Origin of the sequence: Rummeliibacillus sp. G93 (genome assembly GCF_023515935.1) — a bacterium.
Classification (GTDB): Bacteria; Bacillota; Bacilli; order Bacillales_A; family Planococcaceae; genus Rummeliibacillus; species Rummeliibacillus stabekisii.
The window spans coordinates 1,036,329-1,497,701 of record NZ_CP097314.1 but is presented as its reverse complement, the minus strand read 5'-3'; the positions used below and the strand labels follow the sequence as shown (position 1 = coordinate 1,497,701).

Below are 461,373 nucleotides of genomic sequence, written 5' to 3'. Positions count from 1 at the left end.
TTTGTTTATTTATGTTGTAAAAACTGGAGAGTCTATTTTTTCTATCGCCAGAAAATATCAAGTAACCATGGATAGTATAAGAACTATCAATGGATTATCGACTGATACAATTGTTCCGGGCCAAGATTTATTGATTCCAACAGACCAGTATGTAGTACAACCTGGAGATTCACTTTTTACAATTTCCCAAATGGCGATGGTCTCAGCTGATCGAATAAAAGCTTATAATGGACTTCAGTCTAATGAACTATCAGTCGGGCAAACATTGTATCTACCTCCAAGAGAAAAATACAGCGCCTATAGTTTTGGCTATATTACCGTTTCCACTCCTGAAAGTAATCAATTAATTACACAAACATATGCACCACTGAACACCTATTATGGCATTTTCGAACACCACGTTCTAGCTGATGGCAGCTTGAGCGAGCTGAACGATCAAGGCATCGTTAATATGTCCCGTGACAATTTTGTTGCACCTATAGCAGTGGTTACAAACCTAACAAGCACAGGATTTGATCCAAATTTGACCGTCACTATATTATCAAATGCCACAGTTAGACAGCGTTTGATTACAAATATTTATAACCTACTCCGAAACAAAAATTATTCAGGTGTCAATATAGATTTTGAACAAATCCCTGCTTCACAGCGTGATAACTTTACAACTTTTTTAAGAGAACTTCGCACTCGCATTCAACCAGGTGGGTTTTCACTATCTGTTGCTTTACCGTTTAAAACAGAAGAAAACGATCCGCCTTGGAGAAGAGGATATGATTATAGGGGAATTGGAGCAGCTGTTGATTTTGTATTCTTGATGGCTTACGACTGGCATGAGCTTGGTAGTGATCCTGGTCCTGTAGCTCCTATTCAAGAAGTAAGAAAAACGGTAAATTATGCGATTCAAACAATCGGGGCAAGAAAAATTCTCTTAGGCGTCCCTAGATATGGCTATGATTGGACTGTTGCAAACGGCCAAGTAGTCAGTGCAAAAGCTGTATCAGTGGCTGAGGCAATCAAAACGGCTATGCGACATAATGTACCTATCTCCTATTCAAGAGAGTACCAGCAACCGTTCTTTACTTATTGGGATGCAACTGGTGCTGAGCATAGGGTATGGTTTGAAGATGCAAGGGCACTTGCTCAAAAACTACAAATGATTGTTGACAAACGATTAAGAGGAATTGGATCATGGCATCTTGGCTTGCCATTTACACAATCAGCCGTATTATTTAATGAATTCTTCCGCATACGAAGAATTTTATAAAAGAAAAAAGCAGGGAGTCATTTCCCTGCTTTTTTCTATCTCAATTTTCTCATTAACTATGAAGGGAAATTCTGAATAATATCATTTATAACCGCAATAATTTCAATAATTAAAAGAACAAGTACAGCGGCCAGAAAGATAACTAACATTCTATTTTGCTTGTTGAGCAAAATGAGAATCAGAATGATAATAATCAGCACGACAAGCAAGAGTAAATACATATTCCCCCTCCCTCAAAACTAAAATAAAAACCTACTACTCTAACTATCATATGAAGGGTATATAATTCTTGTTGATTATTTTTAAGACTTTAACCTTTATTATTGAATAAAAAAATTGGATACAGAATTCTGCTCAATTCTGTATCCAACCAGATCTTATTTTATTAGAGAAAGAATCAGAGATTTAGTCCTATTTTTTTATAAACGGCCACCAGTTAGCTTTTCCAAATGTTTTAGCAAGCACTGGAATAAACAACGGTAAAATCACTAGTGCATACAATACTAGGCCAATTAAGATAACCGTTGCTATTTCTAGCAATGATAGAACACCCGCTGGCATCATAGCAGCAAACGTACCTCCAAGAATAACGGCCGCAGAGATGATGACAGTACCCATTTTGCGCATGGACTCTAGCATTGCTTCACCTACTGATCGATCTTTGTATTCATTGAATCGGTCCATTAAGAAGATACTGTAATCAATGCCGAGCGCAATTAAAATTACAAATGCGAAGAATGGGACTGCCCAGCTAATACCGTCATAGCCAAGCAAATTCACGAATATAGATTCTGTAATAGCCATTGAAGTATAGTAAGTTAGGATTAATGAAGCAATCAAATAGAGCGGCATAATAATCGATCTTAGTAATAAAAGAAGGATTAATGCAATACCAGAAAGCATAAGAATGACCGTCCTCGTATAGTCCGCATCTGACATTTTGCCCATATCGTTATAGGTGCTTGTAATACCTCCTACTGCCACTTTAGCATTTTCAAGCTTTGTATCTTTTGTAGCATTGTCCACTGCTTTTTTAATAGGATCAATTTGCGCAATCGCTTCGTTTGAATAAGGATTTTCTTTAAAGACAACATCCAATGTCATAGTTTTGCGGTCTTTTGACATATAGGCATTAAGAGATGGTTCAAACTCTTTACTGTGAATCGTTTCTTCTGGTATATATACGCCTGCCATATCATCCGGCGATGAGGCCAACCCATCTAAATAACCTTGAGCCCCTTTGAGCCCTTTATGGACTTTATTTAAACCAGTAGCACTTTTATTTAGACCATCTGTCAATTGACTCATCTGTCCGCCTAAATTTGAAAATCCATTTAATAATTGTTGTTGGCCATTTTTCAAATTAGAAAGCCCACCTTCAAAAGTAGACATATTCCCAATAATTTGGTTTTGACCATTTGCAGCTTGGTTTAAACCACTTTGAAGTGAACTTACTGCTTGGATAAGTTTTCCAAGCCCCTCTGCCATTTGCTTTTGACCATTTGCCATTGGTTCTAAATTAGCATTAGCTTGATTTAGACCAGTTTGTACTTGCCCCAAGCCGCCAGTTAATTTTCCAAGACTTCCGGCTATTGCTGTCGTACTCTGCTGTACAGTAGACACTGTTTGTTTTATTGTAAGGTAATCTTTATTTTGATTTAAATCTGGATTTCCCTTCTCTAAATTAGTAAATGATGGGTTTAATGCTCCCATAGTTTGTGCTAGTTTAGAAAGATTGTTCCCTATTGCTTGATAGCCTTCTTTCAATTTTGATAAACTCTGTGCACTTTGTTGATAGCCCGTTAGAAGCTTTTTGCTCCCATCAGACATAGCAACCAAATTATTTTTGATATCCTCAAGCCCTTTATTAATCTCGCCTGCACCCATTGATCCGTCTCGGATGCCCTTCTCAATCCTTGTTAAACCTGTTTGAACTTGACCCATACCATTTTTTAATTGGTCTGTACCATTGATAAGACCATCAATACCATCTGTGGCTTTTTTCAATTGCGGACCAGACTTTGATAACTCTCCACCTGCAGATTTCAAGCCGTCGCTGATTTTTTTGATGCCTTCGTTGCTTTTCCCCACGCCCTCTTTCAAACCTTCAGCTTGGTTTGCAACTGCTAAATCTTTTATTTTTTCTCCTGTTGGACGTGTAACAGATCGAACAAAGTCAACATCATCATTTTTAGCTACTTCTTTACTGATTTTTTCTGCTAATCCCAAATACTCCGCAGAATCCATTGCTTCATCATTTTTAATAACAATTTGAGTTGGCATAGATTGGCCTGGACCAAAGCTGTCTGCTATAATATCAAATGCTTTAATTGAAGGTACATCATCACCAGCTTCATTCAGTGAATTATAAGAAAGATCGCCATCATAAGCTACTAAAAACGGAATAGATACAGCTCCTACTATTAATAGAGCAATTAACGGTCGTGTTAATGCAAAGCGCCCGACAATCCCCCAGAATTTACTATCCTTGTGTTCAAGTTTTCCTTTGGATGGCCAGAAAATCTTTTTCCCCATGACCGCCATAAAGAATGGGACGACTGTAGCGAGAGCAAGCAAAAGAATAGCTACACCAATAGCAACAGCCGCTGCAGATTGATACAGCTTGAATGTTGATAGCCCAATTGCTGCAAAACCTATCATTACGGCAAGGCCACTAAAGAACACCGTCTTTCCTGCAGTTTTATATGTTGCAACTATTGCCTCTGCAACGCTCTCTTTTTCAGCAAGTTCTTCTTTAAAACGGCTAAAAAGCAAAATACAGTAATCCGTCCCGATACCAAACAAGACTGCTACTAGGAAAATTTGTGTATATTGAGAAATTGGGAAATCCCATTTATCAACAAGGAATGAAACGATTGATTGCGAAACTAAATAACTAAATCCTACTGTAATCAGCGGTATTAATGGTGTAATGATAGATCTGAAAACTAATAGCAATACAGCTAGAATAAATACAACTGTGATGCCCTCTGTTTTCTTTAAACCTTCTTGTGAATTTGTATTAAGGTCTTCATCGATCATCCAGCTGCTCGTATAGTAATGTTCTATTTTCACACTATTTAGTTCTTTATAGAGTGCTTTCATTACCTTTTGAGGGTTCCGGTCACCAACTTCCATGGACAGTGAAGCCATGATTGTTTTCCCATCTTTTGAAACGAGTTGATCTTTTAAAGCTTTTTCATCAAAATGAGTAGTTATATCAGTGATACCCAGTTGTTTCTTATCCTTTTCTAGCTTCTGAATAGCTTGTTTTACTTCTTTTGTGTCCTCTGCGGACATTTTTTTCTTATTATGAAATACAAGTGCTACTTGTGATTTATCATTGTCTTGCATATCATCTAGCATACGCTTTGCCATGGAAGAAGAATAATTGCCCGGAACATCAATACTACCTTTCTCTTTTACAAGATTGGCCATATTTGGTGCTGTCATCATTAATACAGCTGCAATTGCTATCCATGCAATGATGACAAACCATCTTGCTTTTATGATTGCCTTCATTCTTTTACACCTTCTTTATTATTCATATTAATTAAAATATGGGAAAGCTTTTCATATGTATGCATAAAGCTCTCAATTTCTTTCCTATCAAACTTTGTAATGAAATGCTTAACTAGCTGATGAATTTTTTCTTCTGTTTCAAGGTAGAGCTCCTTGCCTTTTTCTGTTAGAGATAAATATACCACTCTCCGATCGTTCTCATCTCGAGTTCTCTCAATTAGTCCCTTATCCGTCAAGCGCGTAATAATTGCCGTAATGGCACTTTTATTGACATGAAAAGCTTCTGCTAGATCTGTTGATGTACAGCGGTCATGCTGAAATATAAATCGAAGGGTATAATGCTGGTCATTCGTCAATTCTTTACTCAGCTGGTCTTTAACAAGTGCCTCCCCCATTCGATTCACTTGGAAAGAAGTTTTGATATATTGGTCAATAAGCTCTTGGATATTGTCATAAGCCAATCTGTTCACCTCGCTATTTAGTTCAACAATTTAACTATTCATCTGTTAAACTATAAAAAGAAACAATAATTTTGTCAATTGTTTTTCAAAATATTACATCCTTGTACACAGCAAAAAAACGGCAAGCCGAATTAGGCATTGCCGTTTTTTAATGGAATTTTAAATACAGTCCAACTATAGAGTATATAATAACCGTTGAAAATAGGATCGTCATATGAAGAAGTGAATAAACAAATAGTAAAGTTGCCCATTTTTTAGGATCTTTTTTATGATACCCATAAATATTCATAACAAGCCAAGCTATGCTTAGTAATAAAGCTACTAGCATTAAACCCTTGCTTAGAGTTCCAAGCAAAAAGCAGCTTGCTGTGAGAAGAATTAAATAAATATTTGTTGTTATATATGTGCGTTTCATACCTTTTGCTACAGGAAGCATAGGAACCCCAGCAGCACTGTAATCGTCTTGTTTACGAATTGCAATTGCATAGAAGTGCGGCATTTGCCAAATTAAAGTGATTACAAATAAACCAAGAATAGCCGGATGCATAATGTTTGGATGGATTGCTGCCCAACCAATTAACGGAGGCATAGCTCCTGAGATGCTACCGACTTCTGTATTATAGACTGTATAGCGTTTCGTCCAAATAGTATAAGGGAATACATAAAAGAAAATTCCCGTAAAGCCTAGCAATGCTGCAAGCGGTGTCGCCAAATAAAGCGCGAGCAACCCAACAATCGTTGATCCAATAGCAATAAACCACACTGTACCGATTCTAATATCTCCAGTCACTGTTGGCCGTTTTTGGGTGCGTTGCATTATAGCATCTATATCCCTATCGTAGATATTGTTAAAGGCCCCTGCTGCAGCAATAACTAAAGCAGAGCCAATGATTGCTGAAACTATTCGAAGCCAATGATCAAATGGATTAATTTTATACGTATATAGCGCGAGCGTTAAACCGGCAACCATTGGAATTAAATTCGACTTAATTATCCCTGTTTTTACTGTCTGCGCTAAAATTTGCATGAAAGAAGGCGGCGTTTCTGCTTCTCTCTGTTTATATTTATGTTTGCTCCCCATTATTCTATTTTCATTCCTTTACTAACTAAAATAAACTATATATAAGAATAGTAATGACAACAATACTTTTATTGTAACAAAATTCGCCTTTGATATATATCTTTTTATTTTAATTCACAAGAATGCCATGAATCTATTTCAAACTTGATTATTTTTTCTTTTGTCTGTGACACTCAATAGAAAAAAACCGCTTTAAATTATTTAAAAATTCTGTTATCTTATTAATAAAAGATATAATGATTAAGGAGGTATTCATAATGCGATGGATAAAGATAGATTCCTCAAAATTAGAAGCAGTTGGATATGACGAGGGCGCAATGATTTTACGGATTCAATTCATAAAAGATGGCGTCTTTGAATATTATGGTGTTCCACCATTCGTTCATAAAGACTTAATTGAAACTAATCATCCTGAAAGAATTTTTAAACAATACATTAAAGATAAGTATCGTTACGTTCGACTTCAAAACCAATCCTAATCATTCACCCAAGCAACTTTAACTCGCACTACATAAGATAAAGTACAGTCAGTGGGATGTGAAGGCATGGGGTTTTGTATTATTGTATCCTAATAATTCGCCCCAACAGGAATAATCATAAAAAATGCTTCAAGCATTTAAGCCTGTTTTCTACACATTTACCCAATGAGTGTAAAGCAAAATGCATATTATATTAATACCTTTTCATAAGGAGGTGCATAAATATGGGCTTTACATTACTAGTTGTTCTATTCATCTTGTTAATTATTGTCGGAGCTTCTTACATGGGTTACGGTTACGGCGGCGGTGGAGCTTGTTAATCATTCCAAAAGCATCCACAATAAATAGGAGTGTAGTCGTTTAACTGTGCTTACAAACTAAACAGATCATATTAAGCAAATATGACACTCTAAATGGAAAGGAGAGCGATGAACGCTCTCCTTTTTGTTTTTTCAATAACTTGAAAATTTTCAGAAGCGCTGGAACGAAAAAAGTGCTATAAAACATCCATAAAGTTATGTATGATAAAGAGAATATAATAAAAGGAGTGATTCGTTGAACAGTTCGGTAGAGAATGTCCAATATGAGCAAGTAAAACATCCTTTCTTGCAAGGTATACGAGACTGCATTCCTACACTGTTAGGATACATAAGTATTGGGGTGGCATTTGGCATTGTGGGCTCAGCATCCCAATTAAACATGATAGAAATTGCTTTATTGACCATATTGGTCTATGCAGGTTCAGCACAATTTATCTTTTGTGCGCTTGTTCTGAGTGGGACTCCACCTCTCGTGATTATTTTCACGATTTTCATAGTAAACCTTCGACACTTTCTTATGAGTCTTTCTGTTGCGCCCTATTTTACGAAATACAGCTACCTGCGCAACATTGGATTTGGCTCATTGTTGACTGATGAAACTTTTGGCGTCGCAATCACCAAGTTAATGCAGACAAAAGAAATGAGTGGAAGATGGCTGGATGGGCTTAATATTACTGCCTATGCAGCTTGGATTGTATCATGTCTTGGAGGTGCACTGCTTGGCAAATGGATTACAGCGCCTGAAAAGTGGGGGCTTGATTTTGCTTTAATTGCAATGTTTGTAGCGCTTCTCGTATTGCAATTGCAAAGCGTCGGAAAAACAAAGCTCACAAAAAATTTATGCTTAATCGGGATTGTAGCAATTCTTATGTATATATTCTCCTATTTTATGCCATTACATTTGGCAGTTATACTTTCAACAATCTTCGCAGCTGCCATTGGGGTGGTGATGGATCGATGAGTATGAATATAATGATATGGACAATTATTGGCTGTGCAATTGTTACATGGCTCCCAAGAATTATTCCATTTCTTTTTGTAAAACACGTAAAGCTTCCTTCCATAGTAATGAAATGGCTCTCTTTCATTCCAATATGTATTTTAAGCGCGCTAGTTGTAGAAAATTTGCTTGTACCTGGCGATGGAATAACTTCTCTTAACTGGTCTGTTGTATTTGCTTTTATTCCAACGCTTCTTTTGGCAATATGGACAAAAAGTTTATCTGTAACTGTATTAGCTGGGGTTATATCTATGGCAATTATACGAATATATTTACCAGTATGAGTGTTTTCATAGTTTTATTTAGCCAAAGGTATACATTTTATGATATTATTGAAACATAATGTTTTTAGTAGACAAAACAAAAGTAATGAGGAGTCTATAGGCATTCAATTATTCGAATCTTTAAACTTCTTTTGGTTAAGGGGGCAGATTATTGGAATTACTACTTCAATTAGTGATTATTATACTCGCAACAAAAATAGCGGGAGCCATTGCTGTTCGATTTGGACAGCCAAGTGTGCTCGGGGAAATAATTGTGGGGATTATTATCGGACCAGCAGTTTTAGGATTGATTGGCAATATCGATGATAATGAATTATTACATACCTTTAGTGAACTTGGTGTTATATTTTTAATGTTCTTCGCTGGCGTTGAAACAAATATTAAAGATTTAACCTCTAATACAAAGTCAGCATTGACTGTAGCGGTTTTCGGTGTTGTGCTACCTCTAGTAGGAGGTTATTTAATCGGTGAAAGCTTTGGCATGGATCCTACACATTCATTATTTTTAGGTATTGTGTTGACAGCTACTTCGGTTAGTATCTCCGTACAGACTTTCCGTGAGCTCAATCAATTAAAAACACGAGAAAGTGCTACAGTGTTAGGCGCAGCCATTGCTGATGATATACTTGGCCTGATTTTACTGGCAATCGTTATCAGTATTACTGTCGGGGGAGATGTATCCATCCCAACAGTGTTATTGAAGCAAGTAATTTTCTTTGCGGTCATTATTCTTGCGAATTGGAAAGTTGTGCCCGTCATTTCTAAAATTGTGGCAAAATTTAAATCTACAGATATTTCGCTAGTTTTTGCAGTTGTACTTTGTTTTGCTTATTCATATTTCGCCGATTTCATGGGTATTAGTAATATTATCGGTGCATTCTTTGCAGGTCTTTCTCTAGCAGCAGACAAATCTCGTATAGAATTTGAAGAAAAGCTTTTACCATCAGTAGGTGTTTTATTTATTCCTGTATTCTTTGCAAGTATCGGACTTTCTGTTTCCTTTAAAGGAATTGGTGAGCATATAGGGCTGATTGTTATTCTATGTGTTGTTGCTGTTCTAACGAAAATTGTGGGCGCAGGTATCGGTGCACGAATTACTGGATTTAATACAATATCAGCGATTTTAATTGGTATTGCCATGGTTTCTCGAGGGGAAGTCGCATTAATAACATCCAGACTTGGATTTCAAAAAGGGCTATTTTCTGAAGAGTACTATACTCCTATGATTATCGCAGTTGTATTTACAACTGTTGTCACACCACCTTTATTAAAATGGATTATTTCCATTAAAGAAAAAAGAACTTCAATTTAAAACCATTCTAAAAATGCTAAAACCCAAGAATAGCTATATTCTTGGGTTTCTATCATTCTTAAGCTGAAAATACTAGGTAAAGAAGCGTATAAGATGTTTAAAATTGAATATCTGATGCGTGTTCTTTTAAATAAAATTCCACTAATCTTTTAAGATCTTTATGTTTGATCTTTACATACTCTTCCCCATCAATTTCTTCAATGGGTAGTTCTGAGATCGCCTCTTCCATCGTTTTGCAGAAATATGCTGTGCCGTCTACCATAAATGTCCATTTCTCTTGCAAAAGACCCACTCCTTCTATGCTCCTGAAGCTTATTATATAATCTCTATAAAGCCAGGTCAAAAATTTATTGGAGCTCTAATAGTCTTATTTGATCAAAGTTGATAAAGCAACTCGCCAATAGCTGGTATTGGTCAATCAAAACAATTCTTGGATTCTCCCTTTTGATCGTATGTAAGTAGTTTTTGGTCGCAAGAGTTAGCCCTTCAAAAAACAAATTATAACGGCACAAATGTTTTTCTATCTCTTCATCTCCACTATATTTTACTATATAAATTGTATGATCCGTTTGTGAAATACGATAAGAAATAGTAGTACCAATAGATTCGACCTTCTGTGTTTCTTTTGTTTTCACAAGATTGATTAATGCTTCGCCTAGTTTGAGTAGAAAAGTGCCATGTACTGCTGATTCAAATACTGCATCTGTTGTATTCTCCTCGTTAAAATAAATGATGATATTTTCATAGAAGAAATCTGCATAATACGGTGTTTTTAAAAGCTCGAGATTACCGGGTACAAATTGAATTTCCACTAATTATCAACTCCATATTTTCTATTATATGCATATTTTTTCTCCACTCAATACCATTTTATCTTAATTCAATAAGAAAAGCCGCCTGAATGTTTCATTCAAGCGACTTCTTTTTTAAAATGGATATTCTCGCGGTTTTGTTTGAACAGAAATCCATTTTTGATACGTAAATTCTTCCACAACACTTGGATTACCGAATCGACCTACACCACTGTCACGCATACCTCCAAATGGTACTGTTGGTTCGTCGTTGACAGGTTGATCATTGACATGAGTCATACCAAATTCCAAATATAATGCATAATCTGTTGCTTTTTCTATATTACCGCTGAATATAGAAGAGCTTAGCCCATATCGTGTGTCATTTGCCATCTCAATAGCCTCTTCATCGCTATCAGCTTTGATAATCGGAGCAATTGGAGCAAATAATTCTGTTTGTGCGAGTTCACTGTCATTTTTAACATGTCCGAAAATAGTTGGTGTTAACACGTTCCCTATTCTTTCACCTTTTAGCAATACTTCAGTACCTGCATCAATCGCGTTTTGGATATTATCAACACCTTTTTTTACTTGACCTTCGTTAATTAACGGTCCAATGATTGTTTTAGGATCCCTCGGATCTCCATAAGGAATATTTTTAACTCTTTCAACAAATTTTTCTACAAACTCATCATACAAATCTTTGTGAACAATAATGCGGTTGGTAATCATACAAATCTGGCCCGAATGTAGGAACTTCCCAAATGCTGCCGCTTTTACTGCTTGGTCAATATCTGCGTCCTTTAATACTACAAATGGTCCGTTTCCTCCTAGTTCTAGAGCAACACCTTTCAAAAGGCCACCTGCAATAGAGCCAATCCGTTTGCCGACTTCTGTAGAACCAGTAAAACTAATCAGTGCTACATTTTTGTTTTCGATCATTGTATCGCCAATCGTAGAGGATTTCGTCAAAATTGATTGGAAAACACCAGCTGGCATTCCCGCTGCTTCGAATGCTTTAGCAATCAATGAACCTGAGCAAAGCCCCACTTGCAAGTCTGCTTTATGAACGACCGCATTACCAAGCGCAAGTGCTGGAGCAATCGTACGCATTGATAAATACATTGGAAAGTTAAAAGGAGCAATGGATGAAATGACGCCAAGCGGTAAACGATAGGAATAATTGACCTTATTCTCAATAATAGAAGGCGTTTCAGTAACTTGTCCTAATTTATCAACCATTTTTAATGACTCTTCCATTACGGCGACCGTATTATTATATTCAATATTACTCTTCAAAACACTGCTTCCTGACTCAATAACTAAAAGATCGATTATGTCATCCTTATTATCTTTGTAATATTGGATTGCTTTTTCCATGACATCACGACGCTTTTGTGAATCTTTTGCCCACTCTTTTTGCGCTTTTTTAGCATTGTCAAAGGCTTCTTCAACCTGGTTTTTTGATGCCAGTTTGACGGTGGTTAATACATCATTGTTGTATGGGTTCTCTATATCGAAAGTATTGTTTTCTTCTCCTTCTTCCCATTGACCATTTAAAAAGCTCTTATTAAGTTCAGTATATTTATTCATAGTTGTATAACTCCTTTTTTATAGTCTCCGCATCGATTGTAGTATGTGATATATAAAGGATGTAATACTACAATACAACTAGACGAGTAGCTTTTCTTGCTTAACTGTGCTAGTATAAACTTCTATTAATGTAAGAGGACGTGAATTATTTTGATTAAAATTGAAATGCCAAAACCTGATGTAGTGATTCGCCAGCGTGAACAAAATCCAAAAGAAGGAGAAGCAATCATCCCTTCAGTCTTTGGATTTATAGACTTCCATAAGGTTCCTCGTGATAAAGGTGGATTATTGCTATTCTTTAACGATGCCAACGAGCTATTATTTGTAGGTAAAGCACGCAAAATGCGCCCACGATTAAAAAAGCACTTTGAAGATAATGTATCTCCACTAAAAGATCACCGTGATGAAGTGCACAAAATTGAAGCATTCATCATTGATGATCCAATGGAAAGAGAAATCTACGAAACATATGCAATTAATAAGCTTCGCGCGAAGTACAACACGGATAAAGTGTTCTATTAATCATTTGCCTAATAAAAGAAAATATAAACATTTGAAAATCATTTGAAACATATACACCTCCTAGTACGTAATACGTTAAAAGGAGGTGTTTTTGTGAGAAAATGGATAGTTTTTCTTTTTGCCTTTATCGTTCTATACTTTGTCTGCCACTTTACATCTGGTATCCTTCTTACTGCCTGGTATACGCCTAATTTAACGGAGGCATGGCAAGCAAGCGAATCTTTGCCAAGCAATGTTGTATTTTCTGGTCCAGTATTCTTCCCTACTTTCTTGCTTGCGGCGATTGCTGCTGCAGGAGCATTTTTTATAGCAGCAAAAGTAAAAAGGAGCGCATAAAATGCAGCTCCTTTTTAATCTGTATTCAATTCTAAAAAAGGTGGTGGCGGTTCTAAAGGCATTCGTATATCCCCATCTTTTAAGGTCAAAGCATAATAAGGATTTTTTACGACAACAAGAGACTGTACTTGGCTTGGTTCTTTTAGTTTCAAGTTTTCATACTCTTGTATAAAAATTGAATAGTCTAAGCGTACGCTTTCAATTGCTTTTATATCCTCCACTACTCTATCTCTTTCTTCTATTGTCAACCATATTGAGTTATTTAATAACTCTTCTTTAGCCAACATGATAACCAATTGCTTTGCTTCTACAATATCATTAAAAGTACTTAATTTCTTAATAGCTTGCTGTATCTTTGTATGAGCTGCAAGTCTTTCATATTCTACAGCTGAAATACTTTTAAGTATCTCTTCTAATTTATTTCGGACCGTTTGGTTGAGCTGAATTAATATTTCGGGAACCAATTCTATCAAAAGCTCTTCTTGACGTAGCACGGACTTGTACTTTTGTTCAAGTAGTTGTTGGGTTTCGTTCAGTTCTTTCGCTTGATTTATAAAATAAAGGTCTTCTTCCCGTTTGCCGAATAAAAAAGATAAAATAGATCGTCCATTTATCCTTTTGTATTTTTGATCTAGCATATCAAATTGAACAGTATACTGATATCGCATTTTTCGGTAATCTCTTACTTCTTCAAGATAATGTCCTGCCAATTCCTTAAATTTTCCGAAAATACTGTCTTCCTTAAATAAATCGAGTTGTTTTAATGCTTGCACGAGCTGATAAAGTGTATGAATCTCTTTAAATAAGGAACTTAATTTTTCATATTCTGATATCATCTCAGCGACAAATTGATTTTCTTCATACTGAGTATCTTTTAATTCATCAAATTCTTCTATAAAACTTATTAATGTTTTCAATGATGAGTTATAGGGTTCTCTTTCTTCTATAATTTCTAATTCAGCTCGAATTCTTTTGAGCCAATGAGCCAAACGTTGAATAATAAAAGGTATTCGTTTTGAACGATCGCTAGCTGATTGCTCTATTTCTTTATATATCATGTCAATATTGCTTTGCTGCCACTGTTCTTTGTCATTATGAGCGAGTGCTTGATTTGCTTGTAATGCAGATACTGAGACCCTTTTTCTTATATAGTGTTCAATCTGTTGGTCTTCTAAACCCGAACCAGTTGAGCTCATAAAGTTAGAAATAAATAATGGCTTTATATGGTTTGAGCTCTTCTTCATTAAGTTTAACTCCACTTTCTGGATCTCACGATTAGCGTTTACAATCCAGAAAATATCCTCTGCCCGCTGTAAAAAGCTCTCTTTTATATAAGCAGTTCTATTCCCTTTAAACTGTACTAGCGTAGCATCCATAATGGTCACAGTCTTTAAGAGCGGATTTTGAATAAATATTTCAATAAAATCCAACCCTTCACGCAATATATTGGCACCTGAGGTATCAATAGAAGTAAATAGCCCTACATGTTCAATGCCAAAAGAAGCTACTTGTCCATCATAAAAGTGAGCACGTACCTCTTCCTTTTCGGCATATCGAAAAATAGAACTCACTGCTAAATGCGCCTCTTTCAAATGACTTAAAATAGGTCTTTTTAATAAAGTGTTCAAGAGAGTAGTTTTGCCCGTTCCTCTCATGCCAACAAATAGAACTGTCGGATTTTGGACCGCATCATCAATAATATACCCTAATGCTTTTGCTGTATCTTTTATGTATGTATTCTGAGTGAGTAATAGGTGGATTTTTTTTATCTTGCCTATGAATTGGTGGATATCATCAAGGGGTTTTTGAGAAACTCCATGAGTAGGCAAATTTACTTTTAATTTACTCACATTTTGTAGGTCTTTATCCACCATTTTTCACCCCCTCGCTCTTTTTCTACATTATATAGTATACATGATATATCAGTAAATTCGACATTATTTTTCGAAATTTGTTTCTAAATATGTTAATTAAATGATAAACAAACCTATTTTTATGACATCTCATTGCTATAACTTTATACTCATATTAAATCAATAAATTTTTACTAGAATGTATTACTATCAAAAAAACATCACCGATTTTTTTAATCGGCGATGTTAGTATGTCCTAATTTTTTGAGAGCTTCCTCTTCATTATGGATCGCCAGTTGACATGCATAACCCTCGCATATTTGCATTTCAAATGGTCCTTCATCCTTTATATGCCAAACATCAAACGGTCGATAGAAGGAAAAAAGAGCATTCTTTATACCTCTAGTTGGATTGTTGATGTGGATTTCACTTGAAGGCGCTTGGTAGGCAAGTAAAGCTTGAAGCAGCCAAAATGTACCTCCAGGATAACGATTAATATCAGAGGCAAATGTTTGAAGAATCTCATCTCCCAAATTTCGATATTTATCATCTTCCAAGAGCTTTCCTAGTCGAAACATTTGAACGGCAAGCGTACTATTCCCTACCGGATAGGCATTATCGATTGCCGTTTTTTCTCTTACAAGCAAAGGGCTTGCAGCATGACTCGTTAGGAAAAATGCTCCATGTTCATCATCATGAAAATTCTCAATTGTTTGATCTGCCATATGATGTGCTCGTTTAAGATATTCATTTTTACCAGTAGCAAGATATAATTCATTAAGGGCCCATAGATAGTTTGCATAATCATCTAAAAATCCAGGTTGAGAAACTTTTTGTTCTCTATAGCTAACATATAGTTCGTTTTCTTTTACTACGTTTTTTTGTAAAAAAACATCCGCTTCTTGCGCTAATTCAATAAAGGTTTTTTCTTCAAACACTCCACCAGCCTTTGCTAATGCGGCAATCAACAACGTGTTCCATGCAGTCAATATTTTATCATCTACATGAGGATAGACTCGCTTTTCTCTAGCCTTTAATAATTTTAATCGGCATTCTTCTTGCTTTTCTTTTGATAATTTTCTATTCTGTGTATGAATTAAATTTGGTATATTAACCTCTTCGAAATTACCTCCTAGTGTCACATCATAATCCTCTGCGAATGCCTTTCCTATTTCTGGACCAAGGATGTCTATAACTTCATCATAATCCCATGTATAATATTTACCTTCAACTCCTTCGCTATCCGCATCAATTGCGCTATAAAAACCGCCATCTGGATGTTGCATTTCACGTTTTATAAATTTAATTGTTTCATAGACAATCTGTTTGTATTTTTCGTCTTTCGTTATTTGATATGCTTCTGTATAGCACTGTATTAGAAGCGCCTGATCATATAACATTTTTTCAAAGTGTGGTACAAGCCACATCCGGTCCGTTGAATATCTTGCAAAACCAAAGCCGATATGATCATATATCCCGCCTCGATAAATTGCATTCAATGTTTTAGTGGCCATCTCCAAAGCTTCTTTTTCTCCTGTCATATTATAATACCTTAGTAAATATAATAGTTGGCTTGGATTTGGAAACTTAGGTTCTGTTCCAAAACCGCCGTAGACTTTGTCGTACCCCTGCTTTAATTGGCCATATGCTTTACCAGCAGCATCCTCATGTATTGCAGACTTCTCAGGTTTAGACAGATCTGAAAGAGCATCCATAATTTGCGCTCCTACTTCATCAACTCTATCTCGTTCTTTATGATATGCCTTTGCGAGATAAGGCAGAATTTCCATCATCCCTGGCCTTTTATACATACTGTATTTTGAAAAATAAGTCCCAGCAAAATAAGGTTTCTGATCTGGTGTTAAGAAGACATTAAGCGGCCATCCGCCAGAGCCAGTCATCATTTGACAAACATTCATATAGATTGAATCAATATCCGGTCGCTCTTCTCTATCGACTTTTATACAGATAAACCATTTATTCAATAAAAATGCAACCTCTTCGTCTTCAAATGATTCATGAGCCATGACATGGCACCAATGACATGTTCTTTAGAATAACCAAGTTAACTATACCCAATAGATACGAAAACAGGCTTGTTCTCACGTTTTGCTGCTTCAAATGCTTCTTCTCCCCAGGCATACCATTGAACAGGGTTATACGCGTGTTGAAGCAGGTATGGTGAAGTTTCAGAGATTAATCTATTGGGTTTATTGCTATTTGGCATAGGACCACCTTCTTTCAGTAGGTATTTTTAATGTAGACATTAGATAACTTACCCTAGATTAATACACAAGATACATATAGTCAAAACAATATACGCTTCTAGCATGCTTTGTAATAATTTAATTAATATTCATTTATGAATATAAAAGAATCCTGACATATAAATCCAGGATTCTTCAAGTAAAAATTTGCAGATAATATTATGAATGTACAGGAACATCTTTAACTGCTGATTTGACATAATCTTTTAATAAATTGTCGTATTTTTTTCGACGTAAATTATTAGAATTATTAACAAAGTCCACTTCATTGACCCATTTGATTAAAAAAGCTTCCTGATTATCATTCATATCAGAAGGGTCATTTTCTATAAATACCCCAAGTAAATAGGTAATTACATCTATCCTTTTAGGTTCAATTAATCCATCTTTGGTTGAGATGAATAGTAAGGTATTATCTAAAGCTTTTAACGTAATTTCAATCATTTTTTTTATTTCTACTACTTCTGCTTTACCAATCAATTTCGGCTTAACATCTGAAGGTATTGGGCTAGAGTTACTTGTCCGAGATTTACCAGATACTTTATAAAAAGCAGGGTTTAATGCAGCTAATGGTATAGAAATCTCTGCTGACTTACGAGGAAATAAATCTCCATATCCATATTTATCTAATTTATCTCCAAATGGAATTGCATACTCAGTATAAAAATCAATACCTTTTACTAATAAATCAGTCAAATAGACCATAGCTTCAGTAACTTGACTTCCTGCCAAATTCAAAACTTCAAACCATTGCATTTGTTCTTCTCTTGACAAATTCGTAGCGAAATTCACAACATAGTAATAATTTTGATGCTTTTTACGAATTGAATTCAATACATCTTTTACGTCATCACGTTTTAAATAAGCTTTGCTATTTACATAATCCAAATACACTGATTGCTCTTTGTTATACAGAATACCTACAGGAATTTGATAATTTTTAGGTTCTCTTTGTGAATCTACATCAAAGATGATGAATTTACCTTTATGCAAATCTAACACAAGGTTTTGAAAATCTGGGTCATTGGTATACGCTTTGTAATTTGTTGACAATCGTTGTTGACCATCCGCCACTGAATATTTCCCAACTAAATCTGTTGAGTCTAAGAGTTTTCTATCTAGAAAGCTGATTTGTTCTATTACCTGTGATGGGTCATCAATTAAATTAATGGATATAGGAGCAACTGGTGCTTTCCCACTTAACTGATAGTTAAAAAGGTCTTTTGCTTTTTCTTTGGTCCATCTTAGATAAGTTTGAAATACTGGAAGTACAACATTACCTTCGACAATATCATCACAAAGTTTACGAACGGTCATATCTTTTCTTTCTTTACTTGGGTCAAAATCTGCTTGTTTCATAAGTTTCTCTAATGTATTTTCCATCTAAACAATTCCTCTCAATTTATGTATTAACTAGCTTTATTAATATAATAGTATTTTTTATTTTGGAATGTCAATAAAATAATTAGCAGCTATCATAAATTCGGCTAATAATCTATAATATATGATTAAAATTGTGCTAGCTTTTATTTTTAGCAGCTTTAAAATTCCAATAAAATTAAAATACTAAATAAATTATAGATACCCTTTTTGTACAGGATGTCCCCCTTGGGTTGGTGGTAATTTACAGTAGCAGCTAAAAAGAACATTTTATTATTTAGTCAATCATAGGTTGTGTGGACATATATCTTTTGTTGATTTGCTAGCTGCTTAAATAAAAATAAATTATTATTTATATTGTATAAATATTGCTTTATATATATCTTAAGGGAATAAGGGGTACGCAAAAATACTAGAATCTAAGAACAAATACCCGTACAATTTTTATGACAAAATTTCAATCAAGGAAGCGAGTTACATATGAATTTAAACAATCAAACAGTTGAACAACTTGAAACCATATACAAAAAGATATATATAAACGCTAATGAACTAATTGAAGAAGGCATCGTATTATTATGACATAAAATGTATGCACGTAGTTATTTATGCTTTCAGATTGCCTTAGAGGAATTTGGTAAGTTGCCTATGATAAACACTATAGCCTGGCAAGTTAACGAAAAGAAAAAAGTAGACTGGAAAAAGCTAAACAAGCGGTTACGAGATCACCATAGTAAGAATAAACAGAACATCCTTATGGCAAAATCCTTTATGTCTATCATAATGCAAGAATATGTGATTAACGGATTAGAAAAAGTTACTATAGAAGATGCAATTAAAGCTATTGACAACTTTTTTAAAGAAAGCATAAAAAAGAACCCTAAATTATGGGTATCACTTCAGTTGATGATGGAATACCAGGCTACAGAGAAATGGGATGACATAGAACAAAAAGCTAAGAAGAGGAATGAATTGAAAAATTCTAGCTTATACGCTGACTACTCAGAAGGAGAATTTGTATCGCCTAACGAAAGAATTAGGATGGAAGAAGCCCGAGATATTTGTATGGCTGCTTTAATTCAAAAGAAGATTATTGATCAAGCAGACATTCATAAAACAGGCTTTAATTTTGGAACATTAACAACAGATGATATACCTACCTTAAAAAACTACTATAAAGGATAGCATACTTTTTTAGAAATGATAGCTTTCTGCTCATGACATAAAACGCTAAAAAAAGAATGGAATAGGCTCGTTATTTACGATTACATATACTACAAATTGATTTTATGATTCGTTAGGAGAAGAAATAATGGAACAAATGATTGATTCAAAAAAGCTACAAGAACTACTAAACATTTCTCCAACGGTTGGATAGCTAACAGTCAACGGGAGATATTCGATTTATTGATAGGAAAAGTTTATCGTAATGAAGAGATAGCTAGAACATTTAAATGTTCTCAAACAGGGGGAATGAGACGTTCACACACTACAAATACACTTGTAATCTTTTCTGATCACACCAAAGGTATTTATGAGGATAAGTGGTTTATAGATGGCAATGGAGACGAAATACTTCTTTATACCGGAATGGGTAAAGAAGGTGATCAAGATATTGAATTTGCTCAAAATAAAACACTAAATGAATCTAGAACAAATGGAGTCAAAGTTTATTTATTTGAAGCTTTTAAACAAGGTGACCATATATTTAGAGGACAAGTTGAACTTGTTCAAAATCCTTATACTGATATCCAATCAAGTAGATCTGTTTGGATATTTCCCTTACGTGTAGTAGGAAATACTTATATAATTGCAGAGAATTTATTAACTGATAAAGAAGCAAATAAAGCGAAGGATGCACAAAAATTAAACGAACAAGAATTATATAATCGAGCAAAGAATCCGAATAAGTTAGGCCAAAGATACACCACTTCAAAATCATTTGACCGTGACCCTTATGTATCTGAGTATGTAAAGCGTCGTGCTAAAGGTATATGTGATCTTTGCGGAAATCCAGCACCGTTTCAAGATAAGAAAGGAAGGCCTTACTTAGAAAGTCATCATGTTAAATGGCTAAGCAAAGGGGGGGAAGATACAATCAATAATACAGTAGCTTTAGATCCTTCATACCATCGAAAAATGCACATACTAGACCTTGAATCTGATGTCAAAACTCTATTTTAAAAAATTAATGAATACAAATCAAAATTCTTATATTATCATCCATTTTAAAATATGTTAAATCTTTATTACTACAAACTAAACATATAAGTAGGTAGCTCACCTCATTTCTCACAATTCAATGATGGATGGTAGATAGTTATTTTATATCTCGCTATCCGCCATTCATCTAATATTTTCGGGAACTTGAATTCTCTATTCCTATTATGTATCCATAAGATTAACCAATTCTTCAACTAAGTAAATTGCTGCTTATTACGTTGAATCAGTACTCGTATTGGGATCACTTTTTCCTTCTCTGCTTCCTTTTTCTTACACCATCTACAATAGAAAATGCTTTGTTTTGCTAGGCTATGTAAACACATAAAATGTTCAAAGCTTAAAATGAAATTCCTATTTCTGAGATTGAAAGTTTAGTAGGAACTTGATTTTATAGCCCACCATCCCCGAAGAACAAAAAGAACCATATCTATATAAGATATAGTTCATTGAATAAATTTTCTTTTGAATCTTTGATTTACAAATCAAACGCCAACTGGGCTGACATTAACTCAGCCTGTTCTATTACAATCTCAATCGCATCTTTTTGAAAATCTGGTGGATAACCGTATTTCTTAAGTAATCGTTTCACATGAACACGCATTTTGGCACGTGAAGATTCTCTTAAGTTCCAATCAATGCTCATGTTACATTTAATAGACTGAGTGAGTTCGTGTGCAATGATTTTGAGTGTATCATCACCTAATACTTGTTCAGCTGTTTCGTGGGAAGCTAATGCATCATAGAAAGCTATTTCTTCTTTTACCATGCCTGTTTGTACTCCACGTTTGTAGGCGGAATCCATTTCTTTTGCTAGGGCAATGAGTTCCTCAATGACCTTTGAAGTTTCAAGTGTGCGTTTATTATATTTATTTAGTGCATTTGAAAGCATTTCGGAGAATTTTCTCGCCTGAATTAAATTACTTCGTTGCACGTTTTTCACTTTTCCATTAATCAAGCGATTTAATAATTCTACAGCCAGATTCTTTTGTGGTAATGCTCGTACATCTTCTAAGAATTGATCCGATAGAATTGAAATGTCTGGATTTTCTATTCCTAATTCTTTATAGACATCTACCACTTCTTCAGAAATAACAGATTTTGAAATTAATTGATTAATTTGTGCATCCATTTGTGTAGCTGTTTTCTTCTTACTGCCATCACCCAATGTTTTGACGATACTTGCTTTAACAGCCTTAAAGAATCCAATTTCATCATTTAATTCCTCAGCTTCTGGTGTTGTTGCACATAAAGCATAAGCTTTTGACAGTTCGGTGACTGTATTTAAGAAACGCTTCTTTTCATCTTCACCTAAACCAATAATATAATCCATCGTATTAACAATGGCTTTAATCCGATCAGATGATTTTTCGGATAGATAGCCTGAATAATCATGTTGATATAGCTGTTCCACGATAATTTCGTGTTTTTCGATCATGATATTAACTGCTGCGGATGTATCGATACCAGCTGTTTTACGGTCACTATCGGTATATTGTTTTAATGCTTGTTTCAAGTTATCCGCAATACCAATGTAGTCAACAACAAGACCACCTGGTTTATCTTTGAAAACGCGGTTCACGCGTGCAATGGCCTGCATTAAGTTATGACCTTTCATTGGTTTATCGATATACATCGTGTTCATAGATGGAACGTCAAAACCAGTTAGCCACATATCACGTACAATAACAATCTTCAGTGGGTCGTCATTATCTTTCATACGACGAGCTAAAAATTCACGACGTTTTTTTGTGCCGATAAATGGTTGCCATTCTACAGGGTCACTTGATGCGCCAGTCATAACAATTTTAATAACGCCTTTATCGTCATCATCTGAATGCCATTCTGGACGAAGTTTAATAATTTCTTTATATAAATCAATTGCAATCCGACGTGACATCACAACGATCATCGATTTACCAAACATTGCTTTTTGGCGTTCTTCATAGTGATGGACAATATCCTTGGCCATCTTCACTACACGTGTTTCTGCACCCGCAACGGCTTCAAGGCGTGACCATTTTGATTTTAGCTTTTCTTTCACAGAGGATTCTTGATCTTCTGTAATTTCCTCATAATCTGCATCAATTGATAAGTCGTCTGGTAGTTCAAGTGGAATAACACGTGATTCATAGAAAATTTTTACCGTTGCACCATCTTCTACTGCTTGTGACATATCATATATATCAATGTATTCCCCAAATACAGCTGGTGTATTGCGATCTGTTGCCTCTACTGGTGTACCAGTAAAGCCAATAAATGAAGCATTTGGCAAAGCATCTCGTATATATTTTGCAAAACCATATTTCACTTCACCTTGATGATTCTTTTTATTGGAAATTGATGCGCCAAAACCATATTGTGAGCGGTGGGCTTCATCTGCCATAACAATTACATTTGTTCTGTCTGTTAGGCAAGGCATTTCCCCCGTATCTTCATCGGGTGAGAATTTTTGCAAGGTTGTAAAGACAATCCCACCTGATTCCACGCTTAATAACTCTCTTAAATCATCTCGTGAATCAGCTTGACTAGGAGTTTGGCGTAAAATATCCTTGGACATCGAGAATGTTTTATAGAGTTGGTCATCTAAATCATTACGGTCTGTTAATACAACAAGTGTTGGATTATTCATCGTTTTAATCAGTTTTCCTGCATAAAAGACCATCGATAAACTTTTACCCGAACCTTGTGTATGCCAAATAACACCAATTTTATGGTCGCCATTTTGAGCGGTAGCAATTTTTGCTTTTTCCACTGCTTTGTTGACTGCATGATATTGATGGTAGGCTGCTAAGATTTTAAATGTATCAGCCCCATCTGTTTGGAAGAGAATAAAGTTTTGAACAATATCCATCAAACGGCTTGGTTCTAGCATTCCCTTTAACATCACTTCAAGCTGAGGTTCTGCGCCACTAGCTAGACTTTCTCCATCTACTGTACGCCATTTCATAAATCGTTCTTCATTTGCAGTAAGTGAACCAACTCGAGCGTTAATGCCATCACTTGCAATTAAAAATGAATTGTAGCGGAATAGTGTTGGAATGGCTTGTTTATAGGTTTGCAGTTGATTATAGGCATCGGTAATATCAACATCTTCATTGGTTGCATTTTTTAGTTCAATCACAACAAGTGGTAGACCATTGACAAATACAAGGATGTCTGGCCGTTTATTAGTTTGTCCTTCAATGATTGTAAACTGATTCACCGCCATAAAGTCATTGTTCTTTGGATTCTCAAAATCAAAGATATATACGGAAACGGTTGGATTATAGCCATCTGTACCTTGTGTTTGAATTTCAATGCCATCTGTGACAAGCTTTTGGAATTGCTTATTATTTAGAACGATATTCGGTGAAGCATTTGCTACGATTTTTTGAATGGCTTCTTCAATTACTTTTCGATCAATGGTTGGATTTATCTTTTCAAGAGAATCCCGTAATCTGTCAACAAGTACAACATCATGGAAGTTCTTACGTTCAGCAAAATCGCTATCTGGTGCAATATCTGGTCCTTCAACAATTTCATAATTTAGTTCTTCTAACCATTCAAGTGCTGCAATTTCTAATTCAGATTCGTTATATTTAAACAATTAATTCACCTACCAAATCATCTGGTATTTCAATTTTTCCTAATAGAAGTTTGGGCAGAAGAGTGTTACGGAGTTCTTTAAGAGTTAAAATTTCTTCTTCTAATAAACTCATTTTTTCAAACATAGGTGAGACCATTTCTTCAAATTGTTTTATTATTTGTTGCAATGGTTTAACATATTTTAATATTTTCAAATCATTTAAATTAATAGCATTAAATACGGCACCGTTTGCACTTAAAATAATTTGATTAACTAGATTTCTCACAATTCCAAATAAATAGAACTGATGATTTTCATTATGTTGTAATGCAAAACATGATTGATTCATCGCCATTGGTTTGTTAGCCAGTGCAAGTTTTCCTACAGTTCCTCGAGCTGTAATGAAAATTGTATTTTTAGGATAAAGTTTACTGTTACACTTTTCTAAACCTAATTCAGTAATTTTCTTTTCAGTTGTAGTTGTATATATACTGCTTTTCGCATCTTTGGGGGTGAAGAAAGGAATTGTTCCATTCCAATATGATACTTCTTTTGTTTTTGGTGTTCCTCCACTTAAATATGCTGTATCATCTTTTAATAAAGAGACTCGCCACTTTAGAGGAATCATTCCTAATTCACTTTCGATCATTTCACCACCGCTTGATTTATATGGCTGACCTTGTTCATTTGGAAATTCAAAATCGATGAACCAGTGTTTAAATAAGGTTTGGAAAATCTCCTCTAAATTAACAATTAATTGTTCATTGGTTTCAATCTTATCATCAAGAAATTTTAAAAATGCTCCAACCTTTCTTTGTTCACTTATATTTATTAAGTTTAAATCAATACTATTTATGATAGATTGATTAATTAAAGGTTGAGCGGAACCAGAAGCTCTTTCATTTAAACGTAAACTCTTCAAATAATAATATAAATAATATCCATCGACATTTTCCTTTGGAATAACCCCAATTGTGTTATCGGAAATCCAAATAGGTTTTTTAGAGTAGTGAATAGATCCACAATTTGCTCCTACACGCCCTATTACAATAGATTCTTTCTCTAGTAAAAACTCATCTGTATATCCAATTTTTCCATTTGCCCCGTATAGTTCATATGTTCCTGACGATTTTTTAATTCTTTTCTTTCCATTTTTTAGTATAGCCACATCTTTAATATGAGTTCTAAAAGTCATACCCAATCCCCTCCAGTGCTCGGCGGATTTGTTCTTTCAACTCTTTCGATTTTGCGAATTGGTTGGATAATTCACTTGTCAAGCGCTCCATTTTTTCTTCAAATGGCTCATTATCATCATCTTGCTCGGCTAATCCAACATATCGACCTGGCGTTAAGATATAGTCATTTTCTTTTATTTCATCAAGTGACGCTGATTTAGAGAAGCCTAGTTCGTCTTCATATAGCTTATCATTTGTACCTCTCCATGCATGAAAAGTATCTGCCACTTTTTGAATATCCTCTTTGCTAAATTCTTTATGTGTACGATCTGCCATAAAACCCAGATTACGGGCATCGATAAATAGGATTTTTTCGTTGCGTTCGCGTTTACCTGTTTTCTCTTTATTTTTTGATATAAACCATAGACATACAGGGATTTGTGTGGAGTAGAATAACTGGCCTGGTAGGGTGACGATACATTCAACTAAATCATTATCAATTAAGTTTTTACGAATCTCCCTTTCCCCAGATGTATTGGATGACATAGAGCCATTCGCCAAAACAAATCCTGCTGTACCAGCTGGAGCTAATTTTGAAATCATATGTTGTACCCATGCATAATTAGCGTTTCCTTTGGGTGGGATACCATATTGCCAACGTACATCATCTGTTAATTTTTCGCCACCCCAGTCACTAATATTGAATGGTGGATTGGCTAGGATATAATCTGCTTTTAAGCCTTTGTGTAAGTCGTTATGAAATGTATCTGCATTATGCGCACCTAAATTGCCATCAATTCCACGAATCGCTAGGTTCATCTTGCAAAGTTTCCATGTTGTCGGATTGGATTCTTGCCCGTACACAGATAAGTTATCAATACGACCTTGATGTTCTTTTACAAATTTCGTTGATTGAACAAACATACCGCCTGAACCACAGCAAGGGTCATATACACGACCTTTATAGGGTTCTAGCATTTCAACTAATAATTGAACGACAGATGATGGTGTATAGAATTCGCCACCATTTTTTCCTTCAGCACTCGCAAATTTACTTAAGAAATATTCATAGACACGACCTAAAACGTCTTTGGAACGACTTTCTTCATCCCCTACTTTGAAAGAGAACAAATCAATCGTTTCACCTAAGCGCGTTTTATCTAACTCCGGACGTGCGAATGATTTTGGTAGTACACCTACTAATGAAGGATTTTCTTTTTCGATTGCTACCATTGCCGCATCGATTAATTGTCCGATTTCTGGTTTCTTCGCATTATCCTTAATGAATGACCACCGTGCTTCTTGTGGAACAAAGAAAATATTGTCCGCTAAATATTCATCACGATCTTCTTCGTCTGCCCATTCATCCGCTTTTAGTTCTTCATATTTTTCTTCAAACGCATCGGATACATATTTTAAAAATAGTAATCCTAATACCACGTTTTTATATTCACCTGAATCCATTGATCCACGTAATTTATCTGCCATGCTCCATAGCTTTTCTTCAAAACCTAGATTTGCTGTTGCCATATTTACACCTCAATAATTTGCATTACCAATTCCTTATGGTAAATCCTGTTTTTATTTAATTATATATTAAGCATACTACTTGTTGTATAGATAACATGATAAAAGTTGACATTACAAATATCTCAACTGCTAAATTAGTATTCAAAAAAGCCATTAGACAATATCTAATGGCTCAAACAATAATATTAATCTACATCCTCATAAAGTAATCTTTCGTACTTACTATTATGCCTTTCATACCATTCAGTAAATTCCGAAGAACTCCATAGTTCATAATTAGGTAGGACTACTGCTAATAGCTCCTTTGAAATAATTCCAATCTTCGCTAAAGTAATCAGACCAAAAAACATGTTTAATTGTTTATTAGAAAGATCTACTTCGTTAATCTTACTTTCAAATAATTGCTTTTCTATAAGCTCTTCTAATTTAGATTGTATCTTTAGTAGAGCATTCAGCTGATCAATATATTCTATAACTTCCGTGTTTTTTGGCTTTATATTACCATTATCCTTTTTGAATATGTTGTAAATTCCTTCTATTTCAGGGTCTTCCATTCTTTTTACTTGGTCTAAAGACTTTTGATAATTTCCCACTTTTATCTTCCTCCTAATAATTGATAATTTAGTAAGAGTTATAACACCCTTACATATATATAACGAAGTTATATTTAAAATCAGACATCATTTCATAAAATAAAAATTCATTTCTCTATTTTTATAGATTATTATTGAGATAATCATTCAAGAGTCTTCTCATTCGCTTTGATGGGATATAAAGATTTATTGATTCTCCATTTCTTATCCTGCTACGCCAAATCCATTGGATAAGTTCAGATAAAGCATATAAATCTTGATTAACTGTTACTCCTCTCGAAATGAAGAAGTTTTTTTTATGCGGCTGCATAAATCTATTAATCGTATATGCTAATGCTACTTTTTCTTGATAATCATTAGTGGCACGTGCATTGTGTGACACAAAACCTTTAGAATATCCTTTTCCTTTTAATCTTGGTAAATCATCTTTAAAACATGTCCACATATTACTTTTTGAGGAAGTTTTGGAGTTATTCCTAAAATAGGTATATAAATTCATTTTCATTTTTTTAATAATCAACTTGTTTTTGTCCTTTGCATACCAAGTTTTTGATAAGCTATATTCTTCAGAACCAATGTCGTTTAATTTACCTTCGTATATTTTAATTAATGATTTAATATAACTTTTATCATATGGAAGTTTATCTTTATGATTGATTAGTTGGAAGTTTCCCATTTCATCCCTTAATATTGCCAAATATTCATACTCTAAATTGAATAAATCATAATAGTATTTTTGTTCCTGTGCTTCAAATAGGTATGTTAAAACAAATATTTCCTTAAATCCCTTGAACACTGCCACTGGAAAGGTCCAAAACAAGATTGTATTTTGAAAGTAATAAAGATTTTGTGAAGCAGCTAAATTTTTTATTTTATTGTATTCTGTATCTTGAAAATCTCCTTTCGTATTCCAAGTAATCATACCTGTATCTTCATTCACCAAAATCATTTTATTTTGAATTAACAATCTTAGATCGTCCTTTTTTAGATCAAACTGATCCACGACATTCATTACTTCATCTAATATCAAAGTATAATTACTAGCTTTTAATAGTTGTATAATTTGTTCATCCGCATTTTGAAATAGTGCATGGGTGCTAACGATATCACAATCATTTAAGATTAACTGCTTCAGATTATCAAGTTTCCCCTTACCTTTATTTATTGGTTCAACAAATTCCCTATTGAAAACTTCTCTTTTAATACGCTGTACTTCTGATAGAAATGGTGTAATATAGATAAATTTGTTATCCTTACTAGATTTACTCATATACTGTATAGCCCAGGAAGTTTTTCCGCTTCCCATAATCGAATCAATAATTTTTATATTTTCCATTCCGAATCCTCCCTCCATATACTTAACGGGAAAAGGAGTAAAAACAGACATCACAACTATAAAAGTGCTTAAATTGATTTTCATCCTTACTGCCGCAAGGGATTCAAGGTAATACTCTTAAAGGAAATATATCAAAAGTAGTTCTATATTAAATGAAGAAGGGCTAGTCACCCTTAAACCCACTTAGAACTAGAATCTGTACGGAATCTATGATTCCTACATCTTCTACATTCTAATATTTTGATTAACTTATTTCTAAATTTGTGTCCACTTGCTGGACACTAGCTGAAAGCTATTCATTATTTGTTTGTTGCACTAGTTGTAAGCTATTAGCTTAGTGTTTTATAATTCAACAAAATAAAAAATTAGGGTGGGTATCATGCTTAGAAAAACAGTTAATATTTATTTAAAAATTAAATTTGATTATCGAAGTTTAAGAAATTGTGGAATTCTTGTAATGGAATATAAAGGGATTTATAAAATAAGATACTTATGTATATTAGAAAGAACTTGTAATAGGGCGATTATTATTGCAGCTAAAAATGCTATTGACCTTTTAAAGGAACCATGTGAAGTTAATTTGTACCTTCAGACAAATATTGGTTTTAAATTTTTAGAAAATAATAAGAAGTGGCGTAATAGAGATTTAGGGGAAAAATTAATAGATGCTATTATAAAAGAAAGACATGTCGTTAATTTCATCGATTGCTCTATGCTTTCAGAAGGGATAAGTATTCAAAAAATGCTAGAAAGAAAATTAGCTTTATTTAAAATGTTTTAAATATGTAAAAAAGTGGAATATGTTTATGCTTTTTATGAATAAATTCTTTACAGATGGTTTGATTACTGATACTACCCCCTCCCACCCCTTATCCCCTACCTCCCTATCTAGTATCCTTTTTTGATCTGATAAGAGTGCTCTTTGAGATTCCTGTCATTTCTTCCACCTGTTTATATGAGTGTGTCTTCAGAAGTATTAAAGCATGATCTATTTGCTTCTTAGTATATTTTTTAGGTCTACCTTCTCTGTAATCTTCTCGCTGCTTAGCAATAGCTTTTCCTTCCTGTGTACGTTCTACAATCATATCCCTTTCAAACTGTGCAAATGCACTCATAACTGTAAATATTAGATTTCCAGTAGGAGTATCCTCAACCAAACCAATGTTTAATACGTGAACTTTAACACCTTTTTTAAATAACTTCTTAACAATTTCAATAGCATCAGAAGTCGAACGGGCAAACCTATCTAACTTTGTTACCACAAGCGTGTCACCTGTTTCTAAACACTCTAATAGAGTTGTGAATTGCGGTCTATCTGCTTTTGTTCCTGTAAACTTTTCAGAGTATATTTTCTCACAGCCCTCTTTTTTTAATGTTTGCAGCTGTGCTTCCAAATCTTGCGATAACGTACTTACCCTTGCATAACCGTATTTCATTATGTAATTTCCCCTTTAATTATGACACTAATTTTTGACACCTTCAAACACCTTGATTTTACTAGTCTTGAATGGTGGTGTCAATTCTTTTAAGTTATGACACTTAAAGATATAAAAAAAGACCGCCTATTTAGACAGTCCTGTTCTTGAATTAAAGAACCATTAAAATCGTTATTAAAGTAAAGCACTCTTTAATGGAAGAAGATTTATCGTTCATTTTTATTGAGATTCCTCACTGTCCTTGATGATGGATTTAATATTATCTTCACGCATAGCTGTTTCTTCTGAAATCTCAGCGATAGTTCTTCCTTCTTTATGAAGTCTGATAACTTCTTTGCGACTTCTATAAATATCCCATAATTTATCAACGATTTTATCGTAATAAACATAGATGTTAACTGATTTGCAGATACGTTGAAAATGAAGAATGGCCTGTAAGCAAAACTCGCAAGGCGTTTTCTCGGTATAAAGATGAAGATTTCCTGAAAACTCTGCCACATCAATACCCAATTCTTCTGCTTGCTGTATTATTTGCTTGTATAACTTACCCAAAATTTTTCGCTCTGTATCATGTTTCCGCCAATCGTCTGGATCAAACATACTAATTTCCATGTCATGTATCAAGAGTTCGTGACCTTCGTCAAGCAATACATACCCTGCTTCAGCACCCTTGTCTTCTTTCTTACTGATCTTGCTAAAAGCTTTGAAGGATGGCGAAATCCCTTCATGATTCTGTTTCATTCCAGGTGACATACGAAAAATAGCTATAGCTACATTACCTGAACCACTTTTTTCCTTCTGTGGATACCCGAAATTCACAAGTTCTTCTCTAAATTTTAGAACAGTATTCTGAAAGATCATCGCTATTTTTGCCTCACTACCAATTCCCGACATATCATCACTCCAATTTGTAAGCTAAAATCCTTCATTAACATAGCACATATAAAAAGAAAACATGCTTATAGATAATTCTTTAACTATCCTGCAAGTACTTCAAGTATAATATTTCACAGCCTCTTCTAAAGTTCAACTTAAATAGACTAGGAGCTGTTCAATAATATGTCCCCTTTAATGTCCCTTTAATGAAAATAAGCGCTGTTCCTTGTTACAGAAAAGCGCCCGATAGTTGAAGAAATACGTATCTCGGTATGATTGCACTTTTTTGTATCATTCATTATCTTTTCTGCTATAAGAAAGCTTTAAAAAATTCATACACATCTATGAGGGAATCCTGAAAAGGCAATGAACCGCATCCATATACCAAATTGTATTTCTCTTTCTAAAAGTAAAGGGAATATGCAGAAGTCCTTTTTCTAACCATTAATAGGGTCATTATTTTAATCTATTAGTGAAAAATCTTTTTCGATTTGATCAATAGTCCTATTAGTTATTTCTGCAATATATTTCAATAGGTCATCAGTTTTTTTAACATTATTGAGTTTTTTAAATTTCTCAACATGACCCTCAAAACCTTTAAAATATTCACTTTTATAATTTGGGTTGTTATAAATTTTAATAAATTCAAGATAATCTTTTGTAGACATCTTATCTTTAATTTGAATAAGAATATCATTCCAGTTTTTAATTCTCTTTTCATGAATAGGCTTTTTTACGCCACTTTCTTTTTTTTCCTCATTCTTTATCTGTTGAATAAATTGTTCAATTTCAAGTATATATTGAAAAAGTTCATTCCTATTTTGGCTATCTAATTCAGTTAGTATTTTTGTTTTATAAAGATTATAACGCTCTTTCCTATAATGCAATTTTCCTTCTGCTTTGTTTGATTCTTTTTTCTTTTCCCTATATTTTTTTATTGACTCTCCTCCAGCACCAAAAGTGCCTACCGTTGCAAATATCTCTTTGCGGTTGTCTTTAATAAATTTCCCTGCTTTTGGTCCATATTTTTTAAAGGCTTCTTTAATTGTTCCAATTGGTTTTCTAGACATATTTATCTCCCTTTAGTTAGTAAACAAAAAACACCTTGAAATGATATGTTTTTATGACATATTGATTAACTTCTATGGGGTTTCTTTTCTTCATGTACAGAGTCCATCCAAACTATATTCGACGTTAGAAAGACCGTTTCTATCTTGAATTAACCAGCCCGTTAGTTTAAGTACATTAGTTTAAGTACATTTTTTCACAATCTCACCTAATGTTAACATAAATATCAAGATTTTTTAAAAGTGTTGTTCAATTATATTGCGCGATTGTTGAACACAAGTTAGCAGCACTCTCCAATATTATTAAAGATGTCTCACCCTATAATTTGATAGTCTTTTAAAGACTCAGCTAATGTTAAATTGAATCCTGCAAACATAACTACCAAACCTTTGTAATATTTCAACTTAGGAATATTATATAATTATTACCAGATTTTATTGTAATCTTCGATTCATCGTTTCCTTTTGATTGGATGTTATCAAAATGTTCACAAGTTAAAAGAGATTTACAGTTTTTATCTCTATTAATGTAATATTAGCAACAGTTCATACCCTGCCCAATATTTAAGAACAAAACACTGTCGCACCAACGTTTCAGGTTGTTTTAAGAATTTTTTTACATGCCCAATACAGTTCCTTTTTTGTTGAGAATTAGATAGTCTGAAATTAATCGTTATTCCGTTATTTATATGAATACATAAATTCGGAAGGATGATTACAATATGAAATCAAATACGCCTAAAATATATGTCGTTGAAGTAAACCAACCAAACATTAATTTGATAGCAAAAGGAATACTAATAGCAACTAGGAACGCTAATCCACATAAAAAATTAAAAGAAGAAGATAGGGATTAAATCCTTACCTTCTTCTTTTTCATTCTTTCCAATATATCTCCAACCTTGGGTTCACATCTTTTCCTTTTGGATAATACCAAACTATTTTCTCTATGAAAGTCATTAACCCCTCGTTTAAATCTTCTTCAGATAAAAGCTTCCAGTCAGTTAGAAATACATTTAATCTATTAATAGTAGATTCGTTTTTCTTAACTTCTTCTTCTTCACTTATGTCTTTTAATTCCGCCAATTCTTTTTTTACATTATTTAATTCAATTGTGCGTTTACTTTTTCTTTCACGATATTCAATTATATCAATCTCATCTTCTTCAAAAAGTATTTGAATTTTATTTAATGCCTTTTCAACCATTTTAATATGTTCTTCTAACTGTAATAGCTTTATAGATTTAGTATCAACTAATGTATCATTTCTTCCATTATATTCATCTAATACCGCTTCTAATTGATGCTTTCTTTCGTTAATTCTACTTATAATTGTTTCCATCATTAGATAATAATTAAATCCCCGATTATTACAAGTTACACCTAGTGGATTTTTCTTTTTACAGGGCTGCAATACCTTTAAATTATTTCTATCCTTTCTAACACTAATGGCGTGTGCTTTACCACACTTATAACACTTAATAAGATTCGATAAGCCATGTTTCCGTTGTTTACCTCTAGGTGATAATTGTTTCCTTGCATCTAATTTCAGGTTTGCAAGATCCCAAGTTTCATCATCAATAATTGCTTCATGTGTATTTTTTCTAACAATCCATTGTTCTTTTGGTCTAACTTTACCCGTACATTCATTTCGTCCTTTAATTCTATTTGAAATTATCCAGCCTTTGTAACACTGTTGCCATGAAAATAGTTTCCCTTATTTGTACGGAAATTCGAATTGTTTAATTCAATGGCTACATTATCAACACCTAAACCATCAATCACCAATTGAAAAGCCATTTTAACACCTATGGCTTTGTTTTCATCTATTTCTAGTGTTTTCGTTAGGCGGTTGTAGATATATCCAAAATTAGGTACTCCATTTGACCATCTGCCTAACTTTGCACTGTCTTTTTTCCCTTTGCGAAGTTGCGCTCTAATGTTTTCATATTCCCAGTTATTTATAAACCCAGTAAACTTTAAAGCTTGCCAGTCTTCTTGGATATCCAAATTATATATACGTTCACCATCAGTTATAAATAATATTTCATTTTCCCTTAAAAACCGCATAAATTTAGGTGCTTCAGCATCATCTCTTGTTACACGCGCAAGATTTACAGACAATACTGCATCAAAGTAACCATTATGAAGTTTTTTTAACATTTTCTGATATTCAGGGCGATTTGAATCCATGCTGCTTTTAACTTCTTGAAATAATTCATATCCCCATTTATGCTTCTTTACAATATCTAATAACCTTTTTCTATGTTTTTGAAGTGTTTCTTCAGTTTCTTCGCCTTCATTATTTCTTGATTTTCTTAAGTAAATTGCAACATTCTTTATTCTTTCTATATCTTCCACTATATTTCCCACCTCTTAAATACACAAATCTTCGTCATTAAGTAATTTATCTATAATTACTAACGGATTTTTGGCCAATATCAGACAAAGATATCTGCGTATTTTCAAATTAATTGGTGGTTAGTCTAGCGAACATGCTACCAATGACAAGTCGAGTAGCCAATGCTAACAAGGACAGGCTTATCTTCCTCTTTAGCTACGGTAAAAGCCTCTTCTCCCCATGGATACCAGTTAACAGGATTGTATGCATGCTGTAGTAAGTAAGGAGAAGTCTCATTTATCAGTCTATTAGCTTTTTTCTCATTTGGCATTTTTATTCATCACTTCTTTCATATAAAAAATAGAGAGGCTTTGCCTCCCTTACATAAAGTCTACCCTAATAATCCTATCATTATTCGGTGCATATTTGTCTTCAATTCAATACTATCTACTGATTTCTTTAATGAGATATATGAAAATTAATTTCCAGTTTATTTATCAATGTTACAATCTATTTATATTTATAACTAGAGGTGTTATTATATGGACTCAACATATAATTAACACTTCTCATGGTACGTTTGAATTTTTCAAGATGGGAACAGGAGCTCCTTTATGTATTACTCATCAATATATAGAGTTTAATAACGCCTGTGCCCTTTTCACCCTGCTAGTTTAAAGTGAGAGTACAGGCTGAATTCTACATCCTATTAAAAAGTGAACTGTATTTAAATAGTCAATGATTAGTAAGATTATCTATATCATTATCAGTAAGCCTTATCAAACTATTCAATCCCTTAACGTAGATTTTCCTTTTTCAGTAGTTATTTTCTTTTCTCAATGAACTAAAACCTATCAAACCAATTGTTAGTATAATCCCTCCACCAGCCCAAAATACACTAGTTGTAGAAAGAATTGCTAGGATACTACTCATAATACCCAACGATACTGTGTCACTTGTATAATTAATAGATGATGATATACTAAACACTTTACCTAGAATATTATTTGGTACTTGTTGTTGGATTAATACAATTCTTCCAAGCCCTTCACTTGCCTGACCTATTCCAATAAGAATCGTTGCTAGATAGATCATAAAAATAGATGGTGATAAACCAATTACTAACAAACCACTTCCCCATAGGATAATACCTATATTAAAAATTATTAATGGATTAAGTTTTTTCAATGTACCAAGCATAATAGAAGTAGCAAATGCTGCTGCACCAAGTATACCTGTAATAATTCCGAAGGTTGAAATATCTTTCTCTAAATTTTTATCCAAATAAATAGGTAATCCCACACGCCACAACCCTGTATTTATCAGTATGCTTATAAATTGAACAAGTATAATAATAAGAATACTTCTATTTGACTTTAAATAAGCTAAAGTCGATTTAATTTCACTTACTGTTCCTTCTTCACTTTGACTAGTATTAAACTGAGGAACCTGATAGTTAATTAGCAAATGAAATACAGTCGAAATACTCATTAAAATGAATGCTAGAGTGAAAATGTGTATTTGATCAGTAAATTTAACAACTATTCCTACTGAAGCTGGGATTAGAATACTAGCACCACGTTGAATAGAATCTAATAGAGCGTTGCTTCTCTGTAATTTATTATCTGTAACTAGTTCAGGTAACAAAGCACGAAAACTTGGTTCTGAAAAGCAATTAAAAGTGCTAATTAGGCCGGCTGTACATATTAAAATAAAATAATTTAAAAATTCCCAAAAGAATAGTATTGGAATAGCAAGAATTAATATCGCAATAAGAGAATCAGATATTACTGTTATTTTCTTCTTATTCCATTTATCCGCCTTTACTCCACCATAAATACCAAAAACAATAAATGGTAACGTTTGCGCCATAATTATCAAAGACAAATAGAATGGTGAACTATTAGTCAGCTTTATTGTTAACCAGATGAGTTCCAGACTAAACAATGTTAAAGAACTTCATTTGAAGAGTCTTCCAAATAACAAAAAAGTAAAGTTTTTTTCACTTAGAATATCTTTATAGGGAATTTTCAATCGCTAGTATCCTTTCATTGAATAGGCTTTATTTGATAAATAGTATTTATAATTTCCCCTTCTTTCATTTGTAATTTGTATCCTACTTTGATCATCTATAGAATTAGCAAAGATTTGGTTTTTCCCTTCATAAACTGGAACTAAGGTATACAATATATTAGAAACTACTTCTGATGGTAAAAGTCTTATTGTCTATAAAGATGGTTCAAATATTATAAAACAGTACCGCTTACTATGATTATTCAATATAAAACTTATTGTAATCATTGACCCCAATATTAATTTTAGAATCTAACATTATATCTAAAGGAAACACAGTAGCTACTTTATTAGAGAAAAACCATCTTCTTTTCGGATTTACTAATAATAAATAGACTGGCAAATCTCCTTTTGTCATAAAAGATAATGTATTATCATTCGTTACTTCTTCTCCATCCCTTTCAACAATGGAAAGTCCTCTTAATTGTTTTGCAGCCTGCACTTTATCTTTAACAACTAAGCTTATTTCAGACATTTTTATAATATTTGCTGCAGTAAAAGGAACATTGCTCGATGGATTATCTAATCTTGCAATAAATTCTACAATGTTCCCCGATGGATCTTCAAAATATAAAGAATTTGCTTTTATACTTGCGAAATATACTTCATCTTGATCTTCTTCTTTTAAAAGCGTTACTTTTTGTTTAACCCATTCCTTAGCAGCTTGAAATTGATTTTTAGGGATATCAAATGCAAAATGGTAAAAAGGTTCTTCTGCCTCATGAAAATTGGTAAACTCAACTATTGTAAGACCAAATTTTATTTTAAAGCTACCATTTGTAACGATTTCTATAGGTAATTCTAGAATATCCCTATAAAATTTTTTCATTTCTTCTAGTCGCTTCGTCTTAAGTATTACTTGATTGATATTCAAATATTCTTCCTCCTTTCGATAAATAAAATATAACATTCTATATTTTCAAATAATATTAGACCTAAGACTGAACAAAGTCAGAAGAATATTCTTCATGCAAATTTTAATCCCGAAATAGATGACCAAATAAGAACATATAATTATCCAAAAGCAACTGGAGATTATGTAATGGTTGTAAATATTAAATAAGATCTAGGATAAGGTGAAATATATATGAAGAGTAAATATATGTAATTAATTTACAGAAATAAACTCTTCATACTATTTTGCTATGGAACAAGAGGTAAAAAAACAGTTCTTCTCTTTGTATTCCTAATTATTTGTAATAATTCGCCCTAAACCTTTAAGGCCAATTTAACAGAGATATTAATATCTTCTTCAAATAATCCTAAATTATTTATTTTTAATAATTCATTTCTGAGTTCATTTTCGAAGCCAGAAATATTGTCCCCTAAAAATCTTTTAGCGCCATATGAGGTTGAATATATATTCCCTAAAATTGAATCTACTGTCCAACGATATTTGTAAGAAGGTAGATTATGTATTTCTAACTTGAATTTAGAGTTTTCTATTATACTTGCATGACTTTTATCTGGATGAGCGTAAATTGTATTTCCAGCTTTTCTTTTATCTCCATACCATTTACTTATCACCTCTTTCACCTTATTTTCCCATAGAGTGAATTCTTTATTAGGAATATAGTTATCAATGATTGCTACTCCTCCTCCTGGGATAATAAGATTATATAATTTTTCTAACACCTCCTCCCTATTCATCCAGTGAAATGATTTTGCCATTGTTACTAATTTAATATTTGAAACACTCATTTCAGAAATAAAATGATGTAGATCACCATTAAAATATTCAATGTTTGGGATTCGAGCTTGTTCCTTAAATTCCTTTGCTTCATTTAGCATTTCATATTCCATATCGATACCAATTATTGATTCAAACCAATCATAAAGTCTAGAAGCTATTTCCCCAGTTCCACACCCTAAATCCAACATATTACCTTGACCATCTAGAGAAAACTTATTGACTAAAAATCTAAATAAATAAGACGGATAGAAAGGCCTAAACCTAGAATAATACCAGGCTGTTCCTTTGAATAAATCATCTCCATAATTCATAAAAATAACCTCCTTCGTTTCTCTTAATAAGGAAACCTCTTAACCACTAGGAGTTCCCTTGTATTATTTAGATGTATTGATATGTAAAGACTGAACCTTTAAAGCACATTCCTGAGGTCTTACATCAATAGACGATAATCTTTCTATATCCATCCACACAGGCAAGTACATTCCTCTATCTCTATTTATGTTAGTGTATTCTTCTCCTTGGCCAGTTCCTAAAGTGCCAGAAATGATTTCAGATAGAAAAAAATATTGAGTACCATCATATTCGACTTCTAAAATGCACTCATTAACGTTTACAATTACCCCTAATTCTTCGAAGGCTTCTCTTTTAGCTCCGTCTTTTGGTGTTTCACCATTCTCGATTCCTCCACCAGGGAAAACATAGTAAATAGAATTATCTCTAATTCTTTGAATGAGTAAAACTTTCTTATTTTCTAATATAACAACTGATCCTCTATCTCTCATAAATGACACACCCCTATCATTTATTATTTGTATTTAAACCATACATTTGTTCAGCGCATTTTTAACACATATATATGATTTTTTACCATTTTAATGTTAAACTCATGTAAGAAATTTTTTATAAGGATACTTACTCATAAGAAAATATTTTGTATCTGTTAATAGATAGAGGTGATCAAATTGAAAGATAAACTTAAATTAAGCATACTACTCTTATTTTGTATCATTCTAACCGCCTGTTCATCTACATCAAATTCAGACACTTCCCCCCCAAGTGTAAACTTAGCTAGTGCTTCTGGAGAAATTGTTTTAGGTATTGCACAAGTGGATTGGTCTCAAGATTCATCTGAAAATATGAAAGTTGATGATATTTTCAAATTTGCTGAGAAACAAGAGCAAAACAACTTACAAGCAGGAGTAGAAGAAAGTCTGGGGCTAACACCTGCGAATAAAAAATTTAAAAGCTATTCAGCTGAAGTAGAAAAAATAAATGTATCTTTCTATAAAAACAAAAAGTTATATGTTAAAAGAAGAGCAAATTTGAATCCCGAAATAGATGACCAAATAAGAACATATAATTATCCAAAAGCAACTGGAGATTATGTAATGATTGTAAATATTAAATATGATCTTGGTAAAGTAAAATATGTAGGAAGAGTACATATTTTTAACTAAGTGTCCGTTCCATTTTTCGGCTACATTAAATAGTATTAACTTTAACAGAGATATTAACTCTAGAGAAAGATTCACACACTCTATTATTTGTAAGCAAAAAGCATTCCCATCGATGGAATGCTTTTTGCTTACGAGAACCACTTATTATCAGTCTATTTCCGAAACTTTAACCAATTGCTTACCTAAATTTGCTCCTTTAAATAGGTCAAGAAACGCGTCAATAACATGGTCAAACCCTTCTACGATTGTCTCTTCGTATTTGAGCTTTCCTTCATTTAACCATGTTGCAAGTGCACTATACCCTTCTCCAATTCGGTCGGAGTAATCACCTAGTGTAAAACCTTTCATAAGGGCACTTGTTTTGATAAGTGCTGTTTGAACGCGAGGCCCCATATCCACTTCTACATCATTATAGGATGATATTGCTCCACAAACAGGAATTCGTGCAAATTTATTAAGAAGCGGGAATACAGCATCTGAAATGGTGCCACCCACATTATCAAAGTAGATGTCAATTCCATCAGGACATGCTTTAGCCAAAGCTGTTGGTACGTCTTCTTTCTTATAATTAATCGCTGCATCAAATCCTAGTTCATTCAATAAATAGTTGCATTTTTCATCTGTTCCAGCAATTCCTACGACACGTGTTCCTTTTATTTTTGCAATTTGTCCAACAGTCGAACCAACTGCGCCTGCAGCTCCAGATACTACAACAGTCTCCCCAGATTTGGGTTTCGCAATATCAAGTAGACCAAAGTATGCTGTTAATCCAGTCATGCCTATAATACTTAGATTAGCTGTGACTGGTGCTAAATTTTTATCAATTTTTTTTATTTCTTTCTCATTAACAACAGAATATTCCTGCCATCCAAGATTACCTAGTACTACGTCACCTTTCGAAAAACTTTCCGACTTAGAATCCACTACTTGGCCAATAACACCAGAAGTGATTACCTTATTTAACTCAAACGGAGCTATATATGATTTGGTATCCTGCATTCTACCGCGTAAATATGGATCAACCGAAATATAAGCTGTACGGATTAATACCTCCCCAGCTGAAGTTGTCCCGATTGGCGTATCAATAAAATCAAAGTCATCCATTTTCGGCATCCCAACAGGACGTTGTTTTAAAGTAATTTGTTTTTGCATTTGTTGATTCATATTCATCCTCCATTCAATTATTCAATATTTCATTCATATTGTTTTTTAATGCAATATTTTTACCATACGTTAAAATAAAAGTATACTCTTGTCCATTAAGAAGTCAATAAACGTGCTTTGGACATTGATAATCTCTAACTAATTTAAAAATTATCCTTCTAAAAATTTGTTATTCAATATTAACTCCTTATTGAAAAATCATATAAAAAAAGACACTCATTCGAGTATCTTCCTTTCGTTCTTGTTATTCAACAACTGTATAGTTACTATTTTCCATGCTAATAACATACTCAGGTTTTGGGGGCTTGCCGCCATGTTCTTTAATTTGCTTCTTATGGCCAGCAATATGCTCTGGACTTTTCTCCCAAGCTTTCCATGCCTCTTCTGAATCCCAACGAATAATCATCACAACTTCTTCTTCGCCACGCCGGGTATTTTTCAATAACAATTCTCTACTAATAAACCCTTCGCGTTGCTCAATTAATGAAGGTCCTTCACCCGGTTTTTTTGAAAAACGATCAATAATATTATTAGCATGTCCTTCAGTTAGAATCCATCTTCGTATTTGTACAAACATTTTTCCGCCCCAATTCTTCTGTATGATTTTTGCATCTTATTCATTTAGAAATTTTTATCTATCAACATTTTTAGTGTATACAAATGTATACATAAAGTCAAATGAATCTATGACTAGGATAATCATCTAGGTGAATAATAGAACAAATATAAAAACCGATTGAAAAGATCAATCGGTTTTATGCGCTTTATGATTTTCTAAAATATCTTGTAACTCATCTGCTTTCACAGGTCGGCTAAATAGGTAACCTTGGAATTCATGGCAGTCATTGTCGCTTAATAAAGAGAGTTGTTCTTCTGTCTCCACGCCTTCAGCTATCACATTTAATTTGAGGCTATGGGCCATATTTATGATAGTCTTTACAATCGCCTCGTCTTTTATTTCTTCATTTATATATCGAATAAAAGACTTATCAATCTTTAACGTATCAAGCGGGAATGAGCGTAAATAACTCAAAGAAGAATAGCCTGTCCCAAAATCATCTAAAGAAAGTTTAACACCCATTGCTTTTAGCTGTTCCATCACAGGGAGCGCAGATTTTGGATTTTGAACAATCGATTCAGTAAGCTCTAATTCAAGATTTTTTGCTGGCAATCCTGTCTCTGATAGTATTGTCTGGACAGTTTCAACGAAATCAGGTTGTTGAAATTGCCTTGAGGAAATATTCACGCTCATTCTTAAATCATCAAAGCCTTGGTCTATCCATTTTTTGGCTTGCTGTGAGGCAACTCGTAGAATCCAATAGCCCATCGGAATAATTAGACCTGTTTCTTCAGCGAGTGGGATAAAATCGTTTGGCGGAACCAGGCCAATTTCTGGATGATTCCATCTGATTAGGGCCTCCACTCCTGTCACCTTGCCTGTATCCACACCAATTTGTGGTTGATAATATAACTCAAATTCATGATTTTCTATAGCTTTTCGCAGACCTATTTCTAAATTCATTTTCTTCGCCATCATATTATTCATCTCAGCTGTGAAGAATTGATAATTGTTTTTCCCTAGCTCTTTTGCTCGATACATAGCTGTATCTGCATTTTTAATAAGAATCTCATGCTCCATTCCATCTGAGGGATACATACTTATACCAATCGATCCAGTAATAAACAATTCATGCTCGCCAAGTAAAAATGGACGGTTGAGTTTTTCCAAAATCTCTTTTGCCAAACTTACGACTTGTTGATGTGTAGTATGCGACATAACGATAATATATTCATCGCCCCCTTGACGTGCAAGCATATCTTTTTTTTGTATACATGTTTCCATACGTTTAGCTACTTCAATCAGAAATGCATCACCTACATCATGACCTAATGTATCATTGATATATTTAAAGCGATCTAAATCGATAAACAATACTGCTAGCATTTGACCGCTTATTGCAGCTTGTTCAATACACATCGTTAAATGCGTATTTAATAGCCTACGATTCGGTAAATTTGTTAGCGGATCGCGATAAACTAATTCCGTTATCTTTTCTTCTGTTCTTTTTCTTTCTGAGATATCGCGCAGAATGCCGCTGAAATATGTTTCATCCCCTTTTTTTAATGCAGAAAGAGACAATTCTAAAGGAAATTCCTCATTATTTTTTCGTAATCCTTTTAATTCTACCATTCGACCAATTACATGTGGCTCTTTTGTTCTAAGATAACGATCCATTCCTTTACGATGTGCTTCGCGATATTCCATGGGAATAATAATTTCAAGCTGCTTCCCAAGGACTTCCTCTTCTTTATAACCAAAAATGATTTCTGCTGCTTTATTAAAGGAAATAATCATACCCCTTGAATTACATAAAACAATAGCATCACTTGCCGTAAGAATTATCGACTGATATATGCTATCTTTGAACTCCAATTCAGTAGACGTTTGTTGAAAACGACGATCTAAATAAAAACCTCCGATAATACAAGCAAAGATGAACAGCATGCCGCCGGCTACTGTATAAGCTAAAACACCACTATCAATAGCTGTTCTCTTAAAATGGAGCATCTCATGGTTTGGTTTCATTTTCATTGCTGCCATTCCTGTGAAATGCATGCCTCCGATTGCACCCGCCATGACTACCGAGCTCATCCACTTTTGCAATTGCATCCCAACTGTTTTAGATTGGAAATAAAAAAATAAATATAAGGATACGACTGAAGCTGCAAATGCTATCAACCATGACAATAGATAAAGAATAGGGTCATATGAAATATCCATCCCCATATTCATCGCCTTCATACCTATATAGTGCATCGATACAATACCGGTTGTGATAAATAATGAACCTATTAGTATATAAATCTTTCTTTTAAGTCCTCGGCTAACAATTAGAAAAGCAACTGCACTTGCCAGGATTGCTAATATAAAAGATAAAGATACCCAAAATACACTATAGGAAACTGGCATAGGCAATTTAAGCGCAAGCATTGCAATAAAGTGCATTGACCAGATGCCTGCACCAAAAGTAGCAGCTCCTACCCACCACCATAGCTGCTTAAGCCCTCCTTTTAACGACATAAGCCTAATAATAATATTTAAGGCAGTGTATGAAGAAATTATTGCTATACCTACAGATAACGCTAAAAGGGCACTATTGTAATGTCCCATCATATTCATATATTAAATCCCTTCTGATAAAAAATTGTTTACTTGTCATAATAATCTATTTATATATGCTAAAATTACACTTTTTTATTATACAGAGTTTTTCACCTTTTGAAATCAAAATCAAATATTTTATATGTAAAGACAAGCAGCAATCATTTGCTGCTTGTCTTGTTTTCCTATTTAATCAAAGCTATCGCGCCAAGCTTTTTCAGCCGCTTTTTCTCTTTTTTCTTCTTCTTTCCGGTAAATCTCTGTTCGTCTGCGCTCATTTTTTTCTTGAAGATGTTCTAACTCTTCTTTCCCTGCAAATTCCATACTAATTTCTGCTTCTTGAATATTCTTCTTTGTATTTTCAATCATACTGTTAATTCGCGCGCTGCTATTTGATCTTCTGTGATTTGAATTATCCTGTTTTGCCATAGTTATCCTCCATTCAAGTGTGTTCACCAGTAGTTTGTTTTTGAATGGATAAGTTATACCTCTTTCGTTCTATTCTCTCTTAAGTCTTACATAAAATAAAAAGAGAATTTAGCAAAAAGGAGTGCATGAATGTATACAGTTCATTTTTTAGAAGGAAAAAACATAGTCTTAAGCCAACTTTTAAGGCAACTGCCAAAAGTTGGAGATGATTTGCGCATTAAAGGACGAAAAGGCAAAGTATTAGAGATTATATACAATAACGAAAAGTCGGTGAACGTTAATGTTCATTTTGAGGTGAAAAAGAAAGCTCCTGCTGTCGCTGTACAATTCGGAAAAAAGAAAAAGTAATTGTTGGATGCTATAGTTATGAAAGAAATCCCCCATTTATCTCAATGGGGGATTTCTTTATTCTTTCAATTGAAATTGCATTACATGGTTTTCAAGTTGGCATGCCATCTCATTGGTGGTACCTGAACGAGTGGATACTTCATCAATCCCAGCAGTCGTTTCTTCTGCAGCCGCAGAGATACTGTTCATCGTGTTTTCAATACCGCGAATGGAAGTTGCAAGTTCCTGGATCATCTCTGCTACATGCTGTGCCTGATCCGTTTCCTTTGCCATTAAATTAGATATTACCGTTGTTTCCTTTACAGTTTCAGCAACTGATACTGCTATTTCGCTTAATGCTGTGACAGTTTGACTAACCGTTTCAGCACCTTGTTCTATCTGCTTGGTATTGTCTTCTACTGATTCTAGGACATGTTGAATTTTTTTCATAATATCTTGTACGAGCTTTTCGACTTGTGATGCTTCGCCATCTGATTGTTCGGCAAGCTTACGCACTTCTTCTGCTACTACCGCAAAACCTTTTCCATGCTCACCTGCTCGTGCAGCTTCAATCGATGCATTTAGCGCCAGCAAATTTGTCTGGGAAGCAATACCCGAAATGCTTGTCGTAATAGTTTGGATTTGTGAAGCAGATTCGACTAAATCAGATATTGTCTGGCTTACTTCTTGGGAACCGCCCCTGATTCTCTCCATATCACGGCTGATTTCAATGGCACGTTGCTCACCTTGCTTGGCCACTGCCATTGTTTGATTTGATTTTTCTACAGTTTGATCAGCTCTTTGCTTCATTTCTATCGACTCTTCTGCAAGCGATATTAATACAGTCGAAGCGTTTTCTGTATGGTGCATCCCATCAGTTACAGCTATCGAGACGTCCTCTATATTATGCGCAACAATTTGTACGGCATTATTCATTTCAGTTAACGAACTTGCAGTCTCTTGCGCATTTTCACTCAACTGATGTGATGTAGTATGCATCGTGGCAATCATCTGTTCCAAATTATCGCTCACTTGATTTAGTGTTTGAGCAAGATCGCCAATTTCATCATTACTTTTAATCTGGTTATTGGCAACAGAAAGATTACCTGAAGCAATTTCTTTTGCCTGTGAGATTAATTGGGAAATCGGCTTCGTCTTACGGCGAATTAAGAAGAATGTTACGATTGCGGCTAAAAGCATAGGAATTATACTTACTAGAATTCCTTTACTCACCACACCCCATGTTCTCGTACTAACAATATTTGCATCAAAATCTATTACACTAACAGCAATAATTTCTTGCGTTGGATCATTATCCTTATAGATAGGGGCATAACCAGATAAACGTTTCAGCCCTCCATATGTATACGGCTCTGTATATGTGGAATGTTTCATACTAAGTAGGGTACTCATTGCACTTTTGTCAATGTGAAAGGAATCTCCCGTATGAAAACCCTTGTCCGTTAAATTTTGATCTAATGCTAGAATGTTTCCTTCTAAATCAAGGATATACTGTGATTCAAAAATATCCTTATGTGCTGTTGTCCAATTAAGCTGTTCACTGATCCGGTCCTTTGCTTCTTGATTCCCGGATAATGCTTGATTCACGTCTTCTGGTTTTATTAAACCAGTTGTAATATTAGCGCAGCCATACGCCTCTATGCCTGCCGCTTCATATAGTTTATCGTAAGCAGTTTTATATGTAGCGATTGAAGAAATCACCATCATCACAATCAATATACCAGCAATGATAGAACCTAGTTGAAAGGTTAATTTTCTTGTAAACTTCATAGTTGAATTTTCCTCTTTTCTATTAAACAGCCAATAATCATAATCAATTGGATAATTTCCAAATTTTATTATAACGAAAGTAGTGCTTAAAATATAGCTTTTATGTGAGAAAAGTTTGTGACAACTCATACAATTGTCTCGTTTTCATAAAAAAAGAGAGACTGGATTTCCCAATCTCTCATTTTTTTATATTTTATTTATTAAAATGCTGTTAATGTTGATAAGAATACATGCCACTCCAGCTTTTCAAGAAATCGAATGTGCGTTTCTTACCAATGTCAATTAATATTTCTTTCGTTTCTCCATCTAAAGAAAATTGTGTAGCGCTAAATTTCTCAACTGGTAAAAAAATAATATTTTTTTCATGTACACGGGAAATATAGCGCTCATCATGCGCATCCTTCATCGTCGCAAAAAGCGCCTCAAATAGCTGTAATCCATTTCGAATTTTATGTGGCTCCATATCCTTTCGTGAATTACTTAGCTTAATGCCAATAACAGGTCGCTCCTTATTGACCTCCTCATCAAACAGCCAGATTGGAAAATTGCTGAGCACACCACCATCTACAACAATAGATTCGCCTTGCCCAACATATAGTTTGACAGGCTCAAAGAAAAACGGAACACCACAACTCATTCTTAAAGCTCTCGAGACTAAAAAAGATCCAGGTTCTATATTATAAGTATTCAAATCATCTGGGAACACAATCATTTTTCCATTCGTTAAGTCGGATGCTATCAAGCGTAGCGAACCTTCTGGAAGATCACTAAACGTATAAATGCTTTTTTCTGACAACTTTTCATAAAACCATCTTTCAAGCTCTAACCCTTTGTAAATCCCCATTCGAAAATAGAGATTAATCCATTTCATGAAAGGTAGATTAAACATCATTTTTCTTTGATCCAGAAAAGTACTTACATCTAATTCATCAAGCATGGTTTCAATCTCATTTGCTGTATATCCGGCTGCCAAAAAACAGGCCACAATAGCGCCTGCACTGGTACCTGCTACACGATGGAAGTATATATCATTCTCTTCAAGCATTTGAAGAGCACCCACAAATGCAAAGCCTTTAATTCCTCCACCCGAGAAAACGCCATCAACTAGCAAAGTGCAGTCCCTCCTCATTACACTGTAATAGAAGGTAAGTGATTTTAGAACAAATAAAAAAAGATTTTCTTTAACAGAAAATCTTTACTAGCTTAAAAGCTCTATTACAACAATTTCGGGTCGATTAAACAGGCGAAACATTGACCCGCTATTTCCTAATCCACGAGAGATTACTTGAATCATATTGTCTGTTTTATGGACACCTTCAACCCTCGAAGGGAATAATCGATAGCTATGATCAATCAAACCACCGATAAACGGAATGCGGATAATGCCGCCATGTGCATGGCCATTGAATGTTACATCAACTCCATGCTCTGCATAAAGTTTATGGTGTTCTGGACGATGTGCAAGCAAAAGAATAGGTAAAGAATAGTCAATCCCAGCAAGCGCATTATCTAACATTACTTCTAGATCTTTCCCGCCTGCTGGGTCTTCTATTCCGGCGATTTGAAGATACTTGCCGTTATGGTGGAACAATTCATAATGATTAGCTAAGATATGAACGCCCATTTTTTTGAGATGATCGCGAAGGTCAAACCAACCTTCAATTAACTCTTCGTGATTGCCTGTTATGAAATAAACAGGTGCAATGTCTAATAAGGACTTTACTGTGTTAAGACCTCTCACTTCATTGAAAAAGAATCGGTCCACCAAATCACCAGTGATAAAAATTATATCAGGATTTTGACCATTCACATGATCGATTAGATGTCTTTGATTCTTTCCAAATCGGGCATGATGCAAATCTGATATTTGAACAATCCGCAATCCTTCCAATTCACTTGGAAGCTTGTTAACTCGAATCCTATACGTTGATAATTGGAGCCACTGCTGATTTAGATAAAGGAATCCTTCAATCAAACCAAATGCTGCCAAGAGTTTTAAAAAGCGTTTCATCTCTACTCAACCTTTCATGCATTATAGCACTATTGTTCCTCCTAAATAGCTGGACGAAACATGGCCACTATAGAATATGAAATTTCAGCACTTTCTATCACGGAATCGTACGGGTGAATTATTAATTTTAAGAAGCGCTTCACCAGTTTACTTCTTATTGCCAAATAACCCTGCTGCCTTTAATGCTAATTGTACTGATTTACGATTTAACGTAGCCTTTTGTATTTTCACTTCTTGTTGCAGTGTATTGATTTCTTTTTTAAGCTGCGGAATTTGTTTTTGAATTTGTTTTTGAAGCTGAGCAATTTTTTTTTCGCTTTTACTTTTTTCAACAGCTTTTTCTTGTTCAAATATTCCTGCCCATCGTCCAATCAATTCTTCATGTGAACATGCAACAAATGATTTGACTGCAGGGTAATAATCTACCTTTTCAATTCTTTGATCGAATACTGTATTTTTTACATTTGGATCTTCTTTAAATACATGGTCAAGCCCATTCTCATTCAAAAAGCTTATATAGCGATCAAAGTTTTCTGGCGCCCTTTTACTAACTTTTTGGAAATCTGCTTTCTCCACTACATCCAAAATATTAGTATTATCATCTATATCATTGGCCCATAAATAAGTGAAATCATGATATTCCGCAAGTTCTCTCATACGGCCGTCCTTAGGAATGATAATGCTTGGAGTTCCAGCTAAGATTGCTGCTACATTACCATGAAGACGAGCTCCAAAGCTTAGGTCAGCTTGTCCGACAAACTCAAGCCAGGATGGAACATTCGTAAAATAACGGACACGATCTTCTTGATATAGTTGATGTGCTACTTTATAAGGGAAGTTTGATCCTTTACCAGGCAGGTCAGGTCCGCCTAAATAAATCATTCGAAGTTCCCGGAGCCATTGTGGAATATAATAGTGGTCAGGGAAAGCGTGGGCACTGCGGTCAATAAAGTCTAAAACATGTTTAGGAGATTTTGGCGAGTTATTAATCGTTACCATTGAATCCTGCGTGATTGTAGTATTGCGGATCGGCAAATCTCGACCAAAACCAAACATTGATGGGCAACCAATTACTGTATGGTCTTTCCCTTCTGTAAATCCTAATTTGGTTAAATATCGTGCAGTAATATCGCCTCGGACACCAATAATCGAAGATTTATTAAGAACTGCTTTTACAAAATCCTTAACGTCTTGATCAAATTCAAACGACTGATCTAGATTTGGTTCAAAATCAATGCTAAGCCCTACCCCAATTACATAGACAGGTATCGTCAAGCGATTAATCAATTCGGCATATTTCTTAAGTTTCGGTGCGAAGCTTGGTCTGAAAGCATCCGCAAGCGGTATAATATAGCCATCATAATTTGCATTGATATAATCTGCTCTATTTGGATTGATTTTATAGTAATCAGGCGTCAATTTGACGTCCTCTGTAGTTAATGTTCTGAAAATACTATAGGCATACACTAGATTCCCAACGTTGCTGCCAATCGAATTATGGACAATTTCATAAGCCGGAGTAAAGTTTTCATAAGGAGACATACCAGCTCTTATTAAATAATGTTTCATTCTTTTCTCGATCTTCCTTTCAAAAATATGCATTATTCGACATGTTTACTACGTTATCATATATTCAAAGTGTTGTCTAACTAGCTCAATTGCTAGAGGCTTTATTACAACTTAGTACCCAATAAAAAAAGACAGCATTAAATCAAAGTTACTGGTTTAATACTGTCTTTTTTTTTGAGATGCTATCGTCCAAACCAGCTATCCCATTTTGTTTTAAAATACTCTGTAATTTATGTTTAGTATTTTCATCTGTAACAATACATCTAACTGAAAAAAGCTGCTTTTTTATAACTAATTCGTATCCATTATTAATCTCCTTACTGTACCCGTAATAAGGATGGTTAAAGTCGATAGGTTGGAAGTTAAATGATTTCATTTTTCTCCAAGGAATATATTTGTTTCCTAGTATTATGCCTTTCTCAACTATTGCAAATAGATTAAGAAGATTTTTAATATTTACTACTGGGATAACAGCTAAAATAAAGGTATTGATTGAAAATAAATAACTATAGATTAACGCACCATATGCAAACATTAAAGCTATTACGTATAAGAACGCACTTCCTTTTATTCCCTTAAGGGATTGACGAGCATTTTTTCTCTGTGGAAATATTTTTATATTCTCTTGGTCTTGAATGGTTAATGGAAAAATTACAGGACCCTTCAATTTATATACAAGTCGTATAAAATTTGCAGTAAAGTAAAGGAGAACAGCTATTAAGATAAGATAAAGAAATAACATGAATAACATCATAATATTCACCCCTCGTATATGTATTATTTTAATTTTACCTTATTTTCCTTTATATAGAAACTAAAAATCCTCTTATCATTGACTGATAAGAGGAGCTATTTAATTCTAAAATTTATTGACTAAAAAGTAAATAAACTGGCTGAATTGTCAGCCAGTCTATTTATCTTTTATAATATTATGTGCGATCCCAGAAGCGTTCCATCGCAATTGCATTGACAAATTCTTTATGGAAGTTTGGATTATTTGCAGCAAATACTACGCCTGACAAGTTATTATTTTGAGTTGTAGGAATGTAAGCTTTACCTGTTGATGCTACTCCTATTGGTTTATAATGTTTGTAAGCTTCCTGAACGAATATGGCCATTTCGCCATCAAACATAGGTTGGTCTGTCGAAGTACCACCAACAACATATAGTGAATCGACTAAATATGGACTTGAAGTGAGGAACGTTTTATTGACCATAATTGACGTACCGTCATCTCCCTTAACTTCTCCAAGCTTATCACTAATAACATCCACAAATACGCCGTTTTCCTCTAGTGAACTCAACGCCTCAGATACTTCTTTTCCGTTGAATCCATTACCAATTAATACACCTACTTTACGTGTATAAGCTGAACTATTCATATTCGTATATTGACTTAGAGATGGGTAGCTTGTTTCAACTGGGACATGTGTACCACTTGGACGATCTACGCCGAGATTATCAGCAACAATATAGGCCATTTCTTGGTCTACGTTTACAAGTTGATCTACACATTGTTGGCGTACGGACTTGCTTAATACGCTACCAATTTGGAAGCTCAACGCTTTAATTGTATGTTGTTTTTCAATCTCCGTTAAACTATTCCAGAATATTCTTGGTTGTGTATAGTAATCAGTAAATGAATCACTTCTTGCTCTCGTCATGGTTCCGTCCACTTTTTGAGGATAATGTTCATAGCCTCCCTCTTCGATTGGTGTTGTATGAGGCGAACTATTACTTAATGAATTATTATTGTATTTTGCTTCGTCTACATCTATTGGATATCTCATAAAGCCTTGTTGCGAGTTATTATGGAACGGGCAGACCGGTCGATTTATAGGTAAATCTTGGAAATTAGAACTACCCAGGCGATGATATTGAGCACTTTGATAAGCAATTAGTCTACCTTGCAGTACAGGGTCATTAGAAAAATCAATACCTGGCACTACATTTGCCGGATTGAATGCAACTTGTTCAATTTCTGCAAATTCATTATCAACATTTCTGTTTAACGTCATTTTACCAATGAGTTTAACTGGTACAAGTTCTTCTGGCCAGAATTTAGAAGGATCAAGAATATCAAAGTCAAATTTGTGTTCATCCTCTTGTGAGATGAGTTGTACACCTAATTCGTATTCTGGGTATGCACCTTTATCAATTGCTTCTCTCAAATCTCGTCGATGGTAGTCAGGGTCAATCCCACCGATTTTTTGTGCCTCATCTTGCAATATTGAATGGACACCGAGTACTGGCTTCCAAACAAATCTAACAAATGTAGGAACACCTTCCTCATTAACAAATAAGTACGTATTAATCGCCCATGATTCCATCATACGGTAACTTCTTAAGATGCCTCGATCAGACATTACCCATAAAGCCATATGAAGAGCTTCTGGATTGTTTGCTACATAATCCCAAAACGTATCATGGGCACCCGCACCTGTTGGCATACCTGTTCGTGGTTCTGCTTGATATGCATGAATAACATCCGGGAATTTCATAGGATCTGTGTTAATTAATACTGGCATTGCAATGGATGTTAAGTCATAGTTCCCTTCTTCTGTATAGAATTTCACACCTAAGCAGCGTAAGTCTCTGGCTGTATCTTTAGATCCTCTGCTCCCTTGTACCGTTGAAAAGCGTACAAATAAAGGAGTCTTTTTGCCTGCCTCTTGTAAGAATCCCGCTTTTGTTAGGTCTTTCATCGATTCGTAACATTCAAATTCGCCATGCGCTCCATATCCTCTCGCATGTACCTTCCTTTCAGGTATAGGTTCACGCACAAATTTGGTCATTTTTTCAAAATAATAGTAATCTTGTTGCAAAGAAGGACCACGTTCACCTGCAGTTAATATTTCGGCGTCATTTACTACCTTTCTGCCTTGATTCGTTGTTAATGGTTTACCCATATTACTTACTCGATAATTTTCTAATTGTTCGTTTTTACTGTTTTCATTTACATTGGTTTTAATTGATTTATCTTGTGCCACAAAATCACCCATCCTATTTTTATTTTCTTCTACAATCTTGAATTTACCCTAAATTTTGGACAATAAACTTTTTCAATAGATATCGCCTGCCCAATAAATCGCTGTTAATATTAACTAGCTCACTATTTTTTACCCAGCTTAATTTTTCTGAAACGCATGTATACATAAATATTTAACTATCAAAATTTATTTTTTTAAAAATTAATTCTAGTGAAAATACAACCTGTAACTATCCTTCATACAATGAAGGTTTGCTATTATAAACAATTCATGTGTCTGAAACTATAATATAAAAAAGGACATGAGATGGGCTTCATGTCCTTTTTATTCATTATATAGGGCGTTCATCTGAATTGACTGTATATTGGCTGCCATCATTTGTTCTTCGCAGATAGTCATAATCCACCAAGTATCTTCTCAAAATAGCAAAGTCATCATACATTTGCTGTAGGTTTTCATTTACTTCTTTTTCTGTGTATATTTTATTTTTTTTAAAGCGTTGAATGATAATATCTAGAATCTGCAGTTTGTTTTTTTCTTTTTTAGGTATTGTCAGCAGCTGTCCTTTTTTAAAGTAACGCTCTTGGATAGTTTTATTCATAAGCATTTCCCCCTACTCCCTTAAATCTTTACTGGATTTTCTGTTGCCGTATAATACCCACAATTAATGGTATGAGTGTGCATGCAAGAACGGCAGGGAGAAACCATATACCAAACCCCTTCCACCATCCCATCGCAATGGAAACGGACTCAAATGCAATCAGAGAGAAAAGAATTAGGCAGATATTTTTTATTTGGTTGAGCATTTGCCTACTGATTAAGTAAAAACTTGTTGCATTTTCTTCGTTTATTCTTGCGGGGTAGTTATGGATTTCCGGGTGCTTTTCAATTGGCAACATAATAAGGAAGATTATCAAGCTTATCCCCGGCAATAAAAAAAGTTCCCATTTTGAGCCCATGCGGTCTACCTTGCCTGCTGCATTGTAATGGGCAGGGACCTGTTCCGGCAAGCGTCCCCATACAAGCACTAGAAAGATAATTGACCCAGCAAAGAACAAATAGCCAAACAAATCAAATATTTTTTCATTTTTAGTTTTAGGCAGGTGAATTTTTGGTCTTTTGCCCATGATGTTTCTTCTCACTCCTTTATTATGCTTTAGTTGGAATTTATGTATGTATAAACCAATTATAACACAATTGAATGAAAATTTCGTTTATATTTCAATAAACCCATACGAAAAAGCCCAATACAGCATAGTGTATTGAGCTCCAACTTCTTATTTCAAATAAAAGATACCGCCATTAATAATTTCACATTTAATCTTCGCCGCATACCGTTCCTCTAGTGCCTTTTTTTCGATTTCGTAGCACTCAGGCTTATCTTCTACATCATTATAGAAGTAATCGAGAACTCTTTGATCTCTAACCCATTTTTGTTTTGCTTTCTCTGCCCAATTATGGTCATCGCCTTGGATGATATTATAAAGTAACTCATCAAGTCGTTCTATTCCTCTGAGCGGTTTTATAATATATTGTAACGGAAACGCAGCATCCGGTCTTTCCGACACAAATGACAGCTCTTGAATCTGTTCATGGAATTGTTCGATTACCTCCCCAGTCATTAAATTCAAGCCGAAAGAAAAAAGCATTTCTTTTGTTTGATCACAGTAATAGGAAACTTTATAGTTTACACCGAGAAAAGGTGTTAAAAATATTTGGTCCTGATTATCATCAACAGCTTCATATAAATGGACATATGCACCGAGTTGCTGTGCTACGCGAAAGATTTGATTAAGCCGATAAGAACCAAATCGTACGATCTCCCCTTTTACATCTTCCAAAACTTCTTCGGGATGTGTAATACATGTGAGTTGAGCAGGACAAGGAACACCATTCGTACTCTCAACATATTTCCAATAATAAGGCCGATTCATAATTCGTTTGTCCATGTCGATTGTCAATTGAGCCGTAATATAATGAGGATGCCTTTCGATAATAGAACAGTCTGTTTCTTCAAAAAAATGGCTCAGATATTCGTTCACTTGCGAAGAATACATGCTTTTCCTCCTTTCTAAACATTTTCCTAAACCTAAATTGGATGTTTGTAAGTTAAGATATCGTCTAACTCCCCGACAACTTTTTCAAAAACGTCAATTTTCAAATGCAGGAGATCTAATATTTTTTGTTCAATCGTATCTGCTATTGCCAAATTATAGATTTGGACATCGTGTTCTTGTCCTAATCGATGAACACGACCGATTCGTTGTTCTAGCTTCATTGGATTCCATGGTAAGTCATAGTTAATAATATGGTGGCAGAATTGAAGGTTAATCCCTTCCCCTCCCGCTTCCGTTGCAATTAATACTTGCGCCTTTTCCTTAAACAAATATTTCATATAATCGCGTTTACTTTTATTATATTTACCATTAAATAGTACACTGGTTATGCCGTTATTATGCAAGAACCATTGAAGAAAAATCTGGGTTGCACGGTATTCTGTAAAGATAATCACCTTATCCTCGGCACTACGTACAATCTCTAACACTTTTTCAGCCTTAGCATTCGTTTGGAGTGCCATTAATTGTTCTATTACTTCTTCGACGAATGCAATTTCATCTTTCGTATTACAGTTTTTCATCATATTTTCTAGTGTAAGACATGTAGCTTCTTTACTGCTGCACATTTCTTTTTGCAATGTAATCATAGAAAAGGAGCCTGAAAAGACAGGTGAGATGTCTTTCAATTGAAGTATTAAATCATAAACTTCTCTTTCCTTTTCAGTAAATTTAACAGGGATATTATGCACTTTTCTTGTTGTCCATTCAATGCCTGTATCCTGACGCCTATTTCGGACCATTACTTGATTAACGAGTTCCTTTAGAAACTCGTCGTTTTCTAAATCATGCTTGCTCGCTTTAAATGATGATTGAAATACATCGAAGTTGCCTAGATGACCAGGTTTTAGAAGTGAGATGAGATTGAAGAGTTCAAATACGTCATTTTGAATCGGGGTAGCAGTTAATAATAGACAAAACTTTTTCTTTAAGCTTTGAACAAATTCGTAGATTTTAGTCTTATGATTTTTAAGTTTATGCGCTTCATCAATAATAATCATGTCATACGCCTCTGCATAGATAGCCTCTTTATGTGGACTTTTTTTGGCAGTATCCATACTCATGACGAGAATATCTGTATGCTCAATGGAAGTGTTCTTTCTATAGGGGATGGCCGGTATATAAAATTTACTCGTTAACTCATCAGACCATTGATTGACAAGAGATGCAGGTGCAAGAATTAGAGCTTTTTTAACAAGGCCTCTCATGAGGTATTCTTTTAATATTAAACCTGCTTCAATTGTTTTACCGAGTCCTACTTCATCCGCGAGTATAGCTTTACCGTTCATCCTTTCGATCACCGTCTGGGCGGCTTCTAGCTGATGTTCAAGTGGTGTTACGTTAGGCAAATATTTCAATGACTTTAAGCCAGTAAATTCAGTGATAAGATTCGTTTTAACAACATCGTAGCACATTTTGTACAGTTTCCAGCTATCCCACTGTTGTTTGTTGAGCCTTTCAGCGAATTCTTCCTCCCAATTAGGCGATTTTTCCACATTCATGCGATCACCTCTTATATTCTTTTGTCTTAACATGTGCCAATATCGCATAAACTATGTTATTTCCTTAATGAAATTAAGCAGGCATTAAACCAATTCCTTTATAGTCCACCTCATATACTAAAGAGAGGAAGGAAGCATAAACAATTATGTATTCATTTCGCTTTGATTATCCTTTGCATAATAAAAAAGGAGGTGTTTTTTGAATGGGTGGAAATAATAATTCAGAAAACAGAAGAAAAAGCAGCAATTCATCCTCTTCCAACTTCAAAAAACATCCGGCCGTGAATGACTATAGCTTAGAAGATTTAACCAGTGGTAAACCATTGGATGTCGTGGTAGCTGCTTTATTACTTTCAGGGAAGTTAAAAGTGGATGGAGTTCAATTATTCCGCGAATCACCAGCACTCATTGTGACATTAATAGGGAAGTTTGGAACTGGTGATGATAATAAAAACAACAATACAAAAAATTTTCCCCAAGGCACTAATGGATGGAACGATGTATTTGATGTTTTTCAACAACGTACACAAAAAGGTGATGATTCTTGAATAATAAATTTTTTGGAAGCGGAGCTTTTTCGAACGCTATCATGCTAGTGGTGTTATTGTTTTTGCTTATTTATGGAACAAATCGAGTTACAAGAGTACCTGTTATAATAGAATCTATATGACTAGACAACAGCACAAACAGTATCCAGTGAAATGAATATACTACTACTAATCCAAGTGATAACAGCCATGGCTTTGGTGAAGCCATTTGCGCGTTTATTCACCTGGAACAATTCCTCCTAAAATTTCAGGCAACGCCCTTTGTCTGGAAACTCAGAAATATACACTCCCACCTTTTTTCGGATACTTTGCCCAAATGAATATTTGGGCTTTTTCCTTTTTTCTGTAATCAACAAACACTCATCTATTCCATTTTATTTTTTTGATGTTTGTTTTAATTCTCCGTGTAGCCAGGTAAATTCATCGAGGTCCTTCACAATATAAGCATTCGGAATAATCTTTCTTACTTCATTAACCATTTTTGATGCGTCTTCAGATAAGTAACGCGCACTAATATGGTTTAGTAGCAAATTTTCAACCCTTGCTTTTTGTGCAACCTTTGCTGCAATTAGATTGGTTGAGTGCCCGTAAGCAGCCGCTCCTTCTTCAAGAGAAGCATCAAACGTACTCTCATGAATCAAAACATCGGCTTCTTCACTAAGTCTGACACTATTTTCAGAATACATAGTGTCCCCTAATATGGTGACCGTAAAACCTTTCTTAGGCTCTTCGGTGACTTCTATACTTCTGACAACTGTCCCATCCTCTAATACAATGTCTTCTCCATTCTTAAGTCTTCCTAATAATGGCCCTTTAGGTACGCCAAGTGCAACAGCTTTATCCATGAGAAGGGTACCCTTTTGCTGTTTTTGCTCAATTCTATAACCATAGCTTGGTACCACATGCTCTAATGGCATTGCCTTAACTATAAATTGCTCATCTTCAAATATAATTCCTTCATTCACTTCTACAAAGCGAATAGGATAACCCAAATGTGTGCCTGTAATTTTGAACGTAAGCAGAATCCATTCCTCAATGCCTTTTGGTCCATATATGGTTAAAGGTCCATCTCCTCCTAAAAAGGAGCGAGATCCAAGAAATCCAGGCAGCCCAAAAATATGGTCGCCATGCAAGTGTGTGATAAAGATTTTATCAATTTTACGTGGTTTAATTGTTGTGTGTAATACGAGGTGCTGGGTAGCTTCTCCACAGTCAAAAAGCCAAATAGTCCCTCTTTCTTCTAATAATTTGAGTGCAAGCGAGCTTACATTTCTTCCTTTTGATGGCATGCCAGCACCCGTTCCTAAAAATTGGATTTGCATCTATTATCCCCTCTCTCGATGATCATCTAAAAAATCTTTGCTAAAGCTTGTTTTTGATTCATAGGTAGTTTTTTTTGCATGTTTAATGCCTTTTGTAATCTTATCCTTGCCGAATTTATATTGCAATTCTTCAACAACTTTACGAATTGGCTCCTCTTTTGCGTATTTTTCATATGTAAAAAGAGATAGTTGTTCTACTGTATCTGACTGATCTACTACATTGCTAACTGTCACACCAAGCAGGCGTACAGGATTTCCATTCCAATGTTTTTCAATGAGGGAGAGTGCGATTACTTCAATATCTTTTTTCTTAAAAATAGCGTTTTGTGAAGTTTTGCTCCGTGTATAATTATGCCAATCTGCATCTCTAATTAAAATGGAGACCGTATGCCCTGCTAATTTCTTCGCATCCAACCTTTTAGCTACACGCGTACATAGTTCTTCTATAGCAGCTTGAAGCTCTGAAAGAATCATTAAATCAGAAGGAAATGTCACGGAGTGCCCAACTGATTTAGTGTCGTAAATAGAATTAGGATCGACTTCCCTTTGATCTATTCCTTGAGCTCTATTCTTCAATCGAAGGCCATTTTTTCCAAGATTCGCTTTCAATAAATAATCTTCGCTTCTCGCTAAATCGCCAATTGTTGCAATCCCGATTTCTTTTAGTTTGTTGGAAGTGCTAGATCCAACACCGTGCATCTCAATGACAGGCAAATGCCACAGCATTTTTTCAACATCGCGCTTCCGTAGGATTGTAATGCCCATGGGCTTTTTCATATCAGAAGCCGTTTTTGCTAAAAACTTGTTCGGCGCTATGCCAATTGAACAAGGCAAATCAAGCTCATGCAATATACGTGTTTGAATCATTTCCGCTAGTTGTATTGCTTCAATTCCATGTGCAATTTCCGTTACATCTACATAGCCTTCATCGATCGATACAGGCTCAACAAGGTCGGTGTATGAACGTAAGATATCGAACATCGCTTTTGACGCATGGCGATATCGTTCAAAGTTTGGTGGCAGTACAATAAGATTTGGACACTGTCTCTTTGCTTCCCATACAGCCATTGTCGTAAAAATGCCTTTTGCCCTTGCTTCATAAGAACAAGTAACGAGTATCCCTTTCCTTTCGCTAGGATTACCAGCAATGGCTACAGGCTTCCCCTTTAATTCAGGATGGTATGCTTGTTCAACAGAAGCATAAAAACTATTCATGTCAATATGAAATATAATCCTTCCACGACCATTCATACAATCCCTCCATCGATCACACGTTCTCTATTTAGTATACCAAATTTTTGAGTTTTTTTTCGATAAAAAAGCAAGCGAGATTTCCGCTTGCTGATGATTTATTGATTAGGCTTTGCATATTCAGCGTAATGATGGACAAGGTGATCCAGACCATCTCTTAATTCTTGACCTGACATTGCTACGCCGTGTCCTGTGATTGCCACTTCAGGCTTTAATTGTATTAACTTTTTTATCGACTTTAATGCTTCAGCAAAGTCTTGCGTCAGATATTTTGGTGGCCCGCTAATTTCCTCTTTTTGCGAAATCACACTTGTCAGAGATTCTTGCTTAACTGTTATAAACGCATCCCCTGCGATTAAGGCACGGTCTTTATCTCTGAAGAATGAGACATGACCTCGCGTATGGCCTGGTGTATGAATCCAGCGAAACTCGGGTAAGAAAGGCACACTCCCATCTGTTGGCAATGCTTGCACATGATTGCCTAAGTTAATCGCATCGTTCGGAAACATAGGCGACATTTTTGCAACTAACCCAGGATCTGAACTAGCATCGGGATGGGGATAATTCATTGCTCCTGTTAGGTAAGGCATCTCCAATTCGTGTGCATATACAGGGACTTCCCACTTTTCGATCAGTTCAATAATAGATCCGACATGATCGAAATGGCCATGTGTAAGAATAATCGCCTTTGGTTTATTCTCTTTGCCAAAACGTTCCTCTACCTCTGCTATAATCTTGTCAGCTTGCTTTGGAACCCCTGCATCTACTAGTACAAACTCATTGCTATTCGGCCCACCGACTAAGCAAATATTTGCAATCTGTGTTGTATACATATAAAGATCAGGGAGCACCTCGACCCCTTTTCCACTTGCAACGGAAGTAGCAGGGATGAATTTATAATCATTGCCATACTTCATCTCTTGTTCCATACTTAATCTCCTTTCTAATTCTGTTTGTGATCTATTACCCTTTCTTTCAGAAAAGAATCATTGCCCCCACTGCGTCCTTGGACATTAAATTTATTCTTCCTTTTTCCCTTGCTGCTCTTTGTTATCGTTCATTGAGCGGTAAACCATTGTCTTCATACTGCCCTGAACAACATTCTCCAAGAAAAATGAACCAACCAATTCTAAATATTTGTCATCATCGTACATTTTTTTATTTTGTAGTTCCATTTCAGCCAAGCCATCATATGTTGCTAAAAGTGCATACGTGTAATCTTCTCCAATAATCGGCAGTAGAATATCGACAATGTGATGATAATTTTCATTGCGGTATTTTTTTAATTCCTGTAAGTTCTCAACAGCTTCCTTGAATTTTTCTTGTTTCATTTCAAACGTTTGATAAACATATAGTGGCATTCTATTTTCAACTCCCTTTAATTAATTTCATCATAGATTCCTCTAAATAATAGTTGTAGAATGGACAGCTTTTGAATAGCATGTACTAAACACTTTTCTTGAAGGAGATACTTAATGGGGATTTTTTTTAGCTATATTTTTCTAGGTTTATCCTTAGCTGCACCAATTGGTCCTGTAAATGCGGCACAATTGGACAAAGCGTTGAAATTCGGTTTCTTGCATTCATGGTTCGTTGGTTTAGGTGCCATTCTTGCTGACGGGATTTATATGCTTGTCGTCTATTTAGGGGTTGTACAGTTTCTTGATACGCCTTTTATGCAAACTCTATTATGGTCTTTTGGATGTTTTGTGCTTATTTATACAGGCATTGAGAGTATGGTTAGTGCTGGTAATGTACAAGTTACACCAAAAAAAAATAACGCTTCATTGTCAAAATCTTTCTTCTCTGGGTTTTTTATGTCCATCTCAAATCCACTAACAATCCTATTTTGGTTAGGTATTTATGGTTCGATATTAGCAAAGACCATTTCCGAAAATGATAATATGCACATTGCCCTCTATAGTTTCGCTATCTTTTTAGGATTATTGCTGTGGGATGTGACAATGGCTTTGACTGCTAGTAGCTTTAAAAAATTTGTTGCTGGAAAGCTGTTAGTGGCCATTTCTTTCATTTCCGGATTATCTTTAATTGGATTCGGTCTTTATTTTGGCATTCAAGCCATAAAACTAATGTTCTTCTAAATGCCTTTTGGATAACTATTTACTTTCTTTTTAGTACCTTTTTTCTGAGTGAAATGGCGAATAATCAGCACAATTGCAACAAAGGCTACAAATAATAAACTCATATAAAAACCCATTCTTGTTGACTTATGAAGCAGTGTCCCGCTTATTGCTACAAGAATTAACGCCATGCCAACAAAGCGTTTGATATGATCAAAACTGGTTGCCTTCACGATCTTTGGCAAAGAAATTAAAATAAAAAGCCAATTGTATAAAAGCATAAGACCGGCGGCAGTAGTGATGTATTCATATACACGGTCTGGCATAATCCTTGAAAATATAATAGAAGCTATCAATCCACAAATCGTCAATCCAAGAGCAAATGTGGGCACTTTCAGTTTTCCTTGTTTAGAAAAGATTTTTGGCGCATCTGAGTCTTCAGACATCGTTACTAACATGCTTGTTACTGCAAATAATGATGCTGCCATTGTCGAAAAACCGGCGATAATAATAGCTCCGTTAAAAACATGTGGGAAAAACGATAGCTGGTATGGATCCAGTGCGATAGCAAATGGGCTTTCTTTTGCATTGAATTTTTCCAAGGCCGCTAACGAGGATGCGAGGAAAATGGATATTAGATAAATGGTTGTGAGTATAGCTAACATCACGTTGCCTGATTTCTTAACATCTTCTTTATTTTTTAGCCTGGTGGAGAGGATACCCATGATTTCAATACCGCCAAATGCATAAAAGCCGAATATAAGTGCACCCCATAGACCCATAAGACCATAAGGAGAAAATTCTTTTAAATTACTCGGCATGCTAAAATCATTTTTGCTGCCGCCAAATAAGCCGAATATAACTGCGATGGCCAAAATAATAAACATGAAAATCACAGCTACCTTAATGACAGCAAATATATTTTCAATTTTTTCAAATCCTTTCGTACCAATCACTACGACTAGCACACCGAGAATTGCATAAATTGATGCAAAAATCCATAAAGGAACAGAAGGAAACCAAAAACGAGTAAGTAATGACAGGGCAGTCAATTGACTACCGGTAATAAGAATTTCTGAAAACCAATAAACCCATCCGCTACTAAATCCTGCCCAATTGCCGTAAGCTATCTTTGCATACGAGCGAAATGAACCTTTTTGTGGATTATGCGCAGACATTTTACCGAGAGCATCCATTACAATATAAGTACCTAAGCCTGCTAAAATGAATGCAATCATAATAGACGGCCCTGTTTTTGTTATACCTATTCCTGACCCTAGAAAATAACCGGTCCCAATTATACTTCCTACTCCAACAAGTGATAGCTGCCACCAGGAGAGCTTCTTTTCCTTTTTATCATCGCTTTGCGACCCAATACGTGAAGGAATTTCCATCAGAATCCCTGCCTTTCTTATCACGCCTATTTTTAGCAATATAAATAGATTTATACGCTTTACTCTTGTTTGCTAAAAGAGGAAGCAGATTGGCTCATATCATCGCTATTGGTTGTATGAACTAAAAAACAAAAAGAGCCATAAGCAATGGAAGCTTATGGCTCAAATAATAATGGTTTTTATATTTGGACTTCTTCGTCTTTAAGGTGTTGCAAGTAAGCTTTAATATCTTTAATTCCTTCCAATGTATCAACTAGCACATCTGGCGAAATCAATGTAATCAATCGATCATCTAGGTTTGCTACTGCCTCAAAGAATTGAGTTTTGGCATAATTAACAAGCCCAACTTGTTTCAGAGCAGATTCTTCAATGTCTAGAATTTCTTTAGCATCCGCCACCATTAAACCAAATATTAATTCATCTGATTGAATGACTATCACTTTTGCAGTCGATAAATCGGCATTTCTCTGATATAAAATGCGCTCACAATCTAAAATGGGACGCAACTCGCCTCTAATCTTTGAAAAACCAACTAAATATTCAGGAAGATGCGGAATAGGCGTAATATGTTCCGCCTTTTCTATTGCGTCCACACGTTCAACCGGCACTGCATATTCTTCTTTACCACATGAAAAAACGATAACTTTCATATTTGCTTTCCCTCTATTTCACTTTAGCAGAACATTTTACGATTTCTACAAGAAGCTCAGCCAATTTTTCTAGCTCTTCAATAGGCATTCTTTCGGATGTTGTGTGAATATTTTCATAGCCCAATGCCAAGTTAACTGTTGGTATGCCAAAGCCTGCGATTACATTGGCGTCGCTGCCGCCACCTGATTGCATTAATTTTGGTTCACGTCCAATATTGCTTGCAGCTTCTTGTGCAATTTGTACAACTAAATCATCCGGACCAAATTTGAAGCCAGGATACATACGTGCAACTTCTACTTCTGCTTCGCCGCCCAATTCTTTTGCAGCTGTTTCAAATGCTTCCTTCATATGATTTTCTTGTTGAATTAACTTTTCTTCTACAAGTGAACGACACTCTGCTAATACAGATGCTTCATCACAGACAATATTTGTAGCTTTACCGCCTTCAAAACGACCGATATTTGCAGTTGTTTCAGAATCGATTCGGCCCAACTTCATTTTGGCAATTGCTTTTGCAGCTATAGTAATAGCAGATATACCTTTTTCAGGTTCTACACCAGCGTGCGCTGTTTTTCCTTTTAATGTAGCAAAGATTTTTGTTTGGAATGGAGCTGCTGTAACAATGCCCCCTACCTTACCGTCAGAATCTACTGCAAAACCATATTTAGCAGTGATTTTGTTAGGATCTAATTCTTTTGCTCCTTCAAGACCTGATTCTTCACCAGCTGTAATGATGAATTCGATGTCGCCATGCTCAATATTTTCTTCTTTTAAGCGTTTAGCTAATTCAAGCAGTCCAGCAATTCCTGCTTTATCATCTGCTCCAAGAATAGTTGTACCATCTGAATAAATATATCCATCTTCTTTAATTACTGGTTTAATACCTACACCAGGCACAACAGTATCCATATGGCATGTGAAGTAAATCGGCTGAACATCTGTTAATGAGCCTTTTAATGTTGCTATTAAGTTTCCTGATGCATGGCCGTTGCGGCTCGCTGAATCATCTTCAAAAACATCAAAACCTAATGCTTCTAATTTACTAATCAATACAGGCGAGATTTTTTCCTCATGATATGTTTCGGAATCGATTTGAACTAATTCCATAAATTCTTCTACAATACGGCTTGGCATGTTGCAAGACTCCTTTATTTATGTAATAAAAATGGTACTTTAAACCCTTAACTTACTGCGAAGTTCCTAATGAAAAATAACTGCCTTAACTGTTAGGATGGGTATGCTTTAAGCACAGTGGAAAAGTAATAGTCCCACTGTGTAAAGTTTCAATAAATAGTTTATCATAATTCAGTCCAAACACCTATGTAGTTGCCTCAGCAGGCAACATTAACATTTAGTTTATTTGTTATAGAGGAATATTGCCATGCTTTTTATATGGCCGTGTTTCTTGCTTTGAGCGAAGCATTTCAAGTGACTGCATAAGCTTTATACGTGTTTCTCGCGGATCAATTACATCATCTACTAATCCGTGTGATGCCGCCACATATGGATTGGCAAACTTTTCTTTATATTCATCTATTTTTTTCGTACGCATCGCTTCTGGGTCACTTGCGCCTGCAATTTCAGAGGCATGGATAATATTAGCTGCTCCAGACGCTCCCATTACTGCAATTTCAGCATTTGGCCATGCATATACCATATCCGCTCCAATAGATTTAGAATTCAGTGCAACATAAGCACCACCATAAGCTTTTCTTAGAATGACAGTTATTTTAGGTACCGTCGCTTCTGAATAGGCAAAGAGAATTTTTGCGCCATGACGAATGATGCCGCCATGCTCTTGTTTAACTCCAGGGAAAAAGCCAGATACATCTTCAAATGTAATGATCGGAATATTGAAAGAGTCACAAGTACGAACAAAACGTGCCAGTTTATCGGATGAGTCGATATCAAGCCCGCCAGCAAGTACTTTAGGCTGATTGCATACAAGGCCCACTGATTCACCATCAATTCGTCCAAATCCAACAACCACATTTTTTGCAAATTCTTTCTGCACTTCCATAAATGAATTTGCATCCACCACTTGTTCAATAACTTTCCTAACGTCATAAGCTTTTGTTTGATCAACTGGTACAATGTCTAGTAATTCTGAACGGAAATTATCGTCGTTTGAAGAATCTTCACGTCGTTGAGTTGGCGTTTTCTCTCTATTATTTTGCGGCAAATAACTAAGTAACTGTTTCACCTGTTCAAGTGCATCCGGTTCTTCAGACGCTCGAAAATGAGCATTGCCACTTATAGTATTATGGACTTTGGCACCGCCGAGACCCTCTGAAGTAATTTTTTCACCTGTCACAGTTTCAATAACTTTCGGTCCTGTAATAAACATTTGGGATGTATTATCAACCATAAATATAAAGTCCGTAATAGCAGGTGAATAAACCGCTCCCCCTGCACAGGGTCCCATAATAACCGAAATTTGAGGGATGACGCCTGAATAAATAGAGTTCCGATAGAAGATATGTCCATAGCCATCAAGCGATAACACACCTTCTTGAATGCGGGCACCCCCGGAATCATTGATACCAATAAATGGAGCACCATTTTTTGCAGCTAAATCCATTACATTAGCAATCTTTTTCGCATGCATCTCGCCAAGCGCCCCGCCAAATACGGTGAAATCTTGAGAAAATACATATACCGGACGTCCGTTAACCTTGCCGTAGCCTGTTACTACGCCATCTCCTGGTCCCTTTTTTTCTGCCATGTCAAAATCAACTGTCCTGTGATGAACAAAGGGATTAATTTCTACAAATGTCCCTTCATCCAGTAGCAAATCAATGCGTTCACGTGCTGTTAATTTACCTTTTTCATGCTGTTTATCAATGCGAGATTCGCCGCCCCCAAGCTCAATTTCTCTTTTTCTATCATATAATTCATTAATTTTGTCATACATATCCATGTGTTAACTCTCCTTCTTTTCGTTACGTTCGACTAATTCATAAAGAACGCCATTCGATGATTTAGGATGAATAAAAGCAACCTTTGCCCCGCCCGCGCCGTTCTTTGGCTTCTCTGATAAAAGGGTTGCTCCTTCTTTTCGCATCCTCTCCATTTCATCCTCAATGTTTTCTACTAAAAGAGCGATATGATGTATACCTTCTCCTCTCTTTTCTAAATATTTATATATAGCGCTTTCATTTGTAAGCGGCTCAAGTAATTCTATATGCGTATTGTTTGCATCTATAAATGCAACTCGCACTCCCTCTGACTCTACTTCTTCAATATTTAATAATTTCATTCCTAATACATTTGTATAATATGTAGTACGTTCATCTAAATTTTTAACGGCAATGCCTATATGATCTATGTTTTTCAATGCTGACACCCCTTTTGTATTCTAGTCTATTGTAGCTGAATTATTCAGAAAACTCTACTAATACTTGTTTATTGAATGAGATTTGGTAAAATATTTTTAAGAGATCAGCGAAACAAGTGAAACTTCAATTTAGGTTCTGTTTTCCGTATGTTGAGGGTATTCTGTCTTTGTCCTCTTGAGGTTATGGATTAAAGAATTTATATAGCGGTAAAAAGGAGAGAGAACAATGAGCAATAAAACTATTCAAAAAGTAGTCGTTATATTAATGGCTCTTATTATGGTCATGTCCATTCTAACATTCGGTTTAGCAATGATTCGATAATAAAAGAGCAGACTCTTTAAATAGCAGTCTGCTCTTTTTTTATAGTCCTAGCTTTTGCTTAACTTCTTGTATTTGTAGAATATGCCTTTTTTCATGGTAGCCAACAAAAGGAATCCATTGATCGAGACTCATCAGTCCAAAAGCAGGGTGAGGATATGCTTTTTGTTTAAGTATTTGTACGTCTACTGCTTTTTCTACATCTTCTAACTGCTGATGTGAGGTTGATAATTTCTCTTCCAGCTCATTTATGCTAGCAAATTTATCAGATGGTAATGCAGTGGCAGGAGCGTTGACTTTAACATCGCGATTAACAGTTGCTTCAATAGGTTTATGACTTACCGTAGCATTCTCCCCTTTTTCAGCATTTTGCTTTATCATCATCGCTATATTTGATTCCAACAAGTATAAATGCTCTACAATTTCCTTAATAGACCATTCTTCTGATGAAGGTTTTTTATTTAAATTTTCATCAGATATGCCACTGATTTCTGTTAATAGTTCTTCTCTTGCTTGGTCATTGATTTTCATTCTGAAATCTCCCTTTATAAGTTTAGATTCACTTCTTTACACTCATAGTTTACTATACTATTACCTCTATACTGAAATAACAGGGCTCCGTTAAATTCTTACTACTTCTAAGATGTCGTTATAGTATTCTTTATGAGCTTCACATTTATGAATCTTTTCGTCTAATATGGCAATTTCTTGATCCATCCCCATTACCAATTCTTTAATAAATAATTGTGTCATGGCGCTGCTGATGCTATCAAAGCTTTCAATTAATAACCGTCTTTTTTGAGATAGAACTCTTTGTTGTTGAATAGATTTCACTGCTTCTTCCGTTAATCGGTGAATCTCTTGCTGTATATCCCTTATCAATAGAGTAGCCACATCATCTGTATATTCTTTTATATCTATCATTCTTTCCCTCCTCTACGATTTTCCGTTATTCATAGAGTATGGAGAGCTTCTAAAAATTATTCATCTTTTAATATATTCTTTCTTGAAGAAATGATAGATCTAAATGAGAAGGAAGCATACCGCCTATTAGTTTATCAAAACAAAAAAGCTTCCAAAAGAGGAAGCTCTTATTACATTTCAATTATACTTCATCACAAAACTCTTCAAAATACGCTTGGATCGAAGTGATTACAGACATAGGATCATGTCCTTCAATTTCATGACGGCCAATTTCAGCCACTGGCTGCCCATCTTTCAGCATCACAAATGATGGAGATGAAGGGATATGGTCGTCACCAAAGTGCATACGTGCTTGTGCAGTAGCTTCTTGGTCTTGGCCTGCAAATACGGTTACTAGATGATCAGGACGTTTATCATAATTAATCGCGTGTACTGCTGCTGGGCGTGCAATACCCCCTGCACAGCCGCAAACAGAATTGACCATAACAAAAGTAGTTCCAGGACGGTTGAAAGCATCCTCTACTTGTTCGGCTGTTTTTAATTCTTCATAACCGTTTCCAGACAATTCACTGCGAGCTTGACGCAGCATATCTTGCATAAATAAATCGTAATCCATATTCATGTGTATTCGCTCCTTTTTTTACATCACTATTACTATAACAGGTGTTCGTCCACTTTTCAAAATGATCGTTTCAGATTATAGAACACGCGCAGCTTCCGTTAGAATATGATCAATTTCCTCTACAGAATCTTCTTGATTTTCGACAAGCAAGCTAAAGATATACATTTTGCCACTTTGTCCAATGAAATAACCACTTAAAGTATTTACACTTTCAATAGAACCTGTTTTGGCAAATACACGCCCATTTGTCAGAGGAGAGGTCAGTCGATTTTGGAGGGATCCCCCTGTTAGGCGATCATTCTTCCCCGCGATTGGCAAACTATTAAAATACGTATTAAACCACTTTTCGTCTTTATAAATCTTATATAATAATTCAGTTAAATCCTCTGCCGTCAAACGATTTTCTTGCGATAAACCCGACCCATCGTCCAACACAGCATTTTTTATAGGGATGTGAGCGGATGCTGCATATTTCTTTATTGTTTTCAGACCAGCAGGAGTACTACCACGTTTTTTCACTTCTTTTCCGAGGGTCTTTACTAAAACATTGGAGATACTATTATTACTCAACTTCATATATGGAATCATTATATCTTTTAAAGGCACCGACTGCTTCTGTGCAATAAGGTGTGCGTTTTTCGGAGGTACGGCTCTGTAAAATGTGGTATCTGTATAGTCTACTTGCTGACTTTTTAATGCCTCTTTAAATAATGTCATTGTCTGTTTTGTTGGCTGTGGAACAGCTATCCATTCTCTTACTGTCTGTTCCCTTGGCAAATTACCTGTAATATACACTTTACGTGTTCCAAATGCCCTTTCGATTTTGAGCGTATTCGGCTGTCCATATGCTACTGTTTTTGCCTCATTACAAATAAGTAGTTCTCCTTTAGCAGGTTCTATGTGCAATGTAGGCTTTTTCCCCTCTTTGTTACCCTTTGCCTCTATTAGGACGGAGGCTGCATCGTAATCTTTGTTAGGTGAAATCATTAATGCTGTGACAGGGGCAGCATAATAATAAGATTGGTCTTCTTTTTCAATGTGCGGAGTAAGCAATTTTTGATCAAAATAGAAATCATCAGCTACAATACGTCCATTAATTTTCTTTAATCCTTGACTATGAAGAAATGCGGCCAGTTCTTTCAAGTCGTTCATAGAAAGAGTAGGATCACCTTTTCCTTGAAGATACAAATCGCCTTGCAAAACACCTTTTTTCACTATTCCATCCATAAAGACATTCGTTTTGAAACGATAATTTTCCCCTAGCTCACTTAAAGCCGCTGCTGCTGTGAAAAGTTTCAAATTTGAAGCAGGTTTTTGTGACCTATCCCCATTATAATTAAATATAATTTGCCCTTCTAAATTACGAATGACCATACTGACATCAGCAGCGGGTAACTCTTGTACTATGGTGCTTCTTAGGTTCCCATCTATTTCTCCATCATTTTCAAAATTAGCACTAGCTATATTTGTGAACGGCATTGCACTAAAACATAGAATAATTAAGAAGAATATATACTTTTTGTACATATTTCCCTCCCCCAATAGAGCTTTAGGGCAAGTATATGAATAAGTAGTGCGAAATATGTCGAAAAAAAGAGTAACTGAGCTTATTTTCTCATTTACCCTTTCAACTTATTAATCCTCGTACATCATTTTCTTCGTCATTCCACCATCTATGGTAACATTCTGAGCTGTAATAAAATCGTTTTTAGGATGAGTAAGAAATATACATGCATTGGCAATGTCGTCAGGTTTACCAACCCTGCCGCTCAAATGCATTGCATGGTCATTTTCGGTTAGTGCCTCATAATCCTCTGTTTCAATCCAGCCTGGAGATATACAGTTGACCTTAATTCCATCTGGGCCGAATGATCGTGCTAAGGCATGCGTCAAAGCCACAATGCCTCCTTTTGTAGCAGCATATGCTTCTGTATTCGGTTCAGACATAAAAGCACGTGTTGATGCAATCGACACGATGGATCCACCATTTTCTTGTTTTCGCATATATTTTGCTGCTTCTCTAGAACATAAGAATACACTTCTCAGGTTGGTATTCATTATGTCATCCCATTCATCAATAGTAGATTCATATGGTGATACAGGCACGAATTTTCCTGCGTTATTGACTAGAACATCAATCTTACCCCAATGGTTTACAGTTTCGCTCATCAAATGGATAATATCCTCTAGTTTTCGCACATCCGTTTGCACAAATATGGCACGGCTACCCAATTCCTTAGCAAATTCTTCTCCTGTAGGATTGATATCAGCCAACACTAAATTTGCATGTTGTCTTGCATACATTAATGCGATAGATCGACCTATTCCTTTTGCCGCTCCTGTAATAACTACTGTTTTCGCTGCGAACATATTTTATTTCCCCCAGTCAATACTATTTTTTTAATATTTAAAATATTTTATTTAGTAGATATCTCTTTTAGATGTTTCCTACTTTAATGTAGATTTTATTGGATTGTTATATTCAATTTACAGAATGAGAACTACGATTAAGCGTTAACAGCTTTTTTCATACGAGAAGCACGAAAAAACCGAGCTAAATTCACTCAGTCTTTTCGTCAGAAAATAGTAAATCAACTGCCTGAGATACAGTTATCTGTCCTTCAGATATTTGTTTTTCAAATTGAGAAACTCGTTGTTTTGTATCATTATTTGCATAAAAAGTGTCGATCAAACGATCTCGAATCATAGCCTGGAACCATTCAGTTGTCTGTTTGGTACGACGGCTTGACCAAAAACCCGTTTTCATACAGGTTTCCCGAAATTCTTCAATCGTTTCTTGTATTCTTGATAATCCTTTGTTTTCAAGAGAGGATACAAGGTGTGTCCTTGTATCCCACCCAGGTGTGGCAGGCTGTAAAAAATGCTGTATTCGTTTGTACTCTGACATGGTTCTTTGCGCTGGACGAAGATTATTCCCATCAGCTTTATGCACAATAATTGTATCTGCTAATTCCATGATGCCTTTTTTCATTCCCTGTAGTTCATCTCCTGCTCCTGTCAGGACAAGAAGTAAAAAGAAATCTACCATACCTCTTACAATTGTTTCGCTCTGGCCGACTCCCATCGTTTCGATTAGTACAATATCGTAGCCTGCTGCTTCACATAATAGCATGGTTTCTCTTGTTTTTTTATGCACACCGCCTAAAGTCCCCGCTGAAGGAGACGGACGGATAAATGCATTGGGCTCACGTGAGAGCTGCTCCATCCTTGTCTTATCTCCGAGAATGCTGCCTCCATTGACTGTGGAGCTTGGGTCAATAGCGAGTACAGCAACTCTATGTCCTTTTTCACAGAGCATTTTGCCGAAAGCTTCAATGAAGGTGCTTTTCCCCGCTCCTGGAACACCAGTTATACCAATTCTAATGGAAGCACCTGTATAGGGAAGCATCTTTTTAAGTAAGTCCTGCGCATCCGATTGATCTTCTGGATGAGCACTTTCAAGAAGGGTAATGGCTTTTGCCAAATGCAGACGCGAGCCTTCCCTTATATTTTCAGCTAGTTCGTCTAGATTCTGTTTGACTTTCGTCTTTTTAACAAACTTCTTTCGTTTGGTTTCCTGCATCCCGTCATGTATCGATTGAACCCCTGGCTGGACAAATAATGCTGATTTTTTATCAGTCATTTACTTCCTCGTACCCTAAATTCTTATAGATAAGTTCAATCATTTTTTGAGATGCAATAGGCAATACTGTACCAGGTCCAAAGATCGCTTGGGCACCGCTCTGATATAAAAATTCGTAATCTTGAGCAGGTATAACACCACCGACAATCACGATAATGTCTTCTCTGCCTAGTTTTTTCAATTCATTAATGAGAGCGGGCACTAATGTTTTATGACCAGCTGCTAGAGACGAAACGCCAACAACATGAACGTCATTTTCTGCCGCCATTTGTGCGGTTTCTTCTGGCGTCATAAATAACGGTGATATATCCACATCAAAACCAAAGTCTGCATACCCAGTAGCAACAACTTTAGCTCCGCGATCATGGCCGTCTTGGCCCATTTTAGCGACTAAAATCCTTGGGCGTCTTCCCTCATTTTCTAAGAATTCCTCAGTCATTTGTTTGATCTCTTCGATAGCTTCCTTATCAGAATAGTTGGAAGCATAGACACCGCTAATAGAGCGGATGACTGCTTTATGTCGTCCTGCAACTGACTCAATTGCATCCGAAATTTCCCCAAGCGTGGCTCTTGCCCTTGCTGCATCTACAGCTACTGTAAGTAAGTTTTCCTCCCCTGTTTCTGCAGCATGAGTTAAGCGATCTAATTCATAGCGTACTTTATTTTCATCTCGTTTTTCTTTCATTAATTGAATTCGATCAATTTGCGATTGACGTACCATCGTATTATCGATATCTAAAATTTCTATAGGATCCTCTTTATCTAAACGATATTTATTGACGCCTATGATTGTTTCTGTTTTAGAATCAATTTTAGCTTGCCGCTTTGCGGATGCTTCCTCAACTCTCATTTTAGGTAGCCCGGTTTCAATTGCTTTTGCCATACCACCTAGCTCTTCAATTTCCTCAATCAACGTCCATGCAGACTTTGTTAATTCGTCAGTCAACTTCTCAACATAATAAGAACCGCCCCACGGATCAATTGTTTTGGTCATTTGTGTTTCATTTTGCAGAAAAAGCTGTGTATTTCTTGCAATCCGAGCAGAAAAATCTGTCGGAAGTGCGATGGCTTCATCTAAAGCATTTGTATGCAGTGACTGTGTATGCCCCATCGTTGCTGCATTGGCTTCAATCAAAGTCCGTGTCACATTATTAAACGGGTCTTGTTCTGTTAAAGACCAGCCAGATGTTTGTGAATGTGTGCGAAGAGCAAGGGTCTTAGGATTTTTAGGGTTGAATGAAGACATCATTTGAGCCCAAATGCGACGAGCTGCACGCATTTTGGCTATTTCCATATAATAATTCATGCCAATCGCCCAGAAGAAAGACAATCTAGGTGCAAAATTATCAATGTCGATGCCTGCCTTCAGTCCTGTACGCACATATTCTAGCCCATCCGCTAAAGTATAAGCTAGCTCGATATCGTTTGTAGCTCCCGCTTCTTGAATATGATAGCCGGAAATAGAAATAGAATTGAATTTCGGCATAAATTTAGAAGTATATTCAAAAATATCAGCGATGATTTTCATCGACATTTCAGGCGGATAAATATATGTATTACGCACCATATACTCTTTTAAAATATCATTTTGGATTGTGCCTGCAAGCTTATCTGGAGTGATGCCTTGTTCTTCAGCAGCTACTATATAAAAAGCAAGCACCGGTAGCACTGCACCATTCATTGTCATGGAGACAGACATCTGATCAAGCGGGATTCCATCAAATAGAATTTTCATATCTTCAACAGAATCAATGGCAACTCCTGCTTTACCTACATCCCCCGTCACACGAGGGTGGTCAGAATCATAGCCTCGGTGTGTTGCAAGGTCAAATGCAACGGAAAGGCCTTTTTGGCCCATTGCTAAGTTTCGGCGATAGAAAGCATTCGATTCCTCTGCAGTTGAAAAACCAGCATATTGCCGAATCGTCCATGGACGGCCAATATACATAGTTGGATAAGGTCCTCTTGTATTAGGCGCGATTCCTGCTACATCATGAAGATGAACTGCGGTTTTAATATCATTGAACGAATAGCTGGTTTTAACTTCAATATTTTCATTAGTCATAAATGTAGATTGTTTTTTTGATGGAAGTTCATCACGCAAAACTTCTTCTATGTGAACAGTTGAAAAATTAGGTTTCATCGTTGAACCTCCTTCAATGTTTCAGCAATATTATTCAACTTTTGAATCATATTTTGGCCTTTGTATAAATATCCGTTTAAACCTTTTGCTTGCCAATCGGTATCGAATTTCCCCGCCACATCCAATATAATAGAGGCTGGTTTTTCTTCCAACAAAACAGGGATTGCAGTCAGAGTATCCTCATCTGTTGCACAGAAAATGACATAATCCTCTTTGCTATTTTTTAACCACTCCTTAGCTTTTTCTATATCTGTTGTAGGCTCTATTACGTTAGAAAGCATACCTGCAGTAGCTAAGACCCCTGTAGCGAAATCTATACGCGGCTTAATCTTTTTCAAATCGCCAAATGGCAAAATTGCTGCTTTGACTTTTGCATCTTTCATTGTTCGTCTTAAACCTTCGAATGGTTCTGAAAGACGTTTGACTTTGTAAAATGTTTCAACTGAAGCCTCTTCATTAGCATCAGCAAAATCGTTTGTGCCAACAAGTATGGTTTTCCTTGTTTCCACTTCAAGAAGACGTTTAGTCATTGTTTCTTCAAGCTCTTTTTCTATTCGGCCACTTTCTACATATTGTGTATAGCCGCCCATTGCTTCAATTTCAACAAACTTTCCCCAAGCTTCTTTAGCTAAATCGTGCGTTAACGATTCGATATAATAAGCACCACCAGAAGGGTCCTCTATCTTGGTAACATGCGATTCTTCGCGTATTACCAAGCCCACATTTCGTGCAATCCGAACTGATTGGCTTGATGGCTTTGTTATAATATTATGAGGGTGTACTGTTAAAAGATCAGCTCCGCCTATAGCTGCAGCAAATGCTTCATTCCCTGCCCGTAGCAAGTTTACGTAAGGATCTAATTTTGAGAATCTTCTAAGAGATGTTTCTGCATAAATCTTTACAGGTTTTGGATTTTCAATACCGTAAGCTTTAGCGAATGCTTTCCAAAGTATTCGAAAAGCTCGAAGTTTTGCTATCTCCATAAAAAATTGTGTATCAATTGAAAAGGCAGCGAAAAATTGATTTTCAAGCTGATTAAAATCTGTTTCTTTTTCCATTTGTTCACTCGCTATTGCAAGAGCTATGGCTAATTCTTGTACAGCGTTTGCCCCTTTGTAATGAGCATCAATTATGTTAGCGCTTACCTTTCGAACATTCTGAAAACCGTTGATTTGACAGTGCTCATTAGATAATACAAAACCTTTGGCTTCTTTATTTTCTATAAAGTTAAAAACATTTAGGATTTCTGGATCTGCAGTCCGTATAAAAAATGGATGGTCATTCAGCAATCCTGCGAGTTTTTTCAGAGCCTCTTCACTCCACTCAAAGCTCACTTGGTCAATCATTAAATATTGATTACCGAATAATACAGAATTCTTTAATTCAGAGATGTATTCATCAATACAATCAGCGTAGGTGGATTGGGCAATCGCAAAAGCACCTTCACTCCTCATCTCTCGGACTGTGTTAGCTTGTGCATCTAATTTTCCATCTAATGTATTCAATAAGTCTTCCATGGTATAAAGCGGTTCAATTGTAATACCTTCAATAGTTTTAGTGAAAAGCGACTCAAATGGCTTCCCTTTTAATGCTATTATCGAGGCTTCTTTCCATTCCTCATAAGATGGTTTCGGGAAATTTACTTCTTTCATATTTGTCATACGCACGCGTAGATGCTTCCCCCCTTTGTCATTCTTACTACTATTTTACACAATATGTACATAGCTTAAAAGTAAAAGAAGTCTGAAAACCATTTCAACTAGGTTACCAGACTTCTTTTTTATTTATTCCACTTTGTCATTTAAAAAGATTTTGTTGGAAGAAGAAATGAGGCTCTCAATATCATTCTCCAGTATCTATCTTAATAAATGGACATTGTATCTTTTGAATAGCCCTCAAGCAATTCTTTGACACGTGAAAGGAATTTGCCACTCACTAAACCATCAAGAATACGATGGTCAATCGATAAGCATAAATTAACCATATCTCGTGCTGCAAACATGCCGCCTTCCATAATCACCGGACGTTTCACAATGGATTCAATTTGTAGAATCGCCGCTTGAGGATGATTAATGATGCCCATTGATTGGACAGAGCCGAATGCTCCGGTATTATTAACGGTGAAAGTACCGCCCTTCATATCATCTGATTTCAGCTTGCCAGCACGCACTTTCGATGCTAACTCATGAATTTCCTTGGCAATGCCTTTAACTGATTTGTCATCTGCATTTTTGATAACAGGCACAAATAGGGCATCCTCAGTTGCGACAGCGATGGATAGATTGATATCCTTCTTCTGGATAATTTTATCGCCTTGCCACTGTGAATTCATCATAGGGAATTCTTTTAAAGCTTGTGAAACTGCTTTTACAAAGAAAGCAAAGTATGTGATGTTATATCCTTCACGTTTTTTAAAGTCACCTTTAATTGAATCACGGTAATTCACCAAATTAGTGACATCAGCTTCCATCATTAGCCACGCATGCGGAATTTCCTGTGTACTATTCACCATATTTTTAGCTATGGCACGACGGACGCCTGAAACAGGAATTTCAATATCGCCTGTAGCAGTTGGCTCATACGTTTTTTCTTCTTTAACAGGTGCTGGTTCAGCCTGAATTGTAGGCTGCTCTGGAGTAGCAACTGGTTTTGCTTCTACTTCTGGATTTGGTTTAGTAGCTGGCATTTGTCCGGAATCAATAATCTTTTGAATATCTTTTCTTGTAATCCGCCCAGAAGTTCCACTGCCTTCAACCATATTCAAGTCGATGCCATGCTCTGATGCCATACGAACGACTGCAGGAGAATACCTTTTTTTCATACTTTGATCGCTTGCTGATTCTTCATTCTTTGTTTCTGCAGGAGCGGAAGCCTCTGTTTTTACTTCTGCAGCTCCGCCCTCAATTTCAACCTTACAAACAACTTCGCCCACCGCAATGGTGTCACCTTCGTTTGCGATTAATTCAATGATTTTGCCCGCAAAGGATGATGGGAGTTCAGCTGTTACTTTATCTGTCTGCACTTCCGCTAATGTATCGTACTTTTTCACTTCGTCGCCTGGTTTAACTAACCATTTTTCGATTGTGCCTTCCGTTACACTTTCTCCTAGTTGTGGCATTGTAATTTGTTCAATTGCCATTTTAAAACCCCCTTTGCTTAAAATGCAGCTAATTCACGCATTGCTACTTCTACTTTATCTGGATTAATCATAAAGAATTTTTCCATTGTTGGCGCGTAAGGCATAGCCGGTACATCAGGACCCGCTAAGCGTTTGATTGGCGCATCCAAATCGAATAGCGCATGTTCCGCAATAATCGCAGAGACTTCGCTCATGACGCTACCTTCTTTATTATCTTCTGTTACAAGCAATACCTTACCCGTTTTCTTTGCAGCTTCAATAATAGCCTCTTTGTCTAATGGGTAGATCGTACGTAAATCCAATAAATGGACAGAGATGCCGTCTTTTTCCAAACGTTCAGCTGCTTGCAATGCAAAATGTACCCCAAGGCCATACGTAATGACAGTCAAATCTTCGCCTTCTCGTTTCACATCAGCTTTGCCGATTTCAATTGTATAGTCCTCTTCTGGCACTTCGCCTTTAATCAGACGGTACGCTCTTTTGTGTTCAAAGAAAAGGACAGGATCGTCATCGCGAATCGCTGCTTTTAACAATCCTTTCGCATCATATGGAGTTGATGGAATGACGATTTTTAAACCGGGTTGATTAGCAAATACTGCTTCTACTGATTGTGAATGGTAAAGCGCGCCATGGACTCCTCCACCAAATGGAGCACGAATAACCATTGGACAATTCCAGTCATTATTTGAGCGGTAACGGATTCTAGACGCTTCCGAAATAATTTGATTGACTGCAGGCATGATAAAATCCGCAAATTGCATTTCGGCAATAGGTCTTAAACCATACATCGCTGCACCAATACCAACTCCGACAATTGCTGATTCGGCAAGAGGTGCGTCAATCACACGTTCTTCACCGAACTCATCGTAAAGGCCTTGCGTTGCTTTAAACACGCCGCCCTTTAAACCGACATCTTCTCCAAGAATAAAGACAAGATCGTCTCTTTCCATTTCTTCTTTCATCGCTAATGTAATGGCATCAATATATGATAAATTCGCCATCTGCTACACCTCCTCATGGTTTCCGTAGACGTATTGCAATGCATGTTCCGGCTCCGCATATGGAGCGTTTTCCGCATAATCTGTCGCTTCGTCAACCTCAGCCATGATTTCTTCTTGCATCTTTTCTTCTATTTCTGAAGTTAGAACGCCTAAATCTTTTAAATATGCTGCAAAGCGAACAATCGGATCATTCGCACGGCCTTCTGCCAAATCTTCTTCTGTTCTGTATTGACGATGGTCATCATCAGATGAGTGTGCAGTTAAACGATAGCAGATCGTCTCAATTAAGCTTGGTCCCTCACCGTTTCTTGCACGATCTGCTGCTTCTTTCATCACTTTATACACTTCAAGTGGATCGTTGCCATCTACTGTTACGCCAGGCATACCGTAGCCAATCGCACGATCTGAGACATTTTCACACGCAACTTGCTTGCTAAGCGGCACTGAAATAGCATAGCGGTTATTTTCTACCATAATAATAACAGGAAGCTTGTGAACACCAGCAAAGTTAGCCCCTTCATGGAAATCACCTTGGTTTGAAGATCCTTCTCCAAGACTAACAAATGTGACAAAATCTTCTTTTTGCATTTTCCCCGCAAGTGCCACACCTACCGCATGTGGAACTTGTGTCGTTACAGGTGAAGAACCTGTAATAATGCGGTTTTTCTTTTGGCCAAAGTGACCAGGCATTTGGCGGCCGCCAGAGTTAGGATCTTCCGCTTTCGCAAATGCAGAAAGCATTAACTCTTTTGCTGTCATGCCGAAATGTAGCACAACGCCCATATCCCGGTAATACGGTGCGACATAATCTTTTTCATTATTTAAAGCAAATGCTGCGCCGATTTGAGCTGCCTCTTGTCCTTGGCAAGATATAACGAATGGGATTTTACCTGCACGGTTTAATAGCCACATTCTTTCATCGATACGTCGGGCAAGCAGCATTGTTCTATACATATCAAGTACTACTTCATCAGATAAACCTAAAGCAGTATGTTTATTTTCAGTCATTATGATCTCTCCTTAGAAATGAATTGCCATTCCATCAACAGCAAGGGCCGCTTCACCAATTGCCTCAGATAAGGATGGATGCGGATGAATATGCGCAGAAATTTCAAAAGGTGTTGCATCAACTAACATTGCAAGGCTTGCTTCGGCAATCAATTCCGTTGCATGCGCGCCCATAATATGCACACCGACTAGATCGTTTGTCTTTTTGTCTGCAATCATTTTAACGAAGCCTTCAGTCTCACCAAAAACAAGCGCTTTGCCAATTGCTGCAAATGGGAATTTACCCACTTTTACATCAATTCCAAGTTCTTTCGCTTGTTTCTCTGTATAGCCGATACTTGAAATTTCCGGGCTTCCATATATACAGCGTGCAATTTTATGGGCTTCCATCGGCCATGTTTCTTTACGAGCAATATGGTCTACAGCATGAATACCTTCGTGTGAAGCAACATGAGCTAATTGTAAGCCGCCGATTACATCACCAATAGCATATATATGTGATTCCTTCGTTTGGTAATGCTCATTGACTTGGATGAAACCTCGTTCTACTTGGATATCTGTATTTTCAAGGCCGATGTTTTCAATGTTTGCTTGTCTTCCGACAGACAATAGAAGTTTTTCAGCTGCAAAGATTTGTGTTTTGCCATCTACTTCAGCTGAAATCTCAAAACCCTCGCCTGTTTCTTTATACGTATCAGGTAGCGTTTTTGCATTTGTAACTATCTGAATGCCACGTTTTTTCAGTGATGTTGCCATTGCTTTTTGGATGTCATGATCTTCTGTTGGCAATATCGAATCTGAATATTCAACAACCGTAACTTCCACTCCAAAATCATGTAACATAGATGCCCATTCAATCCCTATAACTCCGCCACCAACGATGACAATTGATTGAGGTAAGGTTTCAAGTGACATTAAATCATCTGATGTTACAATATTTTTACCATCAGGTGTTAGTCCCGGAAGCGTCCGTGGTCTAGAACCTGTGGCGATAATTACGTTTTGTGGGATTAACATTGCATTTTCTCGACCGTCTTTAAATTCGACAGAGATTGTGCCAGGCATTGGCGAAAAAATCGAAGGGCCTAATATTCTGCCATAGCCTTCGTATACATCAATTTTTCCTTTTTTCATCAATGCTTGGATTCCTGCATGAAGTTTATCTATGATACTATTTTTTCTTTTTTGAGCCTGCTCAAAATTGAATGTGACTTCTTTTACATCTACACCAAAATTCTCTGCATGCTCTTTTGTTGTCCGGTATACTTCTGCGCTTCGTAGCAAAGCTTTACTTGGTATACAACCTTTATGTAAACAAGTTCCCCCTAGTTTCCCTTGTTCCACAATGGCAGTCGATAGACCCAATTGCGCGGCGCGAATCGCGGCAACATAACCTCCAGTGCCTCCACCTACTATGACAAGGTCATAATTCTTAGCCATAAGAACACACTCCCTATTTTATACTAATATCTTTTAATATTAAAAGAATTGAATAGCTACCGTTTTTCACGGCAGCTATTCAATTTTATTACCTGGTACTAAATTATATCATAAAATGCTAGATTGTCATCTCTTGATTCTTATCCGCGTTGTGATAAGATATTTTTTTCGTTTTTCAAGAATGTGCCTCTTGATTTAGCCATTCTTTCAATTCTATCCTCTGCCATACGATTTGCAGCTAAGTATGTTGGAATATTATCACGTTCTGAAATTTCAACAATTTTTGTAATGCTATCATAAATACCTTCAACTTTTTTCATAGCGCGATCATAATTGTAACCGTATAATTCATCAGCTACATTGATAACACCACCTGAGTTGATTACGTAGTCTGGAGCATAGATAATGCCTTTTTCGTGAATGATCTCACCATGTTTTGAGTCTTTCAATTGGTTGTTTGCAGATCCTGCAATTACTTTTGCTTTTAATTGCGGGATTGTCTCATCATTGATGATTGCTCCTAATGCACATGGAGCAAAGATATCCACGTCTTGTGCATAAATTTCTTCAGGGCTAACAGCAACTGCACCAAATTCATCAACTACACGTTTGACAGCGTTTTCATTAATATCGGTTACGATAAGTTTTGCGCCTTCTTCGTGAAGATGCTTGCATAGTGAATAAGCAACATTTCCAAGACCTTGAACAGAAATGCGTTTTCCTTCTAAGCTATCTGTTCCAAATGCCGCTTTAGCTGCTGCTTTCATACCTACATAAACACCGTATGCTGTTACAGGAGAAGGGTTGCCTGATGAACCGAATGCAGGTGAAATTCCTGTCACATAATTTGTTTCTTCATGGATTAAGTCCATATCAGCAACTGTTGTACCCACATCTTCTGCAGTAATGTAGCGTCCGTTTAAGCCTTGGATGAAACGGCCTAATGCGCGGAACATTTCTTCATTTTTGTCTTTAAATGGATCTCCCATGATTACAGTTTTACCACCACCAAGGTTAAGCCCAGCTGCTGCATTTTTATATGTCATGCCGCGCGCTAAACGAAGTGCATCTTCAATAGCTGCTTCTTCAGATTCATATGTCCACATGCGAGTACCACCAAGCGCAGGTCCTAGTGTAGTGTCGTGAATAGCGATAATCGCTTTCAACCCTGAAGTTTTATCTTGGCAAATAACCACTTGTTCATAATCATATTTTCCCATATATTTGAAAATTTCCATCTTAATAATTCCTCCTTCGAAGTTATAAAAAATCTGGTTGTATCCAGTCAATAATATATAATGCAAGAAGCGTGCCAAAACTTTTTGCCTTATAAAATAAAAGTTTAAACAATTTCGACGTTTTTTTCAATGCATAGCCATGCAGATATGTGCAGTTATTTGCACGCCATTTTATGCAAGTTCATATTTTTCTAATTTATAATACAAGCTTCTAATCGAAATTTGCAACGCTTTAGCAGTCTGTGTTTTATTATATCTATTGTCCTTGAGAGCGGTTTCAATAATTCTTTTTTCATATTGGGCCATTGCTTCATCCAATGTTCCGTTATATATTTCTTCTTCTACTTTGCCCTCTACAGTTGAGGTTTTTTGCGCCGAAATTTGCACATAATTCTCCTGTAATTCTGTTTCAGCAGCAGGCATAAAGATCATCGCTCGCCCAATCACATTCTCTAATTCTCTTACATTACCAGGCCATTGATAGTTTCTTAACTTTTGAATTACTCCTCTAGTCACCTTTGTTACATTTCGACCATACTCACGGTTGAGTTTTTGAAGCAGACGATCTACAAGCTGTGGGATATCTTCAAGTCTGTTTCGAAGTGGTGGGATATAAATTGGCATGCGATTAAGCCTGTAGTAGAGATCCTCTCGAAACGTATGGTCATGAAGCGCTTTTTCCATATTGACATTTGTGGCTGCAATGATACGGACATCTATAGGAATGGGTTTTGTAGCGCCCACTCTAACAATCTCGTGTTCTTGTAAAACACGTAAAAGTTTGGCCTGGGTGCTAAGCGACAGCTCGCCAATTTCATCTAAAAAGATACTACCTCCGTTCGCCTCTTCAAAAAGCCCACGCTTGCCGCCTTTTTTAGCTCCAGTAAAGGCACCTTCTTCATAGCCAAACAATTCGCTTTCCAATAAATTTTCAGCAATTGCCGCACAATTGACTCTAATAAACTTCTCATAGTGGCGATTACTTTCACTATGTATTGCATGGGCAAATAATTCTTTCCCTGTACCTGATTCGCCCCTTAGAAAGACCGTCACCGGCGTTTTTGCAGCGAGCTTAGCTTGTTCAATCGCAAGCTTCATTTCTTCTGAATCGCCGATTATATCATCGAAAACATACTTTGATTCTAGTGTTCGTATAATTGTTTTCGCTTGGCTCAATTCCTTAGATAAGTTGCGCATCTCTGTTACATCATGGATGACCCCTACGCTGCCTTTAAGCTCATCTTCAACTAGAATTGGCGCCACATTGACGATAACTTCTCTTTTGGAAGGTCCTAAGCGCAAATTAACTCCTCGTATCGGCTTTTTGGTTTCAAGCACTTTTAAATGCATACTCTCACCTTCTGAAATATCGGTAGTTGCAGGCTTACCGATAATCTCTTCAGGTGACAAGCCTGTAATCCTTGTATAAGCCGGATTGACTACAATACCTCTTCCCTTCTCATCCACTACAGAGATCGCGTCGTCGCTCGATTGTATAATAGCTTCTAGCATCTTTTTTACTTCTTTCAGATCAGTAATCTCTTCCGCTAAGGCAACAACTTCAGAAATATCTTTAAATATTGCAAGTACACCAATTTGTTCTGACTTTTCATCTACCATTGGAATTTTGGAAAGCACGACCTTTTTTCCGGATGGAAGAATTAATTCTTGATTTGTCTCTGCTTGACCTGTTTCAATCACCTGCTCAAGTTCAAGAGCATTCATAACGTCTTTATAATGCTTGCCAACTGCTTTTTCTATTGGTGTATTAGTAAGTCGCATAGCACTTTGATTATAAAAAATAATTTCTCCTTTTTGATTAACGCTCATCATGCCTTCATCTATAGAGTTAAAGATAATTTGCTGTCTTCTAGAAAATGCTTGGATTTTTTGAATATAATAATCTTTCTCCTGCAAAAGTTTGATAATAATCTCAATCACGCTACCCGGTATCACAGTCGTATTATGTGGTAATTCCTCGAGCAATTCGTCATAGACCTTCGGATTACCAGTTACATCAATCGCCATATCGATAGAAGCATTCTTAAAATCACGCCAGTCATTTGCTGTAGCAATTCCTGACTTTTTAGCTTCTTTTATGCCTTTAGCATTATCATTCTTATCGATAACAGCCACTGTTTGCCAGTCTGACGAATGTGCGAGTAATTGCAGAATGGCTGTACCTCCTTTTCCTGCACCTACAATCATAATCCTATGCATTCTTATTCACTCCTTCCAAATATGTATGAAAATTCTTTCATATGGTTAGCTATCATCTTATCGGAAGTTTCCTATCTTGACAATGTGCAGCATACAAGTAAAAATGGATTATATTAGAGGAGTTGAACCAAAAATGGGGCGTTTTATTGCTTTTGTCATTCTAGCCATACCCGCTATTATGGCAGCAGCGGGCATCAAATTAATGCGAGATACATTTTTCGCCAAGTTATTCGATCCGATTCCATATCTTTGGCTACAATTTGTAATAGGGATTGTATTGTTTTTAATCGGCTTTGGATTTTTTGCCGGCTTTTTATTAAACCGTGATCGCAGAAATGGACGAGTTGTGCAAAAATATACAAAGAAAAAATAACATTGTGCAAAAAGCACCGACAAGAACGTAGTGTTCTCTTCGGTGCTTTTTGTATAATTATCTGAGCTTTACATTGATTTATTTAGTCTCCTGCATTTTCCGTACTTTCTCTGGATAGTCAGTAATCCATCCGATAACCGCATCATGCGGTTCTTTCAGAAATTGTTCATCACCTGTAATGTTATAAAAGCGGCATTTTCTTCCTTGAGCAGTAAGTGCATCAAGATACCTCTTTTTATAATAACGCGATTTATTCGCATGAATTACATCTACGTATGGCAATTTGTCTAACTCTGCCCAGTTCAATTTCTTTGTTGCAATTAAGGCGGTCTCTATTCTTGGCGCTATTTCTTTTGCCTTTTCTAGCAATTCAGGATGAAAAGATGAAATATGTAAATTTGGTATTTCACTACATTTCGCCACAGTCTCTCTTAGAGCGCTTTCATCTTGAAGCAGTGACTCTTTTAATTCCACATTAAGTGGTACAGAATGGACTTTGTGCCAACCTAGAAACTCATCAAACGTGCTAATTTTAGCTCCGCTAAACCTTCTAAAGAAAAATTTTCCAACATGTAATAGTTTAACCTGTTGGTAATACAAATTCGAAATCAGCTCATTTTTCCCTGTAAGACGCCTTAAATTATGATCATGAATCACAACTGGAATATGATCTTTCGTCGCTTGAATATCTAATTCTATACCATCTGCCCCTGATTCTAACGCTAATTCAAAAGCATCTAGCGTATTTTCAATACCTCGAGCAGAAGCGCCTCTATGCGCAAAAACGAGCGGTCTAGACATTTAAAACACCACTTTCCAATTTAAATTCTCCTTTCGTCATTTGTTGAATAGTTGATCTTTCAGAACCTATTTGAAGAGTTGTCTCTGGATATGCAGCTTTGGTAATGGAAATTTTTTCATCACCACTACTCTTCAGTAGATGCAAAATCTCATCTATTTCATATTCAAGTATCTCAATTTGAGACTCCTTTTCTTTTATATTACTAGCAATCTTATCGTACGTTTGGCGCTGAGCTGGCATCATTTTATTCAAGAACTTTTGCAATTGAGCTAGCTTTCCTCTTAAATCTTTCAGTTCATGCTCCAGATTCTCTATTTCATCACTTTTTTCTTTAATCTTTTTTAAGCTATCTTTGCTATCCGGGAGTGAAATAATCAGTTCTGTTTTACGACCAAGCTGATTGCCAACCCATGCTGCATGAATCGAATTTTTTGCGCAAATACTTCCACCTATAAGTTTACCCTTATTTTCATCGACTCTGATATTTTGTGCCTTCATATCTGTACTGATGGCATATGTACTTATAAAAATGGTTTCTTTCGCAGCTAAATAGCAGTCATTGGTATACTGTACATAAATATTTTGACCCGCCATCACTTTCGTAATTTTGTTACCATATATACCTCCACAAACATAGACATCTCCGTGAGTAGATTGTATAAGTTCAGCTCCAGTTACACCTTCTTTGCTCTCAATCAGTATGTCACCTGTCGCCTTGACTGTAAATCCAGGTAGAATAGTTCCTCGAATAGTAATCGAGCCTGTGAACTCCAGATTGCCCGTTTCGACTCCCACATCACTCGGTATTTGAAGGTGCTTTTGAACAGATAATGGAGGATAAGGATGCTCGATGACTCCATCGAAAGATGCGTGGATGGTCACTATACCACTCGACTCTTTTTCATAAATAGATTTTTCATCATAAACCAACGTAAAATCTTTACCATCCATTGCCTCTATTCGTTGGCCTAAAACACTTTTCCCCGGAATTCCTTTCTTCGCAGGAATTTTTTCTCCTAGCCATTCATCTTTTTTCACTTCCTGAATAAAGTTGATATCATAATGGTTTGCACGGCCATTATCAAGGATTTGGGGTTTCTTTTTTGGAAAGCTTTTATATGTAATCTTCGCATCTTCACCCTTTTGGGGAGGTTGGCCTTTTGCTATGACTGTTGGTTTGCCTAATAGAACAGTTTCAAGCGAAAGGGTTATATAACCATATTGGACACCCGCATTTTCTGCTGCTTCTTTAATTTGTTTATTCATAATTAACTCATCCTGAAATAGAGATGCAGGATGATCATTAATATACATAGTAGCTGCCATACCGTCACGTGCTATAACGATTTCAATGGGCGGCAGCCAATAGCCAATTTCTTGTTCTTCTTTTGAACAACTTAAAAAGACACTCCGCAATGCTTGAAAACCATTTAATTTAATTCTTTTGAATTTTTTTAATACAGGCTCAAACTCTTTTAAAGAATAACCTTCTTTTTTAACTAATACATAGACAATCGCTTCTTTTTCCATAAGCATAATCCAATCATTTTCAAAAAGAACCAACTTAAAAACCTCCCATCATTCTTTAATTATAGCACTTATTTCCTAATGTACAAAAATCTCCATTTACTGTTCTATTGATAAGATAGTAAATGAAGATTAGATTATATATTCTTAGTACTTATAATTCCTTTTTAATTACCCTTATAACTGGCCCCATACTTTTCTAAGTGTGAAAACTCCCCTTTTTTAAACAATGTATTATAGCTGTACAAAATTTTATAATCAGCAGGACTGTTAACTATTCTTTTATAGTATTTGTTAGGTAATTTTAGTTTGTATTGGTTTAATTTTATATAATAGGTATTGTCTACTTTAGAAATATCTTTTTTCTCAACTGTATATCTACCGTCTGCTTTCTCTTCATAAAATAGCTCATTAACCCCCCATAAACAAAAAAGGATGAATAAAATAAAATGATCCATTTCATAAACTTCTCCATAGTAAGGCTCCCTTTTTTACTCATTATCCTTATAATATAAATTGAATTTAATTAAAGAATATGTTTACTAATTTTCAAATTACTTGGAAAGGATAAAAAGTATAACGAATATTTTCCTAGCTCTATGAAAAAATTCTTTTTTTGTAATACCATTTTGGCAATAATATTAATAATAATTGGTTCAATTATTCTCTAAGTGACAACCGTATATAAATTTAGGATTAAGAATTTTCCCCTTTTCCGTTAGCAACATTTATTTAATTATATACAGTTAATTGTTCAACTATTATATACGCAGAATTGTTATATAACTCAAGCGCACGTTCTTTTGTTGCTTTGGAAACTTCTTCTGTCTAGCTTTAATCCTTGTTTGTTATCCATATCATTAAATTGCTCACTATATAATTCCTCATAGCTCTTCGCCTATAGTGCAGGAAGCGCTTCTAAAGCTCCCCCCTTACTATACCGTTATATTGATTATGATTGTTTGTGACACCCTTTTACGTGGTAATTTCACGTCAACAAAATAGCGTAAATAGTTCTAGCTAATGGAACTAAGACGCCTTGAATTTGGTAAGAACGTTCATACCAGTTGCTTTGATTAGCTGGAATTAGCGTAAATGACTAAGCCATTCTTACACATCCCTAGGCTCCATTTTCGAATTTCTTCTATGCCATGTCGTCGTGCTTTCGTTATTTAATCTTATAAAATACTTCAAGAAATTGTTTCCAGACTAATTTTTCTATGTTTTTACAAATAAGGTACTAATGATATAATTAGGGATATTATTATTGTGAAAAGTAAAAGAGATTTTGAGGAGTTTTTAGATGATCAGAAGCAGAAAATATAATTTAGATTATTTAATAATTATATATATTATTTTATTATGCATAATAAGTTGTGTTTTTATCTATTCAAGTAGTTTGAAAAGTGGACAATATATTGGAGCAATGAACTTTGTTTACAAACAAATCTTTTATTATATTTTAGGGTTTGGTGTAATGATTCTAGTATCTAAATTAGATTTAGTACAACTAAGGACTTTTGCTCTCTTAATATATATCGTTATTACTTTTGCATTAATTGGATTAATTTTTGCACCAGAGAGTATAGCTAGACCTATAAATGATGCTAAAGCATGGTATCAGATTCCTTTTCTAGGTAGTTTCCAGCCTTCAGAGTTTTTAAAGTTTGCATTTTTAATTTTAACAAGCTGGATAACTATTACACATAATAAAAAGTATAGCGTTCATAAATTAAAAACTGATTTTATATTACTTGGCAAAATAGCATTACTAACTCTTCCCCCTATGTTTCTAGTATATATTCAGCCTGATACAGGAATGATTATGCTATATATTTCAATGTTATTACCGATGCTGTTCTTCTCTGGAATACAAAAGAAGATTTTGTTTTTCCTCTTAAGTATTCCCACAACTATAGTGGGCTTTATAATAATTTGTTACTTCTTTTTCAACAGATTTTATGAAGAAAAAGTTTTGGGAAGTCTATCTCCTCACCAAGTTTCTCGTATAAACGGCTGGCTTGATCCCTTTAGTTATGGCGACTCTGCTTACCAAACACAGAAAGGTATTCTAGCAATTGGTTCAGGACAAATCACAGGAAAAGGTTTTATGCAAAATAACGTATATATCCCAGAAAAACACACAGACTTTATTTTTTCAAATATTGCAGAGGAAACCGGTTTTATAGGTGCATCTATTGTATTGATTATATTGTTTTTAATGATATTTAGATTTGTACTCATTTCATTAAATGCAAATACTCAATTCACTATTCTTATGACATCAGGAATCGTAAGTCTTTTTACATTTCAGGTGTTTCAAAATGTCGGTATGACAATGGGGTTATTGCCTGTAACAGGAGTAACATTACCTTTCTTAAGCTATGGTGGGAGTTCATTATTATCAAATATGCTGTTAGTAGGGATAATTATATCTATAAAAAACTCTTATATAGATTTAATGTTTAAGATGGAGGATTAAAGATAAATGAATCGAAAACAAACTAGGTTTCGAATATATTTACTTTCTTACTTATGTATAGCTTCAATTTTATTTATTTATGTCATATACCTATTTATATTTCCAATTATCATCTTAAAATAAGTTGATTTCTATCAAGCATACATAACTCATATTAGACAATTCAATGAGAATATATAGAGAGTTAAGCTATTTCAATATTCTTATCTTACGGCTTCTGCAAGCGGCCAGTATAACCACTTCTAATCGTTAAGCCCAGTCACTTCTAGACGAAATAGGAAGTGCTTTTATTGAATCCTAAACAATTGGTTACATTAGAAAAGACCAAACTAAGCAGTTTTATTCAACATCCAGTTTTCGGACTATTTAGTCGCAAAATATTTTCTATTCTTTTTAAGTGGATTAATCCAAAAATAAGGACTTGCGTTGTACGCCTGTCCTTTTTTATACTAACAATTTTTTCTAGAGTTGAAATGTATTCTATATTTCTAAGCCACTTCCTTATCAGCATCTAAAATCCACTATTCCTTCGTTTTTCAGCGCGATGAAGGATTATTCCACAAGTATTCTTCCACCTACAGTTACAGCTAAATCATTTATTTAAGCTCCACATTCGAAATAAACCTTTTCTTCTAATTTACGGGCAAACCATCTTAGCATCTATTCATTCGATTTCCACTATCTTACTGACATAACTTTCTCGAAATAATTGAAATATCAATCTATATCAATTCAAAATCCTTTTTTAACCAACAAAAAGCGCCTCCTCTTACGATCGAATAAATCGTAAAAGCAGGCCTTATAACTAGCGCTAGTTTATCGTTATATATAATAAGTTTATCGGGTATAATTCCGTGAAGCCTTCGGAAAAAACCATGCTACCATTGCTTTAAACAGCCACCATTTCAATACGAATCTTATCAGCGATCATAGCGATAAATTCTGAATTGGTTGGCTTAGATTTTAAGTGATGGACTGTATAACCAAACATTTTGGAAATAGATTCGTAGTTTCCGCGGTTCCATGCAACTTCGATAGCATGGCGAATTGCACGCTCTACTCGTGATGGCGTCGTATCAAATTTCTTTGCAATATCTGGATAAAGAATTTTGGTAATGGAACCAAGTAAATCTACATCGAGATAGACCATTTGGATGGCTTCTCGTAAATATGCATAGCCTTTGATATGCGCTGGAACGCCTATTTCTTTGATTATTGCCGTTATGGTTGCATCTAATTGGCGCTGATCCATCTTTTGTGGTGTGGAGCTTTGCAGGACACTAACCCTTTTTTGTTTTTCCACTTTTTTACCGCCCACTTGCAGTATTTTAGACGCTAAACGATCATATTCAAAAGGCTTTAGCATAAAGTAAGATGCACCAAGCTCTGCTGCTTGTTTCATTACATCTTCTTGTCCAAATGCAGTCAACATAATTACTTGCATACTATTAAGCTGTGGGTTTTCATGGATCGTTTCCAATACAGCCAACCCGTCAAGGTGCGGCATAATTATATCTAATAACAGCACATCCGGCACTTGGCTTTCCAGCATTTTCAAACATTGTTTGCCATTTGTCGCTGTGCTGATTACATCAATTTCTGGTTGCTGTGACAGATACTCCTCCAGAGCTTTCACCAACTCACTATTATCATCCACAATTGCAACTTTTACTTTGTTCATACAGGACTCCTCCTTCATTTTTCCCAAGATTCAATCTGATTTTTGTTTCTTGCATAAATCTAGACATACGTTTGATACAAAATGGTAAATTCGACATCTTTACGGATAGCCCTTCAATTTTTTGAAAAATGAGTATGAAGGAATATGAATAATTTCAATTTCGACAATATTATGTAAATTAATTCGTGGTGTTTATTGACTATTATTGTAACAGATTTTTTGTAAAAAGAATACCAAATAAAAAGAAGAAAAAGCTGTCTCTTTCTTAGAGACAGCTAAAAATAAATATTATGCAGGTTGATTTTTAAGCATTTCAGTAATTGGCAACGCAGCGCCTTTTTCCGGGCTTTCAATATACATGTGAGTAACCGCCCCGGCAAAATGACCATTTTGAATAATTGGGCTTCCGCTCATCCCTTGCAAAATTCCACCTGTTTTTTCTTTTAAGACAGGATCCGTTACTTCTATTTGAAAACTTTTGTTGTTCACTTTTGTAATCGTGATATCGAAGGTTTCTACCTTTTTTCCTTGAATAGTTGTTAATATTTTGGCCGGGCCTTTTTTAATTTGAGATGGCTGCATAATTTCAATTGCTTTTGGCAATGATGGTTGTAAAGTGTTTTGCCATTTTCCAAAAATGCCATATGAACTATTTAGCTCAATATCTCCAATTTCGCCATTTCCATTCTCTACAGAAGAAATTTTGTAACCAGGTTCTCCTGGAATACTTTTCTTAATATGTTCTATTCGCGCATAAAAAATGGACCCATCATTAAAATTCGGCGGTTCCTGCAATATCTGGTCAATAATCTGATGGCCAAGCGCTCCATATTGTTTTGTTTCTGGATCTAAAAAAGTGAGTGTTCCAATCCCATCTGTCTCGTCGCGCAAAAAATTCATGACAGATGCCATTTCTTCTTTCCGCACTTTGACGGTTTGATCTTCCCCATCTCGTCCAACTGTCATCTTAATGGCATCTTTTGATGAATTTTCCAAGATTTGGTGGATGTTCTCAAGCTTCTTGATTTTAGTCTTATTCACTTTCTTGACGATATCTCCTCTTTTTAGCCAGCTTCCTTCTTGCAACAAGACATCATTTGAAACCGTCACATTTGCCAGCTGCAATTCCACACCGATTGAATCCCCCATTGGTATCACCTTCTTAGCGGCGCTTGCCATTGTCGACATGGATAACAGTATTCCCAGCAAAATGATCAAGCTCAAGAAAGAGCGCTTTGCATTTCTCATATGCCACCTCCTTTTTTAATTATCATGGCTATAATTGAGATAGTTATGAAAGGTAAATATTTGTGCACCTATTTGGCGTATAAAAAAACACCTCACATTTATGTAAGATGTTTTGCTATTTTATGCATGCATTGTTTTCTTTCTTTCATTTGCAATGTCGATCAATTCTTTAGCATGTTGGAAAGTCAGATCTGTTACTTCTGCGCCAGACATAATTCTGCTAATTTCACCAATCCGATCATCATCAAAAATCTCAGTCAAAGACGTAAATGTTCTGTGTGCATCTTCTTGCTTTTGGATATAATAATGATGATCAGCCATTGCGGCAACTTGAGGCAAATGAGAAATACATAAAACCTGTGAATGTATTGAAACCGCTGCAATTTTTTCAGCAATAGCTTGAGCAACTCGTCCGCTAACGCCAGTATCGACTTCATCAAATATAATGGAAGTAATACCATTAGATGAAGAAAAAATCGTTTTAAGCGCTAGCATGACACGTGAAAGTTCCCCGCCAGACGCGATTTTCGTCAATGGTTTAGGCGGTTCTCCTATATTTGTCGCAATATAAAAGACAACACGGTCAACTCCATATTGATCAAACTGACCAGGAGCCAATGTTTCAAAATGAACACTAAATTCGGCTTTTTCCATATACAATTCACGTAACTGCTGCATAATGGAAAAAGACAACTGTTCCCCTACAATTTTGCGAATACTTGTTAGTTTTTCGGCGGTTTTTTGCAATGTTTTTTGCAATGTCATTAATTGCTGTTCTTTTTTTTGGATATTTTCATCTCTGTTTAAGAGAGATGCCAATTCCTCGCCTATTTTTTCACGATACGTTAGAATTTCTTCTAAAGTATGCCCATATTTACGCTTCATTGATCCAATAAGAGCTAAACGTTGCTCTACTTCATTCAGCCTCTCTGGATCAAATTCAAGCTCATCCAGAATATTTTTCACTCCAAATGCAGCTTCTTGCAAATTGTAAAATGCGTTCGATACAGCTTCTGAATACTCATTAAAGCTTTCGTCAACAGTAGCCACATCCTCTAATGCGGACATAGCTTGACCAATCCAATCAAGCCCTTTTGATTCACCTAAAATGGTTTCGTGCGCTGTACTTGCGCCTTCAAATATTTTGTTGAAATTTAGCAGTCTTCTGCGTTCTTCCATTAATTCATCTTCTTCATTAGGCACAAATTTGCATGCATCAATTTCTTTGATTTGAAACTGAAAGAGATCAATTTTTTGTGCCACTTGTTGCTCATTAACTGAAATCGCAGCAAGCTCCTTTTTCAACAGGCGATATTCTTCGTATTGCGAAATATACAGCGTTTTTTGATCTGTGATTTGATCTCCTGCGAATTGATCAAGCAACGAAAGGTGATGCTTATCATCCATTAATTCTTGGCTTTCGTGCTGGCCGTGAATGTCGATTAATGTTGCACCTATTTCCCTAAGTAATGATAGTGGGACAAGTTTTCCGTTGACTCGGCAAACACTTTTCCCGTTATCATTTAAGTCTCGTCTAAGGATGACCGAGCCTTCTTCTATATCAATGCCAGCTTCCGCACATTTAGAATATGCTGTATGCATCGATGAAGATAGGGTAAAAAGTCCTTCTAATTCGGCTTTTTTCGCCCCATGGCGAATAAATTCTTGAGATCCTCGCCCTCCTGCAAGAAGTTGCACGGCATCGATAATAATAGACTTCCCTGCCCCAGTTTCTCCAGTCAAGACCGTTAATCCTTCTTGAAAGTCGACCGTCAGATCTTCAATAATAGCGAAATTTTTAATTGACAGTTCTTTTAACAAGTTTCACACCCCGTTTACAGCTATAACATTTCCAACAAGCGATCTTTAATAAGGTTTCTTTCTTCATCTGCTCTGCAAATAATAAGAATTGTATCATCGCCGCAAATAGTTCCAAGAATTCCTTCCCAATCTAACCGATCCAATAAAGAACCGATTGCATGTGCGTTTCCTGGCAATGTTTTCATCACAAGCATATTGCTTGTACCATCTATAGACACAAAGGCATCCGCTAAAGCTCTATGCAGTTTTTGGATCGGATTAAAGCGTTGGTCTGCCGGTAAACTATATTTATAACGCCCATCATGCAATGGCACTTTTATTAAATGAAGTTCTTTAATATCTCTTGAAATGGTAGCTTGTGTCACATGGTAGCCTGCTTCTTTCAGCATATCCACTAATTCATCTTGTGTTTCTATCTCATTATTTGCGATCATATCGCGTATGCGAATATGTCTTTGGCTTTTATTCAACTGTGATCACCTCGTGCATAATTATGCTTATCTTAAATAAGGTAACATTTTTCCTATTGTTATACAAGAAAAAACACGGCCGTGAGTCGTGGCCGCGTTATTTCAATTGTTGATGTGCTTCATTTACTAACTTGTTGAAATCAGTAAATGAATGGACTTCCTCACCATTCTGAGGATTGTATAGATGGAATAAAAATTCAATATTTCCCTCTCCACCTGTAATTGGAGAGTAGGATGCATCTTTTAATACGAAACCAGTATTTTCAGCAAAGTTAGCCACTTTTTCTAATACTTCAAGATGTGTCTTAGCCTCTCGGACAATTCCTTTTTTCCCAACTTTATCTTTCCCTGCTTCAAATTGCGGTTTTACAAGTGCAATTACATCGCCCGTTGGTAATAACAATGTTTTCAAAACAGGTAAAATTAATTCAAGAGAAATAAATGAAACGTCGATTGTTGCAAAGTCTGGTAAACCAGAATCGAAGTTAACTGGTGTGACATAACGGAAATTGGTTTTTTCCATCACCGTTACACGTTCATCTGATCGTATTTTCCAAGCGAGTTGGTTTGAGCCTACATCTAGTGCATAACAGTGTTTTGCACCATTTTGCAGCGCACAATCAGTAAAGCCGCCTGTAGAAGATCCGATGTCCAACATAAGCTTTCCTGAAACATCTACATCAAATATGTTTAAAGCCTTTTCTAATTTGAGACCACCGCGACTCACATACGGCAATTGTTGGCCTTTAATTTGAAGATCTGCATCAACTGGAATTTTTTCACCAGCTTTGTCTACACGCACTTCTTTAGAAAAAACTTGGCCTGCCATGATCAAGCGTTTGGCTTTTTCACGTGTTTCGCAGAGGCCCCGTTGTACAAGCAATACATCTACTCGTTCTTTCGGTATTTTCGTTGTCATTTTGTTTCTAAACCCGCTTGCTTCTTAGATTTTTTATCGATAAGATGAAGCACGCTTTCTACAGCGTCTTCTTCTGTCATATGCAAATCACGTAGCAATAAGTCTACATTCCCGTGTTCAACAAATACATCAGGAATGCCCATGCGGTCAACTAAATCCGTATCATAACCATGGTCGTTTGCAAACTCTAACACAGCACTCCCAAAACCACCTTCAAGCATGGCTTCTTCTATCGTAAGAATAGGCTTTTTGCTTTCAAATAAACGATGAAGCATATCTTCATCCATAGGCTTAATGAAACGAGCATTAATAATTTCCGTTTTGATACCTTTAGTAGCTAAGAGATCAGCTGCAGCTTTTGCCATTGGAATAGTGGTTCCGAACGTTAGAATTGCTGCATCAGTACCATCCTGTAATACTTCCCAAGTACCAATGTCAATCGGTTGCAATTCTTCATCTAACGGTACTCCTAAACCATTACCTCTTGGATAACGGAGTGCAATTGGACCTGCATCGTAATCAAGTGCCGTTTTTACCATATGCTGCCCTTCATTTTCATCTTTAGGCATCATAATCACCATGTTCGGCATGTGACGTAAAAAGGCAATATCGAAAACACCTTGGTGTGTTTCGCCATCTGCTCCCACCAAGCCTGCGCGGTCGATACCAATAAATACATTTAACTTTTGTCTGCAAATATCATGTAAAACTTGGTCATATGCACGTTGTAAGAATGTAGAGTAAATCGCAAGGAATGGTTTCGTTCCTTCTGCTGCCATCCCAGCTGCCATCGTAGTAGCATGTTGTTCTGCAATCCCTACATCAAAGAACCTATTTGGGAACTCTTTTGCAAATCCCTCTAATTTGGAACCCACTGGCATAGCAGGAGTGATGGTTACAACACGAGGATCCTTACGCGCAATGCGTGTGACTGTATCAGCAACCAATTTTGACCATGCTGGAGCTGTTGTTGAAGATTTAATAAAATCTCCTGTTTCAATTTTATATGGCCCAGTGCCATGCCAAGTACCAACAGTATCGTTTTCAGCAGGCGTATAGCCTTTTCCTTTTTTTGTTACAACGTGAATAAGGACAGGCCCTTGCGTTTTTTTAGCATTTTGTAACGTGTCTTCAAGGCTTTCAAAGCTATGACCATCAATTGGTCCGAGATAGGTAAAGCCTAATTCTTCAAAGAAAATGCCTGATACAAGCAAGTATTTCAAACTATCTTTCACACGCTCAGCTGTTGAAGCTAACTTACCGCCAACAGCAGGGATTTTCTTTAAAAGTCCCTCTAATTCATCTTTTGCTTTATTGTATTGACTCGCCGTGCGAAGGCGACCTAACACATTATGCAAAGCACCTACGTTAGGCGCAATAGACATCTCATTATCATTTAGGATCACAATCATATTTTTTTGTTCATGTCCGATATGGTTCAAAGCTTCTAACGCCATACCGCCTGTTAAAGCACCGTCACCAATAATAGGAACAATATAGTTATGTTCGCCTTTGACATCGCGGGCTGCTGCCATTCCCATTGCTGCTGAAAGGGATGTAGAACTGTGCCCTGTTTCCCACACATCATGTTCGCTTTCACTGCGTTTCGGGAAACCACACAATCCCTTATATTGTCTAAGTGAATCAAATTCACAAGCGCGTCCAGTCAAAATTTTGTGGACATACGCTTGATGGCCGACATCGAAAAGTAATTTATCTTCTGGGCTATTAAAAGCTCGATGCAAAGCTATCGTTAATTCAACAACCCCAAGATTTGGGCCAATATGACCTCCAGTATGAGCGCACTTTTCAATTAGAAACTTACGTATATCTTCACTAAGGTCCTGTAGTTGTTTTGTTGTACATTCTTTTAGAAAGGATGGACTAGATATCTGTGTTAAATCCATCGCCATCACACACCTTTTCATTATAGATTCATCGCACATTGTTGTTTTACACCATTATAACAGTGATAAAGTAAAACTTCACACATTGGGGGTCTTTTTTCTTCCCACATGAATTTAAGGATCATTTAATATGACATTAATAGACCTAACCCAGTATAGAGTATGAACTCAATTGGTTCAACTTAGCCTCAACATTTGAGAAAGCATCGTTCAGCCTTTCTTCACTGTTATAAACAGCTTTAAGAGAGTTTCCCAAAACATACATGGAAAATTGCTCAATAAAAGCATAGTAAACAATTGCACAAAATTTTGAGCTGTTACTTGTTACGATGAACAATATATTCAGCAAATTCTTTAAGTAAAATACTGTCAGAAGGCAATTTATCTAACGCTTCGATTGCTAAACGGAAATGTTGTTGCAATTTCTTGTTTGCCCCATCAAGTGTTAATAATGCAGGGTATGTGCTTTTGTCGCTTGCTACATCTTTGCCTGCTGTCTTACCAAGCTGCTCTGTGGTACCTACTACGTCTAAAATATCATCTTGTATTTGGAAGCATAATCCAATGTGATGGGCGTATTCTGCCAATATGCTTCTTTCATCTGCTGTTGCATTAGCAAGTATAGCACCAGCTTCAATGCTAAAGCGAAGGATAGCACCTGTTTTATTAATATGGACTTTCTCTAGTTCTTCTAATGTCAGCTGCTTTTCTTCACCCTGAATATCTAGAATTTGTCCGCCGACCATACCTTCCGCGCCAGCTGCAATACTTAATAGGTTGATGAGTTCTAAACGTTTCTCTGCATCCACATGTTGCATTCTAGCTAGTATGCCAAAAGCTAGAGTATTTAACGCATCACCAGCAAGTGTGGCAAAGGCTTCGCCGAAAACTTTATGATTTGTTAATTTGCCGCGTCGATAATCATCATTATCCATACTTGGCAAATCATCATGGATTAAAGAGTAGGTATGAATCATTTCAATGACAGCACCGACAGTATAAGCTGCATCATCTTTTACATTGAAATGATCCATAACAGCTAGCACAAATAAAGGGCGAACTCTTTTACCACCTGCATTCAGTGAATAAAGCATTGATTCTTTTAATATTTCCGGTGCTGTAATAATCTTCACAAGATCATCCATATGTTTTTCAACGAGTGGAATATTACTTTTCATGAATGATTGGAGTTGTAGCGTCATTGTTTATTTCCCTCTTCTCCTGTAGGCTCGAACGGCTTTTCTTTGCCGCTTTCATCCATAATAGAGACAAGCTGTTCTTCTGCCTTTGTCAATTGGTCGTGGCAAAACTTTGATAGTTTCATTCCCTTTTTATACAGTTCAATTGCATCTTCAAGCGGCACTTCGCCTGTTTCTAATACTTGTACAATCTCTTCTAATTCGTTAATTGAAGTTTGGAAGGTTTGTTTTTCATTAGCCATTTTTAGTCTCCTTTCTTCGTAACAGATACAATGGATGCTAAAGCTTTTCCGTCATGCAAGTGTAGTTCAATTTGATCTTGTGTGTGAAGGTCATCAACTGATTTGACAACAGTACCATTCTGGTATGCAATACTGTACCCTCTTGTCATGATAGAAAGTGGATTTAACGCTTCCAAAGTTCTGATTGCAGAACGAAACTCTTCTTTTTTTTGATTGATTTGCCCTACAATTGCTTTTTGCAAAGCACTTTCTAAATTGATTACATTTTTCTTTTCTTGCTTAATTTGTGTTACCGGTGTGCGTATTGCCAAGGTTTGATCTAATCTTTGAATAAGCTGTTTTTGGTCTTTCACATAACGTACTGTCCCCTGTTGAAGCCTCTCATCTAAACGCATGAGCTGTTCGGTAAACGGTCGATAGAGCCTGTCAGGTAGACTGAGTGGATAGGATTTTTGCAAGCGGTCTAAACGGCTACGTTCGCTTCTAATTTTAGATTGAGTCAATTGAATTAGTTGAGCTTTTTTTGTGAGCAGATATTTCAAAAGTTCTTGGCTGCTTGGCACAGCAAGTTTTGCGGCTGCCGTCGGTGTTGCAGCTCTTGCATCTGCTACAAAATCAGCAATGGTCGTATCTGTCTCATGACCTACACCACTAATGATCGGCAACTTACTATTAAAGATAGCTCTTGCAACAATCTCTTCATTGAAAGCCCATAAATCCTCTATGGAACCTCCGCCACGACCAACAATTAATGTATCGATATTCGGTGTATTATTTGCCTGTTCAATTGCTTTCGCAATGCTTTTGGCAGCATTTTCCCCCTGAACAAGTGCAGGAAAAATAACAATATCCACTAACTTATAGTGTTGTTTAATCGTCGTGCAAATATCACGGATAGCAGCACCAGTCGGAGCTGTCACAACTGCTATTCTTTGTGGAAAGGCTGGGATTTGTTTTTTATGGGTATCAGAAAATAGTCCCTCTTGCTGCAACTTCTCTTTTAATTGCTCAAATGCTAAGTAAAGACTACCTATACCATCCGGTTCCATTTCTTCGGCATATAATTGATATTGCCCGCCGCCTTCGTAAACCGTTACATCCCCTTTAATCAACACTTTCATGCCATTTTCAGGTTTAAACTTCAATTTTTTAGCGCGCATAGCAAACATAACTGCTTTCACTTGCGACTTTTCATCTTTCAAGGTGAAGTAAATATGCCCAGACCCAATATGATGCTTCACATTGGAGAGTTCACCTTTAACATAAACATTGCGCAAATGAGGATCTGCATCAAACTTTTTTTTGATATATTTTGTAAGTGCTTGCACTGATAAATAAGGCATTGCCAAAATACGAAAACTCCTTATCTATACACTGGTAAAGATACCAGCGTTTATTCCTATTTCCCATTTCACAAAGATAGTTGTACTTATCAGTGAAATGGGCTGTCTTTCGCTAGAAAAACAGCCCATGTCTTCATATTATTTGACTAAAGGTTGTCTACTTGACTTCTTTTTGGCAGATTGCAATGTATTGTAAAGAAGCATTGTAATCGTCATAGGTCCGACTCCACCAGGTACAGGGGTAATAGCCGAAACTTTCTCAAAAACTGCATCGAAGTCAACATCCCCACAAAGTTTGCCATGATTATCTCTATTCATGCCTACATCAATCACGACTGCCCCATCTTTTACATCTTCTTTGCCGATTAACTTGGCACGGCCAGTCGCTACAACCAATATATCAGCTTGTTTTGTAATAGCACTTAAATCCTGTGTTTTAGAGTGGCAATACGTAACTGTTGCATCTTTTTTTAGTAGAAGCTGCCCCATCGGTATGCCAACTATATTGCTTCGGCCTACAACGACAGCATGCTTGCCTGCTACATCAACATTTGAGTATTCCAGCAGTTTCATAATCCCAGAAGGGGTACATGGCTGGAATGAGGGTTCACCAATCAGCATTTTACCTACATTGATTGGATGGAAACCGTCAACATCTTTATATGGAGATATAGCATCGATGATTTTTTGTTCATTGATATGTTTAGGCAACGGCAATTGCACTAAAATGCCATCAATCGCCGAATCAGTATTCAATTGTTCGATTTGAGATAACAGAGTATCTTCTGATATTTCGGCTTCAAATTGGATTAAACGCGAATAAATTCCTAGCTCTGAACAAGCTTTTTGCTTATTAGCCACATATGTATGCGATGCAGAGTCATCGCCGACCAAAATCACTGCTAAGCCAGGGGTAATGCCTTCACTCTTTAAGTCGTTCACTTCCTGTTGAATCGTTTCTCGAATCTTTCCACCAATTTCTTTACCATTGATCAATTTGCCTGACATTCTTTCCACCTCTATTTAAGGATTTTAAGCAAATTTAGAAAGAACTCCATTCACAAATTTGCTGGATTGTTCATCGCCAAATGTCTTACTTAATTCAATTGCTTCATTTAATACAACACTTTTTGGTGTTTCAGGTGTAAATAACAGCTCATATGCAGCTAAACGCAAGATAGTGCGTTCAATTTTTGCTACGCGATCAAAAGACCAATTTTCAAGTTTTTCAGCTAGTGCTGCATCAATCTCCTGCAAATGCTCAGTTGTACCAGTTACTATCTTTTCATAGAACGTATCTGTTTCTTCACCCATGATATGCTCCATTGCTTCTTGTACTGTCAGCTCTGTATTTTCTAATTGGAAAAGGGTTTGTAATGCTTTTTCCCGCGCTTCTCGTCGCTTCATCTAAAATGTGCTCCTTTTACTACTCATCTGACCATTTTAATAATTGTCATTATGTGAAGTGTTTCATTTATTTACAATAGATTTATTTTATCACAAAACACCTATAGAAGCATGGATTCTTGCATGTTTTGAAAAATTCGACAATGGGGCTGAAATACTGTAAAAAAAAGGGCTCTTAAAAGCATAAAGATACCTTTAAGAACCCTTCTAAGAATGGTGTGAGTTCTCCACCACCAGAAGCTTCTGTATGACTTTTATTTAGTTTTTCATATCACTTTGATCAAATAAGATTCCTGTAATATGTACATTCACTTCTTTTGTTTGATGAGAGGTCATATTTACGATGGCTTCGCGAATATGTGATTGCACTTGTTTTGCAACCTTAGCAACTGATACACCATATTGGACAAAGCAATAAACATCGACGACTAAGCCTTCTTCTGTCCATTCAGTCTTAATGCCTTTGCCATGCACTTTTTTGCCGAACTTCTCTACAACACCTGTCGCAAAGTTGCCTCTTGTTTTTGAAATACCATCCACTTCAGTAGTCGCAATACCCGCAATCACTTCAATGACTTCAGGTGCTACCTCAATACGGCCAAGAGACGTCTTGTCAGCGGGTGTTTCTTGCGGTACTGAATGTACAATTTCGTCAGCCATTTAGCTTGCCCCTTTCTTTCTTATGAATTCATGACATCATTTTCTTCAAGGAATTTCGTGTTGAATTTACCTGATTTGAATACTTCATGATCCATTAATTTTTCGTGGAATGGAATAGTTGTATGAATTCCAGGACCCTCCACAATGAACTCCCCAAGTGCACGTTTCATCTTTTCGATCGCTTCTTCACGAGTATCGGCATGAACAATCAATTTTGCTACCATTGAATCATAGTATGGTGGGATCGCATAGCCTGGATACATAGCAGAATCAATACGTACGCCAATACCACCTGGCGCTAGGTAATTTTCCACTCTGCCTGGAGAAGGCATGAAGTTTTTTGATGGGTTTTCTGCATTAATGCGGCACTCAATTGACCAACCATTTACCACAATATCTTCTTGTTGGTATGTTAATTTTTCGCCAGAGGCAATTTTTAATTGCTCACGTACAAGGTCAACCCCAGTAATTTCCTCAGTAACAGGATGTTCAACCTGGATGCGCGTATTCATCTCCATAAAGTAGAATCGATCTGCCTTATAGTCATAGATAAATTCAACTGTACCTGCTCCGCGATAACCACAAGCCTTCGCTGCTTTTACGGCTGCTTCGCCCATTTCAGTGCGTCTTTCTTCAGACAATGCAGGTGAAGGCGCTTCTTCAACAAGCTTTTGCATTCGACGTTGCACAGTGCAATCACGCTCACCTAGATGAATCGTATGACCATATTCATCTGCAAGCACTTGGATTTCACAATGGCGGAAATCTTCAATGAACTTTTCTAAATAGACGCCTGGATTACCGAAAGCAGCTTGTGCTTCTTTTTGGGTGATTTGAACGCCTTTAATCAAAGATTCTTCATCGCGTGCCACACGGATACCCTTACCTCCACCGCCGGCAGTTGCTTTAATAATAACAGGATAGCCAATTTCTTGTGCTACAGCTACTGCTTCATGTTCATCAGCAACAAGTCCTTTCGAACCTGGTACTGTCGGCACGCCAGCAGCAATCATAGTATCTTTAGCAATATCTTTAATTCCCATAATATTTATAGCCTGTGATGTTGGGCCGATAAACGTAATACCTGCATCTTCACATGCTTCGGCAAAACTCGCATTTTCAGCAAGAAAACCATAGCCTGGGTGGATACCATCGCAGCCTGATTTCTCTGCTACTGTTAAGATACGGTCAATCTTTAAATAACTATCGCTTGAAAACTTAGAGCCGATGCAATAAGCTTCATCTGCCAACTGTACATGCAGCGCTTCACTATCTGCTTCTGAGTAAACTGCTACAGAGGCAATACCTAATTCTTTGCATGCACGGATAATGCGAACTGCGATTTCTCCGCGATTGGCAATTAATACTTTTTTCAACATAGAGCATAGCCTCCCTTAGTTTTCTTTTACTAGGAATAAAGGCTGGCCATATTCCACTAATTCACCGTCAGTCACTAGGATTTCGACGATTTCACCTTTAACTTCTGCTTCAATTTCATTGAATAACTTCATCGCTTCTACAATACAAACAATGGATTCTTCTCCAATTTTGTCTCCTACTTGAACAAAAGGTTTTGCATCTGGACTTGGCGCCTGATAGAATGTTCCGACCATAGGTGAAACTATTTTATGCAATGATTCAGTTGAAGCGGTTTCAACTGTTTTCGCTTCTTGTTTTTCTACAGCTGGAGCTGCTTTAGCTACAGGCGCTTCAACAGCTGGTGTAGCTTGCACTGTTTCAATTGGTTTTGGTGCTTCGGGAGTATGATTTGAGATAACAATCCCGCTATTTTTTTTGAGTTTGACTTTTACTTCGTCAGCCTCATACACGAATTCTTCAATTGAAGAAGCATCTACTAATTTAATAATCTCGCGTATTTCTTGAATTTTCAACATATGTTACTCCCCTTATATTGTGATATAGTACAAGTTTTATTTTATCGTGTTTGGTAATATTTTTAAACAGTTATTTGGGAATATAGATATCTTCAACATTTTGGGCATAATTCCTCCTTTTCCTTGAAGATAATTCAAAACACTTATTAGAGCTGTATTTATAATCTACATTCATCCATCTAAAGGATAAATTACACACAAAAAAGACGGAAAAACAACTAGGTTGTTTCCCCATCTTCAGAAGACGTTTTATTTAGTTAATTGTTTCGGATTGGAAATCTACTACTACTTTTCCTTCATTAAACTCTTTTTTCACCATATAAACAATCTCATTCGCTTTTTCTTTTGATAATTCATTTGCCTGTACTGTTACACGAATTTGATCGTCTTCAGCCCGAACAAATGCGTCTGAGTATCCCAATGTGCGAATCAACATTTCAAGCATCGCTTCATTTGATTCATTTTTTGTAATCGCATCAATTTCATCGAAATATTTGTTCTTTTCATCTGCACTGTATTGAGAAGAAGCAACTTTTTGAGTTAGTGTTTCTTTCAATTGACTGCGCTCGTTTTGCAGCTCCATACGCATCTCTTCAAATAAGTGGCTTTCTGTAGTAACAGGAGTTGTTTTGCTTGTCTTACTTGCAAGTTCGCTAATCTTCGTATCTTTCAATGAATTATCACTGAAAATAGCAAGTCCGTTAAATGGCGTTACTGGATTAGATAAATAATAGACCGAAATGACTGCTGCCAAACTTAATAATGTTAAAAACCATACTGCTTTCTTTTTTACTCTCATGGGGTATCCTCCTTTTTTTCCATTGAACGTACGACAATACGATGAGTTGGTATTTCAAGTACACTTGATAAGACTGCTACAAGATCATTTTTTACTGTTAAAGAATCAGCTCCTTCAGCTACGACTAACACGCCGGTTACTTTCTGTTTACTCTCTCCATTTGTTTGCTGCCAGTTAAAATATTGTCCAAGGGATGACTCTTCCTTTTTAGGCTGGTCGTTTGTCTGGCCATAGTAAAAATAAATCATCACCTTACCAACACCTTCAATGGAACTAAGAATAGAAGTGAGATCCTGGGTCCCTGTTTGTTCGCTGCCAGCATTCGATGGATCTTTGTTGGTGTGATTCGTAAGCGAGAATATTCCGCTTACTAGAAGTATTGCGACTAAAATTCCTGCGGCAAGAAACGGTTTTTTAAAATTTGCTGCTTTTCCAAGGACATCTCCTCCTTCAAAACATTAACGACTAACACAATCTATGAATCTTATTTCAGCAATATGCAAAAGTGTTACAAAAAGTATTGAATACTATATAAAGCAAGCACCATTTTTAATAACAGTGTCGCCTCCTCTTCCACATCTTTAGGAAGAATAAGAAGCAGGATTTTTCCGATGAGGCAATACACTAGCAAATTAAATAAAAAACTTGCCACTATGCCCCCCCCTTTCCCATCTGCATCTGAACCATAAGCACGACCATCATAATCGTGAAGAAATAGGCAAATGCAATAAGGAATGACACAGCACATAGAATGAAAAGTGTTTTGCTTACATCTTCGATTAATCCATTCACCTTACTGTCTGTGAACGGTTCTAAAACAGCAGCTAGAAAACGATAGCAAAAACCGAGTATTAAAATATTGAGTGTCGGAAGAATCGTTACACTCCAAACGCTTACAAGTAAACCAGTACTCGTAGTAATTAAAGCTGTCGACGAGTATTTTTTAAAAGTATTGAGAGATTCTGTGACAAGGGAACCGATGATAGGAATATTTTGTTGCAAGAGCCTTTTAACCGGCTCAGCTATTTCTCCTGAAAATGTACCAACCAAAACTCCATTTGTAGCAAGTAACATGGTATAAATTAGGACAGATACGGATACTACGCTCAAAACCGACATTCGCAAAAAATCTGACATTTTGGCAAACGAGAGCTCAGGAAGCATTCGCGTAATAAAATCGAAAACAAATGTGGCGATTAACATAGGGATTAAATATTTTGTAACGACCACTAAAATAGTCTGCAGGAAAATAAGGAAAACAGGACTAATGGAAAGCACTGAAAATATCCCTGAGCCAAGAAGCAAAGAGGATGTTAAAAGTGGCGACAGAACAAGATAAACATCCATTAGCTGTTCTGTTATATGTTGCATTTGTGTAAAAGCCTTAAAAACAGGTCGAATTGTTACCATGATCACTACTATTAAGAAAAAAAACCTTGTCCACTCTTTCATTGTTGGAAGCAGCCAATTAATACATAAAAACAGGATAGCGTAAAGAAAAAATGAACGTAGTGCGAAGAATTGTTCTTTAAATGGTTCGATCAAAAACGCAGCCACTTGTTCGATTATTACACCCCCTACGGTGCTACTAACTTTTCCCATTGTTTTAAAAATGATGCTAATTCATCGAGCCAAAGCGTGACAATCCAGATTTTTATAGCAAGATGACTTATAAAGGCAATGCTTTCATAATCGTTTTCATCTAATATGTGCGATACAATAAGTGAACAAAGGTAAAGCAAGGAACTACCTAATATAAGCGGCATATATGGCAAATCAAATAAAAAAAAGGTCTTTAATTTTTGCCAAAAAGGTAATACAACTCGCATCATCAAAAAACTTAATAGAATAAAAAATAAGACAACTGCAAAGAATTGATGCATTGTCGGTATTACTATTCGTATACCAATAAGGAAGAGGAACGTCATTAAAACATAGAATAAGAATTCCATTATGACGTCATCAGCCATTGGAAGAAGGTAATAATCTCATCAAAAAAGAGACGCAAAAATCGAAGCAACTCGATTGTGATATATAAATAGGCAATAAAATTAAGAAAGAAAGAAAATTCTTTTTTACCTGTTTGTTCAAAGAAGATGTGTAAAAGTCCCAGGACCAGTCCAATACCAGCTATTCTAAGCAAATCTTGAAGTTCCGAAGTCGCCCCTCCTCTCTTTACAATTTATGAGAGGGAAAAGAATTTATGCAGGGAAATTATGAAGAAATCTTGATAGATCTCACAAAAAAAGCACTTAAGATAAGTGCACGAAGGATTTGTATTGAAATTTTTATTATATATGTTTGAATTTCTTGACAGTCGAGAACTTTTAAATTAAATAAATTTTTGATAATCATAGACTTTCTTTTAGTAATTAAATTGTTAATATATTGATTGATATTAAACGAGTAAAAATAAAAACTTCCTTCTTCGAAACTCGTAACCGTTCTTTCAAATTTCATTCCATTTCTTCGTAAGAGTTTATAGAGGCTTTATTGGCAGTTTGTGTTTCAGCAATTACTGTAGAAAGTTTTAACAGCATAGGTAATTAGCAGCTGAACCACTTCGCATACATTGAATTAGAATAGTGGTTAAGATAGGGGGCTTATTTCTTCTAGTACATAAAGACTTTATAATCATCAGAAAATACCAGCAATATGCTAGGTAGTATGTTATATTGATACGGAATTAATAATATTTAAGTAAGAACACAGTGTATAATTACATCTAAAAATGAGGGTTGACTTTGCTTGTTTTTACACTTTTTCTTCTATTCTTTTTATCTGTATTGTTAATCGGTTTAATTTTCTCGATAATTTTCTTGGTATCGTTTATTAAAGAGATGATTGAAAACAAAAGAAATGGTCTACCAATTTGGAATGATCGAATGAAAATTGTAGTATTAGTAGCTATCGTTCTAATCGTCTGCACTTTTTTCTATGAAGTGTATCATTAAAGTTTTGCATATTTAAAGACCACTTATGTGGTCTTTTTATTATTCTTTTTCGAAATCAATTCAGTCATTTACATCTTCTATTGCACAAAACACTTCATATCATTGCTTTTTTCCTTATTTGGTTCAGTTCCTATCGCTAACCATTTAAGTGGTTCTTTTCAAACTTAAATTTTCCCCATCTCCTTTTTTAAATAGCTAGCGTAGCATCCTTTGAAGGGATACCTCTGCCAAAGCCATATTCACTGTTATAAATAGGATCTGTATATGAATTACAAAATTTAAAGTACCAGTTAAGTTGCTGAAGCAACACGAATATATCCTGTTTTAACTTGCTCAACAAGTTGAATAAGTTGAAAAGGAATAGTAAAATTCTCACAAAAAAAGCCATGCAGTTATGCATAGCTTTAATTTATAGATTAAGCACGAGAAACATAAGAACCATCAGTTGTATTGATGATTAGTTTGTCACCTTCGTTTACAAAGAATGGTACGTTTACAACTAGGCCTGTTTCCATTGTTGCTGGTTTTGATCCGCCTGTTGCAGTATCACCTTTAATTCCAGGATCCGTTGCAGATACTTCTAGTTCAACTGTGTTAGGTAGTTCAACGCCTAGCACTTCACCTTCATACATCATAATATGAACTTCCATGTTTTCTAGAAGGTATTTTAATTCTTCTTCTAATTGGCTTGCAGTCAATTCGATTTGCTCATATGATTCCATATCCATGAATGCATAAGCGTCGCCTGATGCATATAGATATTGCATTTTGCGTGTATCGATTTGTGCTTTTTCCACTTTTTCGCCTGCACGGAATGTTTTTTCTGCTACGTTGCCATTACGTAAGTTACGTAATTTGGAACGTACAAAAGCTGCACCCTTACCTGGTTTTACGTGTTGGAATTCGATAACACGGAATAGGTTCCCGTCTACTAAGATCGTTAACCCTGTTTTAAAATCATTTACTGAAATCATTTCTGTATATCCTCCAATAATAAATTATAAGATGATTAATTCTTTTGGTGCATGTGTCAATTTTTCATTGCCAGTTTCAGTAATTAGCGTATCATCTTCTATACGCACGCCACCAACTCCTGGCAAATAGATACCCGGTTCACATGTGACAACCATGCCAGGCTCTAATGTGATATTGGATCTAAACGATAATCCAGGACCCTCATGTACCTCTAAACCAATTCCATGACCTGTAGAATGGCCAAAAGCATCACCATAGCCATGTTCCTTAATATAATCGCGGCATATTGCATCCGCTTCCTTACCTGTCATACCTGGTTTGAATTTTTCAAGTCCGAGAAGCTCTGCTTCCAAAACAATTTGGTAGATTTCCTTTAACTGTTCAGAAGGTTCGCCCACAGCGACTGTGCGTGTCATGTCAGAAATATAACCATTATATAAAGCGCCATAGTCTAAAGTGACGAAATCACCTTTTTCAATTATTTTATCAGTTGCAACGCCATGTGGCAATGCAGAACGTACTCCTGAAGCGACAATGGTATCAAATGAAGAAGAAGTTGCACCAAGTTTACGCATATAGAATTCAAGCTCATTTGAAACCTCAAGCTCTGTTTTGCCTGGTTTGATAAATTGAATGATATGTTCAAACGTTTCATCTGCAATTTGGCAAGCTGCTTTAATTGTCTTTAATTCATCTTCTGTCTTAACGAGACGAATTTTTTCGATCAAATCTGTAACGCCGACTAAGTCAGCTGGAATAACCTTAGAATACGCTTCATACATTCTATAGCTAACTACATCTTTCTCAAAACCAAGCGATTTAATGCCTAATTCTTTCACGATTGCAGCAATTTCTTCAATGATTGTCCCCTTGTGTTCAACAATGCGATAGCCTGTAATTTGTTTAGATGCTTGTTCTGTGTAACGGAAGTCAGTGATAAACACTGCCTCTTTTTGTGATACTACCGCCACACCAGAAGTACCTGTAAAACCTGTCATATAACGTAAATTATAATTATTGGTAATAAGCAAACCATCTAAATTTTGCGAATTTAACGCTTTCACTAATCTCTCTACTCTTTCCATTATAATCCCCCTTTTATCCCTCTAAAAACATTCGAAGAGCTGCGCTATATCCAAATGTGCCAAGCCCTGTAATTTGCCCTACACATACAGGCGCTAAGTAAGAATGATGCCTGAATTCTTCTCTTTTATGTACATTTGAAATATGAACCTCAATAACAGGCACCGAAACACCAGCAATTGCATCCCTTAGTGCGATGCTCGTGTGGGTGTAAGCGCCAGGATTGAAGATAATGCCATCTACACCTGTATCTTCAGCTTCATAAATCCAATCAATCAACTGGCCTTCAACGTTTGATTGCTTGCAATCAATTGAAGAGTTGAACTCAGCTGCTAGGACTTTTAATTGGGACTCAAGGTCTTTTAATGTTGTATGCCCATAAACAGCTGGCTCTCTCTTGCCAAGTCGATTAAGATTAGGACCATTCAAGCATAAATAATTCATTGTTAGCCCTCCTCCTGCACTGATAGCCTTATTTTAGCATAATCCTAGACAGATTGGGGCAGTTTATTTCGAGATTCTAAATTTCTCATTTTCGCATGATATGTGGCTGTTTCAAATATCCAGAGCAAATGAAGTCCAATAACAACAGCAAGCGGAATTGAAAAGTGACGAATGTAGAAGGTATGTTGAACAGACCATTCAATGAGCCATACAATCACAATCGCAAGGAAAATAGCTACAATATCCATGCGTACTTTTTTCAATAATTCAGCAATCGCAAATAATACAGCCGCAATAATTACAACAAATATCCAGAGAATAAACCATTTGACAAGACCATGTGAATCGCTAAAAATATGCCACTTTTTTGCCCAACCTATCGGCGAAAGTTTCATAAAGGAAAACCAATCTAATATCTTTAAACTAAGTATAAATGTAAGCGAACTGAATAAAACAGTCCACAGGTAAACGTTAATTCTCATCTAAAAACCCTCCTTCCCCCTGAGGATAGACAAAAAATAAATATAATATGCTTTCTCTAGTGCAATGTTGATTTTTTTAGTACAATAAAAACAGTTTTTATCTTGTGAGAAAGCGCGGTGTCGTATGTGAAAGGTCAACAAAATCTCCCTGTATACGGTGGACAAGCCTTAGTGGAAGGTGTCATGATGGGCAGCAAAAAGCATACCGTATCAGCTATTCGCCGCAATGATGGGTCTATCGACTATTATTATGTCGAGCGAAAATACAATCCTACACTTCAAAAACTTAAAAAAATTCCCTTATTAAGAGGTATTATCGCCTTAATTGAGTCGGCTGCAAATGGATCAGAGCATTTACAGTTCTCCAGTGAACGCTTTAATGTCAATCCAGGTGAAGAAATAGAAGAAGAGAAAGAATCAAAATCAAAACTCGAGATGTGGCTTGGTGTAGCTGCAATCGGTATCCTATCATTTATTTTTGGCAAATTTATTTTTACGCTAATCCCTGTCTTTTTGGCCCAATTATTCCATTCTTGGCTGCCAGGAAAAACAGCTCAAATTTTATTGGAAAGTGGATTTAAACTAGTACTATTAGTCAGCTATATCTACCTAGTCTCACTGACACCTATGGTTAAGCGTGTGTTTCAATATCATGGCTCGGAGCACAAGGTAATCAATTGTTTTGAAAACGGCCTGCCGCTTACTGTAGAAAATGTACAAGCACAGTCTCGGCTTCATTATCGATGTGGTAGTAGCTTTATGTTGTTTACTGTACTTGTTGGAATGTTAATCTATTTTTTAGTTCCAACAGATCCATTTTGGCTTCGCATCCTAGACCGTATCCTATTAATCCCAGTTGTTCTAGGTGTTGCTTTTGAGGTACTGCAAGCAACCAATGCCTGTAGGGACATTCCTATCCTACGCTTCCTAGGCTATCCTGGCCTTTGGCTGCAATTGTTGACAACAAAAGAACCTCATGATGATCAAGTAGAAGTAGCGATTGCTTCTTTTAACAAACTATTAGACATTGAGAAAGATCCTGCAAATATACCAGCAGCTGTTAAAGCTGTCTAATAAATAAAAAATGCAAAGGCTACTATTGAGCCTTTGCATTTTTTGTTTCTTTTCTTTTTCGAACCATCCAAATACCGAAGTAACCGATTAACCATGCTATCAAATAATACAGTGAAAGGCCCCATGCGAAGTAATGAAAAAAAGATAGCATGATAATCCCAAAAGAAATGTACGAAATAAGCAATGCTATTAAAGGATTAATGTGGTTGATAGCACACGCTATTCCTTGAATTAGGAAAGCAAATGGGAAGATTAAATATAATCCAAAGATAAAGAACGATTTATTGACATCTCCTTCACCGAACAATCCTAAAAACGACAATACTGATAACGTAAGGATTGTAAAGGCCGGGAACATCAAGCCGGCGAGTTTGTTATTCATCTTTTCACCTCTAGCATTGCTTTCTTTTTATTATTTTCTAAAATTCCATTCATCCGATTCATAACGTGTTTTCGCCAGATTTTCGACAAAGGATTGCTGTTCCTCTGTCAATTCATAAGGGACCAACTCAATATCAAGCGCCTCTTGAAAACCTTTATAGAAAGCTTCAATGCAATCTTCCACATCAACTGTACGGTTTGCCAATTGATTGATTGCCACTGCTTTTTGAGGCAAATGCTTTTGCATGCGTTCTCTGTCTCTGTCTGAAGAAAAGTTGAAGAGTGAAATTAACTTCTCTTCATCCATATCAATTAAGATGGCGCCATGCTGCAATATTACACCTTCTTGTCTTGTTTGCGCACTGCCAGCAACTTTTTTGCCTTCTACTACAAGCTCATACCAGCTTGGTGCATCAAAACAAACTGCACTTTTTGGCTTTTTCAGTAAGTCACGCTTCTCTTCTGTATCAGGAATTGAAAAATAAGCTTCCAACCCAAGGTTTTGGAACCCTTTCAATAACCCTTCACTAATAACACGATAGGCTTCTGTTACCGTCTTTGGCATCTCTGGGTAATCCTCTGTCACGATTACACTATAAGTGAGTTCATGTTCATGCAAGACAGCTCGTCCCCCTGTGGGGCGTCTGACAAAGCCTAAGTCTAGTTTATGTATTTGCTCAAAATCGATATCCTGCTTTGCACGTTGAAAATACCCAATAGAAAGTGTCGCAGGGTTCCACTCATAAAAACGGATGACCGGAGGAATCAACCCTTCACTATGCCAATGCAGAAGCGCTTCATCCATCGCCATGTTATAAGCAGGACTGCAAGGTCCTGAATTAATAAAATACCACTTCGTTTTCATGTATACCATCCCTTCTTCACAACTATTTATTTTAACAAACCCATTGGACTATCGCTAGTTCTTCTTTTATAATATGTATGATAGATAGAAAGGGGTAAGATTTTGTGAGCTGGTTATATACTATACTAATTATTGTAGGTGTAATTGTTATTTATACACTAATCAATGCACTTCGCTTAAAAAAAGCAGTCACTTCTTTAAATGAAGAAGAATTCAAAAAAGGTTATCGCAAAGCGCAATTAATTGATGTTCGCGAATTGAAAGAGTTCGAGGGCGGTCATATTTTAGGCGCACGTAACCTGCCATCTACGCAACTACGCAATCGTTATCGCGAATTAAGAACCGACCAGCCTGTTTATCTTTATTGTCAAAGTGGTACTCGCAGTTCAAGAGCCGCATTATTTTTAAAGAAAAAGGGCTATGACCAACTCTATCAATTAGAAGGCGGTTATAAAAAATGGAACGGCAAAATTAAAGTTAAATAACCAACAATTATACAAGTTGCATATGGTATTTTATTCTAGTTTGAGTGCCTTCTTACTAGCTATTATGCTAGTAAGAAGGGGTTGTATCTGACTCATTCATTGGGAACGAAGTTGGATATTGCTCACACCGATTCCAATAAGAGCGTATAAAGAAGAGAACCTTCTTTATACGCTCTTTTTATGCAGTAAGAAAAGCATTGAGAGCAAAGATCCCTGATAACCCTAAAATAACGAAAAATATAATGAGTTAAGTCCATTATTAAACTAGAATAAGAGCTAAGGATTAATTTTTATAGCCTTCTTAATAAAAGTCTATGAAAAATGGATAACTGAATTCTGTTCTGATTTGGACAATTGCTTTAATTGGTTGGCCTTCATTTCTTTGAGAGTTATTTTTTAGGCTTTGTATCCCCTTCAAACCATACCTTATCTTTTTTATTTTGTTTATTATAGTGAACTGCAAAGTATATTTCAAAGCCAATTTTCTCTGTATCTCGCCAGGTATTGGAATTACATTGTCTTTATTGTAATAATTATATAGATCTTTTTCACTTAACTCACTTTCAAGTACAATATATGACGCAACTGTTGAATACCCTCCACTTCCAGAAGGTTCGCCTCCAAATAACACACCATAAGCAAAATCTTTCTTAATTACCTTAATTTTATCCGGAAGTGGATATTCATAATGCTTAGAAGTAAATGACTTCGCATATAAATATTCTTTACCAAACAATACATATAAACAAGGAACCACTTAAAAGGATTAAAATTGAAACTATCGCTATCTTTTTTGTTTCCATTTAAATCCTCTATTGAAAACACTTTACAATCCAGTTAATCTTAAAGTGAGTGATCATGAGATGGACCAGATTGGTAAAAGCTCCATATTTAATTAAATCAACAAGCTAATCAAAATTCAACAAATACCGCGATCATTGAATAAGTGCTTTATGTTAATTCAGCTGACGAAGTTAAAAGTAGAAAGGGCTCTACATATTAGTTATTTCTAATATGTAGAACCCTTTAATTAGTCTATCTATATAAGATTAGGCCTTAATAAAAATCTCACAATGCACTTTCTTATTATACTTCTACTAAATCTGTCTTTTTCACATATTTCAATACTGGGTGACGGGCCGCACGTGTTTCGTCTAGACGGCTAATAACAGTAGTATGCGGAGCTTCTTGAACGACTTCAGGTGTTTCTTCCGCTTCTTTCGCTATTTGAATCATGGCATCACAGAATGCATCTAATGTTTCTTTTGATTCTGTTTCAGTTGGTTCAATCATTAACGCTTCTTCCACATTTAATGGGAAGTATGTTGTTGGTGGATGGTAGCCAAAGTCTAACAGCCTTTTGGCAATATCCAACGTACGGACACCCAACTTTTTCTGACGGCTGCCACTTAGAACAAATTCATGCTTGCAGTGGCGATTGAACGGCAATTCATAATAAGATTCTAATCTGCGCATCATGTAATTGGCATTGATTACTGCATTTTCAGTCACCGCTTTCAAGCCATCAGGGCCCATAGTACGAATATAGGTATAAGCTCGTACGTTGATACCGAAGTTACCGTAATATGGTTTTACACGACCGATTGATTTTGGACGGTTATAATCAAATGTATAGCCTTCCTCTGTTTTGATTAATACAGGTTTTGGCAAGTAAGGCATTAATTCTTTCTTAACGCCAACCGGGCCAGAGCCAGGTCCGCCGCCACCATGAGGTCCTGTAAATGTTTTATGCAGGTTCAAGTGAACACAGTCAAATCCCATGTCTCCTGGTCGAACTTTTGACATAATGGCGTTTAAATTCGCACCATCATAGTATAGCTTGCCGCCAACACCATGGATGATCTCAGCAATCTCTAGAATATCTTCTTCAAATAAACCAAGTGTATTTGGATTAGTCAACATTAAAGCAGCCGTATCTTTCCCTACAACTTCGCGCAAATGTTCTAAATCGACTAAACCATTTTCGTCAGAACGAACAGTTACTGTATCAAAACCAGCTACAGATACAGAAGCAGGATTCGTACCGTGCGCCGAGTCAGGAACGATTACTTTTGTACGTTCATGTTCCCCGTTCGCTTCATGGAATGCGCGAATCATCATAAGTGCTGTCCATTCTCCGTGTGCACCAGCTGCAGGCTGTAATGTCACTTCATCCATGCCTGTGATTTCAACTAAATGTTGTTGTAGATCATACATAAGTTCAAGAGCACCCTGCACTGTTTTTTCGGCTTGCAGTGGGTGAATATGTGCAAAGCCTGGGAAACGTGCAACAGTTTCATTGATTTTTGGATTATATTTCATCGTACATGAACCAAGTGGATAGAATCCAGAATCAACACCATGGTTTCTGCGTGAAAGTGCAGTATAATGACGCATAATATCTAATTCCGATAGCTCAGGGAGCTCAGCTTCTTCTTTTCTAATCAAGTTTTCTGGCAATAAACTTGAAAGTTCCATATCAGGTACATCCAACTCAGGCAGGCTGTAACCTACACGACCCTCTTTCGACAATTCAAATACAAGCGGTTGGTTTTCCTTATGCATGTTGTAATGCCCCCATTTCTTGGACAAGTGTATCAATTTCTTCTTTTGTCCGTTGTTCAGTGACTGCGATTAATACATGGTTAGCAAGTGCTTCTGAAACCTTGCCAAGGTCAAAGCCACCGATCATTCCCTTTGTAAACAGGTGATCGTTTAATTCCTCGACAGATCCTTCCACTTTAACAACGATTTCATTGAAATGCGGCCCTTTGAAAGGTACTTCAAAACCTGCTTTTTCAAATGCTTCTTTAGCATAATGTGTCTTCAATATATTGTGCTTCGCCATTTCTTGAACACCTTTTTTTCCTAGAGCAGTCATGGCAACAGAAGCTGCTAACGCATTCAACGCTTGGTTAGAACAGATATTTGAAGTTGCCTTTTCGCGACGAATATGTTGTTCACGCGCTTGTAGAGTTAGAACGTAACCACGGATACCATCTTCATCGATTGTTTCTCCTACTAGTCTTCCCGGTACTTTACGCATCAGCTTTGTTGTTGTTGCAAAGTAGCCACAGTGTGGTCCTCCAAAACTTTCCGGTATACCAAACGGTTGTGCATCACCAACTACAACGTCTGCACCCAGTTTTCCTGGAGGCGTCAATATGCCTAGCGCTAATGGATTACTACTTACAACAGAAAGTCCTTTAACTGCATGGATTGCCTCTGACATCGTCGCTAGATCCTCGATTTGGCCAAAGAAGTTTGGATATTGCACCATGATGGCTGCTGTATCTCCATCTACTAAGTTGTTCAATGCATCCATATCTGTTTTACCGTCTTTAAGCGGTACAGTCACCACTTCAATAGACTGACCGTATGCATATGTTTTTACTACATCTATTGTAATAGGGTGAACGGCTTCAGAGATTAATAGTTTTTTACGGCGTGTATGCGCACATGCAAGCATACCTGCTTCTGCCATTGCTGTTCCACCATCATACATAGACGAGTTAGCCAAATCCATACCTGTTAATTCTGCTATCATTGTTTGGAACTCGAAGATAGCTTGCAATTCCCCTTGTGAAATTTCAGGTTGGTATGGTGTATAGGCTGTGTAAAACTCTGAACGGGAAATAACATGGTCAACAATAACTGGCTTATAATGGTCATAGACGCCTGCACCTAGGAAGGTTGCATATTCATCATGATTCGCATTTTGTCTTGCAAGGCCAGCTAATTCTTTCAATAGTGCCGTTTCAGCTTTAGCAGGTTTAATATTGTATTCACCTTTAAAACGGACTTTTTCTGGAATGTCTGCAAACAGCTCGTCAACTGTTGAAACACCAATCGTATCAAGCATTTCTCGTTGATCTTGCTCTGTCATAGGTAGATACCGATGTAACATATCTCATAAGCCTCTTTTCGTTATTTTTTTAATCTTTTATAAAATGGAGTTGCAACTGTCTTCGCTTTTACGCGTTTATTGCGAATTTCAACTTCCACCTCTTGGTCCAATTCAGCGTATTCACTTTTAATAAGCGCTAGCCCAATATTTCTTTTCGTCAAAGGCTGTTGTGTACCAGTAGTAACTTCGCCAACTTCTAAATCCCCGACAAACACTTTATATCCGTGACGCGGAATGCCTTTGTCGATCATTTCAATGCCAACTAATTTTCTAGGAACACCATTAGCTTTTTGATCAGCTAAAACAGATTTCCCTATAAAATCGCTATCTTTATTGATTTTCACAACGAAGTTAATACCTGTTTCAAGCGGAGAAATCGTATTAGACAACTCTTGACCATATAGCGGTAGGCAAGCTTCAAAACGCAATGTGTCACGTGAACCTAATCCACATGGCAAAACGCCTTTTTCTTTCCCAGCTTCTAAAATCTTATCCCATAATTCTACAATCGCGTCATTTGCTCCATAAATCTCAAATCCATCTTCCCCTGTGTAACCTGTGCGAGAGACTAATGTATCAAATCCAGCTACTTCCACATGTTGTTTGAGGTGGAATGGTTTGATAGTCGACAAATCAACATCTGTTAATTGTTGCAATACTTCTTCTGCAAGTGGTCCTTGAAGTGCCAGTTGGCCAATTTCGTCTGATTGATTAGTAATTTTTACATCTCCAGACTCATGCTTCAAAAGCCATTCGTAGTCTTTTTCGATATTTGCTGCATTGACAACAAGTAAATAATTGTTTTCTGCCAATCTATAAATCAATAAATCATCTACTACTCCACCATTTTCATAGCACATCGTCGTATATTGCGTACCATCTATTGCAATTTTTGAAACATCGTTTGTCATAAGCTTTTGTAAATACGCTAAACTTTCTGAACCTTCAACGAAAATTTCGCCCATATGCGACACATCAAAAAGCCCTGCTTTTGTTCGAACTGCTTCATGTTCTTCCTTTATAGAAGAAAACTGCACCGGCAAGTTCCATCCACCAAAATCAATTGTTTTACCACCATACTTTGCATAAGATTCAAATAATGGCGTGTGTTTTAAAGTCGTTTCCAATGTCATCCCCCTTATCCATAAAAAAGACAGAGAAACCCCTATAAAGGTTTCTCTGTCCTGTTCACCTGAAAGTTTAACCATAAAGGCTGGCCTCTTTGGTGGCTAAAATTAGCTCTCTCCAGAGTTGCGTCCCGTACGAGTCTTTTTGCCTGAGAGATTCATAGATACCTACTTGCTCCTTCGGCGACACTAAAAACATGTTCTCTCCCCGCACAATCATCCGCTTTTTATATTGGTACTCTTCCAATGTTGTATAACACAATTGCTTGAATATATCCTACCATTGAATAATCAATTCTGGCAATCATTTTCTAAAGATTGTTTGAGGAGAACTCCACGCTTTCTCCACACCAATGTGATCGCCTTTTAATCGGTTAATTTGGAACGCGGCATAGTCCACAATCTGTCTTAAAGACCTACCTTCAGTTCGTACCGTTATATGTGCAGCATTTAGGTAATATTTTCGCCTTTTTAAATAAAGCTCTTCTAATTCTTCTTTTGTCGACTTTTGAACGATGGGCCTATTTTTATCTCGATGTACTCTTTTCCAGATATCAGAAAAAGCTGCGTCCAAAAATAAAACCAATCCTGTTTGCCGCATAATTTTTCGATTTTCCTCACTGATAGAAACTCCGCCACCTGTTGCAATTATACAAAATTCATCACGAAATTCTTTCAGGAATTGCGTTTCTTTTTGGCGAAAATAGACTTCACCCTTTTGTTCAAATATTTCCGGAATAGTTAGCCCTTCTCGCCTAATAATCTCCTTGTCCATATCATAGTAAGGCATTCGTAGAAAATAACTAAGTCTTCTGCCAATCGCACTTTTCCCGCTACCCATAAATCCGACAAGATATACTTTTTTCATTTTTTCACCTTCTTCGACTAGCGAATGCCCTATACCAAAAGTTCACTTTTAATTATAGTAGCATGAACACTTGTCGATTCCAATCACCTTTATTTTTTGACAACATTACATAAAAGAACAAAATGGGTGATGATACGCTCAGAAGCATATCTTTGTTTCCAATGAATGCTGAAAAAAATAGTTATGAAAGAGAAATGGTGATTTTTAAACTTAAAAGGAAATTGTTAAAAAGAATGGTATAGAGTCAATTATTTTATGTCATGATTCTTATTCCCTTTCAAACGAGAGCAGGATAGACTTTGTTTGATTTAAATAGGCAATTTTTAATTCATCATACGAGCGATAATGCGATTCATATGATGCCGCTACAGCTAACATCATGTTAGTGATGAAGAATAAAAAAATCATAGCTGTTAGCAGCAAGAAACCTTGTTCATTCCTGATTCGGGACAATAAATTTTCTTCTCCTCTCACTTCCGCTTTTAAACGTAATAGTCGTTTCAAAGATAGAATCAGCATATTCAAATTCCGCATATTGAAGTCCAAATAACAAAGGTTGATATCCCCCCACTCTTCGAATATCCGAACCAACAGACTTTATGCCAATAATTCCTCGATTCGACGAATAAAGAGCTGTATATTTTTCGCTTAAAGAGAACTCTTTAGCATGTATAAGTTCTTTTGAAAGTTGATAGACCAACATTTCATATTGCAATTCATTATCACTTAATATGCCACTCTTTTTATGCCCATACCATACAAAAAAGAGTAGAAAAAATTGAGCAAACATCATTAATATTATAAGCTGTAGCATGGTATCCAGAATGGTAAATCCCCTTTGATTATTATTTAAGTATTTGTCTCTACACATAGCTGTTCTTCTTTTATGCCCGAATAACGAATACAAATGGAGTTTTCATCCCCTTTCCAATGGTAAATAACATCATCAATTTCTACATTTCCTTGGTACTTTTGAAATCGAACAATATTTCCAGCTGCATACAATGCTGCTTCTGCCGCATGCAGGCTCAATTTCTTTTTATAGAGCGATGTCTCTAATTGATAGTAAAAAGGCAATAATGTACCAAAAATTATAAAGACTATTACAAGAGTTAATAATGATTCCGGCAATGAATGACCGTTTTCATTGTTCAATTTGCACCCTTCCTTCACCTAAATAAACAGTTAATTTGACGATCCTATTATTAATAGAAAAGTACATAGTACCTGATTTTTGTACTGTTAACTCTTTTGTATAAGTAACTGATTGAATAGTACTGTATGGAAGTAATTGAATGTTCGTTGGATATTTCCTTACTAGATAATCCTTATTGCCATGAGCTGGCACCTTGATTCTTACTTCATTGAGCCCTTGCACAATAGTGAGAGTAGCATAATCTTGATAACGGAAAGACAAGGCTTGAGTTAGCTCAATATCTGCTTTCAATTGTTTAATGAAACGGTCCTCTAATTGTCGATCCAAGTGACTTTTGCCCAAAGTAATACCAATCAATGAAATGAGCATCGTAATGGCCAAGACCAACAACATTTCGATGAAAGTAAAGCCCCCTTGACTATTTACAGGTCTATTTAGAAATTTCAACTTTACCATCCGTGATCGTTAACTTCTTGCTTTCACAAGCTTTAGAATCCGTTTGTTTTAAATATTCATTTGTTTCTAATTCAGTTGTGGAACTTGGATAATTGCCATGGTCGATTCGATAGGCTTCTACTTGGCCTTGCACCATTTTGACATACGCATCGCAGCCTTTTTTATCAACTGTTGCGAAATGTTTTGTTACATTAGGAATAGCAATCAATATGAGTATCGAGATGATAAACAGCACAATTAACATTTCTATAAGCGTAAAACCTTTCTGAAAATGCTCTTTCCGCATACCTTTCTTCCTTTCTAGACTAAATCCATCATTTTATACATCGGCAATAAAATCGCAAGATACGCGCCTAAAATGCAAAGTGCAATTACAACAAACAAAAGTGGTTGGACGAATGCTAAGCTTCGCTGAATAGTATTTTCTGTCCGTTCAATTAAAAACTCACTATAGATTTGCAGCTCTCTCCCTAAGTTGCCACCTTGTTCACCATGAAGCACATGCGCATAAAAACCTTTATAAAAGTATGGTTCTTGTTGAATCGCAGTTGACAATGACTCACCATAAACTATCCTTTTTTGAAGAATCTCCGCTACCTTGGCTAAATAAGGCTGTAATGTTTGGGTTTTCAATAACTCTAAGGCTTCTTGCATTGACATTCCACTTTGAATGAGACCGCCTAATTCATAAGAGATCTGCCGCGTAATCTGTAATTTAAAGTGTTTGTTAATATAAGGAATTTTTAATAAAAAAAGAATTTGACTTGTTACCCTTTTCTTTTTCAACCAAATGAGGAAAAGGATCAACATTGATATAAATGAAATACCTAATACTATAAAGAAATCTGGCAAGTGTAAAAACAGCTTGGATAATGTTAAATCGAAACTTGTTTCGGAAGATTGGTTTGCCATCATAAAAGACATGTTAGGCAGAAAATAAGTTCGAAATGCGAAAAAGAGCAGGATTAAAAAAACAAACAGCACAGCAGGATAGACAAGCAATTTCTGTAGCCGTTCTCTATTTTGCTCCTTTTTTTCTAGCTGATTTGCCACTGTTTTTAAAGCTTGGATAGTTTTACCGTGTTCTTCTGAAACTAGAATGGTCATTAAATAAATTTTAGGATAGCCTAAAAGACAAAGTACGTCAGTCATAGATGAGCCATTTCGTAGCTGTGCTCTTATCTTAACCTCACCGCCTGTATCCTTTTTTAGATGATGAGGTAGCAGCATAAAAAGCGAATCTGAAAATGTAAAACCCTCTTCTAACAAAACGCTCATCTTTTTTAGTAATTGCGCTGAATCCCTTAAATGGATTTTTCGCTTTAGCAAAAAAAAATTAATCCATTTTCTTTGTAGAATGTTGGGAGGCGATTGCACCAAATTGAACCCCCTTTTCAATCTGTCCTTCTAGCGTTTTTTCAAAAGGAAGCTCGTAACTAATTTTATTTTCAATCGCTTTAAAGGATTGGTCTAGGTATTGGTCAGATAAAATCTCAAAAATAGCTGTTAACTTTTTGGACTCCTGCAAGGGAACAAGTCTCTGAGCTACAATACCGATGACTGTCTGTTTTAATTCTTCCAATGAAATCCCTAAATCCAATAAACGGTATAAACAGCCAATGGTATCCTTACTATGAATGGTCGACACGACTAAATGGCCTGTCAAAACAGCTTCAATGGCTATGTGCGCTGTTTCACGATCCCGGATTTCGCCAATCATAATGACATCTGGAGAATGGCGTAAAATAGCTTTTAAGCCTACAGAATATGTGACCCCTGCTCGTTCATTCACCTGTATCTGCAAAAGATGGGACTGGTTGTTTTCAACGGGATCTTCAAGTGAAATAATATGTTTTTGATGCATATTAGAAAGATGATTGATTAAAGAATAGAGTGTTGTCGATTTTCCGCTTCCAGTTGGTCCAGTCATCAGCAAGATACCTTGTGGCTGTTCTACCAGTCGTATTAAGTCTTTGGCCGATTCACAGAACATGCTTAATTCAGTAATTGGCACTGTTCGATTTTGAAGCATTAAACGTATGACGAGGCTTTCTCTCATAAATACGGAAGGAAGCGTCGATACACGAAAAGAAACATTTTGATCATTGAAAATATGCTCGAATGAGCCGCTTTGGGGTTTACGTTTTTCACTAATATCTAATGAGGATAAAAATTTTAAGTAAGAAATCAAACGATCTCCTATATCTAGGGGAAGCCCGCTTATAGGGACAAGTTTTCCGTATTTGCGGAAATAAATTTCATAGCGATCAGTTGTAGGCAATAGATGTAAATCTGTAGCGTTAAATTCCATCGCCTTTTTTAATAATTGCATTGTCTTCTGTTCAACAACAGTTTCTGTGTCAGAAAAAAGCATTTTACCTCCTCTTCAACCAACAAGCAAGGACCGCTCTTTACCTGTTATCACTATTATACAAGTAATCTATTAGATTTGGAAAGCTATATTTCTGAATTTTTCGATATAATTCTCTCTTTCTATCAGTATGAAATATATAACTCGTTGTATAGAACAAGTATCTCCATAAGTGTTTTAATAAATCTCGTGAAATCTACTGTCACTATTCCATAATTGCTTTATAATGGTAGTATTCTTATAGGAGGTGGCTGTTTTTGATTAATCATAATCCACTGAAAGTGACTAGCACTTTATCAGATGAAACTCGTTTTTCAATTTATCAATATATGTTGCAAGAGAAGAAGCCTTTCTCCGTGCAAGAGATTGCCGACCATTTTCATATTCATCCAAATGTTGCGCGACTCCATTTAACGAAACTAACAGAGATAGATGTCATTAGCGCAGAGTATGAAAAAACAGGAAAGGGCGGACGTCCAGGACGGCGTTATAAAGCTTTAGAAGATGGTATTTCGTTATCTTTCCCAAAGCGAAATAATGAAGAGTTACTAGATTGGGCAATCGACATTTTAGGAGAATTCGGCGAGGAAGCTTATATTGTTGGCCAAAAGATTTGTTATAAAAAAGGACGAAATGAGATTGAAGCAACCATTCTAAAACAGCGAAAAGAAATAACCCACTTAACTTTTGAAGAAAAGCTGGAAATTTTAACTGATACAGCTGCATTAATTGGATATATCCCAATGATCAAAGAAACCCCTGCAGGGAAAACCCTGTCTTTTGCTATTTATAACTGTCCTTTCCACACTGAAATCAAGCATAATGCAAGACTTGTTTGTGCATTACATGAATCTTATTTGAAAGGCCAATTTGATGCATTGTTTAATGTAAGCGATTTTGTGCAAGTAGAAAGTATGATGCAAAACTGTGAATACTGTACTTATCAAATAAATATATAATTTTTCATAATGTTAATGGAATTTACACTTCATTGTCACAAAGTCTTTACATCTTGCAGTTTACAGGCAAAATTCAATCATTTATAATGAGTATGAGATTATTGTGTCGTCGAAAAGGAGGGAATCGTACATGGATAATATGTATAAGGTGCTTGGCTTCTGGACAGGTATTTTCGCAGTTATGTTTTATTTAGGTGGTATGAAAGAGGTTTCGCTATTATTCGTAGCTAACACAGGGTTTTTCCTTCTATTAGGCTTCTTAAACCTTACAGAACGCATGTATATGTACATTTTCGGAGCATATTTAACTGTATTCTTTGCTGGATTTACTTATTGGACTACATTCATTCACGTTCCTGGCATGGAATAAGAAACAGACGATATGTAATAAAGAGCTATTGATATTAGATCTTACTAATATTGATAGCTCTTTTGCTTTTTATAAAAACACTTTTTTACTATTCAGTTATTTATATATAATAATCTTCTAAATACCAGGTTGGAATAGGGTCATCCATTCCGTTGAACCAAGTGAGCACATCTTTTGCTTGGTTTTTCATAATAGTTACTTGGTCTTCTCCGAAGGGGATAGCCCATGGAATGGAAGAAAGCATGTTACTACAAATATAAAAAACCAAGAGTTTGAAAAAGTCTATTGGCGGCCTTCCGTTGAAATAGCCATTAAGCTGTCCTGTTGCAAAGTGAGGACTAATCGTAGCACTCCATACAATTCGGTTAAACTCTTCCCAGGGATCACCATAATCATTGCGATTAAAATCAATAATGCTTAGCTCTCCTTTAGATGAAATTATCATATTTCCTACATGGTAATCACCGTGTTGAAAACATTGAGTCCTTCCTTCTAAAAGATGTTTGTTATTTTGGATATAGGAAATTATCTTTTCCCCACCTTTTATTTTCAGACCACAGTCTTGGTACATTTTTATCTTACTATCAGCTTTACGCGAAAATCGAGCTTTCCACTCCTCTTGGCTTTCCGGCGCTGGTATTCGATGAATCTCCTTCAATATTCGTCCCGCATCCTTACCAAGTCTGTATTGCTCTATTTCCGTCATACTTTTTAACGCGATTTCGGCATCCTCTCCCTCGCACCAATTAAAAAGGGAATATACGCTTTTTCCATCGTTGCATATTCCTATTTTAATTGGATTTGACACGGGAACTTTACATTCTGCGAGGTGTTTCATTGCTTCAAATTCCTTAATCTTCTCGTCATATAGAGAAATTTCTGCAATCCGAAGCAACATTTTTTGATTCAGCTCGTTTTCAACAAAGTATTTTTTGTCGGTAGACCATCCTTTCATTATTGGCTTGATTAGCTTAAACTTCTCCCTCTCTTTTAAAATATGCATAGTTTCACCTCAATTAGCTTTTTTTCTTGAACTATGAATTTTCGTTTTTCTAAAACTATTTATCTTTTTTTAACAAGATCAGATTATGTTCTACTTGAAATCCAATTTTCTTATACATGTGGATCGCATGTTCATTATCTGATCGAACACAAAGAGAGATTTCTTTGATAGAGGGAAACGAAAACAGCCATTGCAACCCTCCTGTTAAAAGAGTTGTACCTATTCCCTTACCGCGGGCATTGGCATCTACACCAAAAAATTCAATACTACCTTCAGAATATGTAGGATTAGCTTCTGCATATAGATAACCTATCAAATTGCCTTCTTCAATTACTCCGAAAACTGCCGCTTCATCATTTAATCCTTGCAATATCTCCTCACCGGATAAATATGAACTTGGAAAAGTTGAATTATGCAGATTAATGAATGCTTCATTGTGAGATGCTGGCAACTTACTAACAGACTGAGTCTTTTTTGCCTTTAAAGTTTGGTTTGTACATGTTAAGATTGTTTGTTTACTAACTGGTTTAAAACCCAAATACTTCCCTGTATCTATTACTAGTCTATTGCGAATGTCAGGAAAAAGTGTAACAGAATCTATTTGATCAGGAATTCTTTTCAGTAGCGCTTCTAGTAATATACTTGAAGTCTCTAATGCATCATTACTCTTTATAAAAGGTCCCCATATATCCACAGTTTTTCTTTCATTATCTGCATCAAAACCGCAAACTCCTATTATATTGTTTTCATCTAAAGCTGATATAAATGCATTCTCTGCAGGCACATCTGTAAAATCTTTCTTCCATGTACTCATGATTTCCTCTGCATTTTTTCCGCAATAACCGATGTGGTTTTCAGGAATACAATTCATTCTTGCAATGAATTCCGCAATACTATTTAATTCTTCACTAGATGATTGACTTAATGTCAAAGTCATAAGCTTACCTCCTCCGTATGAATTATTAATATCTCTATTTGTATTAATTCTATAATCTACTAGTCTTTTCCTTTTAATAACGATTATAAGAAGTATCTTTCATTTAAGAGCTACAGACTAGCCTTTAAAATATAAAAAAGAAACAATATTTAACTTTTGTTAAGCCAAATATTGCTTCTTTTCTTTTTAAAAACTGTAGATATGGTGAATGGTACTTAGTAAACTTTAACATTCATATAATTCGTTAGAACTTAAAAACCATTTAAAAAAGGATTCTGTTCAGTTTCAATATCCACTCGAGTGGGTTCACCATGACCAGGATAAATAATAGTATCTTCATCCAAATTTAATAAATGATCATGGATAGACTTAAGCAATAGTTCTTGATTTCCTCCCTCTAAATCTGTACGACCAATACTACCTTCAAATAAAGTATCTCCTACAATCGCAAACCGATCTTCTGGGAAGTAAAAAGAAATACTGCCAGGCGAATGTCCGGGCGTATGAAAAATATCCATCTTAAAGTCAAAAAGCTCTACGGTTTGCTCCTTATCAATCAAATGGTCAGCAGCATTCACCGTTACATCTGGAATTTCAGCATATCTACCAGAACCGTTGTATGCTGGGTCCTGTAACCAATGAGCCTCTGCTTTATGCAAATATACTGGTATTTCGAAAGCTTGTCTCACAGCCTCTACACCCCCAATATGGTCAAAATGGGCATGTGTTAAGAGTATGGCTTTAGGTTTAAGACCTAAAGATCGTAACTTTCTAACAAATGCTTCTCCGTCTCCTCCTGGATCAATCACCAAACATTCTTTATTATTGTTGCTTACAACATAGCAATTGGCCTGAATGGGGCCAAGCGGAAAAGTTCGTATATTTAACATTTCAATCACCTCTATATCCATGATAAATCATTTCTTGCGAGAACCAAAGCCTTAATCTTTAGAAATTTTTAAGCTTGTTCAAATATCCGTCACTTTTTGTTCTCGACAAAAACTAAAAATAGCTTTACAATAGAGAAGGAATATTGTTTGCGACATTCATTTTCTGATGTCGAAAGGAGTGTCTAACTTGAACTTATTAATGGTTATTTTTGGCCTAGTAGCAATTTTTGGGCTTATTGGCACAATCCAAAGCATTAAAGAAAAAGCTATTCTTGGCATCATCTTTAACTTTGCAGCATTTGCTGTTTTTGGTTGGTTCGTTTTCATGACGATCCTACATCAAGGTTTCCCGCCAAGCCTACATTAATCAACAAACAAAAAAAGGTTGTCCTATTAAAGGACAGCCTTTTTTTGCATCTGCTGACAAAACCATTTTAAAAGCCGCACTGTCATCTTTAGACAGTACGGCTTTTCACACTATTCTTTTTCTTTCTTAACAGTAGCTTTCCCTGTTTTTGAATCATAGAAACGAAGTAAATCGCCATTAATAATCTGATCAGAGTACTCTAGTTTTTTGTTTGCTTGCTCAATATAAGGATCACATTTCTCTGCATCTGTTTTTTCTCCAGTTTTCTTGTCATAGCACACTTCACCTGCATATAACAATTTGTCTGTTACAAATCGGCCATCTCTGAATGTCACAAAGTCTTTGTGATCTTTAGAGAATAAATCTGCACCCAATTGTAAATCGTTAGATGTATCAACACCTAGTAAGTGTAAAACAGTTGGACGAATATCTAATTGACCAGCTACCTCGTGCATTGGTTTACCAATTCCTGAATGAGGAATATGGATAAAGAAAGGCACTTTTTGAAGCTGAGCAGAATCAAACGGTGTAATTGAATCTTTTCCTAAATACTGAGCCATCGCTTTATTATGGTTTTCAGAAATACCATAGTGGTCACCATACATGACAATAACTGAGTTATCATATAGGCCTGATGCTTTCAATTGCTTAAACAATTCTTTAATAGATTCATCCGTATAGCGGACAGTTTGGAAATAACGGTTTACTGTATTGTCACTAGATGTATACGGTTCAATCATTTGATCTTCTTCATCTGAAGTGAATGGATAGTGATTAGACAATGTAAGCATCCGTGTATAGAACGGTTGTGGCATTGTTTTCATAATCTTAACTGATTGATCCATGAATGGAATATCTTTTAAGCCCCAGTTAGCTGAATTGTCATCTGTAACATTGTATGAATCTACATCATAAAAATGTTTAATATTTAAAGCTTGATACATCATATCACGGTTCCAGAAACTTTTATTGTTAGCATGCAGAACAGATGTATAATAACCGTTCCCATTTAATCGTTCTGCCATCGAATTGAACGTATTGCCGCTATTTGTAAAGAAGACTGCGCCACGTCCAGTACCGTATAAGGAGTTTTCAACAATAAATTCTGCATCAGATGTTTTACCAAGCCCAGTTTGATGATAGAAGTTATCGAAGTAGAATGTATCCTTGTCTCTAGATAATTTGTTAAGGAAAGGTGTAATGACTTGGCCATTCACTTTCTTATTGATAACAAAGTTTTGAGTTGATTCAAGAGAAATAATAATCACATTACGTTTTTTAGCTACGCCAAATGTTTTCTTATTATTATCAGCTTGATTTGATTTCACGTAATTTGTTACTTCTGTTAACTCACTACCATCTGCAAGAGCTCGTTGAGCATGTGATTTTGATTGCACAAAAATATCATATAAGTGATAGTTATATGTTCCCATGTTTTTAACTAATAGTTCACGGTCAAAACTACGTGTTAGTAGTTGAGGTCTTTCTGTTTCTGCTAATCCTAAATTTAAGAAAAGCATCGCAAAAGACAAAACAAAGTAAGTTCTGCGCAAGTTTGGTCTTACAACTGTTGCTTCTTTTGCAATTGGCAACAATTTAACTGCTAGTATTAATAAAATAACATCTGTAAAGAAGAAAATATCATACCAGTAGATTGAAGAAGCTGCTGAATTGCCTAAATCTCCGAAGTTATTTGTTTGGAATAGAACCGGCAATGTAATAAAGTCGTTAAAGAAGCGATAGAATGCTACATTACCATATACTACAATGGATAAAATAGCGCTAATTGTAATTAAATATCGATTCCGTACCTTTGCCGTCTTGAAGAACAATGAAATACCATATATAAATAATAAAAATGCAAGCGGGTTAATCAACAATATTAATTCTTGCATAGCATTTTCAATCTTCATATCAAAGCTCGTTTTATATGTGATATAGGTCTTGATCCAAGTAGTGACAATGGCTATCACTAATATCGTATGTTTAGGAAGCTTTTTGAGTTTCATGCTTATTATCCTCCTACTTTCTTTCTTATTCTTTTGTTCACAGTCTGAAAGAAACAAAATATATACTAATCCTTTTTTTACAGGAACGCAACATTTTTGTTACAGAATAATTTCCCATACTGTGTACTACCCATTAATTAACGATTTAAACCCTGAAAAGGTTTCAATTTTATTCACAAAAATTGGATTTAATACCCAACTGTAAAAGGACTTTTATTACAAACGAAAATTAACTTTACCTTTTACTTTCCAGTTTTTTCGTTTCAGTCCTTAAAATATGGCGTGCAGATTGAAAATCTTGCGCTTCGATTAAACCACCTTTATAGAGCTCTACTAAATCTATTTCCATCAGCTGCAAATCGCCAACACGGTTTTTTGTATAAACAAAAGTTCCAAAACGTTTTAAAAGCTGCATAACATCGTATACTGTCTCCAAGGGTTGATTGCCCCCTTTCATTTCTGCTCCACGAGAATTATTTCACGTTCTGTAATAATTTTTCCAATAGATAAATCATAATCATCTCGCGGGATTTTTTCAACCACCTGCAATTGAAATGCTAAAGAAATTGTTGAACCTCTATAATTCGACAAGTATCGGTCATAATAACCACCGCCAAAGCCAAGTCTAAAACCATCTTTATCATATGCAAGCCCCGGCACAATTAAGCATTGAATTTCTTCTTTTTTTACTACTTTTGTGCGATTTGGTATGGGTTCTGAAATCCTGCTGTAACCTATTTCAACTTGATCAAATGATGTAATTTCATAAAATGTCATCTCTCTTGTCTTGGGATGACATTTAGGTACTGCAACTGACCTACCTCTAGCCCATAGCTCCTCAATAAGTGGCCAAGTATCAACTTCGGGAAAATTAGATAAAGTAATCCCGATAACAGACGCATCTTTAATTGCAGATTCATCCAAAAGTTTGCTATGTATAATGGCGGATTTTTCTTTATATGTATCAGCAGCAAGTTGTTTCAATTGCAGTTGCATTGCATTTCGAAGATCTTTTTTATCCATTTCGCCACCCCTTTAAAATTGAAAATGCCAAAACCACTGGAGGTTTTGGCAATGAGCATTATTTTGTTTCACGGTGAAGTGTCATTTTGTGATCACGAGAACAATATTTTTTTAATTCAAGACGTTCTGGATTGTTACGTTTGTTTTTCTTTGAGATGTAGTTACGTTCACCACATTCAGTGCAAGCTAATGTAATATTAACGCGCATTGTTATCCCTCCCACTCTATATAAAGAATAAAACTTTGTGAGCATGATTTATACGACTAACTTATTATATCACAAATTGCAAAAAAATCTACTGTCATTTCTAAATACTTGTCCATATGTTACAATAAATTGAGCAAATTTAAAAAGGTCGAAGGTGAACGAATGAATCTACCTGTACTCTTCATAATTGTAGGAACAGTTGTTTTTATTGCATCTTTTTTTATCGGCAACCACCCCCAAAAATTAGAAAACGAAGTGGAAGAGCTTTCTCTTCAGTTTTATCAAGAAACTAACCAATTAAAGCATCGTATAAAAGCAGTAGAAGAGGAGTTAATGATGGATTCCCCTCTGCTAAAAACTAAAACTATAAAACAGGATCCGCACCCACGCCGTGAGAAAACGAACATAAATAATATCCATCAAATTCTCATTAGCCAAGTACTCGCATTACATCAGCAAGGCTATACAGTGCCCGAAATTAGCCAGCGTTCTTCTCTTACACAGGAACAAGTCCATGCAGTGATCACTTCACGAGGTGGACGTTTATGAGAAAATCAACTCTTCGTTCATTTGGCCTTGGACTTTTCATCGCTGGTAGTGCCATGTTTTTATACGATGAATTCACAGAAAAGCCCAGCAGCGACCGGATTGCAGCTAGCTCTTCTAAAGGAAATATAGTGAAAATACAAAAAGATAAGCTGGTCTCACTACAAAAAGAAGCTGCTGAAGCCAAAGAACAACTGGCAAAAATTCAAACTGATTACAATCAGCTGAAAAATGATTCTGCTGCAAAAAAAATTCATTCCTATACATTAGTTATCAATCGAGGAATGGACAGCGAGGATGTTAGCCAATCTATAAAAAGAGGCGGCATCATTAAAGATGAACGTGCATTTGAACGGTTCATGGCTGATAAAGATGCATCTAAAAATATTCAAATCGGTGACTATAAGCTAACTTCAGATATGTCCAATCAAGAAATATTAAATATCATAACTCGAAAAAAATAAAAAAAGATGCGGATAAGAGCACAGACCTTCTTCCGCATCTTTTTGTTTTCGATTTTTCTGTAAGCAAGCCATTATCCGAATCTCCCAGAAATATAGTCGCCGGTTCTTCTATCAGCAGGAGATGAAAATAACTTATTGGTTTGGCTGCACTCTATCATCTCACCGTGCAAGAAGAAAGCAGTCTGATCTGAAATACGTGCTGCTTGCTGCATATTGTGCGTCACAATAATAATAGAATAGTTCTGTTTTAATGTCTGAATTAATTCCTCTACTTTCAAAGTAGAAATCGGATCAAGCGCAGAAGTCGGTTCATCCATCAGAATCACATCAGGTTCTATCGCAAGACATCTTGCAATGCAAAGCCTTTGCTGCTGTCCTCCTGACAAACCATATGCATGATGTTGCAAGCGGTCTTTAACATCGTCCCAAAGCGCAGCTTTTCTTAGACTATTTTCAACGATTTCGTCTAGCATTTTTTTATTTTTTATTCCATGAATTCTTGGACCGTACGCTACATTTTCATAAATTGATTTAGGAAATGGATTTGGTTTTTGAAATACCATTCCTACTTTCGTTCTCAAGCGTTCTACAGTATATTTTTTGTGTAGAATATTTTCCTCTTTATAAAGGATATCACCTGTAATACGAACATTCGAAGCTAATTCAACCATTCGATTCAAAGTTTTAAGATAAGTTGATTTTCCGCAACCTGAGGGTCCGATGATGGCTGTCACTTCTTTTTCTTTAATGGAAAGATTAATGTCTTTCAGAGCATGCTGTTCTCCGTACCAAACATTCAAATGGTTGGTTTGAAAGATTTCTCTCGGCTTTTCTATTTGTATAATCTTGGAACCTTCTACTTTTCTCTTCTCTGGTTCTCTAACTTGGACATGTAACATTTGCTTACCACCCTTAATAGCGTTTTTGATATTTATAACGGATATAGACAGCTAGTGAATTCAATAGAAGTAAAAATACCATTAGTACAACAATTCCTGCTGCTGCTACCGTTTGAAATTCAGGTTGAGGCCTTTTTGCCCAATCGAATATCTGCATAGGCAGCGCGGTAAATTCACTCAATAAACCAGTTGGCAAAAAATACACAATTACAGGAATACCTAAAATAACAAGTGGTGCCGTTTCACCAACTGCTCTTGAAAGAGCCAGGATGCAACCTGTTGCAATGCCAGGAATGGCTGCTGGTAACACAACATGTAAAATTGTTTTCCATTTGGCAGCTCCCATTCCATAGGAAGCTTCCCTTAGATCACTTGGTACACCTCTGATTGCTTCTTGTGAAGAGACGATAATAACAGGTAGTACGAGTAAACTCATCGTTAATCCTGCTGCTAAAACACTTTTCCCTAGCATTAGTCCCCGTACAAAAACCGTTAAGCCAAGAAGTCCAAATATAATAGAAGGAACTCCTGCTAAATTTGAAATATTAATTACAATAAGATTTGTCAGTTTGGTCTTTGGTGCATATTCCTCTAAGTAGATGGCAGTAGCTACGCCTATAATAAGAGTCACTGGAGCAACCACTAACATTAACAATATTGAACCAACCAAAGCAGCTTTGATACCAGCTTTGGCAGCAAAACGAGAGGAATAATTCCCCAGGAAATCAAGTGATAAATGTCCCGCTCCTTGGCTAATCAGACGAAATAATAATAACGCGAGAACAGCTAAAACAAGTAAGGTCGCTACTAGAAAAATACCTTTTACAAATCGATTTAGGTTTACCCTGCTTTGGATTCTATGCAATATTTCTTTCTGGTTGATGAGGTTCATCAATATCCCTCCCTAAATCGCTTAGATAAAAACTGTGCCGCTATGTTCATTAGGAAAGTAAAGAAGAATAGCGTAAATCCAATTGCATAGATTGAATAATAAATGGTCGTACCGTAACCCGCATCGCCACTTGCTACCTGCACGATATATGCCGTCATCGTTTGAATAGAATCTGTAACTTGCATATCGAACTTAGGTGTTGATCCCCCAGCGAGCGAGACGATCATCGTTTCACCAATAGCTCTAGATACAGCAAGTACAACTGACGAAAGTATGCCAGATAATGCTGCAGGTAATACAACTTTTAAAGCAACTTCAAGCCTTGTAGACCCTAATGCCAAGGCGCCTTCCCTTAGTGAATTGGGAACTTGAGACATGGCATCTTCTGAAAGAGATGCAATCATAGGTAAAATCATTATGCCAATCATAATTCCCGGACTAAGTGCATTAAATATTTTAAGCGATGGTACGATATGTTGGAGTAATGGAGTGACGAATGTGAGTGCAAAGAATCCATAAACAATCGTCGGAATACCCGCTAAAATTTCTAATATCGGTTTAATCACCTGTCGAATTTTGTCGCTAGCATATTCGCTTAAATAGATGGCAATCGCAAGGCCTAGAGGAGCCGCTACAATTATAGCGATTCCCGTGACCTTTAAAGTGCCCATTAATAATGGCCAGATGCCGTATGTAGGATCAGTGCTTGAGAAAGGAAACCATTCCTTTCCAAAAAGATATTCCCAAACACTTACCCTCGTGAAAAATTCACCTGTTTCTACTACCAACGTCAATATGATGCCTATTGTGGTCAGTACAGATACCAATGCCGCTATAAATAAAATCTTAGGCATTAATTTTTCAGTCAAATTTGAGCTTTGATTCTGAGACTGCTCAATCAACTCCTGTACTGTTTTCTCTTCTAGCTTTTTGGTAGCCAATTCAAGCGCTCCTTTTTAAACTCTTATTTTAGATTTTCCAATGCTTCTAAATCTTTTTTATAATCTTCATCTGGCGTTTTTACATAGCCTACTGCCTCAGCCATTTCGCCTGCATTTTCTATTGTGTATTTCATAAAATTGTACATAGATGCATTTTCTTTAACTGATTTATTTTTCACATACACGAACAATGGGCGGGATAGTGGCGTATAGGTACCGGATTTGATAGTTTCGTGTGTAGGTTCAATACCACCGATTTTTACCACTTTCAATTGGTCTTTATTCGCAAGATAATAGGCAAATCCAAAATAGCCAATTCCATTTTTATCGGATTCTACACCCTTGACTAAAACATTATCGTCTTCTGATAATGTTGCATTTTTAACGAGATCTTTTCCTTCTAAAATATCATTTACAAAGTAGTCATATGTTCCAGAATCTGTACCAGGAGAGTAGAATGAAATTTTTTCTTTTGGCCATTTTGGATTGATATCTGACCATTTTTTATTTTTACCGTTTTCTGTCCAGATTTCTTTTAACTGATCTACAGTAAGATCTTCAACCCAATCATTATCTTTATTCACAACTATCGAAATGCCATCATATGCAATCTTCATTTCTGTATAGTCGATTCCTGCTTCTTTTAACTTAGCTGCTTCCTCATCTTTTACTGGTCGAGAAGCATTTGAAAAATCTGTTTCTCCATTTATGAACTTTTCAAACCCTCCACCTGTTCCAGACACACCGACTGATACTTGAGTCTTCGGATGCGATGCTGAATATTCTTCTACGATTCCTTCTAAAATAGGCGCTACAGTAGAAGAACCATCACCCGAAATATTGCTTTCTGCTACTTCATCGGCTTTGGCTGTTTGCTCGGCTTCTGAGGACTTTGATTTTCCGTCTCCTTGACCGCAGGCTCCCAGTAATAGAGCTGATCCAATCATAGTTGCTGCCACTAAGTTTTTTGCTTTTTTCATCCGTATTGCCTCCCGTAGAAAATAGTTATTACTTACACTATCTACTATATCGATAGATTGTTAAGCTAGTATAAAGGGAATGTAATAGAATATTTAGATAATGTAAATGGCATGTAAAAAAAGCACAGCTATAAGCTGTGCTTTTTGTTTACTCATTTTCTGACTCAGTATTTTTCGGTTTTGTAATTTTTTCTTTGGTCGACTGTTTTTGTTTTTTCATATGGTCTTTTTGCAAAGAGAAATACGTTTCGACAGCTTTACGTGCAATAATGTTATTTATATGTGGGTATCTATCTGAAGTCGTAATCCATGGCACCACAACTGCATAGGCAATTTCAGGGTTTTTATATGGAGCAAATCCAATATGCGTTACAGTTAGTGTTTGTGAGCCATACGAAGCCCTTTTAGGACCATAATACACAACTTCGGCTGTACCAGTTTTCCCTGCTGCATCAAAATCGACGCCTGAAAAGTCCGATGCTGCAGAGCCTTGTCTGCCAAAATACACAAGATGCATCCCTTGTTTGACATGGTCTATTTCATATGGTGAATTACGGATTACATTTAGCACTTTTGGTTGGAATTCTTCAACTAAAGGACCTAACTTTTTGCCGTCAACCGAAGGCTCACGGATTTCTTTCGCCAGATGTGGTTGAATTCTCTTACCACCATTAGCAATTGTAGAAACATACTGTGCCAATTGAAGCGGTGTAAATGTATCATATTGGCCAATAACTAAGTCCAACAATTTCCCTGGAATTGTTTCTTGACCTTTAAAGCCTGTAAACTCCCCAGGTAAATCAATTCCAGTATCTACACCAAGGCCGAATTGAGCGAAAGATTTACGAATCTTGCTAAAATCGCTAGCCTTTACCGGTAACCCTGCTCCCGGTACATAATTTACCCCTGCTATTTTCATTGCTGTTTTAAACATATATACGTTTGAAGAACGTTCAAGAGCTTGCAGGTCACTCATCAAAATCGCTCCTCCACGGTTAAAAATAGAAGATTTAGTCGTTTGTCCAATCTTAATTGGTTGGTCTAGCAAATGTTCGCCAGGAGTAATAGCATTTAAAGAATATCCCGTTAATAACGTAGCAGGTTTTACAACTGAACCTACTTCATAAGCAGATGTGAAAGTACCTATCGCATAATCGCTCACTTTTGTTTTGCCATTTTCATCAGTATCAATCTTTTTACCGACCATCGACAGAACTTCTCCGGTATTCGGGTTCATCATTACTAGAAATGCTCTATCCAATAAACTGGATGCTCCTTGAGCTTTAGCACTCAGCAACTGTTCTTCAACTAACTTTTCGAGTTTTTCTTGTAGCTGGCTATCCACAGTAAGTATCAAGTCTTTCCCAGGGGATCCAGGGAAAGTCGTTTTGGTATCGACCACTTGGCCTTTTCCGTTCGTTTCGTTCTTTACAACAGCTTTTTGCCCTTGTAGTAATTCTTCGTATTCTCCCTCGATATAACTTTTACCTACTCGGTCATTCCGGGAGTAATCACGCGCTAGATAATACTCTAACTTGTCTTTAGGAATCCCTTCAGAAGGTGTAGTAGTCGATCCCAGAATACTTAAATCAGAATTTTTCACACGCTTCCAATCTGTAGCGGTGTTTACGTTAGGCAGTTCATTCAAATGCTCAGAGACAATCGCAAATTCCTTATCTGATACATCATCACTTTTGATAATTTGAGGCGAAAGATTGTACCCCGCTACCATTTTGCTATAAATTGCCAGAACTTGTAGGTCACTTTTTGAAAAGCTTTTTAGCTCTGCATTTGTAATACGCTCCCGCACTAAATCATCAATTTTTGCTTGTTTTTGAGAGCCTGTTAGCTTTTCATCTTTATTGATTGCTTTTTGCTCTTGTTTCGAAACTTTTTCATAAGCTTCTTCTTTATGGAGTTTAATCCAAAAATCTTGTTTATCCCGTAGTGCGATTTTGCTTGTATCCATCTTAATTAGTGTTGCGAGTTTTTTAGCTGTTTTTAGCATTTCGTCACTTGTAGTGGTTTGAAGCTTTGTATATGTAATCGCATTTTTCGGTTTATTATCAACCAGTACGCGCCCTTCTCTGTCATAAATCCTGCCGCGAGGCACACTAGTATTGACTGTCACTTCTTCTGTTTTTTCTAGTGTTCTTACATAATCCTCCCCTTTTACAATTTGCATATAGCCTAAACGTAAAATAAGGATGGAGAACAAAATAAAAATAGAGAAAAAGAGTACGTTCATTCGAAAAGAAAGACTAGCTCGTTGCTTTGCCTTGACATTAGTAGAACGCTTTTTGGGATTTTTATTTTTTTGGCGCATCGAATACGGGATCCTCCTTTCCGGTTTCATTCACAACTAGTAGTATATCATTTTTCCTTTGAAAAAACATAAAACTATTAATTGATTGCTAGCCCATTTGATATGTGTTTTTGTCATGCTTATGTAATAAAAAAACACACCTACATAAACGTAGTAGGTGTGTTTTTTGTTCCAATTAGAACAGAATTATTTTGCTGATTTGTATAATTCAGCAACTTTATCCCAGTTTACAACATTCCAGAATGCTGAAATGTAATCAGGACGACGGTTTTGATAATTTAAGTAGTATGCATGTTCCCAAACGTCCAAGCCTAATAATGGTGTTTTACCTTCCATGATTGGAGAGTCTTGGTTAGGAGTAGACATGATTTCTAATTCTCCGTTAGATAATACAAGCCATGCCCAGCCAGAACCAAAACGAGTTTTAGCTGCTGCTGCGAATTTTTCTTTGAACGCATCAAGGCTGCCGAATTTAGCGTCGATTGCTTCTTTTAATTCGCCAGTTGGTTCGCCGCCACCGTTAGCTGATAATAATTGCCAGAATAATGAGTGGTTAGCATGGCCACCACCGTTATTGCGTACTGCTGTACGTACGTCTTCTGGAACTGCATCAAGGTTAGCAATGATTTCTTCTACAGACTTACCTTCGAATTCAGATTTACCGGATAAAGCATCGTTTAATCCTGTAACATAAGTATTGTGGTGCTTGTCATGGTGAATTTCCATTGTTTTTGCGTCAATATGAGGTTCTAATGCATCAAATGCATAAGGTAAATTTGGTAATTCGAATGCCATAATAAAAGTCCTCCCTGAAATTAAGTAATAATTACTACAAATCTAGATTATCAAAAATTAGAGTGTTGTTCAAACATTAGACACTTGTTTTTATAGAATTCAGCCTTTTGACTGAGCCTTCACTCAATACTTATATAACCATCACAAAGATGATAATCATAATGATTTGAATAACCCCTTTTGTAAAAACGGAAGTAAGAAAACCAACAAGTGATCCGATACCTGCTTTAAAAGCAGTTTTTAAAGAAGTCCTCTTAAAAATCAGCTCTGCTAACACAGCACCAATAAATGGACCGATTAATATACCTGCAAATGGGATAACAAATGGGCCTACAAGCAATCCAATGGTACTCCCCCAAATTCCTGCTTCACTTCCGCCAAATCGTTTCACACCAAATGCATTTGCTAATGTATCTGCTCCAAATAATAAAAGAGTAAACAAAACCTCAATCACCCAGAACCACCATGGTAATTCACTAAATGAATGGAACAAGCCATGAATGATGAATCCTAAAAATATAAATAACACCGATGGTATGATTGGGTATACCAAACCAACCATGGCGACAATAAAACTCGCAATAACTAATGTCCATGATATAAATTCCATTTAATTAACTCCCTTCTTAGAAACAATCACCTATACCCTTTGTCCAAAAATCCATGCATTTTCACCAAGCATTGTCGAATCTAAATCGCTTCCATGGTACTATAATTTTGGAGGTATTGAATATGAAGATTAAACACTGGCAGTTATTCAAAGATAGTCTATTCCACCCTAAAAAGCTAGCGGCATATAGATTGTTGCCCATTGGCAAAGTTATACAGTATGTATTAATGCTGGTCCTTTTTGTTACGATTGTTTCACTTATTCAATTTGTAACAGGTAGCAGTATAGAAACCAGTCAAATAAATGGATTGAAGGAATTCTTTAATGAAGTGAAATGGCTCATCTACCCCGCTAGCTTTATTCTGTTATTTCTTATTAATTCATTCTCGCTCTTTCTTCAGATTAGTATTTACGCTTTAGCTGGAATGGTAATATTAGTTATCCGTAAAAAACGCGGCGAATATCGGCATATTTGGCGTACAGCCGCCCTAGCTGTCACATTACCAACAATTATCGCGACATTATCTGTATTCTTGCCGATACATACTTATATTATGACCATCTTTACAGCGCTTTTGACACTCCTATACGTCTTTATCGCTTCTTCAAAATATCCAAATCAACCACAAAAATAGTTCTGAATCTCTCTCTTATTCATATAGTAGATGATAAGGAGGGATTTTTTATGAGAATACTAGTTTCCGCACTGATTATTATTATTTGTGCTTATTTTATAAAAGTAGATTTAATTGAAGGTACTGTTTCTAAAGCAGATTTTTATAAAAACCAGCCAGAGCCAGTTTGTACGAAAACAGATGAAATCCAAACTATTAAAGTTACCGTAGCGTTAGGCGATACATGGGAATCTTTATTTGCCTTGTACCCTGCAGAAGATATGAATTTCGCGGATCGTCTAGAATTGGTCTATAAATTCAATCCCCATCTATTAAAGCAAAGCTTCAAAGAGAACGAACAAGTGGTTCTACCTTATCGTATAAAAGCCAACAACAACTGCACAAACTAGGTAAACAATGTTTCTCTCTTGTCATTTCCTTTTGAACACTGCTAAAATAGTGTACAGTAAGGCTTTTTAAATAGCCTATGAAGGAGAGAGTAATTCATGAATGAAATCACGCACCGTTCGAATACACGGAAAGTTCGTGTTGGTGATTTAACAATTGGCGGAAGCAATGAAGTAATCATCCAAAGTATGACAACGACAAAAACGCATGATGTGGAAGCGACTGTCGCAGAAATACTGCGTTTGGAAGAAGCAGGCTGCCAGATTGTCCGTGTTGCATGTCCTGATGAACGAGCAGCGAATGCATTAGCTGATATTAAAAAACGAATTCATATACCGCTTGTAGCGGATATACATTTTGACTATAAACTAGCATTAAAAGCAATTGAAGCTGGCGTTGATAAAATTCGTATTAACCCCGGCAATATTGGCCGTAAAGAAAAAGTTGAAGCTGTTGTAAATGCAGCGAAAGCAAAAGGTATTCCTATCCGTATAGGTGTAAATGCTGGATCCTTGGAACGTAAAATCATTGATAAATATGGCTACCCTACTGCTGATGGTATGGTAGAAAGTGCTCTTCACCATATAAAAATTTTAGAAGATCTTGATTTTCATGATATTATCGTTTCCATGAAAGCTTCTGATGTTAATTTAGCGATAGAAGCATATGAAAAAGCCTCTCGTGCTTTCGATTATCCGCTTCATTTAGGCATTACTGAGTCAGGTACTTTATTCTCAGGAACTATCAAGTCAGCTGCTGGCTTAGGCGCTATCCTTTCAAAAGGAATCGGGAATACACTCCGTATTTCTTTGAGCGCTGACCCTGTAGAAGAAATTAAAGTTGCAAGAGAATTGTTAAAATCATTCGGGCTTGCTTCTAATATCCCGACTTTGATTTCATGCCCTACTTGCGGCCGTATTGAAATTGATTTAATTTCCATCGCAAATGAGGTAGAAGAATATTTGCAAACAATTAAAGCTCCTATTAAAGTGTCTGTGCTTGGTTGTGCAGTAAACGGACCTGGCGAAGCACGTGAAGCTGATATTGGTATTGCTGGTGCGCGTGGAGAGGGCTTATTATTCCGTCACGGGAAGACAGTCCGCAAAGTACCTGAAGAAACAATGGTAGAAGAATTGAAAAAAGAAATTGATATTTTAGCCGAAGAATATTACCAAAAACAAGCAGCAGAAAAAGCTGCAAATGTGCAACTTTAACCGTTTGGAGGGCGAACTGACTATGGAGAAGAAATATAGTTTTGGCATAGATATAGATGGTACCGTAACAACTCCAGAGTTTCTATTGCCCCATATTAATAAAGCATTTAACAGAAATTTATTATTAGATGATGTCACTCAATATGATTTAACAAAAGTATTGAATATAGATGCTCAAACTTTCTATGACTGGTATCGTAAAGAAGAACTTAATATGTACAGCAATCCTCCAGTCCAGCTCGAAGCTCAGCGAATTCTTTCAAAATGGCATAATGATGTAATGCTAAACTTTATAACTGCACGAGAGGAAAATTCTCGCGAGGTTACAGATCTCTGGTTCAAAACCAACTTACTTCCTTATGATTTACTAGAAATAGTTGGAAATACAGATAAAGTAATCGCAGCTAAGAAACATGGCGTCCATCTTTTTATGGAAGATAAGCATGATAATGCAGTACGTATACATGAGGAGTTAAAGATACCTGTCTTACTTTTTGATGCTCCATATAATCGTGATGCGATCCCTAATGGTGTGATCCGTGTTCAAAATTGGACTGAAGCAGAAAACTGGGTCAAAAATGAGTTCGGCATCTAAACAAAAAAAGAGCGAAAGAACAAACCAATTGTTCTTTCGCTCTTTTTAAAATTTTACACCTAGCAGTTTTTTCATTTCCTCCAACTTCTTAGGTTCTTTTTTCACAGTCATATATGTCATTTCTTTTTTCATCGTATCCTGGAAAAAAAGCGTCCCATCTTTTAGCATATATATTTTATAAGTTAATTTATCCATTTTTTCCGTATCGCCAAGTGCGACAATATAGCTTCCATGCTTGTCTAGTTGCTTTACTATAGATGCTTGTTTTTCTGTTTTGGGTACCATTACAACACTCCGATTCACCAGTCGAATGAAGTCTTGAACTTTTGCAGGTTCTTTAATCAATTTGCCTGTCTTTTCAGTAGATACACCTTGATCATTTACCCCTTGAATATAAAGATATTTATAAAATTCGGTTTTCGGGATAATAATTTCACGAGTATTTACTTTAGACTTTCCATCTCCGCCACAACCAGTAAGCACCATTATAACAGCTAGCATACATACAACAACTTTGATTATTTTCATATTAGGCCCCTCTCTTTCCTTTGCCACTTGTCGTACCTAATTATACAAGAGATTCCAAAGAAAAGATGGTTATGATTAAAGTTGTAACAAGATTGGCAAACCTATTGAAAAAGCGCTTACAGAATTTTTATTTTGCAGGTTTCAAACTTTATTGTTTTGATAGACTGCACTATAATATTATATATAGAAAACAAAAAGGAAGTGGTGGGAAGTAATGATGAGTTGGCAGTATTTGTTCAATTTATTTATGAATTGCTTTATATTCCTCTTCTTCATCCAATATATTTGCTCAATCTTTAAAGCTTCTCGTAAAAGCGGTCTTTCCAAAATATTAATAAATTGCCTTGTCATATCTGCCCTTGTCCTTTTGTCCCTCCCTATACTGGAAGAGTGCGACATCAATTTAGGTTATGTTATTGAATTCCCTTTTGATGATTAAGTAAATTTTCAATTGGAGAAACAGCTATTTTAAGATGCTAACACATAAGTGGTCCATAATTTTAAAATTACAAAAGCAATCTTCTGCTTAACAGCAGATGGTTGCTCTTTTTATGTCTTGATTGTTTCAATTCCTGTTTGTTCAGGGTATTGGTCCTCAAGTAAAGGAGTGGTTAATATGTGGCATGCCGCATTTTGGGGAGCAGTATCAGGTTCAGCTGTCCTGCTAGGCGCTTTAGGCGCATTATTCTTACCAATTAAAAATAGATGGATCGGTTTTATTATGGCATTTGGGACCGGTGTATTAATGGGTGCCGCAACTTTCGAATTGCTTGAGGATTCGGCTCATGATGGTGGTGTAAAAGCAACAGGAATCGGTTTCTTAATAGGTGCTATAGTATTTACTATTTTTGATTATTTGGTATCTAATAAAGGAAAGATTCAGCGTAAACGATCGCAAGGTGATCTAGCAGCATCAAGCGGATTAGCTATTTTTGCAGGCACTATTATGGATGCAATACCTGAATCTATCATGATTGGCGCTAGTCTCATCGGACAGCAAAGTGTCAGTTTCCTACTAGTTGTCTCTATTTTTATCAGTAATATCCCAGAAGGTCTTTCAAGCACTACAGGTATGAAAAAAAGCAACTATTCAACTGCGAAAATAATTTGGTTATGGATTGCAGTTTTAGCTATATCGACATTTGCGTCATGGGCAGGATTTTTCTTCTTAGACGATGTGTCTGCTGCTACCCAATCAGCAATTGCTGCATTTGCAGGTGGGGGTATAGTAGCCATGATTGCTTCAACAATGATGCCGGAAGCCTATGAAGAAAGCGGACCAATTACTGGATTGGTTGCAGCCTGTGGTTTATTCATTGCTTTCTTGCTTGATCAATTCTCTTAATTTAATTGCCGCTCACTCTTCGGATGTGTGCGGCTTCATTTTGTGTTTTATACTGCCCTTCCCTTCAACTCCATTCTAATTCACTACTATAATAGAAATTTACCTAGTAGAACTATTATTAAACAATACTTTTTACACATAAACCTTCAAATTATTTATAAATTTTAGTTTGATTTATTCATAAAAATAACTTATTATAAATAGGAATAATTTCGAAGGAGTAAAACGAATGAAAAAGACCCTACAAATTGGTATAGCTGCAGCTTTAGCAACAACAACGTTTTTTGGTGCTACAATCACTAAAAATGATGAAAATGTTCAAGCTCGTAGTATCTATTCAAATTGCACCGCTTTTAACGGAAAATACGCTCACGGAGTGAAAGTTTCGGCTAAAACGAAAAATACAGTACACAAGCGCAATGGCAGCATAGTTTATGAATACTCACGCGCATATGTTTCCGCAAGTATTTACAAAAAAGCCATGAAACAAAACCGTGATTTGGATAGAGATAGAGATGGAATAGCTTGTGAACGCTAAAAATATCATATAACTTCTATTTAATTTAAAAGCCTGTCTCCGTATACGAGACAGGCTTTCATTGTATTGTATATCTAATTTAAAAAACGTCTCTTTGTAGAAATAAAAATTTTTACGAAATCTTTGTAACGAAAAGGTGATTTTTTAGATATATGAGTTGAAAGGAGGTTAAATATGAACGAGTTAACGGAAATTTATGAAAAATATGGCGACCAAGTTTTTAAATATTTATATGTCTTATGCCGTAATACAGACATTGCAGAGGAACTGACACAAGAGACTTTTTATCAGGCTGTTCGTTCAATAGATAGTTATAATGGAAAATGCAAAATGTCAGTTTGGCTTTGTCAAATTGCAAAGTATACATACTATAAGTACGTGGATAAGCAGGTTAAACAACCGCAATCATCTCACCTAACGAATCAAATACCCTCTGCAGAAAGTAATATTATTGAAAGTGAAAATAAAATTACACTTTACCGGAAAATACATTTGTTAGAAGAGCCATTTAAAGAAATTGTGTTACTTCGAATACTAGGTGCATTGTCGTTTAAAGAAATCGGAGAAATATATCAAAAAAATGAGAATTGGGCAAGAGTTACTTTTTATCGTGCTAAAGTAAAATTAAAAGAGAGTGAGTGAATGTACATGAACAATGAATGTCCTATAGTGCATGATTTATCATCATCCTATATTGACCAACTATGTAGTGAGGAAAGTTCAAGATTTATAGAACAGCATATAAGCACTTGTAAATCATGTGCAGAACTTTTAGAAGAAATGCATAAAGAAATCGATATTCAGAAACAACAAGAATTCTCGAGTCGTTTAGAACAAAAGAAACCATTTCAAAAATTAGCGCGCTATTTTAATGCTCAGAACAGATTCATGAAATTTTCAGGTTATTCGTTTTGGATTACACTTATTATTACTTTAGGTTTTTTTATAAACTCTGTAGGTGTATTTACACAAATTAATCGCGAGAAAGAAAAAGTACAACTAATAGACCAAGAACAACATGAGATCATGAAAAAATCCTTCTCACTATTAACAGATAGCTCACACATAGATACTAAAGCACTTCAAGATGTTTTCCAAGAATATAAAGGTAAATTAAAATTTCTAGCAGTATTTTCAGAGCAGAATATAGAGGATAATACAGTATTGAAAGAAGGTCCGACGTATACTTACCCTATTGACTATTCACAAGCAAAACTTATTATCGGAGAAAAAGGAAAGATTACACAACCAATCATTCCAAATAATTATGATATTGGTACAGTAGCTATGGCAGATGATCAATGGATAGTGCAATATGAATACAAGGAATCATATCTTAAAACAGTTGAAAATGCATTTCAAATTAAACACTATGCCCCTTCTTCTTGGACAGTATTTCAGATACCAATAACGTTAATGTTTATACCTATAATTCTCGCAACGTACTGGTTTATTCAAAAACGAATTATAAAACAAATGAAGAATAATTAAACTTATCTTAGGGTATTTAAAGATTAAGTTAGGAGTGTGAGAAAAAGATGATATTAACTATTACACTTAAAGTTATTCTAGGCTTTATAGCACTTATGATAGTAATTCGCTTAATGGGAAAAAAGGAACTCTCTGAAGTTACTCCTTTCGATATAGTCTTTTTATTGATGCTGGGGGGTATCCTTGAAGAAACTCTTTATGATAACAAGGTACAGGTATGGCATTTTCTCTATGCAATTATTTTATGGACTGTACTGAGCCTTATGACAAATCTTGCTGTTAGGAAATATGATAAATTACGTCCGTTTATTAAAGGAGAACCATCAATTCTTATAAATAAAGGTGTCTTAGATATAAAAGAATTAAAGAAAAATAAAATGGAAACTGAACAATTGCTTTCCTTGCTTCGTCAGCAAGGGATTTTTTCTATTAGAGAAGTAAAATATGTGATTTTGGAACCCGGAGGTCAAATTAGTGTAATGAAGCAGGATTCATCCGATCAAGTAACGACTGATACTTTGCCTCGCCTGCTTATTGACGAGGGACAAATCGTAAATAGAACATTAAATCAAATTAGAAAGAATGAACAATGGGTCATTAATCTATTAAAAAAAGAAGGCTACGAGGATATTAAAAAAGTTTACTATGCAGAATGGTCTGAAAGTAAAGGCCTTTATGTTCAATGCAACGAATAGTGAGTGCTGAAAGAGGATAATAGATTAGGAAATTAGGGAAATTAATAAATATAAAACAACAAAAGCCTGTCAACCTTGCTATGACAGGCTTTCCGCTACACATTCGGGACATTTTCCGTAAATTTCAAATTTATGACTATCAATTTCATAACCAGGCAACTGTTCTTGTAACATATCCATTGGACAAAGGTGAATTTCTTTAATATTGCCGCATACCATACAAATGAAATGGTGATGATGGTGTTCGGTTTCACATTGCATACGGAAGTGGCGTTCACTATTAAGCTCGGTTTCTTCCAGTATACCTAGATCCACAAATGTTGCTAGATTGCGATAAATAGTATCAAAGCTCATGCCAGGATAATCCTTCTTCATCACATCCAACAAATCTCTTGCAGTTAAATATTTACCCGTTTTCGTGAACATGTCTAAAATCTGTTCACGTTTATCCGTTTTTTTGTAGCCACTTTCCTTCAGAATATCCCATGCTTTTGATATATTCATGAGAATGCCTCCTTAACTCTTTTTCGCACGAATAGCTATAGCAGCTTTCTTTCCGACAATGACGAATAGTAAAATGAAGATAGATGTCACTACGATTGTTCCGCCTGGTGCCAAGTTTAAATAGAAGGCTGAAATCAAACCAATCATAACAGCCAACTCCCCAAACAAAATTGCAAAGAAAATCGTTTGTTTAAATCCTTTGGCAATGCGGAGACTTGCAGCTACTGGCAATGTAATAAGTGATGACACCAGTAAAATTCCGACAATCCGCATACTTGCTGCAATGACTAATGCCGTCACAATCATAAAAAGAAAATGAATCCATTTTGCAGGAAGTCCGCTTGCTTTCGCATATTCCTCATCAAATGATAAAACAAATAGCTCTTTATAAAAGAAATAAACAAAAACAACTACTAAAATAGCGATCGATAGGACTACCCAAAGATCCTGTCTACTTACAGCTGATACAGATCCAAATAAATAACTGAATAAATCAGTACTAAAACCTTGTGCAAGAGAAATAAAGATTGCACTAACACCAAGGCCAGCCGACATAATAATAGGAATAGCCAATTCTTCAAAATGCTTATATAAACGACGTAAACGTTCAATTACCATTGAACCGCCGACAGCAGACAGAATTCCTAAATAAATCGGATTTAATAAAGCCAATGCTGAGAATGTTTGGCTGAGATATAAGCTTCCAGCTATTCCGGCTAAAGTTACATGGCTTAACGCATCTGCAATTACAGATAATCGACGTACTACAATGAAAACTCCTAATAACGGAGCGATTACGCCAATAATCATGCCTGACAGAAATGCATTTTGTAAAAAATCATAATGCAATATAGATGAAATCATTATTTATTCTCCTTCTTCATATGAGGAAGTTGGCGTACCGAATGGCCATACCATTCATTACGCTGATCTGCTGATATCGAATCATAGTTATCTTTATAGCCATGAAAATGAATCGTTTTGTTTAAACATGCAACATGGCTGATCGTATCTGTCAGTGTGTCCACATCATGTGTTACCAAAATCATTGTAATTCGCAGTTCCTCATTTAAATGATAGAGCATATCATAGAATGACTGTACATTTTCGTAGTCTATTCCGACAGTTGGCTCATCTAGAATAAGCAGTTTTGGTTCTGCAATCAGCGCCCGTGCTATAAATACACGTTGTTGCTGGCCTCCTGAAAGCTCGCCTATATTGCGATTTGCAAATTGTTCCATGCCTACAGCATGCAATGCCTCGAACACTCGCTCTTCTTTATTGGGAAGATGTCTTTTGAACAATCCAATTTTTTTAGTTAGGCCGCTTGCTACTACTTCTTTTACTGTTGCTGGGAAACCCGCATTAAATGAATTCGATTTTTGCGACACATAACCGATCCACTCTCGATGTTTAAATGATGTACTCTTTTCCCCGAACAGTTTTACAGAGCCCTTTGTTGGCTTTAATAGGCCCAAGATAATTTTAAGCAGTGTAGATTTGCCAGAGCCATTTGGACCCAGCAACGCAAGAAAGTCACCTTCTCGCACAACAAGCGATATATTATGTAACACTTCCTGATATTCATACTGAAACGAAACATCTTCTAGTTCTATTAATGGCTGTTTCAATTAGCCTCACTTCTTTCTAATTCATAATCATTACGATTTATGTCAAATAGTATAGCGAATTGAAGGTGCTTTGTAAAGACAATTACATTAAAGGGGATAAGCGAATGGATTATTTAGCATTAATTAGTGAGATGAATCGAAAAACGGATAAGGAGCTTGCTGAATATGCCAAAGTTCATCAGATTCCACTTTCGAAAAAAGAAATACAAAAACTGCGCCCACTTCTTTCAAAATTTTCGTTTCAATGGGTCCTGACAGGAATTCCGGATAAAGTTCTAAAAGAAGTGGAAGAAATTCTAGGCAAGAAGAAAACAAAAGAATTATTAGGCAAATATGCAAAATATCTTTAATCATTAATAGAAGGCATAGCAAAAGGCGAAATGCATGAAAAATGCATTTCGCCTTAGTTTTGTTCTGTTGCTTTGTTCGTTTCTTTAAACTGGTCTAACCCCATGTTTACGTTCTGTAAATGATATATCTTTCGTTTTATAGGCTTCGAATCTCGCTTCTAATGTAGCCCGCAACTCATTTGGTTGTATGACATCATCAATTATGAGCTCAGATGCTAAACGATAAACATCAATTTCAGCGCGATATTCATTGCGCTTTTCTTCAATAAATGCAGCTTGCTCTTCTTTTGGTAACTGTGCGATTTTATTCGCATAGACTGCATTTACAGCTGCTTCTGGACCCATTACAGCAATTTGGGCAGTAGATAAGGCGATGCACGCATCTGGCTCAAATGCTGGACCAGCCATTGCATACAAACCAGCACCATATGCTTTACGAACGATGACAGTTACTTTTGGAACTGTTGCTTCACTCATTGCAAAAATCATCTTTGCGCCATGGCGAATAATGCCCAGTTTCTCCACTTGAGTACCAATCATGAACCCTGGTACGTCGGCTAAGAATAAAAGCGGTATATGGAATGCATCGCAAAGTTGGATGAATTTTGCCGCTTTATCCGCTGAATCATGGAATAAGACACCACCCTTAACTCTCGGTTGGTTAGCGATAATACCGACTGATTGACCGTTAATTCGCGCAAGACCTGTAATAAGCTCCGCAGCAAAAAGCTTTTTCACTTCACAGAACGATCCCTCATCAACAATTCGGTCAATCAGGTCATACATATTAAATGGTACATTCTGATTGACAGGAATAATCTCTTCAATCGTTTTTTCAAAGTTCGCTGGCAGTTTAGGCTCTTCTATTACCGGTTTAATTTTAAAGTTATCAGGAAAATAAGAAATATATTGGCGTGCGTAGGCAATTGCTTCTTGTTCTGTTTTTGCTAAAACATCGCCACATCCAGATGTTGTACAGTGCATTTTTGCTCCGCCCATTGTTTCTAAGTCTACTTTTTCTCCAATAACCATCTCAGCCATCCGAGGCGATCCTAAATACATGGAAGCATTCTTTTCAACCATGACCACGATATCACAAAACGCAGGAATATATGCTCCGCCTGCTGCTGACGGACCAAATAACAAGCAGATTTGCGGTATGCGTCCGGATAGTTTGACTTGGTTATAAAAAATACGTCCTGCTCCCCTTCTTCCAGGGAACATTTCAAGCTGATCTGTAATCCTCGCGCCTGCTGAATCGACTAAATAAAATAGCGGTACGCCTAGTTTTTCGGCAGTCTCTTGAATTCGGATGATTTTTTCAACAGTACGGGCCCCCCATGAGCCAGCTTTGACTGTTGAATCATTAGCCATAACACAAACCGTACGTCCATGGATTTTTCCTATGCCTGTAACCACACCGTCTGCCGGCAAATCTTTCGCTAAAATATTGGCAAACGTTCCATCTTCAGCTAATATACCATCATCAAATAGTAACTCAAGACGTTCACGCACAAAGAGTTTTCCTTGTTCACTATTTTTAGCATGATACTTTTCGTTTCCACCTTTTTGAATCTTCTCTTTCATCTCATCATGTTTAGAGCGTGTTGTTAGTTCCGCCATTTCTGTCATCCCCCTTATTTCCCTTGATAAACAGGTGTTCGTTTTTCTTGGAAAGCCTTTAACCCTTCTAAACGGTCTTCAGTTGGAAGCAATCTGCTATAGGCAAGTGATTCAATTTGCAATGCTGTAGCAATGTCTGTTTGCATCCCATGATTTATCGCTGTTTTGGCTTGTTCCAAAGAAAGTGGAGCATTTTTGGCTATTTCTTTCGCAAGTGCTACAGCTTTAACCCATACATTGTCCGGTTCTTCTACATATTCCACTATTCCATAGTCCTTTGCTTCCTCTGCAGTTAGACGGCGAGCTGTGTATATTAATTCTTTTGCTTTCCCAACACCAATCAATCGAGGTAAACGCTGTGTACCGCCAGCTCCTGGAATAATACCTAATGAAGTTTCAGTTAAGCCAAGCTTTGCCGCACTGCTAGCAATGCGCAAATCACAGGCAAGGGCTAATTCAAGCCCACCACCAAACGCTACCCCATTGATAGCTGCAATAACAGGCTTAGAAATGGACTCAAAATGAGAGACGGTTTGGCCAATAAGGGCCACTGTTTGTTTTGTTTCCATCTCCGTCATACCGTGCCGCTCTTTCAAATCTGCCCCTGCACAAAATGCTTTCTGACCTTTTCCTGAAACAATCACCACACGTACAGACGGATTGTATTGAACTTCATCCAATACATCGTTGATTTCTTGTAGCATCTTTCGAGATAAGGCATTCGCTGCCTCAGCTCTATTGAACAGAATGGTGGCGATGCCTGCTTCAACCTCAAGCTTTACATACTCCGCCATGATTCTCCTCTCCTCTCGCTACTGCTACTAATTTAGAATGTAATGGTTTCCCCAATTTTTCTTCCACATACAATGCAGTTTGTACAATTTTTTCTCGCTGAATCCCCGTTTGAATACCCATGCCTTCGAGCAAATATAGTAAATCCTCAGTGGCAACATTTCCTGATGCCCCATGTGCATATGGGCATCCACCAAGCCCCCCTATAGAGCTGTCAAACTTTTGAATGCCATGTGCAAGGCTTGCCATTACATTAGCTAAGGCCATCCCTCGAGTATCATGGAAGTGCATCGCTAATTGATCTGTACTAAAATGGCGGGTCATTTCTTCTAAGAGTGCATCAACCTGAGTAGGAACACCTACTCCAATCGTATCACCCAGTGAAATTTCTGAGACGCCCATTTCAAATAGCTTCTCCGCAACCCTTGCGACCTGGACTGGAGAAACCAATCCATCATATGGGCAAGCAATAACAGTTGAGATATAGCCTCGAACACTTTTCCCTGCAGCAAGGGCGCCTTCTGCTACTTCCTTTAACACAGGGTAAGTCTCAACAATCGACTTGTTAATGTTTGCTTTATTGTGCCCTTCGCTAGCAGACATAAAGATACTTACTTCATCAATGTCAGCTTCTATTGCACGTTCTAATCCTTTGCTATTCGGCACGAGAGCACCATATGTAATTCCTTTTTTACGCTTAATTCCTTTTAAAACTTCTACTGCATCAGCTAGTTGCGGAATCCATTTTGGATGGACAAAGCTTGTTACTTCAATATAATTGAGTCCTGTTTCGCTTAAGCGATCTATCAGTTCAATCTTGTCATTTGTATTAATAAGTGTTTTTTCATTCTGTAAACCATCGCGTGGACCAACTTCTTTCACTTGGACGCTTGATGGAAGTTTAATCATTCTCAATCTCCAATAAGTCGTCGTCTACGTTAATAAAATTACCTTCCGCAGCGATTACATTTTTCACTATTCCAGCTTCTTCTGCTGCTATGGGAATTTCCATTTTCATTGATTCCAGGATGACAACATCCTGTCCTGCTTCCACGCGCTCTCCTTCTGAAACTAAAATTTTCCACACTGTTCCTGCCATACTTGCTTTTACTGTTGTCATCATAAATCCCTCCGATTAAAATAGTAGATAGAGAGGTGGTACACTCCTAGTGAACGAAGGCAAAGTTCTGGATTTCTATGTCCCCCTCTCTATTTTTTTATTTAGACTTTCCAACTGTTTCTTTTAAGTAATGTTCTTCTACAAATTTAGTAGTCGTTATTCCACTTCTAAACTGTTCATTTTTCACTATATCTAAAAGCATTGGAATATTTGTTTGAATTCCTTCAATTACATATTTTTCAAGTGCTTCCTCTAGCTTTTCACAAGCTTCTAAACGATTACCTGCAAACACAACCAATTTTGCGATCATAGGGTCGTAGAATGGTGTAACTTCACTTCCCTCTTGGATAGAAATCTCGTGTCTAATACCTTCATCCTCTGGTAATACAAGCTTGGTAATTGTACCTGGAGAAGGGAAGAAAGTTACTGGATTTTCCGCATAAATGCGCACTTCAATTGCATGACCCTTGGCTACAATATCGTCTTTTGAAATGTTTAATACATCACCATAGGCAATTTTCAGTTGCTCCTCAACTAAATCTAACCCCGTAATTTCTTCTGTGACTGGATGTTCAACCTGCAATCGTGTATTCATTTCTAAAAAGTAGAAGTTTTGATCCTTATCTACTAAAAATTCAATCGTTCCTGCATTAGTATATTGGATGGTCTTTGCTGCATTTACTGCAGCCTCAAGCATTTTTTCTCTTGTCTCTTCTGAGATAAATGGAGATGGAGCTTCCTCTAGGACTTTTTGGTGACGTCTTTGAATGGAACATTCCCGTTCGTATACCGGAATAGTATTTCCATGCTGGTCTGCCAAAATTTGCACCTCTACATGATGTGGATCAGCGATGAATTTTTCGATAAACATTTGCCCATTCCCAAAAAAACTTTGCGCTCTCTTTTGATTTCCCTCAAATGCTTGGCGGAGCTCTACTTCGGTATGAACAAGCTGCATTCCTATACCGCCTCCCCCAGCTGATGCTTTTAACATCACCGGGTAGCCCATTCTATTGGCAATTTCGACAGCTTCTTCAGCGTCTTTTAGTGGATCATTCACACCATCTACAATCGGTACACCCGCTTTTTCCATTGTTCTACGTGCTTCTAATTTACTGCCCATTGCAGCAATGACGTCTGAGGAAGGTCCGATAAATACCAGTCCTTCTTCTTCCGCACGCTTAGCAAACGCGGCATTTTCAGAAAGTAATCCGTATCCTGGATGAATTGCTTCTGCACCTGATTCCTTTGCTACTTTAACAATTGCATCGATATTTAGATAACTCTGGGCTACCGGCGGCTTGCCGATACAATAGCTCTCAGTTGCATCAGAAACATATAAACTATTCGCATCTGCTTCTGAATAAACAGCTACAGTTTCAATTCCAAGTTTTTGGCATGTTCTAATAATTCGCCTTGCGATTTCTCCACGATTGGCAATTAGTACTTTTTTAAACATTTGAAGCCCCCCTAGTTAATTGATTGAGAGAGTGCGTTGAATTGTTCTCTTAGTTTATATTTTTGAATTTTTCCGGACGCCGTCATCGGATACTCGTCAATAAAGAAAATATACCGCGGTATTTTATGTCTGGAGATCTTGCCATCACAAAATGTGCGAATCTCCTCTTCTGTTGCTATTTGACCATCCTTCAAAATAATCCAAGCTGCTGCTTCTTCACCGTATTTTTCGTCCGGTACACCCGCAACTTGTACGTCAAGTACTTTTGGATGCTGATATAAAAATTCTTCTATCTCGCGTGGGTAAACATTTTCCCCACCACGGATAAACATATCTTTCAATCTACCTGTTACACGTAGGTAGCCATTTTCATCCATTGTTCCCAGGTCACCTGTATGAAGCCAGTTATCTTCATCGATTGCTTCATGTGTAGCATCTGGATTTTGGTAATACCCTTTCATAACAACATAACCACGGGCACAAATTTCACCTTGTTCTCCACGCGGCAATTCTTCGTTGGTGCCTGGTTTAGCGATAATTACTTCCACATTAGGCAATGCACGACCGACTGTCTCTACTTTTAATTGAATAGGATCCTCAATCCTTGTCTGTGTAACAACAGGAGATGATTCTGTCTGTCCGTAACAAATTGTTACATCTTCCATGCCCATCACATTTATGACACCTTTCATGACTTCAATTGGACAGTTAGACCCTGCCATAACACCTGTACGAAGTGAAGAAAGATCAAATTCATGAATATTCGGCAAATTGAGTTCACTAATAAACATTGTCGGTACGCCATGAAGAGCTGTGCACTTTTCTTTCTCAACCGTTCGGAGAACTGTTTCAGGATGAAATTCCTGTACAGGAACCATTGTACCACCGACAGATGTAATGGCGAGCGTACCGATTACGCAACCGAAACAGTGGAAAAATGGCACAGGAATACAGAGTCTGTCTTCACGTGTTAACTTCATACATTCTGCAATATTAATCCCATTGTTAATCAAATTAGAATGCGTCAGCATAACACCCTTTGGAAAACCAGTTGTGCCAGATGTATATTGAATATTAATGACATCTTCATAAGAGAGAGAATTCTTTCGCTCTAACAGTTGTTCATCTGTTATTTCATTGCCTTTGGCCAAAAATTCATCATATGAATATGTGCCAGGATAGCTTTGATCACTAATGACAACAACAGTTTTTAAATACGGCAAATTTTCACTTTGGAGTTTTCCAGGTTCACTTGTTTTGAGTTCTGGGCAAATATCATAAATAGTTTCAATAAAGGAATAGTCGCGATAATGATCGATTAAAATAATCGCGCGTGAATCAGACTGTTTCAGAAGGTACTCAAGCTCCTGTGAACGGTAATTTGTGTTCACAGTTACAAGTGGTGCACCCATCTTTCCAGAGCCAAACTGCAAACCTGGCCACTCTGGCACATTTGTTGTCCAGACGGCAAAATGATCTCCCTTTTCTAACCCAATCGCCATTAATGCTTTTGCGACGCCATTCGCATGGTCATTAAATTCAGCGTAAGTCATGCGGATATCTCTATCTGCATATACGAGCGCTTCATTTTGTGGAAGTAGTGCAGTTTTTTCATCCAATAATTCGCCTATCGTTTGGTAAACAAGTTCTGCCATCATAATCCCCCTTTATTCTCTTTTATGATATTTTAGCAGCCTAACAAGCGAGATATGACTACTCGTTGGATTTCAGAAGTACCTTCCCCAATCTCCATCAGCTTAATATCACGCAGATGTCTTTCAACATCATATTCTGCCATGTAACCATAACCACCGTGAATTTGGATGGCTTTGTTACACGTCCTAAAGCCCATCTCTGAAGCAAAGAGTTTTGCAAATGCCGCCTCTTTTTTAAATGGTTTACCATTATCTTTTAACCAAGCAGCTTTTAGAACCATGTTTCGTGCAAGTTCTATTTCCATTGCCATATCAGACAATTTGAAGCTAATGCCTTGGAATTTGGATATGGATTGACCGAATTGTGTACGTTCTTTAGAATAAGCTAGCGCTTTTTCAAATGCAGCTTGCGCAATGCCGACTGATAATGCGGCAATAGAAATGCGGCCGCCGTCTAATGTATTTAAAAATTGGCCAAATCCTTTTTTCTCATCGCCTAGAACGTTCTCTCTTGGTACACGCACATTCTCTAAAATAATTTCGCATGTATTAGATGCACGTACACCCATCTTTTGATAATTTGAACGAATCGTAACACCCGGTGTGTTTGTTGGCACAATGATAGCAGTAATAATATTTCTGCCTTTCTCATTTTGGCCTGTAACAGCTGTAACAACTACTTGTCGGGAATACTCCGCATTAGTAATCCAACATTTCTCACCGTTGATTACCCATTCATCTCCATCTATATAGGCACGTGTACGTGTTCCTCCAGCATCTGAACCAGCATTCGGCTCCGTTAATCCAAATGCACCCAGTGTTTTACCTTGTGCCATCGGAACTAAAAATTCTTGTTTTTGTTCTTCTGTTCCAAAATTATAAAAAGGCGTTGCGCCAAGGCTAACTGCAGCTGCATAGCTTAAACCAGTACCGCCGCAAGCACGTCCGATTTCTTCAACTGCTAATGCATATGAAACAATATCTCCGCCTGCCCCACCATATTCTTCTGGGAATGGGATACCGAGCAATCCTAATTCGCCCATTTTGTCGAAGCTCTCTTTTCTAAATGAATGGGTTTCATCTAGTTCACGAGCATATGGCTCAATTTCAGCTTTTGCAAAATCGCGTACCATATCACGGATCATACGTTGTTCTTTTGTTAATTCAAAGTTCATCTTTATTTCCCCCTTGTGTATAGACCGACTAGTCGGTTTGTAAAACAGAAAATGAAAATCCCCTTATTCAATAATCAAAAGTTGTTGTTTTAATGCTTCTTCGTAGCCTTCCTTTGTTACAATTCCCCGTAGAATTATATCGTTAAAATAAGATGTGATTTGCTGCATTGTCATTGGTCCGTTCTGCCTGTACCATTTATATGTCCAGTTGACAAGACCGATGATTGCCATTGTGGTCATACTTGTTGAAATTTCTTTTCGGAATGAACCAAATTCTACCCCATCACTAATGACTTGCTCAATTAGCTTCTGATATTCAGTTCGTTTTTCGTTTATAACCTCCTTGTATTCATCCGGCAAATACGTTCCTTCGTTATAGAAGACCGTAATATGCCGCTGATAGTAATCAAAAACATATGTAAACGCATACAACATTGCTACCACTTTTTCAATCGGCGTTTCATGCGTATCATAAGCTTCCTTTGTTTTTTTCAAGACAACGGAAATAAAAACATCGTGTATCTCGTAGAGAAGAGCGTCTTTCGATTTATAATTATGATAAAAGCCGCCTTTTGATGTCTGTGCTGCTTCGACTATTTTGTCAACTGTGACGCCGTGGTAACCTTTCTCATGAAACAAATCTAACGCTGTTTCAAGAATTCTTTCTTTCACCGATTGCTTTGTCATTTAACCTTCACCTACAACTAGCTAACTAAATTTAATTCAGAAAATTTACTATTTACTGTATTTTCAATATAACATAACAGATAATTCAAGTCTAGTAAACAGTTAGTAATTTCTACCTTATTCGTAAATTCTCTCGTTTAGTTGATAATCTTAAAGTAAAAGACTATTTATCGTATTTTACGTTGCCCCACTTCTATTTAAAAAGCACACCCTAACGATTCTTGTGAAAATAGTTAGAGTGTGCACTTCTCTGTTCTTATATATTCTCTTTATTGATTTGATAATAAACGGTTTCAACAAATTCTTTATATGGTGAATCAGGCATTAGCTGCATATTTTGTTTCGCTATTTTTACCAGTTGCTTTGCTATTTTTTCGTTTCCAATAACCTGCTCACATAAGGCCCTATAGGCATCTTTAACATACAGTATTGAGAGATCAAACGGATGGTGAATGGAATGATGAATGCAAACTCCTTTAAATACTTCAATTGCTTCTTCATAGCGCTGTAAACCATATAATGCTTTTCCTTCTTCAATACGTAAAAAGTCTAAAGATACTTCATCCATAACATGCTCAACTAGCACATTGTTAATAAGTTCTAACGCTTTAGTATAATCCTTATCATTGTCTATTACATAATGAATCTGAATAAAACATAAAATCCACTTCGTAATGTTATCTTCCGCAAAATCGCTGTATTGCTGTAGCTTCTTTTCATAATAATAAAAAGCTTCTTGATCTTTATCATTCATTGCCTGATATGCAGCTAATCTGTATAAATGGTCAATTCGATAAAAAATACGCTCTTTTTTTGAATAATGAATTGCTTTATTCATGACACGAATAGCTTCTTTTGAATCCCCTACTGCAAATCGCATAATAGCTTCATAATAATCTAAATCCAGTTTTGTAAGTGCATCGATATAATCACCTTGCCGCTCTATCAGCATGCGCTCATTCAATAATTTTTGTAATGCTTCCTGATACTGATGTTGGGCAAATAATACATTCACACGAAACAACACCATGCCTGCTTGCCTAGCAGTAATATTTAGATCATCATAAATAGCTGATGCTCGATCTGCTGTATCCTGCCATCCCTCTAATTGCAGATAATGAAGAATTCGACTGTAAATCTCAAGCAGCCTTGCACTCTCATACCCTTGCGTCAGTTTTGGTAAAAATGGCTCTAGTTTTTCAATCCATGCATTATAATCTGGGTCAACTTGCTCTTTTAAAAGTTGCTCTCCTTCTTGCAATAGTTCTTGATATTCCCGATTGCTCATTTCTCCCCATAAATCGGCGACATCTACTTCCAAACGTCGTGCAAGATATTGTAGATTCTCTATAGATGGATTGGCTTTATTATTTTCAATTAGACTTAGCATTCCTTTAGTCATCTGATCACCCGCACAGGCTTCTAATGTCATTCGATGTTTTTTACGAAGATTGCGGATACGTTCGCCAAGTGTATTCATGTAGTTCAGCTCCTATTAAATTCAATAGTTTAATTATATTAAACTTTTTCTTTAAATGAAAGGCTATTTGTGATATCCTTTGTTTAATCACATTAAACTTCCAGAAAGGATTGAATAATTTGAATGATAGTTTGAAATTAAAAAGAGCTACCTACCATTTGTGGACATTTACTGCTAGCAAGATGATCAGCACTTTTGGAGCTCAAGTCTACGCATTTGCAATCAGTTTTTATATTTTGAAAATGACGGGCTCTGCTTCCAGTTTTGCAACTAATCTGATTTGTAATATCCTACCGCGAACATTAATCGGACCTTTTGCAGGTTATATTGCAGACACTTATTCTCGGAAAGTAATTGTTATAGCAGCCCAGCTTGTTTCCACTGTAGCTATTTTTGGATTGCTGCTCTATAGCCTTTTTTATACTTTATCTTTACCAGCAATTTATATTACGACTGTTATTCTGTCCATTGCATCTACTTTTTCCAGCGTTGGTTTTACTTCATCAATTACTGGGTTAGTCGATGAAAAGCGAATTCAAAAGGCGATGTCTTTAAACCAAATGGCTTCTTCTATGGCAGCTGTTGCAAGCCCTGCGATTGGTGGAGTGTTATACGGAGCTGTATCTATACCTTTCTTTCTTGTAATCTACGGGGTTGCTTCATTACTTGGCGCGATCATTGAATCAACAATGAATTTTTCACTTTTCGCAAATCGAAATGTAGAAAAGTCTACTAAAGAATCCATGTTTGCCAGCATTAAAGATGGAATTTCTTATATACGCCTTCAGCCCATTTTAATGGCCATCATATGGACTGCTCTTCTTATAAACTTTTTTATGGGAGCGCTTCAAGTAGGTTATTCATTTTTACTTATAGAGAAATTAAAAATCATTTCTTCTCACTTTGGTTTCATTGAAGGCGCTATGGCAGCCGGGATGCTTTTCATCTCTGGATATTTAGCTGCAAGGAAGGAATTTCAATCACCACTTATCATTTCAAAAAGGGGCATTGCTGGATTAGGCATTTTAATGTCATTGGTAACCCTACCATTGCTTGTTCCTCTCCCCTATGAAGGAATGTTTGCGTTTTATGCATCCCTATCTTTACTAAATGGTGCTTTATTACCATTAATAAATACGCCGCTGCAAGTTCTTATGATGAGGTTAATCGATGATGATTACAAAGGGCGTGTGTTTTCTATTTTAGAAACAATGGCTATGGCATTAATGCCAGCCGCCATGATTTTATTTGGATTTCTTTATGATGTTCTTCCTGCTCCTTGGATTTTATTTGGCTCAAGCTTTCTACTTATATTAACTGTTTCTATTCTTATGAGACCTTCTGTCATTCGGAATGCTACAACCTTGGATCAGAAGCCCGTGAACGAGCAAACAAATAGGGCAATAAGCTGAATAATTGTTCACTCTTTTTACAAAGCTAATATCTAAACCATCTTTAACAAAAAATATGGCACAATTCATATAATTGAATTGTGCCTCACATTATTTAATAACTTTTCTAAAACGATTTCATCTCTAATTGGTATATCATTGTATCCTGTAAAAGGAATCTGTGGTTTAATCTTTCTCGCAGTTTCGACAGCATTCTTTAATAATTCTGCTAGATAGTATCCTCTTTTTTGATAAAATTTCATGGCTAATAAATTATCATTTGTAGTTATAAGTTTTACGTGGGTACATTTATTTTCTAAAGCTTCTTCTTCCACTCTAGCCACCAATAAAGTGCCTATCCCCTTCTTTTCTTCTAAACTATCTAATGAAATTATTTCGCATTCTTTCTCAGTCATATAGTAGGTAATTAAACCAGTGATTTGATCTTTATCATTCAAAACAGCAAATCCATCTAGCTTACTACAATCAAAAACGCCAGAAGAAATAACCATTTCTGTGCTGCCCCACTGTTTCTTTAAAAAATCTTTAACTTTTTCTTCCGATATATCACATAATGATAATAGCCTCATAAGAGTCTCCTGATAATTTTATTTATTCAGATATATTTGAACGTAATACTGTAAACATTTTATCATAATTTATGATTCACTAATGCCTATCGCAATTAAAAGGAAATATGACAAAACCAAAACAGCGCTATTTAATAACACTCCTGATACTATGAACCAAAGTTTTTTTGATGCTATAGCAAAAATTATGCCAAGCACTGATAGAACAGTAAACACGCAGACACCTAAAGTTAAATTTGCATTTGGACCTCTTATACTAAAGAAAAAAATAATATTTAATATAACCGTTAATATTGATAAAACTCCTAAAATAGCTTTCTTGTACAAGATAGCACTCCCCCTTTTAAAAGTCTTTTTTAAGGACGGTGATTACTATATTAATTTCCTCTTTTACTCTTTTTTAATCTAAAATCATTATAGAAGAGGTACTGTTACAGCATTTTTTATCATTTTGGACTACCTCTGCTGTAAGATATGCTGTTCTATTTCCTTTTCTTTCTACTTTAGCGACAACCTCAGCTATACCAGGAACTACCGGTCGGAAAAATGTGGTATGTAAATCAATTGTAGTAAACGATTGGCCTTGCTTTAGTTCAGTTGCTATTGCATAAGCCATCATTGTATCTGTAGCTGCAGCAACAAATCCACCCATTGTGACGCCAATACCATTGACGAATTTTTCATCTATTGTCCATATTGCTTTTGCCCATCCATCTTCCGACAGTACAGGCTCGATTTGAAGAGTTTGGTCACAGTTAGGTAAGGGAATCTTTTTCAAAACTACATCTTTAAAATTTTCTATACTATACTTTCCCCCTGTTGCGTTCCTACCTTTTACTTCCGCATTATCAATCAATTGGTTGCTTGAATTGTTCATAGTTTTAACCCAACCCCTTTTACTTTTAGAACAGTCATTTAGCTGCCTGTTTTGGAACTACCTTACAATAAACCATTGAGTTTTAGCAAGCGATTTATTTCATTAAAGTAATAGTAACTTAGTGAATCTTCTTCGAAATACACTAATACATTATATTCTTCTTTTATAAGAGTAGTGAATTTAGAGTATCCATTTCTTTATAAAAATCTGATAATCCAATTACTTTTCGCTCTCTATGATTCTATACAATCTGTGTAATACTTAATTAAATCAAACCCAACATAAATCTCTTTCGAATAGTCCCATCGGTAATAACAATTCCAGTAGCTTATGATTCTTTGTGTAATAAGATAATGAAATGATGGGTTTTCCAGCAAAAAATCCTTTATAAAAGCATCGTTAAATTGGTCTACCTGTTTTTGAATTCTGCTTAAAATCTCTATTACATACTCTCCTGTTAATTTTATAATAAAAGGTGTCACCCAGTAGTCGTAATGCCCCCTCTCCAAAAGGTTAGTAAGATATTTTTCTCTTACAAATCCATCACAATGTCTAGTATATATGCAGTCAGCTATTGTTTTTTGGGTAATGCTTAAGCTTTCATATACATCTTTAGAGATCTCGTTAAAATAAATACGTTCCGGAATAAATAAATTTTCTTGATCTACAAATATCTGAAATGGATGTGAAAAATTTTGACTAAATAGCTTTAAAGGCAATTTTTTTTGTATGTATTTTACTTCTTGCTTTAAAGAAATTGGAAAAGCTTTGTTTAGAATGTTTCCCATTAATTATGACTCCTCCTTTATTCATTATTAGGATAAAAAAGCCCTTACCCTAAATTAAAGGTAAAGGCTTTATTTTTCTAGTAACTAATCTTGCTCACCACGTAATGCATCGATTTTTTCTGGCATAAACTGCCCTGTACGCAGCATTTCAATTTCGTATGCATATGGCGCTTTTTTGGTTTTAGCATCTTTCCCTACCCATGGTGTTTCTAGGATTTTAGGAATTTGCTCAAATGCTTCATGATGAACAATACGGCTTAACGCATCAAATCCAATATGACCAAAGCCTATATTTTCATGGCGGTCTTTTGCAGCACCACTAACATTTTTGCTATCATTAACATGCAACACTTTAATACGATCAAGACCTATAACTTTGTCAAAATTCGTTAATACACCATCAAAGTCATTAATAATATCATAACCCGCATCATGTGTATGGCATGTGTCATAACATATAGATAGCCGTTCATTGTTTGTAACGCCATCAATAATTTTAGCCAGCTCTTCAAAAGTGCGTCCACACTCAGATCCTTTGCCAGCCATAGTTTCTAATGCAATTTGTACCGGATAGTCTTGTGATAAGACTTCATTCAGGCCTTCAATAATCTTAGCAATGCCGACTTCTGCTCCTGCTCCAACATGGGCTCCAGGATGCAATACAATTTGATTTGCACCAATAGCTGCGGTCCGCTCGATTTCTTTTTGTAGAAAATCGACACCTAGCGCAAAAACTTCAGGCTTGGTCGTATTCGCTATATTAATTATATACGGTGCATGTACTACAATATTTGATAAACCATTTTCTTTCATATGCGCAAGGCCTGCTTCAATATTTAAATCTTCAATTGCCTTTCTGCGCGTATTTTGGGGGGCGCCTGTATAAATCATAAAAGTAGTAGCCCCGTATGAAGCCGCCTCTTCACTTGATCCCAGCAACATTTTTTTGCCGCTCATGGAGACGTGAGAACCAATTAACATAATGAAAAGTCCCCTTTCTAACGATTGCGGTTACGTTTACGTCGTTCTTTTTTCTTGATTTTATCCATTTCCCAACGCATATTTCGTTTATATCCTGGTTTGACCTTTTTAGGCTTGCGGACACGAGATTTTGCAATTTGGTCGATCTCATCCACTTTCTTTTCACGATTTTGACGCGCATGACGCTCTTTCATTTCAATAATTTCGCCATTTTTAATATCTTTTGGTACAAAAGGAATCCCCATTTTTTCTACTCGTACAATAGCATCTTCATCTGAAGGCTCAAATAATGTAATGGCAAGCCCTTTGTTGCCTGCACGTGCAGTACGGCCAACACGGTGTATAAAGAATTCTAAATCCTGCGGTAATTCGTAGTTTATTACATGGCTAACACCTGGGATATCAATACCACGGGCAGCTAAGTCAGTAGCAACGATATATTGGAATTCTAAATCCCGAATTTGCTTCATCATTTTTTTACGATCGCGCGGCGTCAAATCACCGTGAATCCGTCCAACACGTTTCCCATTGCTCGAAAGGAAATTCGCTACTGCTTCAGCTTGTTTACGAGTATTGGTAAAAATAATCGCTAAATACGGATTAATAGCATCCATAACCTCTAAGAGTTTTGTATTGCGTGATTTGCTTCTTGTTGGAATTAAGTAGAAATCAATATTTTCTGCTACTGGTTTTTTGTCGTTCATGTGAATATGAACAGGTGCTTCCATATATTTTCTTAAGAAAGGCTGTAAGCTCTCTGGCACTGTTGCGGAGAAAACATACATTTCAAGGTTTTCAGGCATTTGGGTCGCAAATTGGTCAATATCCTCAATAAAGCCCATATCAAATGCTAGGTCTGCTTCATCTACAACTAAAATAGATGCAGTATGCACAAGCAACGCTTGTTCTTTCACGAGGTCGCGTATACGCCCAGGTGTCCCTACCACAATTTGAGGCTGAGACTTTAATTTATCGATTGAACGCTGTTTATCCGTACCACCTATAAATAATTTAGCGTGGATATCAGTTTTTTCGATTATCTTCATTAACTCTGCATGTATTTGAGTAGCAAGCTCTCTAGTTGGTGCAGTAATAACTGCTTGTACCTTTTGCTCGTCTTGCTTAATACGCTCTACAATAGGAATTAAAAAACTATGCGTTTTGCCAGTTCCTGTGTGAGCTTGTCCGATTGCGCTTTTTCCTTTTAAAATCAGCGGAATCATTTCTTTTTGGATTGGCGTTGGCTCAGTAAAACCGAGTTCTTTGATTGCCTCTCGCAAAAATGGTTGAAAATTGTAATCACTATACTTGGACATTCATTTGTCCCTCCTAACTTCCTTCACTCATTGTAACATGATTCGTACATTAAAGTAGCCATTTGCATATGATATCTATTAATAGCACTTTCGTCAATTCTGTTGGCGATTTTTCCTATGGTTTTTTGTTTACCCCGCTTAAAGGAGGAGTAAATTTTCGATCGATTAAAGGTTTACTTTATTTAAGAATATGAAAGGAGTAATCATATGGTTCACCCATCCTTTTTTCCATACGGCAATCCAGCTCAACGTAATTATCCGATGTATACAACCAATCAGACGCTGAGGCCGCCTTCACCTTACCAACCGAATATGTATAGGCCATACCCGATTGCAAATACAGGATTTCCGCAAGCAACAGGACAAAAACCTAGAAAGAAAGGCGGGGGCCTTTTACAAAATTTAAAAAACACATTAACAGGAGGTAACAAACAAAATAATAATGAAACTTACTACCCTGCGCCAGGTATGCCACCTTATGGTATGCGTGGGCCTGGAATGATGGCTGGAGGTCCTCCTCGGATGGCTCCTGTACCCCGAGGCCCAAGAGGAGCTGCTGCATCACGGGGATCAGTGAACGTAGCAGAAGAATCAGTAGTTGCTGAAAACTTGGGTGGTGTAGAAGCTGGAGATGGTATAGGCGCTGGGCCTGAAGTAGCTGGTGTCGCAGCAACTGAGGCAGCAGCAGCAACAGGTGCAGCTGGATTGTTTGGCGGAGGTTTTGCGAAACTTGAACAATATATGAATACAGCCGATCAGCTTTATAATACCTATCAAAAATATTCACCAATGGTAAAACAAATCTCACCTATGTTCCAAAATATACCCGCTATGTATAAGCTTTATAAAGGATTCCAATCAATGCCTGATGCTAACTCTGGAGGTGGAGCAACAGCCAGGGCAGCAAGTGGAGGTACTTCAGGAGGCGCATCTAACTTGAATACAGGTAATACAGGTTCCTCCTCAACAGGTGGCCAGAATTTTATCCAAACGCCAAGAGCTTCAAGACCACGCATCTTTCAGCCTCCTTTCTAGTCGATAATTTTGTATTAGATTACGGACTCCGTTATAATGGTAATAGTGAGCATTGAAAGGGGTCCAATTATGCAAGTCATTAAAATTACACCTAGAGGCTATTGTTACGGTGTTGTAGATGCGATGGTTATCGCTCGCAATGCTGCAATGGATAAAACATTGCCAAGGCCTATATATATACTTGGAATGATCGTTCATAACAAGCATGTAACTGATGCATTTGAGAGTGACGGGATCATTACATTAGATGGAAAAGATCGTTTGGAAATTCTGGAAAAAGTCGATGGAGGCACAGTTATTTTTACTGCACACGGTGTATCGCCAGAAGTGCGAAAATTAGCGTCCGAAAAAGGGCTAATTGCTATTGATGCAACTTGTCCCGACGTGACTGTAACGCACGATTTAATCAAAGAAAAGTCAGCAGAAGGCTATGATATAATCTATATTGGGAAGAAAGGCCATCCTGAGCCTGAAGGTGCAATTGGGGTAGCTCCTGATCATGTCCATCTTGTACAAAATATTGAGGATATCGAGGCGCTTCAACTAACGAACGATAAAATATTGGTTACAAACCAAACGACGATGAGTCAATGGGATGTATCACATTTAATGGAACGTTTAAAGGAAAAATATCCTAACATAGAAGTTCATAAGGAAATTTGCTTAGCGACACAAGTCCGCCAAGAAGCTGTGGCAACACAAGCTGGTGAAGCAGATTTGCTCATCGTAGTCGGAGACCCGAAAAGCAATAACTCTAACCGCCTGACACAGGTTTCTGAAGAAATAGCCCAAACGAAATCGTACCGTATCGCTGATCTTTCAGAATTAAAACTAGAATGGTTGGATGGAGTTGAAAAAGTCGGCGTGACAGCAGGCGCTTCTACGCCAACGCCAATAGTTAAAGAGGTTATTAAATTCTTAGACCAATACGATCCTGCGAATCCTGCTACACATGACTTAAGCCGTTCTGTCACACTAGACAAAATTCTACCGAAAATCAAACAACCTTCACCTGTGACAAAGATCTTACCAAAAGGATAATTACGGGCAATCTCAGATTTCATGAGTGATCCATAAATAAGCCTTCTGTTTTTCTAACAGAAGGCTTTTTTGGTTAGATACGTGAGGCACAGCTTATACAGCTAGCGAGGCAGGCTATCTTCCTAACTGTACACTAGAGGATTCAATTATCTCTTAAGAAGAGAATAAACATTAGTATCGTATGCTTTTCCTTGTTGATATATATAGCCTCTTAAAATTCCCTCTTTTTGAAAACCGACTTTTTCCAATAATTTATTAGATGCTTCATTTTCTAGGAAAACAATTGCTCCTATACGTGTTAAGCCCATCGTATCAAAACCAAATGAAATTACTTTTGATATTGCCTCAGAAGTGTAACCTTTCCTCCAGTACTCCGGATGAATCTCATATCCAATTTCAGCTCTTTTATGTTTTTGAGACCAAGCATGGTATCCAATTGTACCAATTATACCTTTTGTTCCTTTTCGCTCAATCCCCCACCTTATGCCTCTTTCTTCATTATAATTTTTCTTAAAAAACTCTACTAATTCTTTTGCTTCTTTTGCGCTGTTTAATGGTTCTGACCCATAAAAACGTGTGACTTCTTTATTGGAAAGGCAAGCGAAAATATCATATACATCTGTATCCGTTAATTCTCGCAGAGTTATTCTATCTGTCTCTAATATAGGAAACATTTAATCTCTCCTTTATTTTAGTTTTGAATTTGACTTAATTGGCATACTCATTGTAATAGTTCTATTTTTATATCCCATTTTTTCATACAGTTTAACAGCTTGATTTCCTGCATATACGCTTAAACGTGCTTCTGAATATCCGTCTCTTTCGAAATTTTCGGTCGCAGTTGCCATCAATTTTTTTGATATTCCTTTACCTCTAAATTCTTCTATTACAAACAATTCATAAATAAATCCATATGCTTTTTCAGTAAATTGATCTTTACTACTACCTATAAGGATCCAACCCATTAAGGTACCGTCTTCCGTTGCTATTAAATAGTAACTTCCCTTTTCCAATAAAGGCTCAACAAGTTGTTTGACTTTTACATCTGTCGGTATGATCCCACCCATAGTACCATCGTGTATAGCTTGTGGTGTTAATAATAAAATCTTTTGGTATTCCAAATCATTCGGTCTTCTGATTTCCATTAATTTAACATTCTCCTTCACGAACAAATCTCACACCATTTAGTTGAAAAACTCTTCCTCTGGATATGCGGCAGTCCAGTGATAGGGTTGCATTTCTGATAACGGTTTATAGACAATATCTTTCCCTGCCAAACTAACTGCAACCATAACAGACGGCCCCCAGTAGAATAGTCTTTCTTGGCACACTCCACAAGGTGATAAGACTTTGATGTCTGCAGCTGTATCATCTCGAACTAAACAGATGGAATGTGTTACCCTTTTGTTCAGCTTATGAGCTTCTAGTATTGCACCTGTTTCTATACAAAGTTCAGTAGATGCGTTAATCACTTCAGGCGCTATACTCGTCAAGATTGTACCATCGTCTAATGCCATCGCTGCGGCACCCCCCCAACCTGTTGGGTATCTATCCTTGATTAATTGCTCTGCATAAAGATATAATTTTTCTTTTAACTCCATCATTACCTCTCCTATTAACAATCTACGAATCTTCGATGACTAAGCATACACCCTATGATGTAGGTCCTTTAATTTCTCTGCCATCAATTCTCTTATGCGACAATCTCCATATTTAAATCCAATCCTAAAATAGAAGGTTTTAATGAAGTTTGCGACATTGAACTTGGTCTGGAAAAATTTATTTGAGAATCCTTCTTTCTCAAATATCAAATCTAAGCTATTAAATATTTGCAACACCCATTGTTCTAATTCCTTCTCGCTTTGTCCTTTTTCCAATAATGCTTCTATCACAAAGATTAACCGCTCATCTTCATCGTCAATATAGGTTGCATCTTTAAACAAACACTGTTGGACTGTTTGAAGAATTTTTGAGAATTGTAGTTCCTCTATTATCTTAGGATGACTTGCAAGAGATGCTAATAAGTCCGCTCCATGTGCAATACTGTGAGCCCACCCCTTTTTTTCTACATATCCTCTTGTATCCATCTCGACATTCATATAAGTAATGGCTCTGTTCATTACACATTCTAAATTCTTCAGCGTTAAAAAGTTCAATTCACTATCTTTTGTTAATATCCCGGTAATGACTAAAGAAGAAAATGAGCGAGTGAAAACTGAATCTGTATTTAATTCGCCAATCTTATAGAACAGATGGTTCTCATCTAAACAGATTTCCAAAATAGAACAATATTGCTCAAAGGTTAATAAATTTTCATTAAATATTCTTATAAATGTTGGATATATTAGATTATCTCTTAGTTCCGGGTCAACTGATCCTATATTATCCAACATATTTTGAATTAAATATTTTAATTCAGCTTCAACAAAAGTTCCAATATTCCGACTCTTTAATTGATTAAGTTGTAATTTTAAATTCATGTTAGATACCTTTCGACTCACCATTTTTTTAAAAGACTCCATTATATAACTCAAATAAACATGGCTTTTGTATTTCCATGTTCATTTGAGTCTTAACTGGTTTAAATAAATTGAAATGGCTCAGTAGAGAGTTTTGAAGGGATAAATGTGCAATCAATTTTTTGCTCTTTGCATAGTTCGTCCATCTTTTTTGAAACACCTATTTTCATGATCGATTCTACATGGTGCCCAGGGTCAACCACGTGGAGGCCTAAGTTTTCTGCATCTTGTGCAACATGGAAATACAAGTCACCTGTTACAAAGACATCTGCACCTGCTCGTTTCGCATCATAAATATATTTGTTGCCATCGCCACCGAGCACTGCTACTTTTGAAATATTTGAAGATAAATCACCAACTACACGAACAGCTTTTACCTTCAGTTTTGCTTTTACATGTTCTGCAAAGTCTTGCAAGGTCATTGGATGAATCGTACCAATCCGACCAAGCCCCATTTCTTTAGCAGGTGTCTCAAGAACAAACAAATCATACGCTGGCTCTTCATATGGATGAGCATTCAGCATCGCACGTAGGACTTTATTTTTCTTGCCTTCTGGGACCACGACTTCAATCTTCACTTCTTCCTCTATATGAAGCTTACCGAGTTTTCCTGCAAATGGATTAGCACCTTCTTGCGCTCTATATCTGCCTTCACCTTCAAGGGTATAACTACAGGAGTCATAGTCGCCAATTTGACCAGCCCCAGCTCCTGCTAGCGCTTGTCTTAATGCTTCAGCATAATCAGTTGGTATATAGACCGCTAGCTTATACAATCTTTCCGTATATGTTGGCACAAGGGTTTCACAGTTTTCTAATTGTAAGGCTTCTGCTAATAAATCGTTTACTCCGCCTTCTGCTACATCAAGATTCGTATGTGCTGCATAGACTGCAATATCATGCTTGATGCATTTTTCTATCAGTTGGCCCTGTGGCGAATCAGTGCGCATATTCGCTAATTTTCGGAAGATAGGCGGATGGTGTGCAATAATTAATTCACATTGATTTTCAATTGCCTCATCAACCACTTGTGTATTCACATCCAAAGTGACCAATACTTTTTTTATTGGCTTATTTAAGGTGCCAATAGCTAAGCCAATTGGATCACCTTCCATTGCAGCTAACTTTTTAGGAGACCATGTTTCAAAAATACTAATGATTTGTTGCCCATTCGCTACTTTCAATCTTTCAAAACCTCCTTGACCAGTTCTATTTTCTGTTGAAGTTCTCTTTCTTTCTCTGCAATAGCTATAGTTGGTTCTGCTTGTTTTAATGCTTCTAGTACTTGTAGCCATTGATTTATTTCATGTTGCCACTTCTCTTTAAAGACAGCATTTTTCTCTTTATAGAGTACGGGGCCTAATAGTAATTGTACTGTGTTTAACGATTCTTCTCCTCGTTCTAGAACAAGCACTTCATAGATTTTTTCGTCTTCCTTCAGTATTTCCTCATTTATAATCTTCCAGCCATTTGCCATTGCCCATTCACGAATAGCTATCGCATGAATATTCGGCTGGAGGATCAGGCGCTCTACTCCCTGCAAACGTTCAGCATCTTTTTCTAATATGGAAGCAATTAGCGGACCTCCCATACCTGCAATTGTAATAGCTGTGACGCCATCCTCTTTTTCTATAGCTTGTAGGCCATCAGCAAATCGAACAGCAATACTTTCTTGCAATTGTTCTTTTCTTACTTCGTTGCATGCGGATTCATAAGGGCCTTTCACCACTTCACCAGCAATGGCTCTATGTATAACCCCCTGCAACACTAAGTAACACGGCAAATAAGCATGGTCACTCCCTATATCAGCCACAATGGCTTTCTCTGGTACAAAAGAGGCTACTGTTTGAAGCCGTTTGGATAATTTTTGAGCATTCATATAAAGTCCCGTCCTTTCATCTTATATTGTAACTGATAATAGATAGTATTTGTATGCAAAAAACCCTTATCCACGTTGGATAAGGGTTTGCAAAATAGTCGAGAATTAATTATTTTAATCCAGAGATATATTTTGCCATTGCATCAAGTTCAGCGCCTTGAACTAAACCAGCTGGCATGCCGCCGCCTTTACCTTTAGTTAAGATGTCTTTAACTTCTGCTTCAGATAAACCTGTGCCATGTAAGTTAGGACCTACATTACCTTTAAGGTTGTCTCCGTGGCAAGAGATACATTTTTGTTGAGCAATTGCTTCAGGATCTGCTTCGCCTGAAGCAGATTTGCCTTCTGTTTGTTCAGTTTTTTCTTTGTCTCCGCCTTTAGCGATTTCAGCTTTTTTATCTGCTCCGTCAATAGACATGAAGAAGATTAAACCTAAGCCAAAAGCCATGATTAAGATATACGGAATAATAGGATTTTTCATCAATTTACCCTCCCTCATAAGTTCAATCTATTTCTATAAATAGAATCAGTCAACACTTAATATTGTACTTCATTCCGCAAGAAACGGAAAGACCTTCTGAAGAAGTTTTCAATCGTTTGTGACAAAATTGCCATATTTGACACAAAAAAAATAAATTTTTCTTGCATTTTCTCTTATTAGTATCACCTTCGTCCATTTCTCTGTCCTATTTTGTAGGAAAGCCATTTCAATGGTCATATACCTACATCCTTATTTTCTACACTTTATTCATCGTTATGCTTCCTAATCAAATTTTAAAGTCACACAGATTTTCTAGTTTCTATTACTATATGAAATAATAAATAATTAAAACTAAAAGGCCTAACCCACCTGAAATAAGGAAATAAATTAAGTGTAACCATATACCAGAGATAATCCATAGAACACAATTCCCTATCAAAACACCATATAACACCATTGATTGGCCTTCAAAGAAAATATTTGCTCCTTTTATCGATATCCCAAAGAGCAGAAGAGCGATTGTTGCGTATGCAAATGTTGTACTAATAGCTCTATTAGGAGACAACCGAAAAATCAATATAATGATCCCAATGATGGCTGCAATACTAATGGCAAGCGGAATAAAAACGAGAGGCGCTTGTAAATAAAAAAGTGCAATCAATAACAAAAGGATACCAGCAATTGTTAGGCTTTTTTTCCAAATCATTTTTACTGAGCCTTTGGCTAATATGGAAGTGGATGCGCTTACTTCATCTATAGAGAAATCCTTGCTATCTTCTCCAGCTGTGTAGAGAGTTGTGAGAAAATCACAGTAGTGCTCCGGTAACAGTTTATTTTCTTTCCAAAACGCAATCTCGCTCAATATGACTTCTTTTTTTTGACTATTCATCCATTCACCTCGAACTTGTTAAGCTCTTTGATTTTCACCTTTAAAAAAGGCACCTAATTAAATAGGTGCCTTTTAATTATTGCACTCACGGACAACTTCTCCATGTGCTCTCCCTTGAAGAAATAGTTGAGCCAAGCTGCCTGTATAGCTTTGACAATCATGGTCTGATTTTATACTATGATTTAAATCTTACTGTATAAGAAAGATGATTTAGAGAATTTCTCCTGTAAACGTCTGATTGATTAACAATCAGGTGCCCACTGTTATTCTAAGAAATCTTTTAATCGCTTACTGCGTGAAGGATGGCGCAATTTTCTTAGCGCTTTCGCTTCAATTTGTCTGATACGTTCTCTTGTTACACCGAAGACTTTACCTACTTCTTCTAGTGTACGAGTACGGCCGTCATCTAAACCGAAACGAAGGCGAAGGACATTCTCTTCTCGGTCTGTCAATGTATCTAATACATCTTCTAACTGCTCTTTTAAAAGCTCATATGCCGCATGATCAGATGGCGATTGCGCTTCTGAATCTTCGATGAAATCGCCTAAATGAGAATCATCTTCTTCGCCGATTGGTGTTTCAAGTGAAACAGGCTCTTGGGCGATTTTCAAGATTTCACGCACTTTTTCTGGTGTTAAATCCATCTCTTCACCAATTTCTTCAGGTGTTGGTTCGCGCCCTAAATCTTGAAGTAGCTGGCGTTGCACACGAATCAATTTATTGATAGTCTCTACCATGTGCACTGGAATACGAATAGTACGAGCTTGGTCGGCTATTGCACGTGTAATCGCTTGGCGAATCCACCATGTAGCGTACGTAGAGAATTTGAATCCTTTACGGTAGTCGAATTTTTCTACTGCTTTGATTAAGCCCATATTTCCTTCTTGGATAAGATCTAAGAAAAGCATTCCGCGACCAACATATCTTTTGGCAATACTTACTACTAACCTTAAGTTAGCTTCTGCCAACCGTTTGCGCGCTTCATCATCGCCTTGTTCAATACGTTCAGCTAAAGCAATTTCCTCTTTCGCGCTTAATAAGTCAACTCGTCCAATTTCTTTTAAATACATTCGAACAGGGTCATTTATTTTTACGCCTGGAGGAACACTTAAATCATTCAAGTCAAACGTTTCTTCTTCGGCATTTCCTTTTAGCAAGCGATCAAGATTCTCTTCGTCTCCGTCTTTTCCGCCTAGTTCGATACCATTCGATTCGAGCTTGTCGATGAATTCTTCTACCTGATCTGCTTCCATTTCATATGTTTGCAGCTTATCAGCAATTTCTGCATAAGTTAATTCACCATTTTTTTTACCTGTTTCAAGCAAGATTTTTTTGGTTTCTTCTAATGTATGTTCTAAATCCAATTCTTTTACTTCTTTTTCGTCATTTGAACGTTTAGACTTGTCCGCCATAGGTGTTTCCTCCTTCTGCCAATCACAATCAACTTACATACGAGAAAGTGATTTCATTAAATCAAAAACTTCTTTTGAAAGCTCCATAGCACCTTTGATATCGTGCATTTTTTCAGCTTCTTTAATTGCCGAAGTTTTATCATGAATTTGTTGTTTAATTCTAAATTTCTTTAAATGCGCCCGGCAATCTGCAATTTCTTCATCCGCATGATTCGGATCACGCTCGACAAGAGCCGCTTCCATTATAATCTTTCTAAGCTCTCTGTCATTGATAACTTCAGCGAAACGCTTATAATCCGCTTGTTCATATTCTTCATAAAACCCTATTAAGTGTATATATATCGCCATATAATCTTCCCGTACAAAAGGATTCTCATCCTCTTCTTGGCGAATTCGATCCACTATATCAATGTTATGGAGCATATGCGAAAGCAATAAACGCTCTGCTCTATCTGTTGCTGTAATGGGTTTTTGAAGAGTTGGCTGCATTAAAGGCTGTATTTGTTGCTTTTGATGCTGTGAACTTTTAACTACCTGAGCTTCTTTTTGCCGCAATTGCATTTCTAAAGTCTCAGAGGATATATTCGTATCCATCGAAATCTGTTTAATATATAATTCTTTTTCAATGGGCGATATTCCTTCTATTAAAAAGTTCAGTGCCTCATCGACATATTGCAATATGTCGTTTTGGTATTGAAAATTCTTATTGCGCCTTGCATGCATTAACATGAAGGCAACATAGCTTTGCGGCTCGCTTATTACTTTTTCCTTAAAAGCATCTGGACCAAATTGCTGTATATATTCATCCGGATCTAAACCTGTAGGCAAAAGGGCGACTTCAACATTGAGTTTTTCAGCATGGAGCATTTCCGCTGCTTTCTTCGCCGCTTCCCAGCCGGCTTTATCACCGTCATAGCAAACAATTATGTGATCAGTTAGACGTTTAATCTTTGCCAAATGTTGCGTTGTTAGAGCTGTACCCATAGAGGCCACTCCATTAAATACTTCCGCTCTTTTGGCTGATAGCACGTCCATAAAACCTTCAAACAGGACAACTTTGCGTTCTTTCCTTATAATAGGTCTAGCCTGATCTAAGTTATAGAGCACTTGTCCTTTATGAAAAATAGGCGATTCAGGGCTATTTAAGTACTTTGCATCCTCACCACCGCTATCTAAAATTCGGCCAGAGAATGCGATAATTTTTCCTTGCTCATCACGAATAGGGAACATCACACGGCCTCTGAAACGGTCAAAGTAACCTGATCCGTCCTCACGTTTGATAATTAATCCGCTTTGTTCCATTTCGTCTAAGCTAAAGCCTTTTCTCGCTAAAAGTTGAGTCAATGAATCCCAATGTGGCAAAGAGAAACCAATGCCATTAGATTCTATCTCCTCTTTTGAAAATCCTCGTTGTTGTAAATAGGAAAGCCCTTCTTCACCTTCTTCTGTATGAATAAGCAAATGTTGATAATATTCTGCTGCAAAGGCATGAGCCTCTTTCATTCTTTCCTCTTCCGGCGTTGCAGAAGATACATGATGATCATGTGAAGAAGATACATCAACATGGATACCTACTTGCTCACCAAGCTTAGCTGTAGCTTCTTGAAAGGTAAGATTTTCAATATCCATTAAAAATGTTATGGCACTGCCGCCAGCTCCACAGCCGAAGCAATGGAATATTTGCTTATCTGTTGATACGGAAAAAGAAGGTGTCTGTTCTCCATGGAACGGACATAAACCAAAATAGTTTCGTCCCCGTTTGGTCAACTGGACATAGTCTGATACAACATCGACGATATCTACCTTTGTACGGATCTCTTCAATAATCTCTTCTGGTATTTTTTGTGCCATTCCATCACCATCTTTTTTTGTTCAAATAACCAATTCGAGATTATCATTATAAATTCCTTCATTTTTCGACAAAAAAATAAAATTTTTAACCTTTATTCAAAGGCAATAGTCTTTAAAAGGAAAAGATTAGGAATTTAGGTGTGGAATAAGTGCTCGCAAAAGTTAAATTGTTCATTCAACAAGTAGAAGATAATTTCTACCCAATAAATGAGGCATTATTTTATTTACTTTAGTATTGACAAAATCTCATTAATTATTTTTACCACAATTTTTTATTATAAAACATTTGTTTCGGAAATTCTACCACAATTTTGATATTTTTATTAAGCAAACAAAAAAACCTTCTGGAATATGAAGGCTTTACACCTCAAATATGGAGGTTGAGTATATTTGTGGATTCTAAAGCAAGTCAACTTTCTTTTCAATTACCTTTTGAATAGAAAGAAGAATCTCCAACCATTATTGATTAGAGATTTGGATACGGTGCAATATATCATTTGCTGTTTCTTCGACCGCTTTATTGGTGACATCAATTACCTGGCAACCAATTCTGCCCACTACTTTTTTGAAATGGACGATTTCTTCATTAATACGTTCGAGACGAGCATAATTGGCATCATCATTTAGCCCTAAAGCAATTAAACGTTCTTTTCGAATATTATTTAACTTATCCGGAGAGATAACGAGTCCAAAACATTTTTTTGGATCGACCGAAAAGAGTTCTTCTGGTGGTTCTACTTCCGGAACAAGCGGGACATTTGCCACTTTAAAACGCTTATGTGCCAAAAATTGCGAAAGTGGTGTCTTAGACGTGCGCGAGACGCCGACTAAAACGATATCAGCCTTTAGTAAACCTCTAGGATCTCGACCATCATCATACTTAACAGCAAATTCAATCGCTTCAATTTTTTTAAAGTAATCGTCATCCAGTTTTCGAACTAAACCCGGTTCTTCAATTGGTTCAATTTGCAACGTATTTTGTAGCATTTCCATCATGGGACCCATTAAGTCTACCGCAGGAATCCCATTTGCACTGCAGCTCTTATGCAAATAATCGCGCATTACTTCTTTCACCAATGTATAAACTATCATAGCTCCCTGTTGATTTGCCAGAAGCACAATTTCCTTTAACTGTTCAATACTCTCTACGTGTGGAAAGCGTTGGATTTTAGTATCTTGCATGCCTGGTCTAAATTGGCTGATAGCCGCTTTCGTAACTAAATCTCCCGTCTCTCCTATAGAATCCGATATAATAAAAACAGATATATTATTCATGGTTTATCACCTCACAAATCATGATTTTCTGCGAGCGATAAAAATGCACGCGTTATATTTGTTTTTGTTAAACGACCAACAACTTCCAGGCCATCTGGGTGTTGCACCACAACGGGTAATGCGTCTATTTGTCTTTCAATTAGCTTGTGGGCCGCCTGTATTAAACCATCTGATTTAAAACAATAGGCTATATTCGGCATCCTTGTCATAATAATATGTACTGGAATATGGTTTAAATCTTGGCTGCCTATACTTGTGCGAAGCAAATCTTTTCTAGAAAGTACACCTGTCAAATAAGAATTTGGATCCACGACAAATAACGTGCCCACATCTTCTAAAAACATCTGACAAATAGCATCATAAACAGAAACATTTTCTGAAATCACTACCGGTATAGACTGGAAATCTTTCACCTTCATATTAGTCATACTGTCAACTACAGCTTGATTGGATTTTTTGCCAGAATAAAAATACCCTACTCGGGGTCTTGCATCTAAGAAACCAGCCATTGTCAAAATCGCTAAATCAGGCCTTAAGGTAGCGCGTGTCAATGATAGACGCTCAGCGATATGCTCTCCTGTAATCGGGCCATTTTCTTTGACAATTTCTAAGATTTCTTCCTGACGTTTGTTGAGCTCTATTGGACTCACCGCCTCAAAAAGTGTTATACTCAATACCTAATAATTATATACTACTTTCATTCTTATTGCTAAGAAAAGAATCACGTGGTACAATTGTCTTCATAATAAAGCGATGAACGGTCAATAAGTATGATTTCATCTTGACAAGCGAGTAGAGATGGTGAAAGTCTACACGAAATCAGAAAAAGGCAGCCGGGAGCTAACTTTTTAAAGTGGATTACTCAGGTAATCAATCGGGGTGGAACCGCGGGTATAGCACTCGTCCCCGGGTACAAATATGTGCCCGGAGACGGGTGCTTTTTATTATTTTATTGGAGGGTTTAGAATGGCAAAAACAATGGAAAGTATCGTATCTTTAGCGAAACATCGCGGCTTTGTCTTCCCAGGATCAGAAATTTACGGTGGTTTAGCGAACACATGGGATTACGGTCCACTAGGCGTTGAGCTAAAAAACAACGTAAAAAAAGCTTGGTGGCTAAAATTTGTACAAGAATCTGAGTATAACGTAGGATTAGACGCAGCAATCTTAATGAATCCTAAAACTTGGGTTGCTTCTGGCCATGTTGGTAACTTTAACGATCCAATGGTCGATTGCAAAAAGTGTAAGTCTCGCCATCGAGCAGATAAATTGATTGAAGATGCTGCATTAGCACAAGGTGAAGAAATTGTTGTAGATGGTATGCCGTTCGACAAAATGGCGGAAGTCATGAAAAAATATGATGTACATTGCCCAGATTGCGGCGCACAAGATTTTACTGAGATTCGCCAATTTAACCTTATGTTTAAAACATTCCAAGGTGTAACTGAGGACTCTACTAATGAAATCTTCCTTCGTCCAGAAACTGCCCAAGGTATTTTCGTTAACTTTAAAAACGTTCAACGTTCTATGAGAAAACGTGTACCATTCGGTATTGCGCAAGTCGGTAAATCATTCCGTAATGAAATTACACCAGGTAACTTTACATTCAGAACACGTGAGTTTGAACAAATGGAACTTGAGTTTTTCTGCAAGCCTGGCACAGAGTTAGAGTGGCATGCTTATTGGAAAGAGTTCTGCAAAAACTTCCTATTAAATTTGGCTATGCATGAAGAATCTATGCGTCTTCGTGACCACGATGAAGAAGAACTTTCACACTACTCTAATGCAACAACTGATATTGAGTTTAAATTCCCATTTGGCTGGGGCGAACTATGGGGTGTAGCATCTCGTACTGACTTCGACTTAAAACGCCATGCAGAACATTCAAGTGAAGATTTCACTTATATAGATCCTGCTACAAATGAACGCTTTGTACCTTATTGCATCGAGCCATCACTAGGTGCTGACCGTGTGACACTTGCATTTTTATGTGACGCTTACGAGGAGGAAGAGTTAGAAGGTGGCGATTCACGTACTGTTCTTCGCTTCCACCCTGCTCTAGCACCTTTTAAAGCAGCCGTATTGCCGCTTTCTAAAAAATTGGGTGACAAAGCTTCAGATGTATGGGCAGAATTACGCAAGGCATTCCCTGTTGATTATGATGAATCTCAATCAATTGGTAAACGATACCGTCGTCAAGATGAAATCGGTACTCCATTCTGTATCACGTATGACTTTGATTCAGTGGAAGATGGTCAAGTTACAGTCCGCCATCGTGATTCAATGGAACAAGTTCGTATGCCAATCGCCGATGTTCAAGCTTATATCGAAAAACACCTTGTATTCTAATAAAAAGGAGATGTGCTTATTGCACATCTCTTTTTTATTTATTAAATTGTGGATCTCTTTTTTCCGCAACTGCCCTTACACCTTCTTTAAAATCTGGAAGTTCAGTTACAATACCCATTTGCGATGATATATAGTCTAGTGAAGAGCGCAAACTCATTGTTTGACTTTGATAGACAGCTCTTTTGATCATTTGAACGACTACCTTAGATTTACCTGCCAATTTCATTGCATAGTCGTTCGTAAATTCTTCTAAGTCAGTATCCTTTACAACATATGTGACAAGCCCATTTTCCTTTGCATCCTGTGCTGAAAGTATGCGACCCGTCCATAATAAATCCAGTGCTTGATCAACCCCTATGATTCTAGGTAAATAGTAAGCTCCTCCATCTCCTGGTACTATACCAACGTTGATATAGCTTTCTGAAAGCTTAGTGGATTCTGCTACAATACGAATATCACACATTAATGCCATATCAAGACCTGCACCCATTGCAAAGCCATGTATTTGCGCTATCACTGGTTTATCAATCTCTTCCAACAAAAGCGGGATGCGTTGGATTTTTTTCCAAAGTGAATTTTTCCGTGCTAGTGCCGTAGAGGTAATATCCTCCTTGCTCGCAAAGAAGCCTTCCCCCGCCTTCATCGCTTGAATATCACCCCCTGCACAAAAACACCGCCCATTGCCTTTAACTACTAGCACATGAATATCCTCAGAATCTCTCACTAATTCAAGAGCTTCAATCCATTTCAGAATCATTTCTTCACTAAATGCATTCATACTTTCAGGTCTATTTAAGGTAATTGTTGCAATGTTGCCGTTTTGTTCAAACAATAAATCTGCCATCCCACACCTCTCCCTAATATGTCGTTAAAAATTCCCACATGGAATTATTTGATTGTAGTAAATCTCTTGATAGTTTTTGGCTCCATTTAAGATGCCCTCTTCCTTCATCACGGTAAGACCATAGTCGGCGGGTATAATGATGCAGGTGGTGTTCATACGTGACGCCGATTGCTCCGTGCACTTGATGAGCGGATGCGGATACTGTCCGAATAGCTTCTTCTATACGTATTCTTGTAAGAGGAATTTCATGGCGATGTCGTTTTTCCACTAAAGCCTCCATCATATTATCTACAGCTGAATCAACAATAACTGTTTCTCCGGCTAACTGAGCTATATGATGCTGGATGAGCTGAAAGCGGTGGATGTAGCGTCCAAATTGCTGCCGCTGTTTTGTATATTCGATGGTTGATTCATAGATTTTTTCTAGTGTGCCTGCAATGACAGCGCATTTTGCTGCTGTTTCTAGTAAAATCATTTCTTCTATCTGTTCATCATCTATTATTCTGCTTTTTTCCAGGATAGGAATAGCCGTTAACTTTATATAGTCGCGCGGCTCCCCAGCTAAATTGGCACCCTCTTTAACTAGAGCATCCTTTAACGGTACTTTTACTAGGTAATTTCCTCCACTTCCCTTAGCAATAGTAACAAGGTTACTAGCATACCTTCCCCATGCTACATGAGGAAACGCTCCACTAACTTCCCCATTTTCGGATAAGGTACAATCAGGTGTATCAGATAAATTATAAGTAATCATTTCATCGGTTGGCGCAAGATGGAACTTCTCCAGTAAATAATTCGAAAAAATATACTCCATCAGGGGAATGGGCACAGCATATTTGCCACCTATCTTAAGAAGTGAAAATAAATCCTCTAAATCACCACCTGCTCCGCCTGCTTTTTCAGAAATACATGCAGCTAGTAATCCATTCTCTTTCAATATTTCCCACACATCATCTGCCCATTGACCTTCATCAATCAAATCTACGGTTTCTTTTGTAATGTGCTTTTTAAATATTTTTTCCATCGTCTTTACTAACAGCTCTTTTATCTCGCTCATCCATTAATCACATCCTTTGCAATGATGCCGTATAGTATTTCTGTCGTCCCTCCCCGAATAGTAAAGCCTGGCGAATGTAGAATAGACTGAGCCATATACCGATCTAACATTTTTTGAGCATCCATTGTTGGATATGTCTCTGTTAAAAGACGTACCATTTCAGGAATGCTTTGCTCGAATTGTGTACCCATTGCTTTGACCAAAGCTGCAGGTACAGCCACCTCACCGCCTTGTTCCAACATTTTCGCAACACCGAGGGATAAATTTCGTAGACTCCAAAGCTTCGCGACAAGCTCAGTTAGCTTGTTCATGGCTTCTTTATTTTGCTGTTGCTTAAGAATCGAATATATTTCTTCAAGGAGCGGGAATGTGCTAAGAATCCGCTCAGGTCCACTTCTTTCATAGGCTAATTCAGCAAGTCCTTGTTTCCACCCTTCTCCTATTGTTCCAACTATACGGTTATCTGGAACAAATACATCTTCAAAAAAAACTTCATTGAAGTGATGTTCCCCTGTCAAATATTTTATAGGTTTGACGCTAACACCTTTATCATGTAAATCTATAATCATTTGGCTTAGTCCACTATGTTTTGATTCCTTGCTATAAGGAGCAGTTCTCACTAAAGTAATCATAAAATGAGCGTCATGCGCGTTGCTCGTCCATGTCTTAGCGCCGTTCACCAGCCATCCGCCTTCTACTTTTTTTGCATTTGTGCTAACAGATGCTAGATCAGAGCCGCTGTTCGGCTCACTTAAACCAATTGCAAAAAAACATTCTGCATTTGTTATTCTAGTCAAGAAATAACTTCGCTGCTCCTCTGTTCCATAGCGCAATAAAAGAGGACCTGTTTGCCGATCCGCAATCCAATGAGCTGCAACTGGAGCGCCAATCGCTAAAAACTCTTCAGTTAAAATATAGCGGTCAATTGCACTTCTTTCCTGCCCACCGTATTTTTGGGGCCAGGTCAGCCCAATCCATCCCTGTTCAGCAATTTTTTTAGAGAATTGTGGATTACAGCCGCTTAGCCATGAATCACACGCGGTCTCGAATGTTCTATTCGCCAATTCCTTTTGTAAAAATGAACGCACTTCTAATCGGAATTTCTCTTGATCCTTCGTAAATTGTGAAGATGGTAATTTCATCTTGATCATGCTCCTTTGCCGATTTTCACGCCACCTTACATCTATATGCGTATCGTAACAATGGAACACCTATTAACACAAGAAGTTTTTTCTGAATATTTTGTCTAAATGGGGTCTAAAGATAGTTTCTAACTATTCATCTTATGTTTATTCAGGAATGATGATGAAATTCAAGGTAATATTTTTTGAGGCGATGTAAATCCAATTAAGGTTCAGTTTGTGAATTTTCATATATACAATTTATTTCATAATTTTCAGAGACGAATGAGTTATAAAAACAGTTGTCTTCTCTGTTTAGGAACACAATACATGACATTTGTCATTTTTCTTCATGACGTAAACGACTAATGATGTTTCCTGCAGCATATTAAAATGAACATATAACAGTTGGGGGTGAAAAGATGAATGACGTTGTTACTTTTTACAATGTAACCAAAACTTATAAAGACCAAAAAGCAGTGAATGAAGTTTCTTTTTCCATACAAAGTGGAGAAATAGTTGCTATTTTAGGGCCGAATGGAGCGGGTAAATCAACCACAATTATGTTAATGCTTGGCCTTTTAGAGCCATCTTTAGGATTAGTGCAATTATTTACTCATTCTCCGAAAGAAAAGCTGGTTCGCGAAAGGATTGGGGCAATGCTGCAAGAAGTTAGTGTAATTGATCGTTTAAAGGTAAAAGAGATCCTTGAATTGTTTCGAAGTTATTATTCGAATCCTTTATCTTTAAGTGAATTGATTAAATTAAGCGGAATGTCTACAGAGCTTTTAAATCAAAGAGCAGAAAAGTTGTCGGGCGGCCAAAAGAGAATGCTCAATTTTGCACTATCACTTGCAGGAAACCCAGACTTATTATTTTTTGATGAACCAACTGTGGGGATGGACATTAAAGCTAGAGCAAATTTTTGGAACACAATTCGCATCTTAAAGGATAAAGGAAAAACTATTATTTTCACTACACATTACTTGCAAGAAGCGGATGATGTAGCAGAAAGGATACTTCTTCTGCATGATGGCAAACTGGTTGCAGATGGGCACCCTAGTGAAATCAAAAAGAAAATAACAAAACAGTCTGTCTCGTTTCTTGCTTCTACTGATTTAACGCTGGACCAATTCAGATCTCTACCACATGTAGAAGATGTTTATCTAGAGGAGGGCAGGATTTACTTAATTACAAATGATACAGATACGGTTTTATTCTCTTTAATTAAATCCAACTCTAGCGCTGAAATTAGCGAAATTCAAATTAAACAGGGGCGTTTAGATGAGGTATTTGAACAATTAACATTGAGCAAGGAGGCACAATAATATGTATGCCATGTGGATGCAAACAAAAGCTGAAACACTGAAAGTTTTAAGAAATCCCTATTATGTCTTTTGGTCACTTGCCATGCCTATTCTTTTTTACTTTCTCTTTACGAAAATCATTAATACAGGCGTAGATGATAAACAACAATGGCACAAGCATTATTTAATGTCGATGACAATTTTTAGTATTATGGGATCTTCCATTATGACGTTAGGTATTCGGCTTGTACAGGAACGGACAGAAGGCTGGTCCCGCTTTATGCGTATTACACCTCTTTCAGAGTATAGCTATTTTATTGCCAAAATGATGGCGCAAACAGTGATTCATATACTATCCATCATGGTAATCTTTGCGGCTGGCATAATAATTAATGGTGTTTCCTTATCATTCCAAGAATGGCTTTTGAGTGGTTTGTGGATTTTGGCTGGTTCTTTGCCATTCCTTGCACTTGGCACTTTAATTGGGACGATGAAACGTGTGGATACAGCTTCCGGTATTAGTAATATCCTTTACATGGCATTGGCAATTATGGGTGGTATGTGGATGCCAATTGAAATTTTACCTAGAACAATGCAAGCAATCGCTAAATGGTTGCCTTCATATAATTTAGGAAACGGTGCTTGGGAGATTATCAGTGGTAGATATCCTGAATGGTTTAACGTTTTGATTTTGTCGGGTTATTTCTTCTTATTCGTGATATTATCTAAATATGTAAGAAAAAAACAGGAAGCGATATAAATGAAAAAGAAAGAAACCTTCTCGATTTTCCCTAAAAGATATGGATTGTTCCCCTATGTGTTTTTAATATATTTGGGAATGCCTGCAACTCTTGTTATACAAAATGAAATAGGTCTTAAACGAATTCTAGGATTAATTATCGTTCTCATATTTGCAGTGTCTTACAGGCAAATGTATTTTAAAGCCGGAAAAAAGTCTTTTGACTCTTGGCTTGCACTACAGTTAATTATTATTTTTTTCATGAGTTTAGTTTATGATTTCAATTTCCTATTCTTGGGATTTTTTTCTACTTACTTTATAGGCTCATATACTGAACAAAAGAAATTTTTCAGAGCTTATATTGCTCTTTGTCTTGCTGTAATCATACCACTGCTCTATTTATATTTTACCGTTTCGTTTAGTCTTATCTTTATTTTTCTTTATTTGCTCGTTATGCTATCCTCCCCATTCGGTATTCGGTCTATGATCCAGCGGAGGAATTTAAAGGAACAATTGAATGAAGCAAATGAGCAAATTCAACAATTGATCAAACGGGAAGAAAGAATTCGTATTGCGCGCGATTTACACGACACACTTGGTCATACTCTATCACTACTCACATTAAAAAGTGAATTAGTCGGGAAGCTTATTGAGAAAAATCCCGAGAGAGCCCGCTTAGAAGCTAAAGAAATGGAAAGAACATCTCGCTCAGCCTTAAAGCAAGTTAGAGAACTTGTAACAGATATGCGAGCAATTACAGTTGCAGAAGAATTAAATGAAGCAAAGTTAATTCTTACAGCGGCATGTATTGAGCTATATGTCGAAGGTGATGTAGATTTACCAGATGTGCCTTCTTTAACGCAAAATATTTTAAGTATGTGCCTGCGTGAAGGCGTTACAAATGTTGTAAAGCACAGTCAAGCAAGTCATTGTAAGATTAGTAGTAAAGCTGTAGCTGGCCATGTGCTAATAACTATTATAGATGATGGGGTTGGCCTTACAAACACTATTAATAAAGGAAATGGACTAAAAGGAATAGAGGAAAGGCTCTCTTTAATCGAGGGAAGGCTTATACTTACTTCCTCTCAACTAGGAACAGAGTTAACATTTCAAGTTCCGATCATCATAAAACAATTGAAAGAAGGGGTCGCTTTGTGATTCGAGTTGTAATTGCTGAGGACCAACGGATGCTAAGATGTGCACTTGGTTCTCTTTTAGATTTGGAAGAAGATATCGAGGTCGTTGGTCAAGCTGAAAATGGTGAAGAAGCTCTGCGTATTATCTATTCATTCAAACCGGATGTATGTTTACTAGATATTGAGATGCCAATTAAGAGCGGACTTGATGTTGCTGAGGAACTGAAACAACTAGATTCTTCTTGTAAAGTTATTATCCTAACTACATTCGCTCGACCTGGTTATTTTGAGCGTGCTTTAAAGGCAAATGTTCATGGCTATTTTTTAAAGGAAAGCTCAAGCGATGAGTTGGCAGATTCTATTCGCCATATTATGAAGGGCAAACGCGAATTTGCACCTGAATTGGTTTTTGGAAGTGTGACAGAAACAAACCCGCTGACTGCTAGGGAACAAGATGTTCTTAGGCAAGTAGCAGCAGGCAAGACTGCAAATGAAATTTCTGCGAGCCTCTATTTATCTTCGGGCACTATCCGCAACTATATATCAGAGATCATTAACAAGCTTGGAGCAAAAAATCGTATTGAAGCCATCAGCATGGCTCAGCAAAAAGGATGGATATAAGAAAATTCTCAGCTAAAAAACAAAAAGATCATAATGAATGGAGGAATACGTATGTTTACATATACAGTTAATAATGATATTAGATTAGGCTTACTCGAAGTTCGACATGCAGAAGAACTTTTTGCTCTTACTGATCAATCAAGAGAAAGCTTAGAGAAGTGGTTACCGTGGGTAGCGTTTACGCGTACAGTACAAGACTCAAAAAACTTTATTGAGGGTACACTAAAACAATTTAGCGAAAACAATGGATTTCAAGTAGGCATTTGGTATAAAGATGAGCTTGCTGGCGTAATTGGTCTACATGGAATCAACTGGACGAATAAATCTACATCAATTGGTTATTGGCTTGGAAGCAGTTTTGAAGGTAAGGGATTAATGACCAAGGCATGTCAGGCGGTCATTCAATACTGTTTCGAAGAGTACGGTTTACATCGAATTGAAATTCGGGCTGCCACTGGAAATCACAAGAGTATTGCCATTCCCGAACGACTCGATTTTACAAAGGAAGGATGTATTAGGGAAGCAGAATTGTTAAAAAACGGTTTTGTGGATTTTTATGTTTTCGGTCTGCTTAAATCAGACTGGAAATAGTGAGCCAACATAATATTGGAGTGAAAATAAGGCATGCGTTTGGTTAAAATAATGATAGGGATGCTATCTATTTTTCTATTAACAGGTTGTTTTGGTGAAAGCTATGACTTTTCTCCACCCACTGTCTCACTTTCAACATCGAATGCTATTATTTCAAAAGAAAAATTAGCAGAGGCGAATATTAAATGGTACCAAGACAATGTTTTTAACAAAAAAATAGACAATCTTTTCGCTTTAGCAAGAAAGCAAGAGCCCATATTAGTGAAAAAAGGAAGCCAACTTGAACTTAATATAGAGAATGGGTATGATGAGCTTGAAAATATAGAAGTTTCCATCTGGAAAGGCCAAAAAGAAACTATTTTAGGAATTGAAGAAGATAAAACCTTCTATTTACCCAAAGTAGAAGGCGAATATATGATAGTAGTTGAACTTGATACATCTAAAGGAATGGGTCAATACGTTGGAAATCTTATGATTACAAAATAATAAAAAGATGTGGTGACTGCCTATACAATCACCACATCTTTTTTAATTTGTTTCTGGGAAGAAGACTTGGGCTGTTCTGATATCTACGAGTGTTGGAGCATTAGTATTCAGCGCTTCTTCCAAAAGTGATTCTAAGTCGGTTTCTGATTCAGCACGAAGTCCCTTCCAACCACAAGCTTCTGCTACTTTCACAAAATCCGGATTTGTTAAATCTACCCCTACTTCCTTCTTATCAGCAACTTTAAGTTTGTCTCTCTCCATTTGCAGAGCCTCGTTATTTAAGACAATGACTGTAATATTTAAGTTGTAGCGGGTAGCTGTTAGTAAATCTGCTAGGACCATTTGGAGACCGCCGTCCCCTACTATCGCAACTACTTGTTTTTCTGGTTTAATAAGCTTAGCTGCCATCGCTGCGGGAAGACCAAAGCCCATCGTGCGCCAGTAACCGGAAACTAAAACAGTTTGATTCTTCTGTTTAAAATTACGGTTAGTCCATACTGTATTGTCTCCCGTATCAAGTGCAAGGACAGCATCCGCAGCTACTGTTCGGTCAAGAGCACGGATAATGCGAGATGGATGATAGGGATACCCCTCTGTGCTACCTTCCTGCTCATTTAGCTGAGCCCATTTTTCTTTGATTTCCTGACAGCTTGCTATCCAGTCTTCAGAACGGGAAAATCCTTGAAGGCTCTCTGTTAAGAGAGGAAGAACTTCTTCCGTTTTGCCCATAATACCTAGCTCGACAGGAATGCCTTTTTCAAATTTATCGAAATGGCAATCGATGTGAACGATGCGTGCATCAGTTGGCACATATCCTTCCGGCCACCAGGTCGTACCAGCCAAAAGTACAACGTCTGCCTGTTTAAACAAATCAGAGGCATAAGGATTTCCACCTTCACCAATCCCTTGCAATACATGCGGAGAAGATTCATCAAAAACTCCTTTACCTCCTAAGCTTGCTAGGATACCCGCTCCCCACAAATCTGCAAGTTTCTCCAACTCCTCTGAAGCACTTGCAGCGCCAGCACCTGCGAGTATCATGGGACGCTTAGCTGTTTTCATGATGGCCGTTGCCTGTTCTAAGCTTTCTTTCGTAAAGTGGGCTGAGCCCTCTATAACCTGTGGCAACGAACGCGGTTTACCTTTGGCTACCATCATGAAAATGTCTTTCGGTATAGACAAATGAGTTACAACCCGCTGTCCGAGTGATGTTTGTACTGCTTTGTGTAGAAGTTCTATCGTGGCATCTGGACTCGTAAGATTAGCAGAATAAGAAGCGAAAGGCTTCATTAACTCCTGCTGATCAATATATTGTGGAAACTCAGTACCTATTTTATTACTAGGTGCTTGACCAGTAATAGCCAGAACAGGCGCTTTGTCTGCATGAGCATCACCTAGCCCATTCATCAGATTAGTAGCTCCTGGCCCCATTGTTGCTGTACATACTCCAAGCTTCCCTGTTAGTTTCGCCTCGGCTGAAGCCATAAATGCAGCAGTCGACTCATGTTTGACCGCGATGAATTTTATTTTATCTTGCTTAGCCAGTGCATCGATGAGACCAAAACTAGCATCTCCAACAACTCCATAAATTCGTTTCACGCCAAATAAAGACAGTTGATCAAGCATTAATTCCGCAACTGTACGCTTAGTTTCTCCCATAACATGAACCTCCTTGATAAATCTTTTTAACTTGCCTTGAAGTAGCTATCCCTTATTGTTCATATTATTTCTTCCCCTAAAAAGCGTTGGTTAACCCTCATCTATCTATTTGAGGATGTTGCTGTTAAACGGATAATCTTTGCTTTGGATAAACATCATTTTAGTAATGCAGATGTATATCATACTTTGATTATTCCTTTTAGAAAATGCTGATCTATATTCTTTCCATTCACCCATTCATTTAAGTCAATATCCAGCACCTCTGAGCTTTGGGCAATGGTTGTTAAGATCCTTGCATTGGCATAAGAATACGAAAAAGTATGAAGGGTGCCAAATAAGTTGTCATAGTCACTGAAAAACAATGGTGATGTAGTTTCTTTAAACTGTTCAAACATTTCTTCATGTGTAATAGCTTTTTCTTTAAAGCCCTTCAGGTATTGTTCCCGTTTCATTGAACCATCTATTGAAACTCTATTTTGGTTTTTCATTTCAATTGTTCGAAAGTGATTTTCACATGACATTAAAGATTCTTCTCGTCTTATATTTACATTCAAAGGACTCGCTTCGACTACTGCTAAGCTTCCATTCTTATCTCCTATTGAAAAGTTGTAGCATGCTGAGTGTGGTATCTCTTTTAGCATTTCAATTGCCTCTTCAGTAGTAGAACAGCTATCCAAAACCATTCGAATTGAAATCCATGGAGATATGCCCACCGTATAATCATTATTACTCACAAAATGTAATCCTATGACTAGACCTTTCTGATTTACACCATCATGTCTTCCCAGTCCCTGAAGGTTGTATCCTGCAGAAGCAAAGGTTCCTTCAGGTTGAACCAAACTAAAAATGCCATCATATAAATCAGGCGTAAAATCATAATTTCTAACATAATAATCTTTTGTTATGATGGCAGAACACCCCATTGCTTCTGTTTTAGGTACATCATAACCTGAAAATAAGGATGCTGCTTTTGGGAAGGAGAGGTTCAAACCTTGAGCAATCCCTTCTAATTCTTCAAGCAGCTGCGGCGCAAAAGTGGTATAGATCGATTTCATATTCGGAATATCAATCTCTGGCTTTGTTATAACTTCAAAGGTCTTCAATATCGATGGGTTATTTTTAAAGAAATTCGCCAATTGAACTCCTATATTAAACGAATTATCTCTTGCTTGAAGAATATCTACAGCAAAATTTGTCATTACTTATACACCTCTATTATTTTTCTATGAGCATAATTAAAGAATTAATCCTCTCTTAGCGTGCAACTCCTTAATTGAAAGATACTATTTCCATATCCATAAATCCTGCCATTAGTTGCTTTTATTAGACATTTTTTATTTGTATCTATTGTAAATAAAGATCAATTAAAATAATTTACCTCACAAAAAACCCAGCCTTATAAAAGACTGGGGCATTATCTACTCATTTTTTCTTTTTCCAAGTTTCCAAAGGCGAGCACAGGTTGTACATTTCTAACAAACTTTCAAGACTTTAACGAATGGTACAGTTGGTGTTGCATCCATACTTTGAAAGAGCTGAACCTCATCTCATAAAATACCAATTATAAGCATTCTTATATAGAATTTCCTCCGCTTCTTTTTCATTAAATAGCCCTTGAATTAATTCAATGTCTGCTGTTTCAAACGGTCTTGTTGCTCTCGTTGAGGGTAAATCTGTACCAAACATTAAGGCTTCGGGGTTAGCCTGGTAAATCTCTTTTAATGCTTTTTCTACATTTAATTCGACGCGACCAAATCCCGTGGCTTTAACACGTACTCCTCGATCCACAAGTCTTAATAAATGTGGCAATCCTTCCGCAGATAAACCCAAATGGTCAATAGAAATAGCCGGCAAGGTTTCTATCGTAGATGCAATGCTTGGCAATTCTTTGGCATCTATATAAAGCTCACTGTGCCAGCCTGCCAAATCATATACCCTTCTAGCTAGATAATCGAGCTTTGAAAGATCTTCTGAACCACCGCGCTTCACATTAAAGCGCAATGCTCTAACACCATCCATATGTAATTTTTCTATTTCCTCATCCGACACCGTAAAAGGCAATTGGGTCACACCACAAAAGGTTGGCCCTAATAATTTTAAAGATTTGACTAAATAGTCTTGGTCAAATCCTTGAAATGAACCAGATACAATTGCACCCCCTGCTATCTCAAAAGAGGCGGTATCTCTTTGATAATCTACTACATTGTAAGAAGGCGGAAGATATCCCTGATTTTCAAAAACCGGAAACTCGTAATCAATTATATGAAAATGCGCGTCGAATAGTTTCATTTAAACTCTCCTTTTTAAAAGAATTTAGAAAGAAAAAATCTTTTAACTCTATATAAATAATAACAAGGGAAGCATATTCAAACAAATACGTATATGAAATACTTCACATTATAAAGGTTACTGAAATTATAAGACGCTAAAAACTTTATTTAATATTAAGTCAACTATCCAAGCAATTCTTTACGAACAATTTCAAAAGCTTGAGAAATTTGCTGATGCTGATTTGGAAACTTACGATTTAATTCCTTTTTCATATCATACAAGTTCTCATACTGATGTACGATTTGATTATTCATTACTAATGACCGAAATTCTTCAATAAACATATCTTTCTCCATTATTGTTCCTCCTTGAAATAGAAGTAACATACTCCAAATAAAAAACGCTATTCCTTTTCAGAAATAGCGTGGACATTTTTGCAAGTTTAAATAAGCGTAAAAAGAACTCTTTTTTCGCTTCTAGTCGCACAAAAACACCACCTATCTCCACGTAGGTATTTGGTGTGTACTTGAATCTTGGCAGGTCTCCTGACTTATCTTCAACGCCCTCTATGCCTTCCCGTTGTTCACAGTGGCTTTAAATATAGGCTCCAAATTACAGTTGCGGGACAGTGCCGGATTCTCACCAGCTTCCCTTTTAAGTATACCTTCGTATGCACCAGTTCATGACACGTATGTTATTATCGAGATTAAGCTGGTAGATTTCCTTTTAATAAGGGTTCAACACTCCTTTTTATAAGGTAACTACTAAGCTATCACATTACTTGATTACACAATATTTAAAAACAAAAAAACAACTCTCATCCATTTATGGTGAAGTTGTTAATAATAGACAAAACAAATAAACATACTGCTGAGGTATGTATACTGCCTCTCACTAACACCTCCCTATCCTCGTAGGTAAATTGATGCTCATCTATGGCAGGTCTCCTGACTTATGATCTTCATTTATAAGCCCCTTCCCATTTTCTAATTTATGAAAACAGTGGTACCGCTTATAAACTCCCAAATACAGTTGCGGGACAGCGCCTGAATTACACAGGCTTCCCTTTTAAACAATGAAAATATAACTCGACTTCATCGTACCAATAAATGCTTGCTATTCAATTTTCATACTTAACATTATCAAACTACTTTTTATTTTACAATAAATAAATATATTTTAAGATTCAATGTCTTTTACTCAACTATATTATTTTAACTAATTTTTTCAAGCCTCTTCAATCTCCAATTGATATTCTGCTTTCCTAATTTTCTAGAAATAATATTTAGTTCCGAAATTTATCTACTATTCACCTTTATTACATCACTTTATAAGAAGGAAAAAGAGGTACCTCTATAGAATAAGTAAACAATTGATTGGAGATATAATCGTATTTATCGAAAATGTCGAAGGTGCATTAAGAAAGGAAAATAAGTGGCGAATCATTGAGAAGTATAAACCTATCTGAGAAAGTAATTCCTAACGGTTATTGAAAGGAGTGATTTGATTGAAAAAAATTTATATTGTAAGGCACTGTGAGGCTAAGGGTCAGTCGGCAGATGCAACTCTTACAGATAAAGGTTATAAACAAGCTACAGATTTATGCAAGTTTTTTTGTGATATTGAAATAAATCATATAATTACCAGTCCGTTCGTCCGTGCAATTGAATCCGTTCAACCACTAGCAAATCATTTGAATTTACAGATAGTTACTGATAACAATTTAAAGGAACGTGTATTGAGTTCAGACAATTTTAATGATTGGCTAGAAAAACTTGAAGCAACATTCAACAATCATGAATTAAAATTTGAAGGTGGCGAATCGAGCGCTGAAGCTGGAAATCGTATAATCACTGTTGTCGAAGGGATTTTTAACAGCAATCATCAAAATACTGTAATTGTTACACATGGTAATGTAATGTCCCTGCTACTTAGACATTTTAATGAAAGCTTTGGTTTTAAAGAATGGAGAAGTCTCAGTAACCCTGATGTGTACCTTTTAGAAAACAGGGATAATAAAGTAACTTTTAAAAGACTATGGAGAGAGCCTTCTTGCTTATAGGATGTAACGCTTGCTGGCTTTTCAGTGTGTCTTGCCCCAGAAAGGCCAGTATTTTATTATTTTCATGCCGTTCAATGAATCGACAATGCTTAATTTTGACAAAAAACAAAGTGATCTTCTGAGTCCAATACGTGCAGGTAGTCAGCGATGTATCCTCGTAACCACAGTTCCCCATCAATTCTTCTAAGATAAAACCCCTTCGGAAAATTTACGTCTTCAGATAATATCTCTGATGCTATTGTAACGGAGCCATATGGTGCCTGATGTTGCAAAGAAGACTTCCCCAAATTCCCTTCAGGCTGATCAAGATATGCCAACCTTAAATATGGTCCAAGCTCTACAGGACATAAGTCTAAACCAACTTTTTTTGCTTTATTAAAAAGCTGAGGTATTGTTGCTCCTTCAGGGAAGCCAAGATTGCGTACTTTGAGCTCAACTGTTTTCACCTTGTATGCCTTCTCTGAAACAGTAAATTTATCATTATCAAAAAGTTTTTCTCCATATTTATTCAGCAAAATAGAATGTTGTTGTAACTTCTGAAGTAGCTGCGTTTTCGCAAGGCCGCCAATCTTAATGATCCTGCAAATAGTTGGGCACTCAGGATATATTTTATCTATTTCTATTTCCATTTGATATCACTCCATACATAATGAAAATAATAGTAAATAAAAGTTTGGTTACTAACCACGAAGAGAGTATGACTTGTTTAACCTTAAAATTAATGTCTTTAGCTCAATTAAATCATTTATAACAAAATCGGCATGGGAAAGTTCATTTTCATTTGCAAAATCAAAATTACATCCAATAGAATGCAGATCATTATCTTTTGCGGCATTGATATCAGATAAGCGATCACCTACTACTGCTGCATCTTTAATATTGTATTTCTCTACAATACATTTCACTAAGTCTGATTTGTTCAGTGAATCGATTTGTTGAATACTGAACGTTTCGGTTACCCATTTATCTAAATCATAATAACGGATGATGGCGTTTAAATACTCCTGCAATCCATTACTAGCTATGTAGATTGAAAGTCCTTGCTCCTTTAAAAAATCGAAGACTTCCTTTACATTGGGATATAAAGAACCATTTCCTCGTTCTATATTGTCTATTAATACCTTCAAGAAATATTGATCTGTGTATCTTCTTTCTTCACTAGAATGATTGGGCAATAGCGTTTCCCATACCTTAGGCAAAGGAACCCCCATTATTTCACGATATTTATCGATAGGTGTTGCTCCCTCCCATTTATTCATTGAACAAAGATGTTCAAAAGTTTCATCAAGCGCTAGCTCTAATATTGTGTCTGTTTGAAAAAGAGTACCATCCATATCAAAAATGATTGAGCTCAACATTACCTTTCTCCTTTTCTATCAAATTTCTAGGGTTTATTAACTTCTACTTTATTCCTTTTAAAAATCATTTTTATTTAATTGTTCCCATTCACTTAAATACATACGTGTAGCAATTTCTTTAGGATTCTTAAGTTTGCAAATAAACTCTAAACTATTACCATCCGGATCATTAAAATGGATTTTAGCATGAGCATATTGTTGGTGGGGCATCACAAAAGGTTCAATCGGTTCGAAACCAAATGCTTCTCTTGGTTTAACTCCTCTATCCCTAAGCCAAGCCACTGAAGTCTTCAAATCTTCTAGAGTTACTTGAAAAGCCACATGCCTGATGGAAGGATGGTATTCTAGTTTTACATTGTCAGTTTCCCATAAACCTAACCAACTTTTATCTTTTTCTATCCACAAAAAAGCAATTTTATCGTCAACAATATGATCTAGTTCTAAACCGAGCTCTTTGTAAAAAAGTACAGATTGTTTTAGATCGCTAACTGGTAAATGTGCTTCATATAATCCTTTTATCATTTCGATCTCCTTCTTACAAAATAATACATTCATTATAGCATCGCATAGAAACTAATAATCAAAATTTTAGAAATTCTTTTAACAAATGATCATCTTTTAGTTCCAAATATTGCTTTATAAATCTTACAAATTCCGCTGTGTCTACATCTTTATACTTATAAAAATCATAGTAACTTTTCAAAAAATCTTCTGCTCTTTTTTTGCCGCCATATTCTGATAATACTTTCCATAGATAAACTGAAGCTTTGCCGTAAATATGATTACTTTGTTCCCCTAATGTATACTTGTTTAATGAAAGATTAACAGGCAAGGGAGCATCCTTAAATTGGCTTATATCTAATGAAATATACTCATTTTCGTAATCTGAATAAAATAAACGTGTAGCGAGGGTCGCAAGCCCTTCGTCTAACCAAGCATCGTGAAAAGGATCACTACTAATCATTCCGTAAAACCATTGATGAGCTATTTCATGGACTACTATGCTCTCTTTCCAATCAGACATATCTCCACTATTCTGGATAGTTCCTGCTGTTACAATACCTGGATACTCCATTCCTAATTGGGAAACAATAATATCCAATTGCTTATGAGGGTAAGGTCCAAACTTATCTTGAAAATAATTTAATGCTTTCTCAGCTATTTGCAATGCTTCTCTCTGTATTTCGGCATCATCATTAAGTGTAAAAGTCCTTATATTTACCTGTCCTACCTTTCTTTCAATTTCATTCGGTTTCTTTAGAATAGCAATAAAGAAGTCTTTTACATTCTTCATTTTTAATGTTGTTTTATGACTGCCCACGTATTCACGATCACTTGTAGAAACGATTGTTAACCCTTTAGGAATTTTATAATTCACTTCAAAATCGCTAAAAGCTGTGTGATACGTTTCACCTCTTACACGATAGTCTTCTTTATTCCAACCGCCATTTTTATAGGTAGCTACCATAGGATACCATTGTGCTAAGTAAAAGTTCCCATTTTCCTTTGTAAATCGATAACCTTCCTCTGGCATAGTAAAGTTATATTGAATGTCAATAACCATCTTCTTAGTTGGGTAGACCTTCTTATCTAAAAGCACTTTGAGCGTATCTTTTTTAAGAGAGAACTTCGCTTTTTCACCATTAACAAGGATCCTTTTAATATTGGCTGTACCAGGGTTATTTAAAGTAGGTGAATTTTCTTTCGTAAAAATGTTTGGAATAAAGTAGAAAACCACATCACTCCATTTATCATTCGAAGTATTTGTTATCGTACTACTCGACTCAACATCGAAGTGTCCTTTTGAATCCATTTTTAAACTTATCTTGTATTTAGTCTTGCTGCCGAACGGTTGAGTAATCGGGTTGTATTTTTGACTCATTTGCTTAGGCACAACTGTCTTCTCTAATTGAGGTCCTGTTTTTGGCTTCAAAATAAATGTTACACAAATGGATACAAAGACTAATAGACATCCAACTATCCAGATATATTTCTTTATAATTCTTCGCCCCTCTGACTGGTAAAATTTTTCATGTTATACTAGTAGTCTATTCAAATAATTTATTGGTTATTAAAAATATAAATTGTATACACGTCTTCATCATAAAGAATTTAAAATAAAACATATAAAAGGATGAAGTGTTATGAAAAAAATCTATTACACGTATTTTTCCTTACTTATTTTATTTTTAACTATTTTTCTTTTTGCATTTGCCCCAGAATTTATTTTACTTTTCCATTTTATTATTCCATTATTATTAGTCTTAATAGGCCTAATAAGTGCTTTATTCGGGAGTAAAGGTGAAATTCGAATGGTGGTCGTTGTCTTACATCTATTTATTCTAATTGTATTTGCTAGTATTTATATATTGGGGATTTATGGATTCAATGAACCTTAATATTTTATGTGCCCTCGCTTATGGCAGGGGGCTTTTTTATTTTCGTTTCAATGGTTTATATCTATATAATCAGTGCTCTTCTTTCTTAAAACAAGTCTTAGTATATTTCTGAATTCTCTCATCAATAACTACATCGCTCTACTTTATATTCTGGTGCTTGCATAAAAGAAGTATAATTATACATTCATTTCACCCTCTTAAAATCCCTTTCTTTTTATAGAAAGAAGAAAAAAACGCCACTTTCCCCTTTTAATACAGCTAAGCAAAATTTAGCGGGAAATGACGAAATATAAGAATTAACATAAATAAACTCTCTATTTCCCCTATTTTTCGCTATTTTTCATCTATCTTTAATTTCCAATAAAAAAGCCCTTCATCTCAAAAGAGATCAAAGACTTAATGATTAAAAGGCGATTTACTTAGATTTGGTTGGGAAATAATCAGTAAAAAAACTTAGGATAAATTGTCGATCCAACTAGTAGAAGCTTTTATTCTTTTTTAATTACGTAAAATACTCCAACTTAGCGTGGGGAAAGAATTTTTCCATATAACTATAGAGGTGGTTTTTTATATCTTCCTCTTCGTCTTTTTGATAAATATATTTCCCTATACCATATTTTCCCCACTTATATCTTCGTCTTTCTTCATCTAACTCCAGCTTTGTCATAGGATAATTTTTTTCAATAACCCGTTTGGCTGGTTTCGTAAAACGATGCTGGATGAATTCAAAGGTTAAATCTTTCTTCGCTTCATCAGGAAGCTCTGCATCTAGGCGTTCGAACATATGGTAATAACCTTCTTCCCATCCCTCATGTAGATAAATAGGAGCCACAATAAATCCAAGTGGATATCCTGCTCTTGCGACTTTGCCCGCCGCTTCAATTCTTTTGGCTAAGGGTGAGGTGCCAGGCTCAAAGTTCTTTATTACATAATCAGCATTAACGCTAAACCGGAATCTTGTTTTTCCGTTATGTTTGGCGTCTAGCAAATGATCGACATGATGGAACTTTGTCACAAAGCGCAATTTACCATATTCAGATTCTCCAAAATGTTCAATCGCATGTTTTAAGGTATGCGTCAGATGGTCAATCCCAACAATATCTGATGTACACGAAGCTTCAAAACGCGTGATTTCAGGTGCCCGCTCTGCCATATATTGATCTGCTGCTTCTAAAATTTCTTCTACATTGACATACGTTCGAATGTACGGCTTGCTTCCCATTGTCGTCTGCAAATAACAATAGTGGCAATGACCCATACAGCCTGTCGCGAAAGGGATCGCATATTCAGCTGAGGGTTTAGATGTATCAAATTTTAGCGTTTTTCTAATACCTACGACAAGCGTAGATTTTGCAACCCGATACTTTTGGAAATCATTTTCACCTGGAAGATTCCTAATTTGGTTATGAGATGTGGTATATCGAATTTCCACACCACTGTTTTCGAATTTCTTCAGCAACTGTTGGCCGAGCGGATAGTCAAGGGCTTTTGGTTCAAAATAGACTAGCCTTGGTGAGAATGGTTTATTCATTGTAATGGTCCTTCTGAAGATGTTCCATAATAATAATTAAAAGCCCTATTTGCTTCTTCTTCTGTTGTATAGACTGCCATTTCATTTGATAGTGGATAATAATTTTCATATAAAAAGAGTGCGAGCTCATTTGGATTTTCAGGATGGTTTACAACTGCTGCGCTTTGTAAATTGGCAACATCTTGCGTGTGAGGATTTCTATAAAATACATAGACGATATCACCTGGATTATAAGACTCACTGCTATTCATCTCGTTCATTTTCGTACGTCTCCTTTTTACTATTACTTAGTGATCCTATTCCTATTTTGCTTTACATAATAAAAATTATGTTACTTATTTAGATGAAATAGCAAAAGTTTGTTTAAGATGCGAATAGAAATAAATTATGTATACAAAAAAACGGCGCTAAAAGATGCTAGCTGCCGTCTATTCCAGTATTATTACCATTCAACCTTTCCTCCTGCAACACGTTTGACACCTCGGATGTTTGAAATATTTTCAACCAATTGCAGCATAGCGAGATTCTTTTGCTTGGCTTCAATCATTACATCAAAGTCACGGTTAAGCTCTTTTGCCATTTTTAAGAAGGGCAACACAAAATCCAACGAGACAAAGTCTGCATGTGAACGAAAAGCACCTTCTGATTTAGGAGATGATAAATGAACTTTCGGCACTACGTTTGTGTGATTCCATGTATCAAAAATGCGCGGTAAAAATGCCTCGAGTTCGATATCCCCTTGATTCGCCATATAATGATGATAATCAAGGATCATTGGAACGTTTTCTTTTTCACAGGCTATCAGTGTTTCTTCAACATTATAGGTTTTATCATCATTCTCAAGCGTCATATGTTTTTTAACCTTACTCGGCAACATTTTTAAATTTTCATGGAAACGTTTTAACGTAGCAGTCTTATCCCCATATGCTCCGCCGATATGAATGTTGATCAACCCTTTTTCCAATACATCCATCGCTTCAAGCATGTTGAAATGGAATTCCATGTCCTTTACAGCATTTTGCGTTACTTCTTCACGTGGACTTGTAAAAAGGGTGAATTGGTTCGGATGAAAGCTTGGCCGCATGTTGTATTGCCTGATGAGTTCCCCCAGCTCCTGCCATTCATCTTTGAAGGGTGTTACAAAATCCCACATCACTTCTGGATGTGTAGCCAAAGGAACAAGTGAGCTTGAAAGACGATATAAACCAATTTCGTTTGCAATATTATAGTGAAGAATTCTTTTAGTGTGGTGTAAGTTTAAAGCAGTTACAGCTTTTAATTTGTCCATTCGCTCATACTCTGAAAGAGCTGAATAGCGAGCAAAGGTCATTGTCTTTGAAGGACTCGCATCCCATAAACCTAATGCATTTGCTACAAACCCAAAATTAATTTTCATGTCGTTATCCTCCATTACATGTCACTACATAATGAGTAATTCCCTAATTCCCCTATCTTTTACCTACCTCTTTAACATTTTTGACTTCTTTTGTTTTCGCTTAAACATTGTTATAATTCAGAAAATAGTTTTTAAGGAGAGATTAAGTTGAAGCAACATCAACTCGTGATCACTCAGTATAAACCTGAGTATGCTGAACAGACTGTTGACATGTGGCGACATAGTAAGGAACGAGCTATAGGTCAAAAAGAAATTCATAGCTTTGAAAATCACATTTACTTTTTAAATCATATTTTACCTGAACAGCACCAAATAGAATTAGCTTTAATTGATAACAAAGTAGTCGGAATGATTGCCTATAATGACAAGGAGGTAAGCCAGCTTTATATTCATAACGATTATCAAGGGTTAGGGATAGGCAGAACGTTACTTGATAGGGCTAAAGAACAATCAAGCGGTAGTTTAACTCTATTTACCTTTGATATTAATAAAAACGCACAACGGTTTTATGACAAGAATGGATTTAAAATAGTAGCAAGAGGCCACGAAAATGAGGAAAATTTGCCTGACATTCAATATAAATGGATTCAAAATAATAGTTTTTAAGAAGCTTGAGGTACTATTCAAGGGTTAAAAAAAGGTGTGAACATTTCTCACACCTTAATTTCCTAATACATATTCAATTATATTTAAAACAAGAAAGGAATCATTAATACAGCAATTGCACCCAAAGTCGTCACAGTTATGACTTTAATTAGATTCTTTTTCAAAAAATCTCCCTTTCACTTTCACATTTATGAACTTTGCTACAAATTTTGTTTCTGAGAATACTTCTAAAATCATTAAATTAAAGTTCTAATCGGTGAACCTAACAAATATTCCCGGATATCCTCCAAAGCTTCTCCATAATATTTTTCATAGTTTGATCGAGTCACATATCCAAGATGCGGTGTAGCAAGTACATTGGGTAAAGTTCTAAAAGGATGATTTTCACTTAACGGTTCTTCTTCATAGACGTCTAATCCCGCACCAGCTATCACTTCGTTTTCAAGCGCTTCTATTAAATCATGTTGATTTAAAATGGGTGCTCTTGATGTATTGATTAGAAAGGCTGAGGGTTTCATTTGCTTCAATTCATTAGAGGTGATTAAATTTCTTGTCCGGTCACTTAAAACCAGATGAATCGATACATAGTCGCTTTGCCGTAAAAGTTCCGCCAATGAAGCCGCTTTTCTTACTCCCAGCGAATCTGTCTTTTCCTTTGTTAAGTTTTCACTCCATGCGACTACATCCATTCCAAAGGCTTGGGCTATCGTTGCCATCTTTGTACCGATTTTTCCAAGTCCAATTATCCCAAAGCACTTACCATAAAGATCTTCTCCAACCGACAATTGCCAAGATCCTTTCTGTCTAAAGTTATTATGTTCTTCTGTTATGTGGCGTGCTAAGTTCAGTATGAGCCCCCAAGCAAGTTCAGTCGGCGGTTCTGATCCGCTTGATGTGCCGCACACTGTTACTCCGCATTTCTTAGCTGCTGTTAGATCGATGGATGCATTCCGCATACCTGTCGTTACTAACAATCTTAGCTTTGGCAGTCTTCCGAACATGGCTGCATTAAATGGCGTTCTCTCCCGCATAATAATGACAATATCAAAGTCTTTAATTTTATCAACAATTTGATTCTCAGTATGGAAATGTTGGTGAAATGCAGTTACTTCAACCTGATCCTCTATGGAACTCCAATTTGCAAAATCAAGTGCCATTTTTTGATAATCATCAAGGATAGCGCATTTTAATTTCATATGTACCTCCAGTAGTTTGAACTATTTCCTTTATTACTCATATTATAAGTTATTGAACACCAATTTGGTGTATAAGAGGCAATTAATTTGATTTTCATATTTTAAGTCATAGAAAGCGCTCACTAGTTTAAAACTAACAAGTCAGTGGTATATTTTTCAAATGAACCTCTAATACTAAAATATCTTTAAAGAACAGGCGGTTAGATAAATGAAGACAATGGATTGTATTATTATTGGCGGAGGGATTGCAGGCTTGCAAGCTGCCATTCAATTGGGCAGATATAAACACTCAATTATGGTCATTGACTCTAATCAGGGACGGTCCACTATATGTAAAGGCTATCAAAATATTTTGGGTTGGCCGGATGGTGTTAGCGGAGAGGAATTGCGTAAGCTAGGTAAAATCCATGCAGAGAAGTATGGTGTCGAATTCTTGAATGGTGTTGTAATATCTCTTCGAAAAGAAAAGGACCACTTTCTTATACAAACATCGTCAAATCAAACTTTTCAAGCGCGCACCGTTTTTCTTGCAACGGGATTAGTTGATCATCTTCCTAAGCTTGAAAACTTGCTTCCTTGCCTAGGAAAGTCTATTTATGTATGTCCTGACTGTGATGGCTATGAAGTATCTGACAAAAAAACGATCGTTTTAGGCAGCGGGAATACAGGCGCTTCTATGGCCGCAACCCTCACTTATTGGACAAATGATGTAACATTTATTAATCATACCAAAGAGCAACCTGACTCAAAAAAAGTCAAAGAGCTAGAAGATTTAAATATCGAAATAATCAATGAAACATTAACGCGTGTTCTTTTAGATGTTAAAGGCAATTTTGCTGGTGTAGAGCTTGAGAATGGTAAAACTATTGCTGGAGAAAAAGGCTTTACAGGTTTTAGCGGCAATAAAATAAATGCAGAGTTGGCTGAACAAGTGGGTGTAAATCTTAATGAAAGCAGACATATAATAGTCAATCCTCGAACAAAAGAAACCTCGGTTGAGGGCATTTGGGCAGGAGGAGATCTTACCGCCCATTCTGAACAAGTCACTATTTCTATGGGAGATGGTTCCCAAGCCGCTATTTGGATTCACAAACGATTATTAAAACAAAAAAGGGAAGCCTAAACGGCTCCCCTTTTATCGATTTGCCATGCCTTTAATCAACTTTACTATAATCAAGATGACTGCAATAATTAAAAGAATATGAATCAAGCCTGCGCCAATTTTAAATATAAGACCTAGCACCCAAAGTACAATCAGTATTCCTATAATGGTCCAAAGCAACTTCATTCCCTCCTTCCTACATACTTATTTACTAATATACCCATTAAATAAAATTGAATACGGTTGTGTTTTGACACGTAAACCAAGAAAATGAATGAAGTCTTATGCCCTGATCTTATGTATTAATAAAAGAACAAAAAACAAACGTGAAATTTTCTTCCACGTTTGTTTGAGTTATTATTTTACCAGAAAAATGCAGCTGAAAGAGCGATCCCTGTAATAGCACCTAATGCAATGCCATAGCCAAAGCCGCCTCCGCCCCAGCCCCAGCCCCAACCAAGTCCATAACCACCGCCGCCCTGAGGGCGAATCCATACCATATTGCGGTCTACTCGAGTAATATGACCTTCATGCACTCTGCCATCACGATCTGTAATCCGCACATGTCTTCCATGGTAACGACGACACATATTATAAGCTTCTGATGCGTTCATCCTATGCCTCCTCCCATTCATTTCTACATACGTGTATGCCTCCATATTATATGTCTCGCCCTTTTCTCCCTTTGGACAAAGGTCTAATTTAAAAAAATATTCAGCATACCTTAGGAGTCAACATATGATAGTTATAAAGCGTAACGCCATCTAAAGGAATGGCATTTGGTTAATTCCTTTAGATTTTATGATTTTGGCTAGGATGATAGAAAACATGTAAAGGAATGATTTGATTGGCAGTAATCGAAACACAAAAATGGCTTCATACTTTTAATGAAAGATGTAAGGAAACCTCTATAAAAGAAATAAATAATAACCATATTGATTTACTTTGCAAACCATTGGAGAATGTATTTGAAAAATTGCCCCCTCAAGCGATTCAGTATGAACTGCTTCAGTATGGGTTATTTGACCCGAAAGATTGGTACAGAATAGAATATGTGATGGAAGAATTAGAAAAACAAAAAGTATGGAAAAGGATTGAACACGAATTTTTGAAATTGAAAAAAAGATGGAAAGGCCCCGATATACCTATATATATTTTTCCTATTAAAAAAGGAAAGCGGCGTTCAGAAAAAGAACAATTTCGAAAAAACGGAGTGGCTTATAAAAATGCATTGTTTTTATTTGTATCGACAGAATTGCATAAGGAAGAATTAAAAGCAATGCTTGCCCATGAATACAACCATGTGTGTAGAATTAATCTAATAGATATTCCACCTAAAATAACACCATTAAAAGAATCACTAGTCGTGGAAGGGCTTGGTGAATATGCGGTGAATGAGTTATATGGCGAGAAGTGGCTTGCCCCCTGGGTTAATCTGTATTCGCTAGATTCTTTGCAAAAAATATGGAAGGAGCATTTCATCAATTCTCTTAATCTGACAGGTATTGATGCCCATCAAAAATTCTTATATGGTCAAAAAAGAAGCCCATTCACTAAATGGATCGGATATGCAATCGGTTATCATATTGTTCATTCTTATGTTGAAAAAAATGGCCCTTTTACTTCTAATGAACTCTATCAAAAATCAGCGGATACGCTTATCAAAGGTTCTGCTTTTAGATTGGAGTAGCCTATTATTTAGAAGCAAGATAAACTATATACCCTATATGCCCATGCACTTTTTCTGTCATTTCATTATGCTCATCCCATACATCGTAGAGTGACATTGGAATAGATTCCGATAAATCCATTTCATCAAGATCGCTTGAAATAAGAGAGGAATGTGTTTGGATTTCCTCAATAGTCGCAAATCCTGCTTCTTCTAGAATGGAACGCCATTCTTCTCCTGTGTAAATGTCATGAATTCCATAGAGCCTTTGAACTTCTTCTTTCATGGATTTAGGTATAGAAGCTTCTGCCGCCATTTCAATTAAAAGTAATTGACCCTTTTCTTTGAGCACGCGTGCAAGCTCCTTTACCGTTTCTTTCGCATGTGTAAAGCTAATAACAGATTCTGAAAGAATAAAGTTAAACGTTTGGCTCTCGATATCTAACTTTTCTGCATCACCAAGTAACACTTGAACAGGTAGATCTTCTTTAGCAAATCTTCTTTTCGCTTTTTCTACCATGAGAGGGTGATGGTCAATAGCTGTTACACTACATTTAAATTGTTTGGCTAAATATTGAGCTGTTTGGCCAGTACCACAACCAATATCTAAAACCAGGTCGTCCTGATTAATTGTTACCTTTTCAAAAATAGACCTCGTCAAACTCGCCCCTCCAGGATGTGCACTCCCGATACCAAAGTATGCAAGCAAATCAATATACTCATTCATAGTTAGTTCTCCCCCATTTTAGTCATATAAATTATCGTATGCAGGAATGAAGAGGTAGAAGCCATACATTAACCTAGAAAAAGCACCCATATTTAAAAAGCTCTTCCCTACAGGGAAGAGCTTTTTAGCATTGAGTTAATTCAATTTATGGTCATGTGGTTTTTCTTGATTCATATTTAAGTTGCACAGGATGTCGTCACCGTGTTGATGTCCATCATTTTCAAGTTGAATTGTCATATGGCCAATGCCCATATGTAGCAATTCGTGCTCTAAGTGTTGTAGGATTCCTTGGCTTTCTTGCACTGTTAGTGAACCATTCACAACTGCATGGCATGAAAGCGCATTTTCACCACTCGTGATGCTCCATATATGGAAATCATGAATGGCTAGAATCCCATCGGTTCCTTCTATAACTTGAATAATCTTTTCAATTTCCACATTGCTTGGCGTTCCTTCCATCAAGACATGAATAGAATCTTTAGTTACACGCCAACCACTGACTAAAATCAATATTGCTACAATAATACTTGCTAATGGATCTGCCCAATCCCAGCCAAACAGCATGATAAGAATTGCTGCCAACACTGCGCCGACTGAACCAAGCATATCACCAATAACATGCAAGAAGGCAGCTCGCATATTAAGGTTTCCGTGCGTATCACCGCCACGCATTAGGATCCAAGCCACAAGAATATTGACAAGCAGACCAATAATAGCAATCAGTAGCATGCCATTTGAAGCAACTTCCGGTGGATAGGCGAAACGTTTGACTGCTTCTATACAGATAAAGATGGATATAACAATTAATGCTACCCCATTAAATACAGCTGCCAAGATTTCAAAGCGCTTGTATCCAAATGTATTACGATAATTGGCTACTCTTTCACTAAAGGTAAAGGCAACTACGCCAACTCCGAGCGATATTGCATCACTTAGCATATGGCCGGCATCAGAAAGTAAAGCCAAACTATTGGTCATATAACCGCCAATAACTTCTACAATCATATAAACTGTAATAATGAAAAAGGCTATCAGTAATGTTTTCTTATTCGCACCATGGGTATGGTTATGCTGATGTCCATCATGTGAATGAGCCATAATACTCCCTCCTAATTGTGCGTCGCATGGTCAATCGTCTGCTGCAGTATCTGCATCACATGATCATCATCCTGTGAATAGATGATGGTCGTCCCTTCACGGCGAAATTTCACTAAACGTAGATTTTTTAAGAAACGTAACTGATGGGATACAGTAGATTGTTTTAGGTGCAGCTTTTCGCTCAATTCATTGACCGAGAATTCTTTTTGGCAAAGTAAATTTAAGATTCGTATCCTTGTTGGATCACTTATAGCTTTAAAAGTTTGTGCTACAAGGAATAGACTTTCTTCATCCAAATCTTCTGGTTCTTTTGATAGCGGTTCCTCTTTCAATGGAAAAGCCCCCTTCTCGTTCTATATAATACGTGTATATATGAGTATATACACATATTATATGTTTCTTAAACATGGAAGTCAAAAATATGAGAAGAATAAAATTAAAGTTCTCTTTCGAAAGTAGTATCAAAAGAATTACAGCAATGAAAGAGAACTTTTTCTCATAGGCTCTTTTTCACTGCTGTTATTTATTCTACAATGTTATCCGTTCTCTCTTTCCACACAACACGGTATAAGATAACTTCATCTATTTCCTTGATACCTTCCGGCAGCTCGCCTTCTTTACTGCTAAGCGATCTAAGATGATTTTCAGTAGTTCCACTCCAAGCAGCTAAATAAACTGGTCTATTTTTCTTTAACGTAATACGCTTATCTACTAATTTCCCAAAAGAAGATGCAGTGATATGATTACTATAATTAGTTGACATAACCCCTCCTGGTTCAGCAATTATCAACTTTAGATTAGTTTTCTTTTCAGTCATATTTTGATCAAATGCAAAAGAGAGAAGACTATTTTTAAATTTACTTTCTACCATGTTTGACATAGTAGTTAAATTCTCTTTAAATTTTCCCTTTTTATAAACTTCCAGAGAAAATTCTAAATCATCTTTTTTTCCCAATTCACCATTCAAATGAAAGAATTCTATATGGCTTACCCCAGTATGTATAAGAAGTGATTCTTCTTTATCACTTAATGAATAAGGTTCTATTGAGATTCTTGTATGTTCATTCGAACTTACTTTTATTTCATTTGAACATCCAATTAATATCAAGAAACAGATAGTTAATAAATACCATTTTTTCATAATTTGTCTCCTTAAAGTTTATTTTCTTCTGTTGTCCATATCTCTAGGTAAAGCATTCTTTTATGACCGTTAATAATCTTTCCAATGAATCTTGGCCTTGTATTCTAAAAACTTTGTCTTCATAGAGTAATACACCATTCTCATATATGGAGACGTAATTTGGTATGTGATTTTGACGAATAATAAACATGTATTCAGCACCAGAAGGTTCAATTTTAGTGCTTCTTTTAATATGTAAACCTTTTAATAAATTTACTAGATCTTTAAAGTTTGTGTTGTTTTTATCAATACTCACTATAAAATCTTCATTTTCCTTCTTTTCCAATTTTGTATCATCCATTATTGTTATTCGATCTTTAACTTTGAAATGTTCAATATGTAATAAATCCTGAAATAGGTTTTTTGTTTTGTATTCAGAATAAAGATATACACATCCCCCTATTACTAAAAAGACAGCAGCAATACAATACATTATTTTCTTTTTCATCTTCTTGCTCCTTTTTATAGATGCAGATTCTTCCACTGATCTTCAGCTAATGTTTTTATCTGGTGTGCCACCCCCTATTTTTCTTTCCATATGTTATAACTTCATAATATAACAAAATAACCCTATAATTATATACATTAAATGAAATAGTAATTATTGTATATACTTTCCATTCTATTCTACTATATGTCATCTATATGTTTTTATTTTTAAGCTTATAAACACATATCTAGTTTAATAAGAATTAATACCAGCAAAAGGTGAGAATGAAAAAAAGAGTCACCCCAATGAAAGTGACTCTTTTTTTTTTTTTACATTTTAAATTCATTATCCTCAAAGCATTTATTCATTATTTTCATCAGTTTGTAATGCTTTATCAGGCTGACCCTCATCCGGTTTTTCACTGTCCATATGCTTATTAAATAACAATGGCGTTCGTTCTAATTGTTCAATAAAAGAGCGGCTCTTAAAACGCATGCCTGTTTGTTCTTCATAAATGGTCGTCACAATTTTACGGATAAATTGCTTTGTCTCTTTTTTTAATGTCAGTTTACCAATTTGGTCGATCGGTACTGTATAGAACATGCGTATGAGTTTTACCTGTGTTGGCGTTAGTCGAATGAGATACGGATCTAGATGAAAACAGCGATGGCATAGAAATCCACCTTGAGAAAAGGAAAAAGCAAATTCCCCTTCCACTGCTCCGCAGCTAGCACAAGCATGTAATACTGGCTGTACGCCTGTATAGGGAAGCATCTTCCACTCCACAAACATGGCAATCGATTCAGGATCGTAACCTTCCTCAATTGCATGGAGAGCCTGCACCATTATATCGAATGCATAAGGCTCTGGACGGTCTGATTCAATCAGTCGGTCGATGATTTCAACTACATAGCTTGCATAAGCTGTAGCCGTGATATCTTCTTGTATATGACGCATGCTCTCAAGGGGTTCTCCTTGCTGCAAAGTACCCATACCCCGACCTTGTTGAATCATGAAAATACCATGAACAAATGGTTGGCTAATGGCAGCTAAACGGCTTTGCGGCTTTTTTGCTCCCCTTGCCATAGCTGCTGTTTTGCCAACTTCCCTTGTCATAATAGTTACTACTTTATTTGTTTCTCCGTATGCTTTGGTTTTTAAGACAATCCCTTCCCATTTGTTCAGCAATTGTCCTCACTTCCTAGTCGTTTAGTATTCATCTTCGCGATAGCCATAATCTCGCAGTTGCGATGCACGGTCACGCCAATCTTTTTGAACTTTGACCCATAGTTCTAAATATACTTTACTGCCAAGCAATGTTTCGATATCATGCCTTGCACGTGTACCGATTTCTTTTAAAAGAGCTCCGCGCTTACCAATGATAATTCCCTTTTGCGAATCGCGTTCAATAATGATAGATGCGTTAATACGCACTAGGTCTTTGTTTTCATCTTTAGCAATCTTTTCGATTTCGACAGCCACTGAGTGGGGTATTTCATCGCGAGTAAGATGTAATACTTTTTCTCGAATTAACTCAGCAATGATAAAACGTTCAGGGTGATCAGTCACTTGATCTGCTGGATAATATTGCGGCCCAGCAGGCAAGTATTTCTTCAATGTTTCTAATAATTTATCCACATTATTGCCTTGCAGTGCAGAAATAGGTATAATTTCAGCAAAATCAAACTCAGCTTTGTATGCGTCAATTATTGATAACAATTCATCAGGATGTACGGCATCAATTTTATTAACAATTAAAAAAACAGGTGTCTTTGTCCCTTTTAACATTTCCATGACAAAACGGTCACCTGCACCCATTTTTTGTGTTGCATTGACCATAAACATAATGGCTTCTACTTCACGTAATGCGTTTTTTGAAACCTTTAACATAAATTCGCCTAGCTTATGCTTTGGCTTATGGATTCCAGGTGTATCGATGAAAATCATTTGGGCATCTTCAGTTGTATAGACACCTTGCACTTTGTTACGGGTTGTTTGAGGCTTATCGCTCATGATTGCAATCTTTTGCCCGATAACTCGATTCAAAAATGTTGATTTCCCTACATTGGGTCTCCCTACTATGGTAACAAATCCTGATTTAAATTCTTTATTTTCCTGCATTCACTAAATCCTCCGGTGAAAAGGCGCCTGGTAACAACTCAGCAACAGTTGTTTCAAGTACATTGCCTTTCATATTAGTTAAGTATACTGGCATATCTTTTGGGAAGAATTCAGACATAACCTGTCTGCATGCTCCGCATGGTGCACAAGGTCCTTCTGTATCTGCAACCACTGCAATTGCCTTGAAGTTTCTTTCTCCCTCTGAAACTGCTTTGAAAATAGCAGTACGTTCAGCACAATTCGCCATAGAGTACCCAGAATTTTCAATATTACAGCCTTGATAGACTTTGCCATCTTCTGTTAATAAGGCTGCTCCCACTTTAAATTTTGAATAGGGAACGTAAGCCTTTTCTCTTCCTTCTTTCGCAAGGTCCATTAATTGTTGTTTCTCCATTTTATACACCTCAAATTCATAGATTCATCCACTTTGGCAAAAAGATGAGTATTCCGATTATAACACTCGCACAGGCAAAAACAAATACAGCACCCGCCGCAATATCTTTTGCAGCGCGAGCTAGCGGGTGAATATCAGGCGAAGCAAGATCAACTACATTCTCAATCGCCGTATTAATCATTTCTAAGCTAAGCATCAAGGCAATCAACAGGATAACGACAATCCATTCCATCTGTGATAAGCCAGTAAAAATACTTAAAAAAATGGCAAGCAATCCCGCAAATATATCAAAACGAAAATTCTGTTCGCGCCATGCTTGCTTAACTCCCGCTACTGCAAATGTAAACGAACGGAAAAATTTACGAATGTCCATTCTCATCGCGAGTCAAACCGAATGAATTTAAAATCTCATCTTGTTTACCAAACATTACGCGCTCATCTTCAGGATTCATATGGTCATAACCAAGCAAGTGCAAGAAACCATGAACAGCAAGGAAGCCTAGTTCACGCTCAAAAGAATGTCCATACTCCTCTGCTTGTTCAATTGTCCGGTCGGTTGAAATAATGATATCTCCTAACACGCGAGGCATACCTTCCGCAATGATTGGTGTTTCTCCCTCGCCTATTTCTTCTAAAGCAAAAGAAATAACATCTGTCGGTGCATCCTTTTGACGATAGGTACGATTAATTTCATGGATCGCTTCATTAGTAACAAATGTTACTGATAATTCAGCCTCATCCTCAATCGCTAATATCTTTGCAGCGTGCTGCAATAGTTTTTCAACCAATTCAATATCTTTTTCTTTTACTTTTTCTGTTTCATCTAAAAAGTCGATGTTCAAGCTCATATGTTATCTCCTCATCTTATTCTGGCTTCGGGTATTCAATTCTCGAGTGGAAGATCCCTTTTAATGTTTCACAAAATACATGTTCAATTCGTTGCAACTCACGAAGGGATATATCACATTCATCAAACTGGCCGTCTTGTAATTTGTCTTGGATAATACTGTGGATCAGCTGTTGAATAGCATCAGCAGTTGGATTTTTCATCGAACGCACTGCTGCCTCTACACTATCTGCTACGCTTATTATAGCAATTTCTTTCGTTTGTGGCTTCGGTCCTGCATAACGATAGTCCGCTTCATTCACATCAGGGTTTTCTTTCTTCTCCTTATAATAGAAGAACTTCACTAAGCTTGTCCCATGATGTTGTCTTGCAATGTCGACAATTTCTTTTGGCATTTTATGCTTTTCTAATATTTTAACACCATCTTCTACATGGGCGATAATAATATCTTTACTTGTTACTGCCGGCAAGTTATCATGCGGATTGCTGCCCATCTGGTTTTCAACAAAAAAGCCTGGCCTTCTTGTTTTACCAATGTCATGATAATAGCATCCGACACGAGCTAAAAGACCATTCGCCCCCACTTCTTCACAGGCAGCATCAGCTAAATTTGCAACCATTACACTGTGATGATATGTGCCTGGTGTTTCGACTAAAATTTTCTTGAGCAATGGATGGTTTGGATTGGAAAGCTCCACTAGCCTATAAGTCGACAACATACCAAAAGCTGATTCGACGAATGGCAATAAACCAAGCATTAAAGCACCAGATACAATAGCTGAAACAATGGCGGCACTTAGATAAAACAACAGTTCTTTCGGTCCATAATTCGACTGCGATAAAAGAAGATAAAATGCGATAAATGCAATATTCACACAAGCGACTCCCAAGCTTGTTGTCATTACGCTTGATCTTTTTCTAACATTGCGCATAAAGTAAATACTCGCCAAACCGCTAAAAATAATGTAAAGCGAAACTTCCATTTGCAGTACAGAAGAATAGCCTTTTTGAAATATAATTCCTGCCACGGCTGCAGACATAATTGTTGCTAATATAGCAATACGCTCATTAATTAGGATACGGAACATCATAGGCAAAATAGTAGCCGGGAATAAAAAGCCTACGATTACATCAAACTCGCTAGATATTAGGTTTAATAGTTTCATTACGATGATAGACGCCAAATAAATAATCATTGTAATCATAGCATGGCGCGTTTTAGTTTCCTTATCATCTCTCTCATGATATAAAGCAATATAAAAGAAAGCCATTTGCAATAGAACGAATAATGCTAATCCTAAAATTGGTTTTGGGGATTTTTGATTAATCAGCATGCCTGTAATTTCTAATTGATGATAGACTTCACGGTCAATTAATTGGCCTTCCTGTACAATAATCTGCCCTTGTAGTATACGCGTTGGATCAACATTTGCCTTCGCTTGTTCAATACGCTCTTTGGTCAACCTTCCGTCTCTTTTATCATTCGCAACTATCGACGACCTTGCGAGTGTAATGGCGATCGTACGAACAGCATCAGGTATCGAAAAGCTTCCTCTAACCGATCGCTCCACACTTCCCTTCGCATCAGTCAGTTGTTCTTCCCTAATCGGTTCTGCCATTTGCTTGCTAACAATTGAAACTAAGGCATCTTGCGTATTCTTTAAACCATCTTCATCCTGTGCAAGCAATGTAACAATTTCTTGTTCAGTCAACCTTACACTTGGTCCACTTTGATCAATTTTGTCTAGTTTTGCTCTTAATTTATTTATTTGATCCTCTTTTTTAGATTTTTTTGTTACTTTTTCAACCTTTTGCTTTGCTTCTATTATGTAATCAAAGGTAGTTTTCAACAGTGTTACTTGATTCTTCCCTATTTCTGTTGAAAAGGTATAGACAGGGTTTACTTCAGATGCAATTCTTTCTCGATCTGCTTCTGTCTTTTCGGTATCCTCTACCGTTTTGGCAGATCTTATTGTTTCAGGTGACAGCTGAAATAACTTTAGATCATAATGCTCTCCCTTTATATCATTAACTGTCAAAGCAAATTGTAGAATGCCAGCTACTATTAACAGAATCGCTAAAAGTATAGGAAAACGTATATATCTGTTTAATGTCCGAATAAAATTACTCATTAAAGCGCCTCCCATCTAATATTACTATACCAATTAGGCAAAGATTTTCCAGCTTTATTTTGGTGATAAAGGATAATATATTAAAAAAATTAAATAAATTTCCATTTAAATTAAATAGAGTTCCTTTCATCTAAATGAGCTCTCTTAGTGGTTGTGCGTTGCTTCATATAGCCTACTCCCATATTCATTATAAAATAAAAAAGAATGGTGGATTCACCATTCTTGATATTTCTTGTTTTATGCTCTTTCAATTCCCCTTTTCATATCACTAACATTAGTGCTTACATTAAGCTAAACCAGTTACTGAAAATCAATACTCCCTATTTTAAATTTTTAATAATATTATCTATTCCTGGTGGACATTTTTATGATTCATCGATTGAAATCATGACAAAGATAATTCCATATAAACACTCTCCTATTTTCTTATTACTGCCTTCAGATAGAATTTTACCACTCTATTTCTTCATAACTTAATTTTTCTCCACTTTCATCGAAATCTTATCTTTCTTTATTTATGTATTTTTTCATGTCCTTACATTGAGTAATTAACCTTTAGGCACATTTGTGTCAAAAAAGTCATAAGATATAAAAATAAAGAAAAGCATCGAGGTGTATGATGAGTTACAATTCTTTACAATATATTGCAATAGGTGATTCCCTTACTGCTGGAATCGGCATCCCTTTCCTCAATTCAGGATTCCCAGAGTTTTATAGAAAACTGAGTGAGCATACATTGGAAAAGCGTATTTATCTTCACAAATTCGGAAAGTCTGGCGCAACCACAGGAGATATATTAAATATGCTCGATTCCCCAACTGTTGGAAGAGCTATTAAGTGCGCAAACATTATCACGATTACAGCAGGTGGAAATGATTTAATTAATGCAGCAAAGAATCTTCTAAAGCATAATGACAAAGAAAGTGTGATTCATGCGATGCAACAATCTCAAGAGAACTACTCTAAAATCATCAAAAAAATCCAGATAATAGATAAAGAAAATCCATCTATCTTGAGATTAATGAACTTATATAACCCATTTCCTCATATACCAGTGGCGGATGAAGCAATAAAAACATTTAACATCGCCATTTCAAGATTCGCAAAACAAAAGAATATCAAAGTGGCAGATGTCTATCATGTCTTTAGCGGTAAGGAAAAAGCGCTCTTATCAAAAGATGGAGTTCATCCTAACCAAGAGGGCTATCATCAAATGGCTTTAACTTTTTCTAAGCTTGGCTATGCACCTCTAGAGTATTGAATTCCAGAAAAAAAGAGTAGCGAGAGATTCGCTACTCTTTCTTATTTTTGTTGTTCATATGCTTGGATAATCTTTGCAACAAGTGGATGTCTCACTACATCAGCTTGCTCTAGAAACTTAATTTCAACATCTTTTACATAGCGCAATGTTTTTTCAGCGCTGATGAGACCTGACTTAGCACCGTGAGGTAAATCAATTTGTGTCTCGTCTCCTGTAATAACCATCTTGGAGCCAAATCCTAAACGAGTAAGGAACATTTTCATTTGTGCTTCTGTTGTATTTTGTGCTTCATCTAAAATCACAAACGCATCATCCAGTGTTCTACCTCTCATATAGGCAAGAGGTGCGATTTCAATGGTGCCACGTTCAATCATACGGGCAGTTTGTTCAGCACCTAAAACATCATGCAATGCATCGTAGAGAGGCCTTAAGTATGGATCTACCTTTTCTTTCAAATCGCCTGGCAAGAAACCTAAACTTTCTCCAGCCTCAACAGCTGGTCTTGTTAGAATAATACGTTTTACATGCCCATTTTTTAAAGCTTGTGTCGCCATCACGACAGCTAAATATGTTTTACCTGTACCAGCTGGCCCTATACAAAAAACTAAATCCTTATGGCGAATCGCTTGGATATATTCTCGCTGGCCGATGGTTTTAGCACGGATAATCTTTCCTTTTGTATTGCGGCCAATCGCCTCATCATATAGCTCAGAAAAGTACTCCATTGTACCACTTTTGGACATTTCAAGAGCTGAGACTACATCACGTTGATTGATATTTATACCTTTACGGATCACTTTCAGCAACTGTTCAACTAACTCACTTGCTTGTTGTTTATTTTCTTCATCACCGACAATGACAATACAGTCACCACGGGTAATCATTTGGATTTGAAAAGCTTCTTCGATTAATTTCAAATTGGCATCCGATATGCCAAGTAGCATGACTGCTTCATTCGGATCTTGCATTTTGAGTTGGATCGGTTGTTGTTCTGTCATTCTCAATCTCCTTGGTTATCGCACTTTTTACCGCAATATTCTCATTTATTAAAAATAAAACTTTCCCTTTTACTGTATCATTATCAATGGTAACATTCAAAAGTTTTTCTTTTTTGATGACTGTTTTCGGCGGCAAGTCCCGTAAATATTTTTGATGTAGCAAGGGAACAATCATATCTTCTACCGCATTCTTATCAAGTGTTACTTTTTTGTCAATCTGTTCTTGCTCAATAGATACTTCACCTATTGAAGATAGCCATTTTGGTAAGTTAACGACCTTCCATTCATTTGGGCTCTTCTTTTCATTTGCCCATCTAAAATGATACGTTTTTTCACCCATTGTTCCGTATGTGATTTTTTTGGGCATAGTAAATGTTGACTCAATCCAATAATCCGCATACACTTCTCCATCTGCACCATAATAAATTGCTTTTTCACCTTGTTTTAAAATACCAGTTACTAAGAGGTCTCCTTTTTTTACTGCATCATTTTCATCGACTACTCGCTCTCCCCTTTGTAGATTAAAGTGTGTAATTACGCCACTTTTATTAGCATATAATTCACCTTTCATTGAACTCTTTTCTTCTTCTTGATCTACAGCTGGTGCATTTAATGGCTCAAAACTCATTTTGCTGCCTTTCCGATGGATATGAACCCATGAAAGGTCCCGATGTTTTGATAGGATATATTGCCGAATCACTGAATCGTCCGGTTTATCTTTTTTCATAATGGGGCCGTCTAAGTTTAAATCATGCAATGTTTCAGATAATTCATCTTCTTGCTCAGGAGTCGCATTGTCGATGGACACCTGCCAAATCCATTGTGAAAAGAAAAATGGTATGAAGAGCAAAATCAAAATGCCGGCAAATACAGTCCATTCTTTCCTTAAAATTTGATTATCATCTAAAGACTCAATGTGAAACGTAACACCGTATTGGTAACGCAATCTTCGAATCGTTTTTAGATGCTTCCGAATGGTTTCAAATCGGACTTCTTCTTCAGAAAGACGTAAATTTCTAAGTATAATATTATTTTTAGTTAAAGCATTTAAGAAAGCTTCTACTTTCTTTGTGCGTTTTATGCAAATTTCTATCATACGATAATCTCTGCTTTTTTTCATTATCCCTAATCCTCAATTCTGGTAAGCTCAATTTTTTTTACATTGCTCATATCAAGCGCCAATAATTCATCTCGGAGAAGATTGACATGAAATGAATCAGCTTCTATCTTTATCTTAAAATTTTCATGAATGAATACCATTTGATGATCATGAATAGCTTCTAGCAATATATCCCCTCTGATTCGAATTCCCTGGAAGTTTTCGATTTCGATCAGCGGCACTATTTGCAATAGCCTTTTCGACATAAAAAACCTCCTCTCTTTTTAGCATATGCTAGAAGGGAGGAGGTCATGTGTTATCTTTTAGATTTTGGTGGGCCTAAAATTTCAGCCATGATGATGGCATTTGCCATTTCATTTGTACTTTGTGGAAATTTGAAACCGGTTGATTTCTTATCAACTGTTTTCTTTATTTCTGTAGGTACAGTTGTGGTATGTTTATGCTTTTCAAAAATAGGATTTTGCGTTCTTCCTACCGATTGCCTTTCAATCAATTCCTGAGCTTTTGGCAATGCCTTTTCAACCGTCTCTGCGGCACGCTTTTGCATACTCCTAGGCATCTTGCCTTCAAGCTCGCCAATCGCTTTACGTGTATATTCTTCTGCTTTTTGACGCGTACGATTTGGTGTTGATGGATCAACACGCTTTATTTTTCGATTAATTGGAGGCGTTGTTTTTGAAGCATCATCATCTTTATTTTTGAAAAGGTAACCCACCAGTGATGTAATAATCAAGAATATTAGTGCTTCCATTCAAAACGCTTCCTTTCAAAGGCTTAGCTTTCAGTAGATGAACCACCGTCATGTTGTTGATTCATTTTGCCAATTGAATCACGCATCCCTGTATCAGCTTGGATGTTTTTATAATTCATGTAGTCCATAATACCGATGTTACCGGTTCTAAGCGCCTCTGCCATTGCCATCGGCACTTCTGCTTCTGCTTCTACTACTTTAGCTTTCATTTCTTGTACTTTCGCAATCATTTCTTGTTCGGATGCAACAGCCATAGCACGACGTTCTTCCGCTTTCGCTTGTGCAATATTCTTATCCGCTTGGGCTTGCTCGATTTGAAGTTCTGCCCCAATATTTTTGCCTACATCTACGTCCGCGATATCAATAGATAAGATTTCAAACGCAGTACCTGAATCTAAGCCTTTTGATAATACCGTTTGAGAAATGGAGTCAGGGTTTTCTAAAACTTCTGTATGACTTGTTGAACTACCGATAGTACTTACAATCCCTTCGCCAACACGAGCTACAATTGTTTCTTCACCCGCACCACCGACTAGACGTTCAATATTTGCTCGTACTGTAATGCGAGCTTTTGCCTTTACTTCAATCCCATTCATTGCAACCCCTGCAATAAATGGCGTTTCAATAACTTTTGGATTTACAGACATTTGAACAGCTTCTAAAACATCACGGCCCGCTAGATCAATGGCTGCACAACGTTCAAAAGTAAGCGAGATATTCGCACGATGCGCTGCGATTAATGCATTTACAACACGGTCTACATTACCACCTGCTAAATAATGGCTTTCCAATTGATTAATTGTAACAGGAAGTCCTGCTTTGTGGGCTTTAATGAGCGGGTTGACAATACGAGAAGGAATAACCCGGCGCAGCCTCATACCAATTAATGTGAAAATGCTTACCTTAACGCCAGCTGCAAGGGCCGAAATCCATAGAGCAACTGGTACAAAAGTAAATAAAATAATTAAAGCCAAAAAGACAACAACAATGCCGATAATTGTAAAGATAAAACTACCTGTAATGGCCATTCTAATCCTCCTATACGTTTTCAGACTCCCGTACAACAATACGGACGCCTTCTACTTTAATAATGATTACATTTCTATGCGCTTCAATATAGCCGCCTTCCGTAACCACGTCGATTCTTTCATCCCCCAACATGGCAGTGCCAGAGGGACGAAGTGGCGTAGCGGTAACGGCCACTTTTCCAAGTAAATCAGTGCGATTCAGATTTGATACATAGCCATGTTCTGTATCGGTTGAATCTTTTAACACCATTTTGTTCAACAAATTTAGTTTTTTGCCGAAAAATTTCATCATAATCACCATTCCTACGACTGCTATAATAAGAGCAATCAAGACTGCATAAGCCATATGCGTTGTATTTGCGCCTGAACTTATCAAGCTGACAATGATTGCCGCAAAACCAATAATGCCGACTATGCCGCCTGGCAGTAAAAATTCCAATAAAACAAGCCCAACACCAATTAGAAGCATTATAATACCTAGCCAAGATGCAAAGCCTGCAATAAAATGAACGACGTAAAATATCAACAATGCAACGATGCTGAGTATTCCTCCAAAACCAAAATGCGGTGAAAATAGCTGCAATACAAGGCCGAAACTGGCGAGCGACAGTAACACTGTTACCGTTATGGGATGGGTCATAAAAAGTTGCCAGCCAGGTAAAGAAGCGGCAGAGACTTGGGCTGCAAAGCTAGGTTCCGCAATAAATGCGGCTGATAGCGTACAAATTAATATAATGATGATCTTTTTCATTAGTTATGTATGTGATCCCTCCTCTTCGCACAAGCTTATACTCTAACTTACGTTTGAAAGTGCTAGAAGTTTCATTTTATTTTCATTTAAAATTGGTCGATATGTAGCATAATTTAAGCTTGTGTATTATATTACACTGCGATTTAAGAAATATTTATAATATGTCTTATTTGTCTTATACTTTAAGAGTTTGTAGATTAAAACTGAAAATATCACATCTAGCCAAAGTAATATCTAGTTCCTTGGAGTAATTTTATTGCTTTCTTTCAAAAAAATAAGCTGAGAAATCTAGTAAGACTTCTCAGCTTAGTTCATTTGCGAGTTTATAAATCATGATAGTGCGTGTTTAGAACGTAGGGATTGTCTAGGAATTTAAATTACCACTTACGTTTACGTGCAGCTTCTGATTTCTTTTTGCGTTTTACGCTAGGTTTTTCATAGAATTCGCGTTTTCTTACCTCTTGAATTGTACCACTTTTAGAAACAGTACGTTTGAAGCGGCGAAGAGCATCTTCAAGCGATTCGTTTTTTCTAACGACAGTTTTTGACATCTCTCTTTCCCTCCCTCCGAACACACGTCAAAACACAATAATAAAATCATACGTCATATCATTGTGTACTAAAAAAGTATAACTTATTAATAGGTTTTGGTCAATACTATTGCTTCAATTAATAGTCAGTTTTTGCACGGTTGCCCTTCATGATTTGTACGCCAGAGCTTGCACCTATTCTTGTAGCTCCTGCTTCTATCATTGCTTCTAAATCTTCGAGGCTTCGCACGCCGCCAGATGCTTTTACACCTGTATGCTCTCCAACTGTTTTACGCATTAATGCAACATCCTCAACTGTCGCACCTCCTGTTGAAAAACCAGTAGAAGTTTTTACAAAGTCAGCGCCAGCTGCGATTGAAAGTTCACATGCTTTGATTTTTTCTTCTGTAGATAGTAGGCAAGTTTCAATAATAACTTTCACTAACACACCGTCTGCTGCATCAACAACAGCTTTTATATCTTTTTCTACTACATCATATTGTTCGCTCTTTAAAGCGCCTATATTAATGACCATATCAATTTCGTCAGCGCCATTAGCGATGGCATCTTTTGTTTCAAATGCTTTCGTTGCTGATGTTGAAGCTCCTAGAGGAAATCCAATTACTGTACACACCTTAGAGTCAGCACCCTTTAATTCTTCGGCTGCTAGACTAACCCAAGAAGGATTGATGCAAACAGATGCAAAGTTATATTCTCTTGCTTCTGCACAGATCTTTTTGATTTGTTCCTCTGTTGCTTCGGGTTTTAATAATGTGTGGTCGATATATGATGCATAATTTTTAGCCATTTGGAAATTCTCCTTTAAATAAAGTTGTACGTACCTCTAAAGTCTACCATGACTTAATATAGTTTATCCATAAAAAAGAAGAACTAAAACCACTTACCCAAAGTAGAATAAAAAAATCCATATGCTGGGCATATGGATTTTAATATTATTATTTTTGTTGTTCTGTCCAAGCTTGAACATCTGCAATAGATGGGTTTGCGATATAGTGACCGCCTTCAACTTGCAAGACTTGTCCTGTCATGAATTTTGACTCATCTGATGCAAGGAATACAACAGTATAGCCAATATCATTTGGTTCACCATGATAAGGTAAAGCATTATATTTAGAGAAAATATCTAACATACCTTGTGGCATATTATTCTTAGCAGCAGGAGTTAAAATTAATCCCGGTGCCACTGCATTACAACGGATTTTATCTTTGCCGTATTGAGTAGCAATGTATTTTGTTAATTGAGCTACAGCTGCTTTTGATGCACCATATGCTGAACGTACCGCATCAGATGCAAAGGCAGCCATAGATGTTGTATTAATAATTGAACCGCCGCCCGCTTTTTGCATATATGGAATAGCAAATCGAGAACCAAGCAATACAGATTTTAAGTTAACGTTCATCAAACGATCCCATTCATCTAAATCCATATTCACAACATCTAAATCTTTACGTAGATTAGTTAGACCTACGTTGTTAAATAAAGTAGTGATGGTACCGTATGTGTTGACTGTGAATTCTACTGCTTCTTTAATAGAATCTTCGTTTCCAGCATCTAAAAAGATTGCTGTTGCTTCAAAACCTTGTTGTTTCAATGCTTCAGCTTCTTTTTTGGCACCTTCTATATTAAAATCACCAATAACTACTTTTGCTCCTTCTTTTGCAAGCAATTGAGCTGATGATAAACCAATACCTGATGCACCGCCTGTCACTAATGCTACTTTACCTTCTACTCGTCTCATTCAAAAAACCTCCCAAATTAAAATGAAACCTATTTATCAGTGGGACCTTTATCCTCGCTGATCAATTGTTTCAATCGACATTCCAAAGCTAATAATCCATAATTAACTACTCTTTATGAAAGGTAGTATGTGCGATTATAGGGTTGGGAATGTGATATAGACTTAATTATTTCTACTAATATATTTTAACACTTAAATATTAGATTTCAAATTAATTTGTTCGGTAATAGTTATTTATTTTTTTCGTTTCGAGTAAATTTCAACACCTTTAGCAATATCGACTGTTAACTTATCAAGTTTATCCCTGTCTAACAGTCTTTTTTCATCATTAGGGTTGGTTAAAAAACCTAATTCAACTAAAACTACTGGTACTTCTGACCAATTAAAACCGGCTTGATCACCACGATAGCTTATGCCATTTTGGTAAATATCCGTCCTGTGAGAGACTTGTTTTAAAATATCCTCTGCTGCCCACTTGCTTTCTTTATAGAAAGAAGTTGTATGTTCATTCTTTGCGGGCGCAATCACAGAAAAGCCAGAAGCATTTGGATTTTCAGCTCCATCAGCATGAATTCTAATATACAAAAATGATTTATTCTTGTTCGCTTGTTTGGTACGTTCTACGTTGGATAAATCCACATCATTCGTATGTCTTGTCAGAATCGTTTTAAATCCCTTTTTCTTTAGTTGTGCAGATAACTTTTTTGCAGCCTCTAATGTAACAGCGTACTCTGGTCTTTTTGTTGTAATACCTATAGATCCTACTGTTGCTTTATATTTGGTTTGTAAAGAATGTGGAGCTTCTGGCTCTTGTCCAACATTCGCTTTCAATTGATGTCCAGGGTCAATCGTAATGACCAATCGTTTTTTCTTTCTCTTATGTGGAGCTTCTTTCTTTTTCTTTTCCTGTGTTTTCATGTGATCTTTGGGGTTTTCTTCAGCCACATTTTTTTGTTTTTTTTGGTGAGTTTGTTGGGTGTTTACTAAACCTTCGTTGGTTTTATAATTTACAATTAATGTAATGCCAGAAATAATAAATGCCAAGATGATTAAGGATAGTGCTAATTTTTTCATTCAATCGCCTCAATTCTTGTGTTACTCCTAACTATAACAAAAAGCCTAGCATTCGTCTCGCTAGGCTTTCTGTTATTTTCTTTATACTTCTACTGTGTCCATCACACGCACAAATTGTGCATAAGAATGCGGATAGTAGGCTTTTTCAATTTTAACTTTCACTAACTTGCCAATCATGTCCTCACTACCTTCGAAAACTACTTTCATGTAGTTTGCTGTATAGCCAGTAAGAAGCCCGGTATCTTTGCCTTCTTGAACCACTTCTTCCGGGATGACTTCAAGGACTTGGTCTTCAAATCTAGAGGCGTATTCTTTTGCCAACTGATCATTTAATGTCAGTAAGCGGTGAACACGTTCATTTTTGATTTCTTCATCAATCTGATCTTCCATACGTGCAGCAGGTGTTCCTGTCCGTTTTGAGTAAGGGAAGATATGCAATTCTGCAAATTGATGTTTAGCAATGAAATTGTATGTTTCCATAAATTCATCTTCTGTCTCGCCTGGGAACCCAACAATAACATCTGATGTAATAGCCAAGTCAGGTAAAACTTCACGCAAGCGATCAAGGCGCTCACCGAAGAATTCCATTGTATATTTGCGGCGCATGCGTTTTAATACAGTATCTGATCCTGATTGGATTGGGATGTGAAGATGGTTGACGACAATTTTAGAATCTCTTAACACTTCGATTACTTCGTCAGTCAACTGGCTAGCTTCAATTGAGCTAATTCGCAAACGTTTTAACCCTTTCACATTCGCTTCAAGATCACGAAGCAACTGCGCTAAATTGTAATCTTTAAGGTCCTGGCCATAACCGCCTGTATGAATTCCTGTTAAGACAATTTCTAAATAGCCTGCATCCACTAATTGTTGCGCTTGACGAACAACTTCTTGCGGATCACGAGAACGCATCAGCCCACGCGCCCAAGGTATAATACAAAATGTACAGAAGTTGTTACATCCTTCTTGAATTTTTAAAGACGCTCGCGTGCGATCTGTAAAGTAAGGCACGTCCAACTCTTCATAAACACGGTTTTTCATAATGTTTTTTACAGCATTGATAGGTTGACGCTCTTTTTTGTATTGTTCGATATAAGAAAGCAAATTCATACGATCCTGTGTACCCACGACAATATCTACTCCTGGAATTGCCATAATTTCAGCAGGAGATGTTTGAGCATAACAACCAGTTACACAGATGACTGCGTCTGGGTTTTGACGAATCGCCCGGCGAATCACTTGGCGACTTTTTTTATCGCCTGTATTCGTTACAGTACATGTATTGATTACATATACGTCCGATTGATAATCAAAATCTTTCCGTTCATAGCCTTCATCTTTAAACAGTTGCCAAATAGCTTCTGTTTCATAGTGATTCACTTTACAACCAAGTGTGTGAAAAGCCACTGATGACAAGGCTGCTCACCTCTTTCATTCAAATTCATATGATATAGCAGATAAAACGTATAGTGGCGCTGTCTCTGCTCTTAATATTCTAGGTCCGAGCGAGATACTCTGACATCCTAATTGTTGTAGTGCTTGGGCTTCAGATCTATCAATCCCACCTTCAGGACCGAAAATCACAAGCATTGATTTATAATCATACACCTTTTTTAATCTTTCGGCAAATCGCGTTCGCGTAGTTTCTTTAGCATCTTCTTCATCTGCAAGAAATACAACATCATAATCTCCTACAACTTGCAATAGCTGTTTAAAGCTATACTGTTCATGAATTGTTGGAATATGCGTTCGATGTGATTGCTCCGCTGCTTCTTTTGCAATTTTTTGAAGTCGTTCTTGTTTCTTTTTCCCTTTTTTCGCATCCCATTTTACAATGGAACGTTCTGCTTCAAATGGGATAAAATCGTACATACCAAGTTCTGTTGATTTTTGTACGATAAGTTCAAGCTTATCTCCCTTAGGCAATCCACATGCAATCGTTACATGGATTGGTAACTCTGTGTTCGGACGCACTTCGCCTGTTTTTTGCACTTCGACCGAACCATTATCTATCTTTGTTATCTTGCAGACGAATGCTTCTCCATTATGTACAGCGATTAGCTCATCAGCAAGACGCATGCGCATCACATTGATAATGTGATGCGCATCGTCCTCTCGAATCGTGGCTACTTCATCATTAAAGGGTTGCTCTATAAAATACCTTTGCATTATACCACTCCACCCTATTAGGATTTACGACAAATAATTGTAACCCAGTCTTCCATCATCATCACTTCTTCGATGTCAAAGCCAGCATCAAGCAGTGATTTTTTTACGTCTTCTTTTTTCCCTTCTATGATCCCAGAAGTGATAAAGTATCCACCTGGTTTCACAATAGAGTAAGCATCATTCGTAAATGTCATGATGATTTCTGCCAAAATATTTGCAACAACTAAGTCTGCTGGTTCTTTTACTGTATCTAGAAGATTTCCTTGTACCACATTAATACTATTTTCAACTTTGTTCAAAACAACATTTTCTTTCGCAGAGCGAACTGCTACTTCATCCAAGTCTAAGGCATGAACGCTTTTCACTCCTAAGAGCGCCGCGCCAATTGCCAATACGCCTGAGCCTGTGCCGACATCAATCACGGTAGAACTTGGCTTAATATACTTTTCTAACGCCTGCAAACTAAGAACTGTTGTCGGGTGTGTTCCTGTACCAAATGCCATGCCAGGGTCTAACTCGATGATTAATTCATCACTCTCAACTGGCTTATATTCCTCCCATGATGGAACGATGGTGAAACGATTTGATATTTTAACAGGATGATAGTATTGCTTCCATGCAGTTGCCCAATCTTCTTCTTGTACTTCACTTGTGGTAACTTCATTAGCTCCAATATTTATATCAAATTGATGGAGATTTGTGATTGCAAGCTTGATCTCTTCTACTGTTTCTGCTAAAAAACTGGTAACAGGCAAATATGCTTTCACGACAACTCCATCTACCGGAAAGTCTGACGGGTCTAAATCGTAAATTTCTCCGTATACATTTTCTCTTGTTTTTGCTAGCTCTTGAGAATCTTCAATAACTATACCGCTTGCCCCAGCTTCATATAATATATTTGAAATAGGTTCTACTGCTTCATTGGCAGTATGAATCGAAATTTCCGACCATTTCACTTGCAAATCACTCCTCTAATTATTCGCCTTTAAATTTTTTCTTCAATTTATCAATTAATGAACTGCTTTGTTCTTCTGGGATATCTCCAGAAATATTTGCGAACTCTCGAAGTAGTTCCTTTTGCTTTTCAGTTAGTTTATTTGGTGTTTTGATTTGAACGATGACGTGTTGATCTCCATTGCCATAGCCATGCACATTTTTAACACCTTTTCCTTTTAAGCGGAAGTGGTCGCCTGATTGAGTACCTGCAGGGATTTTCATTTTTACTTTGCCGTTGATTGTTGGCACTTCAATTTCATCGCCAAGGGCTGCTTGAGGGAAGGTGATTGGCAATTTCAAATAAATATCGTCGCCATCACGCTCAAATTTTTCGTGTGCACGTACATGGAAAACGATATATAAGTCACCTGAAGGGCCACCATTTTTCCCAGCCTCTCCCTGGCCGCTTATGCGTAATTGTTGACCATCGTCTACACCTGCTGGAATATTGACTTTGATTTTTCTACGTTTTTTAACTGTTCCTGCACCATGGCATGTTGGACATTTTTCTTTAATGATTTGGCCAGTTCCTTCGCAATAGCCACAGGTACGGCGATTTGTCATTTGACCGAACGGTGTATTGACTGTTTCCGAAATTTGCCCAGAACCATTACAGTGTGAGCATGTTTCTTTGGACGTGCCCGGTTTTGCACCGTTACCATGGCATGTTTCGCATGTTTCCTCACGAGGGATTTCAATTTCTTTTTCTTTCCCGAATACTGCTTCCTCAAAGCTAATAGTCATGCGATATTGCAGATCATCGCCTTTTTGTGGTGCATTCGGATCTCTTCTGCTACGGCCGCCACCGCCAAAGAAGGTACTGAAAATATCTTCAAAGCCACCGAAACCTTCAGCACCTGAAAATCCGCCGCCAAATCCGCCAAAGCCTTGGTTAGGATCTTGATGGCCAAATTGGTCATAACGCGCTCTTTTTTGTTCATCGCTTAATACTTCATATGCTTCAGCGATTTCTTTGAACTTTTCATCTGCGCCTTCCTCTTTGTTGATGTCAGGATGATATTGTTTTGATAACTTACGGTATGCTTTTTTTATTTCGTCTTGAGAAGCCGTTTTGCTAATTCCTAAGACGTCATAATAATCGCGTTTCTCCATCTTTCACACTCCGCTCTTTTAACATAAATATTATTGTATCATGTATTTATAAAATGGCAAAAACACACTTTTATTGAAAAGGTGTATTTCAGCTCTCATTTAAAAAAGCCAAAGCCCGAGAGCGGTCTTTGGCTTTTGATTATCTTTTTATTCTACATAAACGAACTATTACTACAGTACTTATAACCGAGAGCATTGTCTTCCTTTATAATACTCTGATAAAAGGTACATTGCTTAAGTTCTAATTTTATATAGATTTTGCACAATTATTTTTTATCGTCTTCTACTTCAGTGAAGTCAGCATCAACGACACCATCGTCTTTTTTGCCTTCTCCTTCAGCGCCAGCTTGTGCTTGTTGCGCTTCAGCTGCTTGTTGATAAACTTTCATTACAAGAGGTTGAAGAACGCCTTCAAGTTTTTCTTTCGCTTTTTTGATGTTTTCTGTTTCACCAGCTTCAAGCGCATTTTGCAATTCTTGTTTTGCTTCTGTTACAGAAGTTTTTTCTTCGTCTGTAATTTGATCGCCTAAGTCAGTAATTGTTTTATCCACTTGGAATACTAGTTGATCTGCTTCATTTTTAAGATCTGCTTCTTCTTTGCGTTTTTTGTCAGCTTCTGAATTTGCTTCAGCTTCTTTAACCATGCGCTCGATATCTTCTTCTGATAGACCAGAATCTGATTGAATTGTGATTTTTTGTTCTTTTTGTGTGCCTAGATCTTTCGCTTTAACATTCACGATACCGTTTTTATCAATATCGAAAGTTACTTCGATTTGAGGGATACCGCGTGGTGCTGGCGGGATATCAGTCAATTGGAAGCGGCCAAGTGTTTTGTTGTCTGCTGCCATTGAACGTTCACCTTGAAGTACATGAATATCTACTGCTGGTTGGTTATCTGCAGCTGTAGAGAATACTTGTGATTTAGATGTTGGGATTGTTGTATTACGGTCGATTAATTTAGTGAATACACCGCCCATTGTTTCAATACCAAGTGATAGAGGTGTTACGTCAAGAAGAACAACATCTTTCACATCACCAGTTAATACGCCGCCTTGTACAGCTGCACCCATTGCTACAACTTCATCAGGGTTAACGCCTTTATGAGGTTCTTTACCTGTTGCATTTTTTACTGCTTCTTGTACAGCAGGAATACGAGTAGAACCACCCACAAGAATTACTTGATCAATTTGTGATGCAGATAATCCAGCATCTTTCAATGCTTGGCGTGTTGGTACCATTGTACGTTCAACTAAATCAGCTGTTAATTCATTGAATTTAGCACGAGAAAGAGTTACTTCTAAGTGTAATGGGCCAGCTTCGCCTGCAGTGATGAACGGTAATGAAATTTGTGCTGAAGTCACACCAGAAAGTTCTTTTTTCGCTTTTTCTGCAGCATCTTTTAAGCGTTGCATAGCCATTTTATCTTGAGATAGATCTACGCCGTTTTCTTTTTTGAATTCCGCTACTAAATAATCAATGATTTTTTGGTCAAAATCATCGCCGCCAAGACGGTTGTCCCCAGCTGTGGCTAGTACTTCAAATACACCATCGCCTAATTCAAGAATAGAAACATCAAACGTACCGCCACCAAGGTCAAATACTAAAACTTTTTGGTCTTGGTCCATTTTTTCTAAACCATATGCAAGTGCAGCTGCTGTAGGTTCATTGATAATACGTTCTACTTCTAAACCAGCAATCTTACCAGCATCTTTAGTAGCTTGGCGTTCTGCATCGTTGAAGTAAGCAGGTACTGTAATTACCGCTTTTGATACTTTTTCACCTAGATAGTCTTCTGCATACTCTTTTAAGTGTGTAAGAATCATGGCAGATACTTCTTGCGGTGTATATTGTTTATCTTCAATTGTTACTTTGTAGTCTGTACCCATATGGCGTTTAATTGAACTAATTGTGTTTGGGTTAGTAATAGATTGGCGTTTTGCTACTTCACCTACTTGGCGTTCACCGTTTTTGAATGCTACAACAGATGGAGTTGTGCGCGCTCCTTCTTTATTAGCGATTACAACTGGTTCGCCGCCTTCAAGTACAGCGACGCAAGAGTTTGTTGTTCCTAAGTCAATACCGATAATTTTGCTCATTAAAAATTCCTCCTAGTGATTCATTACTTAATCCGACTACTCGTTTACTTTTACCATTGCTGGTCGAAGCACTCTGTCTTTCAGCATATACCCTTTTTGCAGCTCTTGCAAAACAATACCCGGGTCTTTTGACTCGTCATGTTCTTGCATCACTGCATGGTGTATGTTGGGATCAAATTCAGCGCCAAGCGATTCAATCGGCTCAAGACCTTCTTTCTTAGTCGCTTCAACAAGAGAACGATAAATCATTTCAATTCCTTGTTTCATCGATACTGCCTCTTCCGTTGTCGCTTCAGCTTGCATAGCGCGCTCGAAGTTATCTAGTGCTGGCAATAAGTCTGTCAGCAGACTTTGGGCACGATACTTTTCTTGTGCCACGCGTTCAAGTTGCGTGCGGCGTTTTAGGTTATCAAAGTCTGCACGCAAACGAAGGTAACGTTCTTCTTCTTTAGCCAGCTTTTCTTCTAGTAGCGCTAGCTCGTCTACTTGTTCTTCTACCTTTTCATCTGTTTCATCGTTTCTAGCTGCTTCCGTTTTTTCTTCCGGTACAGCTTCTACGTTTTCATCAGTTTTTGGTGCTGCATTTTCTTTAGCTGTCTCTTCTTTTGCAGCGAACTGTTCTTTTTCTTCTTCTGATTTAGACAATTAATACCCTCCTCTTCTACCGGCCATGCTAGTGGCGTTCGATAAATCGACTAAGACCACTGCTCATTAAATCTAATATAGAAACTACTCGCCTATAATCCATGCGAGTAGGACCGATGATCGCGATTGATCCTTTTTGCTCTTCACCTATAGTGTAGGTTGCTGTGATGACGCTGCAATCCTCCATTGCTATATGATGGTTTTCAGAGCCTATTCGGATTTGAATGCCTGATTGATGATGAGGGAAAATAGTCTGTATTTGACTTGTTTTTTCCATTAGCTCCATCAGCATTCGAACTTTATTTAAGTCATGGAATTCAGGTTGCTTCAGCATATTCGTTTTACCACCGTAGTATATTTTACCTTCACCGTGGTATTTATTGAGGTCGAAAATTGACGTAAGCAATCCATCATATGAGCCAATATGCTGCGCAATAACAGCTGTTGCCTCTTCTTCCAGCTTTTTGTGAATCTGCTCCAGTGGAACTCCAACAAGCCGTTCGTTTAGTATATTAACGACTTTTTCAATATCCGATAGCGAATAGTTTTCCGGTATCGATATTAATCGATTTTCTACATGACCATGATCTGTTACGATAATGGCTACGGCAGATCCCACTGAAATCGGTACGATTGAAAATCGCCTTACTTTATGAAGCTGAACATCCGGTCCCAAAATAATCGACGTGTAGGTGGTCAATTCTGATAAAATATCAGCGGATTTACGAATTACTTGCTCGGTTTCCATCATCCGATCTTGAAATAAGGATTGAATAGTTATGATATCTTGATTTGTAATAATTTGAGGTTTTAACATATGATCCACATAAAACCTGTAACCCTTTTCGGAAGGAACCCGACCAGAAGAAGTATGGGTTTTCTCTAAGTAACCAAGCTCTTCTAAATCAGCCATTTCATTCCGTATGGTAGCGGCGCTAAAACCTATACCTTCTTTTTTCGCAATTTGGCGAGATCCTACAGGCTGTGCGGTCGCAATGAAATCATCTATGATTACTTGCAGAATTTGCAGCTGTCGATTCGTTAGCATGATCATCACCTCACATTGTTAGCACTCAATAAGAAGGAGTGCTAATACAATTATTAATTTAACACCTCTCAAGAATGATGTCAACGGAAATGCCTAACCCTACAATAAAAATTGCTGAAATACTTCATTACCTACAAAACGACCTTTTCGAGTTAGTTTGACAAAGTCACCATCATCTTCAATAAGCTCTTTTTCAAGTAAATCTTTCAGCTGATCCTCATAAACACTTTCGATAGTACATTGATATTTTTCGTAGAAATGCTTTTTGCTGACACCCGCTGTTTTGCGAAGTCCAAGAAAGAGTTCTTCTTCTATTTTCTCTTGCTTTGTTTCAACATGTGTCTGTTGAATAGGCTTTTCGCCTCGAGAAATAGCTTCCATATATTTCTTTAAGGGACCAATATTAGAATAACGTACACCATTCATATACCCATGAGCTCCTGCCCCAAATCCAGCATACTCATCGTTGTCCCAGTATATTTGATTATGGATAGAAGAGTAGCCAGGTTTGCTAAAATTACTAATTTCATATTGATGGTACCCGTGTTTTTCCATCTCCTCCATCAACACACCATACATTTCTGCTTCTAAATCTTCACCTGGAAGACTAAGCTTTCTTTTGACCATCAAATTATAAAATATTGTTTTCGGTTCTACGATTAATGAATATGCTGAAAAATGAGTGAGGTTTAAAGAGAAAGCATATGCTAATGTTTCTTTCCATTGTTCCATCGTTTGTCCAGGCAAACCATACATTAAATCAATGCTGATATTTTCAAAGCCAACCTTCCTGGCATTCTTGATCGTTTCAAATACATGTTCATTGGAATGAGTACGCCCTAAGTTTCTCAAAAGCTCCTCTTGGAATGCTTGAACACCCATGCTAAGCCGATTAACGCCCCCATTGTATAAAACGCGCAGTTTTTCTTCCGTCAATTCATCAGGGTTAGCCTCTGAAGTAAATTCTGTGACATGTTCCATTGGTATATACATGCGAATTAATGACAATAAACGTTGAAGTTGCTCAGGTGAAAGTGCGGTTGGTGTGCCTCCCCCTAAGAAAACTGTTTCAATTTTGTGATCCTTATAGTCGCTTGCCCACATGCGCATTTCTTCACCCAATGCTTCTATATATTCATCGACTGGCTGGTTTTTAAAAAATACCTTGTTGAAATCACAATAGTTGCAAATCTGATGGCAAAATGGAATATGAATATAAATACCTCTAGCCAATCTGAAAACCTTCTTCCTTTTGAAAATTCTAAACTGCTTCTTAACTAACATCTTTTAATCCTGTCATATAGTTTAGTTTATTTTTACTGTTAATGAAAATCAGACGCGTTAATATAAAAAGTTTTATTTAGATTATAACCTGTAAAATTATTTTAATTTTCCTATAATTTGTATAAACATTAAAGGAGATGAGTGTATAATGAAAAGATTTTGATTGCTTTATTGTCAATTTTCGTTTTAGCTGGTTGTGCAAGCAACACAGATAAGGGGAAATATATTGCAAAGAAAAGTGATTTGGAAAACATCGTATTTAGCGGACAAATCGAAGAAGCCAACCAACTTATTTTTAATAAGGGTAACTTAACGATTATTACAAATCCCACTTTGAACAATATTAAACCCTCTACTAATCCTCAAAAAAACACCAATGAAAAAAGTAGCGAAAATCATTACAACAATATAAAAATTAGAACAGCTGGAAACACGTATACGATTACCGGATCTAATGGATTAGAATTAAAATTAAAGAAAGTCGGCAAACGTGTCATTAGTGATTTGGATGGCAACGAGTATTCGACAGAACGTGATTTAGATTAATATAAAAGGTGGATGGAATCTAGCTGTCCGTTCTTTTTAGTTCACAGTAACACTATAAATTGATTGAAAACTAGAATACTTTGTAAAGAAGGTGTATTATTTTGCAGCCATTTGATATAAGTGAAATTCCTAATGAGATAAAAAAGTACATGGGTACCATCCATTCAATTCGTTTCCCAAAACAGGGTTGTACATCAGATGTTGCCATTATTGAATGTGAAAAGGCTGTTTTCGCACTTAAAAGAACAAAAGAACATTTATATAATACTTGGTTGAACAAAGAAATTTCCGTTTTACATTGTTTATCTAGTAAAACAGATTTACCGATTCCACAAATAAAAGAATTTAAATGTGACAAAGATCAAACTTGGGCTCTAATTGAATACCTAGAAGGAGCAACTGTTAGAGAAGCCTTATCTAATGAGAAAAATAAGGAAACTAGAGAGGAAATAATATTTGTCTTTGGAAAGGCACTTTCCCGCATACATTCAACTTCATGTCCCGCTGAATTGAAATATAAAACGCCTTGGCTTGATGAAATGCTACTAAAAGCTACATACAACTTCACACACTATGAAGTAAATGGGTCAGAAGCAATATTAAATAAAATTCAAACCCAAAAACCTAAAAATTTCAAACAAACATTAATACATGGCGATTTTACAATAGATAATGTATTGTTGCATAACGGTAAAGTATCGGGGATGATCGATTGGTCGGGAGGGGCTTATGGTGATCCAAGATATGATGTAGCACTTGCCATTCGTCCTAAGCCTAATGTTTTCGAAAATAGTGATAGAGAGATTTTTTTTGAAGGATATGGCAATAAAATTATAAATCAAGAGGAATATGATTACTTTGCGAACGGCTTATATGAATTCTTTTAATCATATCCTATCCGAAACAAGGCATCTCCAACACATTAGATAAACTATACCATTTAATCATCAAAATCGGATAGCCGTGGGCTATCCGATTTCTCGTTTCTAAGTACTTTCTCTCAGTCTGACTATAAATAATGCTTAGACTCTATTTAAGTTTCTTTTTCACCAATTCTACATATGGTTTCTTGTCATATTCATGATAAAGGCTCATTGCCAATCTTACTGGATCCCCAAAGAAGAATCGTTCATATAAGGTCTGACGGGTACCGAATGAGCTCATTGTCGCATCCCAAGCGAGCCGGAAAAGTTTTACACGGTCTTCTGCATTATTTGCAGCAGATTGGAGATATAGGTCTATATCTTTTCGAATTGATGAATGAAATGCTTTTTCGGTTGGAATAGACATTAAGCCGCTGGCACCTAGCAATTGAACTATTTCAGTAAAACGTGGATATACCTTAGGAAAAATACTGATGGCAACTCTAAGAGTCGTATAATCCGGCTGCATCAAACCTGCTTCGTTCATCTTTGCTTCAACTTCAGATTTGATCAACAAGGCTTTTAAAGTTTCAAGTGCCACAATAATTTCGGTAGCCTTTTCTTGTACGTGTTGAAAGCCTGAAATATTGATAGATTCTATAATTGATTGAACGATTCCCAGCATAAATTCTGTTTTCACAATTTGTCTGGATAACACCTGATGTAGTCCAAAAGGTTGAAAAGAACTCCTACCTAAAAAGGACTGTGCGACATCAATATTGTCATAGTAAAATACACGATCCCACGGTACTAAGACATTATCAAAGACGACAATAGAATCCATTTCTTCATAGCGAGAACTTAAAGGATAATTAAAGACAGACTCCCCTTTTACAAATGATTCCCTACAAATAAATTTGAGTCCCTTTGTGTTACTTGGAATGGAAAAGGCAAACCCGCTCTCTTCATCAAATGGCTTCCCCGCTTTAATGAATAACATTTCATCGGTGATACCGCCCTGGGTTGCGAGTAAACGCGCCCCTTTGACAATAAGACCCTCACTCGTTCTTTCTACAACCTCAGCAGATATTGGCTCACTCGTCGGTTTATCTAAAACACTGCCGCGGTCCACTTGTGGTTCGATAAACGTATGTGTCATCGATAAATCATTATCTCGAACATATTCATAATATTTTTGTAAATTTTCAGGAAAACAATGATCTTTCCCCTCCAATAAATGGGCAGATGAAGCCATAGCCATAAGTGCTGTATTCATATAATCCGGGCTTCGTCCCATCATGCCATTGCTTTCTCTTGCCAATAGCTGGATAGCCTCTCTTCTCTTCGCTAAATCTTCTTTTGACCTTGGCATGAGAAAGGAAAGTCCTACAGGATCACCCTTCCCCTCAGAGAGATAGGTTAATTTATCTTTTAATATTTCATCATGCTGTAAATCATATAACCTAGCCTGACTCTTCATTACACCTCTAAATGCAGGATGTTCAGAAATATTTCCTGTCACCTGTTCTCCATCAACCCAAATATTAGCTTTCAATTGGTCAATCTGTTCAATATATTGGGATCCAGTTCTTACGGGCATAACTCTCCTCCTACCTTTTTATTCATCAACTTTTAGTTATTCGTCTAAAAGTATCATATGACATTTCTTAACAGGCGGTGACATGGCTATTTAATTGAAAAATGAAAAACACCTGATGAGCTTGAAAAACCTCATCAGGTGTTTTTATCTATAAGAGCTACTTACGCATATTTCCAACAACATTGTAATTTTATGTTATTTTTTCGGTTGATCATCATCCATTTTAAGTACAGCCATAAACGCTTCTTGCGGGACTTCAACTGAGCCGACTTGCTTCATACGTTTTTTACCTTCTTTTTGTTTCTCAAGAAGTTTACGTTTACGCGAGATATCGCCGCCGTAACATTTAGCCAAAACGTTTTTACGCATCGCTTTAATAGTTGAACGTGCAACAACTTTTTGACCAATCGCAGCTTGCACTGGTACTTCGAATTGTTGACGTGGAATTAACTCTTTTAATTTTTCAACAATAACCTTGCCTCGTTCATAAGCAAAATCCTTGTGAACAATGAAACTTAAAGCATCGACCTGTTCTGCATTCAAGAGAATGTCCATCTTCACTAGTTTTGATGGTTTATAACCAATCAATTCGTAGTCAAAAGATGCATATCCTTTTGTGCTGGATTTCAATTGATCAAAGAAATCATAAACAATTTCGGATAACGGAATTTCATACAGGATATTTACGCGTATAGAATCCATATAATCCATCGTCAGGAAATTCCCGCGTTTTCGTTGGCAGATCTCCATTACAGCACCCACATAATCATTTGGCACCATTATACTTGCTTTAACATAAGGCTCTTCAATACGATCAATCTTTTGTGGATCCGGCATCATTGAAGGGTTGTCCACTTTAACTTCCTCACCATCGGTCATATGAACATGGTAAATAACTGATGGTGCTGTTGTAATTAGATCAATATTAAATTCGCGCTCAATACGTTCTTGAATAATCTCCATATGCAAGAGACCTAAAAATCCGCAACGGAAACCAAATCCTAGAGCTTGAGAGGTTTCAGGCTCATATTGGAGAGCAGAGTCATTCAACTCTAATTTTTCTAATGCTTCCCGTAAATCATTGTATTTTGATGTATCAATTGGATAAAGACCGCAATACACCATCGGGTTCAACTTACGATAGCCAGGTAATGCTTCTGTGGCTGGGCGATTTGCAAAGGTAATCGTATCCCCTACGCGCGTATCTCCTACATTCTTAATAGAAGCTGTGAGATAGCCAACATCCCCGACAGTTAAAAACTTCGCTGGCGTCATTTTTGGAGTATGCACGCCTACTTCGATGACTTCAAATTCTGCGCCTGTTGCCATCATGCGAATTTTATCTCCTGGTTTCACAGTGCCTTCAACAACCCGAATAGAGGTAATTACGCCACGATATGCATCATATACAGAGTCAAATATCAGTGCTTGTAATGGCCCTTCCGGATCCCCTATTGGTGCTGGCACTTTTTCAACAATCTGCTCCAGAATATCTTCTATTCCAATGCCAGCTTTGGCTGATGCAAGCACAGCTTCAGATGCATCGAGTCCAATGACATCCTCTATTTCACCTCGTACACGCTCTGGATCAGCTGATGGAAGGTCGATTTTGTTAATGACTGGTAAGATTTCCAAGTCATTATCTAGCGCAAGATAAACATTTGCAAGCGTTTGAGCTTCGATACCTTGTGCTGCATCGACAACTAAAATCGCACCTTCACATGCAGCCAAGCTTCGTGATACTTCATAAGTAAAATCGACATGCCCCGGTGTATCGATTAAATGTAAAATATATGTTTCTCCATCTTTCGCTGTGTAGTTCAACTGTACGGCATTTAGTTTAATTGTAATGCCTCGTTCTCTTTCCAAATCCATGGAATCTAGCAGCTGTTCTTTCATTTCCCTTGCTGTTAGCGCTTGGGTTTTCTCTAGTATCCGGTCTGCTAATGTTGATTTGCCGTGATCAATATGTGCGATAATAGAGAAATTTCGTATATGTTCTTGTCTGTTAATTAATTCTTCTCGATTCATTCGTTCCGCTCCTATAATCTATGCGCCTCATTTTTGAATCGTCTATCTGCATGCGTTGCCTTAGACTAATTCAATTTTTCAGCTTCATTTCTCTTTCTATCACACCACTATAGAAGCGGTGATCTACTGAAATGTTGTTATTAAGAATTATAGCAGTGAAACGCCATATATTGCAATGTTAGGAATTAGGATTAGCAAACGCTTCTTCGATTGCACGTGCCAAAATCGCGACTGATCGATTTAACTCTTCTTCTGTGTTATCCACACCGCCTATTTCAACTAAAATGGATTGCTTCGACAAATCTTGATTGTAAATTCCATTTACGCCCGCACCCTTTTTAGCAATGACACCACGCGAGATACCAGGTACAAGGTCTGCCATTTTTTTAGACAACTTCTCAGCATATGCTTCATTTGCCTGGTAACTTGGATTTTTTGTTCCGATGACAATGGCCATGCGCGCATAAGAGGTGCCATTATATGTGATAGTCGATAAATTTCTTTTTGCAGAATCTCTATGAATATCCAAGATTAAATCATAATCTTTTTTTTCTATTTGCTTTTTAACATAAGGACGTACTGCATCATACGCCTGGTAAAACTTCATTTGTTTTTGACTCATCACTTTCTGAGTATCAACATCCAAAAGGTCCAATTGAATATTATTTTGTTTAAAATGATTGGTGAACAATTTTCCTAGGGATTGGATATTCTCGGTATTATGATACGCAGTTACTGCCTGTTGATGTTTTCGAAGTATAGGCGCATAAGCTTCATGAGAATGTGTAAAATATACCAATGCATCAAAAGAAGCTTTTGATTTTTTGTCCGATACTTTTGTAGCTAACCCCTTTTTAGCAGCATAAGCAACTTTTGTTTCTTGTACAGGGGACTCAATGACTGGCTTTCCATTTGGCTTTTGTTCAGCCAACACCGGGATCTTAGCTGCAATAATAGGTAGTGAAAAGAAGATTGCTAAGAATAATAAACTAAATTTCCATCGTTGTTTGCGTCTTCGCATTCTATATCCCTCCTCCTGTCAGCTTATGAAGGAGGAGAGAGAGATAGAACCATTATGCATTACTAATCCATCGCGTACAAACACTCGATAGCATGTTGATATAAGCAGAGAGCCAATCATCAATATTTTTTGGCGTCACAAAAAGCCGTTGCTGGCCTGTTAGAACTTCTTGGAATAGCTGAAGTCGCTCTTCTTTGTCCCACTTCACCCAATCACCGAAGATGGGCATCAGTGCTTCTGTTTGAATCTTCGTTTCTTCGTTTGGCGTATAGGCAGAAACAGATAAAGCTTTGGACGGCGACTTCCCTTCTGATATCTGTGCGGAGATATATTTGAACATGGTTTCAATTGCATCTGTTATCAATACAGGACCATCCACCACCGTTGGTAATCCAATTGCTGTGACAGGACATCCCATTGTTTCGAGCGAAATCTCTTTACGGGCATTCCCTACTCCCGCCCCAGGCTGAATGCCTGTGTTTGTAATTTGAACTGTTTTACACAGTCGTTCGCTCGAATTAGTCGCGAGAGCATCAATTGCAATGATTAAAGATGGCTTAATTCGATCCGCCAACGCTTTGACAAACTCGCTCGTTTCATATCCTGTTTGCGCTGTTACGCCTGGCGCATAAATCATACATCTATCTTGGATTAGTTCATCCTGATTGTGGAGCTGTTCAATCGTCATTGGACCCACGGCATCTGGTGTAATCGTACGATTGCCTAACCCTATTATCAATACTTTTTCAAGCGTCTCTTTTTTATGAAGTTTTTGCAGTGTTCTAATGATCGACTCTTCGAACATCTCAAGACCTTCTTGGTCGTAAGGGTCTAGCGTAGGTACAGATAAAGTAACATACGTGCCCTCTTTCTTACCGATATGTTCTTCTCCTTTTTGGGACACAATAACTTCTGTGACCTTTACGATATTTTCCCACGTTTCTTTTATATCAATTCCATTAGATTCCCTTAGTGTCTCTCGCTCTTCCTCTGTCTTATGATTGATAAAGGCTGTTGTTTCATCGACTAAATCAACAGTTGACCATTTGAAATTTTCCATTCTATCACCTCTTCTTTAGTTTGACCATTGTGTCAAGTAAATATTCTTTGCTATTGTCTCTTGATTTTTATAGTAGGCATTTGCTATAATGATGCTTGTTGTATAGACACATACAGTTGAGAATTTACTCATCTCGATCCTTTTTAGGAGGTGAATTTGAAATGCCAAATATTAAATCTGCAATCAAACGCGTAAAAGTTAACACTAAAGCTAACGCACAAAACGCACAAGCTAAATCAGCAATGCGTACTGCTGTGAAAAAAGCTGACGCTGCACTAACTGCTAAAGAAGAAAACGCAAACGAACTATTAACTCTTGCTGTTAAATCTTTAGACAAAGCAGCTTCAAAAGGCTTGATCCACAAAAATGCAGCTTCTCGTCAAAAAGCTCGTTTAATGAAAAAAGCTTAATCCTTGATGGGATTCAAAAAGGCTAGAGAGAAATCTCTAGCCTTTTTTTATTGCATATCTTTTGACCATGTAAAAGGAACCGTCCCACTACGAACGGTTCCTTTATTTAATGCTAGAATTAACTTAACTATCCTTTTTTACAACTTTAACTCTATCTTTTCCCATCAATAGTACCACAATGACAGAAATGGCAATAGGAATTAAAGCCATAGAAAATGTGAAAGTAACAGAGTCCGACAAAGCATGGACTATTTTATCAAGTATAAAACTAGGAATCTTTGCGCGTTCACTTGCTTCAAAAAGTTGCCTCGAATTATCTGTATCCGGTACATAGTTCCCATTCCCCATTCCCTTAAAGGCGTCAGTCAATTTTTGTGAAAACCCACTACTTTGTATAGCACCAAAAATGGTAATACCAAGCGTCATGCCAAACGAACGCAAGAAAGAGTTAGTTGAGTTAGCTGTCCCTCTAAAATTCGGTTCAAGGTTATGGATAGAAGCTGTCGGCAGAAGAGAGAACGAAAAACCAACGCCAAATCCCACTAAAATCATATAAACGGTCAAAAGTAGCCTTGCTGTATCAGGCGTCAAAGTACTAAGAAGAAACATGCCTGCAAAATAGGATATCACAGAAATTATCATTAATCTTTGGAAGCTTGTTTTAGTAAGGAAAATACCACCCATCGCACTGCCTACTACTGACCCAAGCATCATGGGCATTAATATTAACCCTGCATTTGTTGCCGACCCGCCATAAACAGCTTGAACAAAAATGGGAATAAAAATGGTCAAAATAATAAACGTACCGCCGTATAAAAAAGCTAATATTTGTGAAGCAGCAAATAGACGTCTGCGGAAAAGCCAAAATGGTAATATTGGCTCTTTTGCTTTTATCTCGAATATAATAAATGCTATAAAAAAAATTATAAATCCACTAAACAAACTGACAATTTCAATGGATAACCAATCAAACTTCTTGCCGCCTAGCTCCAATCCAAACATTAAACAGATGATTGCTGCTACGAGAGTAATTGCCCCACCCCAATCAATTTTTTGATTTTCGAGTGCTGAGGATTCTTTATAGTAGCGAAGGATGAAAAATAATGAAATAATGCCGATTGGTACATTTACATAAAACACCCAATGCCAGCTGATATACTCTGTGATGTATGCGCCCAATAACGGACCGAGCACACTAGATGCACCAAATACTGCACCCAACAATCCCGTTATTTTCCCTCGCTTCTCAGGTGGATATATATCAAACACAATCGTAAAGGCAATAGGCATTAAAGCGCCACCGCCTATACCTTGGATTGCGCGGTAAATGCTTAGTTGTGTCATTGACTGTGCAATTCCACAGAGTGCTGATCCAATTAAAAAAACGACTAATCCAAATATAAAAAATCGCTTACGTCCAAACATATCCGATAATTTTCCGAAAATCGGCATCCCTGCCATAACAGCCACCATATAAGCGGATGTTACCCAGATAAACATGTCAAAGTCCCCTAAATCCGACACAATCGTTCCCATTGCAGTTGCCACGATAGTATTGTCCATGGCGGACATCAAAATCCCTAGCAACAATCCCGCAACAACAAACCGGATATTGCTCTCTTTTGTGATCATGTATTCACTCTCCCTTCTCTAATTCACAGTATATAGTAAAAAGGATCGTGGTATCGCTATAATTTTCTCGTTTTTAAAATAGTAAAAAAGCTAGCTCAAGTAAGCTAGCTTTCCTTCTATAATGGTTTCATTAAAAAAAGTTCTAGGAACCTCTCTCGTCTACCGCTGACCGATTTTAACTTGAGGTCGACTTCACTCAGTCCATACAATGCTTTCAATAAAGCTTCTTCCGATATATTTCGCCTGTCTTCTACTATACGTTTGATCCGATAAGGATTGACCTTTAACTGCTTGGCGATTTGTCCTGAATGATAACCTTTTTTCAATAAATAATAGACATTGGACATCAACCTAATTTGTGAAGCTAAAAGCGCAACAAGCATAATAGGTTCTTGCTTTTGCCGTATTAAATCGTGATAAATAGAGAGCGCTTCAGAAACATCATGGCGGATATAAGCATTCAACATTTTAAATGCATCCTGTTCCAATGTCTTTGAAACGAGTTCCTCGACTAAAGAAGCTGTGATAGTTGTTTCTTCACCAAGATATAAGCAAATTTTATCTACTTCTGATTTCAGATGAAGCATATCCAAGCCAACGAGTTCAATTAGTTTAGCTGTTGCTTCATCTTCAATTAACTTGTCAAAACCGGCTACCTCATGTTGCACCCAAACAGCCAAATCATGCTCTTTCGGGGTTTCAGCTAACATATATACCGCATGCTCTTTCATTTGCTTTGTGACCTTTTTTCGTTCATCTAACTTTTCATACGGTGCAATAAAAATTGTCACAGATGTGTCTGATGGAAATTCTAACCACCTAGCAAGCCGAGTCAAATCATGTTGGATTTTTTCTTTTGTTTTATCCGTTGCCTTTAATAACGAGGCATTCTTTGCAATAATCAACTTCTTGCTTGAGAAAAAAGGAATCGTATCTGACTCATCAATTACTAGATCTACTGGCTTCTCATCCAAATCTATTGTAACTGATTCAACCTCTCCTTCTTCTTCTAACTTATCTTTGATTCTGCGTATCGTTTCGTCTATATAATAAGATTCGAGGCCCGCTAAAAGATAAACAGACGCCATTTTCCCTTTTTGAATATCAGCCCATAATTTTGAAAACATAATGATACTCCCCCTACTACTGCTCCTTTAAGTATACATGGGTTTTGGTGGATATGCACTGTCTCCGCTAAGGATATGATAGTGGATTTCTTTAATTGTTATTTCTTATACTAAGTATATTCTTTACAAAGTCTTCTTTATACTTTGTATAATCATTGATATTTAACCCTGTAGCTGTATTATTAATATATTCTTGTTTCAGCTTCATATAGCGATGTTTAACTTCTTCATTCGTATTTAAATAATCCCTAAAGAAAAGAAGATTATTCCAAAGATCTTTTTGATAATTAACCAAATGTATAAAGTGGGTTTTTTCTTGATAAGTATCATCCGTAAACTTAGCCAACACCTTTTCTTCAGGCCGTTCTACTTTCAACCTTAAAAAACCAACTTTTGAAAAGTCTCTAAGCAATGATTCATCTACTTTTTTTAGATTGTCTACTCCTACTAAAATATCAATGATTGGCTTGGCAGGCATATCTTTAATTGCCGTACTGCCGATATGCTCGATACGCTCTGCAGCTAGACCTGTTTGTTCTTCTATAGCTTTCCGAGTTTGCTGGAACTCTTCATTCCATTCAAGCGAATAATCTACCAACTTTATTTCATCCCGCTTCAATCCTAACTTCATGTAATACCTCCTAATAAACTGTTTAAGTTTAAATTTAGTTGACATATCACTACATTAAGCCCTATTTTAAATCTATTGCGGAGAAAGCCATTTTCCGCATTCAATCTAGATTTTTCACAGCCATTACCGTATAATTAAATCGAACTAGGAGGGATAGTAATGAATCCATTTGAACAAGAGGTACAAAGCAAAAGAAATGACGCGATCGATTCAGGCGTTGGATTCGGCGTATCATTCGCATTCTTCGCAATCATGTTCATCATCGCAACAGTTATTGAGTATGTGAATTTATAAGTCCTTATTCCGAAAAAGCTTTGTCATTTGGACAAAGCTTTTTTCTTTTCAAGAAACTCTGCCGTTGTATGGATTTGCCATGAATCTTCTTTGACTGACACCTCGATTGATCCTGATTCCGCTGTGTTTAAAGTAGTATAACCTAATCTTTGATAACGATCGACCACTTCCTGGCTCGGATGACGATACCGATTATTTAAGCCTGTAGAGAATATGGTAAGCAAAGGCTTTGTTATATTCAAAAAAGGCTCCGAGCTTGACGTTTTGCTTCCATGATGGCCAGCTTTTAATATCGTTAGTCCCGCTATATCCGCTACACTATTTCCGATGAGCTGCTTCTCCCCCAACTCTTCTAAATCACCAGTAAAAACGGTTTTAAATTCGCCAAACTTTAGCAGCAGTACAAGAGAATCATTATTACCCTCATAATTAGTATCAGTAGGTGAAATATATTTGAATTCAGTACGGTGTTCTGCCCAGCTATAACCTGCCATTCTTTCTTTTAGAGGAATTCTTTTTTCTTTAACGAGCTTAAGAACCTCTCCCATCACTGCCTTCTCCCAAGAGTTTGGACTTATGTGTATTTCTTTCACATGCAATTCCTCAATTACTTCTTCCGCACCTTCAACATGGTCTGCATCTGCGTGCGTTAAAATCATTGCATCCACTGAGCGTATCCCTCGACCTTTTAAATAGGGGACCACCACCTTCCTACCTACTTCATACTCATTCTTAGGTTCCTTCCATTTTTCCTGGCCAAAACGAAGTAATCCGCCTGTATCAATTACATATACTTTTTTGCGATATGGCAGTTCAATCACTGCGCTATCCCCTTGACCAACGTTTAAATAAGTAATGCGTAAATCTCGGTGCAAGCTTGAAGCAAAATGAATGATCAAAACCGGGAATAAAATCCATGCAGCTGCTCGGACAAAGTATTTTTTCTCTATATAAACAAATGCAGTTAATACACCTATCATTGCTAAGACACAAAGAAGAATGTCCGGCCTGCCCGACACCCACATTTGATATGGTATTTCCTTAAAAAACAAAATCCCTGAGGTTAACCATGTTCTCAGAGGTTCATATACTGCAAAAATTAGATTAGAAAGCGGTAAAGATATACCTGTTAATACAAGCATAATTAGATTAATAGGCAAAATCACAAACGAAAATAGGGGTACGAACACAAGATTGGCCACGAATGAAGAAAGGCTCAGCTCGAAAAAGTGGTAAACCAATAAAGGGTAGACTAATAGCTGACAGACAAATGTCATATAAAATGATTGGAGCAATACATGATTTGAAGATTGTAAAACCCTACTTGAATAAATTAGCGCAGCTGTCGCCAAATATGACAATTGAAACCCGACTTGAAATACCATGGCTGGCTGATAGGCAAGAAGTAAAATGAAACTTATAGAAAGTGCATCATCTACCGTTAATAATGATTTGCTTGCTCGACTAATCATCATTATTTCTACCACAGTCACAGAACGCCATACCGAAGGGGCCCCACCAGCTAGACAAGCATACAGCGGCAGAACAATCATAATAGCCAGTGTTGCATGTTCTTTGCGGACATGGCACCTCAGCATTATCTCAAAAAACAATAGCGTGATAAGGGCAACATGCAACCCAGAAATAGCGAATAAGTGTGTGATGCCCAGTTTTTGATAAGCACGACTGAGATCTTCATCCACATTCCCTTGGTCACCAATAATGAGTGCCTCTGCTTCAGCTGCTAAACGTTTAGGGAATGTCCTTTCTATATGCTTTTTAACTTTTAATCGTTGCTGTGCCAAAACAGAAGAAATACTTTTCTTTTTTCCGATATATTCAGCTTGTTCAATTTCATAAATGCCTATAGCACCTTGACTCTTCAGGTACTCATCCATTGAAAAAGCATATTGATGCGCAGGCATATTAGCTGGCGTAAGTTTTCCTTTAACACGGAACATAGCCCCACTTAAAGAAATATTTTCGTATTTTTCTTTCTCTTCTTTGTTTGAAAACGTCATGACCGCATAAATTTTGGCACCACTGTCCGTTTTGGCAAAGCCACGCAATTTAGCGCCATTAATTGTATAGGTACCAGTCCATGTAATCACCGCATGCTCTGGAATATGTTCTTTTAAATCTGCATTTCGATTCTTTGTATAAAAAAAGGCAGAAAAAGAAAAAACGGCGATAATGGCAAGAAGCCATGTTTTTTCATTTTTCCACCATAGAAAACAGCTATACGGAACGAATAGCCAAAGAAGAAAGCTATCTTTAAATGCTGCTAGAACAGCAAGCATAATAGCTAGAGCTATATATATTAATTTATGTCTAAAAGAGAATGGCCAAATAATTCTTCCACCTTCTGTTCATAAAGGGCCAATTCTTCAGGCGTTGCACCATGTTCACGCAATTTAGTAAGCATGTCCATATAGAGCATCATTTTTTCATCACTTAAAAAATCTATTTTTCTCTCATCAAAAGGTACATGTACGACATTCACCTTGGCTTGCGCCAACAATTCGATGGCGTACGGGTTATTCTTGTAGTCTGTTGCATAGTATAAGTTTTGGATGCCTGCTTGTATGATAGATTTGGTACATGGCAAACAAGGAAAATGCGTCACATAGAGATCTGCTCCTTTTGTCGGCGTTCCATATTTCGCACATTGCAACAAAGCATTAACCTCAGCATGAACTGTTCTAACGCAATGATTGTCCACTACATAGCACCCATTATCGATGCAATGGTCATCTCCGGAAATCGAACCATTATAACCTCCAGCAATAATTCGTTTCTCACGGACTATCGTAGCCCCTACTGATAATCTTGTACATGTACTTCTAAGTGCAAGCAAATGGCTTTGCGCCATGAAAAATTGGTTCCACGTGATTCGCTCCATATTATTGCCTCCTGTAATTATTACTTATTATATTCAGTGTAATTTTTAGAGACATCTTTTTCAACAGGCAAACGGGCTATTTAATTGACTGTTATTTGATCTTGTAGCGATTCAAATGTTTTGTCACCAATTCCCGTTACATTTTTTAAATCTTCAATCGTTTGAAAAGATCCATTTTCTGTCCGATAAGCAAGGATAGCTTGGGCTTTTGCAGGACCAATACCATTTAGGGTTTGCAAAACTGATTCATCTGCAGTATTGAGATTGACTAAATTTGAAGTACTTTGGCTACCACCGCTTGGACTGCTAGTATTGATAGACGGCTGGACTGCGGTTTTGTCATTTGATGCAATGGCCAGCACTTCTTCCACCTCTTCGCCTGTTTTGGGCACGTAAACAACCATCTCATCCTGCAACTTTTGAGCATGATTGATTTGCTTAGATTGTGCATTCTTAGCATATCCTCCAGCCAGCTGAATAGCATCTATAACGCGACTATCACCATCCAGCTTATAGACCCCTGGATTTTTGACCGCTCCTTTGACATCTACCATTATGGATGTAGACGCTACGATTTCAGGTTTTTCAATCGATGTGCTATTTGATTTACCATTTGCATGATCAGCAGTATTTGATTCGTTTAATTCGTTTGTTTTTTCAGCACGGGAAAATAAGTCGTCCTGTGGGGGTGTGGACGATTGTTTGGAAAAGTATATAAAAGTAAAGAAAAAAATAACAATGGCTATGGGGATGCCAAATTTTTTGCCATTTTTCTTCAAAAAAGAAGGAATTAGTCCGCACATCCTTTCTTTTTCAGAAGGCAATATACGAAGCTAATTCCAGTATATAGGATATTCATTTTTTTGAAAAGACTATTTTACAGCCCGGAAGAAAATTCTTTCAGAAAATTCTACAGGCTCTTTTTCAGCAAAATCAGCTGTGATGAAGATATCCTGAAAGCCGGCTTCTTTGAGCATATTTTTATACATTTCAATATCAAATGTACGCTGTGTATGAAATTCTTCAAATCTTTCATAATACCCATTATCTAGTTGGGAATAGAAAACAAGATCATGATGGACAGAATGAGGTTCTTCACCTTTTTCAGTCATCCACAAATAGCTGACTTCTCCGTCATCATAAGTGAAAGGAGAGTCCATAAAAAGTTCATCCATTTTGTAAATTGAATGCACATCAAAAAACAGCTGTCCGCCGCTTTTCAATGATTCATATATACGCTTAAGTGTTTCTCTTACCGCATCTTCTTCTAGAACATAGTTGATAGAATCTATCGGAATGGTAATGACATCGAGATCGTTGAAACCCTCAAGCTCATCCATGGACATGCAATAGAGAGGAATATCAAGGCCTGCTTCTGCAAAGTTTTGAGAAGCTACCATTAGCATATCTTCAGAAAGATCGATGCCGCTAACTTTATAGCCAAGAGCCGCAAATTTTGCGGCCATTGTCCCTGTACCGCAGCCAATATCCAAGAGATTGGGATAAGAGGCAGGCGACGCATGTGAAGTGACCCAATTGACATATTCATCATATGGAACGTCTGTCATTAAGCCATCATATACTTGTGCGAATTGTGAGTAGCTACTCATTCTGGATCCACTGCTACAAATTTTTCAGGCGCGTCTCCCCATAGACGTTCTAAGTTATAGTAAGCGCGTTCGTCCTTGTGGAAAACATGACATACCACTTCACCTAGATCTACTAAAATCCATCGAGCCGAATCAAAACCTTCAAGCCTTTTTACTTCATAGCCTGCTTTATGAGCAACATCTGCGATTTCACGCGCAATTGCTTGGGTTTGGCGATCGGAGTTACCATGGCAAATTAAGAAGTAATCCGCCAAAAGTGAAATACCCTCCATATTTAATGCAACTATATCTTCTGCTCTTTTGTCATCACAAGCTTTAAAAGCAATTTCTAATAAATTATTTGCCATATATTTGTTTTCCTTCTTTCCTTTGACTTTACGCCAAAACATATACTTATGTTACGCAAGTTTTGTTTATATTAACCGTTGATTTAAGTAAGAGGTTGCTGAAAATTTCTTATATATTACTTCTTCTTTTTTGCAATATATCATTGTAGCATTCGAAAGAATCTGGGAACACAGGTTGACCCTTGCTGATAAGAAACCCAATTGAGTGCGTAATACATTCACTCATTAGTTCATCTAAAGGTAGCTCTTGTGCAGCTTTCCTCAACTCTTCAACACCTGAAAATTGACGGTTCGGTTCAATCATATCAGCGATATAAATGATTTTTTCTAAATCACTCATGTTAGCGCGCCCTGTTGTATGGTAGCGAATCGCATTGAGCACATCTTCATCTTCTACATGGAATTCTTTTTGTGCAACATAAGCACCTACAGGACCATGCCATAATTCATGGTGGTATTCAAGCAGTAGTGGATTCATGTTCTCGCCTTTAATAACTTCCTTCATCCAAACACGGTCCGCATATTTGCATGAGTCATGCAGAATCCCCGCTGTTTCCGCTTTTTTTGTATCTAAATTGAAGCGCGTTGCTAATTCGATTGCTGTGTCTGCAACGCCAATAGTGTGGATATAACGACGCTCAGGCATACGGTCTTTCATTGCAGCTAATAATTCATTTCGTCCCATATAAACCTTCCTTTCGTATATACTCCTCCACCGCAGGCGGCACTATAAATGTAACTGGTTTCCCTGCATGTAATCGCTCGCGAATCATCGTTGAAGATAAATCCACCATCGGCGCCTCAATCTTTTGCACAGGCAACGACGTGCTACCAACTGAACCAGGGCGGTGTACACCAACAAAATGGACTAGCTTTGTCAATTCCTCAATATGATACCACTCATCCAACATATCTATCATATCTCCGCCAATGATAAAATAAAACTCTACTTCTGGCTCTAATGCTGTTAAGGCCCTTAACGTATCGTATGAGTAAGATACGCCGCCATGCTTGATTTCATACGGTTCTACCGTAAAATGAGGAACCATCTCTGCAGCGAGTTCTGTCATATGAAATCGCTGTTCTGCTGTTGCATCTTCTGGTTTAACTTTATGCGGTGGTATTGCATTTGGCATGAGGCGCACTTCATCTAAATTAAGCGCATAATACGCTTCATTAGCCATGATTAAATGCGCAATATGCGGCGGATTAAAAGTGCCGCCGAGAAGCCCTACTTTTTTCATGAAATCAAATCCTTATTTTGCTTTTGGCAATTCGATTTTGCGATGTTCACGTTTTGATGCTTGTTTATATAAAACAACTGTAAGACCAATCAATTGAACAAGTTCTGCATTTGTGCCTGAAGCTAATTGTTCTGCCACATCATGCTTATCTTCTTCACAGTTGTCTAAAATACGTACTTTTAATAATTCACGCACTTCTAATGCTTGCTTAATTTGTACAAGCATTGCTTCATTAACACCGCCTTTGCCCACTTGAAAGATCGGCTGTAATGAATGTGCTTCTGCACGTAAAAATCTTTTTTGTTTACCTGTTAACATAAAATCAATTTCCTCCTATTTGCCGAAGCAAAAGTTCTTCTACATCTTTCGCATTCGGGTACGAGCCCATCCAGTAACTGTAACTAAGCGCACCCTGATGGATAAACATGCCTAGTCCTGTCACAATGGTGGCTCCTGATCGCTTTGCTTCTTTTAAAAATGGCGTCATCATTGGATTATACACAATATCTGCCACAATTGCAGTCTTAGACAGCCGTTTAAGCCCAATGGGCATTGAAAATTCACTTTTATTTAAACCTGCGGCCGTCGTTTGGATAATAATATCATATCGATCCAAATCCTCTGATGCTCTCTCTAAGGTAAGCGCCTTAGCCTCTATATCCAAATCATCACAAATAGCCTGTGCCTTGCTGATAGTACGATTGGCAATATTAATTTGCCTATATCCAGTTTGTTTTAAAGCAAACGCAATGCCCCGAGCTGCCCCGCCCGCTCCAATTAGCAAGACAGACTTATGGCGATGGTCTATGCCAACTGCTTCTTCTAAAGAACGTACAAAGCCAAGCCCGTCCGTATTATAACCTTTATACCGACCATCCTGCATCCTTACGACTGTATTAACCGCACCCATCTGTGCAGCTGTGTCATCAATCTCATCAAGCAATGGAATAATGGATTCTTTATGTGGTATTGTCACATTCCAGCCGCTGCAGCCAAGTAGTTTTAATGAAGTCACGGCTGCTTCTAAATTTTCTGGCAATACATGAACCGGGATATAGCTTGCATTTTTGCCCTCTTTTTCAATCCACGTACTATGCATTAAAGGTGACATAGAATGCTCAATGGGATTTCCTATAACGGCATACCATTTCTTCATCTTAGTTCCTCCCTATATCAATGACGGGCGAACTTGCACTTCGACTCCCTCTGGTGCGTATGCCGCAATTACGACATTTGGATCTTGTATTGTAATCCAGCCAAGCCCAGAAAAAACAATATCAGTTTTCGCTTCTTTAATTGAAAATTCATGGCGTACCAATTTCGGAAGTGCATCCATATGTTGCTTTGTAGGCGGTGATAGCAGCTCGCCTTTATGGTTTTCGTAAAGTTCATCTGCATTTTCGAGCTTAGTACGATGAATCATCAGTTCATTAGCAATATGCACTGTAAAGGCTGCTCTCTCGCCTTTAATAAAATCAAATCGCGCAAGCGCGCCGATAAATAGAGTTTGCGCCGGATTTAATTGAAATACCTTTGGTTTAATTTCTTTTTTGGGCATAATATATTTAAGCTCTGATGGATCTAAGTAATGCGCCATTTGATGATGATTGATAATACCCGGCGTGTCATAAATAGCTTGTCCATCTTCTAATGGGATTTCAATCATGTCTAGCGTAGTGCCAGGGAAATAAGAAGTAGTGATGATATCCCCTGCTCCTGTTGCTCTTTTAATAATTCGGTTAATGAATGTAGATTTCCCTACATTTGTACACCCAACAACGAAAACATCTTGTCCATTACGATAATTCTCTATTGCTTCTATCGCTTCTTCCATACCGCTGCCTTTATGCGCACTGACAAGCAAGACATCGATTGGTTTTAGCCCAAGCGCTTTTGCTTCTCTTTTCAGCCAATTAATCACTTTTTGCTTTTTCACTGATTTTGGTAGCAAGTCCGCTTTATTTGCGATGAGGAGTACCGGATTATTGCCAACAAAACGGTGTAATCCAGGTAACCAGCTCCCATTAAAATCAAATATATCTACAATTTTTACGATTAAGCCTTTTTGAGTACCAAGGCCGTTTAAGATGCGCAAAAAGTCGTCATCTGTCAAAGAAACAGGCTGAAGCTCATTGTAATTCTTGAGACGGAAACAGCGCTGGCATATGATTTCTTCTTTCTCTAACGTTGCTGCAGGAGCATATCCTGGTGCATTTTTATCTTCAGTTTGGATGGTAGTACCACAGCCAATACATTGTGGCATGTCTTTCATTCTTTTTCCTCCCACGTTTTAATTCCTTTTTTGCTTAAATATTTAAAAACACGGCGTTCGATGAAACGATTGAATCGTGTAACAAATCCGTCCGATTGTGCGACAGGCTTTACTAAAATCGTATATAACCTACTACGATTTGCTCCCATCATATCTGTGAGCATTTGGTCTCCCAGCATGAGCACTTCTTCAGGTCTCATATCAAGTAATGCAAGAGCACGTTTAAAACCCTTGCCAAGCGGTTTTTGCGCTTGGAAAATATATGGAATTCCGACCGGATCTGCAAATTTTTTGACGCGTGCCTCTTTATTATTCGACAGAATGACAACCTGTATTCCAGCATCCTTCATCTGTTGAAACCAGGCAATTAAGTCCTCTGTAGCATCTGCACGATCCCATTCGATTAATGTGTTGTCTAGATCTGTAATAATCCCTCGAATGCCTTTTTCTTTCAGCTTTTCCGGCGTAATATCAAACACCGAAAGTGCAAATTCGTGTGGCATAATCAATTTGTACATTTTTTCCTCCAATAAATCTATTCTCCTGCATTTACAGGCTGTTCCCCTAACAAATATATATGCTCAAGAAGCTAAGAAGGGGTGAACCTCCCGTAAAAGCCCAATGGTTTATCTACGCTCTACAAATTATAGCATATGTGCAAATGCTTGACCCACTTGGATCTTTTGTCCGGGAACAGTTTGTTCTAAGAATTCTGCGCTATTGGGTTCAAAAAGCATCACAACGGTTGACCCAAAACTGAAGAATCCTACTTCTTCTCCTTTTTTCCACTCTGTTGTTGTATTCGTCAAATGAATGGAATTCACGAACATGGCACCAACTTTAATGAACGCGCAAGTGGCACCGTTTGCTGTTTGTAGCTCTGTGATTTGTCGGTAGTTTTTTGAAATCGGCTGATCCCCATAAGTCAATCCTAAAGAATTAACGGGATAAGATTTTCTTCCAAGTGTAAATTGTTTTATCACTTCACCATCAATCGGACTATGAAGCCTATGATAATCCGCCGGACTAAGGTAAAACACAATGTATTTTCCATTGATATACTTTGCAATATTTTCTTCTTTGCCTAGTAGATCAACAAGGTTGTACTTTTTTTCCTTCACCAAAAATATACTGTTTTCTACAATATCGCCGCAGGATTCAATTTTTCCATCAACTGGGCTTGTATACAATTCAGTTCCTTCTGCAATCGGCCGAGCACCCTGTTTTAATTTCCGAGTGAAAAAGTCATGTAGATTATGGTATGTGTTATTTTCCGTTTCTTGCGTATCAATTCCATATAATCGTATATAGGAAGAAATTATTCTTTTGCTAAAGCGAGAACCAGCTATTCCTCGCAGTATCGTAGACGACCACCTGCCGTTTGTTAATTCTACAAGTGACCGGTAATATTTTTCTCGTAACATTGACAACCCTCATTTTAAAAAAGTTTTACACTCCCAATTAAAAGAAGTATAATATTGTAATACTGAACATAAAGGAATGATGTCCATTGTTTTTAATTGAAGTAGTGGATACCACAATTAAAAAAATGAAAGCACACTTAGCTAATACTATCACACTAGGGAATATCTCATTCGGCGGCGCCTCTATTATGGCAACCATCCATGAGTCCTTTAATTATGCTGTATTGTTTATTTTCATAGCTGCCTTTTTGGATCGTTACGATGGCAAAGTGGCACGGAAATTCAATCAAGAATCAGAGCTAGGAAAACAATTGGACTCCATGAGTGATATTATATCATTTGGTGTGGCTCCAGCGATATTAATGTATGAAATGACACTTGTCCATTTTGGCACGATCGGTATGATTGTCGCTGTATTATATATTGCATGCGGTGCATTTAGGCTGGCTCGTTTCAATATTACAGAATCCAATGGTTATTTCAGCGGTCTGCCAATTACCGCATCTGGTGCTATCTTAACGTTAACATTTTTCTTCATACCGGTATTATCCCCAGTTTTTTATATGTTTTTATTCCCACTTCTATCAGTTCTTATGATTAGCACGTTTACATTAAAGAAGGTTTAATTTGGCGAATAAGTATGACCTGCATTTGCAGGTCATTTTTTTGTTGTAAAATGACTTCTCTTGTCATATGATGTGTTACTCACATGTAAGGAAGGATGACGACAATTAGCTCCCTTTTAACAGCCATCATGCAACTGTGGGTCGATCTCCCCGTCTTACTTGGCTATTTAAAAGGCCAATCGTTTCCGCAACCCTTTTCAAAAGAGGAAGAAGCCGAGTGTCTCGAACGGTATATGAATGGCGATGAATCTGCAAAACTTGAACTCATTGAAAGAAATATGAGGCTTGTTGCGCATGTCGTCAAAAAATTCCATCCGAAACACGAACAGCTTGATGACTATATTTCCATTGGGACGATTGGGTTAATGAAAGCGGTCGCAAGCTTTACGCCGCAGAAAAAGACGAGGCTTGCTACATATGCAGCTCGTTGTATAGAAAATGAAATACTAATGCATTTAAGAAGCCAGAAAAAAGTTCAAAAAGACGTGTCTTTACACGAAACCATCGGCTCTGACAAAGATGGTAATCCGCTAGAAATTGCAGATTTTTTGCAAAGCGATGAACCTTCCACCGAACAACAGATTGAAAGGTGTGAAGAAGAGCAGCTTTTATATGAGCATCTAGATTTATTAGATGACCGTGAATTAAGTATTATTCAACAGCGCTATGGACTCGGCCAGCAAGAACCCAAAACCCAGAAGGAAATTGCAAAAGACATGAATATATCCAGAAGCTATGTTAGCCGCATTGAAAAACGTGCACTAGTCAAACTGTACCAGCATTTAAAAAAGAAAAATCATCGAAATTTTGAGCAATAAAAAAGAACTGCCATATATATGGCAGTTCTTTTCTATCTTTTAGATTCATTCATTCGGAAACTTCTGATACCATTATAAGGCTTAATACTGCTGTAATTGCCATAGCCGCCGCCATAATAAAAGTCATGAGAATCCCTCCCGCATCCTAAGTATGTAAGTATTTGTTGCTTTTATCTTACCACTTAAAAGAAGGCTTTGAATGGAACATTATGAACAACTGCTGTCTAAATTTTGGATAAATTGTGTCAGGCCAATGCCTTACGCTAACTTTGAAATAACCTTCAAAACAATCTCTGTTGAATGTTTTGCTGCTACTTGTAAAAATTCATCAAAGCTGATTGCAGATTCTTTGCCAGCAATATCAGAAAGAGCACGAATGACCACAAAAGGAGTATCAAATTGATAGCAAACTTGCGCTACAGCAGCTGCTTCCATCTCAACAGCTTTCATTGATTTAAAATCCCCACGTACTTTTTCCACACGAACAGGATCGTTCATAAACGAGTCGCCCGTTGTGATCAGACCAACTGCAAATTGGTGCTCGCCTATTTCTGTTACGGCTTCTTTCGCGATTTCGATTAGTTTTTGATCTGATTGGAACATAGCTGGCATTTGTGGAACTTGTCCGATTTCATAGCCGAAAATAGTAGCATCCACATCATGATGCCTTACTTCGTCTGAAATAACTATTGCACCGATATCAAGATTTTCATCATAGCCGCCTGCAGATCCCGTATTAATTACAATATCCGGTTTGTATTCATGCAGTAGCAATGTAGTTGTCATGGCTGCATTGACCTTGCCAATCCCGCTCTTCAGAAGGATGACATCATGGCCTGCGTATGTACCTGTCGTAAATTCACTATGCGCCATAGTTCGGCTCTCCGTATTTTCTAGTGTGTTTCTTAAATATTCTACTTCTTCTTCCATTGCGCCAATGACAGCAATTCTCATTTTTATACTTCCTTCCTTAGGATAAATCTACTCCATGCTGGGCCGTAATCTTCCCATATGAGATAGTCACTTATACCGCTTATTATATTACAACATAAAGAATGGCGATGCCTCACTTATAGGGGGCATCGCACATATTTTAATAAGCGCCTTGATGTGTTTTTAAGACTTCCAATTTAGTTGGTTTCCAACCTTTATTAGGAATCCACTCCATTGAAACACGATAGTTCTTGGTCTTGTCATTTGAAGAAACAATTCCGATTGACGTATTCGGGCTACCACCGTTCTTAACATACCATATAATCATATCATTTTCATCTAAGCCTGTCGTATGAGCAATCGTTTTTATTTTTTCGTTCCAATCAAGTGAACCTTTTGTATAGCTTGAATTATGGACATCGCTGGATTCTTTTTGTTTTGTTTTAGTTGGCTTCCATTTTGAATCGGTAACAACTTTTTTCACGTTTGGATCGTTAGAATCTTCGACTTTAGCTGTATGACTGTATTGGTCACTGTCTTTCTTACTTTCTTCATTATCTTGTGTTTCATCTGAAGCTGAATTATTATCTTCATCACTAGCAGTCTCTTCTTGTTCACTAGACGAATTATCGTCTTCCGCTTGTGCATCACTTTCTTCTTCAGATGCGTCTGCTTTTTCTTTCTTGGCCTCTTCCGCTTGTTTTGCTTTCTCTTTTTCTAGCTCTTTTGAATCTTTTTCTACTATATTATCTTTTTCGGATTCATTTTCTTGCGGTGTTTGTTGGGCAACTTTATCACTTTTAGTGTCTTTGTTATGCGAGCCGCCAATGACAATGAAGCCAGCTACAACGAGTATAAGTGCAGCTACAACACCAATTAACACATTCAATATTTTATCCATTTTCTTTTTATCTGTGTTTTTTGGTTTTTTGCCATTCGGATTATATCGGCGTCCAATTTCAGCCATAAGTCTCCCCCTTACTTCTTTACATGATGACGCGCATCATCTGGTTTGGTTTCTTAATACTCTTGTCTATCATAGCATAAAAACAGAATACGCTTCTAGCTTTGCGAGTATACATGAAAAGCATTCCAGGTAGCCCCAAAGCATATAAAATAAGGATTAAAGTCGTATTCATTTCTTTTACAAGTAACCGCAGACCCAATAACATGCTTTTTAATTGTTACTGTCGTTTGATTTCCGTAGTTTTCAAAACAATCAGCTATAATTAATTGATTCGTATGGTACTGATATTTAATAATAATCATGAGTGATATACCCAAAGTTAAAATACCAACGCTACCGAAAATCGCGATTGACTTTTTCTTTTTAGATGTTTTCAATTAAATCTCTCTTTCTTTCGTTTCATAATTCAGAATATAATATATTTTATTTTTCCTTTTTTTCAACCATTTAATAATGGCTGATACGTTTACTTAATCTATTTATAACAAAAACCTCATTTGTTGAATACAATAATTTCCGTTTAATTGCGTTTAATAAAAAAAGAAGACAATACAAACGATTGTCTTCTTTAAAGGTTTTACATTTTATTTAATAGAAATAATCTCGACATCCATGTCTCCACCAGGTGTATTGACTTTTACACGGTCTCCCACTTTATTGCCAAGTAGGGCTTTAGCGATTGGCGAATCATTTGAAATACGACCCTCGAAAGGATCTGCTTCTGCTGAACCTACGATTGTGTAAGTTTCTTCGTCGTCTTCCTCTAAGTCCTTGAATGTTACTGTACGGCCAATTGTTACGATATCAGATGTACTCGCGCCTTCTTCGATAATCATGGCATTACGAATCATTGTTTGCAAAAGCGAAATACGGCCTTCTACAAAGCCTTGTTCGTCCTTCGCAGCATCATACTCGGAGTTCTCCGATAAGTCACCAAAACCACGCGCTGTTTTGATGCGTTCAACAACTTCTTTACGTTTAGTTGAAATTAAGAATTCTAATTCTTCTTCTAGTTTTTGCTTACCCGCTGCAGTCATTGGGTATTGTTTTTCTGCTGCCATTTTATTCACTCCTCGATTGCTTCTTCATCATCTTAATAAAAATACTATGTCGCTACTCGTTAAAGCATGCGACATAGTTTCTAACAAGAATATTTACTAATCATTTACAATGATATTACACAATACTATTTGTTTCAAGAATTGTTTTTATTTTTGTAACCATTAAATCAATTGCCACTTCATTTTGGCCGCCTTCTGGAATAATAATATCTGCATAACGCTTAGTTGGCTCAATAAATTGATTATGCATCGGACGAACAACAGAAAGATATTGCTCAATGACAGAATCCATTGAACGACCACGCTCATTGATATCGCGTAAAATACGGCGAATAATCCGCAAGTCTGCATCCGTATCCACAAATAATTTAATGTCCATCAATTCACGCAAGCGCGGATCAAAAAGTACCAAAATTCCTTCAAGAATGATAACATCTTGTGGATCAATATGAATGGTTTCTTTTGAACGTGTATGTAGTGCATAATCATACACTGGTTTTTCAATGGATTTTCTTTCTAATAAACGCTTTACATCACTAATTAATAAATCCGTATCAAATGCATCCGGATGATCATAATTCGTTTCTAGTCGTTGATCAAATTCCAAATGGCTTTGATCTTTATAATAAAAGTCTTGCTCAATCACTACTACTGAATGTTCTTTAAATACATCATGGATGGCATGTGTCACACTTGTTTTGCCAGACCCAGAACCTCCAGCGATGCCAATCACAACTGGACGTTGTTTTTCCATCTACCGCATCTCCTTGCGCATCATATTCATTGGATACAGCTTCTCAGCACATTTGAAACGAACGATTTGCAATGGATGTCTAGCAGCATCAAGTGCTTGTCCATCTTCATCCCATACTTCGTCAATGACAACTTTAAAGTTTTCAATTTCAGGCCCGAAAAACTCTACTTCGTCGCCAGGTTTAAAGTAATTACGTTGCTGTAATGTAACCATTTGTGTTTCTTCATTGTAATCTAAGACCATGCCAACAAAATCAAATTTCGTTTGCTTGCCATGTTCACCGAACATTTGTTGTTCATATCCAGGTTGTCCTTCAAAGAAAGAAGAAGCTGTTTCACGGTTTGCACATTTATCTAGCTCTTCAAGCCATTCAAGTTTAATTTTGAAATTATCAGGATCTGCACAATATGCGTCGATTACTTTACGATAGACACTGACTACAGTAGCTATATAGTGAATCGATTTCATACGACCTTCAACTTTTAAAGAATCGATACCTAAGTCAATAATTTTTGGAATAGATTCGATAAGCTTCAAATCTTTCGGGCTCATTGCAAAGGCTTCGTTGCCTTCTTCAAATAAAGGCTTTTCTTCACCATCTTCTACTGCATATAAATCATAATCCCATCGACATGATTGGCAACAACCCCCACGATTAGAATCACGCGCAGTCATATGGTTAGATAAAACACAACGACCAGAATAAGCAATACACATTGCGCCATGAACAAATGACTCAATTTCAATATCCACTTTTTCTTTCATTAGTTTGATCTCTTCTGCACTTGTTTCACGTGCTAACACGACACGCTCTAATCCTTCTTCTTTCCAATACTGAACAGCTTTCCAGTTGGAAAGGGATTGTTGCGTACTTAGATGGATTTCTAATTTTGGTGCAACAATTTTACATGTCTCAATAATTAATGGATCGGCTACAATAATACCTGCTACTCCTGCGCCTTCCAGTGCTTTTAGATATTCATCAAGTCCATCCATATTATCATTGTGAGCAAAAATATTCGTCGTCACATAGATTCTGGCACCATATTTATTAGCAAATTCTACACCTTCGCGCATTTCATCGATTGAGAAATTTCCTGCGTTTGAACGAAGACCAAATTCTTGGCCGCCGATAAATACAGCGTCTGCACCATAGTGGACTGCAATTTTTAATTTTTCCAAGTTGCCTGCAGGTGCTAGCAATTCGGGTTTTTTAACGATGACTCTTTTGCCATCACGAATTTCGCTTATCGTATCGTCTTTTAATAATGTCACGGTTTTTTTCTCCTTTCCTAGTATACAGTTTCCTTGAAGAAGAAGCCTGTATCCAATGGACGCAACTCTGGTTGAATTTCTTCAATTTTTGCGAGTAGTTCTTCTTTTATATCGAAGTATGCATCAGGAGATTCAGTGTATGCATCAATTGCTTTGCGGTAACACTCTGTTACAGCGACCACATATTCTTCTGTATGCAAGACACCCTCAATTTTGAAAACGTCGATTTCAGCTTCAAATAATTCATCTAATTCATCAATAATACACATATCATTCGGACTGAAAATATGCGTACCGTTTAAATCCTCGTATATTGGATATTTGCTGTTTCGTTCTGGATCATGCAAGAACATATTGCGATTGTTTTTCCGGTTTTCAACTTCCATTGCTTTGCCTTCATACAGGAAGTAATGGCCAAGCAGTGGTCGTTTCGACTGGAACATACATGTCATTCCGTGCACTTGGACTTCGATTTCGATTTCGGCATTTTCTTTAATTTCAACAATTTCATCCATGCTTAATTCACGAGCAAGGACAGCCCTTGTTGCACCGCGTTTGCCCCAATAATTAGCTTGGAACCAGTTCGTTGCAATTGTTTCTGGGTTCCAATGTAATGGGATGTTAACGTCTGCTTCACGTCTAGCAATGATGACTGATGGATCGCCAAAAACGATGCCATCCACACCTATTTCTGATAATGCTTTCATATAAGGTGCTAGTGCATCCACCCGATCATTATGGAAGATAGCATTCATCGCAACGTATACTTTTTTTCCAGCATTGTGAATGATTGCAGTAGCTTCACGTACTTCTTCAATAGTAAATTCTCCTGCTAATCGTAAACCAAATTGCTGTTCACCTATTAAAAAGGCATCTGCACCTGCTTCAATAAGCGCTTTAATATGTGAAAGCGATTGTGGAGTTACAAGTAATTCAGGTTTTGTCATTATGGTCACCTCTTTATACAAATCAATAATCCATCACCAACTGGGAAGAATGTGGATTGATAATCTTCATTTTCTATCATCCAATCCGCAAATTGATGCAAATTACGAATCATCGTTCTTTTCCGCCTAGGTACCTCTGAAAGATCCAGATCGGAAAGGCCGTGCATATACATATTATCGATATATATAATACCGCCTTGTTTTATAAGCGGACTATACTTTTCAAAGAACTTTTGATATTGCCCTTTTGCAGCATCGATAAAAATAGCATCAAATGCTGAGTGATGATTTTCTATATCTACTTCTAATGCATCGCCTGAGATGATTTCCACTTGCTCAGCAACAGAAGATTTCGAAAGGAAATGTTTAGCTTGCTGTACACGGTTTTCATCTCGTTCAATTGACACTATTTTTGTTTCGGGCAATGCCTCAGCCATACGAATGGCAGAGTAGCCAATTGCAGTGCCAATTTCTAATATACTTTTAGGTTGTTGGATTCGGAGCATTTGCAGCAATAATTCAATTGCTGGCAGTTGCATAATAGGCACAAAGTTTTCTTTTGCGAATTGTTCCATCTCAGTAAGCAATGGATTTCGTGGTTTTATAAAGGACATTGTATATGCATCCGAAATAGCCATACAATTCCCTCCTTATTTTTTCAAAAATACACTTTATCTTATCACAAAAATAGAAGAAAAGCGAGAGCCGCTCTTCTCCTATCTTAGTTATTCAAACCTAATTTCAATAAATCGGTTCAGCATCTTTTTCCTAGTTTACTTTATATATTTCTCAACTTTACCTAAATGTTCATCATACGTTTTAGAGAAATGATTGTTACCGTTTTTGTCTGACACAAAGTATAGGTATTCTGTTGTTGCTGGATTTATTGCAGCCTCAAGTGATTCCTTACCTGCGTTTGAAATAGGGCCTGGTGGCAATCCCTTAATCTTATACGTATTGTATGGATTTTTCACTTCTAAATCTTTATAAAGGACCCGGGATTTATGCTCTCCTAATGCATAAAGAACAGTAGGGTCGGTTTGAAGTGGCATTTTGCTTTCTAAACGATTATAAAAGACACTAGCAATCGTTTCACGGTCGGTTTTGGCTGTTGCTTCTTTCTCCAAAAGGGAAGCAAATGTTAAAAATTTATGAACAGATAAATGTTTTTGCTTCAATTGGCCAGAGTAATTAGTGATAACCTCATTGGTCTGTGCAATCATTGGCTCTATGATTTCCTGTAATGTCGGCTTCTCTTCGAAATACGGGTATGTTGAAGGGTATAGGTAGCCTTCAAGTGGATAGCGTATATCTTTTTGGTCAATTGCTTTTGTAACGGTACGTGGATACGCTTTTTTCATTTGTTTAATGAATTTCTTGCTATTCACGAGATCCATAAACTCTTTTTTCGAGTAGTTTGTACTTTTTTCAACTTTTTCTGCAATTTGGTCAAGAGTTAAACCTTCTGGGATTGTAATCGTAAAGATTGGCGTACGGTACACTTTCCCTGTTTTCAGACTTTTGATAATTTCATCGATCGTCATAGAAGAAGTCAGATTATAGGTACCCGCTTGAAATTCTGATTCATTTTTTACCTTTGTATAATACTTGAAGACTTTAGCATTTTTAATAATATTTTTATTCTCCAAGGTTTCGGAAATAGTATCAATCGATGAACCGATCGGGAGATTAACTTTGACTGTTTTAGTTGCATTTTCATCTACTGGCTTTAACGCATTATTTACATAAAAATACATACTTATCCCAAGAATCAGTGCAAGTGCAATAAATACTCCTGATGCAGCTAATACAATTTTACGTACAACCCTTTTTTCAGACTGCCGTTCTTTTATTTTATTGATCTGATCTTGGTTTTTCTTCTTTTCCACGTAGGTAATTCCTCCTTAACGGATGTTTGCTGCACAAAAAAGCGGAATGCTAGTTGCTCATTCCGCTTAGGCAAACAATTACTCTTCGCCAAATTCAGCGTCAAGAGTGTTTAAAACTTCTTCCACCATGTCCCATTCTTCATCAGTTTCAATAGGAACAAGTTCTCCGCCTTCACCATCTTCAGCTGGGACAACAGCAGATGCAAAGATTTCAACTTCTTCGCCTTCTGCAGCGCCTTCTTTATAATATAGTACATAGGAGCGGTCAAAATCCTCAGAGTCGAATGTATAAAGTACCGCGTATACTTGTTCGTTACCGAATTCATCTACTGCCACGATGTGCTCGTGATCATGTTCGTGTTCATGTGCCATTTAGGTCACCTCTTCTATATATTTTATGCTGTCTACTTCAGCAGCATCTTAAGTATTCCTTTTGTATTGGATAAATACATATTGCCGAGCATTTATTTTAAACTAAACTGCCAACTCTCTGCAATTATCCTTGTTCAATATCCTCATCCAACTCTTCAATAACAGATTCGATGTAATCCCACTCTTCATCTGTTTCGATTGGAGTAAGTTCACCGTCTGTTCCATTATCTGATGGTTCATAGGAGGATGCGAAGATCTCAACTGTGCCATCTTCGTCTTCTGAACCAATAATAGAGTAAAGTACATATGATTTGCCGAATTGTTCGGAATCAAATGTATGAAGCACTTCGCAAAGTTGCTCATTGCCTTCATCGTCTACAATTGTAATATGTCTTTCTTCAAATTCTTCCATAATTCCACCTCATAACTGTTTTCGGTCTAAGTATCCTTGGAGAATCATAACCGCCGCCATTTTATCAATGACTTTTTTTCGATTTTTGCGACGTACATCCGCTTCGATTAGCAAACGTTCCGCAGCCATTGTTGTCAATCTCTCGTCCCAAAGCGTTACTGGCTTAGAAAATGTATCTTCTAAAAGCTTTGCATAAGCCTGTGATGCCTCGCCTCTTGGTCCAACGGTATTGTTCATATTTTTGGGGAAACCTACAACAAATTCAGCAATGTCATACTCATTCACCAGCTCTTGGATTCTTTCAATGCCGAATTCATTATTTTCCTCATCAATTTTTACCGTTTCGATACCTTGGGCTGTCCAACCTAGCGCATCGCTAATTGCTACGCCAATCGTTTTGGAGCCAACATCTAAACCCATTATTCTCATCATTATGCCTCGTTATTCTTTTTAATATAGAACTTAACCAACTCTTCTAAAATTTCGTCACGTTCAAGTTTACGAATTTTGTTCCGTGCATCCTGATGACGAGGGATATAAGCAGGATCTCCTGATAATAGATAACCAACGATTTGATTGATAGGATTGTATCCTTTTTCTTCTAGCGCTGCATGTACTCGTTGCATGGTTTCTCTAACTTCTTGTTCCATCGATTCTTCAGGGAAATTAAATTTCATCGTCTGATCAAACTTACTCATGCAGGGCACCTCACTTTAAAATAGTAGAATAACGTCTTGTATCTATGTTAGTATACCCTATTCAACAAACCTTTTAAATAGATTTTACATAATTATACACGGAATCCAACGCTTCTTCCAATTTAGAAGCATCTTTTGCACCCGCCATCGCCATATCAGGACGGCCTCCGCCTTTGCCTCCGCAAATCTCTGCAACTTCTTTCACAATCTTGCCTGCGTGATAGTTTCCGTTTGCTAGATCTTTTGTTACCCCGGCAATCAGCATAACTTTACCTTCAGATGCTGCGCCTAAAACAATGACACTATGGTCCATTTTAGCTTTCAAATCATCCATTAGTTGGCGTAATTGATTGTTGTCTTTTGCTTCAACCTTTGTTGCCAGCACCGTTACTTCGCCGATTTTCTGTGCTGATGATAAGATAGTTGAAGCTTGTGCACCTGCTATTTTGGCAGATAATGACGCATTCTCGCGTTGTTGCTCTTTCAACTCTTGTTGAAGACTTTCCACACGTGCGACTAAGTCTTTCGGATTTGCTTTCAGCAAACTAGCAGCTTGTTCTAAAACATGCTGTTCTTCTTTCGTTGCTTGATATGCAGCTTTGCCTGTTACAGCTTCAATACGTCGAGTGCCTGCACCAATACCGCCTTCTGACATAATTTTAAAGAATCCAATTTCTGAAGAACGTTTAACATGGATACCACCGCATAGTTCAATAGAATAATCGGACACTTGTACTACGCGCACGACATCACCATATTTTTCACCAAATAAAGCCATTGCACCAATTTCTTTCGCTTCCGCAATTGGCATCTCCTGAATAACTACTGCGATGTCATCCCAGATTTTTTCGTTAACGATCTGCTCTATTTTTTCTAACTCTTCTTTAGTAACAGCGCCAAAGTGTGAGAAGTCAAAACGAAGACGGTCTGGTCCTACATATGAACCCGCTTGGCTTACATGATCGCCTAACACATCTTTTAGTGCGCGTTGCAATAGATGTGTTGCTGTATGGTTCTTCACAGTCAAGTTACGTTCTGTGCGATCAACTTGTGCAAATACATCTTCACCTACATGCATTTCGCCAGATTCAACAATAACTGTATGCAATGCTTGGCCATTTGGCGCTTTTTGGACATCTTTTACAAATGCATTGAATGAATCGTTGCTAATTGAACCATGGTCAGCAATTTGCCCACCCATTTCAGCATAGAAAGGTGTTTCAGCAAGAATAATTAGTGCTTCATCACCCTCTGAAGCTGTTTTTTCGATTTGTCCATTTACTACCATTGCTGCAATTGTTGTGTTTGTCTCAAGAGTTTCATAACCCACAAATGTGCTTGCCTCTGTTAGGTTTGCAAGTACTTCTGATTGGACATGCATAGAATCGACATCTTGGCGTGCATTACGAGCACGTTCACGTTGAACTTCCATTTCTGCTTCGAAACCTTCAACATCCACTGTCATGCCTACTTCTTCTGCATATTCCTCTGTCAATTCGACTGGGAAGCCGTAGGTATCATATAAACGGAATGCATCTACTCCAGGAATGCTTGTTTGTCCGTTCGCTTTTTGGGCTTCTACCACTTCATTGAAGATAGAAAGGCCGTCATGTAATGTCTCATGGAATCTTTCTTCTTCGTTCTTAATAACGCGAGCGATAAATTCCGCTTTTTCTTTCACTTCTGGATAGAAGTCAGCCATGATCTCACCAACTGTTGGTACAAGTTGGTACATGAATGGTTTTTCGATACCTATTTGTTTTGCATATCGTACGGCACGGCGAAGTAAACGGCGAAGCACATAACCACGACCTTCATTTGAAGGTAATGCTCCATCACCAATTGCAAATGCCACTGTCCGGATGTGGTCTGCAATGACCTTGAATGGCGTGTTTATATCTTCCTCGCTGCCAAAGATTTCATTTAAATCGATTTCATTTGGGCGTTTGTATTTACGATTTGCAAATTCTTCAATTTTCTCGATAATTGGCATAAACAAATCTGTATCAAAGTTAGTTGGCACATCTTGAACAACTGAAGCCATACGTTCTAGGCCCATACCTGTATCAATGTTTTGTTTTGGCAGAGGTGTATATGTGCCATCTGGATTATGATTAAATTGAGAAAAAACAAGATTCCATATTTCTAGATAGCGCTCATTTTCACCGCCCGGATATAATTCTGGATCTTTCAGGTCGTTGCCGTATTTCTCTCCGCGATCGTAGAAAATTTCTGAGTTAGGGCCACTAGGACCTTCTCCAATATCCCAGAAGTTCCCTTCCAAACGAATTAGGCGTTCTTCTGGAATACCAACTTCGTCTTTCCAAATCGTATAGGCCTCATTATCTTCCGGATGTATGGTAATGGACAATTTTTCACCTTCAAAGCCCATCCATTTTGGATCTGTTAAGAACTCCCACGCATAGTGGATAGCTTCTTTTTTAAAGTAATCACCAATAGAGAAGTTCCCAAGCATTTCAAAGAATGTATGGTGGCGAGCTGTTTTGCCGACATTCTCAATATCATTCGTACGTATTGCTTTTTGTGCATTTGTAATACGTGGATTTTCAGGGATCACTGAGCCATCAAAATATTTTTTCAACGTTGCTACTCCGGAATTGATCCATAGTAATGACGCGTCATTAATTGGCACAAGCGGCATACTAGGTTCTTGTTTGTGTTTTTTCTCTTCAAAGAATTCGATAAACTTGCGACGAATTTCTGCTGATGTTTTCATTAATTTTCCTCCTTTTATATATAAAAAAACCCCCATCCACTGTAACAGGGACGAAGGTTTCTATTCGCGGTACCACCCTAATTATAATAGCTTTTGCTATTATCACTTAATTACCTTAACGCGGCACACGGTAGTTTTTGGCTACACTCAGGAATAGCTTTTCCAAATTGGGTAGTGAAGGTTCTCACAGCCTAGGAACCTCTTTCTGTACACGGACCAACAAGTACTTTTTTCCTTCAACGTATTGCAGTATTAGAGATCAATCTTGTTTAAATAGGATAACTCTTACTTATTTTAAGAAATGCTTTTACTTCTGTCAATTCTCATTATTCATAAAATCATAAGGGCTAATGCCCGCCATTCCAATCATTGGATGAATGCCTGAATAATTATCTAGCGTTAAAGCAACAGGTAACTTGTCCTCTACTGATTGTATTGCTTCTTTCTCAGTTGATTCCGTTTTGGTATCATTCTTTTCTTCTAGCGATTTGATTTCAGTTGTCTCATCCAATGATAAACGCTCTACAAGTGAGGTATGGCGTTTCATATCATCTGTTTTTTGAAAACCATACACAAATGTGTCTGGCTCGCCACATAGGATAAGAAAATTTTTAGCTCTTGTAATACCTGTATATAGCAAATTTTTCCGAAGCATTTTGGAATAACCGCGGACTATTGGCATTATAACCATCGGAAACTCGCTTCCTTGCGATTTGTGAATGGAGCAGCAATACGCAAGCGTTACCTGATTTAGATCACTTTTTTGATACGTTACTTCAATGCCATCAAACGATACAACCATTAAATCCGTTTTTTCAATCGTTTCTTTTGCCTTCACAATTGAAATGACTTCACCCATATCGCCATTAAACACATTGTTATTTGGCTGATTAACAAGTTGTAGCACTTTATCGCCAATCCGGTAAATCGTATCACCAAAGGCAATCTCTTTTGTCTTTTGGTTTTTTTTGGGATTTAGTAATTCTTGTAGCATTTTGTTCATTGCATCAATGCCCGCATTGCCACGATACATTGGTGCGAGCACTTGGACGTCATGAATAGAAAAACCTTTATTAATAGCACTCTTGACCACTTGCCCTACAACGTCTGCAATTTGATCTTGGGTTGCACGTATAAATGAACGGTCACTTGTTTTCACCATCAAGTCTTGAGGGACAGTACCACGTTTCATTTCATGTGCCAACTGAATTATTGATGACCCTTCTGATTGCCTATAAACATCTGTTAACTCCACTGTTGGAATGGCTTTTGAGGCAAGCAGATCCTTTAAAACCTGTCCTGGACCTACCGGCGGAAGTTGGTCTTGGTCGCCTACAAATATTACTTGGCAGTCATCATTCAATGCCCTCAAAAGTTGATGTGCGAGCCATGTATCAACCATTGACATTTCATCGACTATAATAAGCCGCCCCATTACTTCTCGCTCCACATCTTCTTCCTTTTCTTGACCCGTGAAACCTAACAAGCGATGAATAGTCATTGCAGGCAGTTCCGTTGATTCGCTTAAGCGCTTGGCAGCTCTACCTGTAGGAGCCGCTAGAACGATTGGAAAGGCCTCTTCTTTCTCTGCATAATCTTTAGGGTTTAGCGAGAGCCCATGAAGTTCTGCATAGACATCCACTATTCCCCTGACAACTGTTGTTTTCCCCGTTCCGGGGCCCCCCGTTAAAATCATTACAGCTGAATTAATAGCCGTTTCAATTGCCTTTACTTGTGTATCAGCATATGTAACACCAAAGCGCTCTTCTGCTTCACCGATTACTTTTCTTATCTCAGAAGAAGGAAAAGATGATTGCTCTTCATTTTTTTGAGCTAGCTCTGTAATCTTCGAAGCAATTCCTATTTCAGAATAATAAAGAGACGGCAAATAAACTCTTGTTTCTTCACCGCATACTTTACCATTCTCGCCTAGTTCAATTATTGCTTGGGAAATATCATCGTATTCAATCGTGCATGACTGACTCGATTCAAGCATCGCCTTGGAAGCAGGCAAAATTTCTCTTGCATCTAAAAAAACATGCCCTTCTGATAACGAGGCAGTGTTTAACAAGTGAAGTATAGAGGCCTTGATGCGGTCGGGATGGTTGCCGGTGATTTGTAGCCTAGCGCCCAGTTCATCCGCTCGCTGAAAACCGATCCCCTCAATATCTTCAATGAGGCGGTATGGATTTTTTTGTAGTACTTGTAGTGTCTCACCTTCATACATTTGATAAATCTTCACAGCAATTTGAGCACCAAATCCCCATTCGTTCAACTGAATCATAATGCGGTCAAGTCCTAAATTTTGCTCAAGTACCGAGCGCAGTGTTTGTTTTTTATCTTCTGTTAAGCGTGGAACGTCATCCAACACATCAGGATTTTCAATAATGGTTTTAATAGCATCTGCACCTAGCTGTTGAACAATCGTTTCAGCTGTACGGTGGCCTATCCCCGGAAATAAATCGCTAGATAAATATTGCACGACACCTGTTTCAGTTGCTGGAATCTCTTTTTCAAAAGTGGCAGCTTGAAACTGCAGCCCATATTTAGGATGCTGTTTCAGCTGCCCTGTATAACGGTATAACGCTTCTTCTGAGACAGCAGGAAAATAGCCTGCGACAATAATCTCTTTTTCTTTATAATCCGTATTTGTTTCCTGGATTTTCAATTTAATAATCGAGAATAAGTTTTGTGCATTATGAAATATTGTGACGACAGGCCGGCCGACAATAAAAAGTGGTTCATCGGAAAACAAAGATAGATTTTCAGCCAACGCTGCCACCACCTTTCTTTTTAATCTTTTTTCATTGCAAGCATGTCATGAATGTAACGTGCTTGATCAAACTCTGGCTGCAAAGTAAAAGCTTGCTTTAAATGATACTGTGCATCTTCTATCTTATCGGTAGAAACAGCATACAGGACACCCAGATTATAATGGGCATCGGCATTGTTCCAATCTGTATCGATTACATACTTCAGTTCTTTTTCTGCTTCATTAAAAAGCTCTAAAGTAGCTAGCATAATGCCATAAGAAAGCCTGATCTGTAAATCTTCCGGTGCTAGTTCTGCAGCTCTTTGCATATAAGGCAATCCGAGTTTCGGCTCGTCGATATGTTCAAAGCTTTTGCCAAGCATAAAATAAGCGTCTGCTCCTTGAATACCATGGCGGATAGAACGTTCATAAAGTTTTGCTGCTTCTGTATACCGTTCTGAATTGTAGTAAAGGTTTGCAAGGCCATAATAAGCAGTTGCCGCAGATTCATCCAATGAAATAGCTTTTTGGAAGAATCGCTCTGCTCGCTCGATATCATCAAGCGATGCAAGCAAATTTCCAAAGTTAATATAGCCAATTGTTTCATTTGGATTCTCTTCTATAGCTTGTGTAAAGGCTTTTGCGGCATCTTCATACCGTTTTTCTTGGATGGCTTTAATACCTAACTCATTTAAATCCATATTTTCACCTCTATTACCCTACATACGTTAGTTTTTTACTGTCTTTAAATACTTCGTCTATTGTAGCGCCACCTAAACATTCATCACCTTCATAAAGTACAACAGATTGGCCAGGAGTGATAGCACGTGTTGGTTCGTTGAATGTTACGTACCATTCATCATCACCAGTGATTTCAACTGTCACCGGCACATCTTGTTGGCGATAGCGGAATTTCGCGGTCGCTTGGAATGTTTTCGGCATATCACGATGCGTCGTGAAGCCTGTTTTTACAGCTTTTAAGCTTGTTGAATAAAGCTTATCATTGTGGAAGCCTTGTCCCACTAATAATACGTTGCGTTTTAAATCTTTCCCCAGAACAAACCAAGGATCGCCGTCTCCACCAATCCCAAGGCCGTGACGTTGGCCGATTGTATAATACATAAGGCCATCATGCTTGCCTATTACAGTGCCATCGAATGTTTCCATATTGCCAGGTTGTGCAGGTAAATATTGACCTAGGAATTCTTTAAAGTTTCGTTCTCCAATAAAGCAAATACCAGTTGAATCTTTTTTCTTAGCTGTTGCAAGGCCCGCTTCTTCAGCGATTTCTCTAACGCGTGGTTTTTCAAGTTCACCAATCGGGAACATAACTTTTGAAAGTTGTTCTTGTGAAAGCTGGTTTAAGAAGTAAGTTTGATCTTTATTTTGATCAATGCCACGAAGCATTCTTGTTTCGTCATCGCGTACTTCAACGCGTGCATAATGGCCTGTTGCTAAATAATCCGCACCTAGCTTTAATGCGTGTTCTAAGAATGCTTTAAATTTAATTTCTTTATTGCACATCACATCAGGATTCGGTGTACGTCCTGCTTTGTATTCTTCTAAAAAGTACGTAAATACTTTGTCCCAATATTGTTGTTCAAAATTGACTGCATAATATGGGATACCGATTTGATTACATACTTTAATAACATCTTCATAGTCTTCAGTCGCAGTACATACGCCTGAATCATCGGTATCATCCCAGTTTTTCATGAAAATACCGATAACATCATACCCTTGTTTTTTCAGTAGATAAGCTGCTACGGAAGAATCGACTCCTCCAGACATACCAACCACAACTCGGGTTTGTGAGGGGTCTTTCGTTGTATTCATATTGTTCACCTTTTTTCTATTATTTCGCTAATCGTTTTACAATCTCAATGGTCCGTTCTGCCGCTGTATCAATATCTTCTAGCTCTAATCCATAGCCGAAGCTATAACGAATCGAATTCCGAAGCTCATCTGCTTCGCTTCCATACATTGCAACAAGTACATGCGATGGATCAATGGAACCGGCCGTGCAAGCAGAGCCACTAGATGCTGCAATACCTGCCATATCCAAATTGACTAAGAATGATTCGACATCCATATTTTTAAAGCTAATATTCATAACATGTGGCAAGCAGTATTGCTCATTTCCGTTTATATGATAATCGATTTCCGCCTGATCTAATTTCTTTAAGAAGTGTTGGTGGAATTCTTTGTATGCTTGTTGTTTCTCTTCAAAATTCCTTTGCGCAATGGCTACAGCTTCAGCAAATCCGACAACCGCTGGAACATTTTCCGTTCCTGCTCTGCGCTTACGCTCTTGTTCTCCACCATAGATTAGTGGCTTTAGCTTTGTTTGATCGCGTTGATATAAGAATCCAATGCCTTTTGGACCGTTCAATTTGTGGGAAGATACTGAGAGCAAATCAACGTGCAAATCATTGACATCAATCGGTAGAATACCAAACGCCTGTACCGCATCAGTATGGAATGTTGCACTATGCTCTTTCAACAACTCGCCGATTTCTTTAATAGGCTGTATAGTACCGACTTCATTATTTCCAAACATAATCGTTACTAAGATAGTATCAGCGCGTAAGGCTTTTTTGACGTCCTCAAGAGAAACACGACCCGTTTCATCAACAGGCAAATAAGTTACCTCATAACCTTCTTTCTCCAGTTGTTGACATGTATGAAGAACTGCATGATGTTCTACTACAGTTGTGATAATATGGCGGCCTTCATTCTGTTTCGCATAAGCAGTGCCTGTAATAGCCAAATTGTCTGCTTCACTACCGCCGCCTGTCACTATAATCTCCTGGTCTTTCGCCCCAATGCTTTTAGCTAAAATATGTCGAGCGTCATCCAAGTGCTTTCTAGCAAAGCGGCCAATTCTATGAATGCTAGATGGATTGCCGTAAACTGATTCCATACTTTCTACCATTTTGGAAATCACTAGTGGATGCATGGGTGTTGTAGCCGCATGGTCAAGGTAAATTTCTTTCATCTTTAAAACTCCTTCTAAACCGGTTTAACGGGCAGTAAGATAGATTCCCCCGTACAAAATTGAGTTAAAAAACAAACAGTTAGAGGGGGTAACTGCCGTCAATACCCTCGCAGAACATCTAATTTCCATTGGTACTCTCTGAATAGATGCTGCTTATATATAAAACATATATCCTTTATCATCTGGCTCTTCTGTATAAGAAGCTAAATCTTCTAGGCTCGTTTTCTCTAAAACCTCTTTGACAGCGTCACGTACACGAAGCCATAACTGTCTTTGAGCGGGAGCTTCTTCCTCAATCCCTTCAACAGGCTGAATTGGGCCTTCTAACACTTTAATTACATCTGCCGAAGAAATCAAATGAGGAGGCTTGGAAAGCATATATCCTCCATATGCACCTCGAACACTCTTAACGAGACCCGAATTTCTTAGTGGTGAAACTAGTTGTTCTAAGTATGCTTCCGATAAATTATTCTGGGATGCGATTTGCCTAAGAGGAATGGGCCCTTGTCCATATTGTTTGGCAAGTTCGATCATAATGGTTAGCCCATATCGCCCTTTTGTTGATATTTTCATTTATACACCTCTATATTTAGCGAATTTGTCTATGCACAAGTATAGCATATTTCCCTTCATTCTACTCGGGTATGATTTATGAACATGCACATTTGGCTTTTATCTGTTAATCCTGAACAGGAATTAATAAGTAATGACAACAAGATTTAAAATGCCTAATCTATTTTAATGCAAAGCTAGTGAATATTTGAGAAAATAACAAAGTAGGCTTTAGATATTAGAAAAGAGGTGACCACGTTGCCGCAACAACCACTTGCATTTCGCATGCGTCCGCGCAATCTAGATGAAGTTGTCGGTCATCAAGACATCATTGGACCAAAGACTAATTTATATAAAATGATTCAAAAAGGTCATGTTCCCTCCATGTTGCTATATGGAGAACCTGGTATAGGTAAAACATCCATTGCATTTGCTATTGCTGGTTCTTCTAACTTGCCGTTCTTTGCATTGAATGCGACAAGGGCTGGAAAAAAGGATGTAGAGGATGTAGTAAATGAAGCGAAGATTGTGGGACAAGTTATATTATTCCTTGATGAAATACACCGATTCAATAAATTGCAACAGGATACATTACTTCCGCACGTTGAAAATGGTGCTATTATACTCATCGGAGCCACAACAGAAAATCCATTTCATGATGTGAATCCAGCCATACGTTCACGCTGCGGTGAGATTAAGCAGCTAAAAAAGCTCGACGAAAGTGAAATAGTTTCATTAATTCAACGGGCTCTAGAAGATAAAGAGCGTGGCCTTGGCCAATATTCAATTCGCATAACTGATAAGCAAATTCAGGAAATTGCTCTTGCAGCAAACGGTGATGCAAGGAAAGCTCTTACTCTGCTAGAATCTGTTTATTACGCCTCTGATGAAGAAAATGACGAGACAATTGTCGATGATGCGACTATCCAAAGCTTAGCTGAGCGCATCGGTGTTTACGGAGACCAAAAGGGTAGCCATTTTTATAACTTATTATCTGCGTTACAAAAATCAGTTCGCGGAAGTGATCCTAACGCCGCCATTTATTATCTAGCTAACCTCTTAGAAAATGGCGATTTAGTTGCTGTCTCAAGGCGGCTTCTAGTCATGAGTTACGAAGACATCGGTCTAGCCGCTCCTGAAGTAGGCGCACATGTACTTGCAGCTATCCAATCCGCCGAACGACTCGGTATGCCGGAAGCTCGCATACCGCTTGCATCTGCTGTAATCGAGATGTGTTTGGCTGAGAAATCTAATTCTGCCATCACAGCGATTGATGCAGCTATTTCTTCTATCCATCAAGGAAAAACTGGTGACATCCCGCTCCATTTGCGAGACGCTCATTATAGCGGAGCCAAAACACTTGGCGTAGAAGGTTATCAATATCCACATAATACACCTGTCGGCACATTTGGCGGTTGGGTAGACCAAGAATATTTGCCAGACAAGCTAGTCGGCTCAGAATTCTATAAACCCGTAATTGCCGGACAAGAAAAGCGAATGGCAGGCATTTATGATCATTTAAACCAATTAAAAAAGAAAAATAAAAAATGATTGAAAAGGCTAAGCCTCTTCAATCATTTTTTTCATTATGTTGTTACTTTTAAAACCGTTTTAATTTTTTGCATCATGCCGCCTGAGCTGTATGTCAATACACTTCGTTTATAGAATGAAAAACTGATGTAGAACAATACGATAACTGTGACGATCAGGATAATAAGCGCAATCAACGGCTCCATTGGTGAAAGATCTGTTGCACTTATGCGTAGCGGCATAACCATTACGGTCATAAACGGGATATAGGATGACACTTTTACTAGCATCGTATCTGGGCTAAACAAGCCGGACATCAAGATATAAAAACCCGCCATACCCATTAACATTGCAGGCATCATAGCTTGGCTAGCTTCCTCTACTTTTGATACAAGCGAACCAAAGAGCGCCCCCATAATTAAGAATAAGAAAATGGACAACAATAAGTATGCAATAGTGTATAAAATATAGGTTGAAGATAGATGGTCAATCGTATTCGTTACTTTATCCCATTTAGAACCGCCATCCACAACTAAAAACAGCGCTACTTGAACAACGATTAACACAATGAGCTGAGTTAGCGCCAGCAAATATGTTCCGGTAATTTTCGCCAAGAAGTGCGTGGAAGGCTTTATACTTGCTAGCATTACTTCAAGCACACGCGATCCTTTTTCAGATGCGACATCGGTGGTTATCATCGATAAGAATGAAATAACAAAAGAATAGACAATGGAACCCATTAAAATAGAAACACCGATCCCGGCAGATTTTTCATCTTCACTTTTACCTGTGCCTTTTTGTTTATCTAAGTTTTTAGAGATAATCGTTGTATTGGCATCAAGAATCTGTGCAGCCTGATCGCTTGTCAGATTCAACTGTTGTACGGCATAAATTCTGCCAGCATATTGAATCATCCCTGACAAAGCGGTTTGATCGTTATATTCAAGCGGTTCAAATGTCGCTATTTCTGCTTCCATTTGTTTATTCTTGCTCGTAAGAAAAACAGCTGCGTCGTACTTTCCATTCTTTACTTTCTTTTCGACCTCAGCCCTTGATTGATCTGTAAAATTAAATTTCATGTCTTTATCCGATTTAAACAAAGGCTTGAAATCCTGTTCTGTCTCATTAACCATCGCAATTTTCACAGGCTCTTCAGAAAATAATGCAGCCTTAATATCAGACCAGAACATTACACAACTAATTACGGCAACATACAAAAGAATAGATAGAATAAATGATTTCGTTTTAATTTTTTGTTTATAAAGCTGTGTAACTAAAATCCAAAACTTAGACAACTATACCACCTACCAAATCTTTGAAAATTTCATCAAGAGTTAAATAATCCATGCTGAATTTATCCATATATTGACCTCTACTAATTTGTTCAAATAGCTGTTTCCCGTATGTTTCGTCTTCCAGTGTAAGTGTGTATCCATCTCTTGTTTTTTTGACGTTTGTTACGCCTTCTAACATATGTAACTCTTTTTCTGTTAAATCTGTTCGAATGCTTAATTTCTTTTTACCATATTGTTCTTTTAAGTCTTTTAAACTACCAGTGAAAAGCGAAACGCCTCTTTTTAATATGCACAAATGGTCACAAAGCTCCTCAACATTAGCCATTTGGTGGCTAGAAAATAAAATTGTGGTTCCTTTTTCTTTTAAATAGAGAATGGCATCCATCAAAAGCTCACGGTTTACAGGATCCAGACCACTAAAAGGTTCATCAAGAATTAAAAATTCAGGCTGGTGGATAAAGCTTGCAATCAACTGCACTTTTTGTTGATTCCCTTTTGACAAGGTTTCCGCTTTCGCCTTTCTTTTGTCGACTAGTTCAAAACGTTCAATCCAATAATCTACATCCTGTTTTAAATCTTTTTTGCCCCTGCCACGCAAAACACCAAAGAAATAAAGCTGGTCTTCAACGGTCATTGATGGAAATATTCCTCGTTCTTCCGGTAAATAGCCCAGGACATCTCTGTTTACTTTATTGATAGGTATATCATTCCAAGAGATGTTTCCTTCCGTCGTTTCCTGTAAATCAAGAATCATACGGAAAGTAGTTGTTTTACCCGCGCCATTTTGCCCGATCAAACCGAATATCTCTCCTTTTTCAATCGTAAATGAAAGCTGGTTAACCGCAGTGAAATTTTGGTATTTCTTTGTGACATGATCAATTTTTAAAGCCATAGTTGTCTCCTTTTATAAAAATTTTCCGAACATATTACATATACGTTTAGTACAGCATAAAGTATTCATTTATTTAACTATTTAAGTGCAGTATCACTGAAAAATTTCTGAAAACTAATTGTCTTCATTCAATATTGAGATTTTTCAGCTCAATCACTATACACATCTATCCTATCATATAATTTCCTATAACATCCTTATATTTCTTTTTTTAGATAACTTACGTCCTAAAATATTAAAAAACCGTATTCACACAGTACATGCGAATACGGCTACAATTAATCACGAACACGTTGTATTTTAATGTCTTTTAGAATATCATTAATGACCCAGCTAGCTGCAAACAGTCCTGCTGTAGATGGGGCAAACGCATTGGATGAAGGCGGCATTTTAGCTTTCCGAATCTCTGCGTCTGGATTACCAACTGTTTGAGCTACATCTTGTCGTATTACAATTGGGCTCTCATCAGAGAAAATAACTGGAACGCCTTTTTTGATACCTTCTTTTCGCAATTTTAAGCGAATCACTTTTGCAAGTGGATCAGTATGCGTCTTAGAAATATCTGCAATTTTGAAACGTGTCGGATCAGTTTTGTTAGCTGCTCCCATACTTGAAATGATTTTGATATTGCGTTTTAGACATTCTTTAATCATATGGATTTTGTATTTGACCGTATCTGAAGCATCTATGACATAGTCTGGCTGATAGCTAAAGAATTCTTCGTATGTTTCTTCAGTATAAAACATATGAAGGTCAATTACTTCACACTCAGGGTTGATGTCTGCTATTCTTCTTTTCATAACTGCTGATTTAGATTTGCCGATTGTCGATAGATATGCGACTAATTGGCGATTGATATTGGTAATATCTACATCATCTTTGTCCACCAAAATAATACGACCTACTCCGCTTCTTGCACATGCTTCTGCAGCAAAAGATCCCACACCGCCGACTCCTAAGATGGCAACTGTCGTATTTTTAAGCTTGTCCAAGCCTTCTTGGCCAATAGCTAATTCATTTCTTGAAAATTGATGCAACATGATATCGCACTCCTTCTACTTAAGTAAACCAAGTAACTTACTAAGATAAACAAAACAAATTATAGCATGAAAATGTAATTGAAAATAGACTCTTGATAAAAAAGAAGGCCTTAGAATCTAGGCCTTCTCTTTATCTAGAAATCCAAATCTGTCAAAACAATCACGTTTGGATGATTGTTTAAGACGGTTACTGGCACCTCTTCAGTCATATTCCCATCGATTAAAGATTTGATCGCATCTCTTTTTTTCTCTCCCACTGCGATTAAAAGGATGTATTTCGCCCTCATAATGGATTTTATACCCATTGTAATCGCTTTTTCAGGAACTTCATCAATTGATTCAAAAAATCGTGCATTAGCTGTTCTTGTAGAAGGTGTCAAATCTACGACATGGGTTTCACTGTCAAAAGAAGTACCCGGTTCATTGAAACCGATATGTCCATTTTCACCTACGCCTAATAATTGAAAATCAAGAGTTAGGGATTGTAAAAGCTCCTCATATCGCTTAGCTTCTAATTCTGGATTTGTAGCTTCTCCATTAGGTAAATGAGAATTTTTGAAAGGCTTCTCTTTAAACAATTGTTGCGTCATAAAAGAAAGGTAGCTTTCAGGATGTTCTTTTGGTAATCCAACGTATTCATCCAAATTTACACTCTCACAGTTAGAGAAGTCAATTGAGCTATTTCGGATACGTTCGTATAAAGGAAGCATTGTTCCTCCAGTTGCAAGTCCGAAAGTTTTAGCTCCATTGTCTTTCTGCTCCTCAATCAATTGAAAAGCTCGAGTATATAATTGATCTAGGTCCTTCACGGTTTCTAATTGAATAGCCAACTGGTCACTTCCCTTTTCTATTTAGTTTCCTTCATTAAATATTGTGTTACATAGCTTGAAACTTCTTTATTGGAGGAAAGTTGCAGAATCTTTTCTATATGCTTTTCTAAATCTTCTTTTGAAGATTTGGCGATTTGTGCACGTGCCCTAAGTATTGAAGATGCACTCATTGAGAATTCATCTAGTCCCATTGCAAGCAAAATAGGAATTGCTATCTCATCGCCTGCCATTTCGCCACACATACCTACCCATTTGCCTTCTTTATGAGCGCCGTCAATGACACTTTTCACAAGACGCAAAATAGCAGGATTATACGGTTGATACAAATAAGAAACTTTTTCATTCATCCTATCTGCTGCAAGTGTGTATTGAATTAAATCATTTGTGCCTATAGAAAGAAAGTCTGCTTCCTTCGCGAATAAATCGGCCATAACAGCAGTAGAAGGTATTTCAACCATCATACCGACTTCAATGGTATCGCTTACTTCTTTGCCTTCGGTTACAAGCTCCTTTTTCACATCCTCTAGAATGGCTTTCGCTTCTCTAAATTCATCAAGTGTTGCGATCATAGGAAACATAATTTTTAAATTGCCATAAATGCTTGCACGAAGCAATGCACGGAGCTGCGTTCGGAACAATGCTGTATCATCTAAACAAAGGCGAATGGCACGGTGGCCTAAGAAAGGATTCATTTCCTCTTCCATTTTCAAATATGGAAGCTTCTTGTCGCCACCAATATCTAACGTCCGAACTACTGTTGGCTTTCCTTTCATCTTTTCAAGAACAGATTTATAGGAAAGAAATTGTTCTTCTTCAGATGGCAAATCAGTACGGTCCATATATAAAAATTCTGTTCGGAATAAACCTACGCCGTCTCCGCCGTTTTCTAACACAATATCTGCATCTTCAGGCTTACCGATATTCCCAGCGATTTCAACATGGTGTCCGTCTCTACTTATGCTTGGCTCGCCCTTAAACTGCTCAAAGTATGCACGTTCTTCAAGATAAGCTTTTTGAGCCGTTTGGTATGTACCAACTATCTCCGGCTCTGCATCTACTATAACATCGCCTTTTGAACCATCTACAATGACTAATGATCCTTGTTGGATATCTTTTGTCGCTGTTTTGGCGCCAACAACCGCTGGGATTTCCATTGTTCTAGCAAGAATTGCTGAATGGGAGGTTCTACCACCGATATCTGTCACAAATCCTTTAACATGTGTTTTATCGAGTTGAGCCGTCATAGACGGTGTAAGGTCATTTGCGATTATGATTACATCTTCATTTAAATGGCTGTAATCTGGTATCTCTACATTCAATAATTTTGACAATAAACGCTTTGACACATCTCGTATATCTGCCGCTCTTTCTTTCATGTAAGCATTCTCCATTACCTCAAACATCTCGATAAATGTGGTTGATACCTCATGGAGAGCAGCTTCTGCATTCGTACCTTCATCGATTTTCCCATCAATCATACCGAGCATTTCAGGATCCTCTAATACTAGCAAATGCGCTTGGAAAATGGCTGCTTTATCAGGTCCAAATTTCCTTTCAGCTTCTGCTTTGATTCCTTCTAAATCCTTTTTAGCTTCGGCTACAGCATTTTTCAGACGCTTTTTTTCTTCCTCTGAATCGCCGATGGAGACTTTTTCAAATGACAAGTCTGGTTCTACTAAACAATACGCTTTAGCAATGGCAATACCGTTTGATACGGCAATCCCCTTCATTTCTAGCATTCTTCACCAATTCCTTCTGTAGAAAGAACATTTTTGACTTTGTTTAAAGCTTCATCTGCATCGCTTCCTTCCGCAGATACTAAAATCTCTGCTCCTGAAGGAATGCCCAGTGACATCACACCCATAATTGATTTAAGGTTTACCGTTCTGTCATTATACGTAAGCTGAACCTCTGATGAGAATGGTGTTACAGCTTGTACTAAAACTGTACATGGTCTTGCATGTAAACCTTCTGATGCTGTAATGTTAAATTTCTTTTCCATTGTAAATACCTCCAAGAGTTAATTAAAATTGACCCGCTTTTGATATTGTTCTATCAAAGCTTCATTATTCTTTCCTGCTTTATCCACATTTGCACTAGAAAATACTGGAGCGCGCTCCTCTTTTTCCATAATTATCTCCACCACTTCACTTATCAAAGCATTCAACATGCAAGAACCGATGGTTGTAGAGACAGGACCATATTGCAGATCGCCTCTGTAAAGGACGCCATCGCCAACAGGCACATGAGTATCTATTATCACATCTACTACATCCTCAAGCCGTTTGTGTGAAAAGTGCCTTGAAGATTCCCTTGAATAGTTAAGAGACTGAAGCGAGATGGTGGTGATTTTTAACTTTTTTGCTAAAAGTGCAACGTCAATTGGAACAGCATTTCGCCCAGATGTAGAAATAATAAGAAGGACATCTCCATCGTGCAAATCAAAACTTTCTATATGCTTTTCAACAAAATTTGGATCTTTTTCATTTTTAGAAGAAGTGAGCGCACCACTGTGAAGCATAAGGGGTTCTATACTAATTGGTTTGGCAGGAACCAATCCGCCTGCCCTATAAAATGCTTCTTGAGCCAGAAGGTGAGAATGTCCACAGCCAAATAACTGTAAAATGCCCCCTTTGTTCACGCTCTCTGCAATTAGTATCGCTGCCTGTTTTATGGCAGGCATTTCCTTTTCATATACATCTTTTAAAAGATGCGTGACTTCAGCAAAATAATTGTTCATGTGTCACCTCGTAATCTCGCTTATAAACTTATAACGGTCTGCGCGATACACGCTGCGCACAAGTTCAAACGGCCTTCCGTTCGATAAATAACTTGTTCTTTTGATAATCAAGACAACTGCTTTTTGCCCAACGTTTAGATATTTTGCATCCTCTTTTGAAACAATAGCGGCTTCCATCTGCTGTGTGGCATTGTGAATGTCTAGTCCGTATTCCTGCTCAATCAATTGATAGAGAGATCCACTTAGCTGATCTTTGCTTAAGTTTGGGACAAGTTTAACAGGTATATACGTCCTTTCAATAGCCATGGGAAGATGATCCGCATTTCGAATACGCACTATAAAGTATACCTCATCTTCATCGTTTAAACCTAAATCTTGCTTTATTTCAAAAGAAGGTAGTTGTTTCTCAAACAGTACTATATCACTGCTCGGCTCCATACCTCTTGCGATCATATCCTCCGTAAAACCGGTCAAACCATTGAGCGGCTGTTCAAATTTAGGATCAGCCACAAAAGTGCCTCTCCCTTTTTCCCTATATAGCAAACCACTATTAACTAATCCTGTAATCGCTTGCCTCACTGTCATCCTGCTGACATTGTATGTCTCAGACAGCTCCCTTTCGGAAGGTATAGAAGATCCTTTAATGTACTCGCCAACCGCTATCTTTTCTTTGATGATATCTTCAATCTGTATATATATAGGCACATGCGAATTCCGATCAACCAAATCTATTCAACACCTTTAAATTAATGAACTTACACTACAGATTTTCAATGACGTTGCCTTTTTTAATCGTCTTTTGAATCTTTAAGTCTTTATCCAATAAAACGAGATCGGCGTCATAATGTTCTTTGATTCTTCCCTTGCCAGTCAAATTCAATTGCTTTGCCGCATTGAAGGATGTCATAGCGACAAGTTCTTGTAGTGTACAGTTGGTTGCTTCTTTCATATTTCGAAGAGCTTGATCCATTTTTAATACGCTGCCAGCCAATGCGCCATTCTCTAAATGAGCGCCACTCTCTGTGACATGAACAAGCTGCCCACCTAAATCGTAGTCACCATAGGGTAAGCCTTTCGCTCTCATTGCGTCGGTAATTAAAATAATATGCTCGGCGCCTTTCATTTGATAAGCAAGCTTAACTGATTCCTTATGTGAGTGAATGAAATCGACAATGATCTCTGCTTGAATTTCATGCAGAAGCAATGTACCTCCTACCACGCCTGGATCCCTATGATGGAAGGGGCGCATTTGATTATAAAGATGCGTTCCTTGTTTCACGCCAAGAACTACTGCTTTTTGCACTTCTTCAAAAGTTGCATCTGAATGACCGATAGAAACTACAACGCCTGTCTTTGCGACATTTTCTACAAATTCAAATCCGCCATCTGTTTCTGGTGCTACAGTTACTTCTTTAATCCTGTATCCGCTAAGTTCTTGAAACCGTTGGAATAATGATAATTGGGGTGGAATAATATGCTCGAGCGGCTGTGCACCCGCGCGTTTTTTCGAAACAAACGGACCTTCCAGGTGAACGCCGACCATTTCGGCTTCATCTATCCCACTTTGAAAAACAGCTAAATTTTTTAGTGCTTCTTCTATCGTGTCAATCGATTGAGTCATGGTAGTTGCAAGAAAACTGGTTGTCCCCTCTTTCAGCAGAGATTTCGCCATTATATGAAGCGATTCTGGCGTAGCATCCATTGCATCACTACCAGCTGATCCATGTATATGCAAATCGATAAATCCTGGAAGAAGATATTGGTTAACGCCATCTATCACTTCATCTGCTTCTATCTCTATCAAACGGCCGATGTGTTGAATAACGCCATCTTTTATATAGACGTCATAATTGTCCATACGTTCATCGGCATTTACAATGGTTACATTTTTTATCAGGCATGTTTGCTTCAAATTTAACATCTCCTAAAGAAAATCCAGGTGTCTAACAGAAAACTTTAAATATAATGTTACATAGCTTTAAAACACTTTATGATTGGAATGAAGTGAAATCAGCTTCTATTCCACATTTAGACCCAAGCTTTCTGGACTGTAGAGTTTTAGCTGATTTCACTTTTATTAAAGCTACAACATTCTTTAATCTGTTGTTATACCTGACTTAAATTTTATTCTTCTAATCTGATGATATTTGATGTTCCATTACGTTGGTAGCCTGTTTTTTCAAGCTTCACGCTTTTATCTTGTGAGTTTGTAAAGATTACAGGTGTCGCAATGGATGGAGCATTTTCTTTAACATATGCCCAGTCAACTTTGATTAAATCATCCCCGCGTTGAATAAGCTGGTCTTGTTTTACTAGCACCTCAAAGCCTTTACCATTTAATTTTACCGTATCAAGGCCGATATGGATTAAAATTTCTATTCCTGTATCCGTTACAAGGCCAATTGCATGTTTTGTCGGGAAGATCATCATCACTTTTCCGTCAACAGGTGATTGTATAACACCGTCTTTTGGCAAAATACCGAAACCAGGACCCATCATGCCAGATGCAAATGCTTGGTCAGGTACTTCTGAAAGTGGAATTACATCACCTGTTACCGGCATAACAAAGTCTTCCGGCAATAAGTTCGTATGTGTAACATCTGTCTCTTCCAATGCTGCTTCACTTACTACATTTTTGGGAGCTGGATTTCCTTTGACGATGCGTTTTTTCATTGCATCTGCCAAAAATTCTACAGACGTACCAATGATGACTTGCAAGTTTGTTTTACTGATGCGCATAACACCACGTGCACCATATTTTTTCAATTCTTTTTCGTTCGCCAAACCCGCATCTTTTACAGTTAAACGAAGGCGTGTCGTACAATGATCCACTTGCACGATGTTTTCCTTGCCGCCTAGCGCTTCAATTGTATGATAAGCTTTTGCATCAAGTACTTCATCTTCTGTTCCTTGCATTGTTTCTGTTTCCTCATCATCGTCATCTTCACGGCCTGGCGTTTTTAAATTGAATTTTGTTATTAAGAAATAGAAAATTACAAAATAGATAGCGCCAAATGCTAAACCAAGAGGTATAAGCAAGAAAGGTTTTTGTGCGATACCGAGATTCAATAAATAATCTATTAGACCGGCAGAGAAACCAAAACCATCATGAATATTTAATGCAGCCGCTATCATTAAAGAGATACCCGTTAATACAGCGTGCACTGCATATAAAACTGGAGATAAGAACATAAATGTAAATTCGATTGGTTCTGTTACCCCTGTAACAAAAGCTGTTAAGGCGATTGACAGGAACATACCGCCCACAATAGCGCGTTTCTCTTTTTTAGCTGCAAAGTACATAGCTAAACAAGCTGCTGGCAAACCAAACATCATAATCGGGAAGAAACCAGCTTGGAAGAGTCCTGCTGCTGGATCTCCAGCTAAGAAACGAGGAATATCTCCTTTTACTACTTTACCCGCAGCATCCGTAAATTTACCAAAGTCAAACCATACTATTGTATTGATTACATGATGCAAACCAATCGGAAGTAACAAACGGTTTAAGAAACCGTAAACCCCGTATCCAATAGCGCCTGCTCCGATAATCCAGTTACCTGTAGAATCAATAACTCCTTGAATTGGTCCCCAAATATAAGCAAGCAACGCGGCAATTATAGCCATAGTGATCGAGGTTATTATGGGGACAAATCGTTTGCCGCCAAAGAATGAAAGCCACTCAGGAAACTTTACATTATAAAATTTATTATATAAAAGTCCTGCGACAATACCCGAAACAAGCCCTCCGAAAACACCCATATTCAAATCTTTATCTATTTTTTCAAGTACACCTGATAAAACTAAATAGGCTATCGCCCCAGCTAACGCTGCACCCCCATTGTTGTCAAAAGCAAAACCCATCGCAATACCAATAGCAAAAATAATTGGGAGATTACCAATTATTGCATTACCTGATGCTTCCATAACCTTGGCGACAATTTGAATAAATTTCACATGGCTACTCCCAATCATATCAGGCGAGCCAAGCCGAACAAGCAATGCAGCTGCAGGCATGGTTGCAATCGGGAACATTAGCGATTTACCAATCTTTTGCAAGAAACCTAACATTTCAATACACTCTCCTTTGTTTTGGTATAGTTGTCTATACCAATTAGTATAAAGCGTTTTCATACAATAATAAAGTATTATTTTCCTCCAGAAGATATACCCTCTTTTGCTATAAAATATTGCCGGTTTTAAAAAATTAATCATGTATTTCTAGCATTATATTCCATAAAAAAATCCTCTGATTCTTAGAGAATCACAGGTTATCAATCTTACAATATGAACAAATCCCGATTGTGCCGTCGAGTAATGCAAATAGCCTTGAACCCGCACTCTAGCAGGTGGGTGTCGTATTCGAAACTTTAAAAGTCCCCTACTAAGTAAAGGGCATGTTTGCCATTCCAAAATGAGCAACTCCCAAAGACGATATGTTCGGTCAAGACGATATGAGCTTCAACGAACACCTCAGGATTTGTTGTTAAATACATATTAACACGAAAGTTTTGAAAAATCAAAATAAAAGTTTTTACTCTTTAATTATTAATCTTTCATTCGTGCTCCTTACATTTCTTTGACTTAATTCTCATCAGTCTTCAATCGAGCTGATAATAATATTAAATCTTGTAAGATAAGAATATATACCACTCTCACACAAGAGTTAAACATAAAAAAAGAGAATCGAGAAATTTTTCTCGACCTCTTTTTTTATCACTTTTAGGTTTAATTATAATTCATCCGCAAGTGTTTTTGTTTTAATATGAAGTTCATCTAATTGCGCTTCTGATACTTCGCTTGGCGCTTCAGTCATTAAGTCGCTAGCAGATGCTGTTTTAGGGAATGCAATGGTATCACGTAGATTATCGCGGCCAGCTAACAACATTACTAAACGGTCTAAGCCGAATGCAATCCCGCCGTGAGGAGGAACGCCGTATTCAAATGCATCCATCAGGAAACCAAACTGTTCATTCGCTTGTTCTTTTGTAAAGCCAAGCACTTCGAACATTTTTTCTTGTAATTCTTTTTCGTAAATACGTAATGAACCGCCACCCAACTCGTAACCATTAAGAACGATATCATATGCTTGGGCACGTACTTCGCCTGGAGCTGTCGCCATTTTTTCAAGATCTTCTTCAAATGGGCGTGTGAATGGATGGTGTGCTGCTGTATAGCGTCCTTCTTCTTCTGAGTACTCTAGCAGTGGCCAATCAGTGATCCAAAGGAATGCAAATTGAGATTCATCAATTAGACCTAAATCTTTTCCTAATTTCTTACGAAGTGCACCAAGTGAATCTGCAACAACTGAACGTTTATCTGCTACAAATACTAGCGTATCACCTGGCTCTGCACCCATGCGTTCCATTAATTTTTGGCCAAATTCATCTTGGAAGAACTTGCCGATTGGGCCTGTTAAACCTTCTTCTGTTACTTTCATCCACGCTAAGCCTTTTGCTCCGTAGCGGCCAACGTATTTTGTCAATTCGTCTAAGTCTTTACGAGAATATTTGTCGTTGGCACCTTTAATGTTCAAGCCTTTAACTTCATTGCCGGCTTCAACTGTTTGAGCAAATACTTTGAAGTTACAGCCTTCTACCACATCAGAAAGTTGGATTAACTCCAATCCAAAACGGACATCGGGCTTATCAGAGCCATAGCGAGCTATTGCTTCGTCGTATTTCATGCGTTGGAATGGACGTAGGATCTCAATGTCCTTAATATCTTTCATTACTTTTTGAATCAATCGTTCATTTAAGTCTAAAATTTCCTCTTGCGTCATGAAACTCATTTCCATGTCTATTTGCGTAAATTCAGGCTGTCTGTCAGCACGCAAGTCTTCATCACGGAAACAACGAGCAATTTGGAAGTACTTTTCAAAACCAGATACCATCAACAATTGTTTGAACAATTGAGGTGATTGAGGCAATGCATAAAATTCACCTTCATGAACACGAGACGGCACAAGATAGTCACGCGCGCCTTCTGGAGTAGATTTTGTCAGAATTGGTGTTTCTACTTCCAAGAAACCTTCATCTTGCAGGAAGTTACGGATGACTTTTGTTACGTCTGAACGCATTTTAAATGTGTTATACATTACAGGACGGCGCAAATCTAAATAACGATATTTCAGACGCAAATCCTCATTTACTACAATACGGTCCTCAATTTGGAATGGCGTTGTTTTGGCTTTATTAATTAATTCAACTTTGTCTACATAAACTTCGACCATACCTGTTTCCATATTTGGATTAATCATATCATCTGCACGGCGTTTTACTTCGCCTTCCACTTCGATTACATATTCTGTACGGAAGCTATCAGCTAAATCAAGCGCTTCTTGTGAGTTTTCTGGAGTAAATACGATTTGTACAATCCCTGAGCGGTCGCGCAAATCAATAAAAATCAAGCCGCCAAAATCTCTTCGGCGTTGTACCCATCCTTTTAAAACCACGCGCTCACCTGCATGTTCGCCGCGTAAAATACCACATTCATGTGTTCTTATAGCCATCTTTACTTTTCCTCCATTTGCTTCTGCTTCTGTTTTGTTAAATATTCTACTAAATCGAAGAACGGCACTTTCTCTTGATCGCCTGTAGCCATATGTTTTACAGCCACTTGTTGTTCCGCTAATTCTGTTTCACCTAGCACGATAACCCATGTAGCCTGTTTTCGGTCGGCTGACTTCATTTGCGCTTTCATTTTGCGGTCCGTGTAATCAAGCTCTGTTGAAATGCCTTTTGCTCGGAATGAGCTAGCTAGCTCAACCGCTTTTAACTTCGCATCTTCATCCATAGCAACAATATACATATCTAACTGGTCTTCAATATCCAACTCTTTGCCTTCTGCTTCCAATGCTAGTAGCAAGCGTTCAATACTCATACCAAAACCAATACCTGGTGATTCAGGTCCACCAATTTCTTCTACTAAGCCGTTGTATCTTCCGCCGCCACATAATGTTGTGATGGAACCAAAGCCTTTTGACGTACTCATAATTTCAAATGCTGTGTGATTGTAATAGTCTAATCCACGTACTAGGTTAGGATCCACTTCATAAGAGATGCCTAAGACATCTAAATACTGTTTTACTTTGTGGAAGTAATTCGCAGATTCTTCGTTTAAATAATCTGTCAATGCTGGAGCAGTCGCCATTAACGGATGATCATGATCTACCTTACAATCCAAAATACGTAAAGGATTTTTTTCTAATCGCGATTGGCAATCTTGGCAGAATTCATCAATATGTGGCTTAAAATGATTAACTAGAGCTTCTCTGTGATTTGCACGTACCTCTTGATCCCCCAGTGAATTGATGACAAGCTTCACATCTTGAAGGCCTACACTGCTATAAATATTCATAGCTAGGGAAATTACTTCTGCATCAATAGCTGGGTCTTTGCTTCCAATTGCTTCTACACCAAATTGAACAAATTGGCGATAACGACCAGCTTGTTGTCGTTCATAACGGAACATTGGCCCTAAATAAGATAGCTTAATCGGCTGATCTGGCTGGCCAAACATTTTATGTTCTACATATGATCTAACAACACCTGCTGTACCTTCTGGGCGCAATGTTAATGAACGATCCCCTCTATCTTTAAACGTATACATTTCCTTTTGTACGATATCAGTGGTGTCACCTACACTACGCGTATACAATTCAGTACTTTCAAAAATTGGTGTGCGGATTTCTGGATAGCGGTAAAGATGACATAGCTCACGGATAATCTCCTCAACTTTTTGCCATTTTTCTGTTACACCAGGTAATAAATCCTGCGTACCTCTAGGAACTTTAAAATTCATAGTAGAACTCCTTTCTATTTTAAAAAAGATCAACTAGTGCTTAATCCTAACAAAAAAGGCCCTCGCCCCCTGCATAAATGCAAGGGACGAGAGCTCTATAGCTTCCGCGGTTCCACCCTAGTTGATCTAGTATAATGACTAAATCCTCTCAAATCGGATAACGGCCGATTCCGTTTCCCCCTACTAGAACCATGTCCGTTCGAAGAAAAGCCTCTCAAGTGTTATTCACAAATCAGTACGATGGAAAAGCTTGCAGCCACGGCTTATTCCTCTCTAAAAAGTACTTGCTGATTGTTACTTTCTTGGTCTTTGGCGATCAATTTTTTAGATAATACTTATAATATCATTTCTAAGGAATATGTCAACTATTGCTCTATCTTTGTTTGATCTAGGTTTTCTTGTATATTTTATATTTTTTTATCATCAAAATTTTAACAAAATTTAAAAGCTGTATTTATGAAGTTTTCCCGAAAGATGTGGAATAAAGGAAAAATTTTTTATTAAACTATCAAAAAAGTTGTAGTTTTTTATGACTTTTCATCTTACAATGTAGAAAAGGAGGAAAAACATGGATACTAATAATCGAAAGAAAGCGACCATTGTCACACTTTGCTTATTGCTAGTGTTTTCATTATTTGCAGTCATACCAAAAGCAGAAGCTGCTACAGTAAAATTGAAGGTGACAGCGAATGCTTTAAATGTACGAAATGCACCAACTACGTCTAAATCACGTGTCCTTTTTAGCATCAAAAAAAATACTGTTGTCACCAAATTAACCAAAAAGGGTTCATGGTATAAAGTAAAGTACAAAAATAAAACAGGTTGGGCTTCAGCTACTTATTTAAAAGTGGTCAAGCAGACACTACAGCCTCTTAGCAATACAACAAAAGTAGTTTTATCCAAAACAAATGACCTAAACATTCGCAAGAGTAACACTACTTCTTCTACAATAGTTGGAAAAATGCAAAAGGGAGAAAGTGCAACCTATAAGGCTAAAAAAGGCGATTGGGTACAAATTAGTAAAGGATCTATTACTGGGTGGGTAAGCGCTGCTTATGTAACTATTTCTACTAAACCTTCTCTGACAGCAGCTGCAGCTAATTATTATTTCGCGGTGACAGCAAATTCTTTATCTGTACGTGCTGAACCTTATGCCGATTCTAAGCTGCTCACTTATGTAAAAAAGAATGAATCTCTTTTAATTTCACGAATTGCCAGCAATGGGTGGATTGAGGTTACTTATAAAACAGGAAAAAAAGGCTGGGTACTTTCAAAATACGGCAAACAGCAAAAGAAAGAACCAATTACAAATTCTGTTACAATTGTTGTGCCTGAACAAACAACTTACTACTATATTACAGAGCCAACAGGTCTCACGATACGTAACAGTTATAGTGTGAACGCAAAATCACTTGGACAAACTATACCCAATGAAACTAAGGTACAAATCTTAAAGCAAGCTAGTAACGGATGGATTTATGTAAAATATAACGATGTAGAAGGATGGATTAACGGGAGCTCATACTATGGATTTGCTTCAATTGAAAATATTTCATTTACATCAAGCATACCATCTAAGACTTCTTACTTCGTAATGAAAGCTGATACATTGAATATTCGTTCACTGCCTTCTACAGTGGCACCTACATTAGGAAAAGCTTCAAAAGGCAATTACTTTAAAATCTTACGTATTTCAAGCAACAATTGGGTACAGGTTCAATATAATTCAAAACAAAAAGGCTGGATCTCAGCGAATACTAGCTCTAGTACCATTACAACAAAAAAACCAACAACTTCTGTATCGAACCCTTTAAAAGGCTCGCTAACAGGGTTGAAAATTGTAGTAGATGCAGGCCACGGTAAACAAGATTCCGGTGCTGTCGGCAATGGAGTCTATGAAAAAACATTGAATCTATATGCAGCACGCGCTGTCAGAGACGCAATCCAAGCAGTCGGTGGTACAGTTTCTATGACACGTAATAGTGATAATGAATTTTTGACACTGGATCAACGTTCGTTCTATGCTGCAAAGGTCGGAGCCAATGCCTTTATCAGTGTTCATCATAATTCTGGTCCTGCAGCAGCAAGTGGTTATGAAAGCTACTATACATCATCTGCTAAGGTTTCTAGCTATAACTTTGCAAAAATAATTAACGATGAAATTACGAAAGCCATAAAAGATGAATATCCAAATTACAATATTCGGAAAGCAAACAATAGCGCGCTTAAAGATAAAAGTCTTCAAGTAACACGCGTGAACTCGGTTGTATCTATTCTCTTAGAGCTTGGTTTTGTTTCCAATAAGGATGACGTCAAGCTTGTGAACACAGATGATTTCCGCGAAACTGTTGCAGAAGGTGTTGTAAATGGGCTTTTAATCTACTTTGGTCGTAACAAGTGATAAAACGAAAATGGAATAGCATATAAAAAACCGAACTATAGTGCGATTATCATCACACTTGTTCGGTTTTTATTTATCTTTGAATTCAAATTCTATTAAAATTATTATTATTTTGTTTTGAAAGGGACGAATTTTGTTTTATCCGATCCTCTTTATATATTAAACGATAACCGTAGCTTCTGGTTCATGCTGAAGCATTTGTTTAATTTGATTGTGCTCATTTAAAATGGCAACTGCTGGTTTATGATTCAAAGCTTCTTCTGCTGTCATATAGCCATAAGCGATAATAATAACTATATCTCCCGGTTGCACGAGCCTAGCAGCAGCACCGTTTAAGCATATAACTCCTGAACCACGCTCTCCAGCAATAGTATACGTTTCAAAACGAGCCCCGTTATTGTTATTTACAATTTGTACTTTTTCGTTTGGCAAAATGCCGACTGCTTCCAATAAATCTTCGTCAACTGTGATGCTGCCGACATAATTCAGATCAGCTTGTGTCACTGTTGCACGGTGTAATTTAGATGTCATCATCATTTTTAACATTTTTATATCTCCTCAGTAGAAAAAAGAATATTATCAATTAAACGCACTTCTGAAAAATAAACAGCAGCAGCGATGATTAATTTTTCCGTATTCGCCTGTACTTCCTGCAAATCCGGATAGCTCCAGACTTCTATATAATCAATCCGGCCGCTTGTATTAGCATGGATATATTCTTTTGCTGTTTCAATGGCTTGTTTTTTATCTTGATGTTGTAAGAAATCTTGTTTTGCCAAAAGTAACGCTTGTTGAATGAAAGGGGCTTCTTTTCTTTCCTCACTTGTTAAGAAAACGTTACGAGAGCTTTTGGCTAGGCCGTCTTCTTCTCGCACAATCGGCACATTGCATATTGTAAGAGGGAAAAAGTAATCCCTTGCCAGCATTTCAATTAGCGCTAACTGTTGTGCATCCTTCTGACCAAAATATGCATTTGTTGGTTGCACAATATGGAACAACTTCGTCACAATTTGCAATACTCCATTAAAATGGCCCGGTCTGCTCGCGCCGCATAATATAGATGTAGCAGGCCCTGCAGCAAATTGAATTCCGCCATCTGTTCCATACATCTCTTCCACTGAAGGAGCAAATAAATAATCTACTCCAGCCTTCTCTGCTATTTCTCGATCCCTTTCCAGATCCCTAGGATAGCTTTCGTAATCTTCATTGGGACCGAATTGAGTAGGGTTTACAAAATCACTCAACACCACTATTTCATTATCTCTTCTTGCTGCATCAATCAGTGATATATGCCCCTCATGCAAATACCCCATCGTTGGAACTAATGCCACGCTTTTATGTGCAGAGTGAAACTCTTTTAGCTCTTCTTGCAATCCTGCAACTGTTGATATTACTTTCATCTTTTTATGCCTCCATACAATTCATCTATCGTCTCTTCAGACATAGTAAATTGATGTTTAGGAGCCGGAAATTCATTGTTTTTTACAGCATTGCAAAATGAAGTGATACCCTTGCTTATTTCTGAAGCAACATCTGCATATGTCTCTACGAACTTTGGCAAATGATGATTGCCATATCTTAATACATCATGATAAACAAGCACTTGCCCATCGACATCGCGTCCAGCCCCAATTCCGATTGTCGGTATGCGTAATTCTTGCGTAACAATTTCAGCTAATTGATGCGGTACACATTCCAAAACGAGAGCAAATGCTCCCGCCTCCTCTAATGCTTTGGCATCTTGGATTAATTTTTTGGCAGCTTCAGCATTTTTACCTTGTACTTTAAATCCGCCTAAAATAGCAGCAGACTGCGGCTGCAATCCAAGGTGCCCCACAACTGGTATACCTGCATTAATCATTCTTTTGATAGAAGGGAGTAACATCCCTGCCCCTTCTACCTTTAAGGCATTTGCACCTGTTTGCTGAAATAAGCGTACTGCATTTTTCAAGGTTTCTGTCTCATCGCCATGGTAACTGCCAAATGGCATATCAACTACGATAAATGTATCTCTTGCTCCATTACGTGTTGCTTTTCCATGATGGATCATATCTTCCATCGTCACATTGACTGTAGAATCGTAGCCTAGTACCACCATCCCAAGCGAATCACCAACCAATATCATATCGACTCTGCTGCTTTCCACAAGCTGTGCAGAGGGATAGTCATAGGCCGTAATCATTGTGATTTTCTCGTTCATTTCTTTCATTTTGATAAAATCCGTTGTCGATTTCATTATTTTTCCTCCTTTTTGAAGAGGAAGAAAACAAAACCCTTCTATCTTAAAGGATAGAAGGGCAGAATTTTCGTAAAGCAATCGTTTTCTTCCGTCCCTGTCTAGTCGATCAAGGCAGATCAATTATTGTAATAGTGTCGTTTTGGAGGTACAGTTCCGAGTTGGATACTGTCCTAGACTCACTATAACAAGTTCTATAACAATTGCCAATATTTATTTTTCTAATTCAATGTCAGCTGAGATAATTTCTTTTATAGTTCCATCATCTAACAGCAATTGCAGGACACCATCTTTTGTTATACCGACAGCCTTGCCTATAAATGTTTCACGGAGAGTTGTTGCTTTAATTCGATTGCCGATTGTGCAAGAATTCTTTTCCCACAATGTTTTTATTTTCTCAAAACCTTCAGCTACATATTGCTTACTGAACGCTTCCATATAATAAAGAATTTTTGCTACAAGCGCCGCCCGATCAATTTCTTTACCAAGTGATATACGTAAAGACGTAGCAATCGACGCAATCTCTTCACCAAAATCTTCTTGCTGGTGATTAACATTTATGCCGATCCCCATAATAATCGCATTAACTCTATCGGGATCTGCTTGCATTTCAGTCAATATCCCTGTACATTTCATGCCATTAATCAGCAAATCATTCGGCCATTTTATAGCAGGGCTAACGCCTGTTACATCAAAAATAGCATATGTAAGAGCGACTGCAGCCACCAATGTAAATTGTGGTGCTTGATAAGGTGCCACATCTGGCCGCATAATAATGCTCATCCAGATTCCTTTTCCTTTTTGAGACTTCCACTCACGCATGAGCCTGCCTCTACCTTCAGTCTGTTCTTCACAAATTACTAATGTCCCATCAAGGGCTCCCTCTTGTGCTAACTGATGAGCAATTGTTTGCGTAGATGTCAGCGATTCTTCATAAATAATTTCTCTGCCAAAGCGCTTTGTTTCCAAAAGTGCTTTTATTTTTGATGGGTCAAGGGTATCCGGGCTTTTCTGCAATAGATAGCCTTTTTTACGTGTTGCTTCAAACTCATAGCCCTCTTCTTCTAACTGTTTCATATACTTCCATACCGCTGTACGTGAAATTTGGAGCTCATCTGCCAATTGCTGGCCGGAAATGGGCTTATCTTTTGCAGCTAATAAACGCTTTACAATTTCATATTTAATGGGTGTGTTCACGCAAAAACCATTCCTTTATCTGTTCAGTACTGTTAGACAGCCGATTTTCAAGAATTTCATTTAAAATCCTATTCAGCATTTCTTTTAGCCAAGGCCCACCTCTTTGACCGCTCCACTTTATTAGGTCTTGTCCACTCACTGCCAATTCTTGTTGGGACTGAATCGCTAAGCTACTTTTGATCTGGACTATGTCATACTGAGATGCAGGAGCCTTTACATTCTTGTTTAATTGGCAAGCAAACTCATATGCCGTTTCTAAAATATCTACATCATAGTCAAAGTAATTCCTTTTAGTCCATCCACCATCATTTAGCAATTGAAATGCTTCAACTACTGCTTTAACATATTTCTTTTCACTATTCGAACATTTTAATTGCGACAATATTGAAGCATCGTGATTAGGTTGTAAAAGAGTTAAAAATGCCCACCCTTTTACAGATTTTCCGTTAGGCTTAAAGCATCCCCAAGCCTCATAATGGCTATAATCCCCAGGCAGAAATTGTGACAGACTGCTATTTGAAATATGAAGAAATGCATTTTTCGGATAGCGGCTTATAAAGATTTTATCGAACTCTTGTTTTAAACGTTCCTTGGCAATAAAGCATATGTCTTCCGCCTGCTGTTTAATAGCCTCCAACGTATTGATTTCAATCTGGAACCCTAATTGTGCACTAAACCGTATGGCACGGAGCATTCTTAAAGCATCTTCCTTAAACCGCTTTGTTGGTTCGCCCACCGCTCGGATGATACGTCGTTCCATATCTTCCTTGCCACCATATAAATCAATGATTTCTTCATGGATGGTTAAAGCCATTGCATTAATAGTAAAATCGCGTCTTTTCAAATCTTCAGAGAGGGATGAGACAAACTTTACTTCATCTGGTCGTCTGTGATCCTGATACTTCCCTTCAGTACGATAAGTCGTTACTTCAATAGGGCTGAGCTTATGAATGACTAGCACGGTACCATGCGCAATCCCAACATCTGCTGTATTCGAAAAAAGTGCCTTCACTTCTTCAGGGTGTGCATTTGTTGCAACATCTACATCATGTACCAAATGCCCTCGCAGTAAATCCCTTACAGCACCACCTACAATGACAGCTTCATAGCCATGGTTAATTAATGTTTCCATTACATTAAAGGCTGCTTTCCAGGATTTCTGCTCATACATTTTTCTTTGCCACCTTTTCATAAAGCGCTTCATATTGTTCCACAATATGAGTAGAATGGAAATTTTGCTGGGCTGTTGCAATCGCATTTTCTTTGAATTGACGGTGTTTTTCTTCATCTTGCAACAATTGAGCTGCATATTCTGCAGCTTTTTCTACATCTGCTAAATCAACTATATACCCATTTTCGCCATGTGAAATGACTTCTGGTATACCACCAATATTCGTTCCTATGCCTGGCACGCCACAAGCCATCGCTTCCAACAGAACAAGACCAAATGCTTCTTTCTCAGACATAAGCAATTTTAAATCACTTATAGCATAAAGCTCTGATAGGTTTTCTTGCTTTCCTAAAAAGAGGATATCGTCCGCGAATGGTCCCTTTTTGATCTCATGCATAATCTTGCTCTTCTCAGGCCCATCGCCTACCAATAACAATTTTGCTGGCATTTTTTCTCTTACTTTTAAAAATGTTTGAATAACGTCCGGCACATGTTTGACTTTCCGGAAATTCGAAACATGAATCAGCACTTTCTCATCTTCCTGAATACCAAACTCTTTTTTGAGGACTGTGCAGTCTTGTGGTTTATATTCTCGTTCATCTACAAAATTATAGATGGTCTCAATCGGTTTAGTCGTATCAATTAATTCATATGTCTGTTGCTTTAAAGAATTGGATACAGCCGTGACAATATCCGATTTTTCTATGCCGTATTTAATAGCACTTGTTAATGCTGTGTCATATCCCAAAACGGTAACGTCTGTACCATGTAAAGTTGTGACGATTCCTACATTTTCTCCAGCCATATCCCTTGCTAAAGCCGCACATACTGCATGTGGGATAGCATAGTGAACATGAAGCAAGTCAAGTCCCTCACTTTGAATAACATCTGCCATCTTGCTCGCTAAAGCAATTTCATATGGGGGATATTGAAATACAGGATAATTGCTGACTTGTACTTCATGGTAAAAAATATTTGAATACATTTTATTTAATCTAAATGGCATGCTTGAAGTAATGAAATGTATTTCATGGCCTCTTTCAGCTAGCATTTTTCCGAGTTCTGTTGCCATAACACCAGAACCTCCAACAGTCGGATAACATGTGATTCCGATTTTTAATTTTTTCATCCGACCACAACCTTTCTAATCTTCTTGATGTTGTATTAAACGCCAATCCATAAATCCTTCTTGAAGTCCTTTAATTAATACTTCTGCTGTCCCCATGTTGGTCGCTAAGGGGACCTGATACACATCACTTAACCTCATTAAGGCAGAAACATCAGGCTCATGCGGCTGTGCAGTTAGCGGATCGCGAAGGAAGATTATCATATCCATTTCATTGTTAGCGACCATTGCTCCGATTTGTTGATCTCCACCTAAAGGACCTGAACGAAATCGGGTAATGTTGAGCCCTGTCGCTTCCATAATACGTTTACCCGTTGTACCTGTTGCAAACAACTCATGTTGTTGCAATATAGGACGATAAGCTGTCGCAAATTGTATGATATCTTCCTTTTTCTTATCATGTGCAATTAAAGCTATTTTCAATTGCCACACCCCTTTTATAGAATATTTTCAAGTCCATATACAAACTGGTTCAATTCCAGTACTTTTTCAATTGATAAGGTTAAGCCTGTCATAAAGGAATTGCGGTCAAACGAATCATGTCTTATGGTTAACAATTCCCCTGTGCCACCGAATAATACTTGCTGATGGGCAACTAATCCAGGCAGCCGCACACTATGTATACGCATGCCATCAAAATCGGCTCCGCGAGCTCCTTCTAATGTTTCACGCTCAGCCTCAGCTCCTTGACGGTGCGCCATACGATTTTCTTTAATCATCTGCGCGGTTTTTAGGGCTGTCCCTGATGGCGCATCCAATTTACCATCATGGTGCATTTCAATAATTTCTGTATCAGGAAAATAGGACGCAGCCATCTGAGCAAACTTCATCATTAAAACTGCCCCAATAGAAAAGTTTGGAGCAATAATGCAACCAATGCCTGCACTTTCTGATAAATACCTTAATTCTTGTAATTGGCTCTCCGTAAATCCAGTTGTGCCAACAACAGGCCGCACACCAGCAAAAAGTGCTGCCTTGGTATGTATAAATCCTGCTTCTGGTACAGTCAAATCAACGAAAACATCTGCTTGTACCGTTTCAAATAATGTTTGTATTGATGAAAAGACAGGAACACTATAAGTGGCGTCAAATTCCTGATACTGTGCTAAATTGGGAGCAATATTTTTATAATCAAACACAGCTACTAATTCCATCTTATCATCTCTCATTACAGTATGTACTGCATTTTGACCCATTTTGCCTCGGGGGCCTGCAATTGCAACTCGGATTACCATTTTCATCGTCCTTTCTCATTTCTACCATATATTTTATCTATTGTAGGCTTCTAGTTGAAAAAAACTTGGAAATACATGATAATATATTCTTGTGTTGATTTTTAGGTATTTCTACTAATAATGTAACATCTATTTGCCTTAATTACGATAAAGGACAATTATTTTTGTACATTTAAAGCTATTATATTCTATAACAAAAAGATGAGGTGAAGCTTATGCCAAAAATTAAAGTTAAAAATACATTATTTATTATTTTAGGCGCAGCATTATTCAGTTTCGGTTTTGTCCACTTTAATATACAAAACCATTTAGGTGAGGGCGGTTTTAATGGTATAACGTTAATTCTTTATAATGTATTAGGATGGGATCCAGCAATACTCAATTTAGTTTTAAATATCCCCATGTTTGTCATAGGATGGAGAATCCTTGGCAAAAAAACTTTTGTTTATACAATTATCGGAACTGTTTCGGTATCAGTATTTTTAAAAGTTTTCCAAATTTATCAATTCCCTATCGACTTGCACGATGATATGTTTTTAGTGGCGCTATTCGCCGGCGTATTCCTAGGCGCTGGTCTCGGCATCATTTTCCGTGTTGGGGGTACAACTGGTGGAGTTGATATTATTGCAAGGCTTGCAAATAAGTTTTTCGGATGGCCGATGGGTAAAACTATGTTTATGTTTGACGCTATCGTCATTATTTTATCTTGGTTAACATACTTGGATGCACGGTCTGTTATGTATACGCTAGTCTGTGTGTTTATCACCGCACAAGTAATCGATTTTGTACAAGAAGGTGCATACGCTGCGAAAGGTGCATTCATTATTTCTAAAAATAGTGATGAAATTGCAGCAAAAATTACTAAACAAATGGATCGTGGTGTTACTTTCCTAAAAGGTTATGGCTATTATACAAAAGAAGACCGAGAAGTTCTCTATTGTGTAGTGGCAAGAAATGAAATGTTTAGGCTAAAAAGCATTGTACTATCAGTAGATCCGCATGCATTTGTATCAGTTTCTGAGGTTCATGATGTAAGTGGTGAAGGTTTTACACTCGATAATCAAAAAAATCCGCTTGAATAATACAATTACATGCATATTAAAAAAAGCGAAGGGCCTAAAATGGCCCTTCGCTTTTTTTACTCGATCTTCAAATTAATCATCATTATTATTGCCCATGCCTGTATAAATGAGCAACAAACGCAATAACTCCATAACAGCTGTAGCAGCTGCTGCTACGTAGGTTAATGCTGCAGCACTTAAAACCTTGCGCGCATGAGGTTCTTCTTCATTTCTTATAATCCCTAAGTCCACTACTTGATGCATTGCTCGTCTTGAAGCATCAAACTCTACTGGCAACGTTACAATTTGGAAAAGCACACCAACTGCTAATAATACGATGCCGACTAACATTAATTGATGCATCGCGGTACTAAACATACCAATCATAATGAAAATCCATGAAACATTGGATGAAATATTAGCTGCAGGAACCAATTTAGAACGTAGCGTCAAGAAAGCATATGCTTCTTTATGTTGAATTGCATGGCCGCATTCATGAGCAGCTACAGCCGTACCTGCGACTGATGCATAATCATAGTTATCTGCTGAAAGAGCTACTGTTTTGCTCGTAGGATCATAGTGGTCTGATAGGACACCTTCTGTTCTTACTACACGAACATTGCTCAATCCATTGTTATCCAATATAGTTCTTGCTACTTCTGCACCTGTCATGCCAGAAGTAGAGCGTACTTCAGAATAACGCCGGTAGGTTTTCATTACTTTTCTCTGCGCATAAAGCGGCAGTAACATTAGTACAAGAAAATAAACGATATACATCGCTATTGACAACTAAACCATCCTCCTAATACTTACTTAATACTATTTTAATGGTTGTCGATTTCACTATCAAATAAAAACCTTTTTTTCATGGACCAATATGCAAGCGCAATACATAAAATGGATAACCAAAAAGTAAAGTAGCCAATCTGTGCAATATAATCAGATAGCATACTATAAATAGGCATTTGGCCAAACACATAGTCAATGATGACATCATGCAATGTCCAAGCTCCCGCAATAGCCACATGGATTAAACGAAACTTATATTTCGGGATATACAGAACACCTTGTACTGCCATAGCAAAATGAGAAATCACAAGCATCCAGCCATCGTAGCCGATTGATCCTAATTGTTGTAATGCCAACAGGTTCATTACTACAGCCCAAAGTCCGTATTTTACCAATGTAATCAATGCCAAAGCCTCTATTAAACGAAAGTGTTTCCCGAATAACCAGAATATAATGGCTATAGAGAAAAACAATGTAGCAGTAGGGCTATCAGGCACAAAAATTCTAAATATCGGCTTTGAATCAGCCAATTGACTACCATACCAAATATATCCGCCAATTGTTCCCAAAACGTTCACAACCAATAGTATCCATAAAAAGGCTTTGTGTGTTAAATACTGCCATATAATAAAACTAAACTTCATGTTGTCCTCCTGGTTATTTCCTTCATTCTTTATTTTGTATGTAATATTACTGTATATGTATTGCTTTCTGATTTCCCTTAATTGTTGTCATAACAGAATCTCATTTACTGTAGAAAAAAAGAGCCAGTTTCCTGACTCTTCTCTCCATATTATTCAGCTTTTAATTCAGAAATGAATTTAGCTAATTTCTGTAAATCTTCATCTGAACCTTTATATTGTCCAGGTGGCATACCGCCTTTACCTTCATGAGCGATTTTTGCAATCTCATCAGGAGATAAACCAGTATTTGTCAGGTTTGGACCTGCTCCACCTTGAAGTTTATCACCATGGCAGTTAATACAAGATTGTTTTGCATATACTTTATAGCCAGGGTCTTCTTGGTCAATTTCAACTTCTTTCACAATTTGACCTTGCTTCTTAGCAGCAGCCCAGTCATGGTTTACAACAGATTCCCAAGTTAGGTAAACCATAGAAGCTAGCGCTAATAGCATAAATGCTACTGGAAGTGGGCGTTTAAGCGGTTTGCGTTCAGGACCTCTATCTAAGAATGGAGCTAACATTAAAGCACCAATTGCGATAGCAGGCACTACAATTGCACCAATTGTATTATAAGGGCCTGAAGCATATTCATATTTAAGTAATTGGTATAAGAATAAGAAATACCAGTCTGGCATTGGAATGTAACCTGTGTTTGTTGGATCCGCTTGTCCTTCTAGTGGCGACGGATGGGCAACAGTCAAGATTAAATACCCAACTAAGAATACAGCACCAACCATCCACTCTTTTAATAAGAAGTCAGGCCAGAACGGTTCTGTTTTGCCAGGATATTCGGAATAATCGGGTGGGTAAACGCTTTTATTGTTCTTTTCTTGAACACGCGAATCCCCTACGAATTTCATTCCTTTTCCTTTATGCATTTTGTCCCCTCCTTAAGGAAATATTAATGGCATTGTAAATCTTACAATGGGCCAGATATCCCTTGTCTACGAATCATGATAAAGTGAGCTGCGAGCAGTGCAAGTAAGCCTGCTGGCAAGAAGAATACATGAATCGCAAAGAATCTAGTTAGTGTTTGAGCACCGATGATTGTTGCATCACCAGCTAATAAGATTTTTATAAGTTCACCAATAAACGGTACTGATGCTGCAATTTGAATACCTACTTTAGTAGCAAATAATGCTTTCATATCCCAAGGAAGCAGGTAACCTGTAAAGCCAAGGCCTAACATTACACAGAAGATTAGAACCCCAACGATCCAGTTCAATTCACGAGGTTTTTTATATGAACCTGTGAAGAATACCCGTAATGTATGAAGGAACATCATAACTATTACGAGAGAAGCGCCCCAGTGGTGCATACCACGCACGATTTCACCGAATGCTACCTCATTTTGGAGATAGTAAACTGATTTCCAAGCATTTTCAATATCCGGTACATAGTACATTGTTAAGAACATACCTGATAAGATTTGAATAACAGTAACGAAGAACGTTAACCCCCCGAAACAATATACGAATGCAGAGAAATGATGTGCAGGGTTTACGTGCTCTGGAACTTCATGGTCGGCAATATCACGCCAAATCGGTGTAATATCTAGGCGTTCATCGACCCAATCATAGATTTTATTAAGCACTGACGTCGTACCCCCTTACAATTATACTAATGTGTTTGCTCTTGTTTTTCCGATCATTACTAGACCGTCTTTTACTTTTACTTCAAATTCGTCTAACGGACCAAGTGGCGGTGTACCCGGAATATTTTTACCGTTTTTCTCGTAACGACCTCCGTGGCATGGGCAGTAGAATTGGTTTTTAAATTCTGGGCTGCCGTTCCAGTTGACAGTACAACCTAAGTGTTTACATACAGGTGAAAGTGCGATAATTTTATCGCCATCTTTATAAACCCACGCTGTATCTGTAACATCAGATTTGTACCAAGCGTCAACTTGCTCGAACTTAAAATCAACTTTTACAGGAGTTTCTGATAGCTCTGATGCTTTTTTATCAGTCATTACAAAATCTCCGCCAGCTTTCTTTTCTAGAACTGGGTCGATTGCAAAGCGAGCCATTGGCATAAGCATACCTGCTGCCATAAAACCACCAACACCTGTTAGTGTATAGTTCAAAAATTGACGTCTTGTGACACGATTGTTACTCATCCTTTTCCCCCCTCTAACTTCAGGTCAGTCCAATGGACAAACTTATACAAAATAGTAATACTAGGACATATCTATGATATATCAAGTAAAATGTTAGGTCAATAACGCTTTCAATTGTTTTAGACAGTTTTGTGAACATTTATCGAAAAAAGTGAAAGTTCAAATTGTTGATAACCTTCCTGTATACTATTGCTCTTAATCTGACAGTCCTTCATAATCCTGTTATAAAACAGCAGTTTAGGCTATTAGCATTTAGTATACAATTTTATTGATTTGACCATTTAGCCGATAACATTGGAATAACTTGTCGTAATTGGTCGCTAAGCACTTGTTGTCTAACTTTTTGATCCATATCGCTTAAAGGTATGGACGGCAACCACAAAACATCCTTTTCCGGCGCTAATTGTGTCCATTCATGATCACTTGTAATGAAGAAAACATATGTAAAACCGCTCGCTACTAACTCGTCATGCATAGCCGCTATCAATTCTTTTCTGTTTAAAGATTTGGTATATGTAACAGGTGAAGTTAATACAACCCTTCCTTTAAATTGCTGTTCCAGAAAATTTGTTAACGACATTAAGAATTCTGCCCCAGATGCACTCTGTTTTATACCTATTTCTGTTCCTTCTAACAAAACTAATGGAACGATTGCTGTATCTATAAATTGTTTATTCTTTAAAAATTCATCTATATCCTTGCTTGTCCAAAACATACTAACTCCTCCTCAAGATAAAACTTCATCCAAAAAGGATGAAGTTTTTATTTTTCTTCATTTTTTATTATATTTAATAGTGCAGATAACTTATAAAACTTCTCTTTGTCGTTCTGGTCTAGTGCTTCATCAATTTGTTTTAGAACAGCTTCCTCTTGAAAAGTTTTCATACTATCTTGCAAAATTTCCTCCGCCAACTGCCGATCCGACTCGCTGATTTGCAAATAATTTGGCATAAAAGGATTTTCCTCTAGTACTGTTAAGTATTCGCGGCTCGGCGGAACTTTAGGGAAGTTTAATTGAATGTACATTTCTTCGTTTGGGTGAAGCCTTAAATCGTGAAAGGATTTTTCTGCGTCTGCAGTCATGATGTTCTCACGGTAAAATCGGAATGGGATACCTGAGGAATCAGTTGTAGACATTACCATTGCTCTTGGACAGTAATGTGCTTCTTCTACAAAATGAATGCGTTCTAATAATTCATCATGGCCCAGCAGATAGTTTAAAATCCATACACATTCACGTCGTTTCATTTGGTATTTTTTTAAAAACCAACGAACAAATTCTTTTTTGTCCAAGACAGAAACGGATGCCGTCATTTTGCATGGGTCTCCTCTCATTCAAAAGTTTGTAAAAGATCTTGCCAAGCCGGTTCATCTGGCTGTAATGCTACCAACTGCCGAGCGACTTGCTGTGCTTCCATACGCTTACCATCTTCAATTAGGAAATAAACGTATTTTTCGAGGAACAGTGGATCTTCCTTGTGTTCAGTATATGCTAACTTATAAAATTCGTATGCACGTTTGAAGTTTTCTAATCGATCATATGAGAGAGCGGCAAACGCAGACAGCGACGACCAATCAAAATCATCTTTTTCAAGCTGTTCAATTAATTCGACTACCTCTTCATCTCTTTCTTCGTTGGAAAGTATGGATACGAGTGTAAGGATAGCTTCCATATACTCACTATCTAATGCAATCGCTTGGCGCAAATATTGCTCGGCCTCATTTGGTAAATTATTTTTCAATGACATTTTGCCTGCGAACAAATATAGTTCTTTATCATATTCATCACGCATTATTCCCTCTTTTATTACTTCTAAAGCTTTTTTGTTGTCTTCTAACATAGCATGACTTTGAGCAAGCAATAAGTATGCGGAAAAATAGTCTGGATCCAGTGTTTTTAAATCTTCTGCATAGCGAATAGCAGTTTCATACATTTGACATTGAAAAGCAGAATACGCAGCGCCAAATAATAAATCTGGAGAAGTTTGATTTTCTAGTGCTTGCGTATAAAATTCATATGCCTCTTCAAATGCACCGCCAGCTCTATATACTTCAGCTAATCGTTCAACCAATCTCACACCAGCAATTTCTTCTGTACCTTTGTTTATTGAATGATAAAGCCTAGCTGCTTCACTGAAGCGTCCTATTTCCATTAAAAGCTCAGCTTTCGCAAATTGGAGAAGTGGCTCATCCGGCAATATTTCCAATGCTTCATTTATACGTTGCTCTGCGACTTCATATAAACCTTGCATTTGATAATAATCGGCTAAAGCAAGTAGGACCTGTGGATATTCTGGTTCTTCTTTACCGATAGACATTAGGTATTCAAGTGCTTGATCTTCTTCGCCACGCTCCATTAAAAGAGTGGCCCTATCAATCTTAAGCTGAACCTCATCTGGGAAAACATATTGTAAATGTTCCAATAGTTCATCTGCTTCATCTAAAAATCCGAAATTAATCAGTAGACCTGCAATCTCATATTGCATATCGGGATTAACTTTTAATAACACGTCTCCAAGCAAAGCTTGAATTTCTTTTAAATCCCCTTGCTGAATCACATCTATCATTTTTTTTTCAATATCCATATTGTCACCTGTTTTAACATTAATTTTTAAATCCTGATATATAACTTAGTTTCTACAAATAAATAAGGATTCATTCTAATGCTACATGAGTGTCTCTTTTGGTACAAGAAAAAAACATTTTTCGTATTAATTATCGTGATTGTAAAATAGTCTCTAAATCTTCGAAGAAGTTCGGATAGGACACTGCAATGCAGTCGCTATCATCTAACTGAATAGCTCCTTCAGTTATCAATGCTGCGGTTGCACCCATCATGCCTATACGATGGTCCCCATATGTTTGAAGCGATGCGCCATGGAGTAGTTTTCCTCCTTGGATAATCATGCCATCTTCTGTAGCTTCTATATCTGCTCCAAGTTTTTTTAATTCAGATACAACAGCAGCAATTCTGTCTGTTTCTTTGACTCTTAGTTCTGCTGCATCCCGAATAATCGTCTTTCCTTGCGCTTGTGTAGCTAAAAGAGCAATAATTGGAATTTCATCGATTAATAATGGAATTAAGTCCCCGCTAATCGTTATGCCATTTAAAGTAGATGTGCTAATTGTAATTGTTCCTCTAGGCTCATAAGCATGGTCATCTACGTTGGAAACCTCGATATCTGCACCCATTTCTTGCAGCACAGTGAGAATGCCTGCCCGCGTCGGGTTTAGCCCAACATTATGAAGTATAACTTTGCTATTTTTTGCAAGTGCTCCTGCTACTAAAAAGAAGGCGGCTGATGAGATGTCACCGGGCACTTCAACATGAGCTGGGATGAGGTCTTGGCCGCCTTTATATGAAATTGTTCCATTTTCAGCTATAATTTCTGCGCCAAACTGTCTTAGCATTCTCTCTGTATGATCACGGGTTAAACCCTTCTCATAAATGGTAGTTGTTCCGCGTGCATGCATTGCTGCAAGCAAAATAGCAGATTTCACTTGAGCGCTAGCGACTGGCATTGTATATTCAATTGCTTGCAATGGATTACCCTTGATTGCTAGCGGAGTATACTGGCCATTCTCTCTGCCATTAATTTGCGCTCCCATCAAGCGTAAAGGATCTATCACTCGTCTCATTGGCCTCTTCCCAATAGAAGCATCGCCATTCAAGACAGTGTGTAATTTGGAACCAGCTAATATCCCTAACATCAAACGGGTTGTCGTCCCTGAGTTGCCTGTATCCAGGATGTCTGTCGGTTCTACCCAATCGGCCATCCCCTTGCTTTCAATCACAACATTCGTGCCTTCTACTTCTATCTTAACACCGAGTTTTCGAAAACAATCGATAGTGCTCAAACAATCATTGCCCAGCAAAAATCCGCTAACTGTCGTGCGTCCTTTCGCCATACTACCGAACATAATCGCTCGATGTGAGACCGATTTATCCCCCGGTATACTCAATTCTCCATGCAAGCTTGGTTTATGATAGTCTAAATTCATTTGATTCATAATCAAAACACCTGCCTCTTTATCTTATATAAACATCGTACTGGGTACGGCGCTTAATACAACTTGCTGCTTTTCCGCGATCTTCTTCGTTTTGAAAACTAACCACAAGGATACCATATACGTCTTCTCGTGTTTCTATAATACGAATATTTGTAATGCTGATCTGTTCTTCTGCAAAATAAGCAGTAATTTCTGCAATGCTACCTGGGTAATCAGGGACATCAATTGATAAATCATATGTAGAAAATAAAGCCCCTTTTGTACTCGGAAGCTGATCTCTATATTCTTTTGCATCGAAAAAAAACATTTCAATTTCATCCGCGTTGCCCGTTTCAAGAACCTCTTTTACTTTAGCCATTTCCTTTTGCCAACTAGTCAATTGAGCAAGTATCTGAATTCGATTTTGCATTGTGATATCACGCCATAACTTCGGGTTTGAAGAGGCAATCCTTGTGAGGTCTCTGAATCCTCCAGCCGCTAACATTTTTGTAGTTTGGTTTTGCGTGCTTTCTTCTTTTAATTGATTCACTAATGAAGCTGCCACAATATGAGGGAAATGGCTCACTACAGCTGTCATTTGATCGTGAGATGCTGCTGATACAGTTAAGAGCTTGGCCTTTGTATAAGAAAGTATTTCTTTTAACCTTTGTATTGTTGCTTCCTCTTCACTTTCTAGAGGTGTCAGCAAATAATAGGCGTTTTCAAATAAATATGGCTTTGCAGCTGAGATGCCACTTTTATGCGAGCCCGCCATCGGATGCCCGCCAATAAAAGTTATTCCTAATTTCCTTAGTTCACACGCTTTTTTCATAATTAATGTTTTTGTGCTACCTGTATCCGTAATAATTACATTTTTCTTTAGTGGCCAGTCCTTTATTAGGTCTAGCCAGTTTAACGTAGCATTTACAGGTGTTGCAAATAGTATTATGTCAGCTCTTTCTGATGTACTTTTAGGATCCAATGTTCCTTCCTGGATAATATTTAATTCTAAGGCGGCATCAGTATTCTTTTCGTTTATATCATAGCCAATCACATGTAGATTAGGGGACTTCCGTAATGAAACCGCAACGGAACCGCCAATTAATCCTAAACCGACAATGAGAATAGTTTTCTTCATATAGCAACGCCTTGGTCTTTAAGGACATCTGTTAACTGTCTCAAGAAGCCTTCATTCTGTTCTTGCGTACCAATCGTCACCCGTACATACCCTGGTACGCCAAGTACATTGCCGCTTCTTACAATATACCCTTTTTCCATTAGTCTTTGGAAGACTATATCACTGTCAGTCTTCACTTCCATTAAAATAAAGTTAGTATCTGAAGGATAAAAATGAAGATTATGCGCTGTACAGAATTTCTCTATTAGCTGTTTACCCTTTTCATTTTCACTTCTGCACATATCAATGAAGGATTGATCCTCAACTGCTACACTTACTACGGCTTGACTTAATACAGTAGTGTTAAATGGTCCTCTAACAGGTTCCAATTTAGCAATAATCGGTTCTGAAGCCATTCCATAGCCAACTCGGAAAGAGGCTAATCCATAAGCTTTAGAAAATGTACGTAGGATAAGTAGATTAGGATATTCATCTATATACGAAAGCGTATTTCTGTATGTAGGGTTTGTTATATATTCAAAATAAGCTTCGTCTAGGACCACTAATACATCCTGAGGAACCTTGTCAAGAAATGCTGTAAGGGCACTGTCATCAATCACAACCCCTGTTGGATTGTTTGGACTGCATAGCCATACGACTGCTGTCTCATGATCTATCTGTTCAAACATCTCTACTAAGTCATGAGTACCGTCTTTCAAAGGAACCTCGCGTACTTCTGCTCCTTCAATTCTTGCATTTAATGCGTACTGTGAAAAAGTCGGCTTTGCCATTACTGTATTAACCCCTGGACGAAGAAGCGATCTTGATATAATGCTAATTAATTCGTCAGACCCATTGCCAAAAATAAGCTTTCGACCACTAACACCTAAATGCTCTGAGATGGTTGACCGCATATCAGTTGCTGCTCCATCTGGATATAAAGCAAAGTTGAATGCTTCTTTTGCTAAGAATTCTTGCACCTTGGGCGAACAGCCATATGGATTTTCATTTGAAGCAAGCTTATGAATAGTGCTTAGTCCGAATTCTTTCTGAACTGCTTCAATCGACTTTCCTGGCTGATATGCTTTTAGCCCCTCAATTTCTTTCTTCCATTTCATTGCACTCTCTCCTTCTATATCTATTATTTTGTCAAATCTGGTCTTAATTTTACAGCCTCATTCAGATAGATGTGCTTAATTTCATTTTGCGGGACAGTTGTATTCACATGTACTAGTACTCGAATACATAAGGGAAGCCCGTTTGGCACATTCATCTCATGTGTACACATAACGGGAACATACTCCCATTTCGGAAGTGACCGTATAGCTTTAGCAGGAAAAGCTGAAACGATATCTGCAGTTGTAGAAATAATCACTGATGCAACATTCTCCGGAAGCACCTCATTATCCTTTATTATTCGCTCCATTAAATTCTTTGTTTCCTGCATTACTAATGCTGGATTATCATAAGCGATTGTACTGGCGCCTCGTATTCCTCTAATCATATGATACCCCCTCTATTAATTCTCTTAAAAGAAGATCTGTTTCTTGACACTCACTACGGGATATTCGCTGAGTGAATGGTTTACCGATATCCTTTAAAAGTACAAACTGCAGTTCACCATCTTCAGCTTTTTTATCCTTTTGCATAAACTCAAATAATTCATCAAAACTAAAATTAGCAACAGATTCTACAGGATATTTATTACGTATAGCAAACAAAAGAAATTCTTTCGTAAATGAGCGTGATATTTGACCATACTTTTCGCTTAGCAATAAAGCATATACCATACCGATCATCACCGCTTCGCCGTGCGTTAATTTCCCAAAGCCAAATGCTGCTTCTAGTGCGTGGCCGTATGTATGGCCAAAGTTTAAAAATTTTCGTACGCCATGTTCTTCTTCATCTTGGGCTACTATATTTGCCTTTACACGAATCCCCTGTTCTAAATAGCCCATCGTTTTCTCTTCATCTAGATTGAACATTGGCGGAAGCTCCATTAATTCCTGTAACCAGACCATGTCAGAAATAAGTGCATGTTTTACCACTTCAGCCATTCCTGATCTTACCTCTTGTGCTGGCAAGCTTTTTAAAAATTCAATATCGAATATGACACCTTCTGGTTGATAAAAGGTTCCTATCATATTTTTGCCTAAAGCATGATTTATCGCAGTCTTTCCTCCTACTGCGCTATCGTGGGCAAGAATGGTCGTAGGCAATTGAATGATCGGAATTCCTCTCATAAAAGTGGAAGCAACAAAGCCTGTAAGATCGCCAACCGCTCCTCCACCAAAAGCAAACAGCATTGATTTACGTGTACACTTTTGTTCTAACAAAAATGTCTGTGCGGCTAAGTATTGCTCAAATGTTTTGCATGCTTCTCCGCCTGGCAAAACAAATACAGAGAACGGAAAAGGGAAACTTTTTGTAAATGCATCTTTATATATTCGCCAAACATTTTCGTCCGTAAATACAATTACCTTGTCCCTTTCTACGATGAATTGTTGATACGTTTTTATAGCTTCTTCAAAGTCTCCCTGACCTATATACACATTATAGCTACGGGAGGGAGTATGAATTGGAATTTTCATCACTAAAACTCCTTCATTATTTTTCTCATCTCATTTATTTGGTCTTTTAATTGGCCAAGCTGGTCGCTATGGAAATGTTCAACGATAGCTTTTGCTATTTCGAAAGCTACAACATGTTCTGCCACAACTGAAGCAGCAGGTACAGCACAACTATCGGAACGCTCGACACTTGCCTTAAAAGCTTCCTTAGTATCAATATCAACACTTTGAAGGGGTTTATATAATGTCGGAATAGGCTTCATTACTCCACGAACTACGATTGGCATCCCAGTAGACATACCACCTTCTAGACCACCTAAGTGATTGGTTCTCCTTGTGTATCCCTCTTCAGGACTCCAGAGAATTTCATCATGCACTTCGCTCCCTTTTAAATGAGCCATTTCAAAACCAAGACCAAATTCCACTCCTTTAAAGGCATTGATGCTCATCATAGCCGCAGCTAATTTACCATCCAATTTACGGTCATAATGGACATACGAACCGATTCCAGCTGGTACACCTTCTACTATAACTTCTACAACGCCGCCAATCGAATCTCCCGCTTTTTTAGCTGCGTCAATTGCTTCTACCATCTTAATAGAAGCATCATGATCTACACAATAACATGGATCATTTTCAATGATTTGACGAATTTCATGAACTGTTTTATTCATCGTCGTTTCAGGATTTGCAATGACACCACCGATTTCTGTTACATGCGATACAATATGGATGCCTAATTCATTTAGTAAAACTTTTGCTACAGCGCCAACTGCTACACGCACAGTCGTTTCTCTTGCCGATGAGCGTTCTAATACATTTCTTAAGTCTCTATGTCCGTATTTAATGCCGCCTACTAAATCTGCATGTCCTGGGCGTGGTCTCGTAATTTTTCTTTTAATCTCATCTGGGTTTATATCTTCTGGCAAAGGGTCCGCACCCATAATTTTTGTCCAGTGTTTCCAATCATCATTTTTGACAATTAGCGCAATCGGCGACCCTAACGTCTTGCCATGTCGAACACCTGAAGCAATCTCTACAGTATCTGTTTCTATTTGCATGCGGCGCCCTCTTCCATGGCCACCTTGTCGACGTTTAAGTTCTTTATTAATCTGTTCTGTTGTTAGCTCTAATTGGGCTGGTATTCCTTCGATAATAGTAGTTAATTGTGGTCCATGCGACTCTCCTGCTGTTAAATAACGCATATACTTTCCCCCTTCAACTCGTTAAAGTGTATGTTTTTCACTATAACATATTTTAACTCAAAAAAGCATGAACAGACGGATAAATTTGTGATTAATAAAAAGAGCGCCTTCCGTATAAAACGAAAGCGCCTTCAACTTATGCCTTGCTATAAAAAAATGTATCTTCAATATCAAACGAATATTTAGATGGATTAAAGATTTGCTCTGTACTACCAACAAATAATACTCCACCTGGTCGAAGCGCTTTACTAAAATTTAGGTATATTTGATCTTTTGCTTCTTCTGTAAAATAGATCATTACATTGCGGCACACAATCAAATCATAATTTTGTTCATATGGATCTTTGAGCAAGTTATGTTTGCGGAAGGTCACTGTCCGTTTTATTTCATCTTTCACTTGGTAGAACATCCCGTTTTTCACAAAATACTTTTCTTTAATGGCTGTAGGTACCTCTGCTAGCGACCGTTCTGGATATATCCCAGTTTTTGCTTTTGCTATTGCATTTTCATCAAGGTCAGTTGCTATAATTGAAATCTGCGATAAAGGAAGATAGTTTGATAAGACCATAGCGATAGTATATGGTTCTTCTCCCGTTGAGCAGGCTGCACTCCATATTTTTAGTTTTCTATTCTCTTTTAACAATCTTGGAAATATCTTATTTTGGAGAACTTCCCACCGTTTGCCGTTACGATAAAACTCAGATACATTTATTGTCATTCGATCTAAAAATTCATTTAATAATTGTTGATCTCTTTCAATTCCCTTATAAAAATCATTGAAATTTTTAAATCCTCTTTTTTCATATAGGGATGTTAATCTTCTTTTCATCTGGGCTTCTTTATATAAAGCCAAATCAATGTTTGTTTTGCGTTTAATATTTGTGATAAATCCTTCATAATCCGTCATATGCTCTTCCCTCTCTTTAGACCTAGGTTTATTATACCTAATTAGTTCCAAATCGGAAATGGTCTATTAATAGAGTTTGAAGAAAAATAAAAAAACTGTTCATTTGAGTGAACAGTTTTCTTGATATTAGTGAATTTCTTCTTCTGTGAAGAATAGACCGATTTCACGTTCTGCTGAAGCTAATGAATCAGAACCGTGGATCACATTGTGAGATAAAGTTGTTGAGTAGTCACCACGAATTGTGCCAGGTGCTGATTGCTCAGGGTTTGTAGCACCCATCATTAGACGAGCTACAGAGATAACGTTTTCGCCTTCCCATACCATTGCAAATACAGGACCAGATGTGATGAATTCAGTTAACTCACCAAAGAATGGCTTGTCCGCATGTTCAGCATAGTGTTTTTCAGCTAATTCTTGAGATACTTGCATAAGTTTAGCACCTTTTAGTACGAAACCTTTGCGTTCAAATCGATCAACGATGTCACCAACTAGTTGGCGTTTTACACCGTCAGGTTTAACCATTAAAAATGTTTTTTGGATAGCCATTAAATATTACAACTCCTTAAGATGTTCTAGGGTAAAAACCCTACTTGAAAATAGTATCATTGAACGCTTGAATGTTCAACAATTTTTAGAATTTGCGTTTCCCCATATATAAAGCAATATCTTTTAAAGACTTTTTCACAGAATTGGCTGGCAATTCTTCAATTTCTTTTAAAGCTTTTTGCAAATATAAGTTGCTTATATGATAGGCATCGTTGATTGCATTAGAGCTGCGCATTTTTTTCAAGAAAACTTGTCGTTCATCTTCTTTCATATCGCCGTTCAATGCTTTTTCAATATATGGCCGAATAGCTGAATCGTTTTTCGCCAATAAGACAGGCAATGTGATATTCCCCTGAAGTAAATCGCTGCCTGCGGGTTTCCCTAACTGTTTATCTGTAGCTGTCAAATCCAGAACATCATCAATGATTTGGAATGACATGCCTACATAGTAGCCGAACTTCTTTAAGTGATGTGCTACGCTATCATCTGCTCCAGCGGCTACAGCACCAAGCTGACAGCTTGAGGATATAAGCAATGCAGTTTTCCGTTTAATTCTACGGAAATAATCACGGATAGATTGGTTTAAATGCATCTTATCCTCAATTTGAATGATTTCTCCTTGCACAATTTCCACCATCGTTTTAGATAGAATTTGGTGAGCCTTTTCATTTTGAATATTCGTCATATATTCTAATGCCCTTGCAAAAATAAAATCACCAGCATACATAGCAACACGATTATTCCATTGGGATTTAACAGTAGGACGCCCTCTACGCAGCTCAGCGTCATCGATGACATCGTCATGTACAAGCGATGCCATATGTATTAACTCAAGTGGCACAGCTACGTTTTTCATATCATCTATATTATATTGGCCAAATTTTGCACCGAGCAACACAAAGACAGGTCGAATACGTTTTCCGCCAGCCTTCAGCAAATGGAGAGAGGCATCTTTCAAATAGTGTGAAGATGAATCCAACGCTGTTTCTAATTCTTTTTCGATGACTCTTATGTCTGATTGCAGATCAGCATAAAGAAGCTTTAACTTCATCTTTTCCACGCGTCTAAACATCCCCTACACTAAATTTCTTTTTTTATGCCCATATGCATAGCAGCTGCTCCGCCACTATATGATTTGTATATTACATTTTGTAAGCCCGCAGCTTCAAACATTTTTTTCAATTCTTTCATCCCTGGGAAATCATTTGCAGATTCTTGCAACCAAGAATATTCATTGAAACTTTTAGCAAAAAGCTTGCCAAATAACGGCATAATATAGTGAAAATAAAAGCGGAACAATTGTCTATAACCTGGAATTTCAGGTTGTGATGTTTCAAGGCATACAACCTTGCCGCCCGGTTTTACCACACGGTGCATTTCTTTTAAAACTTGCATATAATCAGGTACATTGCGAAGACCAAAGCCAATTGTTACATAATCAAACGTATTATCATCAAATGGCAGTTCCATCGCATTTCCTTGTATTAGCTCTATTTGTTTTATATTCTTTGTTTTTTCAATGCCTACATTCAGCATATTTTGGCTGAAGTCTAGCCCTGTGACATGGCCATTCTCTCCAACTGCGTCAGCAAGCGCAATTGTCCAATCTGCAGTGCCGCAGCAGACGTCTAGCGCATGAGAACCTGGTTTTACAGCCATGCGTCTCATTGTATCTTTACGCCAATTTTTATGCATCTGAAAACTAATGACAGAATTCATCTTATCATAGCTATCTGAAATATTTTCAAAAACAGCGTGTACGCGCTCTTCTTTAGATTGAGCCATTCTACTCAACACCTTTCATCGTAATCTGTGCCTCTACATTTACTTCAACATGCTGCAACATAAATGTTTTCACTTCATCTTGTAAGATCGGAGAAGCTGTAATAATACGTATTAGCCTAGATGAAAGGTTAGAGATTAGCCGTCTTAAAATTTGTTCATTGTTCATGCCTGCATACTCTTGCTGCTGTTCTAGTATTTTCAGGAATGGCGTTTTCATATGCTTTTCTTGTAAAGACTGTAATTCTCGTTTAAGTCGTTCCAAAACCAGTCCGTTTTTGACAATTTCAATATAACTGTCTAGATTAAAACGCTTCAAAAACTGGCACGTAATCGTTGATTCGATCACTTCTAGAATCTTATACCATTCATCCATCGAACGCTTCATAGGCTCATATAAAGCAGTCCTTGATTCGCTGCTCTTTGCGACAGCCTCAGACAATGAACGAACAAGCTCAATATCAGGAATTTTTGCAAGTGTTGCATAATACATACCGCTATAGTAATCGCCAGCAAGAACTGTTAGTTGCTGCCTTTTTGTGGCAGCATCTTGTTCGTTGATTTGTTCATGGCCATTCAATGCGGCATAAACCATAGCAACTGCGTTTACAGCCTGTTCTATTTTTTTCGGCCAATGTTCGCCGTTCAATTTTGGCAATAATATATAGCGAAGTTGTCCATCAAAAATAATTGGCTGGCCTGTATACTGCAGGAGCGTTCTATGATGCAATTTGGTTAATATATTATTTTTTGATTGTAATAAATGTTCTTCTAAAATTGCTGCATTCATAAACTTTTCTCCATTCAGTTCATTTCCTGTTGCTATACTGTATTACTTATCTCGTTCTAACAATGTAAAAGGCCAATTGGGGCTTTTTTCACCTAATGCTACAGCATGGCCCAATCAATCTTTCAACACCTTATTTTCCAGAGATAGTAAAACGGGCTATAATTTTATTTTTTCGCATCGCTTTCAACAATACCAAATGCTGTTTGAATCTCTGCTTTGCCTCGAATTTTCATCGCTGAAGTGTGTTCTGTAAATTGCGCGATCATTACTTCACCCTCGTCCAGTTTCTCTGAGTGGTGAAATTTTGTATCATTCCCGCGAGTCAAACCGATCACATGGACGCCATCTTCCTTTGCACGTATTACTACATAATCATTTTGGCCCATTTGAAGAGTCTCCTTGTATTCGAATTTCCTTTTCCTATCATACCATAAAAAAAGGCGTAAATTAAGCCATTTTAATGAATGATAGTATTTCTTGTCGTTTCACATCATCTTCTGAAAAGATTCCTTTTGCTGAAGATGTAACCGTTTTTGCACCTGGTTTTTTAATACCTCTCATAGTCATACACATATGTTCTGCTTCCACCACAACATAAACACCTTCCGGCTCTAGCATCTCCATCATTGTTTCGGCAATTTCACTTGTAATACGTTCTTGCAATTGTGGACGGTGTGAAATAGTTTCAACTGTTCGCGCAAGCTTGCTTAGACCTGCAACAACTCCATCCTTTGGCAAATAAGCAATATGTGCTTTACCATAAAAAGGTACTAAGTGATGTTCACACATAGAATAGAATGGTATATCTTTTACTAACACTACTTCATTATGCTCTTCATGAAAAACTGTTTTAAAATACTCTCTAGCATCTATATGAAGTCCTTGGAACATTTCTGCATACATTTTCGCCACACGTTTTGGCGTATCTAATAATCCTTCACGATCAGGATTTTCTCCTACTGCTTCAAGTATCATTTTTACTGCTTGTTCAATTTTATTTAAGTCAACATTCGAATTTGAATGATCAATTTTCTCTTCTTTAATATTAATCATGGTAACCCCCTATGCTTCTAAAAAAGTCTCAAAATGAGATTAACATACAAGACCTCTAATCGCAAAATATGAAAACGGATTTATTCCATTTTCTAAACTTGAATAAACGTATACTATTCTTAGTCCATCCCACTAAGTAATATCTTTTTATGTATAGTTGGTCCTGTTCACTCTTAATTATACAAAAAGAGTAGCCAGTTTTATTGGCTACTCTATGTAACAGATGCAAAATTATTTTACTGCATCTTTAAGCGCTTTACCTGGCTTGAATGCAGGTACTTTGCTTGCAGCGATTTCGATTTCTTCACCCGTTTGAGGATTGCGTCCTTTACGAGCCGCACGTTCGCGGATTTCAAAGTTACCAAAACCAATTAATTGTACTTTATCTCCCTTTGCAAGAGCTGCTTGGATAGATTCAAATACTGCGTCAACTGCTTTTGTTGCATCTTTCTTAGAAAGTTCTGCAGTTTCTGCAACAGAGTTTACTAAATCTGTTTTATTCACACCATTCACCTCCTCTCAAAAGGCATACCACTAAATCATGTAAAAAGATTATCACAACACTATTTACTGTGCAACAATATTTATACTTCATTTGTTGATTTTAAGCAAATAATAATGCCTGTCTTAACCAATATAGCATGTTTAAATGAAGTATACGACAGTAAAATATGTACAATTAAAGCAAATATATGATATCTCTTTTACATATAGATACATAAAAAACACCATAAAAAAAGGGCTACTTACATACTGTAAATAGTCCTTCATTGTTCCTTTTATTCAATTTATAAACTATTTTCTTTATATAGATAAATAAATCTTCAGTCCAGATTCATTTATTAAACGGCTAATATATATTGTATTTATAAAATAAATGTTACCATGCCCGAATCGCCTTTATTGACCATTTTTTCTATCGTTTGGCGCATTCTTGCTTTTGCATGTTTAGGAACTGCATCTGTCTTGTAAGCAATGCTTTCTTTCATTACTTCAAACAATGGTGTGCCGAATAATTGCGTTTCCCATAATGCATCCCGATCATGTAAAAAGGCATACGTTAAATCTTTCAGCAGCTGCTGACTATGGAACTCTGATCCAATCAACGGTGCAAATTCCGCTGCCATATCAATACGTAAAATATGATAAGATGGTGCTTTTGCTTCCATGCGGACACCAAAGAAATTATTCTGTTTAATAATCTCTGGTCTTGACGGTTCGAATTCCTGAAGGGTCGGCAGTGTTACACCATAACCATCCTTCCGTGCTTGCTCAATCGCTTCATGGAAGCGTTGATAAGATTTTCTCGCTTGTTGCGATTCTTTTATAAATAATAACCAATCCTTCTTACTTTGGATAGGCTCTTCCAGCCATTCGTCACAGATATTTTTGAAAATATCATTTTTCAGTTGTAAACTAATTATCGCATGCCCTAATCCCGCATCTACACTTTTCACCTGTGCTGACGCAATGAAGTCCTCATCAAGCAATTCTTTTGTCAAGCGTTCAATATCCCTAATTTTATTGACAGATTGCTTCCAATTGTCAATTGATTGCTTGATCAATTTATTTAATTCATGATTCTCTTCTAGTACATCTAACCAATCCGGTTTTTCCATTTCCAATTTTTTAATTGGGAATTCATATAATGCTTCTTCTAGGATATGTTTTATCTCATTTAGCGTCATTTGATCTACTGATGTAGAAATGACTGGTGCATTATACCTCTCATGTAGTTCATCACATAATTCTTTAGCAGTCGTATGCGCTGGCATTTTGCTATTCACTACAATGACAAATGGTTTGCCGATTTCTTGTAATTGATCAATAATATCTTGCTCCGCCTGACGGACAGATTCACGCGGAATGCCATTAACTGTACCATCAGTCGTCATTACAACACCAATATTAGCATGCTCTCGTATAATCTTGTCTGTGCCAATTTTAGCTGCATCTTGGAATGGAATCGGGTCGTTGTGCCATGGTGTATGTACCAACTTTGGTCCATTTTCATCTTCATAGCCTTTCACTCCATCAATAATGTATCCTACACAATCTGCGAATCTAATCTTAAAAGGCATATCCTGATTGCCTACTGAAATTTGCGCGCCATTCGCTGGGACAAATTTAGGTTCTGTTGTCATAATGACTGGACCAGGCGAGCTTTGTGGCAGCTCATCTTGTGCTCGTTGTCTTTCTTTTTCATCTTCCATATTCGGTAATACCATAATATCCATAACACGCTTTGTAAACGTTGATTTACCTACTCTTACAGGTCCTACTACACCAATATAAATATCGCCGTTCGTTCTTGTTGCCATTTGCTCGTACACTTCTTGTGACATGTTTTTCTTCCCCCTTTTTCTCAGCACTATATCCTATGCACGCAAAAAACGTTTCATGCACAAGTCATGAAACGCTTTTTAAAAAGGTAAATTATTATTTTCTTTTCGAATCTGTAAGAAATTCGACTTCTTGTTTGTCATTCACTGTATAAGGCAAAGAATAGGCAGGCAAAACCTCATAGTGATCCGATAAAAGGTGTCTGATGTCCTCACCACTTTTCACTTTTGGCTTTTCTTTATCAAGAATTCTTTGCAGTTCAATAGAATAATCAATGCAAATTTCGCCACTTCCTTTTACTATAAAGGGCAGATTGGTATTTGAATAAGGGCTAGGAACAGTAGGGGCTTGTTTATAGCCCATTTTTTTATAATCTATTTGATAAATATCATCCTTGATTTGGCCCGCAATTGGCACAAATCCATTCACACCTTTTTTAATATTCATCTCTCGGATAATTTCAGTGCCCCGCAGATCGACTAATTTTACTTTTGGCTTTTTGCTCTCTGCATGCCAGATTACATATTGATATATTCCACCCTTTTCAAAAGAATTGCCTGGAGCTTTCGGAATATATCCGCCGCTTATAAGCTTTGAAAAATCTATTGGGTACTTGATATATTGGTCTACATCTTGATCACGATTCTGAATCGGCAATAAGCCGCCTGTATCTTTTCTGAATTGATTAATAGTCTTTTGGACTGTTAATAGCTGTGCTTGATCTGGTACTTGATTTTCTACTTTCTCTTTATCTGGATACATACATCCGGCCAATACCACTGTAAGTAATGCAACAAATAATAATAAGCTATATTTTTTCATAAACTTTCCCTCATTCATTTATTTTAAAATGACATTACAACAAATACCATTGTCAAAAAGCCAATTATTAAAAAAATATACGCAATCAACGCGACAATTGAACTGATAATTCGATTTTTTATCTTTTGTCTGCTTAAATAAATGAGTCCTGATGCGACAAGCATAAAACCAATGGAATAAAAAGAAATCCACATCATTGTCATACCGGATATGCCTGTACTTGCAAGAAGCACTAAATTTGACAACGATACAACCACCTTTCTTATGTACATTCAGTCAAACCCTATATGAGATAGCCTAAAAAAATAAGAGATGGCTGCTGCTCACCTCTTATTTTGACTATTCACTAAATACGTAGAGCGTTGAAAATATCTTATGACTCCATTATACAATATGGATGTTAACAAAGTTTAGAGATAATACGCATCTAATTCTTGCTTTTTCACTCTAAGCATAAGTTCTTCCACCGTTTGGCGAGGGTTCTTATCCTCAAACAAAACGCTGTACAACGCTTCTGCAATAGGCATGGACACTTCGTACTTCTCTGCAAGCTGATGGGCTGCCTTTGTTGTACGAACGCCTTCTACCACCATGCCCATTTGTTCAAGAATCTCATCTAGTGTATACCCTTTGCCGAGCATATGGCCAGCTCTCCAGTTACGGGAGTGGACGCTTGTACATGTGACGATTAAATCACCCATGCCTGCCAGCCCTGAGAATGTAAGTGGGTTAGCACCCATTTTCACGCCCAATCTGGAGATTTCGGCAAGACCTCGAGTAATTAGGGCCGCTTTGGCATTATCGCCAAATCCTAAACCATCAACGGCTCCTGCAGCTAATGCGATAACATTCTTTAAGGCACCGCCTATTTCTACGCCGATGACGTCCTGATTTGTATATACTCTGAAATATTGATTCATAAATAAATCTTGTACTCGCTCAGCTGCTACTATATCTTCACATGCTGCTGCTACTGTTGTAGGATGATGCAATACCACTTCTTCTGCATGACTAGGACCTGACAACACTACAATTTCCTCAATAAATTCAGCTGGAATTTCTTCTTTAATAATATCAGATATGCGTAATAAAGTATTAGGTTCGATTCCTTTTGAGACATGTATAAAAAGGACCTTTTTGTCTAATGTCTTGAGCATTTTTTTACAAGTCTCGCGGATACCTTTAGTAGGCACAGCCATGACAACTATTTCCGCATGTGAAATTGCCTTTTCCATATCATCTGTCGCATTTAAATTCTCCGGCAAGATTGTTTCCGGCAAATATTTAGCATTCCTATGTTGGTTGCTAATTTCTTCCGCCTGTTCTTTTCTATGTGTCCATAGTAATGTATCATGCCCGTTTTCTGCTAGAACAATCGCTAATGATGTCCCCCATGAACCTGCTCCTAGCACTGCTACACGACTCATGTAAAAGCCCCTTTCTATTAAATAGTTATTAGTCCCTCGCTCTTGTAATCAACTTAATCGGCGTACCTTCAAAGTCAAAAGTCTCGCGGATTCGGTTTTCTAGGAAACGCTCGTAAGTAAAGTGCATTAATTCTGGATCATTGACAAAGACAACAAATGTTGGCGGCTTAATCGCTACTTGGGTTACATAGTAAATACGTAAGCGACGACCTTTATCTGTTGGTGCAGGATTTCTTGCTACTGCATCTGAAATTACTTCGTTTAAGATGCTCGATTGAATCCGCATGGAATGATTTTCGCTGACGCGATTAATAATTGGCAAAATGGAATGTACACGTTTCTTGGTTTTAGCAGACACAAAAATAATAGGTGCATAGTCAAGAAACTGGAATTGTTCTCTAATTTCCTTTGTTTTTTCATTCATTGTTTTTTCATCTTTCTCTACAACATCCCATTTATTCACAACAATAATCACAGCTTTACCAGCTTGATGCGCATAGCCAGCAATTTTTTTGTCTTGTTCTTGTATACCTTCTTCGCCGTTTAAAACAACCAGAACGACATCTGAACGTTCAATTGCTCGAAGGGCTCGAAGGACACTGTATTTCTCTGTTGTCTCATAGACTTTTCCTTTTTTGCGCATTCCAGCAGTGTCAATGATGACATATTCTTGACCATCAAATTCATAATTTGAGTCAATGGCATCGCGCGTTGTACCGGCAACATCGCTGACAATAACTCGGTTATCACCAAGAAAGGCATTAACTAAAGAAGATTTGCCGACATTTGGACGGCCAATTAATGAAAACTTAATGACATCCTCATCGTATACTTGTTCTTCTTCATTTGGGAAATGTTTAGCTACTTCATCAAGCAAATCCCCTAAGCCTAAACCATGTGATCCTGAAATTGGGAATGGATCGCCGAAGCCTAATGAATAAAAATCATATATCATATCTCGCATATCAGGGTTATCAATTTTATTAACAGCTAGTACTACTGGTTTTTTTGTTTTGTATAAAATTTTGGCTACATGCTCATCTGCCAATGTTACGCCTTCTCTTCCATTGACCATAAAGATTATTACATCTGCTTCGTCCATGGCAATCTCTGCTTGATGGCGAATTTGTTCTAAAAACGGCTCATCTCCTATATCAATACCGCCAGTATCAATAATATTAAAATCATGTGTAAGCCAGTCCGCAGAACTATAGATTCGGTCGCGCGTCACACCTGGAATATCCTCCACTATGGACACACGTTCACCTACAATTCTGTTAAAAATAGTCGATTTACCGACATTTGGACGGCCGACAATTGCGACAATCGGTTTCGTCATTTTAAATTCATCCTTCCAACTTCTTAATCCTATTATACAACAAAAAAGGTGATGGCATCTGATCTGTCACCATCACCTACAATTCAAGTCAATATATCTTTATTTTATCAAAAAACTGATGCATTGCAAGAAAAAACAGACGCTAGAACGATTCTTTGCGTCTGTTTCTTTTAATTAGTTATTTTTTGAGAAATTTTTCAGTTGATCACCAATCACATCACCGAATGAAAATCCATTTGTTTCTTCTGGCATTTCGTAGTCTGTTACTTCTTCTTCAGCTGCATTATTTAGTAATGCTTTAATGCTAAGAGATAACCGTTTTTCGTTTTGATCAACGCCCAGAACCTTCACTTCTACCTCTTGGCCTTCTTTTAAAGCTTCATGAGGAGTGGAAATATGATTATGTGAGATTTGTGAGATATGGACAAGTCCTTCTACACCTGGGAATACTTCGATGAAAGCGCCAAAACCAACTAGGCGTTTCACTTTCCCTGTAAGAACAGCACCCACTGGAGCTTTCTCTTCAATATTTGTCCATGGGCCTTCTTGTGTTTCTTTAATAGATAAAGAAATACGCTCTTGTTCTGGATCAACGGATAGAACTTTTACTTTAACACGTTGTCCTTCAGAAAGAACGGATGCCACATCATCAATATGTTCGTGAGATACCTGAGAAATGTGTACAAGGCCGTCAACGCCACCCAGATCTACAAATGCGCCGAACGAAGCTAAACGCTGAACAGTACCTTCTAGTACATCGCCTTCATGAATACCACCTAACACTTCGCCTTTTTTCTCAGCTTTTTGGGCTTCTAAAACTGCGCGGTGAGATAGGATTAGACGGTTTTTCTCTTCATCCATCTCTACGATTTTGAATGTTAACGTTTTTCCTTTGTAATCGTCGAAAGATTCAACAAAGTGATCTTCTACAAGTGAAGCTGGTACAAATCCTCGAACGCCTAGATCAACGACAAGGCCACCCTTCACTACATCTTTCACTTCAGCTTCAATTATTTCGCCGTTATTAAATTGTTCCTCTAAAACTTTCCATGCCTTTTTCGCATCAACTTTGCGTTTTGACAACACGTATTGACCAGGCTTTGCATCATCGGGTTCTTCAACTTTTGTTACGATTAATTCTAATTCATCATTTACGGAGACAGCGTCAGAAGCTTTTTCCACATGCAAGCTAGATAGCTCGCTAATTGGCACTACGCCATCAAACGGTGCACCAGCTATAGTGACGATTGCAACTTTATCTTCCACTCGTTCGACCTTGCCTTTTACGACATCGCCTTCACGGATTTCGTTTACTTCGTTTAAGTTCATTTCTTCAGACATATGTAATCCTCCTTCACAATGTATAATTCCTATTTTATAAGAATTTGCTAGTAAAAACAAAAATTAACCCTTATAATCACATATTATTTATTTTCAGGATGATGTTCATTTAGCAATAGCTGGATATGATCCATGATCACTTGTGTTACTTCTTCCGCTTTTGCCTTTGTTTCTCTGTACGGTTCCATATCGATTGGTTTACCAAATACAACTTTCACTTTTCTAAACGGTTTATATGGACCTATGATGGCACATGGAACCACATTTGCATTTCCTCGCAATGCAAAAAAACCAGCGCCCGAAAAACCTTTGCCTAGTTTACCGCTTTTATTGCGAGTACCTTCTGGAAAAAGGCCAACAACTTGGCCGTCTTTTAATGTATCAATTGCAACTCGCAATGCTTGCCTATCGCTTAAACCACGCTTCACAGGAAATGCATGTACCTTAGGGAGAATGGATTTTAAAATAGGAACTTTAAAAAGCTCTTCCTTTGCCATAAAGTTGACCGGTCTTGGTGAACAAATACCCACCATTGGAGGATCTAAATTATCGATATGATTTGAGCATAAAAGTATACCGCCTTCTGCAGGAAAATTTTCCTTTCCTATAACTTCCATGCGGTAGATTGGCTTTAGTACATTAAACACAACTGTTTTAGCAAATTGGTAAAAGTCCATTTAGCCCATCCTTTCATTAGCTAATTCCAAAATAGTTTGTGCAGCTTCAGAAATAGAAAGCTCTGTTGTATCAAGGAAAATGGCATCTGGTGCCTGAATCAACGGAGAAGCTTCACGCTCACTGTCTAATTTATCGCGTTTTGCTATTTCAGATTTTAATTGTTCCAATGATGATTCAATACCTCGGTGTTTATTATCCTCATATCTTCTCCGAGCTCTTTCTTCCACTGTCGCTGACATAAATACTTTTAATTCTGCTTCTGGCAGCACTGCGGTAGCAATATCTCGTCCATCCATTACTACGCCGCCCTGCTTTGCCATTTCACGCTGGTGATCTACCATAATCTCTCGCATCGTTGCATGACTAGCAACTTTCGATACATTCTTGGTCACTTCATTAGAACGGATTTCTTCCGATACATCTTTCTCATCAAGAAATACAAGTTGTCCATTGCTTGAAGGCTTTAACTGGATCTTCGTATTTGTAAGCAAATCAGTAATGCTTTTAGCATCTTCTAAATTTATATGTTCGTTCAATGCTTTTAATGTAAGAGCACGGTACATTGCGCCCGTATCAATATAAGTATAGCCAAGCTTTTCTGCCACTATTTTGGCAATTGTACTTTTGCCGGCCCCTGCAGGACCATCAATAGCGATTTGTATATTCATCTTCAAATGTCAACCCCTTCTCTCCGTCATATTGTAACACAGAAACCAATTGCCCGTGAAAAGATAAAGTGAAACATTACTCAATATTGAATCTGCGTTCAAACAGCAAGGAGAACCTTAGTAATATGAAGCTAGCATAAATTTATTTAAGGTAATAAAAAAACGAACAAATGTGATTATTTTACTTAACATTTGTCCATTTTCCTTGTTATTATTTTCCGATTCATAATTAAATATTTGTTATACTAACAGATTAAAACTTCACAGTTTCAAAATACCCTAAAAGCTTGTTTCCTTTTTGCGATTTTGCAATTGCCGTTCAAAACAGAACCTTACAATGTATTGTCGGTCGACGTCATCCGTATTTGTAAATTGCAGTGTAGCCAACATTCTTTGGTCTTTTTCTATTATCCGAATGACTCTTGCAGAGGTATGGACATATTTAACTCCTTCATTTGAATTCGAAAATGGCAAGACAATGATAAGTTGCAATTCATCATTTTCTTTAAATGGTACAATTTTGGGAATGTTGATTGCTAAGCCACCAGCGCTAATGTCTTCCGCCACATATTGATAATTCTGTTGATTATGCTCTACAGCAATATCAACAGGTGTAGCTACACGAACATATTCACGCCTTTGTATCCTAATAAACTGATCGTTAGCAGGTAATGCCAGCATAATCATTGGAATATTGCTTTTAATTCTTCCAAGAACTTCTGTTTTAAATGCATAAGAGTTTTTAGCTTCATCTACAAAAGAAACGCGATATTGTCCACCCTCTAACAAAAAAGAGGTCTTATTTGTTTGTATATTGGTTGGATAATCAATGTAGAGAATATTGTTTTTTTGCTCTACAATTTTAGCGCGAAGGCGATCTTTTACATCGGAAGAAATTGATTCTAATATTATATTGGTACCTATTTTCAATTCCATAGCAATCTCCCTTTATGATTCATAAGTTGTGTTTTTATTATGCCACGGATTGGACGATTTAGCTATATCCATTCTACATAAAGGAAAAGAGCATAAAATGCATTTATATATTTTTTTATTTTTATCATTATGAATTTAAAAACGACATAATATTTAATCATCCGACACCTTTAGACCTACAAAAAAATCAGTGAGGATTCGTTCCCCACTGATATATGTTTTTTATGACAGTCGCTCGTTTTTAATTACCTCACCTGTCTCTGTGTCAATTAGTACTTTGTATGTGTGCTGCGTTTTATTGGCGTTCACTCTAACTGTTACTTCATAACAAAGTCTCTCGACAAAATCTTTATCCTCAACATATGCTAAATCTTCTTCCATCACTTCCGCATCGCTATTAAAGAATGTGTTCCAATCTATTTTCTTCATCGTTTGCGGTTTTACTTTTTCTTTTTGAATGTACTCAATTCCATTAAGACCTACAACTTCACCAGTATCTTTGGCTATTTTCACTTGTACGCCATCTGCATAAATCTTCGCTTTTGTTGATTGATCTACTCTAGCGTAGCTTAAGTGCCAAACTTCACTATTTTCTCTTGCATCTGTTTCAACAACATCGGTATAGCCTAGTTCTTTTAAATGTTGATCTGCCAATTTTTTTAGTTTTAGAATTGGAAGACTAGTTTGTCCAAATGGTCGTTCAACTAAATAGGAAAGAAGATGGCCGCCTTTTACGGTCAAATCCGCATAACCTGTGCGTTCGCCTTTAGTGAAAGTAATGTGATAAAAAGGATACGGTGCACCTTTTCTGCTATTTTTCACTGCTATAGTGGCATTTGATAACTCTGGGAACATATCTTTAAAACGATTTATCGCTTCGCTCTTGCTAATTTTTCGGTCATCTAATTTTTGCAGGTTTTTCCTCTTTTCATGATCTGATTCACTAGCAGTCAACGGAAAATCACTTTCTCTATATGTCTTAATTGATTTAGCCATATTTTTAAAATTACCCGTTGATTGGTCTGCCGTTTGTTCTTCTAGCCAATGTTTATAATTGTTATCTTGCTGTAACACATGTGCTGTTGCTACTTGCCAATCATTCGAAAAGTTTGTGAGGTTTTCAGAAACATTCTTTATGTTGGCATGCCATTTATCAGCATTCTCCTTAGATGTCATCGTCATTTTTGCATTGTTACCTAGTCGACCAAGATAATTCATCCATTCGCTTGTAAATTCTTGATCTAACGGCAAATCCGCTATGGAATATTTAATATCAGATGACAAGCGCCATACATCTTGTAAAGATTGATGCAGTGCGGTGGTATCTTTATACATTAAGGATTGCTGAACAGCTTGCTGTAACTCATTTAGTTGTGTTGAAGCATCTGCCATTTTATTCGTATATTGTCCGTGCAGTAGATATTGAAGTTCCTTATTTTCTCTATTTGATGCTACTATAAATATTAAGCAGGCTATTAGTGCGTAGCTTAATAAAAATATGGTTTTTTTCATTCGTTTTCACCTCCAGTTTTACTAAATGCAGAAGATATGCTCGCCAATTTGTGTGATTTGTTTTCTTGTCCATATCCATTTACTTGTTGCTGTTTTTGGGTTGAAATAATAAAGGGCATTTTGTGAGGGATCCCATCCATTCATTGCATCCAGTACTGCTTCCATCGCTTGTTTGTTCGGTTCAAGCCAGATTTGTCCATCTGATACAGCTGTAAATGCACCAGGTTGGAAGATGATACCTGAAACAGTGTTAGGAAAATCAGGGCTTTCCAAACGATTCAATATCACAGCAGCTACAGCCACTTGTCCTTCATATGGCTCTCCTCTTGACTCTCCATATACTGCATTTGATAACAGCTTCAAATCCTGTTCCGTAAATTTACTTGGGATTTGCATATCTGCCCCATTACCAGTGCCTTCTTGTGTAGTTTTCTTTTGGCCACCATAGACAGTAAATTTATTTCCTTTTCTTATTTGTTCCATTACATAGTCTTTATCATAGTTTGAAACCGATGCTAACTTCTTCTTCGTTGTTGCACCAGCCACTCCGTCTATCGGCAATCCATATTGATCCTGGAAATTTCGCAATGCCCAATATGTGCTATAGCCAAATTTCCCATCAATCGTTCCTTTATAGTATCCAATGTATTGAAGTCTTGATTGCAATTCAATAACGTCATCGCCAAACGCGCCTCTTGTAATAATTTGTGAGGAGAATGCTTCTCCTGTCCTCGGGGCCACGCTTGTAAGAAAAAGACTTAGAATAACCAACAAAAGCATTTGATAACGTCTCATATTGACAGCTCCTTTTCTATAAGCATGGTTTCTTGCATGTTTTTTATACAAAAAAACTGAGAGAAAAAATCCCCTCAGTACAAACAAAAAGTAAAAGGCTTTTAGAAATTTATTATTCTAAAAGCCTTTTGTTTCTTTTCTTTATTTTTTCGATTAAAGAGATGCTGTTTGAACATATAGCAAACAATCCTAGTCAACCTATTTTTAAAAATTGATTTCGCTATTTTCTATTAAAATTTCTGCTGTGCCGCAAGCATCTGAACCAATTGCTTATGTGCAATTTTTACTTTGCGCAGAGCAAACCACCATAAAAACAACATAAATGGGAGCATGATATATGCCCACTTTCCTTCTATTGTTAGTATGAAATTAAAAATAATATGAAGCAACATTGGCAAAGCCAAAGACACTGCTTGGTAACGAATAGAGCTGTTTCTTCCTGTAAATTTTGCTCTTCCTAGATAATAGCCCATAACAACGCCAAAAAGGGCATGGCTAGACACAGGCATAAGAGCCCGCATAAAAGCCGTATCTAAGCCGAATGACAGGATGTATAATATATTTTCAACAGTCGCAAATCCAAGTGATATACTGACTCCGTATAAAACGCCATCATAAGGGTCATCAAACTCGATATGATGATAAATGGCGATTAGTAATATAAACCATTTGAAAAACTCTTCCACTACTCCTGAAAACAGTACATCTTGCATTAGTACACTTGAAAAAATTTTTTCTTCATTTACGACAAATTGCAAAAATAAAATCGGAAATGTTAAAATTGCACCATATATAAATGTATGAAACAATGTTGTTCTAGGCTCTGTTGCCATTTGGTTCCTCAAGTAAAAGAAACTAAATAGCGCTAGTGCCGGAGCAATGGAAACGGATAAAAGAACAAACATTTGTCAGGCACCCCGTCTCTATTTATAGTACTATTTTATAAGATATGACAGGAAATTTCGAGGAGGACTTTATGAAGAAAAAAGTTTTGCTTATTCATACAGGAGGCACTATATCCATGCATATGAGTGAGGATGGAGGTGTCATCCCAGATACAAACAATCCTTTAATGCAAGAAAGCAAAAAACTGGAGATGATTGCAGATCTAATTGAAATAGAAGCTTTCAATCTACCATCGCCACATATAACACCGAAAAAGATGCTTGAATTGCGCAATTTAATCATAGATACCATTAAGAAAAATACGGTTGACGGAGTTGTAATTACCCACGGCACAGATACGTTAGAAGAGACAGCTTATTTCTTAGAATTAACAACAAATTTAGAAATGCCGATCGTACTGACAGGTGCCATGCGTTCATCAAATGAGCTAGGTGCTGATGGTGTTTATAACTTGGTAGAAGCTGTTAGAGTTGCTTCGTCTGATCAAGCAAGAAATAAAGGCGTACTTGTGGTGATGAACGATGAGCTTCATTCAGCTGTAAATGTTACAAAAACATCTACAAGCTCTGTTTCCACTTTCCAGTCACCGCAGTATGGCCCGCTTGGACTAGTGACAAAGACATTAATCCACTTTCAACAAGCACCAATGAAAAGAGAATACGTTGAAGTAAATAGCTTGAATAAAAAAGTTGCGTTATTTAAAATATATGCAGGAATGGATGCAGACCTTCTTCATTCAGCAATTGATTGCAATTATGATGGTGTAGTATTAGAAGGACTAGGACAAGGCAATGTTCCTCCTGCAATACTGCCTACTATAGAAAAATTAATACAACACGGCATTCCAGTTGTTCTAGTATCACGTTGTTTTAATGGCATTGCGCAAGGTGTATATGGATATGAAGGCGGCGGCAGAATGCTAGAAGATATGGGCGTTATTTTCGCAACAGGTTTAAGCGGACAAAAGGCTCGCTTAAAGTTAATGATCGGTCTCAACCAAGAGGAAAAACCAATTAATGTTAAGAAATTCTTCATCTAAATACATCATTCATCAAAAATTATATGGAAATCCTGTTTTTGCAGGATTTCTTTTTCCTTTATGTTCAGCAGATGAACTTTCTGAATTTTCATACGTTATAATATAAAGGTAAATATAAAAAAGGGGGAATACTATGCAAAAAATCAATTCCACCATTTTAAGTTCAGTCACCATTTTAATAGGTACAATCATTTTGTTATTATGTGTGTTTGTTTTACCGAAGGTAGCCCAGGAAACCGTATTAATACATCCAGAAGTAACATATCTAAAATATCCTGTTTTATTAGGAATGTATGCGACAGCGCTGCCCTTTTTTTATGCGATATATGAGACACTGATTATGATTCAAATTATTGAGTATCAATCTATCAATCCTAGTCGCATTGTTCAGGGATTAAATCGAATAAAATACAGTGCATTTGTTATTATTGTCTTCTATGTCTTAGGAATCTTTATACTTGACTATGCAAATGCACTACCGCCAATAATTGCAGTAATGGGATTTGGGATACTTCTTGTTACAATAATGGTGGGAGCAGGAGCGTCGTTCATAAAAAATATACTTATAAAATATCAATTGAAGTTATCTAATTCATAAAAGATCACCCTAGGACTGGCTTAGTTCAGTTTTAATTCACAAATTATAAAATCCAAAAGACAGATTTATTCTACACATTTGTAGAGTAAATCTGTCTTTTAATTTTAACAGCAATTATTTGTTTAACACTACAACCTAAAGAAAACCAATATAGCTTTGTTAAAGCTAGGACATCATATATATTTACTTATGACAAAATCCTAGTTATTTATTTTAGCGTTTTTCTTTAATTGATTTTGCGATTAAGTCTCCATGCAGTTTTCCATTTTCAATAAAAATTTCATTAGCATTATTGCCAGCTGCAATTACGCCTGCAATGTATAATCCAGGTACATTAGTTTCCATGGTTTCTGGGTTAAATGTCGGGCGGCCCGTCGTTTTATCTTCTGTTACGCCCATTTTTTGAATAAACGAATGATCAGGATGATACCCTGTCATCGCGAATACAAAGTCATTCTTCACAGTAACTTCTTTACCTTCCTGCAATAATATTACTTCATCCTCTGTAATCTCTTTTACGAGTGTATTAAACATCATATTTATCTCGCCATTGCGTACAAGAGCTTCGAAATCTGGCAATACCCATGGTTTAATGCTCGGCGAGTATTCCGCTCCGCGGTAGGCAACTGTTACACGAGCACCTGCTTTATGGAGTTCTAGACCTGCATCTATCGCAGAATTCTTACCTCCAATAATCAAAACGTCCGTATCAAAGAAGGGATGGCCCTCCTTAAAATAATGATACACTTTTGGTAACTCTTCCCCCGGTATGTTCATATAATTGGGATGGTCATAATATCCTGTTGCAATGACAACATACGGTGTTTCATATTCAGCCAAATCTGTTTTCACAATAAATTTGCCCTCATTTGGCGTTACTTGTTCAACTCTTTCGAAGCGATGAATATTTAGGTCTTTTCTTTTTACAACTTCACGGTAGTAGACCAATGCTTGATTTCGCTTTGGTTTTTGTTGTTCAGTTATGAAAGGTATATCACCAATTCCTAATTTTTCGCTTGAACTAAAAAACGTTTGATGCGTAGGATAGTTATAAATCGAATTGACGATATTTCCCTTCTCAATAATAATGGGATTTAGCCCAATCTGTTTTAATGAAATAGCCGCAGCTAAGCCACATGGACCGCCGCCTACAATTATCGCTTCTTCTTGTAGCACTACAATGTCACTCCTTGTAAATTTCTTTCTGTTTCAGAGATAGCTCTATATGCAACTTTAAACAATCAATATTAAGTTTACAGTATTGTCTAATTGTACATTATACGCCTGGATACCATAAAAAAACAGGCATGCGCCCTCTACCACATACCCGCACTCTTTTAAATTATAAGCATTTTTTGTTGACGGACTTTTGCCCACCTCAATTGAATTGACAATAATTGAGGTGAAGTCCTTTAATCAGACTCGATTTACAAGATATAGAGGAATTTAGCCTAAAATAAATCAAAGTTAATGTAATATCTTATTTATTTTTGGGCTGGTATTGCAATTGTTGTTCCTGGCGCAACGTTATTTCCTGTAATACCGTTTGCTTCTTGTATAATCGGAATTCCGGCTGCACTGCCATAGAACTGGACTGCTATACTTTCGATTGTTTCGCCAGATTTCACATTATAGAGACGTCCAGCTGCCTTTGCTTCTTCATATAACTGTTGCTGCTTCACTTTTTGTGCTTCAAGTTCTGCATTTGCGGCTTGTTCTTCTTTCTCTTTTTGTGCTTGAAGCTTGGCATTTGCAGCTTGTTCTTTTTTCACTTTTTCAGCATTTATTCGGTCTGCTTCTTTTTGAGCGGCTTGTTCCTTCTTTAGTTGCTCCTGTTCCTCTTTTTTTGACGCTTGAGTAGTTACTTTTTCTTTCTCGCTATTGGTCTCAATATGGACACCACTGTCACTCTCTATTTCCGCTTTCTCATGACTGTTATCATGTGAGAGAGTACTAAAATATATCAAGGTGGAAATAGGAATTAATATAAAGACAATTGCTAATGCTGTTAGCAATTTAGGTTTGCTTTGATTTTTTTTCTGCTTACCCTCATCGTTTTGATGTCTTCTTTTCATTCTAGAAGGATTTTTCTCTTCTTCTTCCGGCTCAATATAAATTGCCTGTCTATGTTCTTCAATTTTTCCTCGGTAATCATCTTGAGGCATGGAAATCCCCCATTTCAATAAAACTTCTATTCTCCTATTATGACGAATTAATAGGTACTTGTAAATGAACGAACTTACTAGGGCATAAGTGCCTGTAACCGTTCTTGCCATGATGGTCGATTTCTTGATACAGGATGAAATTCTCTTTTTGCGACAATGTCTTGGTGATTAATGCCGCAAAAATGGCAGCAGTTTGGCGGCTTCTCTTCCAACGATTGTCCAAAATAGGAAACTAATCCTTCTCGCATACATTTTTGAGCTTCTACAAAGTTTGCAACCTCTCTGATTTGCTCTACCTTTTGTCTGCGTAAATCTTCTAACTTTTGGATAACCTTTTCCGCTGGCAATTGTGTCATCCAATATGACAAAACACGATAACCCGTTTCGCTAATTTGGTTTAAATCAATCATTTTTTTGGGATCTTGTTCTAGACGTTGATATTCCATAAATACTTCCACATGGTATGAACTAGGCAAATCCTCTGTCACGATAAAGCGGGTATGATCTTCATCCTTTGGACTATGTACCAAGATGGCAAGCGCATCTTTCCCATCACGCCCTGCCCTTCCAACCTCTTGCATATAATTCGCCATTGTGGCAGGTATATGGTCGTGGAGGACTTGGTATACATTATCTTTATGGATTCCCATACCAAATGCAGTTGTAGCACATATCCACTCTAATTCTCCTGATTGAAATTGCTGTTGGATGAACTGCCTATCTTCCATCTCCATTCCAGCGTGGTAAGCGGCTGCTCTAATCTGTTTTTTTCGAAGCTCATCAGCATAAAGAAGCGTTTTTTTTCGCGATTGTGTATAAATGATACCTGGCCCCTCGGTTTGCACAACATGATTAATAATCCATGGTAGTTTTTCATCAACGCTAGGAAGATTAATGACATCATAATGAATATTAGGCCTTTCAACAGAGTGGATATATTCAAATGGATGAATCATTTTCAAATATGTTTTAATATCAATTACCACTTGTTCTGTAGCAGTCGCACTTAAGGCTAATATTGGGGGTCTGTTTCTCTTAGGAATCCAACTGGCAATCTTCAAATAATCTGGGCGGAAATCAAATCCCCATTGAGAAATACAGTGCGCCTCGTCTACAACAATGAGCGAGAATTCTATCTTTTGAAAAACACGCTGGATTGAGTCGGTTGCAAGCATTTCAGGAGATATAAATATATATCGATAATTAGCTATTCGTTGAAGTGCATGTAACTTTTCACTGCCTTGTAAAAAAGAATTGAGAGCTATCACTCTCTTTTCTCCAAATCTTTTTAATGAATCTACCTGGTCTTGCATCAATGAGAGCAACGGAGAAATAATTAAAATGGGACCATTTAATATATATCCCGGAAGCTGATAGCATAATGACTTGCCCATTCCTGTTGGCAGTAGCGCCACTGCATCTCGTCCTTCTAAAATGGCTTCTATTACTTCCTTTTGTCCTTCTCTGAACGCCTCATAACCAAAATGCCGATAAAGAATATCTTCAAGTTTCATAAGCTCAACCTCCTTTGGTCGCCATCACTAATCGAATTTGGAAATAAGACAAATGCGGAATACTTTCACGTATAACTTTTAATTTTTTGCTCCCAGTCTGTCGCATTACATCTCTTGCTTTATTTGCATCCTCTTCGCTAATAAATTGATTGAGTGGAAAATCTATATCATTCATTGCCATCTCTACAAAATGGTCCTCAATTGTGCTGATTTTTAATGATCGGACTTGTGCGATTTGGTCTGGTGTATAGCCATTATAATATAAATCTGCGGTTTTCTTTGTGGAATCATTTAAAACATTTTCAAGCCTTATTCCTGCAGCCAGTTGATGTAAAAAGGGATATTGATTGCGCTTTGCATACAGGTCGTCCAGCCAAATATGTAACGACTCGATTAATATTAATTGCATATCTAACTCAGTTGCATCAAACTCTTCCGCCAATTGTTGCCATGTCCAGCCTGATAAACGATACCCTGTTATTCGTAAAACAATCGTTAACTTGTGCTTGTCATCTATCGGCAATTGTTGGATAGATTCTTCCAACTCATCTCTGAATTGGTTTTTAAAATTAGTCTCTTTATATGGCTTTCCCATTAAAAATTGCTTTACAAAGTGTTGAATTTCCTCATCTTTCTGGAGTGGCATGAAACGATAGTCTCCTGCATGAAAATGCGACAAAGTTTGCACTACAAGCGAAAGTCGCTTAAAAAAGATGTGTTCATTGCCACGATAGTACCATCCATTAAAAAGTAACTCTTTAGATTGCTGAAGAAGCGTCTTCCCTCTTGCTGTTATAATTGCTTGTTGTCCATCATTTATATGAACCCAGCCTGCATCAATTAATTGATTTAATTCATCAGTAAAGGTATTTTTAGAAAGTTTCGGCAGGATACCAAAATATTTGTGAAGGTGAAATGTCCCTACATCTTGAATCGTCTGACCTGACCTCTTCCCCCTTAACAAATGAAGGGCTGCTTTTGAAGAACGCTGACCATTCATTGAAGAAAAAATAGATAATAGTACTTGTTGTATATACATGATTATTCCTCCATTTAAAGTGATTTAGGTTGAAATGTGAGGAAAAGCGTTTTAGAATAAGTAAGAAGCTATTGGGATTGATAGTAAAGGAGAGAAGTATAATGGCTAAATTTACCATCGTTGACCAAGATACATGTATTGCTTGCGGTGCATGTGGGGCGGCAGCACCGGATATTTACGATTACGATGATGAAGGAATTGCCTTCGTTATTTTAGATGATAACACGGGAACAGCTGTAGTTCCAGAAGATTTGATGGAAGATATGGAGGATGCTTTTGAAGGGTGTCCAACAGATTCGATCAAAGTAGCAGAGGAGTCTTTTGAAGGCGACCCGCTTAAATATGAATAATTATATAACGTTATAGATAAAAGAGTATCGAACCTAATTCGGTGCTCTTTTTATCATTTCAAATTCATTTACTGGATATATTAGAGCTAACTAAGAAAACGTTCTAACAGCGATACGTGGCTATATACGTCAAAGGATAACTCAATGGGGGAGTTTTATAAAGCGAATCATACGAAGCTGACAAAAGGTTGCGAAGAAGAAGTTAGGATGAACATTTCCCGATACATACAAGAACGGCGTTTCAAGTGCAGATCTTCTCATAGATTGCATGTATCCAAATGAATAAAGAAGTAGTAAGTGGATACGAAGACAAATCGAGGGCAGAAATAAAAATAAAGATGCCTACCCTCGGCCTATTACTTTTTCTCCAAGCCCAATCTTCAAGGCTGTTTTTCTACTGCCGAATCCTTATATGTAACAATTATAAATTCAGGGATAAATTAAGCATTTTAATTTCGCTATTACGAGTGCGAATTAAGGATAAACTTCAAAAAAGAATTTAGTTCAATATTGTTCTTTTTAATTAAAAACTGAAAGTATTTTAGGAATAATTTAAATACACCGTAACCCAAGAGGACCCCTAAAAAGTTAAAAATTATGTCATTTACATCAAAATAACGAGTAGTGAAACCAACCATTAAAGCTATGATTAACTGTAAAATTTCTATAATAACCCCTAGCAAAAAACCTAAAACGGCAATCCTTTTAAAACTTACTTTAGAAATGAAAGGAAGTCCAAATCCAAATGGAATTGTCAATAAAATATTAAGTAAAGAAGTTTTTATTGCAAAATGATCTGGATTAAATGGAATGAAATTAGCGTCCTTCCATACATTTTGCCCTATGTCTTTTTTCATCTCTCCGTCTAGAATTATAGGGAATTGAGTGTACTTTAAAACATTACATAAATATATAAAAAATATGGTGAAAAAGAACAAATATACATAGCTTTTTTTATATTTTAATTTTAAAAATAAAATTATAATTATCCAAAAGAAAGCTGAAATAAGTATAATTGACTCATCAAAATCAATTAACATTGTATTACTCCTTTAAATACCAAAAATGCTTTAGGCATCCCTGACACTCTTTTTTTAATTAGAAACTTTTCCCCTTTAATATTCTACCATATTCTTCTGTTTTCCAAATTAACATATTTACTTACATGAAAAAAGCAGTTAAAGCAAAACCCAAAGTAAGTGCTATTAGCTGTAATTAAGAGGGAGATTTTTACTTTCCTCATTTCATCTCCTTTTAATTTGTAATCGAGCGCTTTTCTTATGCTTTAAGAAAAGATAACGCATGAAAATATTAACTACAACGAGCAAAGAATATACAAGTACTCAGCATTTACAAATTACCATTCCTATAAATTGTCGTTCTACAAAGAAGGTTATATTTCACGATTGCATTCTTTTAATAGATAGGTTACAATTTTTAGTATCTGGTATTAATAGCAACTATTATAGGAGGGTACGATGGATAATCTATTTCAACTAAAAGATAAAAATATCGTCGTGATGGGCGTAGCAAATGACAGAAGTATTGCATGGGGTACAGCCAAAGCATTGATTGAAGTCGGCGCTAATGTCATCTTTACATACCGTAAAGAACGTTCTTTAAAAAAACTAGAGAAACAACTTGCAAACTATGAGGACATTCAACCACTATTAATTCAATGTGATGTAAATAGCGATGAAAGTATACAGCATGCATTCAACGAAATTTCTGAAAAAGTAGGTACAATTCATGGGATTGTCCATTCTGTTGCCTTTGCACATGCAGAAGATTTAAAAAATCGTTTTGTTGAAACATCTCGCGAAGGATATGCTTTTGCACAAGATACAAGCGCTTACTCCTTGATCGCTGTTGCAAACGCTGCTCGTCCATTTATGACTGAAGGCGGCTCGATTGTCACTATGACTTACTTAGGTGCAGAACGTGTACTTGAGGGCTACAATGTCATGGGCGTTGCTAAAGCTGCTTTAGAAGCATCTGTTCGTTATTTAGCTGCAGATGTAGGCACTGACGGTATCCGCGTAAATGCTATCTCAGCTGGAGCCATCAAAACACTCGCTGCTAAAGGGGTGCCTTCATTCAATACTATCTTAAATAAAATTGAAGAATCTGCTCCATTAAAACGTAATGTGACACTTGAAGAAGTGGCAAATATGACCGTTGTTATGCTTAGCCAATTATCAAGTGGTATTACAGGAGAAGTTATTTATGTCGATAGCGGTTATCATATTCTTGGCATCTAATAATACTAAAAACTGCTTCATCCAATATTAACATTGGGTGAAGCAGTTTTTTATTTTCTATCCAATGAACGCACTGATTTTAAGACGATCACTTGGTTAGTCGATCTATAATACTTTGCACCGTTCCCTCGTTAGCTAGATGCAAACTTGTTCCGGCCCACATTGCCATTAAACTATACATATCTAGCTCTGCCGCCCGAAGACGAATATTTTTAGTTAAATCATTTTGATAAGGATATGGGGCAATCGTATTTCCCTCCATAAAGACCATAAAGTCATTTTCTATACCCCTTGCATATTTCCCTGAAAAAGCCTTTGTATAGGCAGTATTGTCTTCATCTGCTAACAAAATCTGTTTTTTATAAATTGAAGCTGCACCACTTTCTTCACTGACAATGAAGGCCGTACCGATTTGTGCCGCTTGTGCACCTAAAGAGAGCACTTCTTCCATTTGGGCTTTATTTGCAATACCTCCAGCTGCTATTTTAGGAATATGGATCACTTCTTGCGCTTCGTTCAATAGTTGTTTGAGCGGGATAAACTCTATAGGTTCTATAAATGAACCTCTATGTCCCCCTGCTTCCTCACCTTGTAGTACAACCGCATCCATTCCCAACTCCTGAATGTATAAGGCTTCTTTAATTGTCGTAGCTGTCCCGATTGTATAAATGCCATGTTGCTTTAGTCTATCTAAGAGATTCTCAGATGGTACGCCAAACGTGAAAGAACAAACTTTTACGCCTTCTTCTATAATGACATCAATCTGTCCATCAAAATCTGTGGCAGATAATGGAGCTCCTTCTTCCGCAATCATCAATTTCTTACGATACGGCTTTAACACATTATAAGCTTCTTCCAGTTCTTCTGTTGTCGTTTCTACAAAATTGGGAATAAATAAATTGACAGCAAACGGCTTATCCGTTTTTTCCTTGACAGCCTGAATAAAAGCTCTGGTCACCTCTGCGTTTAAATAGCCTGCACCAATAGATCCTAAGATTCCTCCATTTGAGCTCGCTGCTACCATTTCAGGAGTGGTCACTCCAGCCATGGGGGCTTGCACAATCGGATACTTTAACTGCAAATTCTCCATTAAATCCATATATTATACCTCCTAGGATATGTATTAACTACTAACTTATAGATTACTTTACCATATATTCTTCTAAAATTATCTACATAGTATCTTACCCGTTCAATTTTGTTTTAAATCTTTTCCTACAGGGTATAAAAAGAAAAAGCCTTCATAAGAGAAGGCTAATTCAAGAGTTAAAATATCTATGGGATTTTAGAGTGCTATATAATTATTGGTTCATCTTCCCTACTAACATATCTATATGATTAGCGAAAAGTAAGTTTGAGAGTGGACAATATTATATTAGTTGACACCAGAAATGCGGCCGTATCCAACTAAATATTGGTTCCACCAATCTAGAGATTCAGTTACAACACCATTATTTTGGGCATCTAGCATTCTTCCGCCACCCAAATAAATACCGACATGAGCGATCCCTTGTCCATAACTAAAGAACACAAGGTCTCCTGCTTTCGCTTCACTTGCACTAATTTTTTTGGTAGCTATATATTGCTGAGCAGCTGTTCGCGGCAAGCTAACGCCTGCTTGTTTGAAGGCCCATTGAGTTAGACCAGAGCAATCAAATCCTGTAGATGGATTACTTCCTCCCCATACATAAGCTCGTCCTAAATATTTACTAGCTTCAGCTATTGCAGCTTTAGCTGAACCAGAACCTGATACAGAAGGTGCTTTTTGATCACTATCGGTTACTTTTGCACCATTGTTACCATTGCCCGCATTACCTGATGAGCCAACATTATTCTGTTGAGGTACGCTTTCAGCTTTTACCGTATTATTGCTTGTTTTGCTGACCTGTGCAGATTTTACTGCTTCGGCTTCTTGAGCTTGTTGTGCTTCTTTTGCTTTTTTAGCTTGTAAGAATTGCTTTTCTTGAAGAGCTTTTAAGCGTCTTGCTTCTCTTTCACGCTTTTTACGTTCTCTTTCAAGTCTTTCTTGTTCTTTCTTCGTTGCAATTTGTTCTTTCAATTTTAGAGATTTTGCTTTGTTTTCAGCTTTTTTTGTTTCTAATCTATTTTCTTCTTCCTGCATTTCTTGGAATTGGTTTTGTAGCTTAGATTGCTTCTCTTGCAAATTGTGTTTTTCTTTAGCAAGCTTAGCTTTGTCTTTTTTCTGTTCATCTAATAAGTTTTGGTCTGCATCTAAAATGGTTTTTACAGAAACAGTACGGCTTACAGCATCCGCAAAGTTATCTGCACCTAAAATAGCATTTAGGTATGGACTGAATGTGCGATCTTGATTTTGGTATGCTTTTAAACGGTCCTCAATAATCTTTGAGCGTTCATTGATCGTTTTTTCAGTTTTTGCAATCTCATTGTTTGTTTCTGCTATTTCTTGTAAAGTTTTTTCATATTCAGCTTGTTTTTTGTCTAGTTGTTTTTGTAGTTGTTTAATTTCTTTATTTAAGAGGTTAATTTTATGATCGATGGATGCTTTCTTTTGAATCATCTGCGCGGATGTTTTTGCATTTACATCAATTGGTTGTTGCGTTGTGTACATAAAGCCGCATGACAGTGCAAGGGTTGCTATAGCAGTGCGACCCCATTTTGTGCGTTTATTCAATCTAAATCAACTCATTTCCCTAATTTTCTTTATATGCGTTATTTACCATTACTTATATTATCATGAATAAAGCGTTTGTATAGGTCTTTTGATGGCATTTAATAGAAGCGTAACGGATGTTACATATTTGTCATAATATTCTTTTCTTCTATTTTCTTCTACAAATTATATCACTTACTTTCCTATAAGTCTTTTATATTGTTTTTATTCCATTTTTTAAATAGGATTCACAACCTTTTATTCATCCCTTAACAAAGCGAAAAAGGCTGTAGATATGTTACTATAATTAAATCAAGGGTAAGAGGAGCGAAGTCTAATGGAATGGCAACAGTTAGAATATTTTCAGGTGTTGGCTAAAATCCAGCATATGACCAAAGCAGCCGAGAAATTGTCTATTTCCCAACCAGCACTAAGCCGATCAATAGCTAGGTTAGAAATGGAGTTGGGGGTTCCTTTATTTGAAAGACAGGGCCGTTCCATCAAGCTAAATAGGTATGGCGAAATATTTGTTAAACGTGTGCACAATATTATGCGAGAATATCAAGATGGGCTCCATGAAATTCAAGAACTAATTAATCCGAATCACGGAGAAGTATATCTAGGCTTTTTACATACACTTGGCACAAATGTAGTGCCAGATTTGATTATGCATTTTAGAAAACAGTTTCCAAATATTCATTTTGTCCTAAAGCAAAATCACACTCACTCACAGCTTAAGCAACTAAAATCCGGGGAACTAGACCTGTGTCTGCTCGCTGAAATGAATGTAGAAAAACCTATAGAATGGATGGAACTTTGGCGTGAAGAGCTATATGCTATAGTACCAATATCACACCCGCTTGCCGATCGTAAAACTATTACCATATTTGAGTTGGCCAACGAACCTTTCGTATTGCTTAAAAAGGGATATGCCTTGCGCATTCAGATTGATGAAGCGCTAAATCAAGCAGGCTTAACTCCGACAATTACATTTGAAGGGGATGAGGTAGCCACGGTAGCAGGTTTCGTGGCCGCAGGATTAGGTGTTTCCATATTGCCTGACGGAGAAGAAATAAATCCAAATAGGATGGCGAAAATAAAAATTAGCGATTTAAAATTAGAAAGGGTCATTGGGATGGCTTGGTCTTTAGAACGTTATCTATCTCCAGGTGCTAAGCAATTCCGACAATTTATTCTTCAATATTTTAAGAATAAAAAATAGTTATAAAAAAAAGCAAAACGCCCTGTGCGTTTTGCTTTTTTCAATATCTATTTAGCAATCGTTTCGCCAATTTGCGCTAGACGATCTAGTACTTCACTTTCAGTTAATTGATGTTTAGCAATATAACGGTTTCTTGGATGCACCCTACATTCATGCGTACAACCACCTAGATGCTTATCTTCATTTTCTTCCGAACATAAGATTTGTTTATTGCATTCAGGATTTGCACAATTTATATAACGCTCACAAGGTTCACCATCAAAGTGGTCTCTACCAACGATGACATGTTCTACTTGGTTAACTGGAACCGCAATTCGTTCATCGAACACATAGCATTGGCCATCCCATAATTGTCCTTTAGCTACTTCATCTTTACCATATGTGACAATGCCTCCGTGAAGCTGAGCCACATTGTCAAAGCCTTCTCTCTTCATCCATCCAGAGAATTTTTCACAACGAATGCCGCCCGTGCAATATGTCAAGATTTGCTTACCTTCAAATTGCTCTTTATTTTCATTAATCCACTCTGGCAATTCGCGGAATGTTTGAATATCTGGACGAATGGCACCTCTAAAATGTCCCAGATCATATTCATATGTGTTACGTGCATCTATCACAACTGTATTATCTTCTTGCATTCTTTTCAAAAACTCTGCTGGTTCTAAATATTCACCGGTTAATTCATTTGGATTAATATCTTCTTCTAAATGGAGATTCACCAATTCATCTTTCGGACGTACATGCATTTTTTTAAAGGCATGGCCCTCTGCTTCATCTATTTTAAAAACAATTCCATCAAAAAGTGGATTGTTTCGCATATAATCCATATATGCATTTGTAGCTTCTACAGTTCCAGAAAGTGTACCATTGATTCCTTCTGGAGCAACCAATATACGGCCTTTTAATTCATTTGATTGGCAGTATGCTAGATGCTCCTGAGCAAATTGCGCAGGATCTTCAATTTTTGTATAGAAATAATATAATAAAACTTGATATTTCATTTATTTCACCTATCTTTCATATTTACAAGATATTAAGACGGGGTCAGTAATTTTTAGACGCCGATAAATCTTGGCTTTTAAAACGACTTATCTATTATACTATAATTTAAAGAAAAAAGGGGCTCATTAGCTCGAACTCCATTAAACAAAAAAAGCTAGCTTATTTATCATAAGCTAGCAATCTATTTTTACATATATTGTTTTTGCTGTTTTTGTATCCACTTTTTCATGTTTGAAGCTAGAAGTAAGAAGATAGCTGTTAGGATAATACCTTTAATAATATTAAAAGGCAATATACCCGTCACAATTGTTTTTGTTAGGACAGCTCCTGTCTCAGTTGGTACATTTAAAAAGTAGGAATACATCGGCATAAATAAGAAATAATTAAGAACGCTCATTCCTATAGCCATTGAAATTGTACCGACCACTAATCCAGTTGAAAGCCCTTTGGTAGTTGTTAAACGTTTATATACAAAGTAAACCGGCATAATAAATAATATACCTGTTGTAATATTTGCCAAATGTCCTACTGGCACACCTGTTGGGCTGCCTTTATAAAACCAATCTAGCACATTTTTGATGACTTCTACTGTTATTCCTGCAACAGGTCCCATTGTAATTGTTGCCAAAAGAGCTGGGATATCACTAAAGTCGACTTCTAGAAAAGCCGGGAATGGAGGCAATGGAAAGTTAAAAATCATTAATACAAATGAAATACTGCTCAACATTCCAATCGTCACCATTTTTTGTAGACGTGTGTTCTTCAACGTTTTTCTCTCCTTTTGCGATTCACTTCAAAAAGAGGAAAGGCCCGTTTTGATTATGAACAAATAAACCCCTAAGCAAAAATTCGCTTAAGGGAGAGTTAGGCATAGTCAAATAAACGTCTTCGCATTCAACAAAAAAATGCACAGACGACCGTACCTTCACCTTCTCCCATCCAGACTATACTGTCGGCCCTGGATTCTCACCAAGTCCTGCCTTAACGGCTCGCGGGCTCAAGAGGTCAAAATGCCTCTAATACCGCCGATCGGGAATTTCACCCTGCCCCGAAGATGAATCAATATGTTTTTATTACAATTCCACTATATAAGAGATTTAGAACTTTGTAAAGAGAGTTGCACCATTCGTTGTAACAAAAAACGCCAGCATCTTTATGCTGGCGTTTTTAACTATTAAAATTTACTTACTGATCTTGGCTAACGGCAAGTAGAAAATAAAACTTGTACCCACATCCACTTCACTTTCTACCAAGATCCTTCCTTTATGTGCTTCAATAATATTTTTAGTAATCGCAAGTCCTAATCCTGTGCCGCCTTTTCCCCTAGTTCTTGCTTTATCAGCCTTATAGAATCGCTCAAATACATATTCTATGTCTTCTTTTGGAATACCTGCGCCATTATCCTTTACTTGGATACGCGCGTAGTCTTGCTGCTGATCGACAACAACTTGTACTATACCTTTTTCCCTTGTATGGCGAATGGCATTGTCAATTAAATTGGTTAGGACTTGCTCAATACGGTCTTCATCTAAACTAATCAGTGTCACATCATCAAATGACGATGAGTAGGTTAGCGTGATATGCTTTTCTCTTGCTGCTTGCACAAATTTCTGGGTAATTCGTTCGAACACGGGCGTAATAGGTACTACTTCTTTATATAAGGTGATGTTCCCCGATTCCATCCTCGCCAAATCTAGCAAGTCTGTAACTAACCTACCCATTCTCTGTGATTCATCATAGATAATTCGTATCATTTCATTCCGTTCTTCCTCACTAGATACGACATCATCGATAATAGCTTCACTATAGCCTTGCAGCATAGCAATCGGCGTTCTTAGTTCATGTGATACATTTGCGATAAAGTCAGAACGCAACTTATCCAAGCGATGTTCTTCTGTTTTATCACGAAGCACAGCAACAGCCCCCCGAACAGAATCGCCGCTATAGAGAGGGCTTATAGAGATTAAAAAATATGCCCCTTCCATTTCCAACTCTTCTCTTAATACTTCTTCCATTTCTAAGACATGGTCAAGCATATGGTAAATTTCATTAGGGATCAATTGGTGTTCATCTCGTTTTTTGATCGCCCATTTCTGAAGCAAGAGATCCGCGGGAGGGTTGCTTAATATGATACTTCTTTCACTATTAAATGTAATAACAGCATCTGTCATCGAAGTTAGAATGCTTGAAAGTTGTTCTTTTTCTTGGTTGATAACTTCCATATGGTGCTTGAGCTGCTTACCCATTTGGTTAAAGGCTATCCCTAGCTGACCAATTTCGTCATTTTGCAGTACCGGTACCTTTTTATCAAAGTGTCCCTTCGCTAATTCAAACGCCGCTTCACGAATTTTCAATAAAGGGGATGTGATACGCGTTGATAAGAAAAAGGCAAAGAAAGTTGTTAATAGAAAGGCTATAATAGCTGATAGAAATACAATCTTTGTTGTTTCTTTTGATGTTCGATGGATCGCATCAGGACTTTGATAGATAAAGACGACACTATGCTCCATCTTCTCAACATTTAAAGGAAAGGCTAAAACAATATACGATTCAACATGGTCCTTCTCGGTCGAGGAAGGAAGCATCATTTCTTTCACAATGGGTTTAGATGAAGTAAAAGCTTTATTGAAGGATTTTTCACGAATAATCCGTTCTTTAATCTTTTCTGAATTGACCCCTTCTTGCAAAGAAAATAGATCATCACCAGGCTTGTCTGCAATAACTGCATTTGTTTCATCGCTTAATATATCATGTATTATGGATTTAGTAGAGGCAATCGATTTATGGTCATCGACGACTCGTGCGATGGTAGTTGCTTCTTGTCTTAGTAGGGCTTCAGATTGTTGGGTATGGTATTTGGATAAAAATTCAAGCATCAATACTGTGAATACAAATAAAACAAATGAAACGAGAAGCAATATGGTTACCCATAGCTTCCCGACTACACTGCCCCATATCCTAATCATTCACTACCTCAAATTTATAGCCTACTCCCCAAACAGTTACAATCATTTTTGCAGCATTTTCCGATACACGATTTAATTTTTCACGAAGTCTTTTGACATGTGTATCAACTGTACGCAGATCACCGAAGAAATCATAATGCCATACTTCTTTCAATAGCTGTTCTCGGTCAAATACTTTATCTGGTGCTTTTGCCAAATAATAAAGCAATTCATATTCCTTCGGTGTTAGATTCACTTCTACGCCATCCGCTGAAACGCGATGTGCATCATTGTCAATAGTCAAATGCGGGAACACAACTAAATCCTTCGAAACCGATGTCACTGTTACGGGTGAAAAGGCTGCCGATCTGCGTAGAATAGCTTTTACTCGTAGTACTACTTCCCGAGGGCTAAATGGCTTTACAATATAATCGTCCGCTCCAGTTTCAAAGCCTTGGACCCTATTAGCCTCTTCACCTTTTGCTGTTAATAAAATAATTGGTGTTGATTTCTTCTCACGAATTTCCTCGCAGGCTTCTAAACCATCTTTCTTCGGCATCATAATATCTAAAAGAATACAGCGGTAATCATTGGTTAATGCTTTTTCTACCGCTTCTTCTCCATTTTCTGCTTCTTCTACTATGTATCCTTCACGCTCAAGATACATTCTGATAAGTCGACGAATTCTTTCCTCATCATCAACTATTAATATTGAAATTTGTTCAGTCACTGTACATGCCTCCCAGTATGCTATAGTATTATTGTACAATTCTTAATAGAAAATGAAAAGAAAAGCCTTTTTCTCATAAGAGAAAAAAGGCTTTTCTTTTGTCATAGAAACAGCATCTAAAGACAAGTACTCTAGTCATTACAGCGTATTCTCATTGTGAATTATCAAGCTAACCTTATATCTAACTATATTTAACTATAGTTGTTAGGTTTATTGCTTTAATTAGTTTTTATCCAGCATAAGAATGTAGACCAGCAATAATCAAGTTAACTGCTACAAGATTGAACATAATAATAACAAACCCGATTACTGCAAGCCATGCTGATTTTTGTCCTTGCCACCCTTTAGATAAACGCAGGTGAAGAAATGCCGCATAGAATAACCAAGTAATAAGAGCCCAAACTTCTTTAGGATCCCATCCCCAGAATCTTGACCAAGCTTCTTGTGCCCAAATCATAGCGAAGACTAGCGCACCAAGTGAAAAGACAGGGAAACCAATTAGTACAGATCGATAACCAACTTCATCCAACAACTGCATATTTACTCGTTTTGTAAGTGGTTGGATTGCACGGCTAATGGATTTGCGAAGAATTAAACGAATGATAATATACAAGATTGAGCCAAAGAGTATGGACCAAACTACTGTCGTTAATTTTTTCGCATTTACTAATGCCGGCATGGCAGCTAAAGGTTTCATCTTGTCTGGAGATTTCATTTCATATTCATGCATACCGAATAGAGCCGGCGTGTTGTAAGTAATTTCTTGTGTAGCGCCATTTTTATCTACATAGGTGAAGTCAGCATTATAATCCATTAATTTAAAAATAGTAGTTACAATCACAAATCCTAATACAAGTACGCCAGCATACATGACGATTTCTAGCCAAATGCTGCTCTTTGTACGTTTTTGTGTATCAACGCTCTTCATGAGATAAATCAAACCAGCTACAGCACTAATGGCTAAGATGGATTCGCCCATCGCAGCCGTAATAACATGGATAGTTAGCCAATAACTTTTAAGGGCTGGGATTAACGGCGTCACTTCTTTTGGGAACATACTTGCATAAGCAATAATCAAAATGGCGATTGGCAAAGCAAAAAGGCCAAGTGATGGCAGTTTGTAAATAAAATAAATGAGAATAAACGCACCGACAACAAACATGCCAAATGCAGTCGTAAACTCAAACATATTACTTACAGGCGCATGTCCAGAATAAATCCAGCGAGTAATGAAATAGCCTAAGTTCGCAATAAAACCAATAATTGTAACAGTAATGGCGATAGTTCCCCACTTTTTATTGGAGACGGATGCATCTTTTTTTCCGCCTTTTACCGCTCCACCAAAAAATAGCGTACCTACTAAATAAGCGATAAAAGCAATAAATAATAACGTACTGCTCAGATCAATTAAACTCATAAGGTGTTGTCACCTTCCTTTTCTTCCATTTCCTTCTCATCTTCTTCTTGCTGGTCAACCCATAAAGGCAGGTGGGCATAAGTAGTAACCGCATCCAAATCTTTCTTCATGCTAAACCAGTTTTTATTTGTATGCGCAGCAAGCAACAGGCGACCATCATTTGTATGTTGTAACCAAAGTCGACGATGGCTCCAATATGAACCTATTACTACACCTAACATAAAGATTATACCACCGATTGCTAAAATTGGGAGAGTCCTATCTTTACGTATTGTTAGGCCTGAAACATTACGAGTTTCGATATTTTGGAATTTCATTTGATATTTAGTTGTGCCAAGTGGTTCAAGTGTTTGCTTAATTGCAACAAAGCTTGTCTCACCCTTTGGCGTCTCTGGTGTATACATTTTGAAAATAAAGGCAGGATTATTAGGTAGCGGTGAGTCAGATTGCGGTTCCCCATCATCAAAACCTGAAAAAGTTGGGTAGTAACCTTTAACTTCGACTTTTGAGCCGTTTCCTAAATCATACTCTTTTTTCGGTTCTGTTAAGTCAATATCTACTTCACCTAAAGATTTTCCTGTTTTCTTATTCACTAAATTAAAATTCATTGCTTTTAATTCGTTTAATTTAAAATCCATTTGATAGAGGGCATAGCCATCGTATTTCAGTGGTTTATTTACTTGGATTGCATGGTGTGCGACTTTCTTCATATCTTGAGTCTCACCAGCAATGCCTTCATCCTTTGATTGATACAGCACAACATCTGACTGATAATTTTTTGCTATTGAATTAACAGCAGCTTTGGATTGATTGAACTCTTGTTTTTGTTCCTCTTTTTTATACGTTTCAAAGGTGAATTTATTATTATGTAGATAATAACCATCCATACCAGGAATAGATGCTGTCTCGCCTTCTCGAATCCATAAGGATTCATCAATATAAAATCCAGGCATTAAGCGCAACATTACACCAAACAAGAAAATGATAAGCCCTACGTGATTGATATATGGACCTGAGCGCGCAAATCGGTTTTTCTCCGCGAGCAATACTCCATCTTCTCTTCTCACTTTATACTTTAGCTCTTTCATTTTCTTCTCAGCTAAATTTAATGACTCTTCCGCTTTATCCGCGGCTATTTCTTTCTCGCCAAAAATACGTTGGCGTTTCATAAAACTTTCATGTCGTTTTACACGTTGATTCTTTAATGATTTGTAAAGAGGCACGCCTCTATCAATACTTGCAGCAATAATAGAGATCGCCAGCATACCAATTAAGGTCTGGAACCACCAAGAACTGTAAATATCACTCAGCCCTAAGTTATAGTAAATTTTACCAAAAGTTCCATAGTTATCAATATAAGCCTGTTTTGCATCTTCACCTTGCATGACATTAACATACATTACTTGCGGCAAGAATGTACCGATAGCTGCAGCAACTAGTGTGATGACGATAATCGAAACGCCGACTTTGACACTAGAAAAGAAGTTCCATATTTTATCGATGATTGTTTTATTGTATGTTTTTGAACGTATGGCTCTTCCTTCATACTTCATATCGACGACTTTTGCGTGCTTTTCTTCTTCTGTTAGCGGCCTTCCGCATTTTTCACACAGATGTGTTCCTTCAGGATTGACATGGCCACATTCACACGTTATGTTTTTCATCCGTAAGAACTCCTTATTATGGTTTAATACTGTTTAGATATTGATTAATCTCTTTCTCTTTCATTTCCCCGGTAATAATATTCTCAATTTTGCCATCTTTATTAATCAGTATCGTAGCTGGCAACGGATCAACATTGTATGCTCTCATAACACTTCTAGTTTTATCGATTACTATTGGAAATTCAACTCCTAGCTTGTCTGTAAAACTTGTTACTTCAAGTTCGGATTGAGCAATATTAATACCCAATATTTGGATTCCTTGATCTTTAAATTCTTTATATTGATCGTTTATAGCAGGCATCTCTTTTTTACAAGGTTTACACCAAGTTCCCCAAAAATTTAACAGGACACCTTGACCCTTATAGTCCGATAGCTTATGTGTTTTACCATTTAAGTCCACAAGCGAGAAGTTAGGAGCATCATCCCCCACTTTAAGCAACTTTACATCATTCTTATTTGCTGTTGTATAAATAGTGTAAACGATAGCAGCTACAAGAACAGCCAAGATGGCTATTCGTAGATACAGCCTTTTTTGTTTTTTTTCCATTGGCATAGAAAGCCTCCTTTAACAGTAGAAACAGCCTATTCCATTATAGCAAATTTAATCTAATTAGTTCTGTAAGATATAGGTCTTTGTGAAAGCTTTATGAAGGATAATCGGCTGGTTAGCCGATTTTCCCTGTTTCTGACAATACACGTAGCTGTTTTACTTCATGTGCTGTTAATTCGCGTGATTCTCCTGCATTTAATCCATGTAAACCTAAAAATGCAAATTGCTCCCGTTTTAATTTTTGAACTGGGCATCCAATTGCTTCAAACATACGCTTCACTTGTCTATTTTTACCTTCATGAATGGTAAGCGCAATGATGGACTTATTTTGCTGTTTATCCGATGATAGCACTTTCACTTTTGCAGGAGAAGTTTTGCCATCTTCTAGTTCAATCCCGCGTTCTAATTTTTTTAAATCTTCCCTGCGAGGTAAACCCTTCACTTTTGCTACATATGTTTTATCAATTTTATAGCGAGGATGTGTCATTTGATTTGCAAATTCCCCATCGTTTGTTAACAATAAAACTCCTGATGTATCAAAATCTAAACGGCCGACTGGAAAGATCCGTTGTTCCACTTGCGGAAAAAGATCTAAAACAGTTTTGCGCCCTCTATCATCAGATACAGCTGAAATAACACCACGCGGTTTATATAATAAGTAATATACTTTCTCTTCCTTTTCTATTTTTACACCTTCTACTTCAATCGAATCATGTGAGGACACTTTGATACCGAGCTCACGAACGACCTGACCATTGACTTTTACTTTACCTTCTGTAATTAATTCCTCTGCTTTTCTTCTAGAAGCAATCCCCGCATGTGCGATTACTTTCTGTAGTCTTTCCATTTAGTCACCTCATTAAACTTAATGCTATTAGCCTTCAAAAATTATGTCATACTTTGACTAATAATAAAAGAGAAAAAGACCGTCACTAGGACAGTCCTTTTACTTCCAAATCATTTGTACAGGCTCTTCAATCAAAGGCTTTCCATTTAACTGGAATTGCCATACACCAATCTCTCCCTGTGCAATGCGTGGCATCTGCAAAATAGATTTGACTTTTTTGCTCTCATCTTTTGTTAACAAAGCCGACACAGGATGGTCAAGTTTAACTTGTAAATCATCTTTCACTTGATAAACACCTTTTTTTGCTAAGACACGTTGTTCATATTTGTTGAAAACTGTGTCTGCAAATCCAGCATGCACTTGCCAGTCATTAGATTCGTTTAGCGTCACAACAATTACGCGCTTTCCATCTTTTTCAAAATATGTTGCAAGTGTTCGTCCCGCTACTTTTGTATAACCTGTTTTACCTGCAATCGCATATTTATTAGAGTGCAACAATTTATGTTTGTTTTGCCAAACTGTTGGGTTTTCCAAATCACTTTTATAGAATTTGGTAGTAGCAATTTTACGGAATTTTTTCTCCTGCATCGCAATACGAAGCATTTGGGCCGTATCATAAGCAGAGGATAAGTGCTTCTCATGATGAAGGCCAGAAGGGTTTTCAAATCTGGTTTCTGTTAAATCATAGAGCACAGCATAGTCGTTCATTAATTTAACAAAGCCTTCTGCTGATCCACCTACTTCTTCTGCAATTGCTGTTGCAGCATCATTACCCGAACGGAGAAGCAGGCCATTGAGCAGTGTTTTTAGGCTCGTCTCTTCACCCTCTTTCAAATAAATGGAAGACCCTTCGCTCAAGGTTGCTCTTTTCGAAATGGTTGTCGTTTTATTTATATCCATTTCTTTAATTGCTACAAAAGCTGTCCACATTTTTGTAAGGCTTGCAATTGGGAGTCTTTCATGTTCATTCATCCCTATAAGCAGCCTTCCCGTATCTGCATCAATTACTGCATACGAATGAGAAGCAGCTTGAGCTGTTTTTTCAAATGGCATAAAAACGACAAGGCAACTTAATACTACGATAATCCAACGATACAAATTGTCACTCCTTTAACTTCATTCTGTTTCAGGTTCCTGGAAGGCTTCTTGGAATTTAGACATAAATAAGTCTGGTTGATCATCCAGCTCTTCCATTCCTTCTTCTGGGAGAGTCGGCAATTCAGATAAATCATTTAAACCGAAATAATTTAGGAACTCTTTCGAGGTGCCATACAATATTGCACGTCCAGTCCCTTCTGCTCTTCCCACTTCATGGATTAAACCTCTTGCATTTAAAGTATGTAACGCTCTCTCACTTTTTACACCTCTTAAATCATCAATTTCTACACGAGTTATTGGCTGCTTGTACGCAACAATAGCTAATACTTCTAAAGATGCTTGTGACAATGATTGGCTTGGAGGATTCTCTACTAATTTTTGGATCAATTCAGCATGCTGTGGCTTTGTAATTAGCTGAAAGGTTCCTGCTAATTCTTTTAGTTTGATTCCCCTGTTATCCTGTTCTTCATAATCTTTCATCATTTGCTTAAGAGCTAATTTTATTTCACCTTCATCAGCCTCAAGTAAAATGGATAGTTGTTTAATTGTCAGTCCATCTTCACCTATGACAAATAGTAGGCTTTCAATTTTACTCATCAATAGATTCAAGTTGCTCATCTGTTATTTCTTCCTTCCGTAGTATCACCGTTAAATCGGCAAAGTTGTTCAATTGTTCAATCGCCACGATTTGCCGCTTCATCAATTCTAGAAGTGATAAAAATGTGATAACAAGCGTTTCTCTGTCATCTGACGGAAATAAATCAAAAAAGTCTGCACGACCGTTGGAAAACTTTAATACATTGATTACAGACTTCATTTGAGCTTTTATCGTGATGTCTTGTTTCGTTATCTTTGTAGACAAAGGAGCTTTCAATCTTTTTCTATTTAACATTTTTTGAAACGCCGCAACCATATCATAGACATTGACTGAAGCATCAAATAAAGCAAGTTGTTCCTCTGGCATAAGAGCAGATAAATCTGTTGGCGGTCTCGTAAAATAATGTGTTCTGCTGGTTTCTAATTCTTTTAAATTAAGAGCTGCTTCTTTATATTTTCTATATTCTATTAATCTTGCTACAAGCTCATCACGGGGATCCTGCTCTTCAATTTCAAACTCTTCTTCAGTCAGTTCACCTTCATATATTGGTAATAGCATTTTACTTTTAATGGCGAGCAATGTTGCAGCCATAACCAAATATTCGCTTGCTTCGTTCAATTCCAAAACTTGCATCGTATGAATATGGCCCATATACTGTGCAGTAAGCTCAGCCATCGGTATATCATATATATCAATTTCCAAACGATGAATTAAGTGCAATAATAAATCAAGAGGGCCTTCAAAAGCCTCTAACTTCACTTCGTATGACATATCTTACCACCTGACAATTTTTCTTTAAAATTTAGTATAGAGGAAAGGTGAGCAAAATGCATCCTATGCATCATCCTTTATTTATTCAATTTCTTGCATACTTTAATGGCAACCAAGATTATTTTGAATGCCATGAAGTACTAGAGGAGTACTGGAAGTATGTAGCTCCACGAGATAAATTGCATCCACTAACTGGCTGGATCCAATTAGCTACTGGCTTATATCATTATAGGCGAGGCAATTATAAAGGTGCTGATACTATTTTAAAAAAAGCCGAGCTAACTCTTCGCAATTCCTTTCACTCGCCTTTTTTTGATGACAAGGAAATCGATGCTCTTAGCGTAATCGAACATATTCATCAAACTCAAAAAAATGTGAGTCTTAGGGAACCTTTTAAAAACTGGCCAGTCAATATATTATCAATTTCTTTAAAAGATAGAGTAGAAGAATCCATCTCTATATTGCCAAACCTGGATGATCAATTCCTTCAAAATAAGCATATGCTTAGAGATCGTACGGATATTCTTCGTGCACGGAACGAAAAAAGAAGAAGCAGACATTAAACCTCTTCGTCTGCTTCTTCCAACATTGTTAAACATTTTTGTATAAACGGCTCTGTTAACTCATCAGCGGCAATAGAGCCACAAACATCCATTTCATAAAGCTTTCGAATCATTTCGACTCCAACGCCTTCTCCACGATGAGAAGGATCAACGGAAATATGTCTAACAATCCATTTATTATCTTTAATTTCGACTCCTACAAGACCAATATAATCATCGTCTTGTTTCCACAAATATAGTTGCCAGTTTGGATCAGAGTTATATTGACAAATCGTCTCTTGCAATTTTTTCACGTCTTTATGTTCTGGCATAAAGGACAAGAGCCCCATTGCAATTTTTTCGTTTGCTTTTTTATAACGACATAACATGTATTAGATCCCTCTTCTTTTTGCCTTTAAGTCTCTTTGAATATCCTACACGAAAATAAATAAATGCGCAAATATTCTTCCGTTATTTGGTAAGGGAATCAGGTGCTACAAAAAACCAATAGATTACTCCCCAAATCACAGCCATTAAAATAAAAGATATTAATAAAATAATATTGCTTCTTCTCACGATAGCTTTTACCTCCTTCCAATTGTCAAAGGAAGGTCTAACCTTACAATATCCTCATATGTTTCACGCTTGATTGCCAACTGATGTCTTCCCTCTTCTACAAATACTACCGCAGGCCGGGGAATTCGATTATAGTTGCTGGCCATTGAGTACCCGTAAGCCCCCGTGCAAAATATAGCAAGAATATCATTAGGCTCAGCCTCTGGCAATTGTATATGCTCAATCAGTTTATCACCAGATTCGCATAACTTACCAGCTATCGTGTAAAACTCAGCAGGTTTCTGTAAAATCTTATTAGCAATGGCCGCTTCATACTTCGCTCCATATAGAGCTGGACGAATATTATCGGACATTCCACCATCAACTGCTAAGTACTTTCGTGTATCGGGAACCACTTTTTGTGAACCTATAGTGTATAACGTTGTTCCAGCTTCGCCTACTAGGGAGCGACCTGGCTCAATCCAAATTTCAGGCATGCTTAAATTGTGCCTTTTGATTTCTTCTGATACTGTTTGAATTAATTCTTCTACATAGATATTTGGCTCTAATGGCTCGTCGTCTTCCGTATATCGAATACCAAAGCCACCGCCTAAATTAAGCACGTTAATCTCATAGTCTTCCTCGTTATGCCATTTACTAATTTTTTCTATTAATCTAATGGCAGCCAACCTGAATGCTGTACTGTCAAAAATTTGTGAGCCAATATGACAGTGGAGACCTTGTAGTTTTAGAAAAGGATCGTGCTGCAGCTCTTTAAATGCTCTGTCTGCTTGCCCATTGTTCAAGTCAAAGCCAAATTTCGAATCTGCTTGTCCTGTCGTAATAAAATCATGGGTATGTGCTTCAATCCCCGGCGTAACCCGAAGAATTACGTCCATTTTCTGCTCTTTACGCGCAGCTAGTTCTTTTAGTAATTGAATTTCTCTAAAGTTGTCAATGACAATACAGCCAATTCTTTCATTAAAAGCAAGCTCTAATTCTTCCAAACTTTTATTATTTCCATGAAAGTGAATTCGATTGCTAGGAATTCCTGCCTGTAATGCTGTGTATAGCTCGCCTCCTGAAACGACATCTATCGATAAGCCTGCTTCTGCTGCAGCCTGATAGATGGCGATACTTGAAAACGCTTTGCTTGCATAACACACTTGTGCTTTCACAGAAGCTTTCTCGAAAGTATCGATAAAACTCTTTGCCCTTTTGTAAAATAACTCGAGGTCATACACGAAAAGGGGAGTCCCATATTTTTTTGCAAGATCTACCGTATCTATATCTCCAATTGTTAAATGGCCTAATTCATTAATTGCTTGCGTTCCATATAAAAACATCAAATCTCTCCTATCATGAATAAACCAAATTTTCTTTATAATGAACTTTACCATGATAGGAAGAGAGATGCAATGCGTTGTTAGTTTCGCTTTCTGTCTTTTGCTCCAACAATATACGGACGAGGAGCGTCGTTAGTCATTGGGAAACGAATTAATACATGGGCAAAACCAACTGGGAAAAATGGAATGAGCGGCCATAGATAAGGCACCTTCATCGGTTTTAGAGAGACCATGTACCAAACAAGTAGGAATAATCCTATAAAGAAACCATTTAACCCTAATGCTGCTGTTAATAAGAGCAAGATAGTTCTAAATATTTTTATCGATATACTTAGCTCATAAGAAGGAATAGCAAAGGTGAAAATGGCCGAAATAGCCGTATAGAGAACAACCTCAGCTGAGAATAAGCCGACATCGATTGCAATTTGACCTATGATAATCCCTGAAATAAGTCCCATGGCAGTGGATAAAGGAGTTGGAGTATGAATCGCGGCAATCCTTAAAAATTCGACGCCTATGTCTGCAGTTAATATTTGGACGAGGAGAGGAACTGAGGTTTTTTTGTTAATGCCAATAAAATCAATTGATTGCGGGATAAATTCAGGATGTTTGACTAGTAAAAACCATAGAGGAAGCAAAAAGAAACTTAAAAATACGCCAAAGAAGCGCAAAAATCTAAGCATTGTACCAATGGCTGGCGCTTGTCTATATTCTTCAGCATGTTGCAAATGATGAAACATTGTAATTGGGACCAATATAACAGATGGTGATGTGTCTACTACAATGGCGATATGGCCTTCTAAAACATGCGCAGCTACAATATCCGGCCTTTCACTGTATCGGACAAATGGAAGCGGATGATAACGTTGCTTAATCAGCCATTCTTCTAGTGATTTATCCGACATGGTCATGCCGTCATGATGAATCGCTTTAATCCTCTCTCTTACATAATGGAGATGCTCATCATTAACAAGTTCTTTAATATAAACAATAGCTATATCCATTTTGCTTCGAGCTGTTTCTTGGTGAAGCTCGAACCTTAAAGAAGTGTCACGAATTCGCCTTCTAATCAATGCCGTATTCAAAACTATATTTTCTGTAAAGCCATCTCTAGAGCCACGTATTACCTTTTCATTATCTGGTTCTTCTGGCTGTCTACCAGGATAACTTCTTAAATCAGCAACAAATGCTATACCAGAGGGTGTGATAAACGCGACTTGCCCACTTAAGATTGCAGCCAACAATTTGTCCTTAGATGTTTGCATTTCCCAAGCAAAATAAGGAAAACATTCAAAGAAGTACTTTGCTTCTACACTTAATTTCTCTTCTTTGCTTGAATCCACTTTTTCATCTTTCTTATTAGCATCTAATTCTGGAGCATCTTCTTTTTTCACTTGAGCTTGGTTCTTCGCAAAGACAGATGTAGGCTGTGTGGCTGTTAAAATACGCGTGAAATTTTCTGTATCAGTTAAGCCATTAATATTAATCATAAATACGTCCATGTTGTGCACATGGACATATTTCATATTGATATCATAGCTTTCACTTTTACCAAACTGCGAAATCATGAACTCTTCTGCAGCTTCGTTGCTTTGAAATAAAGATACTATTTTATTATTGGTATCATTGCTCATGTTCTGCCACCTTTACCAATTGTTCGTATTGTTGATCTGTTAACCAAATTTTAAGCTGTGCTAATATCTTCTTCTCTAGCCGTGACACTTGCACTTGAGAAATACCCAAGCGTTCGGCAATGTCACTTTGGGTGCAATCATGGTAATAGCGCAGATAGATGACTGATTGTTCTCTTTTCCCCAGTCTCTCTAACATATCTTTTAATGGAATATGTTCAAAAGGTTTTTCAGATCTCTCATCTTTCATTTGATCCATTAAGCTGATCGGATCCCCATCGCTTTCAAAAATTTGTTCATGAAGTGAAGCAGGGTCTCGTAGCGCGTCGCTGGCCATTGTGATGTCATCAATAGAAACATCTAATTGCTGCGCCAATTCTTGCAATGTCGGCGGCCTTTCATTGTTCTTCAGGAAGTCATCTGTTGCATGACGAATTTTAAAATTAAGCTCACGGATGGAGCGGCTCACTTTTACCATACCGTCATCGCGCAGAAATCGTTGAATCTCCCCAATGATCATTGGAACAGCATATGTGGAAAATTTTACCGGGTAGGATAAATCAAATTTATCGACTGATTTCATGAGGCCAATACAACCTATTTGAAACAAGTCTTCTAAGTCTGCCCCTCGTGATGCAAATCGTTGAACAATGGACCAAACAAGTCTTGTGTTTCCTTCTACCATATCTTTCCTTGCTGCTTCATCCCCTGCCTGCGCTAATTTGATAAGCTCTCGCATCCGATCTTGTGTTAGTAACTCTTTTGACGCTTGCGGGTTTGATGTCATATTGTCACCTTACATATAGCGGCTCTTGGACTGGTTGAAATTGTTTCTTGAAAGTAACGGCCGTTCCTTTCCCGAGTTCTGATTGCACAGTTAATTGATCTGTAAAGCTTTCCATGATGGTAAAGCCCATCCCTGACCTTTCTAGCAATGGTTTTGTTGTATATAGCGGTTCCATCGCTTGTGTCACATTTTCAATTCCTATACCTTGATCAAGAATTGTTATGGTTACTTCTCGGCCATGTCTTGAAGCTTGTACTGTTACAATGCCATTAGGGTTTTCATCATAACCGTGAATAATCGCATTTGTTACTGCTTCTGAGACAACTGTTTTAATTTCTGATAGTTCTTCAATAGTTGGATCAAGTACTGATAAAAAGCTTGTTATCGCTATTCTAGCGAGTGCTTCGTTATCGCTTACTGCCATGAATGATAGCGTCATTTCATTATCCATGCAGAATCCCTCCTAAACTTTGGATGGCTTCTTGTTCAGTGTCATGCCAAATATATTTTCCTAATCCAGAGAACTGGAATATTTTCTCCATGGTAGAAGAAGGTTTAATGATTAATGTACGGCCATTGTGCACTTGCAGATCTCGCATTCTCCCAAGTATTAAGCCTACGCCTGCGCTATCCATAAATTGAAGGCTTTCTAAGTTCCAGATAATATCTTGTACATAACCGCTATAGATCGCCTGAGAGATATCTTCGCGGATATGGCGAGCTGCATGGTGGTCGAGTTCGCCCCCAAGCCTGATAATGGCTATTTTTTCTGATGTAATTTCAATATGATGCTGCATTTGTATACCTCCTTTTTAGAAACTATACTACATGAAAAGGTAGGTTTCCTTAAGTATGACAATTTAAGAAGTAATAAGCTAAAAATAGAAAAAATGTGACAGCTACCATCCCTCATTATAGACGGCCATTTTCCCTTTTAAACACAAAGAGTTGGATTAATATTTTTGATTTCAAGTTAAAAAGTGATATAGAAAAAACCTGCATTCAATAGAATGCAGGTTTAATTTAAACTATTCTGTAATGATTTCTTCAATTAATTCTGGTGCTTTCACTTCGTTTTCTGAGAGTGAAATATTAGCGTATATCTTTTCGATCACTTCTTTGACTTCTTCTTGGTTTGCATAAATTGTAGCTAGAGATTCTCCTTCTTTTACAGAATCGCCCACTTTTTTATGCAATATAATACCAACAGCAAGGTCAATAACAGAATCTTTAGTAGCACGCCCAGCACCCAGTAACATTGCAGCAGTACCAATCTCGTCTGCTACAATATGACTTACATAACCTTGCTCTCTTGCAGGTACCTCAAACGTATATTTTGCTTGCGGCAACAGTGAAGGATCGTCCACTACACTCGGATTGCCCCCTTGGCTTTCAATAAACTCTTTGAAAACTTCTAAAGCTTTGCCGTTTTGAATAACTTCTTCGAGCAGTGTTCTTGCTTCCTCGATAGTTTTCGCTTTATTACCAAGTACAACCATTTGAGAACCAAGTGTCAGGCAAAGTTCTGTAAGATCTTCAGGTCCTTCCCCACGCAATGTATCGATCGCTTCTTTGACTTCTAATGCATTGCCTATTGCATAGCCTAGAGGCTGGTTCATGTCAGAAATAATCGCCATTGTATTACGTCCAACATTTTTTCCTATTTGAACCATTGCATGCGCCAATTTCTTAGAATCTTCAACCGTTTTCATAAAGGCGCCATCACCTGTTTTTACATCTAATACAATAGCATCTGCTCCAGCCGCAATCTTTTTACTCATAATTGAGCTTGCAATTAGGGGAATGCTTGATACAGTTGCTGTAACGTCACGTAGTGCGTAAAGCTTTTTATCAGCTGGAGTTAAGTTCCCGCTTTGGCCAATGACGGCTAGTTTGATTCGGTTTACTTGTTCTGCAAATTGTTCAGTTGATAATTCAACATGGAATCCATCGATTGCTTCTAATTTATCAATCGTTCCGCCCGTATGGCCTAAACCGCGTCCGCTCATTTTTGCCACAGGAACGCCTACAGCAGCTACTAGTGGTCCTAGAACAAGTGTAGTTGTATCTCCAACGCCACCTGTCGAATGCTTATCTACTTTTATTCCTTCTATATCGGACAAGTCGATTTGGTCGCCGGACTCCACCATAGCCATTGTTAGATCCGCTCTTTCACGCTCACTCATATCTTGGAAATAGGTTGCCATCAACAAGCTACTCGCTTGGTAATCAGGGATAGACCCGTCTGTATAGCCTTGGATAAAGAAGCGAATTTCTTCTGTCGTAAGTTCTTGTCCCTCACGTTTTTTTTCGATAATGTCTACCATTCTCATGGATGGATCCCTCACTTATTTTAAAAGTTGTAAAAAGCTTGTGCCGAATTCAGGCATTTTGACACCAAAGTTCTCAGCAATAGTCGCTCCAATAGCAGCGAATGTTTCTGTCTTTGGTAGTTCTTTACCTTCTTTCAATCGAGGCGAATAAGCAATTAGTGGAACAAATTCGCGCGTATGGTCTGTTCCAGGGAAAGTAGGGTCGTTTCCATGGTCTGCTGTAATGAGAAGTAAATCATCTTCCTTCATAAGGTCCAACGCTTCTGCTAATCGACGGTCAAATTCTTCAAGAGCTTCTCCGTATCCAATAGGATCGCGTCGATGGCCATATTTAGCATCAAAGTCAACCAAATTAAGGAAAGATATTCCTTGGAAGTCTTTTTTCAAGACATTCACTAATTGATCCATTCCATCATCATTGTCTTGTGTACGGATAGCTTCCGTAACGCCTTCGCCATTGTATATATCTGATATTTTGCCTAATGCTATGACATCAAAGCCTGCATCCTTCAATTCATTCATTACTGTACGGCCAAATGGTTTCAATGCATAATCATGACGATTGGAAGTACGTTCAAAATGGCCTGGTGTACCAACAAAAGGTCGTGCAATAACACGGCCAACTAGATATTCAGGTTTTAACGTAATTTCACGTGCAATTTCGCATATTTTGTATAATTCTTCTAGCGGGATAATATCCTCATGTGCAGCAATTTGCAATACTGGGTCAGCAGATGTATAAACAATAATTGCACCTGTCTCCATATGCTCTTTTCCGAAATCTTCAATGACTTGTGTCCCTGAAGCTGGTTTGTTGCAAAGCACTTTGCGCCCAGTACGTTCTTCTAATTCATCAATAAGCGATTGAGGGAATCCTTCTGGGTACACTTTGAATGGCTTGTTAATATTTAGGCCCATGATCTCCCAGTGGCCAGTCATCGTATCTTTACCTACAGAGGCCTCTTGCATATAGCCATGAAAAGCTTGAGGCTGATCAACAGACTTCATGCCCTCTAAATCTTCTAAGCCGATTATGCCTCGAATATTAGAATAGCCCAACTTTTCCATATTCGGCATTGTGAGCCCTTTCATTTCTTTCGCGATGTGTCCGAGAGTATCCGCGCCAACATCGTTAAAACTAGCTGCATCCGGCGCTTCTCCTATACCTACAGAATCCATGACGATAAGGTGAATGCGTTTAAACGGTTTTATAGTCATAATGTTGCCCTCCTTGTTTATAGATTTATTTTACCAAAATATTTTAAAAAATAAAGGTCAGACATCTGATGTATATATTTTATGCTCTTGGATGGAACTGTTTATATACTTCAGACAACCTTGATTTGCTAATATGTGTATAAATTTGTGTTGTAGAGATATCAGCATGTCCAAGCATTTCTTGCACTGCACGTAAGTCTGCTCCATTTTCAATTAAATGAGTCGCAAAGGAATGACGTAAAATATGTGGCGTCAATTCTTTCGTTATATTCGCTTTTTCTGCATAACCCTTTAATAATTTCCAGAGACCTTGCCTTGTTAACCTTTTCCCTCTCTGATTGATAAATAACGCATCTGTTCGTAGCTTCGGATTCTCAAGATGAAAACGCGCATGATTTAAATAATTCGTACATGCATTAATGGCTGAGTTTCCAAGAGGAATAATCCTCTCTTTGCCGCCTTTCCCAAAAACACGTACAAAGCCCATGGTTAAATGAATATCTTCCATATTAAGTGTTATACACTCACTCACACGCATACCAGTTGCATATAAAAGTTCCATCATCGCTTGATCTCTAACACCTTGTGGCCGCGAAAGATCCGGCATAGAGAGAAGACGATCTATTTCTTCAATTGATAATATTTTTGGCAATTTTTGCTCAATTTTAGGCAATTCTAAATGTACGCTCGGATCATTGTTTGAATATTTTTCTCTTAACAAAAACTGATGAAATGAGCGAATGGATGAAATATGCCTTGATATGGTCCTAGCTGAAATCCCTTTTCTTTGCAAACTCTGCAAATACTTTAAAATCTGCAATTTATCAATTTCATCAAATTTCTCTAACTGACTCGTCTCAAACAAAAACTGTGTATAATCTTTTAAATCTCGTTCGTAGGACTGCAATGTATTTTGTGATAATTGGCGCTCTACTCTTAGAAAGTGAATATAATCTGCAATTGCATCTAGTATTTCTTGTTTCATCGCAATAATCCTCCTAAAACAAAAAAGGACAGCACCTCCGCCATCCTTTCCATTTGTTTAAAAATCTTCATTATTATTTGGATTGTTAACATTCTCTTTGTTTTTTTCTTCGGCATGCTTTTCAGTACAACGCCAGCATATACCGTGAAATGTCAATCGATGGTCCTTTATTTGGAAATTCCACCGTTTTTCAACTACTGCTTCAACATCTTCAAGCAAGTCTTCTTGTATTTCATCAACGGCGCCACATTCGATACAAACGAGGTGATGATGAAAATGAGCTGCACCCTCTTGCCGTAAATCATAACGAGAAACCCCATCGCCAAAATTAATCTTATCGACAATTTTCAGCTCTGTCAGCAACTCTAATGTACGGTACACAGTTGCTAGACCGATTTCCGGTGCTTTCTCCTTTACTAATAGGTAAACATCCTCAGCACTTAGATGATCTTCTTCATTTTCTAAAAGTACTCTAACCGTCGCTTCTCGTTGTGGCGTCAGTTTATAGCTAGCACCATGTAATTGTTTTTTAATTCGATCAATACGGCTCTCCATATGACGCCCCCCTAAACTTCTACCATTATACCAAAAGTTTATTTCTCATTACAAGATTAAGCGACTAAAATACTTATAATGATTGTTTAATGATAATTAATATCAAATGATAAAAATCATTAAAACATAAAATGGATAATGAGAAGCTCAATACCAAATATAAGTGCAGCTAATACTCCAATGGCGATGAGTCGATTCCAATGAAGCCCCTGCCGTCTAGAATTATAAAATGGTTTAGGGACAAGCACAATTGAAAATAACAATAATAAGCAAGTGTATAAAAATTGAATAGGAAACCACCAAAAAACGTAATTCCAAATAGCATTTTGAGTAGCGATTAGATAAGCTGAACAAAAACCAAAAAAGGCGCTTTTACAGACGACTACTAATCTTGTTGCATGGCGGAACCATTGATGTGTAGCAAGCAACACTAAGAAAAGATACGGCATAAATGCTGGCCATAGCGATTGCCACATTTTTGGCTTACCCTCAAACAGAAGGCGAGGATCAATTATAGATATTAGCCATTCGGTTTGTTCGGGAGCTGAAATCTTAAAAGCTATAATTCCACCAATGAAGCCAATTGAAATGATTAGAAAAAAATACGATAGTTGCAATGAACGATTCACTAGGTCACCTACTTTCTAATAGTACAACCTATGCTCCTCGTTCTAAAAAATACCTTATTTTGATAGATTATTTTTTGCCCACATAATTGCTAGAATTGTTTTCGCATCATAAATTTGTTGTTTCTCTACTAAACGCTCCGCTTCTTCAATGGAAACTTCCATAAGTTCAACAAATTCGTCTTCATCTGGGCTTGCTGGCTGTTCTATTTGATATAAATCTGTGGCAGCATAGAGATGGATAATTTCATCAGCAAATCCAGGAGAAGTGGCGAATGAATAAATTTTTTCGAAGTTCTTCGCACCGTAGCCTGTCTCTTCTTCCAATTCACGCATGGCTGTTTTTTCTGGAGCTTCACCTGGCTCGAGCTTACCAGCTGGAATCTCAATAATACTTTGTTCGAGAGGCTTACGATATTGTTCTACCATAACTATTTTCCCTTCTTTTGTTACAGGAATAATAGCAACCGCTCCCGGATGTTTTATTAATTCTCTTGAAGCAGTTTTGCCATTTGGTAGTGTGACTTCATCTTTTTGGACATTAATAATACGTCCTTTATAAATTTCTTCTGTTGAAATAGTTTTTTCTTCAAATTTTTTCATTGTCGAATTCCTCTCTATTGTTATTTATCTATGAATCATTGTACCATTATCTTTAAAGGAGGCGATAGTTTTGGAAAAAAGACGGTTAGGAGCAAGTGAATTACTATTATCAGAAATAGGTCTAGGCTGCATGTCTTTACCGACAAATCGTGTTGACGCATCATATATAGTTGATATTGCAATCGATGCAGGCATCAACTACTTTGATACAGCTGACCTCTATCAGCGTGGCATGAATGAAGAAACCATCGGCCATTTACTAAAAGAAAAGCGAAAAGATATATTACTGGCGACAAAGGTGGGGAATGTATGGAATGCTTCTTCTGATTCATGGCACTTTGACGCTTCCGCTCAACATATCAAAAAAGCTGTCAGAGAGAGTCTGAGTCGTCTTCAAACAGATTATATCGACTTATATCAGCTGCACGGTGGTACCTTAGGGGAAAATTGGGAAGAGATCATTGATACATTCAATGAACTGAAACAAGAAGGTATTATTCGGGAATACGGTATTTCTTCTATTAGGCCAAATGTTTTTATACCCTTTTTAAAAGAGAGCAAAGCTGTATCCATTATGATGCAGTATAGCTTGCTCGACAGACGCCCAGAAGAATGGTTTGATTCCATTAAAGAGCTCGGCGCTTCAGTAGTGACTCGTGGATCTCTTGCTAAAGGACTGCTCACGGATGATTGGAAAAATAGGGTTCAAAAGACCAATGGTTATCTGACATACTCACAAGAAGAACTACAAGCTACCTTAACTAATTTGGCGAATGCGGCCACTTCAGTTCATGTGACCGCCTTGCAAAGTGTTCTCCAGCATAAAGAAATTGCCTCTGCTATTATTGGAGCAAGCACACGAGAACAAATTACAGCAACTATTCAAGCCTATAATCAAATTGACCATTCCAATGATAGTAATTTAGTCGAATTAACAAAGGTAGACCAATATACAGAACATCGACTCTAAAGTATAGTCACCTCAGTTAGGAGATTATTTCATCTAAATTTTCTTATTCAGCCATCAGCTGGATTATAAAAGCCGCGAATAGCTGCATTTAAGGATAGGACAAAGTATGTCTATCTTTTTGATGCAATACTATTCGCGGCTTTTAACCTTTAAAATTTGGAACCTCTGTCTCCATATTCATCTAATAATTCCGCAAAAGATTTATTCTTCTCTCGTTGCTTGCGCTCAAATGCTAATTGTGCTGCTTTTTCTTCTTGTACCTGTTGCTCTTTTGCCACAAGTTCCTTTTTCGCTAGCTTTAACTTTTCCAATACATCTCCGTTTAATTGATCTTGCAATGTAAGCTTTTCATCTTTTTGCTCTTTTTGAGAAGATATATTTTGGTTTTTTCTTTTCTTAGCCATTTACAAAATTCCTTTCAAATTCCATTTCACTTTATCAAAAATCCAAGTCAACTCATATTATATTATAAAGCAATACAAATATTAAAAGTAAAAGACTTCAGAAAAACGAGGGATTTGATTCATTGCAAACAAATCTTTATAGCAGGAATGTAAAAATCTATATTGGAAGCAGGGGTGTCGATGAAAAAGAAGTTTTTTTGGATTTTCGGGTTAGTGACAGGCATTTTTGGCGGCATCCTTTCATTAGCTGGTTACCTAGTTTCAAGCCAACTCATTTATATAAAGAAAAAAGATGACTTGTTTATTTTAGAAAGAGAAAAAAAAGCTTTACGCTACGACGAAAAATGGTTCAATAGAGTAGAAAAAGAAGATATTATAATCTCTTCTCCAAATGGTTACGTCATAAAAGGAATCTATTTTAAGCCCCTACAGACAAAGAAGACAATGATAATTTGTCACGGGGTCACGGAAAATAAGGTAAACTCAGTAAAGTATGTAAGACTTTTTGAACGATTGGGCTTCAATACCATTGTTTATGATCATCGGAGACACGGAGAATCAGGAGGAAAGACCACAAGTTATGGCTTTTATGAGAAATTCGATTTAGAAGCTGTGCTACATTATATAAAAGAACAATTAGGGTACGATTCCATTATCGGTGTTCATGGTGAATCAATGGGTGCAGCTACCACCCTTTTATATGCCGGTATACTGGAAGATAGAGCGGATTTTTATATTGCTGATTGCCCGTACTCAGATTTCTATGAACAGCTTTTGTATTTAATGAAGAAAAAAACTCCATTAAAAAGTCCTTTAGCTATAAAACTTGCTGAGATTTTTTTACGTCTTCGAGATGGCTACTGGTTGAAAAATGTTGCTCCGAGAACAGCCATTCCTAATATTACAAAACCTGTCCTGTTCATTCATAGCCTTCCAGACGACTTTATTTTGCCAGATATGACGATTGAGTTATATCAATTAAAAAAAGGCCCCAAAATGCTAAAGTTATTTGAACATGGGGCACATGCACAATCATTTAATGAAAATCCAGATGAGTATGAAAAAGCTGTGCATACATTTATCGAAAAATATATTACAAATGAACAAGAAACATAAAAAACAGCACTCATTGGAGTGCTGTTTCTTATTTATTGTTTACTTTATTCATTTGGTTCATCATTTGTTTAATTTGTTTTTCTGATGGCTTTCTACCCATTTGAGTCATCATCATACGTAACATTTGTTCATTGATTGGTGGGTTTTCTTTCAGATATTTCATCATATATTGTCTTGCAATAAAGAATCCGCCAACTAAACCAATAATTAACGCTACAATAATTAATGTAATCGCTAGTCCAGTATTCAACTAATTTCCTCCTCTAAATTGTGCATACGAGAATATCTCTCCAAAGAGGATTATACAACAAAAATGTCATCGACACTACTATTTCTCTTATTTTTGGTGACCGAGTCTTTCTCCTTCTAGTAAAGAGGCACTGTTAACTTTCTGCCAGAACAGAAAATTTTGGAGGTTTTAACCAGCCACATTCCATTTCGCCCTTATTGAAGCCAATAAAACCAGAGCTAATTTTTGATAATGTTGCAAATAAATCTAACTCTAACATACGGGAGCCAATACAATAAACATTTAGATAGTATGGCTGAATTTCTATGTGAAGATCCCCTTTGAATTGATTACTTAAATAGATTTCATGGTTTTTAATATTAATAGCAGAAAAACTAGTATGTAAATGTTTTTCTATGCTAGTTTCAATATCCTCAACAGGCAATGTCTCACATAAATAAGCTAATTCCTGTGAAGGATAAAAATTATTTTGGTTCGTTTTGACCCCATTAATTAATTCGAATAGAAGACGTTCTCTACCATATATAAATGATTGATGTTTTGGTTTAATATGAAAGATTGAGTAAACACGCATTTTTAAGCCGCCCCTTTCTTTCTACTAAGTATACCTTCAATCAAGTGAATATTTTGTCAATTTAAACTGTAAATACCCCACTTTCTTTGTCAAAAAACAAAAAGTAGAGGCATATTCCCTCTACTTTTTGGTATTTCTATTTATTTTGCCATTAAAGCTTTAACTTTCTCTACTACGTTGTTTACTGTAAAGCCATATTCTTCGATTACTGTTTCTCCAGGTGCACTAGCTCCGAATCGGTCAATAGCTAAAACATCACCTTCAAAACCAACATATTTATGCCAACCAAATGAAGAAGCCATTTCAATTGCTAATCGTTTTGTTACGTTTTTAGGCAATACGCTTTCTTTATAGGCTGCATCTTGTTCGTCGAAACGACTTAGATCTGGCATTGATACAACTGTAACATCGATTCCTTCACCAGCTAATGCTTTTTTAGCAGCAACAGCTAACTGTACTTCAGAACCGGTTGCTAATAGCAATGCATCAGCCACTTCTTTGTCTGCCTTTTCAACAACATAAGCCCCTTTTTCAACGCCTGTATAGATTGCATTCACATCTACATCAAGCACTGGCAGGTTTTGTCGTGACAACACTAAAGCAGTAGGTTTATTTTTAGATGATACTGCAAGCTTCCATGCAGCGGCAGATTCGTTAGCATCAGCCGGACGGATAACAGAGAGGTTCGGCATCGCACGCAATGCTGCTAAATGTTCAATTGGCTCATGTGTTGGACCGTCTTCACCAACAGCAATAGAATCATGTGTAAACACATATGTCACAGGAAGTCCCATAAGTGCAGATAAACGTACGGCAGGGCGCACATAGTCAGAGAAGACAAAGAATGTTCCACCAAACACGTGAAGACCGCCATGCAAAGCCATACCATTTAATGCAGCACCCATTGCGAACTCACGAACACCGAACCAAATATTACGTCCAGCTCGTTCAGTTGCAGAGAAATCTCCTGCATCCTTAATAGTAGTTTTATTAGAGCCAGCTAAGTCAGCACTTCCTCCAAAGAAAGAAGGCAATTTCTTAGCTAACGCATTAATCACATCACCTGATGATGAACGTGTAGCTACCGATTTGCCTGGCTCGAAAGCTTTGATTTCTGCGTCAAAGTCTTCAGGCAGCTCTCCATTAATTGCTTTTTCTAGCTGTGCAGAAAGTTCTGGGTATGCTTGTTTGTATGCTTGGAATTGTTCGTTCCATACAGATTCAGCTTCTTCCCCTTGAATTTTCGCTGCTTCTTTAAATGTTTCGTATACTTCCTCAGGAACGAAGAAATCTTCATTTTCCCATTGATAAGCTTGTTTTGTTAGTAGAACTTCATCAACGCCAAGCGGTGCACCGTGAGATGATGATTTACCTGATTTGTTAGGAGAACCAAAGCCAATAACTGTTTTAATCTCAATTAATGTAGGTTGTCCTTTATGAGTTTTTGCTTTTTCGATTGCTGAATTAATAGCTTCAATATCATTGCCATCGTCAACCAAGATATAATTCCAGCCATATGCTTTAAAACGTTCAGCTGTATTATCTGAGAATGATTTATTCAAATCACCATCTAATGAAATATCATTACTATCGTATAAGACAATTAGTTTATCTAATTGCAAATGGCCAGCAAGTGAAGCTGCTTCTGCAGATACACCTTCCATTAAATCTCCATCTCCGCAAAGCGCGAATGTATAATGATCTACAATAGAATGTTCTGGTGTGTTGTATACTCCTGCTAAATGTGCTTCAGCCATCGCCATACCAACAGCCATAGCAATCCCTTGCCCCAGTGGACCAGTTGTCGCTTCTACTCCAGCAGTGTGCCCAAATTCAGGATGACCAGGAGTTAATGAATTCCATTGACGGAAGTTTTTAATTTCATCCATCGGTAAGTCATAACCACCTAAATGAAGTAGGCTGTATAATAACATTGAACCATGTCCTGCTGACAATACAAATCTGTCACGGTTAAACCATTTTGGATTTTTTGGATTATGTTGCATTTGTTTTGTCCATAGCGTGTAAGCCATTGGTGCTGCACCCATTGGTAAACCTGGATGACCAGAATTTGCTTTTTCGATTGCATCAATCGACAAAGTTCGAATTGTATTAATTGCAAGCTGATCTGCTTGTAGCGTCATGAATAGACATCCTTTCTGAAAGCAAAGTATTATTCTATTACAGTTTAGTCAACATTATGTCAGAAAACAATATTTTTTCGACATTTACTTTACCTTATTAATTTAAAGGATTATTTCGTTTTTGAATTTCCTTTACCTTTTCCGGTGTTACTTCATCGCCATTTGGATCAAATACTCGGACATGCTCAATGGTGTCTCTCATGGAATTACGGAATGTATCCAGATATTCTTTTCGAAGTGCTGTTTGTTCTTTCGCTTCCTCGACACTTAGTCCTTCTGCTTTTGATTTTCTAGACAGGAAATTAATACGGTCAATCTTTTCTTTTGGCAACATTTATATACACCCTTTCATATTCTTCATATCTTAAAGAGTATGTAAAATATGTTTTAAGTGCAAGCGTTAAGCATTATTTGCATATCAAGCCAACCTGTATTCGAAAGTAAACTTTTCGACAGTTTACAATTAATTATTGTGCTCTTCGAATTCTTTATAGCGTCTATGTACTGTTGCTTTGCTAAGTTGGAAGCCCAATCCATTTAGAGTAGAAGTGATTTCTTCAAATGTTAGCCCTTTATTTCTCAATTGAATAATCTGTTCAATCGGAGCATCAATTCTTTCTCTACCTTCTGGATTGCCCCGATCCTTTAAGTTATTCTCAGGCCTATAGCCGTTTTGTACAGCCCTTTTCATCCCACGACGTATTTTGGCATTATGTAATTTCCTTTGATATTCCTCTACTAGTGCCAATATTTCAAGCAACATTGTATCCATTTCATTCAGCTGGATATTGCCTGCATTATTAAGCGTAAAAATAGTCACTTCCATTTTATTAAGTAGATGTAATACGGCCATGCGACCATTCCCTCGTCCTAATCGCGTTTCATCCTGCACAAACAATGCTGTAATATGTTGTTCTTTAATATAATCCAGCAAATCCATGAGTCCCTCGCGTTCTACGTCATAGCCGCTATGTCGATCTTTAAATACACTCATAACATTATAGCCTTTTGTTTTGGCAAACTCTTTTAGTTCACTTTCTTGCCGTTCTAGCGAAGAATCTTGGGATTCTTTTTCTGTACTCACACGGCAATATAATACTGCTTCTTTCCCTCTATTCATTTTCACTCGCCAACTCTATTCCTCTTTTATTTGTGCTAGTTTTTTTGTATGCAGGAATAGATAAAGTATGACCAGCTATAATGCGTCCGTCAATAATATTGTTTTTATCTTTCACTAAAGAAACCCACTCACTTTTGGATAAATCCCCTTTATAAAGTCCAGATAGCGACCATAAAGTATCTCCTTCTTGGACTTCTATGTTTGTGTAGCTAGTTGTATCCCGATTGATGACCATAAGAATAACCATAATGGCGAATATGAATGCAAATAAATAGGTGGTATTTCGATTTTTTTTAATCCAGTTCATAAGGATCTCCCCTTCATCGAATGTTTGTTCGTAGTTTATATAAATCAATATAATACGAACATGCGTTTTTGTCAAATATATTTCGAACCTATGTTTGCATCCATTTAATAGACATGTTATACTTCATTTAACAATTAAAGAAAATTGCTGATAAGAGGGTGAGCAAATTGAAAAAGGTATCAAAAAGACAAGATGATATATTGGAATTTATAAAAGAAGAAGTACGCACTAAAGGATATCCGCCTTCTGTACGAGAAATAGGCGAAGCAGTAGGTTTAGCTTCCAGTTCAACTGTCCACGGCCATTTGAATAGATTGGAAAGCAAAGGGCTGATTCGCAGAGACCCGACAAAACCGCGCGCTATTGAAATCTTAGATCAAGGAAATGTTACCAAACAGGGTGTTATGCATGTTCCTTTAGTTGGGAAAGTAACTGCCGGGTTACCTATCACCGCTATCGAAAATATTGAAGAGTACTTCCCTATTCCTGACACTTACGGTGGATCAGATGACCATATTTTTATGCTCGAAATCATGGGTGAATCTATGATAGAGGCAGGAATTCTCGATGGAGACTATGTGATTGTCAAACAACAGGCAACTGCCAATAATGGAGATATCGTAGTAGCTATGACGGAGGAGAACGAAGCAACAGTGAAACGTTTTTATAAAGAAAAGGGGCACTTCCGTTTACAACCAGAGAATTCCTCTATGGAGCCAATAATTGTTGAAAACGTTGCTGTTCTTGGTAAAGTTGTTGGTCTTTATCGAAACATATACTGATACTTAAAAAAACAATCGAGTCTATTACATTACCTGTAGACTGATTGTTTTTTTAAAACACAAAACAGATAGCGCGGGTGTTAAATTAGTTTTATTTTGCGCCTACTTAAAGTGCTATTTTGCAGAATGAAAACATTACATGTTACTTTTATTTCTCAACTAGCTTTTTAATCGCCAACATGGACTTACCCTGAATAATACCTGTATCTTCAAATTTAAATGAAGCGTATAATGTTTTAGCTTTGATATTACTTGTTTGATAAAAGAGAGCTATATATTCTGCTTCACCAAATGGCCACGTTACTATTTCCTTCAACATTTTTTCAAATGCAAGTTTGCCATATCCTTTCCCTTGGTAACTATTTCCAATCATAATATGCCAAATAAAATAGCTCTTCTTGCCGTAAAAATCTTCTTTTTCAAACGATTCGTGATCCAACGTATCATAAATATACATCAAAAATCCAACCACCACTTCATCGGCATAAATGGCATAGGGTGCAGCAAATATCCCTTCCGCATTCAACATATGAGCATCTGCAAAGCTTCTTAGGTTAGTAGTTTCTATAAAGTCTTTTTGGTTTTCTTCAACTTCAAGTGCTATTACTTTCTCTATGTTATCTCCAGTTATTTTTCGTAATTCAATCATTTTCTATTTTTTCTCCTCTCTTAATACAATCCACTACCTCCTTGCACATTCAAAACATAGTCACATATCATACGATTATTCTCATAATATGCTGTACAAAGTATTCACCAGTAATAAACTCTACTCTTCCTGATTTTTCATTCTAGCGCCATACATAATTGTAATAAAACTTAAAAACTTCCATTATTCAATATAAGTAAATATATTACAGTGTATAATATAGGTAAATACAGGGTTATAAATTTTTAGATTTAACAGTCAGATGGTTTATACATCATCTGTTGCGCAAAAATATCTCTCGACAATTGAGTGAAGCAAAAACACAACATTTCTGTTTTCCGAAGCGCTTAAGTATGAACGTGATAAGGCTACTATTATTGTTTAGGATTAAGGTTATCTGGGTGAAGTAAGCAAGACTAATATCAAAAAGTGACAGAGGTGGGTTTGAAGATGGATACTTTTAAAACTTCAGAAAATGATGACGGTTCTTATATTGACTTGGAAGTTCTACAACATTACTTGGCAACTGGAAGAGAAGTTGAATTCTACTATCATAAAACAAAATACTATATAGCAAATAGCTCTGAAGGATATATACTTTTAGAAGTATTTCCAGGTTCTGATACTGAGAGTAAGGATATTTCTGATAGTTTTAATGATACAAATATAAAGATTGAAATGGGTGACTTGCTAATTCCTATAGTGTGTTATGGTATTTAGTTTTTTAATTGTCTGTGACTAAATAGAAATAGACCTCAACATGTAAAAGATATTAGGATCCTACGACTTAAAATTGAGTTTATTGTTAGTATTATTTTGGTAATTCGCATTTTTTCTTAAATATTATTCGACTATCTGTTTTTGTTCTTCTAAAAATTGATTCCATCTATTTAAAAATAGTTCTTGATTTTTCTCTGTTACTTCAAAAGTCATCGAGAAATATCGAAAATCACGTGCTGGTATTGAAGGTATTTTAAAATCCCAAATAACATCGTAAACTTTGGTACTGTAGTCTATTTCTTTTAATTCTGAGTCGTATCGTTTCGGATGATTATATTTTTTGGGGTTTTGATACAACCACAATAAAGCAATATAAAGATATTTGTTTTTACAGTCAATCATGAATTGTTTATTTTCCAATAACATTGAATCAATTATTTTCTCTTGTATTAAATCATTAATATACTTTTCAGCTAAGTCTTCTTCATTTTTAAAAAGTGAAGCAAGCTCAAATAGCGTATTTGAAGTATTATCATTAATTGATACCTCTGATACTGCTTTTTCAATAGCATAATTTAGAGAAACATATTGACTTTTTAATCCAAAATATAATTCATTCCAATTTAAAGAGGCATGATCTATAAAGAAAGCATACGGAATATTTAAATTTAACGAGTTCTCTGGCATATCTAAAATAAATTCTTCATTCTGATAATCTGTCATATTAATCATTCATCTCCTTTTCGATAGAATAATCTACCCTTAGGTATTTAACCAATAGCTTGTTGTACCCGGTATCACATTTGATGCGTGATTTGTCCTTCTCTATTAATTGTATAATGAACTATACTTTCTTCTCTTTCAATGTTTTTCCTTCCTTTTATAAATTTACTTTTATTTATACCTTTTGCTATTTATATTTTTTCCAAATTTCGTAAATACTGTATGCATAATAAACACCTATCAATACAAAAAAAGCGCTGGGACTTTGAATCCCAGCGCTTTTTATTTTAGTAAGTCTTCATGTATTGGTCACGTTCCCATTGGTGGACCTGTGTTCTGAAGAAATCAAATTCTATTTCTTTTGCTTCACGGAAATTAGCATAAATATGCTTTCCTAAAGCACCTTGAATGACTTGATCCTCAGCAAGGGCGTGCAATGCGTCATCAAGGTTTGCCGGCAAATTGCCAATGCCTTCTTCTAGTCTTTCTTCAGCATTCATCACATAAATATTCCGATCAACTGCAGGTGGCGGTGTCAACTGTTGCTCAATACCATTTAATCCCGCTTCTAGAATGACAGCCATCGCTAAATAAGGATTTGCTGCTGGATCAACTGAACGTACTTCAATCCGAGTAGATAGACCGCGAGAAGCTGGAATACGGATAAGAGGAGATCGATTCTGTGCTGACCAAGCAATATAACATGGAGCTTCATAACCTGGCACTAATCGTTTATAAGAGTTCACAGTTGGATTTGTCACAGCTGTAAAGCCTTTGACATGTTTTAATACCCCAGCCATAAATTGATATGCTGTATCGCTCAATTGCAGGTCGCCATTCGGATTAAAGAAAGCATTTTCTGACCCTTTAAATAAAGATACATTACAATGCATCCCAGAACCCGCCACACCAAACAATGGTTTAGGCATAAACGTTGCGTGTAAACCGTGTTTGCGAGCAATTGTTTTTACAACCAATTTAAATGTTTGGATGTTATCGCATGCTGTAATCGCATCTGCATATTTAAAATCAATTTCATGTTGGCCCGGTGCTACTTCGTGGTGAGATGCTTCAATTTCAAATCCCATTTCTTCCAACTCAAGCACAATATCACGACGGCAATTTTCACCTAAGTCTGTTGGTGCTAAATCAAAGTAACCACCATGGTCATTTAGTTCAAGTGTTGGTTCGCCCTTTTCATCTAATTTAAATAAGAAAAACTCAGGCTCAGGTCCTAAATTAAAGCTGGTAAAGCCCATTTCTTTCATACGGTTTAATATGCGACGCAAGTTATTTCTTGGGTCTCCTGCAAACGGTGTACCATCTGCACTGTATACATCACAAATAAAGCGGCATACTGTACCTTTGCCGATTGTCCATGGGAATACAATAAATGTATCTAAATCAGGATATAAGTACATATCAGATTCTTCAATACGCACAAAACCTTCAATAGACGAGCCATCGAACATCATTTTATTATCCAACGCTTTTTCTAGCTGACTTACAGGTATTTCTACGTTCTTAATAGATCCTAATACATCTGTGAATTGTAAACGGATAAAATTCACTTCTTTTTCTACTACCAATCTACGAATATCATCTTTTGTAAACTTTCCCAATGAAATCTCTCCCTATATGTAGAATTTTTTAGGTGTTATGAAAAGAAACGAGATAAATCTCCATGTCGGATAGAGGTTTTTTGCATACTTTGCGCTTGACGCATTTCTTCTCGTAAAATCCTTCTTAAATCTTCATCAGTAATTTCTTTCTTCAATTGCTTGGTAACAAGCGGTTCATTTTTCATTTCAAATACTTTTTTAATTCCAGCCATATTGATGCCTTGTTCTAATAAATCCTTAATCTCTAATAAATCATCAACATCATTTAATGAAAACATCCGGCGATTCCCTTCAGTTCTTGCTGGAACAATGAGCTCATGTTCTTCGTAATAGCGAATTTGACGAGCGGTTAAATCAGTTAGTTGCATCACAATGCTAATTGGCAGCAAAGGCATAGTCTTTCTAATCTCTTTATTCAAATCCTTCACCTCACCTTTCACAAGTTAATTTTATAACATGTCAGCTTTACTGTCAACACAATGTTAGGTTTTCTAACATGCAAATTAAAACTTAATTAACAGGAGTTAAAATACGTATTCATTCCTTTAGAAATATAAAAAAACATCCTTCCTTATATTCGGAAGGATGTTTTATTATCTCTTAATAGCTCTGTTTTCTTACCTTTTATTGTTTAGTGCTTTGAAGTTGTTGAGCTGCACTTAAAATCGCAAACTTTACGTGTTCATATGTCAAGCCACCTTGAACATAGGCAGTGTATGGAGGGCGAAGCGGACCATCCGCTGATAACTCAATACTGGCTCCTTGTACAAATGTACCTGCAGCCATGATCACATCATCGTCATAACCTGGCATAGGAGCAGGTTCAGGTGCAAAGTGTGCATTGACAGGGGAATTTTTTTGGATAGCCTGGCAAAATTGGATCATTTGCTCTGGGGTGTTAAATGAAACTGATTGAATTAAATCTGTTCTTTTTGCATCATAGCGCGGTGATGGAGACATCCCAATATCCTCAAGTACAGCAGCAGTAAATATAGCTCCTTTTAATGCTTGAGACACTACATGAGGAGCTAAAAAGAATCCTTGATACATATCTAACAGTGCGTTAAGAGATGGACCTGCCTCTGCTCCAATACCAGGTGAAGTCATGCGGTATGCGCATTGTTCGACATATTTCGCCTTACCTGCAATATACCCCCCAACTTTTGCTAAACCTCCGCCAGGGTTTTTAATTAAAGAGCCTGCCATAAGATCTGCACCCAGTTCAGTAGGTTCTACTGCATCCACAAATTCACCGTAGCAATTGTCTACAAAAATGATGGCGTCACTTTTAATCAACCGGATTTTTTGAATCATTTCAGCGATCTGATCAATCGTAAACGATGGTCTTGTTGCATACCCCTTAGAACGCTGAATAGCAATTACTTTCGTTTTATCAGATACCCTCTCTTCAACCGGATCCCAATCAATATATTGATCGTCCAATAAGTCAATATGCTGGTAACTAATATTGAAGTCTTTTAATGAGCCAGTGTCTTGATCTCCTCCATCCACAATAGACTGAAGTGTATCATATGGTTGTCCTGTAATATACATCAATTCATCACCTGGTCTCAGCACTCCAAAAAGGCTAAGAGTGATGGCATGTGTACCCGAAATAATTTGAGGTCGAACAAGCGCCGCTTCCGCTCCGAATGTCTCAGCATAGATACGCTCTAGATTATCACGCCCTTCATCATCATATCCGTACCCTGTTGAAGGATGGAAATGATGTTCGCTGACATTATTATTACGAAAGGCAGAAAGTACTTTTTGTTGATTATAAAAAGCCATTTCATCCGCACGGTTAAAGTAGGGTTTAACCTTCTCTTCAATTTTCTTTGCTAGCATCAATGTTTCATCTGTTAATGGTGACTTGTAAGCCATTTTCTCTACTCCGTTCTCTCTAATAATTCCAATCATCATTATTATTGTTTAAATAGCAAAAGACGATGCACAAAGCTGTGATCGTCCTCTTTCCATATAAAAATTAAAATTCCAGCTCGCCTTCCCAAGCACTCATGCCGCCTTCAAGATTCGTTACATCGTAACCAAGCCCTTCAAGGTAAGAGCATGCGCTGAAGCTGCGTCCGCCTGCATGGCAAACAAAGATATAAGGGGTTTCTTTATTTAACTCCTCCATACGCTCTGGAATTTGACCAAGCGGGATATGGATCGCTCCAGGAATAATACCATTAGCCACTTCCTCATTTTCTCGAACGTCTACAATATGTAAATCTTCGTTCGCATCTAATTTGTTTAATACTTCTTCAGGTGTGATTGTTTTCATAAATAATTCCTCCAATAATTTTTAAGTATAATATAGAAGGCCGTAAGAAAAAAGAGTTAACCACTGTTATAGCAGGTCAACTCTTTCATCTATGCCGTCTATCAAGTACTATTAGCTTTTAACCATCCAATTTGCAAATGAAAAGTTTAAGTGGCGATTGTCGGTTAAACTCTGGATAAAAACTACACATAAAACGCTGTAACCCTTATTACTCTTCTTCTTGTTGGAATGCGACAGGCTTAGATGGTGCAAATGTAGAAATAGCATGCTTATAGATCAAATGTTGCTTTCCTTCTGCTTCTAGCAAAACAGTGAAATTATCGTATGAACGGATTGTACCCTTTAATTGAAAACCATTTAGCAAAAATACTGTAACAAAAATACCATTTTTTCTTAATTGATTTAAATATGCATCTTGTAAATTAACTGTTTTCAATCCTTTTCCCCCTCGTTCTCTTTTAAGTATTTATTCGCCAAAGTGATGCCGAATCCTCTATTTGCTTAAAATTTGACTTAATATTTCCACTATACCCATTTCTGCGTTATACCATTCAATTTCCATCTTATTACGAAAATAAGTAAGCTGACGTTTTGCATAATGCCTAGAATTTCGTTTTAGGGTTTCTATAGCTTCATCAAATGAGACTAACCCATCTAAATATGCGTAAATTTCTTTATAACCAATCGCTTTAATAGACTGGACATCGCGAATATCCCTTTTATAGAGCCGCTCCACTTCTTCAAGCAACCCTTTATCGATCATTTGGTCTACTCGCTGATTGATTCGACTATATAGCATTGCTCGATCCATATCTAAACCTATGATCCGATGTTGATAGATTGGAATGTTTCCACGATGCTGTTCTTCATTTGATTTTTTGATTGTGCTGTGTTCTGCCATTTCAAGAGCACGTATGACACGCCTTGTATTATTTGGATGTATAGTGCTGCCTGTTTCGGGATCAACTGACATCAGCTTTGCATGCATAGCTTCCGGTCCTTTTTCCTCTAACTCATCGTAGTAACGACGTCTGATTTCTTCATCAATTTTTTCGTCTGTAAAACGAAAATCATATAGCACAGATTGGATATAAAGACCTGTGCCTCCTACAATAATGGGAAATTTCCCTCTTTCTTTTATTTCATTAATTTTATGTCGTACTAATTGCTGGTATTCTGCTACAGACATTGAATCTGTGGGCTCCTTAATATCCAACAAATGATGTGGAATTCCTTCCATTTCACCTGGGGTTATTTTAGCCGTGCCTATGTTTAAATCCTTATAAACCTGCATGGAATCACCATTGATAATTTCACCATCAAGAGCTTTGGCTAGTTTAATACTTAGTGCTGTTTTTCCCACAGCAGTAGGCCCTACAATCGCTATTACATCTATATCTTTTTGTTGCATTCTTTTTTCTCCAACCAATTCAGTATTGTTTGTATGACAAAGTCATTATTTATTTCATTTAGTATTTCATGACGCATTTCAGTAAACAGCTGTACAGTAATATCTTGCAATCCAGCTCGGCTCAACTGCCTAGCTACACGCCAAACCCCTTTTTCAAAGCCGCCTACCGGATCTTTTGAGCCGCTAATTAGTAATATCGGTAAATCTTTTCGAATTCGCGCTACTTCAGCGTGCTTTGATAATGTAATAATACCTCCCAATAAATCTACAAAAAATTGATTGGTAGAGATAAAACCACAATCATCATCCGCTAAGTATTTTTTAATTTCTGCTTCATCTCTCGTGAGCCAATCTACAGCTGTTTTGGGGTGAGTGATTTTTTTGTTGAACAGACCAAAAGATAATTGATTCAACAGCTTACTTTCTTCACGTTTTCCTTTTCCAGCAGCTAACCCTTTTGCCAAATTGGCACCAGCATAATGCTGAACACCGACTGAACCGGTCCCACAGTAAATCGCCTTGCATAGCTCCTCGCTATATAACTCTGAATATCTCCTAGCGACAAAAGAGCCCATGCTATGTCCGAAAAGAATCATTTTCGGCAGTTCGTACTGTGTGCGTATTTCATCAGTTACTGTCTTTACATCTTCTACCACATGTTCAAAACCATTTTTCTCACTAAAAAACCCTTTTACTTCGTGATTTAATTCAGCCGTTTTGCCATGGCCTCGATGGTCATGCATAGAGACAAGATATCCTGTATCTACTAATTTTTCTGCAAAGCCGAGATACCGGCCTTGATGCTCTGCCATGCCATGTAAAATATGAATATGGCCTTTAATCTCTTGGGTAGGCTCAATAATCGTAGCAGCCAGACGATGACCATCTTTAGCTGCTACGTTGAGTGTTTTCTTATTCATATGATGCTCCGTTTGCAAAGTGTCCTGCATCATAAAGTAGATCTTCTAACTCTTTAGTGAATTTATTTACTTCTTCGGTGGTATATTGCAAATACTTGCTCATCAAGTTGATCACTTCATCTTTATACATCTTCACACTGTCAATATCAAAGTACATTTTAGAAGACCGCCGTACTAAGAAATCTGCTGGTTTATAAGCCATTTCAAATTGGATTGCATAAATCAACTGTGCATGCATAGCAAGAGGCAGCTGAATTCCTTCTTCTCTTGGCAATGTTTGCATAATACGATACAATTCATCAATATTTGTTCCATAACGTCTTACAAGTCTCTCTGCTTCGTTAAAGGTTAAACCATAACGTGTTCCTTCTTGTGCCTTGTAATGAACATATGCTTCAAAATTTCCAGAATGAATGCCTTTCGCCCCTGATAGTGACAAATCTTTTGTAATACATGGTCCGACTTTTTTAAATTTATGGCTAGATACAATTTTATCTACTGTTTTCTCTGCCATCTTGCGGTACCCTGTCAATTTGCCGCCTGCCATTGTCAGCAATCCAGTAGGTGATTCCCAAATTTCATCTTTGCGTGATATCTCAGATGGATCTTTTCCTTCTTCATAAATCAGCGGCCTTACACCTGCCCAGCATGATTCTACATCTTCTTCAGACACATCTACATCAGGGAAAATATAATGAATCGTATCTAATAGATAATCAATGTCTTCTTTCGTCGCAACTGGCTTTACTGGATTTTTATCATAAAATGTATCCGTTGTGCCAACATATGTCTTGCCATCCCGTGGAATAGCAAACACCATACGGCCGTCAGGTGCATCAAAGTAAATAGATTGTTGTAATGGAAAATGCGATTGATCAATAACAATATGGACACCCTTTGTAAGTCGAAGCTTTTTATTATTACTGATTTTATCTTTTTGGCGCATTTTATCTACCCATGGCCCTGTTGCATTCACGACAGATTTTGCTTGAATTGTCCATTTTCTTTGAGTGATTTGATCTCTCACGACTGCACCGGCTACTTTTTTGCCATCGTATACAAAATCCTCAACCATCGCATAGTTTAAGCATACAGCACCTAATTCTACTGCTTTTTTCAGAACTTCAATCGTTAAGCGGGCATCATCTGTTCGATACTCTACATAATAGCCTCCGCCTTTAAGCTTATCTTTGTTCAATAATGGCTCTTTCGCTAGAGTCTCTTTCGGTGATAACATTGTACGACGTTCGGATTTTTTGACGCCTGCAAGCCGGTCATACATATTTAATCCTAATGATGTGGATAAAGGCCCAAATGTACCTCCTTTATAAAATGGAAGTAACATCCATTGAGGAGTCGTAATATGCACACCATTTTCATAGACGATTTCTCTTTCTCTGCCCGTTTCTTTTACAATACCGACTTGCAACTGTTTCAAATAACGTAAGCCGCCGTGCACAAGCTTAGTTGAACGACTGGATGTACCCGCAGCAAAATCTTGCATTTCGACTAAAGCTACAGACAATCCACGTGATACTGCATCGAGCGCAATCCCAGCACCCGTAATACCCCCACCTACAACTAAGACATCGAATGAATAGTTGTTCAACGTGTTCATTACTTCATCTCTTTTAATGGCTGAAAACATATTAAATTTCCTCCTTTTGCACTTTTTACATCACGCGTTTAAACATTTTTTCAATTTCATATGTTCTAAAATGAACGATCACTGGCCTGCCGTGAGGACACGTAAATGGATTCTCCCTTAGCTTTAAATCCTCTAATAGTCTTTCCATCTGTGGCTGATCTAAATAATGGTTAGCTTTAATGGAACGCTTGCAGCTCATCATTATTGCTGCTGACTCTCGCAGTTTTTTTATATCCGTTACGCGGCTATGCAGCACCTGTTCAATTAACTCTTCAATAATCTCTGATTCCATATTTACTGGGAACCAGGTCGGATATTCCCGTACTATAAATGAGTTTTGGCCAAATTCCTCGAGATATACACCTACTTCTTCAAGAGCTTTGGTATTTTCCTTCAAAGTGAGTGCTTCATCCGCTGAATAATGGAAGGTCAATGGCAAAAGTAACGCTTGACGTTCATCAGGATTTACTTCTCCAACCTTTTCTTTAAAATACTCATACTTTATCCTCTCTTGCGCTGCATGTTGGTCAATAAGATAGAATCCATCTATGCTTTGCGCCACAATATACGTGCCGTGTATTTGGCCGACAATCTCCAATTCCGGAAATGGTTCTTTGAAAGGTTCAGGATGTTGGCTTTCCTGAGCCTTTGGAACATTAAAATCATCCAATTGCTCAGCGCTCTCATCCACGCCATCTATCATGTCTACTTGCGGCCCATCTTTTAACTCTTCCCATTTCTCCTCTACAATAAAACCTTTGTCTTGTCCTTTTAAATCTTCTGGAATAAAGAATTCTTCCTTTGACTTAGGTTTTTCATTGAATTGTGGTAGGCTCGTCGTGTCGTAATTAACCGTCTTCCAGAAGTTAATTTGTTCTGTAGAACGCGGAATCTTTTTCTTTTTCTCCATTATTTCAGGAGGTTGCATTGACTGACGAATCGCACGGTGAAGTGAAGTTTCAATCAATTGGATTAAATCGGGCTCTTTGCTTAAACGTATTTGCTGTTTTGCAGGATGAACATTTACATCAGTTAAATACGGGTCACCTTCAATATGAAGCACAGCTATCGGATATCTGCCTATTGGCAAGAAAGTATGATAGGCATCAATTAACGCCTTTTGAATGGTGTAATGACGCACCCATCGTCCATTGACAAATATAGAGATGTAATTTTTAGAAGCTCTTGTAATTTCAGATGCTGTCGCATAACCAGATATAGTATAGTCATTTGTTTGACCTTCAAAATGAACCATTTTTTTCGCATTAGCCACGCCGTAGATAGCTGCCAATACCTGCCTTACATCGCCACGGCCATTCGTTTTAAGCAATGTATTCGCCCCGTGCGCCAGCCTAAATGCGATATCTGGATAGCACAATGCAAGACGATTCATCAAATCAATTGTATGACCAAGCTCTGTTTGTATAGTCTTCATATACTTTAAACGTGCAGGAGTATTGAAAAAAAGCTGTGAAACAGTCAGGTTAGTTCCCTTGCGCAAAGGCCCCGGTTTTTGCTCTACAATATGTCCACCCTCCATAAAAACTTCAATACCACTTTCTCCGTTTGAAGTTTCAAGATGAACTTTTGAAACCGACGCTATACTTGCAAGTGCCTCGCCTCTAAATCCTAGCGTCCGGATGCGGAATAAGTCATGCTCGTTGTTAATTTTACTGGTAGCATGACGTTGAAAAGAGACTAGCGCATCCTCTTCATCCATGCCGCAACCATTATCAATGACTTGGATTGAAGTTAAGCCTGCTTCTTCTAATACTACTTCAATAGTAGTACTACCTGCATCGATTGCATTCTCTACTAATTCTTTCACAACAGAAGAAGGGCGTTCCACCACTTCCCCTGCCGCAATTTTATTGGACAAAAATTCATCCATAATATGAATATGTCCCATTTACTACATCTCCTATTACTTTAATAATTTCTGCTGAAGCGAGTATACAAGCTGCAGTGCCTCCATTGGCGTTGTACCTGAGACGTTTACTTGCTTCAACGTGTCAATAATTTCATTTTCCGATGGCGAATAGTCTGGCTCGGCTTTCGTTTGGGGTAACGCCGGCTTCTCTTCTTCAAAAAGGGATAGCTGTGTTTCTTCATGCACAGCTAGTGATTTCTTGGCATTTTTCTCCATATTTTGGTCAGCGCCTTCAAACTGGTTTAGTAATATTCGTGCGCGTTCAATAATAGCAGAAGGCAATTCAGCTAGTTCCGCTACATGAATACCATAGCTTTTATCCGCTGGTCCTTTTTTTACTTTATGCAAAAATACAACTTTACCATCTTGCTCTGTTGCAGAAACATGAACATTCTGAAGCCTCTCTAATTCATTCTCAAGTGTTGTGAGCTCATGGTAATGGGTAGAAAATAACGTATTGGCGCCAATCTTGTCATGGATATATTCCATCATCGACTGCGCTAATGCCATACCATCATACGTAGACGTTCCTCTACCTATTTCATCAAAGAGTAATAAGCTGCTGCTTGTTGCATTAGTGATGGCTTGCTGTGATTCAAGCATTTCAACCATAAACGTACTCTGGCCACCAGCTAAGTCATCTGCAGCGCCAATCCGAGTGAAGATTTGATCGATGATCGGTAATTCTGCTGCATCTGCTGGTACGTAACACCCAATTTGGGCCATCACTGCAATTAATGCAACTTGCCGCATATAAGTACTTTTCCCGGACATATTCGGTCCTGTAATCAGCATCATATTTTGCTCAGCACTTAAAACGCAATCATTCGGTACATATAGTTGCTTGTTCATCATCTTTTCAACTACCGGATGTCGTCCATTTGTAATTTTCATAGAACGTTCAGTGTGAAATACCGGTTTTATAAAATGATATTTTTCCGATACCTCAGCAAAGCTTATGAGAACATCTAATTCGCTAATGGAAGCAGCCAATGCTTGTAGTCGAGGAATAAATTGTTTCAATTCCTCTCTGACCTCTGTAAATAGTTGATATTCAAGGACCAGACTTTCTTCTTCGGCATGCAAAATGATAGATTCTTTTTCTTTCAATTCCTCTGTAATATATCTTTCAGCGTTTGCCAATGTCTGTTTTCGTTCATAACGAGATAAATCCACTGCATTGATATTGGATTTTGTCACTTCAATGTAATAGCCAAATACACGGTTATAGCCGATTTTCAAATTTTTAATTCCTGTTTCTTGTCGCTCTCTTTGTTCCAATTGAGCTATCCAATCTTTCCCGTTATGTGAAGCATCCCGAAATTCATCAAGCTTTTCATTGAAGCCTTCCCTTATAACGCCACCTTCTTTGACTGAGATAGGCGGATGGTCTGTAATAGCATTACTTAAGTAAGCTAGAACATCATCACACGCGTCAATTACCCGACCTAGCGAAGGAAGTTGATCCCCGTTCGATTTTAATAGCACATTCTTTATAGCAGGAATGTTGTATAGGGAGTCACGTAATTGAGCCAAATCTCTGCCGCCTACATTGCCAAAAGCAACTCTTCCAGCAAGTCGTTCTAAGTCATAAACTTTCGAAAGAAGCTCTTTTAATTCTGCCCTTGCAAAATAATCTTCTAGCAGTTCCGTTACAATGTTTAGACGTTGTTCAATTGCACCTCGGCTGGCTAATGGCTGATGTAGCCATTGCTTTAATTTCCGACCGCCCATTGCTGTAGATGTATCGTCCAACAGCCAAAGTAGCGTTCCCTTCAAATCACCACGTAATGAAGAAATCAACTCTAGATTGCGTTTGGAGTTGGCATCAATCTTCAAATAATGCTTGGTTTCATGGAAAACAAATGATTGTATGTGACTTAATGAACGCATTTGGGTATGTTCAATATAACAAAGCAATAACTGGCAAGCTTTGTGCAACTCTTTTGGTACATCTGCAAAATAACGTAGTTGGTATTCCGCTATACTATCAACCCTATTCTCGATTGATAGAACAACAGACGAAGAAGAGGCAAGGCTTTGGAAGTCATCGTAAACAGCTTCTTCTATCACCAATTCTCTAATATTCAAAGCATGCAGCTGTTGGAACAATTCCTTTTTCTCGCCTTCAATCCACATCGCAGCCGCTTCCCCTGTTGATAGATCAAGATAACTGAATGCAAATTGATTATTATTTAGTTTTACAGCTGCACCAATAAAGTGATTGGACTTACCGTCTAGGTCTTTACCTTCCATAATAGTGCCTGGCGTAATAAGTTGAACCACTTCTCGTTTAACTACACCCTTTGCGACTTTTGGATCTTCTGTTTGTTCACATACAGCTACTTTAAATCCTTTTTGTACGAGTGTTTCAATGTAATTTTGGGCAGAATGATGAGGAACGCCACACATGGGTATACGCTCTTTTGAGCCTGCATCTCTGCTCGTTAATGTAATTTCTAATAATTGAGAAGCACGAACAGCATCATCAAAAAACATTTCATAGAAATCGCCTAAGCGAAAAAATAAAAAAGCATCTTTATAATCTGCTTTTATCTGCAAATATTGTTGCATCATAGGTGTATAAGACATTTTAATACCTCTCTTATGTTGCTAAATCTTATTATTATTATAGCAAATGGGTGTCGAAAAATCGTTTATCAGTCATTGGAAAGTGTTTTTATAGGAAGCCCAGCTACTACCTTTAAAATTTTTAAGGCATTTACGTTACAATCCTTTTCTTCCCTGAATAGAACAGCTAAAATAGAAAAGGAAATATTTTTTCTGAAACCGTTTTATTACAAGAAATAATTTTTATTATTTAATCTATTATATCTATTTAACGTTTCCTTACAATGGTTTTACCAGATGAGCGAAATGAACTTAAAAGATAACAAAAGGAGCCATCTACATGTCAAATAGATCTTATTACCTTGGTGTTGATATTGGCACGACTGCTACAAAAGCTGTTTTATTTGGCGAAAAAGGCCAAGTCATCAGTACACATCGTGCAGGATATCCTTTATATAGCCCAACTCCTAGCGTAGCAGAACAAGACCCAGACGAAATTTTAAATGCAGTAAAAGAAACTATTCGAGTTGCTATTGAGAAGAGCCAAATAAATGTAGAACAATTAAAATTGGTATCATTTAGTGCAGCCATGCATAGCCTTATTGCTATTGGTGAAAACGGGAAGCCCCTTACTAGATGCATCACCTGGGCTGATAGCCGTGCCACTGACTGGGCAGAAAAAATAAAAAAAGAAATGAATGGGCATGATATTTACAGTCGAACAGGCACACCGATCCATCCGATGTCCCCTTTATGTAAAATTACATGGCTACGCCACGAGAAAAAAGAGATTTTCTCTAAAACCTATAAGTTTATTAGTATGAAAGAATATGTGTTTCATCATTTCTTCGGACGCTATATAGTGGACCATTCTATTGCTTCTGCAACAGGCATGTTCAACCTTAAAAATGCAGCGTGGGATGAGCAAGCACTGTCAGTAGCGGGCATTACAAAAGACCAACTTTCAGAACTTGTGCCAACGACATTTTATCTTGATGGTTTAAAACAAGAAGTGTCTGAAGAACTTGGCATCCCTACACATATTCCATTTGTCGTAGGAGCGAATGACGGTGTTCTTTCTAACTTAGGTGTGAATGCAATCGATCCAGGCGTTGTGGCCGTAACAATTGGGACGAGCGGAGCCATCCGTACTGTAACTGACCGACCTGTAACCGATCCAAAAGGACGTATCTTCTGCTACGTACTCACAGATAAGCATTGGGTTGTTGGTGGACCTGTCAATAATGGCGGTATGACATTCAGATGGCTGCGTGATGAACTTGCTTCTTCAGAAGTTGAAACAGCCAAACGTCTAGGTATTGATCCATATGATGTATTAACGAAGATTGCTTCCAATGTAAATCCAGGTTCGGACGGTCTACTATTCCATCCTTATTTAGCCGGTGAACGCGCACCGCTTTGGAATGCCAATGCCCGTGGTTCTTTCTTCGGCTTAGGTTTACATCATAAAAAAGAGCATATGATCCGGGCAGTATTAGAGGGTGTTATCTTTAATTTGTATACCGTCTTTATCGCCCTTCAAGAAGTAATCGGTGTGCCAAATAAAATCCAAGCTACTGGTGGCTTTGCCCGTTCTGCATTATGGCGCCAAATGATGGCTGATATCTTCAATCAAGAAGTGTCTGTTCCTGAAAGTTTTGAAAGCTCTTGCTTAGGAGCCATCGTTCTAGGCATGTATGCACTAGGCGAAATTGAAGATTTTTCAATTGTTTCTGAATGGGTTGGTTCTACACATCTACACAAACCAATCGAAGAAAATGTTGAATTATATGTTGAATTGATTCCTATCTTTATTCGTATTTCTCGGATGCTTTCACAAGAATACGAAGACATTTCCAAATTCCAAGAAAAATGGGTTAAATAAATGTGATGATGTCCTATTACTAGACAATCTGCTCTAGCAATAGGACATTTTTTTGCTTAAAAAAAGAGCCAGTCACCCATAAGGCAAAAGACTCTTCCATTTATTCATTTATTATTTTTTTTCAACTGCATGGCCGCCAAATTCATTGCGAAGAGCAGCTACCACTTTTCCTGTAAACGTATCTTCTTCTAATGAACGATAGCGCATCATCAAAGCAAGTGATGTTACTGGCACTGGCGCTTGTAATTCCAACGCTGTTTCAACAGTCCATTTTCCTTCGCCTGATGAATGCATAATCCCTTTCAATTGATCTAATTTAGGATCTTTTGAGAAAGCATTTTGAGTTAATTCCATTAACCATGAACGAATAACAGATCCATGATTCCACATTTTCGCTACATTCTCGTAGTCATAATCAAACGGACTCTTTTCTAATACTTCAAACCCTTCCGCGATCGCTTGCATCATCCCGTATTCAATACCGTTATGAATCATTTTGAGGAAGTGACCACTACCGGATTTCCCTGCATATAAGTAACCGTCCTCTACACAGATGTCTTTAATAATCGGTTGTATAGTTTGGAAAGCCTCTTCCTCTCCACCAATCATCATACAAGCACCTTCTAGTGCCCCAGAAGTTCCACCACTTGTGCCACAATCCATAAAGAAGATACCAGATTGCTTTAACTCTTCGGAGATGCGCATTGCTTCTTTATAATGTGAATTCCCGCCATCAATTAAGATATCCCCTGCTTCTAGTAGGCCTTTTAATTGTTCAATCGTCGTTTTCGTAATATCTCCTGCTGGCACCATTAACCAAATAATGCGCGGTTTTGGCATTGCTGCTACAAGCTCCTCTAACGTTCCGAAGCTATTGCCTCCCGCATCTTTAAATTTGAATGTTGCTTCTTCATTCACGTCTGTCGCAAAAACTGTATGTTCATGTTTTAGTAAATTCAAACCTAAATTAAAGCCCATTTTCCCTAAACCAACTAAACCAATATTCACCTAAAACACTCCTTTTCCTTCTGTTTCTTTTATTATAGCGAAAATATTTTCTTTTTTAAATTAAAAATATGAAAAAATATTTCTAACCAGAATTATGCTATACTACTTTTACGAGTATGAACGGAAAGGATTCTAATTATGCCCCATAACACGTTAAAAAAAATTCAATCACTATATCCACGCCTAAGTGAAAAAGAAAAGAAAATAGCTGACTATATTAAAGATAAACCCGAAAAAATCGTTAATCAAACAATTAACGAAGTATCGCAAGACTTAAATATTGCAGATGCAACTGTTTTCCGCTTTTGTAAGCGCTTAGGTTTTAAAGGATACCAAGCCATGAAAATAGCTCTTGCAGCCGAAATCACAAAGCCTATTAAACAAATACATGAAGAAATAAAGGTAGATGATGACGAAATCACTATCTTTGAAAAAATTTTCAAGTCTAATATCCAAACACTTGAAAACACACTCCATGTAATTGATGGATCAGCAATTGTGAAAGCGACTCACTTAATTTGCAATGCAGCTAACATCTATTTTTATGGCACCGGTGGTTCTTCTGTAATCGCTATGGATGCGTATCATAAATTTATTCGGACAGGAAAAAAATGTTTTGCTTTTATTGATTCTCACTTCCAATTAATGTCCGCTTCTCAGCTTTCCAAAGATGATGTAGCCATTGTCATTTCTCATTCTGGACGCAATCAGGATACGTTGCAAATTGCTAAAACTGCTAAGGACAAAGGTGCAGCAATCATTGCAATCACAGGATTCCCTAAATCTCAAATAAGCCAGTTAGCTGATGCCTCCCTCTACACGAGTTCAGAGGAAACAGAATACCGCTCAGAGGCATTATCCTCTAGGATTGGTCAGTTAAGCATTATCGATGCTCTTTATGTAAACACCATGGTGCAGCATAAAGAAGAAGCAAATGTAGCCCTCGAACATATTCGCGATGCTATTGCTAAAACACGTATATAAAAAAGGAGAAGATATGATATCTTCTCCTTTTTTTTAAATAAACGCGTTTAAGATTAATGCAAAGATAAAAGCCATAAATGACAGAATGGTCTCTAAAGCTGTCCAAGTTTTAAACGTTTCTTTAATTGATAAACCTAGATATTCTTTAACCATCCAGAATCCTGCATCATTCACATGTGAAAACATTAATGAACCGGCACCCGTTACAATAACCAGTAACTCTAAGTTAACACCAGACATATTCGCAATAATCGGAGATACTATGCCTGCTGCAGTTGTCAGTGCAACTGTTGCAGAACCTGTCGCGATACGAATTAAACCAGCAATAATAAACGCCAGTACTAGAGGAGATACAGAGAAATTCTGTGCCAAATGGCCAATGGTATCACCGACACCACTATCAATCAAGATTTGTTTAAATCCGCCACCTGCACCGATAATCAAAACAATAGATCCTACTGGGACTAAACAATCTTCTGTAAATTTCTTGATAGCCTTGCGATCTTGTCCTAAACGCAGGCCAAGGAAATAGTATGCTGAGAAGACAGAGATCAATAATGCGATTAGCGGGCTACCGATTAAAGTGAATAGTTTTTCAATTGTTTCACTCGCTTTTATATATGGCGCAATAGTACCAAGCACCATTAAAATAACCGGCAAAAGAATAGAAAAGAATGAAATCCAAGTGCTTGGCATTTTGTCCTTTGGTATTTCTTCTACATGGACAAATTCAGGCTCTTCTTCGGGAGTGACACGTTTACTAATAAACTTAGCGTAAAGCGGACCTCCGATAATGCCAGATGGAATGGCAATAATTAAAGAATATAAAAGCACTTTTCCCAAGTTCGCATTGTAGATGCCTATAGCCGCTACTGCTCCTGGATGTGGTGGAACTAAGCCATGAACAATGGATAATCCAGCAATGGCAGGTAATGCAATTAATAAAATATTTTTCTTTGATGCTTTTTGTATCGAAATGACAAGCGGAAGTAAAATTAAAATTCCTACCTCAAAAAAGACCGGAATCCCAATTACAAATCCAGAGAAAAACATAGCCCAAGGCAATTTCTTTTCTCCGAACACTTTTATAAAGTAATTTGCGATGCGTAGCCCTGCCCCCGACTCAGCGAGCATCTTCCCTAGAATAGCGCCAAGTGCGATAATGCCAATTAAGTGGCCGAGCGTCCCACCAACACCTGTTTCATATGCTTTTACGATTTCATCCAGCTTCATGCCAGTGAAAATAGCAAGGAACAGACTAGCAATCAATAAACTAATAAAAGCATGCCATTTAAAGACAGATACACCTAAGATAACGATGACAATCGCTAGCAGTGTAATCAACAATAAATATGCGTCCATTTTACTTCCCCCTTTTATATGTTCTTCTATCATGTAAGCATTTTCATTAGACTTATTATAAGGAAAAAATTTTTATTAATCAATATGGAATATGAAAAAAAAATACATGAACTTACGATATTCTAAGATATACCATTTCTCTTTGTATTCCCCAATACCTTAAAACTATACAATTTAAAACAAAAAAGCCGAGATTTGCTCTCGGCTCAATTTTATACTTTTCCCACTATTAACAGATATCAAGATCAAAACTAACTAGATTGTCACTCTTTCAGAAAAGCAATTGATTTATCCAAATGATGATGATTCTAATCCACTTGAGGAACTGGAAGAGCTAGAAGAACTGGAAGAAGAAGAGCTTTCATCTTTAAAGTCCCATTCTTCTTCATCATCTAATGGATGGATGCTAATGCAAATCGTTGTTTCTCCCACAATTTCCGCCAGTAATTCTCTCTCTATTGTAATAATAAATTTTTCTCCATCCGGACAAATAATGGCCTCAATGCAGTTTGGATGCTGGATGACACGGATGTGCACCTCTTCTTTACCTGTTGACTCGTCTTCATCCCTGTAATGTAGCTTGATTCTTTCTTTATAGGGAATGGATTCTGAATGGACAGCCGTTTTAGAATGATTGTTATAGGCATACCATACATTAATATCATACTTGCCAGTGACTTCGACAAACTTGCCGACTTTTTTTGCAGAATAAGTATGATTGATGACCCAGCATCCTAAGATACTTGATGGATTATTTGGCGGACGCAGGTTTTCTGTGCATTCTGTACTTTTTTTACCCTTTGCAATCACTGCCTTTGTCACAATATGACGTAACTGTTTCAGCATGATTCCTCCTTTATTCCGTTCACCTCATCATATGCGGCTATGGCCTAGCAGGTTCTTAAATCAGTTGAAAAATAAAAATGGACAAAAAAGATGCCTTAAAACAAAAAGTTGTTTTAAGACATCTCTGATGATGGGCTACTAAATTATGAGCAGCTTCCAGGCTGTGAATTACGCACTTTAGATCCTGTTTCTCCTCTTAATACATCGCCGCCTGTTGTTTCCACAATTTCATCTGTTACTCTGTTAGCAATTGAATTTGATACAAGCTGTAATAGGTCGTTGACATCGCCTTGTGATTGTTTAAATTCTACGACGATCGGCAATTCATCAATTTCTGCTTCGATTTTCTCTATTTTTTCATCAATTAATTTTAGTGCTTTTTCTTTTCCGTAATGTTGGAAATTTACAGCTTGTTTTTGTAAGCTTTTTAGACTAGCGATTTTTTCGCGAACAAATTGATTTTCATTAATTTGTGCTTCTGCCCGTTTAAAGAAATCCACTTCTTCAGTATTTGCAATCATGTGTGCAATTTCATGTGCTTTTTTAATAATATCGTCTTTTGTATATAATTCTGTCATTATACCTTCACCTCTTCACTCGCTATTACTTCAACCAATTCACCTGACAAAGACCATGTTTTTGCTTCTGTCACTTTGACTTTAGCTAATTTGCCGATTACTTCTTTAGGTGCTTTAAAGTTAACGAGTTTATTTTTTCTTGTATATCCTGCTAAAACATCAGGATTTCGCTTACTTTCTCCCTCTACCAAAACTTCTACAATTTCACCATCATACTTTTTCAATGCTTTGCCGCAATATTCATTTACCACAGCGTTTAAACGCTGTAGTCTATCTTTTTTCACTTCTAACGGCACATTATCTTGCATTTTAGCAGCTGGTGTTCCAGCGCGAGCTGAATATATATAAGTATAGGCCATTTCAAAGCCTACTTCTTTGTAGAGAGATAATGTTTCTTCGAATTGTTCTTCTGTTTCATTCGGGAATCCCACAATAATATCAGTTGTCAACGCTACATCCGGCATTTTTGCACGAATTTTACGCACTAGTTCTAGATAGCTTTCACGCGTATATTTTCGAGCCATAATTTTCAGCATATCAGATGAGCCTGATTGGACAGGCAAGTGGATATGTTCTACTAAATTGCCTTTCTGCGCTAATACCTCTATTAATGCGTCATCAAAATCTCTTGGATGGCTTGTCGTAAAACGAATGCGCGGAATATCAATTTTACGTAAGTCGTCCATTAAGTGGCTCAAGCGATATTGTCTATTCTCAAAGTCTTTGCCATAAGCGTTAACATTTTGGCCAAGCAGTGTAATTTCTTGATACCCTTGAGAAGCAAGAGAACGTACTTCTTGAATAATATCTTCCGGCAACCGGCTTCGTTCTTTGCCCCTTGTGTAAGGGACGATACAATAGGTGCAAAACTTGTCGCAGCCATACATGATATTTACCCATGCCTTTGTATTTCCTTTACGTACCTTTGGAAGGTTTTCTATAACATCGCCTTCCTTGGACCATACTTCAATCACCATTTCTTTTGAAAGGTAAGCTTCGTTTAAGATTTCAGGAAGCCGGTGGATGTTGTGTGTGCCAAAAATCATATCAACTTGATCATATGTTTTTAATATTTTCTTGACCACTGCTTCTTCTTGGGACATACAACCACAAACACCAATCAGCAGATCTGGATTTTTTAGTTTTAATGGTTTTAGATGCCCTAGCTCACCAAATACACGGTTTTCGGCATTTTCTCGAATGGCACATGTATTCATCAGTATAACATTCGCTTCTTCGACATTTTCGGTTGGTTCATAGCCAAGCTGTAAGAAGATGCCAGCCATTACTTCTGTATCGTGTTCATTCATTTGACAGCCGTATGTACGGATTAAAAATTTACGTCCCGTCCCCATACCCATGAATTGTTCATCAATATTAAAATCCTTATAGTATTGGATTTCTTCCTTGCCGCGTTTTTTGGCATCTTTTAAAGAAGGGGCCGTATACGTGCTTTGAAAATATTTACTATAGTCTTTTTCAGTATTTGCACTGGTTGACTTAGAATTTATTGCTTGTTGACTAGCTAGTCGTTGTTCTTCGTTCATGGTATTCTCCTTTCGATCGAGTACCCATCTTCCTATTATACTGGAGTTGGAAGGATTCCTACAAGATAAGAGTACGAAATGTTGGCTATTCGCCATAAAATTCTTTTTCGAATAAATAAAAAAGAGATCAAGTTAAATACTTGATCTCTTTTTAAAAAGTTAGCTACTACATAAAGTCGTTCATCAATTCTTGAAGTTGTTCTTCTTTCATCATAATGTCCGCTTTATTCAAAGGTTCTTTACTGTAGCCTTCCACTTTATCCTGATAAGATTCTTCTTCATTGTTTTGATAGATAATACCTGTCACTAGTCCATCATGTTCCATGACAGTTTTCATTGCTTCCGCCCGATTTGTATTATCATAGCCTTCAATGCTTGAAAGTTTTGTTAAGTTTTCTTTAAACCAATCATACGTATTCACTTTATTATAAGTAACACATGGACTAAACACATTGATAAAAGAAAAACCTTTATGTTTCATTCCTTCTTCAATAATAGCTGTTAGTTCTTTCAAGTCAGTCGAAAAACTTTGAGCTACAAATGTTGCACCAGAAGATAGTGCTACTTCAAGTGGTTTTAATGAAGGCTCAATGGCACCACCAGGAGTAGATTTTGTAACAAATCCTGCAGCTGAGCGAGGAGATGTTTGGCCCTTTGTTAAGCCATAAATTTGGTTGTCCATGACAACATAAGTAATATCAATATTACGACGGATCGAATGGATTGTATGCCCCATTCCGATAGCAAAACCATCTCCGTCACCGCCTGTTGCGATAACGTTTAAATCACGATTGGCCATTTTGAGGCCTTGTGCAATTGGTAATGCTCTACCATGAATACCATGCAAACCATAAGAATTGATATAACCTGATAGACGTCCAGAACAGCCTATCCCGGATACGACCGCCAATTCATGCGGTACGATTTCAAGATTTGCTGCTGCACGTTGAATAGCAGCTTGTACAGAAAAGTCGCCACAACCTGGGCACCAGTTAGGCTTTACTGTATTTCGAAAATCCTTAAATGTTACCATCTGTTAGCAACTCCTTTACACGGCCAAATAGTTCTTTTGGCAAGAACGGTGTGCCGTCATATTTCGTCAAGTTGACGATTTTGTCATGGTGTCCCATGTTTAATTTGATAATATTCGCTAGTTGGCCTGTTGCATTGTTTTCAACAACAATAATCTTTTTAGCGTTTTCTACTAACGGTTTCATTTCTGCAACCGGGAATGGATGTATTAATCGGATATGTGCATGGTTTGATTTAATACCCTCTGCTTCAAGCATTGGAAGAATCTCTTCAATTGCACCTTTTGTTGAGCCAAATCCTACGATTAATATATCTGCCTCTTCATGTGGTGCTGCTTTGAAGACCGGATTCTCAAAATGTACATGCTGTAATTTTCTAAAACGCTTGTCCATTTGATTTTTACGGTTACCAGCTGCTTCAGAAGGTTTTCCTTCTTCGTTATGCTCTACGCCTGTAACATGGTGGATACCATATTTCTGTCCAGGAACAACACGTGTTGAGATACCATCTTCTGTCACTTCATATCGTTTGAAGTATTGTTTATCTTCAATTTCTGGCAATTCACCAAGATTTAGCTTACCACGGCTAATGTTAATTTTTGAGTAATCAAACGGTTCAACTGTTTGTTTACCTAGTGATAGCTGCAAGTCAGACAAAATAATGACAGGAAGCTGTAATTCGTCCGCAATATTAAATGCTTGAATTGTATCATAAAATGCTTCTTCGCCCGTAGAAGGTGCGATAACTACTTTCGGAATTTCACCGTGTGTACCATAAAGCATTGCCATCAAATCGGATTGTTCTTGTTTTGTTGGCAGTCCAGTTGATGGACCTCCACGCTGTGTATCAACGACTACAAGTGGTGTTTCTGTCATGCCTGCTAAGCCTAACGCTTCCATCATTAATGAAAGACCAGGACCAGCTGATGCTGTGAATGCTCGTACGCCGCCATAATTTGCTCCTATTGCCATTGTAGCTGCTGCGATTTCATCTTCTGTTTGGATGACTGTGCCACCGAATTTAGGTAATTTCTTAATGAGATATTCCATAATTTCAGACGCCGGAGTAATTGGATATGCAGCCATAAAACGAGTACCTGCTGCAAGTGCTCCTAAAGCAATGGCTTCATTCCCAATCATAAATAGACGATGTTTGCCATCTCCTGGCTCAAGTTCAAATTTCCCTGCTTGATCTTGTAATAAATCATTCATCACTAAATGGCCTTTGGCAATAGCCTCCATGTTTTTTTGGACAACTGTTTCACCTTTACGACCAAAGATTTCATCTACAACAGATTGAAATGCTGCATCCTCTAAGTTCATAAGAGCAGCAGTTGCACCGATGGCAACCATGTTTTTCATTAGGGAAGTCCCTAGTTCTGTTGCAATTTCTGTGAATGGAACAATATATAGTTCAGCTATGCAATCTTCAGGCTTAGTTGGTTTGAATTTAGCATCAGCCAGAATGACGCCTGCTTCATTTAATTCTTTATAATTGACATCGATTGTTTCTTGGTCAAACGCAACCAATATGTCCAGATCATCTGGAATCGTATGCACAGTCGAAGTACGAACGTTGATTTTATTATTTGTGTGGCCACCCTTAATACGAGAAGAGAAATGGCGATATCCGTATAAATGGTAACCAAGTCGGTTCATCGCAGTGGAAAAAATCTCGCCGGTACTTTCAATACCTTCCCCCTGCTGCCCACCGACTTTCCATGAAAGCTGATGTAACATCAATTAACATCTCCTTAATATACAAACGTTTAGCAATAATCCTACATAAGTTTAACACGAACAAGCGCTTGAAACTATTGTTATGGGATGAAATTGCTTAAAATCAGACCTTTGACGGAAAGCACATTTTCGCAGATGTTTTAAGTACTCAATGTAATGATGCCAAAAGCTATTGCTTAATCTGACTACTAATGACATAGTGGCAACAAATAATTTATTCTAACAAAGTTTTTTCTAGCTGCTTTAATTTCCTTTCTACAGCCATAATTAAATGAATAGACGATACTATCATCAACCCGATAATAACAAGAAGAGTATACTCACCATTTGATAAAGCAAAGCTTACTACAATGTCCAAGACCATTAGAATAACACCATATAAAATTAATAGTTTGGCGCTGTATTTATTTCCTTCCTTCCAAAGCACCTTATTTTTCATGGAGCGTGTTGTTCGATAGCCGTATAGCCCATTTATATCTTTTGGTGGCTTATACAACAATATCAGTCCAGCAATGATAAAGATTCCTCCCACAAGAATGCTCATTCCAACATTAATTAATAGCGTGCTCATTCGAATCCCCCATTCTAGTTAATTTACATTATATAACATTTAAGTAAACGGTGGAGTCACAATGAAGTTTTATTGCTTTATGTACTTTTATCTGCCAATTAACCGCTGAAAAGCAAAAAAGACAAAGGGATATCTCCCAATGTCTTAAGTAATGAAGTTAGCAATCTATCTTACTCGTTTTTCAACAAGAAGCTTTAATGCTGTACGATCTTCTCCAGCAATCAAAATATCTGTAAATGCTGGCGAACAAGTTAAATCTGTTCCGCTTGGTGCTACAAAGCCCCGCGCAATAGCAATAGCCTTTACCGCTTGGTTCAGCGCTCCTGCTCCTACTGCTTGCATTTCTGCAAATCCTTGCTCTCTAATCACTGCCACTAATGCTCCTGCCACAGAATTAGGGTTTGAGCGAGATGATACTTTCAATGAATCCACAACTATTCCTCCCTTAGTTTGAAAAAATCAGGGACATTTGATTGTCCATGAAGCATTGTATGCTCGCTCGCTTCCAGTTAGACTTCAAATTCTGAATTACAGTCATGGCAATCTTATTTATCCTTTTAAAGGCTTATCTCCATTAATATAGATTCGTTCAATACTTTTCGCTTTACCAGTTGTCGTATCCAGCTCAACAATCAATCCGCTAAATACTTCTCTGCCTTCTTGTGGCACTTCAAAGCGTACAGGCATATTTGTTTTAAAGCGATAAAGCACACTTTCCTTCTTAGTGCCTAATATCTCATCATACGGTCCTGTCATACCCACGTCTGTAATATAAGCTGTACCCTTTGGTAAAATTCTTTCATCCGCTGTTTGTACATGGGTGTGTGTCCCAACAACAACCGAGGCTTTTCCATCTAAATGCCAGCCCAATGCCACTTTTTCGCTCGTTGCTTCGGCATGGAAATCAACGAAAACAAGAGGAGAAGTTTTCTTTGCTTCAGTAATTAATTCTTCTGCCATAGCAAAAGGGTCCTGATGCGGTGGCAAAAATGTTCTTCCGTGCAAATTGATGATAGTGAGTGTCTCCCCGTTTTTTGTGATTGAAACCATCCCTTTGCCCGGCGCCTCTTCAGAAAAATTAGCAGGACGTATTAAATAATCGACATCATCTATAAAATCAAATATTTCTTTTTGATCCCATGTATGATTGCCCATTGTGATAACATCTACACCCATCATCAGTAAATCCTGATAGATTCGTTTTGTAATGCCTTTACCTTTTGCCGCATTTTCTCCATTTGCTATCACAACGTCTACTTGATATTTTCGTTTCAAACGAGGCAAATAATGTTGAACAGCCTCCAATCCTATATCTCCCACTATATCTCCTATAAATAAAATTTTCATTGTTCCACCCATTCCATAAAAAAAGGCTTCTCGACCGAAGATCTAAGAAGCCTTTTGTCATTTAGTTTAGTTTGTAAAAAGTTAGAAATGATTTCGTTTATCGTTCCACTTTATAGCTATAGCAAGAGATGATGTAATGCTCTCTTTTATTTTGCGTAGTCTACTGCCCGCGTCTCGCGAATAACAGTAACTTTGATGTGGCCTGGATAATCTAGTTCGTCTTCAATTCTTTTTCGAATATCACGTGCTAGGCGGTGTGAAGCCAAATCATCCACTTGGTCCGGACGTACAATAATACGGATTTCGCGGCCAGCTTGAATGGCAAATGATTTTTCCACGCCTTCGTAAGACTCTGAAATTTCTTCTAGTTTTTCTAAACGTCTAATATAGTTTTCTAGCGTCTCACTTCGTGCTCCAGGACGCGCAGCAGATAAAGCATCAGCTGCTGCAACGATGACTGCAATAACGGATGTTGGCTCTGTATCACCATGATGTGAAGCGATACTATTAATCACGACTGGATGTTCATGGTATTTTGTTGCTAATTCAACACCGATTTCAACATGGCTTCCTTCTACTTCATGGTCAATCGCTTTTCCGATATCATGAAGGAGACCAGCACGTTTTGCCAACGTCACATCTTCACCTAATTCGGCTGCCATTAATCCAGCTAAATGTGCCACTTCTATTGAGTGTTTTAATACATTTTGGCCATAGCTTGTCCGGTATTTCATGCGACCAAGGATTTTCATTAAATCAGGATGAAGATTATGAATTCCTACTTCAAAAGTAGTCTGTTCACCTGTTTCGCGAATTTGTTCATCAATTTCACGACGAGACTTTTCTACCATCTCTTCTATGCGAGCTGGATGAATTCGTCCATCTTGAACTAATTTTTCAAGTGCCAATCTTGCTGTTTCACGGCGGATTGGATCGAAACCAGATAAAATAACTGCTTCTGGCGTATCATCAATGATTAAATCAATACCAGTAAGCGTTTCAAGCGTACGGATATTACGGCCTTCACGCCCGATAATGCGGCCTTTCATTTCATCGTTAGGCAAGTTTACAACCGATACAGTGGTTTCTGCCACATGATCTGCTGCAAAACGCTGTATCGCTAATGATAAAATTTCTCGTGCCTTTTTGTCAGCATCTTCCTTTGCACGTGTTTCTGCTTCTTTAGTCATAACGGCAATATCAGTTGTTAACTCATTTTCTACTTCTTCTAATATAATCGTTCTTGCATCTTCACGTGTTAATGCTGAAATGCGTTCGATTTCAGATTGTTGTTTAGCAACAAGCTCTTCCGCTTTGCTTTCCATCTGTACAATATGCTGTTGTCTTTCTACTAACGCCTCTTCCTTACGCTCTAAACCAGATTCTCTCTTGTTAAGCGCTTCATCCTTACGATCAAGATTCTCTTCTCTTTGCAATAAACGGTTTTCTTGTTTCGTAAGTTCTGAACGGCGTTCGCGGATGTCATTTTCTGCTTCAGTTCGAAGTTTGTGAGTTTCATCTTTTGCTTCAAGTAATGCCTCTTTCTTTAGAGCCTCTGCTTCCCTTTTACCTTCTTCAACAATTAGTTCTGCAGTGCCCTTTGCACCTGTCACTTTTGAATCATTCACCTTTTTCGTAATAAAATAGATCACAGCTGCACCGACGATCAGTCCAATCAAAGCGGAGATGACTATTTCTATCATTCGAACACCTCCCCTTGAGTTATTGATATTTTCTTTTAGTCGGCTTTACATTGAGTTAACAATATAGCGCCAATTTCATTTCAAATTTAGAAATAATACATATTAATTGTATAGTTGATAGATAGACCTGTCAAGGATTCACAGTTTTTGGATACCCAAAAATACTAATAATTCTGTGATTAAAATCCTATATTTCTCCTAGCTAAAAAGGCCTCTTTTAATAAGAGGCCTTCACAGTTTTATTATTACTCTTCAAATAGAGTAGGATTTTCTTCTGGTTCTTCGATAACTTCATATTCTTGCTCACCAATACCTGAAGCCACCCTAATTTTTTGTGCAATTTCTTCACGTACTTCTGGATTCTCTTTAAGGAATTGTTTTGCATTTTCACGACCTTGGCCTAAACGTTCATCTTCATACGCATACCATGAGCCGCTCTTTTGTACGATATCTTTTTCTACGCCGATATCGATGATTTCTCCCTCTTTAGAGATTCCTTCGCCATACATAATATCAACTTCTGCAGTTTTAAAAGGTGGAGCTACTTTATTTTTTACTACTTTGATTTTAGTACGGTTACCGACCATATCATTACCTTGCTTAATTGTTTCAGCACGACGCACCTCTAAACGAACTGATGAATAGAACTTAAGCGCTCTTCCGCCTGGTGTAGTTTCAGGGTTCCCAAACATTACACCGATTTTTTCACGGATTTGGTTAATGAAGATGGCAATTGTATTTGATTTATTAATAATACCGGATAGCTTACGCAATGCTTGAGACATCAAACGCGCTTGCAAACCGACATGGGAATCACCCATCTCGCCTTCAATTTCTGCTTTTGGTGTAAGAGCAGCAACAGAGTCGATTATAATAATATCAATAGCACCACTGCGAACTAGTGCTTCTGCAATTTCTAGTGCTTGCTCACCTGTATCTGGTTGAGAAAGCAATAATTCATCAATGTTTACGCCTAGTTTGGACGCATAAACTGGATCAAGCGCATGCTCTGCATCTATGAAAGCTGCTTGTCCTCCATTTGCTTGTACTTCTGCAATGGCATGAAGTGCTACTGTTGTTTTACCAGAGCTTTCTGGTCCATATATTTCTATCACACGGCCGCGGGGATAGCCACCCACTCCAAGTGCTGTATCAAGAGCTAAAGATCCAGTAGAAGATGTAGAAACTTTACGATCTGCTTGCTCGCCTAATTTCATTACAGAGCCTTTACCAAATTGTTTTTCAATTTGTTTTAAGGCCATATCTAATGCCGCTTTCCGTTCGTCCACTCTGTTTCCTCCTATTAAGAACACTTTTTTATTTCTAAACCTACTATACTTCTTTTCTGAGAAAAACACAAGAAAAAAGCGAACATTTATTCGTTAAAATGTACACTTTTAAAAACCAAACGCTAAATTGAATATAGAATTCAATTTTAGCGTTTTTTTAGTTGAAATCTTTTAGGCTCTTTCATAGCCCTTTTCAATTAATAGCTGAATTAAACGATAGAATGCAGATTTCGTTGCACGAAGTCGATTTGTATTACGGCTGCCAGATAATTGGAGGCGATACGTATGCGGAGGCTCATCACCAATTGCAATACCAATCCATACAGTACCAGCTGGTTTATTACCGTGTGCTTGCGGACCTGCTGCGCCTGTTAAGCCAACGCCAATAGTCGAACCAAATTTCTCCTTCACTAAACGCGCCATTTCACTAGCACATTCACTGCTGACAACGCCATGCTGTTCAATCACTTCTTTCGCCATGCCTAATTGATTAATTTTTACTTGCTCATTATATGTGACCATTCCGCCGAGTAATGCTTCACCCACCCCCGGATTATTAGCCAGTTCTGCTTGGAATAGCCCAGCCGTTAAACTTTCAGCAGCAGCGATGGTTAATTCATTCTTCATCAGCATTTTAGTTAATACGCTTGATATAGAATCATCGTCTACCCCGTAAAAATAATCTCCTGCTATGTGTAAAATTTCTTCTTTGGCTACTCGAATTTTTTTCCATGCCTCTTCCGTCGTGTCGGCATTCGCTGTAATGCGTATTGTCACTTCACCATCAGAAGCTAATGGTGCTAGCGTTGGATTCGTTTGGTTTTCTAGTAAATGTTGAAGCTTATCTTCTAATTCAGCCTCGCCTATTCCGTAAAAACGAAGCACGTGAGAAACAATTTGGCCTTTTGAAACAAGAGAAGTAAGCAATGGCTTTGCTTCGAATTGGAACATGGGTTCAATTTCCTTCGGCGGGCCAGGTAAAAGAATGTAAGTGTGATTGCTCGCTGTATACATCATGCCAGGAGCCATGCCATTTTTATTAGCTAAAACATGCGAGCCTTTAAGAACAAGAGCTTGTTTGCGATTATTTTCAGTCATTGGTTTGTTTTGGTTTTGGAAGAATTCAACTATGCTTTTCATTGCATCCTTGTCTTCTTCGAGTTCAATATGTAAATGCTTTGCGATTGTTTCCTTTGTTAAGTCATCCTTCGTAGGTCCTAATCCACCTGAAAAAATAATAAGGTCCGAGCGATTTTCTGCAATAGTAATTGCATCAAGTAGTCGATTTGGATTGTCACCTACAACAGTATGATAATAAACATTTATTCCGATTTCAGCTAATTGACTTGAAATAAACCGTGCGTTTGAATTAGTTATTTGACCTAACAATAATTCAGAACCCACAGCAATAATTTCTGCATTCATCTAAATTCATCTCCTTAGACATCTCTTCATTAGTAAAAAGACTCACCGTTCAGTATATGGAACGCCACGTTAGTGGTTGTACTGCTGCAAGCAACAGGACAAAATGAGTCTTTATAGTATTTCCTTATTAAGTTTGAAATAAACCGCTATTTAGATTCTAACAAAATTTTTCGATTTAACCAGAAATAGTCGAGTCCAGACCAAATCGTAAAGATAAGGGCCACATACAACATAATTTGATCAAAAGGAATGCCCCACATAGCAAAAATAATATTATGAAGCAATAGGAAGGCAATAGCTAAAATTTGTGTCCAAGTTTTAATTTTGCCTAACTGATTAGCAGCAACTACTTCACCATGTTCTGCACAAATTAAGCGCAAGCCTGTAACTGCAAATTCTCGGCTGATAATAATGATGATGACCCATGCAGGAGCATAGTCCAAACCAACCAATAAAATGAAAGCAGAGGATACTAGCAATTTATCTGCTAACGGATCTAAAAACTTCCCTAAGTTTGTCACTAGATTGTATTTTCTTGCATAATACCCGTCAATCCAGTCCGTCAATGACGCAATAATAAAGATTAAAGCTCCGACTAAATGCTCTACTGGCATCGTAGCCCCTAACATAGTCAAATTGCCCCAATGAAAGTCGATTACCATTATTATTACAAATATCGGAATGAGACATACACGAGACACTGTAATTCTATTAGGTATATTCATGTAATTCACCTTTCTTGCAAAGGACAATCATCACTTTTATTGATGACTATTCCTCTTCCTCCAATTTGATGACGATATTTTGAGTATAGCGTTCTGTTGGAGATGCTGCAAACTTAATCTGCTTATTATTCACATAAATTGTACCATTAGGAGATGCGCCGAGCCTTACTCTGATGCTTTTCTTACCTGTTGCATCCATCTCTAAGACATCACCATTATTGTACATTTGGTCAGCTTTAAAATTTTTCGCTTGGCTTGAAATTTCATTACCGCTTTCATCTTGAATGCCAATCCATGTGCTACCTGTCACTTTTACTTTTACTTTCAAATCTTTCGTACCAGTTAAAGTATAAGTGGTTGTAATATTGTCGCTTTCTAATTTACCTTTGGAGATAAGCGGCTTCTCTTCTTTTTTCGAAGAGGTATTTTCTTCTTCTTTTGTATTCTCTTTTTCTTTATTTACGTTATCTTTTTGAGATGATTGCGCTTTATTTTTATGTGAAACATCAGTTGATTCAACATTCACATCTTGTTTAGGATCATCTACCACATCACTCTTAAAATTATGTTGTTTTAAGAACCAAATGGAGACAATAATAACAATAATAAATAGTGCAACAATAATTTTCGGCATCCAATCAACACTTTTTCTTGCTGCTTTTTTCGTCATGGCTCTCCGTTGTACAGGTTGAGATATAGGAGATGTTGCAGCACTTTGATCTGCAGATTTATTAGCTGGAATTTCACCTTTATATGTTTCTAGTAAGTCATTGCTATCCAGATCTACTGCTTCCGCATATTGTTTAATGAAAGCCCGCACATAAAAGGATCCCGGCATAATACTGTAATTGCCTTCTTCAATGGCAGATAAATACCTTTTTTGGATTTTTGTGATTTCCTGTAAATCATCCAGACTATAACCTTTTGACATTCTCGCTTCTTTTAAACGAGTTCCTAATTCTGTCAATGATATACACCTTCCTGTTAAAAATTAAATCCTCCAAATCCACCGAAATTACTTGGGTCTTGCATGAAATCTTTATCCTGCTCCAACAACTTATATGTAATTTCTTCATCTGGATGATGTCTTAGTTCGATAATGTAGTCAAAGTCTTCAATTGTGTATTCGGATTGCTGAACAAAGACATCAGGATGTTCCACCACTATAATTGTTGGTAATTGCATAATTTCTCGTACTAACTGTTTATGCCCTTCATCTGTTGAACGTCTCGTCACCACGCCATCTAAAATAAACACATTGTTACTGTTAAATTCATCGCCAAGCAACCGATTGCGTAATGTTTGTTTTATCATAGTAGACGATAAAAATAGCCAACGTTTATTTGCAGAAACACTTGCGGCTACGATTGATTCAGTTTTGCCAACTCTTGGCATACCACGTATACCGATCAACTTGCGGCCATCTTTTTTATAAAGTTCCGCCAAAAAATCGACCAACAAACCAAGTTCATCTCTTACAAAACGAAACGTCTTTTTTTCATCTGCTTCACGTTGAATATAACGACCATGTCGAATGGCTAAGCGGTCCCTTGTTGTCGGCTGCCTAAACTTAGTTACTCTAATCGTTTCCATCGTTGAAATAATGTTTTTAAAACGTTCAATTTGCTCGTCCTTTTCAGCACGTAGTAGCATTCCGCGCCTGACTTGGTCCACTCCGTTAATAGTAACGATGTTCACTCTCAGCATACCTAATAGCGATGCAATATCCCCTAGCAATCCGGGGCGGTTGATTTGTATTTCGTATTCAAAATACCATTCTCTCACATTCAACGTTCCCTTCTATTAAAAGACGCATGATACCTTTTCTATGTTCCATAATAGCCGATTTTTCTACATAAGAAAAGAAAAAGAGAGAGAATTCCCCCTTTTTCCACTCAAGTATTTTAATTGACGACAAGAGCCTTGTTTGACGTTTTTTCCATTCGGGAAGAAATGAAAGATAAAAGTCTTAGCTACAAATATATTTATGGAAATATTGTAATCTAAAGCAAACAATAGCTAAGGACGAATAGTACTCTATATTACAAAAAATTAGAAAGTCTTCTATATGCATTTCATAATATTTGATACTAATATTCCCTCATGTAAAGTCTTTTATTATTAAATTGAAATGAGAGGAATTACTTGAGGTAATAAGTGAAGCTTTTTATAATTCTAAAAAAGGTAACAGACCCTCCAAAAATATACCATATATGTCTGCACCTTTAGGTTGTAAGCAATCATTAAATATACCAGCCACCATTTAATCGAAGTATTTGGCCTGTCATGTAATCCGCTTTGCCAGATAGTAAAAAATCGACCAAATATGCGACCTCCTCTGGTTTCCCTCCACGTGCTAATGGGATTTCTTCTATTAGACTAGCCTTCTCATCTTCCGATAAATGTCCATTCATTTTGGTCTCGATAAAACCAGGAGCCACAGCATTTACACGAATGCCATTATATGCAACTTCTTTTGCATATGCTTTCACAAACGTATGGATTGCTCCTTTTGCTGCGGAGTACACAGATTCAAATGATCCGCCTGCCTCTCCCCAAATAGAACCAATAAAAGTAACATAACTAATCTCATGCTGGCGTAATTTTTGAGATAGAATCCCTATTAACTGTATTGGTGTTTCAACATGCACTTTAAAAAGATAACCCATTTCATTTGCATCGGTATCTTCACAAAGCTTGTATAGCGCATGGCCGCTAGCAATGACTATAGCATGTATTGTAAAAATCGACTGGCTAATTTGTTCAGCTGCTTCTTCTTTTGATAAATCAGCTCGTATCGGCATGAATTCTTGCTTGGGATACTGTTGAATCAATTCTTCAGCCAGCTGCTGCATCCCAGCGACATTGTGGTTATATTGCATATATAAAGACCAGCCGTTCGCTGCCAACTCACTACAAATGGCACTCCCGATTGAACCGGAAGCGCCTAATACTAATGCAAATTTTTTCATTTGGATTCTTCTTTTTCTTTTGAAAGCGGCAATATCGTAAATACAGTTTGTTGAGATTCACCTTGCAAGGATTGGAACGCTTTTTGAACATCAGACACGTTCAATTCTTCAATGACTTCTACCGAATCAAACAGATTCATTTCATTAAATTTATAACGCGTAAATTGATTAGCGATATACTCAATCGAATTAAGAGCTCTTAGGTTAAAGCCGATTCGTCTGCGTTTTACCCTTTCTAATTCTTCTTCACCAAACGGCCACTTTTCTTCCGCTTTCTGTAATTGGTCTTTAATCGCTTCCACTAATTTATCCGGCTTATGTGTATCGGAGCTAATCATAGCAAACCCAAAACCATGTTCCAATGAAAAGTCATAGGAGTAGGATTCGTCGATTAAACCTTCATCATAAACTTTTGTATAAAAATCAGATGAGCGGCCAAACAAAACGTCTAAAGCTAAACTAATAGCAAGTTCATTTTTTAGCATCTCACGACCAGACAAATCTGTTTCTTTCGCTTTCAACCCGACAGATACCTTAGACTTTGATACATCCATATGAAGAGTTCGTTCAGGAATCGCAACTTCTTTTGGTTCTGATACTTCGATTCGTTTAATTTCTTCAGGTTTTTCAAAAGTCTTTTTAGCTTGGTTACTCTTGATGAGATCAAGCATTTCTTCTGGCTCAAGTGCTCCAATAGCAAATAACAGCATATTGGATGGATGATAGAACGTGTGGTAGCAAGTGTATAAATGTTCTGCCGTAATTTTATCAATAGATTCTACAGTTCCCGCAATATCAATCTTTACAGGATGTTCTTTAAACATATTTTCAATTGTGCCAAAGTATAAGCGCCAATCAGGCTGGTCATCATACATAGTGATTTCTTGCCCGATAATACCTTTTTCCTTATTTACAGTTTTCTCTGTAAAGTATGGTTCTTGGACAAAATCTAATAAAGTTTCTGTACTCTCTTTGACATTATTAGTGGCCGAGAACAAATAAGCAGTTCTTGTAAATGACGTAAAGGCATTTGCCGAAGCACCATATTGGCTAAACTTTTGAAAGACATCTCCATCTTCTTTTTCAAACATCTTATGCTCTAAGAAGTGCGCAATACCATCAGGGACTGTAACAGCCTCTTTTTCACCAAGCGGTACAAACGAGCGGTCCACTGAACCGTATTTTGTAGTAAAGGTTACAAACGTTTTAGAAAATCCTTTTTTCGGCAAAATATAAACGTCTAGACCATTTTCAAGCTTTTCATAATAAAGCGTCTCATCTAATTGCTCAAAATAAATTGGTTCCATTATTTTTTCTCCTCCATTCCACTTAAGAAATAGACGGTTTCTTTATGCAATTGCTTTGCCATATCGACTATATCTTCCTTTGTCACGGCTTTCCATTTTTCCTGCCAATGCTCCACTTTGAATACTGGATCTAATTCTTTGTATTGATCATAAATTTCGATTTGACCACGCGCTGAATCCAACGCTTCTTTTAATTGGTTTTGAAGCATTGCTTTGGTTTGGCTTATTTCCAAGTCTGTAATTTCACCACGAGACATGGCCTCTAATTGTTCGTCAATTAATTGTGTCGCTTTTTTCACGTTTTCAGTATCAATGCCTGACATCACATAAACCAAGCCATATTGTGCAGAATACGAACTTGAGCAGTAATAGGCCATACTCTCTTTTTCACGAACATTCATAAATAATTTTGAATGTGGGTAGCCACCAAAGATGCCATTGAAAATTTGCATTTTCGGAAAATCAGCATCAGTAAAGAAAACAGGTACAGTAAAACCAATATGCAATTTGCCTTGTTTCATTTCTTGTTTTTCATGCACATAAGATTCTGTTGACTGGATTTTTGGCAATTCATTCTGTTGGAAAGGGGCTTTGCGATCTTGGAATGGTAAGGCTGTTTTCAAATCAGCTATCATTTTCTCTTCGTCGATATCGCCAACTACATATATATCAATCACATCTTCAGCAATCATGCGTTGATATGTATTAGTTAATGATTGGGGTGTAATCGCTTCAACTGCAGGGATTGTGCCATTTGCAGAAATAGAAGCAGGATGGTCAGGTGCCAAAAAGTGATTTAATCGATTTTGAGCATAACGTGATTTTTCATCAAAAATAGATTGAATCCGTTCTCTCACCATTTCTTTTTCACGTGCTACGATATTTTCTTTGAATTCTCCATTTACAAAGTTAGGGTCGAATAGGACCGTGTTCATCAATTCTAATACATGGTCCAGCACATCACCGTGTTGTAAATAGTGATCATTAACCGTTTCAACATTTAACAATACTGTATGTTCATTGCCTTTTTTCGTTGTATCTAGGTAAAGGACTGTTCCATATAAATCATCTAAATGCATTCTCATACTTGCAGGTGATGGGTACTTGGCATTACTGTGTTGTAAAACATTTGTTAATACAGTTCTTTCTGCTGCCTCTTCCACTTGTAAAGGCCTACGGAATTTAATTGAAAAATTAATGGTTTTGAATTGATCAGTTGATCTTGTATGAATATAAACGTCTTTTGCTATTTCTGTCGTTTTAAACATTCAAACCCCTCCTATCTAATTAATATAACAATCCATTACTCCAACTATACATGCCAATTGAATAAAATTGCAACTATTGTAAATGAGATGAATTATGGGTGTTGCTTAGAGTTCTTGGACAGTATTAACTGAGTTAGAAGATGACAATCAACAACTAATGGTTTCTTTATCAGTAGGTAGAAATACTAATAAACTACTAACCGGAAATACACTTATAATTTCCACAAAAAAAGACTACACAGTACAACGACTGCATAGTCTCTTTTAAATTATCTTTTGCCTTTAATATATGGTGTACCCGAAGCTTTTGGTGCTTTGGCTTTTCCAATAAATCCAGCAAGTGCTAGTATTGTTAAAACGTAAGGCAAGATTAATAGAATAACTTGAGGCACATCTTTTACATAAGGGATTGAAGCACCGGCAATACTTAACGATTGTGCTAGACCAAAGAATAACGCAGCCCCAAGAGCGCCCAGTGGATGCCATTTACCAAAGATCATAGCAGCAAGTGCCATGAAACCTTGACCGCTAATGGTTGTCGCGCTGAAGTTCCCAGCGATTGCTTGAGCGTAAATCGCTCCACCAATACCACCTAATGCACCAGAAATCATTACTGCAATATAACGCATTTTGGTAACATTAACACCCATTGTATCAGCTGCCATTGGGTGCTCCCCGACAGAACGTAGGCGTAAGCCAAAAGGTGTTTTATAAATAATAAACCATGCAATAAACGCTACGACAATCGCAAAGATGGACGTACCGTATACATCTGTAAAGAACATTTTTCCAAGCAGTGGGATGTCCTTTAAAACCGGTATATCAAAACGAGAGAAACGTTCAGAAATTGAATCTGTTTGTCCTTTATCATAAATCATTTTAATAGAGAAAACAGCTACTGCTAATCCTAATAAGTTTAGCGCAACCCCTGCTACTGTTTGGTCAGCTCGGAATGAAACAGCTGCAACAGCAAGGATTAAAGAAAAGACCGCACCTACAGCCAATGCAACGAGCAGGCCAACCCATGGCGTCCATCCGCCAAGTGTAGCAGCATACTTTAAGTTGAATACAATACTGCTGAATGCGCCGATAATCATAACCCCTTCAAGTCCAATATTGACAACGCCTGATCGTTCAGTAAATACGCCGCCAATGGCTGTCATGATCAATGGTGCTGCATAGTAGATTGCAGAAGGAATAATAAAATATAACACATCTAAAAAGCTCATGTTATTTTCCCTCCTTTTTTTTCTTGCTTAAACGGTCTAAGCCCACACGAATAATATAACCTGATGCTACGAAGAAGATAATTAATGCGATAACAATGGATACGATTTCCACTGGTATGCCAGCTTCATTCGGCATATTGAGACCGCCATTTTTTAATCCGCCAAAAAGTATTGCGCCAAGTAGTACGCCAAATGGCTGGTTTGCTCCAAGCAACGCAACCGCAATCCCATCAAAACCAATACCAGTAAAGCCTGTCATTTTAGTAATATTACCGAAGGTACCTAGACCCTCCATAGCGCCTCCAAGACCTGCAAAAGCTCCTGAGATAACCATTGCTAGAATGATATTTTTGCTAACATTCATACCAGCATATTCTGAAGCATTTTGGTTAAAACCGACTGATTTTAATTCATAGCCTTGTGTTGTCTTTTCTAAAATAAACCACATGATTAACACCGCAATTAGGGCAATTAGAAAACCCCAATGCAATCTTGAATAATCGGTAAGAGATTCAAAGAAAGGAGAACGAAGTGAAGCAGAATCGTGAATTTTTTCTGTCTTATCGCCCCCATCAGATAATGCAGATATAGTCGCATTGGCTACATGCAATGCAATATAGTTCATCATAATGGTAACGATAACTTCATGGACCTGTAATTTAGCCTTTAATAGGCCTGGAATAAACGCCCATAGAGCACCTGCAGCAGCTGCTGCAAGCAAAGCTAATGGTAGATGAATAATCTTGGGAAGGTCGAAAGCAGAGCCAACATAAGCTGCTGCTAACCAACCTACGATCAGTTGGCCTTCTACCCCGATGTTAAATAATCCTGTACGAAACGCGAATGCTACTGCCAAACCGGCGAACACATACGGCGTGATCTGGCGAACTGTTTCGCCCATGTTATAACTGCTGCCGAATACCCCGTTCCACAGAGCGATATAACCATCCACTGGGTTAAAACCGCTAATAAGCATGACGATTGCGCCAATAATTAAACCTAACACAATCGAAATAAGTGGAACTAGAATATTTACTACTCTTTTAGACACTATGCGTCACCTACCTTTTTACTATGGCCAAGTGAATGGCCAGCCATTAATAGGCCCAATTCTTGCTCTGTTGTTTCTTTTGGCGAAACGGTATCAATAATTGATCCATCGTGAATTACAGCGATGTTATCAGAGACATTCATTACCTCATCCAGCTCAAAGGAAATCAATAGTACTGCTTTGCCTTTATCACGTTGTTCAATTAAACGCTTATGGATAAATTCAATCGCCCCAACATCAAGTCCACGAGTTGGTAGCGCAGCGATCAAAAGATCTGGATCCCGATTAATTTCACGGCCGATAATCGCTTTTTGCTGGTTACCACCTGATAGTGCTCTCGCCTGCGTCATTTCACTTGGTGTACGCACGTCATATTCCTCAATAATATTGCGTGCAATGCTATTAACACGTTTGTAATCAATAATGCCACCCTTTGATACAGGTGATTGGTAATACGTTTGTAAGACGATATTATGTCCAATTGGAAAATCAAGTACTAAGCCATGTTTATGACGGTCTTGCGGAATATGGCCAATCCCTGATTCCGTGATTTTACGTGTTTTCTTGCCGGTAATATCCTTGCCGTTAAGCGATATCTGGCCACTTTTCACTTTACGAAGCCCAGTAATCGCTTCAATCAACTCTGATTGTCCATTGCCGTCTATACCAGCAATACCAACTATCTCACCAGCTCTTACAGCTAAAGACAAATCTTTAACACGATCAATTCCACGATTATCTTGGACAGTTAAGTTCTCAATGTTCAATACTACATCTTTTGGATGAGCAGTTGTTTTTTCCGTTTTAAATACAACCTGACGACCTACCATCATTTCAGCCAGTTGGTCTGGATTAGTTTCTGCAGTAGTAACAGTGCCAATCCCTTGCCCTTTACGGATAATCGTTACTCTATCTGATACATCCATAATTTCTTTTAATTTATGGGTGATTAAAATGATAGATTTGCCTTCTTTAATCAAGCGTTTCATAATTTGTATCAATTCATTAATTTCTTGTGGTGTTAATGATGCAGTCGGTTCGTCAAAGATTAACATTTCAGCTCCGCGGTAGAGCGTCTTTAAAATTTCGACACGTTGTTGCATACCAACCGAAATATCTTCAATTTTCGCATATGGATCAACATTTAATCCGTACTTTTCAGATAACTGCTGAACTTTCTTTGCAGCATCTCGGATATTAACTAAACCCATTTTCGTAGGTTCACTACCCAAAATGATATTTTCAGTTACCGTAAAGTTTTCGACTAACATAAAGTGTTGGTGTACCATCCCAATCCCAAGATCATTAGCCTTATTTGGATCGGTGATTTTGACCTCTTTACCATTCACTTTAATAACTCCCGCTTCCGGTTGATATAGACCGAATAACACGTTCATCAGCGTCGATTTCCCTGCGCCATTTTCTCCTAATAACGCATGTATTTCACCCTTCTTAAGTTGAAGAGTAATATTATCATTTGCTACGAAATCGCCAAATTGTTTGCGTATTCCAAGCATCTCAATGACATAATCCATTTTGCTCACTCCCTTAATCGATCAATATAATATGACGGTATATCAATTAAAATCTTTGGTTAAAAAATTAACACAAGAAGGAATTGAAGAGACTATTTTATTTTCAAACATTTATTCACAATCTAGCAGTATAAAAAATGTTCAAAAAAATAAGAATAAGGGTATTGTAAAAAGGCTCTTCGAAACCCTTCGTCTATTAATCTTTAAACTAAAAAATAGATAAAAAGATCATAAAGACCAATAACTGGCCTTTATGATATGAAGGTGACACTATTTTTCAGGTTTTTCTGGAACTGTAATGTCGCCGCTAATAATTTTTTCTTTGAATTCATCAATTTTCTTCTTAGTGTCGTCAGTAAATACGCCGTGGTCGTCAGCTAAGTCAACACCTTTGTCTTTTAGACCAAATGTAATTGTTTTGCCGCCTGGGAATTTGCCGTCTTTAGTATCTTTAGATACTTTTTCAGCAGCAGTATCAACACGTTTAAGAACAGAAGTTAAAGTGATGTTTGTTTTATCATCCACTTTTCCTTCATCGTATTGGTCGCGGTCTACACCGATTACCCATACATCGGCCTTAGCATCTTTTTTCTTGCGTTCTTTTGCTTCAGTGAATAGGCCGTTTCCTGTACCGCCTGCAGCATGCATGATAATGTCTGTGCCTGAATCATACATACGTTTTGCGATTGCTTGACCTTTAGAAGCATCACCGAATGAACCTGCATATTGGATATCAATTTTTACTTTTGGATTTGCCGCTTTAGCGCCTGCAACAAAGCCAGCTTCGAATCCACCGATAATATCGCCTTCTACACCGCCGATAAATCCGATTTTACCTGTTTTGGATTGTAAAGCCGCTGCAGCACCTGCTAGGTATGAAGCTTCGTTAGCACGGAACATGATTGATGCAACATTATCTTGACCTTCAATAACTGAGTCAATAATGGCAAATTTAGCGTCTTTTTGTTGTTTTGCAACTTCAGATGTAGCATCATGCAAATTGAAACCTACAGCATATACTAAATCGAAATTACGGCGAACAAGGTTGTTAAGGTTTGTATTGTAATCACTTTCAGAAGCTGATTGAAGGTAGTCGAAGCCACCGTTACCTTTTTTCATTCCATTCTCTTCACCAAACTTCTCGATACCTTCCCAAGTTGATTGGTTGAATGAACGGTCATCGATACCACCGATATCAGTAACCATTGCTACTGAGAATTTATCTTTATCACTACCGCTTTTTTTCGATTCGTCCCCTTTGTCTGATCCACATGCCGCAAGCAATGTACCAGAAGCTAGAAGTGCAGAAAGTGCTAAACCAATTTTACGCTTTTTCACTTGAAATCCTCCCAAAAAGTAAATTAATTAAATTTGTTATTGACGATAGCAGGAATGAATACATTTATACGCGTTTACGTATTACATGGAAGCTGAATTTATCAGCTCTAAAATAGTTTTTCGAATATAAGACCAGCCGTTCTTGTTCATCATAATGGAACTGCTTCAGCAACAAGAGAGCTGTCTCGCGTCCGCATTCTAAGATAGGCGAAACGTGCCCATGATAGCCAATCGGATCAATATAAGTGACCGCATAAGCAACATGTATGTCCCCTGATTCTTCTAATGCTTGAAATATCGATAGATTGCGTCTTTTCAAAAAATCTTTCGGCAAATAGTTTGAAGGTACTTGGTCGATACAATATACCACAGGATTATCGTCAGCTGTACGGACCCGTTCAATCGTAATTATCGGATCGCCAGCATCACATTGAAAGCGTTTTAAATCTTCGTCATTCGGAAGCAGCTCGGTAGAGTTTAAATAGACTGTACCGGGCTGCATACCTGCATCTTCTATCATAGAAGAAATACTTGATAACTGTTCAATGCCTGAAGTAAATATGGGCTTTGGATTCACAAAGGTTCCCACACCATGTCTTCTAACAATAATATTTTCTTCTTCCAAAAGTCTTAGTGCTTCCCGAAGCGTCGCACGACTTACCCCAAGTGTCTTCGACAACTCAAATTCAGATGGTAGTTTTTCATTTTCTTTGTAAATCCCTTTTTCTATGTCTGCCTTAAGATGATCGATCACTTGAAGATAGAGATGACGCTGGTCAGACTTTATTGTCAAATTAACCACCACCAGTAGAGATCAGACATCTGACGTAAAACATTCCTACTAATCAGTCATACTATAACACTTTTAAATAACGAAATAAATAACTTTCGAAAAAAACTGTGTTAAAACAGTTAATAAATTTTTAAAAATTGTTGAATTTGCTATTTTTCGTTACTTTGTTAGAAAATTCATAATTGCCGGACGTGCTATTTCCCGATTAATACTTCTCTTGGTTTGCTTTTTTCAGCTGGTCCGACAATACCTCTTTCCTCCATCTGATCCATGATACGAGCGGCTCTAGCGTATCCTATCTTTAATTTTCTTTGCAGATAAGATACAGATGCAGTATCTTGGCTAGCTACCAAATTAACAGCTTCTTCAAAGAGGTCATCTGTATCATCCAAGTCTGTAATTTCCTCTTCTTCAGTAGGAATCATTTCCTCTTGGTATTGGGCTTTTTGCTGTGCTATAACAAAGTCTACAATCTGTTCTACTTCTTGGTCTGAGACAAAAGCCCCTTGTACGCGTACCGGCTTCGACTGCCCAGCTGGTAAAAATAGCATATCCCCCCTACCAAGCAAGCGTTCCGCTCCTCCCATATCAAGAATAGTTCGAGAATCGATTGCGGAAGATACAGCGAATGCTATTCTCGATGGGATGTTAGCTTTAATAATACCTGTAATAACATCCACACTTGGTCTTTGTGTTGCGATAATGAGGTGTATGCCTGCTGCTCTAGCCATTTGCGCTAAGCGTGTAATTGAATCTTCCACATCACTTGAGGCTACCATCATCAAATCGGCTAACTCATCAACAATAACCACAATAAACGGCATCTTGGGATGCTTCTCTCCATTTTCTTTATTAAAACGTTCGATATGTGCATTATATCCCTCTATATTGCGTGTTCCCGTATGTGAAAACAAATCGTAGCGTCTTTCCATCTCATCTACGACTTTTTTCAACGCTTGTGACGCTTTTCTTGCATCTGTCACAACTGGCGCCAATAAATGTGGAATCCCATTATAAACGTTCAATTCTACCATCTTCGGATCAATCATCATCATTTTTACTTCATGAGGCTTTGCACGCATAAGAATACTAATAATAATGCCATTAATACAAACGGACTTCCCACTCCCCGTTGATCCTGCTACTAATAAATGTGGCATTTTGTTCAGCTGTGCAAGTTTTGCTTCACCGGTAATATCTCTTCCTAAACCGATCAATAACTTTTCATCCGGCTTATTGTTTTCTTTGGATTCTAGCACTTCTCTTAGGCTAACTATAGCGACCTCTTTATTAGGAACTTCAATACCAACAGCCGATTTTCCAGGTATTGGCGCCTCTATTCTAATATCCTTAGCAGCCAGGGCTAAAGCTAAATCATCTTGCAATCCTACGATTTTGCTAACCTTCACGCCTCTGTCTGGCAATACCTCATATTCCGTTACTGCAGGGCCTAAATGAACTTGGGTAACTGTGGCTTTTACACCGAATGATTGGAATGTTTGCTCTAATTTCTTAGCATTCCCTTGAATTAATTGAAATTCGCCGCTTTGATCCGTATGCGGTGGTAATTTTAAAGTAGCCATAGCTGGTAATTGATACGCCTCATTCTCCACCTCTGCTGCAGATATTACAGCAGCATCAATTGTATCTGCAGCTGTTTCAGGTTCTTCTTCAGGAATATCTGCTACAGGCTGATCTTGTTGTTGAATTCGTTGCGTAAAGGCAGAAATGATTGGCTCTTTTGGTTGCTCGGGGATTGTTGCTGCATGATATTCTTCATCATTAACGGTATGTTCGATAGTTTCCTCTTCAGACACCGCAGCTTTTCTTTTTCTCTCTTTCTTTTTCTTACTCTTTGCTTCTTGGCGCCTGCTTACAGTGTCCTCTGACTCTTCTTTCATTTCCATAATTGACTGTTTAATCGTTGGCCATTTGCCAGCGATATAAGGAATTAGGGCTTTACCAGTAATTAAAAGGAGTCCAATTAACACCATTAGCCATCCTGCGATATTGGCACCTGCTGCATCAAATAAAGCGAAGAAACAAGCAAAAAGGATAGCCCCAATCATACCTCCTCCTAATGCATGAGAATGCTCTTTAATTCCTCCTGAAGTAACAAGCACTCTCCATGTTTCTTTTAAAACCGAATTATTGTGCAAGGCTTGACCATTAAACAGTTGCTCGAACAAGGAAATGTGGCTGAATAATGTTAAACCACCTGTAATTAGTAAGACACCACCGATCAGGCGGTTTTTCAGATTAGGAATTGTGCGTTTGACCATTAGTAACAACGCACTCACGATGAACAAGAAAGGAACGATGATAGCCCAATTCCCAAATAAAAATAAGGCAATGTATTGGAACGCCTTTCCTACAATTCCATACTCAAAAAAGATAATAATCGCAAGGCCAATTAGTATTAATCCTATGATTTCATATACCAATGGTTGCGTCTTCGTAGCTTTTTTCGTTTTTTTGCTGACTGTTTTTTTACTCTTTGCAGGTTTCTTTTTCGTTGCTTTTTTTGCCATGCAACCACCTACTTTCTTTCGTTGATTAAGGTTTTTTACAATCTTTTTGTTTTGGAAGAATATCTTTATCATGTACATAATAAAACGGAAAAAGGATTTCCTACCATTTTTAAGAGGTAAGGAAATCCTTTTTCCCGCATAACGCTAATATTCCATAATAATAGGGATAATCATTGGTCTTCTTTTGGTTTTTTGGAATAAATAAGAGTTTAGCGTGTCACGGATTTCTTGTTTTATACTTGTCCATTCGTACGAGCCTTTATTCACATAACTTTCGACAACAGCGCGAACTAATTCAGAAGACTCACTTAATAATTCTTCTGATTCTCTTACATATACAAAGCCTCTTGATAAAATTTCTGGACCAGAAGCAACTTTTTTCTCTTTGCGGTTGATGGTCACAACTACGATGAATATACCATCTTGACTTAGCAATTTACGATCGCGTAATACAATATTGCCTACATCGCCTACGCCTATACCGTCAATTAGCACGTTACCGGCAGTGACACGGCCACTCATACGCATTTTGCCGCCTTTATATTCTACAATATCTCCTTTATCTGCAATAAATATTTGGGCTTTAGACATACCTGTTTGTTGCGCCAACTTTGAGTGAGCTATTAACATACGGTAGTCGCCTTGAATTGGGATAAAGTATTTTGGTCGCATTAAATTCAGCATTAATTTCAAATCTTCTTGCGAGCCGTGCCCTGAAACATGCACTTTTTTATCAGCAGACAACACTTTTGCTCCTGCTTTTGCAAGGCTGTTCATTGTGTCTGCGATTTGGACTTCCATCCCTGGTGAAGGTGTGAAAGTAATAAGAACTGTGTCTGTATTTTTAATACGGATATCGCGGTGGTGTTTGCGGATAATTTTTTCTAATCCTTCTAGTGGTTCACCTTGATTTCCTGTTATAATCGCCACAATTTCTTCATCTGCATAATCATTCATTTTATTTGCTGGGATAATTCTGTCAGGATCAACAGATAAGTAACCCAGGCGCATACCAACTTCAAATGCATGCTCTAAGCTTTTACCTATAACAGCGATTTTTCGATCAGCATCAGTTGCTTGATCAAATACTTGCTGGATACGGATAAAATTAGAAGCATATAGCGCAACTAAAATACGGCCTTCTGCATTATGAAAAGTTTTTGCTAACTTCTCCTGTACAACATTTTCGGGAATTGTATAGCCAGGACGTTCTGCTTCAGTAGAATCAGACATCAAGATAAAGACGCCTTCTTCACCCAAGTTTGCCATTTTTGCAAGATCTGGCTTATATTTGCCTTTTGCTGATTGGTCAAACTTAAATTCGCCTGTATGGACAATTGCACCTTCACTTGTATGGAAAGCAATACCCAATGAATCTGGGATACTGTGTGTAGTATGGAAGAATGTCACATAAGTCGTTTGGAAGTTCATGCGACTCTTGCTCGTTACCTCAAAAAACTTAATTTGATATGGTGCAGGCAATTCTTTCAAATGTTCTTTTGCTAATGCGATCGTCAATTTAGATCCATAAACCGGCGCGTTCACTTTTTGTAGTAAATATGCGACAGATCCGATAGCATCTTCATGTCCATGTGTTAAGAAAATACCTTTTACACGTGATTTATTTTCGACTAAGTAAGATATGTCTGGTATGACATAATCAATGCCTAACATTTCGTCTTCCGGAAACATAAGGCCGCTATCCACGACAAAGATTTCTTCATCAATTTCGATAACGTACATTGCTTTGCCGACTTCACACACGCCGCCCAATGGGATGACGCGTATTACTTCATTTTTTGTTATTGTTTTTGCCACTTGTTTTCCTCCTAAATTAATCCCGAACACAAACCACTTACTCCCATTATATAGATAGTTGAGCGTTTTCACAAACAAAAAAGAATGGGTCAATGTCACCCATTCTCGAATCATCTGTGTTCGTTCAAATGTGGACCTTCTAAATCATTCATTCCGTTATAATCACTGCTGAGTTTAATTATGAAAATTCCTTTGTCTCATATACACCTTAGTCAAAACTCTTTTGCTTTTCTTCATATTCTCTCCAAGCAAGATCATATGCCCTCTTCTCCTCAGCTGTTAAAGAAATAATAGGCAGCCTTACACTCTCCGTACCTAATCCTTGCTTTGCTAAGGCATACTTTAAAGTAGAAGGGCTAGGCGTTGCAAATAGTGCCCGTATAAGTGGCAGTAGCGCTTGATGAATGCGGGCAGCTTTTTCATGCTCACCATCATAATATGCCTTCATCATTTTTTGCATATCATATCCAACTAAATGGGAAGCTACAGATACAATGCCTGATCCCCCGATGCTGAGTAACGGCAATGTTAAACCGTCATCTCCAGAATATACTTGAAATCCTTGCGGGGCATTCGCTAAAATTTCTGCCATTTGATCTAAACTTCCACTTGCTTCTTTGACTATTTGTATATTTGGAATATCACTTAATGCAAGAACGGTTTCTGGTGTCATATTAACACCTGATCTTCCCGGAATGTTGTAGAGCATAACCGGCAGAGAAGTCGCTTGCGCAATAGCTGCAAAATGTTCGTACATCCCCTGTTGGCTAGGTTTATTATAATACGGTGCCACTAGCATAATGCCGTCAACACCTGCAGCTTCTGCCTTCTGTGTTAACAGTATTGATTCTTTTGTATTGTTACTTCCTGTTCCTGCAATGACTGGAATTCTCTTATTAGCTTTTTGCACAACATATTGAAATATTCTTATCTTTTCTTCAGAACTTAAAGTAGGAGATTCACCTGTCGTTCCACAGACGACAAGTGAATCTGTCCCATTCGCAATTAAATGCTCAATCAATCTAGCAATCTCTTCATAGTGAATGGTCCCATCTTCATGGAACGGCGTAATCATAGCTGTCGCAATACGACCAATATTCACTCAGCTGCCTCCTTACTTTAGTCCATCTTCAATCATTTTTTCAGCGATTTGGATAGAGTTTAGCGCAGCTCCTTTCAACAAATTATCAGCTACAATCCATAGATGAAAACCTGTATCTTCTGTTAAGTCCTTGCGAATTCGACCTACAAATACATCATCCAAACCATCTGAATATAATGGCATAGGATAGTGCTGTGTTGCAGGGTCATCATGTAATACTACCCCCGGAGCTGTTTTTAAAATCTCTTTTATTTCTTCTACTGACACACCATTTCGCTCTATTTCAATATAAACTGATTCAGAGTGCCCTACTGTTACTGGCACGCGTACACAAGTTGCCGCTACTGGTAATGCTTCATCATGCAGAATTTTTTTGGTTTCATTAATCATTTTCATTTCTTCATAGGTAAAGCCGTTTTCTGTAAATACATCGATTTGTGGTATCACATTGCGTGCAATAGGATAGTGCTTCTTATCGCTTTTTACAGGTAAGATTTGGGCCTCTATTCCTGTAGGCTCATCAAAATGGACGCTTTGTTCTTTTAGCTCATTTACGGCACTGATTCCTGCTCCGGATACAGCTTGATATGTAGATACGATTATTTTCTTCAACCCAAATGCTTGCCGGATTGGCTGAAGTGCTGCGACCATTTGTATGGTAGAACAATTTGGATTGGCTATAATGCCCTGATGTGTTGCAAGATCATTAGGATTTACTTCAGGTACTACAAGAGGCGTATCTGGATCCATTCGAAATGCACTTGTATTATCAATTACGATTGCTCCGCGTTTTGCAGCTTCAGGCGCAAGTTCCTTAGAAACGGATCCTCCAGCGCTAAAAAAGGCAAAATCTATCCCATCAAACGCTTCTGGGGTAGCTTCTTCTATTTTATAACGCTCATTGCCTACTGCTAATTCTTTTCCGGCAGAGCGCTTTGACGCTAAAGGTTTTAATTGTGCCATAGGGAATTTACGTTTGATTAATTGTTCAATAATTTTTGTACCTACAGCCCCTGTGGCACCTACTACTGCTACTGTATATTTTTTCGTCATTATACATCGCTCCTCAGCTAATCATCCAAGTAATGGCGCTATTGTATCATACTTACCTAGTTATTTATATAATAATTAAATTATTTAGTATATTGAATCAATAATGGTTGCAATTGTGCTTTATTTAATGAAGCTTCTACTGTTTTTGCCATCAACGTAAAATCAGATATAAGAGAATTTGGCTTATTGATAGGATCATCTTGCCCAAACGGGATAAAGAAGATATTTTTTGTGTTTAATAGCTTCATAACATTTATTCCATTAAGTCCTAGCGCATCATTCGTAGAAATCCCAAGAACTACTGGGCTTCCATTTCTTAAAGTTGCTTTCGCCGCCATTAATACAGGAGAGTCAGTTGCGGCATTAGCAAATTTACTGATAGAGTTCCCTGTCATCGGAGCAATGACCATACAATCTAAAGGATTTGAGGGTCCAAATGGCTCTGCCTCCGCAATGCTTTTTACCACCTCATTGCCTGCCAAGCTCTCTATTTTCTCAATCCATTCTTCTCCTGTACCAAAACGAGTCGCCGCTGTTAAAACAGAATGCGTGATAATCGGGACAACAGTTGCCCCTAATTCAGTGAGAGAAGTGATTTTAGGTATTACGTCTGCATACGTGCAATGGGAAGCAGTAATCCCTAACCCAATCCGTTTGCCTTGTAGCATATTATTCCTCCTTTAGTTCGTTATTTTTTCGTACAATCACCTGTGCAAGCAAGTCTGCAGCATCTTGTGGGAAATACTTGCCGGGCAAACCAGGAAGGAATGTATAAATAAGCTTCTCTCTCTCTTCTATATTAAGGCAGCCTGGTGATGATGCTACATCAAATATGTTCAATTTTTTTTCTAATGCATTATAGAAATCTACAGTAAACCATTTATTCGGAATTGTATTAATTAAGTAATCGTGTTCTGTTGTATTCTCCGGTATCAATTGATCTGCAACGTAGCCATAGGCAATGGCCTCTTGAATTTGGCTGTTGGATCTTGCCAAAATATGAACATTTGCACCCAATTTATGGAACATGTAGGCAAGCATCTTAGCTACACGGCCAAATCCTGTAATACAAAATGATTTGTCAAATACTGAAGTATTTTCTAAATCATAAAATGCCCGCAGCATTCCTTCAGAGGTCAATCTAGCATTCAGCCATATATACGATTCATCCTGCAGATAATAGATCACCTGCTCCTCTTTTAATTGCAGAAATTCCTGTTGTAGACTTTGATTGCTTTTACCGACAAATATTACAGCATTCGATGGGAGGCCCTCGAATGCACCGCGAGGAATTTCTGGCGCTTGGATTGGCAACACAATCCGCTCAGGCTTTTCCGTCTCAATGATTTGTTGGAGCTCCTCATTCCACTTGTCTGTATATTTGTAAATAACCTGCTCATAATCTAGTGACAAATAGAGGGCCAATTCTTTGAACCGCAAATCTCTTCCAAGGATTAACCATTTTTCATTTATCATTTTGTGTACCCCGATTTCAGTGGTTGTGTTTTTTTGAATAAAATTCGGTCTTCGCCAATCAGTGAAATTTCTGTCCATGGAATATAGGACTGCGGTTTTTGATCTTTTGATTGAAATGGCAAGCGATAACCTCTTTGGACTAATTCAAATCCATAAATTTGCCCTGTTTTCGGATCTAATAAACACTCTGTTTCCGCAAGCAACCCGCAGCGGACTCCATCACTCATCTGGATTAGTTCTTTATCCGCGAGCTCAGATAAAAGCATTTAACCCCTCCTTCTCCGTCATAATAGTGTATGTCATTATACATATGCATGTGCATAAAAAAAACTAAGAGGCATATTAAAGTCTCTTAGTTGGCTGAATAATCGATTTAGCAAATGGTTTTCCCAGTATATCTTGTATGATGTTATTCACACTTATTTCATTTACTGCTTGCAGTTCTTCTAAATTTATTTCAATCGATTTATGCTCTCCATAGATCAATTCATTTTTTGCATTTCGATGCATGACATCATTAGTGGTTTCAAGGCTTAACAAAAAATTGCTTTCTAATTGTTCTTTTGCGTACTTTATTTCTTTAGCTGTTACGCCATTTTCCTTTAGGTTATCTGTTATTTGCAAAATAGTTTCTTCCAAAAGATCCAATTGCTTAGGAGATGTACCGCCATAAATCATAAAAGCGCCAGTATCTTGGTAAGCAGAGTAATACGAATAAATTGAATAGGCTAACGCTTTCTCTTCTCTCACTTGTTGAAAAAGCCTTGATGACGTTGTATCTCCGATTATATTATTCATGACAAGAAGACTCATGAGATTTGGGTCTTTTATTGAAAGTGATGGGTATCCAAGCAATAAATGTGATTGTTCTGCATGGTTACGCTTGATAGTCATACCTGGATCAAATCGAGGTATTATAGCAATCCGAGGGACTTCAGAGTCTCTTTCAAAATCTCCAAATAATGCGGCGACTGTGTCCAAAAGATGATCAGGGACATTGCCGGCAATGGAGATTACTATGCGTTCAGGCGTATAATGTGCCTCCATAAAATCTTCTAGCGTTTCTTTTGTGAAGGTTTCCAATGTATCTTTTGTACCTAGGATAGGAGCACCAATTGGATCGTCAGGAAACATGGCTCGCCAAAGCCTTTCATCTACTTCATCATCTGGCGTATCTTCAACTAATAGCATTTCCTCATAAATTACTTGCCTTTCTTTTTCAATTTCTTGCGGATCGAAGGATGAATGGAAAAACATATCCGCTAAAATGTTCAGCGCTTCAACTGCATGGATATCCAAAGTGGTGGCATAAAAACAAGTATTTTCTTTAGACGTAAAGGCATTTAATTGCCCTCCAATACGATCAAAGGATTCAGCTATTTCTTTTGCTGTCCTACTATATGTACCCTTAAACAACATATGTTCAATGAAATGTGTTATTCCGTTTAATTCAGGACTTTCATCTCTGGAACCTACATTTACCCAAATGCCCATGGATACCGATCTAACGTATGGACGTTTTTCAACAAGAATTCTAACGCCATTTTTACATATATGTTTAATCCTCAATAATCTTCCTCCTTTATATAAAAAAGAGGCTGTCGTTTAATTAGACAACCTCGTTGCAGACATAATATATTCTTTAACTGCTTAACTTTTTAAATAAAACAGTCTTATTGTTGTTCTGCTCTTTCTTTTTCTTCTTTAATAACAATCTTGCGTGATAAGTTGACACGGCCTTGGCGATCGATTTCAATGACTTTCACCAATAGCTCATCACCTAATTTCAAGACATCTTCGACAGCTTTTGTACGTTCTTCTTGAATTTCAGAAATATGAAGCAAGCCATCCTTACCAGGGAAGATTTCTAGGAACGCGCCGAATTTTTCGATACGTTTAACTTTACCCATATAGTATTCGCCGACTTTTGCTTCACGCACAATGTTTTCGATTATTTCTTTAGCGCGTTTGATCATATCTTCATCTGAAGAAGCAATTGAAATCGTACCATCTTGCTCTGTATCGATTTTTACGCCTGTTTCTTCAATAATCTTGTTGATTTGTTTGCCCCCTGGCCCAATTACATCGCGGATTTTATCAGGGTTGATATGAATCTGCTGAATCTTAGGTGCATATGCAGATAAGTGTTCTTTCGGTTGAGCGATTGTAGCCAACATAGATTCTAAAATAATCATACGGCCGCGTTTTGCTTGCACTAATGCTTCTTCTAGAATTTCACGAGATAAACCATCAATTTTAATGTCCATTTGAAGTGCTGTTACACCTTTTGCTGTTCCAGCTACCTTAAAGTCCATATCGCCAAGATGGTCTTCCATACCTTGAATGTCCGTTAAGATGGAATAATAATCGCCCTTTTTAATAAGGCCCATCGCAATACCTGCTACTGGTGCTTTAATTGGAACACCTGCATCCATCAATGCTAGGCAAGATGCACAGATACTTGCTTGTGATGTTGAACCATTTGATTCTAATACTTCTGATACACAGCGAATAGTGTAAGGGAAATCTTTTTCATCTGGAATAATCGCGGATAATGCACGTTCTCCAAGTGCTCCGTGACCGATTTCACGGCGTCCTGGACCACGCATTGGTCCTGTTTCCCCAACTGAGAATTGAGGGAAATTATAATGGTGCATAAAGCGTTTTGACTCTTCTACACCAAGTCCATCAATGATTTGAACATCGCTTAATGCGCCAAGCGTACAGATTGATAGCGCTTGTGTTTGTCCACGTGTAAACAATCCTGAACCATGAGCACGCGCCAACAATCCAGTCTCTGAAGATAATGGACGGATTTCATCTAATTTACGGCCATCTGGGCGGATTTTTTCTTCGGTAATCAATCGACGGACTTCTTCTTTGACCATCTTATCTAAAATTTGGCCAACTTGTTTCAATGTAGCATCGTCTGCTTCTTGTTCTTCAAATTGTGCAATTACCTCAGCTTTTACTGCTTCAATCGCTTCATCACGTGCATGTTTTTCATGCGTTTGAATCGCTGCGTTCATTTGAGTTTCAAATTGAGAAGTAATGCTTTCAGTCAATTGTGGATCTAACTCATGCAATGTTACTTCGATTTTTTCTTTGCCTGCTTCCTTCGTTACTTCTTCTTGGAAGGCAATAAGCTTTTTGATTTCTTCATGTCCGAACATGATTGCTTCAAGCATTGTTTCTTCTGGCACTTCTAGGGCACCAGCCTCCACCATGTTGATCGCATCTTTAGTGCCTGCAACAGTAAGATTAATCAATGATTGATCTAATTGTTCCACAGTAGGATTAACAATAAACTCATCATTAATCATACCAACTTGAACACCTGCGATTGGTCCGTCGAATGGAATATCAGATACCATAAGAGCCAATGATGAACCTACCATAGCCGCCATTTCGCTGCTGCAGTTTGGATCAGCTGACATAACCATTGAGGTAACTTGTACTTCATTACGGAAACCGTCTGGAAATAATGGACGGATTGGTCGGTCAATTAAACGAGATGTTAAAACAGCACGTTCAGATGGACGTCCTTCTCTTTTAATAAAACCTCCAGGAATCTTACCGACTGCATAAAGTTTTTCTTCATAGTTCACAGTTAAAGGGAAGAAATCTGTTTGTTTTGGGTGTTTAGACATAGTAGCATTACATAGTACAGCTGTTTCGCCGTAACGTACCATTACTGCACCGTTTGCTTGTTTTGCAAGCTGGCCGACTTCGATTTGCAATGGTCGTCCTGCCCATTCATAGGTAAAAACTTTTTTTTCGTTCATCTATTGAACTCCTCTCTTAAAAAGAAAACCTAAATTACATATAAGCTTATGTTATGTAGTTACTTGTAGTTTATCAAAAATAAATGCGCTTTGCGAAACATTTCTCTACATTCCGCTTTTATTCGCTATAGATGGCTGGAATTTTATTAAACATAAAGAAAAAGCGGGACAAGCCCGCTTTCATCTCATGCATTTAATCTCGGCTCCTACTTTACTTCAATTGTGCAACTTGTACACAATGAAGATGGAGTAAGTTTCGACTGATTGAACTAACAAACAGCGCGGGCAGAATCCCTCGCTGTTTGTTGTTTCATTTTATCGGCGTAAGCCAAGTTTTGTAATAATTTCACGGTAACGTTGTACGTCGTTTTCACGTAAATATTTTAATAAGTTACGGCGACGACCGACCATTTTGAATAGACCGCGACGTGAGTGGTGGTCTTTTTTGTGAACACGTAAATGTTCGTTTAAGTTGTTAATCTCTTCCGTAAGGACAGCGATTTGAACTTCTGGTGAACCAGTATCACTTTCGTGTGTACGGTATTCAGCAATGATTTCGTTTTTGCGTTCTTGTGTTAGTGCCATCCTATTCACCTCCTACTGATTAAAAAATATCCCCTATTACTGAGCAACTCGTTGGTGATTCGTAGAGCCAAGTAATGGTTCAGCGCCGCTAGAAGCGGATCACTTAGAAAATAGTAACATAAACAGGTTACTCATGCAACTATAATTGATTTAAACTAATGATCGCAAGTATTCTAATGCCTGTTGTTTATCAGCTTCAATTTGGGTTTTCAATGCCTCAATTCCACTGAATTTTCTTTCGCCTCGCAAGTACTTATACCAATCCACTTTCACTTCTTCACCATAGATATTTTTATCAAACTGGTCAATAAACACTTCAATCGTTAAATTCTTTTCATCTGGATTTTTGAAAGTCGGTTTATAGCCGACATTACATACACCATTATGCCACTCATTCTGTACTTCAATCTTTACTGCATAGACACCAGTTGCCGGTATGAAAGTACCTTCTGCTTCTTGAACATTGGCAGTTGGAAATCCAATTTCTCTGCCTCGCTTATCCCCATGAACCACAACGCCAGGGATTTGATATGGTCGTCCCAACAAGTGGCGAACGGATTCCATATCGCCTTCTTTTAGGGCACTCCGAATCCGTGTAGAACTAATTTTATCTTCTTCAAACTGTTTTTTATCCACAATAGATACCTCGTAATCGCCATTGCTAAGTTGTTTCATATCTTCCATTTTGCCGCTACCTTTCTTGCCAAATGAATAATCAAAGCCAGCACTTACATGTTTAATATTTAACTCGCGAATAAATATATCAACAAATTCAGATGGATTTAAATTGGCAAAATCAGAAGTAAAGCGAACAACAAATACAGTATCAACTTGCAATTTTTTCAGGATTTCAATCTTTTGTTTCAAAGGAGTGATATAAAACACTTGTTCTTTTCGGCCTCCCAATACAATGGAAGGGTGTGGATCAAATGTCATCACAGCTAATTTTAAGTTTTTCGCTTTTGCTTGTTCTCTTGCCTCTTCTATAACCGCTTGATGACCAAGATGAATGCCGTCAAAAAAACCAATGGCTAGTGAGTAAGGGCCTTGAACTTCCGGCGAATTGATTTGATGCGGATACATGAGATGAATCACTTTCATAACAATTTCCTCCTACCTAATCCACGTTTGGAAACATTTTTTCTGGTTTCATGAATCCCTCTTTTTCTGGATGCTTTATATATACAGCAACTGCAGAATTGCCTTTCATATAAACAATTTTATCATTTTCATTAAGCGCAGGATGCATTAGCAGAACTTGTCCATTTTTAATGGCCTTTTCAATAGACTCAGTAAGCTCTATCTGTGGATATTCATAAAGTGCAAATTCCAATGGCTTCATGCACTCTTGAAGCAAGCCGGCATCAACTTTTTCTTGTAATTCGGATAATGTAACACAATCGTCCTTTGTAAAGGTACCTGACTTGATGCGTACTAATGAAGCCATATGAGCAGGATACCCTAACGCTTCACCAATCTGCACAGCAAGCGTTCGAATATAAGTCCCTTTGCTACAGCTTATACGGACAGAGAACCGAATTTTTTCACCCTTATATTCTGTAGAATGGTCTAATAACTCCAATTCATAAATGGTCACTTGCCTTGTTGGACGTTCAACAGTTTCGCCCCGTCTTGCATATTCATAAAGCTTTTTCCCATTTACTTTTACGGCAGAATACATAGGTGGGGTTTGATTGATTGTGCCGGTAAGCGATTGTAAAGCCTGAAGTAACTCATTGCGGCTAATTTGCTTTTCCGACAAATCTTCTTCCACTATCTCTCCTTCGGCATCTTCTGTAGTAGTGGAAACCCCAATTTCAATTACAGCCTCGTAGGTTTTTCCGGCATTCGTCAAATACTCAGCAAGTCTTGTAGCATTTCCTATGCATATTGGCAGCACACCTTCAACAGTGGGATCTAATGTGCCGGTATGCCCGACTTTCTTTGTATGTAAAATTTTTCGCACCTTGAATACACAATCGTGTGAAGTCATGCCTTTTTCTTTCCATAATGGTAAAATACCATGCATGTAACTCACTCCTTTGCCAACATTACACCAAATAATTTAATACATTTTTTAAGAGAAAAAGCCTGCAAGCTCTAATTGCAGGCTTTTGTCTATTGGTCTTGTGAATCGTTCAGTTGGCGCAGCAATGAATCGATTCGATTGCCATATTCTACTGAAGAATCAAAAGCGAAAGAAAGTTCCGGTGTAACTCGCAAACGAATGCGGTGGCTAATTTCAGAGCGAATAAAACCCTTCGCCTTTTCAAGCCCTTTTAACGTATCCTGGCGTTCTCTTTCATTTCCTAGGCAAGTAATATATGCCGTCGCTTGTTGAAGATCACCAGTTACCTCTACATCCGTTACAGTTACAAATCCAACTCTTGGATCTTTGATTTTACGGCTAATGATATCTGCCAATTCTTTTTTCATTTGTTCAGCGACACGTGTTGAGCGCATTGACATAAACGTTCACCTCAATTTCTTATATAAACTCCCGATCAATGTGAAGGCATTGCCATTCCGGATTTGACTCTAGAAAAGCGATAGCCCGCTCTAGCTCTCTTTCCGCTGCTTGTTGTGAAGAAGCAACAGAAACAAGAGCTAGAAGCGTTCTTTGCCAAACATCTTGATGGTCTATCTCTGCAATAGAGATATTGTATTTCTGTTTTACACGCATAGTCATAGACTGCAAAACAGCACGTTTTTCTTTTAGCGAATGTGCAGCAGGAACAAAAAATTCACACTCTGCATATGCCATCATTAGCGTTTAATCTCTTCCATTACGAAGGCTTCGATTTGGTCGCCTACTTTAAGGTCATTGTAGTCTTTGATTGTAAAACCACATTCATACCCTCTTGCAACTTCTTTTGCATCATCTTTGAAACGTTTTAAAGAATCTAACACACCTTCAAAGATAACAATTCCCTCGCGAATCACACGTACACCACTGTCACGAGTTAATTTACCTTCTGTTACATAACCGCCGGCAATTGTACCAACTTTTGAAACTTTAAAGGTTTCGCGAATTTCTGCAGAACCGATTACTTTTTCTTCATATTCAGGATCTAGCATGCCTTTCATTGCAGCTTCAATCTCTTCAATTACTTTATAAATAATGCGGTGAAGACGAATATCTACGCCTTCAGCTTCTGCAGCACGTTTTGCATTGACATCAGGACGAACATTGAAACCAATTACAATTGCATTTGAAGCAGCTGCAAGTGAAATGTCAGATTCAGTAATAGCGCCCGCGCCTGTATGAATAATCTTCACATTAACGCCTTCTACATCAATTTTCATCAATGAAGCAGCCATTGCTTCAACTGTACCTTGAACATCTGCTTTGACAATTAAGTTTAATTCTTTCATATCGCCTTGTTTCATTTGTTCAAACAAGTTATCAAGTGTAACGCGTTGTTTTTCAGTACGCATTTCTTGGATAGCAGTAGATTCGCGAGCTTCCCCTACTTGACGAGCTGTTTTTTCATCTTCAAATACAACAAAACGATCCCCTGCTTGTGGCACTTCATTTAAGCCAGTAATTTCTACAGGCGTAGATGGACCTGCGCTTTTCACGCGGCGACCAAGATCGTTGACCATTGCACGAACACGACCATACGTATGACCAACAACAATTGGATCTCCTACATTTAGTGTACCGTTTTGAACTAATAATGTTGCTACAGAGCCACGGCCTTTATCTAATTGTGCTTCAATGACAGAGCCAATAGCACGACGTTTAGGATTTGCTTTTAATTCGCCTACTTCAGAAACAAGCAAAATCATTTCAAGCAATTGGTCGATACCTTCGCCAGACAATGCAGAAATCGGTACAAAGATAGTATCCCCGCCCCACGATTCTGGAACCAAACCATGTTCTGTTAATTCTTGCATCACACGATCAGGGTTTGCTGTTTGTTTATCCATTTTGTTGACTGCTACAATGATTGGAACTTCAGCAGCTTTTGCGTGGTTGATTGCTTCAATTGTTTGAGGCATAACACCGTCATCTGCAGCCACAACAAGGATTGTTAAATCGGTAATCTTAGCACCACGCGCACGCATAGTTGTGAAAGCGGCATGTCCTGGTGTGTCTAGGAAAGTAATCTTTTTTCCTTGGACAACAACTTGATAAGCACCGATATGTTGTGTAATACCGCCCGCTTCGCCTTCTGTAACTTTAGTGTTACGGATAGAGTCAAGCAAAGTTGTTTTACCATGGTCAACGTGACCCATAATTGTAACTACTGGCGGACGTTCTTTAATATCTGCAGTATTTTCATTTTCATCTTCTTCGAAGTAAGTATCTAGATCCGTAGCATCAATGCGTACTTCTTCTTCTACTTCAACACCGTAGTCTGCGCAAATTAATTCAATTGCGTCTTGATCAAGTTCTTGGTTGATTGTAGCCATAACACCAAGCATGAACAATTTTTTAATGATTTCAGATGGTTCACGGCCTAATTTTTTAGCTAATTCACCAACGCTAAGTGATTCATAAAACGTGATTTTTTCTGGCAATTCTTTTTTCACAGCTGGCTGTGGTGCCGGTTGTGGACGATTCTTACGGCGCTGTCCGCCATGAATGCCTGGTTTGCGTCGTTGGTTGTTGTTACGGTTGCCGCCTTGTGCATTATTGCTACGGTTGCCGCCTCTTGCATTATTAGGGCGGTTGCCACCTTGTGTGTTGCTTGTTTGGCTACCGCTTCTAGCATTATTGTTAGAACGTTGGCCACCTTGCGTATTGCTTGTTTGACTACCGCTTCTTGTATTATTATTCGGACGGTTGCCACCTTGCGTGTTGCTTGTTTGGCTGCCGCCTCTTGAATTATTGTTTGAACGGTTGCCACCTTGCGTGTTGCTCGTTTGGCTACCACCTCTTGAATTATTGTTTGGACGGTTGCCACCTTGCGTGTTGCTTGTTTGGCCACCACGATTATTCGTTTGGCTTCGGTTTTGATTATTATTTGTTGATGGTCTTTGTTTTGAGTTGTCTTTTGAAGTTGAATTATTATTCATAGTACTTCCTTGGTTATTATTTTGTTTTGTTTGAGCAGGACTAGAAGAGGGTTGCTCTTTTCTTGCTGCAGGACGAGTTCCTGGCTGCCCTTTTGTTGGGTTTGACTGTACACTCTGTTGTTGAGTGCCTTTTTTATATACATGATTTAATTTGCTAATCGTTTCTGGTTCTAACATGGACATATGATTCTTCACATCAATTTGGAGCTTAGATAACTGATCAATCACTTCTTTACTTGACTGGCTTACTTGTTTCGCATATTCATGAACGCGTAATTTTGTCATGTACTCACCCCCGGTTAGATTTCGTTGAGTAGCTGAGACAGCTTTCTTGCAAAACCGCTGTCCATTATTGCTACGGAAACTCTCGCCTCCCTACCAAGGGCGTGTCCGAGAACATCCCTTGTTGAAAATTCGTGTAGCTCAACGTGAAAAGAATGGCATTTATCGGTTAGCTTCTTTCTAGTATTTTTCGAAGCATCTGTCGATAAAATAACCAGCTTAGCTTGCTGATTTCTTACTTCTTTTACTACCTGTTCTTCGCCGGTTACCACCTTGCGTGCGCTTGCGGCTATACCTAGCAAATTTAAAATTGCTTGTTCTTGATTCATATTCGAGTTTCCTTTTGAACAATTGCTAATAGATCATCGTATATATGTGCTGGAATTTCCACTTGAAGTTGGCGTTCAAACACATTTTTATCTTTTGCGGCTTGAATCGCTGTAGCCGATTTCGAAACATATGCGCCGCGCCCCGATTTTTTTCCAGTCGGATCAACAGTTACTTCTCCTTCTTTGGAACGGACCACGCGAATCATTTCTTTTTTCGGAAACATCTCTCCGGTAGCAATACATTTTCTCAAAGGTATTTTACGATTGGTCGGCATCAGAATTCACCTTTCTTTTGACATTTGGGTTAATTGAAGACACTGACGTCAAAATCCCTTGTTAGTCTTCTTTGTATAGATCCACTTCAATTTCTTCTAGTGGCTCTTCATCTATCTCTTGTTCATAGATATCAGCAGTTTGGACAATTTGCTCTTCTGAACGTGGATAAATGCCTAATTCAGTCGCATCTGTTTCGCTTTTAATATCGATTTTCCAGCCAGTTAATTTAGCTGCTAATCTTGCGTTTTGACCACGTTTACCGATTGCTAGAGACAACTGGTAATCTGGCACAACAACTGTAGTAGATTTTTCTTCTTCATTTACTTGGACATCTAGTACTTGTGAAGGGCTTAGTGCATTTGCTACAAATACCACTGGATCCTCAGACCACTCAACGATATCGATTTTTTCGCCGTGTAGTTCATTGACAATCGTTTGTACGCGCGCTCCTTTTGCACCAACGCATGAACCCACAGGATCCACTTCTTCGTTATGTGCCACAACCGAAATTTTAGAACGGTCGCCTGCTTCGCGGGCAATCGATTTAATTTCTACTGTGCCTTCAAAAATTTCCGGCACTTCAAGTTCAAATAGACGACGTAGCAATCCAGGATGCGTACGTGAAACGAATACTTGTGGTCCACGGGATGTGCGTTCTACTTTTGTAATATATACTTTTATCCGATCATGCGGTTTGTATACTTCACCAGGAATTTGCTCGCTTTGCGGAAGAACCGCTTCAATTTTGCCAATTCCCACATAGATATTACGAGGATCTAAACGTTCGACTACACCGTTCATAATGTCATCAGCACGGTCTACATACTCTTCATAGACAATACCGCGTTCTGCTTCACGGAAACGTTGTGTCACAATTTGTTTAGCAGTTGTAGCTGCAATACGACCAAAATTGCGCGGTGTTTCTTCTTCTTCCACTACATCCCCAATTTCATAAGCCGGGTTAATTTTCTGCGCTTCTTCTATAGAAATTTGTAGGTGATCGTCTTCTATATCATCTTCTTCTACAACGTCTTTACGTGTAAACAAACGTACTGAGCCTTTATCTAAGTTTAAATCTACACGGACATTTGCCGCTTGATTGAAGTTCTTTTTATACGCATTAATGAGTGCCGCTTCAATCGCCTCAACGATGACATCTTTTGAGATACCTTTTGCTTCAAGTGCAGCGAACGCACCGACTAATTCCTTACTCATTGTCCAATTTCACTCCTAAGTTAACGTTCTGCTGAAAAGTCAATTGCTAAACGGGCTTTGGCAATTTTATCTTTCGGTATGAGAACTTTTATTTTTCTAGTTTTAATTTTTACTGCAAGCTCAGCGCCTTCATCTGTGTAAGATTCTAGATAACCTTCAAATTCCTTCATGCCATTAATCGGCTCATATGATTTTATATGCACAAACTGATTAACTGCTTTTACAAAATCCGCTTCTTTTTTTAATGGACGTTCCGCTCCTGGTGAGGAAACTTCCAAAAAGTAATTTTGTTCAATCGGGTCCACTTCATCCAGTTTCTCACTCAACAATTCGCTTACTTGTGCGCATTGTTCTATATCTATGCTTCCTTCAGGAGTATCCACATAAACGCGTAGAAACCATTCTCTGCCTTCTTTCACAAATTCAATCTCGACTAATTCAAGGTTCAGGCTTTCTACTATTGGTGTTACTAATTGTTCCACTTCTGTTGTAACCTTGCTCATACAATCCTCCTGACTAAAGTTTGTTGTCATAACAAGAGAAAAGAGCGGGATATCCCACTCTTTTGCTGTCGTTCTATCAACAAATAATTGTCTAAATTATAACACAATCGCACTTTGAATGCAACTAGGGCTAGAAGAGGGACAGCTGGTTGGCATCTGGCATTCCTTCTAAGCAGCCCAATTTATCCATATACTCAATCAATGTCTTGGAAACACGACCTCGAATTTGTAAATCTTCTTTTGAAAGAAATTCACCATCTTCTCTTGCCTTGACAATAGCATATGCCACGTTATTCCCTAAGCCTGGAATCGCATTAAATGGCGGAATTAACGTCTGGCCATCTATAACAAACTCCGTTGCCTTTGATTTGTATAAATCTACTTTCTGGAATGCCATACCTCTTTCGCACATTTCAAGCGCTAGTTCTAAAACAGTCAACAAGTTTTTCTCTTTTGGAGAAGCATCCAAACCTTTGCTTTCGATTTCTTCAATGCGTGATTTTATCATTTGCGAACCATTGACCATCGCGATTAAATCGAAATCGTCTGCACGGACTGTGAAATATGCACAATAGTATACAATCGGGAAATGCACTTTAAAATAGGCAATTCTAACAGCCATTAATACATATGCGGCAGCATGCGCTTTAGGGAACATATATTTTATCTTTTTACACGAATCAATGTACCACTCCGGCACACTTTCTTTCCGCATTGCTGCTTCCATGTCTTCTGTTAGACCTTTACCTTTACGTACACTTTCCATAATTTTAAATGCTAACGATGGTTCTAGTCCTTGGTAAATCAAATACACCATGATGTCATCTCGGCAGCCGATTACTTCCGATAACACACAAGTGCCATTTTCTATCAGCTCACTTGCATTCCCAAGCCATACATCTGTCCCGTGTGATAACCCGGAAATTTGAACAAGCTCAGAGAACGTAGACGGTTTCGTTTCTTCTAACATTTGCCGTACAAATCGCGTACCAAACTCTGGAATGCCCAATGTACCGGTTTTACAGTTAATTTGCTCGGGCGTAATGCCTAACGATTCTGGACCTGTAAATATTTTCATTACTTCAGGATCATCTGTCGGAATAGATTTTGGATCAATTCCTGTTAAATCAAGTAGCATACGGATAACAGTCGGATCATCGTGTCCCAAAATATCCAGTTTCAGTATATTATCATGAATAGAGTGGAAATCAAAATGAGTTGTTTTCCATTCAGAATCTTGCGCATCAGCAGGATATTGGAATGGTGAAAAATCAAAGATATCCATATAGTTAGGTACGACTATAATGCCGCCTGGGTGTTGACCGGTTGTTCTTTTGACGCCTGTGCATCCTTGGACAAGCCGATCCACTTCTGCACCTCTAAAATTTAAATTGTTGTCTGATGCGTAGCCTTTTACATAGCCATAAGCCGTTTTCTCGGCAACTGTACCAATAGTTCCGGCACGATATGCATAATCTTCTCCAAACAATATTTTAGTATAGTTATGTGCCCGTGGTTGATAATGCCCACTAAAGTTCAAGTCAATATCAGGCACCTTATCCCCTTTAAACCCAAGGAATGTTTCGAAAGGTATGTCGTGTCCATCCTTTTTATAGGGAGTTCCGCATGACGGGCAATCTTTGTTCGGCAAGTCAAATCCTGAGCCAACAGAGCCATCGTCAAAGAATTCTGATTGCTTGCAGTTCGGGCAAATATAGTGTGGAGGCAATGCATTTACTTCTGTAATCTCCATCATAGCCGCTACAAGCGAAGAGCCTACAGAGCCCCGGGAGCCCACTAAATAGCCATCAATCAATGATTTTTTTACCAGCTTATGTGAGATTAAATAGATAACCGCAAAGCCATGGCCAATGATAGAACCTAATTCTTTTTCTAATCTGGCTTCAACTATTTCCGGTAGAGTTTCACCATATATTTGATGAGCCATTTTATACGTCATTTCACGTACTGTCTGGTCAGCACCTTCAATTTTTGGTGTGTATAGCTCATCTTTAACTGGCACAACTTCACCAATCATATTGGCGATTTTTTGGGAGTTGGTTACGACAATCTCTTTTGCCACATCTGCTCCCAAAAAAGCAAAGTCTTCTAGCATTTCATCTGTAGTTCTAAAATGAACTGCTGGCAATTTGTAGCGATTTAGTGGGTTAGCTCCACCCTGAGAACGAACGAGCACTTGCCGGAAAATCGCATCATTTTCAGTCAAATAATGAACGTTTCCTGTTACGACTACAGGTTTGCCTAACTTTTTACCGATTTTAACGATTTTTCGTATAATATCTTCTAAATTCCATTCATCTCGTATTAACTCTGCTTCGATAAGTGGGGAATATACTCCTTTTGGATGGACTTCTAAATAATCATAGAACTTCGCTACTTCCATCGCTTCTTCCATAGACTTCTGCATAACAGCTGTAAAAAACTCACCCTTATCGCAGGCACTGCCTACTAGTAAACCTTTTCGCAACCGTTGAAGTGACGACCGCTTGATTCGCGGTACACGATAAAATGTATTGACATGCGATTCGCTGACAAGTTTAAATAAATTTTTCAATCCGTCGTTATCAACAGCGAGGAGTGTACAATGTGTTGGACGTGCCCTTTTGTAAGAATCTCCTTCACCGATATATTTATTAAAATCATCATGATATGTGATGCCTTTTGCATCTGCTTCTTTTAATAAATGAAGTAATAGGTATCCCGTTGCTTCTGTATCATAAATAGCGCGGTGGTGCTGTGTTAATTCAATGCCGAATTTTTTACACAATGTATTTAAACGGTGGTTCTTAAGCTCAGGATGCAAGAAACGCGCCAGCTCTAATGTATCGATTACAGGGTGATGAAACTCATCAACGCCCGCTTTCTTATAAGCTTCATATAAAAAGCCTATATCAAAAGATGCATTATGTGCTACTACGATGGTGTCACCGATAAAAGCATGGAACTCTTTAATCATATCAGTCACTTCTGGAGCGTTTCTGACCATATCATCCGTAATACCTGTTAACTCTATTGTTGTTGTTGACAATGGATGATGAGGGTTCGCAAAGCTTTCAAACTTGTCTATTACTTCACCATTTCGGATTTTTATGGCTGCCAGCTCAATGATAGTGTCATATGCTGCAGATAACCCAGTTGTTTCTACGTCAAAAACAACATAAGTGTCGTCTTCTAGTAGACGATGTTGTTCATCATATGCTATAGGTACGCCATCATCTACTAAATTTGCCTCTAATCCATAGATAATCTTTATCCCATGTTTTTTTCCAGCATTATAGGCATCAGGGAAAGATTGGACGATTGCATGATCTGTAATGGCAATCGCTTCATGCCCCCACTTTGCAGCTTGACCGACAAGAGCATCTACTGAAGATACTGCATCCATCTGACTCATTGGCGTATGTAGATGAAGCTCAACACGTTTTTCGCCTTCTTTTGCGTGATCCTTCTTCAAAACGGGTTTAATCTCTACCATATCCTGGGCCATGACAATTAAATCTCTGACAAATGTATCGTTTTGCACAGAGCCGCGTACTTTTAGCCACATTCCTTTTTTTGCACATTGCATCAAGGCTGCATCTTCTTTATCGCGAGAGAACATCTTGACTAAGATAGAATCTGTGTAATCAGTCATTTTCAATGTAAGAAGTGATCGTCCACTTCTTAATTCTTTGACCTCCGCATCAAATACATATCCTTCGATTACTACACGCCGTTCTTCATCTTGTATCTGATGAATGTCCATAATCGGTTCATCGTGCTTAATAGGAACCCCTAGTTGGAATGGTCTATCGGATAAATCCACTCCCTCAGGATTTTGCTGACGCTCTTTCTCACGTTTTTGCATATCCATAACAGCTTGCTTTGCAAAGGCTATCTCTTCTTGCTGCCGTTGTTCTAGGAACTGGCGTTGCTGTTCTGCCAAGTCCTCAGTCGATTCGACTAACTGAAAATCAACGGCCATATGAGGAAAACCATACTTTTTATAGGTCATGGATAATACATCTGCATATTTTGACTTCAATGTCATTAATTGAAACTCATGCTGACAATTGAGCATAATCTTCTGCCCATTCCATTCTGGGAGCTGCTTCGCAAGACCTTCACGAAGCGGAGGGGACATTTCGTCTATTTCTTCTACAATCATCAACCAATAATCAGAAATTAAATCTTGTGTTAACTGTTGGTTTGTTGCTTCAATTGTTATCTGAATATCTGCGATAGATGAAAAAGCTTGTTTTAAACGCATTTGGAAATCGCGTAGCAGTTGAAACGGCAATATATGCGGAAGCTTTATTGAAAAACGCCAAACTTTGTCTTTTTTATGCACAGTTAAGCGTTCTAGCTCAGCTGATTCAAAAAATGGCATAACCACATCTTCCGTCATATTGATTTGTTGCAAGAGCAATTGAAATCTTTGTCTTGCATCCTGTTCGTTAGCCATCATTTCACCTCTTTGTTAAATTTTATTAACACTCTTTGAAACAAAGAAAAGAAAGTACAAATTGTACTTTCTCCCTAAAACGCAAGTCACATACTACTATTCGGCATGAAAGAAGTTGTTCAAACGATCCACCAATTCTTCTTTTGCCCATTCAAACGTTTCACCAGATTGGCGGAATTTCACTTCAACTATACCCTCAGTAGCTTTTTTACCTACTGTGACACGCACAGGCAAGCCAAGTAAATCCGCATCCGCAAATTTAACGCCAGCTCGTTCTTTTCGGTCGTCATATAATACATCATAACGATAAGAACGAAGCAATTTATAAAGATCATCTGTTAATGTTTTTTGCGCTTCATCTTTTTCATTAACTGAGATGAGATGAATATCATATGGCGCAATTTGTTTCGGCCACATAAAGCCATAGTTATCTTGGAATTGCTCTGCAACTGCTGCTAGTAATCTAGAAACACCGATTCCATAACACCCCATGATAAATGGTTGCTTACGTCCATTCTCGTCTAAGAAGCCTGCATTCATTGCATCACTGTATTTTGTACCTAATTTAAAGACATGACCTACTTCAATACCTTCAGCAAATTTGATTGTTCCTTGTCCATCAGGTGTAGGGTCACCTACTTGGATAAAACGGATATCCTCAAAATGGTCAATAGCAAAATCTCTTCCTGGGTTCACATTTTTGTAGTGGAAGCCTTCTTCGTTTGCACCACAAACACCATTGCGAATTGATTTAATTCCAAGGTCGGCTATTACTTTCACGTTGACCGGCAGTTTCACAGGTCCAAGTGATCCCACATGACAATTTAATAATTCAAATACAGCTTGTTCCTCAGCAAGTTCCACTGAATCTGCATTTAGTGCATGTTTTAATTTTATTTCATTAATCTCATGGTCTCCACGGGAAAGAACCACTATTAATTCATCATCAACATTAAAAACAAGTGTTTTAATACATTGTTCCTGTGAAACTTTTAAATAGTTTGCTACTTCTTCTATTGTTCTTTGATCTGGCGTTTCCACTTTTTCCAGTGTACCCATCTCTTCATCTGAATGCGTGTATTCAACATTCACTTCTGCCATTTCTATATTTGCCGCGTAATCAGTTTCATCTGAATATGCGATCGTATCTTCTCCTATTTCAGACAGCACCATAAATTCATGTGTGTCCGTACCACCAATTGATCCGGAGTCAGCTATTACAGCACGGAAATTCAATCCTAAACGAGTAAAAATGTTTGTATAAGCTTTCACCATATCCTGGTAGGTTTCATCAAGGCTTTCATTAGTTGAATGGAAGGAGTATGCATCCTTCATGATAAATTCTCGACCGCGTAGTAATCCAAAACGTGGGCGCTTTTCATCCCGGAATTTTGTTTGAATTTGATATAAAGTCAAAGGCAGCTTTTTATAAGAATTTATTTCATCACGTACTAATGAAGTAATTACCTCTTCATGTGTTGGTCCTAAAGCGAAAGGTCGTTCGTGACGATCAGTTAAACGCATAAGCTCTGGTCCATAAGCATCCCAGCGGCCGGATTCTTGCCATAACTCAGCTTGTTGCAAGGATGGCAATAACAATTCAACAGCGCCAGCTTCATTCATTTCTTCACGAACTATTTCTTCTATTTTTTGCAACACTTTAAAACCTAGTGGCAGATATGAATATACTCCACTCGCATGTTGACGGATAAAACCCGCACGTAATAAGAGCTGATGCGACAAGGCGTCAGCATCAGCAGGTATTTCGCGCAAAGTTGGTATAAATGTTTTACTTTGTTTCATGATTTAACCTCACTTTGAGCTCTGTTTAATTGTCTATTATATCGAAGCTCTATTTAATACGCTAAAAGAAAAAGCGTTGAATATCATTCCAAGTTACAGCAATCATAAGAATCATTAATAAAACGATCCCTACGAAATGAACCATGCCCTCTTTTTGACGATCGACAGGCTTGCCACGTAATGCTTCAAATCCGAAGAATAGTAAGCGTCCTCCATCTAGAGCAGGTAGTGGAAGCAAGTTCATAATTCCTAAGTTAATACTTAATACTGCAGCCCAATTCATAATATTGACAACACCATATTTAGCCACTTCTTCAGTTGCCTTATAGATACCGACAGGGCCTGACAAGGCATCAATCGTAAAACCTCCAGTTATTAAGGCGCCTAGTATCGTAAATATTTTGATAATCCAGTGGTAGGTCTCAGTGAATCCGAACAATAATGCTTTGGCTGGATTCTTTTCGACAGGGCTTTGATATTGTACGCCAATTTGACCGATTGACTGTCCTTCAATATCTTTCTTTTCTGGCGTCACTGTAAGAGTTTTATGAGAATCCCCACGTGTTACATCCAACGTTAGATCCTTCTTTGGATTTTTTTGGATGGCATCTGAAAGTTCTTGCCATGAATCGATTGATTTGCCATCAATGGATGTCACAACATCTCCCTTTTGCATCCCTGCTACAGCTGCTGGGCTGTCTTTTACAACACCCGCTATTACAGGTTCATACGTCGGTACACCTGTAATAAAAGCAATAATGATAAAAATGAAAACAGATAAAATAAAATTAAACAACGGACCTGCAAAAATAGTCATCGCACGTTTGCCGACCGATTTTGAATTAAACTGGCGGTCGTATGGAGCAATGATCAGCTCGCTGCCATTTTCTTCAATTACTGCATTTCGGGCAATATGGTAACGGACAAGTTTTTCATCTTCGTCATAACCTTCTACCCATAATTCTTTTTGAAGGTCTGCCTTTTCTACTTCTAAAAAGAGCATGTCCGGCAATTGTTTGTTTTGATTTAAAACGATTTTAGTTACTTCGTTTTGGTTGTTTAGAAGCATTCCAATACGATAACCTGGTTGCAATTCAATGACATCTGCATCGTCTCCCGCCATACGGACATAACCACCCATTGGCAATAGACGAACAGTATATAATGTCTCGCCTTTATTGATCCCTATTATTTTAGGACCAAAACCAATTGCAAACTCACGCACTAATATGCCTGAACGCTTTGCGAAGATGAAATGACCAAGTTCATGGAAAAACACGATGGAACCGAATACCACAATAAATGCAATGATTGATTGCATGTAATCCCACCTTTTTATGCATTATAAAATTACTATTGCTATTTTAGCATGGTTTGAATCGTTTTTCTCGTTTCTTTATCTACTTGTAAAATAGTTTCTAAATCTGGGTTGCTAATATTCTCATGTTGGTTCATCATTCTGTCGATGATGTCTTCTATTTCAAGAAACTTGATCTTTCCTTGTAAGAAGGCACCTACTGCTGCTTCGTTCGCAGCGTTCATAACTGTTAAAATAGAGCCTCCCATCCGACCTGCTTGATAAGCAAAATCAAGGCAGCGGAAACGTTTTAAGTCAACATTTTCAAAGTGCAGTTGAGAAATTTTCGCTAAATCCAGTCTTTCTGCATTAGAGCGCGGCAACCTATCTGGATAACTTAAAGCATACTGGATTGGTGTACGCATGTCCGGTGTACCTAACTGTGCCATCACACTTGTATCATGATATTCAACCATCGAGTGAATAATGCTTTCTCGATGGATTAATACGTCAATTTTATCGTATGGCATATCATACAACACCGCTGCTTCAATGACTTCCAAACCTTTATTCATCAATGTAGCAGAATCAATTGTAATTTTTGCTCCCATAGACCAATTTGGATGATTTAGAGCTTCTTTAACTGTAACATTCTCCAATTCATCACGTGTTTGATCTCTAAAACTACCGCCAGAAGCCGTTAAGATAAGTCTTGAGACAGATTTTGGATTTTCACCCTGCATTGATTGCCAAAGTGCTGAGTGCTCACTATCTACAGGCAAAATCGGTGCACCGTATTTCTTAGCTTCACTCATGACCAAATGTCCCGCTGTGACAAGTGTCTCTTTATTCGCAATTGCAATCATTTTTCTTTGCTGGATCGCTGCCAAAGTAGCTTCTAGTCCAATACTGCCTAAGACAGCATTCAATAGTATATCGCTGTCAGTATATGTAGCTACATCTATTAACCCTTGAGCACCATACGTGAATTCTGAGTCTGGAAATTCTTTTGCAAGTTTTTGTGCATCCGCCTCTAGTTGAACAGATACCAACTTAGGCTTAAACTCTTTTATTATTTCCTTTGTAAGCTCAATATTTTTACCAGCAGCAAAAGCTACAATTGAAAATTGATCAGGATGTTCCCTCACAATGTCTAATGTTTGTAATCCAATTGAGCCTGTTGCGCCTAATAAACTGATACGTTTCATCTACTAATCACCCTTAACCAATAAAGTGTAAAAAATAAAGCAGTGGCAAAACAAATAAGATACTATCAAAACGATCCAAAATGCCACCGTGTCCAGGAAGGATTTTACCGGAATCCTTCACGTCATAATGCCTTTTAATAGCGGATTCTACCAAATCCCCTAACTGGCCAAATATGGACGCAACAATGGAAATAAGTATAATTGTGACATATGAATAATCTAGCTTTACAATTGCCTGGAATATTAAAGCTGCAATGACTGCAACCACAATGCCACCCAAAAAGCCTTCAACAGTCTTATTCGGTGAAATTTCCGGCCATAATTTACGTTTGCCTAATTTTCTTCCGACAAAATAGGCGCCAGAATCCGTTGTCCACACGATGACCAATGCATAAACAACAAATGCCAATCCTTCCACCCTTGCAGTAATGAAGTAATGAAAGCCAATTCCTACATACAATGCACTGATTACCAAGAATCCTACATCATCAAAGGTAAAACTATTTTTTACAAAGACAGTATAAATCAGCAATAGAATTGCTGCTATAAACATGTATTCTATTTGCGAAAAAGAAGTGGCTTCTTGTAGTTGTAAGCTCCATTGTTTCGGCATTAATACTACAAATAGTAGCAGTATCGTAATAATTCCGGGAACTGACAGTAAAGCTATTCCTCTCATTTTTAAAACTTCATATAATCCAATCGCTGCCATCACATACACTAATAGTGTGAACGGCAAATTTCCGTATACCACGAATGGAATAAATAAAAGCGCAGCAATAATTGCTGTGATAATCCGCTGTTTCAACTTTCATTATTCTCCTTTCAATCCCCCGTAACGGCGATTGCGTTTTTGGTAATCAATTATTGCACTGTACAAATGCTCCGCTTTAAACTCTGGCCAGTGTATATCAGAAAAAAAGAACTCCGTATATGCGAGTTGCCATAATAAAAAGTTACTTACTCGGTATTCACCGCTTGTTCGTATTAGTAAATCTGGATCCCCAATACTTGACGTCATTAATTGTTCAGAAATTGTTTCTTCAGTTATTGATGACATGTTAAGTTCACCTTGCTGTACAAGGCTCGCGATCTTTTGTACTGCAAGAACCATTTCTCTGCGGCTACCATAATTAAATGCAAAATTAAGCACCATGCCTGTATTATCTTTCGTTTTATCCATTGCATTTTGCACAGCTCGACTTGTATGCGAAGGCAACCCATCCATTTCGCCAATCATTTCGACCCGAATATTTAACTCCATTAACTCGGGCAGGAAGTCAGCCAAAAATTCTTCCGGTAAACGCATTAAGAAATCTACCTCAGTTGATGGTCTTTTCCAATTCTCTGTAGAAAAAGCATATAGTGTAATCGCTCCAACCCCAATGGCGTTTGCAGCTTTTGTAATCACACGTACATTATGCATGCCTTCACGATGCCCGATAAAGCGTGGTAAAGCTCGGCTTTTTGCCCAGCGACCATTACCATCCATTATAATAGCGATATGCTTTGGCACCTCTTGCATTTGAATCAGTTCCATTTGCGCTTGCAATGACAGGTCTTTTTTTTCAGTTTTCTTCCATCCGAATTTATCTAACATTTAGAATCCTCCACTAACTTACAAATCGGAACGTATACTTCCTCTATCATACCAAAAATAACAATTAATTTCCTTAATCTAAACAAAAAAAATGCTTAGCCTAAAACTTAGAGCCAATCTAAATGGATAGGTATTAGGGAAAGCTATGTATCAACTTAAATGCGCTTTCTTCATAAGGAGCATGTAAAACAAAAAAGACGTCCCTGAGTTATAGGACGCCTTGAAAAAGACAAGGTTCTATGATTAAACGGATAGGATTTCGCTTTCTTTTTCTTTAGCGATTTGATCTACTTTTTCAATGTTGGCATCAGTCAATTTTTGGATATCTTCAGAATATCCACGCAAATCGTCTTCAGTAATTTCGCCGTTTTTTTCTAGTTTTTTGCAATCATCGTTTGCGTCGCGGCGTACATTACGAATAGCAACTTTTGCATCTTCGCCTTCTTTTTTCACTAGTTTCACAAGATCTTTACGGCGTTCCTCTGTTAAAGCAGGAATTGAAAGACGGATGACGTTACCATCGTTAGTTGGTGTAATGCCGATGTCAGACTTCAATAAAGCTTTTTCAATTTCACCTAGTACAGATTTATCGTATGGTTGGATTACTAGAAGACGTGCTTCTGGCACAGAGACGCCAGCAAGCTGATTAATAGGTGTTGGTGCACCGTAGTATTCCACATTTACATGGTCTAGTAAAGAAGCATTTGCACGGCCTGCACGAATTGTTGCTAGTGCACGGCTAAATGCTTGTATTGCTTTGTCCATTCTCTCTTCAGCTTTCGCCAAAACTTCCTTCGACATTATGGGTTCCTCCTCACGATTGTTCCAATGTTTTCTCCCAACACAGCGCGCTTAATATTACCGTTTTCAGTAATAGAGAACACAATAAGTGGGATATCATTATCCATACAAAGAGTGGACGCTGTTGAATCCATTACTTGTAGTCCTTGCTGAATAACTTCTAAGTATGTTAGTTGTTCATATTTCACTGCTTCTGTATCTATTCTTGGATCTGCAGAGTATACGCCATCTACATTATTTTTAGCCATTAAAATGACATCTGCATTAATCTCAGCTGCACGTAAAGCTGCAGTAGTATCAGTAGAGAAATAAGGATTTCCTGTTCCTGCTGCAAAAATGACAACACGTTTCTTTTCTAAATGGCGAACTGCTTTTCTGCGAATATAAGGTTCAGCAACTTGCGTCATAACAATTGATGATTGTACGCGAGTAGGTACATCTAGATTTTCAAGTGAATCTTGTAATGCTAAAGCATTCATTACAGTGGCCAACATGCCCATATAATCAGCATTTGCCCGTTCCATGCCCATTTCAGCACCAATTTTGCCTCTCCAAATATTTCCGCCACCTACTACTAATGCTACTTCTACTCCAAGCTCAACTACATCTTTCACTTGCTCTGCAACTGATTTGACGATTTTAGGAGATAAGCCAAACCCTTCTTCTCCGGCAAGGGCTTCTCCGCTAAGCTTAATGACTACTCTTTTGTACTGCTGCATACTCTTTGGAACCTCCATCATGCTTTTTCTTGAAAAAGAGGGAACACGAAAAAGATGTGCTCCCTACTTTTTTTGCTATTCATACGAATATATTATTTGCCTTTTACTTGGCTCATTACTTCTTCTGCAAAGTTGTCTTCGCGTTTTTCAATTCCTTCGCCAACTTCATAGCGCACGAAAGAAGTTAAAGTAGCGCCAGCAGATTTGATGTAGTCGCCCACTTTTTGATCTGGGTTTTTAACGAATGCTTGGTCAAGTACGCAAATTTCTTCGAAATATTTACGAAGACGGCCTTCAACCATTTTTGCTACGATATTTTCTGGTTTACCTTCGTTAAGTGCTTGTTCAGTTAATACTTTGCGTTCATGAGCGATTTCTTCTTCAGAAACTTGGTCATGAGCGATGTATTTTGGATTTAATGCAGCAATATGCATTGCAACATCTCTTCCTACGTTTTCATCAGTAGTACCTTCAAGAACAGCTAACACACCGATACGTCCGCCCATGTGTAAGTAAGCGCCGAATGCATCTGCATCTGTTTTTGAAGCAACTGTAAAGCGACGAAGAGTGATTTTTTCACCGATAGTAGCTATTGCTTGGGAAATATGTTCAGCAACAGTTGCACCGTTTTCCATTTTTGAATCCATAGCTTCTTCTAGAGTAGCTGGTTTTGCAGCTAATAAGTGATCCGCTAATTCTTTAACCAATTTTTGGAATCCTTCGTTTTTAGCAACAAAGTCTGTTTCAGCATTTACTTCTAAAAGTACAGCGTCATTGCCTTTTACTTCGATATAAGTTGTACCTTCTGCTGCGATACGATCTGCTTTTTTAGCAGCTGAAGAAAGACCTTTTTCACGTAAGAAGTCGATTGCCGCTTCCATATCTCCATCTACTTTTACTAATGCTTTTTTACAATCCATCATACCAGCACCAGTTTTTTCGCGTAATTCTTTAACCATTTTTGCAGTTACTTCTGCCATTGAAAATTCCTCCTTATAAATTCACATGAATTATTCCAGCTATATAGGGAACTTAAGTCCAACGTCCGGTGTAGATGCTAATGCAATATTTCCTTAAATTATATAATCCAGCAAATAAAGAGACATCAGTACACTGTGTGTTTATTTAAGAATACCCCAATAATTAGCATTAAACCAACTTTCTGCTTTAATAGATTGGTACGCTTACCAAAAAAGTTACGGCCGTTTTCTATTATGCGTTCATTGGTTTATAAAGCAAGCAAAGCTCCACTTTATTTTTATTATTCTCAAAAAAAGGTGATAAGAGGGTTTAGCCGCTTATCACCTGTTTTTTAATCAGAAATTACTCAGCTGCAACCTCTTCAGCTGGAACTGCTTCTTCTTCGCCTTGTTTAGACTCGATTAAAGCATCTGCCATTTTTGAAGTAATTAATTTTACAGCACGGATCGCATCGTCATTTGAAGGAATAACGTAGTCGATTTCATCTGGGTCACAGTTTGTATCAACCATTGCTACTAACGGAATGTTTAATTTGCGAGCTTCCGCTACTGCAATACGTTCTTTACGAGGATCTACAACAAACATAACGTCTGGTAGAGCGTGCATGTCACGGATACCACCTAAGAATTTAACAAGGCGTTCGTGTTGTTTTTTAAGTTGAACAACTTCTTTTTTAGGAAGAACTTCAAAAGTTCCGTCCTCTTCCATTCTTTCGATCTCTTTCAAACGTGCAACACGTTTTTGGATTGTACCGAAGTTTGTAAGAGTACCACCTAACCAACGTTGGTTGATATAGTAGTTACCTGAACGTTCTGCTTCTTCTTTAATTGCTTCTTGAGCTTGTTTTTTAGTACCAACGAAAAGTACTTTACCGCCGTCTTCGCCAACTTGGCGCATGAAGTCGTAAGCCTCTTCTAATTTTTTAACTGTTTTTTGTAAGTCGATAATATAAATTCCGTTACGTTCCACAAAAATATATTTTTTCATTTTTGGGTTCCAACGACGTGTTTGGTGACCGAAATGTACACCAGCTTCTAGTAATTGTTTCATTGAAATTACTGACATGATAGTTCCTCCTGATATGGTTTTTTTGTCCGCCGCATTCGTCCTTTATAAGAGCAACTCGAAATTCGAGCACCTTCTCCTATATCAGAATACGTGTGTAATGTAACACCATTTGATAATATATCATATCACCTGGTATTCTGCAAGAAATATTATTGCCCAAACTTTAAAAGCAACTCTACTTCAGTTTTCCCTTTTTGAAGGAGCTTTGCAATTTCATCCACAGACTTCCCGCTACGATAATATTTTTTTACCGTTTCTTCCATTGTTAATGGTTTGGGCTGTTCCATGTTTACGGCCAAATGATCTTGAAAAGTTGCTTTTGGCGTATTTTTTTTAGTATTTTTTTGGTAGGCCTTTGCCACGCTATTACGTGGCATTTTAAAGTTATTGAAGCTGCTTTCTTCTACTAAAGGGTGGTCCTTCTTCTGACCTTCTTTTTCATTGCTAGTTCTGTTTTCAAACGTTTGATGTGTTTTGGTTGCCAACTCTGCAATGAGACGGTCATTCTCATCTCTTATCTCCGCTAAATAAGCACCAAGGGAAGCCTCCAATTCATCTCTGACTTTTGTCTGATGAGTTTCTATATCTCTTAAACGAGAAATTTTGACATAAAGTAATGCAATAAAATAAAAGCTTAAAACTTGAGTGATAAACAAAAAGACTATACCTATTACCATATTTTTACCTACCCTTTAAAATCTACTAAATGTCCTGCAAAAGGATGCGTTAAATCATTGATCTTAGCGCTGTTTTTTTCATTATTTTCCTGGGAGGCAGACTCAGTTCTATGAGCGACAGCTTCCTTTTTAGCTTTTCCAGTTGGACTGGATTCTGAGACAGATGTCCTCTTTCTAGCTTCTTGTTTTTGATGTGCTCTGCTTGCTAATTCCTGTCCTAGCAGGGCTTGTTGCTGGTGTTGTTCCGATATTTTGCCTGCTTCAAAGGTTTTAGGCAAGGCTATTTGCAACTCAACAAATTTCAAACTCATCCTACTGTCCCCTATCGGCTATTCATTTGGCATTTCAGCAGATAATATTTTGCGCAACTTAAAGATTGCTTTTGAATGGATTTGTGAAATGCGGGAAGTGGAAAGATGAAGCATTTCCCCAATTTCAGTAAGTGTCAGTTCCTCTGTATAAAATAAGCTGAGGACTTGCTGTTCCTTTTCATTTAATTTTAAAATACTTTCAACCAAATCCTGTAAAAGTTCTGTTCGTACTGCTTCCTCTTCAGGGGTTTTTGTAAGATGGTCTCTTATAGCAAAAGACTTAATCTCAGTATCGTCTTGGTCAGTATTATGTTCGTCAATTGACAATATATTAGACATAAAATGTTCTTGCATCGTCTGATACACATCATCAACATTTATATTTAATTGCTCTGCAACTTCTTCAGGGGTGACATGGCGCCCTAATTGTTGCTCCATTGCCTCAATTTGCAACTCCATTTTTTTAGACTTTTCCCTCGCAGAGCGTGGAAGCCAATCTTCTTTTCGTAGGCCGTCAATAATCGCGCCACGAACACGAAAAGAGGCATATGTATCAAACTTTAAATCTCTGTTAATATCAAATTTATTAAGTGCATCAAACAACCCCATCATTCCAAGACTCGTTAATTCATCTTTTGAGATATTCTTTGGTAGATTTGTACCTATTCGCTGTACATGATACGAAACGAGGGGTGTATATTTTTTTATTAGTAGATCACCTGCATGAGGATCGCGTGTTGCTGCCCAGTTTTGCCAAAGTTTCTGTTCTTCTTGTGTGGTTGTTTGCATTTCGTATCCCCCCTAATATTTAACCATATTATATCAAATACTTACTATAAAAGGGAGCCAAATTATATGCTCCCTTTTTAATATTATTCATCTTGCGCCATCATACTCTTCACTGCTTTCGCCAGCTCCTCTGCTTGGCTTTCTGTATTTACTTCTAGATCAGCTTTTTCCATCTCTTCATTGACTTCAATATGTTCATTGCTTGGATTTTCTTCTTGTTCAATTTCAGTGGGTGTGTACATAACAAAAGCAATCAAATAACGTACAAGAAAAGAAGCGATAAAAACGACTAACGCAATGATAAATGTTTGGATAAGAATTTGAGTGGGTGTATCACCCGATTGAAGGTTGCAAAAAAAGTAAATCGTGAAAGCAGCTAGTGCTGCCCACCAATTGTAAAAAATAGAACCCGCCATTAAATCTCCTTCACTCCTTGGTTGACCGTGCGAATCTGCAATAATGAATTGGCTGTATCAAACTCAATCGTTCTGCCGCTGTTACCGCCTGTATCCTCAGCTACAATAGGAATAGAGAAATTTTTCAGTTGTTGTTTGACTGCTTCTACATTTCTTGGCCCGATTCGCATTGATTCTCTATTTGTAGCGAATTGAAACATTTGGGAGCCTCCTGCAATTTTAGCCTTTAACCGAAAAGGATGAACGCCCTCTCTTTTTAACTGCTCAAGCATGGCCGGTATTGCCGTATCAGCGAATTTTGCTACATTTAGAGAATCGCTTCGTGAAAGGGATGAATCCGGCAACATTACATGGATTAACCCAGCAATACCCTTAAATTCATCGTATAAAACGACGCCAACGCATGAACCTAGGCCTGATGTGCGGATCGTGTGAGGCGACTTGACTATATCCATTTGTGCAATTCCAACTTTTATTACGGTGCTCACGCTTTCTATCATTTTACAAAACCCCTAATGCACTAAAGATTGTTTCGAAAGATTCAGGATCCGGCAATAAAAAGAAATGTCCATGTACGGATTCTGAGCCTTCCATATGTTCTTCAAAAATCGTCGTGTCAATGACTATAGCATGGTCACCGATTTGCGAAAGTTCAATTAACCCATAACTTATAATGGCACCGAACATATCTACTGTCAGCGCAGGTGGGGTAGGCTGAATCTTTAACCCTGTAAAATCAGATAAGGATGATAAATAAGAACCTGATAATATGTTACCAAGCTCTTGCATAGCTGAAATGCCCATATCCGATACATTTGTATCTTGAAAGTCAAATTTGTCATCATGTATTAATTTGCGAATAAAATGGTTGGCTTGTTCAACTGATAGGATGAAGAACATCCCTCCGGTTGCATCGCCTTCGATTCGAAGATAAATACTTACAACAACACTTTCTGCACCGCCAACAAATTCCATAATTTCATTAAATGAAGCCATTTTAACATATGGAACTTTCATATCTATCTTTGTATTCAATAAATTAGAAAGAGCAGTAGCTGCATGCGCTGCTCCTATATTTCCAATCTCTTTCAATACATCTAAATGAACGGAGGTGATATTATTTTTAAAAGACAAGAAAATGCCCCCTTATTTTAAGGTATGAAGTACTTTCTCTAAATTTAATAGAATAAGAAGCCTTTTATCTGTCTTTGCTACGCCTGATATAAATTCTTCCTCGAATGAGCCGACCACTTCAGGCTGAGGTTCAATTGAACTCGTCGGGATATCCATCACATCATTGGCAGCATCTACAATAAAACCTACTTCCATATCATCTAGGGATATAATTATAATGCGTGTATCATCATTTTCTACCGTTGATTTCACGTTGAACCGGTCGCGCAAATCAATAATGGGGGTTACCACACCTCTTAGATTAATGACACCTTTAACGTAGCTGGGCGTTTTAGGTACGCGCGTAATATGCATCGCTTTTTCAATGCCTTGCACTTGGTTCACTGGAATGGCATACTCTTTTTCCCCTAATTGAAACACAATAACTTTCACACTATCCAAATCTACTGCTTTTTCCAAAGTGCTCACCTAACCTTCTAAACATTATTTAATTAGTGAATTACAGTCTACAATTAATGCTACTTGGCCGTTTCCAAGGATAGTAGCCCCCGAAATGGCAAATACATTTGTTAAGTAATTTCCTAATGATTTCAACACAATCTCTTGCTGGCCTATAAACGAATCGACCACTAATCCTGCCATTTTTTCTCCTTTTCGCACAAGAACTACAGAATGGAATTCATCATGCTTTGGTTCTGGGCGAGGTACATCAAAGAATTCATCAAGGAATAATAAAGGCACAACTTTCCCGCGAAAATCGATTACTTTTTGATTATGCGCATTCATAATGTCAGAATTCCGAATAATTGATGTCTCAATAATAGATGAGAGCGGAATAGCATAAATTTCTTTTTCAATTTCAACAAGCATCACTGAAATAATCGATAGAGTCAGTGGTAACTGTATAGAGAATAATGAACCTTTGCCTTCTACAGATTCAATCGTAATATTACCGCCTAATGACTCGATTGTAGATTTAACCACATCTAAGCCTACTCCACGACCAGATATATCAGAAATAACTGAAGCTGTTGAAAAGCCTGAAGACAAAATTAATTCATTCACTTGTTGATCTGACATTGATTCTGCAGCTTCAGCTGTAACAATTCCTTTAGCAATCGCTTTTTCTAAAACTCGTTCTCTATTGATTCCAGCTCCATCATCTTCAAGCTCGATAAATACATGGTTACCACTATGATAAGCGCGCAAAACGATATTACCTTGTTCTGTTTTGCCAGCTTTCTTACGTGCTTCTGGATCTTCTACACCATGATCTAAAGCATTGCGAATTAAATGGACAAGCGGATCACCTATTTCATCAATAACTGTTCTATCCAATTCAGTTTCTGCACCGATGATTTCAAGATTAACTTTTTTATGCAAATCGCGGGCTAACTGACGCACCATTTTTGGGAAACGATTGAATACTGTTTCAACTGGCACCATGCGCATGGTTAAAATAATATTCTGCAAGTCGCCAGAAATGCGTGCCATTCTTTCTACGGTTTCATTCAACTCGCCATGATTCAATTCACCAGCAATTGATTGTAAACGCCCACGATCAATTACAAGCTCTTCAAATAAGTTCATCAAAATATCCAATCGCTCAATGTTAACGCGGATTGTTTTACTACCTTGGGCACTTTTCTTCTCTGTGACCTTATTATTTGGTACTGAGTTTGCTGCTTTTTGGACTGGAGTCTCTTTGGTTGTTTTTTCATCTTTAGAAACTACTTCTGCTGTTTCTTCTACCGTTGTAGCTGCAGCCTCTTCATTAGCCTTTGATTCATCAATTGGCGTGATAGTAATCCGTTCAACTTCAGAAACCTTCATTAGCTTACTTTGTAAGTCGTTAATTGGCTCTTTGGTTATAAAGGCAACGTGGAATTCTTGGTCGAATTGTTCTTCTTCCAATTTATCTACAGATGGCGAAGATTTCACCACATCACCCAATTTTTCAAGAATATCAAATACCATATAAACACGGGCAGCCTTTAAAAGACAGTCAGCACGTAGCATGACGGCAATCTCATATGTATGAAAACCTTGCTCGCGAGATTGCTGAAGCACTGTTAATTCAAATTCATCAAATTGCAAAGCCTCATTTGAAGATGGTCCAGATTCTTGTACTTCCTCTTTCGCATCAGAAGCTTGTACGATTTCTTCACCGTTCTCAATCATTTTTAATTTTTGTACAGTGCTCGTAACATCTCTTTTCCCATCACCTCCGCCAGAGATATCATCAATCATTGCTTCAAGATGATCCACGGATTCAAATACTACATCTAGAATTTCTGGCGTTACTGTAATTTTTTCATTGCGGATACCATCTAATACGTTTTCCATCTTGTGTGTTAAGTCTGCTAGGTCTTCAAATCCCATTGTGGCAGACATCCCTTTTAGGGTGTGGGCATTCCGAAATATTTCATTTACGATAGCTAGATCATGTGGATTTTGTTCTAGAGCCAGCAAATTTTCGTTACATGATTGAAGATGTTCTTTACTCTCATCTATAAAGACCTCTAAATATTGATTTGTATCCATGAAGAGTCCTCCCTTAAGTCAAATATTTCATTATTGTTTTTGAAATATCGTGTAAATCTGCTACTTCATCTACCAAACCTGTCGCATAGGCCGCTTTAGGCATTCCATATACAACACTTGTATTAGCTGATTCGGCGATTGCTTTCACATTTCCGTTTCTTTTCAGAGCCTGCAAGCCCTTTGTCCCGTCAGAACCCATACCTGTCATGATAACAGCTATTTTGTCGAGATCATTAAACTGGCTAACGCTATCGAACATAATATCGACAGAAGGACGATGACCTCCATTTGGTGGTTCTACATTGTCCAGTTCAATTGCATATGTTTTTGCGACTTTCCGAAGGCGAAGATGATAACCTCCAGGAGCTATATATGCCACACCATTTTGCAAAATGTCTCCTTGCTCTGCTTCCTTCACTCGAATTTTGGACAATTGATCCAACCGGTTAGCCAATGATTTGGTGAAGCCCATCGGCATGTGCTGAACGATAATGACAGGTGCTTTCATATCTTGAGGCAAGTAGGGGATGACCTCTTGCAGTGCACGCGGTCCTCCTGTTGAAGTGCCAATCAATACGATTTTTTTAGCATTTGTATGCCAACTTTTTTGTGTTGATGATGTACTCGTTTGGGTTTTAACATTTGATTCATTTAAAGGCTTTACTGTTTTTTGATCTCCCAATAAATTTTTTGAAATGTTGAACTTTTCATCTATTGGTTCTCTTTTTTTCGTCAACTTAGACACATGGACCGTAGCTGCATTTTCTACAATACGGATAATGTCCGATTTAATATCCTTTAAGTCAAGTGAAATAGCGCCGCTTGGCTTTGGAATAAAATCTACTGCACCGGCATCCATCGCTTCAAACGTGCTTTTTGCCCCGCTTTGGGTTGCGCTAGACAACATAATCACAGGCAGTGGATGGTCCTTCATAATAACTTTTAAAGCTTCAAGGCCATTCATTAATGGCATTTCAATATCCATTGTGACAATGTCAGGCTTCAACATTTGAATCTTCTTTATTGCATCCATTCCGTTTCTCGCTGTGCCAACAACCCGAATATATGGATGATCTGCAAAAAAGTCAGACAACAACTTTCTCATAAATGCTGAATCATCGACAATTAATAATGATTTGGAATGAATAATAGACAACTAATCACGCCCTTTTAAAAAAATACTTCTTAATTTAGAAATAAACTTATTTGGCTGTTGCGTTATAAGGCCGTCATAAGCATGCCCTTCTATATATCTCTTCGTAATATCTTCCATTGTTTTAGCAATCTTGCTATTGGGATATAAGATTGTAAAAAGCTCTTGTTGTTTTACAGCTTTCGGAACTATAGGATCTTCAGGCAAGGATCCTAATATTGTTACGTCTTTTGACAAAAAACGCGCCATTGTTTGTTTAAGTCTAATTAATGTATCGGTTCCTTCCTCATTTGTTATTACTCTATTACAAAGCAAATAGAAATTTTTTTCTCGATCTTTAAAATGAATATACTTCATCATAGAATATGCATCTGTTATGGATGTCGGCTCTGTGGTAGAAATGACAATAATGTCATCAACAGCATTTAGTAAGTCTAAAGACCAGTTAGTGGCGCCAGCTCCCATATCAAATAAGATATAGTCGTAGTCTTTCTGTAGTTTTGCAAAAGCAAGAAGCAGACGATCAACCATTTCATCTGTCCATTCTAAAATGCTTGCTAATCCCGTCCCACCAGAGACATAATTCAAATTATTGGGTCCATCATATATCACTTCTTCAAGTGTCACTTCGCCTTGCAAGTAATCTTTTAAGCTATAGCGAGCACTTCTACCTAATAAAATATGGACATTTCCCATTCCAATATCCATATCAATAATAATCACTTTTTTTTCATAGGACATTAGCATATTAGAAAAGTTAGTAGTAAAATTGCTCTTTCCTACCCCACCTTTTCCGCTCACAACGGCAATTGATTTTCCTAACTGGGCATTTTGCTGCATTTTCATTCTTAATGATTGAGCTTGATCTTTCATAACTAATCTCCTTGAATGAGCAATTCGACTATATTTTCAGCAGTAGCTTCCTCAATATCCTCTGGTACTTCCTGACCATTCGTATAGTAAGCAAGTCCCTTCTTATATTTAACCATTAAATTGATCATTGAGCCAATGGAAATTGTCTCATCCATCTTAGTAAATATGAACTTTTCAATAGGAATCTCTGAAAATTGATCTATAATCTCTGTCATATCCTGTTCTTTCGCTGTCAATGAGAGCACCAGATAATTTTCCATATTATCTCCTATATCTATTAGTTCACGTAAATCATTGATATATTTTGCTTCTCGATAATTTCTTCCCGCTGTGTCAATAAAAACAATATCCAATGAATCAAACTTGACTAGTGCTTGTTCATAATCTTCTTTGCTATAAACTATTTCTACTGGTGATTGAAGTAAGTTCGCATAGACTTTTAATTGTTCAATTGCTGCAATTCGATACGTATCTGTTGTTATAAAACCAATTTTCTTCTTT

At 37.3% G+C, this 461,373-nt stretch carries 472 protein-coding genes, 1 other RNA gene, 2 pseudogenes, 4 riboswitches and 2 other annotated features (1 of these 481 cut by a window edge); of the genes and pseudogenes, 73 read left to right on the top strand and 402 right to left on the bottom strand.

Features of this window, described 5'->3' with window-relative positions; all coding sequences use genetic code 11:
• Position 1 precedes the first annotated feature (1 nt).
• Complete coding sequence (locus M2M59_RS07500) at positions 2–1,264, top strand: glycosyl hydrolase family 18 protein (protein ID WP_147193550.1); 1,263 nt, start codon at positions 2–4, stop codon at positions 1,262–1,264.
• A 56-nt stretch (positions 1,265–1,320) separates the two neighbouring features.
• Here M2M59_RS07500 and M2M59_RS07495 read toward each other — a convergent pair whose 3' ends face one another.
• From M2M59_RS07495 to cyoE, 4 genes are all read right to left on the bottom strand, one after another.
• Positions 1,321–1,485 (bottom strand): hypothetical protein, encoded by a 165-nt coding sequence (locus tag M2M59_RS07495; RefSeq protein WP_249775898.1) that lies wholly within the window; start codon positions 1,483–1,485, stop codon positions 1,321–1,323.
• A gap of 190 nt (positions 1,486–1,675) precedes the next feature.
• The gene (locus M2M59_RS07490; RefSeq protein WP_147193551.1) at positions 1,676–4,786 is read right to left on the bottom strand and encodes an MMPL family transporter; all 3,111 of its coding nucleotides are present in this window, start codon (positions 4,784–4,786) and stop codon (positions 1,676–1,678) included.
• A complete protein-coding gene (locus M2M59_RS07485) occupies positions 4,783–5,247 on the bottom strand; it encodes a MarR family winged helix-turn-helix transcriptional regulator (RefSeq protein ID WP_147193552.1) in 465 nt (154 codons plus the stop codon). Before M2M59_RS07485 ends, M2M59_RS07490 begins: the two co-directional genes overlap by 4 nt.
• Positions 5,248–5,395: 148 nt before the next feature.
• On the bottom strand, positions 5,396–6,328 hold the full coding sequence (gene cyoE / locus M2M59_RS07480) for a heme o synthase (protein WP_147193553.1): 933 nt from the start codon (positions 6,326–6,328) through the stop codon (positions 5,396–5,398).
• Positions 6,329–6,585: 257 nt separating this feature from the next.
• On the opposite strand from cyoE, the gene M2M59_RS07475 reads away from it, so the two are divergent.
• From M2M59_RS07475 to M2M59_RS07455, 5 genes are all read left to right on the top strand, one after another.
• A complete protein-coding gene (locus tag M2M59_RS07475) occupies positions 6,586–6,807 on the top strand; it encodes a KTSC domain-containing protein (protein ID WP_147193554.1) in 222 nt (73 codons plus the stop codon).
• 224 nt (positions 6,808–7,031) lie between these two features.
• Positions 7,032–7,127 carry a YjcZ family sporulation protein gene (locus M2M59_RS07470; protein WP_084246876.1) on the top strand — a complete coding sequence of 32 codons (96 nt, stop codon included), beginning with the start codon at positions 7,032–7,034 and terminating at the stop codon, positions 7,125–7,127.
• 235 nt (positions 7,128–7,362) lie between these two features.
• On the top strand, positions 7,363–8,088 hold the full coding sequence (locus tag M2M59_RS07465) for an AzlC family ABC transporter permease (RefSeq protein ID WP_147193555.1): 726 nt from the start codon (positions 7,363–7,365) through the stop codon (positions 8,086–8,088).
• A complete protein-coding gene (locus M2M59_RS07460; RefSeq protein WP_147193556.1) occupies positions 8,085–8,411 on the top strand; it encodes an AzlD domain-containing protein in 327 nt (108 codons plus the stop codon). The genes M2M59_RS07465 and M2M59_RS07460 overlap by 4 nt, the downstream gene beginning before the upstream one ends.
• Positions 8,412–8,562: 151 nt before the next feature.
• Positions 8,563–9,723, top strand: coding sequence for a cation:proton antiporter (locus M2M59_RS07455; RefSeq protein ID WP_147193557.1), 1,161 nt, complete (start codon positions 8,563–8,565; stop codon positions 9,721–9,723).
• Between the two features lie 97 nt (positions 9,724–9,820).
• On the opposite strand, the gene M2M59_RS07450 is transcribed toward M2M59_RS07455, so the two are convergent.
• The 3 genes from M2M59_RS07450 to M2M59_RS07440 form a co-directional block, all read right to left on the bottom strand.
• A complete protein-coding gene (locus M2M59_RS07450; protein ID WP_066786829.1) occupies positions 9,821–10,006 on the bottom strand; it encodes a hypothetical protein in 186 nt (61 codons plus the stop codon).
• 64 nt (positions 10,007–10,070) lie between these two features.
• Positions 10,071–10,535, bottom strand: coding sequence for a hypothetical protein (locus M2M59_RS07445; protein WP_147193558.1), 465 nt, complete (start codon positions 10,533–10,535; stop codon positions 10,071–10,073).
• A gap of 114 nt (positions 10,536–10,649) precedes the next feature.
• Positions 10,650–12,107: an aldehyde dehydrogenase family protein gene (locus M2M59_RS07440; protein ID WP_249775897.1), complete on the bottom strand. Its 1,458-nt coding sequence runs from the start codon at positions 12,105–12,107 to the stop codon at positions 10,650–10,652.
• Positions 12,108–12,257: 150 nt separating this feature from the next.
• On the opposite strand from M2M59_RS07440, the gene M2M59_RS07435 reads away from it, so the two are divergent.
• Both M2M59_RS07435 and M2M59_RS07430 read left to right on the top strand, forming a co-directional pair.
• Entirely contained in the window at positions 12,258–12,629 is a 372-nt protein-coding gene (locus tag M2M59_RS07435; RefSeq protein ID WP_066786822.1) for a nucleotide excision repair endonuclease, read from the top strand.
• A gap of 93 nt (positions 12,630–12,722) precedes the next feature.
• A complete protein-coding gene (locus tag M2M59_RS07430; RefSeq protein WP_249775896.1) occupies positions 12,723–12,965 on the top strand; it encodes a hypothetical protein in 243 nt (80 codons plus the stop codon).
• A 14-nt stretch (positions 12,966–12,979) separates the two neighbouring features.
• Here the strand turns inward: M2M59_RS07430 and M2M59_RS07425 are convergent, their stop codons facing one another.
• The 4 genes from M2M59_RS07425 to M2M59_RS07415 form a co-directional block, all read right to left on the bottom strand.
• A complete protein-coding gene (locus M2M59_RS07425) occupies positions 12,980–14,839 on the bottom strand; it encodes a P-loop NTPase family protein (RefSeq protein WP_249775895.1) in 1,860 nt (619 codons plus the stop codon).
• A gap of 212 nt (positions 14,840–15,051) precedes the next feature.
• Positions 15,052–16,845, bottom strand: coding sequence for a thioredoxin domain-containing protein (locus M2M59_RS07420; protein WP_256467911.1), 1,794 nt, complete (start codon positions 16,843–16,845; stop codon positions 15,052–15,054).
• A 38-nt stretch (positions 16,846–16,883) separates the two neighbouring features.
• Positions 16,884–17,045, bottom strand: coding sequence for a DUF255 domain-containing protein (locus tag M2M59_RS16470; RefSeq protein ID WP_256467910.1), 162 nt, complete (start codon positions 17,043–17,045; stop codon positions 16,884–16,886).
• Between the two features lie 199 nt (positions 17,046–17,244).
• The gene (locus tag M2M59_RS07415; protein ID WP_249775894.1) at positions 17,245–18,468 is read right to left on the bottom strand and encodes a GmrSD restriction endonuclease domain-containing protein; all 1,224 of its coding nucleotides are present in this window, start codon (positions 18,466–18,468) and stop codon (positions 17,245–17,247) included.
• 585 nt (positions 18,469–19,053) lie between these two features.
• Between M2M59_RS07415 and M2M59_RS07410 the strand changes: the two genes are divergently transcribed.
• Positions 19,054–19,650 carry an AbiV family abortive infection protein gene (locus M2M59_RS07410; protein ID WP_249775893.1) on the top strand — a complete coding sequence of 199 codons (597 nt, stop codon included), beginning with the start codon at positions 19,054–19,056 and terminating at the stop codon, positions 19,648–19,650.
• Between the two features lie 222 nt (positions 19,651–19,872).
• Positions 19,873–20,649 (top strand): HNH endonuclease, encoded by a 777-nt coding sequence (locus tag M2M59_RS07405; RefSeq protein ID WP_249775892.1) that lies wholly within the window; start codon positions 19,873–19,875, stop codon positions 20,647–20,649.
• A gap of 514 nt (positions 20,650–21,163) precedes the next feature.
• Here the strand turns inward: M2M59_RS07405 and M2M59_RS07400 are convergent.
• The 5 genes from M2M59_RS07400 to M2M59_RS07380 all read right to left on the bottom strand — a co-directional run bounded on the left by M2M59_RS07400 (position 21,164) and on the right by M2M59_RS07380 (position 28,887).
• Complete coding sequence (locus M2M59_RS07400; protein WP_249775891.1) at positions 21,164–24,274, bottom strand: type I restriction endonuclease subunit R; 3,111 nt, start codon at positions 24,272–24,274, stop codon at positions 21,164–21,166.
• Positions 24,267–25,448, bottom strand: coding sequence for a restriction endonuclease subunit S (locus M2M59_RS07395; RefSeq protein WP_249775890.1), 1,182 nt, complete (start codon positions 25,446–25,448; stop codon positions 24,267–24,269). Before M2M59_RS07395 ends, M2M59_RS07400 begins: the two co-directional genes overlap by 8 nt.
• Positions 25,438–26,958, bottom strand: coding sequence for a class I SAM-dependent DNA methyltransferase (locus tag M2M59_RS07390; RefSeq protein ID WP_249775889.1), 1,521 nt, complete (start codon positions 26,956–26,958; stop codon positions 25,438–25,440). Before M2M59_RS07390 ends, M2M59_RS07395 begins: the two co-directional genes overlap by 11 nt.
• A 185-nt stretch (positions 26,959–27,143) precedes the next feature.
• Positions 27,144–27,551 (bottom strand): hypothetical protein, encoded by a 408-nt coding sequence (locus M2M59_RS07385; RefSeq protein WP_249775888.1) that lies wholly within the window; start codon positions 27,549–27,551, stop codon positions 27,144–27,146.
• A gap of 121 nt (positions 27,552–27,672) precedes the next feature.
• Positions 27,673–28,887 (bottom strand): DEAD/DEAH box helicase family protein, encoded by a 1,215-nt coding sequence (locus M2M59_RS07380; protein ID WP_249775887.1) that lies wholly within the window; start codon positions 28,885–28,887, stop codon positions 27,673–27,675.
• Between the two features lie 379 nt (positions 28,888–29,266).
• Between M2M59_RS07380 and M2M59_RS07375 the strand changes: the two genes are divergently transcribed.
• Entirely contained in the window at positions 29,267–29,668 is a 402-nt protein-coding gene (locus tag M2M59_RS07375; protein ID WP_249775886.1) for a ribonuclease H family protein, read from the top strand.
• 103 nt (positions 29,669–29,771) lie between these two features.
• Here the strand turns inward: M2M59_RS07375 and M2M59_RS07370 are convergent, their stop codons facing one another.
• The 3 genes from M2M59_RS07370 to M2M59_RS07360 form a co-directional block, all read right to left on the bottom strand.
• Positions 29,772–30,323 (bottom strand): recombinase family protein, encoded by a 552-nt coding sequence (locus M2M59_RS07370; protein WP_249775885.1) that lies wholly within the window; start codon positions 30,321–30,323, stop codon positions 29,772–29,774.
• Positions 30,324–30,542: 219 nt separating this feature from the next.
• Complete coding sequence (locus M2M59_RS07365) at positions 30,543–31,217, bottom strand: deaminase domain-containing protein (protein ID WP_249775884.1); 675 nt, start codon at positions 31,215–31,217, stop codon at positions 30,543–30,545.
• A 443-nt stretch (positions 31,218–31,660) separates the two neighbouring features.
• Positions 31,661–32,269, bottom strand: coding sequence for a hypothetical protein (locus M2M59_RS07360; protein WP_249775883.1), 609 nt, complete (start codon positions 32,267–32,269; stop codon positions 31,661–31,663).
• A gap of 719 nt (positions 32,270–32,988) precedes the next feature.
• On the opposite strand from M2M59_RS07360, the gene M2M59_RS16465 reads away from it, so the two are divergent.
• Entirely contained in the window at positions 32,989–33,123 is a 135-nt protein-coding gene (locus M2M59_RS16465; RefSeq protein WP_256467909.1) for a hypothetical protein, read from the top strand.
• A gap of 19 nt (positions 33,124–33,142) precedes the next feature.
• On the opposite strand, the gene M2M59_RS07355 is transcribed toward M2M59_RS16465, so the two are convergent.
• The 8 genes and pseudogenes from M2M59_RS07355 to M2M59_RS07315 form a co-directional block, all read right to left on the bottom strand.
• Positions 33,143–33,610, bottom strand: coding sequence for a hypothetical protein (locus M2M59_RS07355; protein ID WP_249775882.1), 468 nt, complete (start codon positions 33,608–33,610; stop codon positions 33,143–33,145).
• Positions 33,611–33,862: 252 nt separating this feature from the next.
• Positions 33,863–33,928: pseudogene (locus M2M59_RS07350) on the bottom strand (hypothetical protein); the annotation flags it as partial.
• 11 nt (positions 33,929–33,939) lie between these two features.
• Complete coding sequence (locus M2M59_RS07345) at positions 33,940–34,626, bottom strand: recombinase family protein (protein WP_249775881.1); 687 nt, start codon at positions 34,624–34,626, stop codon at positions 33,940–33,942.
• A 140-nt stretch (positions 34,627–34,766) separates the two neighbouring features.
• Positions 34,767–34,937: pseudogene (locus M2M59_RS07340) on the bottom strand (DUF255 domain-containing protein); the annotation flags it as partial.
• A gap of 485 nt (positions 34,938–35,422) precedes the next feature.
• Positions 35,423–36,553: an MFS transporter gene (locus M2M59_RS07330; RefSeq protein WP_249775879.1), complete on the bottom strand. Its 1,131-nt coding sequence runs from the start codon at positions 36,551–36,553 to the stop codon at positions 35,423–35,425.
• A gap of 325 nt (positions 36,554–36,878) precedes the next feature.
• On the bottom strand, positions 36,879–37,553 hold the full coding sequence (locus M2M59_RS07325; RefSeq protein WP_249775878.1) for a VOC family protein: 675 nt from the start codon (positions 37,551–37,553) through the stop codon (positions 36,879–36,881).
• Positions 37,554–37,888: 335 nt separating this feature from the next.
• The gene (locus M2M59_RS07320) at positions 37,889–38,683 is read right to left on the bottom strand and encodes a class I SAM-dependent methyltransferase (RefSeq protein WP_249775877.1); all 795 of its coding nucleotides are present in this window, start codon (positions 38,681–38,683) and stop codon (positions 37,889–37,891) included.
• Positions 38,684–38,746: 63 nt separating this feature from the next.
• On the bottom strand, positions 38,747–39,154 hold the full coding sequence (locus M2M59_RS07315; RefSeq protein WP_249775876.1) for an NUDIX hydrolase: 408 nt from the start codon (positions 39,152–39,154) through the stop codon (positions 38,747–38,749).
• A 180-nt stretch (positions 39,155–39,334) separates the two neighbouring features.
• Here M2M59_RS07315 and M2M59_RS07310 point away from each other — a divergent pair, with 180 nt between their 5' ends.
• Entirely contained in the window at positions 39,335–39,829 is a 495-nt protein-coding gene (locus tag M2M59_RS07310) for a hypothetical protein (protein WP_249775875.1), read from the top strand.
• A 147-nt stretch (positions 39,830–39,976) separates the two neighbouring features.
• Here M2M59_RS07310 and M2M59_RS07305 read toward each other — a convergent pair whose 3' ends face one another.
• From M2M59_RS07305 to M2M59_RS07290, 4 genes are all read right to left on the bottom strand, one after another.
• Positions 39,977–40,993, bottom strand: a complete 1,017-nt coding sequence (locus tag M2M59_RS07305; RefSeq protein WP_249775874.1) for an NADP-dependent oxidoreductase — start codon at positions 40,991–40,993, stop codon at positions 39,977–39,979.
• A gap of 244 nt (positions 40,994–41,237) precedes the next feature.
• Positions 41,238–41,570 carry an antibiotic biosynthesis monooxygenase family protein gene (locus M2M59_RS07300; protein WP_150284257.1) on the bottom strand — a complete coding sequence of 111 codons (333 nt, stop codon included), beginning with the start codon at positions 41,568–41,570 and terminating at the stop codon, positions 41,238–41,240.
• A 168-nt stretch (positions 41,571–41,738) separates the two neighbouring features.
• Positions 41,739–44,174 (bottom strand): bifunctional diguanylate cyclase/phosphodiesterase, encoded by a 2,436-nt coding sequence (locus M2M59_RS07295; protein ID WP_249775873.1) that lies wholly within the window; start codon positions 44,172–44,174, stop codon positions 41,739–41,741.
• A 171-nt stretch (positions 44,175–44,345) separates the two neighbouring features.
• Entirely contained in the window at positions 44,346–44,585 is a 240-nt protein-coding gene (locus M2M59_RS07290) for a hypothetical protein (RefSeq protein ID WP_147193571.1), read from the bottom strand.
• Between the two features lie 129 nt (positions 44,586–44,714).
• Here M2M59_RS07290 and M2M59_RS07285 point away from each other — a divergent pair, with 129 nt between their 5' ends.
• A complete protein-coding gene (locus M2M59_RS07285; RefSeq protein ID WP_249775872.1) occupies positions 44,715–44,933 on the top strand; it encodes a hypothetical protein in 219 nt (72 codons plus the stop codon).
• 57 nt (positions 44,934–44,990) lie between these two features.
• Here the strand turns inward: M2M59_RS07285 and M2M59_RS07280 are convergent, their stop codons facing one another.
• The 10 genes from M2M59_RS07280 to M2M59_RS07235 form a co-directional block, all read right to left on the bottom strand.
• On the bottom strand, positions 44,991–46,703 hold the full coding sequence (locus M2M59_RS07280; RefSeq protein WP_147193573.1) for a methyl-accepting chemotaxis protein: 1,713 nt from the start codon (positions 46,701–46,703) through the stop codon (positions 44,991–44,993).
• A 211-nt stretch (positions 46,704–46,914) separates the two neighbouring features.
• Entirely contained in the window at positions 46,915–47,814 is a 900-nt protein-coding gene (locus tag M2M59_RS07275) for a patatin-like phospholipase family protein (RefSeq protein WP_249775871.1), read from the bottom strand.
• Positions 47,815–47,901: 87 nt separating this feature from the next.
• Positions 47,902–48,714 carry a metallophosphoesterase gene (locus tag M2M59_RS07270; protein ID WP_249775870.1) on the bottom strand — a complete coding sequence of 271 codons (813 nt, stop codon included), beginning with the start codon at positions 48,712–48,714 and terminating at the stop codon, positions 47,902–47,904.
• Positions 48,715–48,861: 147 nt separating this feature from the next.
• Positions 48,862–50,283 carry a polysaccharide pyruvyl transferase family protein gene (locus M2M59_RS07265; protein ID WP_249775869.1) on the bottom strand — a complete coding sequence of 474 codons (1,422 nt, stop codon included), beginning with the start codon at positions 50,281–50,283 and terminating at the stop codon, positions 48,862–48,864.
• 148 nt (positions 50,284–50,431) lie between these two features.
• Positions 50,432–51,037, bottom strand: a complete 606-nt coding sequence (locus M2M59_RS07260; RefSeq protein ID WP_249775868.1) for a hypothetical protein — start codon at positions 51,035–51,037, stop codon at positions 50,432–50,434.
• 175 nt (positions 51,038–51,212) lie between these two features.
• Entirely contained in the window at positions 51,213–53,285 is a 2,073-nt protein-coding gene (locus tag M2M59_RS07255) for a catalase (protein ID WP_147193578.1), read from the bottom strand.
• 319 nt (positions 53,286–53,604) lie between these two features.
• The gene (locus tag M2M59_RS07250; protein WP_147193579.1) at positions 53,605–53,874 is read right to left on the bottom strand and encodes a DUF2087 domain-containing protein; all 270 of its coding nucleotides are present in this window, start codon (positions 53,872–53,874) and stop codon (positions 53,605–53,607) included.
• Positions 53,875–53,902: 28 nt separating this feature from the next.
• Complete coding sequence (locus M2M59_RS07245) at positions 53,903–54,400, bottom strand: DUF1648 domain-containing protein (RefSeq protein WP_249775867.1); 498 nt, start codon at positions 54,398–54,400, stop codon at positions 53,903–53,905.
• 150 nt (positions 54,401–54,550) lie between these two features.
• Positions 54,551–55,330 carry a YqhG family protein gene (locus M2M59_RS07240; RefSeq protein WP_147193581.1) on the bottom strand — a complete coding sequence of 260 codons (780 nt, stop codon included), beginning with the start codon at positions 55,328–55,330 and terminating at the stop codon, positions 54,551–54,553.
• Between the two features lie 32 nt (positions 55,331–55,362).
• Positions 55,363–56,889, bottom strand: a complete 1,527-nt coding sequence (locus tag M2M59_RS07235; protein WP_249775866.1) for a DEAD/DEAH box helicase — start codon at positions 56,887–56,889, stop codon at positions 55,363–55,365.
• Positions 56,890–57,092: 203 nt separating this feature from the next.
• Here M2M59_RS07235 and M2M59_RS07230 point away from each other — a divergent pair, with 203 nt between their 5' ends.
• Positions 57,093–57,437, top strand: coding sequence for a hypothetical protein (locus M2M59_RS07230; RefSeq protein ID WP_147193583.1), 345 nt, complete (start codon positions 57,093–57,095; stop codon positions 57,435–57,437).
• Positions 57,438–57,811: 374 nt separating this feature from the next.
• Here the strand turns inward: M2M59_RS07230 and rnz are convergent, their stop codons facing one another.
• The 4 genes from rnz to M2M59_RS07210 form a co-directional block, all read right to left on the bottom strand.
• A complete protein-coding gene (gene rnz, locus M2M59_RS07225; protein WP_249775865.1) occupies positions 57,812–58,759 on the bottom strand; it encodes a ribonuclease Z in 948 nt (315 codons plus the stop codon).
• A gap of 3 nt (positions 58,760–58,762) precedes the next feature.
• A complete protein-coding gene (locus tag M2M59_RS07220) occupies positions 58,763–60,010 on the bottom strand; it encodes a DNA polymerase IV (RefSeq protein WP_249775864.1) in 1,248 nt (415 codons plus the stop codon).
• 98 nt (positions 60,011–60,108) lie between these two features.
• Positions 60,109–60,939, bottom strand: a complete 831-nt coding sequence (locus tag M2M59_RS07215) for an MBL fold metallo-hydrolase (protein WP_249775863.1) — start codon at positions 60,937–60,939, stop codon at positions 60,109–60,111.
• 90 nt (positions 60,940–61,029) lie between these two features.
• Complete coding sequence (locus tag M2M59_RS07210; RefSeq protein ID WP_249775862.1) at positions 61,030–61,371, bottom strand: exocyst complex component Sec10; 342 nt, start codon at positions 61,369–61,371, stop codon at positions 61,030–61,032.
• Between the two features lie 114 nt (positions 61,372–61,485).
• Here M2M59_RS07210 and M2M59_RS07205 point away from each other — a divergent pair, with 114 nt between their 5' ends.
• Complete coding sequence (locus tag M2M59_RS07205; RefSeq protein WP_147193588.1) at positions 61,486–62,112, top strand: LysE family transporter; 627 nt, start codon at positions 61,486–61,488, stop codon at positions 62,110–62,112.
• Here M2M59_RS07205 and M2M59_RS07200 read toward each other — a convergent pair.
• The 5 genes from M2M59_RS07200 to mce form a co-directional block, all read right to left on the bottom strand.
• Complete coding sequence (locus tag M2M59_RS07200) at positions 62,109–63,485, bottom strand: amino acid permease (protein ID WP_249775861.1); 1,377 nt, start codon at positions 63,483–63,485, stop codon at positions 62,109–62,111. The genes M2M59_RS07205 and M2M59_RS07200 overlap by 4 nt on opposite strands.
• Before the next feature lie 179 nt (positions 63,486–63,664).
• Positions 63,665–64,135, bottom strand: a complete 471-nt coding sequence (locus M2M59_RS07195; RefSeq protein WP_150284237.1) for a chemotaxis protein CheW — start codon at positions 64,133–64,135, stop codon at positions 63,665–63,667.
• 13 nt (positions 64,136–64,148) lie between these two features.
• Positions 64,149–65,270: a M20/M25/M40 family metallo-hydrolase gene (locus M2M59_RS07190; protein ID WP_249775860.1), complete on the bottom strand. Its 1,122-nt coding sequence runs from the start codon at positions 65,268–65,270 to the stop codon at positions 64,149–64,151.
• Positions 65,271–65,499: 229 nt separating this feature from the next.
• On the bottom strand, positions 65,500–67,056 hold the full coding sequence (locus tag M2M59_RS07185; protein WP_147193590.1) for an acyl-CoA carboxylase subunit beta: 1,557 nt from the start codon (positions 67,054–67,056) through the stop codon (positions 65,500–65,502).
• A 3-nt stretch (positions 67,057–67,059) separates the two neighbouring features.
• Positions 67,060–67,473, bottom strand: a complete 414-nt coding sequence (gene mce, locus M2M59_RS07180; protein ID WP_066786744.1) for a methylmalonyl-CoA epimerase — start codon at positions 67,471–67,473, stop codon at positions 67,060–67,062.
• Between the two features lie 226 nt (positions 67,474–67,699).
• Between mce and prli42 the strand changes: the two genes are divergently transcribed.
• Positions 67,700–67,795 carry a stressosome-associated protein Prli42 gene (prli42, locus tag M2M59_RS07175; protein WP_150284233.1) on the top strand — a complete coding sequence of 32 codons (96 nt, stop codon included), beginning with the start codon at positions 67,700–67,702 and terminating at the stop codon, positions 67,793–67,795.
• Between the two features lie 39 nt (positions 67,796–67,834).
• Here the strand turns inward: prli42 and M2M59_RS07170 are convergent, their stop codons facing one another.
• The 14 genes from M2M59_RS07170 to M2M59_RS07105 form a co-directional block, all read right to left on the bottom strand.
• Complete coding sequence (locus M2M59_RS07170) at positions 67,835–68,323, bottom strand: DinB family protein (protein ID WP_249775859.1); 489 nt, start codon at positions 68,321–68,323, stop codon at positions 67,835–67,837.
• Between the two features lie 90 nt (positions 68,324–68,413).
• Positions 68,414–68,716, bottom strand: a complete 303-nt coding sequence (locus M2M59_RS07165) for a hypothetical protein (RefSeq protein ID WP_147193593.1) — start codon at positions 68,714–68,716, stop codon at positions 68,414–68,416.
• Between the two features lie 181 nt (positions 68,717–68,897).
• Positions 68,898–69,338, bottom strand: coding sequence for a BrxA/BrxB family bacilliredoxin (locus tag M2M59_RS07160; RefSeq protein ID WP_147193594.1), 441 nt, complete (start codon positions 69,336–69,338; stop codon positions 68,898–68,900).
• A 75-nt stretch (positions 69,339–69,413) separates the two neighbouring features.
• A complete protein-coding gene (gene dacB, locus M2M59_RS07155) occupies positions 69,414–70,865 on the bottom strand; it encodes a D-alanyl-D-alanine carboxypeptidase/D-alanyl-D-alanine endopeptidase (RefSeq protein ID WP_249775858.1) in 1,452 nt (483 codons plus the stop codon).
• Between the two features lie 108 nt (positions 70,866–70,973).
• The gene (locus M2M59_RS07150; RefSeq protein WP_147193596.1) at positions 70,974–71,708 is read right to left on the bottom strand and encodes an SDR family NAD(P)-dependent oxidoreductase; all 735 of its coding nucleotides are present in this window, start codon (positions 71,706–71,708) and stop codon (positions 70,974–70,976) included.
• 190 nt (positions 71,709–71,898) lie between these two features.
• Positions 71,899–72,981: a methylmalonyl Co-A mutase-associated GTPase MeaB gene (gene meaB, locus M2M59_RS07145; RefSeq protein ID WP_147193597.1), complete on the bottom strand. Its 1,083-nt coding sequence runs from the start codon at positions 72,979–72,981 to the stop codon at positions 71,899–71,901.
• Positions 72,974–75,124, bottom strand: a complete 2,151-nt coding sequence (scpA, locus tag M2M59_RS07140; RefSeq protein ID WP_147193598.1) for a methylmalonyl-CoA mutase — start codon at positions 75,122–75,124, stop codon at positions 72,974–72,976. The genes meaB and scpA overlap by 8 nt, the downstream gene beginning before the upstream one ends.
• The gene (locus tag M2M59_RS07135) at positions 75,121–76,785 is read right to left on the bottom strand and encodes a methylmalonyl-CoA mutase family protein (RefSeq protein WP_147195064.1); all 1,665 of its coding nucleotides are present in this window, start codon (positions 76,783–76,785) and stop codon (positions 75,121–75,123) included. Before M2M59_RS07135 ends, scpA begins: the two co-directional genes overlap by 4 nt.
• 200 nt (positions 76,786–76,985) lie before the next feature.
• Positions 76,986–78,263, bottom strand: a complete 1,278-nt coding sequence (locus M2M59_RS07130; RefSeq protein ID WP_147193599.1) for a dihydrolipoamide acetyltransferase family protein — start codon at positions 78,261–78,263, stop codon at positions 76,986–76,988.
• Positions 78,264–78,280: 17 nt separating this feature from the next.
• Positions 78,281–79,264: an alpha-ketoacid dehydrogenase subunit beta gene (locus M2M59_RS07125; protein ID WP_249775857.1), complete on the bottom strand. Its 984-nt coding sequence runs from the start codon at positions 79,262–79,264 to the stop codon at positions 78,281–78,283.
• Between the two features lie 3 nt (positions 79,265–79,267).
• On the bottom strand, positions 79,268–80,272 hold the full coding sequence (locus M2M59_RS07120; RefSeq protein ID WP_147193600.1) for a thiamine pyrophosphate-dependent dehydrogenase E1 component subunit alpha: 1,005 nt from the start codon (positions 80,270–80,272) through the stop codon (positions 79,268–79,270).
• A 12-nt stretch (positions 80,273–80,284) separates the two neighbouring features.
• Complete coding sequence (gene lpdA / locus M2M59_RS07115) at positions 80,285–81,712, bottom strand: dihydrolipoyl dehydrogenase (RefSeq protein WP_249775856.1); 1,428 nt, start codon at positions 81,710–81,712, stop codon at positions 80,285–80,287.
• Between the two features lie 140 nt (positions 81,713–81,852).
• On the bottom strand, positions 81,853–82,950 hold the full coding sequence (locus M2M59_RS07110; protein WP_147193602.1) for a Leu/Phe/Val dehydrogenase: 1,098 nt from the start codon (positions 82,948–82,950) through the stop codon (positions 81,853–81,855).
• A gap of 171 nt (positions 82,951–83,121) precedes the next feature.
• Complete coding sequence (locus M2M59_RS07105; RefSeq protein WP_249775855.1) at positions 83,122–85,170, bottom strand: sigma 54-interacting transcriptional regulator; 2,049 nt, start codon at positions 85,168–85,170, stop codon at positions 83,122–83,124.
• A 133-nt stretch (positions 85,171–85,303) separates the two neighbouring features.
• Between M2M59_RS07105 and M2M59_RS07100 the strand changes: the two genes are divergently transcribed.
• Positions 85,304–85,543, top strand: coding sequence for a DUF2627 domain-containing protein (locus M2M59_RS07100; RefSeq protein WP_249775854.1), 240 nt, complete (start codon positions 85,304–85,306; stop codon positions 85,541–85,543).
• A 78-nt stretch (positions 85,544–85,621) separates the two neighbouring features.
• On the opposite strand, the gene M2M59_RS07095 is transcribed toward M2M59_RS07100, so the two are convergent.
• From M2M59_RS07095 to M2M59_RS07085, 3 genes are all read right to left on the bottom strand, one after another.
• Positions 85,622–86,344, bottom strand: coding sequence for a glycerophosphodiester phosphodiesterase (locus M2M59_RS07095; protein WP_249775853.1), 723 nt, complete (start codon positions 86,342–86,344; stop codon positions 85,622–85,624).
• Positions 86,337–87,908 carry a flagellar assembly protein A gene (locus M2M59_RS07090; RefSeq protein ID WP_249775852.1) on the bottom strand — a complete coding sequence of 524 codons (1,572 nt, stop codon included), beginning with the start codon at positions 87,906–87,908 and terminating at the stop codon, positions 86,337–86,339. Before M2M59_RS07090 ends, M2M59_RS07095 begins: the two co-directional genes overlap by 8 nt.
• A 131-nt stretch (positions 87,909–88,039) precedes the next feature.
• Positions 88,040–88,330 (bottom strand): hypothetical protein, encoded by a 291-nt coding sequence (locus M2M59_RS07085; RefSeq protein WP_249775851.1) that lies wholly within the window; start codon positions 88,328–88,330, stop codon positions 88,040–88,042.
• An 845-nt stretch (positions 88,331–89,175) separates the two neighbouring features.
• On the opposite strand from M2M59_RS07085, the gene M2M59_RS07080 reads away from it, so the two are divergent.
• The gene (locus M2M59_RS07080) at positions 89,176–90,354 is read left to right on the top strand and encodes an FtsW/RodA/SpoVE family cell cycle protein (RefSeq protein WP_249775850.1); all 1,179 of its coding nucleotides are present in this window, start codon (positions 89,176–89,178) and stop codon (positions 90,352–90,354) included.
• Between the two features lie 889 nt (positions 90,355–91,243).
• Here the strand turns inward: M2M59_RS07080 and spo0A are convergent.
• The 20 genes from spo0A to M2M59_RS06980 form a co-directional block, all read right to left on the bottom strand.
• Positions 91,244–92,035, bottom strand: coding sequence for a sporulation transcription factor Spo0A (gene spo0A / locus M2M59_RS07075; protein ID WP_066786694.1), 792 nt, complete (start codon positions 92,033–92,035; stop codon positions 91,244–91,246).
• Positions 92,036–92,323: 288 nt separating this feature from the next.
• Positions 92,324–93,283 carry a SpoIVB peptidase S55 domain-containing protein gene (locus tag M2M59_RS07070; protein WP_249775849.1) on the bottom strand — a complete coding sequence of 320 codons (960 nt, stop codon included), beginning with the start codon at positions 93,281–93,283 and terminating at the stop codon, positions 92,324–92,326.
• A gap of 120 nt (positions 93,284–93,403) precedes the next feature.
• A complete protein-coding gene (gene recN / locus M2M59_RS07065) occupies positions 93,404–95,104 on the bottom strand; it encodes a DNA repair protein RecN (RefSeq protein WP_249775848.1) in 1,701 nt (566 codons plus the stop codon).
• A gap of 20 nt (positions 95,105–95,124) precedes the next feature.
• On the bottom strand, positions 95,125–95,574 hold the full coding sequence (gene ahrC / locus M2M59_RS07060; protein WP_066786684.1) for a transcriptional regulator AhrC/ArgR: 450 nt from the start codon (positions 95,572–95,574) through the stop codon (positions 95,125–95,127).
• A 97-nt stretch (positions 95,575–95,671) separates the two neighbouring features.
• Positions 95,672–96,493 carry a TlyA family RNA methyltransferase gene (locus tag M2M59_RS07055; RefSeq protein ID WP_249775847.1) on the bottom strand — a complete coding sequence of 274 codons (822 nt, stop codon included), beginning with the start codon at positions 96,491–96,493 and terminating at the stop codon, positions 95,672–95,674.
• Positions 96,490–98,400 carry a 1-deoxy-D-xylulose-5-phosphate synthase gene (gene dxs / locus M2M59_RS07050; RefSeq protein WP_147193610.1) on the bottom strand — a complete coding sequence of 637 codons (1,911 nt, stop codon included), beginning with the start codon at positions 98,398–98,400 and terminating at the stop codon, positions 96,490–96,492. Before dxs ends, M2M59_RS07055 begins: the two co-directional genes overlap by 4 nt.
• Before the next feature lie 317 nt (positions 98,401–98,717).
• Positions 98,718–99,602: a polyprenyl synthetase family protein gene (locus M2M59_RS07045; RefSeq protein WP_147193611.1), complete on the bottom strand. Its 885-nt coding sequence runs from the start codon at positions 99,600–99,602 to the stop codon at positions 98,718–98,720.
• A complete protein-coding gene (locus tag M2M59_RS07040) occupies positions 99,599–99,841 on the bottom strand; it encodes an exodeoxyribonuclease VII small subunit (RefSeq protein WP_147193612.1) in 243 nt (80 codons plus the stop codon). Before M2M59_RS07040 ends, M2M59_RS07045 begins: the two co-directional genes overlap by 4 nt.
• Before the next feature lie 2 nt (positions 99,842–99,843).
• Positions 99,844–101,193 carry an exodeoxyribonuclease VII large subunit gene (xseA, locus tag M2M59_RS07035; protein ID WP_249775984.1) on the bottom strand — a complete coding sequence of 450 codons (1,350 nt, stop codon included), beginning with the start codon at positions 101,191–101,193 and terminating at the stop codon, positions 99,844–99,846.
• A 129-nt stretch (positions 101,194–101,322) separates the two neighbouring features.
• On the bottom strand, positions 101,323–102,192 hold the full coding sequence (gene folD / locus M2M59_RS07030; RefSeq protein ID WP_147193614.1) for a bifunctional methylenetetrahydrofolate dehydrogenase/methenyltetrahydrofolate cyclohydrolase FolD: 870 nt from the start codon (positions 102,190–102,192) through the stop codon (positions 101,323–101,325).
• Positions 102,193–102,216: 24 nt separating this feature from the next.
• Positions 102,217–102,591, bottom strand: coding sequence for a transcription antitermination factor NusB (nusB, locus tag M2M59_RS07025; protein WP_147193615.1), 375 nt, complete (start codon positions 102,589–102,591; stop codon positions 102,217–102,219).
• A 258-nt stretch (positions 102,592–102,849) separates the two neighbouring features.
• Positions 102,850–103,251: an Asp23/Gls24 family envelope stress response protein gene (locus M2M59_RS07020; protein ID WP_147193616.1), complete on the bottom strand. Its 402-nt coding sequence runs from the start codon at positions 103,249–103,251 to the stop codon at positions 102,850–102,852.
• 20 nt (positions 103,252–103,271) lie between these two features.
• Positions 103,272–104,630, bottom strand: a complete 1,359-nt coding sequence (gene accC, locus M2M59_RS07015; RefSeq protein ID WP_066786659.1) for an acetyl-CoA carboxylase biotin carboxylase subunit — start codon at positions 104,628–104,630, stop codon at positions 103,272–103,274.
• A gap of 15 nt (positions 104,631–104,645) precedes the next feature.
• On the bottom strand, positions 104,646–105,146 hold the full coding sequence (gene accB, locus M2M59_RS07010; protein WP_249775846.1) for an acetyl-CoA carboxylase biotin carboxyl carrier protein: 501 nt from the start codon (positions 105,144–105,146) through the stop codon (positions 104,646–104,648).
• A 253-nt stretch (positions 105,147–105,399) separates the two neighbouring features.
• Complete coding sequence (locus tag M2M59_RS07005; protein ID WP_066786653.1) at positions 105,400–105,945, bottom strand: SpoIIIAH-like family protein; 546 nt, start codon at positions 105,943–105,945, stop codon at positions 105,400–105,402.
• Positions 105,942–106,196, bottom strand: a complete 255-nt coding sequence (locus M2M59_RS07000) for a hypothetical protein (RefSeq protein WP_147193618.1) — start codon at positions 106,194–106,196, stop codon at positions 105,942–105,944. Before M2M59_RS07000 ends, M2M59_RS07005 begins: the two co-directional genes overlap by 4 nt.
• Before the next feature lie 257 nt (positions 106,197–106,453).
• Complete coding sequence (locus tag M2M59_RS06995; RefSeq protein WP_158512567.1) at positions 106,454–106,597, bottom strand: hypothetical protein; 144 nt, start codon at positions 106,595–106,597, stop codon at positions 106,454–106,456.
• Positions 106,597–107,490 carry a stage III sporulation protein AE gene (locus M2M59_RS06990; protein WP_184117496.1) on the bottom strand — a complete coding sequence of 298 codons (894 nt, stop codon included), beginning with the start codon at positions 107,488–107,490 and terminating at the stop codon, positions 106,597–106,599. Before M2M59_RS06990 ends, M2M59_RS06995 begins: the two co-directional genes overlap by 1 nt.
• A gap of 32 nt (positions 107,491–107,522) precedes the next feature.
• Positions 107,523–107,897: a hypothetical protein gene (locus M2M59_RS06985; RefSeq protein WP_066786645.1), complete on the bottom strand. Its 375-nt coding sequence runs from the start codon at positions 107,895–107,897 to the stop codon at positions 107,523–107,525.
• Positions 107,897–108,127 (bottom strand): SpoIIIAC/SpoIIIAD family protein, encoded by a 231-nt coding sequence (locus tag M2M59_RS06980; RefSeq protein ID WP_066786641.1) that lies wholly within the window; start codon positions 108,125–108,127, stop codon positions 107,897–107,899. The genes M2M59_RS06985 and M2M59_RS06980 overlap by 1 nt, the downstream gene beginning before the upstream one ends.
• 562 nt (positions 108,128–108,689) lie before the next feature.
• Here M2M59_RS06980 and M2M59_RS06975 point away from each other — a divergent pair.
• Positions 108,690–108,899, top strand: coding sequence for a hypothetical protein (locus M2M59_RS06975; protein WP_147193619.1), 210 nt, complete (start codon positions 108,690–108,692; stop codon positions 108,897–108,899).
• A gap of 416 nt (positions 108,900–109,315) precedes the next feature.
• Here M2M59_RS06975 and efp read toward each other — a convergent pair whose 3' ends face one another.
• Genes efp through M2M59_RS06955 form a run of 4 tightly spaced genes read right to left on the bottom strand, consistent with a single transcriptional unit; the run spans position 109,316 to position 111,883 of the window.
• Positions 109,316–109,873: an elongation factor P gene (gene efp, locus M2M59_RS06970; protein ID WP_249775845.1), complete on the bottom strand. Its 558-nt coding sequence runs from the start codon at positions 109,871–109,873 to the stop codon at positions 109,316–109,318.
• Positions 109,874–109,897: 24 nt separating this feature from the next.
• Positions 109,898–110,959 (bottom strand): M24 family metallopeptidase, encoded by a 1,062-nt coding sequence (locus M2M59_RS06965; protein ID WP_249775844.1) that lies wholly within the window; start codon positions 110,957–110,959, stop codon positions 109,898–109,900.
• Positions 110,960–110,972: 13 nt separating this feature from the next.
• Complete coding sequence (gene aroQ, locus M2M59_RS06960) at positions 110,973–111,401, bottom strand: type II 3-dehydroquinate dehydratase (RefSeq protein ID WP_147193621.1); 429 nt, start codon at positions 111,399–111,401, stop codon at positions 110,973–110,975.
• 44 nt (positions 111,402–111,445) lie between these two features.
• The gene (locus tag M2M59_RS06955) at positions 111,446–111,883 is read right to left on the bottom strand and encodes a hypothetical protein (protein WP_147193622.1); all 438 of its coding nucleotides are present in this window, start codon (positions 111,881–111,883) and stop codon (positions 111,446–111,448) included.
• A gap of 183 nt (positions 111,884–112,066) precedes the next feature.
• On the opposite strand from M2M59_RS06955, the gene M2M59_RS06950 reads away from it, so the two are divergent.
• Positions 112,067–112,957 carry a DUF1385 domain-containing protein gene (locus M2M59_RS06950; protein WP_249775983.1) on the top strand — a complete coding sequence of 297 codons (891 nt, stop codon included), beginning with the start codon at positions 112,067–112,069 and terminating at the stop codon, positions 112,955–112,957.
• Between the two features lie 22 nt (positions 112,958–112,979).
• Here M2M59_RS06950 and M2M59_RS06945 read toward each other — a convergent pair whose 3' ends face one another.
• Positions 112,980–113,339 carry a hypothetical protein gene (locus M2M59_RS06945; protein WP_147193623.1) on the bottom strand — a complete coding sequence of 120 codons (360 nt, stop codon included), beginning with the start codon at positions 113,337–113,339 and terminating at the stop codon, positions 112,980–112,982.
• A 30-nt stretch (positions 113,340–113,369) separates the two neighbouring features.
• Complete coding sequence (locus tag M2M59_RS06940) at positions 113,370–114,203, bottom strand: lipoate--protein ligase family protein (protein WP_147193625.1); 834 nt, start codon at positions 114,201–114,203, stop codon at positions 113,370–113,372.
• A 104-nt stretch (positions 114,204–114,307) separates the two neighbouring features.
• On the opposite strand from M2M59_RS06940, the gene M2M59_RS06935 reads away from it, so the two are divergent.
• Positions 114,308–114,688 carry a rhodanese-like domain-containing protein gene (locus M2M59_RS06935; RefSeq protein WP_066786621.1) on the top strand — a complete coding sequence of 127 codons (381 nt, stop codon included), beginning with the start codon at positions 114,308–114,310 and terminating at the stop codon, positions 114,686–114,688.
• Between the two features lie 301 nt (positions 114,689–114,989).
• Here the strand turns inward: M2M59_RS06935 and M2M59_RS06930 are convergent, their stop codons facing one another.
• The 12 genes from M2M59_RS06930 to comGA all read right to left on the bottom strand — a co-directional run bounded on the left by M2M59_RS06930 (position 114,990) and on the right by comGA (position 124,576).
• Positions 114,990–115,424, bottom strand: coding sequence for a hypothetical protein (locus M2M59_RS06930; protein WP_249775843.1), 435 nt, complete (start codon positions 115,422–115,424; stop codon positions 114,990–114,992).
• Between the two features lie 350 nt (positions 115,425–115,774).
• Positions 115,775–117,253 (bottom strand): aminomethyl-transferring glycine dehydrogenase subunit GcvPB, encoded by a 1,479-nt coding sequence (gcvPB, locus tag M2M59_RS06925; protein ID WP_147193629.1) that lies wholly within the window; start codon positions 117,251–117,253, stop codon positions 115,775–115,777.
• On the bottom strand, positions 117,246–118,595 hold the full coding sequence (gene gcvPA, locus M2M59_RS06920) for an aminomethyl-transferring glycine dehydrogenase subunit GcvPA (protein ID WP_147193631.1): 1,350 nt from the start codon (positions 118,593–118,595) through the stop codon (positions 117,246–117,248). Before gcvPA ends, gcvPB begins: the two co-directional genes overlap by 8 nt.
• Positions 118,596–118,615: 20 nt before the next feature.
• Complete coding sequence (gene gcvT, locus M2M59_RS06915; protein WP_147193633.1) at positions 118,616–119,728, bottom strand: glycine cleavage system aminomethyltransferase GcvT; 1,113 nt, start codon at positions 119,726–119,728, stop codon at positions 118,616–118,618.
• Between the two features lie 121 nt (positions 119,729–119,849).
• A riboswitch (glycine riboswitch) is annotated at positions 119,850–119,942 on the bottom strand.
• An 84-nt stretch (positions 119,943–120,026) separates the two neighbouring features.
• Positions 120,027–120,590 (bottom strand): shikimate kinase, encoded by a 564-nt coding sequence (locus M2M59_RS06910; protein ID WP_147193635.1) that lies wholly within the window; start codon positions 120,588–120,590, stop codon positions 120,027–120,029.
• A gap of 267 nt (positions 120,591–120,857) precedes the next feature.
• Complete coding sequence (locus M2M59_RS06905) at positions 120,858–121,043, bottom strand: hypothetical protein (protein ID WP_147193637.1); 186 nt, start codon at positions 121,041–121,043, stop codon at positions 120,858–120,860.
• Entirely contained in the window at positions 121,024–121,461 is a 438-nt protein-coding gene (locus M2M59_RS06900) for a ComGF family competence protein (RefSeq protein WP_249775842.1), read from the bottom strand. The genes M2M59_RS06905 and M2M59_RS06900 overlap by 20 nt, the downstream gene beginning before the upstream one ends.
• Positions 121,440–121,745 carry a hypothetical protein gene (locus M2M59_RS06895; RefSeq protein ID WP_249775841.1) on the bottom strand — a complete coding sequence of 102 codons (306 nt, stop codon included), beginning with the start codon at positions 121,743–121,745 and terminating at the stop codon, positions 121,440–121,442. Before M2M59_RS06895 ends, M2M59_RS06900 begins: the two co-directional genes overlap by 22 nt.
• Positions 121,735–122,193, bottom strand: coding sequence for a competence type IV pilus minor pilin ComGD (gene comGD, locus M2M59_RS06890; protein WP_249775840.1), 459 nt, complete (start codon positions 122,191–122,193; stop codon positions 121,735–121,737). The genes M2M59_RS06895 and comGD overlap by 11 nt, the downstream gene beginning before the upstream one ends.
• Complete coding sequence (comGC, locus tag M2M59_RS06885) at positions 122,177–122,488, bottom strand: competence type IV pilus major pilin ComGC (protein WP_147193645.1); 312 nt, start codon at positions 122,486–122,488, stop codon at positions 122,177–122,179. The genes comGD and comGC overlap by 17 nt, the downstream gene beginning before the upstream one ends.
• A 14-nt stretch (positions 122,489–122,502) precedes the next feature.
• The gene (gene comGB / locus M2M59_RS06880) at positions 122,503–123,531 is read right to left on the bottom strand and encodes a competence type IV pilus assembly protein ComGB (RefSeq protein WP_147193647.1); all 1,029 of its coding nucleotides are present in this window, start codon (positions 123,529–123,531) and stop codon (positions 122,503–122,505) included.
• A gap of 7 nt (positions 123,532–123,538) precedes the next feature.
• Positions 123,539–124,576 (bottom strand): competence type IV pilus ATPase ComGA, encoded by a 1,038-nt coding sequence (gene comGA / locus M2M59_RS06875; RefSeq protein WP_249775839.1) that lies wholly within the window; start codon positions 124,574–124,576, stop codon positions 123,539–123,541.
• A gap of 254 nt (positions 124,577–124,830) precedes the next feature.
• On the opposite strand from comGA, the gene M2M59_RS06870 reads away from it, so the two are divergent.
• The gene (locus M2M59_RS06870; RefSeq protein ID WP_221297931.1) at positions 124,831–125,532 is read left to right on the top strand and encodes a helix-turn-helix transcriptional regulator; all 702 of its coding nucleotides are present in this window, start codon (positions 124,831–124,833) and stop codon (positions 125,530–125,532) included.
• Between the two features lie 130 nt (positions 125,533–125,662).
• Positions 125,663–125,902, top strand: a complete 240-nt coding sequence (locus M2M59_RS06865) for a DUF2626 family protein (protein WP_066786585.1) — start codon at positions 125,663–125,665, stop codon at positions 125,900–125,902.
• Positions 125,903–126,002: 100 nt separating this feature from the next.
• Here M2M59_RS06865 and M2M59_RS06860 read toward each other — a convergent pair whose 3' ends face one another.
• From M2M59_RS06860 to M2M59_RS06850, 3 genes are all read right to left on the bottom strand, one after another.
• Positions 126,003–126,905: an aminoglycoside phosphotransferase family protein gene (locus tag M2M59_RS06860; protein ID WP_249775838.1), complete on the bottom strand. Its 903-nt coding sequence runs from the start codon at positions 126,903–126,905 to the stop codon at positions 126,003–126,005.
• A gap of 55 nt (positions 126,906–126,960) precedes the next feature.
• Complete coding sequence (locus M2M59_RS06855; RefSeq protein ID WP_249775837.1) at positions 126,961–127,842, bottom strand: GNAT family N-acetyltransferase; 882 nt, start codon at positions 127,840–127,842, stop codon at positions 126,961–126,963.
• 251 nt (positions 127,843–128,093) lie between these two features.
• Complete coding sequence (locus M2M59_RS06850; RefSeq protein WP_249775836.1) at positions 128,094–128,732, bottom strand: MBL fold metallo-hydrolase; 639 nt, start codon at positions 128,730–128,732, stop codon at positions 128,094–128,096.
• A 187-nt stretch (positions 128,733–128,919) separates the two neighbouring features.
• Between M2M59_RS06850 and M2M59_RS06845 the strand changes: the two genes are divergently transcribed.
• Positions 128,920–129,099, top strand: a complete 180-nt coding sequence (locus M2M59_RS06845) for a DUF2759 domain-containing protein (protein ID WP_066786576.1) — start codon at positions 128,920–128,922, stop codon at positions 129,097–129,099.
• Positions 129,100–129,209: 110 nt separating this feature from the next.
• On the opposite strand, the gene M2M59_RS06840 is transcribed toward M2M59_RS06845, so the two are convergent.
• From M2M59_RS06840 to rpmG, 4 genes are all read right to left on the bottom strand, one after another.
• The gene (locus M2M59_RS06840; RefSeq protein WP_249775835.1) at positions 129,210–131,108 is read right to left on the bottom strand and encodes an LTA synthase family protein; all 1,899 of its coding nucleotides are present in this window, start codon (positions 131,106–131,108) and stop codon (positions 129,210–129,212) included.
• Positions 131,109–131,343: 235 nt separating this feature from the next.
• Entirely contained in the window at positions 131,344–131,544 is a 201-nt protein-coding gene (locus tag M2M59_RS06835; protein WP_249775834.1) for a YqgQ family protein, read from the bottom strand.
• Positions 131,545–131,561: 17 nt separating this feature from the next.
• Positions 131,562–132,131 (bottom strand): 5-formyltetrahydrofolate cyclo-ligase, encoded by a 570-nt coding sequence (locus M2M59_RS06830; RefSeq protein ID WP_147193657.1) that lies wholly within the window; start codon positions 132,129–132,131, stop codon positions 131,562–131,564.
• Positions 132,132–132,189: 58 nt separating this feature from the next.
• Complete coding sequence (gene rpmG / locus M2M59_RS06825) at positions 132,190–132,339, bottom strand: 50S ribosomal protein L33 (RefSeq protein WP_066786565.1); 150 nt, start codon at positions 132,337–132,339, stop codon at positions 132,190–132,192.
• Positions 132,340–132,501: 162 nt separating this feature from the next.
• On the opposite strand from rpmG, the gene M2M59_RS06820 reads away from it, so the two are divergent.
• Together M2M59_RS06820 and M2M59_RS06815 are read left to right on the top strand one after the other, a co-directional pair.
• Positions 132,502–132,888, top strand: a complete 387-nt coding sequence (locus tag M2M59_RS06820; RefSeq protein WP_249775833.1) for a hypothetical protein — start codon at positions 132,502–132,504, stop codon at positions 132,886–132,888.
• On the top strand, positions 132,885–133,349 hold the full coding sequence (locus M2M59_RS06815) for an endolytic transglycosylase MltG (RefSeq protein ID WP_249775832.1): 465 nt from the start codon (positions 132,885–132,887) through the stop codon (positions 133,347–133,349). The genes M2M59_RS06820 and M2M59_RS06815 overlap by 4 nt, the downstream gene beginning before the upstream one ends.
• A 71-nt stretch (positions 133,350–133,420) precedes the next feature.
• Here the strand turns inward: M2M59_RS06815 and pstB are convergent, their stop codons facing one another.
• The 7 genes from pstB to M2M59_RS06780 all read right to left on the bottom strand — a co-directional run bounded on the left by pstB (position 133,421) and on the right by M2M59_RS06780 (position 140,792).
• Entirely contained in the window at positions 133,421–134,248 is an 828-nt protein-coding gene (gene pstB, locus M2M59_RS06810; RefSeq protein WP_249775831.1) for a phosphate ABC transporter ATP-binding protein PstB, read from the bottom strand.
• Between the two features lie 13 nt (positions 134,249–134,261).
• The gene (pstA, locus tag M2M59_RS06805; protein ID WP_147193664.1) at positions 134,262–135,140 is read right to left on the bottom strand and encodes a phosphate ABC transporter permease PstA; all 879 of its coding nucleotides are present in this window, start codon (positions 135,138–135,140) and stop codon (positions 134,262–134,264) included.
• Positions 135,140–136,081, bottom strand: coding sequence for a phosphate ABC transporter permease subunit PstC (pstC, locus tag M2M59_RS06800; protein WP_249775830.1), 942 nt, complete (start codon positions 136,079–136,081; stop codon positions 135,140–135,142). The genes pstA and pstC overlap by 1 nt, the downstream gene beginning before the upstream one ends.
• A gap of 23 nt (positions 136,082–136,104) precedes the next feature.
• A complete protein-coding gene (locus M2M59_RS06795; protein ID WP_147193668.1) occupies positions 136,105–137,061 on the bottom strand; it encodes a PstS family phosphate ABC transporter substrate-binding protein in 957 nt (318 codons plus the stop codon).
• Between the two features lie 148 nt (positions 137,062–137,209).
• Complete coding sequence (locus M2M59_RS06790) at positions 137,210–139,387, bottom strand: peptidoglycan D,D-transpeptidase FtsI family protein (protein ID WP_249775829.1); 2,178 nt, start codon at positions 139,385–139,387, stop codon at positions 137,210–137,212.
• Between the two features lie 186 nt (positions 139,388–139,573).
• The gene (locus tag M2M59_RS06785; protein WP_147193672.1) at positions 139,574–140,182 is read right to left on the bottom strand and encodes a superoxide dismutase; all 609 of its coding nucleotides are present in this window, start codon (positions 140,180–140,182) and stop codon (positions 139,574–139,576) included.
• A gap of 130 nt (positions 140,183–140,312) precedes the next feature.
• Positions 140,313–140,792 (bottom strand): DUF456 domain-containing protein, encoded by a 480-nt coding sequence (locus M2M59_RS06780; protein WP_249775828.1) that lies wholly within the window; start codon positions 140,790–140,792, stop codon positions 140,313–140,315.
• A gap of 122 nt (positions 140,793–140,914) precedes the next feature.
• Here M2M59_RS06780 and M2M59_RS06775 point away from each other — a divergent pair, with 122 nt between their 5' ends.
• From M2M59_RS06775 to M2M59_RS06760, 4 genes are all read left to right on the top strand, one after another.
• Complete coding sequence (locus tag M2M59_RS06775; RefSeq protein ID WP_249775827.1) at positions 140,915–141,427, top strand: DUF1189 family protein; 513 nt, start codon at positions 140,915–140,917, stop codon at positions 141,425–141,427.
• Between the two features lie 50 nt (positions 141,428–141,477).
• On the top strand, positions 141,478–141,816 hold the full coding sequence (locus tag M2M59_RS06770) for a hypothetical protein (RefSeq protein WP_066786537.1): 339 nt from the start codon (positions 141,478–141,480) through the stop codon (positions 141,814–141,816).
• Between the two features lie 96 nt (positions 141,817–141,912).
• A complete protein-coding gene (gene ispG / locus M2M59_RS06765) occupies positions 141,913–143,028 on the top strand; it encodes a flavodoxin-dependent (E)-4-hydroxy-3-methylbut-2-enyl-diphosphate synthase (protein WP_147193676.1) in 1,116 nt (371 codons plus the stop codon).
• 22 nt (positions 143,029–143,050) lie between these two features.
• Positions 143,051–143,623, top strand: a complete 573-nt coding sequence (locus tag M2M59_RS06760; protein ID WP_249775826.1) for a 5' nucleotidase, NT5C type — start codon at positions 143,051–143,053, stop codon at positions 143,621–143,623.
• 45 nt (positions 143,624–143,668) lie between these two features.
• Here M2M59_RS06760 and M2M59_RS06755 read toward each other — a convergent pair whose 3' ends face one another.
• A complete protein-coding gene (locus M2M59_RS06755) occupies positions 143,669–144,151 on the bottom strand; it encodes a hypothetical protein (protein ID WP_249775825.1) in 483 nt (160 codons plus the stop codon).
• 616 nt (positions 144,152–144,767) lie between these two features.
• On the opposite strand from M2M59_RS06755, the gene M2M59_RS06750 reads away from it, so the two are divergent.
• The 5 genes from M2M59_RS06750 to M2M59_RS06730 all read left to right on the top strand — a co-directional run bounded on the left by M2M59_RS06750 (position 144,768) and on the right by M2M59_RS06730 (position 148,220).
• Positions 144,768–145,496, top strand: a complete 729-nt coding sequence (locus M2M59_RS06750; RefSeq protein ID WP_066786525.1) for a ZIP family metal transporter — start codon at positions 144,768–144,770, stop codon at positions 145,494–145,496.
• Between the two features lie 229 nt (positions 145,497–145,725).
• On the top strand, positions 145,726–146,034 hold the full coding sequence (locus tag M2M59_RS06745; protein ID WP_147193684.1) for an excalibur calcium-binding domain-containing protein: 309 nt from the start codon (positions 145,726–145,728) through the stop codon (positions 146,032–146,034).
• A 174-nt stretch (positions 146,035–146,208) separates the two neighbouring features.
• Positions 146,209–146,676, top strand: coding sequence for an RNA polymerase sigma factor (locus M2M59_RS06740; protein WP_147193686.1), 468 nt, complete (start codon positions 146,209–146,211; stop codon positions 146,674–146,676).
• Positions 146,677–146,682: 6 nt separating this feature from the next.
• Positions 146,683–147,525 (top strand): zf-HC2 domain-containing protein, encoded by an 843-nt coding sequence (locus tag M2M59_RS06735; protein ID WP_184117499.1) that lies wholly within the window; start codon positions 146,683–146,685, stop codon positions 147,523–147,525.
• 47 nt (positions 147,526–147,572) lie between these two features.
• Entirely contained in the window at positions 147,573–148,220 is a 648-nt protein-coding gene (locus M2M59_RS06730) for a DUF421 domain-containing protein (RefSeq protein WP_249775824.1), read from the top strand.
• Positions 148,221–148,298: 78 nt separating this feature from the next.
• Here M2M59_RS06730 and M2M59_RS06725 read toward each other — a convergent pair whose 3' ends face one another.
• Genes M2M59_RS06725 through M2M59_RS06715 form a run of 3 tightly spaced genes read right to left on the bottom strand, consistent with a single transcriptional unit; the run spans position 148,299 to position 150,355 of the window.
• Positions 148,299–148,724 (bottom strand): Fur family transcriptional regulator, encoded by a 426-nt coding sequence (locus tag M2M59_RS06725; RefSeq protein ID WP_147193692.1) that lies wholly within the window; start codon positions 148,722–148,724, stop codon positions 148,299–148,301.
• Between the two features lie 12 nt (positions 148,725–148,736).
• On the bottom strand, positions 148,737–149,588 hold the full coding sequence (locus M2M59_RS06720; protein ID WP_147193694.1) for a metal ABC transporter permease: 852 nt from the start codon (positions 149,586–149,588) through the stop codon (positions 148,737–148,739).
• Complete coding sequence (locus M2M59_RS06715; protein ID WP_147193695.1) at positions 149,588–150,355, bottom strand: metal ABC transporter ATP-binding protein; 768 nt, start codon at positions 150,353–150,355, stop codon at positions 149,588–149,590. Before M2M59_RS06715 ends, M2M59_RS06720 begins: the two co-directional genes overlap by 1 nt.
• A gap of 104 nt (positions 150,356–150,459) precedes the next feature.
• Here M2M59_RS06715 and M2M59_RS06710 point away from each other — a divergent pair, with 104 nt between their 5' ends.
• Complete coding sequence (locus tag M2M59_RS06710; RefSeq protein WP_147193697.1) at positions 150,460–150,705, top strand: DUF2624 family protein; 246 nt, start codon at positions 150,460–150,462, stop codon at positions 150,703–150,705.
• Between the two features lie 84 nt (positions 150,706–150,789).
• Here M2M59_RS06710 and M2M59_RS06705 read toward each other — a convergent pair whose 3' ends face one another.
• The 9 genes from M2M59_RS06705 to M2M59_RS06665 all read right to left on the bottom strand — a co-directional run bounded on the left by M2M59_RS06705 (position 150,790) and on the right by M2M59_RS06665 (position 160,696).
• Complete coding sequence (locus tag M2M59_RS06705; protein ID WP_371923810.1) at positions 150,790–152,328, bottom strand: acyl-CoA carboxylase subunit beta; 1,539 nt, start codon at positions 152,326–152,328, stop codon at positions 150,790–150,792.
• Positions 152,329–152,342: 14 nt separating this feature from the next.
• On the bottom strand, positions 152,343–153,122 hold the full coding sequence (locus M2M59_RS06700) for an enoyl-CoA hydratase (RefSeq protein WP_249775822.1): 780 nt from the start codon (positions 153,120–153,122) through the stop codon (positions 152,343–152,345).
• Complete coding sequence (locus tag M2M59_RS06695; protein WP_249775982.1) at positions 153,100–154,026, bottom strand: hydroxymethylglutaryl-CoA lyase; 927 nt, start codon at positions 154,024–154,026, stop codon at positions 153,100–153,102. The genes M2M59_RS06700 and M2M59_RS06695 overlap by 23 nt, the downstream gene beginning before the upstream one ends.
• Positions 154,022–154,240 (bottom strand): acetyl-CoA carboxylase biotin carboxyl carrier protein subunit, encoded by a 219-nt coding sequence (locus tag M2M59_RS06690; RefSeq protein ID WP_147193703.1) that lies wholly within the window; start codon positions 154,238–154,240, stop codon positions 154,022–154,024. Before M2M59_RS06690 ends, M2M59_RS06695 begins: the two co-directional genes overlap by 5 nt.
• Before the next feature lie 97 nt (positions 154,241–154,337).
• On the bottom strand, positions 154,338–155,699 hold the full coding sequence (locus M2M59_RS06685; RefSeq protein ID WP_249775821.1) for an acetyl-CoA carboxylase biotin carboxylase subunit: 1,362 nt from the start codon (positions 155,697–155,699) through the stop codon (positions 154,338–154,340).
• A gap of 11 nt (positions 155,700–155,710) precedes the next feature.
• Positions 155,711–157,354, bottom strand: coding sequence for an AMP-binding protein (locus M2M59_RS06680; protein WP_249775820.1), 1,644 nt, complete (start codon positions 157,352–157,354; stop codon positions 155,711–155,713).
• A 32-nt stretch (positions 157,355–157,386) separates the two neighbouring features.
• Positions 157,387–158,529, bottom strand: a complete 1,143-nt coding sequence (locus M2M59_RS06675) for an acyl-CoA dehydrogenase family protein (protein ID WP_147193710.1) — start codon at positions 158,527–158,529, stop codon at positions 157,387–157,389.
• 63 nt (positions 158,530–158,592) lie between these two features.
• A complete protein-coding gene (locus M2M59_RS06670) occupies positions 158,593–159,216 on the bottom strand; it encodes a TetR/AcrR family transcriptional regulator (RefSeq protein ID WP_249775819.1) in 624 nt (207 codons plus the stop codon).
• A 256-nt stretch (positions 159,217–159,472) separates the two neighbouring features.
• Positions 159,473–160,696, bottom strand: coding sequence for a helix-turn-helix domain-containing protein (locus M2M59_RS06665; protein ID WP_249775818.1), 1,224 nt, complete (start codon positions 160,694–160,696; stop codon positions 159,473–159,475).
• Between the two features lie 119 nt (positions 160,697–160,815).
• Between M2M59_RS06665 and M2M59_RS06660 the strand changes: the two genes are divergently transcribed.
• On the top strand, positions 160,816–162,108 hold the full coding sequence (locus M2M59_RS06660) for an MFS transporter (protein WP_249775817.1): 1,293 nt from the start codon (positions 160,816–160,818) through the stop codon (positions 162,106–162,108).
• A gap of 65 nt (positions 162,109–162,173) precedes the next feature.
• Here M2M59_RS06660 and M2M59_RS06655 read toward each other — a convergent pair whose 3' ends face one another.
• From M2M59_RS06655 to M2M59_RS06630, 6 genes are all read right to left on the bottom strand, one after another.
• Entirely contained in the window at positions 162,174–162,677 is a 504-nt protein-coding gene (locus tag M2M59_RS06655; protein ID WP_249775816.1) for a GNAT family N-acetyltransferase, read from the bottom strand.
• Positions 162,678–162,746: 69 nt separating this feature from the next.
• Entirely contained in the window at positions 162,747–163,004 is a 258-nt protein-coding gene (locus M2M59_RS06650) for a hypothetical protein (RefSeq protein WP_147193720.1), read from the bottom strand.
• 73 nt (positions 163,005–163,077) lie between these two features.
• Positions 163,078–163,554: a PaaI family thioesterase gene (locus M2M59_RS06645; RefSeq protein ID WP_249775815.1), complete on the bottom strand. Its 477-nt coding sequence runs from the start codon at positions 163,552–163,554 to the stop codon at positions 163,078–163,080.
• 233 nt (positions 163,555–163,787) lie between these two features.
• A complete protein-coding gene (locus M2M59_RS06640) occupies positions 163,788–164,342 on the bottom strand; it encodes a hypothetical protein (protein ID WP_249775814.1) in 555 nt (184 codons plus the stop codon).
• An 84-nt stretch (positions 164,343–164,426) separates the two neighbouring features.
• A complete protein-coding gene (locus M2M59_RS06635; RefSeq protein WP_147193726.1) occupies positions 164,427–165,323 on the bottom strand; it encodes a deoxyribonuclease IV in 897 nt (298 codons plus the stop codon).
• 17 nt (positions 165,324–165,340) lie between these two features.
• A complete protein-coding gene (locus M2M59_RS06630) occupies positions 165,341–166,639 on the bottom strand; it encodes a DEAD/DEAH box helicase (RefSeq protein ID WP_150284082.1) in 1,299 nt (432 codons plus the stop codon).
• A 207-nt stretch (positions 166,640–166,846) separates the two neighbouring features.
• On the opposite strand from M2M59_RS06630, the gene M2M59_RS06625 reads away from it, so the two are divergent.
• Entirely contained in the window at positions 166,847–167,674 is an 828-nt protein-coding gene (locus M2M59_RS06625; protein ID WP_249775813.1) for a YqfQ family protein, read from the top strand.
• 69 nt (positions 167,675–167,743) lie between these two features.
• Entirely contained in the window at positions 167,744–168,715 is a 972-nt protein-coding gene (locus tag M2M59_RS06620; RefSeq protein ID WP_147193732.1) for a 4-hydroxy-3-methylbut-2-enyl diphosphate reductase, read from the top strand.
• A gap of 146 nt (positions 168,716–168,861) precedes the next feature.
• Here the strand turns inward: M2M59_RS06620 and M2M59_RS06615 are convergent, their stop codons facing one another.
• The 12 genes from M2M59_RS06615 to M2M59_RS06560 form a co-directional block, all read right to left on the bottom strand.
• The gene (locus M2M59_RS06615; RefSeq protein WP_249775812.1) at positions 168,862–169,389 is read right to left on the bottom strand and encodes a GNAT family N-acetyltransferase; all 528 of its coding nucleotides are present in this window, start codon (positions 169,387–169,389) and stop codon (positions 168,862–168,864) included.
• A gap of 12 nt (positions 169,390–169,401) precedes the next feature.
• Positions 169,402–169,860 (bottom strand): GNAT family N-acetyltransferase, encoded by a 459-nt coding sequence (locus M2M59_RS06610; protein ID WP_249775811.1) that lies wholly within the window; start codon positions 169,858–169,860, stop codon positions 169,402–169,404.
• Between the two features lie 39 nt (positions 169,861–169,899).
• Entirely contained in the window at positions 169,900–170,316 is a 417-nt protein-coding gene (locus M2M59_RS06605; RefSeq protein ID WP_147193738.1) for a cytidine deaminase, read from the bottom strand.
• Positions 170,317–170,355: 39 nt separating this feature from the next.
• Positions 170,356–171,195, bottom strand: coding sequence for a DUF2785 domain-containing protein (locus tag M2M59_RS06600; RefSeq protein ID WP_249775810.1), 840 nt, complete (start codon positions 171,193–171,195; stop codon positions 170,356–170,358).
• A 101-nt stretch (positions 171,196–171,296) separates the two neighbouring features.
• On the bottom strand, positions 171,297–172,415 hold the full coding sequence (locus M2M59_RS06595; protein ID WP_147193742.1) for a Nif3-like dinuclear metal center hexameric protein: 1,119 nt from the start codon (positions 172,413–172,415) through the stop codon (positions 171,297–171,299).
• Positions 172,412–173,110 (bottom strand): tRNA (adenine(22)-N(1))-methyltransferase, encoded by a 699-nt coding sequence (locus M2M59_RS06590; protein WP_249775809.1) that lies wholly within the window; start codon positions 173,108–173,110, stop codon positions 172,412–172,414. Before M2M59_RS06590 ends, M2M59_RS06595 begins: the two co-directional genes overlap by 4 nt.
• 109 nt (positions 173,111–173,219) lie before the next feature.
• Positions 173,220–173,594 (bottom strand): cytochrome c550, encoded by a 375-nt coding sequence (gene cccA / locus M2M59_RS06585; RefSeq protein ID WP_066786436.1) that lies wholly within the window; start codon positions 173,592–173,594, stop codon positions 173,220–173,222.
• A gap of 322 nt (positions 173,595–173,916) precedes the next feature.
• Positions 173,917–174,480 carry a hypothetical protein gene (locus M2M59_RS06580; protein ID WP_249775808.1) on the bottom strand — a complete coding sequence of 188 codons (564 nt, stop codon included), beginning with the start codon at positions 174,478–174,480 and terminating at the stop codon, positions 173,917–173,919.
• A gap of 263 nt (positions 174,481–174,743) precedes the next feature.
• A complete protein-coding gene (rpoD, locus tag M2M59_RS06575; RefSeq protein WP_066786431.1) occupies positions 174,744–175,892 on the bottom strand; it encodes an RNA polymerase sigma factor RpoD in 1,149 nt (382 codons plus the stop codon).
• 33 nt (positions 175,893–175,925) lie between these two features.
• A complete protein-coding gene (gene dnaG, locus M2M59_RS06570; protein ID WP_147193749.1) occupies positions 175,926–177,743 on the bottom strand; it encodes a DNA primase in 1,818 nt (605 codons plus the stop codon).
• A 459-nt stretch (positions 177,744–178,202) separates the two neighbouring features.
• Entirely contained in the window at positions 178,203–179,018 is an 816-nt protein-coding gene (locus M2M59_RS06565) for a pyruvate, water dikinase regulatory protein (protein WP_249775807.1), read from the bottom strand.
• A gap of 11 nt (positions 179,019–179,029) precedes the next feature.
• A complete protein-coding gene (locus M2M59_RS06560; protein WP_066786422.1) occupies positions 179,030–179,668 on the bottom strand; it encodes a transcriptional regulator CcpN in 639 nt (212 codons plus the stop codon).
• Positions 179,669–179,984: 316 nt separating this feature from the next.
• Between M2M59_RS06560 and M2M59_RS06555 the strand changes: the two genes are divergently transcribed.
• Entirely contained in the window at positions 179,985–181,367 is a 1,383-nt protein-coding gene (locus tag M2M59_RS06555) for a glycine--tRNA ligase (protein ID WP_147193751.1), read from the top strand.
• A 34-nt stretch (positions 181,368–181,401) separates the two neighbouring features.
• On the opposite strand, the gene M2M59_RS06550 is transcribed toward M2M59_RS06555, so the two are convergent.
• The 3 genes from M2M59_RS06550 to M2M59_RS06540 are packed head-to-tail and all read right to left on the bottom strand — an operon-like array spanning position 181,402 to position 184,410.
• Entirely contained in the window at positions 181,402–182,211 is an 810-nt protein-coding gene (locus M2M59_RS06550) for an enoyl-CoA hydratase/isomerase family protein (protein WP_249775806.1), read from the bottom strand.
• Positions 182,212–182,224: 13 nt separating this feature from the next.
• Positions 182,225–183,268, bottom strand: coding sequence for an acyl-CoA dehydrogenase family protein (locus tag M2M59_RS06545; RefSeq protein ID WP_249775805.1), 1,044 nt, complete (start codon positions 183,266–183,268; stop codon positions 182,225–182,227).
• Positions 183,265–184,410: an acyl-CoA dehydrogenase family protein gene (locus M2M59_RS06540; RefSeq protein ID WP_249775804.1), complete on the bottom strand. Its 1,146-nt coding sequence runs from the start codon at positions 184,408–184,410 to the stop codon at positions 183,265–183,267. Before M2M59_RS06540 ends, M2M59_RS06545 begins: the two co-directional genes overlap by 4 nt.
• A 401-nt stretch (positions 184,411–184,811) precedes the next feature.
• Between M2M59_RS06540 and M2M59_RS06535 the strand changes: the two genes are divergently transcribed.
• Genes M2M59_RS06535 through M2M59_RS06510 form a run of 6 tightly spaced genes read left to right on the top strand, consistent with a single transcriptional unit; the run spans position 184,812 to position 189,269 of the window.
• The gene (locus tag M2M59_RS06535) at positions 184,812–185,717 is read left to right on the top strand and encodes an ABC transporter ATP-binding protein (RefSeq protein WP_147193759.1); all 906 of its coding nucleotides are present in this window, start codon (positions 184,812–184,814) and stop codon (positions 185,715–185,717) included.
• A 1-nt stretch (position 185,718) separates the two neighbouring features.
• On the top strand, positions 185,719–186,456 hold the full coding sequence (locus M2M59_RS06530) for an ABC transporter permease (protein WP_147193760.1): 738 nt from the start codon (positions 185,719–185,721) through the stop codon (positions 186,454–186,456).
• Entirely contained in the window at positions 186,457–187,593 is a 1,137-nt protein-coding gene (locus tag M2M59_RS06525; RefSeq protein WP_249775803.1) for a sensor histidine kinase, read from the top strand.
• Positions 187,590–188,192 (top strand): response regulator transcription factor, encoded by a 603-nt coding sequence (locus tag M2M59_RS06520; RefSeq protein ID WP_147193763.1) that lies wholly within the window; start codon positions 187,590–187,592, stop codon positions 188,190–188,192. Before M2M59_RS06525 ends, M2M59_RS06520 begins: the two co-directional genes overlap by 4 nt.
• A 51-nt stretch (positions 188,193–188,243) precedes the next feature.
• A complete protein-coding gene (locus tag M2M59_RS06515; protein ID WP_249775802.1) occupies positions 188,244–188,783 on the top strand; it encodes a GNAT family N-acetyltransferase in 540 nt (179 codons plus the stop codon).
• A 33-nt stretch (positions 188,784–188,816) separates the two neighbouring features.
• On the top strand, positions 188,817–189,269 hold the full coding sequence (locus tag M2M59_RS06510) for a hypothetical protein (protein ID WP_249775801.1): 453 nt from the start codon (positions 188,817–188,819) through the stop codon (positions 189,267–189,269).
• 42 nt (positions 189,270–189,311) lie between these two features.
• Here M2M59_RS06510 and M2M59_RS06505 read toward each other — a convergent pair whose 3' ends face one another.
• From M2M59_RS06505 to M2M59_RS06490, 4 genes are all read right to left on the bottom strand, one after another.
• Positions 189,312–190,928: a thiamine pyrophosphate-binding protein gene (locus tag M2M59_RS06505; RefSeq protein WP_249775800.1), complete on the bottom strand. Its 1,617-nt coding sequence runs from the start codon at positions 190,926–190,928 to the stop codon at positions 189,312–189,314.
• Between the two features lie 179 nt (positions 190,929–191,107).
• Positions 191,108–192,127 carry a C45 family autoproteolytic acyltransferase/hydrolase gene (locus M2M59_RS06500; protein ID WP_147193769.1) on the bottom strand — a complete coding sequence of 340 codons (1,020 nt, stop codon included), beginning with the start codon at positions 192,125–192,127 and terminating at the stop codon, positions 191,108–191,110.
• A 343-nt stretch (positions 192,128–192,470) separates the two neighbouring features.
• A complete protein-coding gene (locus M2M59_RS06495) occupies positions 192,471–193,217 on the bottom strand; it encodes an amidohydrolase family protein (protein ID WP_147193770.1) in 747 nt (248 codons plus the stop codon).
• Between the two features lie 164 nt (positions 193,218–193,381).
• A complete protein-coding gene (locus M2M59_RS06490) occupies positions 193,382–193,555 on the bottom strand; it encodes a hypothetical protein (protein WP_184117502.1) in 174 nt (57 codons plus the stop codon).
• Between the two features lie 161 nt (positions 193,556–193,716).
• Positions 193,717–193,894: riboswitch (cobalamin riboswitch) on the bottom strand.
• A gap of 224 nt (positions 193,895–194,118) precedes the next feature.
• Positions 194,119–194,321: riboswitch (cobalamin riboswitch) on the bottom strand.
• Between the two features lie 385 nt (positions 194,322–194,706).
• Here M2M59_RS06490 and M2M59_RS06485 point away from each other — a divergent pair.
• Positions 194,707–195,261, top strand: a complete 555-nt coding sequence (locus M2M59_RS06485) for a histidine phosphatase family protein (protein WP_147193775.1) — start codon at positions 194,707–194,709, stop codon at positions 195,259–195,261.
• An 89-nt stretch (positions 195,262–195,350) separates the two neighbouring features.
• Here the strand turns inward: M2M59_RS06485 and M2M59_RS06480 are convergent, their stop codons facing one another.
• The 7 genes from M2M59_RS06480 to uvsE form a co-directional block, all read right to left on the bottom strand.
• Complete coding sequence (locus tag M2M59_RS06480) at positions 195,351–195,890, bottom strand: helicase (protein WP_249775799.1); 540 nt, start codon at positions 195,888–195,890, stop codon at positions 195,351–195,353.
• 51 nt (positions 195,891–195,941) lie between these two features.
• Positions 195,942–196,619: an HAD family hydrolase gene (locus M2M59_RS06475; protein ID WP_249775798.1), complete on the bottom strand. Its 678-nt coding sequence runs from the start codon at positions 196,617–196,619 to the stop codon at positions 195,942–195,944.
• A gap of 57 nt (positions 196,620–196,676) precedes the next feature.
• Positions 196,677–197,141, bottom strand: a complete 465-nt coding sequence (locus M2M59_RS06470; RefSeq protein ID WP_147193780.1) for a VOC family protein — start codon at positions 197,139–197,141, stop codon at positions 196,677–196,679.
• Positions 197,142–197,199: 58 nt separating this feature from the next.
• Entirely contained in the window at positions 197,200–198,552 is a 1,353-nt protein-coding gene (locus M2M59_RS06465; RefSeq protein ID WP_249775797.1) for a M1 family metallopeptidase, read from the bottom strand.
• A 968-nt stretch (positions 198,553–199,520) separates the two neighbouring features.
• Positions 199,521–200,549, bottom strand: coding sequence for a spore photoproduct lyase (gene splB, locus M2M59_RS06460; RefSeq protein WP_147193786.1), 1,029 nt, complete (start codon positions 200,547–200,549; stop codon positions 199,521–199,523).
• Complete coding sequence (locus tag M2M59_RS06455) at positions 200,546–200,809, bottom strand: transcriptional regulator SplA domain-containing protein (protein WP_147193788.1); 264 nt, start codon at positions 200,807–200,809, stop codon at positions 200,546–200,548. Before M2M59_RS06455 ends, splB begins: the two co-directional genes overlap by 4 nt.
• Before the next feature lie 182 nt (positions 200,810–200,991).
• The gene (gene uvsE, locus M2M59_RS06450) at positions 200,992–201,945 is read right to left on the bottom strand and encodes a UV DNA damage repair endonuclease UvsE (RefSeq protein WP_249775796.1); all 954 of its coding nucleotides are present in this window, start codon (positions 201,943–201,945) and stop codon (positions 200,992–200,994) included.
• 210 nt (positions 201,946–202,155) lie between these two features.
• Between uvsE and M2M59_RS06445 the strand changes: the two genes are divergently transcribed.
• Positions 202,156–202,551, top strand: coding sequence for a GNAT family N-acetyltransferase (locus M2M59_RS06445; protein WP_371923813.1), 396 nt, complete (start codon positions 202,156–202,158; stop codon positions 202,549–202,551).
• A gap of 236 nt (positions 202,552–202,787) precedes the next feature.
• Here M2M59_RS06445 and M2M59_RS06440 read toward each other — a convergent pair whose 3' ends face one another.
• Entirely contained in the window at positions 202,788–203,747 is a 960-nt protein-coding gene (locus M2M59_RS06440) for a D-2-hydroxyacid dehydrogenase family protein (RefSeq protein WP_249775794.1), read from the bottom strand.
• A 208-nt stretch (positions 203,748–203,955) separates the two neighbouring features.
• Here M2M59_RS06440 and M2M59_RS06435 point away from each other — a divergent pair, with 208 nt between their 5' ends.
• On the top strand, positions 203,956–204,870 hold the full coding sequence (locus M2M59_RS06435) for an NAD(P)/FAD-dependent oxidoreductase (protein ID WP_249775793.1): 915 nt from the start codon (positions 203,956–203,958) through the stop codon (positions 204,868–204,870).
• A 12-nt stretch (positions 204,871–204,882) separates the two neighbouring features.
• On the opposite strand, the gene M2M59_RS06430 is transcribed toward M2M59_RS06435, so the two are convergent.
• Complete coding sequence (locus M2M59_RS06430; protein ID WP_147193796.1) at positions 204,883–205,029, bottom strand: lmo0937 family membrane protein; 147 nt, start codon at positions 205,027–205,029, stop codon at positions 204,883–204,885.
• Positions 205,030–205,211: 182 nt separating this feature from the next.
• Entirely contained in the window at positions 205,212–205,463 is a 252-nt protein-coding gene (locus tag M2M59_RS06425; RefSeq protein ID WP_066786367.1) for a hypothetical protein, read from the bottom strand.
• Positions 205,464–205,696: 233 nt separating this feature from the next.
• On the opposite strand from M2M59_RS06425, the gene M2M59_RS06420 reads away from it, so the two are divergent.
• On the top strand, positions 205,697–206,539 hold the full coding sequence (locus M2M59_RS06420; protein ID WP_249775792.1) for a DUF2268 domain-containing putative Zn-dependent protease: 843 nt from the start codon (positions 205,697–205,699) through the stop codon (positions 206,537–206,539).
• A gap of 4 nt (positions 206,540–206,543) precedes the next feature.
• Here M2M59_RS06420 and M2M59_RS06415 read toward each other — a convergent pair whose 3' ends face one another.
• From M2M59_RS06415 to M2M59_RS06365, 11 genes are all read right to left on the bottom strand, one after another.
• Complete coding sequence (locus M2M59_RS06415) at positions 206,544–207,245, bottom strand: class I SAM-dependent methyltransferase (protein ID WP_249775791.1); 702 nt, start codon at positions 207,243–207,245, stop codon at positions 206,544–206,546.
• A gap of 135 nt (positions 207,246–207,380) precedes the next feature.
• A complete protein-coding gene (locus tag M2M59_RS06410) occupies positions 207,381–208,343 on the bottom strand; it encodes a cation diffusion facilitator family transporter (RefSeq protein ID WP_249775790.1) in 963 nt (320 codons plus the stop codon).
• Positions 208,344–208,354: 11 nt separating this feature from the next.
• Entirely contained in the window at positions 208,355–208,675 is a 321-nt protein-coding gene (locus M2M59_RS06405) for an ArsR/SmtB family transcription factor (protein WP_066786355.1), read from the bottom strand.
• A 191-nt stretch (positions 208,676–208,866) separates the two neighbouring features.
• Entirely contained in the window at positions 208,867–209,484 is a 618-nt protein-coding gene (locus M2M59_RS06400; RefSeq protein WP_249775789.1) for a hypothetical protein, read from the bottom strand.
• A 43-nt stretch (positions 209,485–209,527) separates the two neighbouring features.
• Positions 209,528–209,971, bottom strand: coding sequence for a hypothetical protein (locus M2M59_RS06395; RefSeq protein WP_249775788.1), 444 nt, complete (start codon positions 209,969–209,971; stop codon positions 209,528–209,530).
• A gap of 342 nt (positions 209,972–210,313) precedes the next feature.
• Positions 210,314–211,141 (bottom strand): DNA repair protein RecO, encoded by an 828-nt coding sequence (gene recO, locus M2M59_RS06390; protein WP_249775787.1) that lies wholly within the window; start codon positions 211,139–211,141, stop codon positions 210,314–210,316.
• A gap of 21 nt (positions 211,142–211,162) precedes the next feature.
• Complete coding sequence (era, locus tag M2M59_RS06385) at positions 211,163–212,074, bottom strand: GTPase Era (RefSeq protein ID WP_147193811.1); 912 nt, start codon at positions 212,072–212,074, stop codon at positions 211,163–211,165.
• Positions 212,061–212,468, bottom strand: coding sequence for a cytidine deaminase (locus M2M59_RS06380; RefSeq protein WP_147193813.1), 408 nt, complete (start codon positions 212,466–212,468; stop codon positions 212,061–212,063). The genes era and M2M59_RS06380 overlap by 14 nt, the downstream gene beginning before the upstream one ends.
• Before the next feature lie 16 nt (positions 212,469–212,484).
• Positions 212,485–212,841, bottom strand: coding sequence for a diacylglycerol kinase family protein (locus tag M2M59_RS06375; RefSeq protein ID WP_147193815.1), 357 nt, complete (start codon positions 212,839–212,841; stop codon positions 212,485–212,487).
• On the bottom strand, positions 212,828–213,316 hold the full coding sequence (gene ybeY, locus M2M59_RS06370; RefSeq protein ID WP_147193817.1) for an rRNA maturation RNase YbeY: 489 nt from the start codon (positions 213,314–213,316) through the stop codon (positions 212,828–212,830). The genes M2M59_RS06375 and ybeY overlap by 14 nt, the downstream gene beginning before the upstream one ends.
• A 16-nt stretch (positions 213,317–213,332) precedes the next feature.
• Complete coding sequence (locus tag M2M59_RS06365) at positions 213,333–215,447, bottom strand: HD family phosphohydrolase (RefSeq protein WP_147193819.1); 2,115 nt, start codon at positions 215,445–215,447, stop codon at positions 213,333–213,335.
• A 619-nt stretch (positions 215,448–216,066) separates the two neighbouring features.
• On the opposite strand from M2M59_RS06365, the gene M2M59_RS06360 reads away from it, so the two are divergent.
• The gene (locus tag M2M59_RS06360) at positions 216,067–216,708 is read left to right on the top strand and encodes a GDSL-type esterase/lipase family protein (protein ID WP_249775786.1); all 642 of its coding nucleotides are present in this window, start codon (positions 216,067–216,069) and stop codon (positions 216,706–216,708) included.
• Positions 216,709–216,749: 41 nt separating this feature from the next.
• On the opposite strand, the gene M2M59_RS06355 is transcribed toward M2M59_RS06360, so the two are convergent.
• The 18 genes from M2M59_RS06355 to hemW form a co-directional block, all read right to left on the bottom strand.
• A complete protein-coding gene (locus tag M2M59_RS06355; protein WP_249775785.1) occupies positions 216,750–217,706 on the bottom strand; it encodes a PhoH family protein in 957 nt (318 codons plus the stop codon).
• Positions 217,660–218,826, bottom strand: coding sequence for a sporulation protein YqfD (locus M2M59_RS06350; protein WP_249775784.1), 1,167 nt, complete (start codon positions 218,824–218,826; stop codon positions 217,660–217,662). The genes M2M59_RS06355 and M2M59_RS06350 overlap by 47 nt, the downstream gene beginning before the upstream one ends.
• Before the next feature lie 5 nt (positions 218,827–218,831).
• Positions 218,832–219,071, bottom strand: coding sequence for a hypothetical protein (locus tag M2M59_RS06345; RefSeq protein ID WP_066786320.1), 240 nt, complete (start codon positions 219,069–219,071; stop codon positions 218,832–218,834).
• A 50-nt stretch (positions 219,072–219,121) separates the two neighbouring features.
• The gene (locus tag M2M59_RS06340; RefSeq protein ID WP_147193826.1) at positions 219,122–219,577 is read right to left on the bottom strand and encodes a hypothetical protein; all 456 of its coding nucleotides are present in this window, start codon (positions 219,575–219,577) and stop codon (positions 219,122–219,124) included.
• 23 nt (positions 219,578–219,600) lie between these two features.
• Positions 219,601–220,605 carry a flotillin-like protein FloA gene (floA, locus tag M2M59_RS06335; RefSeq protein ID WP_147193827.1) on the bottom strand — a complete coding sequence of 335 codons (1,005 nt, stop codon included), beginning with the start codon at positions 220,603–220,605 and terminating at the stop codon, positions 219,601–219,603.
• Between the two features lie 10 nt (positions 220,606–220,615).
• Complete coding sequence (locus tag M2M59_RS06330) at positions 220,616–221,356, bottom strand: NfeD family protein (RefSeq protein ID WP_147193828.1); 741 nt, start codon at positions 221,354–221,356, stop codon at positions 220,616–220,618.
• 377 nt (positions 221,357–221,733) lie between these two features.
• A complete protein-coding gene (gene rpsU / locus M2M59_RS06325; protein WP_004227078.1) occupies positions 221,734–221,907 on the bottom strand; it encodes a 30S ribosomal protein S21 in 174 nt (57 codons plus the stop codon).
• A 118-nt stretch (positions 221,908–222,025) separates the two neighbouring features.
• Positions 222,026–222,694 carry a deoxyribose-phosphate aldolase gene (deoC, locus tag M2M59_RS06320; RefSeq protein WP_147193830.1) on the bottom strand — a complete coding sequence of 223 codons (669 nt, stop codon included), beginning with the start codon at positions 222,692–222,694 and terminating at the stop codon, positions 222,026–222,028.
• A gap of 148 nt (positions 222,695–222,842) precedes the next feature.
• Complete coding sequence (locus M2M59_RS06315; protein ID WP_249775783.1) at positions 222,843–223,646, bottom strand: SDR family NAD(P)-dependent oxidoreductase; 804 nt, start codon at positions 223,644–223,646, stop codon at positions 222,843–222,845.
• Between the two features lie 234 nt (positions 223,647–223,880).
• Positions 223,881–224,720 (bottom strand): N-acetylmuramoyl-L-alanine amidase family protein, encoded by an 840-nt coding sequence (locus tag M2M59_RS06310; RefSeq protein WP_249775782.1) that lies wholly within the window; start codon positions 224,718–224,720, stop codon positions 223,881–223,883.
• Between the two features lie 81 nt (positions 224,721–224,801).
• A complete protein-coding gene (mtaB, locus tag M2M59_RS06305) occupies positions 224,802–226,136 on the bottom strand; it encodes a tRNA (N(6)-L-threonylcarbamoyladenosine(37)-C(2))-methylthiotransferase MtaB (RefSeq protein ID WP_249775781.1) in 1,335 nt (444 codons plus the stop codon).
• Between the two features lie 15 nt (positions 226,137–226,151).
• Positions 226,152–226,889 carry a 16S rRNA (uracil(1498)-N(3))-methyltransferase gene (locus M2M59_RS06300; protein ID WP_147193836.1) on the bottom strand — a complete coding sequence of 246 codons (738 nt, stop codon included), beginning with the start codon at positions 226,887–226,889 and terminating at the stop codon, positions 226,152–226,154.
• A 17-nt stretch (positions 226,890–226,906) separates the two neighbouring features.
• Positions 226,907–227,845, bottom strand: a complete 939-nt coding sequence (gene prmA / locus M2M59_RS06295; protein ID WP_147193838.1) for a 50S ribosomal protein L11 methyltransferase — start codon at positions 227,843–227,845, stop codon at positions 226,907–226,909.
• A gap of 19 nt (positions 227,846–227,864) precedes the next feature.
• On the bottom strand, positions 227,865–228,998 hold the full coding sequence (gene dnaJ, locus M2M59_RS06290; RefSeq protein ID WP_147193839.1) for a molecular chaperone DnaJ: 1,134 nt from the start codon (positions 228,996–228,998) through the stop codon (positions 227,865–227,867).
• Between the two features lie 266 nt (positions 228,999–229,264).
• On the bottom strand, positions 229,265–231,094 hold the full coding sequence (dnaK, locus tag M2M59_RS06285; protein WP_249775780.1) for a molecular chaperone DnaK: 1,830 nt from the start codon (positions 231,092–231,094) through the stop codon (positions 229,265–229,267).
• A 36-nt stretch (positions 231,095–231,130) separates the two neighbouring features.
• Complete coding sequence (gene grpE, locus M2M59_RS06280; protein ID WP_249775779.1) at positions 231,131–231,739, bottom strand: nucleotide exchange factor GrpE; 609 nt, start codon at positions 231,737–231,739, stop codon at positions 231,131–231,133.
• A gap of 28 nt (positions 231,740–231,767) precedes the next feature.
• The gene (gene hrcA, locus M2M59_RS06275; protein WP_147193844.1) at positions 231,768–232,787 is read right to left on the bottom strand and encodes a heat-inducible transcriptional repressor HrcA; all 1,020 of its coding nucleotides are present in this window, start codon (positions 232,785–232,787) and stop codon (positions 231,768–231,770) included.
• Positions 232,788–232,886: 99 nt separating this feature from the next.
• The gene (gene hemW / locus M2M59_RS06270) at positions 232,887–234,020 is read right to left on the bottom strand and encodes a radical SAM family heme chaperone HemW (RefSeq protein ID WP_249775778.1); all 1,134 of its coding nucleotides are present in this window, start codon (positions 234,018–234,020) and stop codon (positions 232,887–232,889) included.
• Between the two features lie 192 nt (positions 234,021–234,212).
• Between hemW and M2M59_RS06265 the strand changes: the two genes are divergently transcribed.
• Together M2M59_RS06265 and M2M59_RS06260 are read left to right on the top strand one after the other, a co-directional pair.
• Entirely contained in the window at positions 234,213–234,617 is a 405-nt protein-coding gene (locus M2M59_RS06265; protein WP_249775777.1) for a hypothetical protein, read from the top strand.
• 101 nt (positions 234,618–234,718) lie between these two features.
• On the top strand, positions 234,719–235,504 hold the full coding sequence (locus tag M2M59_RS06260) for a phosphotransferase (RefSeq protein WP_249775776.1): 786 nt from the start codon (positions 234,719–234,721) through the stop codon (positions 235,502–235,504).
• 142 nt (positions 235,505–235,646) lie between these two features.
• Here the strand turns inward: M2M59_RS06260 and hpaB are convergent, their stop codons facing one another.
• The 4 genes from hpaB to gpr form a co-directional block, all read right to left on the bottom strand.
• Entirely contained in the window at positions 235,647–237,080 is a 1,434-nt protein-coding gene (hpaB, locus tag M2M59_RS06255) for a 4-hydroxyphenylacetate 3-monooxygenase, oxygenase component (protein ID WP_249775775.1), read from the bottom strand.
• 195 nt (positions 237,081–237,275) lie between these two features.
• Positions 237,276–239,111 (bottom strand): translation elongation factor 4, encoded by a 1,836-nt coding sequence (gene lepA / locus M2M59_RS06250; RefSeq protein ID WP_147193853.1) that lies wholly within the window; start codon positions 239,109–239,111, stop codon positions 237,276–237,278.
• Positions 239,112–239,289: 178 nt separating this feature from the next.
• Positions 239,290–240,132 (bottom strand): stage II sporulation protein P, encoded by an 843-nt coding sequence (gene spoIIP / locus M2M59_RS06245; RefSeq protein WP_066786274.1) that lies wholly within the window; start codon positions 240,130–240,132, stop codon positions 239,290–239,292.
• A gap of 52 nt (positions 240,133–240,184) precedes the next feature.
• Complete coding sequence (gene gpr, locus M2M59_RS06240; protein WP_147193855.1) at positions 240,185–241,192, bottom strand: GPR endopeptidase; 1,008 nt, start codon at positions 241,190–241,192, stop codon at positions 240,185–240,187.
• Positions 241,193–241,353: 161 nt separating this feature from the next.
• On the opposite strand from gpr, the gene rpsT reads away from it, so the two are divergent.
• The gene (gene rpsT / locus M2M59_RS06235; protein WP_066786268.1) at positions 241,354–241,602 is read left to right on the top strand and encodes a 30S ribosomal protein S20; all 249 of its coding nucleotides are present in this window, start codon (positions 241,354–241,356) and stop codon (positions 241,600–241,602) included.
• Between the two features lie 123 nt (positions 241,603–241,725).
• Here rpsT and M2M59_RS06230 read toward each other — a convergent pair whose 3' ends face one another.
• The 3 genes from M2M59_RS06230 to M2M59_RS06220 all read right to left on the bottom strand — a co-directional run bounded on the left by M2M59_RS06230 (position 241,726) and on the right by M2M59_RS06220 (position 244,992).
• Complete coding sequence (locus tag M2M59_RS06230) at positions 241,726–243,234, bottom strand: MDR family MFS transporter (protein WP_249775774.1); 1,509 nt, start codon at positions 243,232–243,234, stop codon at positions 241,726–241,728.
• Positions 243,235–243,350: 116 nt separating this feature from the next.
• Positions 243,351–244,361, bottom strand: coding sequence for a DNA polymerase III subunit delta (holA, locus tag M2M59_RS06225; RefSeq protein WP_249775773.1), 1,011 nt, complete (start codon positions 244,359–244,361; stop codon positions 243,351–243,353).
• 91 nt (positions 244,362–244,452) lie between these two features.
• Complete coding sequence (locus tag M2M59_RS06220; RefSeq protein WP_249775772.1) at positions 244,453–244,992, bottom strand: GrpB family protein; 540 nt, start codon at positions 244,990–244,992, stop codon at positions 244,453–244,455.
• A 159-nt stretch (positions 244,993–245,151) separates the two neighbouring features.
• Between M2M59_RS06220 and M2M59_RS06215 the strand changes: the two genes are divergently transcribed.
• Positions 245,152–245,286: a YqzM family protein gene (locus M2M59_RS06215; RefSeq protein WP_084246865.1), complete on the top strand. Its 135-nt coding sequence runs from the start codon at positions 245,152–245,154 to the stop codon at positions 245,284–245,286.
• A gap of 23 nt (positions 245,287–245,309) precedes the next feature.
• Here M2M59_RS06215 and M2M59_RS06210 read toward each other — a convergent pair whose 3' ends face one another.
• From M2M59_RS06210 to M2M59_RS06155, 12 genes are all read right to left on the bottom strand, one after another.
• Positions 245,310–247,586, bottom strand: a complete 2,277-nt coding sequence (locus M2M59_RS06210) for a DNA internalization-related competence protein ComEC/Rec2 (protein WP_249775771.1) — start codon at positions 247,584–247,586, stop codon at positions 245,310–245,312.
• Between the two features lie 20 nt (positions 247,587–247,606).
• On the bottom strand, positions 247,607–248,188 hold the full coding sequence (locus M2M59_RS06205) for a ComE operon protein 2 (RefSeq protein WP_249775770.1): 582 nt from the start codon (positions 248,186–248,188) through the stop codon (positions 247,607–247,609).
• A gap of 80 nt (positions 248,189–248,268) precedes the next feature.
• The gene (locus M2M59_RS06200; RefSeq protein ID WP_249775769.1) at positions 248,269–248,991 is read right to left on the bottom strand and encodes a helix-hairpin-helix domain-containing protein; all 723 of its coding nucleotides are present in this window, start codon (positions 248,989–248,991) and stop codon (positions 248,269–248,271) included.
• Between the two features lie 69 nt (positions 248,992–249,060).
• Entirely contained in the window at positions 249,061–249,798 is a 738-nt protein-coding gene (locus M2M59_RS06195; RefSeq protein WP_249775768.1) for a class I SAM-dependent DNA methyltransferase, read from the bottom strand.
• Entirely contained in the window at positions 249,795–250,145 is a 351-nt protein-coding gene (gene rsfS, locus M2M59_RS06190) for a ribosome silencing factor (protein ID WP_066786237.1), read from the bottom strand. Before rsfS ends, M2M59_RS06195 begins: the two co-directional genes overlap by 4 nt.
• Positions 250,146–250,254: 109 nt before the next feature.
• Positions 250,255–250,830: a bis(5'-nucleosyl)-tetraphosphatase (symmetrical) YqeK gene (gene yqeK / locus M2M59_RS06185; protein WP_147193869.1), complete on the bottom strand. Its 576-nt coding sequence runs from the start codon at positions 250,828–250,830 to the stop codon at positions 250,255–250,257.
• Entirely contained in the window at positions 250,817–251,389 is a 573-nt protein-coding gene (locus M2M59_RS06180) for a nicotinate-nucleotide adenylyltransferase (RefSeq protein ID WP_147193871.1), read from the bottom strand. Before M2M59_RS06180 ends, yqeK begins: the two co-directional genes overlap by 14 nt.
• A 12-nt stretch (positions 251,390–251,401) precedes the next feature.
• Positions 251,402–251,707 carry a ribosome assembly RNA-binding protein YhbY gene (gene yhbY, locus M2M59_RS06175; protein WP_147193872.1) on the bottom strand — a complete coding sequence of 102 codons (306 nt, stop codon included), beginning with the start codon at positions 251,705–251,707 and terminating at the stop codon, positions 251,402–251,404.
• Positions 251,708–251,711: 4 nt separating this feature from the next.
• A complete protein-coding gene (aroE, locus tag M2M59_RS06170; protein ID WP_147193874.1) occupies positions 251,712–252,545 on the bottom strand; it encodes a shikimate dehydrogenase in 834 nt (277 codons plus the stop codon).
• 12 nt (positions 252,546–252,557) lie between these two features.
• On the bottom strand, positions 252,558–253,661 hold the full coding sequence (gene yqeH, locus M2M59_RS06165; protein ID WP_147193876.1) for a ribosome biogenesis GTPase YqeH: 1,104 nt from the start codon (positions 253,659–253,661) through the stop codon (positions 252,558–252,560).
• On the bottom strand, positions 253,658–254,179 hold the full coding sequence (locus M2M59_RS06160) for a YqeG family HAD IIIA-type phosphatase (RefSeq protein ID WP_147193879.1): 522 nt from the start codon (positions 254,177–254,179) through the stop codon (positions 253,658–253,660). Before M2M59_RS06160 ends, yqeH begins: the two co-directional genes overlap by 4 nt.
• Positions 254,180–254,305: 126 nt before the next feature.
• Entirely contained in the window at positions 254,306–255,085 is a 780-nt protein-coding gene (locus M2M59_RS06155) for a phosphatidylserine decarboxylase (RefSeq protein ID WP_147193881.1), read from the bottom strand.
• 86 nt (positions 255,086–255,171) lie between these two features.
• On the opposite strand from M2M59_RS06155, the gene pssA reads away from it, so the two are divergent.
• Both pssA and sigK read left to right on the top strand, forming a co-directional pair.
• Positions 255,172–255,711 carry a CDP-diacylglycerol--serine O-phosphatidyltransferase gene (gene pssA / locus M2M59_RS06150; RefSeq protein ID WP_066786218.1) on the top strand — a complete coding sequence of 180 codons (540 nt, stop codon included), beginning with the start codon at positions 255,172–255,174 and terminating at the stop codon, positions 255,709–255,711.
• Positions 255,712–255,815: 104 nt separating this feature from the next.
• Positions 255,816–256,529: an RNA polymerase sporulation sigma factor SigK gene (sigK, locus tag M2M59_RS06145; protein ID WP_066791851.1), complete on the top strand. Its 714-nt coding sequence runs from the start codon at positions 255,816–255,818 to the stop codon at positions 256,527–256,529.
• Between the two features lie 258 nt (positions 256,530–256,787).
• Here the strand turns inward: sigK and mtnN are convergent, their stop codons facing one another.
• The 19 genes from mtnN to cymR form a co-directional block, all read right to left on the bottom strand.
• Positions 256,788–257,483: a 5'-methylthioadenosine/S-adenosylhomocysteine nucleosidase gene (gene mtnN, locus M2M59_RS06140; protein ID WP_066786216.1), complete on the bottom strand. Its 696-nt coding sequence runs from the start codon at positions 257,481–257,483 to the stop codon at positions 256,788–256,790.
• Between the two features lie 139 nt (positions 257,484–257,622).
• On the bottom strand, positions 257,623–258,429 hold the full coding sequence (locus tag M2M59_RS06135) for a YrrS family protein (protein WP_147193882.1): 807 nt from the start codon (positions 258,427–258,429) through the stop codon (positions 257,623–257,625).
• A gap of 95 nt (positions 258,430–258,524) precedes the next feature.
• A complete protein-coding gene (locus M2M59_RS06130) occupies positions 258,525–258,806 on the bottom strand; it encodes a hypothetical protein (protein ID WP_147193884.1) in 282 nt (93 codons plus the stop codon).
• A 207-nt stretch (positions 258,807–259,013) separates the two neighbouring features.
• Positions 259,014–259,490 carry a transcription elongation factor GreA gene (greA, locus tag M2M59_RS06125; RefSeq protein ID WP_066786206.1) on the bottom strand — a complete coding sequence of 159 codons (477 nt, stop codon included), beginning with the start codon at positions 259,488–259,490 and terminating at the stop codon, positions 259,014–259,016.
• A 115-nt stretch (positions 259,491–259,605) separates the two neighbouring features.
• Positions 259,606–260,244: a uridine kinase gene (gene udk / locus M2M59_RS06120; RefSeq protein WP_147193886.1), complete on the bottom strand. Its 639-nt coding sequence runs from the start codon at positions 260,242–260,244 to the stop codon at positions 259,606–259,608.
• Complete coding sequence (locus tag M2M59_RS06115; protein WP_147193887.1) at positions 260,245–261,519, bottom strand: peptidase U32 family protein; 1,275 nt, start codon at positions 261,517–261,519, stop codon at positions 260,245–260,247. It lies immediately after the preceding gene.
• Positions 261,520–261,536: 17 nt separating this feature from the next.
• Positions 261,537–262,466, bottom strand: a complete 930-nt coding sequence (locus M2M59_RS06110; protein WP_147193889.1) for a peptidase U32 family protein — start codon at positions 262,464–262,466, stop codon at positions 261,537–261,539.
• A gap of 5 nt (positions 262,467–262,471) precedes the next feature.
• Positions 262,472–263,104, bottom strand: coding sequence for an O-methyltransferase (locus M2M59_RS06105; protein WP_147193890.1), 633 nt, complete (start codon positions 263,102–263,104; stop codon positions 262,472–262,474).
• 135 nt (positions 263,105–263,239) lie between these two features.
• A complete protein-coding gene (gene mltG, locus M2M59_RS06100; RefSeq protein WP_249775767.1) occupies positions 263,240–264,355 on the bottom strand; it encodes an endolytic transglycosylase MltG in 1,116 nt (371 codons plus the stop codon).
• Between the two features lie 78 nt (positions 264,356–264,433).
• The gene (locus M2M59_RS06095; RefSeq protein ID WP_066786187.1) at positions 264,434–264,727 is read right to left on the bottom strand and encodes a DUF1292 domain-containing protein; all 294 of its coding nucleotides are present in this window, start codon (positions 264,725–264,727) and stop codon (positions 264,434–264,436) included.
• 124 nt (positions 264,728–264,851) lie between these two features.
• Complete coding sequence (locus M2M59_RS06090; protein ID WP_147193893.1) at positions 264,852–265,139, bottom strand: DUF1292 domain-containing protein; 288 nt, start codon at positions 265,137–265,139, stop codon at positions 264,852–264,854.
• A 9-nt stretch (positions 265,140–265,148) separates the two neighbouring features.
• Positions 265,149–265,568, bottom strand: coding sequence for a Holliday junction resolvase RuvX (gene ruvX / locus M2M59_RS06085; protein ID WP_147195078.1), 420 nt, complete (start codon positions 265,566–265,568; stop codon positions 265,149–265,151).
• Between the two features lie 2 nt (positions 265,569–265,570).
• On the bottom strand, positions 265,571–265,837 hold the full coding sequence (locus M2M59_RS06080) for an IreB family regulatory phosphoprotein (RefSeq protein WP_147193895.1): 267 nt from the start codon (positions 265,835–265,837) through the stop codon (positions 265,571–265,573).
• Positions 265,838–265,910: 73 nt separating this feature from the next.
• The gene (alaS, locus tag M2M59_RS06075; RefSeq protein ID WP_249775766.1) at positions 265,911–268,574 is read right to left on the bottom strand and encodes an alanine--tRNA ligase; all 2,664 of its coding nucleotides are present in this window, start codon (positions 268,572–268,574) and stop codon (positions 265,911–265,913) included.
• A gap of 43 nt (positions 268,575–268,617) precedes the next feature.
• Positions 268,618–268,823, bottom strand: a binding site (T-box leader).
• Between the two features lie 67 nt (positions 268,824–268,890).
• Positions 268,891–271,347 (bottom strand): SF1B family DNA helicase RecD2, encoded by a 2,457-nt coding sequence (locus M2M59_RS06070; protein WP_249775765.1) that lies wholly within the window; start codon positions 271,345–271,347, stop codon positions 268,891–268,893.
• Between the two features lie 20 nt (positions 271,348–271,367).
• Complete coding sequence (locus M2M59_RS06065) at positions 271,368–272,027, bottom strand: tetratricopeptide repeat protein (protein WP_249775764.1); 660 nt, start codon at positions 272,025–272,027, stop codon at positions 271,368–271,370.
• A 13-nt stretch (positions 272,028–272,040) separates the two neighbouring features.
• Positions 272,041–273,162 carry a tRNA 2-thiouridine(34) synthase MnmA gene (gene mnmA, locus M2M59_RS06060; protein WP_249775763.1) on the bottom strand — a complete coding sequence of 374 codons (1,122 nt, stop codon included), beginning with the start codon at positions 273,160–273,162 and terminating at the stop codon, positions 272,041–272,043.
• 19 nt (positions 273,163–273,181) lie between these two features.
• Complete coding sequence (locus M2M59_RS06055) at positions 273,182–274,324, bottom strand: cysteine desulfurase family protein (RefSeq protein ID WP_249775762.1); 1,143 nt, start codon at positions 274,322–274,324, stop codon at positions 273,182–273,184.
• 153 nt (positions 274,325–274,477) lie between these two features.
• Complete coding sequence (gene cymR, locus M2M59_RS06050) at positions 274,478–274,897, bottom strand: cysteine metabolism transcriptional regulator CymR (protein WP_066786159.1); 420 nt, start codon at positions 274,895–274,897, stop codon at positions 274,478–274,480.
• 237 nt (positions 274,898–275,134) lie between these two features.
• Here cymR and M2M59_RS06045 point away from each other — a divergent pair, with 237 nt between their 5' ends.
• Positions 275,135–276,427 carry a replication-associated recombination protein A gene (locus M2M59_RS06045; protein WP_249775761.1) on the top strand — a complete coding sequence of 431 codons (1,293 nt, stop codon included), beginning with the start codon at positions 275,135–275,137 and terminating at the stop codon, positions 276,425–276,427.
• A 35-nt stretch (positions 276,428–276,462) separates the two neighbouring features.
• On the opposite strand, the gene M2M59_RS06040 is transcribed toward M2M59_RS06045, so the two are convergent.
• The 13 genes from M2M59_RS06040 to hisS all read right to left on the bottom strand — a co-directional run bounded on the left by M2M59_RS06040 (position 276,463) and on the right by hisS (position 291,003).
• Positions 276,463–277,701 carry an ABC transporter permease gene (locus M2M59_RS06040; protein WP_249775760.1) on the bottom strand — a complete coding sequence of 413 codons (1,239 nt, stop codon included), beginning with the start codon at positions 277,699–277,701 and terminating at the stop codon, positions 276,463–276,465.
• On the bottom strand, positions 277,694–278,593 hold the full coding sequence (locus M2M59_RS06035) for an ABC transporter ATP-binding protein (protein WP_249775759.1): 900 nt from the start codon (positions 278,591–278,593) through the stop codon (positions 277,694–277,696). Before M2M59_RS06035 ends, M2M59_RS06040 begins: the two co-directional genes overlap by 8 nt.
• Before the next feature lie 278 nt (positions 278,594–278,871).
• Positions 278,872–279,633, bottom strand: coding sequence for a tRNA threonylcarbamoyladenosine dehydratase (locus M2M59_RS06030; protein WP_249775758.1), 762 nt, complete (start codon positions 279,631–279,633; stop codon positions 278,872–278,874).
• 134 nt (positions 279,634–279,767) lie between these two features.
• Positions 279,768–280,463 carry a glucosamine-6-phosphate deaminase gene (locus tag M2M59_RS06025; protein WP_371923809.1) on the bottom strand — a complete coding sequence of 232 codons (696 nt, stop codon included), beginning with the start codon at positions 280,461–280,463 and terminating at the stop codon, positions 279,768–279,770.
• Positions 280,464–280,480: 17 nt separating this feature from the next.
• Entirely contained in the window at positions 280,481–282,202 is a 1,722-nt protein-coding gene (ptsP, locus tag M2M59_RS06020; protein WP_249775757.1) for a phosphoenolpyruvate--protein phosphotransferase, read from the bottom strand.
• Positions 282,196–282,465, bottom strand: a complete 270-nt coding sequence (locus tag M2M59_RS06015) for a phosphocarrier protein HPr (RefSeq protein ID WP_147193913.1) — start codon at positions 282,463–282,465, stop codon at positions 282,196–282,198. The genes ptsP and M2M59_RS06015 overlap by 7 nt, the downstream gene beginning before the upstream one ends.
• 18 nt (positions 282,466–282,483) lie before the next feature.
• Positions 282,484–283,203 carry a sugar isomerase domain-containing protein gene (locus M2M59_RS06010; RefSeq protein ID WP_249775756.1) on the bottom strand — a complete coding sequence of 240 codons (720 nt, stop codon included), beginning with the start codon at positions 283,201–283,203 and terminating at the stop codon, positions 282,484–282,486.
• 3 nt (positions 283,204–283,206) lie between these two features.
• Complete coding sequence (locus M2M59_RS06005; protein WP_147193917.1) at positions 283,207–283,929, bottom strand: GntR family transcriptional regulator; 723 nt, start codon at positions 283,927–283,929, stop codon at positions 283,207–283,209.
• 34 nt (positions 283,930–283,963) lie between these two features.
• Positions 283,964–285,115, bottom strand: a complete 1,152-nt coding sequence (gene nagA, locus M2M59_RS06000) for an N-acetylglucosamine-6-phosphate deacetylase (RefSeq protein WP_249775755.1) — start codon at positions 285,113–285,115, stop codon at positions 283,964–283,966.
• 212 nt (positions 285,116–285,327) lie between these two features.
• Complete coding sequence (gene nagE, locus M2M59_RS05995; protein ID WP_249775754.1) at positions 285,328–287,271, bottom strand: N-acetylglucosamine-specific PTS transporter subunit IIBC; 1,944 nt, start codon at positions 287,269–287,271, stop codon at positions 285,328–285,330.
• Between the two features lie 220 nt (positions 287,272–287,491).
• Positions 287,492–287,683, bottom strand: a non-coding RNA gene (ssrS, locus tag M2M59_RS05990) — 6S RNA.
• A gap of 249 nt (positions 287,684–287,932) precedes the next feature.
• Positions 287,933–289,711, bottom strand: coding sequence for an aspartate--tRNA ligase (gene aspS, locus M2M59_RS05985; RefSeq protein ID WP_249775753.1), 1,779 nt, complete (start codon positions 289,709–289,711; stop codon positions 287,933–287,935).
• Between the two features lie 2 nt (positions 289,712–289,713).
• On the bottom strand, positions 289,714–291,003 hold the full coding sequence (hisS, locus tag M2M59_RS05980) for a histidine--tRNA ligase (protein WP_249775752.1): 1,290 nt from the start codon (positions 291,001–291,003) through the stop codon (positions 289,714–289,716).
• Positions 291,004–291,082: 79 nt separating this feature from the next.
• Positions 291,083–291,322, bottom strand: a binding site (T-box leader).
• A 249-nt stretch (positions 291,323–291,571) separates the two neighbouring features.
• On the opposite strand from hisS, the gene M2M59_RS05975 reads away from it, so the two are divergent.
• Positions 291,572–293,404 (top strand): N-acetylmuramoyl-L-alanine amidase family protein, encoded by a 1,833-nt coding sequence (locus M2M59_RS05975; RefSeq protein ID WP_249775751.1) that lies wholly within the window; start codon positions 291,572–291,574, stop codon positions 293,402–293,404.
• Between the two features lie 159 nt (positions 293,405–293,563).
• Here the strand turns inward: M2M59_RS05975 and panD are convergent, their stop codons facing one another.
• The 8 genes from panD to dapB all read right to left on the bottom strand — a co-directional run bounded on the left by panD (position 293,564) and on the right by dapB (position 300,369).
• The gene (gene panD / locus M2M59_RS05970) at positions 293,564–293,950 is read right to left on the bottom strand and encodes an aspartate 1-decarboxylase (protein ID WP_066786117.1); all 387 of its coding nucleotides are present in this window, start codon (positions 293,948–293,950) and stop codon (positions 293,564–293,566) included.
• 2 nt (positions 293,951–293,952) lie between these two features.
• Positions 293,953–294,804 (bottom strand): pantoate--beta-alanine ligase, encoded by an 852-nt coding sequence (gene panC, locus M2M59_RS05965; protein WP_147193927.1) that lies wholly within the window; start codon positions 294,802–294,804, stop codon positions 293,953–293,955.
• Positions 294,801–295,640: a 3-methyl-2-oxobutanoate hydroxymethyltransferase gene (gene panB, locus M2M59_RS05960; protein ID WP_066786110.1), complete on the bottom strand. Its 840-nt coding sequence runs from the start codon at positions 295,638–295,640 to the stop codon at positions 294,801–294,803. Before panB ends, panC begins: the two co-directional genes overlap by 4 nt.
• 213 nt (positions 295,641–295,853) lie before the next feature.
• Positions 295,854–296,837, bottom strand: coding sequence for a biotin--[acetyl-CoA-carboxylase] ligase (locus M2M59_RS05955; protein WP_147193929.1), 984 nt, complete (start codon positions 296,835–296,837; stop codon positions 295,854–295,856).
• The gene (locus M2M59_RS05950) at positions 296,821–298,008 is read right to left on the bottom strand and encodes a CCA tRNA nucleotidyltransferase (RefSeq protein ID WP_249775750.1); all 1,188 of its coding nucleotides are present in this window, start codon (positions 298,006–298,008) and stop codon (positions 296,821–296,823) included. The genes M2M59_RS05955 and M2M59_RS05950 overlap by 17 nt, the downstream gene beginning before the upstream one ends.
• Entirely contained in the window at positions 298,001–299,137 is a 1,137-nt protein-coding gene (gene bshA, locus M2M59_RS05945; RefSeq protein WP_249775749.1) for an N-acetyl-alpha-D-glucosaminyl L-malate synthase BshA, read from the bottom strand. The genes M2M59_RS05950 and bshA overlap by 8 nt, the downstream gene beginning before the upstream one ends.
• A 15-nt stretch (positions 299,138–299,152) precedes the next feature.
• Positions 299,153–299,557, bottom strand: a complete 405-nt coding sequence (gene mgsA, locus M2M59_RS05940; RefSeq protein WP_147193936.1) for a methylglyoxal synthase — start codon at positions 299,555–299,557, stop codon at positions 299,153–299,155.
• 14 nt (positions 299,558–299,571) lie between these two features.
• Positions 299,572–300,369 carry a 4-hydroxy-tetrahydrodipicolinate reductase gene (gene dapB / locus M2M59_RS05935; RefSeq protein WP_249775980.1) on the bottom strand — a complete coding sequence of 266 codons (798 nt, stop codon included), beginning with the start codon at positions 300,367–300,369 and terminating at the stop codon, positions 299,572–299,574.
• A 215-nt stretch (positions 300,370–300,584) separates the two neighbouring features.
• Here dapB and M2M59_RS05930 point away from each other — a divergent pair, with 215 nt between their 5' ends.
• A complete protein-coding gene (locus M2M59_RS05930; RefSeq protein ID WP_066786098.1) occupies positions 300,585–301,451 on the top strand; it encodes a YitT family protein in 867 nt (288 codons plus the stop codon).
• A gap of 72 nt (positions 301,452–301,523) precedes the next feature.
• Here the strand turns inward: M2M59_RS05930 and M2M59_RS05925 are convergent, their stop codons facing one another.
• The 34 genes from M2M59_RS05925 to prsW all read right to left on the bottom strand — a co-directional run bounded on the left by M2M59_RS05925 (position 301,524) and on the right by prsW (position 331,747).
• Positions 301,524–302,219, bottom strand: coding sequence for a zinc metallopeptidase (locus M2M59_RS05925; RefSeq protein WP_370454631.1), 696 nt, complete (start codon positions 302,217–302,219; stop codon positions 301,524–301,526).
• 35 nt (positions 302,220–302,254) lie between these two features.
• The gene (locus tag M2M59_RS05920) at positions 302,255–302,863 is read right to left on the bottom strand and encodes a lipoprotein heptaprenylglyceryl N-acetyltransferase LhaT (protein WP_249775748.1); all 609 of its coding nucleotides are present in this window, start codon (positions 302,861–302,863) and stop codon (positions 302,255–302,257) included.
• A gap of 149 nt (positions 302,864–303,012) precedes the next feature.
• On the bottom strand, positions 303,013–303,780 hold the full coding sequence (locus M2M59_RS05915) for a menaquinol-cytochrome c reductase cytochrome b/c subunit (RefSeq protein WP_066786093.1): 768 nt from the start codon (positions 303,778–303,780) through the stop codon (positions 303,013–303,015).
• A gap of 41 nt (positions 303,781–303,821) precedes the next feature.
• Entirely contained in the window at positions 303,822–304,496 is a 675-nt protein-coding gene (gene qcrB / locus M2M59_RS05910) for a menaquinol-cytochrome c reductase cytochrome b subunit (protein WP_066786091.1), read from the bottom strand.
• Between the two features lie 21 nt (positions 304,497–304,517).
• Complete coding sequence (locus tag M2M59_RS05905) at positions 304,518–305,021, bottom strand: QcrA and Rieske domain-containing protein (RefSeq protein ID WP_066786089.1); 504 nt, start codon at positions 305,019–305,021, stop codon at positions 304,518–304,520.
• A 265-nt stretch (positions 305,022–305,286) separates the two neighbouring features.
• Positions 305,287–305,736 carry a DUF2487 family protein gene (locus M2M59_RS05900; RefSeq protein ID WP_249775747.1) on the bottom strand — a complete coding sequence of 150 codons (450 nt, stop codon included), beginning with the start codon at positions 305,734–305,736 and terminating at the stop codon, positions 305,287–305,289.
• Positions 305,737–305,783: 47 nt separating this feature from the next.
• Positions 305,784–306,335: a ReoY family proteolytic degradation factor gene (locus M2M59_RS05895; protein WP_066786083.1), complete on the bottom strand. Its 552-nt coding sequence runs from the start codon at positions 306,333–306,335 to the stop codon at positions 305,784–305,786.
• Between the two features lie 17 nt (positions 306,336–306,352).
• Positions 306,353–307,606, bottom strand: a complete 1,254-nt coding sequence (locus M2M59_RS05890) for a tetratricopeptide repeat protein (protein WP_249775746.1) — start codon at positions 307,604–307,606, stop codon at positions 306,353–306,355.
• A 130-nt stretch (positions 307,607–307,736) separates the two neighbouring features.
• Positions 307,737–309,032, bottom strand: a complete 1,296-nt coding sequence (gene aroA, locus M2M59_RS05885) for a 3-phosphoshikimate 1-carboxyvinyltransferase (RefSeq protein WP_249775745.1) — start codon at positions 309,030–309,032, stop codon at positions 307,737–307,739.
• 19 nt (positions 309,033–309,051) lie between these two features.
• Positions 309,052–310,149, bottom strand: a complete 1,098-nt coding sequence (locus tag M2M59_RS05880; RefSeq protein ID WP_249775744.1) for a prephenate dehydrogenase — start codon at positions 310,147–310,149, stop codon at positions 309,052–309,054.
• Positions 310,146–311,246, bottom strand: a complete 1,101-nt coding sequence (hisC, locus tag M2M59_RS05875) for a histidinol-phosphate transaminase (protein WP_147193944.1) — start codon at positions 311,244–311,246, stop codon at positions 310,146–310,148. The genes M2M59_RS05880 and hisC overlap by 4 nt, the downstream gene beginning before the upstream one ends.
• A gap of 23 nt (positions 311,247–311,269) precedes the next feature.
• Positions 311,270–311,632, bottom strand: a complete 363-nt coding sequence (gene aroH, locus M2M59_RS05870; RefSeq protein WP_249775743.1) for a chorismate mutase — start codon at positions 311,630–311,632, stop codon at positions 311,270–311,272.
• Positions 311,625–312,719, bottom strand: coding sequence for a 3-dehydroquinate synthase (aroB, locus tag M2M59_RS05865; RefSeq protein ID WP_249775742.1), 1,095 nt, complete (start codon positions 312,717–312,719; stop codon positions 311,625–311,627). Before aroB ends, aroH begins: the two co-directional genes overlap by 8 nt.
• A 2-nt stretch (positions 312,720–312,721) precedes the next feature.
• The gene (aroC, locus tag M2M59_RS05860) at positions 312,722–313,903 is read right to left on the bottom strand and encodes a chorismate synthase (protein WP_147193949.1); all 1,182 of its coding nucleotides are present in this window, start codon (positions 313,901–313,903) and stop codon (positions 312,722–312,724) included.
• 136 nt (positions 313,904–314,039) lie between these two features.
• Positions 314,040–314,810, bottom strand: coding sequence for a CheR family methyltransferase (locus tag M2M59_RS05855; protein ID WP_147193951.1), 771 nt, complete (start codon positions 314,808–314,810; stop codon positions 314,040–314,042).
• Between the two features lie 126 nt (positions 314,811–314,936).
• Positions 314,937–315,356 (bottom strand): nucleoside-diphosphate kinase, encoded by a 420-nt coding sequence (gene ndk / locus M2M59_RS05850; RefSeq protein ID WP_066786060.1) that lies wholly within the window; start codon positions 315,354–315,356, stop codon positions 314,937–314,939.
• An 85-nt stretch (positions 315,357–315,441) separates the two neighbouring features.
• Entirely contained in the window at positions 315,442–316,416 is a 975-nt protein-coding gene (gene hepT, locus M2M59_RS05845) for a heptaprenyl diphosphate synthase component II (protein ID WP_184117504.1), read from the bottom strand.
• A gap of 20 nt (positions 316,417–316,436) precedes the next feature.
• Positions 316,437–317,141 (bottom strand): demethylmenaquinone methyltransferase, encoded by a 705-nt coding sequence (locus tag M2M59_RS05840; RefSeq protein WP_249775741.1) that lies wholly within the window; start codon positions 317,139–317,141, stop codon positions 316,437–316,439.
• A gap of 1 nt (position 317,142) precedes the next feature.
• Positions 317,143–317,928, bottom strand: coding sequence for a heptaprenyl diphosphate synthase component 1 (locus M2M59_RS05835; RefSeq protein WP_147193954.1), 786 nt, complete (start codon positions 317,926–317,928; stop codon positions 317,143–317,145).
• A 164-nt stretch (positions 317,929–318,092) separates the two neighbouring features.
• Positions 318,093–318,314 carry a trp RNA-binding attenuation protein MtrB gene (gene mtrB, locus M2M59_RS05830; RefSeq protein ID WP_066786045.1) on the bottom strand — a complete coding sequence of 74 codons (222 nt, stop codon included), beginning with the start codon at positions 318,312–318,314 and terminating at the stop codon, positions 318,093–318,095.
• 61 nt (positions 318,315–318,375) lie between these two features.
• Positions 318,376–318,981 carry a GTP cyclohydrolase I FolE gene (folE, locus tag M2M59_RS05825; RefSeq protein WP_147193956.1) on the bottom strand — a complete coding sequence of 202 codons (606 nt, stop codon included), beginning with the start codon at positions 318,979–318,981 and terminating at the stop codon, positions 318,376–318,378.
• 231 nt (positions 318,982–319,212) lie between these two features.
• Positions 319,213–319,485: an HU family DNA-binding protein gene (locus M2M59_RS05820; protein ID WP_066786039.1), complete on the bottom strand. Its 273-nt coding sequence runs from the start codon at positions 319,483–319,485 to the stop codon at positions 319,213–319,215.
• 362 nt (positions 319,486–319,847) lie between these two features.
• Entirely contained in the window at positions 319,848–321,326 is a 1,479-nt protein-coding gene (gene spoIVA / locus M2M59_RS05815; RefSeq protein ID WP_249775740.1) for a stage IV sporulation protein A, read from the bottom strand.
• Positions 321,327–321,420: 94 nt separating this feature from the next.
• Complete coding sequence (locus tag M2M59_RS05810; RefSeq protein WP_249775739.1) at positions 321,421–322,146, bottom strand: hypothetical protein; 726 nt, start codon at positions 322,144–322,146, stop codon at positions 321,421–321,423.
• Positions 322,147–322,169: 23 nt separating this feature from the next.
• Entirely contained in the window at positions 322,170–322,391 is a 222-nt protein-coding gene (locus M2M59_RS05805) for a DUF2768 domain-containing protein (RefSeq protein WP_307723577.1), read from the bottom strand.
• 165 nt (positions 322,392–322,556) lie between these two features.
• Positions 322,557–323,573: an NAD(P)H-dependent glycerol-3-phosphate dehydrogenase gene (locus tag M2M59_RS05800; RefSeq protein WP_249775738.1), complete on the bottom strand. Its 1,017-nt coding sequence runs from the start codon at positions 323,571–323,573 to the stop codon at positions 322,557–322,559.
• A gap of 28 nt (positions 323,574–323,601) precedes the next feature.
• The gene (gene der, locus M2M59_RS05795) at positions 323,602–324,912 is read right to left on the bottom strand and encodes a ribosome biogenesis GTPase Der (RefSeq protein ID WP_249775737.1); all 1,311 of its coding nucleotides are present in this window, start codon (positions 324,910–324,912) and stop codon (positions 323,602–323,604) included.
• A gap of 174 nt (positions 324,913–325,086) precedes the next feature.
• Complete coding sequence (rpsA, locus tag M2M59_RS05790; RefSeq protein WP_147193963.1) at positions 325,087–326,253, bottom strand: 30S ribosomal protein S1; 1,167 nt, start codon at positions 326,251–326,253, stop codon at positions 325,087–325,089.
• A gap of 83 nt (positions 326,254–326,336) precedes the next feature.
• Positions 326,337–326,930, bottom strand: a complete 594-nt coding sequence (locus M2M59_RS05785; RefSeq protein WP_066786023.1) for a lysophospholipid acyltransferase family protein — start codon at positions 326,928–326,930, stop codon at positions 326,337–326,339.
• The gene (gene cmk, locus M2M59_RS05780) at positions 326,931–327,605 is read right to left on the bottom strand and encodes a (d)CMP kinase (protein ID WP_173668470.1); all 675 of its coding nucleotides are present in this window, start codon (positions 327,603–327,605) and stop codon (positions 326,931–326,933) included.
• A 273-nt stretch (positions 327,606–327,878) separates the two neighbouring features.
• Positions 327,879–328,535, bottom strand: coding sequence for a flagellar brake protein (locus M2M59_RS05775; protein ID WP_249775736.1), 657 nt, complete (start codon positions 328,533–328,535; stop codon positions 327,879–327,881).
• Between the two features lie 222 nt (positions 328,536–328,757).
• Positions 328,758–330,047 (bottom strand): PepSY1/2 domain-containing protein, encoded by a 1,290-nt coding sequence (locus M2M59_RS05770; protein WP_249775735.1) that lies wholly within the window; start codon positions 330,045–330,047, stop codon positions 328,758–328,760.
• A gap of 21 nt (positions 330,048–330,068) precedes the next feature.
• Entirely contained in the window at positions 330,069–330,842 is a 774-nt protein-coding gene (gene sleB / locus M2M59_RS05765) for a spore cortex-lytic enzyme (RefSeq protein ID WP_147193968.1), read from the bottom strand.
• Between the two features lie 230 nt (positions 330,843–331,072).
• The gene (gene prsW, locus M2M59_RS05760; RefSeq protein WP_147193970.1) at positions 331,073–331,747 is read right to left on the bottom strand and encodes a glutamic-type intramembrane protease PrsW; all 675 of its coding nucleotides are present in this window, start codon (positions 331,745–331,747) and stop codon (positions 331,073–331,075) included.
• Positions 331,748–331,818: 71 nt separating this feature from the next.
• Here prsW and M2M59_RS05755 point away from each other — a divergent pair, with 71 nt between their 5' ends.
• Both M2M59_RS05755 and M2M59_RS05750 read left to right on the top strand, forming a co-directional pair.
• Positions 331,819–332,787 (top strand): asparaginase, encoded by a 969-nt coding sequence (locus M2M59_RS05755; RefSeq protein ID WP_147193971.1) that lies wholly within the window; start codon positions 331,819–331,821, stop codon positions 332,785–332,787.
• 133 nt (positions 332,788–332,920) lie between these two features.
• Positions 332,921–333,385 carry a DUF2975 domain-containing protein gene (locus M2M59_RS05750; RefSeq protein ID WP_249775734.1) on the top strand — a complete coding sequence of 155 codons (465 nt, stop codon included), beginning with the start codon at positions 332,921–332,923 and terminating at the stop codon, positions 333,383–333,385.
• A gap of 213 nt (positions 333,386–333,598) precedes the next feature.
• Here the strand turns inward: M2M59_RS05750 and M2M59_RS05745 are convergent, their stop codons facing one another.
• From M2M59_RS05745 to M2M59_RS05730, 4 genes are all read right to left on the bottom strand, one after another.
• Positions 333,599–334,561 carry a YpdA family putative bacillithiol disulfide reductase gene (locus M2M59_RS05745; RefSeq protein ID WP_249775733.1) on the bottom strand — a complete coding sequence of 321 codons (963 nt, stop codon included), beginning with the start codon at positions 334,559–334,561 and terminating at the stop codon, positions 333,599–333,601.
• 308 nt (positions 334,562–334,869) lie between these two features.
• On the bottom strand, positions 334,870–335,550 hold the full coding sequence (locus M2M59_RS05740) for a LysM peptidoglycan-binding domain-containing protein (RefSeq protein ID WP_249775732.1): 681 nt from the start codon (positions 335,548–335,550) through the stop codon (positions 334,870–334,872).
• 77 nt (positions 335,551–335,627) lie between these two features.
• Positions 335,628–337,064 (bottom strand): RecQ family ATP-dependent DNA helicase, encoded by a 1,437-nt coding sequence (locus M2M59_RS05735; RefSeq protein ID WP_249775731.1) that lies wholly within the window; start codon positions 337,062–337,064, stop codon positions 335,628–335,630.
• Between the two features lie 4 nt (positions 337,065–337,068).
• Positions 337,069–338,103 (bottom strand): YpbB family protein, encoded by a 1,035-nt coding sequence (locus M2M59_RS05730; protein WP_249775730.1) that lies wholly within the window; start codon positions 338,101–338,103, stop codon positions 337,069–337,071.
• Between the two features lie 101 nt (positions 338,104–338,204).
• Here M2M59_RS05730 and M2M59_RS05725 point away from each other — a divergent pair, with 101 nt between their 5' ends.
• Entirely contained in the window at positions 338,205–338,453 is a 249-nt protein-coding gene (locus tag M2M59_RS05725; RefSeq protein ID WP_147193982.1) for a ferredoxin, read from the top strand.
• A gap of 461 nt (positions 338,454–338,914) precedes the next feature.
• On the opposite strand, the gene M2M59_RS05720 is transcribed toward M2M59_RS05725, so the two are convergent.
• The gene (locus M2M59_RS05720; protein WP_249775729.1) at positions 338,915–339,493 is read right to left on the bottom strand and encodes a VanZ family protein; all 579 of its coding nucleotides are present in this window, start codon (positions 339,491–339,493) and stop codon (positions 338,915–338,917) included.
• A gap of 438 nt (positions 339,494–339,931) precedes the next feature.
• Between M2M59_RS05720 and fabI the strand changes: the two genes are divergently transcribed.
• Positions 339,932–340,714 (top strand): enoyl-ACP reductase FabI, encoded by a 783-nt coding sequence (fabI, locus tag M2M59_RS05715; protein WP_066785986.1) that lies wholly within the window; start codon positions 339,932–339,934, stop codon positions 340,712–340,714.
• Positions 340,715–340,802: 88 nt separating this feature from the next.
• Here the strand turns inward: fabI and M2M59_RS05710 are convergent, their stop codons facing one another.
• Complete coding sequence (locus tag M2M59_RS05710) at positions 340,803–341,813, bottom strand: NAD(P)H-dependent flavin oxidoreductase (RefSeq protein WP_249775728.1); 1,011 nt, start codon at positions 341,811–341,813, stop codon at positions 340,803–340,805.
• A gap of 276 nt (positions 341,814–342,089) precedes the next feature.
• The gene (locus M2M59_RS05705; RefSeq protein WP_244946634.1) at positions 342,090–343,367 is read right to left on the bottom strand and encodes a C40 family peptidase; all 1,278 of its coding nucleotides are present in this window, start codon (positions 343,365–343,367) and stop codon (positions 342,090–342,092) included.
• 316 nt (positions 343,368–343,683) lie between these two features.
• Here M2M59_RS05705 and M2M59_RS05700 point away from each other — a divergent pair, with 316 nt between their 5' ends.
• Entirely contained in the window at positions 343,684–344,568 is an 885-nt protein-coding gene (locus M2M59_RS05700; RefSeq protein ID WP_066785977.1) for a LysR family transcriptional regulator, read from the top strand.
• Positions 344,569–344,615: 47 nt separating this feature from the next.
• On the opposite strand, the gene M2M59_RS05695 is transcribed toward M2M59_RS05700, so the two are convergent.
• From M2M59_RS05695 to M2M59_RS05645, 11 genes are all read right to left on the bottom strand, one after another.
• Positions 344,616–345,569 (bottom strand): oxygen-dependent tRNA uridine(34) hydroxylase TrhO, encoded by a 954-nt coding sequence (locus M2M59_RS05695; protein ID WP_066785974.1) that lies wholly within the window; start codon positions 345,567–345,569, stop codon positions 344,616–344,618.
• A 188-nt stretch (positions 345,570–345,757) separates the two neighbouring features.
• Positions 345,758–346,336, bottom strand: a complete 579-nt coding sequence (locus M2M59_RS05690) for an ECF transporter S component (protein ID WP_066785971.1) — start codon at positions 346,334–346,336, stop codon at positions 345,758–345,760.
• Between the two features lie 157 nt (positions 346,337–346,493).
• Positions 346,494–346,630: riboswitch (FMN riboswitch) on the bottom strand.
• A 121-nt stretch (positions 346,631–346,751) separates the two neighbouring features.
• A complete protein-coding gene (locus M2M59_RS05685; protein WP_249775727.1) occupies positions 346,752–348,536 on the bottom strand; it encodes an ATP-binding protein in 1,785 nt (594 codons plus the stop codon).
• Positions 348,529–349,245 carry a response regulator transcription factor gene (locus tag M2M59_RS05680; RefSeq protein WP_066785966.1) on the bottom strand — a complete coding sequence of 239 codons (717 nt, stop codon included), beginning with the start codon at positions 349,243–349,245 and terminating at the stop codon, positions 348,529–348,531. The genes M2M59_RS05685 and M2M59_RS05680 overlap by 8 nt, the downstream gene beginning before the upstream one ends.
• Positions 349,246–349,474: 229 nt before the next feature.
• Positions 349,475–350,662, bottom strand: a complete 1,188-nt coding sequence (gene ccsB / locus M2M59_RS05675) for a c-type cytochrome biogenesis protein CcsB (RefSeq protein WP_249775726.1) — start codon at positions 350,660–350,662, stop codon at positions 349,475–349,477.
• Positions 350,659–352,326: a cytochrome c biogenesis protein ResB gene (locus M2M59_RS05670; protein ID WP_249775725.1), complete on the bottom strand. Its 1,668-nt coding sequence runs from the start codon at positions 352,324–352,326 to the stop codon at positions 350,659–350,661. The genes ccsB and M2M59_RS05670 overlap by 4 nt, the downstream gene beginning before the upstream one ends.
• Positions 352,327–352,342: 16 nt before the next feature.
• Complete coding sequence (resA, locus tag M2M59_RS05665) at positions 352,343–352,873, bottom strand: thiol-disulfide oxidoreductase ResA (protein ID WP_066791844.1); 531 nt, start codon at positions 352,871–352,873, stop codon at positions 352,343–352,345.
• 118 nt (positions 352,874–352,991) lie between these two features.
• The gene (locus M2M59_RS05660; RefSeq protein WP_066785957.1) at positions 352,992–353,723 is read right to left on the bottom strand and encodes a pseudouridine synthase; all 732 of its coding nucleotides are present in this window, start codon (positions 353,721–353,723) and stop codon (positions 352,992–352,994) included.
• Between the two features lie 99 nt (positions 353,724–353,822).
• Positions 353,823–354,821 (bottom strand): D-alanyl-D-alanine carboxypeptidase family protein, encoded by a 999-nt coding sequence (locus M2M59_RS05655; RefSeq protein ID WP_223823522.1) that lies wholly within the window; start codon positions 354,819–354,821, stop codon positions 353,823–353,825.
• An 18-nt stretch (positions 354,822–354,839) separates the two neighbouring features.
• Entirely contained in the window at positions 354,840–355,439 is a 600-nt protein-coding gene (gene scpB / locus M2M59_RS05650; RefSeq protein ID WP_249775724.1) for an SMC-Scp complex subunit ScpB, read from the bottom strand.
• Entirely contained in the window at positions 355,411–356,190 is a 780-nt protein-coding gene (locus M2M59_RS05645) for a segregation/condensation protein A (protein WP_147193996.1), read from the bottom strand. Before M2M59_RS05645 ends, scpB begins: the two co-directional genes overlap by 29 nt.
• Positions 356,191–356,246: 56 nt before the next feature.
• On the opposite strand from M2M59_RS05645, the gene M2M59_RS05640 reads away from it, so the two are divergent.
• Entirely contained in the window at positions 356,247–356,753 is a 507-nt protein-coding gene (locus M2M59_RS05640) for a DUF309 domain-containing protein (protein ID WP_249775723.1), read from the top strand.
• On the opposite strand, the gene M2M59_RS05635 is transcribed toward M2M59_RS05640, so the two are convergent.
• The 12 genes from M2M59_RS05635 to M2M59_RS05580 all read right to left on the bottom strand — a co-directional run bounded on the left by M2M59_RS05635 (position 356,750) and on the right by M2M59_RS05580 (position 367,371).
• Positions 356,750–357,121 carry a GNAT family N-acetyltransferase gene (locus M2M59_RS05635; protein WP_066785937.1) on the bottom strand — a complete coding sequence of 124 codons (372 nt, stop codon included), beginning with the start codon at positions 357,119–357,121 and terminating at the stop codon, positions 356,750–356,752. The two genes, M2M59_RS05640 and M2M59_RS05635, sit on opposite strands and share 4 nt — an antisense overlap.
• A 195-nt stretch (positions 357,122–357,316) precedes the next feature.
• A complete protein-coding gene (lysA, locus tag M2M59_RS05630) occupies positions 357,317–358,633 on the bottom strand; it encodes a diaminopimelate decarboxylase (RefSeq protein WP_147194000.1) in 1,317 nt (438 codons plus the stop codon).
• Positions 358,634–358,713: 80 nt separating this feature from the next.
• Positions 358,714–360,267, bottom strand: coding sequence for a spore germination protein (locus M2M59_RS05625; RefSeq protein WP_249775722.1), 1,554 nt, complete (start codon positions 360,265–360,267; stop codon positions 358,714–358,716).
• Complete coding sequence (locus tag M2M59_RS05620) at positions 360,257–361,051, bottom strand: SigF/SigG family RNA polymerase sporulation sigma factor (protein ID WP_066785928.1); 795 nt, start codon at positions 361,049–361,051, stop codon at positions 360,257–360,259. The genes M2M59_RS05625 and M2M59_RS05620 overlap by 11 nt, the downstream gene beginning before the upstream one ends.
• Positions 361,052–361,055: 4 nt before the next feature.
• Complete coding sequence (spoIIAB, locus tag M2M59_RS05615; protein ID WP_066785925.1) at positions 361,056–361,502, bottom strand: anti-sigma F factor; 447 nt, start codon at positions 361,500–361,502, stop codon at positions 361,056–361,058.
• Positions 361,495–361,848, bottom strand: a complete 354-nt coding sequence (locus M2M59_RS05610; protein ID WP_066785922.1) for an STAS domain-containing protein — start codon at positions 361,846–361,848, stop codon at positions 361,495–361,497. Before M2M59_RS05610 ends, spoIIAB begins: the two co-directional genes overlap by 8 nt.
• Before the next feature lie 231 nt (positions 361,849–362,079).
• Positions 362,080–363,384 carry a pyrimidine-nucleoside phosphorylase gene (locus M2M59_RS05605; RefSeq protein ID WP_249775721.1) on the bottom strand — a complete coding sequence of 435 codons (1,305 nt, stop codon included), beginning with the start codon at positions 363,382–363,384 and terminating at the stop codon, positions 362,080–362,082.
• Between the two features lie 15 nt (positions 363,385–363,399).
• Positions 363,400–364,602: a phosphopentomutase gene (deoB, locus tag M2M59_RS05600; protein ID WP_249775720.1), complete on the bottom strand. Its 1,203-nt coding sequence runs from the start codon at positions 364,600–364,602 to the stop codon at positions 363,400–363,402.
• Positions 364,603–364,681: 79 nt separating this feature from the next.
• On the bottom strand, positions 364,682–365,587 hold the full coding sequence (gene xerD, locus M2M59_RS05595; RefSeq protein WP_249775719.1) for a site-specific tyrosine recombinase XerD: 906 nt from the start codon (positions 365,585–365,587) through the stop codon (positions 364,682–364,684).
• Between the two features lie 57 nt (positions 365,588–365,644).
• Positions 365,645–366,142 (bottom strand): ferric iron uptake transcriptional regulator, encoded by a 498-nt coding sequence (locus M2M59_RS05590; protein WP_066785913.1) that lies wholly within the window; start codon positions 366,140–366,142, stop codon positions 365,645–365,647.
• A gap of 119 nt (positions 366,143–366,261) precedes the next feature.
• Positions 366,262–366,771 (bottom strand): hypothetical protein, encoded by a 510-nt coding sequence (locus M2M59_RS05585; RefSeq protein WP_147194008.1) that lies wholly within the window; start codon positions 366,769–366,771, stop codon positions 366,262–366,264.
• Between the two features lie 54 nt (positions 366,772–366,825).
• Positions 366,826–367,371, bottom strand: a complete 546-nt coding sequence (locus M2M59_RS05580) for an NUDIX domain-containing protein (RefSeq protein WP_249775718.1) — start codon at positions 367,369–367,371, stop codon at positions 366,826–366,828.
• Between the two features lie 70 nt (positions 367,372–367,441).
• Between M2M59_RS05580 and M2M59_RS05575 the strand changes: the two genes are divergently transcribed.
• On the top strand, positions 367,442–368,341 hold the full coding sequence (locus M2M59_RS05575; RefSeq protein WP_249775717.1) for an aldo/keto reductase: 900 nt from the start codon (positions 367,442–367,444) through the stop codon (positions 368,339–368,341).
• Positions 368,342–368,490: 149 nt separating this feature from the next.
• On the opposite strand, the gene M2M59_RS05570 is transcribed toward M2M59_RS05575, so the two are convergent.
• Complete coding sequence (locus M2M59_RS05570) at positions 368,491–368,745, bottom strand: YqkE family protein (RefSeq protein WP_147194014.1); 255 nt, start codon at positions 368,743–368,745, stop codon at positions 368,491–368,493.
• Between the two features lie 180 nt (positions 368,746–368,925).
• Here M2M59_RS05570 and M2M59_RS05565 point away from each other — a divergent pair, with 180 nt between their 5' ends.
• A complete protein-coding gene (locus tag M2M59_RS05565; RefSeq protein ID WP_249775716.1) occupies positions 368,926–369,861 on the top strand; it encodes an alpha/beta hydrolase in 936 nt (311 codons plus the stop codon).
• A 28-nt stretch (positions 369,862–369,889) separates the two neighbouring features.
• Here the strand turns inward: M2M59_RS05565 and M2M59_RS05560 are convergent, their stop codons facing one another.
• The 6 genes from M2M59_RS05560 to M2M59_RS05535 all read right to left on the bottom strand — a co-directional run bounded on the left by M2M59_RS05560 (position 369,890) and on the right by M2M59_RS05535 (position 374,256).
• Positions 369,890–370,111 (bottom strand): YneF family protein, encoded by a 222-nt coding sequence (locus M2M59_RS05560; protein ID WP_066785889.1) that lies wholly within the window; start codon positions 370,109–370,111, stop codon positions 369,890–369,892.
• Between the two features lie 133 nt (positions 370,112–370,244).
• A complete protein-coding gene (gene sirA, locus M2M59_RS05555) occupies positions 370,245–370,685 on the bottom strand; it encodes a sporulation inhibitor of replication protein SirA (protein WP_066785888.1) in 441 nt (146 codons plus the stop codon).
• A gap of 140 nt (positions 370,686–370,825) precedes the next feature.
• Positions 370,826–372,829 carry a transketolase gene (gene tkt / locus M2M59_RS05550; protein ID WP_249775715.1) on the bottom strand — a complete coding sequence of 668 codons (2,004 nt, stop codon included), beginning with the start codon at positions 372,827–372,829 and terminating at the stop codon, positions 370,826–370,828.
• Positions 372,830–372,926: 97 nt separating this feature from the next.
• Positions 372,927–373,163 carry a DUF896 domain-containing protein gene (locus M2M59_RS05545; RefSeq protein ID WP_147194020.1) on the bottom strand — a complete coding sequence of 79 codons (237 nt, stop codon included), beginning with the start codon at positions 373,161–373,163 and terminating at the stop codon, positions 372,927–372,929.
• A gap of 129 nt (positions 373,164–373,292) precedes the next feature.
• Entirely contained in the window at positions 373,293–373,949 is a 657-nt protein-coding gene (locus M2M59_RS05540) for a YneB family resolvase-like protein (protein WP_249775979.1), read from the bottom strand.
• Positions 373,942–374,256, bottom strand: a complete 315-nt coding sequence (locus tag M2M59_RS05535) for a cell division suppressor protein YneA (protein ID WP_147194025.1) — start codon at positions 374,254–374,256, stop codon at positions 373,942–373,944. The genes M2M59_RS05540 and M2M59_RS05535 overlap by 8 nt, the downstream gene beginning before the upstream one ends.
• A 167-nt stretch (positions 374,257–374,423) precedes the next feature.
• On the opposite strand from M2M59_RS05535, the gene lexA reads away from it, so the two are divergent.
• Positions 374,424–375,038, top strand: coding sequence for a transcriptional repressor LexA (gene lexA / locus M2M59_RS05530; RefSeq protein WP_147194027.1), 615 nt, complete (start codon positions 374,424–374,426; stop codon positions 375,036–375,038).
• A 148-nt stretch (positions 375,039–375,186) separates the two neighbouring features.
• Here lexA and M2M59_RS05525 read toward each other — a convergent pair whose 3' ends face one another.
• On the bottom strand, positions 375,187–375,687 hold the full coding sequence (locus M2M59_RS05525; protein ID WP_249775714.1) for a GNAT family N-acetyltransferase: 501 nt from the start codon (positions 375,685–375,687) through the stop codon (positions 375,187–375,189).
• Positions 375,688–376,137: 450 nt separating this feature from the next.
• On the opposite strand from M2M59_RS05525, the gene M2M59_RS05520 reads away from it, so the two are divergent.
• On the top strand, positions 376,138–376,407 hold the full coding sequence (locus M2M59_RS05520) for a hypothetical protein (protein WP_249775713.1): 270 nt from the start codon (positions 376,138–376,140) through the stop codon (positions 376,405–376,407).
• 123 nt (positions 376,408–376,530) lie between these two features.
• Here the strand turns inward: M2M59_RS05520 and M2M59_RS05515 are convergent, their stop codons facing one another.
• The 11 genes from M2M59_RS05515 to mutS all read right to left on the bottom strand — a co-directional run bounded on the left by M2M59_RS05515 (position 376,531) and on the right by mutS (position 389,540).
• Positions 376,531–377,130, bottom strand: a complete 600-nt coding sequence (locus M2M59_RS05515; protein ID WP_249775712.1) for a DUF2247 family protein — start codon at positions 377,128–377,130, stop codon at positions 376,531–376,533.
• A gap of 287 nt (positions 377,131–377,417) precedes the next feature.
• The gene (glnA, locus tag M2M59_RS05510) at positions 377,418–378,752 is read right to left on the bottom strand and encodes a type I glutamate--ammonia ligase (RefSeq protein WP_147194035.1); all 1,335 of its coding nucleotides are present in this window, start codon (positions 378,750–378,752) and stop codon (positions 377,418–377,420) included.
• A 35-nt stretch (positions 378,753–378,787) separates the two neighbouring features.
• Positions 378,788–379,171, bottom strand: a complete 384-nt coding sequence (locus M2M59_RS05505) for a MerR family transcriptional regulator (RefSeq protein WP_147194037.1) — start codon at positions 379,169–379,171, stop codon at positions 378,788–378,790.
• Between the two features lie 205 nt (positions 379,172–379,376).
• On the bottom strand, positions 379,377–380,636 hold the full coding sequence (locus tag M2M59_RS05500) for a methionine gamma-lyase family protein (RefSeq protein ID WP_249775711.1): 1,260 nt from the start codon (positions 380,634–380,636) through the stop codon (positions 379,377–379,379).
• Between the two features lie 103 nt (positions 380,637–380,739).
• On the bottom strand, positions 380,740–381,039 hold the full coding sequence (locus M2M59_RS05495) for a rhodanese-like domain-containing protein (RefSeq protein WP_066785861.1): 300 nt from the start codon (positions 381,037–381,039) through the stop codon (positions 380,740–380,742).
• A 208-nt stretch (positions 381,040–381,247) separates the two neighbouring features.
• Positions 381,248–381,475: an RNA chaperone Hfq gene (gene hfq / locus M2M59_RS05490; RefSeq protein ID WP_066785859.1), complete on the bottom strand. Its 228-nt coding sequence runs from the start codon at positions 381,473–381,475 to the stop codon at positions 381,248–381,250.
• 57 nt (positions 381,476–381,532) lie between these two features.
• Entirely contained in the window at positions 381,533–382,450 is a 918-nt protein-coding gene (gene miaA / locus M2M59_RS05485; RefSeq protein ID WP_147194041.1) for a tRNA (adenosine(37)-N6)-dimethylallyltransferase MiaA, read from the bottom strand.
• Positions 382,432–383,370 (bottom strand): alpha/beta fold hydrolase, encoded by a 939-nt coding sequence (locus M2M59_RS05480; RefSeq protein WP_147194043.1) that lies wholly within the window; start codon positions 383,368–383,370, stop codon positions 382,432–382,434. The genes miaA and M2M59_RS05480 overlap by 19 nt, the downstream gene beginning before the upstream one ends.
• Complete coding sequence (locus tag M2M59_RS05475; RefSeq protein ID WP_147194044.1) at positions 383,363–385,018, bottom strand: glycerol-3-phosphate dehydrogenase/oxidase; 1,656 nt, start codon at positions 385,016–385,018, stop codon at positions 383,363–383,365. Before M2M59_RS05475 ends, M2M59_RS05480 begins: the two co-directional genes overlap by 8 nt.
• 25 nt (positions 385,019–385,043) lie before the next feature.
• Positions 385,044–386,927 carry a DNA mismatch repair endonuclease MutL gene (mutL, locus tag M2M59_RS05470; RefSeq protein WP_147194046.1) on the bottom strand — a complete coding sequence of 628 codons (1,884 nt, stop codon included), beginning with the start codon at positions 386,925–386,927 and terminating at the stop codon, positions 385,044–385,046.
• A gap of 15 nt (positions 386,928–386,942) precedes the next feature.
• Positions 386,943–389,540: a DNA mismatch repair protein MutS gene (mutS, locus tag M2M59_RS05465; RefSeq protein ID WP_147194048.1), complete on the bottom strand. Its 2,598-nt coding sequence runs from the start codon at positions 389,538–389,540 to the stop codon at positions 386,943–386,945.
• Positions 389,541–389,859: 319 nt separating this feature from the next.
• Between mutS and gntK the strand changes: the two genes are divergently transcribed.
• Complete coding sequence (gene gntK / locus M2M59_RS05460; protein ID WP_249775710.1) at positions 389,860–391,404, top strand: gluconokinase; 1,545 nt, start codon at positions 389,860–389,862, stop codon at positions 391,402–391,404.
• Positions 391,405–391,515: 111 nt separating this feature from the next.
• Here the strand turns inward: gntK and gnd are convergent, their stop codons facing one another.
• Positions 391,516–392,412: a phosphogluconate dehydrogenase (NAD(+)-dependent, decarboxylating) gene (gene gnd, locus M2M59_RS05455; protein WP_249775709.1), complete on the bottom strand. Its 897-nt coding sequence runs from the start codon at positions 392,410–392,412 to the stop codon at positions 391,516–391,518.
• Positions 392,413–392,550: 138 nt separating this feature from the next.
• Between gnd and M2M59_RS05450 the strand changes: the two genes are divergently transcribed.
• Entirely contained in the window at positions 392,551–393,396 is an 846-nt protein-coding gene (locus M2M59_RS05450; RefSeq protein WP_147194051.1) for a MurR/RpiR family transcriptional regulator, read from the top strand.
• A 33-nt stretch (positions 393,397–393,429) separates the two neighbouring features.
• Here M2M59_RS05450 and M2M59_RS05445 read toward each other — a convergent pair whose 3' ends face one another.
• The 63 genes from M2M59_RS05445 to flhF form a co-directional block, all read right to left on the bottom strand.
• On the bottom strand, positions 393,430–394,758 hold the full coding sequence (locus M2M59_RS05445) for a GntT/GntP/DsdX family permease (protein ID WP_147194056.1): 1,329 nt from the start codon (positions 394,756–394,758) through the stop codon (positions 393,430–393,432).
• 288 nt (positions 394,759–395,046) lie between these two features.
• Positions 395,047–395,601: an outer spore coat protein CotE gene (cotE, locus tag M2M59_RS05440; RefSeq protein ID WP_066791840.1), complete on the bottom strand. Its 555-nt coding sequence runs from the start codon at positions 395,599–395,601 to the stop codon at positions 395,047–395,049.
• Between the two features lie 146 nt (positions 395,602–395,747).
• Entirely contained in the window at positions 395,748–396,182 is a 435-nt protein-coding gene (locus M2M59_RS05435) for a YlbF/YmcA family competence regulator (RefSeq protein ID WP_066785828.1), read from the bottom strand.
• A complete protein-coding gene (gene miaB, locus M2M59_RS05430; RefSeq protein ID WP_249775708.1) occupies positions 396,182–397,729 on the bottom strand; it encodes a tRNA (N6-isopentenyl adenosine(37)-C2)-methylthiotransferase MiaB in 1,548 nt (515 codons plus the stop codon). Before miaB ends, M2M59_RS05435 begins: the two co-directional genes overlap by 1 nt.
• Positions 397,730–397,895: 166 nt before the next feature.
• Positions 397,896–398,762, bottom strand: a complete 867-nt coding sequence (locus M2M59_RS05425; RefSeq protein ID WP_066785824.1) for a 2-oxoacid:ferredoxin oxidoreductase subunit beta — start codon at positions 398,760–398,762, stop codon at positions 397,896–397,898.
• Positions 398,749–400,500, bottom strand: a complete 1,752-nt coding sequence (locus M2M59_RS05420) for a 2-oxoacid:acceptor oxidoreductase subunit alpha (protein ID WP_147194059.1) — start codon at positions 400,498–400,500, stop codon at positions 398,749–398,751. Before M2M59_RS05420 ends, M2M59_RS05425 begins: the two co-directional genes overlap by 14 nt.
• Before the next feature lie 214 nt (positions 400,501–400,714).
• Positions 400,715–401,071: an SdpI family protein gene (locus M2M59_RS05415; RefSeq protein WP_249775707.1), complete on the bottom strand. Its 357-nt coding sequence runs from the start codon at positions 401,069–401,071 to the stop codon at positions 400,715–400,717.
• Positions 401,072–401,236: 165 nt separating this feature from the next.
• Positions 401,237–401,503 carry a stage V sporulation protein S gene (locus M2M59_RS05410; RefSeq protein ID WP_066785813.1) on the bottom strand — a complete coding sequence of 89 codons (267 nt, stop codon included), beginning with the start codon at positions 401,501–401,503 and terminating at the stop codon, positions 401,237–401,239.
• A 117-nt stretch (positions 401,504–401,620) separates the two neighbouring features.
• Positions 401,621–402,418 (bottom strand): TIGR00282 family metallophosphoesterase, encoded by a 798-nt coding sequence (locus tag M2M59_RS05405; protein WP_147194063.1) that lies wholly within the window; start codon positions 402,416–402,418, stop codon positions 401,621–401,623.
• A gap of 146 nt (positions 402,419–402,564) precedes the next feature.
• Positions 402,565–404,121 (bottom strand): ribonuclease Y, encoded by a 1,557-nt coding sequence (gene rny, locus M2M59_RS05400; RefSeq protein WP_147194064.1) that lies wholly within the window; start codon positions 404,119–404,121, stop codon positions 402,565–402,567.
• 245 nt (positions 404,122–404,366) lie between these two features.
• Positions 404,367–405,410 (bottom strand): recombinase RecA, encoded by a 1,044-nt coding sequence (gene recA, locus M2M59_RS05395; RefSeq protein WP_066785806.1) that lies wholly within the window; start codon positions 405,408–405,410, stop codon positions 404,367–404,369.
• Positions 405,411–405,581: 171 nt separating this feature from the next.
• Complete coding sequence (locus M2M59_RS05390) at positions 405,582–406,835, bottom strand: competence/damage-inducible protein A (protein WP_150283934.1); 1,254 nt, start codon at positions 406,833–406,835, stop codon at positions 405,582–405,584.
• A 146-nt stretch (positions 406,836–406,981) separates the two neighbouring features.
• Positions 406,982–407,560: a CDP-diacylglycerol--glycerol-3-phosphate 3-phosphatidyltransferase gene (gene pgsA, locus M2M59_RS05385; RefSeq protein WP_066785797.1), complete on the bottom strand. Its 579-nt coding sequence runs from the start codon at positions 407,558–407,560 to the stop codon at positions 406,982–406,984.
• 46 nt (positions 407,561–407,606) lie between these two features.
• Positions 407,607–408,527 carry a helix-turn-helix domain-containing protein gene (locus M2M59_RS05380; RefSeq protein ID WP_147194068.1) on the bottom strand — a complete coding sequence of 307 codons (921 nt, stop codon included), beginning with the start codon at positions 408,525–408,527 and terminating at the stop codon, positions 407,607–407,609.
• Positions 408,528–408,544: 17 nt separating this feature from the next.
• A complete protein-coding gene (locus M2M59_RS05375; RefSeq protein ID WP_066791839.1) occupies positions 408,545–409,345 on the bottom strand; it encodes a DUF3388 domain-containing protein in 801 nt (266 codons plus the stop codon).
• Positions 409,346–409,803: 458 nt separating this feature from the next.
• Positions 409,804–410,532: an elongation factor P 5-aminopentanone reductase gene (gene ymfI, locus M2M59_RS05370; RefSeq protein ID WP_249775706.1), complete on the bottom strand. Its 729-nt coding sequence runs from the start codon at positions 410,530–410,532 to the stop codon at positions 409,804–409,806.
• The gene (gene yfmH / locus M2M59_RS05365) at positions 410,529–411,839 is read right to left on the bottom strand and encodes an EF-P 5-aminopentanol modification-associated protein YfmH (protein WP_147194072.1); all 1,311 of its coding nucleotides are present in this window, start codon (positions 411,837–411,839) and stop codon (positions 410,529–410,531) included. The genes ymfI and yfmH overlap by 4 nt, the downstream gene beginning before the upstream one ends.
• Positions 411,839–413,107, bottom strand: a complete 1,269-nt coding sequence (gene yfmF, locus M2M59_RS05360) for an EF-P 5-aminopentanol modification-associated protein YfmF (RefSeq protein ID WP_249775705.1) — start codon at positions 413,105–413,107, stop codon at positions 411,839–411,841. Before yfmF ends, yfmH begins: the two co-directional genes overlap by 1 nt.
• Before the next feature lie 269 nt (positions 413,108–413,376).
• Complete coding sequence (locus tag M2M59_RS05355; RefSeq protein WP_147194075.1) at positions 413,377–414,336, bottom strand: ABC transporter permease; 960 nt, start codon at positions 414,334–414,336, stop codon at positions 413,377–413,379.
• Between the two features lies 1 nt (position 414,337).
• Positions 414,338–415,387 carry an ABC transporter permease gene (locus M2M59_RS05350; protein ID WP_066785777.1) on the bottom strand — a complete coding sequence of 350 codons (1,050 nt, stop codon included), beginning with the start codon at positions 415,385–415,387 and terminating at the stop codon, positions 414,338–414,340.
• Positions 415,387–416,922 carry an ABC transporter ATP-binding protein gene (locus M2M59_RS05345; protein ID WP_249775704.1) on the bottom strand — a complete coding sequence of 512 codons (1,536 nt, stop codon included), beginning with the start codon at positions 416,920–416,922 and terminating at the stop codon, positions 415,387–415,389. The genes M2M59_RS05350 and M2M59_RS05345 overlap by 1 nt, the downstream gene beginning before the upstream one ends.
• Positions 416,923–417,192: 270 nt before the next feature.
• Positions 417,193–418,260, bottom strand: coding sequence for a BMP family lipoprotein (locus M2M59_RS05340; RefSeq protein WP_249775703.1), 1,068 nt, complete (start codon positions 418,258–418,260; stop codon positions 417,193–417,195).
• A 64-nt stretch (positions 418,261–418,324) separates the two neighbouring features.
• A complete protein-coding gene (locus tag M2M59_RS05335) occupies positions 418,325–419,053 on the bottom strand; it encodes a GntR family transcriptional regulator (RefSeq protein WP_066785771.1) in 729 nt (242 codons plus the stop codon).
• 194 nt (positions 419,054–419,247) lie between these two features.
• Positions 419,248–421,584: an FtsK/SpoIIIE family DNA translocase gene (locus tag M2M59_RS05330; protein ID WP_147194081.1), complete on the bottom strand. Its 2,337-nt coding sequence runs from the start codon at positions 421,582–421,584 to the stop codon at positions 419,248–419,250.
• Positions 421,585–421,728: 144 nt separating this feature from the next.
• The gene (locus tag M2M59_RS05325) at positions 421,729–423,402 is read right to left on the bottom strand and encodes a ribonuclease J (protein ID WP_066785766.1); all 1,674 of its coding nucleotides are present in this window, start codon (positions 423,400–423,402) and stop codon (positions 421,729–421,731) included.
• A gap of 208 nt (positions 423,403–423,610) precedes the next feature.
• On the bottom strand, positions 423,611–424,504 hold the full coding sequence (gene dapA, locus M2M59_RS05320) for a 4-hydroxy-tetrahydrodipicolinate synthase (protein ID WP_249775702.1): 894 nt from the start codon (positions 424,502–424,504) through the stop codon (positions 423,611–423,613).
• 12 nt (positions 424,505–424,516) lie between these two features.
• A complete protein-coding gene (locus M2M59_RS05315) occupies positions 424,517–425,557 on the bottom strand; it encodes an aspartate-semialdehyde dehydrogenase (RefSeq protein WP_147194085.1) in 1,041 nt (346 codons plus the stop codon).
• 80 nt (positions 425,558–425,637) lie between these two features.
• Positions 425,638–426,225 (bottom strand): dipicolinate synthase subunit B, encoded by a 588-nt coding sequence (locus M2M59_RS05310; RefSeq protein ID WP_147194087.1) that lies wholly within the window; start codon positions 426,223–426,225, stop codon positions 425,638–425,640.
• Between the two features lies 1 nt (position 426,226).
• A complete protein-coding gene (locus M2M59_RS05305) occupies positions 426,227–427,033 on the bottom strand; it encodes a dipicolinate synthase (RefSeq protein ID WP_249775701.1) in 807 nt (268 codons plus the stop codon).
• Positions 427,030–427,299 carry a YlmC/YmxH family sporulation protein gene (locus tag M2M59_RS05300; RefSeq protein ID WP_066785752.1) on the bottom strand — a complete coding sequence of 90 codons (270 nt, stop codon included), beginning with the start codon at positions 427,297–427,299 and terminating at the stop codon, positions 427,030–427,032. The genes M2M59_RS05305 and M2M59_RS05300 overlap by 4 nt, the downstream gene beginning before the upstream one ends.
• A gap of 76 nt (positions 427,300–427,375) precedes the next feature.
• Entirely contained in the window at positions 427,376–428,602 is a 1,227-nt protein-coding gene (locus tag M2M59_RS05295) for a M16 family metallopeptidase (RefSeq protein ID WP_249775700.1), read from the bottom strand.
• 104 nt (positions 428,603–428,706) lie between these two features.
• A complete protein-coding gene (gene pnp / locus M2M59_RS05290) occupies positions 428,707–430,818 on the bottom strand; it encodes a polyribonucleotide nucleotidyltransferase (protein ID WP_249775699.1) in 2,112 nt (703 codons plus the stop codon).
• A gap of 315 nt (positions 430,819–431,133) precedes the next feature.
• Positions 431,134–431,403 (bottom strand): 30S ribosomal protein S15, encoded by a 270-nt coding sequence (gene rpsO / locus M2M59_RS05285; protein ID WP_066785740.1) that lies wholly within the window; start codon positions 431,401–431,403, stop codon positions 431,134–431,136.
• A gap of 150 nt (positions 431,404–431,553) precedes the next feature.
• The gene (ribF, locus tag M2M59_RS05280; RefSeq protein ID WP_249775698.1) at positions 431,554–432,504 is read right to left on the bottom strand and encodes a riboflavin biosynthesis protein RibF; all 951 of its coding nucleotides are present in this window, start codon (positions 432,502–432,504) and stop codon (positions 431,554–431,556) included.
• Positions 432,505–432,520: 16 nt separating this feature from the next.
• Positions 432,521–433,432, bottom strand: a complete 912-nt coding sequence (gene truB, locus M2M59_RS05275) for a tRNA pseudouridine(55) synthase TruB (protein WP_249775697.1) — start codon at positions 433,430–433,432, stop codon at positions 432,521–432,523.
• Between the two features lie 89 nt (positions 433,433–433,521).
• A complete protein-coding gene (rbfA, locus tag M2M59_RS05270) occupies positions 433,522–433,872 on the bottom strand; it encodes a 30S ribosome-binding factor RbfA (RefSeq protein ID WP_066785730.1) in 351 nt (116 codons plus the stop codon).
• Positions 433,873–433,891: 19 nt separating this feature from the next.
• Positions 433,892–434,170 (bottom strand): DUF503 domain-containing protein, encoded by a 279-nt coding sequence (locus M2M59_RS05265; RefSeq protein WP_147194098.1) that lies wholly within the window; start codon positions 434,168–434,170, stop codon positions 433,892–433,894.
• Positions 434,170–436,713, bottom strand: a complete 2,544-nt coding sequence (gene infB / locus M2M59_RS05260) for a translation initiation factor IF-2 (RefSeq protein WP_249775696.1) — start codon at positions 436,711–436,713, stop codon at positions 434,170–434,172. The genes M2M59_RS05265 and infB overlap by 1 nt, the downstream gene beginning before the upstream one ends.
• Before the next feature lie 14 nt (positions 436,714–436,727).
• A complete protein-coding gene (locus M2M59_RS05255; RefSeq protein ID WP_066785714.1) occupies positions 436,728–437,039 on the bottom strand; it encodes a YlxQ family RNA-binding protein in 312 nt (103 codons plus the stop codon).
• Complete coding sequence (gene rnpM, locus M2M59_RS05250; protein WP_066785711.1) at positions 437,036–437,314, bottom strand: RNase P modulator RnpM; 279 nt, start codon at positions 437,312–437,314, stop codon at positions 437,036–437,038. Before rnpM ends, M2M59_RS05255 begins: the two co-directional genes overlap by 4 nt.
• A gap of 61 nt (positions 437,315–437,375) precedes the next feature.
• Positions 437,376–438,530 carry a transcription termination factor NusA gene (gene nusA, locus M2M59_RS05245; RefSeq protein WP_066785709.1) on the bottom strand — a complete coding sequence of 385 codons (1,155 nt, stop codon included), beginning with the start codon at positions 438,528–438,530 and terminating at the stop codon, positions 437,376–437,378.
• A gap of 20 nt (positions 438,531–438,550) precedes the next feature.
• The gene (gene rimP / locus M2M59_RS05240; protein ID WP_066785707.1) at positions 438,551–439,033 is read right to left on the bottom strand and encodes a ribosome maturation factor RimP; all 483 of its coding nucleotides are present in this window, start codon (positions 439,031–439,033) and stop codon (positions 438,551–438,553) included.
• Between the two features lie 130 nt (positions 439,034–439,163).
• On the bottom strand, positions 439,164–443,498 hold the full coding sequence (locus M2M59_RS05235; protein ID WP_249775695.1) for a PolC-type DNA polymerase III: 4,335 nt from the start codon (positions 443,496–443,498) through the stop codon (positions 439,164–439,166).
• Positions 443,499–443,594: 96 nt separating this feature from the next.
• Positions 443,595–445,301, bottom strand: a complete 1,707-nt coding sequence (locus M2M59_RS05230; RefSeq protein WP_249775694.1) for a proline--tRNA ligase — start codon at positions 445,299–445,301, stop codon at positions 443,595–443,597.
• 61 nt (positions 445,302–445,362) lie between these two features.
• Positions 445,363–446,622 carry an RIP metalloprotease RseP gene (rseP, locus tag M2M59_RS05225; protein ID WP_249775693.1) on the bottom strand — a complete coding sequence of 420 codons (1,260 nt, stop codon included), beginning with the start codon at positions 446,620–446,622 and terminating at the stop codon, positions 445,363–445,365.
• A gap of 38 nt (positions 446,623–446,660) precedes the next feature.
• Complete coding sequence (gene dxr / locus M2M59_RS05220) at positions 446,661–447,806, bottom strand: 1-deoxy-D-xylulose-5-phosphate reductoisomerase (RefSeq protein WP_249775692.1); 1,146 nt, start codon at positions 447,804–447,806, stop codon at positions 446,661–446,663.
• Between the two features lie 13 nt (positions 447,807–447,819).
• The gene (locus tag M2M59_RS05215) at positions 447,820–448,614 is read right to left on the bottom strand and encodes a phosphatidate cytidylyltransferase (RefSeq protein WP_249775691.1); all 795 of its coding nucleotides are present in this window, start codon (positions 448,612–448,614) and stop codon (positions 447,820–447,822) included.
• Between the two features lie 6 nt (positions 448,615–448,620).
• Positions 448,621–449,406 carry an undecaprenyl pyrophosphate synthase gene (locus tag M2M59_RS05210; RefSeq protein ID WP_147194111.1) on the bottom strand — a complete coding sequence of 262 codons (786 nt, stop codon included), beginning with the start codon at positions 449,404–449,406 and terminating at the stop codon, positions 448,621–448,623.
• 243 nt (positions 449,407–449,649) lie between these two features.
• Positions 449,650–450,207 carry a ribosome recycling factor gene (gene frr / locus M2M59_RS05205; RefSeq protein ID WP_147194113.1) on the bottom strand — a complete coding sequence of 186 codons (558 nt, stop codon included), beginning with the start codon at positions 450,205–450,207 and terminating at the stop codon, positions 449,650–449,652.
• Positions 450,207–450,944, bottom strand: a complete 738-nt coding sequence (gene pyrH, locus M2M59_RS05200; protein WP_066785685.1) for a UMP kinase — start codon at positions 450,942–450,944, stop codon at positions 450,207–450,209. The genes frr and pyrH overlap by 1 nt, the downstream gene beginning before the upstream one ends.
• Positions 450,945–451,018: 74 nt before the next feature.
• Positions 451,019–451,906, bottom strand: coding sequence for a translation elongation factor Ts (tsf, locus tag M2M59_RS05195; protein ID WP_066785683.1), 888 nt, complete (start codon positions 451,904–451,906; stop codon positions 451,019–451,021).
• Between the two features lie 343 nt (positions 451,907–452,249).
• Positions 452,250–452,972 carry a 30S ribosomal protein S2 gene (rpsB, locus tag M2M59_RS05190; RefSeq protein ID WP_066785674.1) on the bottom strand — a complete coding sequence of 241 codons (723 nt, stop codon included), beginning with the start codon at positions 452,970–452,972 and terminating at the stop codon, positions 452,250–452,252.
• A 152-nt stretch (positions 452,973–453,124) separates the two neighbouring features.
• On the bottom strand, positions 453,125–453,652 hold the full coding sequence (locus M2M59_RS05185) for a hypothetical protein (RefSeq protein ID WP_249775690.1): 528 nt from the start codon (positions 453,650–453,652) through the stop codon (positions 453,125–453,127).
• Positions 453,653–453,660: 8 nt separating this feature from the next.
• Positions 453,661–453,963, bottom strand: a complete 303-nt coding sequence (locus tag M2M59_RS05180) for an RNA polymerase subunit sigma (RefSeq protein WP_147194117.1) — start codon at positions 453,961–453,963, stop codon at positions 453,661–453,663.
• Positions 453,964–453,981: 18 nt separating this feature from the next.
• Positions 453,982–454,752 (bottom strand): FliA/WhiG family RNA polymerase sigma factor, encoded by a 771-nt coding sequence (locus M2M59_RS05175; protein WP_147194119.1) that lies wholly within the window; start codon positions 454,750–454,752, stop codon positions 453,982–453,984.
• Between the two features lie 83 nt (positions 454,753–454,835).
• Positions 454,836–455,168: a hypothetical protein gene (locus tag M2M59_RS05170; protein ID WP_147194120.1), complete on the bottom strand. Its 333-nt coding sequence runs from the start codon at positions 455,166–455,168 to the stop codon at positions 454,836–454,838.
• Positions 455,168–455,668, bottom strand: coding sequence for a chemotaxis protein CheD (locus tag M2M59_RS05165; protein ID WP_147194121.1), 501 nt, complete (start codon positions 455,666–455,668; stop codon positions 455,168–455,170). Before M2M59_RS05165 ends, M2M59_RS05170 begins: the two co-directional genes overlap by 1 nt.
• Position 455,669: 1 nt before the next feature.
• Complete coding sequence (locus M2M59_RS05160) at positions 455,670–456,302, bottom strand: chemotaxis protein CheC (RefSeq protein WP_066785654.1); 633 nt, start codon at positions 456,300–456,302, stop codon at positions 455,670–455,672.
• Positions 456,303–456,314: 12 nt separating this feature from the next.
• Positions 456,315–456,761, bottom strand: coding sequence for a chemotaxis protein CheW (locus tag M2M59_RS05155; protein WP_147194123.1), 447 nt, complete (start codon positions 456,759–456,761; stop codon positions 456,315–456,317).
• A 24-nt stretch (positions 456,762–456,785) separates the two neighbouring features.
• The gene (locus tag M2M59_RS05150; RefSeq protein ID WP_249775689.1) at positions 456,786–458,846 is read right to left on the bottom strand and encodes a chemotaxis protein CheA; all 2,061 of its coding nucleotides are present in this window, start codon (positions 458,844–458,846) and stop codon (positions 456,786–456,788) included.
• A gap of 13 nt (positions 458,847–458,859) precedes the next feature.
• Entirely contained in the window at positions 458,860–459,951 is a 1,092-nt protein-coding gene (locus M2M59_RS05145; protein ID WP_249775978.1) for a protein-glutamate methylesterase/protein-glutamine glutaminase, read from the bottom strand.
• A 51-nt stretch (positions 459,952–460,002) separates the two neighbouring features.
• Positions 460,003–460,872 (bottom strand): MinD/ParA family protein, encoded by an 870-nt coding sequence (locus M2M59_RS05140; protein WP_249775688.1) that lies wholly within the window; start codon positions 460,870–460,872, stop codon positions 460,003–460,005.
• Between the two features lie 2 nt (positions 460,873–460,874).
• On the bottom strand, positions 460,875–461,373 hold the end of the coding sequence (gene flhF / locus M2M59_RS05135) for a flagellar biosynthesis GTPase FlhF (protein ID WP_249775687.1). It continues 611 nt past the right edge of the window; 499 of the gene's 1,110 nt are visible here — the last part of the coding sequence; its start codon lies off the right edge, out of view; it ends in the stop codon at positions 460,875–460,877.

Excerpts from the sequence above, each read along its gene's own strand:
- M2M59_RS07495 (WP_249775898.1), bottom strand. The coding sequence starts at position 1,485 with ATGTATTTACTCTTGCTTGTCGTGCTGATTATTATCATTCTGATTCTC.
- M2M59_RS07490 (WP_147193551.1), bottom strand. The coding sequence starts at position 4,786 with ATGAAGGCAATCATAAAAGCAAGATGGTTTGTCATCATTGCATGGATA.
- cyoE (WP_147193553.1), bottom strand. The coding sequence starts at position 6,328 with ATGGGGAGCAAACATAAATATAAACAGAGAGAAGCAGAAACGCCGCCT.
- M2M59_RS07475 (WP_147193554.1), top strand. The coding sequence starts at position 6,586 with ATGCGATGGATAAAGATAGATTCCTCAAAATTAGAAGCAGTTGGATAT.
- M2M59_RS07470 (WP_084246876.1), top strand. The coding sequence starts at position 7,032 with ATGGGCTTTACATTACTAGTTGTTCTATTCATCTTGTTAATTATTGTC.
- M2M59_RS07460 (WP_147193556.1), top strand. The coding sequence starts at position 8,085 with ATGAGTATGAATATAATGATATGGACAATTATTGGCTGTGCAATTGTT.
- M2M59_RS07440 (WP_249775897.1), bottom strand. The coding sequence starts at position 12,107 with ATGAATAAATATACTGAACTTAATAAGAGCTTTTTAAATGGTCAATGG.
- M2M59_RS07425 (WP_249775895.1), bottom strand. The coding sequence starts at position 14,839 with ATGGTGGATAAAGACCTACAAAATGTGAGTAAATTAAAAGTAAATTTG.
- M2M59_RS07420 (WP_256467911.1), bottom strand. The coding sequence starts at position 16,845 with ATGGCTCATGAATCATTTGAAGACGAAGAGGTTGCATTTTTATTGAAT.
- M2M59_RS16470 (WP_256467910.1), bottom strand. The coding sequence starts at position 17,045 with ATGCCAAATAGCAATAAACCCAATAGATTAATCTCTGAAACTTCACCA.
- M2M59_RS07415 (WP_249775894.1), bottom strand. The coding sequence starts at position 18,468 with ATGGAAAATACATTAGAGAAACTTATGAAACAAGCAGATTTTGACCCA.
- M2M59_RS07410 (WP_249775893.1), top strand. The coding sequence starts at position 19,054 with ATGTATGCACGTAGTTATTTATGCTTTCAGATTGCCTTAGAGGAATTT.
- M2M59_RS07395 (WP_249775890.1), bottom strand. The coding sequence starts at position 25,448 with ATGACTTTTAGAACTCATATTAAAGATGTGGCTATACTAAAAAATGGA.
- M2M59_RS07390 (WP_249775889.1), bottom strand. The coding sequence starts at position 26,958 with ATGGCAACAGCAAATCTAGGTTTTGAAGAAAAGCTATGGAGCATGGCA.
- M2M59_RS07380 (WP_249775887.1), bottom strand. The coding sequence starts at position 28,887 with ATGGAAAATATAAAAATTATTGATTCGATTATGGGAAGCGGAAAAACT.
- M2M59_RS07375 (WP_249775886.1), top strand. The coding sequence starts at position 29,267 with ATGCTTAGAAAAACAGTTAATATTTATTTAAAAATTAAATTTGATTAT.
- M2M59_RS07370 (WP_249775885.1), bottom strand. The coding sequence starts at position 30,323 with ATGAAATACGGTTATGCAAGGGTAAGTACGTTATCGCAAGATTTGGAA.
- M2M59_RS07365 (WP_249775884.1), bottom strand. The coding sequence starts at position 31,217 with ATGTCGGGAATTGGTAGTGAGGCAAAAATAGCGATGATCTTTCAGAAT.
- M2M59_RS07360 (WP_249775883.1), bottom strand. The coding sequence starts at position 32,269 with ATGTCTAGAAAACCAATTGGAACAATTAAAGAAGCCTTTAAAAAATAT.
- M2M59_RS16465 (WP_256467909.1), top strand. The coding sequence starts at position 32,989 with ATGAAATCAAATACGCCTAAAATATATGTCGTTGAAGTAAACCAACCA.
- M2M59_RS07355 (WP_249775882.1), bottom strand. The coding sequence starts at position 33,610 with ATGATGGAAACAATTATAAGTAGAATTAACGAAAGAAAGCATCAATTA.
- M2M59_RS07320 (WP_249775877.1), bottom strand. The coding sequence starts at position 38,683 with ATGAATTATGGAGATGATTTATTCAAAGGAACAGCCTGGTATTATTCT.
- M2M59_RS07315 (WP_249775876.1), bottom strand. The coding sequence starts at position 39,154 with ATGAGAGATAGAGGATCAGTTGTTATATTAGAAAATAAGAAAGTTTTA.
- M2M59_RS07305 (WP_249775874.1), bottom strand. The coding sequence starts at position 40,993 with ATGAATCAACAAATGCAAAAACAAATTACTTTAAAACAACGTCCTGTT.
- M2M59_RS07300 (WP_150284257.1), bottom strand. The coding sequence starts at position 41,570 with ATGTTTGTACAAATACGAAGATGGATTCTAACTGAAGGACATGCTAAT.
- M2M59_RS07295 (WP_249775873.1), bottom strand. The coding sequence starts at position 44,174 with ATGAATATGATGGGACATTACAATAGTGCCCTTTTAGCGTTATCTGTA.
- M2M59_RS07290 (WP_147193571.1), bottom strand. The coding sequence starts at position 44,585 with ATGGCAAAACAGGATAATTCAAATCACAGAAGATCAAATAGCAGCGCG.
- M2M59_RS07285 (WP_249775872.1), top strand. The coding sequence starts at position 44,715 with ATGTATACAGTTCATTTTTTAGAAGGAAAAAACATAGTCTTAAGCCAA.
- M2M59_RS07280 (WP_147193573.1), bottom strand. The coding sequence starts at position 46,703 with ATGAAGTTTACAAGAAAATTAACCTTTCAACTAGGTTCTATCATTGCT.
- M2M59_RS07270 (WP_249775870.1), bottom strand. The coding sequence starts at position 48,714 with ATGAAACGCTTTTTAAAACTCTTGGCAGCATTTGGTTTGATTGAAGGA.
- M2M59_RS07265 (WP_249775869.1), bottom strand. The coding sequence starts at position 50,283 with ATGAAACATTATTTAATAAGAGCTGGTATGTCTCCTTATGAAAACTTT.
- M2M59_RS07260 (WP_249775868.1), bottom strand. The coding sequence starts at position 51,037 with ATGATGTTATTCATGTTATTTCTTTATCTTATCTTAATAGCTGTTCTC.
- M2M59_RS07255 (WP_147193578.1), bottom strand. The coding sequence starts at position 53,285 with ATGGGTGATTTTGTGGCACAAGATAAATCAATTAAAACCAATGTAAAT.
- M2M59_RS07250 (WP_147193579.1), bottom strand. The coding sequence starts at position 53,874 with ATGAATAAAACTATCCAAGAGCGTTACTTTAAAAAAGGACAGCTGCTG.
- M2M59_RS07245 (WP_249775867.1), bottom strand. The coding sequence starts at position 54,400 with ATGGGCAAAAGACCAAAAATTCACCTGCCTAAAACTAAAAATGAAAAA.
- M2M59_RS07240 (WP_147193581.1), bottom strand. The coding sequence starts at position 55,330 with ATGTATTCTTCGCAAGTGAACGAATATCTGAGCCATTTTTTTGAAGAA.
- M2M59_RS07235 (WP_249775866.1), bottom strand. The coding sequence starts at position 56,889 with ATGAATGTGGAAAAATCGCCTAATTGGGAGGAAGAATTCGCTGAAAGG.
- M2M59_RS07230 (WP_147193583.1), top strand. The coding sequence starts at position 57,093 with ATGGGTGGAAATAATAATTCAGAAAACAGAAGAAAAAGCAGCAATTCA.
- rnz (WP_249775865.1), bottom strand. The coding sequence starts at position 58,759 with ATGCAAATCCAATTTTTAGGAACGGGTGCTGGCATGCCATCAAAAGGA.
- M2M59_RS07220 (WP_249775864.1), bottom strand. The coding sequence starts at position 60,010 with ATGAATGGTCGTGGAAGGATTATATTTCATATTGACATGAATAGTTTT.
- M2M59_RS07215 (WP_249775863.1), bottom strand. The coding sequence starts at position 60,939 with ATGGAACAAGAGATGAAGTATGGCAATGATTATAAATTCATCCCTGCT.
- M2M59_RS07210 (WP_249775862.1), bottom strand. The coding sequence starts at position 61,371 with ATGCCACTATATGTTTATCAAACGTTTGAAATGAAACAAGAAAAATTC.
- M2M59_RS07205 (WP_147193588.1), top strand. The coding sequence starts at position 61,486 with ATGGGGATTTTTTTTAGCTATATTTTTCTAGGTTTATCCTTAGCTGCA.
- M2M59_RS07200 (WP_249775861.1), bottom strand. The coding sequence starts at position 63,485 with ATGGAAATTCCTTCACGTATTGGGTCGCAAAGCGATGATAAAAAGGAA.
- M2M59_RS07195 (WP_150284237.1), bottom strand. The coding sequence starts at position 64,135 with ATGAAAGTTATCGTTTTTTCATGTGGTAAAGAAGAATATGCAGTGCCG.
- M2M59_RS07190 (WP_249775860.1), bottom strand. The coding sequence starts at position 65,270 with ATGCCAAGCCGTATTGTAGAAGAATTTATGGAATTAGTTCAAATCGAT.
- M2M59_RS07185 (WP_147193590.1), bottom strand. The coding sequence starts at position 67,056 with ATGGATATGTATGACAAAATTAATGAATTATATGATAGAAAAAGAGAA.
- prli42 (WP_150284233.1), top strand. The coding sequence starts at position 67,700 with ATGAGCAATAAAACTATTCAAAAAGTAGTCGTTATATTAATGGCTCTT.
- M2M59_RS07170 (WP_249775859.1), bottom strand. The coding sequence starts at position 68,323 with ATGAAAATCAATGACCAAGCAAGAGAAGAACTATTAACAGAAATCAGT.
- M2M59_RS07165 (WP_147193593.1), bottom strand. The coding sequence starts at position 68,716 with ATGATAGATATAAAAGAATATACAGATGATGTGGCTACTCTATTGATA.
- M2M59_RS07160 (WP_147193594.1), bottom strand. The coding sequence starts at position 69,338 with ATGAATATGGATTACGATTTATTTATGCAAGATATGCTGCGTCAAGCT.
- dacB (WP_249775858.1), bottom strand. The coding sequence starts at position 70,865 with ATGTACAAAAAGTATATATTCTTCTTAATTATTCTATGTTTTAGTGCA.
- M2M59_RS07150 (WP_147193596.1), bottom strand. The coding sequence starts at position 71,708 with ATGTTCGCAGCGAAAACAGTAGTTATTACAGGAGCGGCAAAAGGAATA.
- meaB (WP_147193597.1), bottom strand. The coding sequence starts at position 72,981 with ATGACTGATAAAAAATCAGCATTATTTGTCCAGCCAGGGGTTCAATCG.
- scpA (WP_147193598.1), bottom strand. The coding sequence starts at position 75,124 with ATGAAACCTAATTTTTCAACTGTTCACATAGAAGAAGTTTTGCGTGAT.
- M2M59_RS07135 (WP_147195064.1), bottom strand. The coding sequence starts at position 76,785 with ATGACAAATATGAAAGAAGTAAATTTCCCGAAACCATCTTATGAGGAA.
- M2M59_RS07130 (WP_147193599.1), bottom strand. The coding sequence starts at position 78,263 with ATGGCAATTGAACAAATTACAATGCCACAACTAGGAGAAAGTGTAACG.
- M2M59_RS07125 (WP_249775857.1), bottom strand. The coding sequence starts at position 79,264 with ATGGCGAATTTATCATATATTGATGCCATTACATTAGCGATGAAAGAA.
- M2M59_RS07120 (WP_147193600.1), bottom strand. The coding sequence starts at position 80,272 with ATGACTGAAAATAAACATACTGCTTTAGGTTTATCTGATGAAGTAGTA.
- lpdA (WP_249775856.1), bottom strand. The coding sequence starts at position 81,712 with ATGGCTAAGAATTATGACCTTGTCATAGTAGGTGGAGGCACTGGAGGT.
- M2M59_RS07110 (WP_147193602.1), bottom strand. The coding sequence starts at position 82,950 with ATGGAAATTTTCAAATATATGGGAAAATATGATTATGAACAAGTGGTT.
- M2M59_RS07105 (WP_249775855.1), bottom strand. The coding sequence starts at position 85,170 with ATGCATAGGATTATGATTGTAGGTGCAGGAAAAGGAGGTACAGCCATT.
- M2M59_RS07100 (WP_249775854.1), top strand. The coding sequence starts at position 85,304 with ATGGGGCGTTTTATTGCTTTTGTCATTCTAGCCATACCCGCTATTATG.
- M2M59_RS07095 (WP_249775853.1), bottom strand. The coding sequence starts at position 86,344 with ATGTCTAGACCGCTCGTTTTTGCGCATAGAGGCGCTTCTGCTCGAGGT.
- M2M59_RS07085 (WP_249775851.1), bottom strand. The coding sequence starts at position 88,330 with ATGGATCATTTTATTTTATTCATCCTTTTTTGTTTATGGGGGGTTAAT.
- M2M59_RS07080 (WP_249775850.1), top strand. The coding sequence starts at position 89,176 with ATGATCAGAAGCAGAAAATATAATTTAGATTATTTAATAATTATATAT.
- spo0A (WP_066786694.1), bottom strand. The coding sequence starts at position 92,035 with ATGAACAAAGTAAAAGTTGCAATTGTGGATGATAATAGTGAGTTGGTG.
- M2M59_RS07070 (WP_249775849.1), bottom strand. The coding sequence starts at position 93,283 with ATGAGAAATGCAAAGCGCTCTTTCTTGAGCTTGATCATTTTGCTGGGA.
- M2M59_RS07055 (WP_249775847.1), bottom strand. The coding sequence starts at position 96,493 with ATGACAACGAAAATACCGAAAGAACGAGTAGATGTATTGCTTGTACAA.
- dxs (WP_147193610.1), bottom strand. The coding sequence starts at position 98,400 with ATGGATTTAACACAGATATCTAGTCCATCCTTTCTAAAAGAATGTACA.
- M2M59_RS07045 (WP_147193611.1), bottom strand. The coding sequence starts at position 99,602 with ATGACGCTACAACTCCAATCATTCATGAAAAGTAATATTCCACTCGTT.
- M2M59_RS07040 (WP_147193612.1), bottom strand. The coding sequence starts at position 99,841 with ATGGCTAATGAAAAACAAACCTTCCAAACTTCAATTAACGAATTAGAA.
- folD (WP_147193614.1), bottom strand. The coding sequence starts at position 102,192 with ATGTCAGGCAAATTGATCAATGGTAAAGAAATTGGTGGAAAGATTCGA.
- nusB (WP_147193615.1), bottom strand. The coding sequence starts at position 102,591 with ATGAAGCGACGAGAAGCGCGGGAAAAAGCATTACAAACCCTTTTCCAA.
- M2M59_RS07020 (WP_147193616.1), bottom strand. The coding sequence starts at position 103,251 with ATGGCTGACGAAATTGTACATTCAGTACCGCAAGAAACACCCGCTGAC.
- accC (WP_066786659.1), bottom strand. The coding sequence starts at position 104,630 with ATGTTGAAAAAAGTATTAATTGCCAATCGCGGAGAAATCGCAGTTCGC.
- accB (WP_249775846.1), bottom strand. The coding sequence starts at position 105,146 with ATGTTGAAAATTCAAGAAATACGCGAGATTATTAAATTAGTAGATGCT.
- M2M59_RS07005 (WP_066786653.1), bottom strand. The coding sequence starts at position 105,945 with ATGAGAGTAAAAAAGAAAGCAGTATGGTTTTTAACATTATTAAGTTTG.
- M2M59_RS06985 (WP_066786645.1), bottom strand. The coding sequence starts at position 107,897 with ATGGAATTCTTATTCTATGTTTTAATGACGTTCCTCTTCCTTATTGGT.
- efp (WP_249775845.1), bottom strand. The coding sequence starts at position 109,873 with ATGATTTCAGTAAATGATTTTAAAACAGGGTTAACGATCTTAGTAGAC.
- M2M59_RS06965 (WP_249775844.1), bottom strand. The coding sequence starts at position 110,959 with ATGGAAAGAGTAGAGAGATTAGTGAAAGCGTTAAATTCGCAAAATTTA.
- aroQ (WP_147193621.1), bottom strand. The coding sequence starts at position 111,401 with ATGAATTATTTATGCTTGAATGGTCCTAATCTTAATCGACTTGGCAAG.
- M2M59_RS06955 (WP_147193622.1), bottom strand. The coding sequence starts at position 111,883 with ATGAGAATTAACGTTTACCTGTGGACTGTTTTATTCAGTTCGCTTACA.
- M2M59_RS06950 (WP_249775983.1), top strand. The coding sequence starts at position 112,067 with ATGATGGGCAGCAAAAAGCATACCGTATCAGCTATTCGCCGCAATGAT.
- M2M59_RS06945 (WP_147193623.1), bottom strand. The coding sequence starts at position 113,339 with ATGAATAACAAACTCGCCGGCTTGATGTTCCCGGCCTTTACAATCCTT.
- M2M59_RS06940 (WP_147193625.1), bottom strand. The coding sequence starts at position 114,203 with ATGAAAACGAAGTGGTATTTTATTAATTCAGGACCTTGCAGTCCTGCT.
- gcvPB (WP_147193629.1), bottom strand. The coding sequence starts at position 117,253 with ATGCATAAGGAAAACCAACCGCTTGTATTTGAATTGTCGAAAGAGGGT.
- gcvPA (WP_147193631.1), bottom strand. The coding sequence starts at position 118,595 with ATGTTACATCGGTATCTACCTATGACAGAGCAAGATCAACGAGAAATG.
- gcvT (WP_147193633.1), bottom strand. The coding sequence starts at position 119,728 with ATGACATTGGAAACGACTTTAAAACACACGCCATTATTTGAATCTTAT.
- M2M59_RS06910 (WP_147193635.1), bottom strand. The coding sequence starts at position 120,590 with ATGAAAAAAGTATATCTTGTCGGATTTATGGGTAGCGGGAAAAGTGCG.
- M2M59_RS06900 (WP_249775842.1), bottom strand. The coding sequence starts at position 121,461 with ATGTGTAGAGACAAATACTTAAATAATAATCAAAGGGGATTTACCATT.
- comGC (WP_147193645.1), bottom strand. The coding sequence starts at position 122,488 with ATGCGGAAAGAGCATTTTCAGAAAGGTTTTACGCTTATAGAAATGTTA.
- comGA (WP_249775839.1), bottom strand. The coding sequence starts at position 124,576 with ATGCTTTTTTCTGACACAGAAACTGTTGTTGAACAGAAGACAATGCAA.
- M2M59_RS06865 (WP_066786585.1), top strand. The coding sequence starts at position 125,663 with ATGGATAATATGTATAAGGTGCTTGGCTTCTGGACAGGTATTTTCGCA.
- M2M59_RS06860 (WP_249775838.1), bottom strand. The coding sequence starts at position 126,905 with ATGCATATTTTAAAAGAGAGGGAGAAGTTTAAGCTAATCAAGCCAATA.
- M2M59_RS06855 (WP_249775837.1), bottom strand. The coding sequence starts at position 127,842 with ATGACTTTGACATTAAGTCAATCATCTAGTGAAGAATTAAATAGTATT.
- M2M59_RS06850 (WP_249775836.1), bottom strand. The coding sequence starts at position 128,732 with ATGTTAAATATACGAACTTTTCCGCTTGGCCCCATTCAGGCCAATTGC.
- M2M59_RS06840 (WP_249775835.1), bottom strand. The coding sequence starts at position 131,108 with ATGAAACTCAAAAAGCTTCCTAAACATACGATATTAGTGATAGCCATT.
- M2M59_RS06830 (WP_147193657.1), bottom strand. The coding sequence starts at position 132,131 with ATGGATAAAAAAGATCTTCGAAATGCAATGCAACTGCAATTGAAACAA.
- rpmG (WP_066786565.1), bottom strand. The coding sequence starts at position 132,339 with ATGCGCGTTAATATTACATTAGCTTGCACTGAATGTGGTGAACGTAAC.
- M2M59_RS06820 (WP_249775833.1), top strand. The coding sequence starts at position 132,502 with ATGAATCTACCTGTACTCTTCATAATTGTAGGAACAGTTGTTTTTATT.
- M2M59_RS06815 (WP_249775832.1), top strand. The coding sequence starts at position 132,885 with ATGAGAAAATCAACTCTTCGTTCATTTGGCCTTGGACTTTTCATCGCT.
- pstB (WP_249775831.1), bottom strand. The coding sequence starts at position 134,248 with ATGTTACATGTCCAAGTTAGAGAACCAGAGAAGAGAAAAGTAGAAGGT.
- pstA (WP_147193664.1), bottom strand. The coding sequence starts at position 135,140 with ATGAACCTCATCAACCAGAAAGAAATATTGCATAGAATCCAAAGCAGG.
- M2M59_RS06795 (WP_147193668.1), bottom strand. The coding sequence starts at position 137,061 with ATGAAAAAAGCAAAAAACTTAGTGGCAGCAACTATGATTGGATCAGCT.
- M2M59_RS06790 (WP_249775829.1), bottom strand. The coding sequence starts at position 139,387 with ATGCGCCAAAAAAATAAAAATCCCAAAAAGCGTTCTACTAATGTCAAG.
- M2M59_RS06785 (WP_147193672.1), bottom strand. The coding sequence starts at position 140,182 with ATGGCATTCGAATTACCAAATTTACCTTATGCATTTGATGCATTAGAA.
- M2M59_RS06780 (WP_249775828.1), bottom strand. The coding sequence starts at position 140,792 with ATGGAATTTATATCATGGACATTAGTTATTGCGAGTTTTATTGTCGCC.
- M2M59_RS06775 (WP_249775827.1), top strand. The coding sequence starts at position 140,915 with ATGAAGATTAAACACTGGCAGTTATTCAAAGATAGTCTATTCCACCCT.
- M2M59_RS06770 (WP_066786537.1), top strand. The coding sequence starts at position 141,478 with ATGAGAATACTAGTTTCCGCACTGATTATTATTATTTGTGCTTATTTT.
- ispG (WP_147193676.1), top strand. The coding sequence starts at position 141,913 with ATGAATGAAATCACGCACCGTTCGAATACACGGAAAGTTCGTGTTGGT.
- M2M59_RS06760 (WP_249775826.1), top strand. The coding sequence starts at position 143,051 with ATGGAGAAGAAATATAGTTTTGGCATAGATATAGATGGTACCGTAACA.
- M2M59_RS06755 (WP_249775825.1), bottom strand. The coding sequence starts at position 144,151 with ATGAAAATAATCAAAGTTGTTGTATGTATGCTAGCTGTTATAATGGTG.
- M2M59_RS06750 (WP_066786525.1), top strand. The coding sequence starts at position 144,768 with ATGTGGCATGCCGCATTTTGGGGAGCAGTATCAGGTTCAGCTGTCCTG.
- M2M59_RS06745 (WP_147193684.1), top strand. The coding sequence starts at position 145,726 with ATGAAAAAGACCCTACAAATTGGTATAGCTGCAGCTTTAGCAACAACA.
- M2M59_RS06740 (WP_147193686.1), top strand. The coding sequence starts at position 146,209 with ATGAACGAGTTAACGGAAATTTATGAAAAATATGGCGACCAAGTTTTT.
- M2M59_RS06735 (WP_184117499.1), top strand. The coding sequence starts at position 146,683 with ATGAACAATGAATGTCCTATAGTGCATGATTTATCATCATCCTATATT.
- M2M59_RS06730 (WP_249775824.1), top strand. The coding sequence starts at position 147,573 with ATGATATTAACTATTACACTTAAAGTTATTCTAGGCTTTATAGCACTT.
- M2M59_RS06725 (WP_147193692.1), bottom strand. The coding sequence starts at position 148,724 with ATGAATATATCAAAAGCATGGGATATTCTGAAGGAAAGTGGCTACAAA.
- M2M59_RS06720 (WP_147193694.1), bottom strand. The coding sequence starts at position 149,588 with ATGATTTCATCTATATTGCATTATGATTTTTTACAAAATGCATTTCTG.
- M2M59_RS06710 (WP_147193697.1), top strand. The coding sequence starts at position 150,460 with ATGGATTATTTAGCATTAATTAGTGAGATGAATCGAAAAACGGATAAG.
- M2M59_RS06705 (WP_371923810.1), bottom strand. The coding sequence starts at position 152,328 with ATGGCGGAACTAACAACACGCTCTAAACATGATGAGATGAAAGAGAAG.
- M2M59_RS06700 (WP_249775822.1), bottom strand. The coding sequence starts at position 153,122 with ATGGCGGAGTATGTAAAGCTTGAGGTTGAAGCAGGCATCGCCACCATT.
- M2M59_RS06690 (WP_147193703.1), bottom strand. The coding sequence starts at position 154,240 with ATGACAACAGTAAAAGCAAGTATGGCAGGAACAGTGTGGAAAATTTTA.
- M2M59_RS06685 (WP_249775821.1), bottom strand. The coding sequence starts at position 155,699 with ATGTTTAAAAAAGTACTAATTGCCAATCGTGGAGAAATCGCAAGGCGA.
- M2M59_RS06680 (WP_249775820.1), bottom strand. The coding sequence starts at position 157,354 with ATGGCAGAACTTGTTTACCAAACGATAGGCGAATTATTGGATGAAAAA.
- M2M59_RS06675 (WP_147193710.1), bottom strand. The coding sequence starts at position 158,529 with ATGAACTTTGAATTAACAAAAGAACAACGTATGATCCGTGATATGGTA.
- M2M59_RS06670 (WP_249775819.1), bottom strand. The coding sequence starts at position 159,216 with ATGACAAAGCAATCGGTGAAAGAAAGAATTCTTGAAACAGCGTTAGAT.
- M2M59_RS06665 (WP_249775818.1), bottom strand. The coding sequence starts at position 160,696 with ATGAATACACTTGGCGAACGTATCCGCAATCTTCGTAAAAAACATCGA.
- M2M59_RS06655 (WP_249775816.1), bottom strand. The coding sequence starts at position 162,677 with ATGAGGCTATTATCATTATGTGATATATCGGAAGAAAAAGTTAAAGAT.
- M2M59_RS06645 (WP_249775815.1), bottom strand. The coding sequence starts at position 163,554 with ATGAACAATTCAAGCAACCAATTGATTGATAATGCGGAAGTAAAAGGT.
- M2M59_RS06640 (WP_249775814.1), bottom strand. The coding sequence starts at position 164,342 with ATGGGAAACATTCTAAACAAAGCTTTTCCAATTTCTTTAAAGCAAGAA.
- M2M59_RS06635 (WP_147193726.1), bottom strand. The coding sequence starts at position 165,323 with ATGTTAATTGGTTCTCACGTCTCCATGAGCGGCAAAAAAATGTTGCTG.
- M2M59_RS06630 (WP_150284082.1), bottom strand. The coding sequence starts at position 166,639 with ATGTCCAAGTATAGTGATTACAATTTTCAACCATTTTTGCGAGAGGCA.
- M2M59_RS06625 (WP_249775813.1), top strand. The coding sequence starts at position 166,847 with ATGGTTCACCCATCCTTTTTTCCATACGGCAATCCAGCTCAACGTAAT.
- M2M59_RS06620 (WP_147193732.1), top strand. The coding sequence starts at position 167,744 with ATGCAAGTCATTAAAATTACACCTAGAGGCTATTGTTACGGTGTTGTA.
- M2M59_RS06615 (WP_249775812.1), bottom strand. The coding sequence starts at position 169,389 with ATGTTTCCTATATTAGAGACAGATAGAATAACTCTGCGAGAATTAACG.
- M2M59_RS06610 (WP_249775811.1), bottom strand. The coding sequence starts at position 169,860 with ATGGAAATCAGAAGACCGAATGATTTGGAATACCAAAAGATTTTATTA.
- M2M59_RS06605 (WP_147193738.1), bottom strand. The coding sequence starts at position 170,316 with ATGGAGTTAAAAGAAAAATTATATCTTTATGCAGAGCAATTAATCAAG.
- M2M59_RS06600 (WP_249775810.1), bottom strand. The coding sequence starts at position 171,195 with ATGAATTTAAAATTACAACTTAATCAATTAAAGAGTCGGAATATTGGA.
- M2M59_RS06590 (WP_249775809.1), bottom strand. The coding sequence starts at position 173,110 with ATGAATGCTCAAAAATTATCCAAACGGCTTCAAACAGTAGCCTCTTTT.
- M2M59_RS06580 (WP_249775808.1), bottom strand. The coding sequence starts at position 174,480 with ATGAATAGTCAAAAAAAAGAAGTCATATTGAGCGAGATTGCGTTTTGG.
- rpoD (WP_066786431.1), bottom strand. The coding sequence starts at position 175,892 with ATGGCGGACAAGTCTAAACGTTCAAATGACGAAAAAGAAGTAAAAGAA.
- dnaG (WP_147193749.1), bottom strand. The coding sequence starts at position 177,743 with ATGGCACAAAAAATACCAGAAGAGATTATTGAAGAGATCCGTACAAAG.
- M2M59_RS06565 (WP_249775807.1), bottom strand. The coding sequence starts at position 179,018 with ATGAATAATATATCTGTTTTTATTATATCGGATTCTATAGGAGAGACG.
- M2M59_RS06555 (WP_147193751.1), top strand. The coding sequence starts at position 179,985 with ATGGCAAAAACAATGGAAAGTATCGTATCTTTAGCGAAACATCGCGGC.
- M2M59_RS06550 (WP_249775806.1), bottom strand. The coding sequence starts at position 182,211 with ATGGCAGATTTATTGTTTGAACAAAACGGCAACATTGCAACAATTACC.
- M2M59_RS06545 (WP_249775805.1), bottom strand. The coding sequence starts at position 183,268 with ATGAGCGAGATAAAAGAGCTGTTAGTAAAGACGATGGAAAAAATATTT.
- M2M59_RS06540 (WP_249775804.1), bottom strand. The coding sequence starts at position 184,410 with ATGAAATTACCATCTTCACAATTTACGAAGGATCAAGAGAAATTCCGA.
- M2M59_RS06535 (WP_147193759.1), top strand. The coding sequence starts at position 184,812 with ATGAATGACGTTGTTACTTTTTACAATGTAACCAAAACTTATAAAGAC.
- M2M59_RS06530 (WP_147193760.1), top strand. The coding sequence starts at position 185,719 with ATGTATGCCATGTGGATGCAAACAAAAGCTGAAACACTGAAAGTTTTA.
- M2M59_RS06525 (WP_249775803.1), top strand. The coding sequence starts at position 186,457 with ATGAAAAAGAAAGAAACCTTCTCGATTTTCCCTAAAAGATATGGATTG.
- M2M59_RS06515 (WP_249775802.1), top strand. The coding sequence starts at position 188,244 with ATGTTTACATATACAGTTAATAATGATATTAGATTAGGCTTACTCGAA.
- M2M59_RS06510 (WP_249775801.1), top strand. The coding sequence starts at position 188,817 with ATGCGTTTGGTTAAAATAATGATAGGGATGCTATCTATTTTTCTATTA.
- M2M59_RS06505 (WP_249775800.1), bottom strand. The coding sequence starts at position 190,928 with ATGGGAGAAACTAAGCGTACAGTTGCGGAATTAATGCTTGATCAACTG.
- M2M59_RS06500 (WP_147193769.1), bottom strand. The coding sequence starts at position 192,127 with ATGACAAATTTTGCTGTAGATATTCTTCAAGCAAGAGATAATTCGTTT.
- M2M59_RS06495 (WP_147193770.1), bottom strand. The coding sequence starts at position 193,217 with ATGAAACTATTCGACGCGCATTTTCATATAATTGATTACGAGTTTCCG.
- M2M59_RS06490 (WP_184117502.1), bottom strand. The coding sequence starts at position 193,555 with ATGGAGAAAGATATGTTTATTGAAGAATTTCGGTCATTAGTAATGAAT.
- M2M59_RS06480 (WP_249775799.1), bottom strand. The coding sequence starts at position 195,890 with ATGGAAATAGAAATAGATAAAATATATCCTGAGTGCCCAACTATTTGC.
- M2M59_RS06475 (WP_249775798.1), bottom strand. The coding sequence starts at position 196,619 with ATGTTGAGCTCAATCATTTTTGATATGGATGGTACTCTTTTTCAAACA.
- M2M59_RS06470 (WP_147193780.1), bottom strand. The coding sequence starts at position 197,141 with ATGATAAAAGGATTATATGAAGCACATTTACCAGTTAGCGATCTAAAA.
- splB (WP_147193786.1), bottom strand. The coding sequence starts at position 200,549 with ATGAATAAACCATTCTCACCAAGGCTAGTCTATTTTGAACCAAAAGCC.
- M2M59_RS06455 (WP_147193788.1), bottom strand. The coding sequence starts at position 200,809 with ATGAACGAGATGAATAGCAGTGAGTCTTATAATCCAGGTGATATCGTC.
- uvsE (WP_249775796.1), bottom strand. The coding sequence starts at position 201,945 with ATGAAAATTAATTTTGGGTTTGTAGCAAATGCATTAGGTTTATGGGAT.
- M2M59_RS06445 (WP_371923813.1), top strand. The coding sequence starts at position 202,156 with ATGTGGCGACATAGTAAGGAACGAGCTATAGGTCAAAAAGAAATTCAT.
- M2M59_RS06440 (WP_249775794.1), bottom strand. The coding sequence starts at position 203,747 with ATGAAATTAAAATGCGCTATCCTTGATGATTATCAAAAAATGGCACTT.
- M2M59_RS06435 (WP_249775793.1), top strand. The coding sequence starts at position 203,956 with ATGAAGACAATGGATTGTATTATTATTGGCGGAGGGATTGCAGGCTTG.
- M2M59_RS06425 (WP_066786367.1), bottom strand. The coding sequence starts at position 205,463 with ATGAACGCATCAGAAGCTTATAATATGTGTCGTCGTTACCATGGAAGA.
- M2M59_RS06415 (WP_249775791.1), bottom strand. The coding sequence starts at position 207,245 with ATGAATGAGTATATTGATTTGCTTGCATACTTTGGTATCGGGAGTGCA.
- M2M59_RS06410 (WP_249775790.1), bottom strand. The coding sequence starts at position 208,343 with ATGGCTCATTCACATGATGGACATCAGCATAACCATACCCATGGTGCG.
- M2M59_RS06400 (WP_249775789.1), bottom strand. The coding sequence starts at position 209,484 with ATGAAAAAATGGTATTTATTAACTATCTGTTTCTTGATATTAATTGGA.
- M2M59_RS06395 (WP_249775788.1), bottom strand. The coding sequence starts at position 209,971 with ATGAAAAAGAAAATAATGTATTGTATTGCTGCTGTCTTTTTAGTAATA.
- era (WP_147193811.1), bottom strand. The coding sequence starts at position 212,074 with ATGCAGGAAAATAAAGAATTTAAATCAGGATTTGTTACCATAGTAGGG.
- M2M59_RS06380 (WP_147193813.1), bottom strand. The coding sequence starts at position 212,468 with ATGGAGAAACAACAATTAATGGACCTTGCGAAAGAAGGAAGAGAAAAG.
- M2M59_RS06375 (WP_147193815.1), bottom strand. The coding sequence starts at position 212,841 with ATGGACATTCGTAAATTTTTCCGTTCGTTTACATTTGCAGTAGCGGGA.
- ybeY (WP_147193817.1), bottom strand. The coding sequence starts at position 213,316 with ATGAGCTTGAACATCGACTTTTTAGATGAAACAGAAAAAGTAAAAGAA.
- M2M59_RS06365 (WP_147193819.1), bottom strand. The coding sequence starts at position 215,447 with ATGAGTAATTTTATTCGGACATTAAACAGATATATACGTTTTCCTATA.
- M2M59_RS06360 (WP_249775786.1), top strand. The coding sequence starts at position 216,067 with ATGAGTTACAATTCTTTACAATATATTGCAATAGGTGATTCCCTTACT.
- M2M59_RS06355 (WP_249775785.1), bottom strand. The coding sequence starts at position 217,706 with ATGACAGAACAACAACCGATCCAACTCAAAATGCAAGATCCGAATGAA.
- M2M59_RS06350 (WP_249775784.1), bottom strand. The coding sequence starts at position 218,826 with ATGAAAAAAAGCAGAGATTATCGTATGATAGAAATTTGCATAAAACGC.
- M2M59_RS06345 (WP_066786320.1), bottom strand. The coding sequence starts at position 219,071 with ATGTCGAAAAGGCTATTGCAAATAGTGCCGCTGATCGAAATCGAAAAC.
- M2M59_RS06340 (WP_147193826.1), bottom strand. The coding sequence starts at position 219,577 with ATGGAAGCACTAATATTCTTGATTATTACATCACTGGTGGGTTACCTT.
- floA (WP_147193827.1), bottom strand. The coding sequence starts at position 220,605 with ATGGCCATTACAGGTAGTTTTATCTTTACAATTATCGGCATTGTTGTT.
- M2M59_RS06330 (WP_147193828.1), bottom strand. The coding sequence starts at position 221,356 with ATGAAAAAGATCATCATTATATTAATTTGTACGCTATCAGCCGCATTT.
- rpsU (WP_004227078.1), bottom strand. The coding sequence starts at position 221,907 with ATGTCAAAAACTGTCGTTAGAAAAAACGAATCGCTTGAAGATGCTCTT.
- deoC (WP_147193830.1), bottom strand. The coding sequence starts at position 222,694 with ATGGCTAAAAATTATGCATCATATATCGACCACACATTATTAAAACCC.
- M2M59_RS06315 (WP_249775783.1), bottom strand. The coding sequence starts at position 223,646 with ATGAGACGAGTAGAAGGTAAAGTAGCATTAGTGACAGGCGGTGCATCA.
- M2M59_RS06310 (WP_249775782.1), bottom strand. The coding sequence starts at position 224,720 with ATGAAAAAATTAGCACTATCCTTAATCATCTTGGCATTTATTATTTCT.
- M2M59_RS06300 (WP_147193836.1), bottom strand. The coding sequence starts at position 226,889 with ATGCAAAGGTATTTTATAGAGCAACCCTTTAATGATGAAGTAGCCACG.
- dnaJ (WP_147193839.1), bottom strand. The coding sequence starts at position 228,998 with ATGGAGAAACGCGATTATTATGACGTCTTAGGAATTAGCAAAACGGCT.
- dnaK (WP_249775780.1), bottom strand. The coding sequence starts at position 231,094 with ATGAGCAAAATTATCGGTATTGACTTAGGAACAACAAACTCTTGCGTC.
- hrcA (WP_147193844.1), bottom strand. The coding sequence starts at position 232,787 with ATGCTAACGAATCGACAGCTGCAAATTCTGCAAGTAATCATAGATGAT.
- hpaB (WP_249775775.1), bottom strand. The coding sequence starts at position 237,080 with ATGCCCGTAAGAACTGGATCCCAATATATTGAACAGATTGACCAATTG.
- lepA (WP_147193853.1), bottom strand. The coding sequence starts at position 239,111 with ATGAATCGAGAAGAATTAATTAACAGACAAGAACATATACGAAATTTC.
- spoIIP (WP_066786274.1), bottom strand. The coding sequence starts at position 240,132 with ATGCGAAGACGCAAACAACGATGGAAATTTAGTTTATTATTCTTAGCA.
- gpr (WP_147193855.1), bottom strand. The coding sequence starts at position 241,192 with ATGGAAAATTTCAAATGGTCAACTGTTGATTTAGTCGATGAAACAACA.
- rpsT (WP_066786268.1), top strand. The coding sequence starts at position 241,354 with ATGCCAAATATTAAATCTGCAATCAAACGCGTAAAAGTTAACACTAAA.
- M2M59_RS06230 (WP_249775774.1), bottom strand. The coding sequence starts at position 243,234 with ATGATCACAAAAGAGAGCAATATCCGGTTTGTTGTTGCGGGATTGTTG.
- holA (WP_249775773.1), bottom strand. The coding sequence starts at position 244,361 with ATGTTTTCAAAATTATGGGCTGATATTCAAAAAGGGAAAATGGCGTCT.
- M2M59_RS06220 (WP_249775772.1), bottom strand. The coding sequence starts at position 244,992 with ATGAAGTTAGGATTGAAGCGGGATGAAATAAAGTTGGTAGATTATTCG.
- M2M59_RS06215 (WP_084246865.1), top strand. The coding sequence starts at position 245,152 with ATGAATCCATTTGAACAAGAGGTACAAAGCAAAAGAAATGACGCGATC.
- M2M59_RS06210 (WP_249775771.1), bottom strand. The coding sequence starts at position 247,586 with ATGCTTGCTGTTCTAGCAGCATTTAAAGATAGCTTTCTTCTTTGGCTA.
- M2M59_RS06205 (WP_249775770.1), bottom strand. The coding sequence starts at position 248,188 with ATGGAGCGAATCACGTGGAACCAATTTTTCATGGCGCAAAGCCATTTG.
- M2M59_RS06200 (WP_249775769.1), bottom strand. The coding sequence starts at position 248,991 with ATGTGCGGACTAATTCCTTCTTTTTTGAAGAAAAATGGCAAAAAATTT.
- M2M59_RS06195 (WP_249775768.1), bottom strand. The coding sequence starts at position 249,798 with ATGAGTAGCTACTCACAATTCGCACAAGTATATGATGGCTTAATGACA.
- rsfS (WP_066786237.1), bottom strand. The coding sequence starts at position 250,145 with ATGGCAAATAATTTATTAGAAATTGCTTTTAAAGCTTGTGATGACAAA.
- yqeK (WP_147193869.1), bottom strand. The coding sequence starts at position 250,830 with ATGGGACGAAATGAATTATTAGCTGCAATGAAAGACCGTATGCCTGAG.
- M2M59_RS06180 (WP_147193871.1), bottom strand. The coding sequence starts at position 251,389 with ATGAAAAAAGTAGGGCTTCTCGGCGGCACTTTTAATCCGCCGCATATT.
- yhbY (WP_147193872.1), bottom strand. The coding sequence starts at position 251,707 with ATGTTAACAGGTAAACAAAAAAGATTTTTACGTGCAGAAGCACATTCA.
- aroE (WP_147193874.1), bottom strand. The coding sequence starts at position 252,545 with ATGAAGAAATGGTATGCCGTTATAGGAAATCCCATTGAGCATTCTATG.
- yqeH (WP_147193876.1), bottom strand. The coding sequence starts at position 253,661 with ATGAAAGACATGCCACAATGTATTGGCTGTGGTACTACCATCCAAACT.
- M2M59_RS06160 (WP_147193879.1), bottom strand. The coding sequence starts at position 254,179 with ATGTACAAATTGATTATGCCACACGAATTTGCACTTTCGGTGTTTGAT.
- M2M59_RS06155 (WP_147193881.1), bottom strand. The coding sequence starts at position 255,085 with ATGTTACGAGAAAAATATTACCGGTCACTTGTAGAATTAACAAACGGC.
- mtnN (WP_066786216.1), bottom strand. The coding sequence starts at position 257,483 with ATGAGAATTGCTGTCATTGGCGCAATGGAAGAAGAAGTAGAATATTTA.
- M2M59_RS06135 (WP_147193882.1), bottom strand. The coding sequence starts at position 258,429 with ATGGCTGAAATTGGACGCCGATATAATCCGAATGGCAAAAAACCAAAA.
- greA (WP_066786206.1), bottom strand. The coding sequence starts at position 259,490 with ATGGCAGCAGAAAAACAATACCCAATGACTGCAGCGGGTAAGCAAAAA.
- udk (WP_147193886.1), bottom strand. The coding sequence starts at position 260,244 with ATGGAAAAACAACGTCCAGTTGTGATTGGCATCGCTGGAGGTTCTGGG.
- M2M59_RS06110 (WP_147193889.1), bottom strand. The coding sequence starts at position 262,466 with ATGACAAAACCTGAATTACTTGTAACTCCACAATCGCTTTCACATATT.
- M2M59_RS06105 (WP_147193890.1), bottom strand. The coding sequence starts at position 263,104 with ATGGCTATTTCGGATGCATATACAATGTCCTTTATAAAACCACGAAAT.
- M2M59_RS06095 (WP_066786187.1), bottom strand. The coding sequence starts at position 264,727 with ATGGCACATGAACACGAACATGATCACGAGCACATCGTGGCAGTAGAT.
- M2M59_RS06090 (WP_147193893.1), bottom strand. The coding sequence starts at position 265,139 with ATGGAAGAATTTGAAGAAAGACATATTACAATTGTAGACGATGAAGGC.
- ruvX (WP_147195078.1), bottom strand. The coding sequence starts at position 265,568 with ATGAGAATAATGGGTTTAGATGTTGGCTCCAAAACGATTGGCGTAGCA.
- M2M59_RS06080 (WP_147193895.1), bottom strand. The coding sequence starts at position 265,837 with ATGAGTAAGTTTGATCAGACGATGAAATTTAATTTCCCTGAAGAATCG.
- alaS (WP_249775766.1), bottom strand. The coding sequence starts at position 268,574 with ATGAAAACATCAGCAGAAATTCGTCGCAAGTTTATCGAATTCTTTGAA.
- M2M59_RS06065 (WP_249775764.1), bottom strand. The coding sequence starts at position 272,027 with ATGGATTTAAATGAGTTAGGTATTAAAGCCATCCAAGAAAAACGGTAT.
- mnmA (WP_249775763.1), bottom strand. The coding sequence starts at position 273,162 with ATGAATACAACGAAAGACCCCTCACAAACCCGAGTTGTGGTTGGTATG.
- M2M59_RS06055 (WP_249775762.1), bottom strand. The coding sequence starts at position 274,324 with ATGAAAGAAATTTACCTTGACCATGCGGCTACAACACCCATGCATCCA.
- cymR (WP_066786159.1), bottom strand. The coding sequence starts at position 274,897 with ATGAAAATATCAACAAAAGGGCGATATGGGCTAACCATTATGATCGAA.
- M2M59_RS06035 (WP_249775759.1), bottom strand. The coding sequence starts at position 278,593 with ATGGCTTTAAAAATTGATCATGTCACAAAGAAATACCAAAATTTCACT.
- M2M59_RS06030 (WP_249775758.1), bottom strand. The coding sequence starts at position 279,633 with ATGTTGCATCAATTTTCAAGAAATGAATTAGCTATTGGCCAAGAAGGC.
- ptsP (WP_249775757.1), bottom strand. The coding sequence starts at position 282,202 with ATGCTAGAAATGAAGGGGATTGCCGTATCAAACGGTATTGCCATTGCT.
- M2M59_RS06015 (WP_147193913.1), bottom strand. The coding sequence starts at position 282,465 with ATGGAAAAGAAATTTAACATTACAGCATCAGAAGGTTTACATGCAAGA.
- M2M59_RS06010 (WP_249775756.1), bottom strand. The coding sequence starts at position 283,203 with ATGAACAATTATTTTGCTGAAGTCACGCATCTTTTAAAAGATGTATAT.
- nagE (WP_249775754.1), bottom strand. The coding sequence starts at position 287,271 with ATGTTAGGTTTCTTGCAAAAGATTGGTAAATCGCTAATGTTCCCGATT.
- aspS (WP_249775753.1), bottom strand. The coding sequence starts at position 289,711 with ATGGCTATAAGAACACATGAATGTGGTATTTTACGCGGCGAACATGCA.
- hisS (WP_249775752.1), bottom strand. The coding sequence starts at position 291,003 with ATGAATTTTAAAGTTCCTAGAGGTACGCAGGATTTATTACCTGGTGTA.
- M2M59_RS05975 (WP_249775751.1), top strand. The coding sequence starts at position 291,572 with ATGGATACTAATAATCGAAAGAAAGCGACCATTGTCACACTTTGCTTA.
- panD (WP_066786117.1), bottom strand. The coding sequence starts at position 293,950 with ATGTTAAAAATGATGATGACATCTAAATTACACCGTGCAACAGTGACA.
- panC (WP_147193927.1), bottom strand. The coding sequence starts at position 294,804 with ATGAAAGTAATATCAACAGTTGCAGGATTGCAAGAAGAGCTAAAAGAG.
- panB (WP_066786110.1), bottom strand. The coding sequence starts at position 295,640 with ATGAAATCGACAACGGATTTTATCAAAATGAAAGAAATGAACGAGAAA.
- M2M59_RS05950 (WP_249775750.1), bottom strand. The coding sequence starts at position 298,008 with ATGTATGAGCAGAAATCCTGGAAAGCAGCCTTTAATGTAATGGAAACA.
- bshA (WP_249775749.1), bottom strand. The coding sequence starts at position 299,137 with ATGAAAAAATTAAAAATCGGAATCACATGTTATCCGACTGTTGGAGGT.
- dapB (WP_249775980.1), bottom strand. The coding sequence starts at position 300,369 with ATGGTAATCCGAGTTGCAATTGCAGGCCCCCGAGGCAAAATGGGTCAA.
- M2M59_RS05930 (WP_066786098.1), top strand. The coding sequence starts at position 300,585 with ATGCCAAAAATTAAAGTTAAAAATACATTATTTATTATTTTAGGCGCA.
- M2M59_RS05920 (WP_249775748.1), bottom strand. The coding sequence starts at position 302,863 with ATGAAGTTTAGTTTTATTATATGGCAGTATTTAACACACAAAGCCTTT.
- M2M59_RS05915 (WP_066786093.1), bottom strand. The coding sequence starts at position 303,780 with ATGCATAAAGGAAAAGGAATGAAATTCGTAGGGGATTCGCGTGTTCAA.
- M2M59_RS05905 (WP_066786089.1), bottom strand. The coding sequence starts at position 305,021 with ATGAGTAACAATCGTGTCACAAGACGTCAATTTTTGAACTATACACTA.
- M2M59_RS05900 (WP_249775747.1), bottom strand. The coding sequence starts at position 305,736 with ATGTTTTGGACAAGCAAGGATATAGATGAATTTTTAAAGAATAAACAA.
- M2M59_RS05895 (WP_066786083.1), bottom strand. The coding sequence starts at position 306,335 with ATGACGGCATCCGTTTCTGTCTTGGACAAAAAAGAATTTGTTCGTTGG.
- M2M59_RS05890 (WP_249775746.1), bottom strand. The coding sequence starts at position 307,606 with ATGGATATTGAAAAAAAAATGATAGATGTGATTCAGCAAGGGGATTTA.
- aroA (WP_249775745.1), bottom strand. The coding sequence starts at position 309,032 with ATGAATCAAATGAATTTAGACTATCATAAACCAAGCTTGCATGGAGAA.
- M2M59_RS05880 (WP_249775744.1), bottom strand. The coding sequence starts at position 310,149 with ATGAAGAAAACTATTCTCATTGTCGGTTTAGGATTAATTGGCGGTTCC.
- hisC (WP_147193944.1), bottom strand. The coding sequence starts at position 311,246 with ATGAAATGGAAGAAAGAAATTGAGGGGCTAAAAGCATATCAGCCAGGA.
- aroH (WP_249775743.1), bottom strand. The coding sequence starts at position 311,632 with ATGATTAGAGGAATACGAGGCGCCAGTACAATCGCTTATGATAATCCA.
- aroB (WP_249775742.1), bottom strand. The coding sequence starts at position 312,719 with ATGAAAATTCCAATTCATACTCCCTCCCGTAGCTATAATGTGTATATA.
- aroC (WP_147193949.1), bottom strand. The coding sequence starts at position 313,903 with ATGCGTTATTTAACAGCAGGAGAGTCGCATGGACCACAATTAACTACT.
- M2M59_RS05855 (WP_147193951.1), bottom strand. The coding sequence starts at position 314,810 with ATGACGGATTATGAAGGATTTATCACAAATATTAAACGCAAAACAAAC.
- ndk (WP_066786060.1), bottom strand. The coding sequence starts at position 315,356 with ATGGCTATCCAAAAAACATTTTTAATGGTTAAACCTGACGGTGTAAAA.
- M2M59_RS05840 (WP_249775741.1), bottom strand. The coding sequence starts at position 317,141 with ATGGCTCAATCTAAAGAAGAGCGCGTACACGCTGTTTTTGAAAATATT.
- M2M59_RS05835 (WP_147193954.1), bottom strand. The coding sequence starts at position 317,928 with ATGAATGCAGCAATTTTAGAAGAACATTTATTACAATCAAAAAATAAT.
- mtrB (WP_066786045.1), bottom strand. The coding sequence starts at position 318,314 with ATGGGCCAAAATGATTATGTAGTAATACGTGCAAAGGAAGATGGCGTC.
- folE (WP_147193956.1), bottom strand. The coding sequence starts at position 318,981 with ATGATTAATATTAAAGAAGAGAAAATTGATCATTCAAATTCGAATGTT.
- spoIVA (WP_249775740.1), bottom strand. The coding sequence starts at position 321,326 with ATGTCACAAGAAGTGTACGAGCAAATGGCAACAAGAACGAACGGCGAT.
- M2M59_RS05810 (WP_249775739.1), bottom strand. The coding sequence starts at position 322,146 with ATGAAAAAATATAGCTTATTATTATTTGTTGCATTACTTACAGTGGTA.
- M2M59_RS05800 (WP_249775738.1), bottom strand. The coding sequence starts at position 323,573 with ATGAGTCGTGTAGCAGTGCTAGGAGCAGGTTCATGGGGGACATCATTA.
- der (WP_249775737.1), bottom strand. The coding sequence starts at position 324,912 with ATGACGAAACCGATTGTCGCAATTGTCGGCCGTCCAAATGTCGGTAAA.
- rpsA (WP_147193963.1), bottom strand. The coding sequence starts at position 326,253 with ATGTCTGAAGAAATGAACTTAAACGAAGTAAACGAAATCCGTGAAGGC.
- M2M59_RS05785 (WP_066786023.1), bottom strand. The coding sequence starts at position 326,930 with ATGGACTTTTACCAATTTGCTAAAACAGTTGTGTTTAATGTACTAAAG.
- M2M59_RS05775 (WP_249775736.1), bottom strand. The coding sequence starts at position 328,535 with ATGGAATTGAAAATAGGTACCAATATAATATTAGAATCAATTTCTTCC.
- M2M59_RS05770 (WP_249775735.1), bottom strand. The coding sequence starts at position 330,047 with ATGAAAAAAACCATATTTTTATTAAGCTACGCACTAATAGCCTGCTTA.
- sleB (WP_147193968.1), bottom strand. The coding sequence starts at position 330,842 with ATGAGACGTTATCAAATGCTTTTGTTGGTTATTCTAAGTCTTTTTCTT.
- prsW (WP_147193970.1), bottom strand. The coding sequence starts at position 331,747 with ATGTTTGTTCTTTTATCCGTTTCCATTGCTCCGGCACTAGCGCTATTT.
- M2M59_RS05755 (WP_147193971.1), top strand. The coding sequence starts at position 331,819 with ATGAAGAAAAAAGTTTTGCTTATTCATACAGGAGGCACTATATCCATG.
- M2M59_RS05750 (WP_249775734.1), top strand. The coding sequence starts at position 332,921 with ATGCAAAAAATCAATTCCACCATTTTAAGTTCAGTCACCATTTTAATA.
- M2M59_RS05740 (WP_249775732.1), bottom strand. The coding sequence starts at position 335,550 with ATGCCTCAAGATGATTACCGAGGAAAAATTGAAGAACATAGACAGGCA.
- M2M59_RS05735 (WP_249775731.1), bottom strand. The coding sequence starts at position 337,064 with ATGAAACTTGAAGATATTCTTTATCGGCATTTTGGTTATGAGGCGTTC.
- M2M59_RS05730 (WP_249775730.1), bottom strand. The coding sequence starts at position 338,103 with ATGTATATACAACAAGTACTATTATCTATTTTTTCTTCAATGAATGGT.
- M2M59_RS05725 (WP_147193982.1), top strand. The coding sequence starts at position 338,205 with ATGGCTAAATTTACCATCGTTGACCAAGATACATGTATTGCTTGCGGT.
- M2M59_RS05720 (WP_249775729.1), bottom strand. The coding sequence starts at position 339,493 with ATGTTAATTGATTTTGATGAGTCAATTATACTTATTTCAGCTTTCTTT.
- fabI (WP_066785986.1), top strand. The coding sequence starts at position 339,932 with ATGGATAATCTATTTCAACTAAAAGATAAAAATATCGTCGTGATGGGC.
- M2M59_RS05710 (WP_249775728.1), bottom strand. The coding sequence starts at position 341,813 with ATGGATTTAATGGAGAATTTGCAGTTAAAGTATCCGATTGTGCAAGCC.
- M2M59_RS05700 (WP_066785977.1), top strand. The coding sequence starts at position 343,684 with ATGGAATGGCAACAGTTAGAATATTTTCAGGTGTTGGCTAAAATCCAG.
- M2M59_RS05695 (WP_066785974.1), bottom strand. The coding sequence starts at position 345,569 with ATGAAATATCAAGTTTTATTATATTATTTCTATACAAAAATTGAAGAT.
- M2M59_RS05685 (WP_249775727.1), bottom strand. The coding sequence starts at position 348,536 with ATGATTAGGATATGGGGCAGTGTAGTCGGGAAGCTATGGGTAACCATA.
- ccsB (WP_249775726.1), bottom strand. The coding sequence starts at position 350,662 with ATGAGTTTAATTGATCTGAGCAGTACGTTATTATTTATTGCTTTTATC.
- M2M59_RS05670 (WP_249775725.1), bottom strand. The coding sequence starts at position 352,326 with ATGAAAAACATAACGTGTGAATGTGGCCATGTCAATCCTGAAGGAACA.
- resA (WP_066791844.1), bottom strand. The coding sequence starts at position 352,873 with ATGGAAAAAAAACAAAAAAGGCTGTATCTACGAATAGCCATCTTGGCT.
- M2M59_RS05660 (WP_066785957.1), bottom strand. The coding sequence starts at position 353,723 with ATGGAAAGACTACAGAAAGTAATCGCACATGCGGGGATTGCTTCTAGA.
- scpB (WP_249775724.1), bottom strand. The coding sequence starts at position 355,439 with ATGAGCAACTTGAATCTATTGATGAGTAAAATTGAAAGCCTACTATTT.
- M2M59_RS05645 (WP_147193996.1), bottom strand. The coding sequence starts at position 356,190 with ATGTCATACGAAGTGAAGTTAGAGGCTTTTGAAGGCCCTCTTGATTTA.
- M2M59_RS05640 (WP_249775723.1), top strand. The coding sequence starts at position 356,247 with ATGCATCCTATGCATCATCCTTTATTTATTCAATTTCTTGCATACTTT.
- M2M59_RS05635 (WP_066785937.1), bottom strand. The coding sequence starts at position 357,121 with ATGTTATGTCGTTATAAAAAAGCAAACGAAAAAATTGCAATGGGGCTC.
- lysA (WP_147194000.1), bottom strand. The coding sequence starts at position 358,633 with ATGTTTTTATATGGAACGCAAGCAATTAATGAATTAGGCCATTTAACA.
- M2M59_RS05625 (WP_249775722.1), bottom strand. The coding sequence starts at position 360,267 with ATGAGCAATGATACCAATAATAAAATAGTATCTTTATTTCAAAGCAAC.
- M2M59_RS05620 (WP_066785928.1), bottom strand. The coding sequence starts at position 361,051 with ATGACATCAAACCCGCAAGCGTCAAAAGAGTTACTAACACAAGATCGG.
- spoIIAB (WP_066785925.1), bottom strand. The coding sequence starts at position 361,502 with ATGGATAATGAAATGACGCTATCATTCATGGCAGTAAGCGATAACGAA.
- M2M59_RS05610 (WP_066785922.1), bottom strand. The coding sequence starts at position 361,848 with ATGCAGCATCATATTGAAATTACATCAGAAAAAATAGCCATTATCAGG.
- M2M59_RS05605 (WP_249775721.1), bottom strand. The coding sequence starts at position 363,384 with ATGAGAATGGTAGACATTATCGAAAAAAAACGTGAGGGACAAGAACTT.
- deoB (WP_249775720.1), bottom strand. The coding sequence starts at position 364,602 with ATGACTATAAAACCGTTTAAACGCATTCACCTTATCGTCATGGATTCT.
- xerD (WP_249775719.1), bottom strand. The coding sequence starts at position 365,587 with ATGAAACAAGAAATACTAGATGCAATTGCAGATTATATTCACTTTCTA.
- M2M59_RS05590 (WP_066785913.1), bottom strand. The coding sequence starts at position 366,142 with ATGGAGAGCCGTATTGATCGAATTAAAAAACAATTACATGGTGCTAGC.
- M2M59_RS05580 (WP_249775718.1), bottom strand. The coding sequence starts at position 367,371 with ATGAAAAAATTTGAAGAAAAAACTATTTCAACAGAAGAAATTTATAAA.
- M2M59_RS05570 (WP_147194014.1), bottom strand. The coding sequence starts at position 368,745 with ATGGCTAAGAAAAGAAAAAACCAAAATATATCTTCTCAAAAAGAGCAA.
- M2M59_RS05565 (WP_249775716.1), top strand. The coding sequence starts at position 368,926 with ATGAAAAAGAAGTTTTTTTGGATTTTCGGGTTAGTGACAGGCATTTTT.
- sirA (WP_066785888.1), bottom strand. The coding sequence starts at position 370,685 with ATGCGTGTTTACTCAATCTTTCATATTAAACCAAAACATCAATCATTT.
- tkt (WP_249775715.1), bottom strand. The coding sequence starts at position 372,829 with ATGACGCTACAAGCAGATCAGCTTGCAATTAATACAATTCGAACTTTG.
- M2M59_RS05545 (WP_147194020.1), bottom strand. The coding sequence starts at position 373,163 with ATGTTGCCAAAAGAAAAGATTGACCGTATTAATTTCCTGTCTAGAAAA.
- M2M59_RS05540 (WP_249775979.1), bottom strand. The coding sequence starts at position 373,949 with ATGAATAGAGGGAAAGAAGCAGTATTATATTGCCGTGTGAGTACAGAA.
- M2M59_RS05535 (WP_147194025.1), bottom strand. The coding sequence starts at position 374,256 with ATGAACTGGATTAAAAAAAATCGAAATACCACCTATTTATTTGCATTC.
- M2M59_RS05525 (WP_249775714.1), bottom strand. The coding sequence starts at position 375,687 with ATGATTGAATTACGAAAAATAACTGGAGATAACATAGAGAAAGTAATA.
- M2M59_RS05520 (WP_249775713.1), top strand. The coding sequence starts at position 376,138 with ATGGATACTTTTAAAACTTCAGAAAATGATGACGGTTCTTATATTGAC.
- M2M59_RS05515 (WP_249775712.1), bottom strand. The coding sequence starts at position 377,130 with ATGACAGATTATCAGAATGAAGAATTTATTTTAGATATGCCAGAGAAC.
- M2M59_RS05500 (WP_249775711.1), bottom strand. The coding sequence starts at position 380,636 with ATGGCTTACAAGTCACCATTAACAGATGAAACATTGATGCTAGCAAAG.
- M2M59_RS05495 (WP_066785861.1), bottom strand. The coding sequence starts at position 381,039 with ATGAAAACAATCACACCTGAAGAAGTATTAAACAAATTAGATGCGAAC.
- miaA (WP_147194041.1), bottom strand. The coding sequence starts at position 382,450 with ATGCAACAAAAAGATATAGATGTAATAGCGATTGTAGGGCCTACTGCT.
- M2M59_RS05480 (WP_147194043.1), bottom strand. The coding sequence starts at position 383,370 with ATGAATAAGAAAACACTCAACGTAGCAGCTAAAGATGGTCATCGTCTG.
- M2M59_RS05475 (WP_147194044.1), bottom strand. The coding sequence starts at position 385,018 with ATGTTTTCAGCCATTAAAAGAGATGAAGTAATGAACACGTTGAACAAC.
- mutL (WP_147194046.1), bottom strand. The coding sequence starts at position 386,927 with ATGGGACATATTCATATTATGGATGAATTTTTGTCCAATAAAATTGCG.
- mutS (WP_147194048.1), bottom strand. The coding sequence starts at position 389,540 with ATGTCTTATACACCTATGATGCAACAATATTTGCAGATAAAAGCAGAT.
- gntK (WP_249775710.1), top strand. The coding sequence starts at position 389,860 with ATGTCAAATAGATCTTATTACCTTGGTGTTGATATTGGCACGACTGCT.
- M2M59_RS05450 (WP_147194051.1), top strand. The coding sequence starts at position 392,551 with ATGCCCCATAACACGTTAAAAAAAATTCAATCACTATATCCACGCCTA.
- M2M59_RS05445 (WP_147194056.1), bottom strand. The coding sequence starts at position 394,758 with ATGGACGCATATTTATTGTTGATTACACTGCTAGCGATTGTCATCGTT.
- M2M59_RS05435 (WP_066785828.1), bottom strand. The coding sequence starts at position 396,182 with ATGACAGAATTATATACAAAAGACGATATTATTAAAAAAGCACATGAA.
- miaB (WP_249775708.1), bottom strand. The coding sequence starts at position 397,729 with ATGAACGAAGAACAACGACTAGCTAGTCAACAAGCAATAAATTCTAAG.
- M2M59_RS05425 (WP_066785824.1), bottom strand. The coding sequence starts at position 398,762 with ATGGTAACATTTAAGGATTTTCGAAATACAGTAAAGCCTAACTGGTGC.
- M2M59_RS05420 (WP_147194059.1), bottom strand. The coding sequence starts at position 400,500 with ATGTTACATCAGCTTTCATGGAAAGTCGGTGGGCAGCAGGGGGAAGGT.
- M2M59_RS05415 (WP_249775707.1), bottom strand. The coding sequence starts at position 401,071 with ATGAGCACGCTATTAATTAATGTTGGAATGAGCATTCTTGTGGGAGGA.
- M2M59_RS05405 (WP_147194063.1), bottom strand. The coding sequence starts at position 402,418 with ATGAAAATTTTATTTATAGGAGATATAGTGGGAGATATAGGATTGGAG.
- rny (WP_147194064.1), bottom strand. The coding sequence starts at position 404,121 with ATGATAGAAATAGTCATCTCCGCTTTGATTGGACTGATCGTCGGTGCA.
- M2M59_RS05390 (WP_150283934.1), bottom strand. The coding sequence starts at position 406,835 with ATGAATGCAGAAATTATTGCTGTGGGTTCTGAATTATTGTTAGGTCAA.
- pgsA (WP_066785797.1), bottom strand. The coding sequence starts at position 407,560 with ATGAATATACCTAATAGAATTACAGTGTCTCGTGTATGTCTCATTCCG.
- ymfI (WP_249775706.1), bottom strand. The coding sequence starts at position 410,532 with ATGAAAAAATTTGCATTAGTATTAGGCGCTTCCGGTTCAATCGGGAGT.
- yfmH (WP_147194072.1), bottom strand. The coding sequence starts at position 411,839 with ATGGAACCAATTTATTTTGAGCAATTAGATGAGACGCTTTATTATGAA.
- yfmF (WP_249775705.1), bottom strand. The coding sequence starts at position 413,107 with ATGTTTAAAACGACAGAAATAGCAAAAGACGTTTATATTCATACAAGA.
- M2M59_RS05355 (WP_147194075.1), bottom strand. The coding sequence starts at position 414,336 with ATGAGCTTTTTAGATGTGTTATATTTTATTATTCCTTCTGCAATCTAC.
- M2M59_RS05345 (WP_249775704.1), bottom strand. The coding sequence starts at position 416,922 with ATGGATTATGTCATTGAGATGCTTGGAATACGCAAACAATTTGGCGAT.
- M2M59_RS05330 (WP_147194081.1), bottom strand. The coding sequence starts at position 421,584 with ATGGCAAAAAAAGCAACGAAAAAGAAACCTGCAAAGAGTAAAAAAACA.
- M2M59_RS05315 (WP_147194085.1), bottom strand. The coding sequence starts at position 425,557 with ATGACGAAAAAATATACAGTAGCAGTAGTAGGTGCCACAGGGGCTGTA.
- M2M59_RS05310 (WP_147194087.1), bottom strand. The coding sequence starts at position 426,225 with ATGCTACAAGGCAAACGGATTGGGTTAGGGATTACTGCTTCCCATTGC.
- M2M59_RS05305 (WP_249775701.1), bottom strand. The coding sequence starts at position 427,033 with ATGATAAATGAAAAATGGTTAATCCTTGGAAGAGATTTGCGGTTCAAA.
- M2M59_RS05300 (WP_066785752.1), bottom strand. The coding sequence starts at position 427,299 with ATGCTTTTATCTGAGCTCGCGGATAAAGAACTAATCCAGATGAGTGAT.
- pnp (WP_249775699.1), bottom strand. The coding sequence starts at position 430,818 with ATGAACGAAAAAAAAGTTTTTACCTATGAATGGGCAGGACGACCATTG.
- rpsO (WP_066785740.1), bottom strand. The coding sequence starts at position 431,403 with ATGGCACTAACACAAGAACGCAAAAACGAAATCATTGCTGAATACCGT.
- ribF (WP_249775698.1), bottom strand. The coding sequence starts at position 432,504 with ATGAAAGTGATTCATCTCATGTATCCGCATCAAATCAATTCGCCGGAA.
- truB (WP_249775697.1), bottom strand. The coding sequence starts at position 433,432 with ATGCATGGTATTTTACCATTATGGAAAGAAAAAGGCATGACTTCACAC.
- rbfA (WP_066785730.1), bottom strand. The coding sequence starts at position 433,872 with ATGTCAATGCGCTCAACACGTGTCGCTGAACAAATGAAAAAAGAATTG.
- M2M59_RS05265 (WP_147194098.1), bottom strand. The coding sequence starts at position 434,170 with ATGATGGCATATGCAGAGTGTGAATTTTTTGTTCCTGCTGCACATTCG.
- infB (WP_249775696.1), bottom strand. The coding sequence starts at position 436,713 with ATGACAAAATTACGCGTTCATGAATATGCGAAACAAGTAAGCCAGTCA.
- M2M59_RS05255 (WP_066785714.1), bottom strand. The coding sequence starts at position 437,039 with ATGAATCAAGAACAAGCAATTTTAAATTTGCTAGGTATAGCCGCAAGC.
- rnpM (WP_066785711.1), bottom strand. The coding sequence starts at position 437,314 with ATGCCGACCAATCGTAAAATACCTTTGAGAAAATGTATTGCTACCGGA.
- nusA (WP_066785709.1), bottom strand. The coding sequence starts at position 438,530 with ATGAGTAAGGAATTAGTCGGTGCGTTCGCTGCACTTGAAGCAAAAGGT.
- rimP (WP_066785707.1), bottom strand. The coding sequence starts at position 439,033 with ATGAGCAAGGTTACAACAGAAGTGGAACAATTAGTAACACCAATAGTA.
- M2M59_RS05235 (WP_249775695.1), bottom strand. The coding sequence starts at position 443,498 with ATGGCTAACGAACAGGATGCAAGACAAAGATTTCAATTGCTCTTGCAA.
- M2M59_RS05230 (WP_249775694.1), bottom strand. The coding sequence starts at position 445,301 with ATGAAACAAAGTAAAACATTTATACCAACTTTGCGCGAAATACCTGCT.
- rseP (WP_249775693.1), bottom strand. The coding sequence starts at position 446,622 with ATGCAATCAATCATTGCATTTATTGTGGTATTCGGTTCCATCGTGTTT.
- dxr (WP_249775692.1), bottom strand. The coding sequence starts at position 447,806 with ATGAAACGTATCAGTTTATTAGGCGCAACAGGCTCAATTGGATTACAA.
- M2M59_RS05210 (WP_147194111.1), bottom strand. The coding sequence starts at position 449,406 with ATGTTAGATAAATTCGGATGGAAGAAAACTGAAAAAAAAGACCTGTCA.
- frr (WP_147194113.1), bottom strand. The coding sequence starts at position 450,207 with ATGTCGAAGGAAGTTTTGGCGAAAGCTGAAGAGAGAATGGACAAAGCA.
- pyrH (WP_066785685.1), bottom strand. The coding sequence starts at position 450,944 with ATGGAGGTTCCAAAGAGTATGCAGCAGTACAAAAGAGTAGTCATTAAG.
- tsf (WP_066785683.1), bottom strand. The coding sequence starts at position 451,906 with ATGGCAGAAGTAACTGCAAAAATGGTTAAAGAATTACGCGAAAAAACT.
- rpsB (WP_066785674.1), bottom strand. The coding sequence starts at position 452,972 with ATGTCAGTAATTTCAATGAAACAATTACTAGAAGCTGGTGTACATTTC.
- M2M59_RS05185 (WP_249775690.1), bottom strand. The coding sequence starts at position 453,652 with ATGGTAATAGGTATAGTCTTTTTGTTTATCACTCAAGTTTTAAGCTTT.
- M2M59_RS05180 (WP_147194117.1), bottom strand. The coding sequence starts at position 453,963 with ATGAGTTTGAAATTTGTTGAGTTGCAAATAGCCTTGCCTAAAACCTTT.
- M2M59_RS05175 (WP_147194119.1), bottom strand. The coding sequence starts at position 454,752 with ATGCAAACAACCACACAAGAAGAACAGAAACTTTGGCAAAACTGGGCA.
- M2M59_RS05170 (WP_147194120.1), bottom strand. The coding sequence starts at position 455,168 with ATGGCGGGTTCTATTTTTTACAATTGGTGGGCAGCACTAGCTGCTTTC.
- M2M59_RS05165 (WP_147194121.1), bottom strand. The coding sequence starts at position 455,668 with ATGATAGAAAGCGTGAGCACCGTAATAAAAGTTGGAATTGCACAAATG.
- M2M59_RS05150 (WP_249775689.1), bottom strand. The coding sequence starts at position 458,846 with ATGGATACAAATCAATATTTAGAGGTCTTTATAGATGAGAGTAAAGAA.
- M2M59_RS05145 (WP_249775978.1), bottom strand. The coding sequence starts at position 459,951 with ATGAGAAAGTTGTTGTCTGACTTTTTTGCAGATCATCCATATATTCGG.
- M2M59_RS05140 (WP_249775688.1), bottom strand. The coding sequence starts at position 460,872 with ATGAAAGATCAAGCTCAATCATTAAGAATGAAAATGCAGCAAAATGCC.